Genomic DNA, 461373 nt, shown 5'->3' on the forward strand with positions numbered 1-461373 from the left:
GATATAATTAGGTTTGTTGATGTAACAGGGAGAAGCTCCAACGAGAATCAGCTTTTGAAACAGATGAGGTACTTGGAGTGAAGCTAAGATGCCAATCATCCCGCTTACAGAATGCGCGATGAGAATTGTGCTGTCTAATGACAAGTATTCACAAATATCGAGGATATCTTGAGCATAACCTTCTAGATCACTATAGCGATCGACTTCATAAGCACTAGGATCTGACTGTCCTGAACCTACATAATCAAATAAAACGACTTGGTAATCCTTCTCAAAGGCAGGAGTCACGAAACGCCACATCTTTTGGTCACAGCCAAACCCATTTGCAAAGATGATGGTTTGTTTGCCTTTGCCCAAAATTTTGACATTATTACGAAGAATAATACTTTGACTCATGCGGTCTCAATTTCAGTCATCAGTATGAACTCCAAAGGGCAGCTTCTAGCTATACTCTCTTGGGTTTTCTTCATCACGGACACGAAAACGAAATCTCGCCTCTTGAATACAGGGGCGCATCTGCTCGTATAGCTCCCTGACATCTATAGGCAAACGTTCTAATAATATCTTTGGAGCTGATAGATCGCGGGTAATCAAGAGCATATTGCCACTACCCATAATCCTTTGATTTAATGGCTTTTCGAGATGGATATCATCGACTTGATAAATTTCTAAAGTCTCGATCGCTCTAGAAAATATCCCAGTTTCAATCACAATTCGCTGTGAAGTAATTAAATATTGCGTATTGATCGATTTTAGCCAAAACCAAAACGCTCCAATTCCTAAAGTAAACACAGAAATCAGTAACCTAGTCACACTACCAATTACAGCAGGATGACCTTTAAACAGAATGCGTTCTTCGTGTAAAGGAGCTTTTGTCATAGTGGCTATATAAACTAGAAAGGAGCGCTAAGCGCTCCTTTCTAGTTTATCTGTTTTTCTGCGCCCATACACGGATTGGCAGTCCCCAAACATAAATAAAGCCTTCGGCTGCTTTATGGTCGAATTGGTCAGCACTGGTGTAAGTTGCAAGGTCTTCGTCGTAGAGAGAATTCACGGATTTACGCCCAACGATGGTGGCGTTACCTTTATGGAATTTAACGCGAACCACACCTGTCACGCGCTCTTGGCTCTTATCAATAAAAGCATCAAGGGCGGATTTAAGAGGGCTATACCACAAGCCGTTGTAAATGATCTTGCCGTAGGTTTCCTCGACACCACGCTTGTATTGAGCTAGGTCAGAGGGCAGGGCAAGACTTTCGAGGTCGCGGTGAGCATGGATTAAAACCAACATCGCAGGTGCTTCATAGATCTCGCGAGACTTGATTCCCACAAGACGATTTTCTACCATGTCTATGCGTCCATAGCCATTACCACCAGCGATCGCATTGAGTCGGGTGACTAACTCCACTGGCTCAAGGGCTTGACCATCCAGCGACACGGGCAGACCTTTCTCAAAGCCAATTTCGGTATAGGTTGGCTCATCGGGAGTATCAGCGATCGCCTTGGTGAAGTCATAAATTTCTTCAGGTGGCTCATTCCAAGCGTCCTCAAGGGGACCTGCTTCGATGCTGCGTCCGAGCAAGTTGCGATCAATACTGAAAGGAGAAGATTTCTTAACAGGGGAAGGAATCCCAAACTTTTCACCATAGGCGATCGTTTCTTCTCGGCTCATCCCCCATTCGCGGGCAGGGGCTAGCACCTTAATATCGGGGTTAAGTGCGGCGATCGACACATCAAAGCGCACTTGGTCATTGCCCTTACCTGTACAGCCGTGGGCTACTGCATCCGCACCATATTCTTCGGCTGCCTCAACCAAAATCTTGGCAATGAGAGGACGCGCTAGAGCCGTAGTTAAAGGATAGCGATTTTCATACAGCGCATTGGCTTTAATCGCAGGAAAGGCATAGTCTGTAACAAATTCTTTAGTAACATCTCTAACTAGAGAAACCGAAGCTCCTGAATCTAGAGCCTTTTGTTTAATCGGTGCTAATTCATCGCCTTGTCCTAGATCTGCTGCAAGGGTAATGACTTCTTCAACACCCCATTCTTGCTTGAGATAAGGAATGCAAACAGATGTATCAACGCCGCCCGAATACGCAAGTACGACTTTTTTCGCCCGACCCATGGATCTCTCCTAAACCGATTTCTAAACCTAAAAAAAGTAGCCCGGGTACTACGCCTACCTCAAGCATCCCTTAGTGCTGCTGTCTTCCGACCCTGACACGATTCGGGCGTTAAGATCGCATAGATCCGAGCCACTTATAAGAGTAGCACTAAGCGGGGAACTTAAACTAAAAACTTGCCAATTGTTGGCAAATCCATACATAAGTCCTGAGGATATCCTAAATTCAAGAAAGCAGCACAATATGCTGCCTTTTTATATGGTTTATATGGCAAGGTTTTGTTTAGAGCGTTCGAGTTGCTGCCATAGCTCTGTAATCTGCGTGAATGCCTCTTGAGCCGAAATCTTGCCACCCGTTTCTAAGGCACAAATAATACTGACTCGATGCGAGAATTCTTGCAAGTTAGCATTAAACATCAAGTTCTCTGGGGTAAATGTGCCGTAGTAACGGGACCGGGGAAACATAACTTTGGTTGTGGTAGGCATAATTCCCTCCTTAAGATTGCAAATCAGGGTGACTGTTCGGTAGCCTTAAGATCCTGAAAGGTGAGATGGCACAAGAGTGCGGGTTATAACCTTTTTTGGCAGCTATTTTGGTTTGATAGGCGTGAGCAATTTTATTAACCTAATCTTAACCTAGATTTAATTTATTATGATGGTCTTGTTTGTGATAAGTTCCCGACATAACTTGGAATTGCTATTTAGCCGAGTCTATGTAGAATCCTGCAAAGTTAGCGATCGCGAAGTTCTAACAGGTCTACGGTATGACAGGAAATAGCATTATGAAGAGGCATGTGAGCCAAATATGACGCTATTTAAACCTGCGATCGCCTTGATGAATCATCTTAAATACCCCCAAAAATTTTTGCTGATTAGCTTGCTATTTGTTTTGCCACTAGCGCTCGTGATGAACTTGCTACTGTCAGAAATCAATAGCCGCATTGACTTTACCCAAAAAGAAATCTATGGCAACACTTACCTCCGTCCTCTAAACCAACTCTGGCAGCATATCCCCCGCAGACAGTTAATTTTACAGCGCCAGTTCTATAAAGATACCCAAAGTTTCGGTCAAATATTACATTCTCAGTCACAGGAATTAATCGATTTACAAAACAAGATTGATCAAGCATTTGTCAAGCTCACAAATGTCGATCGCCAATTAGGTAAGGTCGTCCAAACTAGCGATAAATTGCAAGATATCAAGTTTGCATGGCTTAGTCTGAGAGATAGTCAAGAGTTTGCTTCTTTTCGGAATCATGATGCCCTTCTCGAACAACTCGATCGCTTCCGTATCCATATAGTTGACTTCTCAAATTTGATTCTCGATCCAGATCTTGATACTTACTATCTGATGGATGCTAGTGCCGTGAAATTGCCAGAGATGCAAAAGCTCCTGCATCAAATTATGCAGATAGAGGCAGAAGTTATCTTTAAAAAAGAAATTAGCAATGCTAATAAAGAGAAATTAATTGCTTGCATTAGCTTATTAAATAATTACAATAATGCGATCGCCGCAAATCTAGAGAGAGCTTTTAACAATAATCCGAGCCAGAATCTCCGTAACTCTCTCAATATTCCTCTGCGTAATTTTGTTGTTAGTGTCAGTGAATTTAACGCTTATACCAATGAGTTAGTAAGACAAGAAAATAAATTTAATTTTACAGATAGTTTTTATCGGCAAGAGATGGAAAGTACTTTAGATGACAGCTTTACACTCTGGCAACAGGTTGTTGATCGCCTCGATGAGCTATTGACATACCGCATTCAAGGATTTGAGCAACGCAAACAATTTATCTTGATGTTTGTGGCGGTTATTTTGATCGCGATCATCTATTTATTTATTGGCTTTTATCTATCGGTAATGCGAACTGTTCATCAATTAGACATTGCCTCCAAACAAATGACTAGTAATGGTGCGATATCAATACGTCTCGATAGTAAAGATGAATTATCGATGGTTGTGCGCTCATTTAACAATGTGGCGATCGCTCTACGGGAATCTGAGGAGAAATATCGCAGCATTTTTGAAAATTCGGTTGATGGCATCTTTCAAACTACGGTTGATGGCAAATACATCAGTGTGAATCCTGCCCTAGCCAAAATTTATGGCTACAGATCAGTTGAGCAGATGCTGGAGGAAATCGTTGATATTCAGTCACAGCTTTATGTGGATCGCGATCGCCGTCAACAGTTTCAGACCTTGATGGATGCAAATGACACCATTACAAACTTTGAATCACAAATCTATAAACGCGATCGCAGCAAGATCTGGATTAGTGAAAATGTGCGCGCAATCCGTGATGGCAATGGCAAAATCATTTATTACGAAGGCACGGTCGCAGATATTACACAAAGGAAACTTGCCGAAATAGCATTAGAGAAAGCTAATCAACAGATTTTATCGCTGAATAACCGCCTTAAAGAAGAGAATTTACGCATGAGTAGTGAGCTAGAAGTGACCCGCAAACTTCAGCAGATGATTTTGCCCAAAGAACAAGAACTATCATTGATTTTGGGATTAGATATTGCAGGATTTATGGAACCTGCTGCTGAGGTGGGTGGCGATTATTACGATGTACTGCAACAGCATGGGCGGATTAAAATCGGGATAGGTGATGTGACGGGACATGGCTTAGAAAGCGGAATGCTGATGATTATGGTACAGACTGCCGTGCGTACCCTATTGCAAAGTGAAGAAAATGATCCTGTCCGTTTTTTAGATACACTCAATCGCACCATTTATGGAAATGTGCAGCGCATGTCATCGGATAAAAATTTAACGCTCTCTCTCATTGATTACGAACATGGCAAATTGACGTTAAGTGGTCAGCACGAAGAAATTATTGTGGTGCGCAAAAATGGAACTCTAGAACGTTTTGATACAATTGATCTCGGATTCCCCATCGGTCTAGAGGAAGAGATTTCTAATTTCCTCGCTCAAAAGCAAATTCATTTAGATTTAGGCGATGTCATGGTGCTATATACCGATGGGATTACGGAAGCAGAGAATGAATCTCGCCAGCTTTATGGTGTGGATCGTCTATGTGAAGTGGTACGCCAAAATGTAGACAAATCTGCTAGTAATATTCGACAGGCGGTGATTGAAGATCTGCGATCGCACATTGGTACGCAAAAAATCTATGACGACATCACCTTGCTAGTTCTCAAACAAAAATAAAAGGATTGGCGGCACAAAGTACCACCAATCCTTCAAAAGAAGCCTCGCAATGCGAGACTTTTTTCTATACGCTAACAGGAGTAGGAATATTACTGAAAGCTACAGATGACTTGTTGAAGACTTGGGCTAGTTGACGAGGAGCGCGATCGCACCAGTTCTTCTTCCCATAGACATAGCCTGCAATCAGAGGCAGAGCCACAGTTGCTTCGGAGAACACCATCTGCTCTTGGACGATATCTACTTTGCCCCAAGAATGTGCTTCCTTCAAAGTAGAACCTGATAGAGCGCCATCACGTTCATCTGCAACGGTGATTTGGACTGCATACTTGTGCATTGCTGCCTCGAATCCGAGCAATTCTGCGGCAACAACAGTATCTTGAGCAAAGTTCTTGGGAACACCACCACCGATCATGAATAGACCAGTGTGAGGGCTTGCCAACTTGCATTGAGTCAATTCACGGAAATCCTTGACAGAGTCAATGCTGACATGCTCTTCGGGAGAATTCCACTGATGATGCACTAAGCCAAAACCTGCGGAACAATCACTGAAGGCAGGAACGAAGATAGGAACTTGATGCTCATAAGCTGCCAAAACGACGGAGTGGCGATTCTTGGCATTCTTATCTAGATATGCACCCATTTCATGGATGAATTCTCGAGAGGAGTAAGCACGAGGAGGAAGAGAATTCGCAATTTCCGCGATCGTCATGTCGCAAACGCGCAGTTCGTCTTCGTCGATGTAGGTGTCATAGATGCGATCGATCGCATTTTCGCGGAGTACAGTATCGTCTGCAAAGGTATCACCCACATAGTGACGGAAGCCGAGAGCCTCAAAGAAGTCTTGATCGACGATATTTGCGCCTGTAGAGACAATCATGTCTACCATGTTGTTGACGATTAAATCGTAGATGACTCCCTTAAGTCCTGCACTAAATAAAGAACCTGCTAAACATAGGATGATTGCGCAATCCTTATCTTGGATCATGTTGTCATAGATACGGGCAGCACGTCCAAGGTTACGACCTTGAAAAGCGGTATTTGCCATAGCATCAACCAATCCCACAACATCAAAAGCCTTGATGTCAATATGTTCAACAGTCTGTTTAAGTAGTTCGCGTTTCATGGTTCTCTATAGTCCTAGATGTTTATGTGTTAGTAGAGGTATGCAAATGGATGCAAAAAAATTTGAGCAAGCTTCAAAAACTGAACAAGCAAAATTGAACATCGCAGGACTGAAACTTTGTGAATTTTATGTCGCAAGATCATGATTGACAGCCTAATACTTGGTCAAAATACTAGCTGCTGCCAAATTAAAACCTTGAACATGAAAAAATTTCTGCTCAGACAGTTCTTTGTGCTAACTATTCAGTTTTTAAAATATTTATTCTTCCCATTGGTGAGAAGCGATCGACCTAGGCTGTCAACAGTGGTTACAGCCCTAATAGTTAGAAGGTCGATCGGAACATACTGGGACCTTCACAGGCATCATCCCAAGAAAGAGTAGGGTCAGACTCACGTCTGTCGCCTAGCTTCTCGTTGAGGAGCCAATCACATCCAAGCAATAAAACCAGCTTTTTCAATTTCTATATAACTGAGTGCAACAAGTCCTTAGATACAATAGCACTTTTTTTAATAAACACAAGCAAAATGGCGCTAGAGAATTTACATATTAATGCGTTTAATTGTGTATTAGGAGGCTTGTAGAGACCTAAGACTCCTTATTTGAAACAAGTATAGACGTATTTCATACAGGGACGATCATGATGACAGCGCAGTATCAGGCGGCTCTACACTCCTATGCAGAGGGGCGGTATGAAGAGGCAATGCAGCAGTTCTCAGAGCTGTTGTATGAAGATCCTCGTAATCCCAAACTGCATATCTGGTTGGGCGCAACTTTTCGCAAGGCAGGTAAAATTGAATATGCTAAGGTTCAGTACCAGCAAGTATTAACCCTTACCGATGATCCAGATTTACTTGATCTTGCTAGTACTTCGCTGGCGCAAATTCAAAATAAGTTAGCTCAGGGAGAAAAAAAATCTGCTTCTAAGGCTATACCTCCAAAAGGCATCCAGAAGGATTTAGATAATATCCGTGATTTTAATATTTTAGTGCCACCGCAAGAAGTGACGCAAATCATTGCACCAAAGCCCCCTGAATTAGCGAATGTTAATACTGCTAGTCACATAATTGCCAATGATCAAGACTGGACTGCTGAGGATGTAACTGTATTAGCAGTTAAGCCTGATGAAACTGAATCAACTACGCCTCAAGTCGCAATGAGGGCGCAAAGTCGTAATGGACTAATTCCCCCTCCTCCTGCGATCGCTGCACTGTTTCAGCAACAGCAACCATATCAGGAAGAATATACGACCGAACCTTTTTTAAGTAACGAGGAACCTACGGAAAAATCTAGTACTTCCTCAATCTTGCAGGATACGATCGCCGATATTCAGAAGGTAAATCAGAAAGATACTCAGAAAAATAAAAAAGCTAAAAAGTCAAAACAGAAGAAAGCTCAATTTGAATTTCCTTCTTTAGATGTAGATACAGATCTACTGACAGATAGTGAGGAAAGTTTAGAAATCATCCCCCAGACGGTTGGGAATGACCTTGCCAAACCTTCGGCGATCGCTTTGGAGGATATGTTGAAATTCTCCACAGTTGGTCAAAAAATCACCCTATGGGGAGCTTTTATTGCCACTATCCCTGCAATTATTTTGGGGGTAGCCGCCTATAAGGTGGGTGATGGGTTGCTCTTAACTAAAGTTAAGCAGGGTCAGCAGTCTGAAGCGATCGCCCTTGCCAAAGCCACTGAAAGTTTCTTACTTAAGCAAACGGGGGATGTGGGAGTTCTGAAGACTCTACTGATATCGGCAGAGGTAGGACAAAACACCTTGCAAAATGCTGGACAGGTTGCTGTAACTACCAATCCATCCGAACCGAATAAGACAATCAAGTTGCTGTCATCTTTACCAATCACACAGCAACGTCAATATAAGCAGCTATTAACCAATCGGCTAAACCTCTATAGCCAAGCTTATCCACAGTACACCAGCATTGCCGTATTTAGTGTCAATGGGGAATTGATTGCCCAGTCCACTAATTCTAAGACTCTGCAAACAATTAATCAGAATACTCTTAGCAAAGTATCTACCATTGATAATCCACTGATTAGCAGCCCTGTGGTTAGTAAAGATGGCGCTAATTTATATGTATTAACATCGGTTAAGAGTTCTGTTTCTCAGAAAGTTAGTATGGTTTTACAGGTAGAAATTCCTGTAAAGACTTTAGTCACCAATTTAACTAAGACTAAAGGTGGTAATGAAAATAGTAATTTCTATGTTGTTGATAGCAACAACAAATATGTTGCTAGTTCGCAAAATGTGACGGTGGGGGAGGATGCGTTAGCAGATTTTGCAGTACTACCGAATTTACGATCTTTACCCTCTAATGATTTTCCCGATCTAATGAAGGGAGATCGCAATGCGCAACTTCTTGCCTATGCACCTGTGGCTAATATGCAGAGCTATGGCATGACTTGGGATGTACTAACGACTATTGACAAGGCGACAGCCATTGCTGGTAATCAAAATCTATTGTTGGTGGTAGGTGTGGGGATTGCCGCGACACCTCTATTGGTAGCAGCGATCGCCTATGCTTTATCGCGACGCTTGAGTACTAGGCTCAAAGATATTCGGGCGGCTTTACGTGATCTAAGACAGGGAAATACTGACATTAGTTTTGGAGCTTTGAGTGTAGAAGGTAATGATGAACTTGCCGATATTTCCTTAAGCATTAACAAGATGTCTGAACAGTTTCAGACGATGCGGCAGAAACAGGAACAGGAACAACAACGGCTACATTTACAAGTAGTCAAACTATTTAAAGTGTTATCCAAACTTGCAAGAGAAGAAAAACACGAAGTTCAAGAGTCTGATTTATCCGACGAAAATATCTTGCTATTGGGTAAGAAAATTCGTGGTGAGATGGTGCAACGTAATGCTGAGGTCGAGAGCTATCGCCAGCAGAAAGCAGATTTGCAAATTCAGTTAATGAACATGCTGCGAGATATGCAGGCATTGGCTGATGGCGACTTAACTGTTTCTACTAAATCCATTGATGGCAGCCTCAATGATGTGACGATCTTTTTTGATGATGTCATGCGTGGATTGCAAAATATTGTTAGTCAAGTTAAGTCTTCAGCTAGTCAAGTTAATTTATCCCTTGGTCAGAATGAGCAGGCGATCGCCAATCTCACTAGTGTCTCGCAAAGACAAGTAGATACGGTGACACGCTCTCTGAACACCGTGCAAATGGCGAAAATATCGGCGAACTCAATTACCACTAATAGTCAACATGTATTGCAGTCATCGCAATTAGTAGTCGAAAAACTACTGGATAGCGATCGCTCCATTGACGCAGTAGTACAAAAGGTTGGTGCATTACAGGGGACTGTCGCCAATACAGCTAAGAGAGTTAAACATTTAGGGGAAGTATCTCAAAAAATTGCAAAGGCTATTTCCTCAATTAATGAGATTGCGATTAAGACTAACTTTCTCGCAATTAATGCAACCCTTGAATCTTCTCGTTCAGGAGGAATGGGTGGTGGATTTGTGATGGTTGCGGAAGAGGTAGGAGAACTAGCCGCACGTTCGGTAGCTGCTACTAAGGAGGTGGAAAGCTTGCTGAGTAGCATTCAGAGTGAGACCAACGCGGTGATGACAGCAGTTGAGTCTGGTAGCAATCAAGTTTTAGAAAGCGCTACTTTAGCGATCGCCGCCAAAGATAGCTTACTGCAAATTTCTGACATCTCCCATCAAATTGATGAGCTAGTATCATCGATTTCTGATGCCACTATTTCCCAAGTGCAAACATCAGAAGGAGTTGCCAACTTGATGAAAGACATTTCTCACATTGCTAAGAGGAATCTAGCTGCTTCTTCTGAAGTATCGAAATCTTTAAAAGCAACCAAGAAATACTCTGGGGAATTACAACAATCTTTGGCGCATTTTAAAACCCGATAGACAATTAATACTAGTCTGACTAGTATTGCAAAGGCAAAACAGTTCACTAGAGCTAGATATAATGACTTACTCAATGATTGAAATAGGATTACAGAAAATCAAGCAAACCTTTTCTGAGGAGGCTCAAGTTTATACTAATGAGCTTGCCAATCAAGTCTCGAAATTAGACGCAAATTTACCAAATTTTAGTCAACAGATTGATCAATTGCTTGCTACCCATAAATTGCTAAAAGATGCAGCGATCAAGGCTAATTTTTATATCCAAGACTCGAATTTTGTTATTATTACTAATCGTTTGGAACAAGTAATCAACTTATTGCGTGATCACCCTAATCATATTGATCAGTTTACTAAAGATCTACTCTTTGAACTAATCAAAATAATTTGCCAAATTGTTAATGAATATTGCTTTGATTCAGATCCAGATCCAGATTGTATAGAATTACAAAATAAAATATTTACTCAAATAGATGAGCATTTCTATCTAAAAAATTATGGGATAGAGGCTTTAATTAACTATTCTCAAACAGATCAAACTAATGATCCTTTCCATTTAGATGATACATCGGAGGCTTTACATTTATTTGATATAGAAGATTTTGAATTTCCTAACTCTAATGATTTACTTTCCGTAAACCAATTGAATCAGTTAGATGATTCAGACACTTTTTTTATGCTCCAACTAGATGATCAACAGCTAGATAGTGAATTAACTCAAGATCATAATAACTTTCTAAGTCTAGATCAGGATTTGTCTCAAATCTCTAATGAACAAACAGCCTTTCCTAGCCTATTGACAGAGATTTTTGCAGAAGATTTCGATCATCAGCTTGAGCAGCATATTCAATCTAGTCATCATGAAGACAAACTGCCAATGCCAGAGTTGCTCAAGGATATATTCCCACTAGCATCTACTGAACAGTTATTAGGGCATGAAGATGAAACATCATTACAGGGGATTGAGTGGAATCATAGCGAAGATGATTTGGATAATCCTTGGCATAAATTGGTATTGCTGCAACCTTGGATGGAGGAAGATCAAGATCATGATATTGAATCTCAAACCTTGTCAGAGAATTCCTTAGGGCAGTCATCGACAGATCAGCAGAAATTAGAGGAGCAGAACAATAATGTAGATATTGATAATATTATTTTAGAAAATGGTATATACAATAGTTACTTTGATTCATTAGAATTTGAGCCACTAGAAGAAGATGAGAATGCATTGTGGGACTCAATAGAATCAATGCAATTAATAGAAGATCCGATAGAGTCTATTGATGAGTTGCAACTACATGAAGCTTTAACTGAGACAATAACATCCAGTCTGGAGAAAGACCATGATGGATTGGAACCACCTGAAGATTTAACTGAGTCGATGCCTAGTTTGCAGAATCCCCATGATCAGTTGCAAGTTCATTATGTGGCAAAAGAGCTACTAACTAGTCTAGAGAATTCACAACCAGAAGAGGATGTCAATTTGCTAGATATGATCGAAAATCAAGATTTTTCGACTTCAGATGTGGATACAGCGATCGAGGAATCTCCAATTTATCAGAATAAAGTTAAGGATGTCCATGCTGTAAGACATGAGCGTGAATTGGTAAGTGGGAATAATCAAGTTAATAATCACATAGACGGCAATAGCCTTCATCCTCATCTTTCAGCATCGATTACTTTAAACAAAAATGATCTAAATCTAGATTTACATACACATTTAGATTTAGAGACAGAAATCAGTAAGCACTCATACGATGCTTCTCTAAATCCCATCGATAATGATGCTACTATTCGTATTCCTTTAAATCATTTAGAGGTTTGGGAAGATTTGTCGGAGGAATTATTAGTAAGGAAAGGAAGTTTAGATATTTACTTAGGCGAAATGCGTCTGTTGTTGAAAGAGTCACAAAAGAACTTGCAGTTTCTAGATCCTCAATCGGTTATTCATAATCAAGGAACGATAAATAGTTTACAAAGTACATTAGTGAGTTTCACCAATGTACTTGAACGGGCAGAACAGCAAATCGATGCAATGAACCATGATGTTCGGAATTTAAGAAAAAACTTTCGCCAAGTTCTCAAATATCCTATATCTAGCCTTGTGAGAGGATTTCCTCGCATTTTGCGAGATCTGTCATTAGAGCATGGTAAGCAGGTTGAGTTAATTGTCCAAGGGGCTGAAATTGGTGTTGATAGAGCTATTTCAGTTTTGCTTTTAGAGACGCTTGAGTTGTTAATTCGCATTGCGTTTGAGCATAGTATAGAATCTCCAAGTGAGCGCCAACAAAAAGGAAAATCATTGCAAGGTCAGATTGAAGTTGTGGCGATGCAGACTGATAACAACACGATTATTAAGGTTCGTGATGATGGTCGTGGGCTAGATAATTTGCCAAATAACACCTCCTATTTAGAACATATCTCTCAATTAAGTGAGATAAAAAAAAGATTATGGGATAGAGGTGGGACGATCGCTATTCAGTCACAGTTAGCTAAAGGGACGCAAGTAACAGTAACCTTGCCGAATATGCAATCTTTATTGCGAATATTGCTGATTGACATCGATCAAATCTGTTTAGCAATTTCGAGCAAGGTCATTATTGAGGTAATTCCGATTGATGATCATGACAACTTCTCCAAGGCAGAACAGGAAACCTTGCTGTGGCGCGATCGCCAAATTCCTATTGTTCGTCTAGATTCCTTGCTACAGCTCAACTGCCCACGCAATTTGCACAGGTCTACAAATAGTCAGCCTTCCAAATTTGCAGGTCAGATAGATAGCTATAAGCCTGCGATCGCTGTTCCCTCATTTGCCATTATCCAGCATGAACATACTGTCTTCGCACTCCAAACTGAGGGTTGTTGGTATGAGCAAGAAGCAACTTTTCACCAAATTGAGGGAGATATTTCCCTACCTCAACTTTTCCTTGGTGCAGTGATCTTAGGAAATAATCAGGCAGTAGCGTTGATTAATCATGCGGAAGTAGCCAGTCAATGCTTGCGATCGCTTAATCTTGATGCACAAAGCTCGCAGGCTAATGTACGTCCTAACACTTCACAATTGCATAGTCCTAAAGTAGATAGTTTGAGTAGTCTATCTGATTTCTTTTGGACAGGTGCGCCATCACAAGATACTGATATATCTGAATTCTTAGAACAGCCAGTGCGCTCTGTCGGCAACTCTTCTGAGCCTGAGAATCTCGAAAGTTCGGGAGTCTTTATGAGTGATCTGGATAATGGACAAAAAAGGCGATCGCATCAGTCTAAGGTGCTGATAGTTGAGTCTTCCGCCAATATTCGGCGCTATCTTGCAATGACACTCGCAAAATCAGGTTTTTTGACCGAGCAGGTACAGGATGGTAAAGAGGCGATCGCTTTTCTGAAGGATCGGCATAATCACAATCTTGGTATTGATATTGTGATTACTGATTTGGAGATGCCGCAAATGGATGGATTTAAACTTTTATCTGGCATCCGCGCTGATGCAGATCTTCATAATCTCCCGATAGTGGTTTTGACAGCTCGAAATAATGAGAATGATCAAAAGCTTGCCTTAGAACTTGGTGCTAATGCCTACTTCAGTAAACCCTACCGCGAGCAGGAATTAATCAAAACCCTACAAGAGCTTGTCTCCAAATAGAAAATTCTTTCCATTAAAAAAGGGCGCATAGCGCCCTTTTTTAAATCGTTCCTTTAAATAATCCTTGCGGTTTAAAGAGTAAAACCAGAATCATAATCACTAAACCTACGCCTAGCTTATAGTCTGTGCCGATGCAATATTTTTGTAAATCGCCAAATGCTGCTGGACAGGTGGTAGCAACCTCTTGGGAAATACCGACAATCAGCGCTCCTGCGATCGCGCCATAGGGATTGCCAATCCCGCCGAGAATTACCGCCGCAAACATGGGCAAAATCAAGAACCAACCCATATTCGGGCGCAAGTTGGTAATCAGTCCATACATGCTGCCACCAAAGGCGGTCATGCCTCCTGCGATTACCCATGTCCATAAGATCACAGCGTTGACATTAATTCCTGCGACCTTGGCAAGTTCAGGGTTATCGGCAACGGCACGCATTGCCTTGCCGATCTTGGTGTTTTGCAGTAGATAGTACAGTCCTGCAATTACTGCGATCGCCGCAACGATAACTACGATTTTATTGCGAGTAATCGCTAAGGTATAAATATCAATCGCAGGGAAAGTGGGCAGATTATATTTCTGTGGTTTTGCGCCCCAAGCAAGGACAATTGAGTTACGCATCACCAGTGCTAAACCAATGGAGACGATCATCATCGTAGTTGCAGTGGCTCTTTTAGCGCGTAATGGCTGCCAGAGGATTTTTTCGCAAAGTAAAACTATGGCGATGGAGATACCACTACCTAAGGCGATCGATAACCAAATATCGAGTTTTAGGGTAGTATTGGCGAGAAAGGCAAGGTATGCGCCGAGGGTGAGAATATCGCCGTGGGCGAAGTTAGCAAGGCGTAAGATGCCATAGGTAAGCGTTAAACCGACTGCGGCGAGCGCAATAATGCTGCCAACAGCGATACCATCAATGGTTGATTGCAGGATTGCTTGCAGAACTTCATGCATTGAGCGAGTTTAATAGAACTTTATTGCTATTCATAGTAACGCTTTAAAGTTCTTTTCGACTACTAGCGATCGCTGCATTAACATAGCTAAAAATCTCATCCAGTTCTGCGATCGCTTCTAGCTCAAGATTTTCTGTAGCCGTAAGAGGATCAGCCTTTTTCTTGTCGAGTAGGGTTTGAAGGTGATTTAGTTTGTCTAGATGTTGTCATTCTCGAATTGCACTGAACCATAAGCAAAATCACCACCCAGTTTTTTCAGTAATTTTCTTAAAGCAACTACTCTGGAGTCTGACTCGATAGATTTAGGCATAGGAACTTTACTTAAAACGGCTCTGGCAAAAACTCTTCCTTTAATTTCATGACACTCAGACTGAAAATATTTAACTGTTTCAGTTAGCTGCTCGACAGCAGAAATTAAGTCTTTCCCTTTTAGTTCAATAAAGTACATGTACTCTAATTCACAAACTATCATGAGATAGTCGCACTTTCTTCTGGTTTGACTAGAAATTACACAGTCATCAATTCTAATTTTGCATACTTTCTTTTTAGATGGATTTTGAAGAATATATTTTCTTTTGTTTTCTTCTACAACAAGTCTCTTTCCCTCAGCGCACTCTGTACAATCTCTATAATTTTCCTGAAACTCCTGACAATTCAGTTTCATCCCTTAGTCCTCAAGCTCAAACAGTTGATTAAAGGTATCAACAATAATGTTTGAGGCTCTATCAATTTCTGCTGATTGAATCAATCCCATTTCGCGATCAAAAATGGTTCGAGTAGTACCATCTTCTAAAATATAAGCATCTAGCCTCTCAGGATTAATCCATAAATGAGGATCTACAATATCTGCAACTTCCTTCTTATCTTCTCCATTTCCTAATTTATGAGCATAAAGGAGATTATTAAATGATGAAAGGATGTAGGGGCTATGTGTGGTTAAAAGGATTTGATTTTTACTATAATTAGCAAAAAGTGATATTAGGTCAATGATTTGCTTTTGGGCTACTGGAAAAAGATGTGCTTCAGGTTCCTCAATAATTAGAAAGACCTTGCTATCGTTAAGAATTAGAAGAAAAATAGTTAGTAGAATCCAAATAACTTCTTGCTGTCCTGAAGAAGCAAAATTTATTACAGTACTCTTACCATTAGCAAATTCAATTTTTTCAATTCCATTTTGATAACTATAAGATCCTTTCAAGATCAAATCAACAATACCCTGAGCGATTTTAATTGTTTTTGCAGATGTATCGTTAGGGTTATTTTTTTCTAAAATATAATCTTGAATTAAAATATCTATACCATGTTTACAGACAAGCTTAGCTTGATCAATAAGATCAATAAATTCTCTCATGAGATAATCTAGTTTAATTAAGTTATCTGATTGTAATTTGCTATCAGATAATAGCTCATCCCCCATATCAATATTATATCTTTGCTGAGATAGTGTTGTAATCAAGCTGCGCCCAGCAGGTAAATATATAACTTCTCTTTCATCACCAAAAATGTCATTAAGCTGATTACTAATTTCTTCAAATAGAGCCGTTTCTTTAGATTTAATAGTACTTATTTCTCTTGACGAAGAAAAGCTAGAAGCATTTTGATTTAGATCACGATGTAACACCTCTAATCTATTTATTATTTTAAAAAAATTTATTATTAACTCATTACTAAATGTAGGATACCCAATCCCCCCGTTCGCAGATGCCTCAATAGATATTTCAATTTCATCGTTATACCTATAAGTTATTTTAGTGTTATGGGACTGTACTGTATATCCATAAATTTTTATAAACTTTTGCCTTACAAGTTTATAAAAGCCAAAAATAGGATCATTAAATTTATTTTGGTTATAACAATCAAGATAGTATCGATATAAATCATCTTTCAAAGATTTAAAAAAGAAGATTGCTTTGCTGACAGTACTCTTACCACTAGCTTGAGAACCAATGAACACAATGATATCATTCACATCAATATCGATGTCTGCAATTGGGCCAAATTGATGAATGATTAACCGTTGTGACATATTGATCCTATAAAAGATTGAAGAATGCCGAATCGATTTCGTAACCTAGACTTTGAGTCATCTGCTGTAACTTGGTAGTACTTTCAATGCCACGAGACTTGAGCCAGAGAGAAATTGTGAAGACCTTCTGCATCACAAAAAGCTCTAAGGCTTCAGGATTGTATTGCAACACATAGCCATCACCTTCGCGCTTGAACTCGTGGGGGACTAACATCGCTGCATAGCGACTGAGTTCTAAACGCCAGTCGAGGAGATAGCTAAACCAAGGATAGGTCGCATCAAGACGCACAAACCAGAGACGCACTTCCGAGATTTCTGACAATTCACGAGGGTCGCCATCTTCCTTATCCCATACAAGTTCGATTTGAAATTGGCGATCGCTTTCTGGCGTTTCATCCCAATTCGCTAATAACTTCTCGATCGCAATTTTGGCAGGAGTAATATCGAGGGATTCAATGCAGGCTTGGTTGATATAGATGATGGTAGACATAGTAGTTTCTAGATAGATAATTAATGCGGCGTGATGCGCCGCATTAATGGTTATTTTTTTAGTAAATTTTCACGCGGATCGAAGGATTGAACTTTGAGTAATTGTTCGTAAAGTTCTCGTTCGCGATTGCTAGGATTTTTGGGGACGACGATCTGGATTTCTACATATTGATCGCCAAAGGTTCTGGCATCTTTAGGGAATCCTTTACCAGAGAGGCGCAATTGTTGACCCGACTTCACCGCAGGAGGAATCGTCAATTTGACTAATCCACTTAGGGTTGGTACTTCTACTTGCACACCCAAAACAGACTCACTGGGAGAAATCGGTAATTGACAACGAATATCGGAACCTTCGAGGGTAAAGAAAGGATGAGGCTTGAGGATAATTTTTAGATAGAGATCGCCGCCCGATGCGCCTTGACCCTTGAGGCGAATTCTCTGACCTGAGAGAACACCTGCGGGCATATTGACCTCTAGCGATCGCCCATCTTCGAGTCGGATTCTTTCACGACCACCAACATAGGCTCGTTCGAGCGGTAATTCTAAGACAGCTTCCGAATCGCGGCGAGGATTAGGGCGGGGTGGGGCTTGGGTACTGGTGCGATAGGAGGATGCGCCACCTGTATCTTGGGCGCGTTCGTTAGTGCGGAATTTGCCCAGCAATTGATCGACAAATTCTTGGAAATCGTTGTATTGGCTAAAGTCCACATCGCCTGTGTAGCCACCACGTTCAAAGTCGGGCGTGTAGGGTTCGCGGGATGAGGGAGCGCGTCCGCCCGATCCTTGGAATCCACCTTGTTTCCAATACTGCCCAAAGCGATCGTACTGTTGCCGTTTCGTGGTGTCAGACAGTACCTCATAGGCTTCACCAATATCTTTGAAGCGTTCTTCGGCTGCCTTGTCATTGGGATTCAGGTCGGGATGATATTTCCGCGCTAACCTGCGATAGGAGCGCTTGATTTCGTCAGCCGTAGCTGTCTTCGGTACACCGAGGATTTCATAGTAATTGCGAAAGTTTTGCATATTTCCCGAACTGCAAACAAGGAGATAACTTAGCTTACCCTATCGTTGCTTTTGGAAACGCCAAGGGCATTTTCAAAAGATTAGATCCAGCTACGCAACCACATTAACATGGGTAAATAACCCGATGAGATCGGTAAACCGATATAAATCGGTAGCCAGAACAAAAAGGCGATCGCCACAATTGCAAAAATCCCACCACCGAGCGCCCGAATCTTAGGTAAAGGCGATCGCCACAGGAGCGACACCAACAGGGCAAGGGCAGCAAAGGCAAATACGGAGGCGGGCATATAGTGATACAAAAAAATGCAACGTTTGCTCAAGCTCCAAGGCAACCAATGCGCCAAAAAGCTAGCCGTCACATAAAACATCAACCAAAATAATTGCGATCGCTCCCGCAATGGTATCTGGGTTATGGCTTGAGGGGGAAACCTAAATTTCGAGGCAATGACAAAACTGAGACAAAGTAGCAAGGCGATCGCGCTGAGCCAATATAAAAAGGGATTGCCCATCGCATGGACAAATTCCACCATGCTATTGGGACGGGTTTCAAAAAAGTAGGCGATCGGGCGAATTAATAACACCCAACTCCACCAAGGCGAGCAGTAGGGATGAATTGGTTCAGTTTTACCAACTCCTAAGTTTTGATGAAAGCCAATAATCTGACGATGCAATTCCCAAATATCGCGCTCAGGATTAATCATCAAATGGGGAATCCACTGCACAAAATAGAAGGCGATCGGGACAATGATTAAGCCAATTATGATCTGAGCTGCATTTAAGGTTTGGCGATAGCGTGACCATGCATAACCAGCGATCGCCACAATGCCAATAATATAAGCCAAGCCTGTCCATTTCACGCTTATGGATGCGCCTAACATCAAGCCTGTGATGATTGTCCAGAACCAACGCTGTCGCGATCGCTTCAGGGCTAAGACCATACATAACTGGCTGAGCATCCCAAAAAGCAAGATGTAAATATTGATCAAGCCAAACCGTGACTCCACCAATAGCAAACCATCCATCGCGATAAACCATCCCGTCAGCCATGCCCAACTGCGGCGATCGCTCAGTTGCCACACAAATTCATAGGTAATTAAGGGCAACAGCGAACCCGCTAGCGCCGTCATGCAGCGATAGCCCAAGGGCGCATAACCCAAAAGTTGAATCCCTAAGGCAATGATGTATTTCGCTAGGGGCGGATGCGCGTCGAATAGAGGCTCACCACGGAGATAGTTTTGAGCAAACTTAGGATAGTAAACCTCATCAAAAACGATATCCGCCGTGCCATCGATATTCCAAAATCTTGTCCCAAAGGCAATCAAGGCGATCGCCATTACTCCAAACACAGGATGCTCCGATAGCCAAATTAAGCGATCGGTTAAACGAGCAAGGGGAGTAATAGTTTTTTGTTCTCTCCAACTGCTCATAACTAAGGGTATTTATTCAGGTATAGAAGCTTTCATTTACCATAGACAAAATGAAAGTTCAAAACTCTTATTAGGATTGTTTGTTTTCCAATAAGTATGCGCTCATTAGCAAACGACTACAGTGCGAAAGGATTACTATACCAGAGCTAAGAGCTGTGGCACACCCACAGCGTGCGCTACAGATCTTTGTTAATTGCGCCCAGATACTGATCACTATTTACCTGCTTTAATTTGGGCAATTAGCTCTTCTAAACTCTTGAGATCGGGAACTCCAGAGAAAAATGTGCCATTGACCAAAAACGAAGGTGTACCGCGTACTCCCAAAGACTTCCCAAGTTCAAAATCCTTCTTAATCGCTTCCTTAGCTTCATTACTCTTGCGATCGCGATTAAATTTATCGATATCAAGTTTTAAATTCTGGGCTAATTCCACATAGAACGCTTCTCCCAATTTACTCTGCTGCTCGAATAGAGCATTATGGTATTCCCAAAACTTACCTTGCTGAAAAGCCGCCCATGACGCAAGAGCAGCAGGTTCTGCCTGTGCATGAATTTCCTTAAGGGGAAAATGCTTGTACACCAAAGTGACATCATTACCATTTTTTGCCATGAATTCCTTCACCACTTCATGGGCTTTCGCGCAATAAGGACATTCAAAATCAGAGAATTCCGCCAGAATGATTTTCTGACTAGTTGAACCTGTTACAGGCGCATTACGCAGTAACAAACGTGGTTCTTGGCGAATTTGTGCTAGTACCTTATCGCGAGCCTGCTCTTCCTTTTGAGCTTGCGATCTTTGGTAAGCCTGTACTGAATCCAAAATCACCTGTGGATTTTTACGAATAATCTCTAAAACTTTTGCTTCAAACTGAGCATCGGACAATTGAGCATTAGCCGATTGTCCCAAAGAGGTACAACTTGTAACGACCAATAAGAGCGCAACTAAGGCAGGTAGGAAATAGGGTTTGAGACGCATTGCCAAAATATCACAAATACTAAGGTGTAATTCTTTTCGTTTTAGTTTACCTTTGAACCTTAGTGGGTGATGGTGATGCATGTTAAGTTATACTAAGCTGACTAGAGACTAGAACTAAAGCAACTAATTTGAGACTCAATCAAAACCTTTTATAAACATAGAAATGACGGCTATTATTGACAGTTACAACGATACTCAAGCTTTGGTTATTGCAGGTAACTATTCTGAATATTTAAATTGGCGCAAAGAAAATCCTTCTATTAGATACTGTACCTATGTGGAACGCGTGGAAGATTTGCGAGGGATTAATGGATTTTTAGCGAAGGTGATTCTTTATGGGAATTACGAGAATAATCCTGTGTACCATACCAAACAGATGCGTAAACTCCTAGCAGAAAACAAATCTCCATTTCACTCCTATGTCAACTAAGTAGCTCAGCATATTGTTGTACTGCCCGCGTAGCGGACGGTACAACAATATAGGTTTTAAGTTTATTCATGCTTAATTGCTGAGTTACAAAATACTGGTCTGACTGTAGATATATTTCAGATTTAAATACTCAGCCATTTTTGCAAAAATCTTATCTTCTGTGAAGGGTTTAGCAATCAGGCCATCGAATCCATGAAGATACAAGTCCTCTTCCCTAAGATCAACAAGATTTGCAGTTAGAGCAATGATCCGAACTTTTTGAGATGCTGGAATTTTTCTCCTTGATTCAAGTTCTCTGATTGCTGAGGCGGCTTCATGCCCATTTAATATTGGCATTCTGACATCCATCCAAATCAGATGCGGTGACCAATCTTGCCAAAGAGCGATCGCATCTTGACCATTGCTCACTTCACGGACTTCAAAGCCCAAAGGCGATAGAATTCTATTTAAAAGTTGACGATTTAGACGAATATCTTCAGCAATGAGAATACGGTAGGATGGACTTCCTTCAATACCAATTACTCGATTTGATGACTTAGTAGTTAGCTCTTCATCAAATAGATCTAGGGATTTTAGGGGAATATGAAATCTAAAGGTAGAGCCTTCTCCTAATTTACTAGTTACGGACATGTCTCCACCCATTAGCTTCACATAGTTATGACTAATCGATAGACCTAGCCCAGTACCTTCTTGCGATCGCCGACCAGAGGCGGTTTGGACAAATGGTTGAAATAGCGTTTTTTGTTCCGATTCAGATATACCTAAACCTGTATCTTCAACTTCAAAATAAAGGTATTGATTAGGCTCCGAACTGTCACCATCTCCTATATTGACTGTTTCTGGAAAAACTCGGACATAAATGTGACCTGTATTGGTGAACTTGATAGCATTGCCAATCAGATTAATTAAAACTTGGCGTAATTTACCTTCATCGACATAAATATAAGCAGGTACATCAGGAGCAATCTTAAAATCCAATAACAATTCTTTTTCTTGGGCTTTCAGAGATAACATGTCTCTGGCAGTATCAACAATGTCATAAAAATTGCATTCCTTGGCTTTCAGCATGACACTTCCAGCTTCTAGCTTAGACATTTCTAAGATGTCGTTAATCATTGTGAGGAGATGATTACCGCTATTACAGATAGTCTGGAGATCCGATTGATGTTGGGCATTGAGTTCTTGGTCATACAACATCAGTTGCGCGAAGCCCAGAATGGCATTGAGGGGAGTTCGCAATTCATGACTCATATTTGCCAAAAATGCTGCCTTAGAACGACTTGCTGCTTCTGCTGCTTCTTTGGCTTGCTGGAGATCGCGGGTACGTTCATCGACACGATGTTCTAATAGGTTTGCCTGTTCTCTCAATTTGGTCTCGGAATCACGCAGGGCAATTTCTGTATTTTTGAGTAAAGTAATGTCATAGAAGGTGCTGAGTAAAACTTGTTCACCTTTGAGCCAGAGTAAATGTAGTGAAGCTAGTACCCAGATCGGTTCTCGATTTGCTTTGCACAGACGAATTTCATAATCGCGCACACTTTGAGTTTGCAAGAATTGCTGCTGTAGCTGGTTCCATTCCGATTCTAAATAAAAAAGGTCAGTGATAGATTGCTGGATCAGATCTTGAGATTCTCTATGTAGCATCGTGCCAGCACTAGTATTGGCATAGGAGATTACTCCATTAGAGATATTGCTGACCAGCATTGCCATACTGGTAGATTCAGCGATCACCCGAAATTGTTCTTCGCTTTGGCGCATTGTCTCGACGGCACGATTGTACTGCTCGTACTCGATCGCATCACCATGTTCTGTTGCTGTCGCTAACATGATTTCGAGATCACTTTTATCGCGATAGACAATTTCTAAGATGGATTGCAAGGTAGCCTGTGCCATCTTGCGTTCAATAATTTCACTTTTTAATCTTTTATTAACTTCTAGCAACTCTTCTTCTACAAGGTCACCATGTTCAATTGCCGTTAACAAAGAGTTTTCTAGATCAGAATTTTCCATCTGAAGTCGGCTGACTTCCATCCGTAATTCTTTGACCTCTTGCTGAAAAGCTTGCCAGTCTTTCATTGATATTTCTTCAGAAGTCTTGGGGGTATTCATGGGGTCAAATTGATCGCATCAATGTAAGTTACTACGAACAGTGAATATTTAGGAGCGTCATAATTATGTAGTTACCTTAAAACAATCCTAAGTCATGTATATAGAGTTTCCCAGTCCAGTGAAGTACAGTTTGACTTCCCTGCCTTCGGTGAAGAAATAAAACTCTGTACCGAGCTTGCTTGAAAAGCGCTATAGAAGCTAGTGACGATTTATATGAATCCCAGCCGCAGGTTACGCTTCCCGTCAATTATTGCTAATTATTTAGGATTGGTCTGTATACAATCCCTAATCCTAAAAGATTACTTAAATTTATTATGGGATGTAGATGTTGACTTTGATGCAAATTTTTTGACATTTTTATTAACCACCTCAGAATTATTACAATCCCGAAGTTAGTTGATTCTAAATAGCTGGAAATAATTAACCCAAGTTGCTACCTATTCATTTAAGACTAAAGTTAAAATAAAAAATGCTAGATTTTTATATAAAAATAGCGTCATTTTGGACTTAGCGAGGCTGTTTTTAACTTGTTTTGAGCCGATTTTTAATAGGTAGCAACTTGGGTTAATTAACAGAGTCAAGACCTACGGCGCACGCACAGTATACTCCACAGGTTTTCTGGGGTTGATATTTACTTGCAACCAACTACTTAACACAACTGAATCAATACCTTAAAGATAGAATATAAAACCTAAAACTTTAGAGGTATTTACTGGAGTGATTTAACAACTTTTTAGCTTTTCTTAAGTATTATGGTACTCGCTTTAAAAATAATTTTGACGGACGTTGATAGATGTGGTAAGGTGCGCTACGCTATTAATCCAAATCGCTAAAGTAGATAGTTGTTTGATTTCAATGAATTATCAATCCCAGACATACGCGATCGCTAGTCGCCAAGAAGATTTAGAACGACACCTGCTTGAGGCATCAGTTGTTGATGGAGAGCAGTTGGCGGTTGCCAAACGCTGGCAAGAACGCCAAGAGGGACCTTTGTTAATGATTTTGCTACAGCTTAGTTTTATTGACTTACATCAATTTAGTGGCTTACTAGATTGGTCTGGTCATGGACGCATGGATACTAGTTATTAGTCATCCTTAGCCGCCACTAACAGGGGGAATCAGTGCTACCTCATCACCATGTTTTATGACTGTACATGGATCTACAAAGCTTAAATTAACTGCATAACGGGTTAGCGATCGCCATTTTTCGAGGCTCGGTTGCTGTTCTACAAAGCGATCAAATATTTGCGCTACCGTAGCGCCTGTTTCAAGGCTTATATAAATCTCATCGGTAGCAAATACTTCTTGAAAAATCGCGAATAGTTTAACCGTGACCTGAATATTTTCAGGAGTTGATGCAGTCATAATTGTTACTTTAAATTTACGACAGGCAGGGAGGCTTACGCCCCTTGCCAAGAACAACAAAGGTGGTGCATTGCGCCGCCTTTATTATTCTTGGTAAGTAGCTAGGCATAAATAAACTGAAAACCGAAAAGATTGTTCCGCCCGCTACGCGGGCGGAACAATCTCTGGGTTTAGGTTTTAATATGCTCATCTACTTATTATTCTTGGGCAGTATTATTTTCGGCATCTTCATAGGCAGCGATGATGTTATGCACTAAGGGATGACGCACCACATCCGTTTTATCAAAAAAGTTAAAGGAAACACCTTGAACACCTTTGAGAATATTCATGGCGATGACTAGACCAGATTTTTGATGGCGTGGTAAATCGATCTGGGTAATGTCCCCTGTTACGACCATCCGCGATCTAAAACCTAAGCGAGTTAAGACCATTTTCATTTGGGCAGCCGTGGTATTTTGCGCCTCGTCAACGATGATGAAGGAATTGCTGAGGGTACGCCCACGCATATAGGCTAGGGGCGCGACTTCGATAATGCCCCGTTCCATGAGTTGGGGAACCTTCTCTGCGCCGATCATTTCGTGCATGGCATCGTAGAGAGGCCGCAGGTAGGGATCAATTTTTTGTTGCAAATCCCCCGGAAGAAAGCCAAGACTTTCGCCTGCTTCGACGGCAGGACGGGTGAGAATAATTCTTTCAAATTTATTGCTTTGTAAGGCATTAACCGCAGCAACGGCAGCGAGGTAGGTTTTGCCCGTACCTGCGGGCCCCACACCAAAGATTAGGTCATGGGTCTCAATGGCTTGTACATATTGCTGCTGGCGATAGGTGCGAGGTTGGATTGTATCGCCGCGGCGGTTACGGGAAATTGTTGCCCGATCGCGCCATTCGGTAGTGCGTTCCTCAGCGATCGCTTGTCTTGCAGCTCGAATATCGACTGCGGCGATCGCATTTTCCTGTGACCATAGAGGCTTGAGGGCTTTGATCACCTGTTCACAGAGGCTAATCTGCTCAGGTGTACCATCAATTAATAGGTCTTGTCCCCGCAGTACTAGCCGTACACCGATTTCTTCGGCAAGTAGTTTCAGATTTTCCTCACGATTGCCAGCAAGGGCGATCGCACTACTAGGAGTTGGCAGACTAAAAATGTACGGTTCGTTGCGGGGAGTACCCATTAAGTTATTTATCCTCTGACTTATTGTTTAACAATCAGGGGCTTTGCCCCTATTTGTTACTTAACTAAATTCTCAGCGCCACTAATGACACGGGCAGACAAAATTTTGTCACCTAGTCTTAGTTTATCCAAAGTTTCTTTGCCATCGGTGACATAACCAAAAACAGTGTAGTTACCATCCAGCAAATTTAAACCTGCGGGCGTAAGTTCTGATTCAAACAGGTAGATAAAAAATTGAGAGGAACCAGCGTTAGGATTATCGTTAGGATGCGCCATGGCAACTGTACCAAAGGCAGCAAAAGGTAACACTGGCACAACTCCAGATAAACCTGTTTCTTCAAAGGTTTTGCCATAGTTAGGGACTTTCTGGTCAGGTAAACGCACTTCGATTGGCACAGTTCGATATTGCTTGGTCTTCGGATCGATATAGCCATCGGCTGCTCCATCGGGATCGCCTGTTTGCAGATAGTAATTTTCATCGGCTCTGGTAAAGGTCAGCCCATCATAAAAGTGCTTCTGTACAAGATCGATAAATTGACCTGCGTTAACTGGTGCGTTATAACCATCAACGGTAATGATGGCATTGCCTTTTTCGGTCGTTAGCTCGACTAGTGCGCGTCCTTTAAGTTGAGGCAAGCTGGCATATTGAGCAGGAACAGCAAAGGGAAACTCTTTGATCAGATCCGATTCCACTAGTCCCACATAGTCCAAAGACTTCTCGGACAAAGCCTTAACATTATTCCGATCCTTGATCTCGATCGCTTCCTGTAGTGGCACAAGGGCTTTTTCTAAACTAGCTAAATGTTCAGTCACAGTTGCTTGGCGATCGCTACTTGCGGCGGCAATTAAATCTGCTTTATTTTGACTGAGGGTTTGCACAACAGTTTCGATATCTTTTTTGAGACTGCTCCACCGCTTGAGGTTTGCTTGGCGGGGCATTTGCTCTAGAGTGCGTTGGACATCACGCAATACATCATTTTCAATCGGCAGAGCATTTCGCAAAATAATCCGAGGATCTTTAATTGCACTTTTAGTGGGTAATGCTGCCATACTCGGTTGGGTGGCGATCGCAAATACCATCATTAAAGATGTCACCATCACAGAGGCGATAAAGATAGTCGCACTCTTGAACCACGAAGTTCTATGAGTTCTATAAAAAGTATGATCTAATCGATCTAACTTACGATCTAAATTAAGATTCAACATTGCATCCAAAACTAAACTAGCCACTAAAATGCTATTTCATTTGGTTGCACTGTTAGGCAAACTTACTCTGATTTATAGCGAATCGTCACCTAAAGGAAAGTTGTCGTGTGAAACACCATCCCTTCCCTTGGGCTTGAGACAATGGCTACAATGCTCTTCTATGGGGAAAATTCATTATGACGGATGCAGGTATTGATCCAACAGTAGATCATGGCTCGAATATGCCGATGGATGAATCTGACCTATCAGCTTTACAGAGCGATCGCCTCCTTCGGTCGATCATGGAAAATGTTGCCGATTTAATCGCTGTGATCGATGCAAGAGGGTATCGCATCTACAATAGTCCCTCCTATCAAAGAGTTTTGGGCTATTCCTCCGCAGAACTGCAAGGTACATGGGCCTACGACAAAATTCACCCTGATGATCAGGCCCAAGTGGTGAAGGCGGCGGAAGAGACTTTAAAAACAGGGATGGGCAAGGTTTTAGAATATCGAATGCAGCATAAGGATGGGACTTGGCGCATTTTGCAATCTTCGGGGAGTGTGATGCGTGATGAGCAGGGAAATGTGCAAAATATCGTAATTGTTGCCCATGATATTAGCGATCGCAAAATGGAGCAGTGGGAACGTCGCCGTGCTGAGACGGAGCTAGAGCGATCGCGCCAAAGCTACAAAGATCTGGTCAGGCGCGAGGAGATGTTAAACCGTCGTCTGGCTAGCCAGATTCGCAATTCCCTTGATTTAAATACAATTATTGCGACTGCCGTTAATGAAGTACAGGATTTATTACTTATTGATTTGTGTAATTTCTTTTGGTATGTGCCTGATACTGATCCCCCAGAATTTCAGTTAGTCCATTTTGCTACCACTGAAAGCGCACGCATAGCTGATCCCACCTATCCTCTAACCCAATTAACTACAGTTGGTCAGCGCTTACTCAAGCAAGAGATTATTCAAATTCAATCGATTTATACCAACTTGGACTTGGATGATCTCAGTCGGGATTTGCTAGCAGAGAGGGGATTTACTTCGCAGTTACTAGTACCGATTAAAACCCGATCCCAAAAATTGGGCGTAATTGTGGCTGCCCATTGCCGAGGTAGTCGTCCTTGGATTGCCGATGAAGTGGAGTTATTGCAAGCGGTGGCAAACCAATTAGCGATCGCGATCGATCAAGCGGAGCTATTTGACTCGGTACATGCTAATGCGGCTGCCTCGAAAGCCCAAGCCCTCAAGCTAAAAAATGCCCTTGCCGATCTCCAAAAAACTCAAAGTCAGCTCATCCAAACCGAAAAAATGTCCAGTCTAGGGCAGTTGGTCGCAGGAGTCGCCCATGAAATCAATAATCCTGTGAACTTTATCTATGGCAACCTCAACTATACAAATCGGTTTGTCCAAAGTTTACTAGGGCTAATCGATTTGTATCGCCAAAGCTATCCAGAGCCAACCCCCGAAATTGCCAGTTTCTTAGAGGAAATTGATTTTGAGTTTCTCCAAGAAGATCTCCCGAAAATGCTGACATCGATGAAAATCGGGGCAGAACGAATTCGCCAAATCGTGCTGTCTCTGCGAAATTTTTCCCGCACCGATCAAGAGGGACGCAAGCCCTTTAATATCCATGAAGGTTTAGACAGCACCCTATTGATTTTACAAAATCGCTTCAAAGCCTATGGCGATCGCCCTGCTATTAATTTAACTAAGCATTATGGGGATATTCCGATGGTGTATGCCTATGCAGGGCAACTCAATCAGGTATTTATGAATATTTTAAGCAATGCGATCGACGCGATCGATGAGGGACTGCATCACAAGGATATGGCTAGTGAAATTTCCATCATTACAGAATTGAAGCAACCAACAGTAGCGACGCAGCAGCCAACGGTCGTAATTCGGATTGCCGATAATGGGCAAGGCATTCCTGAAAATATTCGCCAAAAACTCTTTGACCCTTTTTTTACAACTAAGCCTGTGGGTAAAGGCACAGGACTAGGGTTATCAATTAGCTATCAAATTGTAGTTGAGAAGCATCAGGGTAGACTGGAATGCGTTTCGACCCTTGGGGAAGGCACTGAGTTTCGGATTGAAATTCCGATAGGTATGCCAGCTTAGTAATCATGCAACCAGCTTAGATGCATTGTAACTCTCTACGGCAAAGATGTTGGAGGGTTAAGACTGACTAAGTAGCTGGGCATGCTTAAAAATCAGAGCCAAAACCTGTGGCGCACGCTGCGCGTGCGCCACAGGTTTTGGGGTTTTATATTTAATTGCGCCCACCTACTTATCGCTATACTTTCTAATTTTGAAATGTGATGGCTGCGATAAGATCAAGTTACCTATAAAGATGGCGCAACAAAATTCAAAATGCTAACTTAATAGATCTCAAAGTACATTTTTGAACACGTACTCCCCCATAAACTAGTCAGAGGCTTCATTCGGTTCATTGCTAGCCCTTCAAAATTGCATTATTTTGCGCCCCAATGCGATCGCCCAACCATGACACAATCCCCCAACAATAACAACGCATCACCTCTACAAAATATCTTCTCTTGGGTTAAAAATACACCTGAGCGAGCAATTGATGAGGCTTTTGAGGCGGCTGTCAATATTAAGCGGATCGAAGAAGAAAACTTTAATGGCAATAAAATTGCTAACGATGGCAGTTTTAGTAGCAGCGTATTTAGCGTCTTTGAAATCCAGCTTCAGAAGTATCTCCGTACCATCAATCTAAAATTGAATTTTTATAAGGTAAGCGCCTCATTGCCGTACCTTCAAGCCCAAAGTTCAACCAATCAGGCGAATACTGCGATCGCTAAATATGCGCCCAACAATCAGGATCAAGATCCTGTTAGTAACGGCGACCTATCGGCTAATCAACTTGGTGGGAATAGCCGTAAATTTTCTATCTATCAGAAACTCGCCTTTATTGACTACATCCTCGAAAAATATAACAAGGCAAGCGATCGCATTATTGATGTGGATTTTAAGCCATCAAGTAACTATTCCGATGTCAATCCCGACTCAGCATTGGACAATGACTCTGAAGAGGATGACAAGTTCCAAATGTTTAAGAATAGTAAGTCCAAAAGCTATAGACGCAGTCCTCAACAATCGACACCCGTTGAAAAAAGCATTCTTCCGGGGTCATTTTTTAAAGCCTTTGATCGCGTCAAACGTAATCTGAGTGGTTCATATTCTGATTACGAGAAAGATATTGTTGAGGAGTTGCGGCAATCGCGCGAGCGAATCAATCAGGCTTTGCGCTACATTGCTATCCTCATTGTTTCTGTAATTGCCGTACAGTTTTTATCCAAGGCTTTAATCTTCAGCCCCATGATTAACAGCTTTGTGGATACAAATAGTATGGTCATCAAGTTTAGCCCTGCGGTCGAAGAAAAAGCCTTTAAATCATTACAAGCCGCTAAAGAAAGGATTGAATTTGACTACATGATCAAAGCAATTGCCCTTGAAGAATCGCGAGCGAAACAAGAACTAAAGAAGCAAGAAACTCCTAAATCTGAGGCATCTAAAACTGAAACTGCTAAAGCCGAAGAACCAGCAAATGAAAAACCTGAAAAAAAATCTTCAGAGGAGATCGAGGCTTTAATTCAACAAGAATCAGTCAAGATTTTGAAGAAATATAATGAAGAAAGTCTCAATGGTGTTAAGAACCTACTTGCAGATCTAACTGCCGCTTTTGTCTTTTATCTGTTTCTGCTCTCAGGACGTAAAGAGATCAAAACTATTAAAGAGTTTCTCGATGAAGTCCTCTACAGTCTCAATGACAATGCTAAAGCTTTTTTAATTATTATCTCTACAGATACTTTTGTCGGGTTCCACTCTAGCGAAGGCTGGGATGCTTTATTAACAGTTGTATTTGAGCATTTCGGACTACCTGAAAATAAAGTTTTAGCCCAGTCTTTTATCTCCACTGTTCCCGTATTTCTTGATGGGCTATTCAAATTTTGGATTTTCCAATATCTGACCCAAGCTTCACCTGCTACGGCAACAATTTATCGAGAAATGAACGAATAACTAAAGGGGACGCAAAGCGTCCCCTTTAGTTTAATTAGCAAAACCAAACCTATGATGAACGCGCATCCTATACCGCATTCAGAGAAAATTTTGAAGGCTCGGCAAAGCCGAGCCTTCAAAATTTTCTCTGGTTTTTAATTCAGTGCAAAGCGCTGTAACCAAAACACGTTAAGATTTATGATGGCGTTTTGAGATGGCATTGCGACTTCAGCCATTGACTTTGTTCGCTGTAAAACAGATTTTATACAGACCCTGATAAATTCCCTATGATTTACGAAATTTTCATGCCCGCGCTTAGCTCCACCATGACCGAAGGTAAAATCACCTCTTGGGTGAAATCCCCTGGCGATAAGGTGGAAAAAGGCGAAACTGTCGTGATCGTAGAGTCTGACAAAGCCGATATGGATGTCGAAAGCTTTTACGAAGGCTATCTCGGTGTAATCATTACCCCCGAAGGCGAATCTGCCCCCGTTGGATCGGCGATCGCCTATGTTGCAGAAACTAAAGAAGAAATTGAAGAAGCCAAGAAAAAAGCGGCTGGACAATCTGCTGCTCCTGCAACTAATAAGCCCGAAGAACCACCTTCCAAATTAGTATCTGCCCCCACAGCGGCATCTGTCGCTTCAATCCCTGATGTTGTTGTGTCCTCACCTCGCAAATCTGCCCCCGCAGCATCTTCTGGTCGTCAGATCGTATCCCCCAGAGCCAAGCGCATCGCCAAAGATAATGGTGTTGACCTCACCAAGATTGCAGGTACGGGGCCCAATGGTCGGATCACTGCTGCTGATGTTGAAGCCTTCCTAAGTCCTGCTTCTGCACCTGCGCCTGTTGCCGCACCCGCACCTGCGAAGGTATCAGCCCCTGCCCCTGCTAAAGCTGCGGCTCCTGTGGCTTTAGGTACTGCTCAGTCCTTAACGACTTTGCAGAAGGCTGTCATCAATAACATGAATCAGAGCCTCTCAGTGCCTACATTCCGCGTGGGCTACACGATTACTACTGATGCTCTGGATGTTCTCTATAAGCAAGTTAAGTCTAAGGGCGTGACCATGACTGCACTTTTGGCAAAGGCTGTAGCGGTAACTCTGCAAAAACATCCTTTGGTGAATGCAAGCCTCAGCGATCGCGGTATCGAGTACAAGAGCAATATTAATGTTGCCGTTGCGGTGGCGATGGATGACGGTGGTTTGATTACGCCTGTATTGCAAAATGCGGATCAAACAGATTTGTATACTCTCTCTCGCAATTGGAAAGGTTTAGTCGATCGCGCCCGTGCGAAGCAATTGCAACCCGATGAATACAACTCTGGCACATTCACGATTTCCAACTTGGGTATGTTTGGCGTGGATCGCTTTGATGCGATTTTGCCCCCCGGAACTGGTGCAATTTTAGCGATCGGTGGTTCTCGTCCTCAAGTTGTAGCAACTAAGGATGGTGCAATCAAGGTTGCTAGTCAAATGCAAGTCAATCTCACTGCTGATCACCGTGTGATCTATGGCGCTCATGCGGCACAGTTCTTACAAGATCTAGCCAAGTTGATTGAAACCAATCCTCAGTCTTTGACCTTGTAATATTTCTGGCTATTTATCAAAAAGGAGGTCGTAGCATCAAGTACTACGACCTCCTTTTTTTTAATCTGTAAGCTTATCCGTAGTAGACAGACACATCTAATTTGGTGCAATAGATTTCAGATTAATGCTTATTTTACAAACACCTTAAGGCTTGCCTAACGCACTATTTTAGCTAACCCAAGTTGCTACCTATTAAAAATCGGCTCAAAACAAGTTAAAAACAGCCTCGCTAAGTCCAAAATGACGCTATTTTTATATAAAAATCTAGCATTTTTTATTTTAACTTTAGTCTTAAATGAATAGGTAGCAACTTGGGTTAGCTATGTCTATCCAGTAGGATGTGTTAGCGCTAGCGTAACGCATCCACACTTTTTCTGTTGTCGAGTAATTTATCCAAATCAAATCGTGTTTATTGGGTTAGTTCCGACTTCCCTTAAACCCACTACCTAACGTTTAAAATGATTTGCAGTAAAAGTATCCAACTTAGACCAAAGAGTTTTATGATGTCTGCTCTATCTCAATTGTTAGCCTTTGGAACAAACCATCTGTAGAGTTTGTACCGCATATATTGCCCCAATAGATGGTTTACCAACCTCATAAATGACACTGTGTACTGTCCCATCTTTCATCTGAATACTCATAAGATCGACTGCCCGAAACTTTGAATGCCCCTTGAAATCAACCAAATATAATTCTTCGATCTCTCGAACTGAAGCTTGAGACTTGACACCTTCGTAACTGTAATGAATAAAGCGTGATGAAAATATCGACCAATTTCTTAGATCAACCATTACTACCAGAATCGGGAGTTCATCCGTTTCAAAAATACATCTGTCGTTGAGTAGCTGCTGTGTTTTGGGGACAAGATCATCCCAGAATTTGGTGTACTGCCACAAATCATAGTCCATAATTTTACGTCTAATTGAGGCGGACACCACTTCTAGGATACTTTTATCAGTCTTACCACTCATAGATTTTTATAACAAAACTGCATGAATCTCCACTCACTCCTAGAAGCCTGATCTCAACACACAGCTAATAGCAAAGACAAGCTCTGTCGTAAGTAAATGGCTGGACAGAGTCAGCGATCGCATACGGGTTAATCACTATTCCAAACTCACAAATGAAAGCTATGTACAGTATACAATTGAAGAACTAAAAAGCCATTGTTGGAGTAAAACAAGAACTATAAGACTGGGTACAAATTCACACTAAACAAAAGAAATTAAAGCCATGACGATCGCCACAGAAAAAACTAAAGCTAAAGCCAAAATTTGGACTGATGAAGAGTTTATGGCTCTGCCCGATCGCGGCGATCGCTACGAAATTATTGATGGGGAGTTGGTAACTTTGGGTAACTCTGGCATGGAGCATGGGAATATCGGCATATTCCTTGGGGGCTTAATCGAAATTTTTGTCAGACAGCACCGTCTTGGTGTTACCTGCGACTCAAGTACCGCTTTTAAAATGAAAGGTGGTAACAAGCGATCGCCTGATATTTCCTTTGTAAGCAAAGAACGTCTAACGGGTCTGAAACGCTTACCTCAAGGATTTTTTGACGGTGCGCCAGATTTAGTTGTGGAAATTATTTCCCCCGGAAATACCTTTGAAGAAATCCATACCAAGATCGAAGAATATTTTGCCAGTGGAACACGATTGCTATGGATCATCCATCCCGATGAACAATATGTACTGGTTTACCATAGCCCCCAACCCGATCGCCTACTGCGCGGTGATGATATTTTGGATGGAGAAGACGTAATTCCCGATTTCAAGGTGGCTCTCAATGATTTATTTAGAACCCTAGATTTTTAACATCGAATTTTCGAGGTGAGTCGTTATGATTACCATCCCTAAGTCGCTTGAAATAAATACAACAACTCATGTTGAAAAATCTCGACCTATTGCCGAACAAAGGATCTGGCTAGAAAACATCAGTTGGCAAACCTTCGAGCGATTGCTGGAAGATATAGGCGATCGTCGCAGCACTTTATTTCATTACCTCAATGGAAACTTAGAAATTATGTCGCCAATGGCGCTACATGAGCGCAGTAATCGGTTTATTGATGATTTAATTCGGGTGCTGTCCGATGAGCTAGAGATAGATTTATGTAAATGCGGCTCATTATTGATGCGGATTCCTGAACTCAAGATTGGTGCAGAACCAGATTCTTGCTATTACATTCAAAATGAGCCAAAGGTTCGCAACCAAGAAGTAATTACGATGGGGCAAGATCCGCCCCCCGATCTGGTTTTAGAAGTTGATATTACTAATCCTAGCGATCGCCGTTTACCGATCTATGCTCAACTCCAAGTCCCTGAAATTTGGATCTACGACGGCTATAGCTTAGAGTTTCTAGGCTTAGAAAATGGAGCATATCGCCAAATAGAACATAGTCTGTCTTTTCCTAACTTACCTGCGGCGAGAGTAGTGGAGTTTGTACAGAAGCGATTTGAATTAGGCGATCGCCAAGCCCTCAAAGAATTTCGGCAATGGGTAAGCGATAACCTTAAAAAAAGCTAGAGTCTGGTTTAGCCTATTCCCAAAGCCTGTTAGTATGTTAAGTAATAATAATTAACATAACTTTTTAAGATACTTTGTTTTTAAATCCTGACAAGGTTGAACTAGAGGAGCGCACCTTAGCACGTTCTACATCAACAGTTCAGGCTTTACCCTTAACTGTCAAGGTTACGTCCGCGTTTCCCCAATATTTATCACAATATTTGCTAGCTGCCGCCTCACTGTTACAGCATTGGCGCGTCTGGTTTGCTGCTCTATTTTTAGTATCCGTCCCCGTCTTTTTTGAAGCTCCCCTTGTGCGCTATGCCCCTTGGTTGAGCCTGATTTGTACTGTCGGTTGGCTAGCGATCGCTAAGCATCTCCGAGAAGAACCCAAAACCAAAACATGGGGCAGCTTAGTCTGGGGTTTTAGCCTCACTTGGTTATGTGGCTCCCTCTATTGGGGATGGCTACGCTGGGAACCTGCCTATCATGTGCCTGTCGAAGCTTTAGCTTTACCTTGGGCAATTTGGGCAACTCGCCAAGATACATACCGCGTTGGTGGTTGGTTTTATATCGGCTCATTGTTAGGAACAGCGATTACCGATCTTTACTTCTACATCACTCATCTTTTCCCCCATTGGCAAGCATTGATGCAGGTGGAGTCAGATCTTAGACTCGCTCAGCCAATTTTAAAAAATGCCTTAGCTCTTGTCGAAACTCCTTGGGGGATGACATGGGCTTGTATTCTTGCCGCATTGCTCTTAGTAACAGGTAATCGCGCCATGCGATCGCCGCAGCTTGGGTATTGGGCATTTGGTGGCGCAGTGCTGGGGACGATTTTTGTCGATTTAATCTTTTTCATTGTGGCGATCATCAACTAATCCCAAACCACAAAATGGCGCTGCCATTTTGTGGTTTTAAAATCCAAAATTAAAAGAGAGAGGGCGCTATGCGCCCTCTCTCTTTTAATTTTAGGCAAATAAAAACCCAGCGTTTGGTGCGCTGGGTGCAGTCAGTTTAAGGCTTCATTGGTAAGTAGATTACTCGAACGCATTCTACTCTTACCTCACGCGATCGGGTGAAATTTACATATCTAATCCATTGGTAAAGAATCTACCTTCTTAAATTCTCCATTCCAAGGTGCGAAGAATGGTAAGAACATCATCCCCGGAATTGCTAATACCAGCGTCAATAGGAAGAATAGCGCCCAACCTTTGCCATCACTGCCAGCGAACCATACGATTTGATTGATGGCATCCCATGAGGGTATATTGCGCTGAATGAATTGGGCAGATTCTCCAGAAAATGGCGAAGCTAGGAGATCGCGCCCGACGGCAAACAAACTTGATAGTAAGGCAAACTGAGTTGCGGAAAAGCTAGGATTGCACAACACCATTAAAAAGCCTAAAAAGCCTGCGGTTCCGAGTCCTCCACAAAAATTCTCGACGTTAATCGCAGCAAGTAACACATAATCATTTTTGCCAACTACGGAAATGGCATAATAGCCAATATTGCTAATCGCTTGCAGAAATCCAAATACCCATAGTGATCGATTGACCCCAATTTTGCTTAAAATTGCGCCCCCTGCTAAAGTTCCGACAATCGTGGCGACTAATCCAATTCCCTGACGCACAGTACCAATCGTGCCATCATCAAACAAAGTTTTTAAAAATGGAACTGCCATTTTGCCAACCATCGCATCGCTAAATCGATAGAAGATCGTAAACACAAGTATTAGCAATACTTTGGTCACACCTAAGCGTTGAAAGAACTCCTGAAAAGGCTTAACTACGGCTTCGTCTAAAGAAGCTGGTCTTGCCTCAACTTCGGGCGGCTCAGGTGCAGCGATAGTGGCAATTAGCCCAAGGCTCATCACAATGGCTAGTAATACATATACCCAAGCCCAACCAAATCTACTGAGACTTAAGCTTGTAAAACTATAGTTAGAGAGAAACTGTGAAAAAGAAGATTTCCAACTTAATCGAGTCGCTAAATTAAAACCAATAAATCCCGCAAATAGTAGGGCTATTCGATATCCCATCACCCAAATACCTACTCCTGCACCTACTTCCTGAACTCTTAAGACATCGGTACGATAAGCATCGATCGCAATATCTTGGGTAGCACTTAGAAAAGCAAGAATTAAGGCTGTAAATGCCAAGATTGGTAAAGCGCTACTACGGTTGGGTACATCTAATTGGTCAACTGTAAACATTTGCAAAGCGATCGCTAAAATTGCGACCACTAAACCAACTTGAGTTAAAGCAATCCAACCTCGCCGCCTACCTAAAAATGGCGGAACAAAGCGATCGATTAAAGGAGACCATAAAAACTTGAGGGAATATGGCAGTGAAACTAAGCCTAGCCAACCAATCGTACTGAGGTCAAACTTAGCACTGGTAAGCCATGCGCGGAACGCATCATCGGTTAGGGCATAGGGTAAACCCGATGCAAATCCTAATGCTAAAAGAGCCGCCATTTTGCGACTCTGAAAAACCCGAAAAAATTGGGCGATCGTATTCATATTAAAGAATTAGACTACAATATATATGTAAGCGGAGACGCAAGTTTCCGTTCACTCCTCACACCACATTCCGCCTGAGCTTATGAGCAGCAAAGGCGGTTTCTTATTTTTTGCCTATGGGAGGCAAATTAGGGTAAAGCCTGAGTTTATGAGCAAACGTTCTTAATTTTTTGCCTATGGGAGGCAAATTAGGGTGTTGACTGAGCTTGTGAGCAGATAAAGGTAGTTGGTAGTTTCTTATTTTTTGCCTATGGGAGGCAAATTAGGTGTTACCTCAGCTTATAAGAAGCAAAAGGTGTTTTTTATTTTTTACCTATTGGAGACCAATTAGGGTGTTGTCTGAGCTTATAGTCAGCAAAAGACGTTTTCTTAAAAAGGCAGTTTCTTATTTTTACCTATGGGAGGCAAATTAGGGTGTTGCCTCAGCTTATAGAAAGCAAAAGGTAGTTTCTTATTTTTTACCTATGGGAGGCAAATTAGGGTGTTGCCTCAGCTTATAGGCAAAAAAAGTAGTTTCTTATTTTTCTGCACTAAGTTGTTTTTGACAAATCTTATGTTGCGGTTCGCCTTACTGTCACTGTATTAGTGAGCTTGGCAAGGTAATTTCAAGCTAGTCTCTATGGTAAGCATAAATGTTACAATTCTGGTCTTTATCAAATTTGGGATGCTAACTGTTATACTAGCTACACATAAATTTTGACAGTTAAAAGTTTTTAGTATTTAGGGAGTTAGCAAAGCATGTCATCAGCGATCGCAGTCACAGATGCTAGCTTTGAGCAGGACGTACTTAAAAGTGACATCCCTGTTCTAGTAGATTTTTGGGCACCTTGGTGTGGACCATGCCGTATGGTTGCTCCTGTAGTGGAAGAAGTAGCTGCACAGTATGAAGGCAAAATCAAAGTTTTCAAACTTAATACCGATGAGAATCCTAGCGTAGCTGGACAATATGGCATTCGCAGTATTCCCACGCTCATGTTATTTAAGGGTGGTCAGCGCGTGGATGTGGTTGTAGGTGCTGTCCCTAAGGCAACACTATCTACCACTATTGAAAAGCATTTAGATAGTTAACTAATTTTTCGGATCTGCTTACAAGAAAGAGTGGACGCAATGCGTCCACTCTTTCTTGTAAGCAGATCTCTGTGGCGCACACTGAGCGTGCGCCACAGAGATCTGCTTACATTTCAGAAACTTGGTATTATTTAGATCAATCAAGTTCATTTCACGAAACTAAGTTGTGCCGCAATCTAAGATTGTCGAAATTTTATCTGCTGATGAGTTACGTCGGACGATCAATCGTCTTGCTTCCCAAATTGTTGAAGCTAGTGATGATTTAGCCAATGTTGTCTTGCTCGGTGTTTATACTCGCGGTGTACCTTTGAGTGTAGCGATCGCTAAGCAGATTCATACCCTTGAAGGTGTGCTAGTGCCAACGGGGGCGCTAGATATTACCTTTTATCGTGATGATCTTGATCGCATTGGCTTGCGGACACCAAGTAAAACTGAGCTTCCCTTTGACCTCAATGGTAAAACAGTGGTCTTAGTAGACGATGTGATCTATAGTGGGCGGACAATTGGGGCAGCGCTGAGTGCGATCCATGATTATGGTCGCCCTAAGGTGGTGAGGTTACTAGTCTTAGTTGATCGCGGTCATCGTGAGTTACCAATTCATCCTGATTATGTGGGGCGAACTTTGCCCACCTCTAAGGATGAACAGGTAAAAGTATTTTTAAGTTCCGCAGGTGATGATCGTGATGGCGTGGAGTTATTTAAACCTATAAACTAAAACAATCAGCTAGAGAGTTGGCAAGCTTCTATAAGGTTATTAGCGCAGTACTTAATATGCAGACAACACAAAAAATTCTAGCCTCAAAAGTAACTTCTAAATTTCAAGCCACAATCCCTCAAAGCATTCGCAACGCTATGGGTATATCACAAGGGGATATAGTTGTGTTTGAAATAGAGGAGGGAAGAGTCTTTATCAAGAAATTACAGCCATTAAATTTAGATTACCTCAACGCAGTATCAGAAACCCTGAGTGAGTGGGCATCTCCAGAGGATGAGGAAGCATATCGTGACCTTTAATCAATTTGATGTGGTTATTGTTCCTTTCCCATTTACAGATACTGCTAGTACAAAACGACGACCTGCACTTGTAATTTCTGATCATGTCACTTTCAATGCTCCTACGAACCGCAGCGTGATGGCAATGATCACAACTGCCAAGCACTCATCTTGGGTTCTTGATGTCAATATTCTTGACTTGCCAAGTGCTGGATTGACGTATCCTTCTATAATTAGGATGAAATTATTTACTCTAGATGACGTACTGGTTATCAAGCGTATTGGAGCTTTAAGTCAAGCGGATCGAACGGCAACGCAAGAAGCGATTGCACAGCTTTTTAGACTAAGTCTTGAAGCTTAATACTTGGCTTGGGTTAATTGCTATCAGCTAAGTAGTCCGAAAAAGTCGTTTGTAGTGAGAACTATATAACTGCGATTTAGTACCTTTGCTCATAAATTTTTTTACATGATTTAATGCGGGACTAATCACAAATAGCGTGGTTCTAGTCAGATTCTCTTCACGAGTGACTGTAGCCATTTCCAATAGGGGAACCGTTAAAATCTTTTCATCTTCCCAACCTAAGCGATAGCAAATTGCTACAGTAGTATCAGGTGGATAATGTTCGATGAGTTTTGATTGGGCGTTCTCGACATGGTGAGCGCTGAGATAAAGACATAGTGAAGCTTGATGGGCAGCAAGTCTTGATAATTCTTCTTTTTCAGGAACTTGAGTACGTCCGCTGATCCGCGTGAGAATAATTGTCTGTACGATTTCGGGAACTGTTAGCTCTACTTGTAAACGAGCGGCGGCTAATTGGAATGCGCTCACCCCCGGAATTATTTCAAAGGGAATTTCGGCTTCACTAAGGGCGATAATTTGTTCTTGAATTGCACCATAGAGACTAGGATCGCCATCATGGAGGCGGACTACTAATTTATGAGATCGTACTCTGTCGATCAGAATTGTGACTATTTCTTCGAGGGATTTGCTAGCGGTGGGAATAATTTCGGCATCGGGACGACAAAATTGCAGCATCGAGTCAGGAATGAGGGAGTTCGCATAGACGATGACATCGGCTTGGGTGAGGAGGTTGCGTCCTTTTACGGTAATAAGATCAGGATCACCAGGTCCTGCGCCAACAATATAGACTGGTTCGAGCATTACATTCAACAAATAGAGAGGGTGCAAAGCACGCTCTCTATTATGTCATTGCAACCGTCTCCATCAACAGAGAGTTACGGCGCGAAGCACTGTAACTCTCTGTTGAGCTATAGAACTAACTTTCCTAGGCGATCGCACAATACCGTTTTAATATCAACCTTCAGATCTGTATATTTTTGGACATAGGCAATCGACCTTTGCGTAATTTGATCGGTGATATATTGAAAAACTGGGCGATCACAACCATTTCTCACTAATAGTTTATGTGCGGCTTCTGCTGTGGGGGTCTTCTCAATAGCTTGAATAAGCTCAAGGGATAAATCCTCATGGACTGCCGCTCTTACGAGAATATCGATACGTGCATCCGCTAAGTGACTAGAAGTATTAAAAATTCCGCCTGCTAGTTTGAGTAATTTGCCGTGATAACCAATTAATGTGATGGAAGTTACTCCCAAGAGCGCGGCTTCTACTAACATCGCTCCTACCCAATTAGCAGTTTGTACTAATTGCGAAGTGGGAAACCCTAGATTTTGGGCGACTTGATAGCCATTTGCGCCGATGTAAAATGCGATCGCATGGGAATTAACGGCTTTAATGCGTAAATCTGCGCGAAATTCTTCGAGTTTATCTTCTACTGAGAGTGGTTTAGATATAGCGGAAGTACCTAATAATGATAAACCGTCAAGAATCCCAAAAGCGGCATTGGAGGTTCTTTTCGCTAGCGCTCGCCCTTCAGGTAAAATAAACCGAATCCTTGCGGTCACATTGGTTTCTAGCAAAGGTAATAAATTCACTTCAGCTAAATCCCTTGCTAGTTTGTAAATTGCAGGCTCACCACTGGCGGTTTTACCTAGCCCTTCACCAGCTTCGAGAATGATTCTTTGTGGCGATGCTTCTATTAACGGTTCCAATTGCACCCATGCCCAGATAGGTGTGCCTGCGGTGAGATCGAGATTATCCCCAGGGTCGCTAATAGCGATCGCTAGGGCAGTATTCTCACTAATCATTGCACTTTGCGCGATCACCACTTCCCCATTCCCAGATTCTAATAAATCAAGATTTACAGAAGATGGAGTTTCTTGGCGCAATGCAAGGATAGCGGCTTTGGCAGCAGCGATCGCAAAGACAGGCAATGTATAACCAGATTTCATAGGTTTGTGTGGTTTAGAAACTATGATGAGTAGCACTTCGTGCTACTCATCATAATCATTTATTGATAATGCTCAGGGCGTAATTTTTGGAGTTGGGTATTGGTGTAATAGAAGTTGAGAATGCGATCGAAAGTAAATCCCATTCGGGCAAGATTATAGGATCCTGTTTGGCTCATGCCTACACCATGTCCTAAGCCGCCACCAATAAAGGTATAGCCAGTTAAGACTTTCTCTTTCCCTTGCTCTTTATAGATTGGCTCTAGGCTAAAGAAGGTGCTATCGGGTGGATCGAAGGCATCGATAATCTCATCTTTCTTGACATAGATTTTGCCTGTATCCGTAGTGACTTCCATTTCTAGTACGCGACCTGAAGGCGATCGCTTAGTTACTTGCAGTTGTTTAATCGCATTGAAGTTGGTAGTGGTATCACCTGAGAATCGCAAAAACTTTTTCAAGGATATTTGTAATTCATCCAGTGAGCCACTTTTGCGCCAACGGAGTGTTCGCCAACCAACTTCATTAAATCCTTCTTGACGATCTAGAAATGCTTTTAAATTCTTGTTGTCAGAGATATTTGCCGATCGCTGATTTTCAGAACGATTAGCGAGATCCAATACTGATTGGAGATAGGGACGGGGTGTGCCATCCCACAGATCGTTATAGTTGGCGGTAATTCCTCCCGTTGTTGAGGAATAGAGAGCATCGATTACCCGATTGTTATAGGTCAAAACTAAGCCTCTGGTATCGGCTACAGCGCGATCGGCAACTTCAGTGGTATTTTCTAAACCGCGATAAACTTGGCATTGAGTATCGGCGCAAAGCTCATAGTCATCGGCTCTAAATCTTTGTAAACTAGCTAAAGCATAGGTTCTTGCCAAAATCGCTTGGGCTTGCACCGCAGCATAGGGAGCGTTATAGCCAATTTCATGGGGAACGACTCCGCGCACATAGGTTTCTAACGGAACGTTATTAACAAGGGTAAAACTTTGATGGGCATTGGGTTGGAGCTTGAGTGTGCCAGCATAGTGGCGATTACTAATTTCCGCTTTACTCTCGCGCTGATAGCTAACTTCCACAATTCCTGAACTGCTGCTCACATCAAGGCGATCGCGATTATATTTGAAGTCGCCCACTGTCCATGAGGCGATCGCTTTTTGTGGCAGGATGCGGCGATCCAGTTGGACTGTGACATTACCTTGCGATCGCAGGGTGTAAAACATCAAATAGCGCAATAGCATCGAATCATAGACATCTCGCTTTGCCCAGACTTGCCAGCGTCTCGGTTGAGCAATTTCCGTTTGCACTCCCTTCTCATTCCAATGAAAGGCACTGGCAGCAGCATTCTCAAAACTGCGATGATTACTGAGGACTAACTTTTCTTCGAGGATTGGTTGGGTTAAGGGCTGTGAGGCAATTTCGATCACGAGGCGATCGCTAGTTAAGGTTTGGGTACTTTTGCCATCGGCTGACGGAAAGGTGAGGGTGAGTTTCCCGCCTGATGGTGCTTGAATTGTGAGCCGATCCTGTGGTCTTTCCCCAAAACGCTGCACGATCCCAATCTTTAAAATGGGATTAGTTTCAGTTTGAGCTTGTACCAGTTCACCAGCAGTCAGCGTAAACGAACAAACAGTCAAAATTACAGTTTGGCGAATAATACCGAGAGTTTTTAGCATGTCAAGCTCAAAATGTCAGAAACCTAGACATTTTACACCCATTCTAGCGATAACTTTATAGGTAGGGATGGGCGGCGCGAAGTGCCGCCCATCCCTAGCAAGATTTTTTAACATGGTTCGATAAAGCTATTTGCGCGGCGCTTCGCGCCGCGCAAATAGCTTTATCGAACTCACGTTCAACCGATACAGTAAGACAACTAACGCTTGCTATATTTCTCAACGGTTGTTAGTAGTTCCTTCTCGCCAAAGGGTTTCGTGAGATATTCCGTTGCACCCACCATCCGCGCCTTAACACGATCGATAAATCCATCCTTCCCCGTCAGCATAATAATGGGAACCTTCGCAAAAGCGCTAGAACGGCGGAGCATTCCACAAAGTTCATAGCCATCAATCTCTGGCATCGTAATATCACACAAAACCAGATCGGGTTTATGTTGGAAGATTACACTCAAAGCTTTAATTGGGCTAGAAACTGCCATCACCTGATAGCCATGATTATGCAGAATATATTCCACAGCACGACAAATCGTCACACTATCATCAATACACACAACCCTAGGAGACTGAACTTTAACCTGTTGTGGTAAATTCAGCACCAATGGTGGAACCGTAACCTCCCCAGTAGCGATCGCATCATAGATATCCTGACCAATTTTACAGATATCCAATCCTGAATAACGGGACAACTGACGAATTGTAGTTTTGCCATCAATCCAATTCCTTAAATGCGGTAAAGCATCATTAGACATCAGAACAGGACATTGGTTGCTCGACTGAATGATTGGATAAAACTGCTGCCATCTCTGTAAATGACGCGCAAATTCGGAGCTAATTTGCGAAAACTTAAGCTGGGTTAATTTGGGTGTAAGCGCAGGACTAATTTCAAAAACAAAAGTACCTTGATAAAGACTGAGAATATCAAAAAGTACTTCTCGCATCGTACTTTCGATAATTGACTTAGCTTGAGTAGGATTGATGACGTTAGATTCTAAAAGTGACCAAATTTGTCCATATTCCAAGACATTAATCCCTAGCTTTGAGTTCGCCAACCGATCCAAAGCATGTTCTAAGCCCAACCCATGCAAATAGTCTCGCAATCGAGTCAGATTACTATCCGTATCGGTGGCATAGATTAACTCCCCATTATGAAAAAACAGAAACCAGAATTTTCCTGAAGTTGACTCGATCAATAACTCGCCAGTTCGTTGCCCAAACTCGATCAGGTGAATAATGGTGTATACGTCAATTTCTCTGAGCGTGCCTTGCATGAGTTGTTATGAATGGGAGGTTTATCTTGGGGGCTTATATGTAGATTAATTTGTCTACATTATCAGAATCTCGTTACGCTCCTTGATTTTAAAGCTTTTTGAGTAGGACTCTGCCTAAATTCTTGAGGTGTAGTCATTCTAAAGACAAAAGAGAGTCGCAGTGCTTAGCGCTGCGACTCTCTTTTAGGTGTTTTTACTATGCAGTTAAGTCTATGGCAACAAATCTGGGGGAAGCAATACGGAGTCAATTACATGGATTACGCCATTACTAGCCTTAACGTCTGCTTTAACTACCTTAGAGTTATCAATAACAACTTTCTTTTTGGTCTTGGTAACTTTAATGGAACCACCATCAACAGTTGTCACTAGTGTCGAACCAGCCTGAATATCTTTGGCATAAACAGCACTAGGTACAACATGGTAGGTCAAAACTTTGACTAAAGAAGCCTTATTTTCTGGTTTGAGGAGGAAATCTACAGTCCCCGCAGGTAGTTTGGCAAATGCTTCATCAGTGGGGGCAAATACAGTGAAAGGACCTTTCCCAGAGAGGGTTTCTACAAGTCCAGCCGCTTTAACCGCCGCCACTAAGGTTTTGAAAGAACCATTAGCTACCGCAATTTCAACTATGTTCGCTTTTTTGGTAGTTGCACTAATTTTGGTAGTCTTTGCAGAAGTTGAGGTGGAATCAGCTAAGGCTAAAGATGGAATACTGACGAGGATACTGCCAGTAGCGATCGCTAATGCAGCAGTTTTAATCAAGAAATTGTTGGATGTATTTGCTTTCATGAAGTAAGACTTAAATTAGAAATAAGTTTTGTTACCGATTCTTAATAATACATTAATAATCTGGAGATGTAGGTATTCGGCAATGCCAGACTGAAAACTAGAAAAGATGATATGGAGTTATATAAAAAGCTCAAACCCAAAAATCAGAGATATGGTAAGCCATATCTGTGTAAATCATCTATAACGGTGGAATACGAGCAATTACGCCATTTTTTAGCGGTTCGGGACGTTCTTTCCAAGCCAGCATCCCATCGGCGCGATCGCCATATATCTCTGCACAGGACAAAATTGCTGAGGCGGTATTGAGAATATTGTCACTATCAATGGGTAAATCACCAAATAAATATGAGTATTTACCTTCAGAAGCAAAGGTAACTACACAGGCATGACTACATGCACTCATACAGGAGACAGGACGAATTTCAAACTGCGATCGCCGATCCCAATCCTGATGTAGTTGTGAAATTTCCTTGAGTAGCGTCTCTCCACCACTAACGCCAACTTTTTTGCCATTTTGCCAAGTACTCGCACAGGTCGTACAAACTAATAAACTATGATTCATTCACGCCTCAAATTAATACACACAGCAAATTGAGCCTCACGCTGTGAGGCTCAATTTTGACAAATTTATTACTTTTCGCCACTAGGGGAAGAGTTGTATAGAGCGTCAAGCCTAGAACGCGCATCATCAACATTGATGGACTTGATTACCATTAACGGCTCATCGATATATTTGCCATCTTTGTCCCATAGTTCAGGATGGGCAAACTGAGGAGAAACTCGACGAATACGATTGTTTTGATAACTACGCGATTCATTTTGAGAAAGCGATATCATGCTACGGATGAGATTGCTAATCGCAAAAATCGAGAGGATAGTAAAAGCGAGTATGTAGATAATTTGTACCATGTCTGCTTTCCTAAAGAAGATATATAAAGGATTAGGTGGATCTAAGCTGAAGATTTGGCAGATGTCGAACGCAGAAATGATGTCTACACTAGACCTACATCTTCAAAGTTTTAATAACAAAGTTTTTTATAGGGGATCGCAGCGTGAGGCTAGCTGATCGAGAGCAAGAATTTTAAGTTGATTGATTACGATAGTAGCGCATCCCTACGCCTTGACACTCCATAAGTAGTTTATGCCAAGGTTTCATGGCTGCCATATCTACCCCTATTTGATGCCCTGTAGCTTTAAATAAGGAAATCGCTGCACTGACTTCTTTAATGGCATTTTCTACTCGTTCCAACAGGTTTTGTTGCTCTAGCTCTGTCAAAAATGTGAGCCTTTCACTAGACAATAGCTTTCGAGAGCGGTCAAACCAATATGTAAAGTCTTCTAGTAAAGGTTCTAGAATTTGTCTGAGCATTTCAGGATCAGGGCTAGCAGTATCACTCATGGGTGTAGATGTCTAGCAGCACTATTAGCGCTGTATATATTTTGTTAAAGGCATTTGTTTTTATACTAAACAATATAGCATTTTGTTACTTTTCTTAACATTAAACAAATCTTACAAATCCTATGAGTTTTGATTATTCGGCTAACTTGGTCGCGCTACAACATTTGATCGATGTGGTGGCAAAGTTGCGATCGCCTGATGGCGGATGTCCTTGGGATTTGGAGCAAACTCCTGAAAGCTTGATCCCCTATATCATTGAAGAAGCCTATGAGGTCGTAGATGCGATTCAGGGCGGCGATAAAAAAGCGATCGCGGAGGAGTTAGGTGACTTATTGCTACAGGTGGTCTTGCAGTCACAGATCGCCAGTGAATCGCAGGACTTTAGCATTGCCGAAGTTGCCGAGGGGATCACCCAAAAGCTAATTCGTCGCCATCCCCATGTCTTTGGTGATGTGAAAGCCGAAAATATGGAGGAAATTTATCAAAATTGGGAAAAGATCAAGGCTGAGGAAAAGGGTGAAGATTTGGCAGCAACCCAAAAGCTGAGTTACAAACTCAAACGCTATGCGCGATCGCTACCACCATTAACGGCGGGCATGAAAATCTCCCAGAAAGCTGCTGCTAATGGCTTTGAGTGGGACAATGCCGATGGAGTTTGGGCAAAGTTTCATGAGGAATTAGATGAGTTGCGCCATGCCCTAGAACATGAATCAAAGGCAAATCAACAGGCGGAGTTAGGTGATTTATTATTTACGCTGATCAATGTGGCGCGTTGGTATGACCTTGATCCCTCGGAGGCATTGCAATCCACAAATCGTAAATTTATTCAGCGTCTAGAAACGATTGAGACTTTAAGCGATCGCCCCATAGATAGCTTTACTACCGAGGAGTTAGACAATCTCTGGAAACAAGCCAAGGAAAAGCTCAAATAAGAAAAGCCGCACAAAGTGCGGCTTTTCTTATACCAAAACTAAGAATGGCTATGCCATTTTTAGTTTTGGAAACCCTTACTGGGTTTGATTTTTAATCCACGAAAGTGTAACAACACTTTCGTGGATTGATTTATTTAGCAGCAGGGGCATCTGGTGGTAAAAATCGCGAATCAGAAATTTCGATCAACTTATCAATGGAAGTTTCTTGTAAAAGCTTACGGGCTTTGGCTAGATACTCTAAGTTTGGGCATTGATCTCCGAGAATACAGCCATTGGTACATTCTTCTTGACAGTTGACTTGGCGGGACATGAGGTTAAGGACTGAGTAAACTAAAATTTAAGGCTACTATACGAGCAATAAAAAAAGAGCGCTGAGCGCTCTTTTTTTATAATTTTTATTATGCGGTCAGAGAGACTCGAACTCTCACAGCTTTCGCCACCACCACCTCAAGATGGCGTGTCTACCATTCCACCATGACCGCAACTGCAATTTAGCTTTTCAGTTAAGTGCTTTACTATATTACAGCAATAGTGCAAATATGCAATATTTTTAGTTAAACCTGATCTTTGAGACTATAGCAATGCTTGACCTAGTTAAGAGATGATGGGTGACACGAAGCGTCGCCCATCATCTCTCTCTATTCAGTACCATAGGTACAGTAACCTTAAGATCGGTTTCATAGGTAAATCCAGCAATTAATCCCATGACTGAATCATCTTTAGAATCAGCACAAAATCAGCAAACTCAAACCCGATCTCCTAAAACTTGGTTGCGTCCTGTTGTGATCGCAGGCATTGCGATCGCTAGTTTTTATGGTTCAGTTTGTGCAGGACTATGGTTTGGACAAACAAGACTGGTATTTTCTCCTGAGAAAGAACTGACGACCACGCCAGCCAAGTTTAATGCGAAATATGAGGATGTTCTAATTCCTGTTAAAAAGGCAGATGGCACAAGTGAAAATATTCATGGATGGTGGCTACCCAATGCCAAACAGGATCAGAGTAGTAATATTAGCGATCGCAAAGTGATTTTGTATCTGCATGGTAAGGGTAAGAATATTAGTGCTAATGCCAAGCACGCAAATCGCCTCATGCGAATGGGATTTTCGGTCTTAGTAATAGATTATCGTGGCTATGGCAGAAGTGAGGGTGATTTCCCCAATGAGTCTTCGGTTTATACCGATGCCCAAACTGCATGGGACTATCTCATTGAGAAGGGTTATAAACCAAATCAAATCATGATTTATGGGCATTCCCTAGGTGGTGCGATCGCGATCGATCTTGCGCTGAAACATCCTGATGCATTGGGCATGATTGTAGATGCTTCGTTTACTTCGATGAGTGACATGGCGCAACTCGATCCTAAATATCGCATTTTCCCCATTGATCTATTAATTCATCAGCGTTTTGATTCGATCGCTAAGGTGCGATCGCTAGCTATACCTGTCCTCTATATTCACGGCACTGCCGATGAGTTAATTCCACCCATGATGAGTCAGCGCTTATACGACGCAACACCAACCAAAAAACAAATTGTTTTTATTCCCAATGGCGGACATAACAATAATGCAGCCACTAATGAGCCGTTATATTTGAATTCTATTAGTAGTTTCTTTAACCTGTAGTAGAAATTACTTAACCAAACCAAGAACCTTACAGAGCTTTAAGCTCAAAACCTAAGTGAAGGCGGCACTTTGTGCAACCTTCACTTGGGTTTTGATTTGTTCTATCTATCTCTTACACTGCTATACAACTATCAGTTATATTTTCTAAACAACAGCATAACCTGTATGTACTCTTACATCAGGTGGATAAAATCCTAAAACAATCTTCTCTTTAGGAACACCAGCAGCAACCAAATCTTCAGTTACGCTATCTTCTATTCCATCATAATGAATCCAGATTTTATCGTTAATAATCTGACCATGAAATAAACAACCATGCACCCGTAATCCTTTTTCCCAACCCTGATCCATTAACAAAAAGTGGTTATGGTCTTCACTAATAATTAATGTTGTAGTAATATCACCATATCTGTAGGGTATCTGAGTATACTTCTCAAGTATTTTTCGTAACAAACTTTGATATTCAGTTAGAGTTTCCATTGGACTATTTCCTCCTTATTTGGATCAAATATGATTAGTCTCAAGTCAGTCTCGCTGAGCATAAGTTGACCAATTTCTTCTGAGAAAATCTCACTAAAAACTAGGCGTGTTATTGCTAAATATAGTATCCTGTCTGGCTCCTGTTGTGCTAACACCTTGGAATATAGTACAAATTGTCCTACAGCCTGTTCTAAATCATGAAGCGGTGATGGGTTAAGAAAACTCTTAATTTCTACAGCGATTTTTTGACCTTCCCTTTCTGCTGCCAATAGTTTTTCCGCGCCTAAATCTACTAGAGCTTTGCGACGACCTATTTTTAAGGTCAAAGGATCATTAGTTATCAACCATCCATCCTTTTCTAAAGCTGTTTTTACAGCATTATGGTAAATATCTTTTGCCACTATAGATTCCCTGTATACAGATAGGAATTTAACAGAGAAAGGCGGCGCAATGCGCCGCCTTTCTTTATCCTGCCAATTTATCGGCAATCAATTTATTAGTAGATTGAGGTTCAGCGCGTCCTTGGGTTTTCTTCATGGTTTGACCAACAAAGAAGCCTAAGAGCTTAGTTTTACCAGCTTTATACTGTTCCACTTCCTTCGGATTCGCAGCAATAATCTCATCAATGATTTTCTCTAGTTCCGCACCTGCAAGAACTGTTAAACCCTTAGATGCAACGAGTTCCTTGACCGATCCACCCTTGACGATTAGTTCAGGCAAGATATCCTTCGCAATTTTACTGCTGATCGTACCATCGGCAATTAAAGCAATCATTTCACCTAAAATCGCAGGAGTAAGCGCAATGTCGCCAATCTTGAGCTTATTCTCATTGAGATAGGCGGTAATGTCGCCCATCACCCAGTTAAACACTTGCTTAGGTTCTGCACCAGTGAGAATTGTTGCATCAAAGAATTCAGCAATACTGCGATCATCGGCAATCAGAGCAGCATCGTAGGGAGTCAGTCCAAACTCATCGCGATAACGATGACGATTTGCCATAGGAAGCGTGGGAAGTTCGGAACGATATTTCTCTAGAGTCGTTAAGGGAATTTCGATCGCCATTAAGTCAGGCTCAGGGAAATAGCGATAGTCACTAGCTCCTTCCTTAGAACGCATACTGATTGTGCGTTGACTATTCTCTTCCCAAAGGCGAGTTTCTTGTTTGATGGTTTCACTACCAGACTCAAGAGCTTCTATTTGACGATTAATTTCAAAATCGATCGCTCTTTGAATGGCATTGAAGGAGTTCATGTTTTTAATTTCTACCTTCGTGCCAAACTTCTCTTGTCCGACAGGACGCACAGAGATATTTACGTCACAACGGAGCGAACCTTCCTGCATATTGCCATCGCAAACGCCAAGGTAGCGCATAATCCGTCGCAGTTCTTGTGCATAGGCAGCCGCTTCTGCTCCTGATCGCATATCTGGTTCCGAGACGATTTCGCACAACGGTACACCTGTACGGTTGAAATCGACGAGGGAGTGACTAGAACCTGAGAGACGATCGCTACCTGCATGGACTAACTTACCTGCATCTTCTTCCATATGTAGGCGGGTAATACCAATGCGCTTTGTACTGCCATCTTCTAATTGGATTTCTAGCCAGCCATGCTCGGCGATCGGCAAGTCGTATTGAGAAACTTGATAGTTTTTGGGAAGGTCGGGATAAAAATATTGTTTGCGATCGAATTTGCTATGGGGGGCAATTTGACAATTTAGTGCTAGTCCAGCCTTGACTGCGTATTCCAAAACTTTTTCGTTAAGTACAGGCAACACCCCCGGCATTCCGAGACAAACAGGGCAAACATTAGTATTTGGGGTTGCGCCAAACTGGGTTGAACAGTTACAAAATATCTTGGAGTTCGTGGTCAACTGACAGTGAGTTTCTAGTCCAATGACAGCTTCGTATTGTGTTTTGGTTGTTGTCTTGGTGGCGGTTGCAGTCATAACGGGTGCTTTTGAGATGCTTTTTGGCAAATATATCTAGTGCGTTAAATTGTAATGCTTTTAACTACAATCTTGCTTAACTATTATAGCGATCGCGCTTACTCGTAATGCGTCCATATCCTGAATTATTAAATTTTGAAAAAGCTTGCTTCGCAAGCTTTTTCAAAATTCATCTGGGTTTCGAGAAGGCGCAAAGCGCTGTAATTGAATTCAAATGAGAAGATACCTTTAAACACAGGCTTATCCATTCAATTCAATAGCAAAATTTTGAATTTCATCCATAGTATTTTCTTTTAATTTTTCATTAACTCTGTGACTATAAGATCTACAAGAAATAATCAAGCAACAAAATAGCACTGAGAAAAAATTTTCTCTTATATAACACATCCTTAAAATATCATTATTATAATAACCATCAACATTTACAAACTCGTTTTTACAGACAAGCGATCGCAACTCAATTTCAACCATTTGCCCCAAGCAAAGCACAACGCAAATGGCTGTTTGTGGAAGCGTACCCCTGCGGGGTACGCTTCCGCAAACTTGCTATATCGAACTCACATTTATTTGACTGCGGGGTAGTTATATAATCTTAAGAGCAGCTTTTAGACTGTATTGAAATAACAAAAGTACAAGTAGTTAAAACTTATACTAAGATCTAAACTTAGTGACAAGTCCTTCAAAACTCTGAACTTTGACGAAGATTCATGCCATCTCCAACTTCTTCCCTCCGAAATACCTTTGCTAGAACTGAGATTCGTCGCCTGCAAGATCTGCTCCCTCCAGAGCTACAAGCATGGGTAAAAGTACTTAACGCCGATGGTGTCCGTCCCCCACTCATCGCCTGTGAAGAAGCGGGCGGCGATGAGGTGGTGATCTTGGTTGATATGGTGCGCTGGGAACGTCTTGCTGAGGATCAGCGCAATCTCCTCTATTGGCACGAGGTCGCCCGCATCCAAAATGATGCTGTACCCAAGGATGGTTGGGAGGTCGCAGCATTAGCGATCGGTCTTGGCGGTGCAGTTGGCGAGTTATGGGTACAAAATGGCTTGCTATTTGTCCTAGCACTCGGTATTTGTGGTGTGGCGGGTTTTCAGCTATGGCGCAAAGGCACTAGCAAAAAGGATATTCGCAATTTGATTGAGGCTGACCAAGGCGCAATTCGTTTGGCAGTACGCAATGGTTATCCTTTACCTGCGGCCTATAAGAGCTTAGGTAGTGCGCTAAAAATTATGCTCAGTGATGCCTCGAAAGGTCGATCGCGTACATTAATCGAAAAGCGCCTTGATGCGCTCCGTGCTGAAGCTAATAAAGCAAGACGTACTTACGAAAATTAAAAAACAGGACGCTTTGCGTCCTGTTTTTTAATTTTTGATCGCTTATTGCTACACTGGCAAGATATCTGACCATCTACTTCCTGCACCATGACCTGCCCAGTTCCCAAAGAGCAACAACCACTAAATGAATATATCGAGCTGAAAGAAGCTTTCTTTTATCGTTGGGCAAAACTGGCGCGATCGCAATATCTGCGTGTATTAGCACTAATGTGGCTAGGATTTGTGGTTCTATTTTCGCCCGTTGCCATGAGCATTGAGTCGCCCAGTCGGCATTTATGGCAATTTATATGTGTGGCAAGTATTGGCGGCGCTGTAGGATTAATTTTGCCAGTGTTGTTGTTGCTATCGGGCTGGAGTCATGTGAAGCAACGCCTTGATAGTCCGAAGATTTTCTATGAAGAATCGGGTTGGTACGATGGGCAAACATGGGAAAAGCCCGAAGCGGATTTAGCCAAGGATCGCTTACTGGTTGCTTATGAAATTAAGCCCGTGATGACGAGGTTACAAAAAACCCTATTAGGCATAATTGTTTTTTTGGCTTTAGGTATCAGTTCTCTCAATATTTTCGGTTAGTTGTTATCCTTCAAAATAAAAATGGTGACGCAAAGCGTCACCATTTTTATTTTTCGATTTCACCCCTATGTAGTATGTCAATTCCGCCCCATAGGGTGAAGTTAATTGTGTAAAACATGGCTTAACATATGTTTACAATAAAGCAAGACTAGATAGTAAAGCGACGAAAAACCTTGAAAGCTCATATTTAAATGAATTATTGAAGGGTTTCTAGCTTTAAAAGCTGCGAGGTAAGGGAATATGACTGTTTTAGATCGATATTTTGAGCTTTCTGATCGTGCCACTGCTGATGAACAAGCATTTCATGAGTTGGTAGAATTGTTTGCTGAAGAGGCTGAAGTCCAACCTTCGGGGGCACGTAAGGTCGTTGGTAAAGACGCGATCGCCAACCTATATCGCCAGTTTTTCCAAAGTTATTCAGGAATGCAACGTGTGTGGACGACCAGAAGGACGGAAAATGGACTAGAAGCTATTTGGGCGATCGCAGGCAAGCGTGATAGTGGTGAACTATTTGCAATGCAAGGCAGACATATTGCCGAAGTCGATGCCCAAGGCAAAATCTACGCCTTAGAAGTTCATGTCTCCAAAGCTAATTAATTCATCGCCCGAAGCATATCTTGACAGTTTTGATAAGTTTGGTATTCATCTCGGTTTAGAACGAATTCAACAACTGCTCGATGCTTTAGGAAATCCCCATCAACAAATTCCCGTGATTCATGTCGCAGGCACAAATGGAAAAGGTTCTGTTTGTGCTTTTTTGCTGTCAATTTTGCAAGCGGCGGGTTATCGCGTTGGGCGTTATACTTCGCCACATCTGATCGATTGGCGTGAAAGAATTACGATTAACGGTGAATGGATTCGTGATCAGGATTTGTTAGAGGCTTTGCAGCAGGTAGAATCTGCGATTAATCCTGACTTTCCTCCCACGCAGTTTGAAGTGATTACGGCGGCGATGTGGTGGTACTTCGCTGCCCAAAAAGTTGATATTGCGATCCTAGAGACAGGATTAGGCGGGAGATTAGATGCCACCAATGTCTGCGATCGCCCTTTAGTTTCTGTGATTACTTCCATCGGTCTCGATCATTGTCAGCAGTTGGGAAATACCTTAGGTGCGATCGCTTCGGAAAAATCAGGAATCATCAAACCTCTATGTCCTGTCGTCATTGCAGAGAGTCATACTGAGGCGATCTCGGTTTTGCAAGCAAAGGTAACAGAATGTGAGGCTCCTGTAACTTGGGTAAGTGCGGCTCAGCCTACAACGACAGGGGCAATCTATCAAGGCTTTGAGTATCCTTTGCCTTTATTAGGAAAGCATCAGTTAATCAACTCCGCAGTGGCGATCGCCACAATTCAATCCTTGCGAAATCAGGGTTGGGAGATTAGTGAGGCGGCGATGCGTACAGGCTTGGCAAATGCGCAATGGTCAGGGCGATTGCAATGGATCGAATTTAATCTCGATGGTAAGTCCCATAAAATCCTGATTGATGGAGCGCATAATGTGGCGGCGGCAGAATATCTACGGCAATTTGTCGATGAGGCTTTTCCGCATCAGCGTAAACGTTGGGTCATCGGTATTCTGAATACAAAAGATCAAGCGGGAATTCTCAAAGCCCTTTTAGCTCCTGATGATTTACTTTTTCCTGTCCCTGTACCTAGCTCTGCAACTACTTCACCACAGGATTTAGCTCAAATTGCATCTTCTATGGTTAGGGTTAAGCCGCATCCTTATGCAAGTTTAAATTTAGGGCTAGCAGCCACTTTTGAGGATCAACAAAATGATGTGGTTATTCTCTGTGGTTCTTTATATCTAGTAGGAGAGTTTCTCAGTCAACTAGCAAGTACTTAGCTTTTCTCAATCAAACTTCTTATCGACATAGTAAGAGATGTTTTGGGAGGTCATTTCTTGGGGCTATGAAATATATCGCCAATCTTACTAAGAAAAGCATCGTAAAGAGTTGCTTGCTTTAGAACTGCCAGAATAATTTTCTCAAAGGATTGACCTTCCATTTGTCCAGACGCTTTGAGTACAAAAATCACGGCGATAACCATCAACAGAATAATCGAAAACATCGCTATGACTAGCTGTGTAATATTTAGAATCCCTGCAAAGGTAAGCACCAAAAAAGCCGTAGTTGAAAATAGAAATCCAAAGGAAATTGATGCAGCAATTACTGAGGGAAGTTGAATTTCTTGAGATTTAGGTGTATTTTCGGGCTGAGGCTTTTCAGGTGGTGTCATAACAGTTGACTGGTGATTGCTGTTGTAGATATTAACAGTTACAGGAGGCTGTGGTTGCCCACTGCTCCAATCGCGTTCTCGATAGTCTTCTTTTGAAGGCGATCGCCTATCTTCGATGCCTTCGATCAGTTCGCGGATATTGTAACTGTGATCGGCTTCTTCAGGAAAACAGGTTATCTCACCGCGCTCTAATTGTTTGAGTAGATGTTTGTAACTGGCAGTACCTTGGGGCTTATCTGGTAGACCGATGCGCTCATCGGGAGTGAGTTTTGGGCAGTCGTGGATGTCGTCAAATTTGTCGCGGATGATGGAGAGAAAGTTATGGCGGGTGTGGGGATTGCCTTTGATACGAATAAAGATTTTGGCATCTTCGAGATCGGCTTTGATGTAAGCGAGGTTGCCCGTATCGGAGGCGAGGATTACGCCTGTACGCCAGTAGGTGCGGCTGTTGGTGCGAGCGATGAGTTTATGGGCTTTGACGATGAAACGGGAAATGACGCTATTGGGTAGGACTTTATCGTAACGATATTCAAATCTCAGGCAGTCGTCCCACGTTCCCGTATGGGGTTCATCTTTGGGTAGTAAATCGGGAATGAGGTATTCGGGATAGTCGCGATCGCGGGAGTTTTCCATTGCAAAGCATAGCTCGAACTTTTCCATCATCCTGAGAATGAATTTACGCGCTTCTTCAGTGGCGTAGCAGTCATGCTCCTTGCGGGATTTTGGCTGAAAGATGCGCTCTGTGTCTTGCCAATGCAATACGCCCTGATGTTCCGTCATCAAGAGGTTATCGTTAATGATTTTGTATGCGCCGACTGTGACCCATTCGGGATTGAGAACGTTGGTGTCTTTGAGGCGTTTGTCATCGGTGAAGTTGAGAACGATGCCCAATTCATGCAGGAGGCGGACGAGGGTATGGCGCGATGATTCTCTAGTGATGCCTGTTTCGATACATTTTTGTTCGTATTCCTGATAGGTAATGTAGTCGCGATCGTCCTGTTCCAGTTTGTCCTTGAGATTTAGCCATTTGACGGGAATAGGATCGAAGACATGGGGCATTTCGTTAGCGATGATTTCGGTGATTTTTTGTTTGAGTTCGCTAATTCCTAATCCTGTGGCGCAGGATGTGCCAATAAAGCCTTTGATGTTGAGATATTTGGTTTGCAAACCGTGGCGATCGAGGTCTAAGGGATGGTCATCGATTTTATTGCCGACAATAATCACGGGGGCTTGATTGCCTAGAGTTTCAATCAGTTTCAGCCAATATTCGATGCGATTGGCAAGTTCGTCTTCACGGGTGTTGATCGTCAATAGATAGAGGCTGCGCTCGGTGAGAAAGAACTGATGGGTGGCGTGCATGATTGGGAGCATCTCAATTAGGCGCTGAGTAAAAACACTTAGGAGAATAGAAGTAACCATTAAGATAAGCGCAGCGATGTTTCAAAACTTGAGCAACATTGGACTTATTCCACTGAGAGCCAGAAATCTTGAGGCGACGACCAATCTGCTTAATCGTCGATTCAACGCCGCCTGAACCAATGGTTAGCCCCTGTTTCTGTAGATAACCATACTCAGGCATACGATGGCGGTGATTACGTAAATAAGCCAGAAAATTAATAGCGCGTTTGAACTTACAACCGAGACTGTCAAGTAAAATGTGTAAAGTCTAGAAGCTAGACGTGGAGACGATCCTCGAAGAGGATGGCAAAGCGATTAAGAGCAGGTTTCCAATCACGAATCGGCATCGTCCACTTCTTCGAGATATTCCGCATTGCTAAATAAACGAGCTTGAAAGCAGCATCATCAGAGGGAAAAATCTGTTGGGATTTAATCACCTTCCGCAAACTACTGTTCATCGACTCAATCGCATTGGTGGTATAAATCGCCCTGCGAATCTCGGTCGGAAAGCAAAGAAGGGGATAATGTTTGCCCAATGACTGCGCCAAGACTTGGAGATTGATGGATATTGCTTGTCCCACTTTTCAGCAAAGAGTTCGAGATTAAACTCAGCCTCCGATTCCGTCGCCGCGCTATAAATAGCCTTGAGGTCAGCACAAACTTGCTTGCGTTGTTGCCAAGGTACAAAAGCGACCGAGTTTCTGACCATGTGGACAATGCATAACTGCACCTGAGTTTTAGGAAATACCGTCTCAATCGCATTAGGGAAACCAGTCAAGCCATCGACACAGGCAATCAAAATATCTTTGACCCCACGGTTGTGAATTTCGGTGAGTACTGACAACCAGAATTTCGCACCTTCATTCGGAGAAATCCACATACCCAGTAATTCCTTGTACCCGTCCATATTCACGCCCAAGGCAAAGTACAAGGATTTGTTAATCACTCTGCCATTGTCTCGGACTTTGATGACTAGACAGTCCAGAAAGACGATTGGATAGACTGCTTCAAGGGGACGGTTTTGCCATTGCTTCACCTCGTCAATTACTGCATCTGTAACATTGGAAATAAGTGTTGGTGATACTTCAACACCATCCATTTCTTGCAACTGGGCTTGAATATCCCTGACACTCATACCTCGTGCGTAGAGAGCAATGATCTTTTCATCTAGTCCTGACAAGCGACTTTGTCCTTTCTTCACCATCTGCGGTTCAAACTCCCCTTGCCGATCTCGGGGGACTGCGATTTCGGCTACGCCAAAGTCACCTTGCACTTTTTTCTGGCTATAACCGTTGCGACTGTTGGTTTGTCCTTCTGGTCTAGGTTCGTGCTTACCGTATCCCAGATGGGTTGATAGTTCTGCTTCCAAGGCTCTCTCCACCAACGCGGTTGTCAGTTGTTTCAGAATGCCTCCTTCTCCGAATAGGTCAGGTGGTGTTTTACATTCTTGCAGCAATTCGTCGAGCAATTCTTTGCGTATATTCATCAGTTTTAGTGTTGGTAATTGTGTGTCTAGATCATCTCTCTGTATATATCCCAGACTTTACACACTTCACTTTACACTCTCTTACAACCCGCAAATAGGACAACCGCCTGCTCAACATCACCTTGCCAGAGCCAATCTTCAGCCTTGGCTAGACGACGCAAAGAACCGCCAACATTGTAAAGATGTTCTTTCAGATGATACCAGTCGAGTATTTCAAACCTTTGCTCTGAAGGCGCTATGGCTGTAAATAAATTCCAGATCCCGTCATGCCCATCACCCAGACAGGAGAATATTTCTGCTAATGGTTGTTTCTGTACCCATTCAACCAAACCTTGATTATCGAGAAAATAAGCTGCGATTGTCCCTTGTGCATTTACGGCTTTGTAGTCTTTCCACTCACTAGACTTTCCTTTCTCGGTTCGTAATCTCACTTTACCGCCATCTAGACTGATTTCTTCCACCGTTTCCGTGATTGTTGCCTCTGGAAATTCCTGCTTTTGGACTAATCTCTGTTGACTGCTATGACTAATTTTGATTCCTGTTAATTCAGCAATGTTTACCTCTGTTCTTGCGTAGGACTCACTGGCACTTACCAATAGGCAGCATTTTTCTAGTTGCGGACTTAGTCTCGCTCTTGCTTTTACTTGCAATTTCTTGGCTTGCTTGCTCTTCAGCTTGAGTTCGCCGATGCAGCTTTTCACTTTTCTCTCTTTTCCTGCTTTTGTCCCACTGCTTTTTTCGACAAAAAAATTCCCACCTTGGGACTCACGTTTTCCAACATTTGCTCTCTCACTGCTATTTCTATCCCTTCTAGCGTTTTCAATTGCTCGGCATCTTTTGCTTCTGCATTGCGATACAAAATTTCCGCTATCTCTCTGGTGCAGGCTTCGAGTCTTTCTTTTTCTTCTGGTGTCATTTGCTTTGACTGGATAACTTTTTGCTATTTTATCCTTCTTGCCTTCTAAGTATTTCTACTCAGTGCCTAATTGAGATACTCCCTGCATGATTTCCTGTCCGCCAAAGTCCCAAACCCGCAGTTTCACTTGTTCATTGTTGGCTGTAATCTGCCAATCACGAATATTAATACCATCGGTTTTACGTTCGCCTGCATCAAATTGATTGTCGAGTAAGCGCTTGACCAGTGAGGTTTTGCCTACGGTTCCCTGTCCAACTAAAATCACTTTCGCTTCGTTTAATGGCTGTCTTGGTCGTTCCAACCAAAAATCAAATAGTGCTTTAGGGTTGTTCCTGTCATTGAGAATTTCTGGCGGAATTGGTAAAGGATTTCCCTCTAGATTAAGCGTAGTCAGATTTGCTAAGTTAGCGATCACGTCTGGTATCGCCGTGATTTTGTTGCTATCGAGATTAAGCGTAGTCAGATTTGCTAAGTTGGCGATCTCGTCTGGTATCTGCGTAATCAAATTACACGATAGGTTAAGGCTTTCCAAACTAGATATACTAAAAATAGAGTTTGGAATCTCTATGAATTTATTTCCTTGTCCACTGGAAACTCGTCCAAAAAGTAATCCAATATTCAGATATTTTAATTTACTTAATTGCGAAATACTCACTGGTAGAGTATGAAGTTGATTGCTTCCAATGTTAAGGTTTTGGAGATTGGCTAAGTTACCAATCCCTTCTGGTATCTGCCTTATTTGGTTGTTACCGAGATTAAGCGTAGTCAGATTTAGTAATTGGGCAATCGCATCTGGTATCTGCGTAATTTGGTTTTCCCAGAGGTAAAGCTCAGTGAGATTTGATAATTGAGCGATCACGTCTGGTATCGCCGTAATTTGGTTGTTATTGAGGGAAAGCGTAGTCAGATTTGATAATTGGGCGATCACGTCTGGTATCGCCGTAATTTGGTTGATAGAGAGGTTAAGCGTAGTCAGATTTGATAATTGGGCGATCGCGTCTGGTATTCTCCTAATTTGGTTGATAGAGAGGTTAAGCGTAGTCAGATTTGATAATTGGGCGATCGCGTCTGGTATTCTCCTAATTTGGTTGTTAGAGAGGTTAAGCGTAGTTAGATTTGATAATTGGGCGATTACATCTGGTATCGTCGAAATTTTGTTTAGAGAGAAATCAAGTATTCTTAGATTGATAAGTTTGGTTATCGAATCTGGAATAATGCTGATTTGATTTCTATGGATATAAATCTCTTGCAGATTTGTGAGTTGAGAGATCTCGTTTGGTAACGTAGTTAGAAGATTTCCGCTAGAACTACTTAGCTTCAAATCTAGTTTCCCCAAAACAAGTTTTTTGAGACTATGCAGTTTCCCAATTTCAGGAGGCAATATTTCTAAACCATTCCCCGACAAATCGAGTTCCGTCCAGCCCTCACGTTCTGCTTGTGCGATTATTGCCAATAACTCTGCATCTGTCATAAGTTCAAGGAAAAAGTAGAAAGGAAAAAGGAAAAAATTGGTCGGCTTGTAACTTTTTAACTACAGTCACTCAAATCTTGCGAGAGATTATACTGGTTATAAACAAACGTACAAGAAGGACTGGCAGAAAATACAGCAATATCATCATTAAGCTTAAAACAAATACTCACATCAACAAACCTAAGACTATGAAATTCAATCGAGCTACATTCAGCATCGTTAACTTACATGATGAAGATACAGAAGACAAAGCTTACTGGCTCTCAAAGAGTCCTAGAGATCGCCTAGTTGCCCTAGAATATTTACGTCAAGTAATGTATGGCTATGATCCAAATACCACCAGACTTCAAAGAGTTTTTGAGATTGCTAAATTCCCATCAAGTTGAATACTTATTAATTGGAGGATACGCCGTTGGCTACTACGGCTTTGTCAGGGCAACAGGAGATATGGATATTTGGATAAATATTAATACGGCTAATGCCACTAACGTTGTGGCAGCCCTAAAAGAATTTGGCTTTGCTGTTCCCGAATTATCACCTAAACTTTTCTTGCAAAAAGATCGAATTATCCGAATGGGAATTCCACCATTACGATTAGAAATCCTCACAACCATTTCAGGGGTTGACTTTACAGAATGCTTCGAGAATAAATTAACAGTACAAATAGAAGATCTTGAAGTAAATTTAATCAACCTGCAAGACTTGAAAGTAAATAAACGGGCAAGTGGAAGACTCAAAGATTTGTTGGATTTAGAAAACCTTCCTTAAAAATATTGACTCAATTCCAGATGCAGCAAAATAATTTATCCAATCAGGCAACAAATTCATATCTATCAAAATCTTCATGCCGACACCAAAGCGACCTCAACCTCCTCAGATCGCCAAGCCGCATAGGACAACGCCGCCATAATATCCTCTTTCTCTAAATAGGGATAAGCATTTAAAATTTCTTCAACCGAATGTCCAACTGCCAATAGTCCAACCAATGTACCCACAGTCACCCGCATTCCACGAATGCAAGGCTTACCTCCCATTACATCAGAATCAAAAGTTATTCGCGCTAAATGTCTCATAGGTCTTGCTGGCTCCGAAAGCGTATTAGTATCAAGCAAATATTGAAAACTCATAGGATGATTTCTCTACCCACGCTGCGATCGCGCAAATCCGCAAAATCCTCATTAGTAAACCCCACTCCCTCATTTTGGATAGTCAATCTAAATTTTTGCAATCCTTTCCAGAAATCAGATTTTGGCTGACCTTCTTTGAGATTCTCAGCTTCTTGGTTAACTTGGCGATCGCCTAACTCAAACGCCAAAAATTCAACAAAGCGGAGTACTTGTTGCTGCTGATCTGTTGGTAATGTCTGCATTTTACTCAGAACTTTTTCTAATACCGTCATTCTCTGAATCCTCCTGCATAGTTAATCTACAGACATTTTACAAGCTTTTTTAAATGGGCGATCAGCTATATTCTCATGCCAACAAGCGACCTCAATCTCCTCAAAACTCATTGATATCTTTCCTGAAAAGCTAACATCGCATCTAACTGAGACTCCATTAGCAAACAATGTTCCAAATGAGCAATATCCAAATCAGGCAACCACTCACTCGCTGCAAGCAGAACATACTCTTCATCCTGCAAGCGATAGATACTAATCTTGCCATCCTGCCAAAACCAAACTTCAGGCACACCTTTTAATTGGTATTTTCTAAGCTTTTTGACACTACCACTAGTAACAACTATTTCAATACATAAATCAGAAATCTCTTTTTCTGTGCCAAAGTTATAGGACAAATCAGCTTGAAATTCAGCCTTTCCTGTTAACTCCTGAGTATATGCACCTGTAGCAACAAAGGCTATACGCTTTAAAACAAAATATTGCCCAAGTAGCAATGTTAGTAATACACAAATCTTTTCATGTAATCTTCCAAGCCCCACAATTTCCAGTACTCCCTCGCAATAAATTAATCGCACACCACCAATTTCTGCAAACGCAGATTGTAGAGCCTTGAACTGCTCCCATGTCACAGCCTGCTTGATGAGATATTGGTCAGCAGATTTCGTTAAAGTTTGATTCATGGCTTCACCTTGGCAATCAGGTATTTACTAGTATAGCAATGCCAATTTCGCGATCAAATCAAAATATAAGCAAGGCAGCGCATTGCGCCGCCTTGCTTATATTTGGGCTTGAAGTTCTTGATAAATTGCTGCCAGATATTCATCAATAAATTTTGACCAGCCAATCACAATTAGTTGATTGTGAGTTAATTTCTCAGGATGAATATCATCATAGCCAAATCCAATTTCTCGACCTGAGAGATCACAACACACTAGCCCTGCGGCTTTAGCGATCGCTAAAGGTCCCACCGTATCCCAGAGCTTCACCCGACGATTGAGATAGATATAGGCACTGGCGCGACCTTGAACCACTTCCATTACCTTCAAGCCAAAACTACCGAGGGTATAAAACTCCACATTCGGAACCGCCGCACGAATGGCATCACCATAGGCGAGATCATCTTTTTTACTGACGATCACACGATCGCTACTTGCACCAATCGGCGGCACAGCATAGAGAACTTCAGGAACATTCCCATTTGTGACAGTGAATACTCCATTGATCGCCGTACCGCCAAAATACAAGAGATCGCTCTTTGGTGCATAGATCCAACCCAGCGTAGGCTGAAATGCTTCTAAGATCCCAACCATCACCGAATAGAACTCACGCCCATGAATGAAGTCATCCGTGCCATCAATGGGATCGATAAACCAGTACTTTTGATTTAGTTCCGCATATTGCTTCCATAGTTCCTGCGATCGCGAATTTTCTTCGCTAATTACCACATCATCAGGAAACCATGCTTGAAACCTTTGACTGAGGAGATGATCGAGTTCGCGATCAACATTAGTTACATAATCATCAAAGCCCTTCTCATCGACCTGAAAACCAGACTCTCTCAGATGAATTGCTTTTTGTCCAATCTCCCGAATAAATTTACAGATTTCTGTTTGTAATGCGAGATTCATATTATTGCTTACGGTGAGAGAATAGTCGGAAATAAAGCGATCGCCAAAATTCTTTGACAGGATAGGCGATGAAAGTAATGGGATTAATCGTGACGATAATATCGCGCAAACCGAGTTCGGCTAAAAAGGCGATCGCCCAAGCCACAAAACTTGCCGACATCACTCCATAGGGATTGAGATCGCTTTTAAACGGGCCCAAAATCAATTTGCGAATTGTGCAAGAGTCATCAAGGCGACGAAGGGTAACTAAATCACCAATGGCGCGTTTGGAAAGCTCATACAAGGGACTCAGGGCAGGATTAACTTCTGCTTCAGAGGTATTGACCCAAATTTCTTTCTGATTGACAGTTTCCGCATCAGATATTGTTTCGAGGAATAGATCAATCCAGCGAAAAACCGAAAAAGTATTGACTTCGTAGGATTTGTAAATGGATGCTGAATCTCTGGCTCCCAATACATTTACACCATGATTGAGAATGAGAATATCCACCTTTTGTAAGCGATCTCGTAGTTCTGCCTCATGACCTAATTGCCATGGGAGCACCTCAATGGTAGGGCGATCGCTAACCTCAAAGCTGGCACTAGGTGAAGTTGTTAGGGCAATGATTTGTGCCTCCCGTTTGCTCAGTTCAGCTACTAAAGCCCTGCCCATAGTGCCTGACGCACCTGTAATTGCAATACGTTTGCCTTTAAATGACAATACCTTACCCAAAACCTTCTCTACAAGTGTAAACCCACTAAGTACCTCAGCATAATTAAAACTCTGAAACCTTTGGTACAAGCGTATTATAAGCAGCAGGGTTTAAAGCCATAGGGTAACTAAGCCTTATGTTGTAAAAATCCTACGAGGCTTTGTAAAAATGAATTACTGATCTCAGTTCTTACTGGAGGATTGGACAATTGCCCACTGATATCTCCATCCAACCCTTTGAGATCATCACTGTTATCAGCGATGCCCATATCAATATCAGGTACTTCTTCCACTAAACCAACGACAATCAACCGAAATGAAATTTGCTGAATTTTTGGCAAAGGAAGTTGCAATCGCTCTGCCATCTTTTTGAGATTCATGGAGCCATCTGCTAGTTTCCATACCTGCGTTTCACTGGCATCTAAACGTAAATGGGGTTCATCATAAATAATTTTGAATAATGTTGAGCTAGTGTCAGGCAATTTACTTTGCAAAATTTGCCAATCCCTGAGACTACGTAACCCCATTAATGTCGTTTCCGTAGCAGGTAGACTAAGTCCTGTCATCTCTGCCTTAGGTAAATCAACTTTCGCGTCAAAGCGAAACTGACCTGTCTCTACTTGAAACAACGAGCAGACCTGTCTTAAAACCTGCACGCTAAATAGTAACTTGAGTTGATCGGGATATAGTATTCCTAAAGATTTTAGATTTAGTCCTAAGGGGACATTTGCTTGGATGAGGCGTTCTACCTCCGCACGATTTGTATCTGTAATCCAGCCTCTCTCTTCTATTAACCTTGCTAAACCACGATTATCTAAGCGATCGCCCGCAGCTACCACCCGTCCGTTATGTAACCAAATATGTCGCAATAAGGATTTTCCTGTTTGCAGAGCTTTCAGATCTCTAATTGTCAATATTCCAGTTTTTTGACCCTGATCTAAAAACTGAAATATCTCTGGGAGAGAAAATTCGGATAAAGAGCCTGTAATTGCCATAACGATGAACCAGTGAATGCTCGAATCTATATCTGAAAATTAGGAAAGGAAAAACTTTTAGATGGTGATCTTATCTCATAGAAATATAATATTGCACCAGTGCGATGATTGCCTGAATGACCGTGTCTCGATCTTCCGCATTCAAAACAACCACAGGGGGTTGACTTTTGGTATCAACAAAACCTAGTGCCAGTTTGATATTCTCACTTGACCATGCCCCCTCGCAGTCCATGTGCGTAATACCAATAATATAAGGAATTTGGACTCGTCGATTTAAATAGCTCAGAATTCGCCTTGCATAGCGAAATTCATGGGGGCGATGCGCTGCCACTAACAAAATAAAGGCATGGGCTTTACGAATGAGTATATCCCACATAAAGTCAAAGCGCTGCTGACCAGGAGTTCCATAAATATGTAGAGCCATATCTGGACCAAAAGTTAAACGACCAAAGTCCATCGCTACAGTGGTCTTATGTTTTATTTCTGCTGTTTCATCTGTTGCTCGGCGATCGGTATCGACGACATCAATTTCACTTACAGTCCGAATAAAAGTTGATTTCCCCGCACCAACCGTACCAGCTACAACCAAACGCATGATTTCCATAAATCTCTTTTGTCCCTTCCCTGCATCGTCAACAGTGCTTTGCACTGACAGAAATTTAAAGATTTTTGCTAAGATTTGCGTTAAACAAGGGTTTTAGCAAAAATCTTATAACTTTTAAAAATTATTTCCCTACAGATGAAATAACTTTTTTACATAATCGCTACGACAGGGCGGCTTTGAGTTCTCCCGTAACTCGCTTGATTTCCAGCATCAGTAATCCTTGTTTAGCTGCCTTACTAGCTAGTACTAGTAAAACCGCTTCTTCTCCACAACTTGTCAAGATCCCATAACCTTTATCTCCTTCAACATAAAGCCGATCAATCAAGCCTCTGGCTAACTCATTACCAATCCTTTCCCCCAAAGATAACATGGCGGCTGACATCGCTGATACCCTTTCTTCATCCATTCCACTGGGCAATGTCGATGCTAAAGGTAGACCATCAGGTGATACGAGGGCAGCCCCCTGTACATCACTTGTACTCGTTACTAGATTTTGCAAAATGCTTTCTAGTTTTGCAACATTGATCCCCATCTTTTTCTCCTTGCTTTGATTCTGTTATGTAGTTGGATTTACTAGATTTAGATGTCGAGATATGCGATCGCTATTTCATACTTGCCGCACCTGTAGAAATCAGGCGTTTAAACAGTCCTTCAGTCCATCCTGTTTCCTGCAAGACTGCTTGAGAAGTGACTTCAACATAGGCTTGCTCAATAAAAGCAAGATCGATCATGCAAATTCTTCCCAATGCTTCTCTTACTTCGTCAGAGATCCCAGCCGTTTTGAGCTGTTGACCTACTTCATTAACAACCGTTGCCATTGCTGGGACAACATGTTGTGGTCCAATCCCAATCTGCACATGGACTAGTCCAATCCGCCAACGACGAGCAGCATAGACACTTCCCCAGTCATCCATACCTGTAAACATTTCCCCAAACCACTCAATGAATGTTTCATTTAAGCGGTGCATCCGACCTTCTTTAGCAGTCAGAATTGCATTCATTTCTTGATCGCGAGCTAAATAGGCATAAAAGACCTCTGCCATTTTTGCAGCGATCGAGCTTCCCCATGCTGCATTTGCCTTTAGCAAGGCCTTATCTGCGGCAGAGAAAGAGACCCGCCTTTCCATCGTTGCCATAAAAGCTTGAGAATCGAGAGCCATAGATACTCCTAGTTATTGTGTGATCAGGGTAGTTATTTATAGCCTTCCTATTTCCCCATAATTATAGTTTCTAAATTTAGAAGCTATAGGGTTACCACAAGCACTATAAAGTTGAGAATTTGAGAAGACTATTAACTTGCTAATGTCTTAAATATATTCAAAGTGAATATTGACTCCGAACATATATTTGATTATAGATGTATCTATGAGATAGAAATCAAATTCTTAAAGAAAATAGTTAATACTAAACAATCACTCAAATAAGATTTTTTAAATATTTCTAGGAAAAATTTCAACAATAAAAAATGCCCAAAACCTGTTTGAACTTATATTCTTTTACCAAGAAAAATATAAATTTAAACAGGATTCAACAATAAAAATATAATTACTTTTTACTGATTTATGAGATTTAATCAGATTTTACTGCGATCGCTCTCATATTTTCTAAGTAGCTGGGCGCAATTAAATATAAAGCTCTAAAAGCTGTGGCACACGCTGCGCGTGCGCCACAGCTTTTGGTTCTAGTTAGTTTTTAATTATGCCTAGCTACTTATAGGGGTTTAGATTCGCGCCTTTAGTGCAAATCTAAACTATGAAAGAGCGGCTTTGAGTTCACCTGTAACACGCTTGATTTCTAGCATCAGTAATCCTTGTTTAGCGGCTTTGCTGGCAAGTACCAGTAAAACTGCCTCTTCTCCACAACTGGTTAAAATGCCATAACCTTTATCACCCTCAACATACAAGCGATCGATCACGCCTCTAGCTAGTTCATTACCGATACGTTCGCCGAGGGAGAGCATTGCCGCAGACATTGCCGAGACTCGCTCTTCATCCATGCCACTTGGTAAAGTCGATGCTAGGGGTAGCCCATCGGGCGATACCAGTGCAGCCCCCTGTACATCACTGGTACTTGTTACTAGATTTTGCAGAATGCTTTCTAGTTTTGCAACATTAATACCCATTGTTTTTCTCCTTTTCTTTAATTTATTGTTTGAGTTGATTTTTGGGTAACTAGAGTAGGAATCATGAACTAGATAACTTATTTTGAATCAAGCAACTTTTGGATAGTTCTGAGTACTATTTCCTAATAAGTTCAATCGAATAGATTTGACTAACCAATTACTTCAAATTCAATGACATCATGGGAACTCCCCCGCAGAACTGACTCTGTTTGTTTCCCGCGCAGACGTTTTCCGACAACTTGCTCGAGTACACCTTGAATTGCACCTAAAGTGAAAGTTAGTTTACGAGGCGAACCTTCAGGCTCACCTGCTGAACAAATTGTTTCTCGACAATGAACTCTGATTACTTCATTAGTTTCTTCAATCTGGTCTACAATGCAAAGTCTTGTGCCATCTTTACCCAAGGTTTTCTGGAGTAAGGGAATCAGATCTTCGTGAGAAGTCCCACTTCCTTTGATCCCAAGCTGCTCTGCAATTTGTCTGCCACGTGCGCGACCAGCAGAAATTAGTGCGATCGCGGCTGCTTTTTCCCCTAAAGCCTCCTCAGTGCCAGTGACTACAGCCTTGAAACACACAATGCTGCTAAATTCGCCAAGTTCATTACGCATAAATATCTCCAAAACTAAAAATCGACTTTTGCGATCAAGACAATCATTAACATAAGCAAAGTACTATCTCAAAGTACCTGCCAACTTAACCTATTAAATTGCTCTTCCCCAGAGACTTAGGCAATGTTAAGTCTAAGAACTTAATTATGTAGATTAGTGATGATGATTAATGGATAATTCAGATGTTGTCTTGGATCATATCTAGATAATTATAGATGTTTGTGTTGATATTAAAAATAGAAACACAAATTCTTAATAATCAATAAAGGAATTTGGGCTACTTCATCTTTAATAATCTTTGCAATGTTTTTATATTGAGATCATTACAAAATACTTATAGCATTCCTAAATATTTTGTAGTTTTTGGGTTTACACATAAGAGTAAACCTACAACAGCCCTCTTAAATACAGACTATTTATTGTGGCACAAGCATTTGTTTGGGTTTCGTCAAGTAAGTAGCTAGGTGCAATTAAATATAAAACCAAAAAAACTGTAGCGCACGCTGCACAGGCGCGACAGGTTTTTACTCTGGTTTTTAATTATGCCCAGCTACTTAGCAGGTCTCTTAAGATAGCCTTAACCTTAAGCTAAGTTACTGTAGGTCTAATATTTTAGAATATAACTCTGCCAAAAGAATCTATTAACTTTTGTAACATTTATTATAGGGTTTATTCAATTTTTTACCATGAGTTTCTTCTGCTAACGGCAATAAAATTTTAAACGTTAATATAAAATATCTAGCTTAAGAATTAGAGATTAATAGCTCTTATTTCCTTTTTCTTTCAAATCCTTAATTTATTATAAGCATTATGGTGGTTGCGATACAATATCAATATCAGCAGATATCACTGGAAATAGAAATAAGCATATTTCACTGAATTTATGGTAGCAATGAGTATAAAGCAAGAACAAAACATTCGTGAAGTTGTTAGTAGATTTGAGAAGGCGTTATCAGGATTTGTTGAGAGTGAGCAAGGTAGGGAATGTGATGTCAGTGAAACTTATTTTAATCATGCTGTGGCAAAGGCTGCAAGGCGCTATACCAAGAACTATTTAGAGATCCATTCTTTTGCACAGTTATTCGGGAGTCAAAAACTACCAGATCTTTCTTCCATTTATATTCTTCAGAAGTTTCAACCTCATACTTCTATTCGGAATTTTAATTCAGTTAATGAACTTGAAGAGGCATTTACTCGCGATCTTCAGAGGAGTAATCATAGCAAAGGTAGCAATCTAATCGGACTGAACATTGCTAATGAAGAAGAATATCTCACAATTCTGGGACATCCTGCTGTAGGGAAAACGACTTTTCTAAAGTACATTGGACTAGAGGCTCTACACTATCCAGATAGTCGCTATCGGCATGAAGTGCTACCTGTATTTTTAAAGATGTGGAAGTTCTGCCGTAATACAGATACATTATTGCAGGCGATCGCTGAGGAATTTAATAAAGCTGGCTTCCCCTTTTCACAGCAATTAGCATTATGGATGCTCGAACAGGGTAAGTTACTGATTTTAGTTGATGGTTTGAATGAGGCGGTATTATCTCAAACCCATCTATCGCAGCATGTGCAAGATTTCGTAAAGACATATCCCAAAAATCGTTACATAGTCTCTAGTCGTTTAGCTTCCTATCAAAATAGTTTGGGACAGTTTTTAGAAGTCGTATTACAACCTTGGGGAGATTTGCATGTTCAGGAATATATCCATAAATGGTTTGCGATCGCCTATGAGTCAGAGGTTATCGATGAGTCGATGAGTTCTATCTCAAATGCAACCTCGTCATCTCCTAAATCCAAACAGGATCTAGCTTCGGAGGAAGCTCAAAGGTGTTGGAAAATTTTGCAATTACACCCTATTGCTAAAGAATTAGCAAAGTCCCCTTTATGTTTATCTCTGTTATGTCTGCTTAGCGATCGCCGTTATAGTTTTCCTAGTAATATTAGTGGACTTTATCAAAAAGCAATTCATTTACTATTTGAAGAACAGATTGTAAAAAATCAATTACAAAACAATGAAGGAGAGCAAAGCCTCAGTACTGACATATTGGATCTGATCTTAACGGAAATTGCCTATAAGGGATTTGAGCTTAGGCAAAATCTCTTCTCTTTAGAAGAGATAACAGAGCATATCCAAACGATCTTAAGTAGTTGTACGGTTGATTTGCAGAAATTAGAAGTTGAATTTGTCCTTAAGGTGTTGCAGCAGATGGGAATCTGTAGACTTACGAATTTAAATACATCTGTGAGCTTGGTATTTAGTCATATTACTTTTCAAGAATATTTTGTTGCCCGATATATATACAACCACGGTAAAGTCAGACAACTTGTTCCTAATCATTTAAGCGATCGCCGTTGGCAAGAGGTTTTTCTATTGCTTGCGGGAATGATGGTGGGTAATACGGAAGAACTCTTATTATGTATTGAGTCACAGGCTTTTGACTATATCAATACCAATAGACTACGCGATATCTTAGATTGGCTAGAACAAATAACAATCAATTCAACAGGTAATTTAAAAAATGTTGCGAAGCGCATTGCTTCACTCTTTTTGGCACGTCCTCGTTTTTTATCAGAACTTGCAACTGCTTTGGTATTAACCAGAATGTTGGGAATTGCTCGTGATTTATATGAAACTTTTGATCTATCGATCAACTTTAGCAAAATATTTGAATCTGACCTATCAATGAGCCTTGCCCATGCCCTTGATTTTGATAGTGAAACAGAGCTTAATCTAACACTCCAACTCTGTAGCAATATTGAACAATCCCTTGCTCCCATTAATTTTGATTCAAGATATATCAATTTTATGGCGGTCAATACTAGATTAGAATCTTTACATACTCAAGTGCCAAGTTATGATCAAGCCTTTGAAGTACGAGAAGAATTTCGACAGAAAATAAGTCGGATATGGCTAAAAACACTATATTTACCATCGGATTTAAATCAAATTTCGCATCAGGAAGTAGAGTCTCTAGAAAATTATCTCTATGCCAACCTCTTGATGGTGAAGTGTAAAAAAACGGCGATCGCCGTTTCTCTCAAAACTTGGGAAGAGATTGAATCGCGCATGTTGAGAATTATCAGGGATTAACAGAAAGGGGGGATTTGCCCCCCTTTCTGTTAATTCACAACGCGGAGTTTAGTTACCTTGAGGGTGAATTTACCACCACTGCTACCACCAAAGGAAGAAACGCGGATGGTATAACTTCCTGATTGACGCACTTTAAAAAATATTAACGAGTTTGTGGCATCACTTGCAGCATCATCATTTTCGGCAATGATATCGCCCTTGACATCTAGCAAACTTAAAACCGTATCAAAGCTGCCTGAACTTACGGTGATTTCTAAGCGTTCATCTTTTTGGGCTTCGAGGATATAGTCACGGGCAAATCCTTTCTGACCTGTGGGAATATCTTTATCTGTGAGAGTATCATTAACATCAACACCACTGGATATTGGGGTTGGTTTATAGACGGATGGGTTACGCACTTGGGCTAAGGCAGCAGGTGCAACAATGGCTAGACTGATAGCGATCGCACCTATGCTAGACAAGATTGCTGTAACTAGATATTGGGGGGAATGATCGGAGTATGGGCGTAGATGTTTCACGAAACTTCTTTTAATTCAGAAAAAGTCAATTGTAATTGAGTAGATTCTACTGTGGAATTAGCTGCACTATTTGTAAAGGGGATTTCTTTGAGTGGTGGAACCTTAATCGTCGGCACTATTTGGATCTTGCCATAAAATTCTGTTTGGAATAACTCCACCTTGGACTGGGATGACATCAGCAATAGTCCCCAAAACACACCAACACGATCATTAAATACTTCCGCTAGATCAGTTATCTCGATCTCTTCATCGGGATGGAGTATAAAATAACGCTCGATTTCCTCGACCATCTCTGACAAATTCTCTTTGTGGGCAAGTTGGGCGATCGCTTTCATGGCTGCCCGTCTTGCCATTTTGCCTTGGACTGGACGTTTAGCAGGTTTGCTGGTTTTGCGATCCACAATTTCAGCGATCGCTTCTATCTGCGTGATCAACTCCTCTAGGGTAATACGTCGAGCCTTGGGGGGTAATGCCACAGGAAGACGACGCAACCGCTTATCAAAATCCGTAGGCAATCGTAATGAACCTACTAACTCATTAGACTCTAGTTCTTCGAGATCTTCGCTGTTGTCGTCATCTTGTTCGTAGGCAGCTTGGATATCTGATAGTGAGTTAGCTTTGAGCAGTACTAGCATCGCAGCGTAGAGCATCGCTTGCCCTGAGTCATATAAATCACGGCGATCGCTCACAATCAATCGAGACAAAAAGCGATCGACGACATCAATTACCTGCACATCCCAAGGATCGATCTCACCTCGTTCTGCAAGGTCAATCAATAGGGCAATGGCATCTTTGGTAACTGATTCGGCGATGGATAGAGTCATGGAGCTTACGAGAAGCGGATGTTTAAAAATATCACCGATTGCAGGGTAATTCCAACAAATTTTAGTCCATAAACAACAAGGGGCTGAAGCCCCTTGTCTATATATCATAAAAATTTAAGAATACCAGCATATAGCAATCCTAAATCATTTGTAGATTTTGGGGTTTGTGGAAGCGCACCCCTTTGGGATGCGCTTCCACAAACCATTTAGGATTGCTATATCTATAGGATGTTTTCGTGAAGTGTAACCCATCAAATAACTAGCAAGCATGGATTAGGCGATCGCCAAAACATCCTACGATCTATGGATTTGTGTTCTGATCGTGACAACACAGATGATCATAAATTTTAGTTTTTGGGCTTGTCGTCGTCATCGATCTCGACATCGATCGCTGAGGCAGAGACCAAGCGTTTGCGCTCTTCAATCTCAACAGTTAAATTTTCAACAGTTTCTTTTAAATTCTGGATTTGCATATTTTGGTTACGCATCTCAATGGATTTTTGCAAGCCAGACCAAACGCTAAAAATCCAAGCTAAGACTGCACCTAAGCCCATTGCTAAAATTAGCTCTACGGAAATCGGTGCTGCGACTTTAATTTGGGGAATGATTTGGATAGGAGCCGCAGCAGTATTTTCTAAGGCAAACAATACTAAAGCAAGAGCAACGACAAAAATAACAACAAAATTAAGCTGGCGCACAGTGATTAAACCTTGTTTTTTAAAAAATTTCTTAGCTAATGGTTTATCAAACAATGATCACAATGTCTATAGAGCAGTTTTCAAATGAGCATAGACCCATTTGAAAACCCCAAATCACCCTCAGTAAAGGCTTTCGGTTTTTATGAATAGGAAGCCTACTAGAATTTAAGCCTTTACCGCAGTTTTGCGTACACCTGATATTTTGGAATTGTTGCGCTTAATTTCTTCTTCGGTGAGAGGCACAATATCTATGTGATTAAATAATGTGGTGACGAAGGTAAAGAGCAAAAATGGTAGAGATGTCACTACAATTAAGCCAACTGCTCCAAAGGAATAAACGGGTTTACTCATCAGGGAGAGTGCTGCCGCAAGGGAGGCAAAAATCACGCCTAGCCAAACAATTACCTGACCCAGAATGTCACTGAGAGTAAGGGTACAAACAAAGCGATACTTACCAATGTCGTTCATCATATTGCACCAATTTAAGGTAGTTTTTAAAAATTAATTGTTGATTCAATTATTTAAGTCATTGTGTTAGTTCACAGTATACGAACCGTCTTTAAATTTTGGGGTTACGTTTTATTGAGAACATAGGCTAAACCTCTACTCAATTTTGGATTTCGGATTAAAAACTATGTGGGATGAAATTGCGATCGCCATTTCGCAGGCAACGGGTGCAAAATTTACGAGCGATCACCGTCAAGCGCAGTCGGGTGGCTGCATTAACCAGACCACTAAAATATCCGATGGGAAGCGTGATTTTTTTGTAAAAACGAATACCGCCAATCAGTTAGATATGTTTGTGGCGGAGGCGATCGCACTCCAGCAAATGTATGCAACCAAAACAATGCGCGTACCCCAGCCGATCTGCTGGGGGATCGCTGGTGAGGCGGCTTATTTGGTGATGGAAAATCTGGATTTTGGGGGAGGTCAAGATTGGGAAGCGATGGGTCGGCATTTGGCGGCGATGCATCGGGTAACGAGCGATCGCGGGTTTGGTTGGGATCGTGACAATACGATTGGTGCAACTCCCCAGATTAACAATTGGACAAATAGTTGGCTTGATTTTTGGCGTGAATATCGGCTCGCTTTTCAAATTCGTTTAGCTAAGCGCAAAGGTTGGCGTTGCAGTATTCCCGAAGAGAAAATCTATGCAGCTTTACCTAAATTTTTTCGCGATTATCAACCACAACCCTCAATGGTGCATGGAGATCTTTGGGGTGGCAATGCTGCCTTTGTCAAGGGTGAGCCTGTGATTTTCGATCCTGCGCTATATTTTGGCGATCGCGAAGTAGATCTAGCAATGACAGAGTTATTTGGCGGCTTTCCATCGCAGTTTTATCGCGCCTACAATGCAGCTTATCCCCTTGATGTTGGCTACAAAGAGCGCAAAACTCTCTACAATCTCTATCACATTCTCAATCACTTCAATCTCTTTGGTGGCGGCTACGGCTCCCAAGCTAATCGGATGATTGAAAGTATTTGCCAATAAGAAAGAGCGCAAAGCGCTCTTTCTTATTGATATTTTAAGCGGTAGCTTCTTGTTCGCTTTCGATTAAAGGCGATCGCAAGCAGAGGTAAATCAATGCGCCGACTAAGGGAACTAGGGCAATAAATGTAAAAAAGCGATCGTCTGTCATGCCGCGTCTTTCCATGTCATCACTAAGTAACCAAGGAAATAGCAGAGACAACATACAGAAATCTAAACTCGTCATATGGATAAATCGGCTAGTTTGCCATTGCTGGATAAAATCAGCCCAGTCACCATTGGCGAATCCATAGACCAAGAAGTAAATGGCGATCGCGCTAAGTCCAATCCCTGTCCAGCGTGACTCTAAGGCGGAAATCAGTCGGTTCTTTTTGCCGATAAAGGTGGGGTTTGGTTCCCGCAGAGCAAAGTAGGGAAGTAGGGCAAAGGCTCCAACCAAAAATGAGAGGCTGGCAAATAGCCAAGCGGGTACTTTTTGTCCACGTCCGTCGCTGGCTAGCATACAGGCATAAATGAAGGGAAATACGCCCATGAGGTTAAACAGGGCAACAATCAAGGCATTTGTGCCTTGCCAGTCTCCCGTACTCAATTTGAGAATTAGTTGCAAGGTATCGGGGCGATCAGGCGGCGCAAAGATGAAGGCATAGACCGAAAATAAAATCCAAATCAACCAAAATCCAAGTTTATTAGGCATAAATCAAATAGTTGCTTACTAGTCCTATTAAAACCTAGAAATAGTTTTGGTGAGAAGTAGCGATCGCTTTGGTCAGTTTTTAGCGCAACTGTGATTCTCTAACCATGCCTCTATGATTTTGCCTTGGAGTTGAACTAGAGGCTTTGGTATAATTTCATATAAGTTGATCCTATGCCCTAGACAGCTATGAAATCGCTACGGTCAGAACCTTTGACAGCTATCAAACATAATGGTATTGCGGCAAGTTTAGTAGGTATTGCCAAGACTGATGAGCCTTCAACTACGGACGAAGAAATTAAAGCTATTTTAGCAACAAGGTTGTTGCAGAAGTAATTCCATATTTCAGATTAAAGTTGCCATTCCTTTTCGATGCGCTCTATTTCTTTGACTGCGCCAAGTTGTTGATAGATGGTTTTGGCTTTGTCGTAATATTTCTGAGCAAAAGTGAGATCTTCGCGCTTTTGCCAAACTTGGGCTAATCGAAAGTTACATTCAGCCATATATTGCAAATTGCCTAACTCAGTAAAACGCTGTAACGCATCATTTAAAAGTGTTTCTGCTAAATCAAGATTTTCTCTACCTAATTCAACTTCACCAAGCGAACCGATAGACCTTGCCATGCCCTCGCGATCGCCTAATTCAGTTCTTAATTGCAAAGATTGCCTGTAGAGAGATTCCGCCGCATCCCAGTTGCCACGATTGCGCTCGATGTCTCCCAATAATCCCCAAGAACTTGCCATACCCGCGCGATCGCCTAATTCTTCTTCAAATTCTAAACATTGCCTGTAGAGAGATTCCGCCGCATCCCAGTTGCCACGATTGTGCTCGATGTCTCCCAATGCTCCCCAAGAAGTTGCCATACCCACGCGATCGCCTAATTCAGTACTTAATTGCAAAGATTGCCTGAAGAGAGATTCCGCCGCATCCCAGTTGCCACGATTGCGCTCGATGCCTCCCAATGCTCCCCAAGAAGTTGCCATACCCGCGCGATCGCCTAATTCTTCTTCAACTTCTAAACATTGCCTGAAGAGAGATTCCGCCGCATCCCAGTTGCCACGATTGTGCTCGATGTCTCCCAATGCTCCCCAAGAAGTTGCCATACCCACGCGATCGCCTAATTCAGTACTTAATTGCAAAGATTGCCTGAAGAGAGATTCCGCCGCATCCCAGTTGCCACGATTGCGCTCGATGCCTCCCAATGCTCCCCAAGAAGTTGCCATACCCGCGCGATCGCCTAATTCTTCTTCAACTTCTAAACATTGCCTGAAGAGAGATTCCGCCGCATCCCAGTTGCCTCGGTTGCGCTCGATTCCTCCTAAATTTCCAGTTAATCCTGCGATTAAACTCTGATCGTCTAGCTCTTTGGCAATAGATAAACCATCTTGATAATATTTTTCTGCTTCATGCCAATTACCCCAAGCTCTATGTCTAGAGCCAATGCGCTGCAAAATATAAGGCTGGCTAGACTTTTTTAGATATGGTAAAACCTGTTCGTAAAGTTCCAATAAGAGCGACCAATAACCCCAAAACTCCAAGTAATCTTCTATTTGGTAAATTAAACTTTTAGCCTCATCATAATTCCCTATCTGAAATGCAAAATACTGGGCTTCTAAAACAGGGCGCAAGTCTTCAAGGGTTTTCGGATTATCTAGGTTTTTGCCAGTGCAGTAGAACTTATACACGCTCCCCATCAGTTCAGGAATCTTGTCCGCATATTCCCGTTGCAAAAACTGCACGATTACAGGATGGAGATCGTAAAAATCTCGATAGCGCGTTTCATCATAACGGCTCTGTACCAAACTCGCCGCTACCAACTGCCCGATCAGTAATTCCGTTTCTTCAAGTTCCTCAAAAGTCAATTTCACAGGTTCCTCAGTTATCACTGCCATCTCAAAGCGTTCATCATTTTCCCAATCATCGGTATACAAACGCAAAAAGGTTAATCCATGCACATCAATCCCCACCCGCAACACACACATCCGCACCAATAGATCCTTTGCCGCTTCACTGAGTCGTCCCAGTTGCGCCCGTAGGATTGGTTCTGCCTTTTTCGTCACCAGTTGCGGATTTTGCCGCAAATATCCCCGCCTTCCTTGGCTAGCCCCAACCAAGAGCTTTAGCAACAACACATGACCATCCACCTGCTCCGCAACCCATGCCAGATCCGTCTCACTATCTGGCAACTTCAAATCCTTCAAGATTTGGACGCTATTTGACTGAGATACCCCCGTTATTCTCTCCACCCGCACTAAAAGCGGATCGATTTCCCCATCACTGCGTCGCTCTGCCAAGTCATAGGGCATCTCCCGACTAGTTAGCAAAACATGGGAATTATGTCGCCCATAAACCAACGCATTCAACAAATCGCCCACTGGTTCTAATCGCGACTTTCTGGGCTGACTTACCGCATTACCAGAGCCATTGTCTTCACAAGCTGGCTGTAAAATCTCCTCTAAATTATCCAACACCAACAAACAACGCTCTTTCTCCAAGCATTGCAATATCCCATAAATCTTATTCTCAACTTTGGGGAAATTGGCTTGTAAATCCCCCAATATCAAATTCGCCAAATCATCAAAACTCGTCCCTTCCCGCACCCGAAAATAAAACACCTGCTGATACTGTGGCTTAATCTTCTCCATCAGTTTGATCGCCAAACTCGTCTTCCCAATCCCCCCCTGCCCCAATAACACCAACACCCGCAAAGCAGACTCTTTCAAAAGCTCTTGCAACTGAGTGAGCAACTCCTCCCGCCCATGCCACACTGGAATCGAAGGTAAAGGTTCATTAGCCCGAACTTGATCTTTCTTTTGATGTGAACTTAGTGATGAAAACTCATCATTTAGCCAATCTCTTAAAATTTGCCACTTACCTTTTCTCTTATCTTGTAAATCAGGGCAAACTTTCTCAAAACACTTATAAACCAAGGTTTGCTGTGCTTCCTTGGTCTTATCACCTTTAAAAGGATTATCTGCAACTCCATGATGTTCGGGGAATGACTCAATAAAAGTTTTTCGCACAGTTGCTTCGGTAGGTGCGTTAGAATTTAAATCTTTAAGATTTCTAATATTCTCATCAGCAAGCTGCGTTAAAAACTCCCGCCACTCCATAGTTCACCCTATTTCAATTTTGGCAATAAGTTCACGAATTTGCTCAATCAACGGTGGCAAATCTTCTTGGATCGTTGCCCAGATAATTTTCAAATTAACACGAAAATACTCATGGACTGTAAAATTTCGCAAAGACCGCATATCTTCCCAAGGCACATCAGGGTATACATCCAAAATATCAGGCAAAAGACTTCGCGCTGCCTCTCCAATCACCGCTAAATCATACAAAACAGCCTTGACCGTCTTTGCATCACCAGCAAAATCAGAAAAATTCATACCTCTCGTAAACTGTAAAATTTCTTCTGCTTGACTGAGAATATCTTGTAATCTCTGTTCTAAAGTCCTAGAAGACACGTTTTGATTCTCCCATCACAATATCCCGCAAATAAGGCTGCAAAGAATCAGGTGTCCCCAAGTCGATCGCACAGCCTAAAACCCTTTCCAAATAACGCTGTAACCGTGCAAATGTAAACAAACCTACAGGCTTCTCAAATTCCACCAACAAATCTACATCACTTTTAACATTTGCCTCATTTCTACCCACCGAGCCAAACAAAAACAAAGCTGAAACATGAAACTGCGCGATCGCCTCACGGTGTTCTTGCAACAATGCGATCGCCTCTTCACAAGACAACACCGTACTATTTGCATTTACGATTTCAAGATCCCGATCTGCTAGTTTCATTTTGCAAAATTATTTTTGTATTGAGCGTGAGCAAAACATTAATTTCAATGATAAGGGCAATCTAGGAAATAATAGGACAACTTTGGGAATATTAGGAAATACTAAGTACAAAGCTAGAAAATCGCTGGGTACAACCCTTTGAGGAAAAACTGTTGAATTAACTCATTGATTTCAATGTGTTTCTCAAATGTTTAAATTTTCTACAAAAGCAGTTTGCAACTTCACCAAGCGCCTCGCTTGCAAAGTTGCCGTCAACTCTGCGATCGCCATTGTAACTACTGCCTCTGCTCATGGCACTCTCCCAAATTGGGAAGAATTATCAGACATAGTCTGCAAAAGTACATTCGTGGCAGCACAGCAAGAAGTTCTCAAACACTTGCACCCCAAAAAGCAAAATGCAAAACCTGCGCTTTCTAAAAGCAAAAATGAAAAGGTTGAGCGCTAGCCAGATCCTTACGGATTCACCTGTGATTGGTGCGATTGCATATCCCAAGTTGAATAAGAATCATGATAATTATCCAACTTGGGATTTAGCCCAATATTGCGATTTATTGCATCTCGTAACCAATCCCGACGCTTTGCGTCAGCTAACTTAGTGATTCCTCACAAAGCCATGCTGCCAGAATCTAACGCCCCAACCCCCAAAGCATTTCCCCAACTATTTAGCGGAATGCTTGCCCTCGCGATCGCCCTAGTCGGTAGCGCCTATCTCGCCAGTAATGCCCTGCGATCGCTAAGATCCAATGACAACCTTACTGTAATTGGTTCCTCAACCCGTCCGATTCGTTCTGATTTTGTGATTTGGCGAAGTTCCGTTTCTAGTCAGCAAGCCACATTGCCCCTCGCATACCAAGAACTGAAGCGCCATTCCGAAAAAGTACAAGCCTACTTCAAGAGCAAAAATATTCCCAATGAGGCGATCACCCTAAGTGCGATCGATACTCAACCAATTCCCGAAACAAATAGTAACGGCGTGCAAACAGGTCGAACCATTGCCTATCGCTTAGTTCAACGGTTTGAAATTCGTTCCAAAGATGTTGATGCAATTACGGCGATCGCGCGATCGAGTACGGAATTGATTAATGATGGTCTGCCCTTCATTTCCGAACCTGCGGAATATCTCTATACGGAACTCGGCAAATTGCGCGTAGATATGATTTCTGAAGCGACCAAAGATGCAAAGGCTAGAGGTGAAGCGATCGTCAATGTCTCAGGCAGTCGCCTCGGCACGATCCGCAAAGCCGAAACCGATGTCTTCCAAATTACCGCCCGATATTCCACCGAAGTTAGCAACAGTGGTGCATATAACACCACCACCATCGACAAAGATATCCGCGCCGTAGTCGCGATTACCTTTGCAGTCGAATAAAAAAGCGGCGCTTTGCGCCGCCTTTTTAGCTTCAAGTTATCGAAAAGAAAGTTGTCAAAAAGCTAAAAGCTAATGGCTAAAAGCTAATGGCTAAAAGCCCAAAACTAAATTCCTAATCTTTGATAAATCTGGTCGAGATTCTTCAAATGCTTATTGGGATCGAAGCAAGCGGCTAACTCTTCTTCAGAGAAAGTTTTCTTCACGGTTTCATCTTCGCTGATTAACTTACGGAAATCACCATCAGTTTTATTCCATGCAAGGTGGGCAGCTTTCTGGACGATCGCATAGCTATCTTCACGGCTCAAGCCCTTAGTGACTAGTCCGAGAAGTACCTGCTGACTGAAGACCACACCACCGTAACAATAGAGATTGCGCTCCATGTTGTGGGTATGCACTAACAGATTTTTGGTTAAATCCGTGATTTCCCTAAGCATGAAGTGAGTTAGGATGCAGCTATCAGGTAGTAACACCCGTTCCGCCGCACTGTGGGAAATATCGCGTTCATGCCATAGGGCAACATTTTCCAGAGCCGTCGTCGCATAACCACGCAATAAACGCGCCATACCTGTTAAGCGTTCCGAACGGATTGGATTGCGCTTGTGAGGCATTGCTGAGGAGCCTTTTTGTCCTTTGGTGAAATGTTCTTCCACTTCAAGGACATCGGTACGTTGCAAGTTGCGAATCTCCACGGCAAAGCGCTCGATCGATGCGCCGATCAGGGCTAGTACTTGCGAAAACTCGGCATGACGATCGCGAGAAATTACCTGCGTCGATGCACAGTCGGGCTGGAGTCCCAATTTTTGACAGGCGATCGCCTCGATGCGTGGGTCAACATTGGCATAAGTACCAACTGCGCCCGAAATTTTACCGACAGCAATAGTCTTATTTAAGTTCAAGAGGCGATCGCGATGGCGCAACATTTCCGCTAACCAGCCAGCGAGCTTAAATCCAAAGGTAATTGGCTCGGCATGGATACCATGCGTCCGACCCGACATAATCGTGTAGCGATGTTGTTGGGCTTGGTAGCGAATCGCTTGGATGGCTTCTTCTAACTGGGCTTGGATGATTTCTAAACTATCGACTAATTGCACTGCTAGAGCTGTATCTAGCACATCGGAACTAGTCAAACCGAGGTGGATGTATCGCCCTGCATCACCTACATATTCATTTACGTTGGTCAAAAACGCGATCATGTCGTGCTTGACCGTTAACTCAATTTCATTGACGCGATCGGCATCAAAGTTTGCTTTCGCCTTAATTTCTTCGACAGCATCGGCAGGAATATATCCTAGTTCTGCCTGAGCCTCGCAAACGGCGATCTCAACTTGCAACCAAGTTTGGTATTTATGGCGATCCGTCCATAACCGACCCATTTCGGGTAACGTATAGCGTTCTATCAAAACTTACGCTCTTGAAATAATCACAATTTTTAATTATAGCAAGTTTTTCTAGCTATAGCTAAACCGAAAAAATAGAAAGGCGGCGCTTCGCGCCGTCTTTCTATTGAAGCATGGTCAAAATGCCTTGCTGACCGAGCAACATTTCCCGCAAAAGGCTAAAAATGCCCACACCGATCACAGGGGAAATATCAATGCCGCCGATGGGTGGGATTAATTTCCGCAGCACGAATAATAAAGGCTCAGTAGGGAAAGTAATCAGGCTATAGGGAAATTGCTTGAGGGGAATCTGGGGATACCATGTCATCACGATGCGAAATATATACATGAGGATGAATAGTCCCAACACAATATTGAGCGCAAGAGAGCTAACAGCGATCGCGTCCACGATAGTCACCAATTTTCAAAACTTATTGCGATCGATCCTAACAGTTTTACTAATTTTTGCTTAACCATAGAAGCAATTCATGAATTGCCACGACAGTCTGAACTTAGTGGCATAATACTAGATGGACAAATTATGCCAATTCGTAATATTGTTTACGGATTTTTAGCGACCGATCGCTTTTTACCCAAATCTTGAAATCAAACCCTAAATCATAAGTTCATGGCTAGCCTTCCCTCCCTTACTGGTGCTGAAATTCGTGCGAAATTCCTCAAGTTCTTTGAAGAGCGTAATCACAAAGTACTACCTAGCGCCTCCCTCGTCCCCGCCGATCCCACCGTACTGCTCACCATCGCGGGAATGCTACCATTTAAGCCGATTTTTTTAGGACAGCAAGAGCCTGAAGTCCCTCGCGCCACCACATCTCAGAAATGTATCCGTACCAATGACATTGAGAATGTGGGGAGAACTGCGCGTCACCATACCTTTTTTGAAATGTTGGGGAATTTCAGCTTTGGTGACTATTTCAAAAAAGAAGCGATCGCTTGGGGATGGGAATTAGTAACTAAAGTATTTCAATTGCCACCCGATCGCCTCGTAGTTAGCGTCTATCAGACCGATGATGAGGCTCTTGCGATTTGGCGCGATGCGATCGGGATTCCTGCTCATCGGATTCAGCGTATGGGTGATGATAACTTCTGGGCATCGGGCGCAACAGGTCCCTGTGGACCTTGCTCGGAAATCTATTATGACTTCCATCCCGAATTGGGTGATGATGCGATTGATTTAGAAGATGATTCGCGCTTCCTAGAGATTTATAACCTTGTCTTCATGGAATTGAATCGTGATGCTCAAGGGAATCTGACCAAGTTGAAGAAGCAGAATATTGATACGGGCTTAGGCTTGGAACGGATGGCGCAGGTATTGCAAGGCGTTCCTAATAATTACGAAACCGATCTAATCTTCCCAATTATCAAAAAAGCTGCCGATATTGCAGGGCTTGACTATCACAAGAGCGATGAGAAAGTCAAAACTTCGCTCAAAGTAATTGGCGACCATGTGCGATCGGTAGTGCATATGATTGCCGATGGAATTAATGCCTCTAACGTTGGACGTGGTTACATTTTGCGTCGCCTCCTGCGTCGAGTCGTGCGTCACGGTCGCTTAATTGGTATTTCAGGGACATTTGCCTCCGAAGTTGCCGAAGTTGCGATCGCTCTTTCCGAGTCAGTTTATCCCAACACTCGCGAAAGAGAGCATGTGATCAAGGATGAAATCAAAATCGAAGAGACTCGCTTCTTACAAACCCTAGAGCGTGGTGAGAAGTTGTTAGAAGAAATTCTGGCAAAGCCTGAAGTAAAAGCTAGCAAAACTATTTCGGGTGTTGATGCCTTCACTCTTTATGATACCTACGGATTCCCTCTTGAGTTAACTCAAGAGATTGCCGAAGAGGAAGGTTTCAGCGTTGATGCCGATGGCTTTGAATCCGAAATGAAGAAGCAACAGGAGCGATCGCAAGCTGCCCATGAAGATATTGATTTACTAGCAAAAGACAACTGGGTAAATATCGCTAAGGAAATCGGTAAGACGGAATTTCTTGGCTATACAGAACTCAGTAGCACCGCTACGGTCAAAGCAATTCTAGTCAATGGCGAACTCACGAAAAAGGCGATCGCAGGCAGTAAAGTCCAAATCGTGCTGGATCGGACTCCCTTCTATGCGGAGTCTGGCGGACAGGTTGGTGATAGGGGTTATCTTGCCATTGGTGAAGCGATAGCTAAAATTAGTGATGTGCAAAAGCAAGCTGATTTATTTATCCATATTGGACAAATTGAACGCGGCGAAATTGCGGTCGGTGATAGTGTCAATGCTCAAATCGCCCTATCCGAGCGCCGCCGCATCCAAGCTCACCATACCGCTACCCACCTATTACAATCAGCCCTGAAGAAAATCGTTGATTCTAACGTTTCTCAAGCAGGTTCTCTCGTGGATAGCGATCGCCTCCGCTTTGACTTCAATCTCAATCGTGCCGTCACCGCCGAAGAAATCCAGCAAATCGAACTCCAAATCAATAACTGGATTGCAGAAGCCCATGACTCTGTAATTGAAGTATTACCCATCGCTCAAGCCAAAGCGAAAGGTGCGATCGCCATGTTTGGTGAAAAGTATGGTGCTGAAGTCCGCGTGATGGATATTCCTAACGTATCGATGGAACTTTGCGGTGGTACGCACGTTAAGAACACCAGCGAAATCGGTGTATTCAAAATCATTTCTGAAACTGGTGTTGCCTCAGGTGTGCGCCGCATCGAAGCGATCGCAGGTCAAGCAGTTCTAGAATATCTAACCGTACGTGACAACATCACCAAGGACTTAAGTGATCGCTTTAAAATTAAGCCCGAAGAAATTAGCGATCGAATTACAGGTTTGCAGAATGAGTTGAAAAATTCCCAAAAAGAAGTAGAAACTCTCAAGCAACAACTTGCCCTAGTCAAAGCTGATAGCCTTCTGACTGAAACTCAACCCGTTGGCGATTTCAAGGTCTTGGTAGCCCAACTCCCTGACATTGAAGCCGAAGCTTTAAAATCTGCCGCTGAAAAACTCTCTGCGAAACTCGGCAACAGTGCCGTAGTTCTCGGCTCCTTCACAGAAGATGGCAAAGTAACCTTGGTTGCTTCCTTCAGTAAAGAGGTCAATGCTAAAGGCTTACAAGCTGGCAAATTTATCGGTGCGATCGCCAAAATCTGCGGCGGCGGCGGCGGCGGTCGTCCGAACCTCGCCCAAGCAGGTGGCAAAGATGCGAGCAAATTGCCAGAAGCTCTAGAAGCTGCGGAATCTCAGTTAAAACAAGCGCTCAGTAATTCTTAAAGTCCATACCAGCGATCACTTTCCATGTTTTTTCAGTAAAATCAATTTGTAAATCTCCAGACTAGTATTTTGTCCAAAAAAACATCTAAGCAACCACCTAATCCTTTAACCAAATGGCTAGCGTTAAATTGGGATCGTCCAGAGAGATCGTATAATCCCGATGTGCGTGATTTTTTGGCGGAATTACTGCGCTATCCGAAAGATTGTGTGGTGACTGAAGATAAAGTAACTGGCGGCTATCCTGATATTAAATTACTCACGCTCGAAAAAATGGCTTGGGTGGTGGGAGATTTAAAAAAAGATGATTCAGAGTTAACTATCGATCATGGTCGGCACAAGCTATGGCATCAAAAATCTAAGTATGTTGAAGGCTTGACTCGCTATGTTTTGTTTCTGACAGCACATTATCTTTGGGTGGTTTTACCAACTGGTGATACGGTTGTCGGTTTTGAAGAGCCTTTGGATTTAACGGCGATCTCTTTTAGTGAATTACAGGACAAGCTTAATTTCCTAAGTTACGAACAGGCAAACCACAATAATCTATGGGCAACATTTATCGAAGGTCAACTGCCATATATTTATCTAAAACTGGATGATGAGCAGGCTCTTGAGCGTTTACGTCAAGATTTACAGGCTAGTTTTACAGAATTAACTATTTCCGCAGAGCAGGCGATCGCCTCATTAGCCAATGAATATACACAATTTCAGCATCAAGAACAGGAAATAGAGCGTAATCTGGTGTATGCCAGTCAAGATGCTCAACGCCGTGCCAAAGTTCGCTTAAAGTTTAAATCTGATTTTCATCGTCATCTTTTTGAAGAAATTCTGCCCCGCTTTGAAGATCAGTATGGAAGGGATATCAATGCCAAAAGTAATCAAATTAAAGAACGGATTCGGGAATCTTTTGTCGCTGACTCAGTGGCTGTGTTAGTGGCGCGAGTCTTATTTTTGCGATTAGTTGAAGATTTAGAATTAACCAAAAAACGCAAACTTTCTAATGGCGGTCCTCGTGACTGGGCGGATTTTGTTGATTATTTGACAGGAGACGCTAAAGCGCTGGTACAACTAGTTGCTGAGGATGCAGGGCGACTATATCATGAGCCGTTTGAGCAGGGTCTATTTGACTGGATCTATGAAACTAATGGTGCGTTAGATGAATCGTTGCAACGATTGATCATTCGATTTAATGCCTACGATTTTGCGGGCTTATCTGAAGAGATTTTAGGTGATATCTATCAAAGTTTTTTACCGCCAGCGAAACGCAAACGTCTCGGTGAGTTTTATACACCAACCGCTTTAGTGGATTGGATCTTGGAACAGACAATTTTTAGTCATGGTGATGGGAAATTGCTTGATCCTTCCTGTGGTAGTGGTTCGTTTTTAGTACGCTATGTCCATCGCTGTTTACAGGAATCAAGAAACAGAGGTATATCGATTAATGATTCTCATAATCCGATTGTCAGGGATCTGCAAACCAATGTATGGGGCTTTGACTTAAATCCCTTTGCCGCTTTTATCAGCCATTTTCAATTAATGTGGGCTTTAATTCGGTTCAAGCCATCAACGACAGATATTCCTAAAGTTCACATTTATAATTTAAATAGTCTACTGAAGGATGATGATTTAGTTCCATTTTTAGGTGAAGAATTCTTTCCCGATGGTTCCATTGAGCGCGATCGCCAACAGTGGAAATATATCGTAGGTAATCCGCCCTATATTCGTGCAGAACGGGTGAAGTATGGCGATGAAATGAAGGGCTTATGGAATCAGATTTGGGGTCAAAATGCTGATACTGGTTTAGTATTTCTCTATCGTGCCTTGACGGAGTCACTGGAATCTGGGGGTTGGTTGGGAATGGTGGTAAGTGGTGGCTATGCTAATTCTGAGGCAGCCGCTAAGATTTGGAAGTTACTATACCCAAATCGTGAAGCTTCCTTAAGAAAAATTGTCTGGTTGGAGTTTGCTGGCAAAATTTGGGATGCTAATGTAATTCCGATGTTGTTGATTATCGAAAAAGTTCCTGCTCAGGATAATGACAAAATTGAAATTTATGTGCCTGATCAAGCTTCTCAAACTTTATCCAAAAATTTATTAAAGTGCGATCGCCCAGTCAAGATTAGATACAAAGATTTCTTTGATGCTAAAGTCAGCCCCAGAATTACAGATATTAATCTCAGCGATTCGGCAGAAGGGCGATGGGGTAACTATCTATTGCCATTGCTGAAACCTAAAGATATTCCCATTCTCAAAAAACTATATCCAAGCAGCGATCGCGGCAAAATTGTCGAGTTAAAGCAAGCCGTAGAACCACAACTCAGCCGCAATAATCGTCCTTTCTGGTTTACCTATGGCATTCAACGGGGCGGTACAGAAGTTACAGAAGAACCAACAGGCGAAAATTCTGTTCAAGTTATTGCAGGGCGGAGTATTTCGATAGGATGGACAGGAGAATCGGTTGGCTGGGTTGACTTAGATATGGTTAGAGAACGACCATACGGCAAACTCAGTCTGTGGGCAGAAAAAATGCATGAAAAATTCTTAGTTGTAACTAATATTGGTTTAGTCCCCACAGCTTCGTTAGTTACTAACGGATCTATTGCTGCTGTTGATTCTTTGATTATCGCTTTACCGAAAGCTAATCTTGATCCTAAAATTGTTGTTACTTATATAAATAGCAAGTTAGCACGTTTTTATTACCTAGTTAGACTGCGTACAGGAGTATTAGCAGGATCATCTCGCGCTCACGTTTATCCTCGTGTTCTTGAGGCTATGCCTTGGGTAAAAAATCTAAATTCAAGTATTGAGCAAACTTTGGTTGATAATTACAATGAGTTGGCAAGATTAGCAGCGATCGCTAAAGATAACCCTGATGAATGGTTATTATCTGAAATTGAAAACTTAATTCAAGCTAGACGATATCGAATCACCGATCGCATTCTTGCGCTTAATTTAGTACATTGGACTGCTGAAGATATTCAAGCTGAAGAACTGAGACTAGATGATAGATTTATTCGTGCAGGTGAATCTTTCTTAGAATTATTAAATGCAGATTTAGCTGAATTAGTTTATAAACTTTTGATGTTAACTGCTGAGGAAGATACGCATATCTCTAAGTCAGTTATTCAGAAGTTAGTGGTTCCCCATAACTATGCTGAAGTGATTCAAACCTATAAACAAAAGGTGATTGACTTTCAAGAAGTTGAAGCCGATTTCTTTAGGGTTCTAGCCCGAATCGATCAAACTGTTTATGAAATGTTTGAACTCACCAAAGAAGAGCAAGCACATATCGAAAGCCGCTTATCGAGTTTTCCATTAAATAAATTGCAACCGCGCTATCCTTGGCAGACGGTTAAACCAAGACCGATTAAAGCCTATACCAGCGATCGCTTTGTCTAGATAATAATCATGGAATTAAAGAATCATGCTGACTAACATCAGAATGCTCATACAAGCTTGCAAAAAATCATCTATTGCCTACGAAATTTTGCATCCGAATCAGAATGTGGTTAAGGTCAAATTTGGCGATCGCGAATATTATTTCACTAACTACTCAACGCCTTTAACGTCGCAATCTGTTGCTGAGATTTTTAAAGACAAACAGTATTTTTATCAAATCTTTCAAGACGTAGTGAAGATGCCGCGCACGATATCTTTTATTTCTCCTTACTGTGATGAAAAGTATTTAGAGTATTTAGAATTTCCTTCTATCGATAAAATTATTAACGAGATAGAAAGAAATTTTGCGTTACCAGTTATTATCAAAAGAAATCGAGGATCGGGTGGAAATAACGTTTTTAAATGTACTAACTTACCAGAAATTCGCAAAGCTTTAGATCATATTTTCAACGTTAATAGTAAAAATTATGATTATGTAGCACTGGTACAAGAGCCTATCAATATTGTTAAAGAATATCGTTCTGTTTGCCTTAATCAAGAGCAAATAGTTTTATACGAAAAGGATATCTCTCAAGCAGTGTTTACAGGTAATCTCAGCCCATTGCATTGGGAAGGGGCAATCGCGAAACAAGTAAACGATGCTCAAGTTATACAGGCGATCGATCAATTCATTAAACCAATTTTTCAGAAAATGGCGATCGCCTATGTGGGTTTAGATGTTGCCTTGGATGATCAGGGTAATTACTGGTTGATTGAGGCGAACTCGCATCCGAATTTTGATATTTTCATTCGGGACAATGGCGAAGAAGCGATCGTGCAGCTTTTCCAAAAAGTCCTCGAATATTTAAAAACATAAAAAAGGGGCAGCGCTAAGCGCTGCCCCTTTTTTAATTAAAACTATAGCAAGCCAATTTGAGAAAGAATACCTTGACCAGTGAGCAACTCTGTCGCTAAACCGATAACGAAGCCAAGCATTGCAAGACGACCGTTCCAAGTTTCAGCGAAGTTATTAAAACCAAATTTGGGTTCTGTAGTGTCAGACATTGCAATTATCTCCTTTGTGTTTTGATTTTCAGACTTTAAAAATCTTTGCTTGAATTAATAATACTTTATATTTCTTAACACACCATACCACCTAGGGTAGATTCGATAAGGCTATCAGAGTCATTACCAAAGTAAATGATTAACAAGGGGCTTAAGTCCCTTGTCTAAAACTTGCATTTTCAAAGAGATAGGCGGCGCGAAGCGCCGCCTATCTCTTTTTGATAACAAAACAAAAGCTACCGAAATCTAGCGATCGCAGTAGCTTTTGCAAAAAATAAAAATGAATGAGAGCAATGGTAATAGCCAAGGCTATTAATTAGGCATCGTAAGTAGCCTTACCTGTAAACTTAACGCTTATAGGATTAGGGTTATCACCAATCTTGCGACCGACGCTATTAGCAGCAACGCGACCAGCATTCACCTTCTCAGGGAATACGCCATCTTGAGGATGGAGATACACTTGGTCACCATTTGGAAATTCGCGCCAAATTTTATAATTGGTGATCTTAAATTTACGCAACTGTGTACCTAAAGCAAGTGCTTGCTCTTTCTTTGCTAAGTAGAGTAAGTTGTCGCCCTTGACCATAGTTGCAGCGCCGCCAGTAGGAAGTTCAAATACTTGCTCTTTAGGGCTGTCCCAAGAGATCAGATACTTTTCTTCGGTAAAGGCTGCGTTGAGCAAACCACCTGTGCTACCGCCCCAGATAGGGGTTTTGCCAGTAGGTTTAGGAGCGGTAAAGCTCGCTGTTGCTTGTTCTTCTGACATTGAGATGTTCTCCCAAATTGCGTATACGCTTTTGATATCAAGTGCAAAGATATCATTTCTACATACCCCTGCTTCAAGCTTACTTAATGTTACTTTACGAAGCTTGACAAAACTTTTCTCAAAAAAACTCACGCGAAGTGGGAGCTTTTTTGAGTTAATTAGCTGGGCGCAATTAAGTATAAAACCCTAAAAGCTGTGGCGCACGCGCAGCGTGCGCCACAGCTTTTGGTTCTATTTTTTAATTATGCCTAGCTACTTAGGAGCTAATTAGTCTACTTAAATATCTTTCGATGAGGATCGCTGCCACAATGTCATCAATGGGACGGTCAGGCGATCGCATTCCACGGGGGACTAATTTCATTAAACCTGTTGCAGGATAAATGTCCCAAAATCTTTGTCGCGCCTCTTCACTACTATAACGCTCGTCTACAGTGATGATCCGCAAATCGGGGAATGATGCTTGCAACTTCGCTTTCCATTGCTTAGATGCGGTTTGATCGCCCATCACCATCAATGATATGGGGTAACTATCTAATAAGTTACCAACTTTAGCGATCGCCTCAGCGCTGGGGATAACTGCCTGAAAATGTAGCTTCCGATCTAAGCCCATGACAGCAACACCACATTTTTGTTTTCCGGGATCGAAACCTAGCAGCACAGATAGATATTCCTAAGTTAATAATTCGTAATTCGTAATTCGTAATTTTTGTTTACGTCGATGATGATTATATCTTTTGCGTAAATTCGTTGATGCCATTGCGGTAAGTTTCGCTCGAGTCTAGAAAGCCACCATTATGATCACCGCGCAATTTAACTAGTTTTTTCGGTGCATTGGCTACTTGAAAGTTTTTTTCGCCATGAGGAAACGGGATAATCTCATCCTCAGTGCTGTGAATGATTAATACAGGAATTTTGATATTCGGCAGGCGCTCAATGGAATTGTAGGAAAATTTTGATAATAGGCGAATTGGCAGGAATGGGTAAAGCTCGGCGGCGCGATCGCTAATTGAGGTAAAGGTCGAGGCAAGGATCAGCCCTGCTGCGAAATTTTGAGGATTTTGTTGAGCAGTAGTTTGGGCAATGTAGGAAGCGATCGCCCCACCTAGAGATTCGCCATAGATAATGATTTTTTGAGGTGGGATTTTGCGTTCTTGGGTGAGATATTGCCAAGCTGCCTCAACGTCTTTATAGGTTCCTTCTTCACTCGGCTGTCCTTCACTCTTGCCATAGCCGCGATAGTCAAATAAAAATGTGGCAAGTCCTAGGTCTTTAAATATCGGTAAATAGCTAACACGATTACCAATATTGCCACCATTACCATGACAAAATAAAATCACTGCTTTACCAATAGAGTTGTTGTCTTTTGCAGGTACAAACCAAGCAGATAAATTGACGTTATCTTTAGTAGTTAGTTGAATATCTTCAAATTTTAAGCCAATAGATTTTGGTGTTTCTAGGACATCTTTACTTGGCATAAATACCATATTTGCCTGTCCGAAATATAAGGCGATCGCTAAGCCAATATAAGCAAGAACAAGAACCCGAATCACTGGTAGCAAAAACTTCTGAAATATTTGAAATAATGGTTGCAAATTCTGGCTCATATTTCCTCTGTTATTAGCGATCACCGATCAAGTTTGTTGAAACAATTTAGAGATTTTCTTAAGAATCATAAGTACAGAGCAGAGTTCATTAGTCTTACGGTTATACAGTGAGAAGTCATTGGAAAACTGATATTGAGTGATCTCCCCTTTCAGCACTTTTAGGAATATTGAAAATCCACCATTGCTGATAAATCCATAGGTTGGTTGTGATTGATTAGGGCTATCCAGCATATAGGTAAGTGCTTGAGCCATGACTGATTCGATACTAAATGCTTGTCCTTTTGATTCAATTACTAGAACCCATAGTTTTTTGTGAATCACGAGTGTGTCAATCCGACCTTGATAGATGGTTTCTTCATTGTCATCAATATCTACCGATTCAATCTGAACGGGATATTCTGCTCTGATGTCGAAAGGCGGATCGTAAAAACTTGCCATTTCAAGCAAAGGTGCGATCGCGATTTGATTAACTAGTCCTTCGCTAATATGTCCATGATGGCGATGGTAAAGATAGCGCTCTTTTAATAGATCACAACGTTCTTTCTCAGCTTCGGTTAACTCTGGTAAATCTTCATACCATTCATTAAAAAAGCGATCGCTAATAGCTTGCTGTGCCGAAAACTTTGTTTCTACTTCTAGCAAACTATTAACATATTTAGAAATTGCTAATATCCTTACCATTACCTCTATCTCTTCTTGTTATATATCAATATTTTTGAGCTTATAGATTTGTACTGATAAGCATATTTGTAATATCAGAAAAAGCTTTCTTTAGTATGATTTCAGTTTTAAAGCTATAAATTCTTAATATCTATAAATATAAGTTTAACCTACAAATATTTTTTCTCTATGATATTTAAGAAAATCTTGGTCAGGATGAAATTTTTCAGGCATTTGGATCGGCTGATTGCGATAAACACCAAAGTTTTCTTTTATAGTCTTTTCTGACAAAAAATCTTTGATATAAGAACTTAAAATAATTTGATAATTTGAGTCAATAGTAATCAGTCCTTTATCAAATGCCTTATCTTGTGTGCTACTAAGGCAAAGTCCATTATGAGGATTTAGGCGATGCTCTGGATATTGGCTCCAAGGCAGAATATGACTAGCAACCAAAAGTGTTGCAATAGGATTTCCAGTAATACAACAACGTCCATAGTAATTACTTATTACAGTTTCTCGAAAGAATTTTTGACCGATACGGACTTTGACTGTAGCTTCAGATTCAGTTGATATTGAAGTGTTTTTATTAGCTAGTTTTTGTGAAAATATTTGAGGCTGAGTAGATTCTAATTCTGTTATATTGCTGTCAAATAACAACTGAAACTTTTCTTCGCTTTCATAGCCAAGAACCTCCCAATTCTCATTAAATTCTTTCCATATTTCTCTATCTGCTTTACTTGCTCCTTGTAGCCCCTTAATACCTCTTGCTTGCAAACTTGTATCAAGTGAGGCAAAATTAACAAGCTTCATGGCTAAACTACTTGGGGTTCTATCTATCTTTCGTGAGACCTCAATAATTATAGGTGTACGATGATGAAGCTGACCAAATGAGAGTTTGCAATATAAGTTCATTGCAATAATAAGTTCATCCCTTGACCATCTTCTACGCTCGGACATATTTACCTAATAAAATACAAAATGAGATAACAAACTGAATATTAGGGATTTCAATTTTACTTGTCTAGCAGATTTTTCACTGCTTCTTGAATATTTTCTTGTTTGATTAAAGACTCACCTACTAGTACTGCGATTGCACCACAATTTTGCACAAAATCTAAATCTTGACGGGTATAAATACCAGACTCGCTTACCCAGAGATATTTATTTCTAGTTTCTGGATCTAGTCTATCCATTAAAACTTTGGTCTGCTCAAGCTCGACGACAAAATTTTCTAAATTGCGATTGTTAATCCCGATTAAGCGCACATCAGGAATTCGCAAAACCCGATCTAATTCCTCTTGAGTATGTACCTCAACTAGAGCCGTCATTCCCAACTGATGAATTAATGCTTGTAACTCAGTCAAATCGGCATCAGTGAGAATAGCTGCAATTAGTAAAACAGCATCCGCACCATGCGATCGCCCCCAATAGATTTGATAGGGGTCAATAATAAATTCTTTGCAAAGTAACGGTAAATCAACAACTTGGCGTACTAATTGCAGATTTTCAAAACCACCTTGGAAAAACTCTGAGTCGGTCAATACCGAAAGACAACTTGCGCCACCAATTTCATAGGCTTTCGCGATTGCTTGCGGATCAAAATCTTCACGAAATACGCCTTTGCTGGGCGATGCTTTTTTGACCTCAGCGATCAAGGCAGGCTGGGTACGGGAATTTTGTAAACTGCCATAAAAGTCTCTCGCTGGTGGCACATTTGCCAGTTTAGCTTTCACCGCATCTAGTGACTCGCTGGCATACATTTGAGCCACCTCTCGCTCCTTTTGCCAGACAATTTTTTCTAAGATATTTTGGGGCGCATCAGTGATAGGGGCGATCGCATAACCTTTGTGTTGGGCAAATTCAGACTGGCGGCGTACTTGCATGGACGGAAATAGCTCTTACGGTGAAAGGACACAATTTTTAGCATAAAGCAATTTATGGAAAACCTAATCTAGACAGCACTTTTGTAAATAGCTTTATAAATAATGAAGTTTCTTTATAAGCAAAGAGGTCATTTTTCGGTATATTTGCCTGTGTAATCTGAGTTGAGCATAGTTTTTATGAGCGCGATCGCAAACTCTAACCAACCCGAAGACAAGCCAAAGACTTCGCGAGTTCAAGCTTATTGGCGAAATATCCCTTGGAAAAAGTTAACTAGTTTGGTAATGGCGATCGCCCTGTGCTTTTACCTCACAGCTTGCGGTGGTGATAATAAACCCGTGAGCAAAGCCCCCGTCAAAAAAATTGAGACTGTCGCTACGAACATTGTCGAAGTTTCACCACCTACCGAGATTCAGCGTTTAAGTCGGCTTCTAGAGCGCTACGAGCCACAGGTAAGCATAGTTAGCCCTAAACCTGATGAGGTACTTAATAGTGACCAAGTAGCGGTGAAATTTGACGTTAAAAATTTGCCGATTTTCAAAAATGCTGACTTTGGTTTAGGTCCCCATATCCATGTGACCTTAGATAACCAAGAATACAAAGCGCTTTACGATCTCAACCAAACCACAACCTTTGAGAATCTCTCTCCTGGAACCCATACAATTCGTGCTTTTGCCTCTCGTCCTTGGCATGAAAGTTTTAAAAACAAAGGAGCCTATGCACAGGTTTCCTTTAATGTCTTAACGAAGACTGGCGAAAATACTCCCGATGCCAAAACACCCCTGCTTACCTATAGTCGTCCTGTCGGAACCTACGGTGCAGAGCCAGTAATGTTGGACTTCTACCTCCAAAATGCGCCTTTACATTTACTTGACAAGGATGAACCAACTATTGATGACTGGCAAGTACGCGCCACGATTAATGGTCAAAGCTTTACCTTCGATCGCTGGGAGCCAATTTATTTAAAGGGTCTGAAGTCTGGTAAAAACTGGGTGAAGTTGGAACTTCTCGAAGATGATGGCGATACAATTCCCAATGTGTTTAATAGCACTGCCCATGTGATCAACTTCCAGCCCAATGGTACTGATACCCTCTCCCGTCTAGTGCGTGGTGAAAAGATTGCCAATATCGAAGCGATCGTTAATCCTAACTATGTACCACCAACCCCTGAACCAACTCCTACCCCTGTTGTCGTAACTCCTGTCCCTGCCGTAACTCCTGCTAAGGTTGAAGCAACACCACAGCCTGTGTCACCTGCTCCGACAGCCACACCTCAAGCCGCAGTTAAGACAGAAGAAGTAAAACCTGCGGATAAAGCGCCAGCTTCGGTAGTACCTGTGGTTCCTGTAGTAGTGCCTGTAGTCCCTGCACCAGTTGTTCCTGTTACTCCCGCTCCTATCAAAGTAACGCCGATCGCTCCAGTAAAGGTCAAATCTGAACCCGTGGTTACGCCAGTTAAGATCACACCAGCGCCCAATAGAGTCGTCCCCGCAACTGAGCCAATCAAGGTAGCACCGATCATCAAATCTGCACCCTTGGTCGAGCCAATCAAGACTGTACCTGTGGTCAAGCCTGAGCCTGTAGTCACACCTGTAAAATCTGAGCCAGTGAGGTCTAAGTATGCCCCCTTTGTCAGACCTACACCTGTAGCTGAACCTATCAAAGTAGACCCTGTCCTGAAAACTACTATAGAGCCTGTGAAAACCAAGGCTGTTCCTGTGGTCAAGTCTACTCCCGAACCCGTAAAGATTTCCCCTACCTTATTTCGTGGTAAGTCAGCACCTGTTGCTCCATCTGTAACTACCACTAACACCACTAAGGAGCCTGTTCCTGTAGCCCCAAAATCTGAGCCAGCGATCGCACCAGAACCAGCTAAAGACAATGAAATTGAGAAAGCAACTAATAAGTTAAAAAACTACTTCCAAAACTTTAGTTTTAAACGTACAGCCTCTCCAGCTAACCCTGAAGTTAAGGCTGATAAATCAGAAGATAAAGTTGCACCTGTGGATGATAAAAAATCAACGTTAGACACCAAACCAGAAACTAAATCCACAGATACTGCTCCAGCATTAACCGATTTATCAACAACTACATCAGCACCGATTAAAGTTTTAACTAAATCTGGGAAATAACGCGAGTTCGGGACAATTTGAAACGGGCGTTGAGATAGGGTTTGCTACGCCAACCCTATCTCAACGCCCAAAAGTAAAAGCCTTGCTAAGCAAGGCTTTTACTTTTGAGCTTTTAAAATTTGCCAGCTTAACCCGAACTGACGTTACATTTACATATTGGTGGTGGCGCAAAGCGCCACCACCAATAGCTTCTAGGGTTTTGATTTGCACTAAACCCTATAAAGAAAGGTGACACAAGGTGTCACCTTTCTTTATAGGGTTTCAGAGGAAACCTTCGGACTCAGTTGATTAGGATTTCTTTGAATATCTAGCACTCGATAAATACCTGTTTCTTGTGTCTTACCTTTGAGGGCATATTTACCCACAAACTCAGTTTGAAAATTATTATTGAGACGCTGATGGGTATCTTCGCTAATCAGAATATGGTGCGGGCCCCCGTCCACTTCTTTATTAAAACTTTCCAGACGAGCAGCAATATTCACAGCATCGCCTAAAACTGAATACTCTAAGCGTTCCGCACTACCCAAACTACCAGCAATGACAGTACCAGAGTTAATCCCAATTCCTGTAGTAACAGGCGGTAATCCCTGAGCTACCCAGACATCATTCATCTCAGCCAGTTTATGGGCGATCGCTAAAGCTGCCTCCACTGCTGATTGAGCATCACGGGTACGCTCGGTTTCATTGCTATGGGGAATCGGGACACCAAATACTGCCATTACCGCATCACCGATGTATTTATCCACCATGCCACCATGAGCTAAGACTTCGTTAGCGATTGTGCCTAAATAGTTATTGAGCCAATTCAAGGTTTCCCCTGGGGCTTGAGCTTCGGCAGCAGTACTAAAATTCCGCATATCGGTAAATAAGACTGTCACATAGACCTCCTGTCCTGTGATCCGTCCTTCTTCCATAAATTTCTCGCGATTGCTCCAAATGATATCCACTAGTTCTTTGGAGACGTGACGCGAGAAGAGTCCCATCAAAACTTTGCGCTCAGATTGTTGAATGGCAAGTTGGTATGCCATGACTAGCACGTTTGCGGAAACCAATCCCAATAATGATGGAAATATGGGGAGCCACAATGATTGAGCAAAGGCAATATAACTACCAGCAATTAATACGAGCGCAAGAGTAGCTAAAAGCCCAACATTTTTGAAAGCATTGGGGATAAAAGTTGCCATGCCACCGCCAATGATCACCCAGACAACTATCCAAAGATTTTCGAGATCGTTTGACCAAACCTGTATAAATTGGCGATCGTCTAAAGTCGCGCTTATTAACTGGCTGACGATATTGGCATGGATCTCTACTCCATACATCACCTCCTCATCAACGGTAACAGGTGTAGGAAAGCTATCTTTGAGGCTTTCCGCCGTTACCCCAATCAGCACGGCGCGATCGCGAAACTGCTCTGGGGAAATTTTTCCATCAATGACATCGCTCGCTCTAATATGTTGAATACCTCTCGGTTTCCCCCGATAGCGAACCATCATTTGATAGCCACTGTCATCTTCCTTACGATATGCCCCATAATTAGCAGACATTCGCGGAATAATTTGTTTTCCTGCTGTAAATTGAATTTTCTCTGGATTAAAAACTAATTGCTTGTTATGCAATTTTTGTAGATATAGTTGGGTAATTTCAAAGGCAAAGGAACCCGTATCGGCAACAATAGAAGTCCGTCGGACAACTGCCCCTTTATCTAGTGGAAGATTGACATATCCATAACGGCTAATTTTTTCAAGATCACTAGCAGGCTCAACACCACTTCTTCCTTCTACAGTGGCAAGAAACTTCGCATTAACGACATTACCTGCATTTTTAACCGCCGCAACTAATTCATCTCTCCCTTCCATCACAGGAAGATCGAGATATTTATCAATCCCGATCACGGCAGGTTTAGCTGCCGAAATTTGATTAATTAATTTGGCAAAAAGGCGATCAGAAAATGGCCACCTAAATCTCTGAATATCGGCTTCGGCAATTTCAACAATGACCACACGGCGATCGCTGGGTTCGTTGAGTTGCGATCGCATTAAGGTGTCATAGCTCCATAGCTCAACCTGTTTAAATGCTCCGTTATCTCTTAAGATCACGACACTCAAGGACAAGGAAAAAGTGATCAATCCTGCAACTAGCTGCTGATGATTACGTTTACAAAAATCACCAAAATTCACTAAAGAGGAAGGGAGTTTCATTTTGATTGCCAATTAGAAATGAAAAATTCGGTAGTTCTGCTATCAAAAAACACGATAATTACCTAACACAATAGCAACTGAATATGCCTGTTAAAATAGTTCACTTCTCCTCACAAATCAGTATTGGTAGTCCTAACAAGGAAAGGATTGATTGTGGTAAGGGATGGGTGGCGCTTTGCGCCGCCCATCCCTTACCTAAGTACTACCTCAGTATCTAAGTAAGTAGGCTTAATTAAATATAAATCCCGAAAACTTACAGCTTACAGTGAGTGTGCATTGCAGGTTTTAGATCTATTTTTTAACTATGCTGAAGTACTTAGAGAAATGCAGGAAAATTTGGTTCCCTATTAAATCGCAGACCCTTTACAGTGTTTAGTAAATGTTTTTCCATATTTTGTCTGATCTAACTGCATTGCTCTAGGGGCATACATCCGCGAAATAGCGGTATTTTTCATAAAAAATAGAGGGTGTCCCATAGGACACCCTCTATTTTTTATGAAGCTTTAGGCTCTAAATTTGGATTTGGTTCTAGCGAGCAAAAAGCAATATTTTTTTACTTCCAGTTCTTAGCAACAACTTCAGCTAGGTCAACAACACGTTGGCTGTAGCCCCATTCGTTGTCGTACCATGCAACAACCTTAACCATGTTGCCACCCATTACCATGGTCAAAGAAGAGTCAACAATGGAGGATGCATCAGTACCGCGATAGTCGATGGATACAAGAGGCAATTCGTTGTATTCCAAAATGCCCTTCATGGAGCCTTCAGCTGCAGCACGGAATGCTTCGTTTACTTCTTGAGCGATCGTGTGCTTTTCAACTTCAACAACAAAGTCAACTACGGAAACGTTAGGAGTGGGTACGCGCAAAGCAATACCATTTAACTTGCCAGCTAACTGAGGTAGTACAAGAGCAACTGCCTTAGCTGCACCAGTGGAGGTAGGAACGATGCTCAAAGCCGCAGCTCTAGCACGACGCAAATCGCGGTGGCTAGCATCAAGCAAGCGTTGGTCGCCAGTGTAACTATGGGTGGTGGTCATGACCCCTTTAACAATGCCAAAGTTTTCGAGAAGGACTTTAGCGACAGGTGCTAAGCAGTTAGTGGTACAGCTAGCATTACTGATGATGTTATGGATGTCGTGATTGTATTGATCTTCGTTTACACCAACTACAAATGTCCCATCTTCATTTTTTCCAGGAGCAGTGATTAGGACTTTCTTCGCGCCTGCATTGATATGTCGGCTAGCACCAGCCTTATCAATGAATACGCCTGTAGATTCAATAATTAGATCGATACCCCAATCTTTCCAAGGCAAATTGTCAGGATTGCGATCAGAAACAGTTTTGATAGTTTTGCCATTGACAGTGATAGTTGTGTCATCAGCACTAACATCAGCATCAAATTTGCCGAGCATGGAGTCATACTTCAGCAAGTGAGCATTAGTTCTAGGATCAGAAGTATCATTAAGTCCCACTACTTCTATGTTTGTTTCTTTGCGACCTGCCCAGCATCTGAGAAAGTTACGTCCGATGCGTCCAAATCCATTAATCGCTACCCTGATAGTCACTGCTTATCGCCCTTTATATAAATTTAACATTTAACTTTAATCTGATGCCTATGATACCGAAAAACCGTACCTAATTTATTCCCTATTCCAGCAAAATTTTTTTGATCGCAATCAAAAAGGGGGGCGCATTGCGCCCCCCTTTTTTTTGATTAATGTTTAAACATTAGTAGGAACTTTTGATTTAACTGGTGCAAAACTAGGCACGACAATTGATTTGTCTTGCTTGGTCAAGCGGTTATATAGTTCTTGGGTGTTGGGGTAGTTTGCCGCAGGGAAGGTTTCATAGCGGTTGTAAGGCACAACATCTTCACCAAAGGCATCAAGAAATTCACGGCTGTTGACCATATCGGTAACCATTGCCTTGATACCGCTGGTTGCCAAAATCTGATTGTATTTACGGATTTCAGCTTGATCGAGGGGAGCGCGTCCGAGGAAGTGCTTGGTTCCCAATTCGATTACCTTGGTGTTGGGGAATGGGGCGTAGAATTCCTTGATGTACAAGTCGGATGTACCAAGGGCAAGGATGAATTCCTTGACGGTGATTTCCTTGTTGAGCAGCTTAGAGGTGTCTTTGCTGAACTGATCATTGCCAACATAGGCATCCATATCACGCTCGAAGACTTGTCTGTAAGCAGCACGTACCAAGGCATTGGCTTCCACAGGGCTAGTGGTGGTGAGCTTGAAGATCTTGCGTTGTTCGCGTTGCTTGCTGACACCTTGGTTAATGCGATCAGCGATCGATACTTCAGAGCGGACTTCAGTGACTTGACCAAGTTCGATGAACTTAGGTGTGGCTGGAGCGTCAACTTTGGAACCCTTAGCTTCGGTCAATGTACCAACGCGGTTGTTGCGGAGAGATACACCTGCGGGGGTGAGATAGCGCTCGTAAGGAACGGTGTCTTCACCGAAGGCTTGCTCATATTCCTTGGTATCGAGGATCGCGTCAACTACAGCGTAGAAGCCTTTCTTTGCAGCAAGGTCAAAGTAAGCATTCATCTCATCACGACCGTAGGTAGGACGACCCAAGAGGCGACGGTGAGTATACTCGATCGCCTTACAGACATAGAGCTTGTTCCAGTAGCGATCGCGGAAAGTAGGAGACTTGGCAAGCATACGGACAAACTCGCGTACCGAGATGTCGCCATTTTCCAGCTTGATTTCAGCGACCGAGAGACGCTGACCAGAGTAAGGAATGTAACCAACAATTTGTAGATACAGGGCGCGAATTACAGCTTGGGTAGCTGTTTCTGAGTTGGTAATGCTCAATCCCTTAACAGATGAAGTTCTACCACCCTTACCAATCTTGACATTATCGCGGAGAGTGTTGTCCAGCTTGAATACCTTAGGTCCAAGAGGATCGATCGCACCAGTAGCACTAGGATTGCTGAGTTGGTTGGTGATACCACTACCGTTGCGGATCAAGATCCGGCGAGTATCCTTACCAAATGGGGCAGGGCTGGCGCTGGGGTTGCGGTTTTCTTTGGGGAAAATCGCACCAAATTGGATTTCCAAAGGATCATTACCAGAACCATAAACATGTTGGTCAGGCAATGGACTTTGATAAGAAGCAAACAAGGTGATGAACTGAGGAACCTTGCGGAAAGGTGCAGAGTAGTTGAACAGGTCAAACTGTGCGCCCCAGTTGCGAGCAGTCTGTGCTTCTTGTCCGTAACCACGTAGGTAAGGTACGGTTTCTTCACCGAAGTAGTCGCTGTACTCTCTGGAGTTAACTAGGGCATTAACTAGGGCAGCTAGACCACCTTTGGAGACGATCGCAAAGTAAGCCGCAACTTCTTCACGGCTTTCAGGTGAGCGCCCGAGGAAATGCTTGAAGGCAAGTTCAACAGCACGAGAGTTAATGAAAGGCAAGAAGAATTGATCGCGGTACAAAGGCGACAAACCTAAGCGACGGACAAATTCACGTACCGAGATTTCACCATTTTTTACCTTGGAGTCAAGGTCAGAAATACCTTGGCTATAGGCAAAGGCAATATCACGCTCGAAAACTTGACGGTAAGCAGCTTTAACTACTTCATTTTTCTCAGAAGTAGTGGAACCAGCCCGCATTGTGAATTTCTGACGACGCTCGGCGGTGTTGTAGTAAATCTGAGGCAGAGCCAAGCCTTGGAGGTCAGGAGAATTACGCTGACGAACTTTAGGCGATGGGGTAGGTGCTTTAAATTCAGCGATCGCTACATCCATATATTGCTTAACGATTTCGATCGCTTCAGCATCATTAAGGAAATAGCTAGCCGCAGCTTGCTTCATGGTTTGCAAAGCCACGATGGTTGCGTCAGTTGAGCAGGCTGCTTCGATAATTTCACGCAAGCCACGCACGTTCTGAGCAAGAATATTTGGATCACCAGCAACGATCGCATAGGTGGCATAGCGCAAGAACCATGACAAGTCACGTAAGGACTTCTTCATGCGGTCTGCACCATAACGGGAAATGTTGATGGGGCGGAAGCTTGCAGGTACTGGGTCAACAACACCTGTGATGCCAGTATTACTGAAGAAATTCTTGATTGTTCCTAAGAATCCGCCTTCACTTGCCTCAGTATATATAGTTGTACCGAGTTCCATGCCACGCTTGACATCAACCACGCGACCTGCGCGATCGATCTCTAGCTCTTCAGAATCTTTGGGCTTTTCCAAAAATGCCATGGCTGAGCCACCCGTAAAAATACGGCTAGCTGCCTTGGATACAATATTGTCCGAATTTTTGGTCAAAATTGCGGCAATTTCGATGCGCTTTAGTCCAGATTGAAAATAAGTAGATAAATCGGATAATTCGCTACGAGTCGCAAAGCGATCCTGTTGCTCTATCTGAGAAATTGTGGAAGTTATAGCGGTCTGGTATAGACGAGGGCGGGCATTTACTGCACCACTTGACGCTGTTACGCTCATGTGTCTGCCTTTTGATCTTTAAAGGGTATGTAAAAAGTCGAAATAATATCTACCCAGTATAGGGTTTTCCAACTTAAATATCTAACTCTATCTCACCAGAAAATGCTGCATTTACAGGTATTTCAACCAAAAACTAACGATAAGTTTTGTAAAGCAGGTAGGTTAGTTACGCAGCATATCTATATTTAGATGTATGTAGGGTATAGGCGCGATCGCCTAACGATCTTTGCTTAGGCTAAATCTGGATCTTGGGGCAAAGCTAAGGCTTGAAGCTTATTGAACTCACGTTAAGTTTAGGGACTTTTTTATTCATCCGCTATTCATCAGCAAAGAAATCAGAGTCGATTTTTTTGACTTCATACTGCGAAATGATTGATACGCCTAAGTTGTAATCAATCATATACTGGGTTAACTGTTCGCCGTCTAACAAGACTATTTTCGTGTCTTTCATGTTTCTTGCATATTCTTGCGCTTCTTTAGAAAAACTAGAGGTTGTAATAAAAACACCTTTTTTCGCTCCTTGACCTGCTAGTGCTCCAACGAACTTTTGAATTTCAGGACGACCAACTGTTCCCTCCCATTTTTTTGCCTGAATATAAATAGCATCTAGACCAAGGCGATCTTCTTTAATAATTCCATCAATCCCCTCGTCACCACTTCGGCCAATCGCTTTGCCTGCATCCTGAATTGAGCCACCATAACCCATTTTGACTAATAATTTGACGACCAATCGCTCAAAGAAATCGGGCGTACAGTCTTTAACTAGGGTTAATAAGTCTTGAGCTAAAGCTAATTTAAGTTTTTGATAAGCAGATGCCAAAGCTTCTTCGGGAGTAATTTGCTCGGTTAGATTATCTTGAGATAGCACACTAGAATTGTCAGCCGATGTATTAGCTCCTGCAAATTTCACATATTCGGGGAACTGTTTGAGAAATTTAGTGTTAATTTCTGCTGGATTGTGACTAATAACTTCCTCCCCGCGTTGTGTAATTTGAAAAATTGCACGGCGAGGAGACTCCAATAGACCTGCTTTAATTAAGTGTGTTTTTGCCCAACCCACTCGATTATCAAAGGTAGGTTGTTGTCCACTTGGTAATAATTCTTTTCTCTCGTCGTCGGACAAATTAAAAAATTTTGCTAAATATTCGACACTATCTCTAAAAGAATGCTCTTTACCATTAATCGCAAGCTGCATTAATGGAAGCATAATTGATTGAAAATCTGGGATTGACATAATTATCAGGATTTACAAGTTTTGAATATTTATCCTGTTCTTAACCAAAATTATATTCTTCCCTTAACCTAACATTATAAAGGTTTCATGTAATCTACTTAAGGCAAGGTTTTTATCAATCTTTAAAACCATATTCCATGCCTAAATGATTTGCGGAGGAGCGCAATCTTTAGTTGTGTCCCAACATAGAGCGATTTTGGATCAAATGAAGCCCAAGAAAATTTTTTAAAAGCATTAAAAATCAATACTTTTAAAAAATTCTTGATTCAGATTCGAGAGCAAAGTGCTGTAAATCTAGAAAACCAAAAATACACTAGGAATATAAGAGTTGTTGGGATTATTAGTAAATATCTAAACGCTAAATATTTACTAAATATTAATTTTATTTTCGATGAAGTATCTTTATCTACTTTGCAATTGCGATTAGAGATGCTTTGCGCCGCAAACAATTAACAGAATGCTTCTATTTGTGTACTTGGTACGCTGAAGTTCTTGTGTTAGCGGCTTGATTTTCTATGGGTAAACGTCAAAACAAGCTAGTGAGAAATAGTTAACAATGGCAGCTTCAATTCTTGGTTCTGGTGATGTAGCATTTCTAAGTCTTATTGCCGATAATCCTGACACCTTCTCTTTTGTATTACTTAAAGATATTGAGGCAGGAACCATTATCAACGTTACAGATAATGGTTGGTTATCGTCGGGTAGTTTTAGAACTGGCGAAGGTGTTTTGCAATATGTTGCACCCAATGCTCAGACTGTCGGAACTGTGATCACCTATGTCGATGGTGCGGCAAATACTGGATGGACAAACATCAGTGGCGGTACAAATTTTGCCTTATCAACATCAGGTGACTCGTTAATAGCTTTTCAAGGAGATTTGACTGGCTCTGGCAGCGCCACCACTAGTACTTCACCCAATATTTTAGCGGCAGTAACCATCAACCGTTCTACATTCGATGCGAATGCTACTAATTCAAATACTACCGCCCTTCCTAATGGTTTGACACTAGGACTAAATGCTGTTGCGGTTGGTCAAGCTACGGCTGAATTTGATAACTCGCGTTACACAGGAGCAACTACGTTTGCCTCAGTAGAGGAGGCAAGAATAGCGATTAATAATCCCAGTAACTGGACTGGAAGCGATACTGTGACGACTAATTTCAGTGGTTCTTTTAGTATTGGTGCTTCCTCAAATCCTACAGTTAACCTATCTGTGAGTAGTAATGCAGGCTCAGAAGCTGGCACAACCGTAATTACCCTGACAGCGATCGCTTCTAGTGCAGTTACTGGTGATCAAAGCGTTACCGTTGCGGTGAATGGACTGGGGATCACGACAGGGGACTATACGCTCAGTAATAATGTCATCACGATCGCGAATGGTGCGACGACAGGATCGGTCACTTTTACCGTTGTCGATGATGCTGTAGTGGAAGGTACAGAAACCGCTACATTAAGCATTAGCAATCCATCATCAGGGCTTGCTTTAGGTAGTACGACTTCTTTAAATATCGCGATCGCTGATAACGATGTTGTGGTCAGTCCTAATGTGCGGATTCACGATATTCAAGGTGCGGGGCATATTTCCGCCTATGCAGGACAAGCTGTGACAGGTGTTGCAGGTATCGTCACGGCGATCGCTTCTAATGGTTTCTACTTGCAAGACCCTAATCCTGATGCCAATGATGCTACTTCTGAAGGCATTTTTGTATTTACATCTTCTGCGCCAACGGTACAAGTGGGAGATTCAATATTGGTGAATGGAAATGTGAGTGAATTCCGTCCAGGTGGATCGGCGAATAATCTGACCATCACTCAGATTGTTAGTCCCGTAATTACCAAGCTTTCCAGTGGTAATACTTTACCATCTGCAACGATTCTCGGTAATGGTGGACGAGCAATTCCTAACCAGATCATTAGTAATGATGCAGCTAGTGGCAATGTGGAGAATTCTGGTACTGGGTTCGATCCTGCTCAAGATGGCATTGACTTCTACGAAAGCCTAGAAGGAATGCTGGTGCAAGTAACCAATCCTGTAGCAACTTCACCCACTGCCAACTTCACGACAAACTCTGGATCATCTGAAGAGATCTGGGTATTGGCTGACAATGGCGCTAATGCTACCAGTCGCACTAGCCGAGGCAGTAGCTTGATTACCGCTAATGACTTCAATCCAGAACGGATTCAAATCGACGATCTCAACAATTCTTCGGTATTACTTCCCAATGTGAATGTCGGCGCTCAACTTAGCTCGATTACAGGTGTCGTCAGCTACGATTTCAACAACTACGAAGTGTTGGTTTCAAATGCGCCAACGGTAGTGCAGCCTTCCACTTTACAAAAAGAAGTCACTAATCTAACGGGCAGTGCCACCCAATTGACCGTAGCAACCTTCAATGTGGAAAACCTCGATCCTAGCGATACGACATTTAATGCGATCGCCAGTGCAATTGTCACCAACATGAAGTCCCCCGACATCATTAATCTGGAAGAGATTCAGGACAACAATGGCGCGACTAACGATGGGACGGTTGATGCAAATGTAACTCTGCAAACGTTGATTAATGCGATCGCAGCAGCAGGTGGTCCTACTTACGAATATCGCCAAATCAACCCCGTTAACAATCAGGATGGTGGTCAACCTGGTGGCAACATTCGCGTTGCTTTTCTATTTAATCGCGATCGCGTGAATTTTGTTGAAGGTTCATTGCAACGCTTGATCGATAGCAATCTGACTGATGGCGACGCTTTCGCTAGTAGCCGCAAACCGCTCGTAGGCAAATTTGTCTTCAATGGACAGGAAGTAACCGTCATTGGTAACCACTTCAATTCCAAAGGCGGCGATCAACCTCTATTTGGACCTAACCAACCAGCGACATTAAGTAGTGAAGTACAACGCAACCAACAAGCCACCATCGTCAAAGACTTCGTACAAGGACTGTTGGCAACAAACCCCAATGCTAATGTCGTGGTAGCAGGTGACTTGAATGATTTCGAGTTCTCTAGTCCCCTCAGCATTTTGGAAAGTGGTGGGTTAAATACTTTAGTCGAAACCCTGCCAGCTAATGAGCGCTATACCTACAACTTCCAAGGCAACGCCCAGACACTGGATCACATTCTAGCTAGCAACAATCTCAGCAGCAAACTAGATGGTTTTGATGTGGTTCATATTAATTCTGAGTTTGCCGATCAAATTAGCGACCACGATCCTATTGTGGCAAGGTTTAATCTGCCAACAATCCCCGATCCTAACGCGCCTTTCAGAATGCAAATTCTCCATGCTTCCGATTTTGAAGGTGGAATTCCAGCGATCGATGATGCGGTGAGATTTTCTGCGGTTCTGAATCGGTTAAGAACTGATCCTAATTTGCCAAGTAGTATCATTCCCAATACCCTGACCTTATCCTCTGGCGACAATTACATCCCTGGTGCTTTTTTCAATGCTTCCAGTGATCTCAGTCTCAACGGTGTAGGAGGATTAGGATCAAGTACTGCTCCAGTAATTGGTCGTGGGGACATTGGTATTCTCAATGCTTTTGGAATTCAAGCATCGGCCTTGGGTAATCACGAGTTTGATTTGGGAGTAAGGCAAGTTCGCGACGTTATCCGCACGGGTAGCGGTAATCCTGGCACAGCTTTCCCCTATCTCAGTACCAACCTGAACTTCAGTCCCGAAATTACTGCGGGCAACCTCGGTTCATCAGACCTAGCTACTAATCAAACCACTGCCGAAGCCAGTACCATCAAGGGTAAATTGGCGAAGAGTACCGTAATTACCTTAGCGGGTAATGATGGAGTTGCAGGAAATGCGGACGATCAGAGGATCGGTATTGTCGGTGCAACAACTCCCACCTTGGCGAATATTTCATCAAGTGGCAGTATTGGCATCTCGCCATCTAATCCGACTGATTATGATGCTCTGGCTGCTGAGATTCAATCTACTGTAGATATTCTCAAGGCACAAGGTATCAATAAAATCATTTTGCTGTCCCACATGCAGCAATTCAACATTGAACGCGATGAGCTTGCTCCTCGCTTACGTGATGTGGATATCATCCTTGCAGGTGGATCAAACACATTGCTTTCAGATAGTAGTGATGTTTTGCGATCGGGAGATGCTAGCGATGGTGTTTACCCAGTTGTGAGAACTGGAGCCGATGGCAATCCTGTATTAGTAGCAAACACCGATGGAAATTATAAGTATGTCGGTCGCTTAGTCACTGAGTTTGACAGCAATGGCATTCTCAATGTCAACGCACTCAATAGCAGCATCAATGGAGCCTATGCTACGGATGAAGCAGGTGTCGATCGCGTTTATGGTACTGATGTAAATCCAAGAGACGTGGCGAATCCTAATGTTGTGGCAATCACCGATGGTATCCGTAACGTCATTGCTACGAAGGACAATTTGATTGTGGGCAAATCAAGCGTATTCCTGAATGGAACTCGCGATGATGTGCGTACTCAAGAAACCAATTTTGGGAATCTCACTGCTGATGCCAACCTCTGGCTAGCTAAGCAAATCGATCCAACCGTTGTCATTTCCCTAAAAAATGGTGGTGGTATCCGCGACAACATTGGCGTAGTTTCGGCATCATCTGGGGCGGTAAATAGCAACGATATTGTGAAACTGCCAACTCAGCCTAATCCTCTTGCTCCCAATAAACAAACTGGTGATGTTTCTCAGTTGGATGTTGAGAATTCCCTACGATTTAATAACGGGTTGAGTTTGATCACGGTTACAGCGCAACAACTTCAGTGGGTAATCGAACATGCTGTAGCTGGGACTCGTCCTGGAAGTACTCCTGGGCAGTTCCCACAGGTTGGCGGCTTGAAATTTAGCTTTGACCCCACCAAAACAGCGATCGCCTTTAATAGTAGTACTGGCGAAGTCACCACCCAAGGCAGCCGAGTTCAAAATCTGGTCGTACTCAATGACGATGGATCGATTAAGGATGTAATTGTTCGCGATGGCGTATTGGTTGGTGATGCAAGCCGCACCTTCCGCATGGTGACCTTGAACTTCCTCGCAGGAACAAGCAGCACAGGTGGGCTTGGTGGTGATAACTATCCATTCCCTAAGTTTGTGAGAGACAATGCGGCGATCGCTAATCGCGTAGATTTACGCGGTGAATCGATTGACCTCAATGGCAATGGCATCATCGATCCAGCACTCGCCCTAGCCGCAGGTAAATTCACTTTTGCCGCAGCAGGTTCTGAGCAGGACGCATTTGCCGAATACCTCGGCGATCAGTTTAGTACTAATCCTTTCAATGCTGCGGATGTTGCCGCTAACCTTGATACACGCATCCAAAATCTCAGCGTCCGTCAAGATCAAGTACTGACACAGGTAACAAATTACGAGTTCACCAACTTGCCAACCCTTGGCACAGCCTCCAATGGTCAAGATATCTCATTAGGTGGCTTCTCTGGTTTGTATTTCCAAGGACTCGCCGACAATGGCAATCTCAAGTTTGTGACCAACACCGATCGCGGACCGAATGGCGATCCAACAGGAGCAAATAGACCGTTTTATCTGCCTAACTTCCAACCCGAAATCGTCAGTTTTGAGCTGAACCGTACCACAGGCGAGATCACGATTACCAATCGCACTGGTTTATTCCGTCCCGATGGTACAACTCCCTTAACGGGATTGCCAAACCTTCAAGCAGGAGCCAATGGAACTGCTTACACCGATGAAATCGCTGTTGATCTCAATGGCAATGTTCTGCCCAACGATCCTTTAGGTGCGGATTTAGAGGGAATTGCGGTTGCAGCAAATGGTGACTATTGGATGGTGGATGAATATCGTCCCGCCATATATCACTTTGATGTAAATGGAAAACTACTCGATCGCTTCATCCCCCAAGGTACTGCAACAGCACCAAATCCTGATGCACCTGCTGGCAGCTTTGGTACAGAAGCATTACCCGCAGTCTATGCTCAACGCCGTAATAACCGAGGCTTTGAAGCTGTGGCTCTAGAAGGCAATAAACTCTATGCCTTCATTCAGAGTGCGATCGACAATCCTGATAACGCTGGCGATACGACCTCCAGAAACTCGCGCAATCTCCGCATTTTGGAATTCGATATTGCTTCTAAAGCTGTTACTGGCGAATATATTTATCTTCTAGATAATATTTCTGCAAGTGGTAATGCCAAAACCGACAAGCTTGGCGATGCCGTTTCCCTCGGCAATGGCAAATTCGCCGTGGTCGAACGCGATGACCTTGCGACTTCTGCTTCCAACAAATTGATTTATCAAATTGATTTGAGTGCGGCAACCAATATCTACAATGCCAACTTTACTTTCCCCACTGGTAAAACTGCGATCGAGCAACTCACCCCAGCCGAACTCGCCAGCGCAGGTATTAATGTAGTCTCCAAGAGCCTAATTGCCAATGCCGCTCAATACGGTTACACAGGTGTAGAAAAGCTCGAAGGTCTGGCGTTGATTGCTCCTAACCAACTGGCTCTAATTAATGACAACGATTTCAATGTTTCTGGCAATACGCCAACGGAGAAATTGGGAATTCTGGAGGTCAGCAAAACCTTGCCTGTTTCAGCGATCGACTTCAGTGGCGCTAACTACACAATTACTGAAGGCAACGGTTCCACAACTGCAACCGTTCGCATCACTAGAACAGGGGATGTATCGGGTACAAGTACTGTAGAACTGCAATTGAATGATGGCACGGCAACTGGCAGTGTTATTCCTCCAACATTTGCTCAAACTAAGGGTGCTAGCAGTTCTGCAACTCCTTATCTAATTCCCACAGCCGCAGGTGTCAGCTTTACATCAATCTTGACCGCTGGCGATAGCATCGGCGGCTACAGAATGGCTGGTATTCCTGATGGTCTTGGTTCCTATGACAATGGCGATGGCACATTCACCGTTTTGATGAATCATGAGATTCCCAATACTGGTGGTGTCAATCGCGATCATGGCTCTAAAGGCGCATTTGTCTCCAAGTGGGTAATTAACAAGTCCGATCTTTCCGTTGTGAGTGGTGACGACCTAATTCAAAACGTCAATACTTGGAATGGTTCCAACTTTGTTCAAGGCACAACTGCTTTCTCTCGCTTCTGTTCTGCGGATTTAGCCCCTGTTTCTGCGTTCTATAACAGTGCTACGGGGCTAGGGACGCAAGAGAGAATCTTCTTAAATGGTGAGGAGTCTGGTCCTGAAAGTCGCGCCTTTGGTCATATTGCTACAGGCTTAAATGCTGGTACTACTTATCAATTGCCTTACCTTGGTAAATTCAGTTGGGAAAATGCCGTAGCCAGCATCACCGCAAGTGACAAAACTGTTGTTGCAGGAATGGATGACAGTACTGGTGGTCAGGTTTACTTCTATGTCGGGAACAAAACTAACACTGGTACTGAGATTGATAAGGCTGGACTCAACAATGGTAAGTTGTTCGGCATTAAAGTAGATGGACTAACATCAGAAACCAATGCTACTGCTTTGGCTTCTGGGACAAGGTTTGCGCTAGCGGATTTAGGAAGTGTTCAAAATACAACAGGTGCAGCACTGGAAATTGCTAGTAATGCTGCTGGTGCGACCAACTTCCTTAGACCTGAAGATGGTGCATGGGACCCTTCCAATCCCAAGGATTTCTACTTCACTACCACCAATAGTTTTACTGGACCTAGCCGTCTCTGGAGACTGCGTTTCGACGATCCGACCAATCCTGAGTCAGGTGGAACTGTAGAAATGGTGCTTGATGGTACGGAAGGTCACAGAATGTTGGACAACTTCACCATCGATCGCTACGGGCATATCCTGCTCCAAGAAGATATTGGAGGACAAGATGCCCTTGGCAAAATCTGGCAGTACGATATTGCCACCGATAAACTCACCCAAATCGCTCAACATGATCCATCACGATTTGCGCCTGGAGCTGCTAACTTCTTGACTCGCGACGAAGAATCATCGGGCATTATTGATGCTCAAGATATTCTCGGTGCAGGTTGGTTCTTGCTCGATGTTCAGGCTCACTACAGTATCCCTGGTGAACTCTATGAAGGCGGACAACTGTTAGCCTTCTTCAATCCCGATACCTACAAGGCTTCCTTGTTGGACTACAACAACAAGCCCATTACCGTAACCTTTGCGGCTGGTGAAACCTTTAAGGATGTACAGATTCCAATTGTGGGAGATACCAATCCTGAAGGTAATGAAACCATCAACTTGAGTCTCAAAAATCCTAGTTCTGGAACATTAATCGGGATCAATCAACCCAAGGCAGTTTTAACAATTCTCAATGATGATGTCAATAATGCTCCAGTTCTGACAGGTACACCTACAATCCTTACTGCTGGGATAGAAGACACAACCTACAAGATCCTAGCGGCAGACCTGCTAGCTGGATTTACCGATGCGAATAATGATGTTCTTTCAGTGTCTGGGCTAACTGCTACAAACGGGACTCTCACCAATAACGCAGACGGTACTTATACCTTCACACCCAATACAAACTTCAATGGCACGGTTAACTTGAGCTACAACGTCATTGATGGCAAAGGAGGCTCAGTAGCTGCAACCCAAACCATTGCGATCGCGGCTGTTAACGACGCACCAGTGGGCGCAGTATCGATTTCAGATACCACTCCAACGGAAGCGCAACAGCTTGTTGCTAGCAACTTGTTTACTGATGCTGATGGTTTAGTTAATGCCATCTATACCTATCAATGGCAACAATCAGATATTGGTGGCGGCTCAACATTCACCAACATCGTAGGCGCGACCAACAGCACCTTTACCCCCACACAAGCTCAAGTCAATCGCCAATTGCGAGTAGTACTAAGCTACACCGACGACCAAGGCTCATTGGAAACATTGACCTCAGTCCCCACAATTGTTACTGGCGATTTATTCTTTGGTACTTCTAGGGTCGATACCTTCACAGGTACTAATGGTCAGGACATTATTTCTGGACTTGGCAACAACGATATTCTGAATGGTCTTAATGGCGATGATATCTTCCGCTATACCATTGGCGATGGTAAAGATATTGTTGATGGTGGTTCTGGTAATGACACCCTAGATATTCTTGGTACAGACAATACCGAAACTCTAAGTGTAGTCTTCAACGGTACGCCAGTTTCGATTATCGCAGGTGGTACGGTAACCAACGTTGAATCAGTAAACGTTGATTTGCTAGGTGGTATCGATACCCTTTTCTATGGCTCTACTACTGCCGATTTGACAGTCAACCTGAACGCTGGCATAGCATCTGGCTTTACAGCGATCACAAATATCGAGAACGTTACTGGCGGATTCGGGAACGATATCATCACTGGTAACAGTGGTAATAACACTCTGCGAGGTGAATTTGGCAATGACATCTTAGATGGTGGTCTAGGCGCAGATAGCTTAAATGGTGGTGTAGGCAATGACACTTACATTGTTGACGACATCAATGACACTCTCTTTGATTCTAGTGGGACTGATACCGTTCTTTCCAGCATTGACTGGACTTTTGCTGGTAGCACTCTTGAGAACCTCACCCTCACTGGTAACAGCGATATCAACGGCACTGGTAATGGTCTCCAAAATGTGATTATTGGCAATAGCGGTAACAACATTCTTGATGGGGGCAGCAATGCTGACTCGCTTGTGGGTGGTGCTGGCAATGATACCTATATCGTCGATAACACAAATGATCTGGTTACTGAGTTGGCGAATGAAGGAATCGACACAGTTCTTTCGAGAGTCACTCGCACCTTGGAAGCGAATGTGGAAAATCTCACGCTGACAGGCAATAGCTCAATTAATGGTACGGGTAATGACTTGAACAACATCATTATCGGTAACAGCGGCAATAATATCCTCGATGGTGGTATTGGAGCAGATTCCCTCAGTGGAGGTCTGGGAAATGACACTTACATTGTCGATAACTTGGGTGATTCGATTACGGAAGCATTAAACCAAGGTACTGACTCAGTAAAATCAAGCGTTTCATGGACTCTCGGCGAAAACCTTGAGAACTTGACTCTAACTGGTAGTGCAAACATCAATGGTACTGGTAATAGCGCCAATAACGTTATTACAGGCAACGATGGCAACAATATTCTCAGTGGTGGATTTGGTAATGATTCTCTAACTGGTGGGTTGGGCGCAGATATCCTCGTTGGTGGCTTTGGCAATGACACATTGTTCCTCGGTCTCAATGATGGCGCTACTGATAGGGTTGTCTATAACCTTGGTGATGATAGCGATGTGGTTAATCAATTCACTCGCGGCATTGGCGGCGATCTGCTCCAGTTCAACGGTATTGCTGCCATTGATGTGCGTACTGTCAATGGAAACACTCAGTTCCGCTTAGGTGATGGTATTGCTGGCAACAATAACTTTGGCAGTGGTTCTCTATTGCTCACTTTGAATGGAGTCAACGGATTTACTTCTAGTAATATTAACGACAATATTCTCGCAGGTTCAACTCCTACGATCTTCCAATTCAGCTAGTCTTGCATAAAAAAGAGGAGGCACTATGTGCCTCCTCTTTTTTCTTACAGCACTTTGCGCTCAAACCCAAACCAAGAAGGATATTGAAAGCGTTGCTTTGCAACGCTTTCAATATCCTTCTTGTGGTTCGTTTGATCAGTAATTGCTGTACTAAATAAGGATGGGCAGCGCTTCGCGCCACCTAAACTATTTTTTATCTGCCTAAAGCACTAAATAACTCTTGTAAACGCCCTAAAAAAGAACCCGTCTTCTGTCCAGTTTTCTGACGGAAGAGGCGGTCAATATCGTCACTAGAAGGACGCTGTTCTACTTCTGAAAGAAATTGCATTCCCTCTTCAGTATTCACCCACACCTGCCATGTTTGCGGATAGCAACGCCATAATGCGCCAAGCTCCAGAGGTTTGATGTAGTAGGCAGTCTCGAAAGTACTTAAAAAGCGATCGCGTAGTCGTCTTGCGGAAAGTCCCAAACCCACCTCACTATTTTCAAGACGAGGATTGAGCATCACAAAGGGGCGATCGCCTGCTAGTTGCACCAATTTCTCAACCTGATCAACTTCAACGGAGCTTGGCTCGACCAACAAAAAGGCTTTGTCTTCTTCGCGAACAGCTCTACGACCTTCATTGACTCCACGTACTGAAACATCGAGATCTGCCCATTCACGTTTTGCTAATGCGGCTGACCCTGCATCGGAAAAAATTGCTTGCCATGCGTTGCCATAGCGCTCATTAAAACTACGGGCAAATTCATAGGCGATCGGCATAGATTTGAGTTCAGGAAAGCGTAAATCTACGAGGATACGGGTAGCACCGTCAGCGATCGCTTGATATGTAGCAGCGATCGCTTGTTCAGTCGTATCTTCTAAATTGTTGGGAAGTGTGATCGGGTCAGTTACGTGAGTCATATAAATTATTTTTAGATATTATTTTCGATATTTTTTCTTAAATAAGCTATTTCGCCCGCTATGCGGGCGAAATAGCTATTTGGGTTTAGTTTATAACTCTGAGTTACTTAGTTAAGTTGTAGGCTACATCAATCCTAAAACAAAAAAGAGGGGGACGCTAAGCGTCCCCCTCTTTTTTTGAATGGCAATTACATCATGCCACCCATACCGCCCATACCACCCATGCCGCCCATGCCGCCCATACCAGCAGCACCAGCGTCAGATTTCTTCTCTGGCTTCTCAACCACGAGAGCTTCGGTGGTCAAGACCATACCAGCTACGGAAGCAGCATTTTGCAATGCAGAACGGACAACCTTCGCAGGGTCAATGATACCAGTAGCGATCAAGTCAACATATTCGCCCTTAAGCGCATCAAAACCATGATTGAAAGGAAGTTGCTTAACTTTTTCAACAACTACAGTACCTTCGAGACCAGCGTTGTCGCTGATTTGACGAAGAGGTGCAGAGAGAGAACGAGCAACGATATCAGCGCCGATCGCTTCTTCGTTCTTCAAGGTTACCTTGAACTCTTGCAATTCAACTGACAAGTGAGCGAGGGTCGCACCACCACCGGGGACGATACCTTCTTCAACGGCTGCACGAGTAGAGTTAAGTGCATCTTCGATGCGAAGCTTACGATCCTTAAGTTCAGTTTCGGTTGCTGCACCGACCTTGATTACAGCTACGCCACCAGAGAGCTTAGCAATACGTTCTTGGAGCTTTTCCTTGTCGTAATCAGAGTCGCTGAGTTCCAATTCCTTACGGATTTGAGCAACACGCTTGTCAACATTTGCCTTGTTGGAAATGTCCGAAACAATGGTGGTCTTGTCCTTAGAAATGGTGATCTTACGGATTGTACCAAGCTGTTCCAAGGTTGCGGCACTGAGTTCTAAACCAGCATCTTCAGAGATGACCTGTCCGTTGGTGAGAACAGCGATATCTTGCAACAATGCTTTACGGCGATCGCCAAATCCGGGAGCCTTGATAGCAGCGATATTCAGAGAACCTCTGAGCTTGTTTACAACTAGAGTTGCCAAAGCTTCGCCTTCAACATCTTCGGAAATGATGACGAGAGGAGAACCAGAACGAGCTGCCTTTTCGAGAATGGGAACGAGGTCTTGGATGACGTTAATCTTCTTATCGGTGAGGAGAACCTTAGCATTCTCGAATTCCACCAACTGGCGCTCGCTGTCGGTGACGAAATAAGGAGAGATATAACCGCGATCGAGTTGCATACCTTCAACAACTTCCAACTCGGTTGTAAGGGACTTAGACTCTTCAACGGTGATTACGCCATCTTTGCCAACTTTGTCCATCGCATGGGCAATCATTTCGCCAACTTCAGGATCATTACCTGCAGAGATAGTGGCGATTTGCGCGATTTCTGCATTGGAATCAACAGCCTTAGCCTTGTCTGCAATGACACTAACCAAGTGAGCAACTGCCTTTTCGATACCACGACGGACACCCACTGGGTTAGCGCCTGCGGCAACGTTACGCAAACCTTCACGAATAAATTCTTGAGCCAAAACGGTAGCGCTGGTAGTACCATCACCTGCTACATCATTGGTTCTAGAAGCAACTTCACGAATGAGTTGTGCGCCTGCATTTTCTAAGGGATCTTCTAATTCAATTTCCTTAGCGATGCTCACACCATCATTGATGATTTGAGGAGCGCCATATTTCTTTTCGATAACTACGTTACGACCTTTAGGACCAAGGGTGACACGTACTGCGTCAGCAAGTGCATTGACACCACGCTCAAGGGCGCGGCGAGATTCTTCATCAAATACTACGATTTTAGACATTTTAATTATTAAGGGTAATGGGTGATTTGGGGATTGGTTATTAGGCTGTTAGCTTTTAGCGATTAGCTTTTAGCTCTTTTCGATTGCTTCTGGATGAAGAGTTTTGAAGGCTAATGGCTAACAGCTAACGGCTAATAGCTATTAGCTTTATTCAACGATCGCGAGAATATCTCTTTCAGCAAGTAGCAAATAATCTACGTTGTCAATTTTGACTTCAGTGCCTGCGTACTTGGAGTACAGTACTTTATCGCCTGCTTTAACCTCCAAAGCAACGCGAGTACCTTTATCGTTGCGTGTACCAGGTCCAACGGCAGTTACTTCACCGATTTGGGGCTTTTCTTGGGCTGTGTCTGGCAAGAAAATACCGCCTACAGTTTTTTCTTCTTTAGTTGCTACTTTTACCAATAGGCGATCGCCTAGGGGTTGCAATGTACCAGTATTTAGGGTTAACGATGCCACTATGCCTATACCTCCTTAAAATCTAATCAGAGTGGACTTTGCAGGTTGTGACTTAGGGTGGAAATTTGTCTCGCCTTGGTCACATATTGCGTGCTTTAGCACTCTGTCTCACTGAGTGCTAATATACTGCGAAAAGAGTCAGTAACTAGATCGGCTTACCGTACAAACAAAGAAGTACTTTTTGGTGGCGTGACGCAGTTACGTCACGCCACCAAAAAGTACTTCTTGACTAACATTTTTTATTCAGGTAAGTATTCTTTGTCTAGTGTTTGTTCAGTTGTAAAGGGAGATTCTAGGGGAAATAAACTAATATCTAATCCTGTTTCAGCACTGGCTAGTTCTCTTGCCGTTTCATAGGCTTCAGCAAATTCTGCGAGGAAATGTCGCTTGAGGCTGGGGCTGGTTTTAAACGCTTTTTGAATTCTACGACGATGCTCTAGTAAAGTGTATCGCCAACTGTTGGATCGCTTTTCGGGTTGATACTTGTATTTTAATAAGTGCATGAGAACTATTTCCAAATTGCTCTCTATAGCTTGCTTTTGGCTACTTCCCATGTCCGCAATCTCTTCGATTAAATTGTCTATATCTAGTTCTGCCAAATTTCTTTCTCTCAATAAATCCATAGCTTGCTCTAGCCATAGATACAAGTCCTGTTCATATAGTGCTTGATGGGATATTTTCTGTTGGGGTTGGTTAGATGCGATCGCCATAATTTTTAATGAGTGCATACTCATTGGTAAAACGTTACAGGTTTATTCAGGTAAGTATTCTTCATCTGTGACTTGATCGGGAGTAAACGGAGATTCGGGGGGAAAGGTGTGGCTTGGTAGCCCTGTTTCGATCGCAGCAAGTTTTTTGGCATCTAGATAAACATCAGCAAACTCTTGCAAAAAATGTCTCTTGAGGCTAGGACTATTTTTGAAAGCTTTGCGGATTCTCTGACGATGTTCAGCTAGGGTATATAGCCAACTATTAGAGCGTTTTTCGGGTTGGTATTTGTATTTGAGTAAATGCATGAGAATAACTTTTAAATTGCTCTCTAGTGCTTGTTTTTGACTATTACCCATGTCTTCAATTTCTTCGAGCAAATTTTCCAAGTCCAAATCTCTAAGGTTGCCTTCACGCAGCAATGCCAGAGCTTGCTCTATCCACAGACAAAAGTCCTCTTCATAGAGTTCATGATGGGATTTGATTTGCGTTTTGTCTGATGCGATCGCCATATTTAACCAGTTGAACGCTAAAGTAATCCTAGCATTAAGGCTTTTGAGTCGGTAAAGATGACATCTAATGGTATATCCCAAGGCTCACGGGGTAATTCATCTATATAAAACTCATCGAAAATAATTCCTGCTTTCAATCCTGTGGAGTGAGGCAGCCAACGATCATAAAAGCCACCGCCATAACCTAAGCGATAACCTTGGCGATCGCCAGCCACCGCAGGTATCAAAATCAGATCAATATTTGCTAAATCCATCAGTGGTAAATAAGGCTGCGGCTCAAGGATATTAAAAGCTCCTAATTGCATCTGGTTAGAGAAATCAGCGATCGCTACTTGATGCCACATCAAATCCTTTTCGATACAACGCGCAAATCCCCAATTCTTTTCAGGAAATCTTTGCCACAATGTACTCAAATCTGGTTCTTGCCGAAAACTGGTGAAGGCTAAGATATTTTGTGCTTGTTGGAATATTTGCCAATTGGAAAGGCGATCGCATAGTGCTAAGCTTTTTTGCTGCCAAACTTCATGGGGGATTTGGCGGCGTTTCGTAAGTAAGTCTTTTCTGAGTTGTTTTTTGATTGGTTGCTTGTCTTGCTGAGCATCTGTAATCGCTTCAATCACCTATCGTAACCTGCATATAATGTATAAATCTGTAAATCTAAACTCAAGAAACTAGATAGCCGATCTTAACTGGTGTTAACTATATGGTCGCAACTATTGCTAAACCGCTTACCCTAGAAGAGTTTCTGCAAATGCCAGAGACTAAGCCTGCGAGTGAGTATATCGACAATCAAATCATCCCAAAACCTATGCCTAAAGGACGACATAGTAGATTACAAGGAAAACTTTGCCAAGAAATTAATCAAATTTCTGAACCCAAAAAAATTGCCTATGCTTTTCCAGAGCTAAGATGTACTTTTGCTGATCGCTCAATCGTTCCAGATATTGCAGTTTTCCAATGGCAAAATATTCCATTTCTAGAGGATGGCGAAGTACCCGATCAGTTTAATCTTCCACCAGATTGGATTATTGAAATTCTCTCACCTGAGCAAAATGCAAATAAAGTAATTGGCAAAATTTTGCTTAGTCTGCAACATGGTAGCCAATTAGGTTGGTTTCTCGATCCTAGCGATCGCAGTATTCTGACATTTCTGCCTAATCAACAACCGATCTTGATGACAAATAGCGATCGCCTCATCACTCCAGAGAAAATTAACCTAGAGCTAACAGTTGAGTATGTGTTTAGTTGGCTCAAAATGGGTGGTTAGACATATTCATTGGACAATCGCGATCGCTATTTTAAAAAGAATCAAACAGTCAAAGCAACACACATAATTGAAAAAGACATTTCAGATTTAAATTCTCAATTTCACTCGCAACCTTACTTCAAATAACTAATGTCAGACATATCTAGTGCAATTGCGATCGCATCAGGCGCAGTCCCCGGAGCCTTGTCACGTTTTTACCTAACAGAATGGACAAAAGCAAAATTTGGTACTAATTTTCCCTACGCCACCTTTAGCATCAATCTCACTGGGTGCTTAGCGATGGGTTTCTTTTTTACAATTTCCAAAGGAATTACAGGCTATCCCACCGAATTAGATTTATTGATTAGAACTGGATTCTTAGGTTCCTACACCACCTTCTCTACCTATGGCTTTGACACTTTGACACTATGGCGTAGTAAACAGAAGGGAGCAACGTTTTTTTATTGGGCTGGGAGTGCTATCTTTGGCTTAGGAGCAGTACTTTTAGGCATTGCAAGCGCTAATTTTTTTGTCAAGTAATCCAAACTTCAATTCGTAATTCGTAATTTGTAATTCGTAATTTATAATTCTCAGACCAAGCCAAAATGGAGTTTTTAAAAGGACGTTTTCCGCTATCTGTAGCGATCGGTGCAGTTTTTGGAGCCTTGAGTCGTTTTTATGTGACCGAAGGGATAACAGCTATTTTTGGTAAGGATTTTGGATTTTACGGCACATTCTCCATCAACGTGTCTGGATGTCTATTAATCGCCTATATTCTTACCCTTGTCACTGAGAATCTTCGCATCATTTCACCTGAACTAAGATTGATGACAACGACAGGTTTCTGTGGTGCATACACCACTTTCTCTACCTACGGATTAGAAACAAATAGTTTCTTAGTTAAGGGTGATATGAAGACACTATTCATTTATTTTGTTGGCAGTGCGATCGCGGGCATGGTTGGCATTCAAATCGGTGTTTTATTAGCAAGATCAAGCGCTCAGAAATCTTAATATCCCCCTAAGAGTAAGATCTCTCAAGCTTTTGCCGCTTAGTATGTCAACATATTATATAGCAATCCTAAATGGTTTGTAGAAGCGCACCCCTTCGGGGTGCGCTTCTACAAATCTAAAAATCTACAAATGATTTAGGACTGCTATATAAATAATATTTCCTTCTTGAGAAGGCTAAAATGAGCGATAAATCTTTAAAATATCAGCAACAGATATACCAAAGACCTCGGTTTCGCTTACGGACAGTACTTGTAACACCTTTTGTAATTCCGATTATCGCTTCAACTATTCTAGTAGGATGGCTCTCATTTCGTAATGGAGAACAAGCAATTAATGATCTAGCGAATCAATTAAATAAAGAAACTGCTTCTCGTATAGAAGAACATGTTTTGCAATACCTTAACAAATCCCAAAATACTTTATTGCTTACTGAAGCAGGTATCAAAAGTAATAATTTCAAACTAGAGGATTTTGATGGATTGCGACGTTACTTTTGGCAAGTCGTACGACAAGGTGATTTTGAAGCTTATTTAGCCTATGGCAATGAGCAGGGTGAATTTGTGGGAGTTGAATATCAAGAGAATGGCACTGTACAACTAAAGATCAGAACTGTAGATACAGGGGAAATTCGTAAAGTTTATCTTCTTGATAGCAATGGAAATCCTCAAAAATTCCTCAAAGAGTCAGAATATGAACCACGTACACGACCTTGGTACAAAGCAGCTAAAGAATTAGGTAAACCCACTTGGAGCGAAATTTTCACCGCTTCTTCTAGCCAGAATACAGCGTTACAGATTTCTCCAGTCAGACCAATTTATGATGAAAATCGTAAATTATTAGGAGTCCTCAGCATCAATATTCGCCTATCCCGAATCACTAATTTTGTGCATGAACTCTCCATTAGTCGCAATGGACAAAGTTTTATTATGGAGCGGTCAGGTAATTTAGTGGCTAGTTCTATCATAAAGCAGCCATTTAAAGTAATTGGGAAAGACTCTGATCGCAAGATAGAAAGAATTGTAGCTGCTAAATCAGACAATCCTGTAGTCACTACTACTGCCCAAAATTTACAAACTAGATTTAGTAGTTTAGACAGCATTACAACAATCCAACAAATTAAATTCTCTCTCAATGAAGAAGTCTATTTTGCTACAGTTACCCCCATCTCCGATGGTCAAGGAATTAACTGGTTAGCAGTTGTAGTCGTTCCCGAAAAAGATTTTATGGCGAGAATCAATGCCAATACCCAGACGACAGTTTTATTATGCTGTTTGACTTTTATTGGTGCTACCTTAATTGGCGTATTCACTTCTAGCTTAATTTCGCGTCCAATTATCAGATTGACTCAAGCCTCAAAGCAATTAGCCGCAGGCAGTCTAGATCGTCGTGTTCATACCTTTGATCTCATTGAAATCGATGAAATTGATACTTTAGAGAGTTCCTTCAACACAATGGCAGGAACATTGCAAGAAGTATTTACAACCTTAGAAGATAAGGTTATGGAACGAACCAGAGAGCTTGCAACTGCCAACGCCGAAATTGTTGCTCTCAACGAAAAACTCAAACAAGACAATTTGAGAATGGCAACTGAGTTGGATGTCGCCCGTCAAATTCAGCAGATGATTTTACCTAAGCCTAAAGAACTAGAAAGTATTGCAGACCTCGATATTGCAGGTTATATGGAACCTGCGGATGAAATCGGTGGAGACTATTACGATGTCTTAGAAACAGATGGAGTTGTCACCTTAGGTATCGGTGATGTGACGGGGCATGGTCTAGAAAGTGGCATTTTGATGCTGATGACGCAAACGGCAGTTAGAACTTTGCAAGAAATCCACGAAACCGATCATGTCAAATTTTTAAGTACGCTCAATCGTACTCTTTTCAAAAACGTACAACGGATGGATTCTGAGAAGACCCTCACACTTGCCATTGTCAACTATACAAATGGCAAAATAGTAATTAGCGGGCAGCATGAAGAGATAATTTTAGTCCGTAAAGATGGACAGATAGAACGAATTGATACAATGTCTTTAGGCTTCCCGATAGCATTAGATAGCGAAATTGAACAATTTATTAGTCATGCCACTTTTGACTTAGAGCTAGGTGACGGTATTGTTCTGTATACCGATGGAATTCCTGAAGCGATTAATACAATTAAAGTGCAGTATCGAGTGGAGCGCCTTTGTGAGGTTATCAGTAAAAGCTGGCACAAATCAGCCTCAGAAATCAAGTCAGATATTATTGTTGATGTACGCAGACATATTGGTACACAAAAAGTATTTGATGACATCACTTTATTAGTCTTGAAACGTATATAACATTTCTCAGCCTAGTGGATTATTTCCCTACCTTCGACGAGGAAACAATACTCTATACATTGCTTGCTTGAAAAGCGCTATCAACCTTTTAAAGTTGTCTTAAAGCATTAAGATAAACTGCTACTAGCAATCCTTAGATCATGATCGTTAATGAAAAAAGATAGTTGGTTCCATATTGCACTGCGATGGAAAGGATCAGTAGTGCCAGAAGTATTACCACGATCGCTATTATGTGGGCTATTTGGTGTTTTCGTTTATATCCTCCATATCTCTAATATCCGCGTCTCCCTACCTATTTTGGGCAGTATCATTCCCAATATTGTGTTAGGTTTATTGCTGGTATTCCGTACTAACACAGCCTATGAACGCTTTTGGGAAGGACGCAAAGCATGGGGACTTTTAGTAAATACAGTACGGAATTTATCGAGACAAATATTAGTAGCCATTGCAGAACAAGAACCTAGCGATCGCCAAGCAAAAATCGCAGCAGTCAAGCTATTGCCCGCCTTTGCGATCGCTTTGAAATTACACTTGCGATCACAACAAGTTAATGACGAACTCGCAGCCAACCTATCTCTTGAGCAGTTTGAGCGTCTCAAGACCATGAATCATCCCCCTCTCGAAATCGCCTTTTGGATTAGTAGTTATCTCCAAAAGCAATCTCTAGACGAAAAACTTGATCGCTATCAATTAAGTGATATGAGTCAACTTTTAAACCAAATGGTTGATGTTGCAGGTATTTGTGAACGAATTCTGAGAACCCCAATTCCTTTAGCCTATGCAATCCATCTTAAGCAATTACTCATGATTTATTGCCTATCGCTACCATTTCAAATGGTGGATCAACTGGAATGGCTAACAGGACCAATTGTTGCCTTAATTAGTTTCACTTTACTAGGCATCGAAGAAATTGGCATTCAAATAGAAGATCCCTTTGGGCATGATGCCAATGATTTACCGTTGGATAACATTTGTAATACCATGTTACGAAATATTGAAGATCTGATCATCGTTAGCGACAGTCAAATAATCACAAATTTCAGGAATATTAGTTTATAAATTATTGAGGGGGAGTTGCTAAAGTTCTAGCAATATACGTCAAATAGCGACTATTCTATGTTAACAAAAAGGCTATACTCACCTAATATGCTCATAGTTATTGATAAGTCTTTTTAAAGAAATCATACTGTAAATATATAGCTTTTTAGATATAAGTTTACGGAGAATACAAACGCAAAGAAGTTGTTTTGTTTTCTATACAGAATAGATCTATAGCAAAATCCTCCAACAATTTAAACTTATAACGTATAGATTTAAAAATTATCAGACCATGTATTTTTTAGTGGGCTTTTCTGATGAAAAAGAATTCTAATTATATCAAAAAGATTTCCAGATTTTTCAAAGATACATCTAACAAACACAGCAGTAAACATCACTCTATACATCGATATTACTTGTTGTCAAAAATGGTTATAGGCTTTTTTTTATTAGTTGAAAGCCTATCAATTTTAATATGTTTTTTGGCTCATATTAGCTATCTTGAAAACATCAACTTAGTTACAGGTGTTACTCAACAGGCATTCTCTAATTCTGCGAATTATATTTTTTTAAAGACAATATTTTTTGCAACAGTTTTATCTTTAATTGCATCTTTTGGTTATTATCTTTTGATAAAATCTAAAATCAAGTCGATTGTCAGAATCACGAATGTAGCCCATGCCATCTCTAAAGGAAACTTGGAAGTAAAACTACCAATGAACCAAAAAGATGACATTGGCTATTTAGCGATCGCTTTAAATCAAATTGTTAATAAACTAAAAGAATTAAGCTATCAAGCTGTCTTACCAAATTTTACCGATATAGAATACAGAAGATCAACTGAGTTATTAAATCAATTAATTGAAGTCACTGATGAAGGATACGCTTTCTTAGATCCTAATGGCATTATTTTAAAAATCAATGCTAATTTAGCAGAAATATTATCTATACCCATGTCAGAATCTATTGGGATAAATTACAGGGATATTTTTCCTAAGGAAGTATCATATTTGATTACCAATAGAAGAAAAGATTCTTCTAATAGTTCTCAATTCGAGTTCTCAATCACCAATCACTACAAATTCAAGGCGGTAGTAGTAAATATTTTAAGTAAAATTCCAGTGGAGGATAACACTCAATTCTTAGCCACTATGATCGTAGTTAGTCCCATAAGTAGCCGTAAATTTACTTCTACTAATATTTTTTCTCAAGATAGAATATCTCAGTCTTATTCATTACAACCTAGTAATCATGGAGATAATTTTAATGAAGATAATTTTCAAAAGATGCGAGTGTCAATTACTTCACTATTAGGATTTTTAAAATTAACTCGTAAAAAGTTAGATGAATCAATCTTTTCTAATTTAGTATATTCAGATAATAAAACAAAACGCTCTGTCCAACAAATTCAAGATAATTTAGAGGTAATGATTTCGGAGGGAGAACAAATCGCTAAGTCAATCGTTGATATTTCTGCGGAGTCTCTTGCAAATCAAACGTTATTAGATAACGGATTAAGTACACCATCTACTATTACTATTAATGTTGCAGATTTTTTAAATAACCTCAACCTAGAAACAGCTAATTTATTCGCTCAAAAAAGCAACAATATTTTATGGGAAGTAAATACCAATACTGCCAAAATAGCGCTTGATGATTCAGAAATTAAATATATACTTACTAATTTATTAAATCAAATTGCCAATAACCACGAATTTAGAACTGCGGTCTTTCACGCTACGGCAATTGAGAATCAAGTTGTTTTTACTATTGGTAAGGTAAGTTCTTTAATATCAAAAACCCAAATATTCTCCATAATTGATCATTTAAATAGCTCAACTCTAAACCAAGAACAAAGAACTACTTTATCTAAGGGTATGGGATTAATGATTGCGCAAGAAATACTCCAAAAGTATGGTGGTGATATTTCTATTGAATGGGTTGATAGCATTAGAGAGCGCTATAAGTTCTATATCATTACCCTACCGATTGCTGCATCAGCATGATCCAACAGCACAAAAACAAATAGAGAGGAAGATTTACTTCCTCTCTATTTATTTAATCACAAGTTATACAGCCTATTGAGGCTTTGAGTAGTACAGAAATATTTTTGAAAGCAGCCCTTCGCGCCGCTTTCAAAAATATTTCTGGGTTTTAATTAAGTGCAAAGTGCTGTACCTACAGCTAAGATGTCTGAGCTTTGAGCCATGCCCAAGGTAAAGCCAACACTTTGCCAGAGTTTGGGACAAAAGCACGTTGCTTAAAGACTTCGTAGTGATTTTTTTCGATCGCCTTTAAAATATTGCGATACAAAATTAAGGACGACCATACTGGCCATCGAGCATCGCGACAGAGTGCCGAAATACCATCCTCAGCATGTTGATAAAATTCACGCGCCCTTTGGATTTGGAAACGCATTAACTCAATCCAGCGCTCATCGACAACACCATTTAATAAATCTTTTTCGGTGTAGTCGAAATAGTGCAAATCCTCAAGGGGTAAATAAATTCGCCCTCTCTGAGCATCTTCGCCAATATCTCGCAAAATATTAGTTAACTGCATGGCAATACCTAAAGCGATCGCTGCCTCAGTTGCCGTCGCAATTACCGAGGGATCTTTTGTCTCAAAACCCATGATTGCTGCCGACATCAAGCCCACTGTGCCTGCGACACGATAGCAGTACAAATGCAGATCATCGAAGGTTTGGTAGCGATCGTATTTCAGATCCATCCGCATTCCAGAGATCATGTCTTTGAATGGCTGGATGGGCATGGGGTACTGCTTGACCGTGTCCGCTAAAGCAATATCCGATGCATGGATCGGATCGCCCCGAAATGTCGCCTCCAACTGTTTCTCCCAGTTAAAGAGCGTTTCAGCATCGGTGGTTTCTGCTTGCATACCGTCTACAAGCTCGTCAGTACGGCGACACCAAGCATATATAGCCCAAACTGCTCGCCGTTTTGCTTCAGACATCAGCATTGTGCCAAGATAAAAGGTCTTGGCATACTTTGCCGTGATGCAACGACAAATCTCGTAGGCTTCCTCCAGACTGACTGGCTGACGCATTCCCATCGGCTTAGGCACTGACGACAGATGGATTTGACTGGTTTTGGTTAGAGGTTCGACCAAGGACTTTACTTCCAGAAGATTGACTTGCTTTTTGATTAGAGCTTTGACTTGCTTTATGGATTTCCTGTGCTGTTAGCTTACCAGAAAGTACCGCCCCTTCCATACTCCCAAAAAAGGGCTGTGCTGTATAGCTACCTGACAAAAAGAAATTAGCGATCGGTGTGGCTTGACTAGGACGGAATTGCTCGCGTCCGGGTGTGGCTGTATAAATCGATCGCGGAGTCTTAACGACATGGGACTTTAAGACTTTGGCAGGACTGGGGAGATGCTGCGGAAATAGTTTGGCAAGCTCGTTTAGGGTTGCTTCGACGATCTCGCTATTGGGGCGATCAATCCAATCGGCAGCAGGGGCAAATACTAGCTCTAGCATTGATTTGTCAGGGTCGGCATATTCCTTACAAGAGTTGCTCATGTCTGAGTAAACACTCAGCAGGGGCGATCGCGAAAATAGAGTGTGATCAATATCGGTAAGCTTGCGATCAAACCAGATCTGCACGCTAATTACGGGTACGCCTTCAAGGTTTTCTAGCTGCTTAAAATAGGGCAAGCCTTGCCAAGTGTCAGGAATATAGTTTTTAAATGCGTCTACTGACATGGCGGAAACGTAGGCATCAGCAAGGATTTCGCGACTGGGGGAACCGTCTGTCCCTTGGACAATTAATTTTTCTACATTACCCTCAGCATCGGTGACAATTTCCTTGAGAGCCACGCCTGTATGGACTTCGCCACCTCTTGCCACGACATAATCAACGATGGGCTGACAGAGACGTTCTGGGGGGGCGCCATCAAGGTAGGCAATTTTCGAGCCGTCTTTTTGTTGCAAAAACTTATTGAGAGCGCGGAGGGGAATCGTGGCGGAAATCACGTCGGGATCGATAAATTTGAGGGATTTGCAAACGGCAATAAAAATATCTGTAGTAATGTCCTTACCGATGCCACGCATTTCTAGCCATTCCTCGAAGGTGTATTTGTCCATCGAGACAACATAGTCATCTCCACGCACGATCGCAGGAATTAGCCCGATCGCAAACCTTATTTTCTGCTCCCAAGTGAGCATATCGTTGTTACGAAGAATCGAGACAATGATATTGAAGGGTGAGGGGATATCGGGTACATCAAACCATGACAATACCCCCGGCTTTTCAGGTTGATTAAAAATTAAAGCATGACGTTTCCATTGCAGGCGATCGAGGATATTTAGCTCACCCATCAGTTGCAACATATTGGGATAAGCCCCAAAAAAGTTATGTAGTCCCGTTTCGATCCAGTCGCCATCGGCATCCTTCCATGCTGCTACTAAGCCGCCGAGAACGTTACTGCGCTCTAGCAAAATCGGCTGATGTCCTAAATCCACCAAATACTTGGCACAGGATAATCCTGCTAACCCTCCTCCAGCGATCGCCACGCGCATATTGCTCTAGTACCTGTACGTTTAATTTTTTTGATTACTTAAATCCATCTTACTTTGCAAAGCTTAATAATTTACTAATTTTTTGTCTAAACTGGAGCAAATCTAAAGAGAGGAATAGTAGTGCTTCGCACTACTATTCCTCTCTTAGCAAAACTTTTATAGCTACGCCCTTCCCGTTGCGGCGCTTCGCGCCGCAACGGCTAATCCTTCAATGGTAAGGGAGTATGATGTTTAGTAATCTCATGTGGAGATACAACTATGGTCATTATTTCTGGTCAGCGTTTGCCAACTGCCGAAGAACTGCCTCACAGTGACGATACCCCCGTGGATAACGAGCTTCAAAATCATATTCCCAATCTTTTATTAAATATTCTGCTCAGTATTTGGGGCGATCGCCAAGATTGGTTTTTTGGTGTGGATATGGCAGTGTATTACGACCCTAACAAACCGCAGATCGTCCCTGATGGCTTTTTGGCAATGGGTGTACCTCGCAATACAGGCGATCGCGGTCGGCTTAGTTATTTAGTATGGCAAGAACAATATGTCTTACCAAAATTAGTACTAGAAGTTGTCTCCGAAAAATACAATGGCGAATATGAGAAAAAGCTAGAGGACTATCAAAGTATTGGGGTGCTTTACTATGTGATTTACAACCCCTTAGCGGGAAAGCAATCAAGATATAAGCAACGCCAACCTTTAGAGATTTATCAACTGGTCAATCAAAAATATCAGCTATTAACAGGCAACCCTGTATGGCTGCCTGAGATTGGTTTAGCGATCGGTTATGAAAACGCTGATCATGCCAACTGGGAACGGGAATGGTTATTTTGGTATGACGAAACAGGTCAAAGGTATTTAACCGATCGCGAGAAGATCGCGGCAGCGGAATCAACAATTTTGGCAATGTGGGAAGCAAATGAGCAGGAACGCCAAGCTAAAGAGCAAGAACACCAAGCTAAGGAAAAATTAGAAAATTATCTCAGGTCAATGGGGATTAACCCTAATGACATTTGATGATAGAGGTGCTTCTCACCTCTATCATCAACGGCATATATATTGAGGGCGCAAACCACTGTAAACTACAGAAATTAGATTTACAGTCTTTTAGTCATTTTTAGCCAATATGGTAAAAAGCCTCGTTGATTCCCCTGAGCTATCTCCCAAGACATCTCGCAAGCTATGGATGGCGGCGATTAAACTACCAATGTATAGCGTAGCGATCGTGCCGATCGCCACAGGTACAGCGATCGCCTATCGCGATACTGGGGCAATTAACTGGGGCATCTTTTTAACCTTTCTGGTTTCTGCAATTTTGATTTTGGTCTGGGAAAATCTCTGTAATGACGTATTTGATGCGGAGACGGGCATTGATGTCAATAAGGCGCATTCGGTGGTCAATCTCACGGGCAAGAAAAATGTAATTTTTGCGATCGCCAATATTTGCTTACTTGCGGGAATTAGTGGTGTATTGGCGATTTCATGGCTACAGCAGGATTTATTTGTGGTCTGCGCGATCGCCATCTGTTGTTTTCTGGGCTATATTTACCAAGGTCCTCCCTTTCGATTGGGCTACCAAGGCTTAGGTGAAATTTTATGCTTTTTCGCTTTTGGTCCATTGGGAGTTTCCGCAGCCTATTACAGTCAAGCCAAGTCTTGGTCAGTTGGCTCCCTTGCTGCCGCGATCATTGTCGGGATTATCACCAGTTTGATTTTGTTCTGCTCCCATTTCAATCAAGTTGCCGATGATCTCGCCGCAGGCAAAAAATCGCCTGTAGTCCGATTAGGAACGAAGCGTTCAGCTCAACTTTTGCCTTGGCTTTGTGGAGTAATTTATACAATTACGATCGCGGCGATCGCTCTTAACTTTTTCCCCATCTGGACAGCGATCGTTTTGGTCAGCTTACCGATCGCTTGGAATTTATGTACCTTCATTGGCGAGAATCATGATCAAGCCGATCGATTACTAAATTGTCGATTTATTGCAGTGGCTTTACATTTTGTTGTTGGGTCAGGGCTGAGTATTAGCTTGATTTTTTAGCAAAAAGCAGTACGTTGTACCGCACTAGAAAATTAAAGATAGGCGGCGCAAAGCGCCGCCTATCTTTGTTTATGAGTTTTTCCATTTGAGGAACTCAAACCAAATGACGCTGGCAATACCTGATAGTAACGCGATCGCTAAATCTTCAAATTGCAGATAGGAAAACTGGAAGAGTTGCCTTAAAAAAGGAACGTATAGGATTAATCCCAGAAATACGATCGCGCCACTAATAATCCACCAGATTGAAGCATTGGGCACTTTCATGGTGCTGAGGATCGTTCTTGTCCATGAGCGATTAGTGAGAATCATTGCAAGGTTAGACACAATCAAGGTGGTAAAGACTAAGCCCCTTGCACCACAGGCTCCTGCACTACATAAGACCATATCAGGGGCAAATTTGCCGTGATAATTGGCGATCGCATAGACAATTACCAAAACTACTAAGACGCTCAAGCCCTGAAAAAGCGATAACCATAATGTGCGCCGATCAAAAAGTGGTTCCTTCGGATTACGGGGTGGACGCTGCATCACATTGGCTTCGGCTGCTTCGGCTTCAAAGGCGATCGTGCAAGCAGGATCGATAATTAGATGCAGGAAGGCAATATGAATCGGCAAAAGGACTAACGACCATTGCATAAAAATAGGAACTAAGGATATCCCTGCGATCGGCACATGAACGGCAAGGGTATATGCCATACCTTTTTTGAGATTATCGAAAATGCGGCGACCCAGTTTCACTGATTCCACAATCGAGGTGAAATCATCGTTCAGTAAAACTAAATCTGCGGATTCTCTCGCCACATCTGTACCTCTACCGCCCATCGCAATCCCAATGTGAGCCGCCTTCAGAGCAGGAGCATCATTGACCCCATCGCCTGTCATCGCCACGATTTCTCCGCTTTGTTTCAGGGCCTTCACAATTAAGAGCTTTTGCTCAGGCACAACACGAGCAAAAATATTCGTACTCCGAATCCGCGATCGCAGTTGTTCTGCGGTCATTTGTTCGAGTTCTGCACCTGTGATCACTTCCCCACTGGCTAGCCCAATTTGTTTAGCAATATTTTGTGCCGTTGAGGGATAGTCACCCGTAATCATCACGACGCGAATTCCTGCTTGATAACATTCAGCGATCGCAGGGGCAACCGTAGGACGCACGGGATCGGTTAAGCCAACTAAACCAATAAATTCAAAATCAAAATCATGTTGGCGCAAAGGGAGAGAACCATCCGTAGGTGCTCGATGCCTTGGACTATCGGGAGAAAGGTAGCCCTTAGCAACACCAAGTACCCGTAACCCAGAAGCCGCCATGATATTTGCCTGTAGCTCCAAATCCGTGAGCATCTCAGGTCTAAAATGACAAAGATCGGCGATCGCTTCGGGCGCACCTTTCGCAGCGATTTCCTTCGCACCACCTGCGATGGGTTCCCAAACACAGGACATCGCGCGTAACTCTCCTGATAGTGGATACTCACGTAAAGTATTCCAATCATCATGGAGATGTTCTGTCCCTGCAAGTAGCTGGGAACCGACTAATTTCAAAGCCTTTTCCATCGGGTCAAAGGGATCTTTACGGCTGGCGAGAATGCCATATTCAATTAAGCGATGGAAATCCTCTGGTAGGGCTTCCCGCTCATGTAAAGTGAGATCATAAAAAGCAGGATTTTGCGAACCTTCTTGATAAACAAATAATTGCTGCACCGTCATTTGATTGAGAGTAAGCGTCCCTGTTTTGTCCACACAAAGCACCGTAGCCGAGCCAAGGGTTTCGACAACAGGAATCCGTCGCGTGAGGACATTTTGCAGGGAAAATCGCCATGCACCCAATGCTAAAAAGATGGCGAGAACTACAGGAATTTCATTGGGTAAAATCGCCATCCCCAACGCTAAACCAGCCAATACCCCATGTAACCAGTCGCCGCGAGTAATTCCATAAATCACTACGGCAATGATACAAATAGCGATCGCAATAATCGTCAGTTGTTTAACAATCCGCCGCGTTTCCTGTTGCAGCTTAGAATCTTCCTGTCCAATCGTTTGGAGAGCCTTACCGATTTTGCCCATTTCCGTTTTTGAGCCAGTGGCTTGGACTTCAACGATCGCCTGTCCCTGCACAGCCAAAGTTCCTGAATAGACATAGGGCAAATCGTCACCACCAGCCCGATTGACTGGTAGCGGCAAACTATCATCCATCGCAACTTTTCGCACAGGTAGAGATTCCCCTGTTAAGAGCGATTCATCGACGGTGAGGTGCGTTGACCATAGCAATACACCATCCGCAGGAATGCGATCGCCTTCCGCAATTACAATCAAATCACCACGCACCACTTCTCGACCTGCGATCCGCTTGCGCTCGCCATCGCGAATGACAAGGGCGCGAGGACTAGATAGATCTCGTAAAGCTTCGAGGGATTTCTCTGTTTTTTGTTCTTGATAGAGATTAATTCCCACAATAAAGAAGACAAAACCTAGTAATATCAATGCTTCTTGAGCATCACCGAGAAATAGATAAATCCCGCCACAACCAAGTAATAGTAAGAAAATGGGTTCGCTAGCAATTTCCCAAATAATCCCCCAAATATTGCGGCGATCGCTAGCTGGCAATTCGTTATATCCCTCAGCTTGAAGGCGTTGGCTAACTTCCTGTTCTGAGAGTCCTGTTAACTCTTGAGGATTAATTACAGTTCTCATAGTTCTATCACCAACATTTTGTAATTTTGAGAATAATCAAATACTTCGTGATCGCGAAGTATTTGATTATTCACTTGCGCCGATCTTATGCCAGTTTTATAACGATTGGATCTTGTCTAGGCAATCATCAGCCACTTAATGAGAAGTAGTTGCAATCCATGATGAGAAGTAATCGCAATCAATTTGATGGAACCTTGTTCAGTAGGGTATTAATTCGATAAATCGTATTAATTAAGTAGATGGTCATAATTAAAAAACAGCGCAAAAAACTATGGCACATGCGCCATAGTTTTTCTAATTATGCTCAGCTACTTCCAATCAGTAATGAGAAGTAATTGCAATCAATTTTTGGGAAGAATTATTAAGATTTGTGGAGACTAATATCATCGCGCTTGTATCATAGCCAAGTTGTTTGCATTGACTAGTAGCGGAGAGAAATGCAAAAAAGAATTCCCATCAAGCTCCCCATCCCTAATCTTCTCAATAGCGCAACAAGAAGCCTAGCTGTCACTGCTATTACTGGCTACCAAAGATTTATCTCACCCTATAAAGGCTTTTCCTGCGCCCATCGTGTTCTTTATGGTTGTGAGTCCTGTTCACAATATTTTAAGCGAGTCATCTTAGAAGAGGGAATTTTCACCGCGATCGCCAATGCTAAGGGTAGATTTCAGGAATGTCGAGAGGCTAATGAAATCTTAAAAGTACGAAAAGCGAAATGCCGAGCTAGTCGTAAGTATTACACTAGTCGATTAACCTCAAATTTTGTAGCGATTGAATCTGGAGAGTCTGACGATTCTGAACAGGAACCTGAAAATACTGATGGCACTCAAGACGGGCAAAATCCTGAAAATACTAACGCGAAAAAACTAGGTGGCTCAAGATGGGAGAGGAAAGCGCGATCGCAAGTTAATAGTAATGGCAACAATAATAGTTGTGACTATGGTGGGCTTGATAATTGCTCTGATTGCGCTAACTGTACAGATGTGATTACGGACATTCCTAGTGACTGCATCAACAATCTCAATTGCGATAATGCCAACTGTCTATCAGGAATGGATTGCAGTGGACTAGATTGCGGTGCTTTAGATTGTAGTGGCTTAGACTGTGGTGCTTTAGATTGCGGTAGTTGTAGCTAAGACAGCACAGGAATGCAAAATATTACACGATATCACTAGTTTTTTACTAAGTTAACGTCATCTCGACGAAGGCGGAGAATGGTAAAAATCGCTAAGCGATTTTTACCATTCTCCGCCATTTGCGCGGCGCTTCGCGCCGCGCAAATGGCGTTATCGAACTCACGTTAAGTTAATGATAGTAACAATTCAATGATTTGCATCACTTGGATGACAATTTATAGATAAATCTTTATTCAAATCCTAAGAAATAAGTCTGGGTATAGCTTTGAGTCTATTTTAATGATTTGAGAATTTGTTAACTTTTATATCAAAAGACTTAACACAAGTTTACAAAACCTTCATACAATAGATTATGAAGAGTAAGTATTTATCCTCATCATGTCTGTTGCAGAATTTCCTTGGCTTACAACAATTCTTTTGTTTCCTCTAGTCGCTGCCTTTGCGATTCCTTTCATTCCAGACAAATACGGCAAGACCGTGCGATCGTACGCTGTGGGGGTAGGTTTTGTCGAACTATCTTTAATCATTTACGCATTCTGGAGTCAATATAACCTGCATGAAGCAGCGTTCCAGATGTCTGAGACCTATGCTTGGATTCCTCAAATTGGTTTGAATTTTTCCTTAGCGGTTGATGGTTTATCCATGCCGCTAATTTTGCTAACAGGTTTGATTACTACCCTTGCAATTTTTGCAAGTTGGAACGTTACTCAAAAGCCTCGCCTGTTCTACTTCTTGATGCTTTGCCTGTACAGCGCTCAGATTGGCGTATTTGCAGCTCAGGATCTGTTGCTATTCTTCTTCATGTGGGAATTAGAACTGATTCCTGTGTATTTGCTGATTTCGATTTGGGGAGGAGCTAAACGTCTTTACGCTGCAACCAAGTTTATTCTCTACACAGCATTAGGTTCGATTTTCATTCTTGTTGCTGGTTTAGCGATGGCATTCTATGGCGATGTCACCACCTTTAATCTATCGGAACTAGCCTTAAAGCAATATCCGATCGCGTTTGAGTTACTCGCCTATGCAGGTTTCTTAATTGCCTTTGGTGTGAAGTTACCAATTTTTCCATTACATACATGGTTACCTGACGCTCACGGGGAAGCTTCTGCACCTGTGTCGATGGTCTTAGCAGGTGTTTTGCTAAAAATGGGGGGATATGCCTTAATCCGTTTCAATATTGAAATGTTACCCAATGCCCATGTTTACTTTGCGCCTTTGCTTGCTGTTTTAGGCGTAGTAGGTATTGTTTATGGAGCATTAGCCGCCTTCGCACAACAAAATCTCAAGCGTCGCCTAGCCTATTCCTCGATTTCTCACATGGGCTTTATCCTAGTGGGACTTGCATCCTTTAACGATCTTGGTGTTAGTGGTGCAGTATTGCAAATGCTTTCCCACGGTTTGATTGCAGGCGCATTATTCTTCCTAGCAGGTGTCACCTACGATCGCACCCATACTTTAATGATGGACGAAATGGGTGGGATTGCCAAAATCATGCCTAAGGCTTTTGCCTTAATGACCGCTTCGGCAATGGCTTCTCTCGCACTTCCAGGGATGAGTGGATTTGTAAGCGAATTGAAGATTTTCCTTGGTATTACCACCAGCGATGTTTATGCTTCTAACTTCAAGATTGTCATGATCTTCTTAGCGGCAGTTGGTGTGATTATTACCCCCATCTACTTACTCTCAACTTTGCGCCAAGTCTTTTACGGCAATCCTAATCCAGCTTTGCACTTCGACAAATATGTTAGTGACGCTAAGCCTCGCGAGGTATTTGTTGCAGCTTGCTTGCTTGTACCAATTGTGGCGATCGGTTTGTATCCAAAGTTAGCAACCCAAACCTACGATGCCAAAACTGTAGCAGTTACAGAGCAAGCTCGTGATGCTTTTAGTTTAGTGGCTCAGACCAATCCACATCTTTATTCATCAGGTTTCATCGCGCCCCAACTTCCACACACAACGACTCAATCTCTTTTAGGAATTGTCGAATAACTCATAAATTCTGCACAGATTACAAAAGGAGCGCTAAGCGCTCCTTTTTACTTTTGAAAACCCTTACTGGTTTTATTTTTTAATTCACAAACAAAAGTGTTGTCGCTCTTTCGTAAATTGGTATTAGGCTGTTTCAATTCTTAAAGAGCGTGGCTGTCCCCAAATAATCTTTTCATGGGTATAGACCACCATCCCCGGTTTTGAACCTTTGGGCTTGAACACATATTTGGGATTAGTACAGACCACAGGCACTTGATCACTTTGACGCGCTCGACTGTAATAGGCAGCATAGTCGGCAGCAACTTGGAGATCTTGGTCATCGGCGATCGCACCTGCGGGTAAACGTAGCAACACATGGCTACCAGAGATTTCTTGAGCATGGAGCCAGAGGTCATATTCTCCTGCAATGCGGAAGGAAATTAAATCATTTTGATAGTTATTGCGACCTACCCACACTTCAAAGCCATTGGGAGTTGTAAAGCGGTGACAATCGGGAATTTCGTCCTGCTTACCTTTATTACTTTTATTCTTGCTACCCTTATTATTTTTAGAATTTCCTTTTGCACGAGCCACATATTCGGCAGTCACCTTCAGATAGCCTTGTTGAGCTAGTTCCGCACGAATTTCCTGTAAAGCCGAGAGTTCATTCTGTTCTAATAAACTAACAGCCGTGGCAACCTGCTCTAGATAGGCGATTTCCTGCTGCACAGATTCTAGTAAAGGTGCGATCGCAAGGGCAGCTCGTTTTTGCTTTTGATGTTTTTTGTAAAAGGACTGAGCATTTTGTGCCGCATTCTGAGTGGGATCGAGGGGAATCGTGATTAATTCACTTGAATGGAAATCAGGAAGGGAAATCTCCTTCATCCCAATTTCCCAGAGGTGCAAATGCGCCATTAACAAATCAGCTTTGTCTTTAAAATCATCGGCTTGAGTCGAGAGTTGCAGCCGTTCGAGGAATTCCGCTTCCTTAAGACTTAACTTCCCTAACTGATTCTGAATTGCTTGACTAATCTGTTGGTGCAACTGCTGAAAAGCAACCTGTTCCGTTTGTTGAGAATAATAGCGATCGCAAAAATCATTCACTGATAAAGCATTACCCTCATCCCCCAACCCCTTCTCCCCCCTTGGGAGAAGGGGAGTCAAAATATTATTCCCCTCTCCTGCGGGAGAGGGGCTAGGGGTGAGGGTCTTGTCCCCCTCTCCCCCTTTGGGAGAGGGGCTAGGGGTGAGGGCATATCCTTTCCCTTCTAAACGTGGATAGAACTGTTTTTTATCAATGCAGGTCAGCCAAATTTGCCAAGCCCGATAGAGAGATTCCCATTCAGCGAGAGTTAAATCTACAACGTTCTTGTCGCCATGAATATCCGCGATCGCCAACAGCGATCGCACTAGCGACGAACTCACACCTCGATAATTGCTCAGTAAATTGCGCTTAATTTCCTTGGGAATCAAAATGAGGCGATCGCGCCATGCGTCAAAGGATTCATTTAAGCTAGGGATTGCTTCGAGGAGGGCAGGTGGTAACTCATAGCGATCGCCTGTTTGGATCGGACGGACTCGCGACTGTTTACTATTTACTTGGTGGGCAGCCGTAACAATTTCGCGATCGGCATTCACCAAAATCGCGTTGCTATATTTGCCCATCACTTCTAGATAGAGATGCCACTGCACCACATCATCGGGACGTTTAGCAAATTGCAGATCAACTACCCGCTCCCAAGGGCTAGTTAGATGCACAGAGACAAGGGCAAATCCTGCAACTTGATGCAAAATCTGTTGGCTAAAGGTGAAAGTATCAGGCTGTCTTGGTGGTGGCGCACTAAGGTGAAGTCTCGCTGCCTGTGGATGCCATGACAGCAATAGCCACTGTTTCTTTTCTAAAGTTCGTAATTGTAAATGGATCGTATGGCGATCGCTTTGATGCACCTGCTCTAACCTCGCAGGCACACAAGCTGTATTTAGCTCATGGGTCAAAGCCACAAGTGTTGTCAGGTCAGCAGGTTGCATGGTTCTAGAATCTCATCTCATAAAATAGAGTGGGCGCAATGCACCCACTCTAGGCTGATAATAAAAGGAGGCAGCATTTCCCCCAGTTGGCAATTATTTGTCAGGATCGAGGCGGGGTCGGATTTGTTCAGCTTCAGGACAATCATCGGACACCAATAAATCGCTGGATGACATCCCTGTTTTTGTGACCGACGATAGTCTTTGCGTTACCGCACCAATACTCTCTAATCTGACCATTTCTTCCCAAGAGCAAACTTCATCTTCGTCTTCAGTCTCGTAACGAATTGTTACTACGTCTCCTTCAATATCTAGTATTCTGGCTCTTTCTAGCCAACGTCCCTGATCCCTCAGGTAAATCCAAACATCGCTCTTGGCTTCACAAAGTTGATATATTTTGCGATGTAGCATTCGCTTATGTCCTCAGGGTTACATAATTTTTAAGGTTAGAGCATACCTCAAAAGGTAAAAAAACTAACCATTACTATTGTAAACGACTACACAAGCATTTAAGACATAAAACCCAAAAGAGGGTTGTGCTGTGCCTATCTTTTGGGCTTACAGCATTTTTAAAATAATGATGTAAGCATTTACAAAATCCTATAAACAATCACAGTAAGGGTTTGGCGTTTTAATTTTACTTCGGACAAAATTAAAACTGCTACATTTAGCGTTGCTCTTTAAACTGGATAACCACTCGACGATTAAAGGCATTATCGATCGCCGTATTATTTTTTCTTGAAGGTTGCAGCCACGATAAAGCCTCAAAAGTGATTTTGTAATTATTATCAAGCCCACGATCGCGTAATAATCTCACCACTTCATTTGCCCTTGCTTGGGAAAGATCGAGATTATAGGCATAGTCACCCGTTTTATCGGTATGACCACTCACTTGAATAATGCCGCGTCGCCCCTGAATTTTTGACCAGAAATTATCGATTTTGGTTTCTTCAGGTGGCATCAGTTGCGCTTCATCGGAGGGGAAAAATATAGTTAACTCTAGGTCAGGATTGGTAATCGGCAAGAGCGAAGGACTAATATTTCGCTCACTATTACTGCGATCGCTATTACGAGTATTGCTGTTAGCCGAATTAGTATTATTTCCATTACTAGAACTATTAGTAGAAATAGAATTCTTGCTAGAATCATTTATCGATTTGCTAGCGGCATTGCTTTCAGCATTATTGCTAGGATTATCACTTGGTTGCTTCCCCAAATTATTATTAAGATTGCTAGGACTATTATTTAATTCTTTTAGAGAATTATTAATGGAATTAGTACTGCTTAATTTTAGGAAATTGTTAAGAGAATTCTTTTCAGATAACTCGCCTGCCATTTTTACAAAATTGCTGACTGGGCTACTTGCTGATTTATTACTACTATCTAACTTATCTAACTGTAACTCATTAGGAGAGGGAGCTACCGAACTAGTAACTTTTGTAGTCTGAACATCATTGAACGTCTTCGCTAATTGTTGATTGTTACTACTGACGCTAGTCTGCGACTTATTACTAGAAGTAGTGCTACTATCAGCAACTGACTTTTGCTGATCACTTTTACTGGCAAGAGTCTGGAACTTATTATTTGAGTTGTTAGAGCTATCATCGGTAGGATTAGAACTATTCAGATTCGATTTAGAAACATTATTCTTAGCAACATTATTAGAGGGTTGAGAATTTACTCTATTCGTAGCTGAGGGATTAGTCTCAGCTTCTTTATTGACAGTCGATGTAGAGAGATTTTGAAGTTTGGTATCGTCCGATCGCTTGATTAAAATACCAAAGGCGATCACTGTTCCGATAAAGGCAGCACCAATGAATACTGCTGCCAACCATTTCCACCAAGGATGCGAAGTCGATGTCTGATCGTCTTCTGACTCTTCATCATTTCCATCTTCAAATAAAGCTGCATTCCGACTTTCACTTGCTTTAATCTCAAAGTCGAATAGTTGTTTCTTTACTAAAGGCGCGATCGCCACTGCACCTAAAACCACTGATTGACGAATTCGCTGATTGCCGACCTCTAGCTCAAACCATTGCGAATCATCACGCATCACGAAGTCAACTTTAGCGGGTAAACCTTTGGTATAGGCTTTGACACAATTGCCCGCATCGTCATAAATGGAGGCACTTTCGGCAATGATCTGATTTTCATTAACTACTTCTGCAAAAATCTGAGTGAGATTATGCATTTCACTCGCAATTTTGTAATCCCAGAGATCGATGTCTAAGCCCGTATCAAAATCATCTAATTCTTGCAATTGATAGCGATCGACATCATTACCAATTCCAATCAAAATCAATTTCAAATAATTGCGCTTTCCAACGGCGATCTCTAAAGCTAATTCCTTCGTATAAAGTTTGACCTTTTCTAAATCATCAATCCTGCCATCGGTGAGAAAGATATACATCCCCCTCTGTGCTTCACGATATTGATCGACAAAATAAGCGATCGCGGGCAATAGCTTAGTGGTCTTGCCAAGTTTAAAACTAGCAGGTCCTGTAATTGCTAACTCCTGACAACTATCCGCATCAAATTCACCCAAAACTTGGATTTCATCACCCTTGCCACAGCCCCAATAAATCAGCGAAGTCTTACCAGTCCCATCCAAACTTCCTGCTAAATAGGCTGTAAAATCCTGTACCAAGGGCTGCAAAATATTTTCTGTATAGTTAATCTCATAGCCACGTTCTTGGATTTCGGCAAAGGCTTCACGCTGAATCTTCCGCGTCGGTTCTCCGTCCTCTATATAAGAACGTAAGCGCCCCTGTTTAATATAGTCAGTCAATAGTTCAGGATCAACCCGTGCCTCTACTTTGCGTCCATAGGCGCGTTTCATCGACGCACTCGCATCTAAAGCCAAGCCCGTCCGCCACCCTTCCGCAAATCTTCCCTGAGGCTCCATCGCGATCGTCAATGCTACCTGACATTCCAACAATTCTGAATTAGATGCCGATTCTTCTCTCAAAACATTCACTTCGCCGAATTCTGCTGCCACTAGATGTGCAGGCATTTGAAAACTCTTTGCTCTATGACTGAGTTGAGTGATTACTTCGCCATTAACTTCACGTTCTAATTCATTAGTCGTAGAATTATTTTCCTGTAGCATGGCAATCTATTTCTCTTGCTTCTTTAGATGACTAATTTATAATGCTTGATGCTATATCCAAGTTGGGAGATATAAAACCTTGCAATGCAAGGTTTTATATTCTCGTTCTACTTATTTATCCGAAATCTACAACATCGTGCCATTGTTCAGTTTGAGGAATGAGAGGAGATCCTAGATCTTTCGGTAAAGCTTCAGTAATATCTTGGGTGACATTACCTCCAGAAAACTCTAGAGTAAAGGAAGTGGAACCCGCAGGTAACTTGAAACGCATTAGAGCAGGAACACCGAGGCTATACTCTTCACAAACTGTACCTGCTTGATTGAGAATCCGACCATAGTGAGTGACAATCGTTTCCGCGGACACAAATTCTTTAAAAATCTGTTCCAAAATCTGAATATCATCGGCAACTTGATAATCCCACAGATCAATGTCACGACCTGCGGCATCTTTGATAAAGCTTCCTTCAAACATATTATCGAGATCTTCTAATTGCTTCTCATCAATCTCTTTGCCTACACCAATCAGTAATAGCTTAATAAATGGCTTTGTTTGATCCGCAATTTCGAGAGCATATTTAAAGCAGTACTCTTTGACCTCTTCAAGATCTTCAATAATGCCATCGGTGATAATCAGGCAGATTGCCGCAGGTTGCTTGACCCCGATCGCAGGAGCATCTTTATATTTGTTAATAAAATATCGTAAAGGTGGTAATAGTTTTGTACCTGTACCCCAAGGGATTTTCGGCCCCTTGATAGGAAACTGTTCAATCTCTTCGCCCCCAAAGCTGCCTAAATCTTCGATAAGTTCACCAGCAGCACCACAAGCCCAGTTAATCAGGTCAACCCTACCCGTTGCGGCAAAATTAGCAAGGTACTTGACCATCACCCTTGTCACTGGCTCAACGACATTTTGCGTAATGGCAGCACTGGCAAAAAAGCTGCTGACAACACCACTGATGCCATACATTTTTTTCATGGATGCAGAACCATCCAGAGCTAAGCCAACTCTTGCACCTTCAATGTCTGGAACCATCAGAATAGTTGCAACAATGTCAATTTCTCCATTGTTTTGTGGGTAGACATTGACTTCACCAAAGGGCTGAACGACACTTTTTAACTGCATACTCGGACTCTCTGAGATTTCACAACCAAATAGTAGCTTATATGGCTTTAACTAGTATTGGATGCAAGCAAATTTATCACCAAAATAAAAAGGCGGCGCAATGCGCCGCCTTTTTATAAAAAACAGGATCAGAAATTACCTGTTTGAATAGTGACTACTTAGATTCAGTAAAGTCAGCATCGATTACATTGTCATCGCCACTTGCCGCATCACGGGTTCCATCTTCAGGAGCCGCACCAGTTGGAGCTTCCGCGCCACCTTGTTGATAGACAGAGGAGCTAAGAGCATAGAGCGCTTGCTTCAACTCTTCAGCTTGAGCAGTGATTGCCTCGTGGTCATCCTTAGCAATGGATTCACGGAGAGTCTTGACCAAACCTTCGATCTTAGTCTTGTCAGCTTCAGGAACCTTGTCGCCGAGATCCTTGATTTGCTTCTCAGCTTGGTAGGCAAGGGAGTCAGCTTGGTTCTTCGCTTCAATGCGATCGCGCTTCTCTTTATCAGCAGCAGAGTTACGTTCTGCTTCGTTAACCATGCGTTCCACTTCATCCTTAGGCAAGGTGGAAGCACCAGAGATGGAGATGGTTTGGACTTTTCCAGTTCCCTTGTCCTTCGCAGTTACAGAGAGCAAACCGTTAGCATCGATGTCGAAGGTAACTTCGATTTGAGGTACGCCACGAGGAGCAGGAGGAATACCATCAAGACGGAAGGTTCCGAGACTCTTGTTGTCGTTAGCCATTTCACGCTCACCTTGGAGAACGTGAATTTCCACATTGCTTTGTCCATCAACCGCAGTGGAGAAGACTTCAGACTTCTTAGTAGGAACAGTGGTGTTTCTAGGAATAATCTTGGTCATTACGCCGCCCAAGGTTTCAACACCGAGGGAGAGAGGAGTAACGTCGAGCAAGAGAATGTCCTTAACTTCACCAGCAAGTACACCTGCTTGAACTGCTGCACCGATCGCCACAACTTCATCGGGGTTAACGCTTTGGTTGGGGTCTTTGCCAAGAATCTTCTTAACAACTTCTTGAACCGCAGGAATACGGGTTGAACCACCAACGAGAACCACTTCATCGATCTTCGACTTGTCGATCTTGGCATCACGGATCGCTTGTTCAACGGGAATGCGGCAGCGATCGATTAGATCAGAGCAAAGCTCTTCAAACTTAGCACGGGTCAAGGTGGTATCTAAGTGCTTAGGACCATCTTGAGTTGCGGTGATGAAAGGCAAGTTGATTTCAGTTTGAGTAACGCTAGATAGCTCAATCTTTGCCTTTTCCGCAGCTTCGGTCAAACGTTGTAAAGCTTGCTTGTCCTTGCGGAGGTCGATGCCTTCGGCAGACTGGAACTGATTGGCGAGGAAGTCTACGATCTTCTTATCGAAGTCGTCACCACCGAGGTGAGTGTCGCCACTGGTAGACATTACTTCAAATACACCGTCGCCCACTTCGAGGATCGATACGTCGAAAGTACCGCCACCAAGGTCAAATACGAGGATGGTTTCGTTAGTTTTGCTATCTAGACCGTAAGCCAATGCTGCGGCGGTTGGCTCGTTAATAATACGGAGAACTTCAACACCTGCGATCTTGCCAGCATCCTTAGTGGCTTGACGCTGAGAGTCGTTGAAATATGCAGGAACGGTGATAACTGCTTGGGTGACGGTTTCGCCTAAATATTTGCTAGCATCGTCAACTAGTTTGCGGAGTACTTGAGCAGAAATTTCTTCTGGTGCAAATTGTTTGCTAGCAGCAGGTGCGTCAATTTTGACGTTTTCGCCCACCTTCATTACTTTGTAAGCGACTTGCTTGGATTCGCCGCTAACTTCGTCATAACGTCTGCCGATAAAGCGCTTTACTGAATAAAATGTGTTTTCAGTGTTCATGACGGCTTGACGCTTAGCAATTTGTCCAACCAAGCGATCGCCATTCTTTGCGTAAGCAACTACCGATGGTGTGGTACGGAAGCCTTCGGCGTTTGCAATCACCGTTGGCTTGCCCCCTTCCATGACGGCGACGACTGAGTTTGTCGTACCTAAGTCGATTCCAACTACTTTAGCCATAAGGCTTCCAACTCCTAAACTTTAACTTTTGTGTTAATCCTTTAATCTCATACCAGATTAACTACTTTTCCCGATTAGCACATCAGGGGGACTCTACCTAATTCTGTAGGGTTTACCGTACTCTAACTAAAAAGACCACGCTTTGCGTGGTCTTTTTAGTTAGTTAGTTTGCAAATTTTGCATTGCCCTTTGGGCGTAGTAGCGCATCTCTTCAGCCCTGCGCCATAGCTCCTGACCTGTATGCAAATGGTGATCGTCAAAATTTAAGGTGAAATAATTTAACTCTTCAATGCCATCACTAATGGCATTAAGGCAGTGATAAAGATAGCTAGCGATGCCTGCGGCGGAGGCAGGATTGGGAACTGCCCTAAAGAAAATCTGTGCCTTAGCATAGGAACCACGACATTCATCGATGTAGTCCTCAAAGTCTTCCATCAGTCCATCATCATAGGGATCATCGGCAAGCGCATCAATCTGTTCATCAAGACTATCGAGAATCCCTTCTAGAAGATCAAGAATTGGTTCATAGACCTGTTTACACCAGCGATCAATTTTTTGATCTTCGTTGAGATGGGTTTCGCGCTTGGTAGGCGATCGCTTAACTCCTTGAGAACTACTACTCGGACTATGCTTAATCCCTAAACTACGATCGTAATGAGCACGGGCTTGAGGGTTGCTGAGGACTTCGTAGGCGAGATTGATCGAGGCAATATCATCATGATTGTCCAGATGGTGATTGCAATCGGGGTGAAATTCTTTGACTAGTCCACGATAAGCACTCTTGACCTCAGCAGGATTCGCGTTATAGCTAATTCGCAGAGTTTTGTAGTGATTTACCTGTTGGGTATTTGTGGTGCGATCGCTTGTCCTAGCCATATCCGTATGATCAAATCTATATTTAAGCTAACTATTTATGTTTTCATGCCAAATTTTTAGAATTTCGATTTTACCAGTCTAGCGAAGTACAGGTTTGTTTCCCCGCCGAAGGCGGGGAAACAAACCTGTACTTCGCTTTTCTAAGTAACCAAAAACTTGTCTATTAAGCATTTTGTAGGGATATTTCATTAGCGTCAACCACTTGACAAGCAAAAACAAGGCTAATTTTAGTCTAGGCTATCACTTCCAAATAATTGAGCCGCCTGCTACGCAGGCGGCTCAATTATTTGATTTCTAAATATTGCTAAAGCGATCGCACTTCTGTTATTATGCTTTAGCGCTAAATTTGCTGGTGTAGCTCAGTTGGTAGAGCAACTGATTTGTAATCAGTAGGTCACGAGTTCGAGTCTCGTCCCCAGCTTAGGTTTCATAAAAAAGCACTGCATCGCAGTGCTTTTTTATGTGTCAATTTAGGCAAAAATGCCACAAGCTTTTTGGTAGTAATGTTGACGATCTTCTAAACCGTTATAGCCACCATTCACTCTCAACGTTACCTGCTCTACAGTTGCGCCACTATCACATAGCGCATTCATCTGATTGTTGTCCCACCAAAAACCTGCACTCGTAAATGGATATTTAGCAGCAACATAATTAACCCCATCCATAACTTTGGGATCAGCGATCGCATTGCTAAAAGCCTGATAATTAGCGCGTCCCGTTAGCTGAATTACACCAGCCCCTTTATACTTTGGTCCATCGCCAGCATTGACATTGCCCAAATCATCACGACCTTCATAATCAGAACCATCGGCAAGTTCTTCTGTATATTGCAACCCTCCCGACTCATGGGCAATTTGACTAAGGAAATGCCGCAGTCTTGGAGCTGTAGTAATCTTGTAGCGAACTAAACAGGAATTCAGGTCTTGCAATTGGGGATCAGTGATTGTATTCCCAAAAAGAGCTTCCGCTTGCTGCTTACTGACAATTTGAGCAGGAGTTAATCCATCCCAATGGGGAGGATATACATAATAAACTCCACTATTAGCCGCCAATGTCACTTTTAGATGTCCATTATCCGCAGACTCAAATTTATCAAATCCATAGGTTTTACCTACGGGAACATCAATAGTTTCGTTAGGTTTTGTGAGTTCTGAGGAATTTACTGGACGTATTTTTAATTTGGTTGCAACCTTAGCCTTCATGGTTCCCATTGCATTTTCGCCTCAATGACTAGATGCAATAATTATCAACTTTTAGCCATATTTTTGTAAATCAAGCCGCCTTATTCGTGATTTTTGGAAATATTTTGCAACTTTGACAAAACCAAAAAACAGAAGAGAGTTGCGGCGCTTCGCGCCGCAACTCTCTTCTGTTTTTTGGTTTTGTCCTAACATAACTGGCTACTGATATATAGCAGTCCTAAATCATTTGTAGATTTTTAGGTTTGTGGAAGCGCACCCCAAAGGGGTGCGCTTCCACAAACCTTTTAGGATTGCTATATATGAATGCCTTATAATAAGAGGCTATTTGGCAATTTTATAGATTGATTCAGGAATTTTGTAGTGGTTACTCGACAAAAAATCGGGGTGATTGGTGGTGGTCAACTGGCTTGGATGATGGCGATCGCTGCCAAAGGTCTAGGGCTACATCTCGCAGTGCAGGCATCCAGCCCCGACGAATCGGCAGTACCTATAGCCGATCGCGTGATTTATGGCAAAGTTGCCGATGCGATCGCTACTGCTCAGCTTGCGGAACATTGTCAGGTAATCACCTTTGAGAATGAATTTGTTGATCTCGTAGCTTTACAGGAATTGCTAGATTATCAAGGCGATCGCCAATTATTGTTCTTACCAAAATTAGAAACCTTAGCGATTTCCGTTGATAAGCTGAACCAACGCCAACATTTTCGCGATCACCATATTCCCACACCTGAATTTTATAGTGTAGAAACAGAAACAGAACTTTTAGCCGCAGCGACAAAACTAAATTATCCCTTAGTACTCAAAGCGAGAAGACATGGTTATGACGGCAAAGGTACTTGGGTAATTGCCAATGAAATAGAACTACAATCTGCTTGGGAAAGTATGCACAAAGCCCCTGCGATCACCGAAAAATTCATTCCCTTTGAAAGTGAACTGGCGGTTATAGCTACTCGTTCGGAATCTGGTGCAATTTCTATTTATCCTGTAGTCGAGACTCTGCAAACCAATCAAGTTTGTCGCCGTACAGTTGCGCCTGCTCGGATTGCACCAAGCATTCGCCAACAGGTAGAAACTATTGCTACCCAAATTGTCACGACTCTGGATGCGATCGGCGTATTTGGGATTGAGTTCTTTTTAACCGCAACAGGCGAAATCAGTGTGAATGAAATTGCTCCCCGCACGCACAATTCAGGACATTACACGATTGAAGGCTGTCACACTTCCCAATTTGAGCAGTTACTCCGTGTAGTTAGTGGAATGGATTTAGGCGATGTCGCAATGGTTGCGAATGTTGCGGTGATGGTCAATCTCTTAGGATATGAAAAGGCAACTTGGACAAGTTCTGAGAAATCTATTGAGAATTCTCGCTATGCCGAGAAGCTCAAAGCAATCGCCAATTTCCCAAATACTCACATTCATTGGTACAACAAAACTAGTTCTTCGGTTGGGCGCAAACTCGGTCATGTCACAATTTTGGCAGAGAGTCATGAACTTGCCATTGATCTTAGCGATCGCATTGAAAGCATCTGGTACGGTAATTAAGAGAGTTGCGGCGCGTAGCGCCGTAACTCTCTTTGGGGTTTGGGTAGCGATATTTCTAATTTGAGGGATCAAGCCAAAATGCTGATATAGAAAGCATTTCAAATAAGCGCTTTAGCTGATGAAAACCCTTTTCGCTTCGTGGGAACTTATAGATGCGTCTCAATTGTTTCATTGAACAAGAGTTAGCGGGAAATGGATTTACTGACGTTGCCATTACCCGCTATTTTTTTGTAAAACTGCTCCCTACGGGAGCAGTTTTACGAAGTTTGGCTAGCATGATAGGAACTCCGCACCAAGGCTCCCGATCGCACATGGGTAAATCCAATTTGCCGAGCGATCATCCCTAATTGGTCAAACTCCTCAGGAGTCCAATATTTCTGGACAGGCAAATGCTCAAGGGATGGGCGCAAGTATTGCCCAATGGTGAGGGAACTGCAACCCACTGCATATAAATCCTGCATCGTCTCGGTTAGCTCCTCCACCGTTTCCCCATGCCCCACCATCAAGCCCGATTTGGTAATAATGCAGGGATCAAGATCTTTGACTATTTGTAAAACTGAGAGCGATCGCTCATATTTTGCACCCCGTCGCACTTTACCCTGCAAACGTCGCACTGTCTCGATATTGTGGTTATAGCAAACAGGCTCAGCCGCAACCACCGTTTCAATGCAATCGCGATCGCCCCGAAAGTCGGGCGTTAATACTTCGATCTTCACATTTGGGCGCGATCGGCGAATTGCTTGCATGGCTTCTACAAAGCAACTAGCTCCCTGATCCGCTAAATCATCCCGTGCCACTGAAGTCAGTACCACATAATCTAGACCTAATAATTCCACCGCTTCGGCAACCTTATTAGCTTCCTCAGGATCAAGGGGCATAGGCTGATGTCCCTTATCAACTTGGCAAAAACCACAGGCACGGGTACAGGTCGGCCCCATTAACAAAAAAGTCGCCGTCTTCTGGGAATAGCACTCCGCCCGATTAGGACAACGCCCCTCCTCACAAATGGTATGAATCCCACGTTGTTTAATAATTTTCTGAACTTCGGAGATTTCGCTAGCATTACCAATTTTTGGACGCAACCAACTGGGTAAACGTAACTCTTCTTTCGCGGGCATAGGGTTTGAGTTTTACAAAACAGAATAAATTACTGGTTAGGGTTCAGCGATTTAATAAAGAACCAAATTTTTTGTGGCGCGGCTTTGCCGCACCACAAAAAATCGTTTCCGTATTTTCTTTCCCGTCCCTTTCTCTTGAGTAGGTAGCCATAAATTTGGCAGAAAAAGTCAGATAAAACCTGATAAAGCCCTTTACAGATGTGACTCTATTGACTAGCATATTGCACTGATACATTTTACCGTCAGTCCAGCACGAGGACTACTAGAGAATTTTGGAGGGATCGTGTTCGATCTATTAACCAATATTCTAATTTGGATTATTGCAATCCCAGTTTTTCTAATTCTATTTAGAGCCATCCCCAAAGATTGGTTTCGCATCTTTGGACTGGTTGTATTTACAGCATTAGTTGTTATTATTTTTGCTAGTTTTCGATTTGTTGAAGATCCAGTCCCCAAGATTATTGTTGAGTTTCTTTCCTTCCCTTTTACATTAACTGGAATTATCCTATTACTACTATTTTTTAATTTCTGGTTAAGGTTAAAAGATTTAAAAATTAAAAGTGGCGATAAGGTTGATAACAAAGGCGCTGCGGATAAAGTCGCTATTGTCACTAAGGAAATATTAATCGTTCTAATTCTATTTGCGGTATCCACAAATAACGCTACTTCAGAACTATTTACTTGTTACTTAGAGCAGCAAGGTGCTAATGCGATCGAACAGTCTTATCGTCGTCCAGTACGCAATTTATCAGAACAGGAACTAGCGGATTTTAGGCGGGGCGTTTACGATCTCATTGTTGTGCTTGCCGAAAATCCTCCCTATGAACCTCGCCTACAGGAAGCAATCAGATTATGGAATGCGGCTAATCCACAGCAAAAACCTTATATTCTGCTGAGTGGTGGTAGACATACAACTCGTCCTCCGACTAAAGGGTATCCATGCTTGACTGCACCAGAAGCTCTGCCCACCCGCACTAAAGAAAATGTCAGAAATGAGATTGCTAGTCGCGCAGGTACACCTAATATTGGGTTGCGCTATGACCCTCGCTACGAAGGTTATTTCACTAATACCGCTAACCCTAGTGATGGTATTCCTCAAGTTGATTTAACTGAAGCCGATCAAATGTGTGATCTCCTGACAAATTTACCTAACTTCTCAGGAATTCGTCCTTTTGTAATCATTGAGCCTTCGGGTGTGACTGTGCGTAGTAGTGGGGATGAAATCTCGAAACTTATCAAATCATTAGAGAAAAATAAATTATTACGAGAAGATGCCCGCAATAGTAGAAGAATCTTACTAATTACTTCTCCAATTGAGGCGACTCGGGCGTTTTTATCTTTTAGGAACCAAGATCTTAATGCTTCTCTAACCACTGCTGGTTATCCTTCGGACAGTCACACCGATTTGGCTAAGCAATGTCCTTGGCCAATTGGCAAACAGTTTCAACTCCAGCATCGGTATTTTCTATTTAATGCCACATCTTTTGTGCGATCGGAACGTGCATGGACAGAAATTAAAGAGTTAATTTTTTACACCCTACGATTCTGGTTGCGTCCTCCTTTAACAGATGAGGCTCCCTACTATCCTAAGCCAGCCGAAACTGCCCCTAAATAAAAAAGCCCTTGCTAACGCAAGGGCTTTTTTATTTATTTAACTTTATTTAGCTGCACCTTGAGCTTCTAGAAGCTGTTGCTTGAGACGCTCAAGATCTGAAGCCCAGCGTGGGTCAGGCTGATGTGCTTCTGAAGAACTACTAGAGGAGCTAGAAGATGAACTTCCAGTAGTTTTTTTGTTGTTACTACGTTTTTTGCGTTTAGCGGCAGGCTTAACTGGTGCAGCAACATTACTGGCTGAAGACTCACCCTCTGATTTTACAGATTCATCAGAACCTTCTTCATCAGAACCTTCTTCTCCTTTACCCTTAGTACGAGGCAAGGCTTTTTCCAGTTTTAATACAGCACCATTAAAGTCATAACCATTAAATTTTTCAATGACTGTATCGGCAACTTCATCAGATCCGACGGTCACAAATCCAAAACCACGGCATTTGCCAGTTTTGCGATCAGTTATAACTTTCAAAGATACTGAATCACCTGATTCATTGAAAATTTTTTCTAGAGCTTGGCGATCTAATTCTGCTGGCAGGTTGCCAACATAAAGGCGGATGGACATGATAATAGAAAACCTCTACGCTATGAAATCTTCAGCAGGTGACTAGAGCAGCCGCTACAAAAAACTTGTTTAAAAAACTTGTTTGCTACTTGCTAGCTTAAATTGGAGCTATTGATTACGTGCTACCTGCGATCAATTTAATTTAATGTTGAACATGGCACTCTTGCGCCATGTAACAACATAACATACAAAATGCTCATCTTTCAAACGAAATGTAATGAAAGTATCAAAACTTGATCAATTTAAACAATCGTTTTGCCTATGTTCGGTACACCTTTTTTCTAGATATAAGCCATTTCATAGACTCTAGAATTGAAAGCAGATAAGGTGCTGTATTGCTTGGCTGACAATTAATTGAGGCTAGTGGAAAGAATTAAAGGCGTAACTCTTTGCGTCCGTTTTGGACAATTTTGATCATGTCAATTAGTTGTGATTCAAGATTGCCTAAGACACGATCACTATATTCATCTGCCCCACGCTGCATGTCTTGAACTTCACTAGTTACACGCTGATGCAGACTATCGAGATCCTTTTGCGCTTGGCGACGCATTTGGTTGACCTCATTGAGGGTTTGCGATCGCATTTGATCACATTCTTCTTGAATCTCGCGGCGGATTTGATTTGCCTCTTGCTCAGCTTGGCGGATAATCAGTGATTCTTCGAGGAGTTGACTAGCACGTAACTCGGCAGACTTGATTAAATCTTCGGCATATTGTTGTGCTTCAGCGATTAAATCTTGCTTGTAAAGGAGGATCTCTTCTGCCTTAGCGATCGATTCGGGCACTGATAACCTGACGCGATCAATTTGCTGACACAATTTTTCTTCGTCAATAACCGTATGACCCATCACACGGGGACCGCTTTCTAGCACCATTTCTTCAAGATGGTCTAACTCTTTGTGCAAACTCATATAGTAATCAGCTCTCTGTACAGGTGCGATCGAGCCGTTGTAATTACCATTATTAGATTTGGTACTAGCAGTTGAATTTTCTGTCAGCATCGGATTTAGTTAAGGGAAAGTTCAATGCTTCGATATTCTAAGGATATAAGTCAAACTAGCGTGGTTCGCTAGTAGACAAACCTAGAAAGTTTAATGAACATTGTAAATGAATTTTTGAGAAAGCCGCCACTGAATGCAGTTTTTTTTGATGAGATGAGCCTTGCCCATCTCATCAAACCCAGTCTAGGCAGGGATTTGTGACAATACAGTGCGAGCTGCGGTGAGAGTTGCCTCAATATCAGCATCAGTATGGGCAAGGGAGGTAAAACCAGCCTCAAACTGTGATGGAGCGAGGTAAACACCATGCTCTAGCATGGCACGATGGAATTTGGCAAACTTAGCAGTATCGCTAGTTTTGGCATCTTCGTAGCTATATACCTTTTGATTGGTAAAGAACATACAGAACATCGCACCAACAATATTACCCGTAGCAGCATGTCCAGTTTCATGGGCGATCGCTAACATGCCATCGGCTAACTTTTTAGTGATCTGCTCTAGATATTCATAGGAACCAGCACGCTTGAGGATTTCCATCGTCTTGATGCCTGCGGTCATCGCCAAAGGATTTCCTGACAATGTACCTGCCTGATACATGGGGCCCGCAGGCGCAACTAGGGACATAATTTCTTTACGTCCGCCATATGCACCTACAGGTAGACCGCCGCCAATGACTTTGCCCATTGTGGTCAAGTCAGGTGTAATGCCAAAACGAGCCTGTGCGCCGCCATAGGAAAGACGGAAGCCTGTCATTACTTCATCAAATACTAATAATGCGCCATTGGCATGACAGAGATCCTTTAAGCCTTGCAAGAATCCATCCTTAGGTACGATACAGCCAGCATTTCCAACTACTGGCTCGATGATCACGCCAGAAATTTGATCGGGATTTTCGGCAAATAACTGTTTAACCGCTTCAAGATCATTGTAGGGAGCTGTGAGGGTATTGGCGGTTGTGGATTTAGGAACCCCAGGGGAATCAGGTAAACCGAGGGTAGCTACACCTGAACCTGCCTTGACAAGGAACATATCAGCGTGACCGTGATAGCAGCCTTCAAACTTGATGATTTTGTCGCGACCTGTAAAGGCTCTCATCAAGCGCAATACGGACATACAGGCTTCAGTACCAGAGTTAACAAAGCGTACCATTTCTACACTAGGTACAGCTTCGATCACCATTTCAGCGAGTTGGTTTTCGAGAACGCAGGGCGCACCAAAGCTTGTGCCTTTTTCTAATGCTTTATGTAGTGCTTCGATGACTTCGGGGTGTGAATGTCCAACGATCGCAGGTCCCCATGAACCAACATAGTCAATATACTTATTGCCGTCGATGTCCCATGCGTATGCACCATTGACGCGATCGAAGACGATGGGTTCTCCACCAACGGATTTAAAGGCTCGGACAGGGGAACTCACACCACCAGGCATTAGCTCTTTAGCTTTGGCAAAAATTTCTTGAGATGCCGTTGTTTTAAAAGTAGATAAATTCGCAGTCATTTTTTAACGAAGATTTTTTTTAGATTTTTTGACTCTTTCCAACCTCAATTTAACTTAGCAACGATGCAAGCGTCACGCAAATAGCACATAAAGTTGCAACTGTTTTTTGAGTAGGGAGAAATCATCTTAAATGATATTTAGATAAAAAAATAGTGATTTATGGGCGACTTCAAATGTATAACTCGCAACAATACTTAAAATTTTTGCATTTCTGAAAAAGCATTCGACGTTTCGTATATGATACGAATAGATAGGGGTGAATCGTGTTAACGAGATTTATAAAGTTCATATTCTTCATAAACCTGCAAAGGTATCCGTTAACATACAAATAAGCACCTATCGAAGCTTAAATTACTAAGAATTGTTCGATCCAATGAGAATTCTCCTTGTAGAAGATGATGCTAATTTAGCTGACACTTTAGCCGAAGTGTTAACAGGTCAGCATTGTGTTGTGGATATTGCTAGAGATGGGGAAGAAGGCTGGGAGAAATCTCAAGCTGATGATTATAACCTCATCTTGCTGGATGTCATGTTGCCAAAACTAGATGGCATTAACCTATGTCGTCGTTTACGTGCTCATGGCAATAATGTGCCGATTTTGATGGTCACAGCTCTTGATATGAGTTCTGACAAAGTTCAGGGTCTGGATGCTGGTGCTGACGATTACCTCGTTAAGCCTATTGATCCACCTGAGTTGATGGCTCGTATCCGTGCCTTGTCGCGCCGCGCTCAGATTGCAGAACCCACTGTTTTGCGTTGGGGGGAACTACAACTCGATCCTGGTATGCACGAGGTTTCCTACACAGGACAATCTGTGCATTTAACTCCCAAGGAGTACAACATCCTTGAGTTGTTGCTCCACCACGGTCGTCAGGTATTGAAGCGGATCACCATTGTTGAGCATGTTTGGTCACTAACTGATCCACCTAGAGAAGATACGATCAACGCTACGATTAAGAGTCTGCGGAATAAGTTGAAGGGTGCAGGTGCGCCTCACAACTTGATCGAGACAATTCATGGTGTTGGCTATCGCTTAAGTCAACTTTCATAAAAAAAGGGAGTGCAATGCACTCCCTTTTTTATGAAAGTTTGATACGAGAAGCAATCTTCTCGTATCAAACTAAATCAAACTCTTGTAAGGCAGGTAAAAAATTACTGTTTTCGTGATCGGAGGTGCTGAGCTTAATCAGGGCAAATCTTTGCAAGGGGGTGAGATTTTGCCATTGCGATAGGGCGATCGCTATTTTTAGTTCCTCTATATGTTGCAAAACACTAATCGGAATAAATTCGCTTTGCAACCATGCAGGATTTTCTTCAATGGGCAAATCACTAGGATATATTTGGAAATGTTGACAAACTAGCGATCGCAAATTGTCGCGATAGCTTTGAATTTCTGCGGTAGTAGTACAGGGTAGTTCAATTAATTTTTGGCGATCGCCTGTTGAAAAACTCAACCAATGTTGCAGTTTTAGTTTGATGCCACAGGTATCCAGCTTGTAGCGCACCTGCATGGGAATACAGCGCAGTGAGGAAACAAAATCGGCTTCAAACTGGAAAAATTGCATCATAAAAATACATCAATTAGACGAAAGCGGAAAATGGTAAGAGTCGCTAAGCGACTCTTACCATTTTCCGTCATTTGAGCCTTACAGAGCAAGGCTCGAATAGATGAACGCAAATGATTAAATTGGTTCGATGTCCGTAAGATTAATTGATAGTTTCATCGTTCCTAGACGAACAGCAAATTCGCCAGAGCTATTGGGGGCAGTGAGTACTTGAGCGATCTTGCTAAATTTAGGTATACGGACGCGATCGCCCACTTTCACCTTGACCTCAATTTTCTCTTCATGGATCACGGGCATATGACGCTTCGTTAGTTCCTCAATTCTTTGTTCAGTGCGTTGGACATCGGCAGCTACTTGTTCACCCAGTTGTTCCCCTTTTTGTAATTTACGGATCACTCGCCCCACTTCTTTTTGAGCTTGCGCGATCGCCGCTTGGACTTCCTTTTCTTGACGCTCACGCAATTCCTTTTCCTGCGATCGCATTTTTTCCGCACGATCCAAAATCTCCCGATGCAAGCGTTCGGTTTCCGCGAGTAACTGGGCGGCTGACTGCGTTTTTTGAGTTTGTTCGCGCCGTTGAGCTTCGAGTTCGGCGATCACCTCATTCATTTCTGCTGAACCAATACCCACCCGCACTTGAGCCGCTTCGAGAATATCCTGTGGTAAACCTAAGCGCCCTGCGATCGCCAGAGCATTCGAGCGTCCGGGAATCCCCCATAACAAATGATAGGTCGGCGCAAGGGAGGCATCATCAAACTCGACAGAAGCATTTTCAAATTTGGGATTTTGATATTTCAGGGCTTTGAGTTCGCCAAAGTGGGTGGTGGCAATACTGAGGCGCGTATGTTCACCGAGATATTCCAATAGGGCTGTGGCGATCGCACTGCCTTCGGAGGGGTCAGTGCCTGCACCAACTTCATCGAGTAGTACTAGCGATTGCGGGGAAATTGCATCAAGAATGCGACCGATGCGGCGAATATGTCCTGAAAAGGTCGATAAATTTTGTTGTAACGACTGTTCATCGCCAATATCGGCAAGAACGAGATCAAACCAAGGCAATTCCACAGGTTCTCGCGCAGGAATATACATTCCTGCCTTTGCCATTAATGCTGCTAGCCCAAAGGTTTTTAATGTGGCAGTTTTACCACCTGTATTCGGACCTGTAATTACAACCACGGAAATTTGTGGGGATACCAACACATCCACAGGTACAACTTCACGCCCCTCTTCATTTTGCTGTTGCCATACCAGCAAGGGATGGCGGAGTTGCCGCAAAACGATCGCTTCATCACCCACAAAATGTGGTGGATTTGCCTTTAACCAATAGGCATACCTTGCCCTTGCTACTGCCAGATCAATTTTGGTGACAATAATTAGTAACTTTTGCAAGTCTTCAACGATCGCCGTCACCTTGGCACTCAGATTCTCCAAAATAATTTCGATTTGGGCTTGCTCCATTTTCAGGAGTTGCCGCAAGCGATTATTAGACTGCACGACGGAATTAGGCTCAACAAACAGCGTCATGCCTGTACTAGAAGTATCGTGAATTACGCCTGGAATGCGATCACGCTGGGGCGACTTGACGGATAAAACATAGCGATCGTTGCGTTGGGTAATGATCTGCTCCTGCAAAGAACTAGCATTACGCTGCATGATGTTTTGCAACTTGGTCAAAATTTGATCGCGCACCGAGGTTAACTCATCACGGATTTCCCCCAAACGTACCGAAGCCCGATCTAAAACATTGCCCCCTTCATCAATACATCGATAAATTTCCTGCTCCACATCAGGATAAGTCCGCAACTCACTGGCTAAAATCTGCAAATTTGGACAGTAATCCGCATTATCCAACTGGCGGCGTAAATTTCTTGCTCCTGCCAAAGTTGTGGCGATCGCCCATAGTTCCCCTGCGGACAAAATCCCCTGTTTCTCCGCCCGAAATACAGCCTCAGTAATATTCTGAATCCCATCTAAAGACACCCCTGCATTTCTTTCTTCAAGGGAATATGCCTCTTTAGTTTGGGTTAATAGCTCTAATGTCTCATCATAGCGATCGGGTATCGGCAAATGTACTGCCGCGATCGCCCCCAGCTTCGTCGTTGTAAATGTGGATAAATGCTGACATAGGCGATTCCATTCCAACAGTTCTAACGTCTCAGCCTGCATGACACCTCAAAATAGTCTTTTCTTCATCAAAGGGAGTCAGCAAAGCTGACTCCCTTTGATCTTACTTTTCTATTGTGCCAAAAATTTTAAAACAAGGGGCTTAAGCCCCTTGTCTACAAAAAAAGAGGTGCTTTGCACCTCTTTTTGCAACTATAGGCGAGAAGCCAATCTCTCGAAATCCGCTTGAGTACTCGATAGCATTCTGCTACGGCTATCTTGAGTGCGATCGCTACTCAAATTCGGGACGAGGTTACGGGCTTGCAAAGCCATATGTAATTGCAAATGTGCGACGTATTCGCTGAGATCACCTTGTTGCAGTTCTACAGATTTGTTGCTAGTCACCACGTTACCTCTCATAAATTATGTGAATGTAAACTAAATTTAAACTTTTAAGACGGTTTTAAGTTTTGCTTAAGTTAAATCAAGTCTTTTCTATGACTTTCGATATAGAACTTATCATACTAGCGTTATTGACTTGGATGGTTGGATATGAAGCGTAATCTTTTGATGTAATACTTTACAATGATTAAAAATACCTAGTTTTTTACGATAAAATCAGTAAACCTCAAGATGGGTTGGGAAGACTTGCTGAGATTATGCCTCTTTACTTTAGAAGGCTATGCGTTACTGTATTCTAGATATGGACTTGACATATCATACAGAGTAGTTGCCAACGGGTTGATCCAACTATTTTTTTGATCAGAGTTTCAAATATTTTTTCATCAAATTTTTGCTATTTATTTCATTAATCCTCTAAGATTATGCTCAAACGTGCTGTCTCTACTTTGCTTGTGGTGTTTACCCTGTTGCTGACCAGTTGTGCTAGTACGCCTACAAGTGGCTTAGTCCCATTTGCAGACAGTAAAGACGGCTACCGCTTTTTATATCCCAACGGTTGGACAGAAACTAAAGGCAATTCAACGATCGATATTTTGTTCCATGACATTATCGAGCCTTCAGAAAATGTATCCGTAGCAATTAGTAAACTAGAAACAGTGAAATCTCTAGAAGATATTGGAGATACTGAAGCGATTGGTTTGCGTTTACAGCAGAGGGTCGTTGCCCCAGAGGGGTCAGGTCGTCAAGCTCAGCTAATTAATGCCGAACAAAGAGCATCAGGCGATCGCAACTACTACACTTTTGAGTATGCAGTTAAGCGTTTGCAAGGCGAACCACGCCATGACCTAGTTACGGTATCAACTAATCGCGGCAATCTTTATACCTTAAGTATTTCTAGCTCGGAAAGACGCTGGGAAAAGGTCAAAGAGCTATTCTCCAGAGTTGCCAAGTCCTTTGCTATTGATGAATAGCAGTAATCATTAAACTTTTATGCGATTAAATTATTGAGATGACTCAATGGTTTAATCGCTTTGTAAACCAGACACATCAATATGCCTCAAATTCTCATCATTGATGACGATCCCACGATTAGACTGACTCTACAGAAATTTCTCAAGAGTCAGGGCTATGAAGTAGCTTTGGCAAAGAATGGTGAGGAGGGTTTGGCTAAGGCAAAAGAACTCCATCCTTCTTTAATTATTTGTGACTGGATGATGCCAATTATGGATGGCTTAGAGGTATGCCATCGGATCAAAAGCAATGTCGAACTCGCTAGTATTTATCTGATTTTGTTAACGGCTCGTGATCAAGAGGGGGACTTGGTTCGAGGCTTGGAAATGGGGGCAGATGACTTTTTAAGTAAGCCGCCACGGATTAATGAGTTACGGGCAAGGGTAAGAGCAGGTTTACGTCTGTACCAAGCAACTCAAGAACTGCAAAGACAAAAACAAGTTATCGAACAAGAATTATTTCAAGCTTCGCAATATGTGCGATCGCTTTTACCTGAACCAATTGAAGGTGACATCTCAATTCAATCTAGCTTTTTACCGTCAACGCAGCTTGGAGGTGACAGCTTTGATTATTTCTGGTTAGATAGCGATCACCTCGCATTTTACTTACTAGATGTTTCAGGACATGGCGTTGGCTCAGCTTTGTTATCGGTTTCTGTCTTAAACCTAATGCGTACCCGTAGTTTAAGACATAGCCGCACATCTCAAAACACTACGAATTTTTATAGTCCTAGCGAAGTATTATGTGACCTAAATAATACTTTCCAGATGTCTGTGCATAACGATATGTATTTCACCATTTGGTATGGTGTATACGATAAACAAACCCATCAATTGGTGTATTCCAGTGCTGGACATCCACCATCGGTACTAATTTCTAACGAAGAAATACCAAAAATCAAACTTTTAAAAACCTCTGGCTTACCGATTGGGATGATGCCTGATATCAGTTATCAAGAACAGGCTTGTGAGATTGATACTAACAGCAGATTATATTTATTTAGTGATGGTGTTTATGAAGTTCCACAGGAAGATGAAACCATCTGGGGCTTTAATGCCTTAATTGACACTTTTATTAGAATTCCTAGCGATCGCCTATCTAGAATTGAATACATATTGTCCTGCGTTAAAGAAGCCGCTAATAATCGTCCCTTTGAAGATGATTTATCTCTATTAGAAGTCGAGTTTCATATCTAGATCGATCCCATTAAAAACCTATAGCGCACGCTGAGCGTGCGCTATAGGTTTTTAATTTATTATTAGGCTAGTCACATTCTAGAGATTCTCTAGTACTAACCCCTGTTTTAGAATTAATTCCCTTTGCTTTAGTGCATAACCACTTACGCTGTCCACCATCCATAATTGCGTCTGTGAAATCGGCACCATCAATATTGACAAAATCAAAAGTACTGCGTAAGAGAATCGTCTCAACTAACACAGCATTACTCAGATCCGCCTTAGCAAAATCCGTCTGATCTAGCAGTCCTCCCGAAAAATCTGCCCCGCGCAAATTAGCATTTCGCAAAATCGCTGCACTAAATACAGATCCACGTACATCCGCATTTTCAAAATTTGCCCCCTCCATATTGGCATTGGCAAAGCCCGAACCCGCTAGTACTCTGTCTGAGAAATCACGTCCTTTTAACTGAGCATGGCTAAAGGAAAGGGTTTCAGCTTGAGCATCTTTAACATTAAGAGGGGATAGGAATAAACAAGCGATCGCCAATAAGGTCGTGATAGCTAGGTGTAGATATGACATAGATGTAAAAAAAAATAATGTCCCTATCTTAACTCTTCACAAAATTGACCTTGCAGCAAAAAGGAGAGTTGGCACAAAGTACCAACTCTCCTTTTCACCGTCAGGCGATCGCCTTAGGAAAATTTAATGAAAAATAAATTACAGAGGACAGGTTAAAAAGCTGGCATCAAGGATGCTTTAGTTTTCAACATAGTTAAATAGCAAGCCCATCGCAGCGATAGGGAGGATTACTCCAAATAGGGGTACGAAAATGTAAGAAACGTAGAAGTGAGCGTAGTATCCAGTCATGGTTATGAGGTTCCTTGAATAAGTATGAATTATTTCAGAATTTAACTTGGGATGAAATTAATCTCAGTGCTGAAGTTAACAACACTTCAGATGTCTTAGGACCAAATTAAAGGAATAAACTTTTGGAATGGCTCTAGGTTGCTTAGGAAGTAAGCAAAAGCCACACCACCAGCACCACCAACCAAGAAGCTGCTAGCAAATTCGCTCCAACCAGCGGTTGTACCCAAGTCAGCAGGTGCTTCAACCGCAGAGCTAGACTGGAGAGTAGTTACGCTTTGACCATGCAAGGACAAGCCAAGGGTCAATAGCACAACTAGAGCTGCGGCTGCAAACAAACCAGCAAGACCACCAAGCTCAGTATCTCTAAGAGGACCAAAATAGGCAAAAGGTCCATAGATAAAGTAACCATGAGCCATGCCAACTTCTAGACCACGACGGCTAGCAGACAAGCCCGCACGGTAAGCAGGAAGGCTACCGATAAAAGCTCTCACAATCGCTGAGTCGCTGATAGGAGTAGACAAATTCCCTAGTTGGGGATCATTTTTGAATGGTTTTACAAAATCTGTCATAAGTCTTTATTAAGTAAAGATTGCAGGGAGAATTTTGTCTTCATTTTAGGGAATAAGCGCAGATGTCACTGCATAAAGGGTGAGTATCTTTAGAAAACTTCACAACCATCGCCCCAAGAACTGGTAATGTGAGCTTTTTCGCAAATCTATAAAAAGTCGGTAAAGCTCCCTTCTTATAGGGATTTTACAGTGATGCTGATGGGCATAAATCAGCGAGTTCACAGCGATCACACATAGGTTTACGGGCATTACAAACCGCCCGTCCGTGATAAATAATCCTGATTGACCAATTTTCCCAATCCCGTTGGGGCAGTAGTGACATGAGATCGCGTTCGACCTTGATCGGTTCATCAAATTTGGTTAGTCCCAATTTCTTGGTAAGGCGCTTTACATGGGTGTCAACGGTCACGCCTGCATTAATCCCATAGGCATGGGCTAAGACCACATTGGCAGTTTTACGAGCTACCCCCGGTAGTTTGAGTAGCTTTTCCATCGTATTGGGGACTCGCCCATCAAAGTCTCTGATGATCATTTCGCAAGCGCCACGAATATTTTTAGCTTTGTTGCGATAAAAGCCTGTGGAATGGACTAATTCCATGAGCTCATCAAGATCAGCATTGGCTAGGGCGATCGCATCGGGAAAACGCGCAAATAATTTGGGTGTCACCATATTCACACGCTCATCGGTGCATTGAGCCGAGAGAATTACCGCTACTAAAAGCTGTACAGGGGTTTCATAATCTAGGGAACAGGTTGCGTCGGGATATAAGCGTTTCAGGCGAATGAGGATCTCATTAGCTCGAACTTTTTTAGATGAACGTTTGGTAATAATTCCCATGATTAGCAGCACATTTTGGCAATTCTGAAATTGTGAAAGTCATACCGATGGTATGGATTTCATCGGTCTTAATCTTCTTCGACGCGACTTGCACCTCGCTCGTAATGTTTGCAAATACCACGACGACTAGATTTAATAAAATCGCAAAATAATTGAATATCAGGATTATCGGCAAATTCGAGATCTGACTCGAGGAATTCGATCGCTTGAGTACGATTGCGATCGGATTTATAAATCACATCATAGGCTGCGAGGATCGCTCGGCGGCGTTCGTGACTAAAACCATTGCGGCGCAGACCAAGGCGATTGAGTCCCAACACCATATTTGTATCAACTGCCATGCAGTAGGGAGGCACATCCATCCCAAGGCGAGTTTGTCCACGAATCATCGCATAGGAGCCAATGCGCGTAAACTGATGCACTACGGAATCCCCACCCATAAAAGCATTGTTATGCACCTCTACATAACCCGCTAGCAAAACGTTATTTACTAAAATTACGCGATCGCTGATTGTACAGTTGTGGGCAACATGTGCGCCTGTAAATAGCAAATTATCATTACCGATTTTGGTAGCCGAGCCTTCCTTCGTGCCACGGTTGACGGTGACATATTCGCGCAATACATTGCGATCGCCAATTTCCACAAAACTAATTGCGCCTTTGTAGGAGGTATCCTGAGGCTCTGAGCCAACAATTGCCCCATAACCAATCTGATTATCATTGCCGATCTTCGTATGCCCCGTCACGATTGCCCTTGCTCTAATCTCACAGCGATCGCCGATCTGCACAAACTCGTCAACAATGGCATCAGCTCCGATGGATGTCCCTTCACCAATTTTGGCATTAGGGTGGACGATGGCGCGGGGATGAATCGTAATATTAGTATTTGGCATTGAAATGGCGGTCTAGAGTCTGGAGCGCAAGAAAATAAGCAATAGTTTATTGCAATAGTGTAGCAATCATTCATTTAGTGTGAGTGACGCTTTCACCTGATAAATTTTTTAGGGTGATGATGTCCCACTCTCTGAGAGGGACATCATCACGTATTGACGGAGCAGCAACGAACAATCTCAAAAATCTAATTTTTAGTCAAGATGCCAAATTTATACAGGCGTTGCACAATTTCTTCTAGTAACTGCACATAGCTGAAGTTTGTCTTTTGGAGAATTTTCTGGACAGAGCCACTCAACCGCACATAATCTTCGTTAGTCAAATCCTTAGCGGTAATGATGATAATGGGAATGGAAGGAAGATCTTGCCGCAATCTGAGTAAATGAATAAACTCAAACCCGTCGATATTTGGCATCATCAGATCTAGCAAAATCAATTGGGGAGTCTGTTTAACCAGTACAGCTAAAGCCTCATGTCCATCCTGTGCCTCTATAACAAGGCAGTTCTCCTTTTCTAACATGCGCCTCAGCATTGAGCGGATATTAATATCATCTTCGATAATCAAGATTGATAACTGAGCCTTAGGCGTAGGGCGATGTTTATCAATTGAGAGAATCAAGCGATCGCGATCGATGGGCTTAAATAAGTAATCCTGTGCGCCAATCTCATAACTCTCATGGTAGTCATTATTAATTGTCAGCAAGATAATCGGAATTCCTGAAGTCAATGGTTGTGACTTTAAATCCTTCAGAACTTCCCATCCACTCATTGATGGCATTTGCACATCCAAAATAATGGCATTAGGCAAAATTTTATGGGCTAAATCCAGACCATCCTCACCATTGAAGGCGGAATAAATAAATACGCCGAGGTGACTCAAATAGGATTTTGTATATTGATGAACATTAGGATCGTCATCAATCACTAAAATCGATGGATAAACTGGTTTTTCTAATTTGTCATCTAAATTGGACTGATTGGCAATTAATTGCTGCTTTGATAATACCGATAGTTTAGGCTTGTTATTCTGTTTCGCAATTTCACTATTAACTGGTAAATAGATCGTGAAGATTGATCCTTTGCCCAATACACTCTGTACTGTAATTTCGCCGCCCATCATCTGACAAAGACGATGGCTAATAGCAAGTCCCAAACCTGTACCTCCATACTGGCGAGTCGTAGAACTATCGGCTTGATTAAAAGGTTGAAACAGCTTTTGAATATTTTCAGGACTAATGCCAATTCCCGTATCGCTAATCGTAAAGCAAAAATATTCTCCTTGTTCAAAATGCTGCCGACTGACCTTGACTTGAATTTCCCCTGATTTGGTGAACTTACAAGCGTTGCTTAACACATTTAATAGAACTTGCCGCAGGCGAGTCATATCTGCATGAATGCCCCCAAGCTGAGGATCGCAATCGACAATTAAGTGATTATTATTTTTGAGAAGTAATGGTTGAATTGATGTAGTGGTATTTCTAATCAGAATAGGAACATCAAAATCATCGTAATGGATTTCTAATTTACCTGCTTCGATTTTGGTCATGTCCAAAATATCGTTAATCAAATCCAGTAAATGCTTTCCCGATTGATAAATTTTTTGGAGATCTTGAACAAAATCCTGTAAGCCAAGTTCATCCGCGTCCTCTTGCAACATTTCGCTATAACCGATGATGGCATTGAGGGGGGTGCGTAACTCATGGCTCATATTTGCCACAAAGGTACTTTTTGTACGATTAGCTTCTAAGGCGCGATCGCGGGCTAGGGCAAGTTCTTCATTCATCAATCGCAGTGCTTCCTCATCCCGTTTACGCAACATCAAGGCTCCTAACTGCATAGCGATCGCCCCGATTAAACCCACCAATTGCTGATCGCCATCATTTGGGGATCTAGTAAAAAAAACCATGATCGCTACAACCTGACTATTGGCGCTCACAGGAATCGCCAAGCCTGATCGCAAACCACATTCCATCGCAGGATATTTGCGGAGAAAGCTGGTTTCAGGTTCAAGGGCAATATCCCAAATCCATTCTGGGCGCTGATGTCCCCAGACTCTGCCCGGAAAGCCAAGTCCTGAGGAGAAGGAAATCTTTTCACTATAGTGGCGAAATTCTTGCAATCCTTCAATGCTGCTATACCATGCAGGACTACATACCAAAACTTGGCTATCAGGGGATGGTATCCATGCTTCGCCATAGTCCCATCCCGTAAATTGACAAATTTTGCTGAGAGTAATTTCTAATGCAGATTGGAAGTCGTTGGCAGCACTAATTTCTAGGGTTAGGCGTTGCAATAACTGGGATTCTTCTTCGGCTCTCTTGCGTTGAGTAATATCTTGAACCGTACCTTCAAAACCGATTAGAGTTCCCTCTTCATCTCGAACTGCCCGCACATTTTCTGAAATCCAGATTTTTGTGCCATCCCGTCGATAGACCTGTGACTCAAAATTAGTAACCGTTTCATGGGATAGCAAAATATCAATAAATTCTTGGCGACGTGATGGATTTACATAAAGCTGATTCGCAATATTGGTGACACTATTAATCAGTGATGACGAAGAAGGATATCCATAAATTTTTGCCAACATTGGGTTGGCAATTAAATAACGCCCATCGATCGTTGTCCGAAAAATCCCCTCGATCGCATTCTCAAAAATACTTTTATATTTAGCTTCGGCGCTTTCTAGTTCATTACGCAGTTTAGAAGTTCTGGACTTTAGCAACTTATGGATTTCAGTTGCCTGTTGAATCACCTGAACCAATTCTTCGACATGATAGGGCTTGGTGATATATTTAAAAACCTTTGATTGATTAATCGCTTCAACCAAATCATGAACATCTGTATGAGCCGTTAAGATAATGCGTAAGGTGTCAGGATAAATCTCAGCAACTTGACTCAATAGCTCTGTACCCGACATCATGGGCATTCTTTGATCGGAAATGATGACACCGATATCTGGCTCACCTTCTAAAATCGCTAAAGCTTCAAATCCATTTTTAGCTCGTAGAATCTGATAACTATGATGAAAAATGCGATATAGCAGATCTAAGTTATCCACTTCATCGTCAACTATTAACAACTTGGTTTTTGATGAGCTATCCATGAGTATTTGTACGAATGATTTTTCGCCTTGAGAAAATTAACTGGTTGGAGACGGATACCCCTAAGATTTAGATCAAACATTCCTACTACAACGTTGGATGCGGAGTAAGACATAATATTCTGGCTGTAAATGGTGCAAATCAACACTGTTACCCCCAATATTGTGATTTGTTTAATCGCAGAGTGATGTAGTTCAAAAACAATTTAAGCAGAAATATATTATGAAAATTGTAGTGACAGGTGCTACGGGATTTGTCGGAACCAAATTAGTTGAGCAATTACATGCTTTGGGCGATCGCATTGTGGTCTTAGCTCGTAATTCCCAAAAAGCCAGTAGTCTATTTCCCCAGTCATCTTTTCCCAATGTGGAAGTGGTTGGCTACAACCCATTGAAGTTGGGAGATTGGGCAGGGGTGATTTCTGGTAGTGATGCCGTCATTAACCTTGCGGGTGAACCCCTTGCAGGTGTGCGCTGGACTGATAAACGTAAGCAGGAGATCCGCGATAGTCGTATTTTAACTACTAAAGTATTGGTTGAAGCGATCGCCCAAGCCGAAGTGAAGCCTCAAGTTTTAATCAGTGGCTCAGCGATCGGCTATTACGGAACCAGCCTCGATAAGACCTTTGATGAATATAGCGTCGCAGGCGATGACTTTTTGGCAAATGTTTGTAAATACTGGGAAGATGCGGCTGAGGCTGTTACTGGCTTGGGGGTACGCCTAGTAAAGCTCAGAACAGGTATTGTTTTGGGTATGGGTGGTGCGATCGCCAAGATGCTACCAATTTTCCAAGTTGGTGGTGGCGGTAAACTGGGAACAGGTAAGCAATGGTTTTCATGGATTCATCGCGATGATCTCATCGAGCTAATCATCTATGCGCTGAAAAATTCGGAAGTGACGGGCGCAATCAATGCCACAGCTCCTCAACCTGTGACCAATGAAGATTTTACGATTGCCCTATCCAAAGCAATCAAACGTCCTGCTTTTTTGCCAGCACCTGCGGCGGCTTTAATCTTGGTATTTGGTGAGGGAGCAACCGTATTGTTAGATGGTCAGCGTGTGATTCCCCACAAAGCCGAAATCTATAAATTTGCTTTTAAATATCCCGATATTGATTCAGCATTAACCCAAATTTTGGCTTAATCCCCACTTTATGTTTAAAAGAAGAATCGCTTGGCGATTCTTTCCATTTTCGCTATTTGTGCCGTGCAAAGCACGGCGTAAATGGCTATATCGAACTCACGTTTGTAATTACTTTGCTAATAAAAAAGCCTCGCTAAGCGAGGCTTTTTTATTTTATTTAGATGGGCCGAGCTGGATTTGAACCAGCGTAGGCGTAGCCAGCGGATTTACAGTCCGCCCCCATTAACCACTCGGGCATCGACCCTTTGCTCAGATGTCTTCCAAGCGAATCTAATCATATACACTTATTGCACCACTGGCAAGAGGTATTTCAAAAAAAATAAACCTCAACTTGGTCTGGCTTTATTTTTGGGAAATTTATGAAACCCGATCGCGATCGCACTTAAAAAGATGATCCCCATCAAACCTGCTAGGGGATTACCATTCAGCCCCGTCACCCACTCAGGTACAGCCCCTGTGGGTTTGAGCAAATGGGTTGTATTGACGATGTAATAACACCACACTAGTCCCCCATGCAAACCGATCGCCACACCTAAACGACCATCACAACGCCACCTTGCCAGTACTAGCGCCATACTGAGAATGACCAAACCGACAAATTGACTCCATGTCGCCAGAATGACATTTAGGGGTTTAATAAAATGCAAAACTGCAAAAAAGAGACTGGCGGAAATCAGCGCCGTCTTTTTAGAGTAGTCCCGCTCAAGTTCTGACAAAATCCAGCCACGAAACAGCATTTCCTCCGCAAAGCCTACACCGATCGAAGTCAATAGCCCTGGGGCGATCGCGCCTTGCCAATCCACAAAATAGACTCCGATCGCTGGTAATAATCTTGTTGGTAGGGGATCATGCCAATGCACCGTTTGCAAGGCTAGCCAACCTAAGCTCGCTTGTAAACCCATAAAAATAAAGAGGGTGGCACTCCCTAAGCTCAAACCAAATAAAAAATCACGCCCATTTTTACCAGTAAAAGATAGCCCGTAATAGCGAAAGGGATGGGCATATTGAGAAATTTTGCGCCCCCAAAACCAAATTAAGCCCAAAAATTCACAATACAACAAAATTGTGAGCGCAATCCCCACTGGTTCGCCAAAAATCAAATACATCGGTGCTGCGATCGGTAGCCAGATGGCTAGTAATGTCAGCAAAAATAGGATGATGCGGATTGGAGCCTGATAGGAGTTTAATCGAGAAATTAAGCGATCGAAGTTCACAACAAAAAGGTAGGACTATTACTAAGAACCATCCTACCTTTTCTCTATTGTCTAAAAAGCATCACTTCGCGATGCTTTTTTACCTATTCTTCTGGTTCGATGGTGCTAGTTAAACCTTTACTTTGTAGTCCTTCACAATAAAACTCAGCATGTTCCTGTACACAGGTAATCACTAGAGCGCAGCCACTAGCATGGGCAGCCATCATAATATCCACAGCTTGAGGCTGGGTTAGCCCATTAACAACCTGCATTAAGGTTTGGACTACATATTCCATCGAGTTGTAGTCGTCGTTATGCAATAAAACTCGATATCTTGGGGCAATTTTGCGTATGGTTGTAGGACGAGTGATAGTTTCGGTAGACATATATTTCTGTTGCCTCCAGTAAGGATGAATTTATGGGGATAGTTGTAGGATTAAAGTTTGGTGCATTAAGAGGGATTAGAGTGTTTGCATAAATGCGATGTGGATAACACAATTCAATCTCATGTTTGCATAGTAGCCCTGAAAGCTGAGACGGTAATAATACTTAATACATACCCATACATTATAAGTACGAATCCCAAAAATGTGAAGCATGGATCAAGAAAAGACAAAAGAGAGTGGCGGCGCTTCGCGCCGCCACTCTCTTTTGTCTTTAGGGATAAATTAACCAACTAAACTTACCGATTCCGAAACCAAAATATAAGGCGATCGCGACAATAAACAGCACAACTGAACCAATCATTAATACATAATCAGGAATAGTGAGTGCCGACTCATGGAGATAGGTACGATTGGAACTGCCAGAAAAAGCTTTTGACTGTAAAACAATCTCTAATTTTTGGGATTTGGAAAGGGAATTTAAAATTAAAGGCACGGCAACCTTGGCATAAACCTGTGCTTTCTTGACAACACTCATCTTCTCAAAATTCAGCCCTCGTAAGCGCTGAGACTCAATAATTGATTGCACTTCCTCTAATAGCAATGGTACAAATCGTAAGGTAGATGAAAAGATAAATACCACTTTATAGGGAATCTTAGCCCTGACCATGCCTACAGTCATCTGATTCACATCAGTTGTAAAAATTGCTAAGGGAATTACTAAAATCATCGTTAGGGTCTTAAAGACTATATTCAATCCATACAATGTTCCTTCCCAACTCATTTTTGCACCACCAATCAGCCACCATGTCTGCGGAAAGCTAAATATAGTCGTCAACTCTGATTTGTGAGCGAGAAGTTTTACTTGCTCCACATTAAAGAATCCCATACTCACTATCAAAAAAAGATAAAAAGGAATCATCACCTTTAAAATTGTTCCTAAGTAGTTCAGTCGCACTCCTGCGAGAACACAAGCTAAAATTACACTCAGCATCAAGATACCGCCAGCAATCGGACTTTCCCAAACAAAGGCAAGTATCGTAATGGACAGTATAGTTACTAACTTAGACCGAAAATCTAAGCGCGTGAACAGAGAATCGTATTTAACGGTTTGGATTTTCATATAGTTTATGGAAGAATAACTATGATCTAGTGGATAGGACGGGAGGTGCTTTGCACCTCCCGTCCTATCCACTAGATCACTGTGACTAATTTACGGCAAAACAATTGGCAAATTCTTGGGGAGTAACAAGTGGATAGTCCCGATCGCAGATTTTACTGAGGTGCTGTGATAGCACTACAGACTGTGGTGGGGTGAGATAGGTGGACTCTAGTAAATCAGTCTGATGATAGGCTTGGCGCAAGGGGGCATCTAGTAAAACTGTGCCTTTGCCCATGACGATCGCGCGATCGGCGTAATCGGGCATTAAATATAAATGGTGCGTAATCACAATTACAGTCTTGCCCATTTGATGCAGTTGCCGACTCACTTCTAGAATAGAATCTGCACCTTGATAGTCCTGTCCTGTGGTTGGTTCATCAAAAATGATAATATCGGGATTCATTGCCAATAGAGCAGCAATCACGATCCTACCGCGTTCGCCTTTCGGTAAAGATAAGGGATGAGCGTTACGATGTTCCCATAGCTGCATGGCTTTGAGACTGCGGGTTGTTTCTTGTTTGACTGCTTCAGGTTTATAGCCGAGGAATGGCAATGCGAAGGAGACTTCTTTCTCAACACTAGTATTGAAGATTTGATTGTCGGGGTTTTGGGCGAGATACCCGATAGATTGAGCAAGTTCGCTGACGGATAGTTGACTCGTATCGCGATCGCGTACTAATACTTTGCCACTAGTGGGTTTGAGGAGATTCAGGAAATGCTTAACCAAAGTACTTTTCCCTGCTCCATTCTGTCCAACGACGAGGACATATTCGCCTTCATAGATATCAATGGAGATATCTTTTAATGCTTCAGTACCATCATCATAGATATGTTGGAGATTTTGGACTGATAGAACAGGGGATTTGTTGAGGTTGATAGAATTTAGTGTTGAGAAATCTGGGGGAGCAATGATTTGACTTTGCGATCGCAAAATCTCTAAAGCTTGCATTCCAGATTCTAAGGTAACGGGAATCCGATCAAGATGAATGCCTTTTTGCTGAATTTTATGAAATGCTTGGGCAACTTCGGGAGGACGTAATTTATTTTTTTGCAATAAATCTACCTGTCCGTAAATTTCCGCAGGCGTGCCAAGGGCTTGCAATTTGCCCTCTGATAGCAAGGCAATGCGATCGCAAAACTCTGCCATTTCTTCGGCAGCATGGGACACCATCACAATTGCGACCCCCAGTTTCTCTTTGAGTTCTCTAACGGTGGCAAATACTTCTTGGGAACCAATGGGATCAAGTTGTGAGGTTGGCTCATCGAGGATCAGTAAATCAGGCTGAAGGGCAAGGGCGGCGGAGATCGCTAATCTTTGTTTTTGACCACCTGATAATTCTTGAGGATTCTTCTGCTCGAAACCTTCAAGGCGCACAGATTTTAAAACGATGGGAATGCGGCGTAGAATTTCTTCGCGAGGAACACAGAGATTTTCTAAGGCAAAGGCAATTTCATTTTCGACAGATGTTGCGGTGATCTGGACTTCAGGATCTTCAAAGACGATACCCACGTGTCGCGCTAGCTCACTTACGGGATGTTCGAGGCTATCTAAACCTGCGATCGCAATTTTGCCAAAAAACCTACCGCCATAAAACTGGGGGACGATACCTGTGAGGGCTAGGCATAGTGTGGTTTTACCTGCCCCCGTCGCGCCAATAACACCTAAAAATTCTCCTTTATTAATCGTTAAGGAAATATCCTTTAATACTGTCTCCTTGGAGTTGGGATAGATATAAGAAACTTTGTCTAAGACGGCGATCGCTTCCATAGATGTGTAAGTACCAGCATGATGATTATCGCAGTTTTCCAAGTCTCTATCTTAACGTGAGTTCGATAACATCATTTGCGCGGCGCTTCGCGCCGCGCAAATGGCGGAAAATGGTAAAAAGGAGGGAGAATTCAAGTTTCCCCCCTTTGAAAGGGGGGATTAAGGGGGGTAAAAGCAGAAATTTATGCTAGATAGGAGACTTCTCAAACACATTCTTAAATAATTTCTTAGGATAGGCAAGGCTTTATGTCGGCTATCCTAATTCTTTAAAAGCAGTTGCATAGTACTGGCTAATTGCTTCAGTTTAACTGGTTTCGCAATGTATTCATTGGCTCCTACAGCTAGACACCTTTCGCGATCGCCTATCATTGCTAAAGCAGTCAGGGCAATAATCGGAACATCTACTAAATGAGGATCAAGCCGAATTTGTTTAATTGCTTCCAGTCCATCAATAACTGGCATTTGGATATCCATTAAAATTAAGTCGGGATGATTGGCTTTAGTGATCGCAATCGCCTCTTGACCATTTTGCGCGAGAAGCAACCGATATCCCTTTGCCTCTAGGTAACAAGCGATCGTACTAGTATTTGCTTCATTGTCATCGGCTAGTAAAATCAGAGGTGATGTGGTTGATTCTGAATGAATTGCGGAAGAAATCACATCTGCATTAGTTGTCAATTCGGAAGAAGATGGCAGAGAATGTATTGAGGAATTCTTGGACGGTAGATCGATCATAAAGTGACTCCCGACTCCCACTTCACTAGTGAGTCCGACCTTACCACCATGTAGCTCGACGATACGTTTTACTAAGGCAAGTCCCAAACCTGTACCCACATATTGCCTATTCAAAGCACTATCGATTTGGATAAATGGTTGAAATAGTTTCTGTATATTCTTTGCGGAGATACCGATACCCGTATCAATCACCGCAATTCTCAGATAACTAACATCCTCAGCATTGTTTTTCTCTGAATTAGCTATGCCTGAATTGGCTATGTAGGAGGAAACTTCGAGGGTGATCGTCCCTCCCTCAGGGGTAAATTTCACGGCATTGTTTAGCAGATTAATTAATACTTGACGGATACGGCGTTCATCGAGCATTAATTCGGGCAAATATGGGGGGATCTTGTCGATGACTTGGATCTTTTTGGCTGAGGCTTGTTGTTTAATGAAAGCGATGCTCGATTGACATAAATTGGTGATGGACACATTGGTTAACTCTAGAGTCACTTGCCCAGACTCAATTTTGGCAACATCGAGAATGTCATTAATCAGTTCCAATAGATGCAGACCACTACTATAAACGGTTTGCAGAGCTTTAATCTGGCGATCGCCCACTGTACCAAAGACCCCTTCCTTGAGTCCTTCAGTCATTCCTAAAATGGCATTAAGAGGGGTACGGAGTTCATGGCTCATATTGGCAAGAAACTCATCTTTCATTCTGGTTGCTCGAATGAGTTCCTCATTAGAAATGGCAAGTTGTTGATTGCTCTCCGTTAGTTGTGCCTCGGCTTGTTGGCGGACAGAGAGTTCCTGTTGAAGCTGCTCAAATAAACTCGCCTGCTGAACCGCGATCGCTAGTTGAATAGCTACCTGCTTAAGTAGATCAATTTCCCAATCTTGCCAATGACGGGGGCGATCGCATTGGTGAGCAATCAGCAAGCCCCACAATTTTTGTTGCTGAATAATAGGGACTACGAGTTTGGCTCTAACATGAATTTCAGCAAGAAACTCGACTAAACAGGGTAAAACAAACTGTTGAGGATCTTCGCGATCTCTAAGTGTATATATTCTTCCCTGCACATAGCGCTCATAGTTTTGTTCTGGGAATACTTCTTCAGGAAAGACAATATCTAAAATTTTGGGCCAGTTTGGTGATACTGATTCAGCTATAGCGGCTCCTGTTCCTCCCTCAAAGACCCGATAAACTAACACCCGATCCAACTCTAATACTTGATGGATTTCCTCAACAGCTGCATTCAGAATCTCATCTAGATCCAGAGATAAACGCATTCTTTTGGTGATAGAACTGAGCAAATGTTCTTGGGTTGCCTGTTGTTTTAACTTCAGTTCTGCCTGTTTGCGATCGGTAATATCTTGGAGCAGTGCCAGCAGATAGGATTTACCATCATCACTAGATAAAAACGATCGCGACATCGCAATAGTCAGCTTTCGCCCATCTTTATGCTGAATCTCCCATTCCTCATGGATAGGATGCTCGACGGGTGATGCCATGTCTAGATAATTGCTTTCCTGCGCTTGTCTCTGGGATACAGGTCTCAAACTTTGCTCCCATCCCAATTGATTAATTTCGGCTAAGGAATAACCTGTGATCAACTGCATTTGTCGGTTCCAGACCGTAAAATGGAGAAAAGGGAATTCCTCAATTTCGTAACAAACACATAGCCCTTCTGCCATATTTTCCATAATTTGTTGACGGAAAATATTTTCCTGTTGCAAATTGGCTTGAGCTAGTTTACGAGCAGTGATATCGTAGCGAATCGCCAGATATTTAAATGGTCGTCCTTGAGGATCAACAAAGGGAACAATCGTACTCTCTACCCAATAGAGACTACCATTCTTGTGTCGATTGCATATTTCACCTCGCCAAATCGCCCCCCTAGAAAGCGTGAGCCACATATCTTGAAAAAAGCTATGGGGATGATAGCCAGATTTGACAACACGATGGGTTTGACCGACTAGTTCCTCACGGGAATAGCCAGAAATACGACAGAAGTATTCATTCACATCAATAATTACCCCTTTGGCATCGGTGGTAGCAATGATTGCAGTCTGATCTAAAGCAAGTTTAAAGGCAGATAATTCTTGCAATAGCTGTCGCCTCTGGATCTCAGCTTGTTTGCGATCGCTAATATCCATCGCAATGCCAAATACGCGAATTACGTGATCTGATTCATCCTTAATAACTTCAAGCTTCACGAAAATATAACCAGAGGAGCCATCATCACGAATAATCTGGAGATCGGTTTCATCATTTGTCCCCTCGGTAATGGCTCGATCTATAAGTTGGACAAAGCGATCGCGATCACCCTTTACCAAATAATTGAGCATTTGCCCATAGGTTAGCTCTGGCAGATCGGAATCTAAGCCAAAAATCCTAAATACTTCCGCAGACCAACTAAATTTTCTAGTCTGAACATCTAACTCCCAACTACCAAGATGGGCAATCTGTTGTGCTTCCCTTAAGCTAGCCTCACTCTGTCTTAACTGAATAGTACGACTCCTGACACGATCTTCGAGAGTCTCATTGAGTTTTAGCAGCATTTCCACATTCTGCTTGCGCCCTGTAATATCCATATGCGTACCAATCATTCGCACTGGATTGCCAGAGTTATCCCATTCCATTACCTTGCCCTTGCATAGCACCCAAACCCAAGCCCCTAACTTGTGGCGCATTCGCAGTTCACATTCATAGGTCTCGGTCTCCCGCCGAAAGTGCTTCTCTAGCCCTAGATTTGCCCTTGGTAAATCTTCGGGATGGAGGTTATTTAACCAAGTTGCAATAGAGATTGGTTGCAATTCGTCAGGGGTATAGCCTAAAATCTCTGCCCAGCGATCGTCCAAGGTTACGGCTCCCGTTTGTACCCACCAATCCCATAGTCCAATACCTGAGTTCTCAAGGGCAAGTTGGAGACGTTCTTGGGTTTGCTCCAATTCAAGTCTTGACCGCAGGCGTTCTCTACGAATCTCTGACTCCCTTATTTCACGGCGTATCGCCTCTGCTAAGCGGGCTAAGTGTCCCTTCATTAAGTAGTCATTAGCGCCTTGACGCATCATTTCCACTGCCGCAATTTCGCCAATGGTTCCTGATACCACGATAAATGGGAGATCGAGTTGGCATTGTTTGACAATTTCTAGCGCTGTGGGCGCATCCAATGTGGGCAAGTGATAATCAGAAATAATCACATCCCAAGCTTGATGCTGTAAGGCATGACGTAGTGCTTCAGAGGTTTCTACCCGTTCCCAAACCAACTGAAATCCACTATGACGAAGCTCTCGGAGCAATAAGAGAGCGTCATCTTCGGAGTCTTCAATGATCAGGATTTTCAGTGGTTCAGCCATACAAAAAATGGTTATATCTTGACGGGGATATTTGGCACTGTAAAGTAAATTGTCGCACCTTTTTCGACTTCGCCTTCAGCCCACACTCTACCACCATGACGATGAACTACCCTTTGCACTGTGGCTAAACCAATACCAGTACCAGGAAATTCGTTGGTATTATGTAGCCGTTGGAAAACGCCAAAGAGCATTTTAGTGTAATTCATATCAAAGCCTGCACCATCATCGCGGACAAAATAAACAAGCTCTCCTTCTTGGTGGATTACTCCAAATTCAATGCGAGCCGTGGCATGATGACTGGTAAATTTCCAAGCATTTTGGATTAAGTTGCTGATGATCACTCTCATCAGGGTGACATCGGCAGTAACACATAGATCTGGGGCAATCACCACTTCAACTTGTCTTTGCGGATCTGACTCTTGCAAGTCATGAATTTGTTCTTGGACTAAGGTGCTAAGGTTAACATTGCTATACTGCATTTCCGATCGCGATACGCGCGAGAGTCTGAGCAGATCGTCAATGAGCATTCCCATACGTTGGATATTGCGACGAATGCGCTCGAAGTAGTCTCGACCATCTTCGTCAAATTTATCAGCATAGTCCTCCATTAAGGCATTGCTAAAGCCATCGATCGCCCTTAATGGCGCACGTAAATCGTGAGATACCGAGTAGGCAAAGGCTTCTAGCTCGCGGTTAGATGCTTCTAACTGCGCGGTAGTTTGCTGGATCGTGATTTCTGCTCGTTTGCGATCGCTAATGTCAAGGTTAATGCCTACCATCCTTAGTGGTTCTCCTTGTTCATTGCGCTGTACTAAAGAATATGCCTTAATGAAGCGACTAGTTCCATCGGGAAGCAGCACTCGGAATTCAGGATCATATTCTTTTTCGCCGCGCAGAGCCTGTTGAATCGCATTTTCAGTATTTAAGCGATCCTCTGGATGTAGGGTACTTGCCCAAGCATCATAGGCATTGGCAAACTGTTCTGGCTTAAGTCCATATAGCTCATACATGCGATCATCCCAACGGAGGATGTTGTGCGGAATATCCCAGTCCCAGATGCCAAGTGCCCCAGATTTAACGGCTAGGGTCAAGCGATCAGAGAGATTGCGGAGAGCTGCGTCGGCTTGTTTGCGATCGCTAATATCCTGTGCTGTCCCAATTGTCTGCTTGGGATGCCCCTGCTCATCTCGGCTAAATATAGAGTCACGGCTATAGAGCCAGCGATATTCGCCATCAACATGACGCATCCGATATTCAATCTCAAGGATATCTCCATCCTGAGCAGCTTCAATTTGTTGATAATAGTTAGGCATTTTGGCGAGATCATCGGGGTGCATCAAATTACTAAACAAATCTGCGCCCATCGCCTGAATCTCTGCGGAAGTATAGCCCAGCACAGAGGCAACTTCACGATTACAGTAAACATTACGATGCTCTTGAATATCGTAGAGATAGAGAATATTAGGAGAGGCATCGGCAATTTTTTGAATAAATCGCTGCTTTTCTAAAATCTCCTCTTCGGCATATTTGCGATTAGTAATATCACGGGCAGCAGCATAGACAGAATTACCATAGGGGCGGGAATACCACTCAATATAGCGATAGGTTCCATCCTTGCAGCGATAGCGATTGACAAAGGCGATGACTGCATCCTGTGCACTTAGAGCTTCCATACTTTCTAAAGTCGCCGCCACATCATCGGGATGCACAAAGTCTAAATATTTTTGTCCTTCGAGTTCAGCAATGGTATATCCCAAGGTCGTTTCCCAAGCTCGGTTGAGGCGACAGAAATATCCTTCCATATCAGCAATACATAATAAGTCTAGAGCCACACTAAAGAAACGCTCTAATTCGGCTTTGGACTCCTGTAGTTGGTCTTCTACCTGTTTGCGATCGCTAATATCAATACAAGAGCCGATATATCCTAAAAATTCACCATCAGCATCAAATCGAGGAATACCCGTAGACAGCAACCAGCGATATTCGCCATCAAATCTTCTATAACGATATTCTACGGAGAAACTTTGATGGGTATCAAAGATATTCTCATAGCTATCTATGTAAAATTGACGATCTTCAGGATGAATCAACTCTTCCCAGCCATATTCTACTTCTTCCTCCATAGTTCTTCCTGTAAACTCTAGCCAAGGTCTATTGAAGTGGAAGTAAAGTTTATCTAAACCTGACATCCAAATCATTACAGGCGCATAGTCGGCAAGATAACGGAATCTGGATTCACTTTCTTGAATTGCGACTTCAGCTTGTTTGAGGTTGGTAATATCTCTAAAACTAACGATTATGCCCGCAATATTCTTGTTGAGATCTAAATAGGGAGTATAAGTCACACTCAAAAACTGGGGAACTGCATTAGGTTGGTCAAACCATTTTTCATATTGCACAGTCTGTCCCCCTAGGCATTGATCGAGTCGTTGTTTGATATAATCGTCAAACAAATCCGCTCCCAAAATATCTCTTACAGATGATCCAATGACTTGATCAAAGGATTTATTACACCAATTCAGATAGGCTTGATTAACTATTTGATAGGTATAGTTAGGATCTAGTAGCGCAATCCCATCTTTTGTGGAAGATACAATATTCTCATACCGTTGCAGACTGATTTCCGCCCGTTTGCGCTCACTAATATCTTTGGCAATACCTAAGAAACCCGTAATTCTCTGTTTGAAATCCCTTAAAGCAGTAACAGACAGTAACACAGGCAATCGCGATCCATCCTTGCGAATATAAGTCCATTCTTCTTCACTGACTAGTCCGAGACGTGCTTTGGCAACAAAAACCTCAAAACCCACAGGGATATGACGATTTAATTCCACCGAGAGTGATGCAGCCCGATTAACTACCTCTTGAGGATCATGCAAAATAGCAGGTGTCACTTTACCAATTACTTCGTAGGCGCTATAACCCAACATCCTCTCTGCCGCCGCATTAAAGGTCTGGATAGTACCATCGGGATCAGTAGAAATAAATGAGTAATCAGCACTATCAAGGATCGCCTTTTGCATACTGTTGACCCGCCAAAGTTCTTGAGTGCGCTCGATCACCTTGGCTTCTAGATCTTGATTCAGTTGGTGTAAAGCTTCTTCAGCTTGTTTGCGATCGCTAATATCCCTAGCAATTGTCGAAAACTGCTCAACATTGTTGTCAGATCCTCGATGACAGACGATCATCTGCAAAACAGGAAAAGTACTACCATCACGGCGGCGGAGTAAGGTCTCCCCTGACCAAAAGCCCTTTTGAACGCATTGGGGCAGAGCTTCCTGCAAAATTATCGCGGCAATCTCTGGTGGATGGTAGTCAGGAATCTGTGTATGGGCGAGATCCTCGTCAGGGGGAATACCTAAGAGCGATCGCCCTGATTGATTGAGGTAGAGGACATAGCCATTAACATCCACAGAAGCAATAATATCGCGAGCCGCTTCAAGGATCACTAACCGACGTTGAGCCTGTTCCTCTGCTTGTTTACGATCATGAATATCCGTATGGGTTCCGAGCATTCTTAAGGGATTACCTGCTTCATCCCATTCCACAATTTTCCCCAAAGAGAGAATCCATTTCCATTCACCACTATGGGTAAGTTGCCGAAATTCCACTTTGTATTCAGGCAAATTACCAGCTATATATTCCTGATATACCTTGGCTACTGCTTCGCGATCATCAGGATGGAGTCGCTCAATCCATTTAGCGTTACTTTCCTCAAAGGTGGCATGGTCATAGCCCAGCATAGTTGCATATTCAGGACTGACTAATGCATATCCTGTTTGCAGATTTAGGTCATATAAGCCTTGGTTAGCAGCGTTTAGCGCTAGTCGTAGCCGCTCTTCGCTCTCATAGATTTTATTCTCATCTTGAGAACGCGCTTGGGCATTGATAATAGTCTGTCCTAACACTTGCAATAGTCGCACGGTCTTGTCGTCCAATGCTAGAGACTGACTAAAGGAGGAAAATCCAATTGATCCTGTAGTAACGGATTTTTGTACTAAGGGAATCATCAAAATCGAAGTTAAGTTTAACTGTTGCCAATTAGCTTGATCGATCGCTGCTTCAGTAGGTAAATCGTTAACATCACGGATATAAACAATATCGCGCTGCATCAAAATTTGGCTACTCCAAGGAAACAAAGTCCAGCAAGGAATATTCTGAGCTAGCGCTATTTGACTAGGGATGCCCTTGTTAGACCATTCATAGGTCATGCTCGTAGTCAAATTGACATCGTCATATTGAAAGATATAACTAGTATCAACCTGTGTAATTTCCCCAATCAGTTGCAGACTATGGTTGATCTCTGCATCAAGCTCATTAGGATGAACATCGACAAACCGACTCGTAATCTCAGCAATCAATTGATTAAAGTCAATTTGGACTTTCAACGCTGCTTCAGTACGTTGTCGCTCGAACAGCGCAGTACGAGCTTGTCGGTAAAAGGAGGCAGCGATTTTTGCAGAAACTTGGGCGTTGATCTGTTCATTCTCAACTTTGGTATGGAGTTCGCTAGTCTGTTTGACTGATGACGGATAAACAGGTTGCATTAATTTCCATAGGCTCTCATGGGTGACTATTCCTAACAGCCGATCGCCTTGATCTAAGATTGGGATATGGCGAATATGGTATTGCTGAAATAAATTCACTGCCGCGAACAAATCTGTAAAATCGGCTTCTCTCAAGGTGACTACTGGCGCTACCATCACCTCACGCACGGTCAAATTATCTAGCGATCGCTGTTGAGCGCTCAGTAGAACCACATCCCGCTCAGTGATGATGCCAACTACGCACTCTGCCTCCATGACTAAGACACAACTAGATTTCGCCTCAAGATACAGGGAATCCTGCTGTTCTTCAGCATTTGAGGCACAGAGCATTGTATTGCTCATTTCGGCGATCGCCTCCATCATGAGCGTATCGGCTGTTACGACTAGAGGATTACGGATAATCGCCGCCTGTAAATCAGTTATAGATAGAGAGCTTTCGAGGTTAGACATACGAGGTAGGTACTACATGATGGAACTAAGGAACTCGATTTGGGAAACAATCTAAGATATATAGCAATCCTAAATCATTTGTAGATTTTTGGGTTTGTGGAAGCGCCCCCCTTCGGGATGCGCTTCCACAAACCATTTGGGATTGCTATATGATGGGGCAAGATTCTAATTGTTTGGCTCAATTCTAGAATTTAAAAGCTTTTGAATAGTTTGCGCGAGTTGTTTCAGTTTAACGGGCTTAGTCAGATATTCATTAGCGCCTGCCTCTAGACATTTTTCGCGATCGCCTGTCATCGCAAGAGCTGTCAAAGCAATGATCGGAATATTAGTCAATTCGGGATCGAGACGAATTTGCTTAGCGGCTTCGAGTCCGTCTATTACTGGCATTTGAATATCCATCAAAATTACATCAGGTTTCTTAGCTTTAGCAAGATCAACCAACTCTTTACCGTTTTTAGCAAGGATAATCCGATAACCTTTGACTTCGAGGTAGCTAGAGAATGTACCAATATTAGCTTCATTATCTTCTGCAAGCAAAACTACTGGTGATACGGCTGACTCTGATTGATTTGGATTTACTATTGATTCTGTGGGTTCGAGTTTTAGAGACCCTAGCTCATGCTCAGACTTGTTGAAGGGAATTTCAACGCTAAAGCAACTACCTACACCAACTTCACTAGTTAGCCCAACCTTGCCACCATGCAGCTCGACAATCCGTTTTACTAGGGCAAGTCCTAACCCTGTCCCTACATATTGCCGATTCAAGGCACTATCGATTTGGATAAAGGGTTGAAATAGTTTTTGAATATTCTCCGCAGAGATCCCGATCCCTGTATCAATCACGGCAAATCGAAGGTAACTAATTTCGGCAGTAGTTGCGACATGAGATACATCTAGGGTAATCGTGCCACCCTCAGGAGTGAATTTAACGGCATTATTGAGTAGATTGATTAATACTTGACGGATTCGGCGCTCATCTAGCATCAGTTCTGGCAAATAGTTGGGGATCTGATTAATCACTTGAATTCGCTTGGTTAGAGCCTGTTGTTTGATAAATGCCAAACTTGATTTACATAGGTTTTCGATCGATGTTGCGGTTAAATCTAGGGTGACTTGTCCAGACTCAATTTTAGAAACATCAAGAATGTCATTGATCAATGCCAATAAATGGGTAGCGCTGTTCTCAACAGTTTGCAATGCCTTGATTTGACGCTCATTGATCGCTCCAAAAATTTGTTCCTGTAGGGCTTCATTCATGCCTAAAATCGAATTAAGCGGTGTCCGCAGCTCATGACTCATATTGGCAAGAAATTCATCCTTCATTCTTGTGGCGCGGAGGAGTTCATCATTAGAAATCTCCAGTTTTTGATTAGTTTCAGTTAGCTTGTTTTCTGTTTGTTGGCGTTCAGCTAATTCTTGTTGTAAAAGCTCAAATAGACTTGCCTGCTGGACAGCGATCGCTAATTGGTTGGCAATTTGCTTGACCAGATTAATCTCCACTTCTCGCCAAACACGATGATTCGCGCATTGATGAATACATAGTAAACCCCATAATTTATCGGACTTGAGCAGAGGTACAACTAAATTCGCCTGCACTTGAAATTGCGATAGAATCTGAATATGGCAATCGGTAAGCCCAGCGCTATGAATATCGTTGACTACCTGAATTCGTCCTGCATGATAGGCATCAGCATATTGTTCACCGAAGCAATGATCATGGACTTTCATCTCGATCGCTGAGGTGAAATCGGGTAAGACCGACTCGGCAACAAACTCACCATCATTAAATTGGGAATCAGTATAGAACTTAAAAATACCGACGCGATCCGCATTCAAACAATTTCTAATCTCCTTAACCGCAGTCTCAAAAACAGTTTGAAGATCAAGGGTTTGCCTAATTTTTTGTGTAATTTCGCGCAGAATAAATTCACGTTCTGTTTGCTGATGAATGACAATTTCTGCTTGTTTGCGATCAGCAATATCTGTAATTGTGCCGATCGCCCGTAAGACTCTACCACTATCGTCTTGAACTGCTTGCCCCCGTGATAAAAACCAATGGGGCATACCATGCCCATCAAGCAGTCGATGTTCACAAGAAAATTCAGTAGTTTTACCTTCTAAATGACTCTCTAACAATGATTGAAACAAATCGCGATCGCTACTATAAATGTAGTCTAGCCAGAGTTTAAAGCGACAATAACTAGGAAGATCATGATTGCTATAGCCTAACCAATCCTGAATCCCCGCCTCGACCACAAATGTATCGGTTTGGATATCCCAATCCCATACCCACACTTTGGCAGCACGAGTGGCTAATTCATAGCGTTGAGCAACTTCGGCATATTTACGTTCCGCAATCGCCAATTCCATTTGCTTATAGTCTTTCAGCTGATCAAATACTGAGGAAAAGGTGGAGCCTAAAAATCCAATTTCATTAGTGGGTAAATCGGGTAAGCAAAATTTTTCCTGTTGTTCACTATCGGTGATCGATAGCTGCATTTTTTGCAAAGGCAGGAGAACTAATGTACGGATCAACCAGCCCATAAATGCCAATATCAGACCAGTACTAACTGTGATCACCAAAATCGATGACAGGGTATTTTGGAGTAGATCCTGCTCCATTTTTTGGAGATCCATAACAGCGATCGCCACACCGCGATATTGATTATTTTCTGACGAGCTATTACCTACCTGCTTAAACAAAGTACTGCTAAAAGGCAAAAACTGAACGATGACAGGTTTACCATTCAACACTGTCCGAATATTTACTTTCTTTCCAATCTGAGATGCTTGTTTGAGATATGGGACAAGGGTAGGACGAATATTGGCATAGGTATTAACCTTATCACTATCTAAGACATGGCTATGGGCAAGCAAAATCCCATCAGGATCAACGATTGATAGTTCTAGTACCGTGGGCAGGGTCGCATAGTTTTGGACAATCCGATCTAAGAGAAACTTTTCCTTATCCTCAATCAATCCCTCAGAGGCAAATTCTAAACCTTGTGTAATTGCTGTTGCCCTTTGATGTACTTGATCCTCCAAATTAGATCGTAAAGAAGTATAGATAATCGATAGCGCCGTAACGCCTATTACGACAAGGGAGGTTCCAAATCCAATTAACAACTGGTTAGAAAGTTTATGTTTAGGAAATTGCATGAGCTTTTTCATACTTACTCATAATTACAAAGGAGGGATTGCAGAGTAACACCACCCCAACTTGAAGAGAATTGATTGTGGGTTTGTTTACCCATTAGGTGCAGTTGATTTAGCTAATGGGTAAACTTTTACGTTGTTATTGCCAATTTTTGCTTGCTTTCGTAACTGCGATGCCATTAATTTCGACATCTTCTCGAATATTGCGCCCATGACGGGGATCAGCTAGCAGTAATTGCCGAGTTTGTTGGTATGCCTCTTTCAACCGCCCACCCTCAAACATGCGGCGATTCATCGCAAGGTCGCCTTTTTTAAGTCCTTTGTAATCTATGGCAAAGGCTTCGGTGGTCATTCCAAGTTGTTTAGCAACAGAGGCAAAAACCTCTTGGGGTTTGGTTTCGACAGCTTTCATCACTTCAAACCAAGTCTCGATAAAGCTAACTAGCTCATCTTGTTTGGTAGTGACAATGCTAGAACGAGTAGCGACTCCATCAATGACCACACTATCTACATCCGCCGTCGTATGAATCACCTTACCGCCGACCGCCTTAGCCGTATCTGTCATTAGAGGTTCCCATAGAGTGGATGCGCTAATATCGCCTTTTTTAAGCATATTTGCGCCACGCTCATTGATGACATCTACAATTTCGATATCCTCTGGCTTCAATTGATTTGCCTTGAGCGCTTCGAGGAGTACCAAGTGCGAAACTGTACTGAGTTTTGCACTGACTTTCTTACCTTTTAAATCCTTAACAGATTTAATTTTAGGAGCGGCGGCAATGCCATCGGAACCAGCAGAGATATCGACAACCATCACAAATACAGGTTTTTCTTCAGCAGAATCCACCTGCATCACTTCTGGTAGGGGAACAAAGCTCACATCCTGTGCCCCCCGCATTGTGGCGCGAATATTGTCTTGTTGATTGATAAAACGGATAAATTCGACATCTAAGCCCCGCTTACGAAACAATCCTGCTTCTTTGGCATACAGGGCAATTTGATAACCTGGCCAGCTATTGAGACCGACCTTAAATGGTTTTAGTGTACTTTCATTATTGAAGCTACAAGCTTTAATGGCGATCGCAGTTAAGCAAGTACATAAAATTAGCGCAAAAACCTTTAAAAATTTAGACTTCATAGGACTGTAATCATAGTGAATGAAATAACAAATATCGATCAAATATCAATTTAAAAATAGCGCTACTATTCATAAATTGGTCTTTTTTTAGCAAGATATAATTAATTTTGAAAACGTGCCCCGTCACATTTTCAAGATTTCCGTCATCGTCAGTGAGAGATGGACAGACCTAAACATTACCTTCTTTGCAATGAAAGATCCATTTTTAGTTTTTCCTAAAATGCAGTAACTCTGCCCCCTAGTTAGAAGAACTTAAATATATCTTTAGCATTAGTTATTTCTATTGTATATCTATAGCCACCCAAACCTCAAAGAGAGCTACGTCATTACGCCAATTTGTGCTGTAACTCTTGTAACTCTATTTATACATCTAACAAGGCTTGAATTTTTTGGGATAAAACTTTTAGGCGTACAGGCTTAGCTAGATATTCATTAGCACCTGCCTCTAGACATTTCTCGCGATCGCCTGTCATCGCTAAAGCCGTCATCGCGATGATCGGAATATTCTCTAAATTTGGATTGCTGCGGATTTGCTTGGTTGCCTCGAGTCCATCTAGTTCAGGCATTTGAATATCCATCAAAATTAAGTCAGGCTGATGGGTTTGCGATAGGGCGATCGCCTCCAATCCATTTTTGGCAATGAGTACCCGATAGCCATCGGCTTCTAAGTAGTTAGATACACTATAAATATTAGCTTCATTGTCCTCCGCCAATAAAACAAGAGGAACTTGATTGATACCCTGTGGGTTAGTGGTAGGAACTAAGGCGGTTTCAGAGATGGATGACTCCCTTACTATTGGAGGGGATCGAAAATAAGTCACACAGGGTAACTCAATAGTGACACAACTACCTATACCCAGTTCGCTAGTGATCTCGACCTTGCCTCCATGAAGTTCGACAATCCGCTTGACTAAAACCAGTCCCAATCCTGTGCCTTCATAGCGACGATTTAGGGCGCTATCAATTTGCACAAAGGGTTGAAATAGCCTGTTAATATTCTCTGACGAAATGCCAATACCTGTATCCATTACAGCAATTTGGATGAATGTTTGGGGGATGCGGTCACTCGAATCTGGAACGAGATCGATAGGTTGCGCTTTGAGGGTAATGGAACCTCCCTCTGGTGTAAATTTGACCGCATTGTTAAGTAAGTTAATTAAAACCTGTCGAACGCGCCGTTCATCAACAAAGAGTTCGGGTAAGTGTAGCGGTAGTTGGATCTCTAACTGGATATTCTTTTTTGCAGCCTGTTGTTTGATAAACAGCAAACTGGATTGGACAAGATTTTTGATTATGACTGGAGCGCAATTCAGTTCGATCTGCCCTGCTTCAATTTTGGCTAAATCCAGAACTTCATTGATTAACTCGAGCAAATGCAGTCCACTCCGCTCAATAGTCTGTAAAGCCTTGATCTGTCGCTCATTCACTGCGCCATAGGTATGCTCCTGTAGCCCTTCCGCCATGCCGAGAATAGCATTGAGGGGAGTACGCAGTTCATGGCTCATATTGGCGAGAAATTCATCCTTAAGGCGAGTGGCGCGAATGAGTTCTTCATTGGTTTGTTGTAATGCGGCTGTGCGCTCCTCTACTTTGGCTTCTAGCTCTTGGTTGAGCTGTTGGAGTTGTTGCTCAGCGCGTTTACGATCAGTGATATCCCGAATAATAATTAGGACTTCCTGTTGATTGAGAGGAGCGATGCGCACTTCTTCATGGAGCAGTTGCCCATCAAAATCAAAGACCTGCTCATAGATCTGTAAACTATTGCTAGCGATCGCTTTTCTTGCATAATCAAGACGCTGTTCCGCCATCTCAGGCGACAAAATACTGTAGACTTCCGATTGCTCAGATGTGCGGCATGGCTCTTTAACCTGCACATTTCTGCCTCCTGACATCTGAAGATAATTCCCTTGCAAGTCCATTTTGATCAATAGATCAGGCATTGTTTCTACAATGACTCGATTCGTTAATTCACTTTGCTGAAGAGCGATTTCTGCCTGTTTGCGATCGCTAATGTCACGCACCATAAATAGGACTTCATCTTCACCACTTTTGACGACTCTAACCTCCTCATATTGCAGGCGATCGCCAATTCTTAATTGTTGTTCGTAGATTTGTAAGTTACCTGTGTCTAGGGCTTGGTGCAAATAGTAAAGCTGGCGATCGGCAAGCTCGGCAGGTAAAACGCTAGCCATCGACAAACCTGTAATGTCGATATCATGCGCAAGCATCGCAAAATCACGGGATGGCGCAAAAAACTCCCGATAAATTCCATCAGCTCCCACACGAAACATCAGATCAGGAATAGCCGATAATACAGCTCGACTTTGGGATTCGCTCTCAGCTAATGCGAGTTCTGCTTTTTGGCGTTCATAGAGAGCAGCTTTCTGGTCACTAATATTGCGCACCAGTGCCACAACCTCATTCTTTCCATAGGGGACAATGCGAACCTCCTCAATCTGAGCCTTGCCATCAATCGATAAATCCTGCTCATAAATCTGGATAGAATTTGTTTCTAGCGCTAGCTGGATAAATTCCATCCGTTTTTGGGCTGCGCTAGCTGGCAGAGTCTCAGAAATAAAAGTTCCTACGATTTTATCTAAATTCCCGATCACAGGGAAATTGGGACTGGCAACAAATTCGAGGTAAACACCATCCCGATTAATCCGCATGATTAAGTCAGGAATGGCATCAATTAAAGCGCGATAATGGGCTTCACTTTTTTGTAAGGCTGCCTCTGATTTCTCTAACTGCAATAATTGATCTTGCAATTTCTGATAATTAATTGCTTGCTCAAGGGCGATCATATGACTGATATATCTGGTAAATAATGCTGCGATCATGACGGACAAGAGCAAACTCACGATTACTATCTGAATACGCAGTACTTTCGCTTGGTTTAGCGCAATGTCAACATCTATTTCCTGCTGCTCTAATACTTCTATATAGGGAACTAGACGCTCAGAGAAATTAAGAAATTGGGCAAAATCTTCAGCCTCAAATATTTGTTCTAAACGCGATTCCGCTACTCCTAAAGTTTTGGGTGATTTAGCAAGCGATTCTAGTTGTCCAATGCGCTTTGTTGTATCTTGTTGAAACTTTCTAACTAATCCCTCATACTCATTTAGGAGAGAATTTAGTCCTACTATTCTTGAACTTTTTCCTGAAGAGTGATGGCTTTCCAAAAGCGTAAGCACTTTTTGAACATTCCCCAATAATTTGCTACTTTCTTGATGGAATTCCTCTAGACTATTGATTTTTGGTGATGCTTTTTGTGTAGGGCGATTATTTAAAATACTGATTTTGAGTGCATCAATAAACCGCCGTTCTTGCACCGTGGCTTGGTTTTTTTGTAGTGCTTCTTGATGATAATAATTTCCCAGCAAAAAACCACTCGTCGAACCTAAGAAAGTCATACTTAGGGCGATCGCATATCCATAAACTATTTTTTTGCTTATATACATGATGAGCAAAGCCTATTAATCCAAGCTTACGCTAATAGTTGCTGAATTAATGTGTGCAATTGTTTTAATTTTACTGGTTTTGTAATGTAATCATTGGCTCCTGCTTCTAGACATTTTTCGCGATCGCCCGACATAGCTAGAGCTGTCAGCGCAATAATCGGAATATTTGCTAGATTAGGATCTCGACGAATTTGCTTAGTTGCTTCTAGCCCATCCATCACTGGCATTTGAATATCCATTAAAATTAAGTTGGGATGATGTTTTGTGACCATAGCGATCGCTTCTAGCCCATCTCTAGCTAACAGTAAATGATAACCCTTAGCTTCAAGATAATTAGAAATAGTATTGATATTAGCCTCATTATCCTCTACCACTAAAATTACTGGTGCTAATTTTGGTATTATTTCCACAATATCTAAATCAGTTTGAGGATATACTTCGGTTGTAGATTTTAATTGGGCTTTATTATAGGGAATAACAAATTCAAAGCAACTACCCCGATCCACTTCACTAGTTACCTGTATGCTACCTCCATGAAGTTCTACAATTCGTTTAGCTAGGGCAAGTCCTAATCCTGTTCCTGTATATTTACGGTTGAGAGCACTGTCAATTTGGACAAATGGTTGAAACAGTTTAGAAATTTTTTCAGGGGAAATACCAATGCCTGTATCAGTTATAGAAAATTGAAGCCAAGCATCTGACTCAGCATTTACTTGATCTTCCTGTGTATTTACTGCTAAGGTAACCTGCCCACCTTGAGGAGTAAATTTCACAGCATTATTAAGTAAGTTGATTAACACTTGGCGAATTCGTCTTTCATCAACTAAGATTTCAGAGGATAGGGGAGGAATTTCAACTTCTATCTGAATCCGTTTTTGGATAGCTTTCTGCCTAATAAAAGCCAAACTAGACTGACAAAGATCGCTAATGACAACTGGGGTATATTTTAGCTCGATCTGTCCTGCTTCAATTTTAGCGACATCGAGAATATCATTAATTAATTCCAGCAGATGATTACCGCTACTTTCAACAGTCTGTAATGCTTGGATTTGCTGTTTATTCATTGAGCCAAATACTTGTTCTTGTAAACTTTCCGTCATTCCCAAAATTGCATTTAGGGGAGTGCGGAGTTCATGGCTCATAGTGGCTAAAAATTCATCTTTAAGCTGAGTGGCACGGAGTAGTTCGGCATTAGTTTTCTCTAGTTTCTGCTCATATTCTTTTTGCACACGCATATCACGCATAATCGTAGAGAAAAACTCCACCTCACCTTGAGGCGATTTATGAGCAATTAGTAACTGAGATACAGGAATTTCTCGATCCTCAGTATCCAGTAATGCTGTTTCTCCTATCCAGCTACCTTTGGCGATCGCTGTAGGTACGGCTTGCTGCTCTAGCAAATCAACTACCCATTGAGGATGATAATCTATTGGCATTTGTTGCGGTACTTGCTCATCGCTAAGTTCTCGAAGTTTTTTGAGTGCAGTGTTAATCCAAATGGTTCTCCCTGTCAAGTCAGCAATGAGAATGTAATCTGTTGCGGCTTCTAGCATGGCACGCAAGCGATTTTGTGACTGTTCTAGTTGTTTGCGGTCTGTAATATCCTGAGCTGTACCAATAGTTTGTTTGACTTTACCCTCAGCATCACGACTAAAGACTGAATCACGGCTATAAAGCCAAAGCCACTCCCCATTGGCATGTTTCATCCGATATTCTGTATCAATAATTTCGCCATCCTTAGCTGCTCTGATTCTTTCGTAGTAATTAGGTAGAGCAACTTGCAAATCGTCAGGATGAAGTAATTCTAGGGTAAAATTTACTCCCATCGCTTGCACTTCTTCGGGAGAGTAGCCTAGGATCGAAACAATTTCGCGATTCGTATAAACATTGCGCTGGTCTTGAATATCATATAGATAAAGAATATTCGGTGAGGCATCGGCAATTTGTTGAATAAAGCGCTGACTTTCCTTGAGAGCTAATTCTGCCTGTTTGCGATCGCGGATATCCACTATCGTTGCCCGATTATATAAGTAGTTACCATGCTCGTCTTTAACGGCAGTTGCACTAATCATGACGGGCAGAATCGACCCATTCTTGCAAATCATGTCATATTCGGCGTTTTTGATCGCTCCCTGTTCTAGAAAAACCTGATAATTCCTAAAGAAATCTTGACAACTATCTTCTGTAAAGAATTTAATCAGAGGCTGCCCAATCATTTCTTCTCGTTGATATCCTAACCACTGTAACTCTGTCTCATTGACACGGATATATCTACCATTGGGATCGAGTGAATGGTAGCCACAGGGAGCATTATTGTAGAGATCTTCTACTTCAGCGGTATATTGCGCTAAGATTTTTTCCGCCTGTTTGCGATCGCTAATATCCATAACGATACAAATAGTTTGGTCTTTTGTATCAGGAAGGAGAGCCGCACCTATCAGCACCGCAACGCGGCTACCATCCTTACGATAATATTCCTTTTCCCAAGGATTGATCACACCATGTTTTTTGAGATGCTCCATTGCTAATAAATCATTAGAAGCATGTTCAACAGGAGTGAGATCGTCCCAATGAATTAGATCTGAGAGTAATTCCTCCCTTGTATAACCGATCATTTCTAAGAAGCGATCATTTGCTTCGATAATATGCCCCTGAAAATCAGCAAATAACATCCCCACTACACTAGATTCAAATACGCGACGGAAGCGGAGTTCACTTTCTCGCAACTTCATCTCTGATTGTTTTCGTTTGGTAATATCGTAATTGACCCCAATCATGCGTAGAGGCTCATTTTGCTCATTACGCTGAATAATCGCATGGGCTTTGAGAAAGCGAAGGCTGCCATCGGGTAAGACAACTCGAAATTCAGAGTTATATTCTTTTTCACCCGCTAAGGCTTGCCGCGAATCCTCTAAGGCGATTGGGATATCTTCAGGATACATACCATTGAGCCATGCGTCTGCACCTGAAAAGTCCTTAGGATCAATCCCATATAGTTCGCACATGCGAGCATCCCAAACGAGATTATTATGGATGACATCCCATTCCCAAATCCCCATTTGGGCTGATTGAATTGCCAACTCCAAGCGAGCAGATAAATTTTGAAGTTGAATTTCTGTTTGCTTGCGATCGCTAATATCTTGAATCTGCGCTACTAGGTAGAGTAGGCGTGCATGGGCATCCCTTACTATTGAGATACTGACAAATCCCCAAACGACCCGTCCTTGCTTAGTGTAATATCGCTTTTCAAAGGAAGCATTCTCAATTTCACCTGCAATTAATTTTCTTGCCAGTTCTACACTTTTGGGTAAGTCGTCAGGATGGGTTACATTCTGAAATGACAATTGCAGCAGTTCAGTTTCGCTGTACCCCAAAAAATTACAAATTGCGGCATTGACTTTGAGAAATTTCCCTTCAGCAGATGCTAAGGACATCCCAATAGCTGTACTGTCAAAGGCACTACGGAACATCTCTTCACTTAATCGAAGGGCTTCCTCAGAATTTTTGCGATCGCTAATATCTGTCAAAACACCTTGATAACCAATCACGATCCCTTCAGAATCAAAAATGGATGTAGTATTGACTTTTACCCATATATAGGAACCATTTTGATGAAGATGACGAAACTCAGCTTTATTTGATTTCTGGCCAGTTCTAGCATTTTGGATATACTCATCTAGCGATGGAAGATCCTCTGAATGTACAAGCCCAACCATTGACTTCCCAATCCATTCACTAGGATCCAAACCAAAGATTTCTTTGAATTGTGGCGATAGATAAGTAAATACGCCATCTTGATCCGCAGACCAAATTAAGTCATTTGCCCCCTCCACCAAGCGCCGAAATTTTGCTTCACTCTTAGCTAGCTCGGACTCCATCTGTTTGCGATCGCTAATATCCCTAAAAATTGCTTGCACTACTCGCTCATCTTCTAGATCAATGGTTCTAGCTGTGATATCGACAGGAATTAGACTGCCATCTTTCCGAACTACTAGAGTTTCGAGACTAGTTGCTAGGTCATTTTGGGCAATTTGCGTAAAATGTTCTCTTACAGATTCGATAAATTCAGGTGGATGAATCAGGGACATATGCAGATTTTTGATTTCCTCACGGCTGTAGCCTAAGAGAATCTCTGCCTGTTGATTTGCGGTAATGCCATAACCTTGAATATCCGATAAAAAAATTGCATCACTAGCACCATCCATCAGAGCACGGTAGCGTTGTTCACTTTTTTGGAGAGCAATCTCAGCCTGTTTGCGCGATGTGATATCTGTTAATGTGCCAACATAGCCAACTACAGTATTATCAGTATCAATTTCCTGCACAACTTGCACATAAAACCAGTTAGAACTGCCGTCTGGTCGTAGATGTCTCCCCTCACTATGCACAATTACGCGATCATTGAGATTAGATCGAGCATAGTCTTGACTCCATTGAGCAAGTAAAGCATCACGATCATCAGGATGCAAAGAGTCCATCCATCCATGCCCTAAAGCGGATTCTTTGGGGCGACCAGTCATTTCACTCCAACGATCATTGACATAGGTACAGTGAAACATTTCATCAAATTTAAAAATAGCAATTGGAGCAGCAGCAGCTAAGGTTGAGGACTGGAGATCACTTGCCTGTCTAGATAATGCTATCTTGCTAATCTCCCTACAATCAAAAAAGCTCTGGGCTAGGACATCGGTGAGTCGATTTTTGTCTAACATTCCCACCACGCGATCGCCATCTAGTACAGGTAAATGCTGAATGTGATGCTGCTGAAATAACAGGATTACAGATTGCAAATCATCTAATTTCTCTTCTGAGATGGTAATGACTGGCTGACTCATCACCGTCAGCACTGATATTTGATCTAAGGAAATACCCTGAAGACTGACGTGAATAATATCTCGTTCAGTCACAATCCCCATCAAGTCCTGACGAGTGAGGTCAGCGCATTCTGACTCACTACGCTGCACCACCAATACACAACTTTCCCCCATTTCCCCCATCATGGTGATCGCAGCTTTCACAGACTGCTCGGATGTAATCGTCAAGAAATTACGGGCGATCGCAGACTGTAAATCTTGGGGGGGTAAGTGACTTACATTGCTCATAACAAACACCTTGCTCTGATCTAACAATACGGGCGATCGCTACATCTATCTAATTATTTCATTAATCCCAAAGCTATAGTAGTTTCTAATTATTAAGAACTATAGCAGTCCTAAATCATTTGTAGATTTTTAGGTTTGAGGAAGCGCACCCCAAAGCCCAAAGGGGTGCGCTTCCTCAAACTATTTAGGATTGCTGTACAAGATTTTTGTTAAAAACACGGCTTAGCAATACCCCCAACAAAAATTTTGTTTCTGATATTTATATTAAAATGCCCTAAAGCAATAGACAAAAGCGGAGCTTATCAAGTCAATCAATTCCTCTAAGAACTTACTAAGTAAGTTCTTAGAGGAATTCATATTTTTAAGCTGTAGTTACAGGCTCTTTCGCCAAAAACTTCTCAAGCTCAGTAATTGCTTCTGCATCAACCTTCTCTTGCATCGGACAGAACTTAGGTCCACACATCGAGCAGAATTCCGCGGTCTTATAAATATCCGCAGGCAAGGTCTCATCATGGTATTCCTTAGCGCGTTCAGGATCGAGAGATAACTCAAACTGCTTATTCCAATCAAAGTTGTAACGCGCAGTTGATAGCTCATCATCGCGATCGCGAGCATTAGGACGATGACGGGCAATGTCGGCAGCATGAGCTGCAATCTTGTAGGCGATCAAGCCATTACGCACATCCTCGGCATTGGGCAAACCAAGGTGTTCCTTCGGTGTGACATAGCAAAGCATGGCAGTACCATACCAACCTGCCATCGCTGCACCGATCGCCGATGTGATGTGATCATAACCAGGGGCAATGTCAGTAACCAGAGGACCAAGCACATAGAAAGGAGCTTCGGAGCATTCTTCCATTTGCTTACGCACATTGAACTCGATCTGATCCATTGGCACATGTCCCGGGCCTTCCACCATGACTTGAATATCATGCTCCCAAGCACGACGAGTTAGCTGTCCGAGGGTTTTCAACTCTGCAAGCTGAGCAGCATCAGATGCGTCATGTAAACATCCGGGGCGCAGCGAATCTCCTAAGCTAAAAGAAACATCATGCTTCTTGAAGATTTCGATGATGTCATTGAAATGGGTATAGAGAGGATTTTGCTTGTGATGATGCAACATCCATCGCGCCAGAATACCACCACCACGGGACACAATACCTGTCAGGCGATTCTTTACCAGAGGCAGATGCTCGATCAAAATTCCTGCGTGAATGGTTTGATAGTCTACACCCTGCTCAGCGTGCTTCTCAATGATATGAAGGAAGTCGTCGGCTGTGAGGTTTTCCATTCTGCCATGCACACTTTCGAGCGCTTGGTAAATGGGAACTGTACCGATGGGAACTGGTGAAGCATTAATAATCGCAGTCCGAATCACATCCAAATCACCACCACCTGTGGACAAGTCCATCACGGTATCAGCGCCATACTTGACCGATAGATGCAGCTTGGCAACTTCTTCGTCAATATTAGAAGAGTTAGGGGATGCGCCAATATTGGCATTGACCTTACATCGGAAGGCAATGCCAATTCCCATGGGTTCGAGATTGGTGTGGTTCTTGTTAGCGGGAATAATTGCCCGACCTCTAGCAACCTCAGCACGTACTAATTCGACGGGAAGATTTTCACGCCATGCTACATATTGCATCTCTTCAGTGATGATGCCTTGACGAGCGCAGTGCATTTGCGTACCGCGATATTCCCCGCGCCTTGTGGGTGCAGAGTTAAGCTTTAGTCCAACTGTCATGTAAATTTCCTCAAATAATTTGCTTTCCTACGCCGATGTCAATCGGTTCAGGTTCTAAGGATTTGCTCTCAGTCTGGTTTTCACAGACACTCCTAGCATCTTGAGATCATAGCACTGTAAAGCTAGTGCTTATAGGTAGAGATAAGCTGGGCTATAAAATTTAACTATTTACAACGATTTATGCTCAAAACCAAACCAATAAATTTTTAAAGTGTTGCAAAGCAACACTTTAAAAATTTATTCAAGTGAAATCAATATTGTCGTAAAGATCGGCTATTTGGATTTGCACATCTGCAAACTTCAGAGAAATCGTCACGGTCGGGTCATCATATTCTGAAAATAACCATTGATTGACCGCAGTTTTGACATGATGCTCCACATGAACACGATACTGATCGATTAATAAATATTCCTGAAAAGTATTAATAGTTCGGTAAGAGGCAAATTTTTCACTACGATCATAGTTTTGGGTGGATTTAGATAGCACTTCCGCAATGAAACAAGGATTGGTAATCGTATCCTTACGACCATCCTGCATTTCCAAAGGTTTAGGCGCAACCATCACATCAGGGTAGGTATGCATCTTGAGGTCAGGAATCCAAAGTCGCTGATCGGCAGAAAATAAACGAAAAGGCTTACCGCGTAGGGCAATTTTGATGATTGACAATAAATTGACCGCGATTTCAGTATGGTTTGGTGTACCACCAGTCATGGGAATAATTTCTCCATTACGGTATTCGTTGCGAATGTCTGAAGCTATTTCTAGCTCTAGGTATTCGTCAACGGTGTAAGTTTTCTTGGCGAGTTGAGTAACCATAATGTTTTAACGCCGATCGCGTCCTGATAATATTCTTTTAAAGTAAGGCTGGTTGGAGGTAAGACATTCTTGCAATTCGGGCGATCGCTCTGTGCCCACATCCCGTTCACGTTTGTACACCAATCCACGCACAAAGCCCCCCACTAAATTTCCAAAGATAATCTGATCAGGTTTGAAAGCATATTGCTGAATAGATAAATCATCGGCTTCATGCAATCTATAAACTTCATAATCAAGCCCTGTCATATAACGAGGAATCTTGAGATGGAGAGAGGCAATCATTGTGCCATTAGATGAGGAGCCACTATAACAATAGCGATCGCCTGTGGGATTAGACTGTTTAAAAATACTGATATAGCGTGAACCACCGCCCCAATAGCTACCGTCTTCGAGAGCTTGGGCGGATTTTACTGCAACAAGGTTAGGACTAAAGCTAATGGCGATCGCAGCTATACCGTACAAAACTTTTTTCATGTTTTTTATCTAGAGCGCTATTCAAATAAACATCTACAGGCGGCGCGAAGCGTCGCCTGTACTATTCAAAAATCTGGGATATTAGACAGGAAAACTCTGGCAAAAGTGGCGATGTCAGGGTATCAGTTGTAAATAAAGTCATCGCTAGTCTGAGAATGCCATTTTCGCGCCGATAAACTTGAATTTGTTTCGCTCGCCAATCCGCAATCCAATATTCCAATACTCCCCTTGATGAATAAAGTTTAAGTTTTACTTCGCGATCGCGCTTTTCGTTATCAGTTCCCGCAGATAGCACCTCGATCACCAGCTCAGGCGCACCGCGAAAATGCCCCGTATCATCAATTAAAGCTGCATATTTCTCCTTACTCATCCAGACCACATCGGGAATGACATCATCATTGTCACCAAAGATCAATCCTGCTCCAATTACCGCGTATCCTAACCCCGATACTTTTGACCAAGCTTTAAGCTCATAATGAAAATTGCCACAGGTATCTTGATGTTTATTATGAGGCGCTCTAGTCACGTAAAGTTCTCCATTAATAATTTCATAACGGTTGCCATTGTCGGGCATGAGTTCTAGGTCAGCGCTAGTCCAAAGAAGTTGCCCTTCTGTAGTGGAGATTGATGCTTCTGTGACAAGGGGATTGTTAGTGGTTTCAGGTATAGCAACGATCGCTTGAGTCATAATGCAGTCCTACGATGAGCGCGATATCGTAATAGTATAGCAACGGGCAATTGATGGTAACAAGGATGATTACTCTAGTAACGGGCGCAACTCGCTCAGGTAAAAGTGAATGGGCAGAACATTTGGCTAGGCGATCGCAAGAAAATGTAATTTATATCGCCACAGCGACTCGTTATCAAGATGATGCGGAATGGGAAGCAAGATTACAAAAACATAGCGATCGCCGTCCTGAAGATTGGCAAGTTCTAGAAGTTCCCATAGAATTAGCTCAAACTATTTTAGAACTCGCTAGTAATTCTTCCAATTATATTCTGGTGGATTCACTCGGAACTTGGCTAGCCAATCTTTTAGAAGAAAGTGAAGAGTCTTGGATAAAGATTGAGAATGAATTATTAGAAGCGATCAAAGTATGTAAAGTCGATATTACGTTCGTATCTGAAGAAGTTGGCTGGGGAATTGTTCCAGAATATAAGTTAGGGAGAATGTTTCGCGATCGCCTCGGTGGTCTCAGTCGCAAAATTGGGGCGATCTCTGATGCTGTTTATCTAGTCACAGGTGGTTATGCAGTTAATCTCACGCAAATTGGCGAAAGATTATCATAATTTTGGGTTTGCATAAAAGATATCTATGAAACTTTTTGATGATTTACCAGATTTATTCTATTTTGGTTTTTACTGCCCAAAACATAATGAAAATTTTAATGAATACAGCCAAACCATTTTAGAATTAAAAGATGAAAAAGAGAATGCAATTAATTTTTTCCTTAAAGAATTTAGGAAATTTTTAGGTAGTGAAGATATAGTTATTGTTACCGTTCCGCCTCATAATTCTTCTAATCCATATTCAGGAATTCGTAAGTTAGCTAAGCAAATAGTTCTATTATACCCAAACTTACTTGATGCAGTCTGTTGTCTTGAACGCTTTAGAGATTCTATTCGTAATCGAACTATAGAAGATCATTTAAAATCTATTAGAGTATCCAATCAATCATTAATCAAAGAGAAAAAAGTGATATTAATAGATGATGTGTTGACTACAGGTGCTTCGATTCAAGCTTGTAGTAGACTGTTGCTTAAAGCAGGAGTAAAGTCAATCAAAGTAATTGTTTTGGGAAAGACAATGAGGAATATTGAAGATGCCCATTATTTTATTGAACAAAATAAAGATGAATATATACAAGAAACTATACATGAGCTCAATTTAAATCATAGTTTGGCAATGCAATCCTATGAAATGCAACAAGACTTTTTAAAAGAAGAGGAAATTAACGAACATATATCAGTAGATGAATGGTCTAATGAGCAGCATGACTATTGTGATACTGATGATGAGCATTATGATATAGATGAAGAGGCTCAGCAAAAACATGAAGCAATTGATGAAAAATATGATGAATTATTAATTGAAATATTTATGAAGGAACAAGAAGAATATTCATATTTTGAAAATTCAATGGTTGCATTAGATAATGATTTTCAATACTACATAGATGAAGCTCATCAAGTCTTAGATGGTCATAAGTGTTTTAGTATTGATAATCCTTTTGTTTTACATTTCAAGGATTGGTGATAATCGCGATCGACTCAATCATCCATCTGCCTTAGGTTTTACTGTAGGCGATCGCGTGGAAAAAGAATTGTAAAACCCTCTTGAGTAAAATGATGATCGTGAGTCAATATTTGACTAATATCCATTTGTTTCATCGTTACCATTGAGATACAATCCGTAAGACTATAACCCTTATCTAACCGTTGCTCATATAGCTTCAATCCACCTAAAAAAGTTTCATGAGATTGAGCTAATACCATCACCTTTTCTGAATCTGCGCTGAGAAGTTGCCGAACTGTATTTACTGTTCGTTCGCGCAATCTCACACCACCATCAGACAAAAAGTTAAGAACTTCACTAAGTACTTCATCAGTTGTAATGATTTTCGTCTTACCAAGCTTAGCCGTAATAGCGATCGCTTGACTGTGAAAAGCATCGCGAGGACTGAGTAATGCCACCCAATAAAAAGTGTCAGCAAAAATCATCTCAGTCATACTTGATTATTGTAGAGATAGCGATCATGATTTTCTGCACCATCTGTCGGCAAACGTTCCAAATCCTCACTAGATAAACCATCAGCAAAAGACGATGCAATCCCTAGTAAAAAGGAACTTGTATCTTCTTGTGCTTCCATATCCTTTTTAGAACTTAGAATTGATTGTTGATTTGTGTCTAGCCGCCATTCCAAAAAACTAACAAAATCTAAAACCTCTTGTAAAATAGGTTCAGATAAAATTTCTAATTGCTCTAGCTTACCTAAAATAAGTTCCTTTACAGCGCTCATATGTCAAGACCTATATCAACATACTCTTAATTTTACTTGCCTTGCATAAAAATAGTGAATTGCTATACAAGCCCTAAAGATGATGCAACCAAATGTCCACAAGCAAAGCCTGAAAATGCTACAGCATTTAACCCCTGTCCGGGGAAAGTGCTATCACCGACACAATATAAATCAGGAATAGAAGTGCGATTAAAAGGCATTCCCAATAGTCCTAAAGGTTTACCCGCAGGAATTGGCCCATAGGTTCCATCGGCACGACCGAGGAAGCGGCGATGACTGCGGGGTGTGCCGACTTCTTGATAGTCGAGACAGTCTTCTAGTTTCGGGAAAATGGCTAATAGGCGATCGCATAGTTTTCTCGCTGCCTCATTTTTCTTCGCTTCATATTCCGAAGGCGATAAACCTTCCCATTCACTCATCCAGCTAGGCGTAAAGGTATGCACAATGTGATGACCTTCAGGGGCAAGGGAGCGATCAAGTAATGTGGGAATCGACACAAAAATCGTGCCTTGTTCTTTCTGCATATCGGTCCAATCTTCCAGCAAGATATGGTGACAAGCTGCATCATCGGGAATAGCGGAAGCTTCAACACCCAGATGTAAGCTCAAGAAACTGGGGGATTTTTGATAGCGCGATTGCCATCCTTTTTCACCACTTGGCAAAGGTTCATCCTTGAGCAAGTTCCCAAAGGTATCCCAGCGAGTGGCATTAGAAACAACCTTCTTCGCATAGAGAGTTTCACCACTCGCCAGCTTTACACCGATTGCCCCTTTACCCGACTTTGCTTTGGGAATAATCTGGGTCACTCTTGCCCCATAGCGAATCTCACCACCCGCTTTGTCCAAACCTTCCGCTAATTTTTCAGCAATCTTGCCCACACCACCAACGGGATAGTTAATGCCCCCGTAATGGCGATCGCTAAACACCATCCCTGCATTAATCGCTGGCGTGCGATCGGCGGGAACCACTGACCAGCAGTAGCATTCCATATCGATGAATTGTAACAACTCAGGATTGCGAATATATTTCTTGGCAATATCACCTGCATTTTGGGGCAAATAGGCAGCTAAGCCTAAGCAAGCAAAGGGATTCTGGAAAAATACCCGCATCAAGTAGCGCCATTCCTCAAGGGACAGCAACTCGATCGCATTTAAGCAATTAAAAATCTTCCAACATTCATCGTAAAACTTACGAATTCCCTCACGCTCATGGGGAAAGCGATCGCCTAATTCTTTAATAAACTGCTCATAATCACGATGCACCTCGATTTCCAGCTTATTCGGCAAATGGTAATGGATCTGCACAGGATCGGGAATCGTCTCCATTTTCATATTCACCGCCGCCAATGCACGGGTGAGGAGATTAGTCGTGCCGCGATCGCCAAAACCAAAGATCATCGATGCGCCCACATCAAAACGGTAGCCATTGCGCTCAAAATAGCCGCCACTACCTCCTGCAATCAAGTAGCGCTCTAGGACAATTACACTTGCCCCCTTAGCTGCCAATTGTGTTGCGGTGACTAAGCCACCAATTCCTGAGCCAATTACAATTACATCCGCATCGAGTGTTTGCGCCATCACATTTCTTGATCAAAATCTCTACTTACTATAACGCTCCTGTGCCTAACCCATATCGCCATAACTAGCCCTTTGTCTGCTAATCTGAGAATTGGTATCTACTATACAAAATTGCATCATGGCCGATCGCCAAATCCTGCTTGACTTTGAAAAGCCCATCGTTGAACTAGAAAACCGTATCGCCCAAATTCGCGAACTCGCGAGTGACAACGATGTCGATATGGTTCAGCAGATCCACCTTTTAGAGCAACGAGCCGAGCTTTTGCGGCGAGAAATTTTTTCGGGTTTAGGTGCGATGCAAAGGATGCAGATCGCAAGGCATCCCCGTCGCCCTAGTACCCTTGACTATGTGCAAGCCATTACCGATGAGTGGATGGAGCTGCATGGCGATCGCCGAGGTAATGATGATCCAGCATTGGTTGGTGGTCTGGCGCGAATTAGCGATCGCCCTGTGGTTATTTTGGGGCATCAGAAGGGACGCGATACCAAAGACAACATGACCCGCAACTTCGGCATGGCATCTCCGGGGGGATATCGCAAGGCAGCAAGATTAATGGATCATGCTAATCGCTTTAAATTGCCGATTATTACCCTGATTGATACCCCTGGGGCATATCCGGGAGTGTCGGCAGAGGAACAGGGACAAGGTGAGGCGATCGCCGCAAATTTACGACAGATGTTTGGATTAAGAGTGCCGATTATCTGTACCGTCATTGGTGAGGGTGGCTCGGGTGGAGCCTTGGGAATCGGCATTGGTGATCACATTATGATGTTTGAAAACTCGGTCTATACGGTAGCGACCCCAGAAGCCTGTGCCGCTATTTTATGGCGCGACTCGGCAAAGGCGGGTAAAGCGGCGGAAGCTTTGAAAATTACGGCTCCTGACTTGAAACGTTTGGGCATCGTCGATTATGTCATTGATGAGCCTCTGGGTGGGGCGCATCGTCTACCCCTACAGGCGGCAGAAAATTTGAAATCGGCTCTAGTCGAAAATCTTGATCGCTTAAGTAAATTAAATCCAGAGGATTTACAAGAGCTACGGTATCAAAAATTCCGCAAGATGGGCGTATTCCTCGAATCTTGATATTCCAAACCGCTCTAGAAGTGCAGTGTTTCCTAAAACTCACAATTTAGGGCTCTACTTCTTTGCAACTGCCTCCAACCTCAAGGAGGCATTAAGCCGCTTTACCTGTCTAGGTTTGCTAAACTGATTGCTAAGCGCTCAGTACAAGCTAAATTCTCATGACCAATGCCAACCTACCCCGCCGTGAAAGTTTAGTCAATCGCTTGATTTTTGGGCTGACTACCAGCACCTCACTGCTAGCCACCGCAACCTTGATTTTGCTGCTGCACATCCAGCAAGGTACGCCCGAATTAGAAGCCTTTACAACATGGCTAGCGATCGTGGTGCTGTCTACGGGTTTAGGTTCAGGACTATTTGTTGCCATTTCGATTATTCGCAGCATTCAACCTCCCCTTACAGAACTAGCTGAAGCTGCCGAAGAGATATCTTTAGGGAATTTGTCTGCGCGATCGCAATTAAATCGTTCAGATGAAATCGGGGAATTTGCCAAGGTTTTTAATCGCATGGCGGCACAGATGGAAACCAAAACCGCCACCCTTGAAGCTCGTGATATTCAGTTTGCCCTGCAATCCCTTGATCGCGTTTTAGTAAATACTACCGATCAATACAAATTGATTAAGGCAAGTCTAGAAGAGATCTGTAAACTGACTGGCGCTCAGCTCGGTAGTATTTATCTATGGGAAAATTCAAACTCTCGCCCTGAGGGATGTCTAGTATTAGCGGCAGAATGGGGATATAAAACAAGTCAAGCACTCACAGAGATTAACCTTGGGGAAGGCATCGTCGGTCAATCAGGACAGCTTCAAGAAGCGATCATTTGGGAAGGCGATCGCCTCAAAGGACAGAATTTAGTTTACCGTACTCCCGTTGGCGATCTCTTGCCACAGAGCATTTCAGCATATCCTCTGATGCTCAGAAGTAGCCTTGTGGGAGTTCTGTTTTTGGGTAGCCTCACTCCCCTTTCAGCCCGTGGACGCAACATTCTGCAATCCATTGGTCGTCGCCTTGCTACCGCCATTAGTAATGCCCAGAGTATTGAAACGATCGCCCGTCAGCGAGAGGAACTAACTACAGTTTTTGAGCAACTTGCTGATGGTGTATTACTTAGCGATCCTGCGGGACGGATTCTCAAAATTAATTCCGCAGGACGTAAAATCCTCAGTTTTAATGCTGTCAATGATGGCGTTCCTGCATCACCTGTGATCGCCAAATCGATGGAGGAAATTGTCAAACAGTTTGACATTAGGCATCAGGATGGCGAACCCGTCGATTTAGCAAATCTAGTGGTATTTCGGGCGATGTCTACAGGCGAAGTGGTGGAAGATCAAGTGGTTTTGCGACCTCCTGAAGGTAACGAAATCATTCTCAGTACAAAGGCTGCACCATTGGTAGGGACTGAATCGGAACTGATTGGCAGTGTGATGATTTTGCGGGATGTCACCGAGCAACGCTATCGCGACAAGGTGATGCAAGAAACTAACAAAATCATGATCGAGCAGCAAAAGCGGATGAGCATTTTGCAACGTCTCACTAACTTGATTAACCAACAGCTACAGGATTTAAATGTTCTCTTAGAATCGGTAGTAGAAGCGACTTGCGACGCGATTATGTGGGCAGAGATTTGTGTAATTGCCCTATACAATCCCAAAGAGAACCGACTAACTTTGTCAGCAGCCAAAGGATTGCCCGATGATTTCCCTCTGCAAGCCTCCTTTGCGCTAGATGCTCAAAATCTGATAGCACAGGTATTTAAAGAGGGAATTCCCGTTGAGATCAAAGCAGGGGAATCGCATTTGATCGAGGATTTACCTGTAAAAAGTGCTTTGTGCGTACCGATTGAGTCAAGTCGTTCTGGGCGTTTAGGGGTTTTGGCGATCGGGCATTGCCGTCTAGAAAGAGCTAGTTCTCGCGAAGACTTAAATCTATTGGCTTCCTTTGGTGTACAGGCTGCGATCGCGATCGGTAATGCTCAGTTAATTAATCAAATCGAAGCACAGAATGCTCAGTTATTAGAAGCAACTCAACTCAAGAGTCAGTTTCTTGCGAATATGAGTCATGAATTGCGAACACCGATGAATGCAATTATTGGCTTCTCACAAGTATTGCTGCGTCAGCGTCGTGACGCTCTTTCCCCAAGTCAAGTTGATATGGTAGAGCGAATTCTGCGTAATGGTAAAAATTTACTAGATTTGATTAATGACATTCTCGACCTATCAAAAATCGAGGCAGGCAAAATGGAGGCGCATCCTGAATTTTTCAATCTAGATGAATTAATTCACCATACCTGTGAGAGTCTGCAACCTTTAGCTGGCAGCAAATCCCTAAATTTTGTATTTGAGAACCACATTGGTACTTGTGCGATTTACCATGACTCAATTCGGATTAAACAAGTAATTACGAACTTAGTTTCCAATGCGATTAAATTTACGGACAGTGGCGAAGTTTGTGTCGAGCTAAAATATGCGGAACCATCTTCACAAACTATTGATTCTCCATCTTCGGAGGTCATAGAAACTAGCAATTCACTAGAAGAAGGTCAAACATCTCCATTCGCTACCTCAAATATTCTTATTTCAGTCCGTGATACAGGTATTGGGATTGAGCCTGAGTTTCAACGTACTATTTTTGAACAATTCCGCCAAGTCGATCAATCTTCTACCCGCAAACATGGTGGTACTGGCTTAGGCTTAGCAATTACAGAACAGCTTGTCCTGCTCATGGGTGGCACAATCTACCTAGAAAGCGTAGTTAATCAAGGCTCTACCTTTACCGTTGAGTTGCCACCACGTTTGCCACAAACTAAAGAGTAACCAAGAGCGCTAAGCGCTCTTTTCACTTACTTTCCTTCTACTTTTTCAGAATATGCACTGGCGGAAAGAGTATCACTAAGTTCACTTTCGTCTTCAATGCTTACCTTGAGCAGCCATGAAGCACCGTAGGGATCGGTAGCAATATTTTCGGGTTCATCAACTAGAGTAGTATTAGCTTCAATAACAGTTCCTGTCACAGGTGAATAGATATCTTCTACAGCTTTCACCGACTCAATTGTGCCGAAGGTTTGTCCTTTCTCCACTTTTGTCCCTGCTTCAGGAAGATCAAGAAAGACAATATCGCCTAACTGATCGATCGCAAAAGCTGTAATCCCCACAGTGGCAATATTATTCTCTAGGCGAATATATTCGTGGGAGTCGGTATATTTTAGGTCTTCAGGATATTCAAACATTTTGCTACTTTTCCTTCTTGGTATTGATTATTGTAAACAAAAGAGAGGGACGCTAAGCGCCCCTCTTTATTAATATTTTCAGGAGAGATGTAGCTTATACCAAGCTAGTGAAGTACAGGGTTGTGTCTCCACCTTTGGCGGTGACACAACCCTCTGTAACTCTCTTGCTTGAACAGCGCTATATGCTAAGCGTCCTCTCAGTTAAATGTCTAGTGACTATTTAGTTTGTTCTATGATCGCTTCAGTTTCGTTAATGGGTTCACGCTTCGAGAATCCCCAAAGAAAAACTGCTCCAATTAACGTCAGCATCAACCATTCAGGTGGAACTAAGCTATCGGAAAACACTTTAATAAATAGTCGCAATCCCACTAGCAACACAATCAAATACCCCGCCGATTCAAGGTGAGTAAACTCTTCTAGCCACTTGATAAAAAGCCCTGCCAAAAAGCGTAATGAGATAATCCCCGCTACACCCCCAATCAGTACTAGCCAAGTTTCCTCAGCGACAGCAACTGCCGCAGTCACACTATCGAGAGAAAATGCTAAATCCGTCAGTGATACCAATGCTACAACTTGCCATAATTTATCTGCCATCCGCACAGGATGCTTAGCATCATGTCCTTCTTGCGATTTTTCTAAAAAGAACTTGCCAGCTAACCAGAGTAAATATAGTGAACCTGCTAATTCAAATTGCCAATATTTAATTACCCATGTTGCAGTGAAAATTAAGATAACCCGCAAAATAAATGCGCCAATTAGACCATAACGGAGCGCCCATTTCTCTTGCTGTGGATCTGGTAAACTTCGCACGATCGCGGCGAGGGCGATCGCATTATCAGCAGACAGAATAGCCTCTAGCAGGATAAGTACACCCAAAATGGGAATATATTCGACCCGAAAGGATAAGGCATTTGTATCTAGAAACTGCTCGAACATTCAGTATGATCCATGACAAAAGTTCAACAAAACATTATCAGTATACAAAATCATCAGACCATCATTTCAGTAATTAAAATTAGAAAATACAACTCTGCCCTGACGCTATTTCCTAACTTTCCTGACTTTATTGTTATAGCAATCCTAATAGGCTAAGAGAGTGCGCCCCGAAGGGGCGCACTCTCATAACTTCATATATGAAGGTTTAATTGTTTGGAGGATGCGCTAGCACAAAGTAACCCATCAAAACGCATCAGTTAGTTACAAATTATGGGTTACACGATCGCGAACCTATCTTCAATTTAATGCCAACGACTTACTTCTTTACAAGTCCAATTTGTTCTTGATGCACAATGACTTTTTACTACATTTTGCTGTTTTACAACGGTATTAATGACATAAAGCACCTTTGACACTTTCTGCTTTTATTACATTTTGCTGTGTTGTAGTGGCTATTCCTGTGTTAACAATTAAGAAAGGATTGCTAAAATTAGGTACTTTTTATGAAGTCAACAGCCTTTAATCATTCCGTGACTGCGATCGCTAGCACCATGATTGCTAGTGTGATGACCATTGGTATGACATCGAGCGTACAAGCGCAAAATGCCGAACATCTCAAGTCTTTATTGGAACACCACACATGTCAGCGCTGTGAACTGAGTGGCATCACGGCAAATGGGGCAGATCTGCGTGAATCTTTTCTTGATGTTGCTGATCTGCGGAAAAGCGCACTTTCTGGTGCAACTTTAGCTTTTAGCACGATGTATTATGCTGACTTTCGGAGCGCCGATCTCAGCAACTCTGACCTGCGAAATACTTTTTTGATTAATAGTGACTTAATTCAAGCCAATCTATCGGGTGCAAATGCGCGGAATAGTCGCTGGAAATATATTGATCTGACTGAAGCCAACTTGCAAAATGCCAATTTGATCGATATTGAATTGGTCTATGCCAAACTCAATCGTGCCAATCTCAGCAATGCCTCCTTGCGTAATGCGAGCCTCTATGGGGCAGATTTGACAGGTGCAAATCTTAAGGGAGCCGATCTTTATCGCGCTGACCTCACTAATGCGATCGTTACAAATGTTGACCTCAGCCAAGCAAATCTTTGCCGTGCAACCCTACCCGATGGGACAACTTCCATGCAGGGCTGTATGCTGCAAAAATAAACATCTGAGAGAGGCGCTTTGCGCCTCTCTCTAAATGCTAAGCGAGGGAGTTTTTTTATGTCGATCGCACCATCATCAAATCCAGCATCTAATCAAGTACGTTGGCTACAAGTGTGGAGTCTTGCCTCAGTGCAGGGAGCAATTTCTCTGACTTGGATTGCCTATGCGGTGTACTTACCCAAGTTTATCGAGCAGGTGTTTGCATACCCTACTAGTCAAGCCCAACAATTTGCAGGGTTGCTATTGGTGATTGAGAGTGCGATCGCGGTAATTGTCGAGCCATTATTTGGGGGACTCTCTGATCGCTGGCAGCGTTGGTATAGCTCACGGATGCCCTTAATTGTGGCGGGAGTAATTGGCTCAACAGCTGTATTTATTGCCCTTCCTGCCGTCGTTGTTTTTGGTGGTTCCAATGAAATTGTCCGCTTGATCTTGCCGAGCTTGGCGGTTTTGTGGGCGATGGTGATGGCAACCTTTCGGAGTCCCGTCATTTGTTTATTAGCAAGCTTTGCGGGAGCTACCCAATTGCCGCTTGCAGGTAGTGTCTTAACCTTGGTCGGTGGTTTTGTCGGTTCGATTCGCCCCTTAGCAACTAGCTTTATTTTGGGACTGGGCGCACCAGCTACCTTTGCGATCGCCTCATTTACCCTGCTCGCAGGTGTTGCAGGTTTACGCAGCGCGATGATCTATATTCCCAAAAATCTCAACCCTGCATTAGAAAATGCGGAACCATTCAAGATTAGAGATTTCTTAAATAATTTAGCGATCGTGATGTTCGTAGGTGGAGCGATCGGTTTAGGAATGCGCTTGCTGATGGGGGATGTATTACCCCGCACCCTCAAAGCAGATCTTACAGGACTTACAGGTTTATCCTTTGAAGTTTTAATGGGTTCAGCATTAATTACTCAGGCGCTATTGGCGGTCGGTACTGGTAATATCTCCAAATTTATCGATAACAAACGCTTGATGATCTTTAGCTTAGGTGGAATTGCGGCGGGACTAGGCTTGTTAGCAGGTGGCTATGGTGCGATCGCTTCACTAATCGTTATTTTGCTGATCTTAGGATTCCTCAGTGCTGTAAATAATGGCATGGTTGCCTTTGCCCTGACAATGGTTCCCAAGGCACTCGGTGGATTAACGGTTGGGACATTCTTTGGCGGATTGTCAGGGGCGATCGCCATCTTTGGTTATCTCGTTCCCAAATCCTCAGAGATACTTTCCACACCAAATGCGATTTTACTAACAGCGATCGCCTTTCTCCTTGCGGGTGTAGGCATTGCGTTAGGTGAGCGCATTACTCGCAAAATCAGTTTTGAGTAATTGCTGTGGTTTTCCACGAGTTGCGCCAATAATCCAATTGCCTAGAGCGGGAACCATCTGACATAGGCTCACTCCCATATTTGCGAGGGGTGGCTGCACAAAGCAATTGTGCATGATTCGTCCCAGTTGCAAGCGCATTTGAAATTCCTTTTGCCATGCGATCGCATATTGTTGCTTAAAGGCGATCGCGTTAATTTGCTGTTCGAGAAATTGACTAACTAAGGGAACTGCTATTTCGGCTGAACGTAGAGCCATCGCCATACCATCACCACAAAGCGGCGTAATCATTCCTGCTGTATCACCAATCATACAGATATCGTTATAAAAGTTCTCTTTAATAGCAAAACTAATTTGGCTTAATCCTTGCAATGATGGCGACACTCGTTGCATATGAGCAAAGCGATCTGCTAGTACAGGGTTTCTCGCCAAGGATTCAGGAATACCTAAATCTCGATGGTTTGGCTCTTTCATCACTCGTTCATGGGCGATCCAACAGACATTGATTTCCCCAGTTTCAATTTGTGACAATCCACAATAGCCATTAGGAAAGCTATGCAACTCGATCACATCACCAATATCAATCCCTGTGAAATGTCCTTTATAGGCAATCCAAGGCGATCGCTTGGCGATAAATTTACGATTAAGCGTGCGATCGAGGGATGATCTTTTCCCAAATGCTCCCAATACTAAGCGTCCAGAGAATTCTCCTTTGGTAGTACTAACCTTAAATCCCTCTGCAAGATTTCCTGTAACACCCGTAACCTTAGTATTGTCGATACAAGTGACATTCAAATCTTTGGCACGTTCAAATAGCATCAGGTCTAGTTGATAGCGACTGAGACCAAGCGCCGTGCTAGGCAATGGACTCCGAAAGGATGCGCCGCTAGAGGTAGTTAAGTAAGCACGATGAATCGGATGTGCGCCGACTTTGTGAACCTGTTCCAATATGCCTAAGTTCTCAAATGCTGCGGTAACTTCAACGGAAAGGAACTCTCCGCAGAGTTTATGTACAGGATAATGGCTCTGCTCTAGCAGTAATACACGATAACCAAGTTTTGCTAGTTGAATGGCAGCGCTACAGCCCGATAGCCCAGCACCAATCGCGATCGCGTCATAATTCATGTTTTATTCTAATAGTGATAACGAATCTGAACCAATAGTAAAGTGCATTATTCTAATTCAGCGATCGCCTCAAAAATTCGTTTAGCATTATTACGACTTTTTAAAAGGTAAGCAGTTTCTGCCAGAGATTCATAATCTTCAAGTGATAGAAGCACTGCGGATGGTTGTTGGTGGCGTGTTATGACTACTGGATCATGATTGTCACATACTTGATCGATCATTTTTGCTAAGTTGCTCTGTGCCTCAACATAAGAAACTGCGTTCATAAAGTTGTGTCATCTGCTATTGTTTGCTAGATTGTTAATTATTATAGCTTTTACCTATTCAAGATCCAGAACTCCTTGCTTTACTTCCATCTGTTTTTCTGCGGATTTGAGGACTTCTAAACTGAGGAGAATATCAAGTCGTTTTTGGTTTTCAATAGCCATAAACTATAGTTTAAAAATAGGCGATCACGTAAAAAAGTCCTTTATTTTTACATTTTTTAGATACGTATCAACTGCGGAGAGGCTAGAGCATTCGCATGAAAATGCTAACATCTAGTCAGAATTACAAACAGAATGTCATGTCTTTGCAATATATAACCGACCAACAAGGCGAAAAAGTTGGAGTTGTGTTAGATATCACAACCTATAATCGGTTGACCTCAAATACTGATCCTGACTTACTACAAGGTTTAAGTATTCCTGAACTAGAAGCATTAGCTGAGAGTAAATTGACAACTGACTCTCAACAACAACTTAGTGAGATGTTGGCACTGAATTCTGAAAATATCCTTTCAAACAATGAATTAGCTAAATTAGATCAACTTTTGCTCAGAGTAGACCAGTTAAATATTCTCAAAACTAGAGCCAGATATACCTTAAAAAGCATAGAGAACTAAGCAAAATCAGCGTGAGCGTATATATTTCTGTCGATGTACTATTTAAAGATAGATGCCTTATGAAACAGGTTAATGGTGCTGGAATAAACGAGCATGGCAGATTTTCCAGTTTGCGTGATGAACCACTCGCTAAACAAGTAATTGGGTTACGAGTTCCTGTAAGTCAGCTTGAAATCGTCAAGGCAAAAGGAACCGAATGGATACGCGATGCGATCGCTGAAAAGTTACAGAGAGAATCTGTGATTGCTATTTCTACTGAAGCTAAGGCAGTCCAAAGATTAGATAGAATCGATAATCCTAGCAACTACACAATTATTGGCGAAGTTAACGCAGAAATTGATATTGAAGCAATTAATAAACACTTGAGAAAACGTGGTAAAAAGCAAATATCAATTGCAGATTGATAATCTCGTCATCAAGGAAGATTTACCACTACTACCCATCGATCTGTTAGAAGACTTTACTCATGTTATCAAGCCATTGATGCAGATAGATCCGTTAAATTTTTGTGGGGCATATTCTTCTCATAAACTTCTTGGTCAATTGCAAGGGTATCGCGCTCTAGAAATAGACTTTGGAAATAATGATCTTTTTCAGACTGAAACTATTGTGCTTAATACCCAACGAAAGGCATAGCGCCACTTGAGCGAGAAATTGCTTAAACCTGCGGATTCGGCGATGCTTTTTAATTCAGGAGATTTGAATCCGCGTAAGACAGAAAGTGGTGCATCATTCCGTACCATATCTACCGCAGGCAACAGTCTTGTAAGGGCATAGATGCCGTAATAGGCGAAGGGATGGCGATGTAAATCATTGATCAGAATTCCATGTTTGGATACACGCTGCATCGATCGCACAATTTGCACAGCATTCTCATGGGCAAAGTATAGATGATATTTACTAATGTTACGTGGAAGAAATTCCTGATACCGCCAAATTACAGAAATGGTTTGTGCGCACAGACCTTAGATACAGTACATGCATTAAGTCAGGGCTATCCCCCCGTGGTTGCGCTACTAGGCTAGCAGATAAGAGATATATCATTGCGCTCCACGTAACATCACTTATTTATAATAAGCCGAAAATCTTACTGATGGATTGGATGATTTGCATAGCATTGGGAATGTTTACAATGATACGATTTAATGCTCTAACAGCTTTTCCAGCAGGATTTCTTTTCTCTTCTGGCTTATCGTGAACAGCAATTTTAGCAAGAGATTCTACTTGTTCGAGCGCGTCAGCTTTGTCTTCATCATCAAGATCCTTATTATCACTAATCGCTTCTTGCAGTTGCTTTAAGAGAATTTTGATGTCAGCTTTATCACCTTGGTGATGATCAGGTAATTGATTGATCGCGTTGGTGACGTTGCCTTCGATTTTACCAAGGTTTATCACGCCAGAAATATCTCGACCAGCTTTGATCGTGATGGGATTTTGTTCTGTCATAGCTTTAGCTTCATTCTGAAAAGTTGGACTAACATTAATATTAGGCGATTTTGCTATTTGAAGAATATCTTTGATGTCAGTTATGCTTTGCTTGAGAGTATCAATTTTAGCTTCTAAGAGTTGGTTTTGATGGGTTGCTTCTAATTCTTTGAGTTTAGCCTTGTAACTACGATCAAAGTTGCGCTCAAATTCACCTTTATCAGTATCTTCTGACACTGAGATGGTTATTTGAACATTTTCTCCTTTTTTCTTAATTTCTTGGATGCTTTCAGAAGAGATGTTGGGATAATCTTGGGCTACTTTTTGCCAGCCAGCACGGAAGGCTTCGTGTCTGATTCCATTGCGAATAAGAAGTTGCACTACATTCTTGGTTTCACTATAGAAACTAGTGAAATCACCTTCTTCAAATTCTTTGTCTGGATCGTGGGGACGACGTTCTCGGCTACCATTTATGTTGGGATGCTCCAGTTCAAAGACAAATCGACAGTCAACATTATCGAGTTTAGTTGTGTGGTCATAGTTCCAAGATTCTATGCAAGCACCAGTCAGTTGTGCATATGTAAAATCTGTACCTACTGCTTGCACTTCGGTAAGATTCGCCCATTCCAAATTGGCTCGACTAAAATTAGCTTCGCTGATAATTGCTCGTTTGAAGTTGATCTTTTCTAAATAAACTCCTCCAAGATTTGCACCGCGTAGGTCTAAACCTTCATAGGATTTGCTCTCGTTGGGTTTGCCTGTAATCAATAAATCTCGTACTTCAAGATTAGATAGAATCGATTTTCCTAAACGAGATCGATCTAGGTTTTTCGCGTACTTCCAAATGCTGAGAGTAAAGCTTGTCGTCTGATTGCGGGAATTGCGAAAGTCACTACCTTTGAGGGATGCTTCAGTAAAATCAGCTTCGTTTAAATTTGCACCTCTAAAACTTGTCCCGCAAAAGCTAGCAACCGCTACCCCAAACTTCAATAATATGTCAAATTTAGGATCACCTTCTAAAACGCGCCATGCCATATAAATACTTAACAAAACAGTAGCACCAGCAATAACCCCAGCCCCAGATACAGCACCACCAATAACTCCAGACACGCCCACAACTCCAGACCCAGCAACAACTCCAGACACATCTACAGCTTCAGCAACTGCAACAGCAGCAGCAATTGAAACAGCAGCAGCAATTGTAATTGCAGATGCACAAGTCCAAACCCCAGTAACTGCAACAGCCCCAGCCCAAGCTCCAGCAACTGTAACAACCCCAACAACTGCGACAGCCGATGCACCAGTCCAAACTCCAGCCCCAACAACTGCCCTAGTCCCATCCCAAAAACCAGCGCCAACCCCAGCAAAAAAGCCAGTAATAGTAATTGCCGTAGCCACTGTTATAAAAGCTGCCGCAGTAAACCCTTGACGGACAATAGCGAAGATCATTACGCCTAAAACTAATATAATTGATATCCCAAGTAAAACAACGTAGCTCTTAATGTTTGTAGGATTAAAGAAAACGGCTATCCAGAATCCAGCAAAAGCCTCAAGCAGTCCTGAAACAGCCGAAATTAACAACATAACAATTAGGTGTAAGAATAGCCAACGATTCTGTATCCCAGTTTCCGCTTTTGAAAAATTTGCACCTTTCAAAATCGCATTACTAAAATCTGCACTCCTAATATCCGCCCCACTAAAATCCGCGCCTGTAAGATCTTGTCCCTTAAATGATTTTCCTTGCAAGTTTTGAGAAGCAAAGTTCTTAGCGATGGATTTCATACAAGCGATTCCAATTTTTCACCTAATTATACACTGTAGTATAGGAAATGAATTCGCTAATTCAAGGATGAAATGCAATGATAAATGATATCTGATGAAGCAAAGAATACTTCGTAAGGAGTAAGATAGTCAAGAGATTTTCTCGGTCTGTGATTGATCAAATTTACCACTTTCTGAAAGTTCTCTTCTTTCACGATTTTAAAGTTTGTACTTTTGGGATAGAACTCTCTAATCAATCCATTAGTATGTTCATTCAATCCACGTTCCCATGAATGATATGGATTTGCAAAGAAAGTCTCTATTTGCAGACTTTGAGATAGCTGTTCATGCCCACAGAACTCTTTTCCATTATCAAAGGTCATTGTCTTTCGGAATGTTGATTCCACAGGCTTAAACAGATTCATTGTCACTCTATTTGTTTCTGCTTTTGTCTTGTTTTTAGCTAGTCCAGCAAGTAAGTACTTCGAGGCTTTGTCAACATGTGTAGCTACTACACCTATGTGATTGCAGCCAATTACAGTATCACTTTCCCAATGTCCAATCTCTGTCTTTAAATCAGCAATCTTGGGACGGTGTTCAATTCCTACCCGATTAGGTATTCCACTTCGCTTCTGGTTCCGACTTTTGCATCGTCGTTGTTTCTGCTTTTGCCTTAGATATTGTTGATATATTCCTATCTCTTGATAGTTGGCATAGATCATCAGATAAGTTGTCAAAGAGTTTCAGATTACCTGCACAGAAGTTGATTTTATTGAAGAATTATCTTTTCAGATTTCAGATTACTTCCGTGAAGATTTGCACCTGATGATGTTTGAAGGTGTGGTTGACAATTCTGAATTTGCGATCTGTGAAAATTTGATCTATCCAGTTCTTAAAGAGGTTTGGAAGCATTATCGCAGCAAATTTTTACTGTGGAGTCATCAGTCACTTACCTATGATGAGAAGCTTTCAGGATTTCCTGAATATATTTTGGCAAGGCGATCGCCACTAGGAAAAGTAGTATTTGATCGTCCTTATTTAATGCTCGTAGAAGCAAAGCAAGATAACTTTGAAGCCGCATGGGGACAATGTATTGCCGAGATGATTGCAGCACAGCGTTTGAATGATGAATTAGATGTAATTGTGTTTGGGGTTGCATCTAATGGCGATCGTTGGCAATTTGGCAAGCTCGAGAAAAATATTTTTACCAGAAATACTACCTTCTATAGCATTCAAGAAATCGATAAATTAGTTGCGGCGGTGAACTATATATTTAGTCAATGTGATATACAGCTAGAAAAAGTGATGCCAATTCTGTGAATTTCTAGTCACACTTTAGAGACTTGAAAATCAGTTTCGGCAAGGATTTTAGAGACTGTCAAAATAATTATTAAACCTTGACTAAAGGTTTGGCATCTGTGCGAATAGGAATAGAAATACACATCCCTTCCCTTGCCATTACAGCTCCCGCAAACTTTTCTTTAGCAAAACCCTCAAACTCATCTAGTTGCTCATCACTATGTAAAGGGTCGTGATGAAAAATGACTAGGGTTTTGACATTTGCTGCCTCAGCGACCTTGATTGCCTCTTGCCATGTCGAATGTCCCCAGCCAATTTTGGGATTAGTAGTTGACCAATATTCCTCATCAGAATAGGTTGCATCCATGATCAAAACATCGGCATTTCGAGCGAGATGGACAAGATTTTCATCAATGCGATCATGGAAATGCTCAGTGTCCGTGGCATAAACCGCCGAGCGATCGCCAACGCTGACTCGATATCCTGTCGCTTCCCCCGGATGATTGAGCAATCCTGATTCAACCGTTACGCCATTCCCGACCTCAATTACACTAGGGACTTCCACATCAAAAAATTTCAGACAGGAAGCCATTACTCGTAGTGGCACAGGAAAATTCGGATGGTGCATTTGCTCCTCTAGGCGTTCCTGCATGGTTTGTCCCGTAGGCGCAATTTTGCCGTAGATCTTAAAAAGATTTCCTTTAATAAAAGCAGGTGTAAAAAAGGGAAATCCTTGAACATGATCCCAATGACTATGGGTGAAAAAAATGCTGGCTTCAATGGGCATTTGCTTCAGTAAATGCTGCCCTAAAACTCTAATCCCCGTTCCCCCGTCGAAAATCAGCCTTTTGCCATGGCAACGCATTTCTACACAGGGAGTATTCCCACCGTAGCGCACCGTGCTTGGACCAGGGGTAGCTATGCTTCCGCGTACACCCCAAAAATGAATAGAAAACTCGCTGTCAGAAATGGACATTAGCTAACTCAGTGTCAGAGAATTTTGAACCATTGGGGCAAGCCTAAAAATCTAGGGAACCTTAAAATTGACATGTACTTATCTAAAAAACTGCTTTACTTCAAGCTAGGCAATAGCATGAAAACAGTTGACACTATTTCACGATAACCTTAGCCTAAATATCTTTAAGTTTAGCAGCCACATATAAACAGCAAGACAGTTAGACAAGGATTGCGATATCGGGAAGCTATATCAGAAATAATTCCCCAATCAATTTAACTAGATTTGAGTATATGCTAACCCTATATATTGATATGTGGCTATCAGCTTTTAGTACTAGCCATCTTTAAATAGATGACGTATAGAGACTTTGGGTAGCTTTTTTAATGGGTATTTACTCATTAGATTATAGATTTTTTGTAAATTTTGGATACAAGTTTGTGGTAGTGACTCAATCAATAAAAACCAGTAACTCACAATCTAGCTCTTTAGCTTTGACGATCGCAGGTATGAAATGCGCGGGCTGTGTAGCAGTTGTGGAAAAGCGCTTGCTTGCCTGTGAAGGGGTTAAGGCAGCAAGTGTGAATTTACTGACTGAGAAAGCAACTGTAGTCTATAGCGATGAAGCTGCACCACAGGATTTTGCTCCACAGTTAATTGAAGCGATCGCAAAGGCAGGATTTTCGGCAGAGTTTATTGATCAAAGAGATCGCCAGTCAAAGCTTAAATCTCCCAATTTGAGCGTTCCACAAACTCTATGGTTTGGCATTAGTCAAGAAGTAGCTATTCCTGCCTTGTTAGTAATTTTGGCGATCGTCGGACATTTAGGATTAATCGGGGTGGTGGATCTACCGCTCTTGGGCAATATGTATGCCCATTGGATCGTTTCTACGGTGGCGCTCGGCTGGGTTGGTCGCCCGATCTGGTGGGATGGTTTGAAATCATTATGGTATCGCGCCCCAAACATGAACTCCTTGGTGGGACTGGGAACGATTTCCGCCTATTTGGCAAGCACGATCGCTTTATATGTACCGCAGCTAGGTTGGCAATGCTTTTTTGAAGAACCTGTCATGCTTTTGGGGTTTGTGCTGTTAGGTCAAGCACTCTTAGAAAGAGCTAAGGGCAAAGCCTCCAATGCTATCCGTGCGCTCATGGAGTTGCAACCTGCGAGCGCTAGATTGCTTGTCAATTCTACCGATGGTGAGATTCAAGTCCCGATCGCTGTCGAAGATTTGCAAGTTGGCGATCGCATTGTGGTTTGGGCTGGCGAAAAAATCCCTGTCGATGGTGAGATCATTACGGGTAGTTCTAGTGTCGATGAGTCAATGCTCACAGGGGAATCGATGCCTGTGGCGAAGCAATTAGGCGCAAGGGTCACAGGGGCAACTCTGAATTTGACGGGATCAATTACTGTCCAAGTTTTACAAACTGGCGCAGAAACGACCTTGGCGCGGATTGTGTCACTAGTGGAGTCCGCACAGGCTAGTAAAGCACCGATTCAGTACTTAGCCGATCGCGTGGCGGGATATTTCGCCTACTCGGTAATGGCAATCTCAGCATTAACCTTTCTCATTTGGTATGGACTACTCCATACGGAAATCGTATTTAGTTTGCGCTTAGCGATCGCGGTTTTAGTAGTAGCTTGTCCCTGTGCATTGGGCTTAGCCACACCGACAGCGATCATGGTTGGCACGGGCATGGGCGCAGAAAAAGGAATTTTAATCAAGGGTGGGGCAAGTCTAGAAAAAATCGATCAATTGTCCGCAGTTGTCTTTGACAAAACTGGGACTTTAACAACGGGTAAACCTGAAGTTACAGACGTGATTACCAATGACTTAATGGTGTTTGGTAACAGCATGATCGATCAAACAACTTTTAAAAGCTTGATTGATCGCGAAGTACCAACATCGGCTCTAAGAGTTTTACAACTAGCGGCTAGTGCCGAAGTTGGTGCAAACCATATCCTTGGAGCAGCAACGATCGCTAAAGCCCAAGAGCTAAACATCGAGCTACTACCAACCCAATCTTCGCAAATTGTCACTGGTTGCGGCGTGGAAGCATTACTGACAACTGGCGAAACAGTTCTAGTGGGTAATGCGGCATGGTTAAGCGATCGCCAAGTGACAATTCCTAGTGAAATTTCAGAGCGATCGCAACAGCTAGCACAATTAGGTAAAACTCCAATTTTCGTGGCAGTGAATACTCAACTCTTGGGGATAATTGCTATCCGCGATCGCCTTAAACCCGAAGCTCCTGAAATTGTGCGCCAAATCGAAGCGATGGGTTTACAGGTTTGGATGCTCACAGGCGATCGCCAAGAAACGGCGATTGCGATCGCCAATCAGTTAGGTATTCCCGCCGAAAGAGCGATCGCGGAAGTGAAACCCGATGGCAAAGCCGATGCAATTCTCAAATTACTAGCCTCAGGTCAGCGTGTGGCAATGGTTGGCGATGGGGTCAATGATGCCCCTGCCCTCGCTAGTGCTACCGTCGGCATTGCCCTCAGTTCAGGAACCGATGTGGCGATGGAAACTGCGGATATTGTGTTGATGCGTCATGGGCTAAGCGATGTTGTCCCTGCGATCGAACTCAGTCGCGCCACCTTCAGCAAAATTCGCCAAAATCTATTTTGGGCTTTTGCCTATAACACTCTAGCGATCCCCGTTGCCGCAGGCATTCTCTATCCCAGTTTTGGCATCTCTCTCAATCCCACGATCGCAGGTTTAGCAATGGCACTTAGTTCTGTAAGCGTTGTGATGAGTTCACTATCATTGAGAGCTAGAAATTAGGCAAAGCCGAACCAAGAAATTTTTAAAAGTGTTGCTCCGCAACACTTTTAAAAATTTCTTGGTTCGGTTAATCAGAAATTGCTGTCAAAGATTTAGAGAAATACAATGGATTGGATTAATTTAATTATTGCGGGACTATTGGAAGTTGTTTGGGCGAGTAGCTTGAAATATACCGATGGCTTTACGAAACCGATTCCTAGCCTGATTACAATTGCCACCCTTGTCGCCAGTTTTATCCTTCTTGCCCAAGCCTTAAAAACCTTACCCGTTGGCACAGGCTATGCCGTATGGACTGGTATTGGTGTCGTCGGAACTGCGATCGTTGGTTCCGTATTTCTAGGAGAACCCCGTGACCTACAACGATTTATCTGTATCAGCCTGATTGTTTGCGGAATTGTCGGTTTGCGGTTTACAGGATCGAAATGATAGGATGAACAGTGCTTTGCCCCGTCCTATTGCCTAAAACAACAGAAATAAAAGAATGGATTCTAAGTCGTTAAACAATAAATCTTTGAATGCAAAGTCATTACTGTTAAGTATTCTCAGCTTATTATCTGTTTTCTTTATTTTCCTCACGTTACAAGCAAGTTGGAACAATCCACAGGAACAGACAAAATTAGATTTATTGCAAACAGATTTAATTTTGCAAGCCACACAGATTACCAATACAGCACAAGAGAATTCAGTCGGGGATCTATTCCAATCCTTAATTAGCGATGGTAATACGCAGGATATTTATACACAATCCCTCAGAAGTTATCAAGAAGTCCTACAGGCAAATAAATCTGCCCTCGATCGCCTATCTCTAAACATCAAGGATGAAACGGATAATTCACAGTCTCTATCCAAACAATACCAAAAGAAACTAAACAATATCATTGAAATTAGTGTGCGGACAGGATTGCTACAAGTCCAAACTGGCGACATTCAAGGAGCGATCGCTACATGGGCAAGTGTCAAAGAATTAGAGGGAGAATCCCTAACTAGCTATGGGTTAACTGCCCAAATTTTGCAAGGATTATGGTCAGAACCGACAATGTTATTCCCTAACGCTGAAACTCAACTGCGGCATACCCTTAATGGCTGGTATCGTAAAGTTGCTCTTGCTAAAGTATATGAAGCTCAACAAAGACAAGAGAAGTTACCTGAACTTGAAAAACAAGCCCAAATAGAAGTTAATGCGGCAATTAACCGCCTAGTTATTATTAATTCTATTCCTTTAATTGGTGGTGGTTTCGGTGTTTTAGTTTGGTTGGGGCTACTAGTTCAATGGATTTTCTTTCGCAAATCCTCTCCCTTCTATACCCACCCTCAAACTGATAATGAACAAACTTCTCATCAAATCACTTGGCAAGTACCTTGGGGAATTGGAACAACTTGGGAAGTAATGGTTTTATGGTTTACTGCCTTTTGTTTAATGACTCAGTTTGTTCTACCTGTAATCTTTGAGATATTAGGAATTGAATCTAGAGCCAGTGAAGATTTTACCTTGCAGTCTTTACTAGTACTGCTTCCCTATACGCTCTCAGTTATACCTATGCTCCCAATTTTAAGCACCAGCCTCGCAGACTATCGCCCCTTACCCGAAGGTTGGTTTCGCTTTAAGATTACTTCGCCGCAATGGATTCTATGGGGGATTGGTGGATATTTTGCCGCGGTTCCGCTAGTCTTAATTGCTTCTGTGATTAGCCAGAAATTCCTCCAAGGTCAAGGTGGTGGCAATCCTCTATTACCAATCTTGATTGAGAGCCAAAATATTTTGCCTAAGTTCCTACTTTGGACAACTTTGGCGATCGCTGCGCCCTTCTTTGAGGAATATCTATTTCGAGGATTTCTATTACCTTCACTAACTAAGTTTTTACCCGTTTGGGGTGCGATCGCTTTGAGTGGTTTTTTGTTTGCTTTAGCCCATTTAAATCTCGCTGATATTATTCCCTTGAGTGTTTTGGGAATTGTGATGGGTTTTGTCTACTGGCGCTCTAAAAATCTACTCTCATCAATGCTATTACATTGCCTCTGGAATAGTGGTAGTTTCCTTGCCCTAATTGCCCTTGGCGGTAAATAGTTAACGTCAGTTCGGGTTAAGCTAGCAAATTTTAAAAGCCCAAAAGTAAAAGCCTTGCTACGCAAGGCTTTTACTTTTGGGCTTTGAGAGAGGGTTTGCGTAGCAACCCTTCTCTCAAAGCCCGTTTCAAATTATCCCGAACTCGCGTTAGTTAGCGGGGATGTTTTGTGTCCTTGCTAACTATTATGAAGAACAATCCAAGGATGTTCTACAAAGGCAGAGATACTGCCCTTGAATGGTTCACTTTGCGAGCGATTGGGTGCATCTAGCAAATGCAATAATCGCTCTACATCCTCAAAATTTATTTGATGGACTAAATAGCGCGACAGAAACTGTCTCACAATTCTTCTCTGTAGAGCCAAAGGTTGTCGTTGCAAGAGTTGACGATGTAAACGAGGTTTTTGCTCATCCCAAATTACAGAAACATTCTCTTCAAAAAAATTGCTAGCCTGACTCTCCAGATAGCCCACATCACTATGCAAAAGTTCGGCAGTTTGCGCGATCGCAATTTCTAACTGAGGATTGAAATGCTCTTGTAAGTAAGGAATCGTCTCTAAACGCAAACGATTGCGGCGATAGTCTAGATTTTGATTGGTGCTATCTTCCCACACAAGAATTTGATTTTCACGGCAAAACTCTGCGGTCTCGTAGCGGCTGACATTTAACAAAGGTCGTACTAAATTAATTTCAGGTGTCAGCGATCGCTTCCAAGTTAACGCCGCCAGACCATCTGCCCCACTCCCTCGCATGAGGTTGTATAGCAGGGTTTCAACGCGATCGCTACGGGTATGCCCTGTGACCACATAGCTACATTGGCGATTCTGTGCCATATCTACGAGCATTGCATAGCGCCATTCCCTCGCCCCTGCCTCACTTTTTAGCGTTGTTTCCGCAACTCTTACACAAAAATCAATTCCCCATTCCTTGGCAATCATTTCCACATGACTAGCATTAGCACTAGAGTCACTCCGCCACTGGTGATCACAATGAGCAATTGTGAGATTCCAGTTGAATTTTGCTTGATGCATCGCCAAAAGTTTTGCCAAACATAGCGAATCCTGTCCACCAGATACTGCCACTAAAACCCTTGCATCTTTTGGTAGCAGATCAAGCGAGCGTAAAACTATATTTAGCTCAGCGCGCAGTCTCTTAGTAAAGTGCCTAGCTAATCTCAAGATTTAACTCCACCAATTTAATTTTTCAATGTCTAGATTGATCACTAAGCTGCGTGAATGGGTAATGTATTAGCCTGTGCGATGCAGTTAAGTACTATTACTACTTAGCAACATCCAATAAAAAAACAACTATTTAGTTAATTTAGTTAATGACATCTAAGGGCATCATAATGTAAGATTGGAAGCCTTAAGCGCAAAAGAATTCGTGCTAAAATCCAAAAAATATTTCATTTTTGTGTTGTTTTAATGAGAATCGACGGTTTCTCTGAGTGTCTTGAGTCTAGGATTGCACGATTTCATTAAGTTCAGCAAAGTTAGCTCATGGGTGAGGAATATAAATGCTAAAGAGAAGCTTTACGATAAAGAAATTGCTTCTGGTATGCACAGGAGCAGTGATTGGGTTGGGTGCGATCGATCAGGGCAATGATGTCTTTGCTCAGTCAAAGAATATCTCTTCGCAGTCAAAAGTCACCAAGGATAAGGTAAACAATTCTAATTCTCCGAAAACTAAGGTAGTCAGTTCTCCATCCGCAAGAACAAAAGTAACTAATTCCGCAAACACAAAAACAAAAGTAACTAACTCTCCAGTTGTTACGAATAGGAGACCCTATACTGCGAAGGATCTCAAAGATTCTCAAGGCGATCTTTTTGCTCAACCTATTGCTTTTAAGACTAGCTCTTCCATCTCTATCCCTACAACGCTTGATAACAATCTTGTAGACATCGCTCAATCTACTAAAACTATTGCCCAATCAGGCACGACAACATCTAACTCGCCTGATATTATTCGTCAACAACTGCTTATTCGTCCGATTACGACTCAAACCCAAAACGTATTCATTAAGCGTATTTATACACCATCATTGAATGCTGGAACTCCTGTTGGGTTTGGTCTAGAAACTGGTGATGCCTTCATTGGTATTTTTGGTTCTACGGCTGGCAGGCTGAGGGATACTGTTGACGGCAGTGTCTCTATGGGTACTGGTTTGGGAGATGCTAGCAAGTATCTCGCCCTTGAAGGTGTATTCAATATCAATAGTATTCGTAACTTTGGTTCTAATGGTTCCTTTGACCTCAAAGTACATAGAATCGTTTATGAAGACTTTTATAGACAGATTGGGGTAGCTGTTGGTTGGACCAACTTTGCTAACTATGGAACCAATGCGGGGGGTACACCTTCCTCGGTCTATGGGGCAGCCACAATTTCCCAATTAACTGATCCTGAAAATTTGGACAGCCCTAAACCTTTGATTGCAACTTTGGGTGTTGGTGGTGGCACTTATCGCAAATCTACCAGTAATGACGGTGTTGGTGTTTTTGCTAATCTGGGATACCAGTTTGCCCCACAGTGGGGGGCTAGTACTGCTTGGTCAGGACAGGGCTTGAACTTTGGCTTAGGATTCTTGCCTGATCCGACCGTACCTTTAAATATTACGCTGACCTATTCTGATGTCACTAACAATAGCGATGCAGGTACTCAGGTGATCTTAGGTGTTAGCTATGGATTTAACTATACTGGTCGTAAGTAAGCACTCAGCCATTCGCCTTGGTAATTCTAAATTCGTTTGATCAATTGCGATCGCTCTGAAACAACCTAGCCCTGAATTTAATATGAAGAAAACATTTCTATCGCTTCTTGCTTCTTCACTCTGCTTTGCAGGAATAGCACCCGTTTTTGCAGGAACCACACCAATTGCACCAGGCAATAGTGTTTTGTACAACAACTTTGGTTCTGGTGCTCCCGATGGTGGTTTGTTTGACAATATGTCAAGAACTAAGGTGTTTATCACCCTTGAAGGTCAGAAGTTCATTCTGGGTGAACTGAATACGAAGAGTTTGCCAGTCTTAAATCCCTTAGCTCAAGGCAACCCTGCGATCAAAGACTTTGTCTTCCTCTTGACTGGAGACAAAGGAAAAGTTAGTTTTAACAGCCCTGAAATTAATACTGCACAAACTAACCTAGTCAATAAATTGACAGGATTGGGGCTGGATTTGAGTGATGGCAGACCTGCCAGACAACTGGTGGCGGCATTAACTTTGTTGATCCCTTTTGGCAATGAAGCCACACCTTCGGAAACCATCGGAGTTGCTGCGGTTGATGGGACTAAATTCTTTCAGGCAATTACTGCTTTTAATGCGTTAGTTACCGAGCTTACTAATACCGCTAGTGGTACAGGTCCTGAGGCAGCCAAAGCACAGGCAACCCTCAATGCCTTATTGCAAGACGAGACATTTAACTCTATTTCTTCAACGCTACGTGCTTTAAGAGAACAGTTAAAGGATCGGGAAAAAAAAGAAGAAACAAGATAAATACTTCTCTAATCAAAAAAAAGGAACGCATAGCGCTCCTTTTTTGATTAGGTTAATCGTAGAAACTTTTTCTTACCGACTTGTAAGACCTTACCTGATAATTCTTCAACATTGGCAAAGGTGCGATCGCCTAATTTTTCACCATCGAGTTTGACAGCACCATTTTTGATTTGGCTTTGGGCTTCACTATTACTTTTGCAAAGTCCCGATGCCTTAACTAAGTAATGCAAGGGGGCAGGGAAATTAATTTGCATCAAATCAAACTCAGGAATATCACCGAGATCGGTCGTATTACCAGCGAGGACGATTTTTTCGGCATCCTGTTGAGCTTGGAGTGCGGCTTCGGGGCTATGGTATTGACTGACGATCGCTAGAGCCAATTGTTTTTGCTTTTCGCGAGGGTTTGCGGGCAAAGTGGCGAGATCAATATCGGTGAGTAGCTCGAAATATTTATCCACAAGGGCATCGGGGACTTTTTCGAGCTTAGAGTACATACTCAAAGGCTCATCGGTGAGTCCGACATAATTACCAAGGGATTTAGACATTTTTTGTACACCATCTAAACCCACTAGCAAGGGTAATAATAGTCCAAATTGGGCAGGTTTACCTTGACGATTGGGGTCTTTTAGTTGTAGATCGCGTCCGACTAGAATATTAAACTTTTGGTCAGTGCCACCTAGCTCCACATCAGAATCGATCGCTACTGAGTCATAGCCTTGCAACAATGGGTACAGAAATTCATGCAGGTAAATCGGATTGCCCTTTTCATAGCGATCGCTAAATCCTTCTTTGGCAAGCATCTGCCCGACGGTCATACTCGCTTGCAAGGTAATGATTTGCTGCAAATCCAGTTTATTTAACCATTCACCATTGCGGCGCAACTCAAAACGATCGCTGGAAAAATCCAGAATTTTCTTAGCCTGATCTAAATAGGTTTCGGCATTGTAGGCAACTTCTTCAGGGGTGAGGCGAGGTCTGGCTTCAGAGCGTCCTGTGGGATCGCCGATTTGAGCCGTGAAGTCACCAATAATTAATACTGCCTTATGTCCTGCATCTTGAAATTGGCGCAGTTTTCGCAGGGCAACGGTATGTCCGAGATGCAAGTCGGGACGGGTGGGATCGATACCTAATTTAATGCGGAGGGGGCGATCGCTCTTTTGAATGCGATCGCGGAGGTTCTCGGATTCATTATTGGGAAATATTTCGACAACGCCGCGTTCTAATAGGGTTGAGAGATTTTTGGGATCGGTACTTGGAGACATTCTAAAAACAGTTAATTAAAAATTTTTGTGAGCTTATATAGCAATCCTAAATGGTTTGTGGAAGCGCACCCCTTCGGGGTGCGCTTCCACAAACCCCAAAAATTACAAGCGTTTGATCATATTACGCTAAAGATTGGATTGCTTTAGTGTTTCTATCTCCGCAAGAGATAAACCCGTAACTTGACAAATTGTTTGATCATCAACTAGGTTTAACATTTTTTTAGCCATCTCAATTTTATTTTGCTGGATACCTTGCTCAATACCTTGTTGGATACCTTGCTGAAAACCATCCTTGATCGCCTTAGAAATAGCCCCACGTTGATCCTGAATAAAGATTTCACTTTTTTCCTGATCTTCTAACTCTTCAAGGGTGAGATTGGCTTGATTTGCAATATAAAAGGCTTTTTTGATTTCAGGAATTTCACCCATAACTTCAGGGATATCAGGAAGTGATCGTGCTTGATTGAGGAAAAACAGCCATTTATCGACGATAGTTTCTAAATCTGATAATTGTTTTTTGAACTTAGGAAGTTCTACAAAAATCAATTCAATGTCATAGATCGGATAGTCAATCAAAAAATCTTTTTCTTTTAAGACAAATCTTGAAGTGACGCTTCCTAGATCTGCAAACATTACGAAATCAGTAATTGTTAGCGCAATGACGGGGTTGAGTAGGTTATAGCTTTGAGCCGATGTGAGTTGGGTGGAATAGGATTTTGCGGCATTATATAAAATGCGCTTTTCAAAGCCCTCTACATTCAAGACCTGCATCTCGATAATTACAGTGCGATCGCTACCATCTACATCCTTAATTTTTGCCTTGATATCGAGATAAGTATCTTTAACGCCGCGAATTTTGGGTGCAAGGTAAGGATTTAGAATTTCTAGATCTTGAATGACTGACTTTTCTTCATAAATGAGCGCATTTAAGAAGCTGATCAAGATATCTTTGCTATCTTCGGAACCGAAGATTTTTTTGAAAGCAAAGTCAATTTTAGGGTTAATGAAGATCATGGAAAGTTACCTTGACACGACATTATGAAGTTTTAACCAAAACCTATTGTATCAAACTGGCGAGAATGTAATTGGGCGTAGCGTCCTGCTTTTTGCAGCAGTTCGTCATGGGTTCCTGATTCCACGATTTGACCTTGTTCTAGAACGATAATGCGATCGCTATTTCTGATGGTTGCTAAGCGATGGGCGATGATGAATACCGTGCGACCTTGCATTAAGCGCTGTAATGCTTCTTGGACAAGACTTTCGGATTCTGTGTCGAGTGCCGAAGTTGCTTCATCCAAGATCAGAATCTTGGGATTGTGGAGAACGGCTCTAGCGATGGAAATACGTTGACGCTGACCACCAGAGAGATTCACGCCTCTCTCTCCTACCCAAGTATCATAACCTTGGGGAAGTTCCATAATGAAGTCATGGGCATTAGCAATTTTTGCTGCATTCTCCACTGCTTGGGCATCATAATCCTTCTGTCCAAAGGCAATATTAGAAGCAACGGTTCCTGAGAAGAGGATATTTTCTTGGGGAACAAGGGCTAACTGACGGCGCAGGCTTTTGATTTGGATATCGCGAATGTCATAGCCATCAATGAGAATCTGACCAGATTTCACATCATGGAACCGCATCAAGAGGCTCATCAAGGTGGATTTCCCTGCACCCGATGCACCGACTAAGGCGATCGCTTCACCTTTATTGGCTACAAGATTAATATCTGTCAGCACAGGGCGATCGCTTTGATAATGGAAACCAACGTTAATATACTCCACTTTGCCTGTGACTTCAGGCAGGGCGATCGCGTTAGGCTTCTCGATGACAACAGGTTTGATCTCAAAAATCTCGAAAATGCGATCGACGGAAGCTTCTGCTTGCTTGAGTTCGTTGTAGCTATTGGTGGTATTGGCAATGGGATCAATTAATAAAGCTACACCTGCACCAAAGGCAACAAACTGTTCAGGCTTGAGCCAATTGTTGGCAATTAACCAACCTCCTAATAAGAACAAAAAGCAAATTCCTGCGGCTTCCAAAAAACCAACCACGGGATATTGAATAGCGCGAACGCGATCGGCGGCATATTTACGACGGCTATTCTGCTCTGATTCTTCTTTAAATCTCTCGATTTCATAGGATTCTGTAGCAAAGGCGCGAACAAGGCGAATGCCGCTAAAGATTTCTGATAAGAGGGCTGCGAGATTAGAAACTTGATCTTGACTGCGGCGGCTGAGGCTCAACATGCGATCGCCAAACCATGCAATTAACAAGGCGATCAAAGGCGCAACCGCTAGAGTTGTCAGCGTCAAAATCCAATTCAAATAGATCATGTACGCCAGCACAAAAATCAATTGCAGTACTGACGGCACAAACTGATGGAAAAATTTGCCGATGACTTCGCCAATGCGATCGATGTCTTCAGTCAGACGATAGGACAAATCTCCAGTCCGTGATTCGGCGAAATATTCCAAATCAAGGGTTTGCAAATGGGAATACACATCAACGCGCAAGTCCCTTGCCGCATTTAGTGCTGCCTTTGCCATCATCGAGTCTTGCCCATACTGCCCCAGTCCCCGAAATACAAACATAATTACGGTAAAAGCCGCTATCTGCAAAATTGCAGTAACATCCCCCTTACCTAGAGCCTGTGCGACTCGTCCTAGCAGTTCGGCAAGGAGTGGCATTGTGCCAATAAAAACTAATGTACATAGGAATGCTTTAGCGATTAGAAAACGTTGCGGATAAACGTAATCTCGCATCTGCCAGTAAGAAGAACGCCCTGAAGATTTACCTGAAGATTTGCCTAAAGATTCTTGTTTCAAACTCGTAGCTCAAATGTTTGCAATTCACCAACGATAAGTTTCGCACTTTATCGCACCAATTAGCGGCGATCGTTCACCCATGCACAAAAAAGCATATTCGTCTTTTTTGTAACAAAAATTAAAAATTGATCGCTTAATCTAGACTTATCCCAATTCTCTTTGGGATTAAAAATGGCTTTGCCATTTTTAATCCCTACACATCGCAACATTGCGGAGGTCTCAATGGCTACAAACAGATCTATCCAAAGAAAAGTGGAAATTCGCTATCTTTCCTCAATGAAAAATGGAATGGCGGAGTTTTATACACCGCAGTCAAGTCATGAAACCATGCTTGTCCAGATTGCCGCAGGGGCGATCGATGATTTGTTTGTGCATCATTTCCAGACCGATCAACTTTTGGTAGTGCGTGGGAGTTTTGTCCTCGTAGTGCTAAGCGATCGCCAATATCAATATATTCCTCTGAGCGAATATCGCCCTGCGGTGGTGACGATTCCTCCCAATGTGCCGCACGCCGCCATTAATCTCAGTGATCAACCCTGTGTGATGGTCAATGCAGTTTTGCGTCACGGTGCGCCCTATGCCAAAGATTACCAACCCCGTCGCCATCCTTTCCCCTATGACCTTGACGCGGCTCGTCGGGCGATCGCTTCTTTGGAAATGCCAATCAGTGCTTAGTTATAGTTAGGATATAGCTAACTCTTTTATATTGCTGCGAATGCCAGACCATACTCATATCCATGTTAGAGGTGCGAGACAGCACAACCTCAAAAATATTGACCTGACGATTCCCCGCGATCGCCTGATCGTGTTTACAGGTGTATCTGGCTCTGGCAAATCATCCCTCGCCTTTGATACGATTTTTGCCGAAGGTCAGCGCCGCTATGTGGAATCGCTCAGTGCCTATGCGCGGCAATTTTTAGGACAAGTCGATAAGCCTGATGTGGACTACATCGAGGGCTTAAGTCCTGCGATTTCCATTGACCAAAAATCGACTTCCCATAATCCGCGCTCGACGGTCGGCACGGTTACGGAGATTTATGACTATTTGCGATTATTGTTTGGTCGCGCAGGTTCGCCCCACTGTCCGATCTGCGATCGCAATATTGCGCCCCAGAGCATCGATCACATGGTGGATACGATTATGGAATTAAGCGATCGCACGCGCTTCCAATTACTTGCGCCTGTAATTCGTGGCAAAAAGGGAACCCATAAAAAGTTATTAGCAAGTCTGGCTTCGGAAGGTTTTGGCAGAGTTCGCATTGATGGCGAAGTGCGGGAACTGAGCGACAATATCGAATTGGATAAGAATAAAATCCATGATATTGAAATTGTCGTCGATCGCTTAGTTCGCAAAGATGACATTCAAGAGCGTTTAACCGATTCCCTCGCAACCTGTTTAAAACGGGCGGAAGGGATTGCAATGGTAGAGATTTTGAATCCCTCATCACCAGCACCTAAATCCGAGAAAGTAAGTAGCTTACTTACTTTCTCAGAAAACTTTGCCTGTCCTGAACATGGCGCAGTCATGGAAGAACTATCACCGAGGATGTTCTCCTTCAATTCTCCCTATGGTGCTTGTCCTGCCTGTCATGGATTGGGAAGTATCAAAACCTTTAATCCTGAATTGATCGTTCCCGATCCCTCTTTGCCCGTATATGCCGCGATCGCACCTTGGGCTGATAAAACCCATACCTATTACATTTCGCTCCTATCGAGTGTGGGCGAATATGCAGGCTTTGAAATTAATACCCCTTGGGAAAAGCTCTCTCAAGCCCAGATTGATATTATTCTCTATGGCACTACGGAGAAGATTTTAATTAAGCCTGATTCCCTTTATCGCGATCGCGCTGAGGGCTATTACAAACGCTATGAAGGGGCGATCGCTATGCTTGAGCAACAGTACAAGGAGGCAGGCGAATCGCAAAGGCAAAAGTTAGAGAATTATCTGATCGAGCAACCCTGCGCCACTTGTGAAGGTACGCGCCTCAAGCCCGAATCCCTTGCGGTGCGGATTGGCGGATTTAATATTATTGATTTTGTATCGGCTCCCATTGGCACTTGTTTAGACCGTCTCAAAAATCTCAATCTTGATGCTAGAACTAAGCAAATCGGCGATCGCGTATTGCAAGAAATCGAAGCACGATTGCAGTTTTTATTAGATGTCGGTTTAGATTACCTGACCCTTGATCGTTCCACCATGTCCCTCTCTGGCGGCGAAGCCCAACGGATTCGCCTTGCTACTCAGATCGGTTCAGGCTTAACAGGGGTTCTCTATGTATTGGATGAACCGAGCATTGGACTGCATCAACGGGATAACTCGCGATTGCTTGCCACATTAACCAAACTGCGGGATCTCGGCAATACCTTAATCGTGGTTGAGCATGACGAAGAAACGATTCGGGCGGCTGATTATCTCGTAGACATCGGACCGGGGGCAGGCGTGCATGGTGGGCGAATTGTCGCGCAGGGAAGTGTTAAGGATATTGAAAAAAATCCTGAATCCCTCACTGGAGCCTATCTCTCTAAACAAAAACAAATTTATACCCCTGCGGAACGGCGCGAAGGCAATGGCAAACATTTAGAAATTTGTAATGCTTATTTGAATAATCTCAAAAATATTAATGTCAAGATTCCCCTTGGCAAATTGGTCTGTATCACAGGCGTGTCAGGATCAGGCAAATCTACCTTAATTAACGACCTGCTGCACCATTCCCTCGAACACAACTTTTCGCGGAAAGTGCCAGTTCCTAAAGGTATAGATGAAGTCAAAGGGCTAAAACACCTTGATAAATTCATCGTCATCGATCAATCTCCCATCGGACGCACGCCCCGATCTAATCCTGCCACCTATACAGGACTATTCGATGTGATCCGTGAAACCTTTGCGCTGACAACGGCGGCGAAAACTCGCGGCTACAAGGCAGGACAATTTTCCTTTAATGTCAAAGGTGGACGTTGCGAAGCTTGTTCGGGTCAAGGCGTAAATATCATTTCCATGAATTTTCTGCCCGATGTCTATGTGCAGTGCGATGTCTGCAAAGGCGCAAGGTATAACCGCGAGACGCTGCAAGTTAAGTACAAGGAAAAAACGATCGCCGATGTCCTCGATATGACCATCGAAGAAGCGATGCACTTTTTTGAAAATATTCCCTCCGCCCATGCCAAGTTGGGAATGCTGGTGGATGTGGGCTTAGGCTATGTGCGTCTCGGTCAGTCTGCTCCCACCCTCTCAGGTGGTGAAGCTCAACGGGTGAAGCTTGCCACTGAATTAGCACGACGCGCCACAGGCAAAACTCTCTATTTAATCGATGAGCCAACCACAGGTTTAAGCTTTTACGATGTGCATAAATTGCTAGATGTCATGCAGCGTCTCGTCGATAAAGGCAATAGCATCATCACCATTGAGCATAATCTCGATGTGATTCGCTGTGCGGATTGGATTATCGATCTAGGTCCTGAAGGCGGCGATCGCGGAGGTGAGGTGATTGCAGAAGGTACGCCCGAACAGGTGGCAAAAGTTAAGAAATCTTACACTGGCAAATATCTCAAACAAGTCTTAGCCGAATATCCTCGCAGCAAACCCTAATTGTGTTGCGGCAAAGCCTCCTCACACTAATGTGAGTTCGACATAGCCATTTGCAAAGTGCTAAGCACTTTGCAAATGGCTATGTCGAATTAATGTTTGATTAATGCCCCAGCAAATAAAATCAATCTAAAAACTTACTTTTTGCCTCAAATATTAATTTGTTTTAAGTTATCTCACAATCTGATCATTGAATGTAAACCACTACGATAAACTTGGTTTTAAACATCCCGTGCCTAAATAGGTACATATATTGATTGGAGCAATAGCAATATGTCGCATGCAGTCAAAATTTATGACACCTGTATCGGCTGCACACAATGCGTGCGTGCCTGTCCTTGTGATGTTTTGGAAATGGTTCCTTGGGATGGATGTAAAGCGGCTCAAATCGCTTCTTCTCCCCGTACTGAGGACTGCATTGGTTGCAAACGTTGCGAAACTGCTTGCCCCACTGACTTCCTAAGCGTCCGTGTCTATCTTGGTGCTGAAACCAGCCGTAGCTTGGGTCTGACCTACTAATTTTAATTATTTATTTTTTTAATTACTTATTAGTTGGCTAGATTCTTGTTTATTTTCTATTAAGTGCAATTATTTTTATCCTGCATTTAAATTGAGGAGCGCCATTTGGTGCTCCTCAATTGCTTTAAGAGAGAGTCGATGCTTAGCATCGACTCTCTCTTTTGCGTTTATGCTGGTTACTATTGGGTGTTTTCTAATTTTTGTTTGCCATGCTTGACGTTTTCGATCGCTTGCCCGACGGTTTACTCGATCTTGAGTCCGATCAACTTTACAAAATACTTGAGCGCCCCACACTAATCCATTTAGAAGGCGATCGCCAACCACCATTATTCGTTTCAGTTTTGCTACATGGTAATGAAACTACCAGTTGGTTAGCAATTCGTGAACTACTGCGAAAATATCAAGATAAAAGGCTACCGCGATCGCTATCAGTATTTATCGGTAACGTTTCCGCCGCAAGATATCGCCTCAGACATTTACCCAATCAGCCTGACTACAATCGCATCTGGCAAACAGGGGACTCGCCAGAGCATCACATGGCACAACAGGTAATCGATGAAATGCGATCGCGTGGAGTATTTGCCAGCATCGATGTGCATAATAATACGGGCAGGAATCCTCATTACGGCTGCATTACGCATTTAGAGAAGGATTTTCGGAAACTGGCGAGACTATTTGGCAAGACCGTTGTTTATTACACCAGTCCTAAAACAGTACAGTCCTTTGCTTTTGGACATTTTTGCCCCTCCATCGTTGTGGAATGTGGTCAGCCTGATGTTCCTGATGGCACGACCCATGCCTTGGAATTTATGGAAACTTGCCTCAATCTTGATAGTTTTGATAGTTTGCCAGACTCGCTGATCGCTGATATTGATTTATTTCACACCGTGGCGATCGTTAAAGTACCTGAAGAAATTAATTTCAGTTTTGATAGCAATCCTAACGATGACATCACTTTTCCTACGGAGATGGATTGCCTCAATTTTTGCGAATTACCAATTGGGGCAAACTTTGGCAAAGCAAAATCTGAAAGAGCCTATTTGTCAGCCTTGAGTGAAGATGGTGAAGAAAAAGGCGATCGCTATTTCCAAATCGACAATGGCGAAATCAAATTAAAAATCGCAGCTATGCCATCAATGCTAACTCTCGACACCGATATTATTCGACAAGATTGTCTTTGCTATCTAATGGAACGTTTGCCACTTCCTTAGCTTCGACTTCGCTCAGCCTACGAAATTAATGCTAGCTGAGCAAAGTCAAAGGCTATCTTCCAAAGGGAAACTTAAAGGGTAAAGGCTTAATCAACGCTAACTCATCAATCATTTGCTGATGTAAATGCCCATTAGTTGCAAGCAATCTTCCCGACTTAGGAATATGTTCGCTGCCATCATATGCTGTAACTATGCCCCCAGCCTCACGCACCACCACTACGCCAGCCGCTAAATCCCACAGAGATAAACCGCGCTCCCAATAGCCATCTAAACGACCACAGGCAACATAAGCCAAATCCATCGCGGCGGAACCACCACGTCTTACGCCTTGAGTGAGATGAGTGAAATGGCAAAACTCAGCATAGTTATTGTCTTCAACAAGGGTGCGATCATAGGCAAACCCTGTTACTAGTAGACTGCGACTAAGTTCTGTCGTTTTGGAAACATGAATCGGCACACGATTACGAGTTGCGCCTAAGCCTGTGGCAGCACGAAAAATCTCATCGCGAAACGGATCATAAATCGCGCCCACGGAAGGAATTCCATCAATTAATAAGGCGATCGATACCGATGAGAATGGATACTGATGGGCAAAATTAGTTGTGCCATCAAGGGGATCGATCGCCCATAAATATGGACTATCACTATTTCCCAATACACCTGACTCTTCTGCCAAAATGCCATGATCAGGAAAGTGGCGTTGCAAAATCGAGAGAACGGTTGCTTCCGATTCTTTGTCAGCGATCGTCACTAAATCCCCAGGGCGTTTCTCTTCGACTTCCTTCTCTTGGAGGTTTCCGAGATAGGATCTAAGTACTGCTCCACCCGCACAAGCTGCCTCAGTAGCAATATCTAAGAAGGTTTGGAGTTGCTCTTTACTAACGGAAGCTAGTGAAGTTGTCATAAATTATGAGAATTAAATCTAGTGAGATGAGAGGTGTTTTGCATTTTTGATCCTAACCCCAAAGCGGATTTTAAAAATAGAGTTCAGATTACATTAGGAAAATGATGGTGGCTCATATAGCGCGAACTATCATTTTTCTAAAAATAGAAATCACCAGATTGGTGGTGTTAATCCAGAACCGATCGCTGCGAAAATGTTAAAGCATTGTATTGTAAAGATTCTTATCATAAGTCTTTATATTTTGTTACATTTTTTGTTAAATCCCTAACTCGACTGATCTCCTCTCACACATTCCTCGATTAACACCTCCATAAATAACGCTAGTTAACAGTCCATGAAGCCTTATTGGAAAAATTTCCTGCTCTCACCCTTATTTTTGGTAGTTGCGATCGCTAGTTTCTTTCCCTTGCCAGCCTTTGCAACCTCATCAAAACCCACCACTCCCACCGATGAGTCTAACGCCAAAGAAGCAGAAGAACTATGTGGCAAGCCACCCCTTGATGATCTCACCCAACACAAAGTCAAACAAGGCGAAACCCTCGAAGCGATCGCCAAGCAATATAACCTCAAAACTGCAACCTTGATGGGACTAAACCCAGAAGTTCGCAGTGGCAGCGTCACAGTGGGGCAAACCCTATCAATCCCACCTCTGGATGGCTTGACCTATCGCTTTAAAAATGAGGAAAACTACACCACCGTTGCCAAAAAATACAATATTCGCGCCGACGTGTTATTTGAGCGCAATGGCTGTCAACGCCGCCCTAAAGTCGTATTTGTACCCGGAGCCATCTGGAAACCCGATCCTATTCCCTTCAATCCTGCGATCGCCTCTAGAGGTTCTGACAATCCAACTGTGATCATGCAAACAGGGGGCTATCCTCTGCCCTACTCTGTTCCTGTCACTTCTGGCTATGGTTGGCGCATGAATCCTGTTACGGCGATTTGGTCATTTCATAGTGGGATCGACCTCGGCGCACCCTTTGGCACTCCTGTACTAGCAGCAAAAGCAGGCAGAGTGGATTTTGCTGGGTGGGGCGATGGCTATGGCAATCTCGTCGAATTGGATCATGGTTCCACAGGCACACGCTACGCCCATTTAGAAGCAATTTATGTCTATCAAGGGCAACAGGTAGCTCAAGGACAACAACTTGGGATTGTCGGCTCGACAGGACGTTCAACAGGTCCCCACTTACATTTTGAGATCATGGTTCCATCAGGTGATGGCTGGGTAGCCCTTGATCCAGCCCCCTATCTCAACCGCATCGCAGGAGTTATGTCCGACATCTTCCCGCTTTAAAAGCCTTAGATTATTTACTACCCGCCGCGAGGAAATTTAGGTTTAATGTGAATAAAGCATTGCAAAGCAATGCTTTATTCACATTTTTGCTTTTATATGAACTTTTCTCCCAGTGCAATTGCCCTGCTTGCCTATGGCATTGTTGCGATCGCAGGTGGCATCATCGGTTTTGCCAAAAGCAAGAGCAAAATATCCCTCATCTCAGGCAGCCTCAGTGGAGTGGGACTACTGATATCAGGAATCGCCACTGCCCAAGGTCAAGGGTGGGGCAAAATTGCTGGTATCGCGATCGCAACCCTCTTAGTCATCGTCTTTGTGATGCGCTTCCTCAAAACAAAAAAATTCATGCCCGCAGGTTTAATGATCATTGGTGGAGCCGCAACCCTTTTTGTAGCAATACTTACAAGCTAATTGATCCTGTGTTTCAACTCTAGTGCTAACATAACAAATGTTAAGAAGTGTGATGAAGAAAAGCTTGTGGACAACGCAATGCTTCAAAATGTTCTGGTAATCATTGCTTTGACAAAGAAACCCTCCATGTCAGAGAACCCTCTAAAATCTTTAGTAGTTTCCTAGAGAAATTGCTAAAGCTAAAGGCAATCTGCATGGTACGGCATCACATCAATCGTTTTTATTCACATTTTTGATTGGAGAAAAAATTAAATGAGCGTAGTCACGAAGTCCATCGTGAATGCAGATGCTGAAGCACGTTACCTCAGCCCTGGTGAACTAGATCGCATTAAGAGCTTTGTAACCTCTGGTGAGCGTCGTCTTCGCATTGCCCAAACTTTGACCGAATCCCGCGAGCGCATTGTTAAGCAAGCTGGCGATCAACTTTTCCAAAAGCGTCCTGATGTTGTTTCTCCTGGTGGAAACGCATATGGTGAACAGCTAACCGCAACTTGCTTGCGTGACCTTGACTACTACCTCCGCCTCGTAACTTACGGAGTTGTATCTGGTGATGTAACCCCAATCGAAGAAATTGGTCTAGTTGGCGTTAAGGAAATGTACGGATCTCTCGGTACTCCTATCGCTGCTGTTTCTGAAGGTGTGCGTGGTCTTAAGAATGCAGCATCTGCTTTACTTTCTGGTGAAGATGCAGCTGAAGCTGGTTACTACTTCGATTACGTAATCGGTGCATTGCAGTAAGACGATTCTTGATTTGTTTTAAGACTTAATTCTATAAAATTGACTTATAGCTTGTTTTGAGACAATTCAGATTTCTTAATTTCTAAATTCAAAAATTAATTGCAAACCTAAAAAAATATATAAAAATGGCACAAGACGCAATTACCTCGGTTATCAATTCCGCCGACGTTCAAGGCAAGTACCTTGATGCAGCTTCTCTGGAAAAGCTAAAGAATTATTTCGCAACTGGCGAACTTCGCGTTCGTGCTTCTCAAGCGATCGCTGCTAACTCTGCAACCATCGTTAAGGAAGCTGTTGCTAAGTCCTTGTTGTACTCTGATGTTACCCGTCCCGGTGGCAACATGTACACCACCCGTCGTTATGCAGCTTGCATCCGCGACCTCGACTACTACCTCCGCTATGCAACCTATGCAATGCTAGCTGGTGACGCATCTATTCTTGATGAGCGCGTACTCAACGGCTTGAAAGAAACCTACAGCTCTCTTGGAGTACCTGTAGTTTCCACCATTCAAGCAATTCAAGCGATCAAGGAAGTTGCTGCTAGCATCGTTGGTTCTGACGCTGGTAAAGAATTGGGTATCTACCTTGATTACATCAGCTCTGGCTTGAGCTAATTGCTGATATAGCGTTTGTTGCTATTTATTTATTAATTTAATTTCTAATTAATTAATATTTACAAGGCGGCGGCGGTAGGTAGCTTAAGCTCCTATCTCGCCGCCAACGCTTATGACAGATAAATTTAACTTTTATTTGTCTTTGTAATTTATTTTTAATATCATTGGCTCTGAAGGAGATTGCCGCTATGCGGAGTTTTAAAATCACTGCTTGTGTACCTAGCCAAACTCGCATACGTACACAACGAGAGTTGCAAAATACCTATTTCACGAAGTTAGTTTCCTACGACAACTGGTTCGCTGAACAGCAACGCATTATGAAAATGGGTGGCAAAATTCTTAAGGTTGAACTAGCTACAGGTAAGCCAAACACAAATACTGGCTTGCTTTAATTTTTTTGCTGATACTCGCATAAAAATGTTGCTAAGCAATATTTTTGTAAAGTTCACAAAAGCAGAAAGAGTTATTTTTACTCTTTCTGCTTTTTGTTTTTTAACCTAACGTGAGTTCGGGATAATTTGAAACGGTTTGTGAGAGAGGGTTTGCTACGCAAACCCTCTCTCACAAACCAAAAAGCCTTGCTTAGCAAGGCTTTTACTTTTGGACTGTTAAAATTTGCCAGCTTAACCGAACTGACCTTATAGCAATAAATAAAGGCGACGTGAAGTGCCGCATTTATTTATTAGTAGGTCTAGAAGGAAAGCCCTAGTGCCAAGCAAGACTGATCTTTAGTTGCTCTAAGTTTGTAAGACTCCGTTTTAATTGTCTTTGCAACGATCAACATATCTTTCTTGAAAGTTCTTCCGTCAATATTGCAACTTCCCTTAAGCACAAGTAGATAATTCCCTGAGTATCCATAGCTGGTTAGTGACGTACTTTTGATGATTTGAGAACTCATACCACCATTAGGATCTAGAGGAATGTTGTAGACCTTAACACCACTTTTAGGATTAGTAAACGCATATTTGTTTTCCAAATCAGGATCTAACGTATTGATTTGAACAGGCGTATAGGGCTTGATTTTATCTATGTTTTTGAAATCAGGAGGTGATGCGTAGGCAAGGATAAAAAAGCCCGTGCTATTAGAGATTTTGTGACCACTTTCGGGCGGATTGAAATAAAGAGAACCCGTAGGATAAACGCCTTTCGCATCAGTCTGTGAGCCGCTAATCGTATAGACAGACTCAGTCATCGAATGATAATGCAACCCAACACTCCCATTGGGGATGGTATACCAAAGGATACTGATATGCTGAGTATTTGCCTCGCCAGAAAGAATCAGCTTCTCTAAGTTGGGTCTAAACGTAAAAAAATTGTATTTCTTAGGATTTGCAGTGAGAGACTTGAGATCAATAATGGTCGAGTTGCTCAGGGCCGAGTATTTGTCTTTAAGTGCGATCGCTGATTTTGGTAAATCCTTGGCTATCGATTTGCTTAAGTCGTAGCTAAAGCTCGCTGAAAGTAGCCCCAATGTCACGAGTGGAATTCTCAACAGTTTCATTGTCGCGCAATCCTTTTTTGATATTTCGAGAATAGGCGATCGCAAAGTATCACAGAGTCTCAGGAGACATCTGCCCTAATCGTTACAGAATGAGGGTAATAAGAAACTGTAGCGCGGCAAAGCTGCGCCACAGTTTCTTGTCAATGTGAAAATTGCAATAAAAGTTATAGACTAATTTGAGAAAAAATAATTGAGGCTTCTAACTTGATGACAAAAACAATCAAACAACTTTGTAGCTTTGCGATCGCGGCGATGATGTCCTGCATCTTAGCGGTAGCTTGCACCCCAACGAGCAATACGCCAAACACCAGTACAACTACTCCTAATAGTCCCAACACAGGTGGCGCTCAAACTGCAATTCCTATAGGGATCGCGTTTGCCCAAACTAGCAATGTGGCGCTACTGGGACAGGAAGGCGTAACGGGAGCTAAGATTGCTGAAGCCTATTTCAACAAGAAAGGCGGCGTTAATGGCACACCAATTCGTCTAGTTTTTCAAGATACCGCAGGCGATGAGCAAGGTGCAATCAACGCCTTTAACACCCTAATTTCTCAAGATAAAGTGGTTGGTATTGTCGGTCCCACACTTTCACAACAGGCTTTTGGGGCTGATCCGATCGCCGAACGTGCAGGTGTCCCCGTCATTGCTGCCTCAAATACAGCAAAGGGTATTCCTCAAATCGGTAAATATATTTCGCGAGTATCCGCACCTGTCGCGGTAGTTGCACCTAATGCGATCGATGCAGCTCTCAAAATCAATCCCCAGATTAAGAAAGTAGCTGTTTTCTATGCCCAAAATGATGCGTTCAATAAATCGGAAACAGGTACTTTCCAAGAAACTGTCAAGCAAAAAGGTTTGGAACTTGCTACTGTGCAAACCTTCCAAACTACAGATACAGACTTCCAATCTCAAGTAACTAATGCAATTAATGTTAAACCTGATTTAGTAATCATCTCTGGCTTATCCGCAGATGGTGGCAATCTGGTCAAACAATTGCGGGAACTTGGTTATAAGGGTCTAATTATTGGCGGAAACGGTCTCAATACTTCCAATCTGCTACCTGTATGTAAAGCTCTCTGTGATGGCATCATCATTGCTCAAGCTTACAGCCCCGAACTGAAGAATCCTATTAATACTGAATTCCGTAAGCTCTATACTGAACAGAATAAAAAAGAACCACCTCAGTTCAGCGCTCAAGCATTTACAGGCGTACAAGTATTTGTCGAAGCTTTGAGTACTCTCGATAAAACCACCAAAGTCAGTACTTTGTCATTGCCTCAACTTCGTACCCAACTCAATGACACTTTGCTAGCTGGTAAATATGAAACTCCTCTAGGCGAGATTTCCTTCACACCCGAAGGCGAAATCGTGCAGAAGCAGTTTTATGTTGCCCAAATCAAAATGGAAGCTGACGGTAATAGCGGCAAGTTTACATTTATCCAGTAAGTAGTGATGCCAAAGAAAAGTTAATACTTTTACCTAGTGCAGCTATAGCGATAAGTGGCTAATACCTGAAAAATTTTGGATTCTTATCTTCAGTTTACTTATGCTTGCCTACTTAGTAATACATTTATCTACGAAAAATCTTAGCAAGACCTACAAAATAACTAGGTAAAAGGATGGGCGGCGCGAAGCGTCGCCCATCCTTACCACAATAAATCCTTGCCCTTCAGGATGCGCTTCCACCAACCATTTAGGATTTATAGTTAGCTCCTTACATCATAAAAAAGCAGCCTATTCGTTTTTGAGTAAGCTGCTTAAATTTTTGTTTGGAGATATCGAAAACTTGCGAGTTTAAAAGGAATCAGAGCAGGGCTATTAAAAATAGAAAGGCAATTACCGTAGCGTAGGACTTGAAAATGCAACCGCCAATGGTAAGTTCTGTCATGACCTTGCTCCTGATTTCTTTAACCCTTAATGGAATTATTATCGCTAGTTTTCCTAATTGAAAAAGTGATCTCAGGCTTTGGTTGATGTGATTTTAAGCACAAAGGATAGACGATCGCGATCGCTAACCATCAATTTCTCAAATCAAAAAACCCCGTATTGAATGTGAATACAGTACTTTTACATATTGGATTGTAATTAAACGTAAGTTCAATATAGCCATTTGAGCCATGCTTTGTATCTGAGTCGAACTGACATTAAAAACCAGATTGTTATGCTGACCGTTTAGAGAAGCACAACGGGTTTATAGTACCGAGTTCTATGAAGTGGTTGTGTCCCCACCGAAGGCGGGGACACAACCCTGTGTACCTCGCTTGCTTGAAAAGCGCTATATATAGACAGTAAACAAATTAGGTTGCACTTTGTGCAATCTAATTTCTTTAGACACTCACTAGTTCCTTCATCGGTGCAGCAAGGGCTTCCTCTAATGGTGCGCGTCCCAGTCGTTCCTCTAGGATATTCATCACCGTGCGCCCAAAGTCATCACCATCATCACGTTTCCATGCTTCTAAACAGACTTCGCCAAAGAAAGATCCTAGAGGCTCAGGATTCCAGAGCAGTTTCTTGGCTGTCCAAGGCATCATGCTCATAGGGTTATAGCCTTCTTTGAGGATGTTGTTTTTAAAAGCATAGTCTTCTAGATGGGTGTGTGGCTGCAAGCCAATAAAGAAGATAGCAGGTTCCACTTTATCCGCTCCAAAGATTGCTTCTAGTTCTCGGTGATAGGCGATCGTTTGGCGAATTGTTTCTAAAGTTTCATCAATAACATTGAAGGAGTAGTTCACCGATACGAGTTCATTGAAGCCCGCCGCCTTGAGGTCACGACAGTTTTGGAGGACAGATTTGAGGTTGTAGCCCATCCGCATTTTACGAACTAATTCCTGAGAGCCACTAGTAATGCCGATCTCGAAATAGCTCATGCCCGTCTCAACCATTAATTTACAGAGATAAGGTGTGAGATTGTCGGCACGAATGTAGGCTGCCCAGTGAATATCGGTCATACCTGAGGCTTTGACTTTTTCTAGCAATTCCACAGCATCATCAATGAATTTCTTGGCGGGAATAAACTGAGCATCGGTAAACCAGAAATTACGCACGCCGCGATCATAGAGTTGGCGCATTTCCTTAATGACTTCATCGGTAGGATTAATGCGAACTTGTTTACCTTCGATGACTGTATAAATGCAGTAGCAGCAATTATGGGGACATCCGCGTTTGGTTTGTACCCCGATATAAAAGTCACGATCGCGGAAATAGTAATTAAAATCTTCCCAGATCGATTCAATATATTCATAATCACAGGCACTCTTTTCAATGGGCGCAGGTTCCTCATGGATCAGCCGAGGACGAGGTTTAGTTTCCCCGACTACATAGCAGCGATCGCTTTCAATTTCTCGTCCCTGCACCAAACGCTCTAGCAGTGATTCCCCTTCACCAACGGAAATAATTGTGCCTTTAGGTAACACATTGCCTAGCTGCTCATAGAACACGCTGACTGCGCCACCACCGATCACAGCTCTGGCTTCTGGGTGATAGCGTCTCGCTCGACTTAACCCGCGTCGGATTAACTGTGAGTTGCGCCAAAGCTCGGTGTAGTAAGAGGTAAATAGGCGTAAACCATTGACCGCCCCACGCAATTTCTTGAAAGGGTTTTTGGCATAGTAAAACTCAAAGGCATTTTGGAGAGGGTTGCCGCCACGTCCGCCTACGGGTGCATAGATCTGAATATCACGCCATGAGAATACTAGTAAATTTGGTTGAAACTTGTCGATCGCCCGATCCAATGCCGCATAAAAATCGAGGGGTGGCACAGTACCTAAATCAAAAATATTTTGCTGTACATGGGGCGCAACCTTATGAATGTGATCGGATAGGTAGACTACACCAATCGGAAAAATTGGGTTACATGGGAGGCGGATATAAAGAATGCGATCGCACCCAACAGATACAGCAGATATAGGTTCAGATATGTCACCAGATGAGGTGCTGGAATTATTTAGGGGATCATTGGTAGACATAGGATTTAATCTCTGAGTTTTAATTTATTTTTAATTTAGTTTTAATTAAAATTTTAGGCATTCCTAAAGATGTAATATTTTTAGGTAATGAGGCAATACCCAGAGTGGGGCACGTCATTAACTCTTTAGCAATCCCAAGTTTTATTATTTAGAGGGTTTTTATTGTTTTTTGGCTTTCAGCGCGATCGCCAAAAATGTAATGATTCTATTTTAATCAACAAGTCTTTACATATCTTAATTATATGCTCTTAATTCTCACCCATGATCTTAAAAGAGAAAGGCGGCGCTAAGCGCCGCCTTTCTCTTTTTTGAGAAGTGTTGTAGCAAGCTGTGGGGGATAATTCATAAGTAAAAATTAATGGTAACCCCTAGCAAAATCTCTATTTTGAATTTCTCGATTTTGGTGATTTTTTATACTCGTTACGCCCCTGTGAAGGTTTATAGTCAAATTTTCACAATTGACATTCGGGATCAAGACGATGGGGATCAAATTCACAGTTACATATCTTAGGAGTTGGTAGTAGTGTTTACAATCGCTAGTGGGTCTTGAATGTTAGCTTTATGTTCATCTTAAAAATTGCGAGATCATTATTCTTGTAAACTCTAAACATATCGGCAGGTGGTACTGGCTTAAGTGGAGATATTTTTATAACCATGATTAAATTGTGATCATAAAAATTACAAAAGTCTTGTTTTTTTAAGATTTACAAACTATATAAACAAAATACAAAATATTATGTCTTTATTTGATCCGTTACCTGCTGATTTACACGATGAGAAGATCGTTTGCTCCTATGTCAATGCTACGAGCAAGATCCAAATCGCCCGAATCACTGATGTACCCCAATGGTACTTTGAGCGCGTTGTCTTTCCGGGACAAAACTTAATTTTTGAAGCGATCGCCTCCGCCCACGTTGAGATTCACACAGGGATGATGGCAAGCTCCATACTTTCGGATACAATTCCCTGTGTCCAATTACAGGTAGAAGAAGCTAGCTCGACATTACCAAGCTGGGTTCCCATTAAGCATCTTGATGACGACCTCCTTGACGATCCATCGACGCTACTTATCATGCCTGAACCTGAAGTAGTTTCCTAAGCAATGGATTTTCAGTCCTTCCATTTTTTTCAATGGTTGACGAGCATCAAAATGGATTTTTTATCCCTTGACTATGCTCAATTCCTAATTATTACCACGATTGTTTATTGGCTCTTACCAAGCATACAGGCGCGTTTGTTAGTTATTTTGACAGCAAGCTTGATATTTTACTCATTTATTCAGGTGCAGTATGTTTGGCTATTGCTAGTGATGCTGACAATCAACTTTTGGTTAGGAGGGGAAATTCGCAAAGGAGACCAATTTCTAAAGCAGTGGTTGCTGTTTGTGGGGGTGTTTTTTAATGTGCTACTGCTGTTTGGCTTCAAATATATTCCTTTCGTAGCGACGGCGATCGGTAATATTACGGGTTTACCTGTGGGGAGTTCACTGGCGATCTGGGCGAAAGCAAATATCGTGCCACCGATTACCTTAAGCTTTTTCGTCTTTGAATTAATCGCTTATTTAATCGATACCTATCGCGGTAACTCGCCTGCGCGGGATTTTCTGAGCTTTGCCGCTTACAAGCTATTTTTTGCCAAACTGCTATCAGGCCCCATTACCCGTTATCAAGAATTCGCACCTCAACTATTAACGCGATCGCGTCCTATTGTGTCAGACATTGCTGAGGGTGTCTGGCTATTTGCCTGTGGGGCAGTCAAAAAAGGGATCATTGCCGACAATATGGCGAGATACGTCGATCTCTGTTTTCGGAATACAGAACGGGCAGGCAGTATCGATCTTTGGCTTGCCCTGATTGGCTATGGCATCCAGATTTATTGTGACTTTAGTGGATATATCGATATGGCAAGGGGTAGCGCATTGTTATTAGGCTTTAAGCTGCCCCAAAATTTTGATTTCCCTTATTTCTCTACCAGTATTTCCGATTTTTGGCGACGTTGGCATATGACCCTTGGCGCATGGATGCGAAATTATCTCTATATTCCCCTCGGTGGCTCTCGTGGTGGTATATGGCGAACTTGCCTGAACCTGATGATTATCATGCTTGTAGTCGGAATCTGGCATGGTGCAAACTGGGGCTTTATTATTTGGGGCATTTGGCATGGGGCTGCCCTAGTGGGGCATCGTCTGTGGATGGAGCTTTGTTCGATATTTGAGGGGCTAAATAAAATCTGGAAGCCTTTACCGATGAAGCTTTTAGCAATTGTGATGACGCAATTAGTCGTCTTTGTTGGTTGGATTCCGTTCCGATTACCCAATTTGACTGATACCAATATGCTTTTACAAAGACTATGGGGCTATCAAAGCGATCCTCAGTTTGGCGTAAAAATCTACGTGGAGTCCCTTGGTATCACGGCAGGACAAATTGCTTTGATTATGAGTAGTTTATTACTGTGTTCACTGGTTGCCTATCAATGCGATCGCGCCAAGTGGCAGTTAAATTGGCAGGTGAAGTTATTCCTCGTCCCCATCAGCCTCTTTCTCGTCAGTATCCTCAGCCCCGACAAGAAGCTCCCCTTCATCTACTTTGATTTTTAGATTACAGAAAAATTAGAGCTTTGAAATATTAGCGATCACTTCGCACAATGAACTCTATCCAGTTCTCCAAATTCTAAAATCTCTTGAAAAGTTAAACTAAAAAATTCAATTCCGCAAGTAATTTTTTATAAACTCTTGTGGAGTAAGACATTCAAACTCTTCAGTCTCTTTGACTAAGCTTTTAATCAACTTATGATTTGACGAAATAAAACATTGGGACTTTCCTTTGCTTGCTGTCAAATACACACCAATATCTTCACGGGGAATAACTCCTAAAGCTTCCATATTTGCTAATTCATCGTTTTCAAGATAGACATTATAAATATTAAAGTTTTGCCACATACGAGCTACAATTTGGCTGCCCCAATCTTTGTTCTTTAGACGTTTAGAAACTCGTAAAATCTGATCTAGTAATTCCTCAGAAATGACTACTTCTACAGTATTTGAATTGTTCCCATTAAAGCCAGCCCAAATTAAAATCTCTCTCTCCGCACTCTCTGGATCTGCAACTCCGATAATGTATACATTGGTATCGAAAAATATACGTTTGGGAATATCTTTCATTTGATTTTGAAAACGGCTCTCTCGTCCGCTATCTCTTTTTTGACTTCTTGTACTAGCTTGATAATTTCCTCTCTGGAGTGATAACCAGATTCGCTTAAGGCTTTTTGACCTGATTGCTGTAAATCTTCTAAAGGAACAAGAGCTAAGTTCACAGCAGATTGAGATGGGCTTGAAACTGCGGATTCAAGTATGTATTTTAGTTCAGCTTGAAGCGATCGCCCACGAAGGACTGCTTGCTGCTTTATCTTTTCGACCACGATAGGATCTATGTCTTCAATAATTACTTGGGTCATAGGTTTGGCAGCAGTTTGAAGATTAACTGTGATTTGAGTATAGCATCGCAAAATGAAGGCGATCACAAAATAAACTCTATATCTGTTCTCCAAATCCTAAAATCTCTTGGCAAGTTAAACTAATGGATAATTCCTTCTACTTTCCCACTTTTAACCATCCAAATACTTGATCTACAGTTAAACTTAGTTCTGTTTCCAAAAAACTAGGTACAAGTAATTTTTGAGCAGAATTTATTTCACTATTGATTTCGATTGGTTGGCGATCGCGTTGAAATATTAACAGCGATCGCTCTTTGGGAAATAGTAACCATCCCATCTCTGTACCATGTTTGAGACAGTGCAAAATATTACCGATCACTCGCATCGGTGATTGTTCTGGCGATAGAATCTCAATTACCCAATCTGGATAGATAGAAAATACATTCTCAATTTCTCCTTCCGCATTAACAGGTAATCTCTGCCATTGAAATACTGCCACATCTGGCACAATTGAGCGATTTCCAAAGGTACAACGTAGTTCTGGTAAAGCTAAAGCTATTTGTTTGTCTTCGGTTACTGCATTAACGGTATTACAAAATTTAAGCTGAAGTCGGGAATGTTGACCTTGGGGCACTGGCTTCTGATAAATCGAACCGTCAATATACTCACTAGCAGGCTTCGTTTCTGGCTGAGACAGAAAGCGATCGAGCGTTATTGAGGGAATATTTTTTGTGGCGAGGGTCATGGTTAATTTACTTTAATCATTGACGCTGACTCTTATTATACTAATGAAAGAATGGTATGAAGTTAAAATCAGTTAGTACACTTCGTCATGAGTCCCAATTGATTCCAAAAGAATTGCCTGTGATTCTTCATGTTCTACAAATTTAAAAATAATTCTCAAATCATAGCCACCACTACAAGCCCAAGAGTCTTGAAGTTCTCCTTTTAGCTTATGCGTTCTTAATCGAGGATGAAATGGATCAAGAGATAATAGTTCAAGAGTGCCTTGAATACTTGAAGCTGTTTCTGGATGCTTTTTTAGGAGCTTCCGAGCAGATCTAACAAAAGCGTTAGAACGTAATAATACAAACTTCACGCAAGAAGTTCCTCCATCAGTTGCTCAGGGGTAACGGGCTTACATTGACCTAGAGCAAATTCTTGTTGAGCTTCTTGAACATCTTTAAGTAATTCGGCTCTACGGCGATCGCGTAGGCGATTTTGTAAAATATGAATCAAGTCTTCTTGATCTTCAAGTAGAAGTTGATCTGCTGCGTCTAAAATTTTTGTAAAGGGTGTTTCGACTATCATTATCATCATCTCAATTAATATTGGGGAGGAGGGTAAAGTTGTGGATTCAAGTATGTATTTTAGCTCTACTCAGATCGCCCACGAAGTACTGCTTGCTGCTTTATCTTTTCGACCACGATAGGATCGATGTCTTCAATAATTACTTTGGTCATAGGTTCGATAGCAGTTTGAAGATTAACTGTGATTTGAGTATAGCACCGTAAAATGAAGGCGATCGTACTAATGAACTATATCCTCCTCTTCAAATCCTCAAATTTATTGAAAAATTAAATCACAGAGAATTATGATAATTGCAAGAATTTGTTGTAAATTAATAAAGACAAGGTTAAGCAAACTTAGAAAGCAATCAAAAAATGAGTCAAGAGATAAAGTTAGTCAATAGCCATATAGAAGAGTACCTAGATTACTACTGTGGGCTATCTGCACCTCGATTTGCTGTAATGATAAAAGGTCAATGGGGTGCAGGAAAGACTTGGTTTATTGAACAGTACTGTGAAAAGCTCAAAAAGAGGCAATCGTATAAGTACCTGTATGTAAGTCTTTTTGGGATGACGAAATTTTCAGATATTGAATACGCATTCTTTCAGCAATTACATCCTGTTCTATCGTCTCAAGGAATGGAAATAACAGGAAAAATTGTTAAAGGGCTTTTAAAAGCATCAATAAAGTTTGATTTGGATCATGATCGCAAAGATCATATATCTTTGGATGTAAAGATTCCAGAGATTCCTAACTACTTAAAGAATGTTGATGAAAGAATTCTTATTTTTGATGATTTGGAACGCTGCAAGATAGAGTTAAGAGATATATTTGGATACATTAATCAATTTGTAGAACATCATAATTTAAAAGTAATTATTATAGCTAATGAATCAGATTTACAGTCTAAATATACTGACTATAAGATAATGAAAGAGAAATTAATAGGACAAACATTTGACATCCTGATTGATTTTGAAGGAACATTTCACAGATTTTTATCTGAAACTCAAAACAATCAAATTGAAAAAATATTATTTCAAGATATTGAGCATTTAAAAAATATATATGCCAAATTAGGTTATAACAATCTAAGAACTTTAAAGAAAATAATCTTAGATTTCAAAAGGATTTTTGAGGAATTACCTAACAAAGCAAAAAATAGAATAGACATCTTAAATGATATATTGACATTTCTTACAGTTTTCTCTATTGAGATTAAACGTGGGGTAATTCATTCTAATGATGTTATTAAGCTAATACGTGAATACAGATCTCACCGTGCAAGACTTTCACTAAAAGAAACATTAGGGAAGTCGATAGATTCTAGTAAATCTGATAAGATAGAAGCTAAACTTGATAATGAAGAATTAAAAAACACTATTCAAAAAAACTATAATTTATATAATAGTTTTGAATTAGACAAGGTGTTTCCTAGTGAGTCATGGTGGGAAAAGTTTTTCGATCAAGGATCAATCGATTCAGATGAACTAAATACATCAATATCAAGTAAATACTTTCCACAAGACAAGGATACTCCTAACTGGCGTAGATTGTATTATTTTACAAGGCTTTCTGATATTGATTTTGAGGATTTACTTAAAAAGGTTGAATTAGAATATAAAGAGAAAAAATTTCTTGATATTGGTGAAATTAAACATGTGTTCGGCATTTTTTTGACGCTTTCAGAAAAAGGGCTTTACTGTAAAAACAAGTCAGATATTTTGTCAGATGCAAAAACTTATATTAATCATTTAAATAGTTGCAATAAAATTTCCGCTCTACCATACTCAATTATTGATGATAGATTTGCTGACAATTATGATAATCTTCTGTTTTATGGATTTGATTTTAGGGAATTTAAAGAGTTAAGTTCTTATACAGTCCATTGAGGGATTAAGTAGTACAGTAACAACACTTAGTAAACCAATTTTTGAAGAAATCTTTTTCTAACAAGTAAGGGAAAACGTTGATTAAATGCTGAAGTAGTTTTTGAGAATGAGGTCTAAGCAATCTAATAAAATATTTGAGAACCGACCACATCATCTCAATTGGATTAAAATCAGGAGAATAGGTGGGTAAGTACAAAATCTTAGCACCTGTCGCTGTAATTGCTTTTGCGACCCCCTCAACTTTATGGCAGTTGAGGTTATCCATGATGATCCTATGCTCAGGACGTAATTTAGGTACTAGGTCATCTTGGACAAAGGTGAGAAAATCTGCTCCTTTCATAGAACCCTGAATCGTTTTCAGGCAAACAATCCCATCAACTGAAATAGCGCCAATTATTGTGTATTTCTGACCTTTGTAAAAGGGACGAAGACTGAATACTCTTTTGCCACATTCACTTCTTGCCACAGAGCGTTCCATCCCCTGCCATACTCCCGTTTCATCAATACAAATCAGATCTTCAGCTTTCACTTCATTCAATGCTTCCCAAAATTCACATCTTTGCTGTTGTACTGCCTCACTTTTTACCTTTTCATGGCGATAGGTCTTTTTTTTAGAGTGATGTTATGCCTCTGGAAAAATCGGCACATGCTGCCTGTGGTCACTGATACTCCTGTTTGTTCTGCTACTTCTTCACAGTACTGCCATAGTGTCCAATCTGGATGCTCTGAGACAATTTCGAGGATTTTCTCCTGATGCGCTTCGAGGGGACTTTTGATTGGACTACCTAATGGTTTGTGGTTTAGTTCTCCTGTCTCTCGGTATTGATTCAGTAGTTTTTGCACTGTTTTCGTCGCGACTTGAAATTGCTTCGCTACTTCCCGAATCGATGTATTTCCTGCTTCGTAGTTTGCTACGATCTTTTCTCTGAGATCTAGTGAGTAAGGTGCCATTTTTTACTCTCTTTTGGGTTTTGCTATCCTAGCTTATCTTGTACTACTCTTTCCCTCAATAGGCTGTATCAATGAAATACAAGCATCTATAAGGACTAATAATTTACCTAATGTCGCAAAAGAATTACTCAATATTATGAAAAATGAACCAGCTAGATTTTATAATATGGTTTGTTTTAGTCAAACAACAGAGCAACTATATTATACAATCCCAATACTTCAATATATAAATGTAGATTCTTTTATTGATGCTTTAATGGCTATGGATTATCCATCAAAAGAATTTGTTTTTTTGACATTGGAAAGCCGATATAAAAACATTAATGAAATCAACTGCAAATTGCTTGATGAGATTGAGTGGTTAAAATGTCTAAGGGATACTATTGAAATAAAAGCGGAAGCTATAAAAGATGAACTTAAACTTAGTAGCCATATTTTAAGAGAACTTAACAGAAACTGTTTAAACAAAATAATTATAAATTTAGAGAAAGAAACAAGACAAAGAAATTAAATTCTTTGCGATAAATAATTTAGACATTTCAAGTCTTTATTACTCAAGACTCAGAGCAAAAAAAAGAAACCGATATTCTAGATAACTGCACACAGCTCGTTTTATCAGGCAACTCGACTCTGCGATCGCCCAACAAAAATGTCCAGAATTTCGCAAGTTTTTTGTCAACCTGTCACAACTCACCAAAGAATAGGGATTAGCAAAAAGTAAACCCTCTCATCAATCAAGATGTTTGACCATCAAATGGCGTGGTTCTCGGCGAAAGCCTAGTTTGGTATAGAGGGCTTCGGCAGGACTATTCCAGTGATCGACAACTAGAGATAGCGATCGCATATGCTGACTTCTTAAATAATCTTCAATCAAAATAAATACCCTCTTGCCAATACCCTTACCGCGATAGGCTTCCTGAATATATAACTCATCAACCAGTCCACAGCGACCATGATATTCCATACTAAAAAAGAAGGTTAGTGCCACATACCCAATCGGGCGATCGCGATCGCAAATTAACCAAATCAATCCAAACTTCTCATCGCTGAGCAAAGCCATAAAAGCCTTAACTACATTGTCATCAAAGGTAATTTGATCAAACTGATAGAATTCCTTTACTAGCGCCATCAAAGGATCGACATCAATAAATTGCGCTAACCGAAAATTAATATCGCTACTCATTTACACATTTACCTTGTAACTCAGGTTTAGTTCATCACCTGCAACACCACGCAATCCCCAATTATGTCTCGGTATCTCGATCAGAACAATTTCAATATCTATAGGCGCAATATCTAGCTTCTCTTTTAATCGTTCAAACAATAGGCGGTATAGAGATTTTTTCGCTTCTACAGAACGTCCTGAAAACAGCAAAATTTCGATAATGATATATTTTTCGCTGCGATCGCTTGGATATTCAAAGTCTTCTGCTTGTAAGGGAAAGAATCTTTGAAACTTTTTTTCAGGTGGATAATTTAGCGCATCCACAACACAGGAATGAACCGTGGTTGATAGAACTTCACGATTTTGTTGAATAAAATCAGCATTGCCATAGATTTTAACTTGTGCCATAACTTGTCCTAAAAATTTTCCTAAGTAGTGATACAGCGTTGAATAAATCAGTGCCGAGTTTAGAGCTTTCATTTTGCCATAAGTAGCTGGACATTATGAAAAACTAGAATCAAAACCTGTGGCGCACGTGCAGCGTATACCAAAGGTTTTGGGGTTTTATATTTAATTGCGCCGAGGTACTTAGATAAAATAAAAACTCTAACTCTATAAATAGGCGGCGGGATCGATGGGTTCACCATTTGCCCGTAACTCAAAGTGTAAATGGGGCCCCGTAGAAAAACCTGTTGAGCCAACGGCAGCGATCGGCTGTCCTTTTTCCACAGCATCACCATCTTTGACATATAACTCGCTACAGTGTCCATAGAGCGTTGTCATCCCATTGCCATGATCGATGATCACCGCATTGCCATAGCCACCATACCAATCCGCATAAATCACTCGACCTTGAGCGCTGGCATAAATCAAGCTGCCATAGTCTGCACCAAAGTCAATGCCTGAGTGAAAGCGTTGAGTCCCCAAAATCGGATGCGTCCGCCAACCAAAATTACTCGTAACTTCGCCAATCGTGGGATACATCAGTTGTCCTGTACCGGGGGGTAGGACTAATCCAGAGTAGGGCTGGACTTTTGCCATGATAATTTGAGATAGGCGGCGAGAGTCCTCAGCGAGACGATCCTCAGCCTGCTCAAGAGCTTTGCGATCGCTCTTGAGGCGATCAATCGTATTTTGTTGAGCAACCGCTTCTGCTTCAATATTTGATTTTTGATATTTCAGCTTTTGAGTTAATAGCTCAATCTCATTCTTTTGCGCAACGATCTGGGTACGCTGCTTCTCTACACGTGCAGATCTTTGGGTCAAATCCTCAAGTAACTTGCGATCGCTATTATAAATACGCTCAATCTGCCGACGGCGATCGGCAAATTGATTCAGATCGCGACTGCTGAGCAAAGTTATCCACCAGCGTTGCAATTGTTGTCTTTGTAAATAACGTAACCTTGCTGAGGTGGCATCGCGTTTTTTATTCAAGTCATATTCTAGTTCTTGGAGTTTGGTGCTGAGAGTTTGTAGTTGATTTCTCGCCTGACGGATTTTTTTCTCATTGTCTTGGATCTGCGCCTCGGTCACACGTACATTTTTTCTGAGGGCAGCAAGGCGAGATTCCGCAGGTTTTGTCAGCGCATTAATCTGCTCTTGTTGCTTTTGAATGATTTGACGCTGTTGATCGACAAAATTTTGGTAGTTTTTCAGTTCATTGACCGACTGCGCTTGTACAGGCTCAAATCGACTCAAGGTCAAGCAACAAGCGATCGCCACAATTACCATCATCAGACCAAAGATCCGCCACACAACTCCATGACCAAATCTCTGTCCAATGTTTGGTTTTGTTTGGCAATCGTTCGGACGATTCGGACGATGTTTATCAGTTGTATCTTGCCAATGACGGCGATCGCGCATTCAGTCCACCATATCCACAAACTAGGGCAAGATTTTAGCTGTATTTTGCCATTAAAGAAAGCCTATATTTAGCGTGAGTATTAAGCGATCGATCCGAAACTCTCATAAACCCAAATCTTAAACCTGCGGTTTATGCGCCATAGGTTTAAGGATTTTCTGTAAGTAGCTGTGGCGCACGCGCAGTGTGCGCCACAGCTTTTTGGTTTTATATTTAATTGCGCCTAGCTACTTAGAGAAATCCTTAAAAGCGTTGCGAAGCAACGCTTTTAAGGATTTCTCTGTTTTTTAATTCAGCAAGCCTACTTACTTAGAACTGAGTAGAAATCACTAGTCCAAAATCCAAAGTTTTAACTTTTAATAATATTTCTGTATCTTTTACTACTAAAGTTTGCCTATATACTGTTTCCATGACATAATTTGATGAGCTAATAAAATAGCCCATTAAAAAATCGTTTAGTAAAATTGTTTAAATACTTAATTTAGTAAAACATCAGTAAAAATGCTGGCAAGATTGCAGAGATAACGCTATGACAACCACCACACATCCACATAAGTTTCAAGCCACTAAGAATAGAAAGCAGTCTCATTACCCACAATGTTTACAGCCCTTGCCTTCCACTTGGGTAACATTGCTAGAACCGCCCACATCTAGTTGCTACGATGAGGCTTTGTTGATGTGCCAATATCCTGATGGTCACTGGGCAGCATGGATACCTGATTTGGGGGAAATTAAGTTACATTCAGGTCAGTTTTGTCGGATGTCATAGTTTATAAAAAGGGAGGTGCTAAGCACCTCCCTTTTTTATATGGCTTTCATACGGTAGGAAAATGACGAGATCTAAGCATGTTCACCTCTGGATTCCTGAGCTTTTCTGCTCTAAGGGGGGAATTCAAGTATTTTCAGGTTTCTTCTTACAAGCTTTACAAACTCTATACCCTGATGCAAATTTAAGTGTGTTCCTCAAAAATGACTCCACAGAGATAATTGAGCAAGCATTTAAACAAAATCACACTCACCATTGGTCACAACTCCCAGTCTATTGTTCAGGCAAAGCGCCAACACCTTTAAGAACCCTATTTTTTTCTTGGCAGTTACTTAGTTTAGCGATCGCCCAAAAGCCAGACTTGATTATCACGACACACCTAAATTTTGCGCCGATCGCCTTCATCCTCAAAAAACTCCTTGGCATAAAATATATTGCGATCGCCCACGGAGTCGAAGCGTGGAATATCCAAAATCCCTTACTAAAAAAATCGCTACAGGCGGCGGACTTGATTCTTGCAGTTAGTCATTTCACTCGTGATCGCCTCTGTCAAGAGCAGGGACTATCTCCTCATAAGGTAGGCATTTTGCACAATACCTTTGATGATAAAGCTTGGAAAATCAGTCCAAAACCACCAAATTTACTGCAAAAATATGGCTTATGTAACGATCAAAAAATTATTCTCACAGTATCTCGCCTAGTCGCATCGGAACAGTACAAAGGTTACGATCGCATCCTTGAAGCCCTACCTATTATTCGACAAACCATTCCCAATATTCATTACATCATCGTGGGCAAGGGTAGCGATCGCGATCGACTCGAGCAGGTCGTTCGCCAAAATGAATTAGAAAAGCATGTTACCTTAGCAGGATTTATCCCCGATGCGGATTTAGGTGACTACTATAATCTCTGTGATTTATTTGTTATGCCTAGCAAAAGGGAGGGATTTGGGATAGTCTACTTGGAATCTCTCGCCTGTGGTAAACCGACCTTAGGCGGTAATCTAGATGGGGCTGTTGACGCTCTATGTGAGGGAGAAATTGGAGTGCTGATTAATCCTGATAATTTGTCAGAGATAGCCGAAACAATCGTTAAAATCCTGTCAGGAGAATATAAAAATCAAGCAATTTATCAACCTCAAATATTACGCCAAAAAGTAATTGCCAAGTTTGGATTTGAACATTTTCAGCAGACTATATTTAGTTATTTATTAGATTTCCTTACTTAATATCTTTAACATGAAAGATGTTTTTTTAGTCATATCAAAATCTAGAAAGCCGAGAGATAGGAAAGATATCTGTCTAATTTCCCATAAATGGAGCAGATCATGTGTGGAATAGCAGGTATTTTGACCACATCATTGCAAGATTCAATAGAGCAATATGCACAAGTAATGCAAACGGCTCTTGAACATCGAGGCTCCGATGATCGCGGTATATATTTATCAGCAAATCGAGATATTGGATTCGTGCATAACCGTCTTGCCATTCTCGATCTTAGCCAAAATGGACATCAACCGATGTACATTGCCAATCAAAGATATTGGATTACCTTCAATGGTGAAATTTATAATTTTTTAGAATTAAGAGAACTTTTAAAAAGTGAGGGAGAAACTTTCTTTTCTCACACAGATACAGAAGTAATTCTCAAGCTCTATGCAAAGCATGGTACAAGATGTGTAGATTTTTTGCGCGGTATGTTTGCTTTCGCGATTTGGGACGATCTCGACAAAGTATGTTTTCTAGCCCGTGATCCCCTAGGTATTAAACCGCTTTATTACTGGTATCACCAAGAAACTTTGATATTTGCTTCAGAATTACGTGCCATTCTTACTACAGGACTAGTTCCTAAACAATTAAGCCCCATCGGTCTATACACATATTTAACCAATGGCTCAGTATCAGAACCTTGGACAATCATTGAGAATGTCAAAGGCTTAGCAGCAGGTAGTTACTTACTATGGAAGTCAGGGAAACTTCAGTCAAAGAGATATTGGGATATTAACTTCGATGCCTCCGCAATTAATTCCTCTTTTGCTAAAGATTTCTCAAGGCAGACGGGAAACTTTACATTAGATGCGATCGCTAAAACAAGAGCGGCTTTAATCGATAGCATCCAACATCATTTTATTAGTGATGTCCCTGTGGGTATATTTTTGAGCGGTGGTGTCGACTCAACGGCACTCGTAGCGATCGCTAAACAAACTCAAGTGAATGAATTACGCACTTACTCCATTGCATTTAATGAGACACAATGGAATGAGGGGGCAATTGCTAAACAAGTCGCCCAAGAATTTGGCACATTACACACAGAATATTTACTAACTGCTAAGGTTGCCAAAAGTCTATTGCCAGAATATTGGCGATCGCTTGATCAGCCCACTATCGATGGATTTAATACATTTTGCGTGTCAAAAATCGCTCATCAACATGGCACGAAAGTAGTATTGTCAGGGTTGGGAAGTGATGAGCTATTTGGTGGCTACGGTACATTTCAGCAAGTGCCAAGGATCGTAAATCAAAGAAAAAATATAGCTTTTTTAAAAGCGATCGCCAAACTTGTTGGTAATGGACTAGAAAGATTATCCCATTTACCTAAATATCGGCGACTAGGGGCATTTCTAACCAAAGAGAACTCACTCAAAAATGCCTATAGTTTAGTCCGTGGAGTCTTTTCAGATTGGGAAGCCTATCAATTAGTCAAGTTCTACTTAGGTCACGATGTTGGCGATCACCTCCAATCTGAGCTACTTAATTATTTAAAAATAGAAAATCATCATTATCAAACATTCCCCACTGCTCAAGACGAGGTATCCTATCTAGAACTCAGTCGCTATATGCGAAATCAGCTACTGCGCGATAGTGATGTCATGAGTATGCGATGGGGTTTAGAGCTGCGTGTCCCCTTTGTCGATCGCGAGCTATTTCGGGAAGTAAGCCAGATTCCTGCTGCCATCCGTTTACAAAGAAGCAAAAATTTATTAACTAGTGCTGTTCCAGAAATTCCTGACTATATTACTAATCGTAAAAAATGTGGATTTACAATCCCGTTTGAGCAATGGATTGATCAGGATTGGAACGACTGTACTATGGACATCACAATACCAAGTTATATCCCTCTACCGCGTAAGCAGTGGTATAGGCGATGGAGCTTAGTAGTTTTACAAAATTGGTTGCAGGCAATTTCAATATGAAAGTTCTCCATGTTATTCCTTCAGTGGCAAAAGTGCGCGGAGGCCCCAGTCAAGCAATCATCGAAATGGTCACAGCTTTGCGATCGCAAGGTATTGATGCCGAGATTGTCACGACTAACGACAATGGCAAAGAATTACTGGATGTACCTTTGCATGAACTGACCGATCAGCTAGAAGCATATGGCAATGTACCAATTCGCTTTTTCCCAAGATTTTCGCCCAATATTAACGCTGTGCGTGAGTTTGCCTATTCAGGCGCGCTGACAACTTGGCTATGGCAACATATCAGCGAATACGACATCATTCATGTCCATGCCATCTTTTCCTATACTTCTACAGTTGCTATGGCGATCGCGCGTATTAAAAATATTCCCTACATCAATCGCCCCCTCGGACAGCTGTGTGAATGGTCATTGCAACAAAGCCAACTGCGTAAACAAATCTATCTCAATGTCATTGAACGCTCTAATTTATTACATAGTCAAGCACTCCATTTTACAGCCGCGCAGGAAAGAGAGGAATTCCATCAACTGGGTTTAAATATTCCAAACTTTGTACTGCCTCACGGTGTACATATTCCCACCATAATTCCTAATGCTCAGGAGCAGTTACATAAAATCCTCCAAATTCCTGAACATATCCCAATAATTCTGTTCATGTCCCGTATTCATCCGAAAAAAGGATTAGAATATCTCATTCCTGCCCTTGGCAAATTAAAGGCAGCCGATTTTGCTTTGGCGATCGCAGGGAGTGGTGAGCCAGATTATGTAAATCACATCCAAGATTTATTAGCAGAGTATCAAATCAGCGATCGCACTTACTGGGGAGGTTTTGTCCAAGGTGAAAACAAAAATTTATACCTGCAAGGATCAGATCTATTTGCCCTCACTTCCCATTCCGAAAACTTTGGGATCGCGGCAATTGAAGCCCTCGCATCAGGAACACCTGTCTTAGTTACCGATGGTGTGGCGATCGCACCTATGGTCAAAGAACAAGATCTTGGCTATATTACTAAGCTTGATATTGAGGCAATTACTTCTACAATTCAAAGATTTCTTGCCTCTACTCAAGTTGCAAAGCAAAAAGGCGATCGCGCCCAGCAATATATTGCTGAACATTATAGTTGGGCTAAAATAGCTGATAGTTTGATGAACATATATAACAAGTATGCCAAGCTATGAATATAACCAATTTTATAAGAATCTAACCAGTAAATAGTGCAAATTATGCTCAACACAAATTTAAATTATGAATACTCTTATACAAATGCAGAATCTGGACATCATCATCATTATCTATTACCTTCATTGCTCAAATTATTGAATAAGACTAAACAAAAAAGAACCGAAAAACTACGAGTTTTAGATATTGGTTGTGGTAATGGCAGCTTAAGCAATCTAATTAGGAAGGAAGGTTATGAAGTTATCGGTATTGAAGATTCTCTGACAGGAGTGACTAATGCCAGTAACAACTTCCCAGAATGTAAATTTATTAACGCTAGTGTGTACAACCTGCCCTACTCCGATCTAGGAGGAGAGTTTGATATTGTCATCTCTGCTGAAGTAATTGAACATTTGATATATCCAAGAGAGTTAATTAAATCGGCAAAGAATTGTCTAAAGCCAAATGGTTCCTTAATTATCACCACTCCATATCATGGCTACCTCAAAAATCTCGCTCTTGCCGTAACAGGCAAAATGGATAGTCACTTTACTGTGCTATGGGATGGTGGTCATATCAAATTCTTTTCCGTAAATACTTTAACTAAGTTACTCATAGAAGAAAAGTTTTATAACTGAGATCTTGCAGCATTCGTGAAAGAGTCAAGTGGGAATGGGTTTGAGAATAATTTCAAAGCCATGACGAGCAGCAATATCGGCACTAATTTGAAGATACCTGAGAAGTTTCAACCAAAGGACAGAAGGGAATAAAACAGAAAGGGTTAAATCACAGGTAGCTTTCCAGTCCAAGATGGGAGGAAACGACCATTGATCAATCCAATGAGCCAAAAGATAAGAAAGCAGAGAGAGGATAAGCCAACGATAAACGCCAAGTTTTGTAGATTGCCCAAAACAATGCAAACCAAAGCGATGTTTGATGGTTTTGAAGAATCCCTCAATCGCCCAACGCTTACGACCTAACATCACCAGATAAGCGCCAGAATAAGGATGAGAAGAGACCACAAAGCGTAACTCCCGTTTACTATCGGCTCTTTTGAGCCAGAACCAAGAGATCGTCAAAGGCGTACTTAGCCCTTCCAGTAAAATTAGTTGTCCACGTTTGCCATGGGGATAAAGTTGTTTGACGGTACGTCCATCTTGAAGTTTACGATTGTTGCGGACACCGACAACGATGCGCCAAGACTTGGCGCGGACAGCATTGAAAAACTTCACCGTACTAAACTCAGTATCAGCAAGGACAATCACAGTCTTGCCTTGGGTTAGTTGCTTGGGTACTGTCCCCAATAACTTACAAGCTAAGTCAGAGGGACTGGAGTATCCTTTGCCGCGCCATACTCTAAAACTCCATGGTACGCGCCACTCTCCATAGACCAGATACAGTACAACCAGATGTAGTCCTCGCTTTCCGTTGAGGATTCTCACCCATGGGTCTGGTTCGTTTGGGGTGGGATTGCTCAAATGTAAAAACTTGCCGCTTTTTTCTAAGGTGGTCAGGTCTATCAGTATCTTTAATGGCACTCTCTTCGATGGGCGATGCTTGGCGATTTGCCCCAAAATTGACAGCCTTGTTGCTCGAATTAGTCCTCTTGTTGACCAGTTATAGTGATTGAGAAATCGGCTTAATGCACTCGCTGATTTTACCTGTGTATGTTCTGGATAGGGATGCCCTTGCGCTTCCAGAAATAGCCCTAATATTGCATTCAGACTTGCTTTTTGATACACACTTGGCATCAGACAAATTAGGCTATACACTAAACCTTGGGCGTGCTTAACGATGCTTTCCATAATCGTTATTTAATTTACTACTACGCCCTTTTTTTCACATCTTTACTCTCTTTGCAACCCCTTTCCAGAATGGTGCAAGTTCTCAGTTAACCTTCAATTTGAATTTGCTGGCAGAGTTCCTTATTTATGGAAGTCTATGCTAGTTGCTGCCACTTTATTGGATATTCATCAAAATGATTGAGAAAATTACTCCACTAATTCTTACTTATAATGAAGCCCCCAATATTAGTAGAACATTAGAATGCTTAACTTGGGCAACAAGAATTGTTGTTACAGCCTATTGAGGGAAAGAGTAGTACAAGATAAGCTAGGATAGCAAAACCCAAAAGAGAGTAAAAAATGGCACCTTACTCACTAGATCTCAGAGAAAAGATCGTAGCAAACTACGAAGCAGGAAATACATCGATTCGGGAAGTAGCGAAGCAATTTCAAGTCGCGACGAAAACAGTGCAAAAACTACTGAATCAATACCGAGAGACAGGAGAACTAAACCACAAACCATTAGGTAGTCCAATCAAAAGTCCCCTCGAAGCGCATCAGGAGAAAATCCTCGAAATTGTCTCAGAGCATCCAGATTGGACACTATGGCAGTACTGTGAAGAAGTAGCAGAACAAACAGGAGTATCAGTGACCACAGGCAGCATGTGCCGATTTTTCCAGAGGCATAACATCACTCTAAAAAAAAGACCTATCGCCATGAAAAGGTAAAAAGTGAGGCAGTACAACAGCAAAGATGTGAATTTTGGGAAGCATTGAATGAAGTGAAAGCTGAAGATCTGATTTGTATTGATGAAACGGGAGTATGGCAGGGGATGGAACGCTCTGTGGCAAGAAGTGAATGTGGCAAAAGAGTATTCAGTCTTCGTCCCTTTTACAAAGGTCAGAAATACACAATAATTGGCGCTATTTCAGTTGATGGGATTGTTTGCCTGAAAACGATTCAGGGTTCTATGAAAGGAGCAGATTTTCTCACCTTTGTCCAAGATGACCTAGTACCTAAATTACGTCCTGAGCATAGGATCATCATGGATAACCTCAACTGCCATAAAGTTGAGGGGGTCGCAAAAGCAATTACAGCGACAGGTGCTAAGATTTTGTACTTACCCACCTATTCTCCTGATTTTAATCCAATTGAGATGATGTGGTCGGTTCTCAAATATTTTATTAGATTGCTTAGACCTCATTCTCAAAAACTACTTCAGCATTTAATCAACGTTTTCCCTTACTTGTTAGAAAAAGATTTCTTCAAAAATTGGTTTACTAAGTGTTGTTACTGTACTACTTAATCCCTCAATGGACTGTATTGATAGCTTTAGCGATGATCAAACTCTAGAGATCTTAGCCTGATTGACTGACAAAAGTGGTAAGAGAAGTTGCGAGAAAGTATACAGAGATTGAATTTGAGTAAAAAAGAGGCGTATGCTGTTTTTTGAAGAAAAAGGAGCATAGGACAAATGACCCAAAACGCCTCACGTATCTATAATGAACTAATAAAATTCGGGAGTCAATACAGCCAGTGGTCAGATGTGCGCCATTTGGGAGTAATGGCGTGGATGATGGTGGGAATGATCGCCACAGGGAGTGTGAATTTAACGAAGTGGTTAAGCCATATCAACACAAAAGCATTGATCGCCCAAAGCACGCAAAGACAACTATCAAGATGGCTGAACAATCCGCGCATAAATCCAGCCAAGCTATACAGTCAAGTAATCAAAGAGTTAATCGCTAAATGGAAAGAGCCAGAAATATATCTGAGTTTTGATACCAGTCAACTGTGGGAAGAATACAGCATGATCCGATTGTGTGTAGTTCATCAGGGAAGAGCTTTACCGTTATGTTGGCGTGTAATCAAACATCGCAGTAGTAGTGTAGAGATGAGTAGCTATCAAGACATGCTCAAACGCGCATCGAAACTGTTGCCCGTGAATGTCAAAGTAGTTTTATTAGCAGACCGAGGATTTGCTAATCCAGAACTGGTGCGCTATGTGTGGGAATTAAAATGGCAATGTCGGATTCGGATCAAGGGTAATTTCTGGATATATGCCCCCAAGCATGGAGATTGTCAAGTAAAATGTGTAAAGTCTAGAAGCTAGACGTGGAGACGATCCTCGAAGAGGATGGCAAAGCGATTAAGAGCAGGTTTCCAATCACGAATCGGCATCGTCCACTTCTTCGAGATATTCCGCATTGCTAAATAAACGAGCTTGAAAGCAGCATCATCAGAGGGAAAAATCTGTTGGGATTTAATCACCTTCCGCAAACTACTGTTCATCGACTCAATCGCATTGGTGGTATAAATCGCCCTGCGAATCTCGGTCGGGAAAGCAAAGAAGGGGATAATGTTTGCCCAATGACTGCGCCAAGACTTGGAGATTGATGGATATTGCTTGTCCCACTTTTCAGCAAAGAGTTCGAGATTAAACTCAGCCTCCGATTCCGTCGCCGCGCTATAAATAGCCTTGAGGTCAGCACAAACTTGCTTGCGTTGTTGCCAAGGTACAAAAGCGACCGAGTTTCTGACCATGTGGACAATGCATAACTGCACCTGAGTTTTAGGAAATACCGTCTCAATCGCATTAGGGAAACCAGTCAAGCCATCGACACATGCAATCAAAATATCTTTGACCCCACGGTTGTGAATTTCGGTGAGTACTGACAACCAGAATTTCGCACCTTCATTCGGAGAAATCCACATACCCAGTAATTCCTTGTACCCGTCCATATTCACGCCCAAGGCAAAGTACAAGGATTTGTTAATCACTCTGCCATTGTCTCGGACTTTGATGACTAGACAGTCCAGAAAGACGATTGGATAGACTGCTTCAAGGGGACGGTTTTGCCATTGCTTCACCTCGTCAATTACTGCATCTGTAACATTGGAAATAAGTGTTGGTGATACTTCAACACCATCCATTTCTTGCAACTGGGCTTGAATATCCCTGACACTCATACCTCGTGCGTAGAGAGCAATGATCTTTTCATCTAGTCCTGACAAGCGACTTTGTCCTTTCTTCACCATCTGCGGTTCAAACTCCCCTTGCCGATCTCGGGGGACTGCGATTTCGGCTACGCCAAAGTCACCTTGCACTTTTTTCTGGCTATAACCGTTGCGACTGTTGGTTTGTCCTTCTGGTCTAGGTTCGTGCTTACCGTATCCCAGATGGGTTGATAGTTCTGCTTCCAAGGCTCTCTCCACCAACGCGGTTGTCAGTTGTTTCAGAATGCCTCCTTCTCCGAATAGGTCAGGTGGTGTTTTACATTCTTGCAGCAATTCGTCGAGCAATTCTTTGCGTATATTCATCAGTTTTAGTGTTGGTAATTGTGTGTCTAGATCATCTCTCTGTATATATCCCAGACTTTACACACTTCACTTTACACTCTCCAAGCATGGCTGGCAAACAGTCAAACAATTACATCTTCGTCTTGGTGAAGCTAAGTTGATCCACAATGTTAAAGTTCACAAAACTGAGTCCAAGCGTCTTACCGATGTGCATATTGCGGCGGCTTGGGAATCTGGGAGCCGAGAGTATTGGTATATTCTCAGTACTGAACCTACCACACTCCAAACTTTTTGGGAGTATGGTCTGAGATTCGATATTGAGGAGAATTTCTTGGATGATAAATCTAATGGCTTTGATTTAGAATCTTCGCGTTTACGTTCGGCTCCTGCCATTTCTCGCCTTTGTTTTGTGATAGCACTGACCACCTTGTTTTTAACGGCTCAAGGACTGGCAGTTGCTGATTCTGGCTATCGTCGTTTGGTTGATCCTCATTGGTTTCGTGGGCTTAGTTATCTCAAGATTGGCTGGAACTGGATTCACACCGCTATCACTAAAAACTGGGCTTTCTTGCCTTTCTACTCTTTTACTTCTTATCTTGACTCTCACCCTGCTATTGCTTCTCGTCGAAAACATCTTCAGAAATTATTCCGCATTGAGTTCTATGCTTCTACTCTCGACTGGGCTTCCTAGTCTTTTGTCAGTCAATCAGGATCTTAGCTGGATATCCACAAATAGATCTCTATCAACGCACTTTCGATCATTTTGCAGGGCAATGTAATTATGGAATAGAGCAAATTACAACGGAATGGGTGCTTTCATTGGATGCTGACTATAACTTAAGTAAAGAATTAATTGCTGAACTCCATTCTTTGCCAGAATCTTTATCCAAAGATTCCTATTTTGCAAATTTTAAATATTGTGTATTTGGGAAACCTCTACGCGGAACTCTACTCCCCCCTCGTAAAGTTCTATACCGCAAAGATAAGTCTTATTATATTGAAGATGGTCATGCCCATCGGGTTAAGGTTGTAGGAGATTATGGATATTTAGCTGGGTATATCTATCATGACGATCGCAAGTCCTTAAGCCGTTGGCTCTGGGCGCAAGATCGATATATGCAAATTGAAGCTAAAAAACTATTAAATACACCTTCAGGGCAATTAAGTTTTGGCGATCGCCTACGCAAACAAAAAATAATTGCGCCATTCGTGATTTTGTTCTATTGCTTAATTCTGAAAGGGGGCATTTTTGATGGATGGGCTGGTTGGTATTACGCTTGGCAAAGGATGCTGGCAGAAATTTTATTAGCAATTCGGCTAATTGAGTCAGATTTATAAAAAAGAACGCTTAACGTTTTTTTTGATAGTCCTAAAAAGGAAAGAATTTATGGTGGTAAGAATGGGCGGCGCTTCGCGCCGCCCATTCTTAATTTTATGGTTAACGATTGTTAGCTCTTTGTGCAGTTGTGGTTGTAGGCATTACACCATCAGTACTCGGTGAAGCAATTTCCGTAGGATCGAGTAGCTTAATAGTCATCTGATTGCTCTTAATCAAACCTTGCTTTCGCAACAACATTTCTTGAGACTTACCCGAATTTAAAGTTTGGGGTAAATTTTCACGCAAAGCATTAACCCGTTGCTCAACGGAATTTACCTCTGTTGTAATTTCGTCGAGCCGATCTTTTTGGGATGATTGATAGGGTAATAATCTCGTAATGGCAGCGATCGCCGCAAGGGACAAAGCCACATTCACAGCAATTACGATTATTGACTCAGTAGCCTTAGTACGACAATATTGCTCTTTTTTTCGCTCAATAGAATGGGCAACGGCTTCACTATAGCCATTAGCAGCATTCAATGCGGGATTAGCAATCCCCACAGGTGAAACTTTACCACTAGAGGCAGAATGGTTGCTGTGTGAACTTATGCTCACGACATCATTTCGCCCGTTCTGATCTGGCGATCGGCGTAGGTTTTGTTTTGCTACTGCTGGAGAAACACGCGGAGATAGGTTTCGCTTGGCAACCATTCGCAACCTCTAGGTTGTAAAAAATAGATGAATGAGGACTAGGAATTTGCAAGAGCAGAACCTAACAAAGCAGCCAATACTGCGGGAACTAGTGCGAGTACTAGTGCTGAGAAAATTTGAGCATCTGAAAGAGCCATACAATATCTCCTAAATATAATTTATATAAGTGATTATTTCGATCTTAACAATACACCGTCATATCAAAAATTGACTAGCTGTTAAAACAAATAAAAACAAAAAGTGACACTTTCTGCCATTTCTTAGATCACTTGATGTTCCAGTATGAATTTGCGGATGCGATCGCAGGTTTCAGGACGGATCTCATGGGACATTTCATACTCTTCATATTCTACGGTTGCGCCTAAAGTCTCAAACAACTGCCGCGCATTACGCGCAGCCCCAATCGGAACTACAGTGTCCTCTGTGCCATGGGCAATGAAAATGGGAGGAAATGTGGCATTGGCAAATTCTTGCAATTCCTCTTCGGCAATGTGCAAGTAACCACTTAAGGATATTAAACCAGCCAAGGGAAAGCCTAAGCCGACATCCAAAGTCATTGCCCCACCCTGTGAAAAGCCTAATAAAAATGTCTTTTCTAAGGGGATGCCAGTTAGTGTCGGTAAATCTTCAAGGAATTGGCTGAGTAATTCACAGCTTTTGGCTAATCCCTCTGCATCAAGACTTTGGAGGTCATACCACATCTTGCCATTGGGCATAGGATGATTAAAGGGAGCCTCAGGACAAATCCATTGATAATTTGGGAGTCCAACCAGTGGCGCTAGGGAAATTAAATCATCACAATTTGCCCCCCATCCATGCAGGGCAACGATCGCACCTTGGGCATCAGGATTCGGTAATTGTGTAGGAAACGCTCGGTAATTTAAGGTCATGAGCAACAGTCCATAGTTTTGGGCAGCATCTGGAGCTATATCTGGAAGATGACGCAGCATATCATCCCATGTAGTTTGTGCTTGCAGTGACTCTACAACTAACGGTAATGGTTCGGCAAGAATAGCAGGAAAATTTGCCTCTTCGGGAAACTGTGTTTGAAAGGCTAGTTGTTCATGGGGCGGGGTGAATTGGGCGTTAACTCCAGCTTTATTGCCTCTAGCATCCACTCGATACCAACCAAATTCAGGTAAGTAAATGGCATTAAACCCATGCAAACTGTAGGGAGCGCCTTGATCATCAATACTTAATCGTTGATAACAAAATCCTGAGGGAATCTGGTTAGCACGGAGGAGCGCCGCAAGGAGATGGCTCTTGGCATAGCAATAGCCTGTTTTATGTTTTAGGACATCTGATGCTCGCCAAGTCACAGGATTCATTTGATAGTCAAAACTATGACAGATCTCGTCACGTACCCATTCAAAACAAGCTTTAGCGATCGCCTCTGGTGTTTGATGCCCCAAGGCGATCTGGCGGGCGCATTTAATGATTTCAGGATGTTGCCAATCAATGACTGGACTAATTTGTAAATACTCTTTCATCTGCAAAAGCTTGGACTCTCATCTGCGGGATTTTCTGGACTTTAAGAGGCAAATGGTAAGGCTTATCAACATCGCTTACAATAATGTTTATAGCAATCTTAAAGGGTTTGTGGAAGCGCACCCCTCCGAAGGGGTGCGCTTCCACAAACCCAAAAATCTACAAATGATTTAGGAATGCTATAAACCAATAATAAAACCTTTTTAAAATTGCTGGAGAATTGCCTGAATGCAACTCGTCGCGCTTCAGAACCTACTGGATAACACTTCATTTGCTGTCCTCTTTGCGACTATGCTCGTTTTTTGGGTACATGTCGCATTTCCCAATTTGCCCTATTTACGATCGCTAGGAAATGCAGGCATGGCGATCGCCAATCTCTGTATTGCTGCATTACTGGGAGCGCGTTGGATTGATGCAGGCTATTTCCCACTAAGCAATCTTTACGAATCATTGTTTTTCTTGGCATGGGGCATCACCACCATGCACATTGTCGTTGATCGCATTGGGTATAAGAGCGCTAATGATACTGCCAAGCGTTTGATCGGTGCATTTACTTCACCGATGGCAATGGGCATCACCGCTTTTGCAGCTTTGGCTTTACCCGCAGGGATGCAGGTTTCGGAGCCGCTTGTACCTGCATTAAAGTCTAATTGGTTAATGATGCACGTTACGGTAATGTTGCTCAGCTATGCAGCTTTGATGACTGGCAGCATTTTAGCGATCGCCTTTTTGATTGTTACCCGTGGTCAAGATGTGGTTTTACAAGGTAGTTCCTTCGGCACAAATCTGCGTAGCGTTACCGAAGCAAAGCAGTCTAATCCCGAAACTTTTGCCGCTTTTGCTATTGAAGGGATGGGTAATGTTTTAAATTCAACAAATCTCTCCTCTGCAAATACCGCTACGCTGGTATCGGAGAATGCAACCCAAACGAAACCCTTATCACTGCGCCGCCTGACCTTAGGGGAAACTTTAGATAATCTCAGTTATCGAGCGATCGGATTAGGCTTCCCATTGCTGACCATTGGCATCATCGCTGGCGGCGTATGGGCAAATGAGGCATGGGGTTCCTATTGGAGTTGGGACCCTAAGGAAACTTGGTCTTTAATTACATGGCTAGTATTTGCCGCCTATCTGCATACACGCATTACCAAGGGCTGGCAAGGACGCAAGCCTGCAATTTTAGCAAGTGTTGGTTTATTAGTAGTCTGGACTTGCTACCTTGGCGTTAACCTTCTCGGCAAAGGCTTACATAGCTACGGCTGGTTCCTATAAATAAAAGAGGCGGCGCGATGCGCCGCCTCTTTTTTATGGATCAGGAAAATTCGGATTAAAAATTTGCTCTTCGGTAAATGGGCAAGTTTCAGGTAAGTCTTGATCGATTAACTGAGTTTCCTTAAAAAATAGTTCTAGCCCTAGGTCATAGCCAACCGCGATCGCCTCTGACAGGTAAGACTTCAAGCTCGGATTTTGTTGAATATGTCTTTGTAGCTGTTGTCTTTGTACACGAATTGTCACCTGCCAACTGCGACTCCGCATACTGGGCTGATAAATCCACTTCAACAAATGCCCAATTAAAACCCCAAGACGATTTTCCAACTCACGTTTTTCTTGTTTGCCCAAAGATTCAATTTCCTCAACCAGATGCACAATATCCACTGACTTCCAGTCCCCAGACTGCAAAAGTTGAGACTGCTCCAAAGTCCAAGCATAAAAATCTGTATCGTAAAGTTTGGCTGTCATATCAGGGTCTCCTGCAAACAACTATGTCCTTAGAGTTGTTCACGGTTGATTAACTCTTGTTCTAGTTTAGGCAAACTCTCTAATTCAAATACAGTGATTTGTCCAGAATTAGCGCTACCCTTACCATTTTGTAACAGCTCCACCCAATAGCCATATTTTTTACCTTGACGGAGTTCCCCCTGCAAAGCCCAGAGAATTTGTGAAGCGTTCTTGCCTTGCGATCGCTGAACCATTGCCGCGGTTGGATAGGCATAAACCCGTTTTGCGGTGGCATAGTCACGCATGATTTCAGGTCCATAAATCGAACGTAGGGACTCTTCTAGACGCGATCGGGTCACACCATTAATGATGTCAAAAAATCGAATCTGCTCACTTCTAATCAAATTGGCATCGCTCGCCTTAATTGCAGCAATCCCTGGTAACACCACACTGGCTTGAAATTGAAAGCGTCTTGACGGGGTATCGCTTTTTCGCACGAGCAGACGCTCACCAGACTCTGGACGCAATGCAGGGTTAGTTCTAATCCAATCAATTACTTGATCGGGCTTTTGTCCTGGTAAAGCGATCGCTGAGGGTATCGCTTGCCATGCTGTCGGCAAGGCGATGCTGAGTATTTGCGTCAAAAGTGTCGTGGCGATCGCCGTCTTGGCACTTTTAATGTTTGTGCTTTTAAAGCAATTCATGTAAGTCCTCTACACCAATTAAATCTTAATGGACAAATTTAGCTGGCAAATAATGGCTGACAGAATATCATGGTCTGAGGGAATTGCAATGACTTTTTCGGGCTTTTTACGATATTTTGTGGCAACTCGTCTTAGTTAAGCCCCAACAAATGAAGGTCGCACTTTGTGCGACCTTCATTTGTTGGGTTGTTGCATTGATAAGTAGCTAAGCGAAATTAAATATAAAACCCCAAATCCTGTGGCGCACGCGCAGCGTGCGCCACAGGATTTGGCTTTAAGATATTGAAGGATAAGTCTGTTAGTTGAAGCCCTTATGTAGTGGTGATTTCAGGATTGCGATTGAAAAAGTTTCAAAAAATATAATCAAAAGTATTGACAAACGCTTTTTAAATCTCCATAATAAGGAGCGCTTAAATAAAGAAACGCAAAAAACGAGCTGCAAAACAGTTAGTGGTAAGTGATTCTTAAGTTAAGAGCAGAAACTTGGGTTCGTAGTTCAATTGGTTAGAGCACCGCCCTGTCACGGCGGAAGTTGCGGGTTCGAGCCCCGTCGAACCCGTTCTATAAAGAACGGAAAACAAAAAGGGAATCGCTAAGCGATTCCTTTTTTGTTTGTTGATTTCTATTTTTTATTTTTTAGTAATTGGACTCGTTCTAAGTCACGATTCACTTCAAACGCCAATTCCCGATTTTTAGGATCGGTGGTTAGCGCTTTATTGAGATAGATTTCTGCTTCGCGTAACTTCCCATTCAAAATTAACTCACTACTCCAACGATGATAAGTTACCGCCTGCCAATGGATGACTTCGGGCGTATTGGGGAATCTCTCGCTCATTCCTTCTACAACAGCGATCGCTACGACATATTTTTTTTGCTTCAGCAAATCCTGCACCCGCCGCAACATATCCAGTTTCAGTTTTAACTCTGGATTGCTACTAATCGGATCGACTTTATTGCTAACCTGCTTCACCTCAATTTTGATTTTGGGATGGGGTTGAGGTGGCTTACTGTAAGTTTTTGGAGGTGGTGGTGGGGCAGAGTTAGCTTGCGATCGCGTAGCCACATTTTTAGAAAACAGCTCTTTTTCTAAATCTCCCTTATCCGCATCCTTGAGCATTTTGTAAGCTTCTTGCACAAGGCGAAACTTATCGGCGGCGGTAGGATCATTCTGATTAACGTCAGGGTGATACTTACGTGCTAAACGACGGTAGGCGACCTTAATATCATCTAAGGTTGCATTGCGGGGAACTCCTAAAAGTCGATAGCATTCAGATAGGTGCATGAAGTGAAATTTGACGATAAACAGCAGATCACATTTGATAGCTCACATTAAATCACATTAAAATTTAGAGGCGATCGCAGTTGCTAATCAGGCTTTTTGCGAATTGTATATTTTCCCTTACTAGTAACAGGTGAACCTTTATTAGCTTCTACAAGTTTGATGTACTTATCCAAAGCTTCCTCCTTAGTTCCATGTTCAGAAATAACATGAACCTTACGACTTCCAGCAATTTCGAGGACAACTTGGTGCATAGCTTGGATAGAGTTTGGATAGCCCTAAATTTTTAAATAGTCTAGCAAATAACACAAACGAAAAGGGGCGCGATGCGCCCCTTTTCGTTTAGTGATTAGCGCTTAGCAAATTTCTTGGTCATTTTGCGTAAACGAATTGATTCGGGAGTAACCTCAAGAATTTCGTCGGGGCCAATGTATTCCAAGGCGCGTTCGAGGCTCATTTCGATCGGAGCTTGCAACTGCACGATGTCATCAGCACCAGCCGCACGCATGTTCGTAAGCTGCTTGCTCTTACATACATTCAGTTCCATATCCTGAGGACGATTATTTTCGCCAATAATCATGCCCTTATACACCTTTGTACCGGGTTTAATGAAGAACACACCGCGATCTTCTGCATTCTTCAAGGAGAACTCAGTTGCCACACCTTCTTCAAAGGAGATCAGTACACCATTCCGACGGGCGCTAATTTCGCCAGCCGCAGGACGGTAATCGAGGAAGCTGTGGTTCATGATGCCAGCACCACGGGTGGCGCGCATGAAATCGCCACGGAAGCCAATTAATCCCCGTGCAGGAACGACGAATTCTAGCTGAGAGCGTCCAGTGCTAGACATTTGCATATCGATCATTTCGGCGCGACGTTGACCTAAGCGCTCAATACATCCACCGACGGCATCTTCAGGCACATCTAGAACTAGAGCTTCGTAGGGTTCGCACTTTTGACCATTGATTTCGCGGTAAATAACTTGAGGCTGAGTTACTTGGAACTCATAGCCTTCACGACGCATGGTTTCGATCAAAATACCCAAGTGCAATTCACCACGTCCAGCAACCGCAAAGCGATCAGGAGATTCAGGATCTTCGGTGACACGTAGCGCGACGTTAGTTTCGAGTTCGCGCAAGAGGCGATCGCGTACTTGACGGGTAGTGACTAATTTACCTTCTTGACCAACAAAGGGCGAGTCATTAACGCAGAAGGTCATCTGCAAAGTGGGTTCGTCCACTTTGATCATTGGCAGTGCTAGAGGCTCATTAGGACAGGTAATGGTTTCGCCAATATTGGCAGTGGCAAAACCTGCAACCGCCACAATGTTACCTGCGGATGAGGTTTGCATTTCAACGCGCTTTAAGCCATCAAATCCTAAGAGTTTGGTGATTTTACCTTTAACGATCGAGCCATCTTCAGTGATCAGAGCAGCTTGCTGTCCCGCAGTAATCGTGCCGTTGTGGATTTTACCGATCACAATCCGACCGAGATATTCGGAATAGTCAAGGGTCGTAACTTGCAACTGCAAAGGCTTGTCAGGATTGCCCACAGGTGGCGATACGTGATGGATAATTGCCTCAAACAAAGGCTTCATATCTACACTTTCATCTTCGAGTTGTTCCTTAGCAAAGCCCCCCATGCCTGAAGCAAATAGGTAAGGGAAATCGCACTGGTCATCATCTGCACCGAGTTCGAGGAATAGATCAAGAACTTTGCTGACAGCAACGTGGGGATCGGCAAATTCGCGATCGATCTTATTAATAACGACTAAAGGTCGCAAGCCTTTTTCCAGCGCTTTTTTCAACACAAAGCGAGTTTGGGGCATAGGACCTTCGTTGGCATCAACGATCAGCAAACAGCCTTCAACCATGCCAAGTACGCGCTCAACTTCGCCACCAAAGTCCGCGTGTCCGGGGGTGTCAACAATGTTGATCAGCGTATCTTTGTATTTGACAGCAGTATTTTTAGAAAGAATGGTAATGCCGCGTTCACGCTCTAGGTCGTTGGAGTCCATCACGCATTCGACAAGGGCTTCACCTTCGCGAAAAGCGCCAGACTGTCTGAGAAGTGCGTCTACTAGAGTGGTTTTGCCGTGATCGACGTGGGCGATGATGGCGACGTTGCGGATGGGGAGAGACATGGGTGATGTATCGAGTTGATCGAAAAACTTATTATTTCTTTATCTATTATGCTCGAATTTGTCAAAAAACTTTGCATTAGTAATTGTCAATACAAAAAGGCGGTGCTATGCACCGCCTTTTTGTATTTTGTATTGTGATTGAACTACAAAGGACTTAACCCACTCTGTTGCAGCAAATTGAAGGAGTCTTTGAAAATCATCACGACACCTAAGCCCAGCAGAATTACTAAGCCGCCCTGCATCACATTATTTTGTAACTCTTCGGGTAAGGGTTTACCTCCACGCAAAGCCTCGATCGCTAAAAATACCAATTGACCACCATCGAGAGCAGGCAAGGGCAAAATATTGATAATTGCGAGGTTAATACTAATGATTGCTGTGAAATCAAATAATGCTGCCGCATCGGATTTAACTAATTCTGAACCCATCGCCACGATCGCTACAGGTCCTGACAACTGCGAAGCCGTATTTTGGAAATTTGTGGCAAGTTGTTTTAAGCCTTGAACAGTCATCACGACTAAACGCTCAAAACTTTGAGTCGCATTATCAATTGCTTCACCAATATTATGTACAGCTCGACGATGGGGCTTACCTGTAAAGTCCAATCTGACCCCGATTCTGCCTTTACCAGCTTCACCATCAGGCAAGATTGGTACTTGCAGCATTTTGCCATCGCGCATTACCTGCAAATCTACGGTTTGATTGGCATTTTTGGCAATCAAGGACTGAAAGCGATCCAAGGTGGTCAAACTGGTGTCAAATTTTGTACCGTTAGCCGCCAAGATAATATCGCCAGAGCGTAAACCTGAAACTGCCGCAGGTGCATTTGGTTCAAGAATTTTCGTAATTCTTACCCCTGGTTGATCGACAGTGCCGATACCAACGCTCAGGGTCATGACTAATAAAACTAGATAGGCAAATACAAAGTTAGCGATGACCCCTGCACTGATCACGATCGCGCGATCGACGATGGGGCGATTTTTCATCAAGTTGGGATCATTAGGTGGGATATCGCTATCTTCGTCATCATCGGGAAAGCCGACATAACCACCAAGGGGAATTGCCCGCAGCGCATATTCCGTTTGCTTACCCTGATATTTCCACAGCACAGGTCCAAACCCAATCGAAAATCGATTTACATGAATACCCTGTACACGGGCAGCCATAAAGTGTCCGAGTTCATGAACCAATATCAGAATCGCAAGTACAGCAATTGCAGGCAATGCAGACATAAGCTTTGCTCTAAGAATTTACTAAGAATAATTTGGGATGACGTTGAATGTGAGATGCAATACACACAGATTGTTTTGCGATCGTAACACAACTAAAAGCGAAGGAATGCCATACAAGCTTTTGCTTTTAAGTATTTTTCAGGGACTCCCAAAAAAACTTATGTTAAGATTAATGTATATATGTCATAAATTATTTCAATTAATTAATTTTTATTAACTGCGGTGCTGCAATGAACAACACAATTCGCCTTGCTGCTTCAATTAGTCGCCTAATTCTTAGTTCAGACTCCGCACCAATTTCTTTAACACAGGGCGCATTGCTTTTGCTGCGGGTTGTGTTGGGTACGGTCATGATCCATAACGGATTCGATAAACTAGCAGATATTTCTGGTTTTGCCGAAGCCTATGTAGAAGTAATCGGTCTACCATTTCCGATCTTTTTTGCCTACTGTGCTGCTATTACTGAAGTTGTTGCCTCACCCTTGTTAGCTTTAGGTTTTTTGACTAGACCTGCGGCTTTAGGGCTGTTTGTAACAATGCTAGTAGCAACCTATCACCATATTTTGGTTGGTGGATTTTCAATTCCATCAATTGAGCTATCCTCGATTTATGCTACATCCTTTGCTTTCTTTGTCATTTATGGTGGTGGCAAATATGCGATCGATACTTTGATTGCGAATCTACTTGGCAAAGTATTATCAGGCGATGCAGAAGCAGATGCAAGTACACAAGCTGTAAAAGTTACTATTTCCAACAAATAAATATTTATTATTCACAGCAAAAAGCAGCACAAAGTGCTGCTTTTTGCTGTTAGTGAGATAAAACTATTAATAATCTTCAAGGATCTAATAATCTCTAATAGTTTCCTTAAGACAGATGACAACCTACAGATTATTTTCCTTTTTTGATACTTTTTGGAACTAAATAAGCGATCGCAAAGTATCTCCAAACTAAATTTATTTTAATTTATATAAAAAGGTATCACACAACACGCTTTTATTGAAAGTTATAGAGATTAAAATCCTACTAGGCTAAGTATCCTAACAAATTTAGTAAAATTAATTGTGCATAATACTTCTAACCAAAACTTATGCCGTAATTAATGTCTTTAATTCAGATACTCAAATCATTTAGCGTAAATATTTTCAAGATAATCGAATAATTGAAGATGACTGCGCTAGAATATGTGCGGATGAGTATTTCTAGATCGCATGTTTAGTTTCAGTATTGACAGTCGTCTTCTGTTTCATCGTGGCAGGCTTCTTTCCGAAATCTCTATCTCTACACATATCTGATTGTTGAAGCAAGTATTATGTCTATTTATGTTGGTAACCTCTCTTATGAGGTTACAGAAGATGATTTAAAAGCCGTATTTGCAGAATATGGCAAAATCACTCGTGTTCATTTACCCATTGATCGCGAATCTGGTCGCCCACGCGGTTTCGCTTTTGTGGAAATGACTGATGAAAAAGAAGAAGATGCGGCGATCGAAGCACTCGATGAAGCAGAATGGATGGGTCGTTCACTCAAAGTGAACAAAGCTAAGCCTCGTGAAAGTTCTGACTCCTTTGGTGGTGGCAGAGGCGGCTTCAAAGGCGGCGGTGGTCGTCCTTCAGGTGGCGGCGGTCGTAACCGTTACTAAATAAAAAAGAGGAGATGCAAAGCATCTCCTCTTTTTTATTGGTTAATGGAGCGTCTTAAGGCTGAACCATCACCAATGATTCCTAAATTTCTGATGGTTTGATGTTTTCTAGCTTCTTCAAGCTTGTTGAGGTCGTTGTAGCTAACCCAAGCAATACAGTCTACGGGGCAAGTATCGATCGCTTCCTGTACCAAATCTTCTTCATCGCCATCTTGGGCAATTACCCTTGCGCGTCCATATTCTTGCTCTAAAAAGAAGGTGCTACTAGCTGTATGGGCGCAATGTCCACAACCAATACATACAGTTTCATCGACAAATACTGCATTTTGTCGCAACTCACCACCCAGTTCGGGTTCAAAGCCAGAGCGATCACTAATATCTGGCTCTAAACCCGTGGATAATGGTTCTGCTGTATGAATAGGCAAATTATCCATTCCAACGCTGGAGAACTAAACGTACTGAGCCATCTTCACGTACTTGCTGCTCAGCGAGAGCAAATCCTTGGTTGCTCGATTCGCTCATCACTGTGGCGATCGCATAACGCTGAGTGACCTTTTGCAAGAAGCTTTCCACAGTCCAAGGTTGTTGCCAAAACTGCATATCAGCGACTAGGGCATATTCAGAGCCATTCCACTGAAAGCCAACATCATAACCATTGTCTTGGGCAATTACCACTTCAGCCTCGGTTGTTGCACCTTGATGACCGCGCATGGGCGATGCTCCAGATTTCCAGTTGACTCCTAAATCAGTTAGAGCCTTTTGAAGCGGTTCTAAACTACGGATTTGGGTTTTTACTTGGCTAAAATGTGACATAGGGTTTATCCTGACTTCGATCTAATGGGCAAATGGACGAGATTTTTAAATTTTTTTGTTTAATCTGGTGAAAACTTGGATTTTCAGGGCTTTATTACCATTGACTAAATCTAGAAGCGTCCATGTCTGACACGCGATCGAGTTGCGTAGCCGACTGAGATGTAAGTTGCTGCTGAGCAAAATTTTCGGAAGTTAACTCTCGATGAGCGACTATCCCTAGTTTTGCTTCGATCGCTGCTGTCACCTCAGCACAACTAGAACCGACAATGCCTGTCACACGCTCTTCGACCCGACCATCTGGGTAAATAATGAATTCCAGAGTTTCCATGCTGGTTCTAGCTATTGAGTTACTAGACAGTTTGACGCAAAGTTCCTATAAACGTCAAGAAGCCAACCCCGCAAAATTAACAGGCTTTTCTGATACTTGTAATAGAGCGATCGCAATGTTTAGCAAGGATTTTCAGGTTTTTATTAATTAATTAAATTTATTTTAAATTTTTTGAATTTGCCTAAACTGTGACAAGACACTCCTTAAGGAATAGGGAAGAAATTGTCATGCTTCGCACTAAATGCTCTGATTGGTTTGGAAGCGCACCCCAAAGGGGTGCGCTTCCAAGATTTCTATATAGATTATTCAAATGGGAATTGCAGATCGAGAATTTGGGCGATCGCATAGGGACATTCTGAAGGTAAGTCATGCAGATCAAGGGGCGTTTCTTTTAAAACTAAGTTAATCCCTTGGCGAAATCCCTTTTGAACCGCTTCATCAAGGTAAGGCTTTAAGCTGGGATTCTCTTGCAAAATTTCTAAAATCTCATCCCGTTGTTCACGAATAGTGGCTCGCCAACTTTTACTACGCAATTCTGGTTGATAGTCCCACTTTAATAAATGCCCAATTAAAATTCCTAAACGATTGCGGAGTTCCTGCTTTTGCAGCCTACCCAAAGATAAAATCTCCTCTACCAAATTTTCAATATCTAGCCCCTGCCATTGTCCCCAACGTAATAATTCAGATTGCTCTTGTGTCCAAGCGTAAAAATCTTGTTCATATTGATTAATAGGTTGATTGCCAACGAGAGTATTAGAGCGATCGCCTTGCAAATTTTGCTTTAAGTCTGATTGCAGCATTAAGATCACCTCATCTCTAATCAGCTACCTTGATCCCAAAATACAAAATGCGTAGCCATTTTGTATTTTTAAAATCCTTACTGGGTTTGTTTTTTAATTCACAAAGGTGTAGTCACACTTTTGTGAATTGGTATTACTACTTTGCCATACCTCATATCTATAGAGACTGCAACTTTGGATTTGTCGCGGCTTGACTCAATCGGAAAAGTTGCGATATCACCTCGGAGAATTGGCTTCTCCAAAAAGCAAGGACAAGAGAGTAAGGTCGTCGTAACTGGCAAAATCCACACCCTACGTCGGATCTCAGTGGAGTAATAATCACATTCAGTCCGACTATCAGGGGGAAAACAAGTATTTTCGTAAATGTACAGAGTTGTGGGTAAGTCTTGAAATTGGTATGTGGCGACGGGATGGTAATCCAGATAGGCGATCGCTAAGTTGACCAACAAAAAAAATGGTACGGCTAGAGTAAAAATTGCTAAAAATGGAAAAAAGATAAATGGGCGAAATAAGATAACTCTCTGGTTACGGGCAGTCTGCGATCGCCACCTGAACGCAAACCCTATAACCATAATTAAAAATATCAATACAGCGATCGGCTTGACTATTTCCCAAGTAGGGATCATCTGTACAAAGCTCATACCAACAAGTGCAGGTAGGCTAAATACAATAATTAACTGCTTTAGATATTGAGAATTTGTAAATGCTTGTTTACGCACTTCTTTACTTATCCTTAAAATGTTCCATAGCAATTTGCTATAAATTTAGGCTAATGTGAGTTTTGAGGAGATACAGATGCAGGTTACTCTAGCTAGTCTTGAGCATCTTGACGAAGTTTCTAGATTATTTGACCAATATCGCGTTTTTTACAATCAGCCTTCAGATCTCAATGCTGCTAAAAACTTCCTTCAGGACAGGTTACAGGCTCAAGATTCTACTATCTTTATAGCGAGTGAAGGGGGACATGTGGTTGGATTCACCCAACTGTATCCCAGCTTCTCCTCAGTGTCGATGAAGCGTGTTTGGATTTTGAATGATTTATTTGTAGACGAACCTTACCGAAAGCAGGGAGTTGCCAAATTGTTGATGAATGCGGCTGAGCAATTTGCACGGGAAACAGGAGCAGTCCGACTTGTTTTAGAAACGCAAATTTCTAATATTGCAGCGCAGTCTCTATACGAATCGCTTGGATACATCAAGGACAAAGATTTTTATAACTATGCGTTACATCTGTAGAGGCTATGAAACAAAAAAGGCACTTGCTAAGCAAGTGCCTTTTTTGTTTAGGTTAATGGAATCGGGCAGAGTCGAACTGCCGTCCGCACTAGCGCCTAACCTCCCAGTCATTCACAGGTTTATCCAATCTAATCCTCTTGGAGGGAACTGCTATTTATCTCTAGCAATGGGAGATGCACTGATAAAGTCTTAAGCGAAAAGCCTACCAGAGAAAGCTATTCACAGCATCCGTTGATTGGTTGAGTGGGGCATTTAACGGAGTCATACACCACTCCTCGAAACCGAAAAGTTTGGTTCTTAGGCTGCTACTGGAGCTGCTTTACGAGAGAAAGATACAATGTTGTTCGCATGTACTTGTTTGAACCATTGATTTACGAGAGATAGTCCGCTCTCGACCTGCATCAAGGGATAGCTTCTACTAACACGTCGAAACCCTTACGATCCCAATTGCGTTAACTGCGATTAGATGAAGTAGAAATTGTACATACAGAAGTTGTAAATCTCAGCCTATCTATCGACCGTTAGATTAATCATAGCTTACAAAACTAATAACTGGGGCAAAATTTTTACTTGAGACAAAAAAGAAGCGGTGCTTTGCACCGCTTCTTTTTTGTTTAGGTTAGTTACCCATTTGCCGACGAAGAGCTTCTAACTCAGCATCGATCGCTGCACCAACACTTGGTCTTGCCGCATCCGATGGAGGTAATGCGCCTTGAGGTGTAGGACTACTAGAAATCATCTTTGCCTTGAGGGCGGCGAGTTCATCATCGACACCACTACCAGCTTCTAGCTGAGCAAACTGTGATTCTAGATTGTCCATACCCAGTTCAGAGCTAGCACTTGCCTTAGCTTCTGCCATTAATACACGCTCTTCCATGCGCTCAAAGGTCGCCGCAGCAGAGTTGGTATTGACCTTGCCCAACATATTGTTGAGATTTTCTTGAGCCTTAGCCGATTGCAATCTTGCCTTAAGCATTTCTTTCTTGGTTTTCGCCTCAGAAATCTTGCCTTCGATCGCAATCAGATTTTTCTTGAGAGTATCTACTTGAGTTGTTTGTTGATCTAAACCAACCTTTAAAGTTGCCGCCGCATCCGCATGGGTTTTCTTGCGACTGAGAGCTTCCCTTGCTAGGTTTTCATCTCCCTTTTGGAGAGCTAGCATTGCCCGTTTTTCCCATTCTTGGGCTTGAGTTGCACTTTGATTATATTGTTGCTCTTGGCGCTTGAGGGCAGCCATTGATTGCGCGACAGCTTGGCGCAATTGCACCAAATCTTCTTGCATATCAATGATTGATTGCTCCAGAATTTTTTCTGGATCTTCAGCAGCCGTAACCATTGCATTTACATTGGACTTGACCACCATACCAATGCGATCGAGTAATCCCATAATCCTGTCCTTTGCGTTAGGGAGTAAATTGTCTACATACTATCATGAACGAAAAACATCGGCAGTGCATACACTACCGATGTTTTTCGAGATTATAGCAGCTCCGGGATTTGAACCCGGGACCTACGGATTATGAGACCGTCGCTCTAACCACCTGAGCCAAGCTGCCGCATTTGTTAATATAACATAGCTGATGTAAATTTTTTGCAATATTTGGTTTGAATTTTTGATCAGGACAGCGATTTATGCTTACTTAAAATCCAGATAAATTTCCAAAAAGCTTTCCTTGCAAGCTTTTTGGAAATTTATCTGGACTAACCAAAGATAAAAGGCAGCGCTTCGCGCTGCCTTTTATCTTTGGGGGGATGTACCGTAACATATTGTCCCTTCGTGGTAGAACTCAATACACCAACCAGTAACGGGTTCAAAGATCCATGTATCCCAATCTTGCGCCACAATTTCCGCGATCGCATCCTTAACCAGTTGTAATGGCATTTCTAAAGTGGGCTGATGGGCGGAATACCAGAGGATGTTGACATTGGGATTAATCAATTGCTTAGTTTGACAAAGCTGCTGAAAAGCTGAAACCACATCATGACTATGCCAATTTAAACAAATACTTTCAGGGACACTTTGCCAATCAATTTGTCCATATTGCCAAGGGAAAGACTGGCTCAGCCATTGCTCTAGATGTTTTGCAGCAGAGCTATTGGACAAGAAGATCTGGCAAGCATCTATCGGAATGCCGATATCCGTTAACCAATTTTGCGCTGCTTTTAACTGCGATCGCTGGCGCACCACAGCTAATTTTTGTGCTAGTTGAGACTGGCTTGCCGAATCTTCCATTTATTGATGAATACATGCTCTGTCACCAGTACATACTAAAATGACTCGTAGAGAAAATTTCAACATTTCTTAACCTCTACTGATCGCATAGCTAAATTTCTATTCTGGACAAATTAAGGTCACAAAATTTATGGTCGCAACCCCTAACACCACAGACGCAGCCACTCCCGCCTTCAAAGATGACTTTCGCGAAGGCATTCAGTACTTTGGCGAACCGTTGGAGGGGTTCGACGAACTCGGACGGATTCCTGTCCTCAGTCCTGATAAATCTGGTGTTACCGATCCCCGCGATCGTGCATCGGTTTTTCAAACATTATTAGCTGCTGATGCTTTGCGCTATCTCACCTTACAAATTACTGGTAGCAAAGCCTCAGGACACCCCGGAGGATTTGCCAGCAGTGCTGAAGCTGTGGCTGCATTCTATATGCTCGGTCATAAGAATATGCCAACAGAAGTAGGACACCATGCTCCCGGTTATTACAGTGCGATGTTTTTAGATCGCTCCCTCGAAGATATGGGAATTAATACTGTTGCTCAAATGCGCGATCGCTATCGTGAAAAACATGGCTTACTCGGTCACTTGTCGGGCTACATCCCCGGAATTCTTGCACCTGCGGGTCCTCTAGGACAAGGACAGCATTTTGCGATGGCAGGTGCGTTGTTGCATCGCGATAAACTATTCCCTGTCACAATCGGTGATGGTGGACTAGGTGAACCCTATCCCATTAGCTCGATCGCCCATTTCCATACTGCCTATCCTGAAGTTACTAATTTTGTACCGATTTTGGTATGGAACGGCTATAGCCAAGAGCATCACAGCATGGTTTCCACCAAAACTAATGCCGAGATGATCGCCTTCTGGAAAGGAAATGGCTTCGATGAAGTAATTCTGGTTGATGCTAAGGATTTTGACGATCAAAATCAAACAGGTACTTACGTCGATAGTACTGCCTTCTCTTTGAAACAACGTCTTGCTTTTACCGAAGCAGTTCTCGTCGGTGCAGATCAAGCTGCGAAACTTGCCTTTGGTGGAAAGCTGACTGTATTTATCATCAAACAACTTAAGGGTGCAGGTGTTCACGCTCGTGGCGCAAAATCCCATAACCTCTATGCTCATCACACCCTCGATAATCCCGATGTTGTTGCTGGTTTAAAATCTCGCGCTCTCAATCCTGAAGCATGGCAAACCGTCAGCACTAACTTGCAATGGGCTGGTGGTGGTTCTTCTTCTAAAACTGCTGTTACTGAATCCGTACTCCCTCTAACTGATTTGGGAACATTGCCCTTAGAAGAATATGCCGTTGGTGGAGAAGCGAAGATTGCGACAACCGCAATGGGTCGCCTAGTTGGCTATGTTGGACAAACCGATAAGCGCTTCATCGTCACCAATGCTGATGGAAACGAAGCTTCGGGTATTGCGAACATCAACCAAGCGTTGAAAATCAATCACCCTACTACCGATGATCTCTATAACCAAGCCCCCGGTGGACAGGTTTATGAACCTCTCAATGAAGATGCCTGTGCTGGTTTAGCAGTTGGTTTAGCGCTATTTGGTAGCCGCACTCTCTGGTGTTCCTATGAATCCTTTGCAATTAATGGACTTCCCATTTGGCAAACCGTGACTCAGGCTATGGCAGAGCTGCGTCGTCCCACTCCTGCAACTGTGTGTTTATTTACCGCAGGTGCTTTGGAACAAGGTCGCAATGGCTGGACACACCAACGTCCTGAAATCGAAGGATATTTTGCATCGATGATGCGTAATGGCAATATCTTCCCTCTCTTTCCTCTTGATGCCAATAGCATTCAAGTTTGTTATGACTGGGCTTTAAAGGCGGTCAATAAAGGTGTGGTCATTACCGCCAGTAAGTCACCTCTACCTATCCGTACTACCTTCGAGCAAAATCGCCAAGCTCTCGAAGATGGCGCGATCGCTTTGCAAGAAATTGCAGGTAGCAAGAAGGTGGTTTTTGCTGTTATCGGCGACATGATGCTATTGCCTGTATATGAAGCAGCGCAAAAACTTGCCGAGCAAGGTATCGGTTCTAAGATTGTTTCCATTGTTAGCCCCCGTCGCCTCTATCGGTCAACGGATGTGGCTTGGGATACTTGCTCTGAGCCAGATGGCAAGTTCCTTAGTGATGCTGATTTTGAGGCACTATTTGGTGGTGATGCCTTGATTGGTGTTGTTGGTGGTGCTTCGGCAATGCTGGAGCCTGTGATGCTCCGTAGCAACAGTAAGCGCGATGTCTTCTCATGGAAGCGCGGCGAAACTACCGCTTCGGCTGGTCAGTTGTTTGATTTTAATGGAATGAATGCTCAGGCAATTAGCGATCGCGCTAAGCAGTTACTTGCCTAAACTTTAAAGAGATGTTTTGCAAAGCAAAACATCTCTTTTCACAACATAAAGCGATCGCTATTTGCTAAAAGTAAAATCATGATTAGAAGGGCGATCGCTTTATGAGATGTTTGCTAAATCCCTATGCAAATCAGGGCAGTAACGGCGATCGCTTATAGTTAATTGTAAGATTAAAATAAATTGAGATGAGCGATCACAGGAGTAAACCTAATGACTCAGGCAATTGCAGAAAAAACATCACTGTATGATTGCGATCTCAATCTATGGTAGTAGGCTTTGATTTCTTCGGGTGGTGTGACTTTGAGGCGTTGGGCTAATAGGTTTCTAACTGGATCTACAAAGGGCGATCGCGGGTTCCATGTATAGAGGTGAGTTTTGCCCACTAATCGACTAACTAATAAGCCTGAGTCTTCAAATTTTTGCAGTTGTTTCTGTACTGAACTCAAGGATATCTCAAAGGTATCGGCGATCGCTTTGCCGTAGCCTTCTTCATAATTTTCAAGATATAGCAAAACCTGTTCGGGTGTTTTACCGCCAAAAAGTTCTTTCAGCATAGGTTTTAAGTCTAAGAACATCTACCTATTATAGGGGGTATATAGTTGTTATTAGAGGTAGATATTTTGCTTGAGTTAAAGGCGATCACTTCTCAAATAACCACATCACAAGGAGATCGCTAAACGATCCAATTTTCTAACCCTAATCCAGAAATATTGATAAAATCCTTTGTGTTATTCGTAACTACCTTATCATGACGAGATCTCGCTACAGCAGCAATCATGGCATCTAATTCACCGGTGGGTTTACCGATTTGTCTAAGTTCTGATTGGATTTTGCCAAATTCTTTAGCTGCCAATAGATCGAAACTGATAATTGGCATATCTTTGAGAAAAAGTTCAAGTGAAGCAAGGTTCTGTTCTACTCGCTGTGAGCAGTAAACTCCCTTATAAAGTTCAGCAACATTAATTGTGGAAATATAGCATTCATCAGCACAGGCATTAAAGGACGAAACAACGGGAGAATTACCTTTGAGCAGTGCGATGCATATGTTTGTGTCGAGTAAATACATGGATAATTAGAAGTCGAAAGAGTCAATATTTCTGCCATAGTCTTGATGGCGTTGTGTATCAATATCAGCAAATATTAGATCGATGTCGGGCTGGTTACGCCATGCACCGAATACACCGTTTAGTCTTGCTAGTCTTGCGCTTTTATCGATGGGTTTGTCTGCTTCAATTTCTAGAAATACTGTTCCATCAGGAATATTAACTATATCTAACAGTTTAATCGTTTGCCCTGATTTAATACCTTGAATTTGTAGTTTCATAGTTTTACAGCACCAGTAACATATTGCTAGATTAACATAACTGTCTTGAATGGTTTGGGACAATACCTTTCCAATAACCACGTCATAAGGCGATCACTATTTGATGGAAGTAAAACCGCGATGATCGCTTTAAATGATGCAAAACAAATGCATGGCTTATGAGATAGTCGCTAAATCGCTATTTGAATAAGTGCAGTAAAGGCGATCGCTCCTTGAATAACTGTAATAAGAATCGATCACTATATAATGAGAATAAAGTTTATTGCGTAGATTTTCACAAATAACTCTATTCATCAAAACCCACAAACATCGTTGTTTCAATAATCTCTTATTGGAAATTGAATACAAGACTAATTCAGAAATTTAATCAAATTATTCCTCTAACCCTTGAGCAAAAGATCGATCTGCAAAGGGTCTGTGAGTATGAAAAACTTCCTAAAGATTGCTTTTTATTAGAGCATGGTAAAATTTCCAACCATGTTTATTTTATTTTAGAAGGAACTGTAATCTGTATTCATTACAGCAACGGCAAAGAAATTATTCCTTGGTTTGCTTTTGAGAATGATTTTGTCAATTCACATTTTAGTTTTATTCATCGACAGCCTAGTGTAGAAAGTCTTTTTACTCTATCTGATTGTCATCTTCTCTCCATAAGTTATGAGAATTTGCAGTATCTCAACAGAAAAGATCCTGTTTGGAATAAGTTGTTTTACTCTGTAGTAGAAGGTTACTATCTTGAAATACAAGAGCGTTTAGTATCTTTACTAGCCCAATCAGCTTCTGAACGTTATGACAGCTTGATTCAGCAATATCCAGATATCGAACAAAGACTAAAGCTTGGTCATATAGCATCATTTTTAGGAATAACTCAATCCACGCTCAGTCGGCTTAGGGTTGGAAGATCTCGTCGTCAGCATTTGAAAAAAAGCTAAACCTCAAAAATTATTGCAAGGATTTGCTTTAAAGCAAAAAAAACATCTATACATTCTTTTCTCAGCATCCCTAAGATGAAATCCAGCACTAAATATATTTAATTGCTGGATAAACCAATGCTGCAAAAAGGGAAAAAATTTATGCTTTTTATCTTTGTATTTCTTCTTTTAAGTGTTGTGGGAATTTGCACTTACCGTTTTTACTTTTTCCCAAAGCTAACAATATGGGACGACGACAAACGGGCAGAAAACTTCCGAAGTATGGATAAGATTTTTCCAAGCAAATGGATTCATCGCTCTAGTAAACCACTTCAACTTAATGAGAATTATCAAAAGTTGGAAATATCCTATCTTTTTGATGGACGAAACTGCCAAATGACAGAGATGCTAGAGCGTTCGGGAACAACAGGAATTTTAGTGGTTAAAAATGACACGATTGTTTATGAGAAATATTTTCAAGGTAATACTCAAAATGCTAAAAATAATTCTTGGTCTGTTGCTAAATCCTTTGTATCTGCTCTAGTGGGCATAGCGATCGCAGATAGATATATCAGTAGTGTCAACGATCCAATTACTAAATATCTTCCAGAACTTGCACAAACAGGATATCGAGATGTCCCAATTAAACATATTCTTCAAATGTCATCTGGAGTAAAGTTCAGTGAAGATTATTTAGATAATTCTTCCGATATTAACAACCTCCTTCCGCAGATTTTCTTGCAAATGCGTCCTATTAAAAAAGTTGCTTTGGACTTTCCCTCCGAATCTCCATCAGGCAAGAAATTCCACTACATCAGTCTAGATACACAAATATTGGGGATGCTGATAGAGCGTGCGACAGGAAAGAGTGTATCAGCCTACTTACAAACTAAACTTTGGGAACCTCTAGGTGCAGAATCTGAAGCCTTTTGGTCTACGGACAATTACAATACTGAACTTTCGTTTTGCTGTTTGAACGCGACTTTACGCGACTATGCCAAGTTTGGATTACTTTATCTACATAACGGCTACTTTAATGGAAAGCAGCTGGTACCTGCGGATTGGATCAAAGAATCCATTGTTCCTGATAGTCCTCATCTGCAAGTTGGAGCAACTGATGCTAGAGATTATGGCAGTTGGGGTCATCAATACCAATGGTGGATTCCTACAGGCTCTACAGGTGATTATCTAGCTGTGGGCATTTGGGGACAATATATCTACATCAATCCTCAGAAAAATGTTGTGATTGTTAAGACGAGTACAGGTTCGTGGACGATGACGACTAAGGATGATGACGAGGCAGTAGCTCTGTTTCGTGCCATCTCTCAAAAGCTTGAGTAAATTGAAAGCCGCTATGTTTTTTTAGATAAGTGCGATAGCCATTTACTTGCAACGAGATTAAAGAGGCGATCGCGCTTTTGCTTAGAATAGCGCTCAATTTATGGAAACTGACATAAAATAGCAATAGATAAAAGTTGTAAAGCTGAGCAAATGTATATGGCGTGGCAAGATCGCATCACTACAGATTTATCTGTCTGTCATGGTAGAGCCTGTATTAAAGGCACAAGAATTATGGTATCAGTCATTCTCGATAACCTAGCGGCAAGAGTCAGCGAAGCAGAAATTTTACAAAGTTACCCCACTCTCACATCCGCAGATATTTTTGCCGCAATCAACTATGCTGCTGAATTAGCCCGCGAGCAGATTGTATTATTGCCATCCCCAGCGACAGCATGAAATTTAAAATAGATGAAAATCTACCCATAGAACTTGCTCATCTTTTACAAGATGAAGGGTATGATGCTTCTACAATCTATTCAGAATCTTTAAAAGGAGCGAAAGATACTACCGTCATCGCTGTATGTCAAGACGAGCATAGGGTTTTAATTGAAAACCTTAAACGGATAGAGATCACTCATATTCGCAATAAAATCATCAGGATGTAAAGCCTCAATCTCATAGATATCAAGGACAGACTGCGGAAAATCTTTGAGATTGAAAGTGATGATTTGATTAGCTCCACTTGCGATCGCCCTTTACTTTCGCCGAGATTAAAGAGGCGATCGCCTTAACTAATTGCTTTTGATTTTCTTGGAGCAGGCGCACCACGTAACATACCTTCAGTACTCAAATCCTCATCAAGATCTTCCCAGTGAATACCATAGCCACCACCGCAGACTTCCCAATTAGCAAGCTGCTCACTAGTTCCATTCAATAACCTCGGATACCACACTAACGGAACTACAATCGTCCGCCCATCCATCAAATCAACACTGATCGTATCTTCAGTAAAGCTAACATTCTTAACTCTCTCATCCGTCTTAATCGCCAAAGTACTCATACCAAGCCTCAAGTAATTGTGTTTGATTTTCGACCACCATAGATTGCAGTTTCCTTAACTCTTTAGCGGGAAATCCAATATTTTGAGCTAGGCTAACTGATTGCAACCAAAACTTAGCTGTCAAGTTATCGCGATCAATATGAATATGTGGTGGTTCATTTGGTTCGTGACTGTAAAAATAAAAACGATACGAACCAATCCTTAAAATCGTTGGCATAACTTAAAAATAACACAGAGCAATTCTTGACTAATTAAAATATATCGATACGTGATCGCGCTTTACTTTCACAGAGATTAAAGAGGAGAGCGCATCATGGCGTATTTTTGGTTATGGGTAATTCTTGCTGCACCACGTAACTGGCTGGCATACCATTGTGAAACCTGATCTGAGCCTGAGAGTTCACTGATAGCAATACCATTATGTCCATGTTCTTTGCCAGAGCTATGGATATAGGCGCGATCGCCAATATATATGCCCACATGGGTCGCCTTAAGAGGTGTGCCAAAGAAAATCAGATCACCGATTTGCAACTCATCTAGAGAGACGGGTTCACCAAAGGCTTCCTGTTGATAAGCATCACGGGGAATCAAAATACCAACCGAAGCAAAGGCAGCTTGCATTAGTCCAGAACAATCATAATTTGGCGCAACTGTCCCACCCCAGAGATATTCATTCGGTGTTGCCATTGCTTGTTGGATAAAAGCAATTACTTGCGGCAAGCGATCGCCTATTTCGGCAGCACTTAATGCTGGTGGTAAATGATCAATAAAACTTTGGCGATCGCTTGGCGCTAACTTGTCTAAATCTTGGCGATCGAGCAACCCTTCATAGTCATCTTCGAGTAGCTGGATTTTTAGAAAATTTGGCTCAGACTCTAATACCTGTAAATATCTACCCTTTGCCATCTGTGTTGCAAGGCGATCGAGCGTTGGGGAATCGTAAATATTAATGTCAGTTAAGCTACGGTAAATCATAAAGCCTACTTTCCAGCACGAGATGCCAAGATCTCCCTCTGAAATTATTTAGTACGAACTACGGGTTGCATTATCATACTTTGCTGCTAGTATGTGTGCATCAAAAATGAAAACCTATAAAGTGAGCTAGCAATAGCCGTGACCGTGCAGCTTCCCCCCCTTCCCGAAATTCATCACCCTAAGATTCAGGCGCTTTTCCAGAAAAGCGATCGCGATCTCGTGACACTATTTCAAAGGCATCCTGAAGAGGGTCAATATTTTGCAGCGATTTTTTGTCGCTATGGACAAGTGCTGTATACCCTGATTGGCACGGCAACGCGATCGCCAGTGCAATCAGACTATTTATTTGTCAAAACTTGGGAATATATCTACCACGAAATGCGAGTGCTAGACCTGCGGGTGACAACGCCACGCCTATCCTTGCAAAGTTGGCTAATCAATATTGCCGCGATGATGATTAATCGTGCCGAAGTACCTCCCGTTGAAGAAATTCAATATTCCCTCAAGGATACCCCCCCTGTATTTTGGTGCTACCTTAATCAAGCCCTAAATCAAATGGCAGGCAACCTGCGTCTGGTACTATTGTTATCTCAAACTTTTCAATGGAGCCATACACGCATCGCCGCCTACTTACATGCTGAGGGCGAAAGCATTTCTGCTAGCGATGTAAAACAACTTCTATTCAGAGCCTATCAAGCTCTAGAAGATGCTCTGCCCGAAGATATCCGAGACATTTACCTAGCTCAACCCGCCGTTACTGCCTGAGGTAAAGAATTATGCAAACATTGAGTCCTACCATCTCCCCAACCATTTCACCCAAAATTTCTCAAACTAACCCAAGGGTCACTGACGCAGAGACTGATTTTTTACCTGCGATCGCTCAATCATCAGTCTTGCAAACAGCGTTGGCTGGTTTGGATGCGAGCCTCAATGATGAGCTAGATCGCTATCGCCATTGGCAAGAGAATGGTCAAACCATTTCCTATCTCAATCCTTTTAGACCTCGCGCTGTATCTACTCAATCCATCTGGACATCGCCCAGTTTATCGGAGGCCTTGTCTCCCCTTACGCCTCCCATTGATATCAATAGCGATCGCCGCACGATTCAAATGCCTGTGATGCCGTCAATAGGTGCAAATGTACCTACGGCCGATGCGGTCAATATTGCAAGCGCAGAGCTTCACCAATATAAAGGACTAGATCTTGATAGCGTAGATAAACCTAGTCATAGTGATATTAATGCAGATTTAGACAGAGCCGTTGCTTACGCGCAAAGTTTGCATGGTTATGGTGATGTAGCAATGGGCATAAATTCACCAAGTGATGCCCCCAATATTGCACCAACGATGGCACAGGTTCCTGCCCCTGATGATGATGAAATTCTGCAAAGTTTCGCCAATGATTACGCCAATAACTACGCAGATAATTATCAAGACTCAGTTAATCAAGAATATCCATATCCTTCTCCACCAGCCGAAAAGAGTGCTCTCCGCAGTTTGATGAATCCTGTGGGGATAATTTCACTATTATTACTGCTCTGCTCTAGTGCAGCGATCGGTTATTTGATGGTCGATCCTTCGGGGGTGATGAAACTATTTAAACCAGATCAAAAAACCAAAGCAGCCCAAACTAGCAGCAGCAATGAAGATTTGGGCAAGGATATTAATCTGCAAAATCCGCAGAAATCTAATGACTTATCCTTTGTGCCTTTTGCGGGGGATAAAACTCAAGTTAATGTCGATAGCCTCGCTAAAAATAGTAAAGCGATTCCTGATCCTACTTTCGTCAATAAAACCAAAAATAGTACCTTAACTAAAAACTCATCGGTCTTTGCCCCCAATAGCGCTTTTGTGCCAAGTGTGCCATTGCGAACAGTACCATCTACAAACTTCCCTGCCCTATCGGTTGCACCATTGCCACCAGCTTTAGCGCCTTTGGAGAGGAGTTATACACCTGCACCTACACCTGCTAATAGGAGCGAACCTGTACCTACACGGTCCTATAGTGAGCCTGCACCTAGCCGTACTACTAGCTCTAACGCTTCTTCTCCCAAGCCATCACGGAATGCCTCAGTAGCACCAACAACACCTGCTCCCGTGCCTGAATATGTTGCACCTCGTAGTAACACGGCTGTGAAATATGCAGCCCCTCTATCATCTGCCCCCACAACTCCACCAGCCCAAAGTAGCTATCGAGTTGTTGTTGAAAATAGCTATGCGGCTAGCGCCCAACAGATCGAACGTGATGCCTATGTACGCCCCAGTGATGGTCAAGTGCAGGTTGGCTCGTATCGCGATCCTAATGTGGCTCAACAACGCATCGAGCAATTGCGTCGTCAGGGGATTCCTGCCAGAATTGAGTAGCAATAATGATTTTGGGTGGCTTTGCCACCCAAAATCAACTCTGTTGAATTAGTTTCACGCTGTGAAAATATATGCAATTTCTTATTGATGCGATCGCCTGTGGTTTATTGGCAGGGCTAACTTGGTTAGGCTTGGTCTGGATGTCGCCCGATCGCCCCATTGAGTCGGGCAAAGCATGGGTACAGGGTATCGGTGCTGTCGCGATCGCTAATATCTTGATTTGGCTTGCCTTAGCTATTCTCAATTTACGATTGATTCCCCTCTGGGCAATTGTCTTTTTAATTGTGAATGCCGCGATCGCCCGTTTAGTATTTCCCCTTTGCGATGGGATCAAGATTCCCAGTATGTGGGCTTTGGTAATTCATCCGATCGCGATCACGGGGATGAGTGTATTGCTAGGTGGCGCAGTTGGCTTTTTGTAAATTTTTTTATATGGTGCGGTGCTTTGCCCCGCACCATCAATTTTAGATAAAGAATGGCGGCGCTTTGCGCCGCCATTCTTTAATTGGTTTTTAGGAAGCACGAAGCGAAAAATTGAGAAATATCAGCATGATGCCAAAGGCTAGCATTCCTACTGCAAAAACTGACAATGCATTGGTGATTTGCTCAGAAAACTGCATTACTTCTGCGGCAATTACTTCTGGAGTTTTGTAGCGATCGGCCCACCAGAAATAACTGAGCATAAACGCTACTCCTAAAAATAGAATCATAAATAGCGTGAAACCAATCAAAGGGGTATACACCATATATCCTCCAACTCCTCATAGTGTAAAGATTTAAAAGGGGCAGAACCTCTTTTAAATTGTGGTTGATCCTGTGTAGATTTAAAAGGGGACTTTGCCGCTTTCAAATTGTTATTTAGTCTAGGCAAGGTATAAGTTTTGATGGTAGCGATCGCTACTAGTTGGATTTCTCTCTCGCTGCCTATACTTGTTCCCATTATCGCTTTCCCATCTCTATTTTGGTTTGAGCTATATTTGACGATTTGTAACAAAGCTCTCAATAAAGAAAGGCGGCGCGATGCGCCGCCTTTCTTTATTTGGGATTTTGATAGAAAGCGATCGCGATCCATTCATCGATTTGAGCGCGATCGCATTCCACAAAACCCACATCAGCCATAGCTGAAGCTACATTTTCAGCGCGATCGCTGGTATATCCTGCGGTGATTAAAATCCCTGAATGGGTGGAAGTAGAACGTAACGCTTTGTAAAATTCAGGGGCAAGGGAAATATGCACTCGCGCAAAAATATTAGCCACGATTAGATCAAATTGTTCCTGAGCTGCAATTGCAGGAACCGACTCAATACTATCACCGCCCATCCAATGCCCCAATTGACTAGCACTGCCAAGGCTTGCTTCTTTAACTGTCACCTGTTGTGTGACTTGATTTCGCTCTACTGCATCTTGAGTTGCTGATACCGCAATAGGATCATTATCGATCGCCAAAACCTTTGCGCCTAACTTTGCCATAGCGACACTGAGAATCCCTGAACCTGAACCAAGATCGAGGGTATCGAGATTGGGCTTAACATGACGTTCTAGTAAGCGTAGGCTGAGAATGGTTGCGGGATGTAGCCCACTGCCAAAGGCAAGACTATTTTGCAATCGCAGCACAATCTCTTGGGGATGGGCTTGATAGTCTGATGCCGCCGATAGAACCACAAAGCGATCGCCTATTTTTCTAATTAAAGAACTTGCCGTATAAGATTCCGATCCTATGTGGATGGGCTTATGGTCAAGGATAAAGGTTTGTAATCCACTGGTCATGCCTGTGCGATGCAGTGGTGTGAGAATCTTCTCAATCTCATCAATCCGTTGATGAATGCGTGCATCCTCAGGTAAGTACATTTGGATCGTAAATGTCCATTGTGATGATTCTTCCTGATATTCGCTGATGTGCATATCTTCAACAGCGATCGCTTTGGCAAGCAAGGTACAGACCCAATCTACCGCTTCATTGGTAGTATCAATACTCAGTTCTATCCATGACATAATTATTGCTCAGTATTAAAAACACAGCACTATGCGCTAATTTTCATCTGTAACAGATTCAGCGCACAGCGCTGAATCTGTTATTGGGGTTGATGACAGGTGATGCAATGGAATGCGCCGCCACCTAAGAGAATATGTTTTGCAGAAAGCCCGATTGCTTTGCGGTTCGGGAAATGCTTGGCGATTGCTTGCACTGCGAATTCATCATTAGGAGAACCATAAATAGGAATAATCACGCTATCGTTAGAGATATAGAAATTGAGATAACTAGCGGGCATGATCTCACCTTCGTCATCGAGAACAAGATTGGGTGAAGGAATTCTCACTACATCTATTTTTCTATCCTTCGCATCGGTCATGGTTTCTAACTGTGATGCGATATCCTTGAGAACTTGATAGTTAGGATCATCCTCAGAAGTTGGTTCCATACACATGATCGTATACGGTGCGATGAAGCGTGCGATCGTGTCGATATGTCCATCGGTGTGGTCATTGAGCAGACCTTCCTCAATCCACAGGACTTTCTCTACGCCCAAAGCTGTTTTTAAGCCAGATTCGATCGCTTCTTGATCGAGGTGAGGATTGCGATTGGGATTGAGTAAGCATTGCTTGGTAGTCAAACAGGTTCCTTCACCATCGACTTCGATCGCGCCACCTTCAAGTACCCAGTCAAATTCAAATTTAGGAATATCAAAGGTTTGGAGAATATTAGCTGCTACGCGATCGTCATGTTCGAGCATATATTTGCCACCCCATCCGTTCCATTGGAAATGCAAAGCCCCTAATTTCCCATCGGCATTTTTGATATAAATCGGAGTCATGTCGCGCATCCAGATATCACCAAAGGGAATCTGATGGAAGCGCACAGGCAAATCACCAAGCAATTGCTGGGCAAGGGTGGCAGTTTCCTCTAGTACTAAAATTTCTAGCTGCTCGGATGTGGCGATCGCTTTGGCAAGGGCAACAAATTCCGCTTGGACGATATCGAGATATTCTAACCACAGGTCGCGATGGCTAGGAAAGGCTAGCCAACAGGCGCTATGAGGTTGCCATTCGGCTGGCTGAGCATAGCCCAAGGTTTTGGGGTTTTCCATGACTGCGGTATTGTTGATGCTGTTAACTGTCCATCGGAAATCCTACCTTTATTTGGGGCTATTTGGGTGATCTCTTCTAGTTGTTGTTTTACTGGTTGGGTAATTGGTGCGATGCTTAATATTTATCGGCATAGGCGATCGCCTTTTACTTGCGGATAGGTTTATGCGTGTGGCGATCGCAGAATCTTAGATGTAATTATCATGCAACGGCAAAACCTGTATATTGTCGAACCTTTGGATGACGAAAACCGAGGACAATATCACTTTTGGACACACCTGCATCTATTAAGTCGGTTACTATTCCTTCTTCAGTATCATCATACTGAATCCAGATTTTGTCATTGACTAGGCTCAGATGAATGGGAGTATTGTGAAGATACTGATCATCATTCCAGCCAATGTCGAGAACTAGATATTGACCGCGCTCATCATCAAACAAGAGTTGAGATGTATAAGCATCAGGAATTGTAGAGCGATATTCAGCGTGGTTTTGGAGTACTTGTTTAATGATCTGACGATATTTTAATTGGGTATCCATTGGACAATTACCTCACTTTCATCATCAAAAACAATTAATTTTATAATCTGATTTGTAAGTAGGATCTCCCCTAATTGTATCGTGAATATGCTTTTGAAGGTTAAGCGGGAGACTGCAAGATAAAGTTCTCTATCAATTTTTGTCTCGTTAAGGATTTGACGATACAAAATATACTGTCCTAAAGCTTGCTCTAAGTCTTTAACATCAGACTGACCTACGAAGCTTTTTATTTGAACTAAGAGGGTAAATACCCCACCGCTCTGCGGTGTGAGTATATTCTAGTAAAAAAGAATTTGATACCCCGTCCGCTTGCGGCGGGGTGATTCATTTCAACTACAATTTTTTGAAGGTTCTTTTCTGCACTGATGAGACGTTCTGCTCCCAAGTCAACAGATAAACGCTTTTTCCCTATTTGTAATGGAAATGGATCGTGGGTAATTGTCCAGCCATCTTTTTCTAGGGCTGTTTTGACGGTGTTGTGGTAAATATCTCTTGCTGGCACAAGTTAAAAGTGTGAAGTTGTACCTGTCAGTATATGAGATCGCCTTTTACTTACTGATAGGTTTATGAGTGGGGCGATCGCTTAAATATAAGAATCAAAATCCTTTAGCTTATTTGACCGATTATACAAAATTTTATATAATCTTGACAAAGTTGAATATAAAGTTATGACAATTAAGTTTTACGAGAGTCCTTTTCATGCGATCGAGGAGCCTGAAGTTGCGAGTAAGTCGGTTTTAAAGGCTGACTTGACGATCATGATTCGCGACATAATTGAGAATAGAGGTTGGACTCAGAAAGAGGCTGCTGAAAGGTTGGCAGTTACTCAGCCGCGTGTGTCGGACATTGTGAATGGAAAAATTGATAAGTTTACTTTGGATATGTTGTTTTCGATGCTCGATAAGCTGGGGTTTAGGACTGAGTTTACTTTTAGCAGTTTAGAAAGTGCTTCTATTAAAATCCAAACAAGGGATTTAGCTGAAGTCGCTTAGTTGTTTTTGTCTTTTCATTTTTTCGATATTGCTGTTGAGTCTCTTTTGGAAAGTCTTTGTATTCTCTTTTAACAGCATCGTTCACAAAGGCAAACTGTTTCATGATTAGTAAATTTCTAATAGTTAATATAATTTATATTGTAAAAACCGCATGATAGCTAATAAAAAAGACCCCTATCGCTTCTAGTTGCTTGTTTTCAGGCTTGTGATTGCAGACAATCAGGCAATCAATAGTTATAAAAATATCAGGAATGCAGAGGTTTATAGATAGGCGTAGCTAATGATTTCTTTTTGACAGAAAAATTTAGTCAAACCAAGACATTTCCTAGATTAAACTTACTCAATACATACTAGATAATTTCTTTTCTCTACAAAAATATATAAGCAACTTTATGAAATTAGAAAATAACAATGAACGACCATTACTAGAAGCAACGCTTGAAAATATCGAAGTTATTTTTGATATTGCTAGCGATGGAAATTTCTGGAGTGAAGTGCCTGTAGTTAACGTGAGTTCGACGGAGTAGACAGAAGCAAAAGAAAAGCTGAGACTAGGTTTGAAGCAAAAAAGGTCTCAGCAATATGAACAATATCGTATCGCACTTAGATATCACACGAATCTTCTGTGAAGTAGATGATTTTTGCCAAAGTTTTGAAAAACACTGGGAAGAGCAACCAATGTTGCCATCAATGATAGGAGAAAGAAAAAGTCGTTCCAGAATGAGACTGAGTGAAGTGATGACGATAGCGATCGCCTTTCATGGGTCAGGATATAAAACCTTCAAAGAGTTCTATACCCTAACTGTAATACCGTTTTGGCGAAAAGCTTTTCCGCACTTAGTAAGCTACACCCGTTTTGTCGAGCTAATGCCTTGGACAATGATGTTGTTATGTTGCTTTCTCCATACCCGTAAAGGAGAAGTAACAGGGATATCATTCATTGACTCCACGCCAATAAATGTCTGTGTCCCTTGCCGCGCCCACGCTCACAAAGTATTTAAAGGAATGGTCAATTGGGGCAAAAACTCAGTCGGATGGCACTTTGGTTTCAAACTACATTTGATTATTAATGACAAAGGGGAATTGCTTGCTTTCAAACTCACACCAGCCAATGTCGATGACCGTGAACCTGTGCCTGAGATGGCTCAAGACCTCTTTGGTCAATTGTTTGGTGACCGTGGTTATATCTCCCAAAAGTTGTTTGAAAAGCTCTATGAACAAGGTTTGCAACTGATTACCAAGCGCAAGAAAAATATGAAAAACTGTCTGGTCAAGTTGATTGACAAAATTCTGCTTCGCAAGCGCGCAATTATTGAGTCCGTCAATGACCAACTCAAGAACATTTCTCAGATTGAGCATTCTCGTCATCGCAGCTTTTTCAATTTTCTCGTTAATCTTCTTGCTGGCTTAGTTGCCTATACCTATCGCCAGTCTAAACCTGCTTTAGATCTTCAGCCTAAAGGCTTGCCTGCTCTTCCTCCTGCCATCTTTTAGTTCGTCGAACTCACGTTGTAGTTAGCACAGCATTCAAGTTACTTCGTGCTTCTGATACAATTCGAGAAAAACTATTTGCTAAAAAGATATCTATCTTCTTTGACGAATTAAATAGAGTTCCTGATTCAACTAGAAAACAAATGAGGCAAAAGATTGTAGAGTCCCCACAAGAGTTAGAAGAAGTTGGCAATACACTTTTAATGGTCTTGGATAAAGTGACCGAATTCAACAAGCCCAGATTACTTGGAAATCTTTTTGTTGCTTATCTTGATAATATCATTTCTAAAGAAGATATGCTAAGGCTAATCTATGCCGTAGAAGTTGCATTTGCGGATGATCTGCGGAAGCTAATACAAAATGGGACAGCATCTGATGTAGGTTCCCATCTTGAATTTTTAGTCCCATCTGGATTGTCGTGTGTTGTGGCAGGAGGCTGGAGCAATATGGGATCAAGTTCTACGGAAGTTTCCTATAAAACAACCATACTTGCTAACAAAATGTTGCAAGCTTACTACCATGTTAATGGAACGCCTAACTTATAGCTTGAGCAATTTCTTACATTAGAGATTGTACGATCTATTTCCAATAAACTCTAATCTGAATACTTAAGCGAACCCAAGTCATCGGCTATATAAAAGGATTGATAAAAACTAGCTAGCACCGAATGATAAAGGGGTATCAACTTTGTTAGAACAGCCTCGTTTGGGATCGCTTTTACTACTTACGAGACTTACCAACTTAAAATGCTACTCAATATTGACACATGCCTATGATTGAAGATATTCAGACCAAAATTGCCAACGAACAATATGAGTTTTCTAAACATGCCGTCGATCAATCCATTATTCGCCAAATTCGTTTGCACGAGATCGTAGAAGCGATCGCTAATGGTCAAATCATTGAAGAATATCCCAACGACAAATACGCTCCTAGCTGTCTCATTTGTGGCATAACTCAAACTGGTAGAACAATTCATATCCAAAGCAGCTATCCTAGCCGCCCATTGGTTAAAATCATTACAGTCTATGAACCTGATCCGAATAAATGGAATAACGATTTCACAGTAAGGAGAAAAAACAATGAATAATGAAGAGCAACTTGTCGAAAAGTATGTAACCTACTCATTAGAACTAAACGACAAATTCATCCTGATTGAGAACGTTCCTGCTCGCGTAAACGAAGAAACAGGAGAACAATTCTTTGCTCCATCAACTGTGATGTTATTGCAAAAAATTATTTTGGATGGTCAAGAACCACAGCGTGTAATTCAGACACATGTTTATAGCTATGCCGCCTAATCTAGAGGCTAATTTTTTCTCCATTGATGGGATGTTTGGGAAGAGTTGAAGAGAATGGGAAAAAGTGCGATCGCTTTTATTATTTGCGAGACTTACTGATAGAAAAGGAGACATAAACATGACACTCAAAGAACTACAACCACAACTACTAGCCCTAACCCCCGAAGAAAAATCTCAAGCAATCCAAATATTAGTACAAAGCCTCAGCAACACATGGCAAGGCATTGAAAAAAATCCCAGAGTCATGGGCGGAGATGCTTGCATTCGACAAACCCGCATACCCGTATGGCTACTAGTAAGCCTCCAACGCCAAGGCGCAAGCGAAGCCTACATTCTCGAAGACTATCCTACCCTCTCTGCAACAGATCTAGTAAACGCATGGCGCTATGCCGAAACACACGTTGATGAGATAGAAGCCGCCATTCATAGGCAAGAGGCGGCTTAGCATGGCACGTCTCTACGCCGATGAGCAATTCCCTAGAATTGTCGTCAAACTGCTACGCGCACTAGGGCATGATATTTTGACAGTCCAAGAAGCAGGAAAAGCCAACCAAAGAATCCCCGATGAAGAAGTATTAGCCTTTGCGATCGCAGATAACCGCACTATATTAACGATTAATCGAAGTGACTTCATTCGACTGCATAATTTACAACCTAGCCATGCAGGTATTATCGTTTGTACAGAAGACCTCAATAGACAAAGACTAGCTAACCAAATTCATGAAGCAATCACCAATACAGCCGATCTAACCAACATACTAATTCGTATAAATCGTCCTAGCAAATAAAGATTGCTTCGCCATTAGCAGGATATTTGGAAAGAGTTGAGAGTGATTGGAGAAAAGGCAATCGCGGTTTGTAGCAACGGATAGATGCTCACAGGTTATGGAGACTGGATGGGCGATCGCTGTTAATATCAAAGAAGTTTTATAGGGCATAGGGCTATGACCACGACAGCAATTCGACCCATAACTATAGATGAGTTTTTGCAATTGCCAGAGACGAAACCAGCCTCTGAATTTATTCATGGACAAATCATACAGAAGCCAATGCCACAAGGAGAACATAGTTTATTACAAGGTACACTCTGCCAAACTATTAGCCAAATTGCTCAACCAAAGCAAATTGCTCTAGCCTTTCCAGAGTTACGCTGTGTTTTTGGTGGATTAGCGATTGTCCCAGACATAGCCGTATTTCGTTGGGAGAGAATCCCCCGTTCCCCATCAGGTCGCATCGCCAATCGTTTTGAAATTAATCCAGATTGGGCAATTGAAATTCTTTCTCCAGATCAACGATACAAGCAAGTTTTAGGTAAGCTGCTGCACTGTGCGGAATATGGTACTGAGCTAGGCTGGTTGCTTGATGCTGAGGATGAGAGCGTTTTGGTAGTAGATAGCGATCGCCGCGTTAGAGAATTTACAAATAGCGATCGCTTACCAGTTCTAACAGGAATTGATTTAGAACTGACGGTTGAGCAAGTTTTTAGCTGGCTAAGTCTTTAGCTCATTGATTTTTGTGATATCGCAGGTTGTGATGGTTAGATAGGCGATCACGCTTTTACTACCTGCAAGACTTAATGATGGGGCGATCGCCGAACTGACGTTAATACAAGTGGCTATAGCGATAACCATCAAATTAGGGCAAAATAACAGAGATGTGGTGCGACGGATAAGGACAAACTCTTCTAAAAAACGAGTTTTTAATGCTCAACTGAATGGGCAAGTTTGCTGCTCTTTTCATTTCTGCTTTTGCCAACTCATTAATTTTTCATGGCAGAAACAAGCTATAAGCACTGTATAACTATGATCAAAACCGCAATTACGAAGATCTCAATAGTAGGAATTTTCCCACTAATGTGTAGTCTCGCTCCTGCTCTAGATACGATCGCCTTAGCCCAAACCTTGCCTACCTCAACGAGTAAGATTGCTCAGAGTACTCCACTGGCAAACACAACAATTAAGCTGGTAGAAAGGGCAAATTCCTTAAGGGAGCAAAATCAACTTGATCGCGCTATGGCTTTATATCGCCAAGCGATCGCCACAAGTCCAGAGTTTGTACCTGCCTACTATGGTTTAGGAGTAACTTTGCGCCAAAAGGGGGACATTCAAGGTGCAATCGAAGCCCATCGCCAAGCAATTACCATTGATAAAAACTATACGCCTGCCTATTACGGGTTAGGGATTGCGCTGTATCAAAAAGGGGATACGAATGGCGCGATCGAGGCATATAACCAATTTATCCAACTTAGCAAAGCGGATACAAATCTTGCGCCTGTGTACTACAACTTGGGGCTTGCCCATGAGCGACGCAATAATATTGATGGAGCAATCAGCGCTTTTCGGAAGGCAATAGAATTTGATCCTAAATATGCCCTTGCCCATAACGGTTTAGGTACAGTGCTCCGTCGGCAAGGGAATCGTCAAGAAGCGATCGCAGCCTATCGTCGGGCGATCGAGCTTGCACCACAATATGCCGTTGCCCATTTTGCTTTAGGTATTTCTCTATATGAAGAAAGAGACTACGTAGGCTCAATTGATGCTTATAAACGGGTAGTCGCCATCGATCCTAATTTCCCTAATGTTTATTACAATCTGGGGCTAACCTATAACCAATTAGGTGATCACCAAAGTGCCATAGCTACTTTTCGTAAAGCGCTGGAGCAAGATCCTCGCAATGCCGATATTTATGCCGCATTGGGTAGCGCTCTATTGCGGGAAGAAAATATCCCCGAAGCGGCGGAAGCTTTTAAACGTAGTACCGAAATTAATCCCAAGGTAGCGAGTAATTTCAATGGCTTAGGGTTAGCCCTGCGTCGCCAAGGAGATCTTGAAGGAGCGATCGCTGCCTATGAGCAATCTATTTCCATTAACCCCAGCTATGCAGCCGCCTACAACAATCTCGGTCGGGTTCTGTCCGATCAAAATCGCAATAATGAAGCCATTGCCGCATTTCGCCGCGCGATCGCCCTTGACAACAGAAATGCCGTTGCCTATAGCAATCTAGGCAATCTTTTGCGCTCTCAAGGCAATATTGATGAGGCGATCGAGGCTTTCCAAAAAACCATTGCGATCGGCAAAGAAGATTTATGGGTGGACTATACCAGCTTAGGGCTTGCCTATGCCGATCGCGGTAAGTTAGGGGATGCCCAAACAGCCTATCTCAAGGCGCTAGATTTAAATCCCAAATTTGCCAAGGCTTATTTTGGTTTAGGCGCTTTGTATACCCTGAGAGGTGAAGTGAGTAATGCCATTCGCTCCTATCAAGAGGCTCTTAAGCTATACGAAGAAACACGCGAGGCTGAATGGATTAAGCGGACTCAGCAAGCAATTCAAGCATTGCAAGGAATTACCTAAAGTAAATAACTTAGGAATAACTTAGGGCATCATCAAACATTGCCCTAAGTCATTGACTTGAGGCATGTTACAGCGCTTTGCGCTTAATTAGAACCCAGAAATATTTTTGAAAGCGGCGCTTCGCGCCGCTTTCAAAAATATTTCTGTACTACTCAAAGCCTCAATAGACTGTAATGGATGTGGCAAGTATATAAACACCAATAGCAGCTTAACGAATCTCTACAAGTTCACCTATGCCAACACAGGCAATTCGATCCTGCTCTGGAATAAACAAATAAGCATCTTTACCAGAAATATTCACACAGTAGCCAATCCACCTCATGCTGATATGGCGAAATTTTCGGTTATTTACATATGGATTATTAACATTCAAATCGCTCACCTCTTCATTAATAAAAAACTAGCCATCTTGCTATAGAGCGGTGCTAATTCATGTGTAGACTTTTGAATTTGAAAAAACGCCCCGCAGGGTCGCTTTTTATCAACTATTTAGGATTTTCTATACGATATATCAAACACAGTTTGAGAACTCTTAAATGAAATAGGAGTTTTCAGAGATGATATGACCTAGATTTTAAGTATTTGGATATTTTAGAGAATGCGTCCTTCTCGATAGGCATGTATAAGGATTAATCTTAATAATCAAGATTTTTCAAAGAAAAACCTGCTCTTCTTTTTGCCAAAAAATTACCAATCTATAGGTTTGTAACAGCTATCCCACCCAATCACAACAACCTAGTCTGGAGTCGATGTCCTAATATCCTTGGCGACATCTATAACTGTAGCGATCGCGCTTTGAGATTGTTATAAGCTTACATAGTTGATGGATTGTGCAGCACAAAGCAAAGTACAAACCATAAAAAATTAATTATGGAGTTTTAAATATAAGCATGGGATTTTTAGAAGGTCAGGTGGCGATCGTCACAGGTGCATCGAGAGGGATTGGACGGGCGATCGCCGTAGCACTCGCAGGTGAAGGCGCAAAGGTAATTGTGAACTATGCGAGTTCGGTCACAGCTGCCGAAGAAGTAGTTGCAGAAATCAAAAGCAAAGGTGGTGAGGCGATCGCTCTCCATGCCGATGTGTCCCACGAAGCGCAGGTTGATAGCTTGGTAAAATCAGCGATCGATACTTGGGGACGAGTGGATGTATTGGTCAATAATGCTGGCATTACCCGCGATACGCTCCTGCTGCGAATGAAGCTAGAGGATTGGCAATCGGTGATCGACCTCAACCTGACGGGCGTATTCCTCGCTACCCGTGCTGTATCCAAAATCATGCTCAAGCAAAAGTCAGGACGGATTATTAATATTGCCTCCGTTGCAGGACAAATGGGCAATCCTGGTCAGGGCAATTACAGTGCTGCTAAAGCTGGCGTAATCGGCTTTACCAAAACCGTTGCTAAGGAAATGGCAAGTCGTGGCGTTACCGTCAATGCGGTTGCTCCCGGATTTATTGCTACTGACATGACCGCAGATTTGAAGAATACTGAAGAAATTCTTAAATTTATTCCCCTCGGTCGCTATGGTCAGCCTGAAGAAATTGCAGGGATGGTGAGATTTCTTGCTGCTGATCCTGCGGCGGCTTACATCACTGGTCAGGTATTTAATGTCGATGGTGGCATGGTCATGGCTTAGATTAGAGAAGGGTGCAAAAGCACCCTTCTCTAAGTTTATGGAATTAAGAGGGATCTTATGCGTCGCACCTTGAAAATTTTGCTAATTGGCATATTGGGGATTTTGTGTATGGTAATTAGTCCCCATCCTGCGATCGCCTCACCCGTCAGCACAACTGCCAAACTAGCCGCGATTGATTTCACGAAGCAACAGACGATTACAGTTAATGTCAGTCTCAGTAATGCCGCTAACGAATTAAAATTTACGCCTGATCGCTTTACCTTTAACGCAGGCAAGCGTTACAAACTGATCCTCAGTAATCCTAGCGGCATGAAACATTATTTCACCAGCAAAGATTTTGCTGATGCGGTCTGGACGCAGAACGTCGTGGCTGGCAATGTGGAAATTAAGGGCAATATCCGCGAATTAGAACTAAAGCCTAATGCCACTGCTGAATGGACTTTTGTGCCAATTAAATCAGGAACCTATGAACTGCATTGTGCGATCGCTGGTCACACCGAAGCAGGAATGCGTGGCAGCATCACAATTCAACCAAGCATTTAATTGATATTTATTATTTGCTTAGCTTTCTGTGTAAGTACTTCATCCATCCAAGCATTTATGCTTTTACCAACTTTAGTAGCAGCAAGATGGATTAACTTGTGATGATCAGGCGTAGTCCGAAAAGGTAGCTTACCTGAATAAGGTTTATCAGGATCTTTTCCCCGTTCTGCACAAAACTCTAAATAATCATCTACCCCATCTTTAAAGTCCTGAGTTGCTTCCTCAATAGTTTTACCTCGAAATGTAATTACATCAGTGATGTCTAAGATTCGACCATGTAAAATAGCCGACTCAATATCAACTTCAATTTTTCCCGTATATCCTTTATAAGTAATAATGCTCATATATTCCTGTTTTTCTCTGCGAGTTTTGAATTAACGGGGGCAGTTATAATCCTGCCCCCATGTATTTATCTAATTTTCATTAGTTGTTATTCTTCAGGTAAACATCCTGCCGCCTCCAAAAAATCACGCAAATCTTTGACTACATATCTCTTTATTTCTGGAGTGGGATGGGGCTCATGAAAGTGACCATCTTTACCATTTAACTCAAACATAACTCTTGACCCTCTTCCTTCCTTTATTTTTCCACCTAAACTTTTTATTAATCTTTTTACATCATCAAATCTAATATCTGAGCTTATAGGGTCTTCAAAAATTGCTTTTAGGATTTTCTTATTTTTAGTGTTCAAAAGTTTGAACCTCTTTTTTCTAAAGAACTTCTTTATGATATCACTTTTTGATATCATTGTCAAAATATTTAGACACCAATATATTTCTAATTCAGCTCTAGTCTAGGGATTACATACTCATGCGTTCGATATTTGCAATTTTTCTTACTTTATTTTTATTTTTTCATTCCGCAGCGATCGCACCAGTACAGGCGCAACTAAATATTACCGAAGCAGAATCTAATCAACTGGATGACCTCGTTAAAAAAGCTTTTGCTGCCACGGATGCGGGCGAATTTCCCAAGGCTGAATGGTATTGGACAGACTTAATCAAGCTCTATCCCAATAATGCCGCAGGTTGGAGCAATCGAGGCAATGCCAAAATGAGTCAAAATCGCCCACAGGAAGCCCTCGAAGATTACAACAAATCCGTAGAGCTTGCACCAAATTTTCCTGATCCTTACCTCAATCGTGGGGCAGCTTTAGAAGGTTTGGGCAAATGGGAGGAGGCGATCGCCGATTATGATCGCGTGTTAGCCATCGATCCCCAAGATGCGGCTGCCTATAACAATCGTGGTAATGCCAAGGCTGGGTTAGGTAAATGGCAAGAGGCGATCGCTGATTATCAAAAAGCGATGCAGGTAAATTCGCGATTTAGTACTGCCTTTGGTAATAATGCGATCGCTTTGTATGAGGTCGGTGTTCAAACTGGTGATACCAATACTGCAATCAAGGCGATGAAAAATATCCTACGCAAATATCCTAATTACACCGATGTGCGGGCGGCTCTCACTGCAGCTCTCTGGGCTGACAAGAAACAGGGCGAAGCGGAAAGTAATTGGGTATCTGTAGAAAATCTCGATCCACGCTACCGAGATATTAATTGGGTCAAAAATATTCGTCGCTGGCCCCCATCCCTAGTTGATGCCCTCGAAAAATTTCTCACTTTAAAATAAATAAAAAAGCGGCGCATAGCGTCGCTTTTTTATTTATTAATTACTTGCAGGATTACTTGCGGGGATAGAAAACTTAACTTCACGGCGTTGTTGGTTTTTAAAACTAGAAACCGCTTCATCGAAAGACTCAGCTTGATCAGCTCTAAACTTTTCAGGAGAACGACCTCCAGCGAGATTAATGTTATTTATCAACTGAAGTAAGTTGAGATTACTACCACCGATATTGAGGGAGCCTTTTTCTTGCTGTTGGGCTTCCCGCAAGGTTTGCTCAGATAATGTCGTTGCCGTATTTACTTGCGCGATCGCCCCAGCCGCAGTAAACATTGTGGCTGAGACTAAACTTGTCGCAACTACAGAAATGGTCTTGCCGATCATCGGTTTAGCTCCTTGGTAACATCTACTTACTAGTCTATATCAAATTTTTTGAGTAGCGTAGAACTCAACGGGGAAGTACGCCTAAATCTACGCAGCATGTGCTAAGGGGAAACGAATTTCAATCGCTTCAAAGGGTACAGAAACCATACCATCTTCAGATCGTTCAATAAGTCCCAGTTCCCATAGACGCGACACATCAGTGTGAACGTTTGAATAGTTACGTTCGGCAGTTTTCGCAAGGGCATACATGCTACTAGCTCCAATACGACTAAGTGTATCGAGTAAATCGAGGCGGGCTGGTGTCAACTCGGAAAATAAAGCGCGAGCTGACTCGAAACTCAGATGGTAGTCAGGCGATTGTCCTTGCTGAGAGTTAGCAATTTGCTGTTTAACAGCCCCGAAGATGGAACCGTTACGACTTAATTCAATAATTGCCTTCATAGGTTACTCCATTCGTTCACATCTTGCTCGAAATCGGCTAGAAGCTGTTCAAGTGTAGAGAAATTGTAGTCTTTCTCTTGATCTCCGTAATGGCGGTGGTCTCCTTTGCCACGCTCATTATCGTAACGAACTCGACATATGCCAGAAGCACCATAGTAAAGTCGGTACTTGTATCTATGCTTAGATGGGAATATAGATTCAGGAACTTCCCAAATCACAACTTCGATTATCGAACCATCGTCGCGGACTTCTTTAGCTCTTGCAATCAGAATAGCTGTAATATATTGCATATTAGCAATATATTATGCGGAATGTCCAAGAAACGAAAAACAACAGATATTTTTGTTCAAATGTTTACTGGTTTGGGTATAAATTAGATGGAATAGTCTAATGAGAAGGACTTGGTGTCCTTGGGTTCAATATAAACATTTTGCTGTGGTTGTAAATCTAACTCATTAAAACGTTCACGGGTGAGGTGAGCAGTTAATACCTGTCCATCATCTAGTACTAGCTCAGCTTGAACTTCCCAACCAAGATTAATGATTCTATTGATCCTTGCTGCTATAGAAGTACTAGTTGGCTCAATCTCAATCAGAATATCGCGAGGACGAATATAAAGATCACCTTTACCATTCTGTTCGTGAGTTTGCTGGAATTTGCTAACTTGTTCGCTTTTAACTGGCAATACATTCACAGGTCCAATAAAGCTCATCACAAAAGGCGTAGCAGGATTGTCATAAACTTCCGCAGGTGTGCCAATCTGCTCAATTTTGCCTTGATTCATCACCACGATTTGATCGGATACTTCCATCGCTTCTTCTTGGTCGTGGGTGACAAATACACTGGTGACATGGACTTCATCATGGAGACGGCGTAGCCATGCACGCAATTCTTTACGGACTTTAGCATCTAGCGCTCCAAACGGCTCATCGAGCAGCAATACACTAGGTTGTACAGCAAGGGCGCGGGCAAGGGAGACTCTTTGGCGCTGTCCACCCGATAGTTGTGAGGGGTAGCGGTTGCCAAGTCCTTTGAGTTGAATGAGTTCAAGTAGCTCCTCTACGCGATCGGCAATTTTTGCCTTAGGTAGTTTGCGGACTTCTAGCCCGAAGCCAATATTTTGACGAATAGTCATGTGCTTGAACAGCGCATAATGCTGAAACACGAACCCAATGTTGCGATCGCGGACATCTTGATCGGTTGCGTCTTTACCTGTGAGAAAGATTTTGCCACTATCGGGAGATTCTAAACCTGCAATTACTCGCAATAATGTGGATTTACCAGAGCCAGAAGGTCCTAATAGCGCAACGAGTGAGCCAGTTTTGACCTCAAGATTAATATTATCGAGGGCTACATAATCGCCAAACTTCTTATTTACATTTTCTACAACAATGCCCACGTTGCACTTGCCTCAAATTGTCTTGAAATGACCGACGGTATAGCTTTTAAGAAAGTATAGGTTGTACAAATCTACAGTTATCCTGTGAGTTTACCGTTGATTAGGTGTATTCATATATTACAGTACTTCTTGTGGATCGCAAACCCAAAAACTAAATATAGTTGTAGTCACTCTAAAACTCAAAAGAGCGTTACAGCGCTTCATCCTACAACGCTCTTTTGGGTTTTGAGAGCGCTATAATATTTTCAAAGAGGGGCGCATTGCGCCCCTCTTCTGTTTTGCAAGTAAATATTAAGGGGCATGACAGTAGATTGCTGTTTGTCGCTAAAGTGGATACACAAAACACCGCCAAACCATCAAGAAATTGTGAGGAATTTTGGACTGCTTTCGAGAATTCCTGTAATTTCCTGTAATTTATGTTTATGAGATCAACTCCGTTTATTCCTATTGCCGTATTTATACTTACCATTGCCTTGCTTGGTTGGGGATATGTTCGTTCCCGTCAGTTTGGCAAGCTAGGGCTACTTTCTTGGTTGCAGTTCGTAGCGCTGATGTCGCCTTGGTTAATTTATTTTGGTCTATTTGTCTCTGGTGTTTTTATTAATTTCACAACCCTATTATTTTTATTGCTTGGTTCTACGATCGCCTATGTAGCGATTAGCAATCAATTGCGTAAGATTGTGACCGCAGAAAGATCAGAGATCGAGAAGAAACTCAAACGGGATCTCGAAGCCAGTAGCGATCACGCCAATTTGCAGCCAGATAATTCATCTGGTACGCCCACCCAAAATCAATCTGTAAATACCCCCATTGCTGTAGCTATGTCTCAGGGCAAGACACAGCTAAAACTGTTTAAGGCAGTGCCTGCGGAAGATATGAAACTGATGCAGGGCATTTTTGGGATTGAAACCTACTACCTCACCGAGACAATCCCCTATCAAGAGGGTGCGATTTTTAAAGGTAATTTGCGTGGTGAGCCAGATGTGGTACATGAACGGCTATCAACATCTTTGCGTGATCGCCTTGGCGATAAATACAATTTATTTTTGGTAGAGGGTCAAGACCGTAAGCCTGTGGTAATTGTGCTGCCCAATCGGGATCTATCTATTGATAACAACACGATTCCGCAAAGAGTCTTGATTGCGGTGTTGATTGTGGCTAATGGCTATACGGCTTTGAGTTTAGGAGCGCAGGTAGCAGGTATTCCCTCTATTCAAACGGCTCAAGACTATTTAGCGGGATTACCCTTTGCTCTTGGCATTGCCGCAATTTTGGGCTTGCGAGAATTGGCAATGCGTCTAATGGCACGCAAATATAAAGTCAAAATGAGTTTGCCATTTCTCCTACCTTCCTCACAACTAGGTTCCTTTGGCGCATTCAGTCGCATTTTTTCGCCCTTACCTAATCGTGTCGCCCTCTTTGACATTGCGATCGCGCCAGCAGTTGCTAGTGGCTTGTTGTCTTTGATCGTATTGATTGTGGGCTTATATCTATCTGCGATCGGTATGGGCAGTATTGATATTCCTAGCCAAATTTTCCAAGCTTCAGTATTAGCAGGAACCTTAGCCAAGTTATTGCTTGGTGATGCTCTGCATAACAATTTGGTTTCGATCCACCCCCTTGTAATTTTGGGATGGCTCGGCTCAGCAATTACTGCCCTAAATTTAATGCCTGCGGGACAGTTAGATGGCGGGCGCATTGTCCAGTCTGTGTATGGGCGGCGGGTTGCGAGTTGGACGACCGTATTAACACTGATTTTCTTAGTAATTGCAACGGTGATCAATCCATTAGCTCTCTATTGGGGTGGGATTATCCTGATCCTTTTACGCGATCTCGAACGTCCAATGCTGAATGAACTGTCAGAACTAGATGGCGATCGCGAGGCTTTGGGTGTTGTTGCCCTATTTTGGATGGTAGTTACTTTATTACCGCTTACCTCTGGCGTGGCGGAACGTTTAGGTATAGGTGGTGGTAGCGGACTAATTCCTTAAGTTGTTTTATTTTGCCTACGGCAAAATAAAACTTAAAGACCCTAATGGGATAAGTGGCGGCGCTTCGCGCCGCCACTTGTTTTTTATTATATGCCCCTTACAAATTATCCAAATCTAAATCATTATCATTATCTTTAAGCACTTCGGGCTGATTTGGTGGATTTGTTGGCTCTGCCTTCTCTTTACTTGTTGGCGTTCGGAAAGGTTTTACTTCAGGCAAGTTGCGTAACGCTGGGGGAATATTACTACTTTCACCAAAGGGTTTCTTAGCGATCACTTCAGTAATTTTGTTATCAGTCATCGCTAACAAAGATTGAATTGCCCCTGGGAGCGACTGCGGATCCATAAACAACACTTTGCTACTAGGACTCTGCCCGATCGCCTGTCCCATTTCTAAATATTTTTGCGCTAATAAATACTGCACTGCATCCTGTCCGTGGGGATGATTGGCGATCGCTTCAGCAATGCGTTCAATAGATAAAGCCATTGCCTCAGTCTGTTCTAAACGTACTTGGCGCTCTGATTCGGCAAGCACCTTATTAGACAGGGCAACGGCTTCCGCCTTTTTGATTTCTGAAGTTTTTTCCCCCTCAGACAGAGAAATCATGGCTTTTTTCTCAATTTCTGCTGCTTTTTGTTTTTCCATCGACAGCAGCACCGATGTGGGAATTGTGATTTCGCCTAATCTCACACGCAATACCCTAATTCCCCAGTCTTTAGTATCACTAGAGATGCCCTGCAAAATTTCTTCGTTAATACGTTCTTGTCCACCAATAATATTATCGAGATCACAGCGCCCAATCTGCGTTTGAATCTGAGTGGCTAGGGACACACTCAAGGATTTATCAACATTCTCAATATTATATTTTGCCTGTTTGAGATCCGTAACTTGCCAATACATCACCCCACTTACACTGACGCTGACACTATCAGACGTTGTACAGGGTTGGGGAGACATTTCTAAAACCTGTTCGCGGGAGCTTTGAATTAAAGCAACACGATCAAGAAATGGTAAAACGATATTAATCCCCGGTTCCATCGTTTTTTGATACTTACCAAATCTCTCAACTAGCGCAATTTGTCCTTCTTCAATAATCTGAAAGGAGCGATAAATATAAGTGCCACTTAAAAGAGCAAAAACAATGCTGAAAATTGTTGCTTCCATTGGTGAACCTCTTGTCGTAAAAAGGTCTGCACATTGAGCAGACCCTTTTCAGCACTAAATTTAGTTGGCTAATTCTATTTCATGATCACCTAAATGAGTCACAAATCTAGGTGCAAACCTAATCTCGTAGGGATAATTGGGGCTGATCGGGCGACCATGCCACTCTGTATGTATACGCACAATTTCTCCTTCTAATCCTGAAATATCAAAGGCTTTACCCTTATGTTCAGGATGGTGGAAGACACTTAATGGTGTCTTGACACGAATGCGATCGCCAATCTTCATAAATTTTGATGTATCTAAATGTAAACGATATTTACCAATTATCGCTTGTCTAGGTTGAATTAATAAAGATGTGGCACAAAGCGCTGCATCTTTATTGACTATTCAGCCACAGGTAAAACAACTTCTAGTTTTGGTGCATGTCCCCAGAATGCCTCTAGGTCATAATATTCACGTTCTTGAGCCATCATTGCATGGACAATCACATCGCCGTAGTCCAGCAAAATCCATGAGCCATCTTGCTCACCAGCAATATTTCTAGGTTTACGTCCAAATTTTTCTTTGATCGCCTCTTCGGTAGCACCAGCGATCGCCCTTACCTGCGCCTTAGAAAATCCCGATGCAATTACAAAATACTCCGCCAGACTGGAAACTTCACCGATCGCCAGCAAAACGATATTCTCTCCCTTGCGATCGTCAGCAGCGAGTACGGCTGCCTGTGCTATTTGATAGCTTGGTTCTTGCTCTCTTTGACTAAGATTTAGATCTGGGGATGTAGGGATATCGGTTGCGATGGTCATAGTGGGCAGATGTACTCCTGATTGATGAACTGGCGTAAATTATTTCAATACATCAATATTGTAACTTGATCTCAAATTCTGGTGTTCTTTTTCAAATGCAGGCATCACCAAGCAAGGGCTCCATTTTTTAACAAGCTATTTGTGCCGTGCTTTGCATGGCGCAAGTGCAAAAGCATGGCTTTGCACTTGCGCTAAACTAACGTTTTTTAAAAATTTTTTTGCAATAAAAATCTGCGGGGATGACCTAGTAGCCAATGATTTAAGGAATTTTCTTGGTCATGGAGCCGATAGCCGATGTCATCATAGAGGCTACGCGCAGGCTGATTATCTTCTAGTACGTGCATATATAAACGTGAAAATCCCCATTGCTTTACCGTTTTCTCGGCGGCTAGCAATAGTTGCTTTGCCACACCACGTCGTCGCCATTGAGGATGTACTGCTAAGTTAAAAATATAAGGGTATTGCTGCATAGTATGACCTAGCCAAAATTGATGGTGGGGCTTGGTCGGCACATAGCGCATACAAATTTCTAGTGAGGCGATCGCTTGAGACTTGTTGGTAGTATGGGTAGCTACGAGGCAGGCATAGCAAGGGGTTTGTTCACTAAAGCGGCTGTTGAGATCGAGCATAATCCCGTAGCGCAAAAGTGGATATGCCAAATCTGTAAAGCAGCGCAGCAACCAGTTAACTTTGCGATCATGACTACGATAAAAGCTCTCAGTCAAGATGTCTGACACATGCCCAACATCTCTAGAACTAGCGTGGCGGATGATAAACGAAGAAGATTGTCTTTGCACATCTAGCGCTAACAGCTTAGCAATAATAATTTAGCGAACGTATTTTAGGGATAATAACGTAAGTAAATCATTTTAAGAAGCAATTTCTCGCAATATTTTAACCAGCGATCGCAATGACCAATCTCGATAAACCCGTCTATAGCTCCAGCAAAATCCGTCCACGCAAACAATTTGGGCAACATTGGTTGCGAAGTGATGCAGTCCTGAACAAAATTTTGCGAGCGGGACAATTGCAGCAAAGCGATCGCATTTTAGAAATTGGACCAGGAACTGGCAATCTCACCCGTTTATTACTGCCCTTTGTGGAATCCCTCACCGCCGTAGAAATTGATCGCGATCTTTGCGAGAAGCTTCGCAAAACCATGAATCAACCTAACTTCCAATTAATCGAAGGTAGTATTCTCGATATTCCACTTCCCACTGGAACTAATAAAGTCATTGCCAATATTCCCTACAACATCACAGGCGAAATCCTCAAAAAGCTATTGGGAACCCTAGCAGAACCTATACAACAGTTTGAGCAAATCGTTCTATTAGTCCAGAAAGAAATTGGCGATCGCCTTGCGGCAAAAGCTGGTCACAAAGCCTATAATGCTCTCAGTGTAAAGATTCAATACCTTGCGGATTGTCAATTTATTTGTGATGTCCCTGCTGCCGCCTTCTATCCACCCCCAAAAGTTAATTCCGCCGTTGTTCGCATCATTCCCCGTCCACCGATCACTCCCGCCAGCGATCCTAAATTCTTAGATCGGCTAATCACTCTTGGGTTTGCAACTAAACGGAAAATGTTACGCAACAATCTCATCTCCGAAATAGATCGCGATCGCCTAGTTCTAATCCTAGAATCAATGGGAATCAATGCACAAGTACGCGCCGAAGATCTCGATGTTGCTCAATGGGTCGCCCTGAGCGAAGAAGTGATCAAGGTAAAATCATCATGATTAAATCAGGGTATAAAATGTTTTGAGAGAGATATAGCTATTGAGTATGAAGAGTTAAAATTTAATCAAAATAACTATGCCAACTAAACAATTTATTAATTAACGTTTTTATTGATTAACGTTATTTTAGTTTTGTTCTTTATAAAGGTCTGTTTCAAAAGTTGTTTCAAGAGTTTGCTCAATGAAATTAGGATAGATAATCGTGTCAAACAATTCTCTCAGAATTTCTTTTCTGTTTCCCTTGATACTGTCAAGGATATTTTCATAGTCTTGTTTAACAAATTTTTCTCTAGCAGACCTTCTTTCTGCCAGTGAAATTTGGTGTATGCGTTCTTTATCTTCAGGTTTAGGATATATACCATGTAGCCATGTTGTATGTAGAGCTAGAGCTAAATTTAAAGGCTGAGGATCTTTAGAGCATAGACGGAGAGGTGCTTTCTTAAAGTCATTAGCATCAAAAACCCAAAATTCATCTTTAGCGTGTTGGGGATTTTCTGGATCGTCGTCAGCAATCACAATACAAGCAATAAATCCATGAACCGAAGGATCTCGTTCAGATGGGCAGGGTAGTGAACTTGGAATAAATTGTGGTGAACAAGCAAAGTATCCTGCTGGAAAAGCATATTGATCTTCAATCTTCATTGCTTGCGTATCAAGTCTTAGAAGTGTGGCAGGTTTATTGTCTTTTGGTAGATCCTCAAAACAAACAACTCTGCGCTTTCTGTCTTTGAATTCCTTATAAATTCTTTCAGGAATTAATTCCCATGAAAAGCCCCAAGACATCCAGTAGATATTTTTGACGATAGTTTCTGATGATTTCCCTAGATCATCTCGACAAAGATCGTAGTGAGTATATACTGTCGGTGCCCATGTGGAATTCCAGTCAAGGACATGCTGAGATTCTTCAATTTTGCTTGTCTGAGTGTTAATTACATAGCGACCAAAACATCCTAAATCAAGAGTTCCAACCATCATTCCTTCAAGTTCATTTGGTTGATTTCGCAAGTGTGGTTTTGATGGGATATTGGAATCATAACGAGTGATCCATTCGGTTACATCCCAACCAATGCTATGCCCAATGTGTAATGTAATTTTATCTTCGGAATCACTATAGTCCGCCGCAAAGTGAGAGATTTCTAGAGGGATTTTTACTTGTTGAACTTCTAGACGCTTTGGATCTTTTATTGTCCCACCATTTTCTTGCAACTGATCCCGTTTGATAATATAAAGATTGTTAAAGAGCGCGGGTGGGATTGGCTGTAAGAAAACTGATTGAATCAATGAGCCTAACCATTTAAAATAGTTCTTATTAAATATTGGAAGTTTGAGAAAACCAAAGAGAAAAGGGGCAAAAACCTGAGAAAACTCCATCTGAAATGAGATATCTGCCACGATGATGTGATTTTCTGTGATCGCAAGCTGGTGTAACGACTGCTGGACGATGACAGGGTTTCCATCGGGTAGATATAGTCGCCAACGTTCAAGTGTTTTTTGATTTGGGCAATACCGAAGGAGATCAGTATATCTCCCAAATAGTTGTTCTTTTTCTAGCTCTTTTGTGGCAATACACTTCGACAATTTGTCAAACAAAAGATTAACAGTTTTGCTACCCCAACCGTTATATCCTGTTGAATAGTTAGTTGTATATATTTCTTGGTCTTTTGATTTACTATCTAATTTTGACAGATCTACTGCTGGATGCGCTGAGTTGATATGTGCATCAAAGATAGTTTTACTTGAATTAATAGGAAAAATACCTAACCAATCTTTAATTAAACCCATTGGTTCTATTAATTCTAGAGAATCAGGATCGATTTCATGGGGACGACCTCCGTCAATCGTGACCCAGAGGCGATCTCCTAGATGCAAAAAAGCTGTATTTAGTTGATTGCGAGCGCCCAGAGTCAAACTGGATCGCACTTGTCCGCCATTTCGAAAAGATTCCCAATAGCTAAACAAAGGATGCTTTTTAGCAAACCAACTTTTTGGTAATTGATCGCCTCCAGAGCAATAATGCTGAATCGCCAGATCGGCATAGTAGCAAGGAGTTTTCATAATGCGCGTTTTAAGTGTGGATTGCCCCTTCTCAAAACCCAATCGATAAACCATGCCATCGCCAGTATAAAGCTGTGTGCCGTATTCCTTTGGCTTCTTTGCGCTTTGAAACAGTGCGCCTACAAAGAAAGCATAACCATGTAGCCCCTCAAATCCTTCTGGGAATTTCTCATTCTGATAAGGAGAATTGTATTTGATAGGCTTGTACAGATCGTCTGGATTGTGCTGACAACAATCTAATTGTATTTCTTGCTCAACTCGACTAGTTTTTGTAGCAGAGTTTGGTACGTGGGGAATGTTTGTCATATCACAAAGCTCCTAAACTGCTCAGCATAGTTTTTTGGGCGGAAGTTATTCCAGTGGATCCTGTCAGCTTCATGCCTTCATAAGGTCTGGGAACTCGTAATGTAAGATTACAGGTTTCTTGAGCAATATTCCATACTTTAACTGTTTCATCTTCGCTAGCACTTACGAGAAATTGGCTATTTGGACTAAAACTAACTTGTAAAACCCAATTCTCGTGTCCATGTAGAGTTTTGTAACAACGCCAAGATTCTGTATTCCATAGCTTGATCGTGCGATCGCATCCACAACTAGCCAACCATTTTCCATCAGGGCTAAATGCTAAAGAAAGAACCCATCCCGTGTGCCCAGATAACTGATGAATTTGCTTACCTGGTTCATCCCAAATAATTATTAAGTTATCTAATCCACCAGTAGCAATATTGCAACTATGAGGATGAATAGCAACAGAAGTAAGTCGATTAGTATGTCCTGTTAATGTTTGTATGCACTTACCAAGTTTAATGTCCCAGATCTTTGCTGTTTTATCTTCACTAGCACTGATAAGCAATGATTGTTGTGGATGAAATGCGATCGCGCCGATTCTATCTGTGTGATCTTGAAAAGTATGCACTAGTCCACCAGTTTCGGCATTCCAGATTTTAATAGTATGATCAAAGCTGCTACTAGCGATTATCTGTGCATCGTTACTATATACCAAGGCATTTACGCGATCGCTATGTCCTTTCAAGAGATGTATACATTGTAATGTGTCAAGTTGCCAAATCCGAATTGTGCCATCCTGTCCTCCACTAGCTAGTAGAGCTTGTTTAGGATGGAAAGTAGTAGTCGTAACGCCGCGCTGTTCGTGAAAGAGTTTATGGAGGCACTTAGAAGTCTGAGTATTCCAAATCCGCACATACCCATCAATGTGTCCAGTAGCAATTGTGGTTCCGTCAGGTGAGAACATGGCGGCAAAAATAGGATTGGCATAGCCTAAAATTGTTCGGACACATTTTCCGCTATTGATGTCCCATAACTTTACTGTTTGATCTTCACTAGCACTAGCCACTGTCTGGCTATCAGGACTAATCGAGATCGACCAAATACGATGTTGATGTTCCGCAATTGTACGAATACACTTTTCGTTGGCATAATCCCATATCTTGATTGTGCGATCCTCGCTACAACTAGCAACCAATTTGCCATCGGGGCTAAAAATTGCGATCCATATCCAACCTTCATGTCCATTTAGTGTGGTAAGACATTCACCATCTTGTGAATGCCACAAACGGATGGTGCGGTCAAAACTGCTACTTAACACTAAACTTCCATCAGGGCTAAATGTTGCAGGAATGACCCAACTTTCATGTCCTCTCAGAACGTGTAAGCATTCTCTCCTCTCCAAGTCCCAGATCCGAATTGTACAATCACTACTCCCACTAGCCAAAAGCTTTCCATCAGGATGAAAACAAGCACCCATTACCCAATGTTCATGTCCTTGTAATGTATATAACTGGCAACCATCTTCTAGTCTCCGAATTTGGATCTCTCGTTCGCTGGTAGTAACTAGAAACTGTCCATTTGGACTAAAACACATGGAACGCAAATTATCTCCAAGTACATAGAGGCAAGTACCATTCTGCCAATCCCAAATCCTTACTGTTCCATCATCTGAGCCGCTTGCCAGTAAGCTTCCATCAGGACTAAATACCAACCCGCGCACCCAATTTATATGTCCACATAGTTTACCAATTTGTTGTCCATCGGTGATCCGCCAAAGATAAATTTCACAGTTTACATTTCCTGTAGCCAAGATAGAACCTTCAGGATGATAAACCACTGATAGAACCATGCCAAATGCTTGTGTGAAGACAACTTCTTCAAAATTTGCTGAGGTAAAATTAGTGTTTGGAAGATTTACGGATTGCAAATATGCTTGTCGAATGTGGAGATATGAAAAGTCATAACCATCCAAATTGAAGTTTAGATGACAAAGCAAGTTGATTAAATTTCCTGCTAAGTAACCTGATTGCGTAGGAGCTGCTTTACGTTGTTTGGCAAGTAAGGACTGAATTTGGGTTTCTATGGCAAATTTATCGCCTAATTCGAGTAGCAGTCGATCGCTAATCGCTTCAAGAATAGAGCGTACTTGGGCTTGACGGATATAGTCTTTGCTTTGGGCTTTGAGAAGTGCATAATGTTCCAGAAAATCTGGTTGTAAGCTAATTAACTCGCACACTACCTTCTGCACAAACTTATCAGTGATGAATTCCATCATTACTGGTTGCAATGACCAAAGCCCACTGTTTCCCTCAATCAGGCTTCTTCTTTTTAAGGATTGCACTGCTGTAAGCAATTGCTTTTTGATAAATTCAGAAACAATGTTGGATTCTAATTGCGCGATCGCAACTGGTTCGCGCTCGATCGCTAACCAGTAGATCACACATTGTTCGGGCACAGACAATCGGGAAAACTGTTTTTCTAATAGGTCTTGAATTCTTTCAATCTGGAATCCACTTTTTGGGGCTAAAGCTAAAAAGCTAGAAATATCTCCATCAAACAGTTCTTGAGTCTCCGAAGCTAATATTTTTAGGGCAAACGGACTACCACTACAATAGTGAAAAATCTCCTGCCACTCTGCATCACTACTGCTAAAACATTGGCTATTCGTCAAGATTGGCAAACCTTCAGATTGGCTTAGTCCACTTAGAGGAAGCGATCGCACCCGCGTCCTTTCAACGATACCAGTAATCTCTTTAGGAGCCTCTCGACTAGTTATGACTAAGCAACTATGATGATCCACCTCACTAAATCTTGAGAGCAAGTGTCCATAGATTTCGTAGCCATCTCGATATTGACCAGCACGAGTTCCACTCTGAAAAACTGATTCAAAATTATCTAAGATCAATAAGCATTTCGATTGGCGTACATACTCTAAAAGTTTGGCAACTTGCTGCTCTGGTATATCGGGTAATCTTGCTTCAACTTGATTAGAGAGAATACTTACAATTTCGGTCAGTATTTCTGAAAGGGGAGGAGCATCACGTAGCGATCGCCAAATCACATAATCAAACCCTTGACCTATTTGATGTGTAGTTTGAAGAGCGATCAAACTCTTCCCCATACCACCCATACCCACTATCGCCACCAATCGACATTGCTCTGTGACAACCCACTGCTCTAAGGTCGCGATTTCCTCTGCTCTACCGTAAAAATTATCGCGATCAGGTAAACCAAACCAAGTGTTGCGATCGGAAACTTTCTTATTATCATCGCTTGCAAAAAGTTCAGGGTGTAGTCGATAAAATCTTTCTAGTGCAGCTTTAAAATTAGTTTTGCTAACTGGTTCACCTAAAGCATTCGATATAGATTTCCAAAGCTTTGGACCAATATCTTTTTTTAAATAATCTGGGGAAATATATTTTTTAGGTCGAGCGCTATCTGCAATTTCTTCATAGGTTTGTCCTACTATTGCACCTTCAAGTACTCGTTTCTCCATATCATTCAGCCCTTTGCCCACTTTTGCAAAAAGGGCTACATCAGCAATATTGGTAATCAAATCAACATCTTTGTCCATAAAGCCTAGGGACTGATTAGGGATTAATTTGGTAAGTATACCTGAACTTTACTTACCTTTTTACCTTACTAACTACTGAACTTATCTCCATCGACCTATTGAGTTAGCTATAGGAAACTAGCATTTGTCAACCAAGTTCAATTAAAGAGATTCCAATGAGACTTCTATTTCAACGCAGTTTTTCTGTAATTATTGCATCTAGTTCTTTGCTTGTTGCCTCACCATCTTTAGCGACAAATACACAAAGTGATTTGGCTACTAACCTGATGACATCATCTCAACCATCACTTGATATTGGATCTGCTAATTTGAGCCTAAACCCTCAGCCAATCCGCGTCAGTGTTGCCCCAAACTGGGTCTCTAAGTTGCCGTCGGTAAGAAATCGGATTATTGGAGAACTTGAAGGTTATCTCAAGAAACTGGCGCAGGGCAACCAAGGATCTGCCAAGATTGAAGCTCTGCGCATTGAGGGTAGAGATTTGTACGTAAAAGTACTAATTCATCACAAGCACAAACCTAAGCAGCAGTGGGGTGTCCCTCTAGGCATTCCTTACAGTCTTCAGACATGGATTGAAACGAGATACAATCCTTTAGACAACAGGTCAATTGGAGACAGGACTAAACTTTGTGTTCGAGGGCCTAGTGTGATCGGCAGCCCAAGCTTGTGCGTAACAGCAGGAGAGGTTCGACGAATTATTAGTTCTTTCTTGTGAGATGTCAATCTGCACAGTTATCTAGCTAAATCATGAACTATAGCGGTTTTCAGATGAATATGGTCAAAGCAACTTATCTCCAACAGCTCTGTAGAGACAGTTTTATATGTAACCAGTCAAATGAAAAACCGCTATTTTCAACTTAAGGCGATTAGAATGTTTATCCATTCACGTTTCATCCCGTAGGTTAAGTAATACTCAATAACAAAATCCTCCAAGTACAGAGCAAAAAATCAAAGATAGAATGGTACAACCGTCTAAAATCTTGATCCAGTATTGACTAAATCTATAGTCAATACTGGATCACTAGAAAAAAATTTCAAGTTTTCTATTCTTTGCTTAGCAAGTTTTTTCAAAACTATTTCTTTCCTTTTGTCTATGTATGAATGTTGCTGATTTTCATAGGTTACCTGAACTTAACTTACCTTTTGACTTCATTAACTACTGAACTTATCCCCATCGCTTATTTTGGATGGATTTGAGATATTGATGGCATGGATAGAGGCAAAAAACGTTCCATATCAAAACAAAAACACTATAAGGAGTCATCCATGAATTTCGCTCTACTCAAAAGCTCGTTTGCAACAACACTACTTCTCTCAATCATCACATCTACAGGCTCTGCCTACGCTTACAAACCTATTCCAGATTGGGAGACAAATCCGCGCAAACCCGCTAAACCTATCAGTTGTACTTGCAATGGCAATCCTGTTCCGCCAAAACTATGCCCCATGATTCACTGTCCTGATTTTAAGTCAAGTTCTCTACAGACGATTCTTCAAGTCGGAGGAGTTTCTAAAACTGATAGAGCCGAGACTAATGATTTGATTGCTGGACGCTATCGTGAACGTGGACCAGGTGGTGGTATTGGACGACAGATTTCCGCAAACAATGCTGATGCAACTACTCTTGTCGCTGGGAAATACCCCACTTCTTGTACAGGTTTGATTCTGTAGAAATATGAAGACATGCCGCATTTTCTGCGGCGTGTCTATATCTAGGACAAATTCTAATCTTAATAATTTGAACATTACAAGGACGCAATCCATGTACAGCTTTGCACAGAAAAAATTTGCACTTTTTCCATTTGTTGTTTTTGCCATTTTTCCCATTACAGGTTTAATCAGCATACAACCTTCAACTAAATCTCAATCTTTGGATCAGGCATTAAAACTTGCAATTACTAGAATTGGCAATGCAAAAATCTCTCTCAATGTTGAAACAAGAACAACCCCTAATCCTGCCAAATTATTTGCTGCTAGAGGTTTCACATTTCCATATGCATTTGAGACAATCATGTCGTCTCCACTCCTTATTGAAAGGACAAAAGCTGATTCTGAGATTGATTGTCACGTTCCTATCAAAGCAGGTTTTTACACAAAATGTTAGCACTAAATAAATACTGGAACTATAAAGTTCGTTCTCCTCCTTTTGAGACGAGCTTTATTTCACGACCGACAAGATTAAACAATACAAATTAGGAGAATCTATCATGAACCCAAGTATAGAATGTCTAGCATTGATCAAGAAGTGGGAAGGACTACATCGCTTACGCGCCGATGGATTGATTGAAGCTTACCGCGATCCTATTGGTATTTGGACAATTGGCTATGGTTCGATCGCTAACTTGGATGAAAGTAGACCTGTCCGCGAAGGCGATGTGATTACAGAATCAACTGCCCTACGCTGGCTGCAAGCTGAAGTGGAAGAAAAAGCAAAGCGTATTGATCAGCTTTGCAAAGTTACCCTCAAGCAATGTATGTTTGATGCCATTGTTTCCTTTGCTTACAATGTTGGTACAGAAGAAGGTGGATTTAAAACATCCACGCTACTTCGCAAACTAAATCGAGGAGATTATGAAGGAGCCGCTCAAGAATTCGATCGCTGGATCAATGCCAATGGAAGACCTTTTCAAGGATTGATCAATCGTCGCAACGATGAAGAAGCCCTATTTCGGCAAGATGGATTTCCTGCTACTATCGCAGGAGTTGCGCCAATAGAAAGTCTTGAGGCAGAAGAATCTCCTTATCAACCCGCACCATTGCCTTTCCCCATCTCGCGGACTTTGCGTGAAGGGGATATTGGAGATGACTGCTATACTCTCAATTGCGCCCTAGCAGGACTAGGTTTTCTCGCAATGGCAAGTCAGCCCAACAAATTCACCTCAGTCACTAAACTCATATTACGCAGAAGTCTAAAAAGGTTTCAGGGAGTGCCATTCCAAGTAAGATTGCTGCAAAGCCTTGATATATAACTTGGATTTGAGAGCAAAATGATTGAGTTTAGAATTAAGTTTGAGAACCGAGATTGTCAAGTAAAATGTGTAAAGTCTAGAAGCTAGACGTGGAGACGATCCTCGAAGAGGATGGCAAAGCGATTAAGAGCAGGTTTCCAATCACGAATCGGCATCGTCCACTTCTTCGAGATATTCCGCATTGCTAAATAAACGAGCTTGAAAGCAGCATCATCAGAGGGAAAAATCTGTTGGGATTTAATCACCTTCCGCAAACTACTGTTCATCGACTCAATCGCATTGGTGGTATAAATCGCCCTGCGAATCTCGGTCGGGAAAGCAAAGAAGGGGATAATGTTTGCCCAATGACTGCGCCAAGACTTGGAGATTGATGGATATTGCTTGTCCCACTTTTCAGCAAAGAGTTCGAGATTAAACTCAGCCTCCGATTCCGTCGCCGCGCTATAAATAGCCTTGAGGTCAGCACAAACTTGCTTGCGTTGTTGCCAAGGTACAAAAGCGACCGAGTTTCTGACCATGTGGACAATGCATAACTGCACCTGAGTTTTAGGAAATACCGTCTCAATCGCATTAGGGAAACCAGTCAAGCCATCGACACAGGCAATCAAAATATCTTTGACCCCACGGTTGTGAATTTCGGTGAGTACTGACAACCAGAATTTCGCACCTTCATTCGGAGAAATCCACATACCCAGTAATTCCTTGTACCCGTCCATATTCACGCCCAAGGCAAAGTACAAGGATTTGTTAATCACTCTGCCATTGTCTCGGACTTTGATGACTAGACAGTCCAGAAAGACGATTGGATAGACTGCTTCAAGGGGACGGTTTTGCCATTGCTTCACCTCGTCAATTACTGCATCTGTAACATTGGAAATAAGTGTTGGTGATACTTCAACACCATACATTTCTTGCAACTGGGCTTGAATATCCCTGACACTCATACCTCGTGCGTAGAGAGCAATGATCTTTTCATCTAGTCTTGACAAGCGACTTTGTCCTTTCTTCACCATCTGCGGTTCAAACTCCCCTTGCCGATCTCGGGGGACTGCGATTTCGGCTACGCCAAAGTCACCTTGCACTTTTTTCTGGCTATAACCGTTGCGACTGTTGGTTTGTCCTTCTGGTCTAGGTTCGTGCTTACCGTATCCCAGATGGGTTGATAGTTCTGCTTCCAATGCTCTCTCCACCAACGCGGTTGTCAGTTGTTTCAGAATGCCTCCTTCTCCGAATAGGTCAGGTGGTGTTTTACATTCTTGCAGCAATTCGTCGAGCAATTCTTTGCGTATATTCATCAGTTTTAGTGTTGGTAATTGTGTGTCTAGATCATCTCTCTGTATATATCCCAGACTTTACACACTTCACTTTACACTCTCGATTAATGGCAAAAATCAATGGGAATGGGTATTCCAGAATGAGCAAGTATGTTTTCATATCATCCGACCTTCTAGAGGTGGAGATGTCATCACCGAAGTAATGGCAGAGCATCAACCAGAGGTATGGGTATCAGATTTGTTTAGCGCCCAAAAGACCAATCCAGCGACAGCATGGCAAGTTTGTCTTGCCCATCAACTCAGAGATTGTCAGTATGGAATTGATGCAGGAGACCATATTTTCTCTGGCAGGATGAAAAAACTGCTGCTACGAGCTTTGGTGCTGCGAAGGCGATGGTCGGATTTAGCTGACTCTACCCGTTACCAATACCGATGTCGATTGTTTCGAGATCTCGACAGTATTCTCTCTCTGTTACCCACTCAAGAAGATGGACTGAGATTACAGAAACGTTATCTGGAGTTACGAGAAAACTTATTTCTGTTTTTGGATGACCCCACGATCCCACCGACTAATAACTCTAGCGAACAGGCTTTGCGTTGGAGTCTCATTTTTAGAAAAGTTACGAATGGGTTTCGCTCTGATTGGGGACGTGACTTATTTGCGGCTGTTCGCTCGATTGTCAATACTGGAAAAAGACAAGGCTTCTCTGCTTTTGAGTCGATTCTTATCGCTTTGAATCCTCTCAAATCATTGCTTGCTTTAGGTTGAGCAATTACTTAAAATCTAGAAACTAAAACAGCAGAAGTATCATTTATGATTGGTTTTGCTGTTTTTTCTTTAAGTAAATCTATTCTTTAATGAATTCGTAATCCGTCCGAAACTCGTGTTAGATAAATGCTATAAAATCTGTGACAAGAATTTCTTTGTGCGTTCTTCTTTAGGATTTTGGAAAAACTCTTCAGGGGTTGCCTCCTCGACGATTACACCACCATCCATAAATACAATGCGATCCGCGACTTCACGGGCAAAGCCGACCTCGTGCGTCACTACCACCATCGTCATTCCCGAATCTGCTAGCGATCGCATCACATCTAAAACTTCGCGCACCATTTCAGGATCGAGGGCAGATGTCGGTTCATCGAAGAGCATGATTTTGGGTTGCATTGCCAAGGCTCTGGCGATCGCCACCCGTTGTTGCTGTCCACCCGATAGCTGTAAGGGATACTTATGGGCTTGCTGAGCAATACCAACTCTCTCTAATAACTGGGTGGCAACTTCAGACGCTTTGGTCTTTGACCATTTACGAACCCATGATGGTGCGAGGGTAATATTCTGGAAAACCGTGAGATGAGGGAAGAGATTAAATTGCTGAAATACCATCCCCACTTCACGGCGGATGGCATCGATATTGCGATGATTCTCTGGCGACAACTCAAATCCATCAATGAAGATCTTACCCTGTTGATATTCTTCCAAGGCATTAAAAGTTCTAGCGAAAGTGGATTTGCCTGAACCAGAAGGTCCCATGATGACAACAACTTCACCACGATTTACAGTCAGACTTACACCTTTGAGAACATGAAAGTTGCCATACCATTTATGAACATTTTGCGCGACAATCATCGGCTCAGACATGGCTGGATTTTGATCTAGTGTTTCTTGCATGATGGTTGATTACCTTTGCTAATTACAAGAAAGAGAATAGTTTACAAGGCAAACTATTCTCTTTTATAGGTTATTTTGATGAACTACACGGGCATCGAGACCTATTTCCGATCGCATAATTGTTTTTAAGACTTCAGCGCGATCGCGATCGGGATATCCTTGCACCATGATGATATTTCCGAAACGGGAAGGAATAACTTTTGCAGATGGGACAACACTTCGCACTCGACTAAGAACTTCACTATCTGAGGATGGAATCACTACGAGATAGGGAGCAGTATCGATCGCTGGTGGGGGAACTAGTGCCGCAACTTTAGAATTATAAGGAATAGGATTTGGTGGAATGTAGGTAGAAGTACTGTTGACGGTGGTTGGTGTAGTTGGATTTGGTGGAATGTAGACAGGGGTTGGAGTCGGATTGGTAGGAGATACTTGTGGTGGAGTGCTGGGAATAAATTTGGACTGAGGTAGCGTCACTGGCTGGGGTGGCACTACAGGAATGGGATCGCGATCAATCAAAATATCAGTGGGATTTTGAGAAACACTTGTTGATGTTGGCGTGGATGTTGTAGTAGATGGCTTTGGCGTAGCAGCTAGAGCTGATGTCTGAGGAGTTGGCGCATTGGAGGATGTACTAGGTTGAGTCTCTACACTTTGCTGTGGCACATCTGGCAAAGGTTCGATTAGTACGCTATTGCTAGATGGTGGTAATACGGTTGGGGGCGTGGTAGGGCGATTAAAACTTGGTTGGGGCGATCGCGTGATTTCTACATTATCAACGGTGTTGGGATTATTACTAGGATTAGATATAGTAGTTGAGGTAGTGCTAGGGACTAGCGATCGCGATGGTGTAACTATTGGAACAGAACTACTCGCAATCTGAGGTGCAGGAGCCGTTGGGGATTCCCCACTAAAAGCAATCTCACCTGCAATTTTTTTAGGATCGAGTTCATTGCCGACGGCAACTTGGGTTACTCCCGAATTATTGTTGAGATCTTTGCCAAGATTATTACGGAAAGTATTTTTACCTAAATTGGATGAAGTTCCTAAGTCAGGAGTGGGATAGCCTTTGCGATCTTTGAGAATGACAATGCCATTGCGCTGATTGTCGGAAATCAGATTATTTCGCAAAGTAGGAGCCGAAAGATTAGAAATAACAATTCCATCAACATTATTGAGAATATTGTTATTGCTGACATTCACACTCGACTTCTGCCCGATCGCTAGTCCAAAGCCCGTACTCTCAAAAATATTATTCCGAATATCGCCCGTACTACTACCAACTGCCGAAAGTCCATTTGCCCCGTTTTTTCTAAAGACATTGTCACTAATGTTGGCATTGGCAGTACCCGTCAGAAAGACACCTTCGCGATCGCTATTGGTAAAGGTATTATTGCTGATTACCACCCTCTTTCCCGTCTCAACCCAAACCGCAGTACCTCTAGTATTGGGATTGGTGAGGGTAAGTCCTTCAATACTGACATCATCATTCGCCAGAATTGCAATATTTTGGCTGGCAAAGGAATTACTAATAAATTTGCCGCCGCCATTAATAAAGGTATTCACCCCTCTAACCGTTGGCTCGCCTCGGAGGGTCACACCTGCGGGTAGTTTAATCGGAAAGGATTCTCCTGTCTCAGCACTGTAGGTTCCCTGCTGTAGCTGGATCACTGTCCCTGCTACAGGCTTAGTGGCAAGGGCGGCAGCGATCGATGGATAGGGATTATTCGGTGAGCCATCCCCATTGGCATTAGGACGTGGGGCAACGTAGATTAATGTTGCTGTCTGCGGTAAGTTGCTATCCTGTTGGCTAAGTTTCCAATTCTGATCCTGCACAAATAGTGGCAATGGACTTGCCGAGATCGGCGGAGAGATCGCCAAAATCATCATACTTGTGGCGATCGCACTGAAGAAACTAGGCTTGCACCGCATACAGGAGATCCTCTTAACCAACAGATAAAATCACAGAAACAAAGTGTGATCGTGCCAATCAAAATACACGAAAAATTAACCGTTTGCAAAACATCAATCACAAAATGAGGAGTTAGGGCATAGCTCTAACTCCTCCTCACTTTGTTATTCCCCAAGCTTTGCCTCTAGTTCCGCAATTCTCTTTTCTAATTTGCGAACCGTGTGCAGTAAATCAGGAAGTTGACGCTCAGAAATAACAATGCGTTTCCAGTCCTTTTCGGGAACGACAGGATACCCCATCATCGTCACACCTGCGGATACATCACCAGCAATGCCCGACTTTGCCCCGATGATTGCACCATCACCGATATGAATATGATTAGCTGCACCCACCTGTCCTGCCATGACCACATGATGACCGAGGGTAACACCCCCTGCTAATCCTACCTGTGCAGCTAGAACAGAATGCGCTCCCACTTCTACCCCATGTCCAATCTGTACGAAGTTATCTAGCTTTACTCCTTTATGAATGATGGTTACACCCACGGCGGGACGGTCAACGGCACAGGAACAACCAAGTTCGACATTATCCTCGATGATCACATGACCGATTTGCGGAACCTTGTACCAAGTGCCATTGGGCGAGATCTCGAAACCAAAGCCATCACCACCTAGCACAGTACTGGGATGGAATAGACAATTTGCACCGATTTGCGTGCGATCGCCAATTACACAATTCGCATGAATAGTTGTATTTGCCCCAATTACAACATCGTTATAAATTGTGACATGGGGATAAATCGTGGCATTATCACCAATTTTGACGCGATCGCTAATTACAACATAGGGAGCGATCGCCACATTGGTTCCTAGCTCCACCCCCTCACCCAAGATTGCTGTAGGATGGATACCAACGGGAGGAGTAGGCGGTTGATAAAACTTTTCGAGAACCTTAGCAAAAAGAATACGGGGATAGGTGGTACGGATGCAGGGCAAAGGTGATGGCGTTTTTTGATCAAGAATCACAGCGCTAGCTTGAGTATCCTTGAGACGAGCAACAAATTTAGATGAGGACACAAAGGTAATTTCTCCAGCCTGTGCCTTATCGATTGCAGCTACACCTGTAATGATCGGATCAGTACCATCGGATTCAAATTTACATTCGGGCAGGGTGGCAGCAAACTCGGCTGCGAGTTCGGACAGTTTGAAAGAAATTATTTGGGTCATGGATCTGATGTCATATCAAGAATGCGCGATTACCATAATACTTAATTGTGCCAAAGCTAGGGGCTTAGTCAGTAACTAAACTTATTAGCGATCGCCTCTCCAGATTGATGTGCCGATCGCATGATGGTCGGCACATCAATCTAGCTTTGGTTTACTACTGCTGAGCTATTTAACGCGAGTTCGGAATAATTTGAAATGGGCTTTGAGAGAGGGTTTGCATAGTAAACTCTCTCTCAAAGCCCAAAAGCAAAAGCCTTGCTACGCAAAGCTTTTGCTTTTGGGCTTTTAAAATGTGCCAGCTTAACCTGAACTGACGTTACTTAACAATTCAGGTAACGATTCCTTTTGCAGATATGGAAGTTCGATTGTAAAACAGCTACCAACTCCTAGCGTACTGGTTAGCCCGATCTTGCCATTGTGTAGCTCGACAATCCTTTTAGCTAAAGCTAAGCCTAAACCAGTTCCTTCATATTGGCGATTTAAGCTGCCATCGATTTGAATAAAGGGTTGAAAAAGCTTTTTAATATTTTCTGGAGAAATGCCAATACCTGTATCAGTGATTGAAAATAGAATACAAGAATCAGATTCCTGATTCCGAACTTCTAAGGTAATATTGCCACCCTCTGGAGTAAACTTGACCGCATTATTGAGTAAATTAATTAATACTTGAAGGATTCGCCGCTCATCTATTAGCAATTCTGGAAGATCATCATCCAAAACACAACTGATCTGAATGCGCTTTTGAAGTGCTTGTTGACTCACAAATGTCAAACTAGTTTCACAGAGGAGACTAATTGATGTTGGTTTATAATCCAGCTTGATTTGCTCAGACTCTATTTTAGCTAGGTCTAAGATATCATTGATCAAATTTAATAAATGGTTGCTGCTAACCTCAATAGTCTGTAATACGCTCAGTTGTTTCTCATTTAATTCCCCAAAAATCTCTTCCTGCAATCCCTCGTTCAAACCCAAGATCGCATTTAGAGGAGTACGCAACTCATGGCTCATATTCGCCAGAAAACTATCTTTAAGACGATTTGACTCAATCAAATGGTTGTTAGTTAGTTTTAACTGCTCCAAAAGACTATTTTGACGCTTGATCATGCTAAAAAATGCATTCGATAAATGATTGATTTCATCATCGGAGTGAATTGGCGTTTCTTCATCCGATAGAGTGGCATCACAAACATCCAAAATCGGCTTTAATCGCCGATTGAGAGAACGTACAAATAGAAAAATCACGATCGACAAGATAGTTCCAGCAGAGAAGGTTGCGCTAAGGGAAATCAATAGAGCAGGTTTAATCACATCTCTATAGGAAACAGCTTTGAGCATAATCCAATCAGTGCTAGGCACTTTTTGATAAACCCAATAACTTTTAGTTAAATCTGATCGTAAATAACCTTGAGACTTTCCCTGCAATATTTCTTGGCGTATATCCTTCCAAACAGACTTTAAAGTAGGAATCGACTCAATATTTTCTAATTTAGATGCTTTAGTAGAATCGGGAGTATAACTAAGGAAGGTTCCATCTTCTGTAACTAGGGCTGTGTAATCATTATTGCTTAAGTCACTGCGACTATTACTACTGAGATCCCGAATATTAATGTCACCATTCATCACCGCAATCAAGTTGCCATTGCGATCGCGAATAGGTCCTGAGAAAGTCATTAATGGAATGGGATAAACATCGTTAATGTATGGTTTTGACCAAAAGTAACGGTTAGCCTTTACTGCATCTTTGTAGTATTGCAGTTCAGGATATTTATCCACTTGCCAAAGTTCGACCAAACTATATTTAGGATCATTGGATAAGGTGACTCCACGGTTGGGTTGAGTTTCTTCGATATAAGAGCCAAACCACTGCCGATCTACTAAACCTTGAGGAAGCTGCATAATTCCAAAGCCTGTAATTAGCTTGGGACGAGCAGCCATAAATGCCACAACTAATTTTTCATAGGCTGTAGGAGATCGCTCTCCACTATCTTGTAAGAACGTAGTTGTCACCACGAGACTCTTTAAAAAGCTTTCACTGGTGCGGATTTCGGCATCTAATTCCCTGACGGTAATATCTGTATCTATTTTGAGGTGGAGTAACTTGTCATTCTCAAAACTTTTGTACAGTACAACCCCCAAGCCCGCTAATCCAATACAAAAGGGGAGCATCACAGCTAAAAATAATCTAGCACCAATAGAAGATATGCCAAAACGCTCAAGAACAAATAGGCGATCGCTTGTACTTGCAGTTACTAGAGATCTCTGCATAGGATTTATGCCTCATGAAGTATTTAGTAATTCAATACTCAAGAGCAACCATCCCTTGAGTAGCCAACATCCCCCCACAGGTTATTAGCTATAAAAACAAAAGAGAGTTACCGCGCAAAGCACGGTAACTCTCTTTTGTTTTTTGTTTTAGTCTTAACATGACTGGAGATCACTATAAAAAATCAAAGAATTTATAACAAATCAATAATCAATAGTGTAAAAGAATATAGCCTTTTTAATCTACTAAAAAAACTGTGGTGCACGCGCAGCGTGCGCCACAGTTTTTGTCCCTGATAGCGATCCCCAATGATTTACTTCTGTGTCGAAAGCAGAAAAACAAATAGCGAAATGAAAACCATGCGATCGCGTTAGAGTAGAGGGGTGTGCTTTGTGTGCCATCTCCTCTAAATTTTTTACAGCGCTTATGGATACGATTCGGCAGCCCCAATTAGATCCTCAGTCAAAGCCTCGGTCAAAGACTAGTGCCTTTGATAAATTGCGACAAGCCTCAGAATTTACAGTCAAAGGGGTTGAGGACTCGATTCCGTTGCGGGTACTGGTGCAAGTTTTTGTATTTATCAGCATTGGTGCGATCGATGCAGTAGCAAGTACGAATAACAGTATTTGGGCAATTCCCCTCAGTGCGATCGGCGCGGTATGGGCATGGTATGCCAGACGCAAACGCAATGTACTGGTCAAGTTATTCATTGCGATTACGATGATTGCCATGCTGGTAATTTTTCTCAACGACCTTTTACGCATGGCTGAAGATACCAAACTATTGTTAGCGAGATTGCTGATTCAGCTACAGGTATTGCATAGTTTTGACTTACCACGCCGCAAGGACTTGGGCTATTCGATTGTAATTGGCTTGATTTTGATGGCAGTTGCTGCCACCTTGAGCCAGACGATGATCTTTGCCCTATGGCTAATTGGCTTTTTGATCGTTGGACTACCGATTTTATTGCTTGATCACCGATCGCGTTTAGGCGTAAAAACTCAGAGTTTCCAGCCTGAAAAGATGGGAGTTTCCCCAAAACCTCTACTAGGATTACTGGCGATCGTTTTAGTCTTGGGATTAACTATATTTGCCTTTTTGCCTCGTTTACCAGGGTTTCAGCTACGCAACTTTCCTGTCAGTGTCAATCTTTCGATTCAGCGCGAAATTCCTCGTGGGGGCATTTTAAATAGGCAACAGCAAAATCAACAAAGACAATCTGGGAATAATGGTACTGGTGGTACTGGTGGTACTGGTGGTACTGGCGATAATAACGATCAGGATACGTTGCCACCGCTATTTGCTCCTGAAATAGATACGGCTTCGTCGGGGGCTAAGCAACTTAACAAAAAACGCAAACCTGAGTTAGTGATGCGGGTGCGATCGCAAGCAGAGTTATTTTGGCGCGTGATGGCATACGACGAATTTACGGGTAAAGGCTGGCGCATTTCGCGTAACGATCCTAAGCAACTTCGCACCATCAAACGGAATCCCCTCAACTACGAGTTTTTCTTACCAATCCCCACCTATGCCTTTATTGGTTCGGAGAAAGCGGTAAAACCCGTTAATTATCAAGAGGTCGTTCAAACCTATACCATTACCTCTCAAAACTTTCCTAACCTTGTCCCTGCGGCGGCTGTCCCTAATCGGATCTTTTTCCCTAGCGAAGAGTTAGATGTTGACCTAGAAGGAATGATTCGCGGACCTGGTCCATTACCTGAAGATATGACCTATACCGTCATATCAAATGTGACCGAACGCAATCCTCAAATATTGCGGCAAATGCCCAATACTTACCCGCGAGCAATTCGTAACTATTATTTACAAATCCCCTCCAATTTGTCACCACAAGTGCGCGACAAGGCGATGAACTTGTTAGTTAGTGCTAAGGATGACCAAGGTAAACCGATCACCGTCAATAATCCCTACGATCTGGCAGTGCAACTCACACAGGGGATCAAGCAAAACTTTGTGGTAAAAAACCTCAACTTTGACGAATCTAAAGGTGATCTTGTATCCCAATTTGTAGAACAGGGGGGAGGTGAAGAGAGTCATTTTGTTTCTACTCTAGCGGTGATGTTGCGATCGCTTGGTATTCCCACCCGTTATGTAGTTGGCTTTGCCTCAGGGAAATTCAATCCATTTACAGGACTATACGAGGTGCTAAATACAGATACGCAATCAGTGGTTGAAGTGTTTTTTCCCATCTATGGCTGGATTGCCTTTGATCCCGTCCCTGGTCGTCCCCTATTTCCACCATCGATTGAAAACAATCGCACCTTTGGCGTAATCCAAACCTTTTGGAGTTGGATTGCCAATCTCTTACCCAGTCCCGTCAATAATTTCTTTGCAAACTTATTTGACAGTATTGGTAAGTTTATCGGTGGTGTGATTAATTGGTTGATCGAAATGGGTTGGGTCGGATTAGCCTTTAGTTTAGCGATCGCCTTTGGTCTGAGTATCGGTGTCTGGGCATTATGGCAATTGATGATCTGGTGGTGGCGAGTGAGTCGTTTACAAAGGATGCCACTCCCACAGCGTACCTATCAACAAATGTTGCAATGGCTCGCCGAACAAGGTAATCCCAAAGCTCCCCAACAAACCCCTCAAGAATATGTAGCAAGTCTGCGCGATCGCGTCTCAGTACAACAGGCTTCCGCGATCGCTCAAATTACTCAGATTTATCAAGACTGGCGCTATGGCGATCGTCATAGTGATTACAGTTTAGATACAGAGCTACAAATGCTACTGAAGCAACTAAAATCTAAGCTTTAAAATTGTAACTATTCTTATACAGTCCTATTTAGAGTCTGCTAGAGCTAAACATTTTTTGAAAAGCTTACTTTACAAGCTTTTCAAAAAAATCTTTCCCCTTTATCGCAGCTCTTTGCGCTGTAAAGTTACGTGAAGATTTGTGATTTTATTACAAAGTCTTAGCTCATCCACCGCTTTTGGTAGACTAGATGGCGAATATATTAAATTTCCTATTTTAATCATGAGTGTAGTTATTCAAGTTTTAGAAAGAGCCGACGAAGAACTTCGTTATCCCAGCATTGCTGAGTTGCAAAGTGTGAAGAACTTTCTCGCTACTGGCGCTCAAAGAGTGAGGATTGCCACAGTCTTGGCAGAAAGCGAAGATAAAATCGTCAAGAAAGCGACCACAGAACTATTTAGAATCCACCCCGACTACATCTCTCCTGGTGGTAATGCCTATGGTCAGAAACAACGCAACCAGTGCCTAAGAGACTTCACTTGGTACATTCGCCTCGTTACCTACGGGGTCTTGGCAGGTGACAAAGAGCCGATTGAGCAAATCGGGATCATTGGCGCTCGTGAAATGTATAACTCTCTCGGTGTTCCTTTGGTTGGTATGGCTGATGCAGTTCGCGCTCTCAAAAATGCGTCTCTCGCATTGTTGAGCAAAGAAGATGCTGACACCGCTGAGCCTTATTTCGACTATATCATTCAGGCTTTATCCTAGAAATAAGAAAGGGGTGCGTTGCACCCCTTTCTTATTTGAGAAATCATTAAGAGATAAGATTGCGAGTGATCGTTACAAAAATTGCAACAGTCAACATTCCTAATATTTGAGTGGCTATACTGATGCAAACTTTATTGTTGATCAGAAAGCTATGCAGTCATTGAAGTTGCCTTTCGCGATGCCGCGATCGCTTTCCAGATTTTTCGCAGTTAGCACCAGTCTTTTCAAAGATGCTCGCGATTATCAAATTCTTTTTCTATCTGTATTTTTGATTTTAGGTGTGAGTACTCGCGATTGGTCACTGAAACCAATGGCGATCGCGCTGACCTTTGTGACCTGTTGGCTCACGCAAATAGCTATGGTTAGCCTATTTCCACCAGAAGCATCCAAACAGGAACGCTGGTTATCGCTTAAGAGTGCCACGATTACAGCTTTAGGATTAAGTCTATTACTACGCTCTGATAGCTATGGCGCGATCGCCTGTGCGTCATTTTTGGCGATCGCTAGCAAATTTATTTTTCGTACCAATGGCAAGCATTGGTTTAATCCCGCAAATTTTGGGATTGTGGTTGTTTTGTTGCTGGATAGTTTTGTTTGGGACAATCACGCATGGGTTTCTAACGGACAATGGGGCGAAGATAGTTTATACGCTTTGATATTTCTTGGTTTAGGTGGCATCGTTCTCAAAAAAGTTGGGCGTTGGGATACGAGCTTCATGTTTTTAGTTGCCTATTCCCTATTAGAAGGATTACGCAATCTCTGGCTGGGCTGGACTTGGGATGTGCTAGCCCATCGTTTGACTAGTGGCTCTTTGTTGCTGTTTGCGCTGTTTATGATCACCGATCCGCGTTCCATTCCCAATGCCAAGATTGCCAGATTAATTTGGGCAGTAGCGATCGCGGTTTTAGCTTTCATTTTCCGCAATGTGTTCTTTAATGCGGATGCGATGTTTTATGCGTTATTTCTGATCTCACCACTTACGGTTTTATGCGATCGCCTATGGAATGCGCCGAGATTTCAATGGTTGCCAAGACGCTTTAGCATTCAGACCTAAATGAACATTCAAGGGACTTAGAGCGTATTTGAGAAGCATCCTATTTAGTATAAATTTCTGTTTTTACCCCCCTTAATCCCCCCTTACAAAGGGGGGAACTCAAATCCTCCCCCTTTGTAAGGGGGAGTTAGAGGGGGTAAAAACTTCTCAAACACGCTCTTAATCCCCTTGTTAGTAGATTTTAGAAACCCATTTAGTCTTTCTAGCAATTATCAACATTATGAAACGCTTTTTGAATTGGATGCGTGTACTCATCAGTACCACCCTTGCCTGTTTAGTTGTCTTTGCCTATTCTCCTGCGGTATTTGCCTTTTGTGGATTTTATGTATCCCAAGCTGATGCCAGTCTCTTTAACAAGGCTTCGCAGGTGGTGATTGCCCGTGATGGCAAGCGCACGGTTTTGACGATGGCGAATGACTATCAAGGTGATGTGAAGGACTTCGCTCTCGTTGTGCCAGTGCCAGTATTACTGAAAGAAAAGCAAGTTCGTATTGGTGAACAGAAAATCATCGATCGCCTTGATTCCTTTAGCGCCCCTCGCCTAGTGGAATATTTTGACTCCGATCCCTGTGCAAGATATGAAGCCTATGACCGAATAGGCATAACAGGGGCAACAAGAGCGGCTGCGCCAATGACGGAAGCAAAAGCACGTCGTGATAATTATCAAGTTACGATTGAAGCAAAGTTTTCGGTCGGCGAATATGACATTCTCATTCTCAGTGCTAAGGAATCCGATGGTTTAGAAGCTTGGTTAATTGATAATGATTACAAAATCCCCCAAGGTGCAAAAGAATTACTTCAGCCCTATATTCGCCAAAACATGAAGTTCTTTGTGGCAAAGGTGAATATTGCCGAATTGAACAAAACAGGTTCGCAGGTTCTCCGTCCTCTGATGATGGCATACGAATCGCCGAAGTTCATGCTACCTATTCGTTTAGGGATGCTAAATGCCAATGGCGATCAAGATTTGTTGGTTTATATTCTCTCGCCCAAAGGTCAAGCTGAGGTCGCCAACTATCGCACGATTAAAGTCCCATCGGGTAATGATATTCCTGTCTATGTGAAGAATGAATTTGGCGAATTCTATAAGTCCATGTTCAAGACTTCCTATAACAAAGAAGGACGCAAGGTCGCCTTCTTAGAATATGCATGGGATATGTCAAGTTGTGACCCCTGTTCGGCTGAGCCACTTTCGCAGGAAGAACTTCGCAAAGCAGGTGTATTTTGGCTGGATTCCCCAAATTCTAATCAGCCCTCAAGTCGGCGGATTCGTCCAATCTTTCCTCCAAATGATGGACGAGTTTTCATTACGCGCCTACATATCCGCTATAACCGTGATAAATTCCCTGAAGACTTGACTTTTAAGGAAACCTCTAATCAAGAATCTTTCCAAGGTCGCTATGTGTTGCGCCATCCATTTAAAGGTGAGACAAGCTGTGATGCAGGTCAAGAATATCAGAAATCATTACGTCCACGCTTTGAAAAAGAAGCCCAAACCCTCGCTAGTTTAACAGGTTGGAATATTGCCGATATTCGCCGCAAGATGAATCTCTCTAGTCTGCCTGATCCTGTAGAAACTCCTTTCTGGGAAAATATCTGGAAATAGGCTGCCGAAATCAAGCAATATAGGCGGCACTTTGTGCCGCCTATATTGCTTGATTTCATTGTCTTTGCACCTTGCACAGCACAGTACAAATGGCTATATCAAACTCACGTTGGTTCTAGATCTCATAGGGAGATTTAGTCATCACGACGTTCAATTTTGGCGATCGTGCCAAATCCAGGAAATAGGCGGCTAGGTAAACCAACAAACACAACTCTCACAACTTGATTCGTTGTCGTTGTTGTTGTGTTAGTGGAGGTGTTGGTAGATGTGTTAGTAGATGTATTACTGGAAGTGTTGTTTGAGGTGTTAGTAGATGTATTGCTAGAAGTGTTGCTAGTAGAATTTCTAAGAGCAGTCAATAAAGCTTGGAATGAAACTTCGCTGAAGTAATAAGCATTCTTCTTCTGGAAATTGACGAAAACAAATTTGTCTACAACATTGAAATTACCCAAGGATATTAGATCGCTGGATTCTAATTCAGAACCTCTTGACTCTACATACTTCAGCAAACTTGAATTGTTGGCTAGTACAAGTAGGAATTTAGACTTGCCAGGGGCTAGTAGACTTGGACTCAAGCCGATCAGCTTAAACAGTTGACGATTGTTTAGCAGAATCAGAATCGTTTCGCTACTAACTGGAGGCAAAGTGGTAGTGCTAGAAGAGGGAACAATCAGATTTCCACTGGTGATATTACCTTTTAGGCTAACAGACCCATTGCTGTTGTTAGCGGCAGTTGTAACAGTCCCAATCACAGCAGCCTTAGCATTGGTGAAAGAGCTAACTTTATTAGGGATTGAACCAGAAGCTAAAGCGGTTCCACGCACTTCATCATTAACGTTGAATACGTTAGTTCCATTCAGATTGTCAAGCGTAGCATATTCAAACTTAGTGAGCTGTGCCGTGCCGTAGGGAGTGAGAACGGTTGTTGGGTTATTGTTGACAACTGTGGTACTTGCAAAACGAGTTACGTCAAAGGTTCCACCTGTAATGGGGACAATGACTGTATTAGCAGGTAAAGCGGATATGCTTGATGTTGGTACTTGAATCGAAGAACCTGTCTTGATTGACCCTGTCACTGTTGCAGGTGCACCTAATGCTGAGACCTGCGTGCCAGTGGGGGCAGCATTATTAACTTTATCAATACTGCCCTTGATTGTACTTTGGGCATTGGTAAAATTAGCAGTTCTACCATCGTCAAAGTTAACCGAGCCATTAGTAGAAGTACCTTGAATATCAAAGGCTCCATTGGCGGAAAGTGTTGTCGTCGTCGCTGTAGTTCCAGTTAGGCTCGTAATTTGAGCAGTCCCTACTGGGGTTAAAACAGTGATACCTGCACCAGTAGGATTAGTAACTGCCCCTGCACTAGTTACATTTACCGAAAAATTACCACCTGTAATTGGTACTGAGGTAGTTTGAGCCTGTGATGGAGATGCAGCAATCGCAGATGCACCTAGTAAACTAATCGCGATCGCCCCCAAGTTGAATGTATATCGCTTAATTCGAGTTAGCATTTTTCCTTTCCCTCTTTAATATTTATGGTTAATGTCTAAATAATCCTGAAAGTAAGACTCTGTTTGCCAAACAAGGCGAATCGAGACGTAATATCTCAAAAATAGTTCCCAAATGAGTCTTTAGCCATACTGGACGACTAAGCTATTTATATGGTTCCCAAAATTTTCAAAAAGTTTTCTTAATATTTCTAAAGATCCACAATCTGAAAAAATACCTATTAAGTTTTATCGTCAGTATCGTAAGAATTGCGTGACAATTCTTACCGTTTCGTGCCATTCATGCCATGAAAAGCATGACACAAATAGCTATCTCATGGAATTTTAAGGGGTAAATCCAAATCAAAAAACATGAAAAGTGTCGTTTAGCAACACTCTTCATGTTTTTTAGGGTCAGAGTCTTAGAAAGTGAAGGTTGTACGAATCGCCCCAACAGTAATGGTGTCACTACCTGAGGTTTGAACAGGATTAAAGATAAACAGCAATCCGGGGGTAATGCTGATGTTGTCACTTATCCGCATTCTATAAAACAACTCTAAATGAGTTGTGCTAGCAGGTTGTCCACCAAAATCCCCTGGAGTGACACCAGTTAAGCCGATCGCACTGGGGATATTCAATGAAGGTACGCCACCAACAGTTAGGTTGCTACTGGTAATTTTTGGTGGTTGTCCCACGTAAATACCAGCCAAGTTGCCCTCAGCAAACAGATCAGGGAAGTTCAGAAATGCCATCCAGTTAAATGTGGTGACTGAGCCACTAAGAACGGCATCTCTAGCATCGGAAGTGGTATAACCTGCCCAACCTCCGAGAGTCACTGCGCGGGAAATACGCCACGAGACAGTACCACCAAAAGCATTGGTGGAAAATCTACCGCCAATTGGTCCAATGAGATTATCGCCAACACCTGTGTTTAAGCTGGCATTAGTACTGTAGGAATTGAGATAATAGAGTGCAAGGTCAACGGTATCAGTGGGGGTAAGTGAAAGCTGTACACCTGCGGTAAAAGGACCACCTGTTAGACCATTGTTGGGGTCAGAGGCTAATGAAGCTGCATATACCCCCTGCAAGCTGAAGTTATCGCTGATTTGCCAGTCAAACCCAATCCCTGCTTGTCCAGGGAAGTTCAAGATCGGGTTGCGCTGAGCAAAGGCAGAGAGGGGGCCTTGTCCAGCACTTTCATAGCGGTTAGGACCACGAAATACACTAGATGGGCTAACCCCTGCTGCACCGATAACTACCGCAAGGCGATCGCCTACTAAAAATCGATAGGACAAATCACTCAATTGGAAGGTATTACCTGTATCAAGCTCATATCCCAGACGGGTGTAGGTATTAGTAAGAAAATTGTTGTTAGTAAAAGATGTAGAAGCAGTGGACGCATTACCTGCTTGGATGCCTGTCAACAAAATGCTGCGATTATCAAACTGCGTCACCAAGCTCAGTTGGAGGTTATAGCCAAAGGTGAGGTTAGTAGCATCGTCAGGGGTGTTTTTGGTGCCATCTCTGGGAGTTAGGCTGCCAGTATTAGGTAAACGGCTTTGCAATCCAAAAATCGCTTGACCATACAGTTTAGTAGTCGTTGAAAATTGCTGGGCTTCCAGTTTCGCAGTTTTTGCCTCTAGTCCATCAACACGCCCTCTAAGGGTGGCAAGTTCAGCAGCAAATTCTTCCTGTAGCTTTTGCAATGTAGCAAGATCTTCTTTGCTAACTTTATCGGCTAGCCCTGAAGAAATAATTTCATTGATTTTGTCTAAACAAGCATTTAAACCCGCAGCAAATTCATAGCGGGTGGTTGCTTGCTTACCACGAAAAGTACGGTCAGGGTAACCTGCAATACAACCATAGCGTTCGACGAGGGATTGCAAAGCTGTAAATGCCCAGTCTGTAGGCTTAACGTCACTCAGTTGCGAGACTGAGGTAACACCCTGAGCCGTTAGATTATCGCTAGGTTGAGCAGCGTTAATCGTTCCTGATTCGGAAACAGCTTGGATAATTTGGGCGTTAGGACTGATAGGTGCGTTGTTTGATGTTGGCGTTTCGTTACTGATAGGCATGATCATCGGATCATTACCGATCGATCGCACTAACTCAGATTCATTAACAACTTTGTTGGTACTACTTTGAGCTTCTGCTTGAGCAGCACTAGAGCTTATAACGTTACCAACCAATGTTGTGGCGATCGCAGTTGCGGTTATGGCAGCCAGCTTAGTTGCTCTACCAGATTTCGACTTGGGAATTAATGTCATAAATAAAAAATCCTCACGTGGCCACTTTATGAAAAGTTTTTAAAAACTTTCTTAGTTTGCATTCTATACATATTTATAAATATAGAAAACCTATAAATTATGTATAAATTTTTTGCGGTTTAACTGTTAAATCACTAGAAGACGCAATAAATTATCAGGAAGTTCCCTATATCTAAATAAAGTTTATAAACATGTAAGGATAGGCAGTGCGAAACACCGCCCATCCTTACCACAATAAATCCTTTACTTTTTAGGACTACCTATAAACAAAACCTGATTTCGATATAACCATTTGCATCGTGCTGTGCATGGCGCAAATGGCAGAAAATGGTAAGGAAGTGCTTGGCACTTCCTTACCATTTTCTGCATTCGTCTAACTGATGTTAAACAAAGTCTCTTAATACGCTCATACTCAAACCTATATGCCTCGTATTCCTCAATTAACCTACGATCGCGGTACATTAATTCTCCATCCACCACCTAAGGGGAAGGCATGGATTGAATTTGCCACATGGGACGATCGCATTGAGAAGTTTCGTATTCCCGCTAATCGTTACCGCGAGTTGATTTTGACTTTACGTTCGGAATCAATTGCGATCGAGGATAAATCACGGGCTTACAGCGAGATTAACTTAATTGCTCATAGCAAAATGGAACCCTATCCCCATCAGAGTCAAGCTCTAGCAGCATGGCAACGAGTAGGGAAACAAGGAGTAGTCGTTTTGCCGACTGCCGCAGGTAAGACTTATCTAGCGCAACTTGCTATGCAAGTAACCAATCGCAGTACTTTGATCGTTGTGCCAACCCTTGATCTCATGCACCAATGGTATGCCCATTTACTGGCAGCTTTTCCTGATGTGGAGATTGGTTTGTTAGGAGGTGGATCGCGCGATCGCACGGCGATTTTGGTCGCTACCTACGATAGCGCTGCCATACAAGCTGAAGCCTTAGGAAATCGCTATGGTTTGATTGTGTTTGATGAATGCCACCATTTACCAACGGATTTTTTTCGCGTAATTGCCGAATATGCGATCGCTCCCTATCGACTAGGTTTAACCGCTACACCTGAACGCAGTGATGGTAAACATGCGGATTTAGAACTTCTCATTGGCGAAGAAGTTTATCGTAAGACGGCGGAAGAACTCTCAGGACAAGCCCTCGCCGAACATAAAATTGTGCAGATTAAAGTTTCTCTTTCCGCCCAAGAACGCGATCGCTACAATTCGCTAATTCAGAGTCGTAATCAATTTTTAAAAGAAGCAAAAATCTCCCTCGGTAGTTTGGAAGGATGGCAGAGATTTGTGCAGGCAAGTGCGCGATCGCAGGCAGGTCGCCGCGCCATGCTTGCCCATCGGGAATCGAAGGAATTATCTCTAGGGACTGAGGCAAAGCTACGAGTCCTTGCAGATTTACTCGCACAACACTTTACGGAACGGATCTTGATTTTTACTAATGACAACGCTACGGTCTATCGCATTTCTAAAGATTTATTAATTCCTGCCCTCACCCACCAAACACCTGTTAAAGAACGTCATGAAATTTTGACCTTCTTTCGCGAAGGTAAGTATAAAACCCTAGTTACTTCCCATGTTTTAAATGAAGGTGTTGATGTCCCCGATGCCCGTATCGCCATCCTTCTATCGGGTACAGGTTCTGCCCGTGAATATATCCAGCGTTTAGGAAGGGTGTTAAGGCGTGGCACTGAAGCCAATAAACAAGCAATTCTCTATGAAGTTGTGACAGAGGATACCAGTGAAGAGCGTACTTCCGAACGTCGTCGTGGCATTGAGCGATCGCGTCCTGAGTCGCAACAAGATAAGGTCATTCAAATAGGAATTCACTATGGTAAAGACATTCCCAAAATTAAACCGATCGCGGCAGAACAACCCAATGATTACCAGCCCTAAAATTCATGTATAGCAAAGAAAGGCGGTACTTCGCGCCGCCTTTCTTGAAATTTGGGTTTTAAAATTACATTGCTATAGCTGCAAATATGAACCCCGCAAGACTTAACCAGACTGGATTCTGATTCTTTGCATCCCCATACCTTAGGAAGATATACATTTTTTGACGTAAGAAGCCAGAAAAGATCGTTTAAAATAAGTTAGACAGCGATCAAGCGATCATTTTAGTGGTAGCTATGGAACTTGCAGCCTATATCTATGATGCTTGGGCTTACGAACAAGCTCAACAAGAATCTCCAGATGAAGATCTACTTACTTTGGATGAAATTGACAATCCCCAATGTCAGGTAACTCCTCTTGTTTGGAATTCGATGGTGAAGCGGTGGCGCTCCTACTTACTATCAGCGATCGCTATTACGGGAATGAATAGTTTAAGCCTTAGTTTTGGCCAGCCTATTGAAGCTAGTCAATACCTTGAGCCATCGGTCAATGCTCCGCCTTGGTGTGAAAATCTATATCTATGTAATACCCGTTATGTCTTAGAAGTACAGACATTACTAGCTAACCGCGGTTTTGCTGTAGGTGAAATTGATGGGGTTTATGGTAGACAAACCAAGAGTGCGGTGATGGCATTTCAGAAATCCCAAGCAAATCTTGTTGTCGATGGTATTCCAGGGGAAAAAACCCTAGCATTACTGAAAAATCCTTCTCAAAATATTTTGCCAGTCCCGAATAAAAATCAACCTACAGTTCAAGACAACAACAGCAGCAATGGTATTAAACAAGTAATCATTGTTCGCCCTATTTCTCCGTCTAATGTTTCAAGCATAGACAGGTCTGAGATTGGCAATTTGCAGATCTTGCTCAAACAAAGGGGATTTTATCAAGGGGAAATTGATGGGCGACAGGGACAAACCACAGTTAACGCCATCTTGAAAGCCCAACAAGCCTATGGACTACTAGCAGATGGATTTGCGGGACCTTTAACAATTCGCGCTTTGCTGGCTGGCGGCACAAATGTTCCCCTTTCGCTAACGGCTTTTAATCAACCACCCACGACTCAGGATGTGTTGGCAATCCAACAACTACTCAAAGCCCGCGGTTTTTATGATGCTGAACTCAATGGGCTGTACGACCTTCGTACTAAAGATAGCATTGTCAATGCCCAAAATGCATATGGACAGAAGGCTACAGGAGAGCTGAGTCCAGAATTAATTGCATCTCTTAAAGGACAAGCTATGGAACCAATCGCCGTTCAGAATGTCCCAACCATTCAAAATAATACCAACAGTCAAGATATCCGTCCTAGTCCTACGGTTCCTAGCAATATTCCGTCTAGTAGTAATACTCAAAAACCAACTTCTAGCCAAAACTTACCACCCCAATCTCCGCAAAATACCAATTCATCCTAAATTAGCAACTTTATTAGCAACTTTTCGGAATCTCAAATCATCTAACTCCCTCTCTATCATTTCACTCCAATCATCTCAATAAGGTCTAAATTATGGAACTCCTAGCTTATATTCAAGAAGAATTTATCCGTGATGATCAAGCGATCGCTACAGACAGTAACACTCCTAACGTAAATATTGAGACAACTTTTCAAACTTGGCTAAAAAAATTAACTACTAAATCAGCCAAACTCAGCTTGAATGTCATTCTTGCAAGTACGACGATCCTCATTGGTTTAGGCTCGACCCTCAATGCACTCGCAGAAGTTACCCCATCATCGGACGTGAAGTATGTCCAGTCATTACTTGCCAAAAATGGCTTTGATCCTGGAGCGATCGATGGCGTAGCGGGAGCATCGACCAAAAATGCCATTATTCGCGCTCAACAGTCATTGGGACTAACTGCCGATGGCGTTGCAGGTAGCCGCACGATCGCAGCTCTCGAAAGTGGTGCTCCCGTTGCTAGCACATCTTCCAAAGCCGATGAAAGTACAACCACCACTGCCGTAACGCCTAGTGCCTCGGTGATGAATCTGCAAAAGTTGCTAGCAGATCGTGGTTTTTATAACGGTGCTGTTGATGGCATCATGGGCAATCAGACCCGTTCAGCGATCGTTGCTGCGCAAAAGGCTTACAATCTTACCCCCGATGGTGTTGCAGGTCCCCAAACTCTAGCAGCGCTCGAATCCGATAGCAAAGCTGTGGTCACACCCATAACTGCTACGACAAGTACGACCACAACCAAAAGCACTGAAGTCGCCAATCTCCAAGATTTGCTCAGCAAACGTGGTTTTTATAATGGTGCTATTGATGGCATCATGGGCAATCAGACCCGTTCAGCCATCATTGCTGCTCAGAAAAACTATGGCTTAGCCGCCGATGGTATTGCAGGAGCGCAGACCATTGCAGCCTTGGAATCGGGGAGCAGCAAGGTCAACATTGCAGCTCAAAATAGTGATGCTACCAAAGCCCCAGTGGCAAAAAGTAGTGACAGTGGTGTTTTAGCAGTCCAGCAACTGCTAGCTAAACGTGGTTTTTATAATGGAGCGATCGATGGAGTCAAAGGTCCTCAGACTAAAGCTGCGATCATTGCTGCCCAAAATGCCTATGGATTGACTCCTGATGGTGTGGCAGGTGTCCAAACTGTAGCAGCACTGGAAAAAGATACCAAAACAACAACATCTGCAAGCACCAAACCCACCAATCAGACTACAACCACATCAACGAAGACAAACTCATCGGTAACGGATGAGAATGTGGCAAATTTACAGAACTTACTGACCGATCGCGGTTTTTATAACGGGCCAATTACAGGTTTTCTTGGTCCCCGCACCAAGGCTGCCATTGTCGCCGCCCAGAAAGCCTATGGTTTAACCACCGATGGGGTGGCAGGCAGTCAAACTATTGCTGCCCTAGAATCAGGTGCGCCACGTCAACAAATTGCCGTCACTAACAATACCCCCACGGTAAGGGTAGTGCCACAGCCACAGGTAACCACTACACCTCAAGCCCCTGCACAACCACAGTTACAGCCCAAGATTCAGGTACAGCCACAGGCTCCACAGATACAGCTACAAGCTCCACAAGTACAGCTACCACAGCAGGTACAGCCACAAGCTAAAGTCACGCCTCAAGTTACACCCCAACCCCAAGAAACTGCTAAACCTCAAGTCCAACCCACACCAGCAACGCCAATAGCAACAGCAACACCAGCACCAACCACACAAGCAAGTGCCAGTAACGCTCAGGTTTTGGAATTGCAAAAGTTATTATCTAAGCGAGGATTTTATAATGGCAAGGCTGATGGTGTCTTAACAGCAGAAACGCGGAATGCGATCGTTAGAGCACAAAACTTTTACACGATTACTCCTGCCGATGGCGCACCAAGCAATAAACTGATTGATAGTCTTAGTAAAGATACATTTATTTCCGAAGGCAATTAAGTCAGATGCGGTTCCGTAATCTTGCGATTAACTTGGGTGCGATCGCCATTTTTGCTGCGATCGCTCTCAGTTTGCAATTTCCTAAGTTAAATCAACGTTTGAGTGGACAGACCCTAGAAGAGACTCGTAAGGGAGTCATAGAAGAAGAAGCACGTCTGAAGGTAATTAGACAACTGCCTTCCCGTGGGTTTGGCTTTAATAATATGATTGCCAATTTTACTTTTTTGCAGTTTTTGCAATACTTTGGTGACGATATTTCCAGAAATAAATTTCAAACGGGATATAGTCTCAGTCCCCGCTATTTTGAAAATATCATCGAGCGCGACCCTCGATTCTTGAGTAGCTATCTATATATGTCAGCTAGCGTATCAATGTTTGCAGGAGCGCCGAGAGATGCCATCAATATTTATGAAAAAGGATTGCGATCGCTTAATCCCGATATCCAACCCACTGCCTATACTGCTTGGCGATATAAAGCTACTGATCATCTATTATTTCTCGGCGATGCCAAAGGTGCGAGAGAGTCCTATCTCAAAGCGGCTGAATGGGCTGATCGTGTTAGTTCAACCGCAAAAACCTTTGAAGATCCTAAGCTAGCCGCCGATCTATCTCGTCAATCAGCAAAGTGGTTAGAAAAGGAGCGGGATCTTACCAAAGCACAGGTAGGAGCTTGGTCTCTAGTTTTGCAAAATGCTGTAGATAAGAAAACAGTCCAAATTATTGCTCAAGAGGTAGATAAGCTGGGCATGAAAATCGATATTCAAAATGACAGACTAGTTATTGTCCCAAAAAATTCTTCTAAATAAGAAAGGGGTGCTTTGTACCCCTTTCTTATTAATTAGCTTGTAGCCATTTTTGGGCATTTAAGCGTTGAATCACACCAAATACGAGCAAATCGAGAGGAGCTTTACGCTCATCAATCAAAAATGGTTCGATGGTGCTTGGCGATCGCCCTGCATCAGCACAGGAAAAAGCCTTCTGAGCATTGATATCTGACTTAGAAAAATAAACTGTAAATTGGCGTAAACCCTGCGCCCATAAACCACGTACTTGAGAATTATTAAATTCTAGTTGCAGATCACTCACACCCTGCTTACCAAAGGCTTTAGTCAAAGCTGGTAGATAGTGCGTGTTAATAAATTCTTCAAAGGGTAAATCTTCGATCGCAGGTGGCTTTTCGGCTTTAGGTTTCGCCGCAGGTTTTGCCTGAGATTCTTCAGAAGTTGGTGCAGTTTCAGACATAAATTTTTGAAATATTACTAAAGAATTACTAAAGAAATTTATTGAGCTTCTGTATTGACGATCTGGGGTAAGCCCATGCTGTAGTTGAGCGAACGATGATTGAGATTGTAGGTAACTTCGCCCTGTTGCAACAGCGATCGCACAAAATGCTCTAAATCTGAACCAATGCGACGGAGATTGTAATCTGTGAGGTCAGCGCCTTTATATTCCGCCACCAGCTCATCAAACTTGCGATATACCTTTTGGATAGCGCCATCTGTCCAGTTCAGTTCATTGTCTGGATCAACATCTAAAGTCAATGTGTTTTCACTATCGATGAGTTCATCGTTATCCTGATCCACAATGGCAGCATAAATCTGGATATGACGAGTTGTAGATTTGAGCGGCATAGAGGTTTGTGGGTTTAGCTAGGTTGGTAATTAAAATATCTAAGAACTAACTTTAGATTATTGCAAACTTTGAAGAGTTCCTAACCAAACAATTTCTCTATACATATATAAAGAAGTTACAACACCAAGCACAATACAGCGCTTTGCGCGTTCTCGAAACCCAGATAAATTTTGAAAAAGCTTGCTTCGCAAGCTTTTTCAAAATTTATCTGTATTACACAAACCCTAAATAGGCTGTAACTTCATAAAAAGAGGAGGTGCAAAGCACCTCCTCTTTTTAACTAGCTAGATATTCCTGCATTCTAGCCTTACGCTTGCGAAGATAATCCATCGCTTGGCGTTCTAATTGTCTTACTTGCTCACGACTTAAATCCATGCGTTTACTGATGCTCGCTAGAGACATCTCCTGACCATCATCTAAGCCATAGCGTAAAACCATAACTTGACGCTGCTTTTCAGGTAATTCTTTAAGCAAGCTCTGAATATCAGTACGCAGAGATTCCCGCTCAACGTAAATATCAGGAGAACGTCCCGTATCTTCGAGGAGTTCCGCAAGTTCTGTATCCTGATTATCGCCAATGCGTAGATCAAGAGAAATTGGTTGACGCGATAGCGATAAACATTCGCGTACCTGTTCAGTTTTGATATTTAGCTCATAGGCGATTTCGGCGACCGTAGCTACTCGACCGAGATCTTGCGATAACTGACGTTGAGCCTTTTTGATTTTATTGAGCTTTTCAGTAATGTGGACTGGCAAGCGGATCGTTCTGGCTTGCTGGGCGATCGCTCTGGTAATTGCCTGACGAATCCACCAATAGGCATAGGTCGAGAACTTAAATCCCTTAGTGGGGTCAAACTTATCTACGGCACGTTCTAATCCAAGAGTTCCTTCCTGTACTAAGTCTAGAAGTTCTAGATTACGCTTTTGATATTTTTTAGCGACAGAAACAACCAAGCGAAGATTCGCTTCGATCATTTTGCGCTTAGCTCTTGTGCCAATACGAATATTACTATGCAGAACTGTTGGATCTAATCCTACAGCTTCAGCCCACTCTTGCTCAGTTGGTAAGCGATCGCTATTTTGGGCAAGTTTTTCCTGCGCCTCAAACAGCACCATCATCTGCTGTACTTGCTTGCCGTAGATAATTTCCTCTTCATTACTAAGGAGAGGAATTTTTCCGATTTCATGCAAATAAGTGCGAACCATGTCAGCAGACAGCCCAACCTGCTTGTTAGGTTGCCTATCCACTGGATGTGATGTGAGTTGGGTCAATGGTTCTTCAGACATATCGCTCCTCATGTTTTAAACTAAGCGTTTTCTAAGAGTGCTTCTCCAAGACCAGAAGGCGGAGACCCAAAAGACTTAATAAAACCTGACAACTTAACTCGCAGATCTAGAAGTTATGGAGCCTCACAGCTTATAATCATAATCTTTAAGTTTTGTAAAAATGAGATACTAATTTGTTATTAGTATTAAGGCTATTTTGTACAATACAGGATCAACCTTTTTATCTCTTGCGTCTGGAGTTACATATTATTACAAATCAACTAAAAAAGTCAAAGGGCGGCTATCACTATCTATCTAAGGATTCGATTGCATTTTCACTAGGTATTTACACTCATCACTTCTATCTTTTTTGAATAGCCCTAATGTCATTTATCTAAATACTGAGAAAGTAAATAGAAAGTCTTAATTCTAGAAACTTGTTACAAGATATAGATAACTTATAGAAAAGAGACGACCTACTAATTTAGATTTCATCAATATTCAATAACCTAGGTAATCAACAATCACATCAAAATTGATATAGCGGTCAGGTATTCATGTTTTAGATATAAGGACTAGCTGAATCTTAAACTGGTGACAAAAATCTGTTAGGGCAGTATATACATAAGTCCTGAACAAACTATATGTAACTTTAGGAAGATGATTGTTAGCAATGAAGAGGAAACTTATCTTACTGACTGCCAGAAATAAAATGACTAAAGCTTGAATGCAGGGGTTCCCTATAATCTTGTTTTTAGCTTTATCTGGATACTTTGACTAGGATTAATTTTAGAAAATTAGAATCTACATTAATTATTCCCTGTAATCGCAGTTACGCATCTTTAATTTTGTTTAAGAAAGTTAAGCATACTGAATCTTCATCCCTGTAGATGATGAATGATAACCATTAGTCTTGGAGATAATTGTCACAAATGCTTCATTTGGGATCTTGTAAAGTTTGATAATTTTGATCATCAAAGTAAAATAATAAAATGCGATCGCTCATTTGGGTGAAGTCAAATATTAAAAGGAATAGATCAAATCTAGTTTGTTCAAAGATTGCTCAATAAATTAGGTTTGCTAGAATTTGATTTGTGAAGCATTTTGTAATTCTCGAATAATTCTCGAAATCACTGGGGCGATCACAAATCGGTTTAACTTAATCAACTATTTCTAAAAAACAGAACATACCCAAGCCCAGTCTTGACACAATTAGAAATACCAAGAAGATGTTGTAACTCAACCTCATCTCTTCCTTACATGTAAATATTTGGTAAATATAAAGATTTTTACAATCAGGGAACTTGCTAACCTAATCTATAGACCTAAAAGATACATAAGCGTATACCAATCCAGAGAAGTACAGAGTTGTGTCCCCGCCTTCGGTACGGACACAACCTTCTATACATCGCTTGCTTGAAAAGCGCTATAACTAACCACAGCCTAAGTAGAGTACTTAAGTAGAGTAAGTAAAATTGCTGTTGTCTTCTACTGAAATCTCTGGCAAATATAACTAAAAATATCAGGATGATTACACCAATGATGTTGACAAAGATGGCAACTCAGCACCCAAGGCGAAAGGCGATCGCTCTAAATGCAATTTGTCTTGGAGCAGTTTGTTTAACTTCTGTAGTAGGTTGTTTCGGCTTTGCACCTTCAGCTTTTGCTCAATACGGGTTGGGACTGCCAAAATCTGCAAGTGCAGGTGGGGCAACTAGAACTACGAATATTCAGATTCTATCGGTTATCCTTCTTGTGCCAATGGATGGGGCAAAAACTCTAGCTAGTAGACCGACATTTCTTTGGTACATTAACTTGCCAGAAGAACCTAATAAGCCCACATCAAATAGGTTCTCAAATGTCAGTGACAAGAAAAACTCCATCAAGGTAACTTTCTTTTTGCGTGACGGGAATGAAACAAAATCGGTCAGAATCTTTGAAGCTGAAGGTAAAGCCGAGAAATCAGGGCTTTACAGATTTACATTGCCAGAAGTTGCACCTGAATTAGTTACAGGAAAAATACAACGTTGGCAGGTTCGTTGTGAAATGAACGGGATTCAAACTGACGTTTATGCCCCCATTCGACGGGATGTAGATCCTGCTGTTATAACAGCGATCGCTTCTAGCAACAACGATTTAGAGAAAGCAAGAATCTACGCCAAAAATACTTACTGGTATGATGCGCTCAATGCTTACACAAGCTGGCTATCTCAAAATCCTAAGGACAATGTAGCTAGTACTGAGCGCAATGAGTTATTAAAGGTCGGTTTGAAAAACCATTTCGCCTTTATAGTCAAATCAGAAGATGACAATAACACAACTGAAGAATTCAACTCAGCCAAATTTGCCAACTTTTTGTCAAAACTAGATGAGAACAAAAATGTCATATCTATCGAGCTAAAACCCAAAAAAAAGTAAGAGGGGATGTTTACTAGCAGTTTGTATTTTGGGCAGTCCCCAAAATACAAACTGCTAAAAGTTTCATATCTACAGAGCGAGTCAAAATGATATGATGTGCCAAAAGTCTCGATATTTAAGGTTGTTGAGATCGTTAAGGCAAAGCTATGGCAGATAACTCAGGTAATTTTTGGGGAGGTTTTCTCTTCGGTGCTGCTATTGGCGGCGTAGTTGGCGCATTAGTGGCTATTAAGCTCACTGAGCCAGAAGATGAGAACATGGATCTCCAGTCCGAAGGCGATCTAATCCTTGATAAGCCTCAGACCTCTAATGAATTTGCGCGGCGTAATCTCGAAAAGAAAATTGCTCAGCTCAACGCAGCGATCGACTCAGTAAGCCAAGAATTAGCGATGACTGAAGGCAAAAATGGGCGGAAGCAAACCGTTGAATCATTGCGTGATTTGAATGTTGACGATAAATGATGGTAAATAAGGTGTGACAGGTTAAATTTACCTTAGGTAAATTTAACCTCTCTTTTTACTGGATTCATTAGAATGATGGTAGCTATTTTCTTTAATTGTTCCCCAACCTAACCAACCTCTATGGCATCTCTTATTATTGTTGATACAGTCGGTAAGTTTCTCCAAATCTATTCGATTCTCCTCATCATTCGTATTCTATTGACTTGGTTTCCGACCGTTGACTGGTATAAGCAACCTTTTGCCACCCTTAGCCAAGTTACAGATCCCTATTTGAATTTATTTCGGTCAATTATTCCTCCTTTAGGTGGCATGGACTTTTCACCAATCCTTGCATTTCTAGCACTTAACCTGATGCAAAATGCTCTTGGTCTGATTGCCAGAAACGCAATGGGCTTTTAAGGTAAGCTTGAATTAAAGCTTATTTACGCTGGTTCACGTTAGGAAATATACATGACGGGTTTGTTAAATTTGAGCGGGAAAACTGCTCTTGTGACTGGGATTGCCAACAATCGGTCGATCGCTTGGGGCATTGCTCAGAAGTTACATCAGGCTGGTGCAAGTCTAGGGATAACTTATTTGCCAGACGATCGCGATCGCAACAAAAGTAAAGTTGCAGAGTTGACCGATCCTTTAACCCCAGACTTTTTATTGCCTTGCAACGTACAGGATGATGCACAGGTTGATTCTCTCTTTGCTTCGGTGGCAGAGAAATGGGAAAAGATCGATATTTTGGTGCATTGTCTCGCCTTTGCGAACAAAGAAGACTTGTCTGGCAATTTTACAGATATTTCCCGCGCAGGTTTTCAGCTAGCTATGGATGTGAGTGCGTACTCATTGATCCATCTATGTCGTGCTGCAAAGCCCCTCATGAAAGATGGTGGTAGTGTGATTACCCTCACCTACATTGGTGGCGCAAAGGTAGTACCTAATTACAACGTCATGGGCGCAGCTAAGGCGGCTTTAGAAATGAATGTTCGTTACTTAGCGTCCGATATGGGACCAGACAATATCCGCGTTAATGCCATTTCCGCAGGTCCAATCAGAACTCTAGCTTCGGCAGCGATCGGCGACTTCCACAAAATGTTGCACCATTACGAGGAAACTGCACCGTTGCGTCGCTTAGTGACACCTGAAGATGTTGGTAATGTGGCAACTTTCTTGGGTAGCGATCTCTCTAGTGCCGTAACTGGGCAAATTATTTATGTAGATTCTGGCTACGAAGTCATGGGTGCTTAGTTGTTGCAACTAGCCATCCTCATATCTACCTTGGATTTGTAGTGCAGGCATCTTGCCTGCATCGCTTTTAAGAGTTTCAGGCAAAAATGCCTGTGTTTAGGTTTTTACAAGATTCAATCTTAAAAAAATTCCCATGCAAACGGATATCTTCAAAGAGCTATTTCCACTATTTGATGCAGCTAGTGTCGAGACTTTGGAATGGCTCCTCGCTGAAGCAGTAGAACGAGATTATCCTGCGGGGCGGGCAGTGCTTATGGAGGATGCTTGGGGCAATGCTGTCTATTTCATTCTCTCTGGTTGGCTAAAAGTCAGATTTTTGAGAAGTCAGGATGCAACAACTCTAGCAGTATTAGCTCATGGCGACTTCTTTGGGGAAATGGCAATTCTTGATGAGTCTCCTCGCTCAACGGATGTGGTCGCTTTTACGCCAGTGCGTGTTTTGACTATTCCCGCCCAAAAGTTTATTCAGTTTTTGTTTAAAGATCCGCAACTGCATCATCGGATGTTGCAGTTAATGGTGCGACGGTTACGCAAAACTAATCAGCGCATCCAGTTACGCCAGCAAGTACCTGCGGTGAGGATTGCCACGATTTTGACTGGTTTAGCCGATACCTATGGAAGTAGGACTGATTTAGGGGTGGATATCTTCAATTTGCCTATCCAAGATATTGCCGATCTGTCAGAGGTAAATCCTGAAGATACTAATAAGGTTTTAGAAAAGATTAAAGACAAGGGTTGGATTGCGATCGATCCTAAGCGGCAAGTGATGACAATTACCAACGAAAAACAAATGGCTCAGCTAGCTACATTTCGCTAAAAGCCCCTAAAAAAATCGTTTCGGTTTAAGCTGACAAATTTTAAAAGCCCAAGACTTTTACTCTTGGGTTTTGAGAGAGGGTTTGCTACGCAAACCCTCTCTCAAAATTAACCCGAGCTCGTGTTAAAAAGAACAAGGGGGGCTTTAGCCCCCCTTGTTCTAAATTGCTAAAACTAGTTTGCCTGTCATTGAGCCTGTTTCTAATAATTGATGAGCCTTGGCAGCATCAGCTAGCTGAAATACTTCACTTACATGGATTTTGAGTTTACCTGAGTTAAATAACTTTGCGCCTTCGGCAAGAATATGAGCTTGTTTAATTTGCAGATCGCCACGCCCTAATAGCATCGGGGTGAGCATTAGCTCGAAACTAAAGCGGAGATTGCGAGTACGGGCAACTTTCCAGCTTATATCGGCAGGTGGTTCCAGAATGGTGATCAGATCGCCATAGACCTGCACCGCAGGAAAAGTTTGCTCGATTAATTTGCCACCGACAGTATCAAAGGCAATGCTGACACCTTCGCCATTTGTCCATGCGATCGCGGCTTCAACAAAATCAGTTTGTTTATAGGCGATCGCTAAATCTGCACCTATCCCTCTCACAAACCTTGCTTTAGCTTCAGAGCCAATCGTGGTCGCGACCTTAGCTCCTTTGAGCTTAGCTAGTTGGATCGCAACATGCCCCACACCACCTGCTCCTGCATGGATCAGGACATGGGGACTTGTTGATGCGTCGAGTCTACCGCGATCATATAGAGCTTCCCATGCGGTGAGCAAAACTAGTGGGGCAGCCGCAGCTTCTTCAAAACTGAGGGATTTAGGCTTATGGGCGGCGAATTTTTCATCAATAGTAGTTAATTCTGTGTAATTCCCTTGGTGTGATCCTAAGCCACCATTACAGAAGTACACTTCATCACCAACTTTAAATTTAGTAACATCTGCACCGATCGCTTCGACAATTCCTGCCCCATCACAGCCAAGAATTGATGGCAAGCGATCGGGCTGAAATGTGCCACGACTACGCAGTTTGGTATCAATGGGGTTAATACCTGCGGCTTTGAGACGCACCAGAATCTCAGTAGACGATTGAATCGTGGGTTCATTTACATCAGCAAGTTGCAACACATTGGGCGCACCTGCTGCGGTCATCAAAATGGCTTTCATTGCTATTTACGGGGTAATTTTATAGTTCTATTCAAATAGTCTGCGCGAAGCGCAGACTATTTGATAGAACTATCGTTAATTTTTAGAATGTATTGTCAGAAAGATGATTAAAAGGCGATTAATTGTTAGGTTTAGCACTAGGTGAAGGTGGTTGACGTATAGCATTAGTATTGTTATCCCCTGTGCGAGGGGCGCTCTGAACTGCGCGGGTTTGCCAATCTCCAAAGAAGCGATTCATCGCAGTAAAACCTAGGACTGCCGCCCCACTCATAATTATTAACAAAACAATGATGGTTGTCCAAGTCTCGACCATTTCGGAGATGCCATAGCGAGTGCGATAGGGATCGATCTTGCACTGATTGTCGCGATCGCGGGCAATGATGGGGCGACGAAACCGTAAGCGATGATCATCTAGCTTTTCTAATAAAATCCAGCCTGCCTGAGCTTCTTCAGCACAAACTCGATTCAATACTTTACGACTGCGGAAACCACCGCTACTAGTACGCAAGATTTTAAATTCCCAGCCCTTAGGCTGATCGCTAGACGTATTGGACTCATAGCGAGTGAGGTTTTCTTCTTCCACTTCTTCCCGCCGCTTATTACCTTGTTTTGCTCGAAATATTCTGTCGATAATCACAGCCTGAATCCCAACATCGAGAATTATAGTACTTATGATGATTGCGTTTACGGTCAGCATATATGCTTGACGAGTACTTGAGATGTCATGATTTTTATAGCTTAGGACTAGATATTACGAAACAGCCAATCCTAACCAGATGTTAATACTTTAGTGGGGATAGTGCTGATCATACTAAACGAATAATTAAAAAATATTTTTAAAAAATGTCTTTAAAACGTATCTTTACAAATAAGATTCATAGCGTTATTTCAGCTTTATAGTCTGCAAAAGTATACATGCAGATGGAGGCTATTGCACTCAAGATATTGTCTGAAATCTCTCAAGATATTGACTGTATATTGTCAGCTTTGAAAACTACTATATGATAAATAAATAAAGATCAGCCATAAGCTTTTGATAAACACCTATGAATTCTATTGTCTTGATGGCAGAAGTGCTAACCGATCCCGAATTGCGCCGTACTCCCGATAACCAAAGTTCGATCGCTTCATTTCTTGTCCAGTTTGCAGGCGGACGTGCCGAAGAAGCCCCTTATCGTATCAAGGTCGTGGGCTGGAATAATTTGGCGGATGAAATTATGGAGAAATATCATAAAGGAGATCAAGTGGTAGTAGAAGGTCGTCTCCGCCTTGATACTGTTGATCGCGGTACTTACAAAGAAAAACGTACTGAATTGGTTGCTCAACGAGTTCATAGCTTTGGATCTGGCAGCACAGCAAGTATAACTGCTACACCAACTGCTGCACCTACACGTAGTCCTAGAGCAAATCCATCTACTGCGCCCAGTAATGCTGCTGTACCGACATCAAGCTATGTACCTGTAGCATCTCCCGCAACCAATGCTCCTGACTATGACGATATTCCGTTTTAAATAAAATAACTGGTGTTACGTGGAAGGTTGTAAAGCCCTCACCCCTAGCCCCTCTCCCGCAGGAGAGGGGAACAAGAAAATAATATGGGTTTTACTCCCCTTCTCCTGCGGGAGAAGGGGTTGGGGGATGAGGGTTCCACTTAACGCTTCTCAAATAAATAGGGGGTGCAAAAGCGCCCCCTATTTATTTAAGAGGCGTTATCCTCTCTAAAGCTTGTTCCGCAGATAAAAGCCTTGAAATGCGTACCTGTGCGATCGCAACCTTACTGCCATCATTACTCACAATGAGATCGCGATTATTCGATAAATCTTCGGGGATCGCCTCTACCGCTTGGATTGACTCTTCAACTTTATAAAGAACCATTTCCTCTCTATCGTCAACCAAATAAACCCCGATGGGAATTATGATCGGTCTCCGTCGCCAAGCCATTTCGTTCCATAAGCCTGAAACATCCCATACTCTCCGTACCCGCCAACCTTGAGCCAGAAAAAAGTACTTCATAATTAAGCCAGCTATAGAATAATTGGCGCTTTGCGCCATTATTCTAATGTTATAAGAGCCGATGATGAGATTTGAACTCACGGCCTGCTGATTACGAATCAGCTGCACTACCCCTGTGCTACATCGGCAAGTCAAACACAAATTTTTTGCGAAAGCTATTATAACATCATCGCACATTTTATAAAATCTAGAAAAACTTACAGACTATGGGATTTGTCTTAGGTAAATTGGGACTAGGCTTTCGTCGTGTTGTTACCATCGGTTCCTTAAGTATGGGCATCGCGATCGCCTGTACTAATATCTTGGCGAAACCAGCCCATAGTGCTGAACAAATCCGCTTTTGGTATTCCCCTGCTGGCGAATTTACCATTTACATCAGCGATTTAGAGCAATTTGCTAAGCAAGGAAAATTGAGTAAGCGCTTAGAGTTCTATCTCGGACGCTTATCCTCGGAACAACAAAATCAACTGCGCGAAACCTTAGCAACTCGTTACAACATCAGTCATGTCACGGCTGCTCAGTTTGCCTATTCGCCTATTGGTGAGATCTTGATGCGGCGACTGGGTAGGATTTTGCAGATCACTCCCCAACACAATGGATTTTCGTCGCTACGAGCAGCTCTGATTCTCTCGGCTCAAAGTGATGAAGGGCTAACTATTCTCAATGTCTTACAAAGATATCCCGTACCGATTATTTATCTAGATCTGCCGCGAGGTTTGCAAGCTTATGCAGAAGTTTCACAATTGCTCTACAAAAAGGAACAGGCGATCGCTGCCATCGAAAAACAAGCGATCGCCGAATCAAGCCTTAATCCCACTGAAAACAAGTCTCTAGATATTGCTAAACCCGATCTGCGCGTGATGGGCAATGTACAATGGACAAAGGAGAAATTTACCTATTTACAACGCGATCGCAATGTCAGGATTTCGGCAGAGCTATATTTACCCAAGGACTTAACCAAACCTGCGCCATTAATTGTGATCTCCCACGGACTTGCCTCTAATCCTGATACTTTTCAATATCTATCTCAACATCTCGCTTCCTATGGATTTGCTGTCGCCGCACTAGAGCATCCGAAAACAGGTAGTCGTGACTTTGCGGCTTTTCTTTCTGGATTGAGTAAGTCTCCACAGTCTGAAGAAGCAATTCAACAACCTCTTGATGTGAAATATTTATTGGATGAGCTAGAACAGAAGGCTAAAACCGACCCAATCTGGCGCGATCGCTTGAATTTTGAACAGGTTGGTTTAATTGGACATTCCCTTGGCGGTTATACAGTTTTAGCTTTAAGCGGCGCTCAACTAAACTTCAATCAAATCAATCAAGAATGCAGTACCCCTGAACCAAATATCGCTTCATTTAATGTTGCCAAAATTTTGCAATGTCGCTTTAGTTCCTTAGATACCAATAATACTAATCTTAGCGATCGCCGTATCAAAGCAGTTTTAGCCTTAAATCCTCTTGGTGGCAGTACTTTATTAGGTAAAGAGGGAGTGCAAAATATTAAGATTCCCGTTGCCATTTTTGCTAGTGGTGATGATATCTTCACCCCTGCGGTTCCTGAACAGTTTTTCCCCTTTGTATGGCTCACGAATCCCCATAAATATTTAGTAACTTTCCCTAAAGGAACACATTTCTCCTTTTTAGAAAGAAGCGATCGCGGGGTGCTGATTGTGCCAGAAAGTGTAGTAGGTGAGAAGCCAGAATTTACTCATCCCCATACCAAAGCCTTAAGTCTTGCCTTTTTTCAAACCTATCTCAATCAGCGTCCCGAATTTACTAGTTATTTAACTAATAACTATGTACAAGCGATCGCCTCGCCAAGATTTCCTGCTTCGTTAACTACCAATTTTTCGGAATCACAACTCTTGCAATCCCTAGATTTAAAACCATAGATTTAAAAGAATGGCGATGCTTTGTACCATCTCCAATTTTATTTCTGCAAACGCTTGAGTTCATCCTGTAAAGCTTGAACTTTGCTTTTTAGCTGATCTACATCATTCACTGTCTGATTAGAGCTACCATCCTCTTCATCATCAATGGAAATCGTGCGGGGTTCTTCTTTGCCTGTAGGATTTGGAGAGCTTTCCCCAATTGGTTTTTGAGAATTTTTTACAAGGTCATCTACAAATTTTCTAGCTTCCTCGGTGGTCATTTCACCTCTTTCCACTAATTCATCAGCCAGTTTACTAGCTTGAGTGCGAAGTTCATTGAGGGTCTCGCCTGCTTTTTCACCTGCAACCGTCGCCAAGCCTAGACCTAGATAAAATGCTTTTTGGACGATGCCACCAAATGGATTCATTGCCATTACTCCTAATGTAATAAATTTAGTATGGGTAGTACAAAACACCACTCAACCTTGAATTCTTTACATTATATCGTGATCAATCTGAAATCATGCAATTTCCCAATTGGCTATCGCAAAGAGCTGTTCAAAAAAAAGAAGCGATCGCACTTATCTCCAGATCTCCCAATCATCCAATAGCACATTGGACATATGCCCAATTGGAAACTGAAGTTAATCGTTGGGTAGAGCATTTACAATCCTTGGGGATAAAATCAGGCGATCGCGTTGGTTTGTTGCTAACTAATCAGCCCCAATACATCATGTTGGTTCATGCGTTGGTGAAATGTGAAGCCGTAGCTGTCTTTTTGAATATTCGTCTTACTGTTGATGAATTACATTGGCAATTAGAAGATAGTCAAACCAAATATCTTATTTGTGATGAATTTACTCAGTTCATAGCTCATGATTTGGGAAGTGATATAGAGAACTTAATAGTTGAGAATTGCCCTCACCCCCTAGCCCCCTCTCCCGATGGGAGAGGGGGGACAGGAAGATTTTCTCGCTCTGAGCGAAGGTTGGGGGTAGATGGCTTACTTAACTTAGAGGATATACAGGGGATTTTTTATACTTCGGGAACAACTGGGAAGCCAAAGGCAGTTCCATTAACCTATAGTAATCATTTTTATAGTGCGATCGCTTCAACTTTAAATCTAGGCACTTATGAAGATGACAACTGGTTACTATGTATGCCTCTGTTTCATGTGGGGGGACTAGCGATCGCATGGCGAAGTGTGACTAATGGAACTACGATTACACTGTTACCGAAGTTTGATGAGCAGGAAGTACTAGAAGCGATCGCTAATGAAAAAGTGACGATCATTTCCCTTGTGCCGACCATGCTGACTCGCTTATTAAAACATCCCCACTGGCAAAATCTTCAAAATCTACGTGCAATTCTCTTGGGTGGCGCACCTGCTAGTAAGGAATTAATTGAGCAATGTCTGCAATTAAATTTACCGATAATGCCGACCTATGGCATGACCGAGACGGCTTCTCAAGTTGCTACATTGTTATCTCATGAGGTCACTCTCAAACAAGGTTCTTCGGGTTTACCGCTATTTGGTAATCGATTTCGCATAGTAAATTTAGATAATCCTCAACAAGAAGTTCCCATTGGTGAAGTTGGACAAATCCTTGTGCAAGGCGCAAGTGTGATGAATGGCTATCTCCACCAGATAGAGAATAATGCGGTTAAGGATGGTTGGCTATATACAGGAGATCTCGGTTATTGCGATCGCGATGGCTATCTCTATGTGGTCAGTCGTCGCTCCGACTTGATTATCAGTGGTGGTGAAAATATTTATCCTACGGAAATCGAATCGATTTTGTTAGAACATCCTGCAATTTTAGAGGTCTGTGTAGTGGGAATTAGCGATCGCGAATGGGGCGAGATCGTGTCAGCAGTAATGGTGACTAGAGCAGAGTTATCACTGGATGATGTGAGAAGCTTTTGTGAACAAAGATCGCTAGCTCGCTATAAATTGCCAAAATCCATCCATATTTGGGAATCTCTACCCAAAACCGCTTCAGGTAAATTATTACGCCAAAAGATTCGCGAACATTTAGATTGTAGTGTTGGTAATTTCACCGAAGGTGAGAATCCCAACACTACAATAGATGCGGGTTTTCAAGAATGACTGTTTATTAAAAAATCAATTCTAGTAAGAGTTTTGAGTTTTCATTTTGCCTACGGCAAAATGAAAACCGCTATAAATACCAAGACGATTGGTTACAATTAAGATAGCTGTATTATGGATAAAAATCATACTCATGACATTATGGAAAATTAAGCTGCTCTACGATGGCGCTTGTCCCCTCTGTGTGCGCGAAGTCAACTTCTTAAAACGTAAAGATGGCGATCGCGGTTTGATTAAATTTGTGGATATCGCCGCCGATGACTATGCCCCCAAAGACAATGCAGGTATCGACTTCGAGACCGCAATGGGGCGCATCCATGCCATATTACCGAATGGGGGAATTATCCAAAATGTGGAAGTATTTCGCCAAACTTACGACATCCTCGGCATTGGTTGGATTTATGCAATTACCAAGTTGCCATTAGTCGGATGGCTAGCTGATGCTCTCTATGGAATTTGGACGGACTATCGACTCTTGCTGACAGGTCGCGCTGATTTGAAAACCGTTGTCGCGGAACGTGAGCAACGCCTCAAAGCTTGTGAAGAACGCTGTGCGATCGCGAATGGGGCGATCGCGAATAGGGAAACATCATGATTATTGCTTGGTTGGCGATCGCGGTCATCTGCTTTGTAATTGGCTTTGCCCTCAACAAACTCTTTCCTGCGGACTATAAATGGTTTATGCGCTTGCGTCGTCCCCGATGGCTGACCTTTGAGGGGGCAATTCCCTTCATTTGGATCTCAATTTTTATTTGTGGTATTACCTCTGCGGCTTTCCTCTGGGAAGCACAGCCAGCGACCGTTAACACATGGTTGCTTATGGTTAGTTATGGCATTGTCGAGATTGCGATTTTAGCCTATACCCCAGTAATGACCCGTTTACGAAATGTAAGGGTTGGCGCGATCGTGGGGGCGATCGGTTTTATATTGGGAGTGATTTTAACGGCTCAGGTTTGGCAAGTTTCCAGCCTGTCAGGATGGCTCCTTGTCCCATATTTGCTATGGAGTCCTGTGGGCACATATGTAACATGGGTCATGGCACGACTTAATCCACCCGAAATATAGATGGCTATCCCCATATATTATTAGGACATCCAATCAATTTAATAGAGTTACGGGGCAAAGTCCCGTAACTCTATTTTGGGTTAACCGCATTCATCCAAACAAGTTTATTCATCGTATATACATCAACCAATAGGAACTAAGCCCAACATGACAGTTAAACATTTAAAGATTCTGCATCAGCATAATGCAAACATAAATCAAACCTTTGAAAAAGATGGACATGATGTTGTTCAAGGATTAACTGGAAATCCAAAAACTCTTCCACCAAAATACTTCTATGACGATCGCGGATCGGAATTGTTTGAGCAAATTTGCGAACTTCCCGAATATTATCCAACCCGTACCGAAGCATGGATATTAAATAAATATGCTGATGAAATCGCTGATATTACAGGTTCCTGTGAATTAGTGGAATTAGGTAGCGGTAGTTCTACTAAAACCCATTATTTACTGAGTGCTTATCAAAAAGCTGCAAATTCCCTAAAGGAAGTCATCCCCGATGCCTTTAGTTATATTCCCATTGATGTCAGTGGTGGCATTCTCAAAACGACAGTCTTACATTTACAAGAAAAATATCCCGATCTCACCCTTGAGGGATTAATCGGCACATACGATGAAGCTTTGCTTTATCTTGGTAAAAATCACTCGCGAGCACGAATGATTTTCTTTTTAGGTAGTTCCATTGGCAACTTTAACGAAGCAGAATCAAATGAGTTCTTAAATAAGGTTTCCCATGCTTTAACACAAGGTGATTATTTTCTATTAGGAATTGATTTACAAAAGCCCAAAGATATTCTCGAAGCCGCTTATAACGATAGTCAGGAAGTAACGGCTGCCTTTAATTTGAATATGCTTGCCCATTTGAATTGGCGCTTTCAAGGCAATTTTGATTTAAGTCTATTTAAGCATCAAGCCATTTATAACGAAATTGATCATCAAATTGAAATGTATCTGTACGCGCAAGTAGAACATCAAGCATCCCTAGATATTCTCGATCTCAAGGTGCAGTTTCAATCAGGTGAAAGCATTCTCACTGAGATTTCGCGTAAGTTTGACTTAGAGAAAGTGCAAGCTCAATTGCGATCGCAAGGTTTAGAAACCGTCAAAATCTGGACAGATCCCCAAAAATGGTTTGGCTTAGTGCTTTGTCAAGTTCTCTAAATTACTTTGAAAGTTCTGCTTCGCAGCACTTTCAAAAAATATTTTAATTAGGAAAATCTATGCAACCACCCAATCTCCACCATTGCGATCGCCAAGATATTCTTGCTTATTGCCAACGTGCTTGGCAAATTGAAGACCATTTGATGAAAAGTTTAATTAGTCCCGAAACTTTCTATCTTAATCCCGACCCTTTACGCAATTTATTGATCTTCTATTTAGGACATTCGGCAGTCTTTTACATCAATAAGCTAGTCCAAGTTGGCTTAATTACCGAACGCATCAATCCTCATTTTGAAAGCCTCTTTGAAATAGGAGTCGATCCCGAAAAGCCCGATGAAATTGAGAGCATTTTCGATAATCTACGGCAAGCGGATGTGATAGAAGTATGGGCATATCGGCAGCAGGTCTATGACAGGATCAGTGAGTTGATCAATGATGTAGCGATCGCTTTGCCCATAAGCCAAGAGCATCCCCTTTGGGCGCTGATGATGGCGATCGAGCATCAGTATATTCATATTGAAACTTCTTCCATGTTGATTCGCCAATTACCTGTGGATAAGTTGCAACGCCCTCAAGGTTGGAATTATGCACCTGCCAATGGCTATACCAAACCTAATGAAATGATCGAAATTGCGGGAGGATCGGTACGCTTTGGGAAGCCCCAAGACTCCAATCTCTATGGTTGGGATATTGAATATGGCGATCGCATTATCGATGTGGCAACGTTTCAAGCGAGTAAACACCTAATTACTAACGCCGAATTTCTCGACTTTGTCAAAGATGGCAGCTACGAAAATCAAGACTATTGGCATGAGTCAGCGTGGGCTTGGAAAGTTCAGCATGATGTCAAACATCCTAAATTCTGGATTCCTGATGCTGATAGCTACAAATATCGCGCCATGTTTGATGAAATCGCGATGCCCTTTGATTTTCCTGTGGAGGTAAATCATCATGAAGCGATCGCCTATTGTCGCTGGAAAGGGAATAATACGCGCCTCATGACTGAAGCTGAATATCATCTCGCAACCTATGGTACTGGGCTAAGCTCATCACAGGTTGAGGATAATTCTGGCTTTAATCTCAACTTAAAGTTTGCTTCGCCTAGTCCCGTAGGCTATCTCGAATCAGCGAAAAGTTCATCAGGTCTCTACGATCTGCGCGGTAATGTTTGGGAATGGCTGAGCGATCATTTAACCCCTCTCAATGGCTATCAACCCCATTACCTCTATGAAAATTATTCCGCACCATATTTTGATACGAAGCATAATATGATGGCTGGTGGCTCATGGATTACCAGTGGAACCGAAGCTTATCCCCATTATCGCAACTGGTTCCGTCCTAACTTTTTCCAACATGCAGGTTTTAGAATCGCCTTAAGCAATATCACTTCTATATAACGTATACCAATCTAGTGCAGTACAGGGTTTTGTCCCCACTGAAGGTGGGGACAAAAAACATTTGCACCATACATCGCACGGAGCAAATAGAAAGAAACTGACGTTACGTCAATTGGAAAATATCACTAGTTATTGGTAATTCAACATTAATGGTAGTGCCTTGCCCATACGCACTGGCAATTGAGAAATTTCCTTTATAAATTTCAACAACTTTCTGAGCAATTTTCAATCCCAGACCAATTCCTTGCTGTTCATAAAGTTTACGTTCAAATTGGGTAAAAGCACCTATTTTACTAATTTGTTCTTCAGTCATTCCCCTACCTTGGTCAGAAATTGACAGATGGAATAGAGCGTTTTCTAATCTACTAGTTACTTTAACAGGAGTACCAGCTTGGGAAAATTTAAAGGCATTTTCGATTAACTCATTGATCAAGCATAGAAAATCTTTCTCGTTCATAGAAATCTCTATATTTTCAAGATCTAAAACTAGATCATTTAAACGGCTATCAGCTTTAATATTGGAGGTTGTTTCAATCAACACATGGGTGGGCAAATCTAAGTAATATGTATTTCTGCTCTCATCAACTCTGGGATGAATTGCTAGAACTTCTAATTTTGCATATTGCATGAATTTTCTAGTTAAATTTTCTAATCTCTGTATTGATAATTTAGCCAAAGTTAACCATTCATAGATTTCCTCAGGCTTCATATTTTGATAGTCTGCCATCATCATACTAATCGCACCAAATACACCATTTAAAGGTGTGTTAAGTTCCTGAGGAAGCGTAGAAGATAAATTTCCGCATAAATCATCCATATTATTTTGCAAGAGATGAATTGTATTTTCTTGCAACTTTGATAAAGCACTAATCTGATCGTACTGTTCCTTAATTCGCAGCATGGATTTAATTCTTGCCCCTAATTCCATCCGATCAACAGGCTTACTAATAAAGTCGTCAGCCCCTGATTCTAAACAAAGTGCAATATCTTTTTTAGCAGTAAGAGCAGTCACCATGATAATAGGAACATGTTTCCATTCTGCCATTGCTTTGATTCTCTGACACACCTCGATACCATCCATTTTGGGCATCATCACATCGAGCAAAATTACATCGGGCTGATAATATTTCAGCTTGGCGATCGCCTCTTGCCCACTAGCTGCATAATGGAGAGTATATGACTGCTTAGATAGAAGCGTTTGAATTACATCAAAGTTATAGGTTTCGTCATCAATGATTAAAATAGAAGGCATATTTGTTTTATTTATTGACATCTTTATTAAATAGAAATCGCTGAATTGTTTTTTCTAATTGTCTTATTTTAACTGGTTTTGCTAAATACTCATTAGCACCTGCGGCTAAACAGCGTTCGCGATCGCCTGCCATCGCTAATGCCGTTAGAGCAATAATAGGGGTGTCAACCAAATTGCGATCGCACCGAATTTGTTGAATAGCCTCCAGTCCGTTTACCCTAGGCATTTGAATATCCATTAAAATTAGGTCTGGATGGTAAGCCTTGGCATAATCAATAGCTTCTTGTCCATCTTTGGCTAATAGAAAACGATAACCTTTGGTTTCAAGACATTTAGAAAGCATACTAATATTAGCAATATTATCTTCAGCTAATAAGATCAAAGATTTCTGAATAATATTTGCATCAATAGAGTAATCTTCTCCATCATCATAATTACCCCTATCATCCCTTGTGGTGTCTATAGGAGAATGGGAGTAAGAATAACAAGGCAAATTAACTGTAAAGCAGCTACCGACATCAATCTCACTCGTGAGTTCTACCTTTCCACCATGCAGTTCCACAATCCGTTTAACTAGTGCTAGTCCTAGTCCTGTCCCATTATATTCACGATTGAGAGCGCTATCGATTTGAATAAACGGCTGGAAGAGTTTATGGATATTTTTAGGTAAAATACCGATGCCCGTATCAATTACAGAAATCCTTAAATAGTTTCGCTCTTGATCATTCAATACTTTATAAAAAGAGGCTTCTAAGCTAATACTTCCTCCCTCTGGCGTAAACTTCACAGCATTATTGAGGAGATTAATTAATACCTGTCGAATGCGCCGTTCATCTACCAAAAGATTAGGTAAATTAAGCTGTAGTTTAACATCAAGTTGAATCCGTTTTCGCAGGGCTTGCTGTTTAACAAAGGCAAGACTAGACTGACAGAGACTCGCCACAGGAACTGATGTCATATCTAGTTCAATTTGTCCAGATTCAATTTTGGCAAGGTCAAGAATATCATCGATTAATTCCAGTAGATGCGAACCACTACTTTCTACAATCTTCAAAGCGCCAAGTTGCTGTTCGTTGACATCACCAAAAAATCCCTCTTTTAGCCCGTCGGTCATGCCCAAAATCGCATTGAGAGGAGTGCGGAGTTCATGACTCATATTTGCCAGAAATTCGTCCTTAAGCCCAGTAACACGCGCCAGTTCTTGATTTATTTGTTGTAGCTGTTTAGTACGTCTCTCTACTTTAGATTCTAACTCTTGATTAAGTTTGTGTAGATCCCTCTCTGCCTTTTTACGATCGCTAATATCACGGATCATAAATAAAACTTCATCATCACCGTATTTGATTACTCGAACCTCTTCATCTTGGATGCGATCGCGAACTTGGATTTGCTGTTCATAAATTTGCAACTCCCCTGTCTCTAGTGCTTTCTGCAAGTAATATAACTGCTGCTGGGCAATCTCTGGAGGGAGCATATCCTTGATTGCAAGCCCTGCTATATCAGTGTCGCGATCAAGAATTCCAAAATCTTGATATGGTGTCACATACCCACGATAACAACCATCAGCACCAACCCGAACCATAATGTCTGGAATAGTGGCTAAAATCGTGTGACTCTGCGCTTCACTTTGACGTAACCGCATTTCTGCTAATTCACATTCGTTGAGACGATCTTGTAATTTTTGATTAATCCTAACTTGATGTAAGGCGATCGCCAAATGTACTGACAAAGACTGTAGTAGCTCAATTTCTTCTATCTGCCACTCACGCGCTTTCTCACTTTCGGTGACATTGAGAAATCCCCATAGTTCATCATTATATAGAATTGGCACTAAAATCTGGGCACAAATCTTAAATTTAGTGAGGATATTTTGCCGATAGGCTGACATTGTACTTGCGTAAATATTTCCTACGGAATAACAAGAAAAATCTATATCACAATCTAGACATCCTATACGGATTTGCTCAGTATCAATTCCATCAACTATTTGCCCCAAAGTCGATATCTCTGAGTCTGTAGATTCCGCAACAATTATATTTGTGCCATCAACTTCCAGCTTAATTATATTGACGCGATCGCAGTTTAGCAGTTGGCGTACTCCTTCCACGGTCGTATCGAGAATCGTTTGCAGACTCAAAGAAGCGCGAATTTGAGTGGATAGTTCTGCCAGTAATTTTTCCCGCTTTACTTTTTCCTGTAATGCAAGGGTACGAGCTTCAACCTGTTGCTCTAGTTCCAGATTACGACTGGTTAGTAGCTGCATTTTCTCCGATTCTAGTTGTACTACTTTCTTTTCCAACACCTCCGCTTGTTTATGCAATTCCAAAGGATTAAGAACTTGCAGTAAACTAGTGCGCGTAACGATCCCAATGAGTTCGCCCTGCTCAGTGGTTACGGCTAATCGATGGATTAGATACTGCTCCATTTTTTGCTGAACATTCCACAATGAATCCTCAGATTGCACCGTAAATATGGGCGTACTCATGACTTCATGAGCTAGATAGGTTTCTAAATTCAAACCTAATCCCTGAAATTGCACAATATCGCGTTCAGTCAAAATCCCTACGGGAATACGACTCATTTCCACCAATCTCGCAATAACTACGCAGCTCACATGATGTTCAAACATTAGCTGCGTAATCTTTAGGATTGAACTATCGGGAGTCGCCCATATCACCTCTTTAGTCATTACATCTGATACTGTCCGCGATCGCAGAATATCCTCAGGACTAGTAGTTTGCCTGAGGCTTTCATGGGTCACTAGTCCCACTAAAAGATTCTGTTCATCTAAAATCGGTATATGACGAATGTGATACTTTTGGAGAAGATTGATCACAAAAAACAAATCAGGAAAAGCCGATTCATAAAGAGTGACCACTGGGTATGTCATTACATCCCGCACTAATAAATCTCCCAAAGAATGCTTTTGGGCAGTCAATCTCACTATATCCCGTTCAGTGAGAATACCAACGACTTTCTGCTCTCTCAAGACTAATACACAACTAGATCGCGCCTCTAGCTCCATGACTTCAAATTGACTAGACTCAGTTCTTGTGGTTTCACAGATAGATCGCATAGCACTCATCATACTAATGGCATCAAACACCTTCGTATCGAGTGAAACTGTTAATGGATCTCGAATAATCGCCGACTTCAATGAGTTGAATTCTGGTTGAGTAAAAGATTTGCTAGTAAGCATTGTCTTTGTAATGAAAGCCTTAAAATTAAGAGTTTAGTCAAGATTTTTGATGTTTAACGCCGAAAATCTACTTGCTATGTTCAAATATTTACTAATAGTCCAAAAATCGAGATAAATAACAATAATTATCCCCCTAACATATTAGTAAATCTAAGTTTTGACGAATATTTTCTTAATTTCATGTACATTATTTACTACACTTACTATTAGAATACTCAGTTTATAAAACAATTATTAAATTCTATAGGGATTTTTAATAATGTATCCACAACGCATTGAACCATTGGCAGGACAAGAATCTGTATGGGACTATCCGCGTCCTGCAATTTTAGAAAATACAGATAAACATATTCGTGTTGTTTGTAATGGCATTGTCTTAGCAGAGACTCAACGAGCAAAACGAGTTCTCGAAACCAGCCATCCCCCTTGCTATTACATTCCTATTGAAGATATTAAAATGGAATATCTGATCGAAACTTCGCGTCGCACTCGCTGTGAATGGAAGGGTGTGAGCCAATATTATGATGTAGCGATCGCTGATAAATGTATCCAAAATAATGCGGCATGGCGATATTCTATCCCTACTCCCAATTTTATAGAGATTCAAGACTCCCTTAGTTTCTACGGTAGTCTGATGGATGCCTGCTATGTCAATGACGAACTAATCACTCCACAGGCAGGTGACTTTTATGGTGGCTGGATTACCTCAGACATTGTGGGACCTTTTAAGGGCGAAGTCGGCACTTGGGGCTGGTAATTGCCCTCAGTATTAGTAAAATCTGCTCCTGCTAAAATTGCCTCGCAAAAATTCACTCCCCGCAAATTTGCCCCAGCAAAGTTCACACCTCCCAAATTTGCCGCCGTAAAATTTGCATCTTCCAAATCCGCACCACTGAGATCTGCCCCCATCAATAAAGCATCCGTGAAATTTGACTTTTGCAAACAAGCCTCACTCATCATTGCCCCCACCAAATTTGCCCCCACAAACCGAGTCTCGATCGCTGATAACTCACATAAATCCGCCAGCATCAATTTGGCATTAGTAAAGTCCGCACCGCTCAAATTTGCCCCATTGAGTTTCGCACTCACCAAATTGATCAGCCGAAAGTTCCGCTTGCCAACGGAATACATATAGAGAACCTCCTGACTGCGATTGCTAAATAGATTGCCGAGTCGAGGCATCTCATCTTGATTTTGTTCTAAAGCGATCGCATCGGTAGCTTCACTCATGAGATTGAGCAAAGGATTTTGAGTGAGTTCCGTCGTAGTGACATCGCAATCAGGTAACGCTTCGGCAATGCGATCGAGTCTTTGGGAAACCGCTTGACGTTGAGATACTAATTCCTGAATTTGCTGATCCAACTTGCCTAGATATTGCTTCACCATCTGCTGAAAAGTCGCATAGGGAATAGTTTGCGATGCTTGTAAGTCCAGTAATTGTTTGATTTCCTCAAGGGATAGCCCAAAGGCTTTAGCACTTTGGATAAATAACAATCGCTCTAACGCATCAGCCGCATAAAGCCGATAACCCTGTGGCGATCGCAATGGTTTGAGCAACAACCCCAAACGTTCGTAATAGCGAATCGTCGCTGTAGGAATTTCGACTAAACGGCTTAGCTCCCCGATTAACCAACCACGAACATTACTAACTTGATCGCCTTCACTGGGTTCCATAATTTTACGGAATGCATTTTCTAGTCCAAATTGTAACGCCGAAATCAACATAGATTGAGCTAAGTAGCTCAGCATAGTTACAGCGCTTTACGCTCAAACCCAAACCAAGATATTTTTTGAAAGACTGGCGAAGCCAGTCTTTCAAAAAATATCTTGGTTTGTTTAATCGAAAATTTCTACATAAACCTACTGTTCCTCCCGCTAAGCGGAAGGCATAGCAGAAAAGCCATTGCAAAAAGAGTTGGAAACTTACTTTTTGCAATATGTTAATTGATAAGTTTTTTTTATAGGACTTTTGGGTTTGCCCATCTTGACCTTGAAGCTAGCTGCAAGTCCTAACCTATGAGTCATGGGATAACTAATCGCCTAAAAGCTAAGTCCTCCCAAGGGAATAGGAAGTCAAGAATAAATTAACAGTTGGTTGTAAGTTAAAGGTAATAAGGTCATGGCAGCACAAGGGACATTCACAGTAGGGGCAACGGGCAAACTCAGCTTTGATTTTTTATTTGATGGGGGCAAGTTTCAAGGGGAACTCGCGGTATTTAGTCTAAAGGGAATGGAAAGCCTAGAGGTTGGCTCAGCCGCATTTATCCAAGAAGCTACCCGTCGTGCCCTGACTAACTCTACGCAAGGCAGAATATTAGTTTCTGATGGTTCTGAGGGTGCAAAGTTTAGCGCGCAATTAGATTGGGAAGATAACTTTAATAGTGGTACATACAAAGGCATCAAAAACTTCTCCATGCAGGCAGGCGATCAAGTTGCTTTCATGTTAATTCCTAATGGAACTGTTAACCAAACTTTTGGTAGTTTAACTAATGGTTTAGAACTAGTTAGCGATCGCGTACCTCTATTTTCCATTAGCGCTGCTAATCCTGATAGCAGTACACAATTTACGCAAGTCGAGGGAATCGAAGGCAGAGGCAATGTCTTTGCGATGGAAGATGTCCGCCTCAAGAATGGTTCCGACTATGACTATAACGATCTAGTCTTTCAATTAACAGGGGCTGAAGGTAATGAAATTCCCGCAGTCGATGATGTGAGTGCAGTTACCAAAGATTGGATCGATACAGCGATCGGTAAACAAATCGCGGATTATGCTAGCCGTTCGACCTTTAATTCTGGAGTATTTCGCGTTGATGATTCTGGTCAAGTAGGTGTGGACTATCTCTATGATGGTGGCTGGTATCAAGGGGAAATGGCAATCTTTAGCCTCAAAGGAATGGAAGGTTTGCAGGTTGATTCCTATGAATTTGTCCAAGAAGCGACTCGCCGTGCTCTGAGTAACTCTACTCAAGGTCACATTGTCATTCAAGATCGGAATGAAGGCGCAAAATATACCGCTAAATTTGCATGGGAAGATGGCTTTAATGCAAGCGATTATAAAGGTGTCAAAACCTACTCAATGAATGCAGGTGAAGACTTTGCGGTAATGTTGATTCAAAATAGCACAGTGCAAGAACTTGCTAATGATGTTACCAAAATGTGGTCTGGCAATCGATTGCCCATCTTCTCAATTCCCCAAGCGAATATCGGCGCACCCAGCAGCATTCGTCAAATCGTTGATGTCACTGGTAGGGGTGACACCTTTGGCATGGAGGATGTGCGTACCGACTGGGGAACCATGTCCGACAAGGATTACAACGACATGGTTTTTCGCTTTACAGGTGCAACGGGGGTTGCCCCTCTGATGGATAGCAATGTTAATCGCGATCGCGACTGGCGTAGTTCTTCCGTTGGACAAGAATTGGTACAGTATGCGACTCGTCCTAAATATAGCGGTGGCATATTCGATACAGGCGAATCGGGCAAAGTTCGTATTGACTTTCTCCATGATGGTGGTTGGTATCAGAGTGAATTAGCCATTTTTAGTCTCGATGGGATGGAAAATCTCAAAGCTGGATCAGCAGAATTTATCCAAGAGGCATCCCGCCGCGCTCTTAGCGAATCCAACCTCGGTCATGTCGTCACTAAAGATCGCACTGATGCGGCAAAATTTTCGGATCAAGTGGCATGGGAAGCGGACTTTAACTCTGGTGCATACAAAGGCGCTCAAACCTTTGACATGGCTCCCCGTGGACACTTTGCCTTCATGCTAGTACAGAACAATACCGTAGCAGCGATCGCCAATGATATCAGCATCATTAATCAAACTGGTAACTTGCCGATGTTCTCGATTCCAGAAGCAAATCCCTTTGGAACAACCGTTGGACAAATGGTCAATGTCGATGGCAAAAACACCTATGCCTTTGAAGATAATCGTTTAGACTTACCAAATATTTCCGATCGCGACTATAACGACATCGTAATTCAAGTCAAGGGCGCAACCAGTGACGTACCTTTAATGGATAATTTGGTCAATCCTGAACGCGACTGGCGTACCTCTGATAGTGGCAAAGAATTACTTGCCTATGCCAACCGTGCCGAATATGACAAAGGTGTAATTACTGCTGGTGCGACTGGTCAAATCGAAGTAGAATTTCTCTACGATGGTGGCTATTACAAGGGTGATGTCGGTATTTTCAGCCTTGATGGCATGGATGCCTATGCTGCTGGCTCATCTGCTTTTATTGCTGAGGCGGCTCGCCGTGTAGCAAGTAACTCTACTCAAGGTTATGTTTTACTAAGCGATACTACCGATACGGCTAAATTCACTAGTGGTTTAGATTGGGAATCCAATTTTAACTCTGGTACATTCAAAGGTACAAAGATACTCAATCTCGCGCCCAATAGTTCCTATGGGGTCATCCAAGTTCCTAATGGCACAATTAGCGAAGTAATTGCTAACCCCGCAATTGATGGCACAAAGAGACCTTTGTTCTCCATGCTCGATAACAATCCTAGCCGTAGCTTTCAAATGGGCAAAACCGATTTGGGTAATGGTTCGTTTGTAGTTTCGATTGAAGATCAACGTCTTGATGGTGTGAGCGATCGCGACTACAACGATATTATCTTCCGCATTAAAGGGGATGCTTCTGTAAGTGCAGATACTCTCGATCGCGTGATGGCAGCTAACAAAGATTGGCGATCAACTGACATGGGACAAAACCTGCTCAAATATGCGAGCAATCCCTCTGCGACCACCAGTTCTCAATTTCTCTTTGGATTTAGCTGGAGCGATACCCTACAAGGAACCGAGGCTAATGAATATATTTCTGGCGGTGCTGGCAACGATATCCTCATCGGTGGCAAGGGAAATGACATCCTTGTTGGTGGTGCGGGCAATGATATCTTCCAATTTAACAATGTCAATGAGGCTGGTGATACAGTCATCGATTTCGGTGCTGGTGATGTCATTAATCTCAAGGGTGTACTGAGTTCCATCAGCTACCAAGGCTCTAATGCGATCGCTGATGGATTTGTCCGATTCCAGCAACTTGGTACAAACACGGTTGTCCAAGTCTCTCCCGACGGGTTAGGCAATACCAATAATCTAGTGAACTTATTGACTGTTAATAACACCAATATCACTGCTGTCACTAATAGCCTCATTTTTTAAATAATGAATCAAGAAGATAGGCGGTGCAAAGTACCGCCTATCTTCACTTTTAGATTAATTGATCACGCTTTAAGCTAGCGATTTCTGTAGAGTAAAAACTGTGGCGCACGTTGTACGTGTACCACAGTTTTTTAACTTACTTCTGCGACTTTGTAATATCGATATTTAGAAAGGGAACTGCGCCATTTCCACCTAATACTTGTGGAAATTTACCATCCCATTTTTCGATCGCCTGTTTTTGTAATAGCTCAGAAGTTAAGGTTTCTCGTAAGAGACGTTGAGCCTCCGCTTGTCCCTTAGCACGGTTAATAGTTGCCTCTGCCTCTTGCTCAGCTTCTCTGGCAATGTATACAGCCCTTTGAGCACGTTGTTCAGCAATTTGTTTTTCTTCTACTGCCTTAGAGAATTCTGTAGAGAAGTTTAGATCGACAACACTGGTATCTAAAACAATGATGCCGTACTTGCTCAATCGCTGGCTGAGAGCCTCATCAAAATCTAACTTCAGTTCATCACGCTTAGTAATTGCTTCTTCTACTGTACGTCTGGCGGCAGCAACTTTAAAAGATTCTTGAGTTTGTGGAGCAATGATTTTGGAAACAATATTTTGCAAAGTGCCTTGAGTACGACGGATTGTAACTACTTCGATAGGATCAAGGCGAAAGTTAATCGCAAAACTTGCTGTCAGCTGCTGCAAATCCTTGGTAGAACTTTGGGCAGGCACTTCAAACTTCTGGACAGTTAAGTCATAGACATCAACCTGAGAAATTACGGGCGGTTTAAAATGTACACCTTCTAGTAATACGCCATCCTTGGCTTTTCCTAAAATGCTCAATACCCCTGCCTCTCCGGGGTTGATGATTACGAAGGAGTTAAAACTGATGACCGCGAGAATTCCTAATATGGCAACTAGGATTAAGGATTGCCAGCTTGTTTCTTGGTCTTGCATTACTTTTTCCTAATGTTTATGGCACTCAATCATATTAGAGCGGTGGGGTCTTGCACTGACTCTCCATATATTTTCTTAACCTCAGTTCGGGTTAAGCTGGCAAATTTTAAAAGCCCAAAAGAAAAAACTTTGCTACGCAAAGCTTTTTCTTTTGGGCTTTGAGAGAGGGTTTGCTACGCAAACCCTCTCTCAAAGCCCATTTCAAAATTATAGGGCAAGCCATCATTGCTTACAGAGTTGTTTCTGTTCTGGGGTTAGGGTTGGTGTATATTCGAGATAATTTTCTAGCAGATTGCAACCCCTCTGAACTAGCTCATTAAACGTCAAGGTCTCCGCATTCCACAATTTTAGAGTATTGTCGCGACTCGCTGAAATCAGGTATTCCCCATTAGGACTGTAGCTCACTGCATTGACCTCGGCGGTATGACCTACCAAATTTTTGAGGATTTCACCACTCTCAAGATCGACAATTTTGATTGTTTTATCAGCATTGGCTGTGGCGATCGCACGACCATTAGGACTAAAGTTAATGCCATAGATCCAAGAATCCACATTCACCGTAATTACTTTTTCTAATATTCCTGTTTGAGCATTCCATAATTTGACCTTGCCATCTTTGCCTGCCGAAGCAATTTGTTTTCCATCGGGGGTATAGGCAACCGCCAAACCACCATTGAGATGGGCTTCCATCGTGTTGGTATTTTGTCCAGTCTTCACATTCCAAATTCTTACGGTTTGATCATTACTGGTCGAGGCTAAGGACTGACTATCAGGACTAAAGGCGATCGCCCAAACTTCTTTTTTATGACCATCTAGGACATGCAATAACTTGGGCTTGTCCGTGTTATCCCATTGCCACAGCTTAATTTTATTATCGATACCCAGAGTCACTAAGGTCTTTTGATCAGGGCTAAAGGCGGCATAGACCAGCCCCGATCCATGAATATTGAGCGTATGCAGGAGTTTCCCTGATGTTCTATCCCAAATCTTGACGGTTTTGTCAGTACTGGCGGAAACCAATTTCTTACCATCAGCGCTAAAGCTTACCCCATAGACTGTATCCTCATGCCCTTTGAGTTCTTGACGGAAAGAACCATCGGCATTCCAAAGACGCACACTTTTATCGACACCACCTGAGGCAAATATTTTTCCATCAGGGCTAAAATTCACTGACCAAATATTATCGGTATGTCCATAAATGGTATCGAGCAATGTTGCTTTGAGATCCCAGAGTCGCACGGTACGATCCTTGCTAGCTGATAGAAGATAGCGACCACTGGGGCTAAAATTAACGTCAAAAATAGCATTGGTATGTCCGCCTAATTTCATTTCGATCGCCCCTTCGAGATTGAGGATTTGAATCGAATTGTCTTGAGCGCCAAGGGCAATCCTTTGACCATCAGCACTAAACTTGACACTCAAAATATCCGTTGCGTTCGTTTTGAAGGTGTGGGTCAATTGCAGTTGATAGCTGACAGACTTCGGTGGAGCTGGTTCACTACCTGTTCTGTTTTCAATCTCAGTCAATCCATCAGGTAGCTCCTCAGAAATATTTGATAGATCCACAGGATTAATAATCGGCTTTTCGACGATTTTCCATATCTTGACGGTTTCATCACTGCCAGAGGTGGCTAATTGCTTGCCACTTGGATGGAAACTCACACTATGAATTTTTTTGTCATGGGCGATCGCACTCGTCAGTAATTGTCCTTGCAAGTTCCAGAGTGAAATGGTGCGACCCTTAGCAGTCACAATCAAATTACCATCGGGGCTAAAACTAGCATCTTGAATTGCATCCGCACCGCGACTTTTAATCGGATTGTTCTCCATATTTGTAGGTCTGATCGTGACTATTTCCATGCCGCGATCACGATCCCAAAGTTTTGCCGTGCCATCTTTACTTGCCGTGAGCAACATTTTGCCTTGAGGATGGAAATGGACTCTAAAGATATCGTCCTGATGGGCATAGAACTTAGCAACTAGCTTACCTGTCTCAACATCCCAAATGCGAACACTTTTGCCCTGTCCCACCGACGCAATCTGGCGATCATCGGGACTAAAACTCAAGCCCCGAATTTCGATCGCATTAAACCCAATGAGGCGCGAAATCGGCTTACCATTACTTTGAAAGAGATAAACGCTACCGTCATAGCTCCCGAAAGCCATAATATTGCCATTATGACTAAATTTAGCTGCATAGAATGGAGCATCCATTTTTTGAGGATTAAATCGATAGCGCTCACGCATACTATAGACAATCATTTGGAGTGCTTCCAAATTTAATTTGGTAATTCTACTTCGATCTGCTCCCTCACTAGTATTGTTCAGTTTCTTCGCCGACTTCACAACCGTTGCTAATGCTTCCAATTGATTATTTAGCAAAAAGCTGGACTTTGCCGAAGAGATCAAGGCTTCAATTTCACCAAATTCAGCGAGTTGACGTTGGCGATTGGCTTGAAATGCTAAGCCTGCCATAATAAAGAGTCCCAATGCTGTACCCACTAACGCAAACTTAGTGAGACGGTTGAAGTTGGTTTGACTCCGTTGGGCAGAAGAACGTACCTTGATTAACTCTGCTTGCAAACCTGCTTCTTGATTCGCCCGAATAAATGCCACTAGATAATCATGGATCAATTGATAACGATTGCTATCAACATCCGATAATTGAAAGACTAAACCTGAGCCAATGAGAATCTCTAAAACTAAGTCTAGATCGGCTGTATTGCCAGAATAAGGTAAAATCCCTGTGCGTAATTCGTTATAAGTCCGTAATGGGCGCTTACCCTGTTCGTCGGTCAATAGAACTAGCACCTGTTGGGCAATAAAAGCAGCTTTGCCACAGGCTTGGATCACCTCTTCTACAGATTGCTCAACGAGGCGCTGTTTGCCACCCGCAAGACGGTAGGCAGCCAGCGTATTAATATTACGGTCTTGGAGTTGAGAACCGACTAACTGCAATTCGATGGGGCGCACCGTGCCGCGATCGCCTGCTAAATCTCTAACTAACTCATCAATTAAAACTGGTTCAAGGGGAAAGTTTGCTTGTTCAGTGAGATTTTCGATTAAGGATTTAGCATCAGAGACAGAGAGATTGCCTAGTGCATATCGAAAGTTGCGACTCAGAATATCAACTTCTGCATGGGCAGATTCTAACTCTAAGAGTAAATATAAGTAATCTTCACGGATCGAGACGACTAATTTTAGTAATGGAATTTTGAGGCAAGCTCGCCAAAATTCTATAAAGACTTCTCTTTCCTGTGGCTGATTGTAGATAAAAAAGAATTCTTCAAATTGGTCGAAAATAAGAACAATCTGAGTGCCACTATTGGCTACTTGTTTAAGTTTATTGAGTAGGTTCGCGGCATCACGATCGCCATTTTTCCTCCGTTCACGATATCGACGATGGGATGGAGGTATTTGGGTTACATCATCTCTAAAAATATTGAATCCATTGCTGAAGTCCTGACCAACATACAGCGCAAAGGAAATAGCATTAACCCAGTCTGTATAAACACGAATCTTGATGGGAATTAATTCTTGTCCTGTTAGCGATCGCTGAATTAGGGCAGGAATTAGCCCTGCTCTGACCAATGAGCTTTTACCAACGCCCGACTCACCATGAATGACAGTGAGTTGATGCTCCACCGAAAGAATCCGCTCAACTAAACGCTCAACATCCTGATTGCGTCCTGAGGCAACAATCTCACTGGCATTAACATCAAATCTACTCGTATCAAGGGCAGCAATACTTGGATTGGGTGAAAATTGTTTAGGCTGGAGAACTCCTGCACCGATAAAGGCTCTAAGTCCATATTGCTGCTCTAGCGATCGCTGTTTTTTTCTGGTCTGAAAGGCTTGCAGATACAGCCCTTGGGCAAAGGCAATATCATGAAAAGTATCAAGGAAGCGGATATAGAGTTTTGGTTCATCATTGAAATTGAAATTAGCGAGCATCGATTTCATCAAGGCTGCGGCTAAATCTAATTCTTTGAGTTGAAAATGGCTCTGAGTTAGTAAAAGTTGATATTGTCCGACTTGGATTTGACGCAGACGCTGCCAATTGTACGCTAGCTGATCGTCATCAAAAATAGGGGCTTTCTCTAGGGTAGCGATCGCATAGCTGGAATATTCTTTGACCTTTGCCCAGTCTCTCTTTTCTACAGCAATTTTGGCTAAATAGCCATAGTCTTGGGCAAGTTCGAGGGGCATCTGTTCATGCAATGGCAGCAATGATTGGATCACCTGTTCTAGCTCTTGCCATTCCCTCAGTTGTTCGAGAACACCGCTATAGGCGCGACTATATTTTGCAATGAGTTCATTACGCTCTGCACTTTTAAAAGCGGCGATCGCTTCTTGAAAGAATTTCTTAGCTTTAATCCAAGAATCATGAGCCTGCCGCCCATTCACAAAGGAGTTATGCCACCATAAATTCCCTAGATAGAATAAAACGATGCCACTTTCAACCAGCTTATGTTCCTTTTGCCAATAGGCTAGACTGCATTGATAATAAATTTGGGAGACGCTATGTACTTCACCTTGAGATTCTTCATAGACCTCATTGGCATGTGCTTCAGGTGATCGCCACAACAAACGTCCCAACACAAAATCTAATTTCGCCTCCATTTCTGGGCAAATCTGGGGATGCTCATGTTGATCCTGCTGCTGGGAAATGCGTAGCTCACGTCTGGCAAGCTCTAGCTCACTATAGGAAAATGCGTCGCGATCGGCATCGATTTTGCTATCTTGCCAAAATAGAGGGATCTGGGGATTTCTGGTAACTTCAAACAGCCGCTCGACTTGCTGATGCACTTCACGGGCTAACTCCATAGGCGCAAGTTCAAACTTAATCGGAGGAGCAGCGAGATTTGCAAGTTCAGGAGCCGTTACTAAAAGCTGTTGTAGATGCAGATCATCGAGCCATAGTACCAGTGGGCATTTGAGATGCCTTTTGAGGCGATCGCGAAATAGATTGGCATCAAAGAATAACTTTGCAAAATCCTCTGGATTGTTTGCCCTAGTTTGCTCTAAGCCCAAACACATTAGGGCAGGAATATTTTCAATTTCTCCATCTCTCAGAAGATTTTGCAACTTCCCGTATAAATTTTCATGGGATTCTCGCCACCAGATTTCACGACATAGCCAACCCGTTTTGGTGGTAAGGGCAGTCAAGATTTTTTGACGCAGATTACGGTAGTTACAGTTAATAACGATCAGCGAAAAAGATCCCTGAGATGAATTGATCGCTTTAACTAAAATATCTAGCGATCGCTCATTAAGGGAATATAAGTCTTCCAGATGCCTGATCGATTGATCGACCTGAATCACTTGATTTGCTTAATCGCTATGGCGATACTGTAATCTACACAACCTATATTACTACTTAATCTTAGAAAGGGCTCACTTGACTATAGGGCATTAATGACAAAATCAATGGCAAAATCGTTGTAACATCAGTAATCAATGCCAATTTTCCTTAGACTAAACGATTCGTCGCTAAATACATGAGCTTAATGCCCAAGCATTTGCCTACAGACTCTTTAACTTCTCCTAAGAAAAAAATACCCCTGCGTCAATGGTGTTTTTTTGCGAGCTTAACCATTGCTCTCCTGTCAGGTTGTCAGGAGCAGCAATCAACCCCAACCCCCAATGCCTCGCCAACCAGCACTGCCAAACCCACAACGGCAGCGATCGCTAAGGAGCCAGAGGGCATTTTAGAAAGGGTGAAAACTCGCGGCAAGCTCATCTGTGGCGTAAATGGCAAATTATCAGGCTTTAGTTATGTTGATGATAAGGGAGTCTGGAGTGGCTTAGATGTCGATTATTGCAAAGCGATCGCGGCGGCAGTCTTGGGCGATGCCAAAGCCGTTGAGTTTAAACCTTTACTAGCAAAGGATCGATTTACTGCCTTACAAAGTGGTGAAGTTGATCTTTTGATGCGAAATACTACGCGCACGCTAACCCGTGATGCCACCCCCAATATTTCCTTTGCCCCAACAACTTTCTTTGATGGTCAGGGGATAATGGTACGAACTGGAGCAAAGCCGACTACGCCCAGCAGTTCACCCAGTAGTTCACCTAGTCCTAGCGCAACTACTTCTGCATCCCCCTCTGCATCCCCTAGTGCCACCAGTACCCCAGAACCTGACAAAACTAGTAAATCAGATGCTAAAGATAGTAAATCCGATAAGCAATCTCCAAAAACTAGTGAAGAATCGACTCTCTCTCTCAAAGAGCTATCAGGCAAAAAAATCTGTGTGGAAACAGGTATCAATGCTAACAATCTCGAATCGGCTCTGAAGGAAGCCAATATTGATATCTATCCAACGATTCTGCCCGATCTTGATAGTGTCTTGAATACCTATGCCAAAGGTGACTGTGACGCAATCTCTTCTGAAAAATCGCAACTCGCCGCATGGAGAAGTAAACTTCCTCGTCCTGCTGATCACAAAATCCTCGATGTTAGTTTCTCCAAAGAACCTCTGAGTCCTGCCTTAGTTGGCAATGATAAGCGCTGGAGGGATGTTGTGACTTGGGTGGTCTATGCCACTTTTTATGCAGAAGAGTTGGGCATCAGCATGGATAACTACACCATTTTCAAAGATACTAAGAATCCTGAGGTCTCAAGGTTTCTCGGTACTTCGGATTCGCTGGGCATTGAGCTAGGGCTTGCGCCAGATTGGACTACCCAAATCCTGAAGCAAGTCGGCAACTACAGCGATATCTATAATCGTAATCTAGCTCCTCTAGATGTTCCACGCGGATTAAATCGCACTTGGAAGCAAGGCGGTTTGCTCTATTCGATGCCCTTTAGATAGCTAAAAAACTGTTTCACAATGGGTTTTAGCTTTCAGATCACAATTTATTGTGTTGTATCACCATATGTTTAACTCTTTTCTTCTAGATTTGGTGGATTGGATTTGTTGTCAGATCTATCCTGTTTCAAAAAAGGAAGGAGTGTATAGGTTTTTAACATCAGGATTAAAAAATTTTCTTCAGATAGTCCTTCGTCATTACGAAGCTGTAATGCACCAACTACACCTAAACCTAGAATCCCTCCAATAATTACGATCGGGAGAAAAATTGGAGGGATATATTTACTAGCAATGATAATCGCGGCAATGATTACGACAAGAGCAAACAGAAAAAATGAGCCTGATGTCCAAGGGTTTCGTTTGGGTCTGGATGATATGGTCGATTTGGAGTTGTTATCTGGCTCTTGCGTCATGGCTGTGATTTGTTGTTGTTGATTGTGGGTATTGATATTAACGATGACAGGCTGGGGATAGCGGCTGAAAGCATCTTCACGTTTATCATAATTTTGGCGCGATCGCCTATCTTCAATACTACTAATGCCATCAAGTAATTCGCGGATATTGTAAGCGCGATCGCTACCTTCAGGAAAATAATTTATCTCACCTCTCGATTCTAATTTGAGTAGATGTTTGTAACTGATACTGACTTTAGGATTATCTGGTAAGGGAACACGCTCATCGACTTCTAGTGCCGAGATGCTGTGGTGGATCGATTCAAAATTGTTGCGAATGGCGGCGAGGGAGGATCGGCGAGTGTTGGGATTGCCATCGATGCGGATAAAGATTTTCGCGTCGGCGAGATCGGCTTTGATGTAGGCGCGATTACCTTCGGGGAATGCGAGAATTACACCTGTGCGCCAGTAGGTGCGTTTAGAGATGCAGCGGTGCATTTTGACAATGAAGCGGGAAATGACACTGCTAAATAGGATTTTGTAGTGATATTCAAGGTTGAGGGTATTTTCCCATGTGCCTGTGTCGGGTTCTTCTTCGTCAAGGAGTTCGGGAATTAGGTAAATGGGCTTTTGAGAATTAGCATCAAGGGGAAAACATAACTCGAATTTTTGCATCATGTCGAGAATGAATTGCCGATCGCGATTTTCTGAATAACAATCGCGATCGCCTTTATTTTTGGGCGTGAGAATGCGGGTGAGGTCTTGCCAGTTCAGCATTCCCTTGTATTTGGTGCTGAGTAAATTGTCATTGAGAATGCGATATACGCCGCCTGTGACCCATTCGGGATTGAGAACGCTGGTGTCTTGGAGTCTGGTATCTTCGGCGAAGTTGAGAACGATGCCCAGTAGGTGCAAGAGGCGAATTAGGTCGCGGCGTTCTTGGCGATCGCTAATTTCTTGATCGTTGCAGATACGTTCGTATTCGGTATAGCTGATATGGTCGCGTTTGTCCTTTTCGATTTGCTCTTTGAGGTGAAACCATTGCTGGGGTAGTTCATTAAACACATGATCCATTGCGGCGATTTGTTGGGCGATCGCTTTGCGAAGTTCACCAACGCCTAGCCCTGTTTTGCAGGAGGTTTCAAAGAAGCCTTGAATGTTGGGATATTTCTCTTGCAGATGGCGGCGGTTGAGTTTGAGGGGATGTTCGTCGCTTTTGTTGGCAATAATCAGGACGGGGGCATCTTTGCCGAAGCTCTCAATAATTTTTAGCCAATATTCGACATCGTTGTTGCCTTCGTCTTTGCGGGCATTGAGTACTAAAAGATAGAGGCTGCGCTCGGTCAAAAAGAACTGATGGGTGGCGTGCATGATTTCCTGTCCGCCAAAGTCCCAAACCCTGAGCTTGACTGTTTCTTCACGAGCTTTTATTTGCCAATGTCTGATATCAATGCCTTCGGTTTTGGTTTCATCGGGTTTGAAGTTGCGATCGATCAACTGCCGCACCAGTGAGGTTTTGCCAACTGCGCCATGTCCGATTAAGATTACTTTCGCTTCATTAAGTGGCTTTCGTTCGCTCTGTTTCCATTTTTGCCAATAGCCAATAATCGCCGATGGGTTGTAATAATCTTCCAAAATTTCTGGCGGAATCGGTAATGGATTATCTATAAGTTTAAGCTCCGTCAGATTGGCTAAGTTGGAGAACGAGTCTGGTATCGCCGTGATTTGGTTGCTATAGAGGTAAAGCGTAGTCAGATTGGCTAAGTTGGAGAACGAGTCTGGTATCGCCGTGATTTGGTTGCTATAGAGGTAAAGCGTAGTCAGATTGGCTAAGTTGGAGAACGAGTCTGGTATCGCCGTGATTTGGTTGCTATAGAGGTAAAGCGTAGTCAGATTGGCTAAGTTGGAGAACGAGTCTGGTATCGCCGTGATTTGGTTGCTAGAGAGGTTAAGCGTAGTCAGATTGGCTAAGTTGGAGAACGAGTCTGGTATCGCCGTGATTTGGTTGCTAGAGAGGTTAAGCGTAGTCAGATTGGCTAAGTTGGAGAACGAGTCTGGTATCGCCGTGATTTGGTTGCTAGAGAGGTAAAGCGTAGTCAGATTGGCTAAGTTCGAGATCGAGTCTGGTATCGCCGTGATTTGGTTGCTATAGAGGTAAAGCGTAGTCAGATTGGCTAAGTTGGAGAACGAGTCTGGTATCGCCGTGATTTGGTTGCTATAGAGGTAAAGCGTAGTCAGATTGGCTAAGTTGGAGAACGAGTCTGGTATCGCCGTGATTTGGTTGCTATAGAGGTAAAGCGTAGTCAGATTGGCTAAGTTGGAGAACGAGTCTGGTATCGCCGTGATTTGGTTGCTAGAGAGGTTAAGCGTAGTCAGATTGGCTAAGTTGGAGAACGAGTCTGGTATCGCCGTGATTTGGTTGCTATAGAGGTAAAGCGTAGTCAGATTGGCTAAGTTGGAGAACGAGTCTGGTATCGCCGTGATTTGGTTGCTATAGAGGTAAAGCGTAGTCAGATTGGCTAAGTTGGAGAACGAGTCTGGTATCGCCGTGATTTGGTTGCTAGAGAGGTTAAGCGTAGTCAGATTGGCTAAGTTGGAGAACGAGTCTGGTATCGCCGTGATTTGGTTGCTAGAGAGGTTAAGCGTAGTCAGATTGGCTAAGTTGGAGAACGAGTCTGGTATCGCCGTGATTTGGTTGCTAGAGAGGGAAAGCGTAGTCAGATTGGCTAAGTTCGAGATCGAGTCTGGTATCGACGTGATTTGGTTGTATGCAATAGAAAGTTCTTTGAGATTGGTCAATTGAAAAATTTCTTGGGGAATAGCAGTTAAACTATTTCCTTTCTTTCCTTCCTTATCGTCCCACTTACCTAAAATCAACTTTTCCAGACTTTGCAACCGTCCAATTGCTCTGGGCAACCCTTCCAGATCGTTCCCCGACAGATCGAGTTCCGTCCAGCCCTCACGTTCTGCTTGTGCGATTATTGCCAATAACTCTGCGTCTGTCATAAATTCAAGGAAAAAGTAGAAAGAAAAAAGGAAAAATGATTTTTTTAGATTGCAATTTAATCAGAATATTATTCATAGAAATTCCAACACATTTTTTGTCGATTCATGGGAACTTCTTTGTAGCAAAACTAACAACCTCCGCAAAGCTTCACCAATCGGCAACTGAGGCGATACAATAATTCCAAAATGTTCCTTTTCTGAAATCACATGGTCATTGTGCAGCAACACAAAATCCTTCACATTGAAAGTAAACATACAACTACCCTGCTCGATCGCATACTCAAACTGTTCGCGATCGCTTCTTCCCTTTCTACCCAACTCTTGCACATGAGTAGCCTCATACCCCCTCTTGCGTAAAGCCGAAGCCAAGTCAAGCTGCACATCTTCATCTAGCAATAACTTCACCTTAGTCATCTTTAACGACCCGCTTTAGGATGAACTAACGCTTGACTCTTCCAATACTCAATATTAGAAGACTCTTCCAAATCCTTCTCAATTTCCTCCTGATGATCGAAATAATAGGCAAGCGCCGAATGTACCTGAGAAGGTCGTAAATGGGAAAGCACACTTAAAATTTCATCCACATTCATCCCCATCTGATAATATCCAGCAATCCGCCGCACCGTTACTCTCGTACCTTCAATAATTGGCACACCACCCGCAATCTCAGAACTAGCGGCAATATAAGGATAAATTGTTGCGGTAATACTCATAGTTTCAGGTAAGAACGAACTAACTATATTTTACAAGCTTTTTAAATAGGCGATCGCAATTTTCCCTGATCGTTCCCTGACAGATCGATTTCAGTCTAGCCCTCTCGTTCTGCTTGTGCGATTATTGCCAATAACTCTGCATCATTCATAAGGAAAAATTAAAAAGGAAAAAATCTTTTCTTGTTAAAAAGTCTAATTATCATCAGTAAGAGGTTGATGAATGCGAATACGTCCGCGTTGCACTATCCAAAGCTTACCAATTATATCCTCACGCTCTAAACCACCGATCATCGCCCAAATTTTCATCTAACTTCAGCTTCACGCAGACTGCTCCAAAGGAATATCAATATATCGATCCCGCGACATTTCCGCACCATAGGCAATACAAGCATAAATATCATCCACTTGTAATTGGGTATACTCTTCAATTAATTCAGCGATCGTCATTCCACTTGCTAAAAAATCAAGAATCAAAGACACCCAAATCCGATGACCTCGAATGCAAGGTTTACCAAAACAAATATTTGGATTTATGGAAATTCGAGCTAACAGTTTTTGTCGATTCATCATTTTTCTATTTAAAACAAGTTTTGTAGATCCGCATCACCTTACCAGTAACATTTTACAAGATTTTTTAGATAGGCGATCGCGTTGCAAAGGAAAAGGGAAACTAGCAAGTAATGCTTTCTAAACCATAATTTTTGACTCAGCGATCGCTACAGCAGCAGTTGACCTATCCTACAAACTCGTGAGTCTGCCCCGTTTGCAGATTCCATAGACTAGTATAAATACCATTCAAAGCAACTAACTGGTCGTGGGTTCCTGTCTCAACGACCTTGCCTTGATCCATTACATAAATGCGATCGGCATTGCGAATTGTAGAGAGACGATGGGCGATCGCGATCGTAGTACGGTTTTTGGTAATCTGATCGAGGGACTTTTGAATCGCTGCCTCAGTTTCATTATCTACCGCCGAAGTTGCCTCATCCAGAATCAAGATTGGCGGATTGCGTAACACCGCACGGGCGATCGCAATTCTTTGTCGCTGACCACCTGAGAGCTTCTGACCACGCTCACCAACAATCGTATCGTAACCCTGAGGCAAAGCTTGGATAAACTCATGGGCTTCTGCAATCTTAGCGGCTTCCACAATCTGCTCAACCGTTGCATCAAAGGAACCATAGGCAATATTTTCTAAAACAGAGCCGTGAAAGAGAAAGACATCTTGGCTCACCCAACCCATACAGGAACGTAGCGATCGCAATTCAAGATCGCGAATATCAATACCATCAAGCAAGATATTGCCCAATTGAACTTCGTATAAACGCAAAAGCAATTTGACTAAAGTACTCTTACCCGAACCCGTTGCGCCCACAATTGCAGTAGTTTTATTTGCTGCAATTTCTAAGGAGAGATGTTCAATAATGGGAAATTCAGGCTTATAACCAAATGTGACATTCTTTAACTGAATTGCGCCTTGGACTATTGCGGGAGCGAGAGTTCTTGAGCCTGAATGGATGGCAATGGGAGTATCCAACAAATCAAGAATTCGATTAGTAGAAGCCATAGCCCTTTGGTATTGGTCGAGGGTTTCACCTAAGCGCGTTAGGGGCCATAGCAACCGTTGAATTAGATAAATCATCACTGAATAATTGCCTACCGATAGTCTTTGGGCTTGTACTTCCAATCCACCAAAATACAAAATCGCGATAAATCCCATGAAGATTAGAATTCTAATTAAGGGGACGAAGGCAGCACTATAGGCGATCGCTTTACGATTACTTTGACGATAGCGATTGCTTTCTTTCTCGATACGTTGCCGTTCATAGTCCTCCGTTACAAAAGCCTTAATCGTCGTAATCCCGCCAATGTTATTAGACAATTGACCATTGAGTAAACCCACCTTTTCGCGGACATCAGCATAGCGCGGCGCAAGGAACCTCTGAAACCAAATCGAACCCCAGAGAATAAATGGCATCGGCAACATCGCTAGCCAAGCCACATTGGGCGTAATCACAAAAAATGCCCCACCAATCAAAAGAATTGTCGCCGAGACTTGAATGACTTCATTGGCTCCTCCATCGAGAAATCGTTCCAATTGATTGACATCATCACTCAAAATTGACATCAATCCTCCCGAACTACGCTCCTCAAAAAAGGCAAGTTCCAACTCCTGTAAATGTTGATAGGCATCAAGTCGCAGGTCATGCTGTACAGTCTGTGCAAGGTTCCGCCATTGGAGCGCATAGGCATACTCAAAAATTGATTCCAGTCCCCAAATCGCTCCGCTAATTGCCGAAAGTACAAATAGTTGTGCAGCTAACCCTTGGACACCAAAGGGATTTGCCCAGAAGTTCTCTTTTTGTAATACTAGGTCGATCGCAGCTCCGATCAAAACTGGTGGCGCAAGATCAAAGAACTTATTAAGAATGGAACAAATCGTCGCCGACCAAATTTGTTGACGATAATTTCTGGCATATCGGGTCAATCGAATGAAAGGATGGACAGTAGACATTGGTGTTATGTATGTAGTTATCGAGAGCTAGAGGAGCTGGCACAAAGCAAGACCCAAACTTTAAGTTTATCGCGATCGCTTTGATAACTAGAATACATTTTCATCTTGACTTAAGGCTGTGCAGCATCATTAGCAAATTGATCAGTATACTTATTCAGAATATGGATAACAGATTCAAACTGAATTGGTTTAGTCATAAATTCATTCATACCTGCATCAAGGCACAATTGACGATCTTCTGAGAAAGCATTTGCCGTCAAAGCCACAATCCAAGGTTGATTTTGCATTTCTTGACGTATTTTTTTGGTAGTGGTCAGCCCATCCATTTCAGGCATTTGCACATCCATAAAAATGATCTGATAGTGTTTACGACTCAACCGCTCTAGCACTTCTAATCCATTGTTTGCTACATCAATACTATAACCAAGTCTTTTGAGAAGTAGAACAACTATTTTTTGGCTAACTACATCATCTTCGGCTAACAAAATCCGCAAGTTAGTATTTGCTAGCGCTGATAAGGTTGGTTTAGTAACTTTATTCGCATTTACTGATGTAGTCTTGGATATCTCAAAACTTTTCTCTGCGATTATCGTAAAGTAAAATATGGAACCTTGGGTTGGCTCAACTTCAGTTTTTAATTTCCAATCAACGGGAGGATTTCCCCCAATATGTCCTAGACTCTCTACCCAAATTGTTCCTCCCATGAGTTCAATTAAGCGTTTGCAAATCACTAAGCCTAATCCTGTTCCTCCATATTTACGGCTAATGGAAGAATCTCCTTGACTAAAGGGTTGAAATAAAAGATGTAGGCGATCGCGACGAATACCAATGCCTGAATCCTTTACAGAAAAAATTAACTCGTAGCGCTCCTGCGGCTCTGTATTCGGCGATCGCAGATTAACTAAGACGTTAACATTTCCAAATTTCGTAAATTTAATCGCGTTACCTATTAAATTAAGCAATATCTGGCACAGACGCGCACTATCACCCAATAGGATTTTAGGAACATCAGGATGTATGGCATATTGCAAATCTATACTTTGATCACTCGCCTGTTTACTAACAATTTCACACACAGACCGCATAGCATCTTCTAGAACGAGAACATTTCTTTCTATTTCGATCATCCCAGATTCAATTTTCGAGAAGTCCAAAATATCATTAATAATCTTTAAGAGAGAATTGCCACTATTGCTAATTATTTCTAGATACTTTCTCTGTTCTGGAGTTAGCTCTGTAGTTGCGAGGAGTTGTACCATACCTAACACTCCATTCATCGGTGTGCGAATTTCATGACTCATGCTGGCAAGAAAAGAGCTTTTTGCCTTGTTAGCAGCTTCAGCAACTTCTTTGGCTTGAGATAACGCTATTTCTTGTAATTCATGCTTCCTTAGTTTCTCTTGGGCTTCCTCTAGTCGCTGTTTCTGCTCTTGCAGATCATGTACAAATGCAAGAGTCTTATCAATCGTAATTTCTAGATCGGCAAAATCGATAGGCTTAGTTATGAAATCAAAAGCACCATAATTCATTGCCATCCTGATATTCTCCATATCACCATAGGCAGAAATAACTACAGCCTTGGGAGCATTCTCAAGCTCAACCAATTTGGAGATCAAAGACAGACCATCCATCTCTGGCATTCTGATATCAGTCAGGATCATGGCGATCGAAGAAGATTCTTGTAAAATCTTCAGTGCTTCCGCACCATTTGTAGCAAATTGAAATGCAAAGTCACCAGCTAAGAGCCTTTTCCTAAACCGTTGCTTAAACAGTCGCTGGACTTCCACTTCATCGTCAACTACTAAGATTAAATTTACTTTTTTCTGCATAACATCAGCCTAACTAATCTAAGTTTAACTAATTTCATTTCGTTTCATTTCATTTAAGTTAATTAATTTAATTAATTAAGACATAGATAAACTGACGCTCAGGAACTCCACATAATTAGAATGCATCTCTAAAACCTGCGGCGAATGAGCCATAATTTTTATATTTTTAGAGTATATATTATGAGTTTTTATAGAAATTATGACACTTCTAGCTAATGTTACCAAAGCTATCTATAGTTTGAGACAGCAAGGTATACTAAAATCTGTTGTAGTACAGCGCACAGATTATATAGTTGTCAAAACTACTAATTCTGAGGTTAGTGTTCCTATCGCATTGATGTATTAGCTTTGTCGCCTTAGTTTATGCATTAATTTAGACTTCCTTAAATATAAAAACTAAAATCTGTGTCATAGGTTTTAGATCTGGGTTTTAATTATGCTGAGATACTTAGCAAATCAAGAGGGGGGAAGTGGTATAGGGCTAGAAATTGTCCAAAATATTGGACATCAGCACGATTAAGTACATAGGATTGAATGGACTACTTTTACAGTAATGCTGCCTTTTTTAAGGTCAATGGGAAGAGCATATGTTAAATAGGCGACGTTTTAATCAGATATCTCTGGGAGTATTTGGCTTTGGCATGACAAGCTGTAGCCAGTCAACATATCTGACTAATACTAGCAATATGCAGTCATCTAGCCATGCTGATTTAACAATTTGGTGGGAACAGGGATTTTTGCCAGAGGAGAATGAACAGATTAATCAACTCATTCGCAAATGGGAGCAAAAGTCAGGAAAAAGCGTTGATTTGAAACTGTTACCTGTCGCTCTCATCGATCAGCAGTTGGCAAATTTTATAGAACAATCGGAATTCACCCAAATTCCTGATATTGTCTATTCTGTGGGTGTCGATGCGAGCCTTGCCCCAAAATTAGCTTGGCAAAATCGATTGGTTGATCTTACGGATGTAATTACTCCAATTAAGGAGAAATATACATCGATCGCGCTTTCCCATGTTTTTTATCGCAATCAAGTTCGTCAAGAGCGTGGTTACTATGCGATGCCATTGTGGCAGTCCGATGATTACATTCACTATTGGGAAAGCATGATTGAGGAAATCGGCTTTACGCAGCAGGATATTCCGAGGGATTGGCACCAATTTTGGGGATTTTGGCACACAGCGCAAGACAAGTTGCGAGCAATGGGGCGATCGCAGATTTATGGGGTGGGGCTATGTATGTCAGCGATCGGCTTTGATACCTACACATCTCTAAGGATGTTTATGGATGCCCATGATGTGGCAGTAGTGAATGAGGCGGGAGACTTTCTCTTAAAAAAGCCAGAAAATCGTCATCAATTTATAGAAGTACTCCAAGAATTTACAAATTTTTACTTGCAGGGATATACACCACCTGTATCAGCAACTTGGTCAGGAGCAGGCAACAATAACAGTCTATTGAATAGTGAAATTTTGATGACGCATAATCTCACTATGTCCATTCCTCTCACCCAAAAATTGACTAATCCTCAATACGATCGCGATGCGATCGCTAGATATCGCCAGATTGTGACCATTGATCGACCTCTAAAGGTGAATGGGGAAGAATTACTCACTCGCAAGGGAACAAAGCAGGCGATCGCACCTAAAAACAGTAAAGATCCCACATTGGCTAAGGAATTTTTAAGTTATCTCGCGCAACCAGATAATTTAATGTTTTTGCTCAAAGGTTTTAAAGGAAGAGTTTTTCCTGTGATGCCTGAGCTGTTACAAGATCCATTTTGGAATGATCCCAATGATCCCCATTTATCCGCAGCTCTGAAAATCTTTGCTCGTCCTAGCTTTATTCCCTACGAGGTCATGCACTCTTCGTTTAGTGAGGTACAAAATCGGCAGCTTTGGGCAAAGGCAGTACTCAAGGTGATTCAAGACAAAGCCTCAATTATAGAATCGGTAGACTGGGCGATCGCCCAAATCCAAGATATTTGGCAAGCATGGGAGATTAAGCAATGACAAAGGTTGCCTATTTTTTCAGGTGCAGTTTACTCAGACAACTAGTGAGCTATTTCTCAGTTTTGTCAGTAATTACAGTCAGTATCGTGGCGATCGGTTCCTATTTCCATGCGCGTACTTCTCTATCCAAGGAAGTTGTAGATCGCTTGACTGTGGCAACCCAGTTAAAGTCCTACCAACTCAAAAGAATTATGGAAAGAGAGTTGCGCGACATCCTCTTGGTTAGTCAGGAGAAGGAAGTGCAAGAATCTCTACAGAAAATGTTTAACTCCGAAGCAAGTCAACCCACCTACCGCCAAGCCTATGCCGAACTCAAAAAATATATTGACCGCGTTAACCTTGCCAAGCCCAGTTTTCGGAGTATTCGCATTACCCGCAATAGTGGGTTTGTTATTTTCTCTTCCACCAATCGCAAGCTGGAAAATACCTATCTACCCCTAGGTGATCCCACCACCTACTTTACCAGCGATCGCATTGATACGGTTGTGCCTAACTTTTACATTTCCCCATCTAACAAGAAAGTGACGATGACCGTAGCGACTCCCATTCTTGATAATCGGAATGTAAAGATGGGAGCGCTAACTGCTGATTTTAATCTTGATGATATTGATAACTTGATTCGCGATAATACAGGGCTAGGAGAAACAGGTGAAACTTACCTAATTGGGAAAGCAGGAACAAAAACAATTGTGATCGCTGGTAAACAGATAGCGGCAAACCTTAGTCAAAATTCGGACAAGGAGGTGCGTAGTGATGGCATTGATCAAGCGATCGCCCAAAAGAGTGGATTTGGCGCATATAAAAACTATGCAGGGGTTCCTGTGGTGGGGGTGTATTGGTGGCTACCCTCCCAAAACTTAGCCCTGATTGCCGAAATTAATCAATCTATGGCATTTGCCGCCGCCGATCGCCTTGCCATCAACATCTTAATCCTCGGATTTATGTCCTCCAGCATCATGCTAGTTGCTATTTATCTATTTTCCCGTCAAATCACACGCCCGATTGCTGCAATTAGTGAGACTGCTGCGAAGTTAGCCGATGGCGATCTCAATCAAACCGCACCAGTGATGACCAAGGATGAGGTGGGTGTACTTGCCCAAACCTTTAATCAAATGGCAAAACAGATTAAGTCTTCCGTTGAAATATTAGAGCAGAGAGTTGAGGAAAGAACGAAAGAGCTACAAATAGCGAAGGAGAGTGCCGACTCAGCCAACCTCTCTAAAAGTGAATTTTTAGCCCATATGAGCCATGAGTTAAGAACACCCCTCAATGGCATCTTGGGCTATGCCCAAATCTTGAAGCGATCGCAGTCTTGGGGAGATAAAGAACAACGCGGCATCGAGATTATTCATCAATGTGGTTCCCATTTGTTAACCCTGATTGATGATGTCTTGGATCTATCTAAGGTGGAGGCAAATAAGTTAGATATCAGCCCTAAATCAATCTATCTACCTTCATTTTTGCAAGGTGTGATCGAAATTTGTCGCGTCAGAGCAGAAAATAAAGGTATCCAATTTTTATATCGACCCGATCCAATGTTAGTCGCAGGGGTAGAAGTTGATGATATTCGCCTCAGACAGGTATTAATTAACCTGTTAGGTAACGCCATCAAGTTTACCGATCGCGGTTCGGTCACTCTCAAAGTGATGCAAACTCCTGTCAATCACACTCCTCATCAAGAACAAGAAAGGATTAAGTTGCACTTTCAAGTCCAAGATACAGGAGTTGGCATTGCTGACGATCAGCTGGAGAAGATCTTTCAACCCTTTACACAGGTAGGCGATCGCGTCCGTCAAGGGGAAGGCACAGGCTTAGGTTTAGCAATTTGTGGTCGAATTGTGAAGTTAATGGGCAGTCAGATTGAGGTGCAGAGCAAGCTAGGACAGGGTAGCACCTTTAGCTTTGAGATTGAGGCTCCTATTAGCTCTGAATGGCAAAAGCAAAGCTTAGTTAACACAGGACAGAATATTATCGGCTATGAAGGCGATCGCCAAACTATTTTAATTATTGATGATCGTTGGGAAAATCGCTCTGTATTAGTCAATCTCCTCACGCCACTAGATTTTCAGATTTTAGAGGCAGAAAATGGGCAAGAGGGGTTACTCCAAGCAACAAAGCATCCCGATCTGATCATTACAGATTTAGTCATGCCTGTGATGAATGGGATGGAAATGTTGCATCAACTCAAGTCTATAAAGGATTTCCAGCATATTAAGGTGGTGATCTCGTCAGCTTCTGTTGCCAAAAGCGATCAGCAAACTAGCATAGAAGCTGGTGGAGATGCATTCCTTAGCAAACCCATCAAATTGGGAGAGTTATTACAAATATTGCAAGATCAGTTAAATCTAACTTGGCGATATGCCGAAACAATTAATTCTCCATCATCTGTGACTCAAGATACGATGGATACTATTACCAGCCCATTTCCAGAAAAAATTCCTGAATTAGCGGATCTACAAAATCTGCTTAACTTGATACAACGTGGCTTAATAAAAAAATTTATCGCAGAAGCGAAAAGGATCGAGCAAAGGGATGCCGAGTATCAACCTTTTATCCTTAAAGTTGTACAGTTAGCCCAAAAATTCCAAATGGAAACCTTAGAGAAGTTGTTAGAAAAATACATAGATTGATGCACTGCATTCTGTGCTGCATTTTTGTACCTCATTACCCCAATCACACTAAGTATAAATTCACTCCCCTATGCTCTCTACTAACTCTGAACTAATTCTCATTGTTGACGATACTCCAACCAACTTACATCCCATCTCCGACATATTGGTTGAGGAAGGGTTTGAAGTAGCGATCGCCACTAGTGGTGAGGGGATGTTTAAGCAATTGCAGTGGCATTTACCCGATTTAATTTTATTAGATGTCAAAATGCCAGCTATGGATGGATTTGAGGTCTGTCAGCGATTAAAGACCATGGAAAGAGTTAAGGATATTCCCATTATCTTTATGACGGGGCTATCGGATAATGACAATAAATCTAAAGGATTTGAATTAGGTGCAGTCGATTACATCACCAAACCTTTCCAAGAGAAAGAAGTACTAGCCAGAATTAAAAATCATTTACAACTGCGGCGCTTAACCAAAAATTTGGAGGAGCAAGTTAGCCATCGCACGATGGAACTAGAGCTAGCCAATCAGCAGCTTGCCCAAAAACAAATAGAACTAGAACGCGCCAACCGTGAGCTAGAAACCTTAAATACCAGTTTGGAACAACAGGTACAGGAACAAACCCAACAACTACGCCAGAATGAGCGGCAATTACGTCTGTTTGTCGAACATACACCCGTAGGGGTGGCAATGTTCGATCGCCACATGAATTATTTAGTGGCTAGCCAACGCTGGATTAATGATTATCAACTAGAGCCGCAGATTATTGGCAAATGTCATTATGACGTTTTTCCTAATGGTCACGATTATTGGCGGGAAGTACATCAAAGATGTTTGCAAGGCAATATAGAACGTAATGAAAAGGAGCTTTATATAAGTGCTGATGGTAGTCAAGAATGGGTACGTTGGGAAATTCGTCCTTGGTATGACGATGCAGATAGTATCGGCGGCATTATTATTTTTGGTGAAATTATTAGCGATCGCATTCGTACTGAGATAGCCCTGCAAGAAAGCGAAGAACGTTATCGACTACTGTCAGAAGTGAGTCCCGTGGGTATCTTTTTCAGCGATACTCGTGGAAATTGCACCTATGGCAATGAGAAAACTCAGCAAATCGCAGGAATAACCCTAGGAGAAGATCTCCGAAACAACTGGGTTAAAAATATACATCCTGAAGATCGCGACCATGTCAATAAGGCTTGGAATAATTTTGTCGAACTATCGAATCTTGGCTGTGATACTGAATATGAAGTCGAGCATCGTTATCTCTATCCTGATGGTTCAATTAAGTGGACAATTGGTCAAGCAGTTCCCGAACGCAATAGCAATGGTGAGCTAGTTGGATTTATTGGTTCCGTCGTTGATATTACAAATCTCAAACAAATCGAGGATACTTTACGGCAAGTTGAAGCTAAACAACGCGCTTTGATCAATGCTTTACCTGATTTGATTATGCGAGTTAATCGAGAGGGAATATACCTTGATTTCATCCCCACCAATACCTTTCAAATATTGGCAAATGACCATGGTCTGATTGGTTTCCCAATTACAGAAAAATTTCCTGCTGATCTGGCAGCAAAACGGATGGAGGCAATTCACGAGGTTCTCCGCACTAGAGAAATGCTCATTTACGAGCAAGAGCTTTACTTTGATGGTAAGGCGCAAACTGAGGAATGTCGTGTAGTGGCTTGTGGTGAAGATGACGTGCTGATCGTGGTACGCGATATTAGCGATCGCAAACAATCCGAGGCAGCTCTCAATGCCAGCCAAAAGATCACCGAAACAAGATCGCAACAGGTGTACTCACTATTGAACAACATCCCCCATATTGCATGGCTCAAAGATCTAGATGGTCATTTTTTGGCAGTTAACGAGCCATTGGCTAACTCCTGCGGCTACGAAGCTACTCAATTAGTTGGGATGACCGACCTAGATATCTGGCCGCAGGAGTTAGCAGAACTCTATCGCAGTGACGATCTCGAGGTCATGCAGTCGAGGAAACGTAAACAGGTTGAGGAAAAACTAGTTGCATCGGATGGTAGAACAATATGGATTGAGACATTTAAAGCTCCAGTTATGAATGAAGCCAATGAGTCCATTGGAACGGCTGGCATTGCCATTGACATTACTGAGCGCAAACAAGCAGAATTAGCCCTACAGAGCTTGATGCAGGGTACGGCTTCTGTCACTGGCAAAGAATTTTTTCCTGAACTAGTTAAACAAATTGCGATCGCCCTTGATGTCTCCCATGTTTTTATTGCCCAAAAAGTTGGGGAAGAACTAGAAACCTTAGCATGGTATGCCACCGATCAGATTCAACCTAATCTCATTTACCAAATTTCCCACACCCCCTGTGAACTAGCCCTCAACGAGGATGTCTATTATTGTAATGACATCAAACAAGCTTTTCCCGACAATGATAAGTGGAACAGTATGAATGTTAATAGCTACATGGGGGTAGCACTCCACAACACTATCGGTGAAGCAATTGGAGTATTATTTACGCTCAATTCTCAACAGGTAGCCAATCCTCAACGCGCAGAAATGCTACTGCGTATTTTCGGGGCAAGAGCGATCGCCGAACTAGAAAGGATGCAGGCATTAGAAAATCTGCAAACAATGAATGAGGAACTAGAGCGTCGGGTACAGGAACGGACAAAGGAGCTATCCCAAACGCGGAATTTCCTCGAAGCAATTATTGAAAATTTACCAGTAGCTTTATTTGTAAAAAGTGGCAAAGAAGAGAGATTTGGCGAGTTTTTACTATGGAATCGAACCAGCGAAATTATGTTTGGCTGCACTAAGGAGCAAGCTATTGGCAAGTCAGTTTATGACTTTTTCCCTAAGGAACAATCTGATTTCTTTAATGCAAAAGATCGTACTTCTTTTCTACTTGGTCAAACAGAGGATATCCCTGAAGAACCAATTGACAGCCTGACCCTTGGCAGAAGGATCTTACATACGATCAAAGTTCCTATTTTTGATGAGCAGGGTGAACCTGATTATTTAATCTGTATTTCTGAAGACATTACCGATCGCAAACTAGCAGAACAAGACCTAAAGGCTGAAAGGTTACGTTTACAAATTGCCCTAGAAGTCGCCGAAATGGGTACTTGGGAAGCGAATATGGATAGAGGCTACTGGTCACCCAGAACCGAAGCAATTTTTGGCTATGCTCCTACAACATTTCCCGGTGATCGCGAATCGTTCCTTAAATTAGTCTATGCCGAAGATCAAGAACGAGTATTTAATGCCCTTACCCATAGCTTTACCACCCAAGAACCCTACAATGTTGAATATCGCATTAACCATGTCAGCGGAGAGATTCGATGGGTCGCCGTAAATGGGAAAGTAGTCCAGAGTGAAGATGGCAATGGATTACGGATTATTGGAGTTGCCCTTGATATCACCGAGCGCAAACAGGCTGAATATGATCGACAGCAAGTAGACCTTGCACTTAGAGAATCCCAGAATTTTCTTCAAACAGTAATTGATACCTTTCCCCTCATCGTTTTTTGGAAAGATCGTCAATCCGTTTATTTAGGCTGCAACCAAAAATCTGCGATCGCCTGTGGACTAAACTCCCCCTCTGAGATCATCGGCAAGACTGACTATGATATGCCTTGGGCAAAAACAGAAGCCGCAAACTATCGCGCCGATGATCTGCAAGTCATGGAATCAGGTCAAGCCAAACTCGGGATCATTGAAACTCAGTTACGAGCAGATGGCTCAATGTCTTGGATTGAAACTAACAAATTACCCCTATATAACCTTAATGGAGAAATAATTGGTTTGTTAGGTACATATCAAGATATTAGCGATCGCAAGCAAACAGAGATTGTCTTAAGACAGTACGAACGAATGGTAGAGATTTCCCCCGATGGAATGGCACTAATTAACCAAGACTATACCTATCTTTTAGTCAATCAAACCTATTTGAGACAAAACGAACGAGAATGGGACAATACAGTCGGACATTCAATGCAGGAGGTCATGGGTAAATATACATTTCAAACAATTGTTAAACCCAAAATTGATCGATGTCTTGCTGGTGAGACCATTGATTATGGCGATTGGTTCTATTTTAAAAAGGCAGGTAATCGCTTTGTCAGTGTGACCTATTATCCTTATTTTGAAGTCGATGGCACAATTACAGGAGTGGTGATCAGTAACCGTGATGTGACTGAGCGGCGCGAAGCAGAAGTATCCCTACGAGATAGTGAAGAACGCTTACGACTTGCCCTGACAGCAGCTAACCAAGGACTTTATGATCTAAATCCCCAAACTGGTGTAGCCATTGTTAGTAGCGAATATGCCACTATGTTGGGATACAATCCTAATGATTTTCAAGAGACTCATGAAAAGTGGCTCGAACGAATTCATCCCGATGATTTAGAGCGAGTTGTGGAAACTCATCGTTCTTATATTAATGGAGAAATTCCCAATTATAAAGTTGAATTTCGTCAACGTACTAAAACTGGTGATTGGAAATGGATTCTCTCCCTTGGCAAAGTAGTGGAATGGGATCAAGATCAAAAACCTCTGCGGATGTTAGGAACTAATACTGATATTAGCGATCGCAAACTCGCCGAAAAAAGTCTTCAGGAGGAAAGACTACGCCTACAGCTAGCCCTAGATGCTGCGAGAATGGGAAGTTGGGGCTGTAATATCCAGACAGAAGAGATATTTTGGTCAGATCGCGCTCAAGAGATCTTTGGCTTTGTTCCAGGTACTTTCCCTGGCGATCGCGCGACCTTTCTCTCGATGGTACATCCTGATGACTATGACCGTCTCATACAGACGATCAATAGAACCTTTGAAACAGGTGACTCCTATCAAATTGAGTACCGTATTCGACGACTAGATGGAGAAATCTGTTGGATTGCCGTATGGGGCATCATTCACCAAAATACAACCCTTGGCGATCGCCAATTAATCGGTGTAGTTGAAGATATTAGCAATCGTAAGCGGGCAGAACTCGAACGGGATCAGCTATTACAAAACATGTCCCAACTAAATAGTGAACTTGAGCAAGCAAATCAACAGTTAGAGGAATATTCACAAACCCTTGAACAACGTGTAGAAGAACGCACTAAAGAACTGCAAGCTGCTCAAGAGCGAATTATTGCCCAAGAAAAACTTGCATCCTTGGGTACTCTCACCGCAGGAATTGCCCATGAACTCCGCAACCCTCTCAATTTTGTCAAAAATTATGCCGAAGGTTCCATCGAACTTACCCAAGATCTACTAGATATCTTGCAACCAATCATTCAATCCCAAACATCTGACAACAGCGAACTCATTGAAAACCTCATCACTGATTTACAGGAAAATGCCACTACCATCCGTCTCCATAGTCAACGTGCCGACAAGATTATTACGAGCATGATGCAACATGCCCGTACCGATAATAATCAGGCAAATATCCAGTCAACATCCCTCCATGACCTACTCAATGAAGCTGTAAAACTAGCCTGTCATAGCAAATGGCTGCAAGATAGTACCTTCAAAGTAACGATTAATACTAACTATTCCGCAGATGTAGGCATGATTGAAGCTATTCCTAACCACTTAATTAGAGCTTTTATTAACTTAGTTGACAATGCCTGTGATGCCATGCGTTCTAAAAAGCGGGATTTATCATCAAACCCCAATCCTTCTGACACAGTATATATACCAACTCTAACAGTTGCCACCCAACTAATCGGAGAAACAGTAGAAATTCGCATGCGTGACAATGGTTGCGGTATTGCCCCCCATATTCAGACTAGAATTCTTGATCCCTTCTTCACCACTAAACCACCTGGTGCAGGCACAGGACTGGGGCTATCTCTCACCCACGATATCATTGTTAAACAACATAAAGGAACCATGATGATTAATAGTAATATCGGTGAATTCACAGAAATTGTGGTCACAATACCTATAGCCATGTTAACTAAATAAGTTTAAATAAGTTAGGTTGGATATTAATCTAAGCACTTAAAATCATTTGCAGAAGTTTTTATTTTGCCGTAGGCAAAATAAAAATACTAATAACTTTGCTGTGATTTTTTGCTGTAATTTTTATCTCTTTTTGTATAGCTATGGTCGTTAGGAAAAAAGCAGAGTTGCGGCGCATTGCACCATAACTTTATCCTAGATTCTAAATTGGCTATAGCTATAAACGAGTATGCACTCATTTATAGCTATAGTTATTGTTATGGGCGGGATCGTTCAGAATTAGTCTTTACTGGAATCATGAAAAACTCAAATAAGTCAAATCTAATTTTAGTGGTCGATGATGAAGCTGAAATTCAAAGACTAATGCTGCAAAGGTTTAGGAAAAAGATTCAGTCGGGGGAACTTGCTTTCCAGTTTGCACAGAATGGTGTGGATGCAATCCAGATTTTAAGAGATTCCCATGAGATCAGTGTCGTACTCACCGATATCAGAATGCCAGAAATGGACGGTCTAACCCTACTATCTAACTTAGCGGAGTTCGATCGCCCCCTTAAGGCAGTTGTGGTTTCCGCCTATGGAGATATGAAAAATATTCGGACAGCAATGAACTGGGGAGCCTTTGATTTTGTAACCAAGCCAATTGATTTTGCAGACCTCGAAATTACTCTCAATAAAACCTTAGCCTTTGTCAACAATTTACAGGAGAAAGAGCAAAAGCTCCAGGAAGCCCTTAACACATTACATAACTTAGTATTTTATGACCAGTTAACAGGTATGCCCAATCGTAATGGGCTAATTAAATATATTGCTAAGAGTATTGTCCTCAAACAAACTAGAGGCGATGCCTTTGCGCTATTGATACTTGATATAGAACGTTATGCAATTATTAAATCAGGATTTGGACATGCTCTGAGCGATCGCCTTTTGATTGAAGTAGCCAAGCGACTAGAGCAATGGAACGTCAATTCTAAAGTAGTTGCTCGGCTAGATAATAATGAATTAGCGGTTTTATTACAGGATTTAGAAAGCCCTGCTAGTCTAACCAAATATATTAAACAGCTACATCAACTATTTGAGGTTCCTATTCAGCTAGATGAGATTAGTATTTCTTCTTTAATTCATGTAGGGGTAGCATCGAGTGATCTTCCTTACGATCAACCCGAAGATATTCTCAGGGCAGCTGATACTGCCATTCATTATGCTAAACAAGCGGTAGGAACTCGAACTGTTTTTTTTGATACGAATATGCAGCAGAAAGCTCTCCAAAGACTCAATTTGGAAGTAAATCTGCAAGAAGCAATTAAACTTCAGAATTTAGAAGTTCACTATCAGCCAATTTTTCAGTTAAAGACATCTCAGTTGATTGGGTTTGAAGCCTTGGTACGATGGCAACATCCAACGCAGGAGTGGCTCTCCCCTCTAAAATTCATTCCCTTAGCAGAAGAGACTGGACTGATTGTACGTTTAGGCAATTGGGTTCTCAGAGAAGCTTGTTTGCAATTGCAAAGATGGCAAAAATTATTTGGCAATGCTTGCCCTACAAGGATTAGCGTTAATCTTTCAAGCTTACAATTAGTCAGTCCTACACTCCTACAAAATATTGATCAAACTCTCAGTGATACTGGTCTTAGTGGCGAGAATTTAATTTTGGAGATTACAGAAACGGTATTAATGGAAAATATCCAAGAAGCAGTTGAAGTCCTCCAACATTTACGAGACAGATGCATTGGATTATCAATTGATGATTTTGGTACAGGATATTCTTCCCTCTCTTATCTACAATCTTTACCTCTAACTGCTTTAAAAATTGATCGCTCTTTTATTCAGAATATTGAATCTAACCAGACCAATCTAGAAATCACTTCCACAATTATTGAACTAGCTAAACGCTTAGGACTAAAAGTAGTAGCAGAGGGACTAGAAAAAGAAATTCATGTGGATATTTTACGTTCACTTAACTGTGATTACGGACAGGGTTTTTTATTTTCTCGACCAATTCCTGCTGATGAGGCTACTAAATTAATTGCGGAACAATTGCGATAAAACCTAAGAGATGAGTAGCGGCGCTTCGCGCCGCTACTCATCTCTTAGGTTTTAATTGATAGTTATGACTAACAGTTGCGATAACATAAGCAATTACATGCGTATTTTTAGCTTGTCATATGCTCATAACTAGCGATGTCTCTCCTACAATTACTCTGGCGATCCAAATTGGCACAGTAGTAATTTGGCTTGGTCTAGTATTTCTAGCTTCAGAGATCCTGCATCGTCTCAAACAAGATCCTGAAGTAGTTCGCAAAGTTGTGCATATTGGGACGGGCAATGTACTGCTCATTGCATGGTGGTTACATATCCCCACATGGTTATGTATTACAGCAGGTGTAACATTTAGCGCGATCGCCCTAGCATCTCACCGCATTAATATTTTGCCGATGCTCGATGATGTGGGGCGCAAAACCTATGGGGTGTTTTACTACGCGCTTAGTATCACAATTTTAGTAACTCTGCTCTGGGAGAACTATCCTCAATATGCAGTAATCGGCGTGATGGTGATGTCTTGGGGGGATGGGATGGCAGCACTAATTGGTAAAAGATTTGGTACACATATCTTTGTGCATTTGGGCAATAAACGTAGTTATGAAGGCTCCTTTGCCATGTTTGCCACAAGCTTGATCGTAATTCTTGGTATTTTTGGTATTACTCACGGTATTCGCCCTAGCGATCTGGGTGTTGCCATACCTGTTGCCGCGATCGCGGCTTTACTCGAAGCCTATTCCCCCGGAGGCACAGATAATCTCTCAGTTCCCTTATCTAGTGCTGCTTTAAGTTATGTCCTGCAATCATTTTTGTGATGCTGTCACAAAAATAGCGTCTTCGAGCCAATAGTCTTTCATGTCACTGAATTTTTTCTCTTGAATTCCGTATAGGGGATTCGCCACAGTTATTTTTTCCTTAACGGGGTCGATCGCCAATAACGCGATCGCATGTTGAATTCTGGTACCTGATACTGGCTCCATCACATGCAAAACTGCCATTTGTTTGCGCTTTACTAAATCTGCGATCGTCAGATTCCGTTCATACTGAGGTGCAAGCCCCAATTTCTCCATTGCTTGAATTTCTGAGAGGATATTAGTGCCTTGGCGACTGGTTCCTGCAAGCTTAACAACATCCAACTCTGTAGTGTCTAGTGCAGAATTGAACTGGCGTGACAACGTCGCAATTGTAGCGGCAGCACAACTATAGGGAGTTGTTTGCAATACTATTCCCTTTAAAATTCGAGGAGATTCAATCAAATCAGTAATTGGCAAATTTTGATAAATCAACAACAGCACTGATGAAATACTTATGACTAGAAAAAGAATTAACTGCTGTAGTCGCTGTCGGTCTTTCCAAGCAGGTATTTCTAGCAAAAGCATTAGTCCTATACAAAAGATACAGATGAGCAAAATACCTTGCCATGCATAAGCTCCCAGATAAAGTGAAATAAAAGCAGGAACCCAAGGAATATTTCTGCCAGATGTCATCAAAATGGCGAGCAATGTAATGATTCCAAGAGTGATGCAACTAATTAAGTAAACTTGCTTTTGATGCTGCTGCAAAGCATTGTTGGCAGTTAGACCTTTTTGGGCTAAATATCTACCAAAGTATGCGCCTACCAAGAAAGATATACAAATAGCGATCTGTAAAAACATTAGTTCATTAATGTCAGGATTTCCAAGCCCTAAAATTACTTTTGAGCGCATGAAGTGACAATATTTCTAAACCCAGAGGGGATAGACTTACTGTTCTGCATTTCTAGATCTATTTTTTTGAATTCGCCATAAGTATAGGCTTTTTGAATTTCGGTAATTGAGCATGAGCAGAGCTTTTCGACAACTTTAATGTCTACCTTTTTGCCTTTCGCACCACTTAGGCAACCCTCTGTAAAGGCTTTAACATCTCTTTCAGGATAGACGTGACTAGCGTCTTGTTGTAGATCTGAGCTAAAGCGCCCCACAAAGCTGATTAGAGCTAAAATCAAGCTTGATACGATTACCCACCGACTAAAGACGGCTTTCCAATAAGGAATACTGCGCCCTTTAATGAAGTAGTAAATAGTCCCAATAATCAACATCAGCAACAGTGGACTGATCAGGGTTCCCACTAAATAACCGATTTTATAAGGGGTCATATTTAAAACTCCTAAAATAAAAAAGCAATCACGGAATATCTTAGTTGACTAAGTTTCCGCAATTGCGATCGCGATTAGAAAATTGATAATTGTTTTAATTTTGCCTACGGCAAAATTAAAACAATTAGTCTACCAACGTAGCAAGTTAAATTGCTCCATATCCACAGTGTCGCGGCTGCGATAGATCGAGAGAACGATCGCTAGACCTACGGCAGCTTCCGCAGCAGCGATCGAAATTACGAAAATTGTAAATACTTGACCACGAATACTGGCGGAATCTAAGAAATTAGAAAAAGCCATCAAATTCAAGTTCACAGCATTGAGCATTAATTCCACAGACATTAATACGCGCACTGCGTTACGGCTAGTAATTAAGCCATAAATGCCAATGCAAAATAGAGCCGCAGCAATAATCAAAAAAGGTTCTAAAGTCATATCTGTTTACTATCAATTGCAATTAGGGCGTTGATGATTTATTTAGAAGCAACAAGTTGCTCTTTTGGCTTTTCTAACAATTCGAGAGACTCCTCAGAATCCGCCTGAGATTTAACGGTATCGGGAATAAACTCGCGACGGGCAAGGACGATCGCACCAATTAGAGCAACTAATAACAATACCGAAGCTAATTCAAAGGGTAGTAGATAGTCACTAAAGAAATGCTGACCAATAACGACCATTGTTGATGGAAGTTTCGCGATCGTCGGGGTAATTGCCCAATTAGTCGAAGTAACTGTCACTCCTAAAAGTGCAAACAAGCCCAAACAAACAACGCCTGTGACTACACTGCGTAAAGCCCCATACTTCACATCTTGGTAATCTTGGCGCTTATTGACCAACATGATCGCAAACAGGATCAAGATATTGACCGCCCCAACATAGATTAAAACCTGCGCCGCCGCTACAAAATCAGCATTGAGCAACAAATACAATCCCGCCACGCTGATAAAAGTAGCACCGAGTAAAAATGCTGCGTAAACGATATTTTGCAATAGCACCACACCCATTGCCGAAGCGGTTAGCATGGCAGCTAACACCACTAGAGATACGGTTTGTGAACCATCACCTAAACCAATATTGTTCATTCTAAATTTCCTTTACTAGTCCTAATCTTAAAACCAGACAAAACGATGCATCGCATCGTTTTGTAAAGTTATTTTTGCTCCGAAGCCGCTTCAGCAATTTCTTCAGGGCGGAGACCTGCACGTTTAGCGGTATGTGGTACTTCATGCCCCTCGATGACACCCTTAGGCAAATAAGCCAATTCGCGAATTGGAGTCACTAAAGGATCGTCAGTGACCTTGGTGGGCATCCGTCCGAGGGCGACGCTATCAAAGTTTAATTCGTGGCGATCGAAGGTAGATAGGTCATATTCTTCTGTCATCGACAGTGCATTAGTGGGGCAGTATTCCACACAGTTACCACAGAAAATACATACTCCAAAGTCAATACTGTAACTCTTGAGTTCTTTTTTCTTGATTTCAGTATTAAATTTCCAATCCACTACAGGCAAGTTAATCGGACATACGCGCACACAGACTTCGCAGGAAATACACTTATCAAATTCAAAGTGAATCCGTCCACGAAAGCGCTCAGAAGGAATCAATTTTTCGTAAGGATACTGCACTGTAATCGGACGGCGACGCATATGGTCAAAAGTTACCGACATCCCTTGACCGATATATTTCGCCGCTTGTACCGCTTCTTTGGTGTATTCACCAACTTTATTTAGAAATTTCAGCATGGTGTTTTGATTGTTGTAGAAAATTTTGAATTAGGGCTTTTAGGTATGGGCTTTTAGCTTTTAGCTATTGGCTGTTAGCTTTTTTAATTAGGTTTAGAGCAGTCAACAACCTAAATCTAAAAAGTCAACTGGTAGCAAAAGCTAAGCGCTAAAAGCTAAAAGCTAAAAGCTAACAGCTATCCGCCAAACGCAAAGGGAAAAGCTAGTTTCAATGCTGCGGTAATTAGTAAATTCGCTAAGCCAATGGGCAAGAGGAATTTCCAACCTAGATCTAGCAATTGGTCGATCCGCACGCGGGGAACTGTCCAACGTAGGAGGATCGCAAAGAAGATAAAGGCATAGGTTTTGACAAGGGTTGAAGTTAAACCAATGAAGGCGGCGATAACTTGCCACCAAGCTGTATTTGCTTGAATTCCTAAAGCATCGCTAATTTTGTCAATGGGGAAGGGCAATTCCCAACCACCGAGGTAAAGGATGGAAGCAAGTAATCCTGCTAGCAACAGGTTGGCGTAGGAACCACCATAGAAGAAGGCAAATCTGATTCCTGAATATTCAGTTTGATAACCAGCAACTAGTTCTTCTTCGGCTTCTGGTAAGTCAAAGGGTAGGCGTTCGCATTCTGCAAGAGCGGCAATGATAAAGATGACAAAGCCAATTGGTTGCCGCCAAATATTCCATGACAGAATCCCGTACTCGGCTTGCTGATTAACGATATCAATGGTGCTGAGTCCATTGGTCATCAAGGCGATCGCTAATACAGCCAGTGCTAACGGAATTTCATAACTGATCGACTGCGCGGCAGCACGTAAACCACCAAGCAGCGAGTATTTGTTATTTGAAGAGTAACCTGCCATCAGCAAGCCAATGGGGGCAACGCTGGAAATGGCAATGATAAAGAATACGCCTGTGCCAATGTCAGAAATAATTAAGTTCTGACCAAAGGGGATGACTAGATAACATAAAAAGACGGAGATGAAAACTAAAGCGGGTCCAATCGTATAGAGCAGAGGATCGGCTTTAGCGGGGATTGTGCCTTGCTTGATTAACAGCTTGCCCACGTCTGCGAGGGGGATCAGCAATCCAAAAGGTCCTGCATATTCGGGACCAATCCGTTGTTGGGCGGCGGCGGAGATTTTACGCTCTAGCCATGTGCAGACGAGTGCGCCCACAGTTACACCTAAAACCATTACTGCCATTGGCAATAACATCCAAATTACTTTGGCGACATCGGCAGGTAAGCCCAGCCCTGTCAGGATTTCAATTAAAGATCTTTGTAAATCAATTCCACCGTACATTAGCGATCGACCTCACCCATAATAATGTCCACACTTCCTAAAATCGCCATGATGTCGGCGATCTTCATGCCCCGCACTAGTTCGGGCAAGATTTGCAAATTGATAAATCCGGGTGGACGAATCTTGAAACGCCAAGGAAAGACGCTATCTTCGCCAATAATATAGACACCGAGTTCACCCTTGGGCGCTTCAACACGAACATAATGCTCACCCGAGGCAACTTTGAAGGTAGGAGATGGCTTTTTGCTGATGAACTGATAATCTAGGGAGTTCCATTCACTCTTAGGTCCTGCGAGAACTCGTTGTGCTTCGAGGTTTTCGTAAGATCCACCGGGAATCTGCTTGAGACATTGCAGCACCATCTTTGTGGATTCACGCATTTCTCGAACACGCACTAGGTAACGGGCTAGACAGTCGCCGCCAGTTTCCCACTGCACATTCCAGTCGAGTTCGTCGTAGAGTTCGTAATGATCGACTTTGCGTAAATCTAGCTTTACACCTGAACCGCGTAACATGGGTCCTGATAAGCCCCAACTGATGGCTTCGTCACGGGTGATTGTGCCTAATCCTTCGACCCGTTTGCGGAAAATGGGGTTATTAGTAATTAATTTTTCGTATTCGTCAATGACGGGAAGAAAGTAGTTACAAAAGTCTTCGCATTTTTCGTTCCAGCCGTAGGGTAGGTCGGCGGCAACTCCCCCAATGCGGAAATAGTTGTGCATCATCCGCATCCCTGTTGCTGCCTCGAACAGGTCATAGATCATTTCCCGTTCGCGGAAAACGTAGAAAAATGGGGTTTGTGCGCCGATGTCTGCAACGAATGTGCCGAGCCACAGGAGGTGAGAGGCGATGCGGCTCAGTTCTAGCATGATCATGCGAATGTAGCTGGCACGTCTTGGCACTGGCACGTTGGCTAGCTTTTCGGGGGCATTGACGGTGATTGCCTCGGTAAACATGGTCGCGAGGTAATCCCATCGGGTCACGTAGGGGAGATATTGAATAATCGTGCGACTTTCGGCGATTTTTTCCATCGAGCGATGCAAGTACCCTAGTACTGGTTCGCAATCGACTACGTTTTCGCCATCGAGCGTGACGATAAGTCTAAGTACGCCGTGCATGGATGGGTGGTGAGGTCCCATATTTATGACCATGCGTTCGGCTTTGGTTTCAATCATCACCATGATTTGCGATCGCCTCTTTACTCTGTAAACTGTTGCTCTGGTTAGTAGTGCTAGTTTTTACTAGTTAAGATGTACTGTGCTAGGCACGGCACATCCCAAATCTTTGCTATTTTAAGCCACTGCTTGAGCGTTTGCTTTAGCAAATGACTCTATTAGTTATGTTATTTAAGTAGATATACCTTGATGGTTCTCAGTATATCGCCATGTTGAGGCGGGAATATGTGTTAGACACTAGCAAATCTATAATTTTCCCCATAGTTTATCTTGTTGTTTTGATAGATATTAATCTATGATTCTACAAAAAACCATCGTCAAACAATTATAATAAATCTATGGCGTAAAAGCTATGGTAAGTATCATCAAATTCCTCATGCCAGCCCTTAAGCAACAGTCTAAAACTTGGCAATTTATCGAAATCTAGATTGATCCCGTCCTTTTTTGCCGAAAGTTTTGATTGAGACTGGGCGATCGCTGATTTGATGATTTTTTCTAGAGCACTTCCTTACAATAGATCTCAAAGTTGCTTGGCGGAGTAAAGATGATGACTGCTTATACAATCAATCTCGATCCGATTGTGAAACTGACCAGAGAGCAGTTTTACGAGCTATGTGCGGCAAACCCTGAACTTAAACTAGAGCGCAATGCGAATGGAGAACTCGTAATTATGTCCCCCACTGGCGGCGAAACTAGCTCTTGGAATTCTGATCTAAATACTGATCTAAATATCTGGAATCGTCAGGAACGACTTGGTAAAGTTTTTGATTCTTCTGGGGGATTTTCTTTGCCTAGAGGTAGCGATCGCTCGCCTGATGCGGCATGGATACCTATTGAAAAATGGAACGCGCTTAGTCCTGAACAACGCAAGAAGTTTTTGCCACTATGCCCAGACTTTGTGATTGAGCTTTTGTCGCCAACGGATTCATGGATTAAGGGTTTGGCGAAGATGCAGGAATATCAAGATAATGGCTGTCGTCTAGGTTGGCTGATCGATCCTGAAAGTAAGCGTGTGGCGATTTATCGCTTAGGTCAACCTGTAGAAATTCTTGAAACACCTGTAAGTTTGTCTGGAGAAAATGTGTTATCAGGATTTGTACTGAATTTAGAAAATATCTGGTCATCTTGATAAAGCTGCATAGCAAGTCAAAGCCCAAATAAGTGAAGGCGGCACGAAGTGCCGCCTTCACTTATTTGGGCTTGTCCTAAGCAAAGCAATCTAATCCAACTGGTAATCATTGAAAAAAGCAATAGGGGCAGATCGTCAAAGGATATAGAATAAACCTAGTCAAAACCACAGCAAGGAGTTTCAAGAAAATATGCAGCCAATCATTTTTCCAGGTTCAGCAGTGCGGGTTGTAAATGAGGGTGACACCTATTACGGATTTCAAGGTCAAGTACAGCGTGTGACGGATGGTCGAGTTGCCGTGATTTTTGGTGGTGGTAACTGGGAAAAGATTGTGTCATTTCGCGCTAATGAGTTAGAACTGATCGATACAACTGTTAGTTCTAAAGCTAAGAAAAAATAATATAAGAAATATTTGAAAGTGCGGCTTTGCCGAGCTTTCAAACATTTCTCTGGGTTTCAAGTCATCGCAAAGTGATGTGTCTATAGATATATGACAGATGGTACGAAGATTAATCCCTCCTCATCGCTAGATAATTAAAATCTAAAAAACTTACTTTTAGATTTGTATGAGATCCACAATTAAGCGTATGCTCAATTGTGGATTTGATATTGAGCAAGGATATTGTGCAGTTGCCGTGACAAATTCACCGACTCCAGATAAATCAATCAGTAAACCTTCGGGTAATTCGCAACAAGCGGATCATCCTCTGTTGACTTTGCTCGTGCGTGGTGCAGTTTTAGGTGTAGGCGCGATCGCAGGAATTGTCACTGGCTTAGCGATCGCCATTGTGCGTCCAGATTTAGTATGGCAACCCTCATTTAACTTTTTAAATTATAAGAAGCAGCAATTTACGCTCTCATCAGAGGCTTTGTTCGATGTAGATAAGGCAAGCATCCGCCCCGAAAGTTTTCGTTTGCTCGATGAGGTGGCGGCGCAATTACCTCTAGACAAAGGTAAGCGGGTAAGAATTAATGGACATATGGATGCGGCTACGGGGAACGCTCTCACTCTTTCTTATTTGCGTGCTTCGGCGGTTAGAGATTATTTGGCTAGACTGCGTGGTGAGCAAAACTACTATTGGATGGTGATTGGTTATGGAGCAACCCGTCCTCTGGCTAGTAGTGCTGGTGAAGGCAATAGCAAAAGTAATCGCCGCATCGAGATTTTTGTAGATGATTAGATATGCAGATCACTTTTCTCGGTACTAGTTCGGGGGTTCCCACTCGCGGACGCAATGTCTCTAGTGTGGCAGTGCGTTTACCTCAACGTGCTGAGGTATGGCTGCTCGACTGCGGCGAAGCAACCCAACATCAGTTACTCAGAAGCGATGTAAAAATCAGCCAAATCACCAAAATTTTCATAACGCATATGCATGGTGATCACATTTTTGGTTTACCGGGGCTATTAGCTAGTTGTGGCATGGCAGGCAATGTTAGCCATATTGATATTTATGGTCCATCGGGATTGGGGGAATATCTCGACGCTTGTTTACGCTATAGCGAGACAAGACTCTCCTATTCGATCAAAGTGCATCGAGTGAAGACGGGGATAGTCTGCGAGGATTCCGAATTTTATGTAATGGCTGCCCCCCTCAAGCATAAGGTAACGGCTCATGGTTATCGGTTGGTAGAACGCGATCGCGCAGGTAAGTTTGATGTCGATAAGGCGATCGCGATGAATATTCCCGCAGGTCCAATTTTTGGTGAATTGAAACAGGGCAAAATTGTCACGCTGCCCGATGGTCGCAAAATCGATGGTAAGGAATTCTGCGGCGCTCCTCAGATTGGGCGAAAGATTGCCTATTGTACGGATACGATTTTTTGTGATAGCTCGGTGGATCTGGCACAAAATGCTGATGTTCTAATCCATGAGACTACTTTCGCTCATCAGGATTCCGATATGGCTTTTCAGCGTTTGCACTCCACTAGTACGATGGCGGCTCAAGTAGCACTTTTGGCGAATGTGAAGCAATTAATCATGACCCATTTCAGTCCCCGCTATGCCCCCGGCAATGCGATTCTATTGGAAGATCTAGTCAATGAGGCAAGGATGATTTTTGCGAATACAATTCCTGCCCATGATTTTATGACCTACGAAATATCTCCTTCTCATTCATCCTAAAAACTGCCATGTGATTTTAATCGCGTTCTCTCTCTATACACAAATTAATCCCTCAATATGCAGTAAAAGCGATCGCCCCTAATCAAAATAAACAACCAGCGATCGCCCCTTCATCTCCCCACCACAAAGCGATCGCCTCTAATCAAATATCCACATCTAATTGAAGTTACTAACTGCTAAATGTTCAGCAAGAGAGGTTTGGACAATTGTTTGTGGTGTTACTCCTAAACGTTTGGCTTCTTGATTAATTAGCTCAATCATCCAAATAGGTAACTCTATGCTAAGCCTTTTTTGAGCAGCTAAGGGACGTTTAGCTTGAGATAGATCGAGCATTTCGATAATATCTTCTTCCCCATCCTCGAATTTTTGATCAAAGTCTTTAGCGTTCATAAAGGGCAACCTCTTGTGTGCGTGATCGGCGGACAGATATGATCCGAATATTTTGATCGCGGTAGGTGATAACTCCAGACCAATGTTTATTATTTATTTTACCAATAACTACAAATCGCGGTTCATCTTGAATTCTACTAGGGATTTCTAGCAAATTTGGATCGTTCCATAGTTTTTGAGCTTCAACAAAGTCAATTCCATGTTTAGCAAAATTAGATTGACTCTTATTTTCATCATATTCAAAGTTCCTCATGGTTCATCTTCAAATAATTACAAACATTAGGTTTTGAACCATATCACGAACTGCCCCTAATCAAAATCAACAACTAGCGATCGTCCATTCATCTCCCTCAACAAACAGCGATCACCCCTAACCCAATATCAATAAACAGCGATCGCCCCTTTCATCTTCTCTCCACAAAGCGATCACCCTAATCAAAATCAATAAACAGCGATCGCATATCCTCTCAGTTAATGTCCACGACTAGGTTTACAGTCAACAAAACTTATGGCTTCTGTATCCAAAAAACTCGCAATCGCCATTTCAAGAGTTGCTTCAATTGGATAGTCTATCTCTTTGGCACGATTAATGATAGCTGTTCTAATTCTTTCAGGCAGAAGTTTTAAAATAACCTCGGCATCTTTGGATGAGATTCGCTCTACCATTTCTACTTGCATAAATTTACTACTCCATTGGGATTTGGACGTTGTATGGAGGCTCAGTAGCTCGAAGAATAATTGCCTCTAGCTCCAATAGTAACGCAGGATTTCTTGAGTATGGGATTATTTGTACAGCAATACGCACATCTTTATCTTTGTATTTATCAAGCCATGCCCACAGAAGGGTATGTGGATTTCTCCGAATGAAGGTGCGAAATTCTGGTTGTCAGTACTCACCGAAATTCACAACCGTGGGGTCAAAGATATTTTGATTGCCTGTGTCGATGGCTTGACTGGTTTCCCTAATGCGATTGAGACGGTATTTCCTAAAACTCAGGTGCAGTTATGCATTGTCCACATGGTCAGAAACTCGGTCGCTTTTGTACCTTGGCAACAACGCAAGCAAGTTTGTGCTGACCTCAAGGCTATTTATAGCGCGGCGACGGAATCGGAGGCTGAGTTTAATCTCGAACTCTTTGCTGAAAAGTGGGACAAGCAATATCCATCAATCTCCAAGTCTTGGCGCAGTCATTGGGCAAACATTATCCCCTTCTTTGCTTTCCCGACCGAGATTCGCAGGGCGATTTATACCACCAATGCGATTGAGTCGATGAACAGTAGTTTGCGGAAGGTGATTAAATCCCAACAGATTTTTCCCTCTGATGATGCTGCTTTCAAGCTCGTTTATTTAGCAATGCGGAATATCTCGAAGAAGTGGACGATGCCGATTCGCGATTGGAAACCTGCACTTCATCGCTTTGCCATCCTCTTTGAGGATCGTCTCCATATCTAGCTTCTAGACTTTACACATTTTACTTGACAGTCTCAATTCTGATAAAGTGGTAAACCATGCGATCGCAGGTTTATGACCCCTCAAAACATCGATCAGAATATCAGTATCTAAAACATACATAAAATCACTTTATAAATGTTGGCGATGTTCTGCTGCATGACGAATTTGACGCGCATATTCTTGACTATCCTTAATCTCAGGACGCGAGTTAATTAGTCCTTCACTTTGCCAATAGCTCACTAATTCTGCACCAGATCTAGGCAGATTCTCAGAAGATTTTCTAACAGCCAGAAGTTGCAGAATATATTCTGGTAAAGATAAACTAATTTTCCCTGCTTCCACAGATAGCTCTTGTTCCAATTCTTGAGGTAAATCTAAAGAAATTGTCATAGTCTTAATTTGGGGATTTGGCATTGCTGTCTATTAATATAGCAAACAACAAAGAAGCCCCACATCGCAGGGCTTCTTTGTTGTTAAAGCTCAGTAACGAGCGCTGTTAGGTGCTGTATGATGAAACTCTGGACTTGGCACTGCTTGATGTTGTTGAAATCAACAACACGAATGAAAATTGTTTTTAGAAATTATTTTACTTAGATTCTTCTTTGAGACCAGTAATACCCATAACTGCGAAGGTTGATGCACCTGTTACTTTTATGCCAATAATTACCCAAAAGGAGATTGGTTGATCTACTCGCGTAATCGGATTGCTTTGAGGCTTTGCAACAATCTGCCCAGTCATCAATTCGTAAATGACTACGCCAAATATTATGACCGATCCGATGAGTTGCCAACCACTTACACTTATCTTTCGATTCATGTGCTCTTTCACTATCCAGAACCTTTGATTTCTAACCATAAAACAAAAAAGCCCCGCATTGCGGGGCTTTTTTGTTTGTTAAAGCTTAGTAACGAGCGCTGTTAGGCTTGTGTACGATGAAGCTTTGGACTTGGCACTGCTTGATGTTGTCGAAAGCTACAACGCGGATGAAAGAACCAGGGTAGCTAGAACGGCAAGCTTGAACTTCGCTCAAAACTTCTTGAGGAGTTCTGGCGTTGAACAAAGGCAACTTCCAAAGAGTCCAGTAGTGGATCGCAGGATCGGAATCTTCGTTAAATTCGATCGCAGGATAGAAACCTTGCTTCAAGGTGTACTCGATTTGACGAGTGATTTGAGCATCGCTCAAAGGGGGAAGGTAGGAAAGAGTTTCGTAACGACGCTCTTTTGGTAAAGTTTGCATTATTTCCTCGCGATTGAAATTAAATTGCTATTGATTTGGGCTATTGATTTGCTTCCGTAGAAGCGCGATCGCCATCAACATCTGAGTCTGCAACTGCTTCGGGAGGATTACTGAGACTAGGTTCTGCAATAGGTTTCTTAGTTTCTATATCAGAATCTAGATTCTCACATTCTGCATATCCTTCAGAAGCCTGAACGCTCATGATGCGCTCAAAATGCCGACGACGAAGCTGCATATTTGATTGTTGAATACCTGTACGGGTCATTTCTGGCAAAAAATCTAAAATCTCATTTGCTAGATGTTCTCGCACAGTCATCACTCGAAAAGCCATTTCTTGATGAACTTCAAATAAGTCTTTGATATAAAGCTCGCCATTCTGGAGTCTTTCGCGCGTCGAGAATTGGTTAAACCAAAGAGCCTTTAACTTATCAGTTTCCTCCAATTGCTCGGCAATAGTCTTAACAGCCTCGAAGGTCAAAAAATTGATCAACATATTGGCTGTGGACTTAGTACTGCGCTTAATATCCATAGGCTGAATTCACCAAGAATTATTACTATATTGTTTCGTAACACGAAACAATATAGTAATGGAGCTAATCGATTAGAGAGTATCCATTGCTTCAAACTCGAACTTGATTTCCTTCCAAAGTTCAAGAGCAGCATTCAATTCAGGAGACCAACGACCAGCTTCACGGAGGATGTCGCCACCTTCACGCATCATGTCGCGACCTTCGTTACGAGCTTGGATACAAGCTTCGAGAGCAACACGGTTAGCGGTTGCACCAGGAGCAGCACCCCATGGGTGACCCAAAGTACCACCACCGAACTGTAAGCAAGAATCATCGCCGAAGATTTCAACGAGCGCAGGCATGTGCCATACGTGGATACCACCCGAAGCAACGGGAAGTACACCAGGCATAGAAGCCCAATCTTGAGTGAAGTAGATACCACGATCGCGATCAAGTTCGATGTGGTCTTCACGCATTAGGTCAACAAAGCCCATGGTGATGCCCTTTTCGCCTTCGAGCTTACCAACAACGGTTCCAGAGTGGAGGTGATCACCACCAGACATACGAAGACACTTAGCCAAAACGCGGAAGTGAATCCCGTGAGTCTTTTGACGGTCGATAACAGCGTGCATAGCGCGGTGAATGTGCAAGAGCAAGCCATTGTCACGGCAGTACTTAGCAAGAGAGGTATTAGCTGTGAAACCACCAGTCAAGAAGTCATGCATGATGATTGGTGTGCCAATTTCCTTAGCGAAAGCTGCACGTTCCATCATTTGCTCAGATGTAGGCGCAGTTACGTTGAGGTAGTGACCCTTGATTTCGCCAGTTTCAGCTTGTGCTTTTTCGATTGCTTCTTGTACAAACAGGAAGCGATCACGCCAGCGCATGAAAGGCTGAGAGTTAATGTTTTCGTCGTCTTTGGTGAAGTCTAGACCGCCGCGTAAGCACTCATATACTGCACGACCGTAGTTCTTCGCAGAAAGACCTAATTTAGGCTTAATGGTACAGCCGAGAAGAGGACGACCGTACTTGTTCAACTTGTCGCGCTCAACTTGGATACCGTGAGGAGGTCCTTGGAATGTCTTTAGGTATGCGATGGGTACGCGGATGTCTTCTAGACGAAGTGCGCGGAGAGCTTTGAAACCGAACACGTTACCAACCAATGAGGTGAGCAAGTTGGTTACAGAGCCTTCTTCAAACAAATCTAGAGGATATGCGATGTAAGCAATATATTGATTGTCTTCGTTAGGTACTGGCTCGACATCATAGCAGCGACCTTTGTAGCGATCGAGGTCGGTCAACAAGTCTGTCCATACAGTAGTCCATGTACCAGTAGAAGATTCTGCGGCAACTGCTGCTGCTGCTTCTTCGGGAGGTACGCCTGGTTGAGGCACGAAGCGGAAAGCTGCGAGAAGGTCAGTATCTCTGGGTGTGTAATCGGGGGTATAGTACTTTAGTTTATAGTCCTGAACACCAGCGTCGTACCCAGCCTTGGCTTTAGACTGTGTTTTTGAGTAAGACATTAATATCTCCTTACTAGAGTTAAATTGAGAATCGTTTAAATTTCCACCATTCGTCCTATGGCAGTTTGCTCCCGTGAGAGTGCGTAAGGCAAAAATCATGCCTCAAGACTCAAAACGATGATTGACAGTAATCAAGACTGAAAGGCAAGCTTTGGAACTGAAAAATGAGAAAAATTTTTGGTTCTATGCGTCACTGAGTCTTAAAACTGGGTTGCCCGCAAACTGCACGGGGCGCTGCAAAAAAACTTAAGAGGCAGAGTCCAAGAGTCAAATCAGATATCTCTTTATTTGGCTTTTTGGCGCTGGCTCCTTGGTGGAACATTTTTTGCTTTATATAAGTTAATCCTATCAGGAATTCTTCGTGTGAAGCCCTTGAGTGATGTCTTTAATTTAAACATAAAGTGCGTATCTACATTTACTTTTTTTTGAAAAATTTTTTTTAAAAAGCACCTTTTTTGGTTATAAATTCATATAAAAAATTTATATCACTCTAATAAGCTAGATATATCCTCTAGTACTTGTTTGCAATTGTTTTAGTTAGATCTAGTTGCTCAAACTCTTGCCAGCCAAATGCTTGGGCAACAATATGCCAGTCAATTTATATTAATAAAACTAAGTATCTATTCTTTAAATTTTTGGATCAACTGGCACACTGTTAGCCTAAAAATGTTATGAATAGACGGCAATTTTAACAGTATTAAAACAATATTAGAAATCCTAATAGCAGATATATAAATAGAAAATCAATCAATTTTGATTGGGCTTTGTTATCAAGTTAGCTGTCGATTTAAATAGAGTATTTCTACTCATTGCTATTATTGCCAAACTCAGAAGTGGGCGGAGTGACTCCCTAGCGTTTAGCGGATTTGCTGATTCAGCCATGACAACAGTACTTGCTCTAGGGTGTGATTATTTTTGTGCATTTCCTGTTTGACCCATTGAGCGATCGCGTCAATAGCGGAGAAACTTTCGCCTGCCTTCCATTTGACATCAATGCCCATAGAGGTGAGGTGAGTGCCTTCGAGGGTTTGCAGGCTTACGGTTTTGGGGAATTTCTGCTTGAGGAGATCTGCAAGGCTGAAAATCTCGTCAATATCATCGTCAATAAATTTAATGAGTAAATTATGGGTGGTTTGGTAATTGGCGCTAACTAGCTGCTCGGTTTCCTTGGGTGTGGGGGTGAACTCCATTGATGACATTTCAGGGATAGTGTTGGAGAGTTCTTTAAAAAAAGGAATCGAGCGATCGGCGCTGTAGTTGTTGTAGGCAATGTACATATTGCCTGCACGGGTGGGTTTATACAGACTATTAATTAGTAAATGGATTTTGCAACCCATGCTATGCCCCATGCCAAACACAGGGAAATAGTCGAGAAATAGTTTGCTGCGTGCCTTGCGAAAGGACGTATGAACATCACGGGCAATTTGGCGATGGTCAAAGGTGTTATTGAGAAAGGGAGTAGCCACGATCGCATAGTTATTTTGAGCAAGTTGCTCTAGCACACGGCTATAGGCAACCTGTGGGGCGGCTGCAAAAAATGCGCCGCCGAGAAAGTGAATTACACCTTTGGGTTTGGCTGGAGTCAAAACCCAATTTTCTTCAACCTGCTTCCATTGCATTGGCTTAGCTACTATTTGTGTTTTACACTTCTTTACATCTCTCCTATCTTAACCTGAGTTAGATAACGCGATTTGTGCCGCGTTTTTGATATCTCTTTGGGCGGCACAAATCGCGGAAAATGACGTTATCTTAATCAATTCATCTATGGAATCAAATATTTTTACGTCGCTGATCTTGCCGATCGCGCTAGGAACGATGATGCTTGGTATGGGTTTATCGCTTGTGCCAGAAGACTTTCAGCGAGTGGGAAAATATCCAAAAGCTGTCGCAATTGGGTTAATCAGTCAGTTGGTGGTGTTGCCTTTAATTGGGTTGGCGATCGCTAAGCTTGTGCCGATGCAACCTGCGATCGCTACGGGTTTGATGATATTGGCGTTATGCCCGGGGGGAGTTTCCTCAAACTTGGTTACATTTTTAGCGAAAGGTGATGTAGCCCTGAGTGTGACCTTAACGGCTTTAAGCAGTCTGATTACGATATTTACGATTCCTATTTTTGCGAATTTGGCTAGCCAACATTTCTTTGGGCAAGGTGCGGCGGTTGAGTTGCCCATCGGGACGACAATTGGACAAATTTTTGTGATTACCTTTTTACCGATCGCGATCGGCATGAGTATGCGTCAGTTTGCGCCGAACCTATCGGCAAAGTTAGAAAAAGTAACCAGCATCTCGGCTGCCGTACTATTGGCAGTAATTATTTTGTTGTTGATCGTCAAAGAATGGAGTCGGTTGCCAGATTTTATTGTCCAAGTTGGGGTTGGGGTGTTGCTGTTGAATATCCTTTCGATGGCGGCAGGATTCTATTTGAGCAAATTTTTTCAGCTTAACCCCAAGCAACAAATCTGTATCAGTATTGAGGTGGGTTTGCAAAATGGAACTCTCGCGATCGCGATTACCGCAGGATTACTGAATAATCCAGATATGGCGGTTCCTGCGGCAGTTTATAGCCTATTGATGTATGTGACGGGCTGTTTAGCGATCGGTTATGGTCGCAAGTTGGCTGAAACATAAAAAAGGGGGCGCAATGCGCCCCCTTTTTTACTCACGATTAGGCTTGTCGGTGGCTCGATTTAGCAACCATAGTGAGGTGACTAAACCGACAAAGTGGGCAAAGATAATATTGAAACTGGCTTGAATGATTTGAAAGTCGAGGGGCTGAATGGTCAGATTAAAATTTCCTGCGCCTGCAAATACGCCCTGTTGTGATCGCAGGGTTAGTGCACCCACAATTGAAGCGGCTCCGATCAAAGTAATCAACATCCCCAATAAGTTAATGATGATGCCAATTTTGATTTGAAATACGGTTTGGCTTTTGGTGGGGCGATCGGGCGATCGCAACTTGTTCGCCATTCGGGTATAACGAAAATTCCAGAAAATACTTGCACCGAGTACCGCTATACCTGCCCATGCAAAACTCAGTCCCGGAAGGGTAGCAGGGTTGCTATCTGCACCTGTAGGCGTATTTGTCGTTGGTGCTTTTAATAAAACAAGTTGCAGCAAGACTAGCGCAGAAACTACGCATAAAACAACCTGTGTCCAAAAAGATGCCCAACCCCAGCGCCGAAAGGCTAAAACGACACGCAACACATTTGGGGACACATCGCTGTTATCTTCTTCTTTCTTAGCGCTTTTTAGTTCTCTGGGCATAGGTGTTAAGTAAAAACTAGTTATTTCTCATGATCATTATGCAATTTGTGGTGTCAATGAGACTGAGGAAGGCATATTACTAGAATATAGCTTGGAGTGATGGCAGAAGCATCATAATTATCAAAAAAATTGTTGGTCTTTTCAGGGAGATCCTAGTCTGTGAAATTTTTTCAACGCCTGATCACTTTTGCCAGACTTCTTTTTTGTTTGATTTTCTTATCAATGAGCATAGTCATGCCTGTTGAAGCACAAATTGTCCCAACAAAACCTGTTCAAACAGAGATAATCCAAGAGGCTCCATTAGGAGTTTTTCTGACCCAACTTGGGGATTTTGATGTGCAGAAGAAGTCTTTCTCCGCCACATTTTGGCTTTGGACGCAGACAGGCAATGCGGAAAAAAGCATTCTCGATTCGATAGAATTCCCAAATGCAGTTACTGTGAAAGTTTCCGACAATATTACGAACCCAACTGCGACAGGCAAGTGGCTCCAGAGAAAAGTTATTGGTACATTTCGTCATAACTGGGATATGCGGAATTTTCCTTTTGACTCCCAGAAACTGATAATTCTAGCGGAAGAATCCGATCGCGATCTGAGTAAACTGCGCTATGTACCAGATCAGAAGAATTCCTCGATCGATGAAGATATTAAAATTGATGGCTGGGCAATTAAGCGCTATAGCATCGAACCTTTAGTAAAGAAATACCGTTCTAATTTTGGTGATCCTAGTCTACCTTCGGGTTCTTCTAGTGAATACACAAGTATGCAACTGAAAATTGAGCTTCAGCGAAATGATTTGAATGGTTTTTTCAAACTAACTGCGGGTGCTTTTGCCGCAGCGGGTCTAGCCTTAGTCTCTTACTTGCTCCATGCCGACAGTGCTGCCACACTGGGTCCCCGACTAGGTCTGCTGGCGGGTTCGATGTTTGCTGTCGTAATCAGCCTCCGCAGCGCTAGTAATGAACTAGGCGCTATGGCATATCTGACACTTGTTGACTGTGTGCATTTGGGAGTAATGTTCTACATTCTTGCTGCGGCTGCGACTGAGATCTATATCTTGTACGATCTTCAAAAACATAACAATGCGATCGCCAGCAAAAAAATTGGAATACGTGCCGCTATATTCAGTACGTTAGTATTTTTCACTTTTGTTGGGGTGCTTATTTGGGGTGCAATCCATCACTCCTGATCAATTTGCTGAACATGCGAAATAGCCCTTAAGTGCTTACAGTGCTTTGCACTCAAGCCTAAACCAAGAAAAGTTTTAAAAGCGTTGCTTCGCAACGCTTTTAAAACTTTTCTTGTGGTTCCTTAGCAATACTTAGAGATATCTTCGCCTTTGTCAGCGAGATAACTAAGCGATCGAAAACGTAATCCCACGAGCTGATCGTATAGAGGATTAATTTCACACATGGCGGGAATGTGCATGATTTTGCGTCCAAACAAGACGATATCGCGCTCGAAAGGACATTGAGCGGGGACAACCTTACAAATTAGGTTCGCCAGTCGGGAATCATGGATATCCATATGATCGAGCCATTCCTTGACAGGCTCTAGCAGATCGGGATGATGCTCTTCATGGTGTGATGCGGATTCTAATTTGATCCGTAATTCGTTGATTGGCGTTATTTCTTGATCAAGAGCCGTGCAAAATTCTTGAATAACGCGATCTTCTGTATCTGTATATTTACCGTCGGCGAGTGCCATCATCACTGCCATTCGTAAAAAATTCTGCCCCACCCTGCGATCGCTACCCAATGCATCAGCCAGTTCTTGGGCGCTAATTGGTTCAAAACTTGAAATGGGAATTTCCTCGCCCCATTCATCACTATGGCTGATCTGATCAAAAAGGTTACGCTCTTGATCACTGTAATCATTGTCTGCGAGAGCCACGCTCATGAGTCCCCGCAACCAAGCTGAAATCTGCGCTTGTGTATAAGTTGGATGATCTGTTTTCATAACAAGTCAGTCTACAGGTTGACTAAATCATAGATTGCTTTGTCTTGCATTGGTGCAGTTATGGCATTAAGGAATGTTTAACAATAATCCCCTTACTTAACAATGAGTCTTCCCATCATCCAAAAATCTAGGGCTTTACGCTAATCTAAGTAGCTAGGCGCAATTAAATATAAAACCCAAAAGCTGTGGCGCACGCGCAGCGTACGCCACAGCTTTTGACGCTGGATTTTAACTATGTCCAGCCAGAGCTACTTACAAAATAGGTACGAAATAATCTTCTTTTTCTTGTTATTAATTGATATTGAGCTGATATGAGTAGTTTTAACACTTCACAAATACCAATCGCAATGACGATCGCTGGTTCGGATAGTGGTGGTGGTGCAGGGATACAGGCTGACCTCCGCACCTTTGCCTTTCATTGTGTGCATGGAACCAGCGTACTCACCTGCATCACTGCCCAAAATACACAGGGTGTAACGCGAGTGGATGCCATGCCAACCGAAGCAGTAACAGCTCAATTTGAAGCGGTGATGATTGATATGCGAGTGGGGGCAATCAAAACGGGAATGCTGCTCAATCAAGAGATTATTAAAACCGTTGCTAAGAAATTAGTTGCCTTTGGCTTTGGGAATGTGGTGGTTGATCCAGTGATGGTGTCACGGGCGGGAGCGCAATTATTAGATGATGATGCAGTGAAAACGATCCGTGAGCAGTTAATTCCTCTTGCAGCGATCGCTACGCCTAACCGCTATGAAGCCCAAATTCTGGCAGATATGGAAATTCATACGCTGGAAGATATGCAAACATCGGCTCAGAAAATTTATAAATTGGGAGCGCGATCAGTTCTCGTCAAGGGTGGTGGCTTTACCAACGAACTAAAGGGAATTGATGTGTGGTTTGATGGCGATCACCTTGAGGTTTTACAGACAGAAGTAATTGATACCCCCCATACCCATGGTACTGGCTGTACTTTGTCCGCCGCGATCGCTGCAAATTTAGCTCTAGGGAAACCACGGTTTCAAGCAGTACTAGACGCAAAGAACTATGTTACTGAAGCTTTGAAATATTCTTTAGCGATCGGGCAAGGACAGGGACCAGTTGGACATTTCTATCCATTACTGAAGCCTAGTATCCAATAGAATTAACTTGTCAAGGCGATCGCCATATAGTTTCTTTTAGCCATTCAAGGTTTAGTAGATTGACTCTTGGCGCAAAGGTTTTGTTAACGCGATCTCACTATTTCGGTGCTTCTATCAGATTAATGAGTGATGAATCATAAAAGTTCTGCATTATCTTCTGTTGGTAAAAGCGGTAGGATAAATTCTAGAAGATTAGGGATTTGTGAGTTTGCGACTTGCCAAGTTAGGTTCAAGTCAACTTGATTATAATCGTGTATTAGTTTATCGCGCATTCCCGCGATTTGCTTCCACGGTATTTCTGGGTGGGTCTCTCGAAATTCTGGTGATAGGTGTTTGACAATTTCTCCCAAAATCGCAATTTCGTATACAACCGAAAAGTGAATGCGCTTTTCGGTTAAAAATTGTTGCTTGGTAGCTCCTTCCATCAGTTCAGCAATATTAGAACAGACTGTGGCAATATCAAGCAGATAGGCTGGATCTCGTTGCATAAATCACCTGTGCAGTATTTAAAATTGCTTTGCGTCGAATCCAGTTTGGGCTGTCTATAACGGCTTGCTTGCTAACTAAGTCAACTTTGCGATGAAATATATCTTCTAGTTGCCATTCCATTGTCACCAAATCTAGAAGGCTATTTTGTGATTCAGGTGCAAATACGACCAGACAGTCGATGTCACTATCGGAGCGAAAGTCATCGCGCAGGACGGAACCAAAGAGGGCAAATTCGACAATCTGCCAGTGATCGCAAAATTCGACAATCTGTGGCATTGGTAGATTAATATTTTTAACTAAACAGGTGTTCATTTTACAGATCCTTGCTAACCCTACAAATTTTCTAAGTATTTCAACAGTTCAGGGATATTTTCTGTGATGACTGTCCAAATTTCGGTTGGGTCAACTTCATCGTAGTCATGGGTAATTACATCTCGCATTCCTGCTATTTTCTTCCAAGGTATATCGGAATGTTTTTGCCTAAATTCTGGAGATAATCGTTTAGTTGCCTCACCAATGATAGTAATACGCCGCAAAATAGCGTCTTGCTTTTCATAATTGACGGCTAGCGCATCCTGATCTATTCCTTTCACATACTGCAAAATCAGTTTGATAGATTCTGTGATATCAATAATTGCTTCTTGATCACGCGACATAAATTACCTCGGCAGATTCAAGGATATTTTTGCGTCTTAGCCAGTTATGACTTTGGATAATGGCTTGTTTGCTAACTAGGTCAACTTTACGATTTAACATTATTTCCAGTTCTTCTTTCATGGTAATTTTTTCAAATAGACCGCGTTTAGCATTAGGTTGATAGGAAACTAATAAATCTATATCGCTATCTTCGCGAAAGTCATCTCGCAGGATTGAACCAAATAATGCTAGTTCAGCAACTTTCCATTTTTGACAAAATTGAGTAAGTTGTTGGCTAGAAATACCAAGACGATTATAGATTTTAGGGTTTGATATTTGGCTATACATTTTATGACTCCTTACCCAAATGGGAAGCCTCCATGTTTGGTAATGATTTGATCGATATCGCTCATGATCTCGATGGTTTCGCCGAGGATGGAAATGATGTTTTGATAATGAACGAGGTTGTCAAAGCTGAGTTCTCGTCCTTTGCGATCGCTGAGCCATTTTTTACAAACTTGATAGCCGCCGATGTAGAAGTTCCAAATGTGTTTGGGGATATTGGCGAAATACTGCTGGTCGTTAATCCAGATTTGTTGTTGGGTTTCGTTGTATTTGACTTGTTCGACAAGGTTAGAGCCATCGATGGGATAGTTACTAATTTCTGCGCCTGTTTCTTTCATCAGGTGGAGTTGTACGAGTCTGTCGCCTTTGGTGGCTAGTTCCCAAAATAGTTGTTTGTTGCTGGTGAGGGGGACTCGAGGAAAGTCGATTTTGAGAAATTCGGCGTAGCGTTGGCGATAGGTAGGGGAGTGGAAGGTGGCATAAATGTAGTTAAAGATGTCTTCTGGTGCAAAGGTTTTGACTTGATCGCCTTTGCCATCTGGGAAAAATTCTAAGCTAAGTTTTTCGGAAAGTTCGTTAATAAATTCTGGTGCTAGGTTTGGGCGGCGACCATGTGGGGAGTTGGTTGGTTCGGCTTCAAATAGGGTTGGGGTGTTGGTTGGATAGAGATAGAGAGGGAAAATAACAGCCCCTTTTGCTGTATCAAGCAGGTTATGGTCAACAGTACAATTTGAACACAACCAATGTGTATAGTTGTTCCCAAGAATCTGCCTGTGCATAACGATTGATATATTTTCACCCAAAATCATATGCTGCATAACTTCATCTCTTGATCGATCCACCAAATCCGAGTTATGAAAGTAGTTTTTGAAGTCAAAGGGACGATAAAGACATTGAGTAAAACATTTTTCCCATTCAAGATTTGCAGATAAAGATTTTCTCTTACGATCTATATTCCAATCACTTTTAGCTTGAAGTTGATATTTCTCTGAAACATCTTCATTAGAAATCTTTAAGTTTCTGAAATCGTTAATACGTCCATAAAGCGAATGGTAGTCATAATCAAACACAAAATGATCTCTATGAGTTTTTACGCCTGTTGAATTAACAGACATAATATCAACTACTTTCCAGCCTTTTTCATACTCTGGCAACAAATCTACATTTCTATCTTTAAAGAGATAAAAACTTGCATTAGGATTTATAACTTTCCATTCAGTCGAACTAATATCATTTTCATCTAACCAATGATATTTGCCCCCAACTAATTCCTTATTCTCCTTAACCTCTCTAACACCCCACAAATCAGCATGATAAACCTTAGCTAAATCTTGCTGACTATCTTGATACTTGATAAAAAACGCGATCGCTACCCCTTGCTGAATATCAAACACATTTTGATCGGGTGAACCATCGGGACAAACTTCTTTTTTCTTGCTATTACCATGCAAATCTAAAATATAAATCTCATCAAAAGTCTGCATCAAATTTTGACGCATTCCCCGAAAAGTTGGATTGTCCAAATAACCATGATTTGTGATTAAAGCCACAACCCCATAACCAGTTTCCGCAACCCGATGCTGAGCAAAGCGAATAAACTTCACATAATCATCCAATAAACCTTTAGGATTTCTCTCTCCCAATGGTTTTCCATCCACATGATAATAATCCTTAACCAAATTCACAATCCAAGGATCGGTATTCATCGACTCATAGGAATAAGGCGGATTGCCCAAAATCACCATTACAGGCGTATCTTGCTTAACCCCTTTCGCCGCCTCTGCCTCATCACGAATGCGATTCATAAAACCATCCGCCGCAGGAATTTGAAAACCTTCCTGTAAAGTATTCGTCAAATAAATCCGTAAACGCTCCTCAGAACTAAAATCATAACCAGTTTCTTGAAGCTGTAACCCCAACTTCATGTGCGCCACCGTATAAGGAGCCATCAGCAACTCAAAACCAAATAAACGCGGTAACAAATGCTGACTCACATAACCCGACCACATCCCCTTCTGATTCTTAAAACCCTCATAAATATGCTCAATCACCCGATGCATAAACGTCCCAGTCCCCACCGCAGGATCGAGAATTAGCACCTTATGCATAGGTTCCGAACCCCCTCTAACTCCCCCTTGCGAAGGGGGAGAACTAGAATCTTTACTTCCCTCCTTCAAAGGAGAAGAACTGGAATCTTTACTTCCCCCCTTCAAAGGGGGGACTGAGGGGGGTGAATTAGTGGCGACTGCGGGAGGTAAAATTTTCGTACTATCTGCCAACCCCTTCTTAATCCCAAACTTCTCCTTGAGAATATAATCCACACTCCGCACAATATACCCAACCACAGGCTCAGGCGTATAGTAAACTCCCCGTGACTCGCGCATCTTTGGGTCATATTCCGCCAAGAAAGTCTCATAAAAATGCACCACAGGATCTTCACGGCGATCGCGCTTACCAAAATCGCTCAAAATAGCCGACATATCCGTTTGCTGCAAAATAGTCGCCAAAGTATCCACCGCCCACACAATGCGATCGTCAAGTTCCGAACCCGCAATCTGATTAAAAATCCCCCGCAAAAATGGATTCGTTTTTGGTAAGCGAAAACCCGCCGTCTCTCTCGTAAACGTACTCACTTGATCCGTATTGCAACGCGCCGCAAACAAACCATAGCAAATCGTCTGAGCATACATATCCGCAAACTGTTCCCCCGTCAAATCGCGAATCAACACCGCCCGAAAAGACTCTAACTGATCCGATAACATCCCACCGCGATCGCTATCATTCAAAGCCGTATTAATGGCATCCCTGATCAACTGAGCCAAAGCCGCCATCCTTTTGGCGAGCGCCTTGGGAGTCGTGACCTGCGCCACCTTAGTTAATAGAAACTGTCGCAAAAGTTGATCAACCTGTGCCATTCCATCAGGATCAGGCTTAATCTTTTTCTGTTTATCAAAAGAAGCTACAGAAGCCGCCAGCCGTAACTCTCCACCCACATACCATCGAAACTCTAAATGATCCGTCAAAATTAAATTTCCCAAAGCATTGAAATAACGCTGCATTTGGTTCTTCTTTTCCAAACTCTTCAGCGAAATCCCAATATCCTTAGCCTCAAGATGCCCAATCTCTAACGCCCCCTGACTAATTAAAAAATCTGGCGCACCGCAAGCAATCCGCTTCGGCTCATTCACCGCCAAGATATTGTTATCAAACGATTCAAGCAACTTCTTCAACGCAGGACGATAGGTATGCTCAGTCGCATTACCCTTTTGATAAATCTGCGTCACTTCTTGCAAATAAGCTTGAATTTGATTAGTCATCGTCTTTTGAGATTAGCTAATTTCAGGATACCAGATAAAATCCTGAAATTTTTAGCCCATACATCTTTACTAATCTGGCAGCTCCTCTAGCGGACTGGATTAGGATTGATGATTTTGACAGCGATCACCTTATTCTGCCAAGCATTGAAAAATTGAATAGGCGATCGCTGTTAGTTTGTTGCTAATGAAAGTAATAATGCTTCCATTCGTAATGCCTTATTTGCCGACGACAAATGTAGATTTGAGGGATTGCTCATATTTTGCGCCGCTCTTTGTGATTTGACTGATTACCAACTGATAGACAGCATTATTATTTTCGCGGAGCCAAGGTGAGCAATATCGTCCCACGGGTAAAGTGTAGGTATTGCCATTGACGATCGCACCATCACTAGCAGGCAACTTGGGGGGGATTTTGAAAGTAATACTGCGGCGCTTGACATAATCGCTAGATACGACACCTGTTGCTGATTCTTTGCTAAAGCACTGCACTTCGATTTGGCTATCCTTGAGCAACTCTCTTACATTTCCGCGATCGCTAAGAATTAATTGGTTTTCCGTCCCCACACCTGAGATCTTTTGCAATTGGAAAGAACTAACACGATCAGGGTTAAATCCGCCTGTAATCTTCACCACTTGAAGATTTTCCGAAGGAATAGCGGGCATGACTTGATATTCCAATGTCCCTGGTAACTGATATTGAATTTCGGCATTTTCATTACGGACATTGACTGTACCACCAATTTCCACTCGATCAACACCTAATACGTTGGGAGACTCAGGGGCTGCCCACTCAAATCGATAAGCTAGTCGGGCTGTATCTTTTAAATAGGTATAGCTATTCGGTACATCGGAACTAGCACGCAGCAAGCGCGATAATCCACTGCGCTCCACCCAAATATTTTTGATGAGGTTCACTTTTTTCCCTAAAGCCGTCGCTAATGGTGCGCGATCGCTAGTTATCTCAGTGGGAATATCTAATCGTGGAATCAGCGTAACTTTACCATAGCTACCAATCTCACCATTACGACCATTATTACTAGTTGCTCCATTCGCTCCTGACTGACAGGAATAATATTGAGAATGGGAAACTCCTTTGTTCGTTCGGCGATAGAACCAATCACCTCGACGATATTCGGACACCCGTGAGTAATTATTTTCAAAATCGAGATCAAAGCCATCGCTCGAACGTCCGCAAAGTTTAGTTTCTCTAGAATGATATTGCCATGCAGCTTTAGGATCATTGAAAGGTCGCCGCTCAATCTCCAAATTGCAATATTTAATCCGCCAATCTCTTTCGCGGCATTCACAACCCTTGCCACTGACAGCACTACGCCCACTCCTACCCCCCCTACCACCTGCATTACGGATTTCTATCTGCTGAAGGGTTGCCACATCGGTATAAAAGATTGTGACATTACCACCATTGCCGCCACGTCCACCGTTACCACCATTGCCACCACGTCCTCCTGATGCACCTATGAGTGAATAGGCAGGACGATAGGGCTGTTCACAACTACTTGCGGAGGTTCCTGCGGTTCCATCTTCACCATCTTCACCAGTTGTGCCAGTCAAGTCATAGCTAGTAGGCTTGCCATCACTCACAATTTTGATGTCTTGCCCATCGCGTCCATTACGGCCATCGCGCCCATCAGATCCATCTTGCCCCACTACCCCAAAAGTAGTTTGCCCGATCGCCGAAAAACTAACTAAAGGCAATGTCATGATTGCGGTTGGTAAAGCCAGAATCAGCGATCGTGTATTTAGCATATCCAAAGCCTATAAAATTATCTAAAAAGTACTCTCAAAAGTTTAGTCTATCTTCATTGACAGGATCATGACAGACTGAGTTCCAAGCCTAACTTTCAACTAAATTAATTTATGACTGTAAACCAAGGTCAACAACTCGAAGTATATAGCAGCAAACATCCTCAAGAGGTACTGTTAGTAAAGGTAAAAATTGGGGATGAACTCGATGAGGTGATGATATTCAAAGGTTTTTCTAGCTCTTTGATGCGATCAACCGCCTTCGATCCTGATGTACCTGTAATTCCTGATCATGCCGAAATTATCACTATTGATCGCCTCACTGCTCCCTATAAACCCACAGAGCCTAAGTACATCCAACAAGGGATAACATGGGAGCAGTTTAAAGGTGCTTGATGAGCTATGCTCTTCACAAAATTATCTTTAAGACTTACGCATTAGGTAGATATGTTAGTCCGCATCACATCTACCTAATGCATAAGTCTTAAATCTTAAAAAAATCGGCTTGAGAAATTGGCTAAAAAATATGCTTAGTGAGACAAGGGAATCAATTTATGCAAGACAGGTGAGGCTCGCTTCACTACTGCTATATCAAAATGTATTAGAGCAAGAGCCTTGGGAAGCCTATGAGAAGCTATTGAAGTCCCTTGCCAACTATGCATTAGATGGACATGAAAATAGTTCACGACAGCTTAGCTATTTATTTGCCTATGGGAAATGGTTTAGGGCGATCGCAGCTACAGGATATAACTGGCGAGACTATGTAATTTCGCAGCTACTGATATCTGACAATCCTTTTAGTCAATTGGCGCAAACCACCGATTTTGCTCAACTACCGATGTCACTAATTTCAGCGGTGAAGCATGATCTCCACATCCTAGAGGAGATGAGTCTATGGGGAGGGGATAAACTCGTTGATTTTATTAATGCTTCTGAAAATCGTGCCGTAGCGTGGCACTTGTCACCTAATGATTTGTCAAAACTATCTGAAGAAAAGCGATCGCTAATTATTAAATTTCAAGAAACCGATGATTGGACGCAACTAGTAGCAGATCTGGCAAATTATTACAAACACTCAGGTACTGGCATATTTACTGAATATGAAGCGTTTCGTTGGCGTAAAGGTCATCTGGAGGGAATTGCCTATCCTGATCTAGTGATGCTATCAGATATAGTTGGATATGAGTCGCAGCGTCAGGCACTTTACAAAAATACGGAAGCATTTTTAGCGGGCTATCATTCCCTGCACGTACTTCTCTATGGTAGTCGTGGGACAGGCAAATCTTCAATGGTCAAGTCCTTAATGTATGCCTATCGCGATCGCGGTTTACGTCTAGTCGAAGTCGCCAAGGATGATCTAAAGGATTTACCAATTATTGCTGAAGTGTTGCGAAAAGTTCCACAGAAGTTCATCATTTTTGTGGATGATTTATCCTTTGAAGAAGAGAGCGAAGACTATAAAGCTCTCAAAGTAGTGTTAGAAGGAAATCTCTCTGCTCAACCGAATAATCTATTAGTTTACGCAACTTCCAATCGTCGTCATTTATTACGGGAATACTTTAGCGATCGCCCTAGCCTAAAAACACTGAGTACTAGTGAAGAGGTAAATCCTTGGGACACAGTACAAGAGAAGTTATCCCTAAGCGATCGCTTTGGTCTCACATTGACGTTTCTCAAAGCAGATCAAGAAATCTATCTCAAAATCGTCCATCATCTCGCTAAACGGGCAAGCATCGAACTTCCCACCGAAGACCTCAATTTTCGCGCCTTACAATGGGCAACCCGCAACAATGGGCAGTCGGGGCGCACTGCCCAACAATTTATCGACTTTCTCAAAGCAGATCTGGAAATCAAAATTTAAGCGCAATTGCTATTGTCCTATAGCAAAGTTTTGCTTAAGGCAAAATGAAGGCAGTGCAATGCGCCACCTTCATTTATTTAGGTACTGAAATTTGCGTCTATAAAACCCAAAATGCAAGTAGCGGTGCTTCGCACCGCTACTTGCATTTTGGGTTTTGATTTGTCCTAGCTATCTCTTTTGTTGCTATGAAAAATAATTTTGCTTATTTTGCGCTTTGTGTAGTAACATAGATATTCGCAACGGGATGTAGCGCAGCTTGGTAGCGCGCCTGCTTTGGGAGCAGGATGCCGTAGGTTCGAATCCTATCATCCCGACTTAAAAAAGAAAAAATTGAAGCGCTTGTTAGAGCGCTTTTTTATTTGGTTGCTAATACTTGCAAATCCTGCGATCGCGTAAATTGTTTACGCCATGCCGTAATGCCACCCGTTAGAGTCAAAGCTCGATAGCCATTATGGCTAAGCTGCTGATTTGCCTTGATCGATCGCATTCCCGATGTGCAGTACAAAATAATTGTTGGTTTATCACGGTGAGTTCTTTCATAACTTTGCAAAATAGTTTTCACCTGTGAAATCCCCAAACCTGACTCAATATCTGTCAGTGGGACAAGTTGACTATTGCCAATATGATCCTCTTGATATTCCTCAAGCGATCGCACATCGATGAGCAGTACAGACTTGAACTTGCCACTAGCCAACTCCTGCACCGAAATTTGCGGCGTACTAAAGCTTTGTAAATAAACAGGTAAACTCATTTGATGTTGATAAGCAAGAATGCTCAGAGTTCCAGCACCAGCTACCAAGAGAGCGCCAACTACCGCGAAAGGAAGCAAGTATCGACGGTTAGCAAAAACTTGCTGAAATTTATGTATTTTGCTCTGGTCTATATTGGAATTCATTATTCCCTCATAATATTTTAATTTAGAGGTGATATGGGGTGCTTCGCACCCCATATCACCTCTAAATTCTTTCCCTAATTTTGACATTGGAACGATTTCTAATACTTTTAAGTAGCTAGGCATAATTAAAAAATAGAACCAAAAGCTGTGGCGCTCGCGCCGCGAGCGCCACAGCTTTTAGGGTTTTATATTTAATTGCACTCAGCTACTTAAATGGATAGATTAAATGATTCAAGTAACTAGTCTGAATATTTAATTTACTGCCATACTTGGTTGGAGTTTCTCCTTGAGGCATATGCCAAGTGCCAAATATATAATCAATAATTGGCAACTGGACAGCAAAGTTTTTATTAGATATTTTCGGATTGCGATCATGATGCCAATGATGAAACTCTGGTGTCGCAATCAGCAACTTTAAAATTGGAAACTGAATACGAATATTGGCATGAATAAAAAAAGCGATCGCACTAGAAAAAATTGCATAAATTACTAAGGCTTCTGTTGAAAACCCTAACCAATAAAGGGGAATCATTTGACAAGCTTTAGTAAAAATCTGCTCGAAAGGATGCACTCGAACTGTCGCTAGCCAGTCAATATGGGTTGAGCTATGATGAATTGCGTGAAATTGCCATAACCAAGGCACAGTATGTAATAGGCGATGGGCAAAATAAAAACAAAGATCACCAATCAAGATAGAAACTACTACTTGCAAGCTAAGTGGTTGTTGAGATACAAACCTAGATAGCATCGGTATTGAACCTTGACTGAGCAAGGAAAATACTATTAAAATCTGTATCGTTCCTTTGCCAATAAAATAGCCTGAGAAATAATAACAAAGATCAGTTAGCCAACCTTCACGAAATAGATTTTGCTGATGCAAAGCTAATACTTTCTCAAGTGGAATAAATACACAAATTAGAATCAATATCCCTTTTATGACATCAGGTATTTCTAGCATTTAGTCAAGATAAATTTTAATTATTGAGATTCTTTAGCAGCTAATTTTTCAACCGATTGATTAGCGTTAATATCTTGGGCGATCGCCTCTTGCCAATTGGGAGACCAGCCTTTAGGAAACTTGCAATTATTAAAGGTTGCACCGCACCAATCTACATCCTCTAAATTTGCCATTGTAAAATCACAATTCTGCAAAACTGCATTTAAAAATCTTGCCCTAGTTAAATCTGCACCACAAAAAGAAGTCATCGCCGACCTCTTTACCTTAGCTAAATGGAGGTTAAAAGCTTTAGTTGCCAAAATAGCTGGAATAATCGTCAAAATTGCAAACAAAATCGCATAATGAATTTCTTGGTAGTATAACCAACTATAGCCTGCGGAAATTGCTGAAGATACTCCCACTGCCATCCATACCATACCCACAGTGATCGAGCCTTTTGAGTAGCCTAGATAAAATCCAAATAGCGACATCCCTAATGCACCTAGTACCATGAGAATTCCACTTATTCCAGCCAAAACGCCGCTATGAAGTGAACTTGCTAAAGCCATCAAAAAAGCCAGTCCTAAAAAGAGCATTAAAGCTTTTCCTTTAGAAATAGTGGCTGCCGTAGCAAAAGCGGCAATCCAAATAAAAGGATCTGTCAACCATGCATAGGGATTAGCCTCTGATACCCCACAACCCGCAAGGGTAAATTGGCTCAAAAACCATGATGCTAGTCCCAGAGGAATTCCCAAGACAATGTGTAAGGTGATTTGCCCGATCGCCGATTGAAATGTTTTCTCGTCTCGCCCGATCGCTGTTTCTGAGAAATCAGCACCTGTTAGCTCTGCTCCTCGAAAATCACAACCTTTTAACCTTGCACCTGTAAAGTCAGCAGTCTTATCTTCACCTTTACGAAATTCATTTTGAAATGATTGATTCTGAAAATCCCGATAACGATAATTTACATAATTACTCATGGGTAAACCTACTTATAGATTATTTTATTAACTCGGTTCCTTCAGGGCAGGTCGGCTTGCCATTGTTTAGGAAAGGCTTGGACAACTTTGTTTTTATCCCTTTTGGTGATTCACATAGAATCGCGAAAGTAGTTAACTCTTTTTTTACCGCTTGATTTGAAGCCTGAGGTGGCTTGACTGGCTGATTTAGCTTTTGGAATACTTGAGAATTTTCAGTCATAACAAATACTGCGCCAACAAAACTTTTTGCCCCGTCATTTTTGGAAATAGCATATTGATAAGTCGCCAAATCTGAACTTTCCAATTCGTACTTGTGATTAATTGTCTCCTCTTTTATCTCCGCATTCAAAGCAGAAATTGACTTTCCAAAAGTTTGATTTTCTAGCCAGATACTCTGCTGCAATCTATTCATTGTCCCAACATAGGTCTTAGCCTCGGCATTACGACTTCTTGTTGGGCTACCGCAACTTACCAAAAATGGCAGAAATAATGCCGTTACCCCAACTGCCGACCCAATAGCAATTGATCCATACAAAAATGATCTCCAAAAAGATGGTTTCTTTTTAGGTCGTTTAACTTCACTTTGAATTGCCTCATCAGTTGATTCAACTGTAGGTTCCTGCTCAACAAAACTTTCCGTATCTAGTGGCAATTGTGTCTGATGCTCATCTGGCAGGTCAATCTTAATCGTTGTGGGTTTAGATTGGACGATCATTATGATTACCTCCTGCTAGTCAATCTCTAGCTCAAATAATGCCCTGTTTTTAAAGAGAAACATGCGATCGCGATCGCATGTTTTAGTGATTATTGACTACTTTCATTATTAATGTTTGCAAAATTTATAAGTACAAATACTTAGCTCCTAGGACGAAGATCAAGTCAAATCAATCTCCCTTACAACATTTTTGAAATGACTGGATTTAGCACTGCTATTATTGTTAATTAATATATTAATTTATTGGCAACTATCTCAAAAGAGGTAGAAGTAAACCTTCTTAATACTTTTTTAAGATTTTTTGCTAAGTACATATACTTTGTAAAGTAAGCTCAAACCCTTGCTTGAAAACGGTTTGAGGTTTTTACTATTTTGTAAGAACCCAAACGTAAAGATGTGTTAAGCTAATTTCAAATCCATATAAATACTCGTAGTTAAAGCAGGATTTAAGAATATGACCATTGCAATGGGCAGGTCGCAAGAAGTCGAAAGAGGATGGTTTGACCTTCTCGACGACTGGCTAAAACGCGACAGATTTGTATTTATTGGTTGGAGTGGCTTATTGCTATTCCCCACTGCATTTTTAGCTATTGGTGGCTGGTTTACAGGTATCACCTTCGTATCATCTTGGTACACCCACGGTTTAGCTTCTAGCTTCCTCGAAGGATGCAACATCTTGACCGTAGCTGTATCTTCTCCTGCATTGAGCGTTGGTCACTCCTTACTATTCCTATGGGGACCTGAAGCACAGGGCGACTTTACTCGCTGGTGTCAGATTGGTGGTTTATGGACATTCCTCGCACTACATGGCGCATTTGCATTGATCGGCTTCATGCTCCGTCAATTTGAAATTGCTCGTCTAGTCGGTATCCGTCCTTATAATGCGATCGCCTTCTCTGGTCCTATCGCCGTATTCGTATCAGTATTCTTGATGTACCCCTTGGGTCAATCTGGCTGGTTCTTCGGTCCTACTTTCGGCGTAGCTGGCATTTTCCGCTTCATCTTGTTCCTACAAGGGTTCCACAACTGGACTCTGAATCCCTTCCACATGATGGGCGTAGCAGGTATCCTTGGTGGCGCATTACTTTGTGCTATTCACGGTGCAACCGTAGAAAACACCTTGTTTGAAGATGGCGATGGAAACACAGCCAACACCTTCAAAGCTTTCAACCCCACCCAATCAGAAGAAACCTACTCCATGGTTACTGCTAACCGCTTCTGGAGCCAAATCTTCGGTATTGCTTTCTCCAACAAGCGTTGGTTGCACTTCTTCATGCTATTCGTACCTGTAGCTGGTCTATGGTTCAGTAGCGTTGGTATCGTTGGTCTAGCATTGAACCTTCGTGCTTATGACTTCGTATCTCAAGAAGTTCGCGCCGCAGAAGATCCTGAATTTGAAACTTTCTACACCAAGAACTTGCTCTTGAACGAAGGTATTCGTGCTTGGATGGCTCCTCAAGACCAACCAGCTGAGAAATTCATTTTCCCTGAAGAAGTACTACCTCGCGGTAACGCACTGTAATCTTCTCTATCTAAAAAATTTACTCAAGTTTTGATTTGAGTAAATTTTTTAGCAACTTAGCTATCAGATATCAGAGCAGTTAGACTAGTTTTTAGATTATGATGATTCTCATCAAACCTCTAGACGTTAGCAGCTAATAAGCTGATATCTGATAGCTTAAAAATTATTTGCACTTTAAACCTATAAAAAGTTTTCTGGAGATAACCTCTCGTGACGACGACCATTAACTTAAACTCGCTAGGAGTGGGTGGGCGCACACAAGATTCATCTGGCTTTGCTTGGTGGTCTGGTAATGCGCGACTCATTAACCTTTCTGGCAAACTGCTGGGCGCTCACGTTGCTCACGCTGGTCTGATTGTATTCTGGGCTGGTGCAATGACTTTATTTGAAGTCGCGCACTTTGTTCCTGAAAAGCCAATGTATGAGCAAGGCTTTATCCTACTTCCTCACCTTGCCACCCAAGGCTGGGGTGTTGGAGCTGGTGGCGAAGTTGTGGATATTTTCCCATACTTCGTAGTTGGCGTTTTACACTTGATTTCCTCTGCTGTACTTGGCTTTGGTGGTATCTACCATGCCTTGCGTGGTCCTGAAGTTTTAGAAAATTATTCTTCTTTCTTTGGCTACGACTGGAAAGACAAGAACCAAATGACCAATATCATTGGTTATCACCTGATCGTATTGGGCTTTGGTGCACTCCTACTCGTATTCAAAGCGATGTTCTTTGGTGGACTCTATGATACATGGGCACCTGGTGGTGGCGATGTGCGTGTGATCACCAACCCTACACTGAACCCAGTTGTTATCTTCGGCTATTTGCTCAACTCCCCATTTGGTGGTGAGGGCAATATCGTTGGTGTTAATAACCTTGAAGATGTAGTTGGTGGACATATTTGGATCGGCTTAATCATGATCAGTGGCGGTATCTGGCATATCCTCACTAAGCCTTTTGGTTGGGCAAGACGTGCTCTTGTTTGGTCTGGTGAAGCATATCTCTCCTACAGCCTTGGTGCTTTGAGCTTGATGGCATTTATTGCTACTTGCTTTGTATGGTTCAACAACACTGTTTATCCTAGTGAGTTCTTTGGTCCTACTGGTGCTGAAGCTTCTCAATCCCAAGCATTTACCTACCTCGTTCGTGACCAAAAGCTTGGTGCAAACATTGCAACATCTCAAGGTCCTACAGGTCTTGGTAAATACCTCATGCGTTCTCCATCTGGCGAAATCATCTTCGGTGGTGAAACCATGCGTTTCTGGGACTTCCGTGGTCCTTGGTTAGAGCCTCTTCGTGGTCCTAGTGGTTTGGACATCGACAAACTCAAGAATGACGTTCAGCCTTGGCAAGTACGTCGCGCTGCTGAGTACATGACTCACGCTCCTTTGGGTTCCTTGAACTCAGTAGGCGGTGTTATAACTGAAATCAACGCGGTAAACTTCGTATCTCCTCGTTCTTGGTTGTCTACTTCTCACTTTGTATTGTCTTTCATGTTCTTAGTTGGTCACCTATGGCACGCTGGCCGCGCACGCGCAGCAGTTGCTGGTTTTGAAAAGGGTATCGACCGTGAGACTGAAGCTGTACTTTCGATGCCTGCGCTCGATAAATAGTTTCTAAAATTAAAAAGGGGCGCATTGCGAAACCTTTTTAAATAAAAAAAGGGGCGCATTGCGCCCCTTTTATATTTTCTAGTTACTACCAGTAAATATGACATCAGGGAATTTACCTTGAGCTTCTGTCATGGGGCGATTTTTGCCCTCTTGCTGCCAGTAATTAATTACTTCGGTTGCCTTATTTAGAATCTCGATCCGATCTTGATCGGCAATCCAAGGCTTGCTTTCCATTTCTGATTTAAGTTGATCCCAAGCATCATCACGGGGCCAGAAGAAATACTTGGTGAGAGGGCTGAAACCTTTGCCAACGACTTGATCGACGGCAAGAGCTACGTTATTCTCTAACCATAAGATTTTTAGAATAAACTGGGACAATGCTACCTACCTCCAAGAAAAGTTAAATTACATATTAAAGTAGCGATCTTGCAATATAACATGATTGAAACATCAAAAGTTGCCTCAGACGAAACAACCAGCAAAACTTTTGTATTTGATATTGATGGCGTGATTCGAGATGTGTCGGGTTCCTATCGTCGCGCCCTAGCTGATACGGTTGAATATTTTACAAATTCAGCATATCGCCCTAGTCCTGAAGAAATTGACGAATTAAAGGCTGAGGGAATTTGGAACAATGACTGGGAGGCATCTCAGGAGCTAATTAAAAGATATTTTCTGGGACTAGGCAAGGTCGCCAAGATCTATTATGACGACATTGTTGCGTTTTTTCAGAGTCGTTATCGGGGTAGTAATCCTGATTGGTCAAATGGATATATTGCGACAGAACCTTTGATTGCGACAACGGAATATTTTCAGAGTTTGACAGCATCAGGCATTGGTTGGGGATTTTTTAGTGGGGCTACTAGGGCTTCTGCTAGTTATGTTTTGAATCGTTTAGAAATTATTGATCCTGTTTTAGTGGCAATGGAGGATGCAGCAGGCAAGCCTGACCCCACAGGACTTTTACTAGCTGTAAAGCAAATTGATAGTAAAACAGAAAACCCTACAGAGTTAATTGTCTATGTCGGTGATACGGTTGCCGACATGATCACAGTGATTAAGGCAAGGGACTATAACCCAAATTATCAGTATGTTGGCGTTGGGGTCATACCACCCCATGTCACTGAGAATTTGCGCGATCGCTATGCCGCATTGCTCAAAGAAAATGGTGCAGACATTGTTTTAAATAGTGTGTTGGAACTAACGCCACAGCTTAATCTATCGCAAAGTCTTAGCTGTTGAATTAGCGTTAACATAGATCTAGCTTTACAAGCTATCACTGTGTTAAGCATTTAAAAATCAATCTTTATGTCAGAGTCTAAGCAATATTATTTTGTTGCCGCTAGCCGTAAGTATTTGTGTGAAGACGAAGGGAAACCTTTGGGTGAGACACTAGCGGAACGTCGTCGCAATTTTGAAGCTCGTAATCTAGAAGTTAACTTTTGGTTGATCGAGCAACCTGCTTTTTTGGAAGCTCCTGAGCTAGCAAGTGTCAAAAAGCAAATTCCTCAACCTGCGGCAGCAATTGTGACCACCGATCCCAACACGATGCGTTGGCTAAAGCTGAGACTTGAGTTTGTGGCAACGGGTGAATTCACTGCTCCTAGTGCCTCCATCCCCAATCCTTTAGCATCTTTAGCGATCGCCTAAATAGTAACTAACAGAAAAGCCGCCCTAGGGCGGCTTTTCTATTGAGGATATGTGCTAAGGTGTGACCTTGAAATTGACGATTATCTCCAATATTGTGTCTAGCCTTTTTCGCAGAGATCCTTTGATTAGCTTGCCTTCCCCACATGGGTATGCCAATTTTGGTTTTAAGGCGATCGCTGCAAATGGTCAGAGTTACAAATATGGCGATCGCAATTTATATACTGTCATTCCTAAATCTAAGCCGCAAAATGTAGAAACAAAGCCTTTAGGTTATAGGTTTGAGCTAATTCAGAGCTTCTCCATTCAAAAAGCAGGAAATGCGATCGCTGAATGTGAAGATATTTGGCATTATGCTAAAGGCGATCAGCAAATTTCTATCGCCCTGTCCGATGGCGCAACGGAATCTTCCTTTGCGAAGGAATGGGCAAAAGAATTAGTAACTGCTTTTGTGAATCGTGATCATGCCTTTATGGAGGAACCGAATCTCCAAAGTTGGCTCCAACCTATACAACAAACTTGGCAACAATGGCTAGTCAATCAAAATTTGACTTGGTTTGCCAAACGCAAAGCAGGCGCAGGAGCTTTCGCGACTTTTTTGGGTTTAGAAATTTTGCCAGATTTGAGTTGGCAGGCTTTAGCAACTGGGGATTCTTGCTTATTTATAGTCCGCAATCAGCAAGCAAACCTCTATTTCCCAATCCAAAACAGCCATGAATTTAATCATCGACCAAGATTAATTGGCACATATACTGAAGTTGCAAATATTCAGATGCATCAAGCTCATGGGGTTGCGGAATTAGGAGATCGCTTTTATTTGACTACCGATGCGATCGCCTGTTGGATTTTCAAGCAACTAGAAGCGAGTCAAGATCCTTGGGTAAAATTAGGTGAGCTTAGATCTCAAGATCATTTTGCTCAATGGGTGAATGAATTGCGCGATCGCCATGAGATCGCTAATGACGATACAACTTTGCTATGCCTAGAAATTTGTCGTGAGTCATGACCGATATCCAAACTTGGCCGTTAAATATTGACTTCACGATCGCGGTACAAAATCCGCAGCTTTGCTTTGCAGATCCTGACCTCAAGCAAGCTAGTACATCCAAGAATTCACGGGGTAGAGTTTTACTATGGTCAGGTAATTTTGCCACGGTTTATAAGCTTACAAAGGGCGATCGCTCTTGGGCAGTGCGATGCTTTACGCGCATACCTCAAACCGATGTACAGGAACGCTATCAGTTAATTAGTGAATATCTCAGTCAACATCAGATTCCCTATTTAGTAGATTTTGAATTTTTGGCGCAGGGAATTTTGGTGAAAGGTCAATGGTATCCAATTCTAAAAATGGATTGGGTCGAGGGAACAGAGCTAGATCGCTATATTGGCGAATATATTGACGATTCACAGGTATTACTGCGTTTAGAGCGCCAGTTGCAACAACTCCAAAAAGATTTGCAACGGGTAGGCATTGCTCACGGTGACTTACAACATGGCAATATCATGGTGGACGATCATGGGGAATTGAAACTCGTTGACTATGACGGCATGTATGTGCCTGCATTGCGGGGTTCACCGCCCCTTGAGGTAGGACATCCTAACTATCAGCCACCCAAGCGCTCAACTAAAGATTTTGGCGATCGCCTTGATGAATTTTCCTTTGCAGTAATTTCCCTATCACTGCGTGCTTTAGCCACAGAGCCTCATTTGTGGGCAACCTTTCACGAAGACAATAAAAATTTAATTTTTCGGCAAAATGACTTTCAAGAGCCTGATGCCTCACCTGTATTTCAGGCGATCGCCAATATTCCCGATGATGAGACTCGCGAACTATGCGATCGCTTGATCCGTCAATGTCATGGCAAAGAGCATGAAGCCAAGCAAGATCTCCAAGATTCAAAATCTCTTTTCAAGCTTCTACCTAATAGAGCCTTACTATGGGGAGTATTAGGCATCATCGTCTCATTAGCTACTGTTGGCGGTATTTTGCTACTGTTCTCCAAGAATAAAACTCCAGACCTAATTAGCAAAACTCCTGAGCTAAAACCGACAAGTTTCCCCACCAGTCCGCTACAACCAACTAGTTCACCCACTACTGTTCTAGACAAGCCTGTTAAGTTAACTCCGATTACTGTGTCTGCTTTACTAGAGCAATATGCCAAGGGGCGGCGTGATTTCTCCTATGTGCAGTTGACGGGGACTCAAGGCGATCGCCTACAAGGTCAAGATTTACGCAATATCAATCTCAGTAACTCCATCCTAGAAGGAGGGAACCTACGACAATTAATCCTCAAAAATGCCAACTTAAACGGCATTAAGTTAATCAAAGTCGATCTCCGAGGAGCAGATCTGAGTAATGCAAGCCTAATTGATGCAAACTTGGCACTATCTAATCTATCAGATGCAGATCTTACGCAATCTAGCTTATTACGGACAAATTTAGCCCAGTCAAAGCTTGGCTCAGCAATATTCCAAAAAGCTGAATTAATGAAAAGTAATCTCAGTGAAGCTGATCTCAACTCAGCCAATCTGAGTGGCGCAAATTTAGCACTTGCCAATCTGAGGAAAACTAATCTAACTAAGGCAAATCTGCGTGAGAGTAACTTATCCGCAGCAAATCTCAGTGAGGCAATTCTCGAAAATGCTGATTTAACCGCCGCCGATTTGCGATCGGCGGAACTCCACCAAACGATTTTTACCAATGCCAATCTTAGTGCTGCCAACCTCACCGCCGCAAATCTTGTCTTAGTTGATTTGTCAGGGGCAAATCTGAATGGGGCAAATTTTCGGAATGCGATCGTGGAGAATATTGGCACTATTGAATCCGCCGATTTTACAAACGTTATCAATCTTGCCAGTAATGTTCGTAAATATTTCTGCTCATCGGCTTCTGGCAATATCACTGAGACGGGCTTAACTACAAAATCAACTCTTAACTGTTTGCCATAGTTTATAGATAGTGATGCTTCTCTATTTAGATTTATGAGAACTAATTTTTTGTGGTGTTGCTTCGCCACACCACAAAAAATTAGTTTCTTAGTTCACTGTGCAGCGCTTAAACTGCATTAAATTCGGATCGATATCTTACGGTTCCACTACAGCCATCTAATACGCCATCTTGCAGTTCTAAAACCATAAATACATCATCTGGAACTGAATATTCGCATTTTAGTCCCTTTCTTTTTGACGAGATAAAGCCAAAACGTGAATAGAATTCGGGATATCCCAACACCACAATAACTTTGTATCCTAAATGAGCACATTGCACTAAACCATGCCGAATCAATAGTGAGCCAATTCCCTGTCGTTGATATTGAGGCAATACGGCTAATGGGGCTAGTCCAAGCATCCTTAAATTATCAGGATATGATCCTTCAACGATAACTGGACTAAATAAAATATGACCCACAATTTGCTGAGACTCTGTAGCTACAAAGGAAAAAGTATCTGCAATGCCACGCAATTGATTAACTAAATGTGCTTCATTTGCACGCCCAAATGCTGCGGTATTAACTACCTGAATAGCATTTAAATCTTCTGGCTGCTCAGCTCGAATTTCCATAGCCAATAGTTAACAGCGATCGCTTGTTATATTTTCTAAGAGATATCAAAAGGTAATCTCATACAACCTTATGTTTTTATGCTGGCAATAGCTATACGTTGTCTCAGATAAAGAGTAAAATCGGATTAATTGGCAAAAATCGTCAAAACTAACCATCAAAAATATCAACTCTTAGCAATTTACTGCTAGTCTGAAAAGCGCGAAAAGAGTATTACCGCAATGATCGAAGAAGAAAACATATCCACCTCCGATGATCTCTCGGATGATCTCATCGATGAAGATGATGATGTTCTTGAGTCAAGGTTACAACAACTTGCAACTGAAGAATTGAATCAACTATCAAACAATGAAGAGCCAAAAGCAGAAAGTTCACAGACTCCTGCCACAAGTGAGGCTAAGCCTGCTGAAGCTAGTAAAGCTAGCGCTGCTGCTGCTGCAACCCTTGAGAAAATCAACGGTTTGATCGCAGAGTCCACTGCCCTTAAAGAGCAGCTAGACGAGCGCAAGCAACAGTACTTGCGTCTATATGCCGACTTCGAGAATTTTCGCAAACGCACCGAGCGCGATAAAGAAGAGCAGGAAGGCACAATTACATCAAAGATCCTCAAAAAAATCTTGCCTGTAGTTGATGACTTTGAACGGGCACAGTTACAGATTTCGCCAAAAAATGATGGTGAAGCTGCTATTCACAAAAGTTATCAGTCGGTATATAAGCAATTACTAAAATGCCTTAAGGAAACAGGTGTAGCCAGAATGGAGGCAGTCGGTCAAGATTTTGATCCTAACTTCCATGAAGCCATTATGCAGGAACCTTCGGCGGAATACGATGAGGGCATTATCACCGAAGAACTACGCCCAGGATACTTAGTCAGCGACGATCGCGTTTTACGCCATGCCCTAGTTAAAGTATCTTCAGGTAAACTTGACGGTGCTGATAGTGCGGCTGAGAATGGCGCAGAAAATTCGCAAAACAATGACTCTGGCGCATCTAATTAAACTGCCTTAATTAATAAACCATTCAAGATGCGATCGCAATTGCATCTTGAATCGCATTCTTAGGGTACATTATTCAGAAAATCACTAAGCTAAACTTTTAGAAAAGCTTTTCACGGAACTGGCGATTATGTCGAAAGTAATTGGGATTGACCTTGGGACGACAAACAGTTGTGTTTCAGTGTTAGAAGGTGGCAAACCTGTTGTCATCTCTAGTGCAGAAGGAGGACGTACCACACCGAGTATTGTCGCCTTTGTCAAGGATAGCAATGAGCGGATTGTTGGTCAGGTTGCTAAGCGCCAATCCGTTACGAACTCTGTGAATACGGTTTATAGTATCAAGCGTTTTATTGGTCGCGGCTGGGCAGAGACTGAAGACGAACGTCGTCGTGTTCCTTATACTGCCGTTAAGGGTAAAGATGACACCGTTGATGTGCAGATCGGCGATAGAACCTATACGCCCCAAGAAATTTCCGCAATGATATTGCAAAAGCTTAAACAAGATGCGGAAAATTATCTAGGCGAAGAAGTGACTCAAGCGGTTATTACCGTACCTGCTTACTTTACAGATACACAACGCCAAGCGACTAAAGATGCTGGGGCTATTTCGGGAATGGAGGTCTTGCGAATTGTCAATGAGCCAACGGCGGCGGCGCTTGCCTATGGATTGGACAAGCAGGATCAAGATCAGATTGTTTTAGTGTTTGACCTTGGCGGCGGTACATTCGATGTGTCCGTACTGCAACTAGGGGACGGCATTTTTGAAGTTAAGGCAACTTCAGGGAATAATCACCTTGGGGGGGATGACTTTGACGCAGCGATCGTCGATTGGCTGATTGCTGACTTTAAGGAAAAAGAAGGTATTGATTTATCAACGGATAAGACGGCGATTCAGAGACTTAAAGAAGCTGCCGAAAAAGCTAAAATTGAGCTATCTAGCGCTCCTTCCACTTTAATTAGCTTGCCCTTCATTGCGGCTAATGAGACAGGACCTAAGACCATTGAGCTAGATTTTACCCGTTCTAAGTTTGACGAGATTACCGCACACCTAGTAAAAGCAACCCTTGAGCCAACCGCCCAAGCGCTAAAAGATGCAGGGTTACTGCCAAAGGAAATTAATCGCATTATTTTAGTTGGTGGCTCAACCCGAATTCCTTCAGTTCAGGATGCCATTTCTAAGTTTTTTGACGGCAAAAAGCCCGATCAATCGGTTAATCCCGATGAAGCTGTAGCGATCGGTGCAGCTGTGCAAGCAGGGATTCTCGGTGGTGAGGTTAAGGATCTCTTACTACTTGATGTTATTCCCCTATCCATTGGGCTAGAAACTCAAGGTGGCGTATTTACGAAAAATTTAGAACGCAACACTACAATCCCTACCAGCAAGTCACAGATTTTCTCCACTGCCGTTGACAACCAATCGGCTGTAGAAATCCATGTCCTACAGGGTGAACGGGCAATGGCAAAGGACAATAAGAGCCTTGGCAAATTTGAGCTAGAGGGTATACGGCCTGCTCCGCGAGGCATTCCTCAGATCGAGGTGTCCTTTGATATTGATGCTAACGGCATTCTCAAAGTTTCAGCCCGTGATGTGGATACTGGAGTTGAACAAAGTATCAGTATTACGAATACGGGTGGCTTAAGTCCTAGCGAAATTGAAAGAATGCGGATGGAAGCCGAGGTCTATGCTGATGAAGACTCTGCTCGTCGCGAACTTGCCAACATGCGGAACCAAGCATCTAATCTGATTCGCACCGTTGAAGAAATCCTGAAAGATAATGGTCCTACAGTAATCAGTCAGAGTATGCGTGAGACCCCTCTCAAAAACATGGAAATACTCAAGAATTTGTATGAATCTGAAGAAGCTACTTACGAAGATTTACAAATTGCCATCAAGCCATTGCAACAGTCCTTGTTTGAACTAACTCAAGCCGTAGAAAAATACTCTCAAGTTGAGCGTGTCAAGCAAAAGTCTAGCGATGCTTTAGAATAATCAAAAGGGGCAAATTGCCCCTTTTTTATGCTTTGGCTTTTATGTTTTGGCTTTCATACGATACTTTTCTCTGAAGTCCAAAGCGCTGTATGATTACAGAGTTATAGTTGTATTTTTGGTTACAGTTGTCCCCTACTAGTATTGACTAAGTATTGGCAACTGAAAGCCTATACTGTGAACCGTGAGCCGCTATGTCACTGTTTGATTGGTTTGCTGAAACACGCTCTCGTGCTAGTGAAGCATATCGCCGCAAAACCCCTAATTTAAATCAAGACTCTCAAGAACGCGAAATTCCTGATGGTTTGTGGCACAAATGTTCGAGTTGTGGCGCTTTGACCTATGTCAAGGACTTGAAAACTAATTTGATGGTTTGTCCTGAATGTGGTCATCATAATCAAGTTAATGCCTATGAGCGCATAGCCCAACTAATCGACGCAGGCACATGGGAAGAGATGGATGCAGATTTAACTTCCTGCGATCCTCTAGGTTTTAAAGATCGCAAGCCCTATATCGATCGCATCAAAGAATATCGGCAAAAAACAGGCTTAAGTGATGGGGTGATCACGGGTACTGGCAAGATCGATGGTTGTGACGCAGCTCTTGCAGTAATGGATTTCCGCTTTATGGGCGGCAGCATGGGATCTGTCGTCGGGGAAAAGATCACCCGTATGCTCGAAACTGCGACAGCGAAGCGTTATCCTGCTTTGATTTTCTGTGCGTCAGGTGGGGCGCGGATGCAGGAAGGAATTTTGAGCTTAATGCAAATGGCAAAGACTTCGGCGGCTCTTGAGCGCCATCGTCAAGCAAATCTTTTATATATTCCCATTTTGACAAATCCGACAACGGGCGGCGTAACCGCAAGCTTTGCGATGCTTGGGGATTTGATTTTAGCTGAGCCGAAGGCATTAATTGGTTTCACAGGTCGTCGCGTCATTGAGCAAACCCTGAAGCAAAAAATTCCCGAAGGTTTTCAATCAGCGGAATATTTGCTCGATCACGGTTTTGTGGATGCAGTTGTACCAAGAACTAAGCTGAAGCAAAGTCTTGCCATGATTTTAAAAATGCACCAACCTCAAGCCGATATTGCCAGTGATCGCCATCTTAATGGTGCTGTTAAGTCGGGAATTGATATTGCGTCCGAGACAAGCTTAGCTTCTGAGGTTTAGCTCTATCAATTAACTTCACAACCCCAAGAAGTGCGGACGGATTTAAAATGGGGTGGAGCAGGACAAGAGAACGAGTAACTGCACCAAGTGAGCCTTTGAGGCGCATCTTGATCGATTTCAAGATTCATGGCAAGGCGTGGAGCCTCGATCGCTAGTTTAATAGCATTTTCTGGCTCACAAATTCCCCACTCGATCAGATTATTGACTGCGTTGATTAAGGGCAGCGTCGTACCTGAAAGCGTGCCATCGGGTAATCTCGCTGTGCCGTTTTGAATTGTAATTTGGCGATCGTCCCAAGGATAAGTGCCATCGGGCAAACCAAGGGGTGCAAGGGCATCACTGACCAGAAAAATTTGTTTTTTCATTCGATAGAGCAGTTTGATCGTTTCAGGCGACACATGAATGCCATCGGCGATTAATCCGCACCAAACCCGATCGCTTAATATTGCTTCACCCAATAGCCCCACATCGCGATGATGCAAACTGGGCATCGCATTAAAGGCATGGGTGACCATCGTTGCGCCTTGGGCGATCGCCATTCGCGTTTGTTCTGCATTTGCCGTAGAGTGACCAAGACTAACGATAATTTGGCGATCGCGTAAATATTGAATCGTTTCCCCTGATGGATCAAGTTCGGGTGCAAGAGTAACTAGTTTAATAATGTCGGTGTAATCACCTAATACCTGCCGTAATGTATCGAGATTAAGCGGTAATAGATGTTGTTGCGGATGTGCGCCCCGCTTATCGGGATGCAGAAAAGGTCCTTCGAGATGGACTCCTAAAATTTTGGCTTCATGAGGATCGGGATTTTGCTTTTGATGGGCAATCGCTTTAGCTAGGAAAAATAGCGATCGATGGAACTGCTCAATAGAGGCTGTAACGAGAGTAGGCAAAAATCCATCTAGTCCCTGTTGATAGAGAAATCGACAAATCTCAGGTAACTTAGCAGCGCGATCGTCATTTAAATCGTTAAAAGGAATTCCTAATGCTCCATTAATTTGGAGGTCAATTGCACCTTGAGTAGAACAGATGATTTCACGTAAACCTGTCATGATTTCTCGCGATCGCTAATTATTTTCATCGAACTAAGAGAGTGCACCCCAAAGGAGTACACTCTCTTAGAATTGCTATAGGTTGAGCTATGATGATCTTAGATATCACTCCAACCTACCTAATTCTAAGCTTATGACAGTTCAATTGCTTACGCAAAACCAGAATAAGTTGGCGAATAAGTTCCTCTTGACGACCCAGCAATATCACCTTATGCACGAAGCTGGTGTTTTCCAAGAGGGCGATCGCATTGAGCTAATTAACGGAGAAATTCAAACTCTGTCCCCAATTGGCAGAAAACACGCTACCTGTGTTGCTCGACTGAATGCAATATTTACTAATCGTCTTTTTGGCAAGGCTATCATCTGGCCGCAAAACTCAATTCGCCTAAATGATAACTCTGAGCCACAACCAGATATTGCCATCTTGAAATTTCGTGAAGATTTCTATGCTGATGGATTGCCAACTCCAGAGGATATTTTATTAATCATCGAGGTTGCTGATAGTTCCGTTGATTATGATCGCGAAGTAAAATCTCCTCTGTATGCGTCGGCGGGGATTCCTGAAATGTGGTTATTTGATGTGAATAAAAAAGCGATCGAGGGATATTCGCAACCATCGGCAAATGGATATAAGTTAATCAGACGTTACGATGAGAATGACACTCTATCAATTTTTGCTTTTCCCGATGTGACTTTTAATTGGAATGAAATGTTTTAAGGTATAGTTAGAAGTTTTTTTAGAGAAGATTCTGACAACCATTTTCTGGAACTAAAATTTCATGAGCCTTTGATTTTATCCTGAAAATATTCGTATATTTCCAATAAAAATTTAAAATATTTGTTCTTAAACTGAGGTTCTATATCAGCCTCTATATTCTCATTATATGAATAAGGACTGCATTCATCAGAATTGAAATTATATTCATTGTAAGTTTCCGCACGAATACAGAAGCTCGTAAACTCTCGTAAATTATGAATTGGTGCAAGCGACATAGGCGAAAGAACACCATTATCAGAAGAAAATTTTAACTGTGGAATTATTTTTCCATTGTATGATCTCGAAGATAGTAATCGTCCAGCGTGGAGATATTTAGAACGGTCATTATATAACGCCTTAATCAGGCTAGCAATGTTAGTTCCATTATGACGTTCCATAAATTCTACAACGCGAGATGATATGCGATGCTGTGGTTGACTACAAGTAGGACAATTCGATGGAGGGGAGACATTGATTAAAGAAAGGACTTCAACTGATGAAATGTAAAGAACCATTGCTATTTCAGATATAGATTCTGTTTGCGAATAAAAATAATATCGCTCTTGGAAAGAACGCGCTGAGTGAAAGTGATGGCAAGCATCTAAAATTAATTGTTTATTCTTATTTATATTGCTTTGAACTATATCTTCAATAAGTTTTAAGCAGTGGTCAGGTAACATAAGCTTATTTTCTACGATTGGATATCCATCAAGCCAATCATGATTAAGTATTGATTTTCTTGGTTGAGGATAGTTAAGTAAGGTCACACATTTTCTAGGCTTGCCTATGTCAAAGAAAAGATTTGTGAATGCTGATAGTACATCCAAAATAGGGCGTGCATAGAGCATAAACTGATGATTTGCATCAGCATCATCGAAAGCTTGAATTTTAATTTGTAAATCAGTCTTATGGAGATTTTGAGAAAGAAAGGAGAATATGTTGGTCTTTTGTGCATCATGTGTAAGGAGAGAGAATACTTCTAAGCTTTGGCAACTCTAGAATTGAAAACCGTAAGGAACAATTATCTCGGCAGAAACATAAAGCTCATATTCAGAAGCATTCTCAGCGACTCTTACACAATGTTTTGAAATTTATCCACAGGAAATTCTGTTTTATCAAAAACATCCTCAAAAACAAGGCACTGGTCAGTAAATTAGTGGCATGAGAAAATAGAAGCAGAGCCAAGGAGAAAGCCATGGAATGCCCCCACTGCCAAAGCCAAAAGACAATCAAAAACGGCAAACATCACCACCAAGACGGAAAAGTTGTTCAGAATTATTTATGTAAAGGATGCGGCAAGAGATTCAGTGAAAGGACAGGAACGCCAATGTCAAGGCTGAGAACACCAGCAAGTGTAGTGTCCTTAGCGATGAAGATGAGGAGTGAAGGGATGGGAATCAGAGCTAGTGGGAGAGTACTGGAAAAATCCCATGTCAGCATCATGAGATGGGAGCAAAAATTAGCAGTCCAATCCCAACAATGGAGTCCATCCGCCCCAACAGGAGGAGATGTCACAATCGAGGGCGATGAAGTTTATACTCACGTAGGCGAGAACCTTTCCCCCCAGTGAGTCAAAAGGCTGGACAGTGACATTCATTGAGCGTAAGAGTCGCTATTGGATTGAAGCAAGAGCAGGACTCAAAAATACTGAACTATTTGCTAAAGCCACAGAAACAGCATGGCAATGGGCAAAAATGAGTCAATACATCCGATGGTTTACTGATGGCGAAAGACGCTATGCTCAGCAACTGTGGCAAAGGGCAAGTGTGCACCTCAAATCCACCGAAGTAAGCCGTGAGTATGGACATCGCAAGGTATGGCGACATGGCTTAGAAGTTGCGATCAAAATCAAGGGTTCACAGGGAAATCGTCGGGTCGAATGGCTCAAACCTGAGCATCCCTATACGGCTATTAGCGACAAGTGTGACATTCATGCCAATCACAATGAAGCTAACAACAGTGCTTTGAGAAGGAGATGTAGTGCTTATCGTCGCAGACAGAACCTGTATGCGAAAAATACCAAAGGATTACAACGAGCAGTCACTGTGCAAAGACTAGTTCACAACTGGGTGAGACCTCATGTGGGCTTGGGTAAGAATAAGACTCCTGCTATGGCGATCGGACTTTTTTATCGTCCCGTTTCTATGCTGGAATTATTATCCTCTAGGGGATTTCATTGTCTCACTAATTAACTCACCAGTGCCAAAAACAACACTTTCAATAATTCCTTTTCTTTTATACATAATCCCAATATGGATCGTAAAAGAAAGAGCAATGTCTGCGTAACCAAAATAGATTACACGACGAGATCCGTCTTTCCTTGGACTATATTGCCACGCCAACTTCCCAAATTCTAAGCGTAATGTAGCCCAAAGCGCACGAAGAAATCGATTACTACATGATTCATCAACAGGCTTGTTTTTTAGGGGTATTGCAATACTTTTCATTGAATAAGTAGTAATGGATAATTTATTAAAGCAAATAGAAATCTAGTATCAAGTAAAATAGTTATATTTTCTTATTTGAATGAATACTCCAACCACGAATTGGATTAACTTCATTTGCTAAAATCTCTTCATCTCTCTCTGAAATATCCTTTTCATTGGAAGCACCCAAACCTGCAATTGACAGTAAAAAACTGTTGTAAGGCAGATCTACTGTTGTCTCAACAGTCTTATAGCGAAGATAGCCGATAAAAGTGACAAGCTCAGGGAAAGAATCCTCTGGCAAGTTATCAATTAACTCAATAATCTGCTGTCGCGTTGGAGTTAGAGTATTCATAAGCAAATATGAAAGATACTCATCATATTTTAGCTACAAGATTAGGCGATCGCAATTTTGGCTAGCTGATTTCATAAAAAGGCGATCGCTTTGAGCTTTTAGAAAACTCATAGCGATCGCCTCTTAGTTTATAGATTTTGCTAATTTACTGACGAGAAATCAAGCAAATATTGATTACACAACTGCTTGGTTCGCATATTACTGTAGAGCACGCTTAGAAATGCTTATGCTTGAGATCAGTACTATTAAAAACATCCCATTAAAAATATTTCAACAGGATATTTTTCCAAATTTGTCATAATAGTGACATTAGCACTAAGCAATTCTAATACTTTCTTTATGCTTGGCTATGACCGTTATAGTTGGTTCTTTGAGTGTGCAGACTGCGAGCACCAACGCTTGCTCCAACCATTGCTGCCGCAAGTCCTAACAATGAGCCAAAAGTAAAAGCCCAACTAGCCTTAGATCCATTAGAAGCAACTTCACGTGTTTGTTGAGCGCTCAGAGTAGGTATCGGGCTTGGTGTTGCTCTAGTATTTTGTGTGTCACTTCCAGAAGGATTACTATTCCTTACATCAGGAAGAGTAATTCCATTTTGTTGGACTTGATTAGCAATCTTATCTGCATTAGCAGCCGCCAACCCAAAAGCACCAGTGACTCCAATAGCTACTAACAAAGAGCTAATTGCTAAAGTTGTTGCCCAGAGAATTGCTCCATTAAGAGCAGCCGTACTCCGATTGACCGATCCGAAAGATCTCGCGGTTACCCAACCACCAATAAATAGAGAAATAAATAGACTAATGATTGTCCAGACACCAACGGATTGAGCAACATCACCTGAGTCAGAGCGAGGTGCACCCGAACCTGCAATATTGCCAAAGCCCAGTGCAGCACCGATCGCACTTAGTAATAATTGAGAGCTTATGGCTACCATTAATCCTGCGATGATTGCGCCCCAATGAACGCGATCGCTAAACTCTGTAGCACCATTACCATTATTATTACGACGATCTGTAAAAACTTCTTCTGACTGATTAGTACGAATCATGATTTTTTCCTGTTGTTTGGGCGTTTAATTTGAATTTTGCTCTTACAAGCTTTGAATTCATAGAAAATTCAAAGCTTTTTTGATCATCTTTTGGACAGTTATTTCGTTTCTGCTCAGCTTTGATTTCATGCTGAAGGATTACTGTGTTGATGATCCCGAAGTTCTTTTCATCATCTTCGAGAAAGTTTTCTAAACGATGGGAGATTTCTCGATCATGAGAGGCTTCAATTAAATACTCCTTAAATAGTGATTAAGAGAAGTTCTCTATGCAAACATCATGACAAGAGGCTATTTGACTTCGTGAGTGATTTGATTAACCTAATTCATTACGAAACAAACTGTAGTAAAACTGTAATAGAATTTTCACTTCAAACGGCTCCCTTAATTTCTCAAGGACTCTCTTATAGGTGGTGAGTGGCGATCGCGGATAAGTTTAGGTAGGAAATTCCTTTATGGAGGGGTAGAGTAATCTTGTCAGTTTGATAGATCCGCTTATAGGGGGAAGGGAAAGTCTCACCTAACTGTTATAGTCCATAAGCTTGAGTTCTAAGTAGCTCAGCATAGTTATAAACTAAAACCAAATTACCGTGCTACCTGCTACGCGGGCGGTACGGCAATCTGGTTTTTAAGTTTACTTGGGTTGAGAAAGTGTACATAAGCAGGCTTTCATCCTAACCGTTTACCATATTTCCCAACTTTAAACCAATAGGAAAACGACAGAGATGAATACGCGACTCATCATCAACCCCACTTCTGGTCCTGCTGACAAGCCCGATCTATCAACTGAAATTGTTGAGGCTTTGCAAAATCAAGGCATTAAAGCTGAACTTTGCACAACTTCTCCCGATGAAGATGGTGAGGGACTTGCGGCTGAGGCGGCTAAAGCAGGTGCTAAGCTTGTGATTGTAGCGGGAGGTGATGGCACGATTGAAGCCGTAGCGCGAGGGTTAATGCATACTCAAACTGTGTTAGGCATTATTCCGATGGGAACACGTAATAATATTGCCGCTAGCTTAGATATTCCCAACGATTTATCTCAAGCCATTCAGACTCTGGTAGAGGGAGTGCGTGGTCGGTTTGATATGGGCAAGGCAAACAATCATTACTTTGTGGAAGTAGTAGGCGTAGGGCTAGAAGCTACACTCTTTCCTTGGGGAGATGAAGTTAAAGAAGGAATCAAGAACAATTATTGGGCTGCTTTTAAGAGTTTCTTCTCAGGTATCCAAGCTTTTTTGCAATTTAAACAGCACCGCTTAGTCCTGCGCCTTGATGGCAGACGGATGCGTCGTTTACGCATCTTGCAAGTCAATATCTGCAACAGTCCCCGCTATGGGGTGCAATTTGCCCTAGCGCCTGACGCAAAAATGAATGATGGCAAGCTGGACGTAATATATATTGATAACCCCTCCAAATGGGATCATCTCCTTCACTTCTTTAAAGCTATGCGGGGTGAACGCCTTCCCCATGAGCGGCTCAATATTCATCGAGCGGCTAAAATTGAGATTAAGAGTTATCCACCATTAGAAGTTCATGCTGATGGACAGTATCTAGGCGTTACCCCCATCACTGTGGAAGTGATTCCAGACGCTCTTTGGATTTGTGTACCCACGCCTGAGTTGCTATTAAAGTTCGCTGACGAAAATAATAGTTATGGTGTGACAGAGCAATCTGGCAGCATTTCCACCGATCACCCACCAATCTCTGTTTAAGTTCCACTGATTTGAACTAGTCCGTATAAGCATGAGGCAAGCCAGATGCCGCCTGCAACCCATCCACTCAGGACATCTGTTGGCCAATGCACCCCAAAATACACTCGACTAAAGCCCACTCCCAAGGTTAGAAATACTGCCAAGGGAGCAGTAAGCCATAAAGGAATACTTAGAGACTGCTCCAAGATCGCCGCCAATAAACCGTAAAAGGAAATGGCACTCATGGAATGACCGCTAGGATAACTGTAATCCATCAGACGTTTAGAAGAAGCCCAGAGATCAGGTCGTTTACGTCGGAAGAAAGACTTAAAAATGCCGTTAAGCAACCATGAACCGCTTAGCCCGATCGCTAAAATTAGAGCTGGAATTGCCTCGTCACGATAAATAAGAATTCCTGCGATCGCCATGAGTACAGGAATGGTTATTTCGCCCTGAGCCATTAAAGTTAGAACCATCATGTATCGATCTAGGGTTGGATTAGACCATTCTTTGAGAGTTAGCAAGCAGGACTCTTCAAAGGGGAGCAACCAATCCCATAGAAGGAAGCGAGCAATGAAAACACCTAGCGCTAAAACGAGTGTACCTGCTAGCAAACCTGCCAGCAGATAGGGAATAAAAGCAATGAGTGATTGGAATATCCAGTAAAGGCGAGTGCTAATTTGCGCCATCAGCAATCTCCTTAATGTAATTTATAGCTATTGTAGGCTGTTCATTGTCTTCTAGTTGAGAAAGGCGATCGCTTTGAACTAGAAAATTCATAGCGATCGCCTTTTAGTTTATGGATTTTGCTAATTTGCTAGCGAGAAATTAAGCAAATATTGATTACACAACAGCTTGGTTTGCAACATTGCTATCAATTGATTCTCTAAGAGCACGAACAGTCGCAATCATCGAAACCACATCATTCAATTGGTTAACAGCAGAACCAACACCAACTCCAGAGGCTC

At 42.2% G+C, this 461373-nt stretch carries 408 protein-coding genes, 7 tRNA genes, 2 other RNA genes, 11 pseudogenes and 1 riboswitch (2 of these 429 only partly in view); of the genes and pseudogenes, 176 read left to right on the plus strand and 252 right to left on the minus strand.

What is annotated here, in order from left to right:
• The 5 genes from NMG48_RS04395 to NMG48_RS04415 form a co-directional block, all read right to left on the minus strand.
• On the minus strand, positions 1-396 hold the beginning of the coding sequence (locus NMG48_RS04395) for an alpha/beta fold hydrolase (RefSeq protein WP_271254150.1). 411 nt of this gene lie to the left of the window's left edge; 396 of the gene's 807 nt are visible here — the first part of the coding sequence; its start codon is at positions 394-396; its stop codon lies beyond the left edge, outside the window.
• A 45-nt stretch (positions 397-441) separates the two neighbouring features.
• On the minus strand, positions 442-879 hold the full coding sequence (locus NMG48_RS04400; protein ID WP_271254151.1) for a PH domain-containing protein: 438 nt from the start codon (positions 877-879) through the stop codon (positions 442-444).
• 46 nt (positions 880-925) lie between these two features.
• Positions 926-2125, minus strand: coding sequence for an argininosuccinate synthase (locus tag NMG48_RS04405; RefSeq protein WP_271254152.1), 1200 nt, complete (start codon positions 2123-2125; stop codon positions 926-928).
• Between the two features lie 35 nt (positions 2126-2160).
• Positions 2161-2257: signal recognition particle sRNA small type (gene ffs / locus NMG48_RS04410), an RNA gene on the minus strand.
• Between the two features lie 129 nt (positions 2258-2386).
• Positions 2387-2587, minus strand: coding sequence for a DUF7219 family protein (locus NMG48_RS04415; protein ID WP_345961226.1), 201 nt, complete (start codon positions 2585-2587; stop codon positions 2387-2389).
• Between the two features lie 340 nt (positions 2588-2927).
• Here NMG48_RS04415 and NMG48_RS04420 point away from each other — a divergent pair, with 340 nt between their 5' ends.
• Positions 2928-5300 carry a SpoIIE family protein phosphatase gene (locus tag NMG48_RS04420; protein WP_271254154.1) on the plus strand — a complete coding sequence of 791 codons (2373 nt, stop codon included), beginning with the start codon at positions 2928-2930 and terminating at the stop codon, positions 5298-5300.
• A gap of 64 nt (positions 5301-5364) precedes the next feature.
• Here the strand turns inward: NMG48_RS04420 and NMG48_RS04425 are convergent, their stop codons facing one another.
• Positions 5365-6423: a 1,9-bis(guanidino)-5-aza-nonane synthase gene (locus NMG48_RS04425; protein WP_271254155.1), complete on the minus strand. Its 1059-nt coding sequence runs from the start codon at positions 6421-6423 to the stop codon at positions 5365-5367.
• A 637-nt stretch (positions 6424-7060) separates the two neighbouring features.
• On the opposite strand from NMG48_RS04425, the gene NMG48_RS04430 reads away from it, so the two are divergent.
• The gene (locus tag NMG48_RS04430) at positions 7061-10324 is read left to right on the plus strand and encodes a methyl-accepting chemotaxis protein (protein WP_271254156.1); all 3264 of its coding nucleotides are present in this window, start codon (positions 7061-7063) and stop codon (positions 10322-10324) included.
• 61 nt (positions 10325-10385) lie between these two features.
• Entirely contained in the window at positions 10386-13961 is a 3576-nt protein-coding gene (locus NMG48_RS04435; protein WP_271254157.1) for an ATP-binding response regulator, read from the plus strand.
• 40 nt (positions 13962-14001) lie between these two features.
• On the opposite strand, the gene NMG48_RS04440 is transcribed toward NMG48_RS04435, so the two are convergent.
• The 7 genes from NMG48_RS04440 to NMG48_RS04470 form a co-directional block, all read right to left on the minus strand.
• A complete protein-coding gene (locus NMG48_RS04440) occupies positions 14002-14913 on the minus strand; it encodes a branched-chain amino acid ABC transporter permease (protein WP_271254158.1) in 912 nt (303 codons plus the stop codon).
• A gap of 195 nt (positions 14914-15108) precedes the next feature.
• Positions 15109-15576, minus strand: coding sequence for a hypothetical protein (locus tag NMG48_RS04445; RefSeq protein ID WP_271254159.1), 468 nt, complete (start codon positions 15574-15576; stop codon positions 15109-15111).
• 3 nt (positions 15577-15579) lie between these two features.
• Positions 15580-16938, minus strand: coding sequence for an AAA family ATPase (locus NMG48_RS04450; RefSeq protein WP_271254160.1), 1359 nt, complete (start codon positions 16936-16938; stop codon positions 15580-15582).
• A 7-nt stretch (positions 16939-16945) separates the two neighbouring features.
• Positions 16946-17428: a CRR6 family NdhI maturation factor gene (locus NMG48_RS04455; RefSeq protein ID WP_271254161.1), complete on the minus strand. Its 483-nt coding sequence runs from the start codon at positions 17426-17428 to the stop codon at positions 16946-16948.
• 50 nt (positions 17429-17478) lie between these two features.
• The gene (locus tag NMG48_RS04460; RefSeq protein ID WP_126388455.1) at positions 17479-18450 is read right to left on the minus strand and encodes a DnaJ C-terminal domain-containing protein; all 972 of its coding nucleotides are present in this window, start codon (positions 18448-18450) and stop codon (positions 17479-17481) included.
• An 80-nt stretch (positions 18451-18530) separates the two neighbouring features.
• On the minus strand, positions 18531-19877 hold the full coding sequence (locus tag NMG48_RS04465) for a phospholipid carrier-dependent glycosyltransferase (protein WP_271254162.1): 1347 nt from the start codon (positions 19875-19877) through the stop codon (positions 18531-18533).
• A 213-nt stretch (positions 19878-20090) separates the two neighbouring features.
• Positions 20091-20852 carry a DsbA family protein gene (locus NMG48_RS04470; protein WP_271254163.1) on the minus strand — a complete coding sequence of 254 codons (762 nt, stop codon included), beginning with the start codon at positions 20850-20852 and terminating at the stop codon, positions 20091-20093.
• Between the two features lie 163 nt (positions 20853-21015).
• Here NMG48_RS04470 and NMG48_RS04475 point away from each other — a divergent pair, with 163 nt between their 5' ends.
• A complete protein-coding gene (locus NMG48_RS04475) occupies positions 21016-21282 on the plus strand; it encodes a hypothetical protein (RefSeq protein WP_271254164.1) in 267 nt (88 codons plus the stop codon).
• A gap of 84 nt (positions 21283-21366) precedes the next feature.
• Here the strand turns inward: NMG48_RS04475 and NMG48_RS04480 are convergent, their stop codons facing one another.
• Positions 21367-23391: a PAS domain-containing hybrid sensor histidine kinase/response regulator gene (locus tag NMG48_RS04480; RefSeq protein WP_271254165.1), complete on the minus strand. Its 2025-nt coding sequence runs from the start codon at positions 23389-23391 to the stop codon at positions 21367-21369.
• Between the two features lie 855 nt (positions 23392-24246).
• On the opposite strand from NMG48_RS04480, the gene NMG48_RS04485 reads away from it, so the two are divergent.
• Entirely contained in the window at positions 24247-24480 is a 234-nt protein-coding gene (locus tag NMG48_RS04485; RefSeq protein WP_126388465.1) for a DUF2949 domain-containing protein, read from the plus strand.
• A 6-nt stretch (positions 24481-24486) separates the two neighbouring features.
• On the opposite strand, the gene NMG48_RS04490 is transcribed toward NMG48_RS04485, so the two are convergent.
• From NMG48_RS04490 to NMG48_RS04500, 3 genes are all read right to left on the minus strand, one after another.
• On the minus strand, positions 24487-24756 hold the full coding sequence (locus tag NMG48_RS04490) for a MoaD/ThiS family protein (RefSeq protein WP_271254166.1): 270 nt from the start codon (positions 24754-24756) through the stop codon (positions 24487-24489).
• A 197-nt stretch (positions 24757-24953) separates the two neighbouring features.
• Entirely contained in the window at positions 24954-25928 is a 975-nt protein-coding gene (locus tag NMG48_RS04495; protein WP_271254167.1) for a PhoH family protein, read from the minus strand.
• A 56-nt stretch (positions 25929-25984) separates the two neighbouring features.
• Complete coding sequence (locus NMG48_RS04500) at positions 25985-27025, minus strand: peptidylprolyl isomerase (RefSeq protein ID WP_271254168.1); 1041 nt, start codon at positions 27023-27025, stop codon at positions 25985-25987.
• A gap of 284 nt (positions 27026-27309) precedes the next feature.
• Here NMG48_RS04500 and NMG48_RS04505 point away from each other — a divergent pair, with 284 nt between their 5' ends.
• The 3 genes from NMG48_RS04505 to NMG48_RS04515 all read left to right on the plus strand — a co-directional run bounded on the left by NMG48_RS04505 (position 27310) and on the right by NMG48_RS04515 (position 32732).
• The gene (locus NMG48_RS04505; RefSeq protein ID WP_271254169.1) at positions 27310-29241 is read left to right on the plus strand and encodes a PAS domain S-box protein; all 1932 of its coding nucleotides are present in this window, start codon (positions 27310-27312) and stop codon (positions 29239-29241) included.
• Between the two features lie 384 nt (positions 29242-29625).
• Positions 29626-31164: a hypothetical protein gene (locus NMG48_RS04510; protein ID WP_271254170.1), complete on the plus strand. Its 1539-nt coding sequence runs from the start codon at positions 29626-29628 to the stop codon at positions 31162-31164.
• Positions 31165-31430: 266 nt separating this feature from the next.
• The gene (locus NMG48_RS04515; RefSeq protein ID WP_271254171.1) at positions 31431-32732 is read left to right on the plus strand and encodes a dihydrolipoamide acetyltransferase family protein; all 1302 of its coding nucleotides are present in this window, start codon (positions 31431-31433) and stop codon (positions 32730-32732) included.
• Between the two features lie 524 nt (positions 32733-33256).
• Here the strand turns inward: NMG48_RS04515 and NMG48_RS04520 are convergent.
• Positions 33257-33667 (minus strand): hypothetical protein, encoded by a 411-nt coding sequence (locus NMG48_RS04520; RefSeq protein WP_271254172.1) that lies wholly within the window; start codon positions 33665-33667, stop codon positions 33257-33259.
• A 298-nt stretch (positions 33668-33965) separates the two neighbouring features.
• Between NMG48_RS04520 and NMG48_RS04525 the strand changes: the two genes are divergently transcribed.
• The 3 genes from NMG48_RS04525 to NMG48_RS04535 all read left to right on the plus strand — a co-directional run bounded on the left by NMG48_RS04525 (position 33966) and on the right by NMG48_RS04535 (position 36116).
• Positions 33966-34547: a Uma2 family endonuclease gene (locus NMG48_RS04525; RefSeq protein WP_271254173.1), complete on the plus strand. Its 582-nt coding sequence runs from the start codon at positions 33966-33968 to the stop codon at positions 34545-34547.
• Between the two features lie 25 nt (positions 34548-34572).
• Positions 34573-35256: a Uma2 family endonuclease gene (locus NMG48_RS04530; RefSeq protein ID WP_271254174.1), complete on the plus strand. Its 684-nt coding sequence runs from the start codon at positions 34573-34575 to the stop codon at positions 35254-35256.
• 74 nt (positions 35257-35330) lie between these two features.
• Positions 35331-36116, plus strand: coding sequence for a DUF3120 domain-containing protein (locus NMG48_RS04535; protein WP_271254175.1), 786 nt, complete (start codon positions 35331-35333; stop codon positions 36114-36116).
• A 212-nt stretch (positions 36117-36328) separates the two neighbouring features.
• On the opposite strand, the gene NMG48_RS04540 is transcribed toward NMG48_RS04535, so the two are convergent.
• On the minus strand, positions 36329-37759 hold the full coding sequence (locus NMG48_RS04540; RefSeq protein WP_271254176.1) for an AmpG family muropeptide MFS transporter: 1431 nt from the start codon (positions 37757-37759) through the stop codon (positions 36329-36331).
• 738 nt (positions 37760-38497) lie between these two features.
• Here NMG48_RS04540 and trxA point away from each other — a divergent pair.
• The 4 genes from trxA to NMG48_RS04560 all read left to right on the plus strand — a co-directional run bounded on the left by trxA (position 38498) and on the right by NMG48_RS04560 (position 40181).
• Positions 38498-38827 carry a thioredoxin gene (gene trxA, locus NMG48_RS04545; RefSeq protein WP_126388501.1) on the plus strand — a complete coding sequence of 110 codons (330 nt, stop codon included), beginning with the start codon at positions 38498-38500 and terminating at the stop codon, positions 38825-38827.
• Between the two features lie 166 nt (positions 38828-38993).
• Positions 38994-39542: a bifunctional pyr operon transcriptional regulator/uracil phosphoribosyltransferase PyrR gene (gene pyrR, locus NMG48_RS04550; RefSeq protein ID WP_271254177.1), complete on the plus strand. Its 549-nt coding sequence runs from the start codon at positions 38994-38996 to the stop codon at positions 39540-39542.
• 56 nt (positions 39543-39598) lie between these two features.
• Positions 39599-39841: an AbrB/MazE/SpoVT family DNA-binding domain-containing protein gene (locus tag NMG48_RS04555; protein WP_271254178.1), complete on the plus strand. Its 243-nt coding sequence runs from the start codon at positions 39599-39601 to the stop codon at positions 39839-39841.
• Positions 39831-40181 (plus strand): type II toxin-antitoxin system PemK/MazF family toxin, encoded by a 351-nt coding sequence (locus NMG48_RS04560; RefSeq protein WP_271254179.1) that lies wholly within the window; start codon positions 39831-39833, stop codon positions 40179-40181. Before NMG48_RS04555 ends, NMG48_RS04560 begins: the two co-directional genes overlap by 11 nt.
• A gap of 27 nt (positions 40182-40208) precedes the next feature.
• Here the strand turns inward: NMG48_RS04560 and cobM are convergent, their stop codons facing one another.
• From cobM to NMG48_RS04600, 8 genes are all read right to left on the minus strand, one after another.
• Positions 40209-40982 (minus strand): precorrin-4 C(11)-methyltransferase, encoded by a 774-nt coding sequence (gene cobM / locus NMG48_RS04565; protein WP_271254180.1) that lies wholly within the window; start codon positions 40980-40982, stop codon positions 40209-40211.
• A gap of 107 nt (positions 40983-41089) precedes the next feature.
• A complete protein-coding gene (gene cbiD, locus NMG48_RS04570; RefSeq protein WP_271254181.1) occupies positions 41090-42133 on the minus strand; it encodes a cobalt-precorrin-5B (C(1))-methyltransferase CbiD in 1044 nt (347 codons plus the stop codon).
• 59 nt (positions 42134-42192) lie between these two features.
• Positions 42193-43806, minus strand: coding sequence for a SpoIID/LytB domain-containing protein (locus NMG48_RS04575; RefSeq protein WP_271254182.1), 1614 nt, complete (start codon positions 43804-43806; stop codon positions 42193-42195).
• Between the two features lie 197 nt (positions 43807-44003).
• Positions 44004-45074 (minus strand): response regulator, encoded by a 1071-nt coding sequence (locus NMG48_RS04580; RefSeq protein WP_271254183.1) that lies wholly within the window; start codon positions 45072-45074, stop codon positions 44004-44006.
• A 210-nt stretch (positions 45075-45284) separates the two neighbouring features.
• Positions 45285-45860 (minus strand): fasciclin domain-containing protein, encoded by a 576-nt coding sequence (locus tag NMG48_RS04585; protein WP_271254184.1) that lies wholly within the window; start codon positions 45858-45860, stop codon positions 45285-45287.
• A 178-nt stretch (positions 45861-46038) separates the two neighbouring features.
• On the minus strand, positions 46039-46422 hold the full coding sequence (locus NMG48_RS04590) for a DUF1636 domain-containing protein (protein ID WP_271254185.1): 384 nt from the start codon (positions 46420-46422) through the stop codon (positions 46039-46041).
• 68 nt (positions 46423-46490) lie between these two features.
• Entirely contained in the window at positions 46491-46769 is a 279-nt protein-coding gene (locus NMG48_RS04595; protein WP_126388527.1) for a DUF2973 domain-containing protein, read from the minus strand.
• A 172-nt stretch (positions 46770-46941) separates the two neighbouring features.
• Positions 46942-47259 (minus strand): DUF2605 domain-containing protein, encoded by a 318-nt coding sequence (locus NMG48_RS04600; RefSeq protein WP_126388529.1) that lies wholly within the window; start codon positions 47257-47259, stop codon positions 46942-46944.
• 122 nt (positions 47260-47381) lie between these two features.
• Between NMG48_RS04600 and mazG the strand changes: the two genes are divergently transcribed.
• A complete protein-coding gene (gene mazG, locus NMG48_RS04605) occupies positions 47382-48191 on the plus strand; it encodes a nucleoside triphosphate pyrophosphohydrolase (protein WP_271254186.1) in 810 nt (269 codons plus the stop codon).
• 130 nt (positions 48192-48321) lie between these two features.
• Here mazG and NMG48_RS04610 read toward each other — a convergent pair whose 3' ends face one another.
• Complete coding sequence (locus tag NMG48_RS04610; protein ID WP_169362558.1) at positions 48322-48501, minus strand: hypothetical protein; 180 nt, start codon at positions 48499-48501, stop codon at positions 48322-48324.
• Positions 48502-48592: 91 nt separating this feature from the next.
• Positions 48593-48673 (minus strand) — tRNA-Leu (locus tag NMG48_RS04615).
• Positions 48674-48895: 222 nt separating this feature from the next.
• Between NMG48_RS04615 and NMG48_RS04620 the strand changes: the two genes are divergently transcribed.
• Positions 48896-49816 carry an alpha/beta hydrolase gene (locus tag NMG48_RS04620; RefSeq protein ID WP_271254187.1) on the plus strand — a complete coding sequence of 307 codons (921 nt, stop codon included), beginning with the start codon at positions 48896-48898 and terminating at the stop codon, positions 49814-49816.
• Positions 49817-49960: 144 nt separating this feature from the next.
• On the opposite strand, the gene NMG48_RS04625 is transcribed toward NMG48_RS04620, so the two are convergent.
• The 4 genes from NMG48_RS04625 to NMG48_RS04640 form a co-directional block, all read right to left on the minus strand.
• Positions 49961-50296, minus strand: coding sequence for a XisI protein (locus NMG48_RS04625; RefSeq protein ID WP_271254188.1), 336 nt, complete (start codon positions 50294-50296; stop codon positions 49961-49963).
• Positions 50284-50700 carry a XisH family protein gene (locus tag NMG48_RS04630; RefSeq protein ID WP_271255238.1) on the minus strand — a complete coding sequence of 139 codons (417 nt, stop codon included), beginning with the start codon at positions 50698-50700 and terminating at the stop codon, positions 50284-50286. The genes NMG48_RS04625 and NMG48_RS04630 overlap by 13 nt, the downstream gene beginning before the upstream one ends.
• A 61-nt stretch (positions 50701-50761) precedes the next feature.
• Positions 50762-52243 carry an Asp-tRNA(Asn)/Glu-tRNA(Gln) amidotransferase subunit GatB gene (gene gatB / locus NMG48_RS04635; protein WP_126388542.1) on the minus strand — a complete coding sequence of 494 codons (1482 nt, stop codon included), beginning with the start codon at positions 52241-52243 and terminating at the stop codon, positions 50762-50764.
• Between the two features lie 240 nt (positions 52244-52483).
• Entirely contained in the window at positions 52484-52714 is a 231-nt protein-coding gene (locus tag NMG48_RS04640) for a hypothetical protein (protein WP_271254189.1), read from the minus strand.
• A gap of 236 nt (positions 52715-52950) precedes the next feature.
• Here NMG48_RS04640 and NMG48_RS04645 point away from each other — a divergent pair, with 236 nt between their 5' ends.
• The 4 genes from NMG48_RS04645 to NMG48_RS04660 all read left to right on the plus strand — a co-directional run bounded on the left by NMG48_RS04645 (position 52951) and on the right by NMG48_RS04660 (position 55999).
• Positions 52951-53580, plus strand: coding sequence for a DUF3318 domain-containing protein (locus NMG48_RS04645; RefSeq protein WP_126388544.1), 630 nt, complete (start codon positions 52951-52953; stop codon positions 53578-53580).
• Between the two features lie 87 nt (positions 53581-53667).
• Positions 53668-54153: a CGLD27 family protein gene (locus NMG48_RS04650; protein ID WP_169363877.1), complete on the plus strand. Its 486-nt coding sequence runs from the start codon at positions 53668-53670 to the stop codon at positions 54151-54153.
• Positions 54154-54393: 240 nt separating this feature from the next.
• On the plus strand, positions 54394-54750 hold the full coding sequence (locus NMG48_RS04655) for a nuclear transport factor 2 family protein (protein WP_271254190.1): 357 nt from the start codon (positions 54394-54396) through the stop codon (positions 54748-54750).
• The gene (locus NMG48_RS04660; RefSeq protein ID WP_271254191.1) at positions 54731-55999 is read left to right on the plus strand and encodes a bifunctional folylpolyglutamate synthase/dihydrofolate synthase; all 1269 of its coding nucleotides are present in this window, start codon (positions 54731-54733) and stop codon (positions 55997-55999) included. Before NMG48_RS04655 ends, NMG48_RS04660 begins: the two co-directional genes overlap by 20 nt.
• A gap of 50 nt (positions 56000-56049) precedes the next feature.
• Here NMG48_RS04660 and NMG48_RS04665 read toward each other — a convergent pair whose 3' ends face one another.
• From NMG48_RS04665 to NMG48_RS04690, 6 genes and pseudogenes are all read right to left on the minus strand, one after another.
• A complete protein-coding gene (locus NMG48_RS04665) occupies positions 56050-57750 on the minus strand; it encodes a COR domain-containing protein (RefSeq protein WP_271254192.1) in 1701 nt (566 codons plus the stop codon).
• Between the two features lie 13 nt (positions 57751-57763).
• Positions 57764-58024, minus strand: a pseudogene (locus NMG48_RS04670) (hypothetical protein); the annotation flags it as partial.
• A gap of 40 nt (positions 58025-58064) precedes the next feature.
• Positions 58065-59275: pseudogene (locus NMG48_RS04675) on the minus strand (IS256 family transposase).
• 71 nt (positions 59276-59346) lie between these two features.
• Positions 59347-59976, minus strand: coding sequence for a hypothetical protein (locus NMG48_RS04680; protein WP_271254193.1), 630 nt, complete (start codon positions 59974-59976; stop codon positions 59347-59349).
• Positions 59973-60191 (minus strand): hypothetical protein, encoded by a 219-nt coding sequence (locus tag NMG48_RS04685; RefSeq protein WP_271254194.1) that lies wholly within the window; start codon positions 60189-60191, stop codon positions 59973-59975. Before NMG48_RS04685 ends, NMG48_RS04680 begins: the two co-directional genes overlap by 4 nt.
• Positions 60192-60246: 55 nt before the next feature.
• Positions 60247-61662 carry a leucine-rich repeat protein gene (locus NMG48_RS04690; protein WP_271254195.1) on the minus strand — a complete coding sequence of 472 codons (1416 nt, stop codon included), beginning with the start codon at positions 61660-61662 and terminating at the stop codon, positions 60247-60249.
• Positions 61663-61850: 188 nt separating this feature from the next.
• Here NMG48_RS04690 and NMG48_RS04695 point away from each other — a divergent pair, with 188 nt between their 5' ends.
• Together NMG48_RS04695 and NMG48_RS04700 are read left to right on the plus strand one after the other, a co-directional pair.
• Positions 61851-62048, plus strand: a complete 198-nt coding sequence (locus tag NMG48_RS04695) for a hypothetical protein (RefSeq protein WP_271254196.1) — start codon at positions 61851-61853, stop codon at positions 62046-62048.
• Complete coding sequence (locus NMG48_RS04700) at positions 61981-62430, plus strand: hypothetical protein (protein WP_271254197.1); 450 nt, start codon at positions 61981-61983, stop codon at positions 62428-62430. Before NMG48_RS04695 ends, NMG48_RS04700 begins: the two co-directional genes overlap by 68 nt.
• 74 nt (positions 62431-62504) lie before the next feature.
• Here the strand turns inward: NMG48_RS04700 and NMG48_RS04705 are convergent, their stop codons facing one another.
• From NMG48_RS04705 to NMG48_RS04755, 11 genes are all read right to left on the minus strand, one after another.
• The gene (locus NMG48_RS04705; RefSeq protein WP_271255239.1) at positions 62505-62735 is read right to left on the minus strand and encodes a DUF433 domain-containing protein; all 231 of its coding nucleotides are present in this window, start codon (positions 62733-62735) and stop codon (positions 62505-62507) included.
• A gap of 50 nt (positions 62736-62785) precedes the next feature.
• The gene (locus NMG48_RS04710) at positions 62786-63061 is read right to left on the minus strand and encodes a hypothetical protein (RefSeq protein ID WP_271254198.1); all 276 of its coding nucleotides are present in this window, start codon (positions 63059-63061) and stop codon (positions 62786-62788) included.
• Positions 63062-63168: 107 nt separating this feature from the next.
• Positions 63169-63741: a Uma2 family endonuclease gene (locus NMG48_RS04715; RefSeq protein WP_271254199.1), complete on the minus strand. Its 573-nt coding sequence runs from the start codon at positions 63739-63741 to the stop codon at positions 63169-63171.
• 96 nt (positions 63742-63837) lie between these two features.
• Positions 63838-64689 carry a 3'(2'),5'-bisphosphate nucleotidase CysQ family protein gene (locus tag NMG48_RS04720; RefSeq protein ID WP_271254200.1) on the minus strand — a complete coding sequence of 284 codons (852 nt, stop codon included), beginning with the start codon at positions 64687-64689 and terminating at the stop codon, positions 63838-63840.
• Position 64690: 1 nt separating this feature from the next.
• Complete coding sequence (locus tag NMG48_RS04725) at positions 64691-65401, minus strand: bifunctional sterol desaturase/short chain dehydrogenase (RefSeq protein WP_271254201.1); 711 nt, start codon at positions 65399-65401, stop codon at positions 64691-64693.
• A gap of 107 nt (positions 65402-65508) precedes the next feature.
• Positions 65509-66375, minus strand: a complete 867-nt coding sequence (locus tag NMG48_RS04730) for a DUF4388 domain-containing protein (RefSeq protein WP_271254202.1) — start codon at positions 66373-66375, stop codon at positions 65509-65511.
• 70 nt (positions 66376-66445) lie between these two features.
• Entirely contained in the window at positions 66446-66979 is a 534-nt protein-coding gene (locus tag NMG48_RS04735) for a GTP-binding protein (protein ID WP_271255240.1), read from the minus strand.
• A 160-nt stretch (positions 66980-67139) separates the two neighbouring features.
• On the minus strand, positions 67140-67511 hold the full coding sequence (locus NMG48_RS04740; RefSeq protein WP_126388568.1) for a roadblock/LC7 domain-containing protein: 372 nt from the start codon (positions 67509-67511) through the stop codon (positions 67140-67142).
• Positions 67512-67581: 70 nt separating this feature from the next.
• Positions 67582-68139, minus strand: coding sequence for a protoglobin domain-containing protein (locus tag NMG48_RS04745; RefSeq protein ID WP_271254203.1), 558 nt, complete (start codon positions 68137-68139; stop codon positions 67582-67584).
• Between the two features lie 590 nt (positions 68140-68729).
• Positions 68730-69101: a roadblock/LC7 domain-containing protein gene (locus tag NMG48_RS04750; RefSeq protein WP_271254204.1), complete on the minus strand. Its 372-nt coding sequence runs from the start codon at positions 69099-69101 to the stop codon at positions 68730-68732.
• A 149-nt stretch (positions 69102-69250) separates the two neighbouring features.
• Positions 69251-69709, minus strand: coding sequence for a hypothetical protein (locus NMG48_RS04755; protein WP_271254205.1), 459 nt, complete (start codon positions 69707-69709; stop codon positions 69251-69253).
• A gap of 892 nt (positions 69710-70601) precedes the next feature.
• On the opposite strand from NMG48_RS04755, the gene NMG48_RS04760 reads away from it, so the two are divergent.
• Complete coding sequence (locus NMG48_RS04760; protein ID WP_271254206.1) at positions 70602-72803, plus strand: NACHT domain-containing protein; 2202 nt, start codon at positions 70602-70604, stop codon at positions 72801-72803.
• Positions 72804-72832: 29 nt separating this feature from the next.
• Here the strand turns inward: NMG48_RS04760 and NMG48_RS04765 are convergent, their stop codons facing one another.
• From NMG48_RS04765 to NMG48_RS04780, 4 genes are all read right to left on the minus strand, one after another.
• The gene (locus tag NMG48_RS04765) at positions 72833-73321 is read right to left on the minus strand and encodes a PPC domain-containing protein (RefSeq protein WP_271254207.1); all 489 of its coding nucleotides are present in this window, start codon (positions 73319-73321) and stop codon (positions 72833-72835) included.
• A complete protein-coding gene (locus NMG48_RS04770; protein WP_271254208.1) occupies positions 73318-74145 on the minus strand; it encodes a segregation/condensation protein A in 828 nt (275 codons plus the stop codon). Before NMG48_RS04770 ends, NMG48_RS04765 begins: the two co-directional genes overlap by 4 nt.
• Before the next feature lie 347 nt (positions 74146-74492).
• Positions 74493-74843 carry a LapA family protein gene (locus tag NMG48_RS04775; protein WP_271254209.1) on the minus strand — a complete coding sequence of 117 codons (351 nt, stop codon included), beginning with the start codon at positions 74841-74843 and terminating at the stop codon, positions 74493-74495.
• Positions 74844-75008: 165 nt separating this feature from the next.
• Complete coding sequence (locus NMG48_RS04780) at positions 75009-75311, minus strand: hypothetical protein (protein WP_174235311.1); 303 nt, start codon at positions 75309-75311, stop codon at positions 75009-75011.
• A gap of 166 nt (positions 75312-75477) precedes the next feature.
• Here NMG48_RS04780 and NMG48_RS04785 point away from each other — a divergent pair, with 166 nt between their 5' ends.
• Positions 75478-76335 carry a fructosamine kinase family protein gene (locus tag NMG48_RS04785; RefSeq protein ID WP_271254210.1) on the plus strand — a complete coding sequence of 286 codons (858 nt, stop codon included), beginning with the start codon at positions 75478-75480 and terminating at the stop codon, positions 76333-76335.
• 34 nt (positions 76336-76369) lie between these two features.
• Here the strand turns inward: NMG48_RS04785 and NMG48_RS04790 are convergent, their stop codons facing one another.
• Positions 76370-77026, minus strand: a complete 657-nt coding sequence (locus NMG48_RS04790; protein ID WP_271254211.1) for a DUF2834 domain-containing protein — start codon at positions 77024-77026, stop codon at positions 76370-76372.
• Positions 77027-77236: 210 nt separating this feature from the next.
• On the opposite strand from NMG48_RS04790, the gene NMG48_RS04795 reads away from it, so the two are divergent.
• On the plus strand, positions 77237-77359 hold the full coding sequence (locus tag NMG48_RS04795) for a hypothetical protein (RefSeq protein ID WP_271254212.1): 123 nt from the start codon (positions 77237-77239) through the stop codon (positions 77357-77359).
• A 14-nt stretch (positions 77360-77373) separates the two neighbouring features.
• On the opposite strand, the gene NMG48_RS04800 is transcribed toward NMG48_RS04795, so the two are convergent.
• The 3 genes from NMG48_RS04800 to NMG48_RS04810 are packed head-to-tail and all read right to left on the minus strand — an operon-like array spanning position 77374 to position 80821.
• Complete coding sequence (locus NMG48_RS04800) at positions 77374-80136, minus strand: tetratricopeptide repeat protein (RefSeq protein ID WP_271254213.1); 2763 nt, start codon at positions 80134-80136, stop codon at positions 77374-77376.
• A 3-nt stretch (positions 80137-80139) separates the two neighbouring features.
• On the minus strand, positions 80140-80490 hold the full coding sequence (locus NMG48_RS04805) for a HepT-like ribonuclease domain-containing protein (protein ID WP_271254214.1): 351 nt from the start codon (positions 80488-80490) through the stop codon (positions 80140-80142).
• Entirely contained in the window at positions 80480-80821 is a 342-nt protein-coding gene (locus NMG48_RS04810; protein ID WP_271254215.1) for a nucleotidyltransferase family protein, read from the minus strand. The genes NMG48_RS04805 and NMG48_RS04810 overlap by 11 nt, the downstream gene beginning before the upstream one ends.
• A gap of 187 nt (positions 80822-81008) precedes the next feature.
• Here NMG48_RS04810 and NMG48_RS04815 point away from each other — a divergent pair, with 187 nt between their 5' ends.
• Genes NMG48_RS04815 through NMG48_RS04825 form a run of 3 tightly spaced genes read left to right on the plus strand, consistent with a single transcriptional unit; the run spans position 81009 to position 82190 of the window.
• Positions 81009-81266 carry a hypothetical protein gene (locus tag NMG48_RS04815; protein WP_271254216.1) on the plus strand — a complete coding sequence of 86 codons (258 nt, stop codon included), beginning with the start codon at positions 81009-81011 and terminating at the stop codon, positions 81264-81266.
• Positions 81247-81417: a hypothetical protein gene (locus NMG48_RS04820; RefSeq protein WP_271254217.1), complete on the plus strand. Its 171-nt coding sequence runs from the start codon at positions 81247-81249 to the stop codon at positions 81415-81417. The genes NMG48_RS04815 and NMG48_RS04820 overlap by 20 nt, the downstream gene beginning before the upstream one ends.
• A gap of 17 nt (positions 81418-81434) precedes the next feature.
• Positions 81435-82190, plus strand: coding sequence for an SIMPL domain-containing protein (locus tag NMG48_RS04825; protein ID WP_271254218.1), 756 nt, complete (start codon positions 81435-81437; stop codon positions 82188-82190).
• A 104-nt stretch (positions 82191-82294) separates the two neighbouring features.
• Here the strand turns inward: NMG48_RS04825 and purB are convergent, their stop codons facing one another.
• Both purB and NMG48_RS04835 read right to left on the minus strand, forming a co-directional pair.
• Positions 82295-83590 carry an adenylosuccinate lyase gene (purB, locus tag NMG48_RS04830; RefSeq protein WP_126388594.1) on the minus strand — a complete coding sequence of 432 codons (1296 nt, stop codon included), beginning with the start codon at positions 83588-83590 and terminating at the stop codon, positions 82295-82297.
• A 100-nt stretch (positions 83591-83690) separates the two neighbouring features.
• Positions 83691-83975, minus strand: coding sequence for a YggT family protein (locus NMG48_RS04835; RefSeq protein ID WP_126390402.1), 285 nt, complete (start codon positions 83973-83975; stop codon positions 83691-83693).
• A gap of 219 nt (positions 83976-84194) precedes the next feature.
• Here NMG48_RS04835 and alaS point away from each other — a divergent pair, with 219 nt between their 5' ends.
• From alaS to NMG48_RS04850, 3 genes are all read left to right on the plus strand, one after another.
• The gene (gene alaS / locus NMG48_RS04840) at positions 84195-86837 is read left to right on the plus strand and encodes an alanine--tRNA ligase (RefSeq protein WP_271254219.1); all 2643 of its coding nucleotides are present in this window, start codon (positions 84195-84197) and stop codon (positions 86835-86837) included.
• A 69-nt stretch (positions 86838-86906) separates the two neighbouring features.
• On the plus strand, positions 86907-90233 hold the full coding sequence (locus NMG48_RS04845) for an HsdM family class I SAM-dependent methyltransferase (RefSeq protein ID WP_271254220.1): 3327 nt from the start codon (positions 86907-86909) through the stop codon (positions 90231-90233).
• 25 nt (positions 90234-90258) lie between these two features.
• A complete protein-coding gene (locus NMG48_RS04850) occupies positions 90259-91089 on the plus strand; it encodes an ATP-grasp domain-containing protein (protein WP_271254221.1) in 831 nt (276 codons plus the stop codon).
• Positions 91090-91130: 41 nt separating this feature from the next.
• On the opposite strand, the gene NMG48_RS04855 is transcribed toward NMG48_RS04850, so the two are convergent.
• The 7 genes from NMG48_RS04855 to trpC all read right to left on the minus strand — a co-directional run bounded on the left by NMG48_RS04855 (position 91131) and on the right by trpC (position 96193).
• Complete coding sequence (locus tag NMG48_RS04855; protein WP_126388604.1) at positions 91131-91277, minus strand: chlorophyll a/b-binding protein; 147 nt, start codon at positions 91275-91277, stop codon at positions 91131-91133.
• Between the two features lie 316 nt (positions 91278-91593).
• Entirely contained in the window at positions 91594-92043 is a 450-nt protein-coding gene (locus NMG48_RS04860; protein WP_271254222.1) for a photosystem I reaction center subunit II PsaD, read from the minus strand.
• 256 nt (positions 92044-92299) lie between these two features.
• Positions 92300-92701: a Holliday junction resolvase RuvX gene (gene ruvX / locus NMG48_RS04865; protein ID WP_126388608.1), complete on the minus strand. Its 402-nt coding sequence runs from the start codon at positions 92699-92701 to the stop codon at positions 92300-92302.
• A gap of 67 nt (positions 92702-92768) precedes the next feature.
• Positions 92769-93647, minus strand: a complete 879-nt coding sequence (locus NMG48_RS04870; protein WP_271254223.1) for an alpha/beta hydrolase — start codon at positions 93645-93647, stop codon at positions 92769-92771.
• A 27-nt stretch (positions 93648-93674) separates the two neighbouring features.
• Complete coding sequence (locus tag NMG48_RS04875; RefSeq protein ID WP_271254224.1) at positions 93675-94328, minus strand: type I restriction endonuclease subunit R; 654 nt, start codon at positions 94326-94328, stop codon at positions 93675-93677.
• A 144-nt stretch (positions 94329-94472) separates the two neighbouring features.
• On the minus strand, positions 94473-95267 hold the full coding sequence (locus tag NMG48_RS04880) for an HNH endonuclease (RefSeq protein WP_271254225.1): 795 nt from the start codon (positions 95265-95267) through the stop codon (positions 94473-94475).
• A gap of 56 nt (positions 95268-95323) precedes the next feature.
• Complete coding sequence (trpC, locus tag NMG48_RS04885; RefSeq protein ID WP_271254226.1) at positions 95324-96193, minus strand: indole-3-glycerol phosphate synthase TrpC; 870 nt, start codon at positions 96191-96193, stop codon at positions 95324-95326.
• A gap of 177 nt (positions 96194-96370) precedes the next feature.
• On the opposite strand from trpC, the gene NMG48_RS04890 reads away from it, so the two are divergent.
• Entirely contained in the window at positions 96371-98323 is a 1953-nt protein-coding gene (locus tag NMG48_RS04890; protein ID WP_271254227.1) for a hypothetical protein, read from the plus strand.
• A gap of 251 nt (positions 98324-98574) precedes the next feature.
• On the opposite strand, the gene NMG48_RS04895 is transcribed toward NMG48_RS04890, so the two are convergent.
• Positions 98575-100524 carry a CHASE2 domain-containing protein gene (locus tag NMG48_RS04895; protein WP_271254228.1) on the minus strand — a complete coding sequence of 650 codons (1950 nt, stop codon included), beginning with the start codon at positions 100522-100524 and terminating at the stop codon, positions 98575-98577.
• Positions 100525-100607: 83 nt separating this feature from the next.
• Between NMG48_RS04895 and NMG48_RS04900 the strand changes: the two genes are divergently transcribed.
• Positions 100608-100742, plus strand: a complete 135-nt coding sequence (locus NMG48_RS04900) for a hypothetical protein (RefSeq protein ID WP_271254229.1) — start codon at positions 100608-100610, stop codon at positions 100740-100742.
• A 335-nt stretch (positions 100743-101077) separates the two neighbouring features.
• On the opposite strand, the gene NMG48_RS04905 is transcribed toward NMG48_RS04900, so the two are convergent.
• From NMG48_RS04905 to NMG48_RS04915, 3 genes are all read right to left on the minus strand, one after another.
• On the minus strand, positions 101078-102091 hold the full coding sequence (locus NMG48_RS04905; protein WP_169363943.1) for a type I glyceraldehyde-3-phosphate dehydrogenase: 1014 nt from the start codon (positions 102089-102091) through the stop codon (positions 101078-101080).
• 156 nt (positions 102092-102247) lie between these two features.
• Positions 102248-104998: a phycobilisome rod-core linker polypeptide gene (locus NMG48_RS04910; RefSeq protein WP_271254230.1), complete on the minus strand. Its 2751-nt coding sequence runs from the start codon at positions 104996-104998 to the stop codon at positions 102248-102250.
• A 316-nt stretch (positions 104999-105314) separates the two neighbouring features.
• On the minus strand, positions 105315-106232 hold the full coding sequence (locus NMG48_RS04915; protein WP_271254231.1) for a restriction endonuclease: 918 nt from the start codon (positions 106230-106232) through the stop codon (positions 105315-105317).
• A gap of 556 nt (positions 106233-106788) precedes the next feature.
• Here NMG48_RS04915 and NMG48_RS04920 point away from each other — a divergent pair.
• Complete coding sequence (locus NMG48_RS04920; protein ID WP_271254232.1) at positions 106789-116700, plus strand: esterase-like activity of phytase family protein; 9912 nt, start codon at positions 106789-106791, stop codon at positions 116698-116700.
• Between the two features lie 193 nt (positions 116701-116893).
• Here the strand turns inward: NMG48_RS04920 and NMG48_RS04925 are convergent, their stop codons facing one another.
• The 6 genes from NMG48_RS04925 to NMG48_RS04950 all read right to left on the minus strand — a co-directional run bounded on the left by NMG48_RS04925 (position 116894) and on the right by NMG48_RS04950 (position 121750).
• The gene (locus NMG48_RS04925; protein ID WP_271254233.1) at positions 116894-117604 is read right to left on the minus strand and encodes a DUF1995 family protein; all 711 of its coding nucleotides are present in this window, start codon (positions 117602-117604) and stop codon (positions 116894-116896) included.
• A 188-nt stretch (positions 117605-117792) separates the two neighbouring features.
• Entirely contained in the window at positions 117793-119451 is a 1659-nt protein-coding gene (groL, locus tag NMG48_RS04930) for a chaperonin GroEL (RefSeq protein WP_271254234.1), read from the minus strand.
• A 147-nt stretch (positions 119452-119598) separates the two neighbouring features.
• Positions 119599-119910, minus strand: a complete 312-nt coding sequence (gene groES / locus NMG48_RS04935) for a co-chaperone GroES (protein WP_126388628.1) — start codon at positions 119908-119910, stop codon at positions 119599-119601.
• 239 nt (positions 119911-120149) lie between these two features.
• Entirely contained in the window at positions 120150-120644 is a 495-nt protein-coding gene (locus NMG48_RS04940; RefSeq protein WP_271254235.1) for a DUF29 domain-containing protein, read from the minus strand.
• Positions 120645-120662: 18 nt separating this feature from the next.
• A complete protein-coding gene (locus tag NMG48_RS04945) occupies positions 120663-121130 on the minus strand; it encodes a DUF29 domain-containing protein (protein ID WP_271254236.1) in 468 nt (155 codons plus the stop codon).
• A gap of 17 nt (positions 121131-121147) precedes the next feature.
• Entirely contained in the window at positions 121148-121750 is a 603-nt protein-coding gene (locus NMG48_RS04950) for a 5-formyltetrahydrofolate cyclo-ligase (protein ID WP_271254237.1), read from the minus strand.
• A gap of 83 nt (positions 121751-121833) precedes the next feature.
• On the opposite strand from NMG48_RS04950, the gene NMG48_RS04955 reads away from it, so the two are divergent.
• The 6 genes from NMG48_RS04955 to NMG48_RS04980 all read left to right on the plus strand — a co-directional run bounded on the left by NMG48_RS04955 (position 121834) and on the right by NMG48_RS04980 (position 128754).
• On the plus strand, positions 121834-122397 hold the full coding sequence (locus NMG48_RS04955; protein WP_271254238.1) for a Uma2 family endonuclease: 564 nt from the start codon (positions 121834-121836) through the stop codon (positions 122395-122397).
• Between the two features lie 129 nt (positions 122398-122526).
• Positions 122527-122916, plus strand: a complete 390-nt coding sequence (gene crcB / locus NMG48_RS04960; RefSeq protein ID WP_271254239.1) for a fluoride efflux transporter CrcB — start codon at positions 122527-122529, stop codon at positions 122914-122916.
• Positions 122917-122981: 65 nt separating this feature from the next.
• The gene (gene crcB, locus NMG48_RS04965; RefSeq protein WP_271254240.1) at positions 122982-123389 is read left to right on the plus strand and encodes a fluoride efflux transporter CrcB; all 408 of its coding nucleotides are present in this window, start codon (positions 122982-122984) and stop codon (positions 123387-123389) included.
• Between the two features lie 179 nt (positions 123390-123568).
• On the plus strand, positions 123569-125710 hold the full coding sequence (locus tag NMG48_RS04970; protein WP_271254241.1) for a SpoIIE family protein phosphatase: 2142 nt from the start codon (positions 123569-123571) through the stop codon (positions 125708-125710).
• 150 nt (positions 125711-125860) lie between these two features.
• Positions 125861-126769 (plus strand): bestrophin family protein, encoded by a 909-nt coding sequence (locus tag NMG48_RS04975; protein WP_271254242.1) that lies wholly within the window; start codon positions 125861-125863, stop codon positions 126767-126769.
• A 296-nt stretch (positions 126770-127065) separates the two neighbouring features.
• Entirely contained in the window at positions 127066-128754 is a 1689-nt protein-coding gene (locus NMG48_RS04980) for a PAS domain-containing protein (protein WP_271254243.1), read from the plus strand.
• 178 nt (positions 128755-128932) lie between these two features.
• Here the strand turns inward: NMG48_RS04980 and NMG48_RS04985 are convergent, their stop codons facing one another.
• Positions 128933-129820 carry a phytoene synthase gene (locus tag NMG48_RS04985; protein WP_271255241.1) on the minus strand — a complete coding sequence of 296 codons (888 nt, stop codon included), beginning with the start codon at positions 129818-129820 and terminating at the stop codon, positions 128933-128935.
• Between the two features lie 4 nt (positions 129821-129824).
• On the minus strand, positions 129825-131288 hold the full coding sequence (gene pds / locus NMG48_RS04990; RefSeq protein WP_271254244.1) for a 15-cis-phytoene desaturase: 1464 nt from the start codon (positions 131286-131288) through the stop codon (positions 129825-129827).
• A gap of 258 nt (positions 131289-131546) precedes the next feature.
• On the opposite strand from pds, the gene NMG48_RS04995 reads away from it, so the two are divergent.
• Together NMG48_RS04995 and menA are read left to right on the plus strand one after the other, a co-directional pair.
• Positions 131547-132302, plus strand: coding sequence for a Uma2 family endonuclease (locus tag NMG48_RS04995; protein ID WP_271254245.1), 756 nt, complete (start codon positions 131547-131549; stop codon positions 132300-132302).
• Between the two features lie 109 nt (positions 132303-132411).
• On the plus strand, positions 132412-133326 hold the full coding sequence (menA, locus tag NMG48_RS05000; protein WP_271254246.1) for a 2-carboxy-1,4-naphthoquinone phytyltransferase: 915 nt from the start codon (positions 132412-132414) through the stop codon (positions 133324-133326).
• Positions 133327-133395: 69 nt separating this feature from the next.
• Here the strand turns inward: menA and NMG48_RS05005 are convergent, their stop codons facing one another.
• Positions 133396-136014, minus strand: a complete 2619-nt coding sequence (locus NMG48_RS05005) for a cation-translocating P-type ATPase (RefSeq protein ID WP_271254247.1) — start codon at positions 136012-136014, stop codon at positions 133396-133398.
• Positions 136015-136451: 437 nt separating this feature from the next.
• Between NMG48_RS05005 and yidD the strand changes: the two genes are divergently transcribed.
• On the plus strand, positions 136452-137150 hold the full coding sequence (gene yidD / locus NMG48_RS05010) for a membrane protein insertion efficiency factor YidD (protein ID WP_271254248.1): 699 nt from the start codon (positions 136452-136454) through the stop codon (positions 137148-137150).
• A gap of 378 nt (positions 137151-137528) precedes the next feature.
• The gene (locus NMG48_RS05015; RefSeq protein WP_271254249.1) at positions 137529-139139 is read left to right on the plus strand and encodes an NAD(P)H-quinone oxidoreductase subunit 4; all 1611 of its coding nucleotides are present in this window, start codon (positions 137529-137531) and stop codon (positions 139137-139139) included.
• Positions 139140-139262: 123 nt separating this feature from the next.
• Here NMG48_RS05015 and NMG48_RS05020 read toward each other — a convergent pair whose 3' ends face one another.
• The 6 genes from NMG48_RS05020 to NMG48_RS05045 all read right to left on the minus strand — a co-directional run bounded on the left by NMG48_RS05020 (position 139263) and on the right by NMG48_RS05045 (position 148307).
• A complete protein-coding gene (locus tag NMG48_RS05020; RefSeq protein WP_271254250.1) occupies positions 139263-141146 on the minus strand; it encodes an Rqc2 family fibronectin-binding protein in 1884 nt (627 codons plus the stop codon).
• 93 nt (positions 141147-141239) lie between these two features.
• A complete protein-coding gene (locus tag NMG48_RS05025) occupies positions 141240-141554 on the minus strand; it encodes a DUF6679 family protein (protein WP_126388656.1) in 315 nt (104 codons plus the stop codon).
• Between the two features lie 256 nt (positions 141555-141810).
• Positions 141811-144252 (minus strand): OmpA family protein, encoded by a 2442-nt coding sequence (locus NMG48_RS05030; protein ID WP_271254251.1) that lies wholly within the window; start codon positions 144250-144252, stop codon positions 141811-141813.
• Positions 144253-144367: 115 nt separating this feature from the next.
• Positions 144368-145375, minus strand: a complete 1008-nt coding sequence (locus NMG48_RS05035) for a VWA domain-containing protein (protein ID WP_271254252.1) — start codon at positions 145373-145375, stop codon at positions 144368-144370.
• A gap of 154 nt (positions 145376-145529) precedes the next feature.
• Positions 145530-147431: a molecular chaperone DnaK gene (gene dnaK, locus NMG48_RS05040; protein WP_126388662.1), complete on the minus strand. Its 1902-nt coding sequence runs from the start codon at positions 147429-147431 to the stop codon at positions 145530-145532.
• Between the two features lie 159 nt (positions 147432-147590).
• Positions 147591-148307: a J domain-containing protein gene (locus NMG48_RS05045; protein ID WP_271254253.1), complete on the minus strand. Its 717-nt coding sequence runs from the start codon at positions 148305-148307 to the stop codon at positions 147591-147593.
• 348 nt (positions 148308-148655) lie between these two features.
• Between NMG48_RS05045 and NMG48_RS05050 the strand changes: the two genes are divergently transcribed.
• Positions 148656-148728 (plus strand) — tRNA-Thr (locus NMG48_RS05050).
• A 49-nt stretch (positions 148729-148777) separates the two neighbouring features.
• On the opposite strand, the gene NMG48_RS05055 is transcribed toward NMG48_RS05050, so the two are convergent.
• Positions 148778-149518, minus strand: a complete 741-nt coding sequence (locus NMG48_RS05055; protein WP_271254254.1) for a glycoside hydrolase family 19 protein — start codon at positions 149516-149518, stop codon at positions 148778-148780.
• A 351-nt stretch (positions 149519-149869) separates the two neighbouring features.
• On the opposite strand from NMG48_RS05055, the gene NMG48_RS05060 reads away from it, so the two are divergent.
• The gene (locus NMG48_RS05060) at positions 149870-151051 is read left to right on the plus strand and encodes a 5-(carboxyamino)imidazole ribonucleotide synthase (protein ID WP_271254255.1); all 1182 of its coding nucleotides are present in this window, start codon (positions 149870-149872) and stop codon (positions 151049-151051) included.
• A 257-nt stretch (positions 151052-151308) separates the two neighbouring features.
• Here the strand turns inward: NMG48_RS05060 and lipA are convergent, their stop codons facing one another.
• Positions 151309-152169: a lipoyl synthase gene (gene lipA / locus NMG48_RS05065; protein WP_271254256.1), complete on the minus strand. Its 861-nt coding sequence runs from the start codon at positions 152167-152169 to the stop codon at positions 151309-151311.
• A 283-nt stretch (positions 152170-152452) separates the two neighbouring features.
• On the opposite strand from lipA, the gene NMG48_RS05070 reads away from it, so the two are divergent.
• A complete protein-coding gene (locus tag NMG48_RS05070) occupies positions 152453-153784 on the plus strand; it encodes a hypothetical protein (RefSeq protein ID WP_271254257.1) in 1332 nt (443 codons plus the stop codon).
• A 42-nt stretch (positions 153785-153826) separates the two neighbouring features.
• Here the strand turns inward: NMG48_RS05070 and NMG48_RS05075 are convergent, their stop codons facing one another.
• The 3 genes from NMG48_RS05075 to hemL all read right to left on the minus strand — a co-directional run bounded on the left by NMG48_RS05075 (position 153827) and on the right by hemL (position 156836).
• A complete protein-coding gene (locus NMG48_RS05075; protein ID WP_271254258.1) occupies positions 153827-154342 on the minus strand; it encodes an RNA recognition motif domain-containing protein in 516 nt (171 codons plus the stop codon).
• Positions 154343-154715: 373 nt separating this feature from the next.
• Positions 154716-155342, minus strand: a complete 627-nt coding sequence (locus NMG48_RS05080; RefSeq protein ID WP_271254259.1) for a hypothetical protein — start codon at positions 155340-155342, stop codon at positions 154716-154718.
• Positions 155343-155525: 183 nt separating this feature from the next.
• Entirely contained in the window at positions 155526-156836 is a 1311-nt protein-coding gene (gene hemL / locus NMG48_RS05085) for a glutamate-1-semialdehyde 2,1-aminomutase (RefSeq protein WP_271254260.1), read from the minus strand.
• A gap of 373 nt (positions 156837-157209) precedes the next feature.
• Here hemL and NMG48_RS05090 point away from each other — a divergent pair, with 373 nt between their 5' ends.
• Positions 157210-157887: a response regulator transcription factor gene (locus tag NMG48_RS05090; RefSeq protein ID WP_126388678.1), complete on the plus strand. Its 678-nt coding sequence runs from the start codon at positions 157210-157212 to the stop codon at positions 157885-157887.
• 64 nt (positions 157888-157951) lie between these two features.
• Here the strand turns inward: NMG48_RS05090 and NMG48_RS05095 are convergent, their stop codons facing one another.
• From NMG48_RS05095 to NMG48_RS05105, 3 genes are all read right to left on the minus strand, one after another.
• Positions 157952-158404 carry a nitrate reductase associated protein gene (locus NMG48_RS05095; protein WP_271254261.1) on the minus strand — a complete coding sequence of 151 codons (453 nt, stop codon included), beginning with the start codon at positions 158402-158404 and terminating at the stop codon, positions 157952-157954.
• A gap of 114 nt (positions 158405-158518) precedes the next feature.
• Complete coding sequence (locus NMG48_RS05100; protein ID WP_271254262.1) at positions 158519-160567, minus strand: endonuclease MutS2; 2049 nt, start codon at positions 160565-160567, stop codon at positions 158519-158521.
• 150 nt (positions 160568-160717) lie between these two features.
• Positions 160718-160924, minus strand: coding sequence for a hypothetical protein (locus NMG48_RS05105; protein ID WP_126388700.1), 207 nt, complete (start codon positions 160922-160924; stop codon positions 160718-160720).
• A gap of 404 nt (positions 160925-161328) precedes the next feature.
• Here NMG48_RS05105 and psbP point away from each other — a divergent pair, with 404 nt between their 5' ends.
• Both psbP and NMG48_RS05115 read left to right on the plus strand, forming a co-directional pair.
• Complete coding sequence (gene psbP / locus NMG48_RS05110; protein WP_271254263.1) at positions 161329-161877, plus strand: photosystem II reaction center PsbP; 549 nt, start codon at positions 161329-161331, stop codon at positions 161875-161877.
• Between the two features lie 81 nt (positions 161878-161958).
• Positions 161959-163113, plus strand: coding sequence for a SpoIIE family protein phosphatase (locus tag NMG48_RS05115; RefSeq protein WP_271254264.1), 1155 nt, complete (start codon positions 161959-161961; stop codon positions 163111-163113).
• Positions 163114-163180: 67 nt separating this feature from the next.
• On the opposite strand, the gene NMG48_RS05120 is transcribed toward NMG48_RS05115, so the two are convergent.
• The 6 genes from NMG48_RS05120 to NMG48_RS05140 all read right to left on the minus strand — a co-directional run bounded on the left by NMG48_RS05120 (position 163181) and on the right by NMG48_RS05140 (position 169364).
• On the minus strand, positions 163181-163675 hold the full coding sequence (locus tag NMG48_RS05120; RefSeq protein ID WP_271254265.1) for a pentapeptide repeat-containing protein: 495 nt from the start codon (positions 163673-163675) through the stop codon (positions 163181-163183).
• A gap of 177 nt (positions 163676-163852) precedes the next feature.
• Positions 163853-163963, minus strand: a complete 111-nt coding sequence (locus tag NMG48_RS21630; RefSeq protein ID WP_126388708.1) for a photosystem I reaction center subunit VIII — start codon at positions 163961-163963, stop codon at positions 163853-163855.
• A 95-nt stretch (positions 163964-164058) separates the two neighbouring features.
• The gene (locus tag NMG48_RS05125) at positions 164059-164532 is read right to left on the minus strand and encodes a photosystem I reaction center subunit XI (protein ID WP_271254266.1); all 474 of its coding nucleotides are present in this window, start codon (positions 164530-164532) and stop codon (positions 164059-164061) included.
• 184 nt (positions 164533-164716) lie between these two features.
• Positions 164717-165370, minus strand: coding sequence for an endonuclease III (gene nth, locus NMG48_RS05130; protein ID WP_271254267.1), 654 nt, complete (start codon positions 165368-165370; stop codon positions 164717-164719).
• 68 nt (positions 165371-165438) lie between these two features.
• Complete coding sequence (gene lpxA / locus NMG48_RS05135; protein WP_271254268.1) at positions 165439-166263, minus strand: acyl-ACP--UDP-N-acetylglucosamine O-acyltransferase; 825 nt, start codon at positions 166261-166263, stop codon at positions 165439-165441.
• A gap of 185 nt (positions 166264-166448) precedes the next feature.
• Entirely contained in the window at positions 166449-169364 is a 2916-nt protein-coding gene (locus NMG48_RS05140) for a response regulator (RefSeq protein ID WP_271254269.1), read from the minus strand.
• 220 nt (positions 169365-169584) lie between these two features.
• Here NMG48_RS05140 and thyD point away from each other — a divergent pair, with 220 nt between their 5' ends.
• The gene (gene thyD / locus NMG48_RS05145) at positions 169585-170505 is read left to right on the plus strand and encodes a thylakoid membrane protein ThyD (RefSeq protein WP_271254270.1); all 921 of its coding nucleotides are present in this window, start codon (positions 169585-169587) and stop codon (positions 170503-170505) included.
• 162 nt (positions 170506-170667) lie between these two features.
• Here thyD and NMG48_RS05150 read toward each other — a convergent pair.
• The 15 genes from NMG48_RS05150 to NMG48_RS05220 form a co-directional block, all read right to left on the minus strand.
• A tRNA-Tyr gene (locus NMG48_RS05150) sits at positions 170668-170749 on the minus strand.
• Positions 170750-170831: 82 nt separating this feature from the next.
• Positions 170832-171719 (minus strand): CPBP family intramembrane glutamic endopeptidase, encoded by an 888-nt coding sequence (locus tag NMG48_RS05155; protein WP_271254271.1) that lies wholly within the window; start codon positions 171717-171719, stop codon positions 170832-170834.
• Between the two features lie 83 nt (positions 171720-171802).
• Entirely contained in the window at positions 171803-172084 is a 282-nt protein-coding gene (gene clpS / locus NMG48_RS05160; protein WP_126388719.1) for an ATP-dependent Clp protease adapter ClpS, read from the minus strand.
• Positions 172085-172355: 271 nt separating this feature from the next.
• Positions 172356-173204, minus strand: coding sequence for an energy-coupling factor transporter transmembrane component T family protein (locus NMG48_RS05165; RefSeq protein ID WP_271254272.1), 849 nt, complete (start codon positions 173202-173204; stop codon positions 172356-172358).
• 85 nt (positions 173205-173289) lie between these two features.
• Positions 173290-175011 carry an ABC transporter ATP-binding protein gene (locus NMG48_RS05170; protein WP_345961242.1) on the minus strand — a complete coding sequence of 574 codons (1722 nt, stop codon included), beginning with the start codon at positions 175009-175011 and terminating at the stop codon, positions 173290-173292.
• 258 nt (positions 175012-175269) lie between these two features.
• A complete protein-coding gene (locus NMG48_RS05175) occupies positions 175270-179094 on the minus strand; it encodes a PAS domain S-box protein (RefSeq protein ID WP_271254274.1) in 3825 nt (1274 codons plus the stop codon).
• 11 nt (positions 179095-179105) lie between these two features.
• Entirely contained in the window at positions 179106-184091 is a 4986-nt protein-coding gene (locus NMG48_RS05180) for a PAS domain S-box protein (protein ID WP_271254275.1), read from the minus strand.
• 165 nt (positions 184092-184256) lie between these two features.
• Positions 184257-187250, minus strand: coding sequence for an ATP-binding protein (locus tag NMG48_RS05185; RefSeq protein ID WP_271254276.1), 2994 nt, complete (start codon positions 187248-187250; stop codon positions 184257-184259).
• 136 nt (positions 187251-187386) lie between these two features.
• The gene (locus tag NMG48_RS05190) at positions 187387-188385 is read right to left on the minus strand and encodes an ABC transporter substrate-binding protein (RefSeq protein ID WP_271254277.1); all 999 of its coding nucleotides are present in this window, start codon (positions 188383-188385) and stop codon (positions 187387-187389) included.
• A gap of 362 nt (positions 188386-188747) precedes the next feature.
• Complete coding sequence (locus NMG48_RS05195; protein ID WP_271254278.1) at positions 188748-191846, minus strand: PAS domain-containing hybrid sensor histidine kinase/response regulator; 3099 nt, start codon at positions 191844-191846, stop codon at positions 188748-188750.
• Positions 191847-191872: 26 nt separating this feature from the next.
• A complete protein-coding gene (locus tag NMG48_RS05200; protein WP_271254279.1) occupies positions 191873-196948 on the minus strand; it encodes a PAS domain S-box protein in 5076 nt (1691 codons plus the stop codon).
• A 361-nt stretch (positions 196949-197309) separates the two neighbouring features.
• The gene (gene thiC / locus NMG48_RS05205; RefSeq protein ID WP_169362609.1) at positions 197310-198695 is read right to left on the minus strand and encodes a phosphomethylpyrimidine synthase ThiC; all 1386 of its coding nucleotides are present in this window, start codon (positions 198693-198695) and stop codon (positions 197310-197312) included.
• A gap of 7 nt (positions 198696-198702) precedes the next feature.
• A riboswitch (TPP riboswitch) is annotated at positions 198703-198799 on the minus strand.
• A gap of 137 nt (positions 198800-198936) precedes the next feature.
• Positions 198937-199512 (minus strand): Uma2 family endonuclease, encoded by a 576-nt coding sequence (locus NMG48_RS05210; protein ID WP_271254280.1) that lies wholly within the window; start codon positions 199510-199512, stop codon positions 198937-198939.
• A 6-nt stretch (positions 199513-199518) separates the two neighbouring features.
• Complete coding sequence (locus NMG48_RS05215) at positions 199519-199986, minus strand: hypothetical protein (RefSeq protein WP_271254281.1); 468 nt, start codon at positions 199984-199986, stop codon at positions 199519-199521.
• Positions 199987-200047: 61 nt separating this feature from the next.
• The gene (locus tag NMG48_RS05220) at positions 200048-200560 is read right to left on the minus strand and encodes a Uma2 family endonuclease (protein WP_345961243.1); all 513 of its coding nucleotides are present in this window, start codon (positions 200558-200560) and stop codon (positions 200048-200050) included.
• Between the two features lie 179 nt (positions 200561-200739).
• Here NMG48_RS05220 and cobU point away from each other — a divergent pair, with 179 nt between their 5' ends.
• Together cobU and NMG48_RS05230 are read left to right on the plus strand one after the other, a co-directional pair.
• On the plus strand, positions 200740-201276 hold the full coding sequence (gene cobU / locus NMG48_RS05225; protein WP_271254283.1) for a bifunctional adenosylcobinamide kinase/adenosylcobinamide-phosphate guanylyltransferase: 537 nt from the start codon (positions 200740-200742) through the stop codon (positions 201274-201276).
• Positions 201277-201301: 25 nt separating this feature from the next.
• On the plus strand, positions 201302-202243 hold the full coding sequence (locus tag NMG48_RS05230) for a phosphoribosyltransferase (protein WP_271254284.1): 942 nt from the start codon (positions 201302-201304) through the stop codon (positions 202241-202243).
• A gap of 38 nt (positions 202244-202281) precedes the next feature.
• Here the strand turns inward: NMG48_RS05230 and NMG48_RS05235 are convergent, their stop codons facing one another.
• From NMG48_RS05235 to crtH, 3 genes are all read right to left on the minus strand, one after another.
• Complete coding sequence (locus NMG48_RS05235) at positions 202282-202716, minus strand: type II toxin-antitoxin system VapC family toxin (RefSeq protein ID WP_271254285.1); 435 nt, start codon at positions 202714-202716, stop codon at positions 202282-202284.
• Entirely contained in the window at positions 202713-203006 is a 294-nt protein-coding gene (locus NMG48_RS05240) for a hypothetical protein (protein WP_271254286.1), read from the minus strand. The genes NMG48_RS05235 and NMG48_RS05240 overlap by 4 nt, the downstream gene beginning before the upstream one ends.
• A 62-nt stretch (positions 203007-203068) precedes the next feature.
• Positions 203069-204583, minus strand: a complete 1515-nt coding sequence (crtH, locus tag NMG48_RS05245; protein WP_271254287.1) for a carotenoid isomerase — start codon at positions 204581-204583, stop codon at positions 203069-203071.
• A 118-nt stretch (positions 204584-204701) separates the two neighbouring features.
• Between crtH and NMG48_RS05250 the strand changes: the two genes are divergently transcribed.
• Together NMG48_RS05250 and NMG48_RS05255 are read left to right on the plus strand one after the other, a co-directional pair.
• On the plus strand, positions 204702-205667 hold the full coding sequence (locus NMG48_RS05250) for an acetyl-CoA carboxylase carboxyltransferase subunit alpha (protein ID WP_271254288.1): 966 nt from the start codon (positions 204702-204704) through the stop codon (positions 205665-205667).
• A 158-nt stretch (positions 205668-205825) separates the two neighbouring features.
• On the plus strand, positions 205826-208477 hold the full coding sequence (locus NMG48_RS05255) for an ATP-binding protein (RefSeq protein WP_271254289.1): 2652 nt from the start codon (positions 205826-205828) through the stop codon (positions 208475-208477).
• Positions 208478-208503: 26 nt separating this feature from the next.
• Here NMG48_RS05255 and gcvH read toward each other — a convergent pair whose 3' ends face one another.
• Both gcvH and NMG48_RS05265 read right to left on the minus strand, forming a co-directional pair.
• On the minus strand, positions 208504-208890 hold the full coding sequence (gcvH, locus tag NMG48_RS05260) for a glycine cleavage system protein GcvH (protein WP_271254290.1): 387 nt from the start codon (positions 208888-208890) through the stop codon (positions 208504-208506).
• Positions 208891-209106: 216 nt separating this feature from the next.
• Entirely contained in the window at positions 209107-209826 is a 720-nt protein-coding gene (locus tag NMG48_RS05265) for a TerC family protein (protein WP_271254291.1), read from the minus strand.
• A 503-nt stretch (positions 209827-210329) separates the two neighbouring features.
• Between NMG48_RS05265 and NMG48_RS05270 the strand changes: the two genes are divergently transcribed.
• Both NMG48_RS05270 and NMG48_RS05275 read left to right on the plus strand, forming a co-directional pair.
• Positions 210330-210995: a pentapeptide repeat-containing protein gene (locus NMG48_RS05270; RefSeq protein ID WP_271254292.1), complete on the plus strand. Its 666-nt coding sequence runs from the start codon at positions 210330-210332 to the stop codon at positions 210993-210995.
• Between the two features lie 57 nt (positions 210996-211052).
• Positions 211053-212315: an MFS transporter gene (locus NMG48_RS05275; RefSeq protein WP_271254293.1), complete on the plus strand. Its 1263-nt coding sequence runs from the start codon at positions 211053-211055 to the stop codon at positions 212313-212315.
• On the opposite strand, the gene NMG48_RS05280 is transcribed toward NMG48_RS05275, so the two are convergent.
• Both NMG48_RS05280 and NMG48_RS05285 read right to left on the minus strand, forming a co-directional pair.
• Positions 212277-213437, minus strand: coding sequence for an NAD(P)/FAD-dependent oxidoreductase (locus NMG48_RS05280; RefSeq protein WP_271254294.1), 1161 nt, complete (start codon positions 213435-213437; stop codon positions 212277-212279). The two genes, NMG48_RS05275 and NMG48_RS05280, sit on opposite strands and share 39 nt — an antisense overlap.
• Positions 213438-213484: 47 nt before the next feature.
• On the minus strand, positions 213485-213703 hold the full coding sequence (locus NMG48_RS05285) for a type II toxin-antitoxin system Phd/YefM family antitoxin (RefSeq protein WP_271254295.1): 219 nt from the start codon (positions 213701-213703) through the stop codon (positions 213485-213487).
• Positions 213704-213966: 263 nt separating this feature from the next.
• Here NMG48_RS05285 and NMG48_RS05290 point away from each other — a divergent pair, with 263 nt between their 5' ends.
• Together NMG48_RS05290 and NMG48_RS05295 are read left to right on the plus strand one after the other, a co-directional pair.
• Complete coding sequence (locus tag NMG48_RS05290) at positions 213967-214320, plus strand: hypothetical protein (protein ID WP_271254296.1); 354 nt, start codon at positions 213967-213969, stop codon at positions 214318-214320.
• A 59-nt stretch (positions 214321-214379) separates the two neighbouring features.
• Positions 214380-214724, plus strand: a complete 345-nt coding sequence (locus tag NMG48_RS05295) for a hypothetical protein (RefSeq protein ID WP_271254297.1) — start codon at positions 214380-214382, stop codon at positions 214722-214724.
• Between the two features lie 189 nt (positions 214725-214913).
• On the opposite strand, the gene NMG48_RS05300 is transcribed toward NMG48_RS05295, so the two are convergent.
• From NMG48_RS05300 to NMG48_RS05310, 3 genes and pseudogenes are all read right to left on the minus strand, one after another.
• On the minus strand, positions 214914-215186 hold the full coding sequence (locus tag NMG48_RS05300) for a hypothetical protein (protein WP_271254298.1): 273 nt from the start codon (positions 215184-215186) through the stop codon (positions 214914-214916).
• 202 nt (positions 215187-215388) lie between these two features.
• Complete coding sequence (locus NMG48_RS05305) at positions 215389-217527, minus strand: pentapeptide repeat-containing protein (protein ID WP_271254299.1); 2139 nt, start codon at positions 217525-217527, stop codon at positions 215389-215391.
• Between the two features lie 56 nt (positions 217528-217583).
• Positions 217584-218240: pseudogene (locus NMG48_RS05310) on the minus strand (IS30 family transposase); the annotation flags it as partial.
• Positions 218241-218331: 91 nt separating this feature from the next.
• Here NMG48_RS05310 and NMG48_RS05315 point away from each other — a divergent pair.
• Positions 218332-218826, plus strand: a complete 495-nt coding sequence (locus NMG48_RS05315; RefSeq protein ID WP_271254300.1) for a hypothetical protein — start codon at positions 218332-218334, stop codon at positions 218824-218826.
• A 70-nt stretch (positions 218827-218896) separates the two neighbouring features.
• On the opposite strand, the gene NMG48_RS05320 is transcribed toward NMG48_RS05315, so the two are convergent.
• A complete protein-coding gene (locus tag NMG48_RS05320; protein ID WP_271254301.1) occupies positions 218897-219781 on the minus strand; it encodes an MBL fold metallo-hydrolase in 885 nt (294 codons plus the stop codon).
• 425 nt (positions 219782-220206) lie between these two features.
• Between NMG48_RS05320 and NMG48_RS05325 the strand changes: the two genes are divergently transcribed.
• The 3 genes from NMG48_RS05325 to NMG48_RS05335 all read left to right on the plus strand — a co-directional run bounded on the left by NMG48_RS05325 (position 220207) and on the right by NMG48_RS05335 (position 224614).
• The gene (locus NMG48_RS05325; RefSeq protein WP_345961227.1) at positions 220207-222549 is read left to right on the plus strand and encodes a heavy metal translocating P-type ATPase; all 2343 of its coding nucleotides are present in this window, start codon (positions 220207-220209) and stop codon (positions 222547-222549) included.
• Positions 222550-222654: 105 nt separating this feature from the next.
• The gene (gene sugE / locus NMG48_RS05330) at positions 222655-222975 is read left to right on the plus strand and encodes a quaternary ammonium compound efflux SMR transporter SugE (RefSeq protein WP_271254302.1); all 321 of its coding nucleotides are present in this window, start codon (positions 222655-222657) and stop codon (positions 222973-222975) included.
• 85 nt (positions 222976-223060) lie between these two features.
• Positions 223061-224614 (plus strand): CPBP family intramembrane glutamic endopeptidase, encoded by a 1554-nt coding sequence (locus tag NMG48_RS05335; protein ID WP_271254303.1) that lies wholly within the window; start codon positions 223061-223063, stop codon positions 224612-224614.
• Positions 224615-224790: 176 nt separating this feature from the next.
• Here NMG48_RS05335 and tilS read toward each other — a convergent pair whose 3' ends face one another.
• On the minus strand, positions 224791-225693 hold the full coding sequence (gene tilS / locus NMG48_RS05340) for a tRNA lysidine(34) synthetase TilS (RefSeq protein WP_271254304.1): 903 nt from the start codon (positions 225691-225693) through the stop codon (positions 224791-224793).
• 434 nt (positions 225694-226127) lie between these two features.
• On the opposite strand from tilS, the gene NMG48_RS05345 reads away from it, so the two are divergent.
• Entirely contained in the window at positions 226128-227318 is a 1191-nt protein-coding gene (locus NMG48_RS05345) for a hypothetical protein (protein WP_271254305.1), read from the plus strand.
• Positions 227319-227400: 82 nt separating this feature from the next.
• Positions 227401-228099 carry a hypothetical protein gene (locus tag NMG48_RS05350; protein WP_271254306.1) on the plus strand — a complete coding sequence of 233 codons (699 nt, stop codon included), beginning with the start codon at positions 227401-227403 and terminating at the stop codon, positions 228097-228099.
• 47 nt (positions 228100-228146) lie between these two features.
• On the opposite strand, the gene tyrS is transcribed toward NMG48_RS05350, so the two are convergent.
• The 4 genes from tyrS to NMG48_RS05370 form a co-directional block, all read right to left on the minus strand.
• Positions 228147-229361 (minus strand): tyrosine--tRNA ligase, encoded by a 1215-nt coding sequence (gene tyrS, locus NMG48_RS05355; RefSeq protein ID WP_271254307.1) that lies wholly within the window; start codon positions 229359-229361, stop codon positions 228147-228149.
• A 126-nt stretch (positions 229362-229487) separates the two neighbouring features.
• Positions 229488-230375, minus strand: a complete 888-nt coding sequence (locus NMG48_RS05360; protein WP_271254308.1) for an Rpn family recombination-promoting nuclease/putative transposase — start codon at positions 230373-230375, stop codon at positions 229488-229490.
• Positions 230376-230407: 32 nt separating this feature from the next.
• Positions 230408-232120 carry an ABC transporter ATP-binding protein gene (locus tag NMG48_RS05365; RefSeq protein WP_271255243.1) on the minus strand — a complete coding sequence of 571 codons (1713 nt, stop codon included), beginning with the start codon at positions 232118-232120 and terminating at the stop codon, positions 230408-230410.
• Positions 232121-232242: 122 nt separating this feature from the next.
• A complete protein-coding gene (locus NMG48_RS05370; protein ID WP_271254309.1) occupies positions 232243-232392 on the minus strand; it encodes a hypothetical protein in 150 nt (49 codons plus the stop codon).
• A 13-nt stretch (positions 232393-232405) separates the two neighbouring features.
• Between NMG48_RS05370 and NMG48_RS05375 the strand changes: the two genes are divergently transcribed.
• The 4 genes from NMG48_RS05375 to NMG48_RS05390 all read left to right on the plus strand — a co-directional run bounded on the left by NMG48_RS05375 (position 232406) and on the right by NMG48_RS05390 (position 237496).
• Positions 232406-232858, plus strand: coding sequence for a dTDP-4-dehydrorhamnose 3,5-epimerase (locus tag NMG48_RS05375; RefSeq protein ID WP_271254310.1), 453 nt, complete (start codon positions 232406-232408; stop codon positions 232856-232858).
• A 40-nt stretch (positions 232859-232898) separates the two neighbouring features.
• Entirely contained in the window at positions 232899-235769 is a 2871-nt protein-coding gene (gene uvrA / locus NMG48_RS05380; protein ID WP_271254311.1) for an excinuclease ABC subunit UvrA, read from the plus strand.
• A gap of 270 nt (positions 235770-236039) precedes the next feature.
• Entirely contained in the window at positions 236040-236285 is a 246-nt protein-coding gene (gene psaC, locus NMG48_RS05385) for a photosystem I iron-sulfur center protein PsaC (RefSeq protein WP_126388766.1), read from the plus strand.
• A 209-nt stretch (positions 236286-236494) separates the two neighbouring features.
• Positions 236495-237496 (plus strand): M14 family metallopeptidase, encoded by a 1002-nt coding sequence (locus tag NMG48_RS05390; protein WP_271254312.1) that lies wholly within the window; start codon positions 236495-236497, stop codon positions 237494-237496.
• A 52-nt stretch (positions 237497-237548) separates the two neighbouring features.
• Here NMG48_RS05390 and NMG48_RS05395 read toward each other — a convergent pair whose 3' ends face one another.
• A complete protein-coding gene (locus tag NMG48_RS05395; RefSeq protein ID WP_169363575.1) occupies positions 237549-238400 on the minus strand; it encodes an inositol monophosphatase family protein in 852 nt (283 codons plus the stop codon).
• A gap of 334 nt (positions 238401-238734) precedes the next feature.
• On the opposite strand from NMG48_RS05395, the gene NMG48_RS05400 reads away from it, so the two are divergent.
• The 5 genes from NMG48_RS05400 to NMG48_RS05420 all read left to right on the plus strand — a co-directional run bounded on the left by NMG48_RS05400 (position 238735) and on the right by NMG48_RS05420 (position 241852).
• Positions 238735-239697 (plus strand): peptidoglycan DD-metalloendopeptidase family protein, encoded by a 963-nt coding sequence (locus NMG48_RS05400; RefSeq protein ID WP_271254313.1) that lies wholly within the window; start codon positions 238735-238737, stop codon positions 239695-239697.
• Positions 239698-239793: 96 nt separating this feature from the next.
• Positions 239794-240108, plus strand: a complete 315-nt coding sequence (locus tag NMG48_RS05405; RefSeq protein WP_271254314.1) for a TMEM14 family protein — start codon at positions 239794-239796, stop codon at positions 240106-240108.
• Between the two features lie 252 nt (positions 240109-240360).
• A complete protein-coding gene (gene apcA, locus NMG48_RS05410) occupies positions 240361-240846 on the plus strand; it encodes an allophycocyanin subunit alpha (protein ID WP_126388756.1) in 486 nt (161 codons plus the stop codon).
• Between the two features lie 125 nt (positions 240847-240971).
• On the plus strand, positions 240972-241460 hold the full coding sequence (gene apcB, locus NMG48_RS05415; RefSeq protein WP_126388754.1) for an allophycocyanin subunit beta: 489 nt from the start codon (positions 240972-240974) through the stop codon (positions 241458-241460).
• A gap of 188 nt (positions 241461-241648) precedes the next feature.
• Positions 241649-241852, plus strand: a complete 204-nt coding sequence (locus tag NMG48_RS05420) for a phycobilisome linker polypeptide (protein WP_126388752.1) — start codon at positions 241649-241651, stop codon at positions 241850-241852.
• Positions 241853-242151: 299 nt separating this feature from the next.
• Here the strand turns inward: NMG48_RS05420 and NMG48_RS05425 are convergent, their stop codons facing one another.
• Positions 242152-242952, minus strand: coding sequence for a cupin domain-containing protein (locus NMG48_RS05425; protein WP_271254315.1), 801 nt, complete (start codon positions 242950-242952; stop codon positions 242152-242154).
• 216 nt (positions 242953-243168) lie between these two features.
• Between NMG48_RS05425 and NMG48_RS05430 the strand changes: the two genes are divergently transcribed.
• Positions 243169-244407, plus strand: a complete 1239-nt coding sequence (locus NMG48_RS05430; protein ID WP_271254316.1) for an ABC transporter substrate-binding protein — start codon at positions 243169-243171, stop codon at positions 244405-244407.
• An 881-nt stretch (positions 244408-245288) separates the two neighbouring features.
• Here NMG48_RS05430 and NMG48_RS05435 read toward each other — a convergent pair.
• Entirely contained in the window at positions 245289-246926 is a 1638-nt protein-coding gene (locus NMG48_RS05435) for a photosystem II high light acclimation radical SAM protein (protein ID WP_271254317.1), read from the minus strand.
• Positions 246927-247662: 736 nt separating this feature from the next.
• Between NMG48_RS05435 and NMG48_RS05440 the strand changes: the two genes are divergently transcribed.
• Both NMG48_RS05440 and NMG48_RS05445 read left to right on the plus strand, forming a co-directional pair.
• Positions 247663-248025, plus strand: a complete 363-nt coding sequence (locus tag NMG48_RS05440; protein ID WP_174235278.1) for a DUF1830 domain-containing protein — start codon at positions 247663-247665, stop codon at positions 248023-248025.
• Between the two features lie 3 nt (positions 248026-248028).
• Complete coding sequence (locus tag NMG48_RS05445) at positions 248029-249522, plus strand: MBOAT family O-acyltransferase (RefSeq protein WP_271254318.1); 1494 nt, start codon at positions 248029-248031, stop codon at positions 249520-249522.
• A gap of 105 nt (positions 249523-249627) precedes the next feature.
• Here NMG48_RS05445 and NMG48_RS05450 read toward each other — a convergent pair whose 3' ends face one another.
• From NMG48_RS05450 to NMG48_RS05470, 5 genes are all read right to left on the minus strand, one after another.
• The gene (locus NMG48_RS05450; protein WP_271254319.1) at positions 249628-250086 is read right to left on the minus strand and encodes a hypothetical protein; all 459 of its coding nucleotides are present in this window, start codon (positions 250084-250086) and stop codon (positions 249628-249630) included.
• The gene (locus tag NMG48_RS05455) at positions 250083-250379 is read right to left on the minus strand and encodes a FitA-like ribbon-helix-helix domain-containing protein (protein ID WP_271254320.1); all 297 of its coding nucleotides are present in this window, start codon (positions 250377-250379) and stop codon (positions 250083-250085) included. Before NMG48_RS05455 ends, NMG48_RS05450 begins: the two co-directional genes overlap by 4 nt.
• 136 nt (positions 250380-250515) lie before the next feature.
• A complete protein-coding gene (locus NMG48_RS05460; protein ID WP_271254321.1) occupies positions 250516-251103 on the minus strand; it encodes a Uma2 family endonuclease in 588 nt (195 codons plus the stop codon).
• Between the two features lie 72 nt (positions 251104-251175).
• Positions 251176-251457 (minus strand): type II toxin-antitoxin system RelE/ParE family toxin, encoded by a 282-nt coding sequence (locus NMG48_RS05465; RefSeq protein ID WP_126389679.1) that lies wholly within the window; start codon positions 251455-251457, stop codon positions 251176-251178.
• A complete protein-coding gene (locus NMG48_RS05470) occupies positions 251454-251669 on the minus strand; it encodes a hypothetical protein (RefSeq protein WP_126389675.1) in 216 nt (71 codons plus the stop codon). Before NMG48_RS05470 ends, NMG48_RS05465 begins: the two co-directional genes overlap by 4 nt.
• 353 nt (positions 251670-252022) lie before the next feature.
• On the opposite strand from NMG48_RS05470, the gene NMG48_RS05475 reads away from it, so the two are divergent.
• Positions 252023-253540, plus strand: coding sequence for a P-loop NTPase fold protein (locus NMG48_RS05475; protein WP_271254322.1), 1518 nt, complete (start codon positions 252023-252025; stop codon positions 253538-253540).
• A gap of 4 nt (positions 253541-253544) precedes the next feature.
• On the opposite strand, the pseudogene NMG48_RS05480 reads toward NMG48_RS05475, so the two are convergent.
• Positions 253545-254093, minus strand: a pseudogene (locus tag NMG48_RS05480) (transposase); the annotation flags it as partial.
• Between the two features lie 29 nt (positions 254094-254122).
• Complete coding sequence (locus tag NMG48_RS05485; RefSeq protein ID WP_271251623.1) at positions 254123-254491, minus strand: helix-turn-helix domain-containing protein; 369 nt, start codon at positions 254489-254491, stop codon at positions 254123-254125.
• 136 nt (positions 254492-254627) lie between these two features.
• On the opposite strand from NMG48_RS05485, the gene NMG48_RS05490 reads away from it, so the two are divergent.
• Complete coding sequence (locus NMG48_RS05490; RefSeq protein WP_271254323.1) at positions 254628-255002, plus strand: hypothetical protein; 375 nt, start codon at positions 254628-254630, stop codon at positions 255000-255002.
• 219 nt (positions 255003-255221) lie between these two features.
• Here the strand turns inward: NMG48_RS05490 and NMG48_RS05495 are convergent, their stop codons facing one another.
• The 3 genes from NMG48_RS05495 to NMG48_RS05505 form a co-directional block, all read right to left on the minus strand.
• Positions 255222-255674 carry a GNAT family N-acetyltransferase gene (locus NMG48_RS05495; RefSeq protein WP_271254324.1) on the minus strand — a complete coding sequence of 151 codons (453 nt, stop codon included), beginning with the start codon at positions 255672-255674 and terminating at the stop codon, positions 255222-255224.
• Positions 255675-256064: a tautomerase family protein gene (locus NMG48_RS05500; RefSeq protein WP_271254325.1), complete on the minus strand. Its 390-nt coding sequence runs from the start codon at positions 256062-256064 to the stop codon at positions 255675-255677.
• Between the two features lie 204 nt (positions 256065-256268).
• Positions 256269-257519 (minus strand): murein hydrolase activator EnvC family protein, encoded by a 1251-nt coding sequence (locus NMG48_RS05505; RefSeq protein ID WP_271254326.1) that lies wholly within the window; start codon positions 257517-257519, stop codon positions 256269-256271.
• A 527-nt stretch (positions 257520-258046) separates the two neighbouring features.
• On the opposite strand from NMG48_RS05505, the gene NMG48_RS05510 reads away from it, so the two are divergent.
• From NMG48_RS05510 to NMG48_RS05530, 5 genes are all read left to right on the plus strand, one after another.
• Positions 258047-258286, plus strand: a complete 240-nt coding sequence (locus NMG48_RS05510; protein ID WP_126388827.1) for a hypothetical protein — start codon at positions 258047-258049, stop codon at positions 258284-258286.
• 61 nt (positions 258287-258347) lie between these two features.
• Complete coding sequence (locus NMG48_RS05515; protein WP_271254327.1) at positions 258348-259511, plus strand: glycosyltransferase family 4 protein; 1164 nt, start codon at positions 258348-258350, stop codon at positions 259509-259511.
• A 99-nt stretch (positions 259512-259610) separates the two neighbouring features.
• The gene (gene asnB, locus NMG48_RS05520) at positions 259611-261476 is read left to right on the plus strand and encodes an asparagine synthase (glutamine-hydrolyzing) (protein ID WP_441339185.1); all 1866 of its coding nucleotides are present in this window, start codon (positions 259611-259613) and stop codon (positions 261474-261476) included.
• Positions 261473-262657: a glycosyltransferase gene (locus NMG48_RS05525; RefSeq protein WP_271254329.1), complete on the plus strand. Its 1185-nt coding sequence runs from the start codon at positions 261473-261475 to the stop codon at positions 262655-262657. The genes asnB and NMG48_RS05525 overlap by 4 nt, the downstream gene beginning before the upstream one ends.
• A gap of 45 nt (positions 262658-262702) precedes the next feature.
• Complete coding sequence (locus NMG48_RS05530) at positions 262703-263275, plus strand: class I SAM-dependent methyltransferase (protein ID WP_271254330.1); 573 nt, start codon at positions 262703-262705, stop codon at positions 263273-263275.
• 24 nt (positions 263276-263299) lie between these two features.
• Here NMG48_RS05530 and NMG48_RS05535 read toward each other — a convergent pair whose 3' ends face one another.
• Positions 263300-264442 (minus strand): transposase, encoded by a 1143-nt coding sequence (locus tag NMG48_RS05535; RefSeq protein WP_271252192.1) that lies wholly within the window; start codon positions 264440-264442, stop codon positions 263300-263302.
• Positions 264443-264615: 173 nt separating this feature from the next.
• On the opposite strand from NMG48_RS05535, the pseudogene NMG48_RS21635 reads away from it, so the two are divergent.
• The 4 genes and pseudogenes from NMG48_RS21635 to NMG48_RS05550 form a co-directional block, all read left to right on the plus strand.
• Positions 264616-264714: pseudogene (locus NMG48_RS21635) on the plus strand (glycosyltransferase family 2 protein); the annotation flags it as partial.
• Positions 264715-264781: 67 nt separating this feature from the next.
• Positions 264782-265150: a helix-turn-helix domain-containing protein gene (locus tag NMG48_RS05540; RefSeq protein ID WP_271251623.1), complete on the plus strand. Its 369-nt coding sequence runs from the start codon at positions 264782-264784 to the stop codon at positions 265148-265150.
• A gap of 29 nt (positions 265151-265179) precedes the next feature.
• Positions 265180-265728 (plus strand): annotated as a pseudogene (locus NMG48_RS05545) (transposase); the annotation flags it as partial.
• 168 nt (positions 265729-265896) lie between these two features.
• Positions 265897-266535: a hypothetical protein gene (locus NMG48_RS05550; RefSeq protein WP_271254331.1), complete on the plus strand. Its 639-nt coding sequence runs from the start codon at positions 265897-265899 to the stop codon at positions 266533-266535.
• Here NMG48_RS05550 and NMG48_RS05555 read toward each other — a convergent pair.
• The gene (locus tag NMG48_RS05555; RefSeq protein WP_271253735.1) at positions 266532-267743 is read right to left on the minus strand and encodes an IS256 family transposase; all 1212 of its coding nucleotides are present in this window, start codon (positions 267741-267743) and stop codon (positions 266532-266534) included. The two genes, NMG48_RS05550 and NMG48_RS05555, sit on opposite strands and share 4 nt — an antisense overlap.
• 22 nt (positions 267744-267765) lie before the next feature.
• Between NMG48_RS05555 and NMG48_RS05560 the strand changes: the two genes are divergently transcribed.
• Together NMG48_RS05560 and NMG48_RS05565 are read left to right on the plus strand one after the other, a co-directional pair.
• Positions 267766-268413, plus strand: a complete 648-nt coding sequence (locus tag NMG48_RS05560) for a hypothetical protein (RefSeq protein ID WP_271254332.1) — start codon at positions 267766-267768, stop codon at positions 268411-268413.
• 20 nt (positions 268414-268433) lie between these two features.
• A pseudogene (locus NMG48_RS05565) lies at positions 268434-269060 on the plus strand (glycosyltransferase family 2 protein); the annotation flags it as partial.
• 100 nt (positions 269061-269160) lie between these two features.
• Here NMG48_RS05565 and NMG48_RS05570 read toward each other — a convergent pair.
• The 4 genes and pseudogenes from NMG48_RS05570 to NMG48_RS21645 all read right to left on the minus strand — a co-directional run.
• Entirely contained in the window at positions 269161-269751 is a 591-nt protein-coding gene (locus NMG48_RS05570) for a hypothetical protein (protein WP_271254334.1), read from the minus strand.
• A gap of 38 nt (positions 269752-269789) precedes the next feature.
• Positions 269790-269888, minus strand: a complete 99-nt coding sequence (psaM, locus tag NMG48_RS05575) for a photosystem I reaction center subunit XII (protein ID WP_126388842.1) — start codon at positions 269886-269888, stop codon at positions 269790-269792.
• A gap of 123 nt (positions 269889-270011) precedes the next feature.
• Positions 270012-270641 carry an alpha/beta hydrolase gene (locus NMG48_RS21640; RefSeq protein ID WP_345961244.1) on the minus strand — a complete coding sequence of 210 codons (630 nt, stop codon included), beginning with the start codon at positions 270639-270641 and terminating at the stop codon, positions 270012-270014.
• Between the two features lie 6 nt (positions 270642-270647).
• A pseudogene (locus NMG48_RS21645) lies at positions 270648-271241 on the minus strand (transglutaminase-like domain-containing protein); the annotation flags it as partial.
• 226 nt (positions 271242-271467) lie between these two features.
• On the opposite strand from NMG48_RS21645, the gene ccsB reads away from it, so the two are divergent.
• The gene (gene ccsB, locus NMG48_RS05585; RefSeq protein ID WP_271254336.1) at positions 271468-272511 is read left to right on the plus strand and encodes a c-type cytochrome biogenesis protein CcsB; all 1044 of its coding nucleotides are present in this window, start codon (positions 271468-271470) and stop codon (positions 272509-272511) included.
• Positions 272512-272544: 33 nt separating this feature from the next.
• Here ccsB and NMG48_RS05590 read toward each other — a convergent pair whose 3' ends face one another.
• A complete protein-coding gene (locus tag NMG48_RS05590; RefSeq protein ID WP_271254337.1) occupies positions 272545-272979 on the minus strand; it encodes a DUF29 domain-containing protein in 435 nt (144 codons plus the stop codon).
• 29 nt (positions 272980-273008) lie between these two features.
• Entirely contained in the window at positions 273009-273662 is a 654-nt protein-coding gene (locus NMG48_RS05595) for a hypothetical protein (protein ID WP_271254338.1), read from the minus strand.
• 485 nt (positions 273663-274147) lie between these two features.
• On the opposite strand from NMG48_RS05595, the gene NMG48_RS05600 reads away from it, so the two are divergent.
• Positions 274148-274221: transfer RNA gene (locus tag NMG48_RS05600), tRNA-Asp, on the plus strand.
• A 63-nt stretch (positions 274222-274284) separates the two neighbouring features.
• Here NMG48_RS05600 and NMG48_RS05605 read toward each other — a convergent pair.
• The 4 genes from NMG48_RS05605 to rseP all read right to left on the minus strand — a co-directional run bounded on the left by NMG48_RS05605 (position 274285) and on the right by rseP (position 278316).
• Positions 274285-274944 carry a J domain-containing protein gene (locus tag NMG48_RS05605; RefSeq protein WP_271254339.1) on the minus strand — a complete coding sequence of 220 codons (660 nt, stop codon included), beginning with the start codon at positions 274942-274944 and terminating at the stop codon, positions 274285-274287.
• An 83-nt stretch (positions 274945-275027) separates the two neighbouring features.
• Positions 275028-275195 carry a hypothetical protein gene (locus tag NMG48_RS05610; RefSeq protein ID WP_169362589.1) on the minus strand — a complete coding sequence of 56 codons (168 nt, stop codon included), beginning with the start codon at positions 275193-275195 and terminating at the stop codon, positions 275028-275030.
• A gap of 95 nt (positions 275196-275290) precedes the next feature.
• The gene (gene typA / locus NMG48_RS05615; RefSeq protein ID WP_169362590.1) at positions 275291-277084 is read right to left on the minus strand and encodes a translational GTPase TypA; all 1794 of its coding nucleotides are present in this window, start codon (positions 277082-277084) and stop codon (positions 275291-275293) included.
• A gap of 143 nt (positions 277085-277227) precedes the next feature.
• Positions 277228-278316, minus strand: coding sequence for an RIP metalloprotease RseP (gene rseP, locus NMG48_RS05620; protein ID WP_271254340.1), 1089 nt, complete (start codon positions 278314-278316; stop codon positions 277228-277230).
• A gap of 230 nt (positions 278317-278546) precedes the next feature.
• On the opposite strand from rseP, the gene NMG48_RS05625 reads away from it, so the two are divergent.
• Positions 278547-279077: a DoxX family protein gene (locus NMG48_RS05625; RefSeq protein WP_271254341.1), complete on the plus strand. Its 531-nt coding sequence runs from the start codon at positions 278547-278549 to the stop codon at positions 279075-279077.
• Positions 279078-279628: 551 nt separating this feature from the next.
• A complete protein-coding gene (locus NMG48_RS05630; RefSeq protein ID WP_271254342.1) occupies positions 279629-279958 on the plus strand; it encodes an RNA recognition motif domain-containing protein in 330 nt (109 codons plus the stop codon).
• 35 nt (positions 279959-279993) lie between these two features.
• Here the strand turns inward: NMG48_RS05630 and NMG48_RS05635 are convergent, their stop codons facing one another.
• From NMG48_RS05635 to NMG48_RS05645, 3 genes are all read right to left on the minus strand, one after another.
• Positions 279994-280392, minus strand: coding sequence for a ferredoxin (locus tag NMG48_RS05635; RefSeq protein ID WP_271254343.1), 399 nt, complete (start codon positions 280390-280392; stop codon positions 279994-279996).
• Complete coding sequence (locus tag NMG48_RS05640) at positions 280385-280771, minus strand: DUF1257 domain-containing protein (RefSeq protein ID WP_126388866.1); 387 nt, start codon at positions 280769-280771, stop codon at positions 280385-280387. Before NMG48_RS05640 ends, NMG48_RS05635 begins: the two co-directional genes overlap by 8 nt.
• A gap of 94 nt (positions 280772-280865) precedes the next feature.
• Positions 280866-281099, minus strand: coding sequence for a DUF2997 domain-containing protein (locus NMG48_RS05645; RefSeq protein WP_126388868.1), 234 nt, complete (start codon positions 281097-281099; stop codon positions 280866-280868).
• On the opposite strand from NMG48_RS05645, the gene NMG48_RS05650 reads away from it, so the two are divergent.
• Complete coding sequence (locus NMG48_RS05650) at positions 281098-281250, plus strand: hypothetical protein (RefSeq protein ID WP_271254344.1); 153 nt, start codon at positions 281098-281100, stop codon at positions 281248-281250. The two genes, NMG48_RS05645 and NMG48_RS05650, sit on opposite strands and share 2 nt — an antisense overlap.
• 151 nt (positions 281251-281401) lie before the next feature.
• Here the strand turns inward: NMG48_RS05650 and NMG48_RS05655 are convergent, their stop codons facing one another.
• Both NMG48_RS05655 and NMG48_RS05660 read right to left on the minus strand, forming a co-directional pair.
• A complete protein-coding gene (locus NMG48_RS05655; protein WP_271254345.1) occupies positions 281402-281899 on the minus strand; it encodes a DUF29 domain-containing protein in 498 nt (165 codons plus the stop codon).
• Between the two features lie 98 nt (positions 281900-281997).
• Positions 281998-282618, minus strand: coding sequence for a hypothetical protein (locus tag NMG48_RS05660; RefSeq protein WP_271254346.1), 621 nt, complete (start codon positions 282616-282618; stop codon positions 281998-282000).
• Between the two features lie 76 nt (positions 282619-282694).
• Between NMG48_RS05660 and NMG48_RS05665 the strand changes: the two genes are divergently transcribed.
• Positions 282695-283135 carry a GNAT family N-acetyltransferase gene (locus tag NMG48_RS05665; RefSeq protein WP_271254347.1) on the plus strand — a complete coding sequence of 147 codons (441 nt, stop codon included), beginning with the start codon at positions 282695-282697 and terminating at the stop codon, positions 283133-283135.
• 53 nt (positions 283136-283188) lie between these two features.
• Here the strand turns inward: NMG48_RS05665 and ssrA are convergent.
• From ssrA to NMG48_RS05685, 4 genes are all read right to left on the minus strand, one after another.
• Positions 283189-283580, minus strand: a transfer-messenger RNA (tmRNA) gene (ssrA, locus tag NMG48_RS05670).
• 174 nt (positions 283581-283754) lie between these two features.
• Positions 283755-284522, minus strand: a complete 768-nt coding sequence (locus tag NMG48_RS05675; RefSeq protein ID WP_126388881.1) for a PspA/IM30 family protein — start codon at positions 284520-284522, stop codon at positions 283755-283757.
• Between the two features lie 95 nt (positions 284523-284617).
• Positions 284618-284691: transfer RNA gene (locus NMG48_RS05680), tRNA-Met, on the minus strand.
• Positions 284692-284873: 182 nt separating this feature from the next.
• Complete coding sequence (locus NMG48_RS05685) at positions 284874-285368, minus strand: CDI toxin immunity protein (protein ID WP_271254348.1); 495 nt, start codon at positions 285366-285368, stop codon at positions 284874-284876.
• A gap of 130 nt (positions 285369-285498) precedes the next feature.
• Between NMG48_RS05685 and NMG48_RS05690 the strand changes: the two genes are divergently transcribed.
• The gene (locus NMG48_RS05690) at positions 285499-287724 is read left to right on the plus strand and encodes a phosphoketolase (RefSeq protein ID WP_271254349.1); all 2226 of its coding nucleotides are present in this window, start codon (positions 285499-285501) and stop codon (positions 287722-287724) included.
• Between the two features lie 215 nt (positions 287725-287939).
• Here NMG48_RS05690 and NMG48_RS05695 read toward each other — a convergent pair whose 3' ends face one another.
• The 3 genes from NMG48_RS05695 to NMG48_RS05705 all read right to left on the minus strand — a co-directional run bounded on the left by NMG48_RS05695 (position 287940) and on the right by NMG48_RS05705 (position 289048).
• A complete protein-coding gene (locus tag NMG48_RS05695; RefSeq protein WP_271254350.1) occupies positions 287940-288278 on the minus strand; it encodes a hypothetical protein in 339 nt (112 codons plus the stop codon).
• 119 nt (positions 288279-288397) lie between these two features.
• Positions 288398-288790: a type II toxin-antitoxin system VapC family toxin gene (locus NMG48_RS05700; RefSeq protein WP_271254351.1), complete on the minus strand. Its 393-nt coding sequence runs from the start codon at positions 288788-288790 to the stop codon at positions 288398-288400.
• Between the two features lie 6 nt (positions 288791-288796).
• A complete protein-coding gene (locus NMG48_RS05705) occupies positions 288797-289048 on the minus strand; it encodes a hypothetical protein (RefSeq protein WP_271254352.1) in 252 nt (83 codons plus the stop codon).
• A 338-nt stretch (positions 289049-289386) separates the two neighbouring features.
• On the opposite strand from NMG48_RS05705, the gene NMG48_RS05710 reads away from it, so the two are divergent.
• The 4 genes from NMG48_RS05710 (at position 289387) to NMG48_RS05725 (ending at position 291905) form a co-directional block, all read left to right on the plus strand.
• Positions 289387-289980 (plus strand): Crp/Fnr family transcriptional regulator, encoded by a 594-nt coding sequence (locus NMG48_RS05710; RefSeq protein WP_271254353.1) that lies wholly within the window; start codon positions 289387-289389, stop codon positions 289978-289980.
• A gap of 261 nt (positions 289981-290241) precedes the next feature.
• Positions 290242-291300 carry a serine hydrolase domain-containing protein gene (locus NMG48_RS05715; protein WP_271254354.1) on the plus strand — a complete coding sequence of 353 codons (1059 nt, stop codon included), beginning with the start codon at positions 290242-290244 and terminating at the stop codon, positions 291298-291300.
• A 156-nt stretch (positions 291301-291456) separates the two neighbouring features.
• Positions 291457-291696: a DUF433 domain-containing protein gene (locus NMG48_RS05720; protein ID WP_271254355.1), complete on the plus strand. Its 240-nt coding sequence runs from the start codon at positions 291457-291459 to the stop codon at positions 291694-291696.
• Positions 291693-291905 carry a DUF5615 family PIN-like protein gene (locus NMG48_RS05725; RefSeq protein ID WP_271254356.1) on the plus strand — a complete coding sequence of 71 codons (213 nt, stop codon included), beginning with the start codon at positions 291693-291695 and terminating at the stop codon, positions 291903-291905. Before NMG48_RS05720 ends, NMG48_RS05725 begins: the two co-directional genes overlap by 4 nt.
• A gap of 122 nt (positions 291906-292027) precedes the next feature.
• Here NMG48_RS05725 and NMG48_RS05730 read toward each other — a convergent pair whose 3' ends face one another.
• The 3 genes from NMG48_RS05730 to NMG48_RS05740 form a co-directional block, all read right to left on the minus strand.
• Entirely contained in the window at positions 292028-292300 is a 273-nt protein-coding gene (locus NMG48_RS05730; protein ID WP_169363530.1) for a DUF2442 domain-containing protein, read from the minus strand.
• Positions 292281-292517 (minus strand): DUF4160 domain-containing protein, encoded by a 237-nt coding sequence (locus tag NMG48_RS05735; protein WP_271254357.1) that lies wholly within the window; start codon positions 292515-292517, stop codon positions 292281-292283. Before NMG48_RS05735 ends, NMG48_RS05730 begins: the two co-directional genes overlap by 20 nt.
• A 77-nt stretch (positions 292518-292594) precedes the next feature.
• Positions 292595-293275 (minus strand): C40 family peptidase, encoded by a 681-nt coding sequence (locus NMG48_RS05740; protein ID WP_271254358.1) that lies wholly within the window; start codon positions 293273-293275, stop codon positions 292595-292597.
• A gap of 144 nt (positions 293276-293419) precedes the next feature.
• On the opposite strand from NMG48_RS05740, the gene NMG48_RS05745 reads away from it, so the two are divergent.
• The 3 genes from NMG48_RS05745 (at position 293420) to NMG48_RS05755 (ending at position 296060) form a co-directional block, all read left to right on the plus strand.
• On the plus strand, positions 293420-294040 hold the full coding sequence (locus NMG48_RS05745; protein ID WP_345961245.1) for an RNA polymerase sigma factor: 621 nt from the start codon (positions 293420-293422) through the stop codon (positions 294038-294040).
• Positions 294041-294051: 11 nt separating this feature from the next.
• Positions 294052-295638, plus strand: coding sequence for an SPOR domain-containing protein (locus NMG48_RS05750; protein WP_271254360.1), 1587 nt, complete (start codon positions 294052-294054; stop codon positions 295636-295638).
• A 71-nt stretch (positions 295639-295709) separates the two neighbouring features.
• On the plus strand, positions 295710-296060 hold the full coding sequence (locus NMG48_RS05755; RefSeq protein ID WP_271254361.1) for a hypothetical protein: 351 nt from the start codon (positions 295710-295712) through the stop codon (positions 296058-296060).
• Between the two features lie 90 nt (positions 296061-296150).
• On the opposite strand, the gene NMG48_RS05760 is transcribed toward NMG48_RS05755, so the two are convergent.
• The 5 genes and pseudogenes from NMG48_RS05760 to NMG48_RS21650 all read right to left on the minus strand — a co-directional run bounded on the left by NMG48_RS05760 (position 296151) and on the right by NMG48_RS21650 (position 299764).
• Positions 296151-296384 (minus strand): hypothetical protein, encoded by a 234-nt coding sequence (locus NMG48_RS05760; RefSeq protein ID WP_169362601.1) that lies wholly within the window; start codon positions 296382-296384, stop codon positions 296151-296153.
• 289 nt (positions 296385-296673) lie between these two features.
• Positions 296674-297630 carry a 50S ribosomal protein L11 methyltransferase gene (locus NMG48_RS05765; protein ID WP_271254362.1) on the minus strand — a complete coding sequence of 319 codons (957 nt, stop codon included), beginning with the start codon at positions 297628-297630 and terminating at the stop codon, positions 296674-296676.
• An 80-nt stretch (positions 297631-297710) separates the two neighbouring features.
• Positions 297711-298724, minus strand: a complete 1014-nt coding sequence (locus NMG48_RS05770; protein ID WP_271254363.1) for an agmatine deiminase family protein — start codon at positions 298722-298724, stop codon at positions 297711-297713.
• Between the two features lie 199 nt (positions 298725-298923).
• Entirely contained in the window at positions 298924-299262 is a 339-nt protein-coding gene (locus tag NMG48_RS05775; protein WP_271254364.1) for a XisI protein, read from the minus strand.
• A pseudogene (locus NMG48_RS21650) lies at positions 299247-299764 on the minus strand (element excision factor XisH family protein). Before NMG48_RS21650 ends, NMG48_RS05775 begins: the two are co-directional and overlap by 16 nt.
• Before the next feature lie 166 nt (positions 299765-299930).
• Here NMG48_RS21650 and NMG48_RS05790 point away from each other — a divergent pair.
• From NMG48_RS05790 to NMG48_RS05830, 9 genes are all read left to right on the plus strand, one after another.
• The gene (locus tag NMG48_RS05790; RefSeq protein ID WP_271254366.1) at positions 299931-300254 is read left to right on the plus strand and encodes a helix-turn-helix domain-containing protein; all 324 of its coding nucleotides are present in this window, start codon (positions 299931-299933) and stop codon (positions 300252-300254) included.
• A 392-nt stretch (positions 300255-300646) separates the two neighbouring features.
• Positions 300647-300781, plus strand: coding sequence for a hypothetical protein (locus tag NMG48_RS05795; RefSeq protein WP_271254367.1), 135 nt, complete (start codon positions 300647-300649; stop codon positions 300779-300781).
• 55 nt (positions 300782-300836) lie between these two features.
• Positions 300837-301748 carry an IS982 family transposase gene (locus NMG48_RS05800; RefSeq protein ID WP_271254368.1) on the plus strand — a complete coding sequence of 304 codons (912 nt, stop codon included), beginning with the start codon at positions 300837-300839 and terminating at the stop codon, positions 301746-301748.
• A gap of 140 nt (positions 301749-301888) precedes the next feature.
• Positions 301889-302290: a hypothetical protein gene (locus tag NMG48_RS05805; protein WP_271254369.1), complete on the plus strand. Its 402-nt coding sequence runs from the start codon at positions 301889-301891 to the stop codon at positions 302288-302290.
• Positions 302291-302517: 227 nt separating this feature from the next.
• Entirely contained in the window at positions 302518-302835 is a 318-nt protein-coding gene (locus tag NMG48_RS05810) for a DUF4258 domain-containing protein (protein WP_271254370.1), read from the plus strand.
• On the plus strand, positions 302828-303046 hold the full coding sequence (locus NMG48_RS05815) for a hypothetical protein (protein WP_271254371.1): 219 nt from the start codon (positions 302828-302830) through the stop codon (positions 303044-303046). The genes NMG48_RS05810 and NMG48_RS05815 overlap by 8 nt, the downstream gene beginning before the upstream one ends.
• A 118-nt stretch (positions 303047-303164) precedes the next feature.
• Positions 303165-303491 carry a DUF433 domain-containing protein gene (locus NMG48_RS05820; protein WP_271254372.1) on the plus strand — a complete coding sequence of 109 codons (327 nt, stop codon included), beginning with the start codon at positions 303165-303167 and terminating at the stop codon, positions 303489-303491.
• Between the two features lies 1 nt (position 303492).
• A complete protein-coding gene (locus NMG48_RS05825; RefSeq protein ID WP_271254373.1) occupies positions 303493-303834 on the plus strand; it encodes a DUF5615 family PIN-like protein in 342 nt (113 codons plus the stop codon).
• A gap of 156 nt (positions 303835-303990) precedes the next feature.
• Positions 303991-304548, plus strand: coding sequence for a Uma2 family endonuclease (locus NMG48_RS05830; RefSeq protein ID WP_271254374.1), 558 nt, complete (start codon positions 303991-303993; stop codon positions 304546-304548).
• Here the strand turns inward: NMG48_RS05830 and NMG48_RS05835 are convergent.
• Complete coding sequence (locus NMG48_RS05835; protein ID WP_271254375.1) at positions 304537-304677, minus strand: hypothetical protein; 141 nt, start codon at positions 304675-304677, stop codon at positions 304537-304539. The two genes, NMG48_RS05830 and NMG48_RS05835, sit on opposite strands and share 12 nt — an antisense overlap.
• A 171-nt stretch (positions 304678-304848) precedes the next feature.
• Here NMG48_RS05835 and NMG48_RS05840 point away from each other — a divergent pair, with 171 nt between their 5' ends.
• From NMG48_RS05840 to NMG48_RS05850, 3 genes are all read left to right on the plus strand, one after another.
• Positions 304849-306399, plus strand: a complete 1551-nt coding sequence (locus NMG48_RS05840; protein ID WP_271254376.1) for a tetratricopeptide repeat protein — start codon at positions 304849-304851, stop codon at positions 306397-306399.
• Positions 306400-307289: 890 nt separating this feature from the next.
• Positions 307290-308036: a 3-oxoacyl-[acyl-carrier-protein] reductase gene (gene fabG, locus NMG48_RS05845; RefSeq protein WP_271254377.1), complete on the plus strand. Its 747-nt coding sequence runs from the start codon at positions 307290-307292 to the stop codon at positions 308034-308036.
• A gap of 57 nt (positions 308037-308093) precedes the next feature.
• On the plus strand, positions 308094-308579 hold the full coding sequence (locus NMG48_RS05850) for a cupredoxin domain-containing protein (protein ID WP_271254378.1): 486 nt from the start codon (positions 308094-308096) through the stop codon (positions 308577-308579).
• Here the strand turns inward: NMG48_RS05850 and NMG48_RS05855 are convergent.
• Together NMG48_RS05855 and NMG48_RS05860 are read right to left on the minus strand one after the other, a co-directional pair.
• On the minus strand, positions 308576-308923 hold the full coding sequence (locus NMG48_RS05855) for a type II toxin-antitoxin system HicB family antitoxin (RefSeq protein ID WP_271254379.1): 348 nt from the start codon (positions 308921-308923) through the stop codon (positions 308576-308578). The two genes, NMG48_RS05850 and NMG48_RS05855, sit on opposite strands and share 4 nt — an antisense overlap.
• An 86-nt stretch (positions 308924-309009) precedes the next feature.
• Positions 309010-309270 carry a type II toxin-antitoxin system HicA family toxin gene (locus NMG48_RS05860; RefSeq protein WP_271254380.1) on the minus strand — a complete coding sequence of 87 codons (261 nt, stop codon included), beginning with the start codon at positions 309268-309270 and terminating at the stop codon, positions 309010-309012.
• 119 nt (positions 309271-309389) lie between these two features.
• On the opposite strand from NMG48_RS05860, the gene NMG48_RS05865 reads away from it, so the two are divergent.
• On the plus strand, positions 309390-310205 hold the full coding sequence (locus NMG48_RS05865; protein WP_271254381.1) for a tetratricopeptide repeat protein: 816 nt from the start codon (positions 309390-309392) through the stop codon (positions 310203-310205).
• Positions 310206-310241: 36 nt separating this feature from the next.
• Here the strand turns inward: NMG48_RS05865 and NMG48_RS05870 are convergent, their stop codons facing one another.
• The 4 genes from NMG48_RS05870 to NMG48_RS05885 all read right to left on the minus strand — a co-directional run bounded on the left by NMG48_RS05870 (position 310242) and on the right by NMG48_RS05885 (position 312420).
• Positions 310242-310580: a hypothetical protein gene (locus NMG48_RS05870; RefSeq protein WP_271254382.1), complete on the minus strand. Its 339-nt coding sequence runs from the start codon at positions 310578-310580 to the stop codon at positions 310242-310244.
• 87 nt (positions 310581-310667) lie between these two features.
• Entirely contained in the window at positions 310668-311021 is a 354-nt protein-coding gene (locus NMG48_RS05875; RefSeq protein WP_271254383.1) for an HVO_A0114 family putative DNA-binding protein, read from the minus strand.
• Entirely contained in the window at positions 311018-311311 is a 294-nt protein-coding gene (locus NMG48_RS05880; RefSeq protein ID WP_271254384.1) for a toxin-antitoxin system TumE family protein, read from the minus strand. The genes NMG48_RS05875 and NMG48_RS05880 overlap by 4 nt, the downstream gene beginning before the upstream one ends.
• A gap of 83 nt (positions 311312-311394) precedes the next feature.
• Positions 311395-312420 (minus strand): sulfate/molybdate ABC transporter ATP-binding protein, encoded by a 1026-nt coding sequence (locus NMG48_RS05885; protein WP_271254385.1) that lies wholly within the window; start codon positions 312418-312420, stop codon positions 311395-311397.
• A 422-nt stretch (positions 312421-312842) separates the two neighbouring features.
• On the opposite strand from NMG48_RS05885, the gene NMG48_RS05890 reads away from it, so the two are divergent.
• Complete coding sequence (locus NMG48_RS05890; protein WP_271254386.1) at positions 312843-314411, plus strand: site-2 protease family protein; 1569 nt, start codon at positions 312843-312845, stop codon at positions 314409-314411.
• Positions 314412-314508: 97 nt separating this feature from the next.
• Here the strand turns inward: NMG48_RS05890 and NMG48_RS05895 are convergent, their stop codons facing one another.
• The 4 genes from NMG48_RS05895 to NMG48_RS05910 form a co-directional block, all read right to left on the minus strand.
• A complete protein-coding gene (locus NMG48_RS05895; protein ID WP_271254387.1) occupies positions 314509-315576 on the minus strand; it encodes an SPFH domain-containing protein in 1068 nt (355 codons plus the stop codon).
• A gap of 60 nt (positions 315577-315636) precedes the next feature.
• Entirely contained in the window at positions 315637-315861 is a 225-nt protein-coding gene (locus NMG48_RS05900; RefSeq protein WP_271254388.1) for a ferredoxin-thioredoxin reductase variable chain, read from the minus strand.
• Positions 315862-315959: 98 nt separating this feature from the next.
• Positions 315960-316379, minus strand: coding sequence for a ribosome silencing factor (gene rsfS, locus NMG48_RS05905; protein WP_271254389.1), 420 nt, complete (start codon positions 316377-316379; stop codon positions 315960-315962).
• A gap of 206 nt (positions 316380-316585) precedes the next feature.
• Positions 316586-317176: a GNAT family N-acetyltransferase gene (locus NMG48_RS05910; protein WP_271254390.1), complete on the minus strand. Its 591-nt coding sequence runs from the start codon at positions 317174-317176 to the stop codon at positions 316586-316588.
• A 113-nt stretch (positions 317177-317289) separates the two neighbouring features.
• Here NMG48_RS05910 and rsmA point away from each other — a divergent pair, with 113 nt between their 5' ends.
• Complete coding sequence (gene rsmA, locus NMG48_RS05915; RefSeq protein WP_271254391.1) at positions 317290-318117, plus strand: 16S rRNA (adenine(1518)-N(6)/adenine(1519)-N(6))-dimethyltransferase RsmA; 828 nt, start codon at positions 317290-317292, stop codon at positions 318115-318117.
• 126 nt (positions 318118-318243) lie between these two features.
• Here rsmA and NMG48_RS05920 read toward each other — a convergent pair whose 3' ends face one another.
• Together NMG48_RS05920 and NMG48_RS05925 are read right to left on the minus strand one after the other, a co-directional pair.
• Positions 318244-320478, minus strand: coding sequence for a carotenoid oxygenase family protein (locus NMG48_RS05920; protein WP_271254392.1), 2235 nt, complete (start codon positions 320476-320478; stop codon positions 318244-318246).
• A gap of 1 nt (position 320479) precedes the next feature.
• Positions 320480-324034, minus strand: a complete 3555-nt coding sequence (locus NMG48_RS05925) for an NB-ARC domain-containing protein (protein ID WP_271254393.1) — start codon at positions 324032-324034, stop codon at positions 320480-320482.
• 155 nt (positions 324035-324189) lie between these two features.
• Between NMG48_RS05925 and NMG48_RS05930 the strand changes: the two genes are divergently transcribed.
• From NMG48_RS05930 to NMG48_RS05945, 4 genes are all read left to right on the plus strand, one after another.
• On the plus strand, positions 324190-324747 hold the full coding sequence (locus tag NMG48_RS05930; RefSeq protein ID WP_271254394.1) for a hypothetical protein: 558 nt from the start codon (positions 324190-324192) through the stop codon (positions 324745-324747).
• A 551-nt stretch (positions 324748-325298) separates the two neighbouring features.
• Positions 325299-325703, plus strand: coding sequence for a hypothetical protein (locus NMG48_RS05935; RefSeq protein ID WP_271254395.1), 405 nt, complete (start codon positions 325299-325301; stop codon positions 325701-325703).
• A gap of 91 nt (positions 325704-325794) precedes the next feature.
• On the plus strand, positions 325795-326136 hold the full coding sequence (locus tag NMG48_RS05940; protein WP_271254396.1) for a hypothetical protein: 342 nt from the start codon (positions 325795-325797) through the stop codon (positions 326134-326136).
• Between the two features lie 103 nt (positions 326137-326239).
• Complete coding sequence (locus tag NMG48_RS05945) at positions 326240-327001, plus strand: lysozyme (protein WP_271254397.1); 762 nt, start codon at positions 326240-326242, stop codon at positions 326999-327001.
• Positions 327002-327084: 83 nt separating this feature from the next.
• Here the strand turns inward: NMG48_RS05945 and NMG48_RS05950 are convergent, their stop codons facing one another.
• Complete coding sequence (locus NMG48_RS05950) at positions 327085-328296, minus strand: IS256 family transposase (RefSeq protein WP_271254398.1); 1212 nt, start codon at positions 328294-328296, stop codon at positions 327085-327087.
• A 22-nt stretch (positions 328297-328318) separates the two neighbouring features.
• Here NMG48_RS05950 and NMG48_RS05955 point away from each other — a divergent pair, with 22 nt between their 5' ends.
• The gene (locus tag NMG48_RS05955) at positions 328319-329044 is read left to right on the plus strand and encodes an IS66 family transposase (RefSeq protein WP_271254399.1); all 726 of its coding nucleotides are present in this window, start codon (positions 328319-328321) and stop codon (positions 329042-329044) included.
• Between the two features lie 129 nt (positions 329045-329173).
• Here NMG48_RS05955 and NMG48_RS05960 read toward each other — a convergent pair whose 3' ends face one another.
• The 4 genes from NMG48_RS05960 to NMG48_RS05975 all read right to left on the minus strand — a co-directional run bounded on the left by NMG48_RS05960 (position 329174) and on the right by NMG48_RS05975 (position 335344).
• Positions 329174-329941, minus strand: a complete 768-nt coding sequence (locus NMG48_RS05960) for an amino acid ABC transporter ATP-binding protein (RefSeq protein ID WP_271254400.1) — start codon at positions 329939-329941, stop codon at positions 329174-329176.
• A 63-nt stretch (positions 329942-330004) separates the two neighbouring features.
• A complete protein-coding gene (locus NMG48_RS05965) occupies positions 330005-331873 on the minus strand; it encodes a DUF1565 domain-containing protein (protein WP_271254401.1) in 1869 nt (622 codons plus the stop codon).
• Between the two features lie 144 nt (positions 331874-332017).
• Positions 332018-333079 (minus strand): UDP-3-O-(3-hydroxymyristoyl)glucosamine N-acyltransferase, encoded by a 1062-nt coding sequence (gene lpxD, locus NMG48_RS05970; RefSeq protein ID WP_271254402.1) that lies wholly within the window; start codon positions 333077-333079, stop codon positions 332018-332020.
• Positions 333080-333379: 300 nt separating this feature from the next.
• On the minus strand, positions 333380-335344 hold the full coding sequence (locus tag NMG48_RS05975) for a sensor histidine kinase (RefSeq protein WP_271254403.1): 1965 nt from the start codon (positions 335342-335344) through the stop codon (positions 333380-333382).
• A 424-nt stretch (positions 335345-335768) separates the two neighbouring features.
• On the opposite strand from NMG48_RS05975, the gene NMG48_RS05980 reads away from it, so the two are divergent.
• The 4 genes from NMG48_RS05980 to NMG48_RS05995 all read left to right on the plus strand — a co-directional run bounded on the left by NMG48_RS05980 (position 335769) and on the right by NMG48_RS05995 (position 341483).
• A complete protein-coding gene (locus NMG48_RS05980) occupies positions 335769-338117 on the plus strand; it encodes a transglutaminase TgpA family protein (RefSeq protein WP_271254404.1) in 2349 nt (782 codons plus the stop codon).
• A 220-nt stretch (positions 338118-338337) separates the two neighbouring features.
• Positions 338338-338823: an allophycocyanin subunit alpha-B gene (locus NMG48_RS05985; protein ID WP_271255245.1), complete on the plus strand. Its 486-nt coding sequence runs from the start codon at positions 338338-338340 to the stop codon at positions 338821-338823.
• A 178-nt stretch (positions 338824-339001) separates the two neighbouring features.
• Positions 339002-339877: an RnfABCDGE type electron transport complex subunit D gene (locus tag NMG48_RS05990; protein WP_345961246.1), complete on the plus strand. Its 876-nt coding sequence runs from the start codon at positions 339002-339004 to the stop codon at positions 339875-339877.
• 220 nt (positions 339878-340097) lie between these two features.
• Positions 340098-341483, plus strand: a complete 1386-nt coding sequence (locus NMG48_RS05995; protein ID WP_271254406.1) for a DUF2330 domain-containing protein — start codon at positions 340098-340100, stop codon at positions 341481-341483.
• A 134-nt stretch (positions 341484-341617) separates the two neighbouring features.
• Here the strand turns inward: NMG48_RS05995 and NMG48_RS06000 are convergent, their stop codons facing one another.
• Positions 341618-342994 carry a hypothetical protein gene (locus NMG48_RS06000; protein WP_271254407.1) on the minus strand — a complete coding sequence of 459 codons (1377 nt, stop codon included), beginning with the start codon at positions 342992-342994 and terminating at the stop codon, positions 341618-341620.
• A gap of 398 nt (positions 342995-343392) precedes the next feature.
• A complete protein-coding gene (locus NMG48_RS06005; RefSeq protein WP_271254408.1) occupies positions 343393-345237 on the minus strand; it encodes an iron uptake porin in 1845 nt (614 codons plus the stop codon).
• 422 nt (positions 345238-345659) lie between these two features.
• Between NMG48_RS06005 and NMG48_RS06010 the strand changes: the two genes are divergently transcribed.
• From NMG48_RS06010 to NMG48_RS06025, 4 genes are all read left to right on the plus strand, one after another.
• Positions 345660-347144 (plus strand): DEAD/DEAH box helicase, encoded by a 1485-nt coding sequence (locus tag NMG48_RS06010; protein WP_271254409.1) that lies wholly within the window; start codon positions 345660-345662, stop codon positions 347142-347144.
• Positions 347145-347377: 233 nt separating this feature from the next.
• Positions 347378-348553 (plus strand): peptidoglycan-binding domain-containing protein, encoded by a 1176-nt coding sequence (locus NMG48_RS06015; RefSeq protein ID WP_271254410.1) that lies wholly within the window; start codon positions 347378-347380, stop codon positions 348551-348553.
• A 92-nt stretch (positions 348554-348645) separates the two neighbouring features.
• The gene (locus tag NMG48_RS06020) at positions 348646-350535 is read left to right on the plus strand and encodes a peptidoglycan-binding domain-containing protein (RefSeq protein ID WP_271254411.1); all 1890 of its coding nucleotides are present in this window, start codon (positions 348646-348648) and stop codon (positions 350533-350535) included.
• A 5-nt stretch (positions 350536-350540) separates the two neighbouring features.
• On the plus strand, positions 350541-351341 hold the full coding sequence (locus tag NMG48_RS06025; RefSeq protein ID WP_271254412.1) for a hypothetical protein: 801 nt from the start codon (positions 350541-350543) through the stop codon (positions 351339-351341).
• 28 nt (positions 351342-351369) lie between these two features.
• Here NMG48_RS06025 and NMG48_RS06030 read toward each other — a convergent pair whose 3' ends face one another.
• The 3 genes from NMG48_RS06030 to NMG48_RS06040 all read right to left on the minus strand — a co-directional run bounded on the left by NMG48_RS06030 (position 351370) and on the right by NMG48_RS06040 (position 353373).
• Positions 351370-351777 (minus strand): DUF2996 domain-containing protein, encoded by a 408-nt coding sequence (locus NMG48_RS06030; protein ID WP_271254413.1) that lies wholly within the window; start codon positions 351775-351777, stop codon positions 351370-351372.
• Positions 351778-351815: 38 nt separating this feature from the next.
• A complete protein-coding gene (locus NMG48_RS06035) occupies positions 351816-352166 on the minus strand; it encodes an NAD(P)H-quinone oxidoreductase subunit M (RefSeq protein WP_126388999.1) in 351 nt (116 codons plus the stop codon).
• A 277-nt stretch (positions 352167-352443) separates the two neighbouring features.
• Positions 352444-353373, minus strand: coding sequence for an RNA polymerase sigma factor, RpoD/SigA family (locus NMG48_RS06040; protein ID WP_271255246.1), 930 nt, complete (start codon positions 353371-353373; stop codon positions 352444-352446).
• Between the two features lie 1599 nt (positions 353374-354972).
• Here NMG48_RS06040 and NMG48_RS06045 point away from each other — a divergent pair.
• The 5 genes from NMG48_RS06045 (at position 354973) to NMG48_RS06065 (ending at position 358365) form a co-directional block, all read left to right on the plus strand.
• Positions 354973-355851, plus strand: a complete 879-nt coding sequence (locus NMG48_RS06045; RefSeq protein WP_271254414.1) for a DUF928 domain-containing protein — start codon at positions 354973-354975, stop codon at positions 355849-355851.
• Between the two features lie 146 nt (positions 355852-355997).
• A complete protein-coding gene (locus NMG48_RS06050; protein WP_271254415.1) occupies positions 355998-356312 on the plus strand; it encodes a hypothetical protein in 315 nt (104 codons plus the stop codon).
• 120 nt (positions 356313-356432) lie between these two features.
• A complete protein-coding gene (locus tag NMG48_RS06055) occupies positions 356433-356711 on the plus strand; it encodes a YggT family protein (protein ID WP_126389005.1) in 279 nt (92 codons plus the stop codon).
• A gap of 60 nt (positions 356712-356771) precedes the next feature.
• Positions 356772-357548 carry an enoyl-ACP reductase FabI gene (fabI, locus tag NMG48_RS06060; RefSeq protein WP_271255247.1) on the plus strand — a complete coding sequence of 259 codons (777 nt, stop codon included), beginning with the start codon at positions 356772-356774 and terminating at the stop codon, positions 357546-357548.
• Between the two features lie 133 nt (positions 357549-357681).
• Positions 357682-358365, plus strand: a complete 684-nt coding sequence (locus NMG48_RS06065) for a Crp/Fnr family transcriptional regulator (RefSeq protein ID WP_126389007.1) — start codon at positions 357682-357684, stop codon at positions 358363-358365.
• Positions 358366-358524: 159 nt separating this feature from the next.
• On the opposite strand, the gene NMG48_RS06070 is transcribed toward NMG48_RS06065, so the two are convergent.
• Positions 358525-359526, minus strand: coding sequence for a zinc-dependent alcohol dehydrogenase family protein (locus tag NMG48_RS06070; protein WP_271254416.1), 1002 nt, complete (start codon positions 359524-359526; stop codon positions 358525-358527).
• A 118-nt stretch (positions 359527-359644) separates the two neighbouring features.
• Positions 359645-360223, minus strand: a complete 579-nt coding sequence (locus tag NMG48_RS06075; protein ID WP_271254417.1) for a hypothetical protein — start codon at positions 360221-360223, stop codon at positions 359645-359647.
• Between the two features lie 349 nt (positions 360224-360572).
• Between NMG48_RS06075 and NMG48_RS06080 the strand changes: the two genes are divergently transcribed.
• Positions 360573-361037, plus strand: a complete 465-nt coding sequence (locus NMG48_RS06080; protein WP_271254418.1) for a single-stranded DNA-binding protein — start codon at positions 360573-360575, stop codon at positions 361035-361037.
• Between the two features lie 184 nt (positions 361038-361221).
• Here the strand turns inward: NMG48_RS06080 and NMG48_RS06085 are convergent, their stop codons facing one another.
• Together NMG48_RS06085 and NMG48_RS06090 are read right to left on the minus strand one after the other, a co-directional pair.
• Positions 361222-361539 carry a hypothetical protein gene (locus NMG48_RS06085; RefSeq protein ID WP_271254419.1) on the minus strand — a complete coding sequence of 106 codons (318 nt, stop codon included), beginning with the start codon at positions 361537-361539 and terminating at the stop codon, positions 361222-361224.
• 56 nt (positions 361540-361595) lie between these two features.
• A tRNA-Thr gene (locus NMG48_RS06090) sits at positions 361596-361667 on the minus strand.
• Between the two features lie 78 nt (positions 361668-361745).
• Between NMG48_RS06090 and NMG48_RS06095 the strand changes: the two genes are divergently transcribed.
• Positions 361746-363434 (plus strand): alpha/beta hydrolase, encoded by a 1689-nt coding sequence (locus NMG48_RS06095; RefSeq protein WP_271254420.1) that lies wholly within the window; start codon positions 361746-361748, stop codon positions 363432-363434.
• Positions 363435-363472: 38 nt separating this feature from the next.
• Here NMG48_RS06095 and NMG48_RS06100 read toward each other — a convergent pair whose 3' ends face one another.
• On the minus strand, positions 363473-363841 hold the full coding sequence (locus tag NMG48_RS06100; protein WP_271255248.1) for a phasin family protein: 369 nt from the start codon (positions 363839-363841) through the stop codon (positions 363473-363475).
• Between the two features lie 95 nt (positions 363842-363936).
• Here NMG48_RS06100 and menE point away from each other — a divergent pair, with 95 nt between their 5' ends.
• From menE to ovoA, 5 genes are all read left to right on the plus strand, one after another.
• Positions 363937-365523, plus strand: a complete 1587-nt coding sequence (menE, locus tag NMG48_RS06105) for an o-succinylbenzoate--CoA ligase (RefSeq protein ID WP_271254421.1) — start codon at positions 363937-363939, stop codon at positions 365521-365523.
• A 133-nt stretch (positions 365524-365656) separates the two neighbouring features.
• Positions 365657-366118 carry a thiol-disulfide oxidoreductase DCC family protein gene (locus NMG48_RS06110; protein ID WP_271254422.1) on the plus strand — a complete coding sequence of 154 codons (462 nt, stop codon included), beginning with the start codon at positions 365657-365659 and terminating at the stop codon, positions 366116-366118.
• Complete coding sequence (locus NMG48_RS06115; RefSeq protein ID WP_271254423.1) at positions 366115-366588, plus strand: TspO/MBR family protein; 474 nt, start codon at positions 366115-366117, stop codon at positions 366586-366588. The genes NMG48_RS06110 and NMG48_RS06115 overlap by 4 nt, the downstream gene beginning before the upstream one ends.
• A 147-nt stretch (positions 366589-366735) precedes the next feature.
• On the plus strand, positions 366736-367749 hold the full coding sequence (gene egtD, locus NMG48_RS06120; RefSeq protein WP_271254424.1) for an L-histidine N(alpha)-methyltransferase: 1014 nt from the start codon (positions 366736-366738) through the stop codon (positions 367747-367749).
• Positions 367750-367808: 59 nt separating this feature from the next.
• Positions 367809-369146 (plus strand): 5-histidylcysteine sulfoxide synthase, encoded by a 1338-nt coding sequence (gene ovoA / locus NMG48_RS06125; protein WP_271254425.1) that lies wholly within the window; start codon positions 367809-367811, stop codon positions 369144-369146.
• A gap of 103 nt (positions 369147-369249) precedes the next feature.
• On the opposite strand, the gene NMG48_RS06130 is transcribed toward ovoA, so the two are convergent.
• Both NMG48_RS06130 and NMG48_RS06135 read right to left on the minus strand, forming a co-directional pair.
• Positions 369250-370398 carry a hybrid sensor histidine kinase/response regulator gene (locus NMG48_RS06130; protein ID WP_271254426.1) on the minus strand — a complete coding sequence of 383 codons (1149 nt, stop codon included), beginning with the start codon at positions 370396-370398 and terminating at the stop codon, positions 369250-369252.
• A 7-nt stretch (positions 370399-370405) separates the two neighbouring features.
• Positions 370406-373597, minus strand: a complete 3192-nt coding sequence (locus tag NMG48_RS06135) for a CBS domain-containing protein (RefSeq protein ID WP_271254427.1) — start codon at positions 373595-373597, stop codon at positions 370406-370408.
• 259 nt (positions 373598-373856) lie between these two features.
• On the opposite strand from NMG48_RS06135, the gene NMG48_RS06140 reads away from it, so the two are divergent.
• Entirely contained in the window at positions 373857-374354 is a 498-nt protein-coding gene (locus NMG48_RS06140) for a DUF427 domain-containing protein (RefSeq protein WP_271254428.1), read from the plus strand.
• Here NMG48_RS06140 and NMG48_RS06145 read toward each other — a convergent pair.
• Positions 374285-375346, minus strand: a complete 1062-nt coding sequence (locus tag NMG48_RS06145) for a pentapeptide repeat-containing protein (protein ID WP_271254429.1) — start codon at positions 375344-375346, stop codon at positions 374285-374287. The genes NMG48_RS06140 and NMG48_RS06145 overlap by 70 nt on opposite strands.
• 370 nt (positions 375347-375716) lie before the next feature.
• Between NMG48_RS06145 and NMG48_RS06150 the strand changes: the two genes are divergently transcribed.
• Positions 375717-378767: a DUF4114 domain-containing protein gene (locus NMG48_RS06150; RefSeq protein WP_271254430.1), complete on the plus strand. Its 3051-nt coding sequence runs from the start codon at positions 375717-375719 to the stop codon at positions 378765-378767.
• A 136-nt stretch (positions 378768-378903) separates the two neighbouring features.
• Here NMG48_RS06150 and NMG48_RS06155 read toward each other — a convergent pair whose 3' ends face one another.
• Together NMG48_RS06155 and NMG48_RS06160 are read right to left on the minus strand one after the other, a co-directional pair.
• A complete protein-coding gene (locus tag NMG48_RS06155) occupies positions 378904-379713 on the minus strand; it encodes a prohibitin family protein (protein WP_271254431.1) in 810 nt (269 codons plus the stop codon).
• Positions 379714-379935: 222 nt separating this feature from the next.
• Complete coding sequence (locus tag NMG48_RS06160) at positions 379936-385038, minus strand: WD40 repeat domain-containing protein (protein ID WP_271254432.1); 5103 nt, start codon at positions 385036-385038, stop codon at positions 379936-379938.
• Positions 385039-385214: 176 nt separating this feature from the next.
• Here NMG48_RS06160 and NMG48_RS06165 point away from each other — a divergent pair, with 176 nt between their 5' ends.
• A complete protein-coding gene (locus NMG48_RS06165; RefSeq protein ID WP_271254433.1) occupies positions 385215-386528 on the plus strand; it encodes an amino acid ABC transporter substrate-binding protein in 1314 nt (437 codons plus the stop codon).
• A gap of 68 nt (positions 386529-386596) precedes the next feature.
• Here the strand turns inward: NMG48_RS06165 and NMG48_RS06170 are convergent, their stop codons facing one another.
• From NMG48_RS06170 to NMG48_RS06195, 6 genes are all read right to left on the minus strand, one after another.
• Positions 386597-389923, minus strand: coding sequence for a leucine-rich repeat domain-containing protein (locus tag NMG48_RS06170; RefSeq protein ID WP_271254434.1), 3327 nt, complete (start codon positions 389921-389923; stop codon positions 386597-386599).
• A gap of 72 nt (positions 389924-389995) precedes the next feature.
• On the minus strand, positions 389996-390337 hold the full coding sequence (locus NMG48_RS06175) for a DUF5615 family PIN-like protein (protein ID WP_271254435.1): 342 nt from the start codon (positions 390335-390337) through the stop codon (positions 389996-389998).
• A 2-nt stretch (positions 390338-390339) separates the two neighbouring features.
• Positions 390340-390636, minus strand: coding sequence for a DUF433 domain-containing protein (locus tag NMG48_RS06180; protein ID WP_271254436.1), 297 nt, complete (start codon positions 390634-390636; stop codon positions 390340-390342).
• A 318-nt stretch (positions 390637-390954) separates the two neighbouring features.
• On the minus strand, positions 390955-391203 hold the full coding sequence (locus NMG48_RS06185) for a DUF433 domain-containing protein (protein ID WP_345961247.1): 249 nt from the start codon (positions 391201-391203) through the stop codon (positions 390955-390957).
• Positions 391204-391369: 166 nt separating this feature from the next.
• The gene (locus tag NMG48_RS06190) at positions 391370-393151 is read right to left on the minus strand and encodes an ABC transporter ATP-binding protein (RefSeq protein WP_271254438.1); all 1782 of its coding nucleotides are present in this window, start codon (positions 393149-393151) and stop codon (positions 391370-391372) included.
• Between the two features lie 110 nt (positions 393152-393261).
• The gene (locus NMG48_RS06195) at positions 393262-394980 is read right to left on the minus strand and encodes a response regulator (RefSeq protein ID WP_271254439.1); all 1719 of its coding nucleotides are present in this window, start codon (positions 394978-394980) and stop codon (positions 393262-393264) included.
• A 587-nt stretch (positions 394981-395567) separates the two neighbouring features.
• On the opposite strand from NMG48_RS06195, the gene NMG48_RS06200 reads away from it, so the two are divergent.
• The 5 genes from NMG48_RS06200 (at position 395568) to NMG48_RS06220 (ending at position 408403) form a co-directional block, all read left to right on the plus strand.
• Entirely contained in the window at positions 395568-396992 is a 1425-nt protein-coding gene (locus NMG48_RS06200; protein ID WP_271254440.1) for an ABC transporter substrate-binding protein, read from the plus strand.
• The gene (locus NMG48_RS06205) at positions 396989-399622 is read left to right on the plus strand and encodes a hybrid sensor histidine kinase/response regulator (RefSeq protein ID WP_271254441.1); all 2634 of its coding nucleotides are present in this window, start codon (positions 396989-396991) and stop codon (positions 399620-399622) included. Before NMG48_RS06200 ends, NMG48_RS06205 begins: the two co-directional genes overlap by 4 nt.
• A 70-nt stretch (positions 399623-399692) precedes the next feature.
• Complete coding sequence (locus tag NMG48_RS06210; RefSeq protein ID WP_271254442.1) at positions 399693-405554, plus strand: PAS domain S-box protein; 5862 nt, start codon at positions 399693-399695, stop codon at positions 405552-405554.
• A 294-nt stretch (positions 405555-405848) separates the two neighbouring features.
• A complete protein-coding gene (locus NMG48_RS06215) occupies positions 405849-407594 on the plus strand; it encodes a putative bifunctional diguanylate cyclase/phosphodiesterase (protein ID WP_271254443.1) in 1746 nt (581 codons plus the stop codon).
• 119 nt (positions 407595-407713) lie between these two features.
• The gene (locus NMG48_RS06220) at positions 407714-408403 is read left to right on the plus strand and encodes a diacylglycerol/polyprenol kinase family protein (protein WP_271254444.1); all 690 of its coding nucleotides are present in this window, start codon (positions 407714-407716) and stop codon (positions 408401-408403) included.
• Here NMG48_RS06220 and NMG48_RS06225 read toward each other — a convergent pair.
• The 7 genes from NMG48_RS06225 to NMG48_RS06255 all read right to left on the minus strand — a co-directional run bounded on the left by NMG48_RS06225 (position 408392) and on the right by NMG48_RS06255 (position 413939).
• The gene (locus NMG48_RS06225; protein WP_271254445.1) at positions 408392-409294 is read right to left on the minus strand and encodes a cysteine peptidase family C39 domain-containing protein; all 903 of its coding nucleotides are present in this window, start codon (positions 409292-409294) and stop codon (positions 408392-408394) included. The genes NMG48_RS06220 and NMG48_RS06225 overlap by 12 nt on opposite strands.
• Positions 409279-409722, minus strand: a complete 444-nt coding sequence (locus NMG48_RS06230) for a hypothetical protein (protein ID WP_271254446.1) — start codon at positions 409720-409722, stop codon at positions 409279-409281. Before NMG48_RS06230 ends, NMG48_RS06225 begins: the two co-directional genes overlap by 16 nt.
• 129 nt (positions 409723-409851) lie before the next feature.
• Positions 409852-410157, minus strand: a complete 306-nt coding sequence (gene nuoK, locus NMG48_RS06235) for an NADH-quinone oxidoreductase subunit NuoK (protein ID WP_126389084.1) — start codon at positions 410155-410157, stop codon at positions 409852-409854.
• Between the two features lie 38 nt (positions 410158-410195).
• A complete protein-coding gene (locus NMG48_RS06240) occupies positions 410196-410804 on the minus strand; it encodes an NADH-quinone oxidoreductase subunit J (RefSeq protein ID WP_169363456.1) in 609 nt (202 codons plus the stop codon).
• A gap of 68 nt (positions 410805-410872) precedes the next feature.
• Positions 410873-411460 (minus strand): NAD(P)H-quinone oxidoreductase subunit I, encoded by a 588-nt coding sequence (ndhI, locus tag NMG48_RS06245; RefSeq protein ID WP_271255250.1) that lies wholly within the window; start codon positions 411458-411460, stop codon positions 410873-410875.
• A 179-nt stretch (positions 411461-411639) separates the two neighbouring features.
• Complete coding sequence (gene nuoH, locus NMG48_RS06250) at positions 411640-412758, minus strand: NADH-quinone oxidoreductase subunit NuoH (protein ID WP_271254447.1); 1119 nt, start codon at positions 412756-412758, stop codon at positions 411640-411642.
• Positions 412758-413939 carry an NAD(P)H-quinone oxidoreductase subunit H gene (locus tag NMG48_RS06255; protein ID WP_169363454.1) on the minus strand — a complete coding sequence of 394 codons (1182 nt, stop codon included), beginning with the start codon at positions 413937-413939 and terminating at the stop codon, positions 412758-412760. The genes nuoH and NMG48_RS06255 overlap by 1 nt, the downstream gene beginning before the upstream one ends.
• 541 nt (positions 413940-414480) lie before the next feature.
• Between NMG48_RS06255 and NMG48_RS06260 the strand changes: the two genes are divergently transcribed.
• The 4 genes from NMG48_RS06260 (at position 414481) to NMG48_RS06275 (ending at position 417184) form a co-directional block, all read left to right on the plus strand.
• Complete coding sequence (locus NMG48_RS06260; protein ID WP_271255251.1) at positions 414481-415062, plus strand: Uma2 family endonuclease; 582 nt, start codon at positions 414481-414483, stop codon at positions 415060-415062.
• Positions 415063-415261: 199 nt separating this feature from the next.
• Entirely contained in the window at positions 415262-415462 is a 201-nt protein-coding gene (locus tag NMG48_RS06265; protein WP_126390442.1) for an NAD(P)H dehydrogenase subunit NdhS, read from the plus strand.
• 166 nt (positions 415463-415628) lie between these two features.
• On the plus strand, positions 415629-416243 hold the full coding sequence (locus NMG48_RS06270) for an OmpA family protein (RefSeq protein WP_271254448.1): 615 nt from the start codon (positions 415629-415631) through the stop codon (positions 416241-416243).
• 2 nt (positions 416244-416245) lie between these two features.
• Positions 416246-417184, plus strand: coding sequence for a ribonuclease Z (locus tag NMG48_RS06275; RefSeq protein ID WP_271254449.1), 939 nt, complete (start codon positions 416246-416248; stop codon positions 417182-417184).
• A gap of 156 nt (positions 417185-417340) precedes the next feature.
• Here the strand turns inward: NMG48_RS06275 and brnA are convergent, their stop codons facing one another.
• From brnA to NMG48_RS21655, 4 genes and pseudogenes are all read right to left on the minus strand, one after another.
• Positions 417341-417574 carry a type II toxin-antitoxin system BrnA family antitoxin gene (brnA, locus tag NMG48_RS06280; protein ID WP_271254450.1) on the minus strand — a complete coding sequence of 78 codons (234 nt, stop codon included), beginning with the start codon at positions 417572-417574 and terminating at the stop codon, positions 417341-417343.
• Positions 417564-417827 (minus strand): BrnT family toxin, encoded by a 264-nt coding sequence (locus tag NMG48_RS06285; RefSeq protein ID WP_190402923.1) that lies wholly within the window; start codon positions 417825-417827, stop codon positions 417564-417566. The genes brnA and NMG48_RS06285 overlap by 11 nt, the downstream gene beginning before the upstream one ends.
• Positions 417828-418045: 218 nt before the next feature.
• Positions 418046-418252, minus strand: a complete 207-nt coding sequence (locus NMG48_RS06290) for a hypothetical protein (RefSeq protein ID WP_271254451.1) — start codon at positions 418250-418252, stop codon at positions 418046-418048.
• A 7-nt stretch (positions 418253-418259) separates the two neighbouring features.
• Positions 418260-418415: pseudogene (locus tag NMG48_RS21655) on the minus strand (GIY-YIG nuclease family protein); the annotation flags it as partial.
• 3 nt (positions 418416-418418) lie between these two features.
• On the opposite strand from NMG48_RS21655, the pseudogene NMG48_RS06295 reads away from it, so the two are divergent.
• Positions 418419-419027, plus strand: a pseudogene (locus NMG48_RS06295) (IS256 family transposase); the annotation flags it as partial.
• A 129-nt stretch (positions 419028-419156) separates the two neighbouring features.
• Here the strand turns inward: NMG48_RS06295 and NMG48_RS06300 are convergent.
• The 6 genes from NMG48_RS06300 to NMG48_RS06325 all read right to left on the minus strand — a co-directional run bounded on the left by NMG48_RS06300 (position 419157) and on the right by NMG48_RS06325 (position 423916).
• On the minus strand, positions 419157-419417 hold the full coding sequence (locus NMG48_RS06300) for a hypothetical protein (RefSeq protein ID WP_271254452.1): 261 nt from the start codon (positions 419415-419417) through the stop codon (positions 419157-419159).
• A 196-nt stretch (positions 419418-419613) separates the two neighbouring features.
• Positions 419614-419844 (minus strand): hypothetical protein, encoded by a 231-nt coding sequence (locus tag NMG48_RS06305; RefSeq protein ID WP_271254453.1) that lies wholly within the window; start codon positions 419842-419844, stop codon positions 419614-419616.
• An 85-nt stretch (positions 419845-419929) separates the two neighbouring features.
• Complete coding sequence (locus NMG48_RS06310) at positions 419930-420265, minus strand: ribulose bisphosphate carboxylase small subunit (RefSeq protein WP_009626922.1); 336 nt, start codon at positions 420263-420265, stop codon at positions 419930-419932.
• Between the two features lie 40 nt (positions 420266-420305).
• Positions 420306-420794 (minus strand): chaperonin family protein RbcX, encoded by a 489-nt coding sequence (locus NMG48_RS06315; protein ID WP_271254454.1) that lies wholly within the window; start codon positions 420792-420794, stop codon positions 420306-420308.
• A 72-nt stretch (positions 420795-420866) separates the two neighbouring features.
• Positions 420867-422297 (minus strand): form I ribulose bisphosphate carboxylase large subunit, encoded by a 1431-nt coding sequence (locus NMG48_RS06320; RefSeq protein ID WP_271254455.1) that lies wholly within the window; start codon positions 422295-422297, stop codon positions 420867-420869.
• 857 nt (positions 422298-423154) lie between these two features.
• Positions 423155-423916 carry a DUF1350 family protein gene (locus NMG48_RS06325; protein ID WP_271254456.1) on the minus strand — a complete coding sequence of 254 codons (762 nt, stop codon included), beginning with the start codon at positions 423914-423916 and terminating at the stop codon, positions 423155-423157.
• Between the two features lie 145 nt (positions 423917-424061).
• Between NMG48_RS06325 and NMG48_RS06330 the strand changes: the two genes are divergently transcribed.
• Complete coding sequence (locus NMG48_RS06330; protein WP_271254457.1) at positions 424062-424925, plus strand: bile acid:sodium symporter family protein; 864 nt, start codon at positions 424062-424064, stop codon at positions 424923-424925.
• Between the two features lie 27 nt (positions 424926-424952).
• Here NMG48_RS06330 and NMG48_RS06335 read toward each other — a convergent pair whose 3' ends face one another.
• Positions 424953-425561 (minus strand): DUF3611 family protein, encoded by a 609-nt coding sequence (locus NMG48_RS06335; RefSeq protein WP_271254458.1) that lies wholly within the window; start codon positions 425559-425561, stop codon positions 424953-424955.
• A 234-nt stretch (positions 425562-425795) separates the two neighbouring features.
• On the opposite strand from NMG48_RS06335, the gene NMG48_RS06340 reads away from it, so the two are divergent.
• Positions 425796-426749: a hypothetical protein gene (locus NMG48_RS06340; RefSeq protein WP_271254459.1), complete on the plus strand. Its 954-nt coding sequence runs from the start codon at positions 425796-425798 to the stop codon at positions 426747-426749.
• Positions 426750-426871: 122 nt separating this feature from the next.
• Here the strand turns inward: NMG48_RS06340 and NMG48_RS06345 are convergent, their stop codons facing one another.
• Positions 426872-427519 carry a Mo-dependent nitrogenase C-terminal domain-containing protein gene (locus NMG48_RS06345; RefSeq protein WP_271254460.1) on the minus strand — a complete coding sequence of 216 codons (648 nt, stop codon included), beginning with the start codon at positions 427517-427519 and terminating at the stop codon, positions 426872-426874.
• Between the two features lie 311 nt (positions 427520-427830).
• Here NMG48_RS06345 and thiD point away from each other — a divergent pair, with 311 nt between their 5' ends.
• Entirely contained in the window at positions 427831-428658 is an 828-nt protein-coding gene (gene thiD / locus NMG48_RS06350; RefSeq protein WP_271254461.1) for a bifunctional hydroxymethylpyrimidine kinase/phosphomethylpyrimidine kinase, read from the plus strand.
• Positions 428659-428792: 134 nt separating this feature from the next.
• Here thiD and NMG48_RS06355 read toward each other — a convergent pair whose 3' ends face one another.
• The 6 genes from NMG48_RS06355 to NMG48_RS06380 all read right to left on the minus strand — a co-directional run bounded on the left by NMG48_RS06355 (position 428793) and on the right by NMG48_RS06380 (position 435212).
• On the minus strand, positions 428793-429146 hold the full coding sequence (locus tag NMG48_RS06355) for a HepT-like ribonuclease domain-containing protein (protein WP_271254462.1): 354 nt from the start codon (positions 429144-429146) through the stop codon (positions 428793-428795).
• The gene (locus tag NMG48_RS06360; RefSeq protein ID WP_271254463.1) at positions 429118-429459 is read right to left on the minus strand and encodes a nucleotidyltransferase family protein; all 342 of its coding nucleotides are present in this window, start codon (positions 429457-429459) and stop codon (positions 429118-429120) included. The genes NMG48_RS06355 and NMG48_RS06360 overlap by 29 nt, the downstream gene beginning before the upstream one ends.
• A gap of 20 nt (positions 429460-429479) precedes the next feature.
• Positions 429480-429803, minus strand: coding sequence for a HepT-like ribonuclease domain-containing protein (locus NMG48_RS06365; protein WP_271254464.1), 324 nt, complete (start codon positions 429801-429803; stop codon positions 429480-429482).
• On the minus strand, positions 429793-430131 hold the full coding sequence (locus tag NMG48_RS06370; RefSeq protein ID WP_271254465.1) for a nucleotidyltransferase family protein: 339 nt from the start codon (positions 430129-430131) through the stop codon (positions 429793-429795). The genes NMG48_RS06365 and NMG48_RS06370 overlap by 11 nt, the downstream gene beginning before the upstream one ends.
• A gap of 11 nt (positions 430132-430142) precedes the next feature.
• The gene (locus tag NMG48_RS06375; protein ID WP_271254466.1) at positions 430143-433445 is read right to left on the minus strand and encodes a type ISP restriction/modification enzyme; all 3303 of its coding nucleotides are present in this window, start codon (positions 433443-433445) and stop codon (positions 430143-430145) included.
• A 216-nt stretch (positions 433446-433661) separates the two neighbouring features.
• A complete protein-coding gene (locus tag NMG48_RS06380; protein WP_271254467.1) occupies positions 433662-435212 on the minus strand; it encodes a hypothetical protein in 1551 nt (516 codons plus the stop codon).
• Positions 435213-435323: 111 nt separating this feature from the next.
• Between NMG48_RS06380 and NMG48_RS06385 the strand changes: the two genes are divergently transcribed.
• The 3 genes from NMG48_RS06385 (at position 435324) to NMG48_RS06395 (ending at position 437384) form a co-directional block, all read left to right on the plus strand.
• Positions 435324-435605: a DUF7734 family protein gene (locus NMG48_RS06385; RefSeq protein WP_271254468.1), complete on the plus strand. Its 282-nt coding sequence runs from the start codon at positions 435324-435326 to the stop codon at positions 435603-435605.
• 130 nt (positions 435606-435735) lie between these two features.
• Positions 435736-437070 carry an ATP-binding protein gene (locus NMG48_RS06390; RefSeq protein ID WP_271254469.1) on the plus strand — a complete coding sequence of 445 codons (1335 nt, stop codon included), beginning with the start codon at positions 435736-435738 and terminating at the stop codon, positions 437068-437070.
• Between the two features lie 240 nt (positions 437071-437310).
• Positions 437311-437384, plus strand: a tRNA-Pro gene (locus NMG48_RS06395).
• Positions 437385-437425: 41 nt separating this feature from the next.
• Here NMG48_RS06395 and NMG48_RS06400 read toward each other — a convergent pair.
• The 4 genes from NMG48_RS06400 to NMG48_RS06415 all read right to left on the minus strand — a co-directional run bounded on the left by NMG48_RS06400 (position 437426) and on the right by NMG48_RS06415 (position 440597).
• Positions 437426-437965, minus strand: a complete 540-nt coding sequence (locus NMG48_RS06400) for a rhodanese-like domain-containing protein (protein WP_271254470.1) — start codon at positions 437963-437965, stop codon at positions 437426-437428.
• 205 nt (positions 437966-438170) lie between these two features.
• Complete coding sequence (locus NMG48_RS06405; protein WP_271254471.1) at positions 438171-438923, minus strand: sterol desaturase family protein; 753 nt, start codon at positions 438921-438923, stop codon at positions 438171-438173.
• A gap of 20 nt (positions 438924-438943) precedes the next feature.
• The gene (locus tag NMG48_RS06410) at positions 438944-439882 is read right to left on the minus strand and encodes a pentapeptide repeat-containing protein (RefSeq protein WP_271254472.1); all 939 of its coding nucleotides are present in this window, start codon (positions 439880-439882) and stop codon (positions 438944-438946) included.
• Positions 439883-439901: 19 nt separating this feature from the next.
• A complete protein-coding gene (locus tag NMG48_RS06415) occupies positions 439902-440597 on the minus strand; it encodes a type IV pilin-like G/H family protein (RefSeq protein ID WP_271254473.1) in 696 nt (231 codons plus the stop codon).
• A 454-nt stretch (positions 440598-441051) separates the two neighbouring features.
• On the opposite strand from NMG48_RS06415, the gene psbD reads away from it, so the two are divergent.
• Both psbD and psbC read left to right on the plus strand, forming a co-directional pair.
• Positions 441052-442119, plus strand: coding sequence for a photosystem II D2 protein (photosystem q(a) protein) (psbD, locus tag NMG48_RS06420; RefSeq protein WP_126389142.1), 1068 nt, complete (start codon positions 441052-441054; stop codon positions 442117-442119).
• 210 nt (positions 442120-442329) lie between these two features.
• Positions 442330-443721 (plus strand): photosystem II reaction center protein CP43, encoded by a 1392-nt coding sequence (gene psbC / locus NMG48_RS06425; RefSeq protein ID WP_126389144.1) that lies wholly within the window; start codon positions 442330-442332, stop codon positions 443719-443721.
• A gap of 78 nt (positions 443722-443799) precedes the next feature.
• Here the strand turns inward: psbC and NMG48_RS06430 are convergent, their stop codons facing one another.
• A complete protein-coding gene (locus NMG48_RS06430; RefSeq protein ID WP_009627931.1) occupies positions 443800-444099 on the minus strand; it encodes a 30S ribosomal protein PSRP-3 in 300 nt (99 codons plus the stop codon).
• Between the two features lie 60 nt (positions 444100-444159).
• Between NMG48_RS06430 and NMG48_RS06435 the strand changes: the two genes are divergently transcribed.
• From NMG48_RS06435 to NMG48_RS06450, 4 genes are all read left to right on the plus strand, one after another.
• The gene (locus NMG48_RS06435; RefSeq protein ID WP_271254474.1) at positions 444160-444963 is read left to right on the plus strand and encodes a TIGR01548 family HAD-type hydrolase; all 804 of its coding nucleotides are present in this window, start codon (positions 444160-444162) and stop codon (positions 444961-444963) included.
• A 66-nt stretch (positions 444964-445029) separates the two neighbouring features.
• A complete protein-coding gene (locus NMG48_RS06440; RefSeq protein ID WP_169363046.1) occupies positions 445030-445371 on the plus strand; it encodes an MgPME-cyclase complex family protein in 342 nt (113 codons plus the stop codon).
• Positions 445372-445432: 61 nt separating this feature from the next.
• The gene (locus NMG48_RS06445) at positions 445433-446374 is read left to right on the plus strand and encodes a protein phosphatase 2C domain-containing protein (RefSeq protein ID WP_271254475.1); all 942 of its coding nucleotides are present in this window, start codon (positions 445433-445435) and stop codon (positions 446372-446374) included.
• Positions 446371-448317, plus strand: coding sequence for a pentapeptide repeat-containing protein (locus NMG48_RS06450; RefSeq protein ID WP_271254476.1), 1947 nt, complete (start codon positions 446371-446373; stop codon positions 448315-448317). Before NMG48_RS06445 ends, NMG48_RS06450 begins: the two co-directional genes overlap by 4 nt.
• A 106-nt stretch (positions 448318-448423) precedes the next feature.
• Here NMG48_RS06450 and NMG48_RS06455 read toward each other — a convergent pair whose 3' ends face one another.
• Complete coding sequence (locus NMG48_RS06455; protein WP_271254477.1) at positions 448424-448930, minus strand: GNAT family N-acetyltransferase; 507 nt, start codon at positions 448928-448930, stop codon at positions 448424-448426.
• A gap of 219 nt (positions 448931-449149) precedes the next feature.
• Here NMG48_RS06455 and grpE point away from each other — a divergent pair, with 219 nt between their 5' ends.
• The 3 genes from grpE to accD all read left to right on the plus strand — a co-directional run bounded on the left by grpE (position 449150) and on the right by accD (position 453079).
• Positions 449150-449926: a nucleotide exchange factor GrpE gene (gene grpE / locus NMG48_RS06460; RefSeq protein ID WP_271254478.1), complete on the plus strand. Its 777-nt coding sequence runs from the start codon at positions 449150-449152 to the stop codon at positions 449924-449926.
• Between the two features lie 127 nt (positions 449927-450053).
• Positions 450054-451913 carry a molecular chaperone DnaK gene (gene dnaK / locus NMG48_RS06465; RefSeq protein ID WP_271254479.1) on the plus strand — a complete coding sequence of 620 codons (1860 nt, stop codon included), beginning with the start codon at positions 450054-450056 and terminating at the stop codon, positions 451911-451913.
• A 191-nt stretch (positions 451914-452104) separates the two neighbouring features.
• Entirely contained in the window at positions 452105-453079 is a 975-nt protein-coding gene (gene accD, locus NMG48_RS06470) for an acetyl-CoA carboxylase, carboxyltransferase subunit beta (protein ID WP_271254480.1), read from the plus strand.
• Positions 453080-453084: 5 nt separating this feature from the next.
• Here the strand turns inward: accD and nagA are convergent, their stop codons facing one another.
• A complete protein-coding gene (nagA, locus tag NMG48_RS06475) occupies positions 453085-454131 on the minus strand; it encodes an N-acetylglucosamine-6-phosphate deacetylase (RefSeq protein WP_271254481.1) in 1047 nt (348 codons plus the stop codon).
• Between the two features lie 133 nt (positions 454132-454264).
• On the opposite strand from nagA, the gene NMG48_RS06480 reads away from it, so the two are divergent.
• Positions 454265-454849: a Uma2 family endonuclease gene (locus NMG48_RS06480; RefSeq protein WP_271254482.1), complete on the plus strand. Its 585-nt coding sequence runs from the start codon at positions 454265-454267 to the stop codon at positions 454847-454849.
• A 59-nt stretch (positions 454850-454908) separates the two neighbouring features.
• On the opposite strand, the gene NMG48_RS06485 is transcribed toward NMG48_RS06480, so the two are convergent.
• Positions 454909-455736: a hypothetical protein gene (locus NMG48_RS06485; protein WP_271254483.1), complete on the minus strand. Its 828-nt coding sequence runs from the start codon at positions 455734-455736 to the stop codon at positions 454909-454911.
• Positions 455737-456083: 347 nt separating this feature from the next.
• Here NMG48_RS06485 and NMG48_RS06490 point away from each other — a divergent pair.
• A protein-coding gene (locus NMG48_RS06490) for an IS1/IS1595 family N-terminal zinc-binding domain-containing protein (protein WP_271254484.1) occupies positions 456084-457080 on the plus strand; the annotation gives its coding sequence in 2 pieces (positions 456084-456446 and positions 456448-457080; 996 coding nt in all).
• 316 nt (positions 457081-457396) lie between these two features.
• Here NMG48_RS06490 and NMG48_RS06495 read toward each other — a convergent pair.
• Together NMG48_RS06495 and NMG48_RS06500 are read right to left on the minus strand one after the other, a co-directional pair.
• Positions 457397-457669 carry a hypothetical protein gene (locus tag NMG48_RS06495; RefSeq protein ID WP_271254485.1) on the minus strand — a complete coding sequence of 91 codons (273 nt, stop codon included), beginning with the start codon at positions 457667-457669 and terminating at the stop codon, positions 457397-457399.
• A 337-nt stretch (positions 457670-458006) separates the two neighbouring features.
• Positions 458007-458717 (minus strand): hypothetical protein, encoded by a 711-nt coding sequence (locus tag NMG48_RS06500; RefSeq protein WP_271254486.1) that lies wholly within the window; start codon positions 458715-458717, stop codon positions 458007-458009.
• A 722-nt stretch (positions 458718-459439) separates the two neighbouring features.
• Between NMG48_RS06500 and NMG48_RS06505 the strand changes: the two genes are divergently transcribed.
• Positions 459440-460426: a diacylglycerol/lipid kinase family protein gene (locus tag NMG48_RS06505; protein ID WP_271254487.1), complete on the plus strand. Its 987-nt coding sequence runs from the start codon at positions 459440-459442 to the stop codon at positions 460424-460426.
• On the opposite strand, the gene NMG48_RS06510 is transcribed toward NMG48_RS06505, so the two are convergent.
• A complete protein-coding gene (locus tag NMG48_RS06510; RefSeq protein WP_271254488.1) occupies positions 460423-461094 on the minus strand; it encodes a phosphatase PAP2 family protein in 672 nt (223 codons plus the stop codon). The genes NMG48_RS06505 and NMG48_RS06510 overlap by 4 nt on opposite strands.
• A 154-nt stretch (positions 461095-461248) precedes the next feature.
• Positions 461249-461373: the 3' portion of a DUF561 domain-containing protein gene (locus NMG48_RS06515; protein WP_271254489.1), read on the minus strand. It continues 628 nt past the right edge of the window; the window shows 125 of its 753 coding nt (coding positions 629-753); its start codon lies beyond the right edge, outside the window; its stop codon occupies positions 461249-461251.

This window comes from Pseudanabaena sp. Chao 1811 (genome assembly GCF_027942295.1).
Classification (GTDB): domain Bacteria; phylum Cyanobacteriota; class Cyanobacteriia; order Pseudanabaenales; family Pseudanabaenaceae; genus Pseudanabaena.

Excerpts from the sequence above, each read along its gene's own strand:
- NMG48_RS05645 (WP_126388868.1), bottom strand. The coding sequence starts at position 281,099 with ATGGAAACTCTGGAATTCATTATTTACCCAGATGGTCGGGTCGAAGAG.
- NMG48_RS05505 (WP_271254326.1), bottom strand. The coding sequence starts at position 257,519 with ATGCGCGATCGCCGTCATTGGCAAGATACAACTGATAAACATCGTCCG.
- grpE (WP_271254478.1), top strand. The coding sequence starts at position 449,150 with ATGATCGAAGAAGAAAACATATCCACCTCCGATGATCTCTCGGATGAT.
- crtH (WP_271254287.1), bottom strand. The coding sequence starts at position 204,583 with ATGGCGCAAACACTCGATGCGGATGTAATTGTAATTGGCTCAGGAATT.
- NMG48_RS06005 (WP_271254408.1), bottom strand. The coding sequence starts at position 345,237 with ATGACATTAATTCCCAAGTCGAAATCTGGTAGAGCAACTAAGCTGGCT.
- NMG48_RS05450 (WP_271254319.1), bottom strand. The coding sequence starts at position 250,086 with ATGAAAGATATTCCCAAACGTATATTTTTCGATACCAATGTATACATT.
- NMG48_RS06360 (WP_271254463.1), bottom strand. The coding sequence starts at position 429,459 with ATGAACACCTGTTTAGTTAAAAATATTAATCTACCAATGCCACAGATT.
- NMG48_RS04890 (WP_271254227.1), top strand. The coding sequence starts at position 96,371 with ATGAGCGCGATCGCAAACTCTAACCAACCCGAAGACAAGCCAAAGACT.
- NMG48_RS06145 (WP_271254429.1), bottom strand. The coding sequence starts at position 375,346 with ATGCTGAGCTACTTAGCTCAATCTATGTTGATTTCGGCGTTACAATTT.
- NMG48_RS04495 (WP_271254167.1), bottom strand. The coding sequence starts at position 25,928 with ATGGGTACTCCCCGCAACGAACCGTACATTTTTAGTCTGCCAACTCCT.
- NMG48_RS05275 (WP_271254293.1), top strand. The coding sequence starts at position 211,053 with ATGTCGATCGCACCATCATCAAATCCAGCATCTAATCAAGTACGTTGG.
- NMG48_RS05295 (WP_271254297.1), top strand. The coding sequence starts at position 214,380 with ATGAAACAGGTTAATGGTGCTGGAATAAACGAGCATGGCAGATTTTCC.
- crcB (WP_271254240.1), top strand. The coding sequence starts at position 122,982 with ATGGAGTTTTTAAAAGGACGTTTTCCGCTATCTGTAGCGATCGGTGCA.
- NMG48_RS05685 (WP_271254348.1), bottom strand. The coding sequence starts at position 285,368 with ATGGAAGATTCGGCAAGCCAGTCTCAACTAGCACAAAAATTAGCTGTG.
- apcB (WP_126388754.1), top strand. The coding sequence starts at position 240,972 with ATGGCACAAGACGCAATTACCTCGGTTATCAATTCCGCCGACGTTCAA.
- NMG48_RS06000 (WP_271254407.1), bottom strand. The coding sequence starts at position 342,994 with ATGCTAACTCGAATTAAGCGATATACATTCAACTTGGGGGCGATCGCG.
- NMG48_RS04430 (WP_271254156.1), top strand. The coding sequence starts at position 7,061 with ATGATGACAGCGCAGTATCAGGCGGCTCTACACTCCTATGCAGAGGGG.
- NMG48_RS05605 (WP_271254339.1), bottom strand. The coding sequence starts at position 274,944 with ATGCACCTATCTGAATGCTATCGACTTTTAGGAGTTCCCCGCAATGCA.
- NMG48_RS04455 (WP_271254161.1), bottom strand. The coding sequence starts at position 17,428 with ATGTCTACCATCATCTATATCAACCAAGCCTGCATTGAATCCCTCGAT.
- NMG48_RS05610 (WP_169362589.1), bottom strand. The coding sequence starts at position 275,195 with ATGCACCAAGTTGTCCTCGAAATTGCTGGAAGTCGTAAGGTTCATGTT.
- NMG48_RS06435 (WP_271254474.1), top strand. The coding sequence starts at position 444,160 with ATGATTGAAACATCAAAAGTTGCCTCAGACGAAACAACCAGCAAAACT.
- NMG48_RS05235 (WP_271254285.1), bottom strand. The coding sequence starts at position 202,716 with ATGACTGAGATGATTTTTGCTGACACTTTTTATTGGGTGGCATTACTC.
- NMG48_RS04910 (WP_271254230.1), bottom strand. The coding sequence starts at position 104,998 with ATGAGCGTAACAGCGTCAAGTGGTGCAGTAAATGCCCGCCCTCGTCTA.
- NMG48_RS05630 (WP_271254342.1), top strand. The coding sequence starts at position 279,629 with ATGTCTATTTATGTTGGTAACCTCTCTTATGAGGTTACAGAAGATGAT.
- groL (WP_271254234.1), bottom strand. The coding sequence starts at position 119,451 with ATGTCTAAAATCGTAGTATTTGATGAAGAATCTCGCCGCGCCCTTGAG.
- NMG48_RS06135 (WP_271254427.1), bottom strand. The coding sequence starts at position 373,597 with ATGCTTACTAGCAAATCTTTTACTCAACCAGAATTCAACTCATTGAAG.
- NMG48_RS05165 (WP_271254272.1), bottom strand. The coding sequence starts at position 173,204 with ATGAAAATCCAAACCGTTAAATACGATTCTCTGTTCACGCGCTTAGAT.
- NMG48_RS05865 (WP_271254381.1), top strand. The coding sequence starts at position 309,390 with ATGCGTTCGATATTTGCAATTTTTCTTACTTTATTTTTATTTTTTCAT.
- NMG48_RS06010 (WP_271254409.1), top strand. The coding sequence starts at position 345,660 with ATGCCTCGTATTCCTCAATTAACCTACGATCGCGGTACATTAATTCTC.
- NMG48_RS04540 (WP_271254176.1), bottom strand. The coding sequence starts at position 37,759 with ATGAATACGATCGCCCAATTTTTTCGGGTTTTTCAGAGTCGCAAAATG.
- NMG48_RS05750 (WP_271254360.1), top strand. The coding sequence starts at position 294,052 with ATGCAAACATTGAGTCCTACCATCTCCCCAACCATTTCACCCAAAATT.
- NMG48_RS05665 (WP_271254347.1), top strand. The coding sequence starts at position 282,695 with ATGCAGGTTACTCTAGCTAGTCTTGAGCATCTTGACGAAGTTTCTAGA.
- NMG48_RS04995 (WP_271254245.1), top strand. The coding sequence starts at position 131,547 with ATGGTCATTATTTCTGGTCAGCGTTTGCCAACTGCCGAAGAACTGCCT.
- NMG48_RS06510 (WP_271254488.1), bottom strand. The coding sequence starts at position 461,094 with ATGGCGCAAATTAGCACTCGCCTTTACTGGATATTCCAATCACTCATT.
- NMG48_RS05960 (WP_271254400.1), bottom strand. The coding sequence starts at position 329,941 with ATGCAAGAAACACTAGATCAAAATCCAGCCATGTCTGAGCCGATGATT.
- NMG48_RS04460 (WP_126388455.1), bottom strand. The coding sequence starts at position 18,450 with ATGCAAAACTTTCGCAATTACTATGAAATCCTCGGTGTACCGAAGACA.
- gcvH (WP_271254290.1), bottom strand. The coding sequence starts at position 208,890 with ATGTTTGAATATCCTGAAGACCTAAAATATACCGACTCCCACGAATAT.
- NMG48_RS05715 (WP_271254354.1), top strand. The coding sequence starts at position 290,242 with ATGGATAAGATTTTTCCAAGCAAATGGATTCATCGCTCTAGTAAACCA.
- NMG48_RS05830 (WP_271254374.1), top strand. The coding sequence starts at position 303,991 with ATGACCACGACAGCAATTCGACCCATAACTATAGATGAGTTTTTGCAA.
- NMG48_RS04480 (WP_271254165.1), bottom strand. The coding sequence starts at position 23,391 with ATGAATACCCCCAAGACTTCTGAAGAAATATCAATGAAAGACTGGCAA.
- NMG48_RS05170 (WP_345961242.1), bottom strand. The coding sequence starts at position 175,011 with ATGGAAGCGATCGCCGTCTTAGACAAAGTTTCTTATATCTATCCCAAC.
- NMG48_RS06170 (WP_271254434.1), bottom strand. The coding sequence starts at position 389,923 with ATGACAGACGCAGAGTTATTGGCAATAATCGCACAAGCAGAACGTGAG.
- NMG48_RS06130 (WP_271254426.1), bottom strand. The coding sequence starts at position 370,398 with ATGCCTTCTATTTTAATCATTGATGACGAAACCTATAACTTTGATGTA.
- NMG48_RS04770 (WP_271254208.1), bottom strand. The coding sequence starts at position 74,145 with ATGACTCTATCCATCGCCGAATCAGTTACCAAAGATGCCATTGCCCTA.
- cobM (WP_271254180.1), bottom strand. The coding sequence starts at position 40,982 with ATGCTCGAACCAGTCTATATTGTTGGCGCAGGACCTGGTGATCCTGAT.
- NMG48_RS05030 (WP_271254251.1), bottom strand. The coding sequence starts at position 144,252 with ATGCTACAGGAAAATAATTCTACGACTAATGAATTAGAACGTGAAGTT.
- NMG48_RS05725 (WP_271254356.1), top strand. The coding sequence starts at position 291,693 with ATGAAATTTAAAATAGATGAAAATCTACCCATAGAACTTGCTCATCTT.
- NMG48_RS04925 (WP_271254233.1), bottom strand. The coding sequence starts at position 117,604 with ATGACTCACGTAACTGACCCGATCACACTTCCCAACAATTTAGAAGAT.
- NMG48_RS04735 (WP_271255240.1), bottom strand. The coding sequence starts at position 66,979 with ATGGAAATCATGCGTTTGGTTGTAGCTGGTACGGTTGGTGCGGGGAAA.
- apcA (WP_126388756.1), top strand. The coding sequence starts at position 240,361 with ATGAGCGTAGTCACGAAGTCCATCGTGAATGCAGATGCTGAAGCACGT.
- NMG48_RS04790 (WP_271254211.1), bottom strand. The coding sequence starts at position 77,026 with ATGCCTAATAAACTTGGATTTTGGTTGATTTGGATTTTATTTTCGGTC.
- NMG48_RS04685 (WP_271254194.1), bottom strand. The coding sequence starts at position 60,191 with ATGACACCAGAAGAAAAAGAAAGACTCGAAGCCTGCACCAGAGAGATA.
- NMG48_RS05305 (WP_271254299.1), bottom strand. The coding sequence starts at position 217,527 with ATGAAATCCATCGCTAAGAACTTTGCTTCTCAAAACTTGCAAGGAAAA.
- NMG48_RS04450 (WP_271254160.1), bottom strand. The coding sequence starts at position 16,938 with ATGTCACAACGGTTAATCATTCATCAATTTGGCCCAATTGCAGACATC.
- NMG48_RS05175 (WP_271254274.1), bottom strand. The coding sequence starts at position 179,094 with ATGGCTGAACCACTGAAAATCCTGATCATTGAAGACTCCGAAGATGAC.
- NMG48_RS05290 (WP_271254296.1), top strand. The coding sequence starts at position 213,967 with ATGCTAACATCTAGTCAGAATTACAAACAGAATGTCATGTCTTTGCAA.
- NMG48_RS04425 (WP_271254155.1), bottom strand. The coding sequence starts at position 6,423 with ATGAAACGCGAACTACTTAAACAGACTGTTGAACATATTGACATCAAG.
- rsmA (WP_271254391.1), top strand. The coding sequence starts at position 317,290 with ATGACCAATCTCGATAAACCCGTCTATAGCTCCAGCAAAATCCGTCCA.
- NMG48_RS04860 (WP_271254222.1), bottom strand. The coding sequence starts at position 92,043 with ATGTCAGAAGAACAAGCAACAGCGAGCTTTACCGCTCCTAAACCTACT.
- NMG48_RS04980 (WP_271254243.1), top strand. The coding sequence starts at position 127,066 with ATGAAAAAGAATTCTAATTATATCAAAAAGATTTCCAGATTTTTCAAA.
- NMG48_RS04970 (WP_271254241.1), top strand. The coding sequence starts at position 123,569 with ATGAGCGATAAATCTTTAAAATATCAGCAACAGATATACCAAAGACCT.
- NMG48_RS06200 (WP_271254440.1), top strand. The coding sequence starts at position 395,568 with ATGTTAAATAGGCGACGTTTTAATCAGATATCTCTGGGAGTATTTGGC.
- NMG48_RS06480 (WP_271254482.1), top strand. The coding sequence starts at position 454,265 with ATGACAGTTCAATTGCTTACGCAAAACCAGAATAAGTTGGCGAATAAG.
- NMG48_RS05570 (WP_271254334.1), bottom strand. The coding sequence starts at position 269,751 with ATGGTTGCCAAGCGAAACCTATCTCCGCGTGTTTCTCCAGCAGTAGCA.
- NMG48_RS05370 (WP_271254309.1), bottom strand. The coding sequence starts at position 232,392 with ATGTTGCGATGTGTAGGGATTAAAAATGGCAAAGCCATTTTTAATCCC.
- NMG48_RS05925 (WP_271254393.1), bottom strand. The coding sequence starts at position 324,034 with ATGGACAAAGATGTTGATTTGATTACCAATATTGCTGATGTAGCCCTT.
- typA (WP_169362590.1), bottom strand. The coding sequence starts at position 277,084 with ATGTCTCTCCCCATCCGCAACGTCGCCATCATCGCCCACGTCGATCAC.
- NMG48_RS06230 (WP_271254446.1), bottom strand. The coding sequence starts at position 409,722 with ATGACCCCTTATAAAATCGGTTATTTAGTGGGAACCCTGATCAGTCCA.
- NMG48_RS21640 (WP_345961244.1), bottom strand. The coding sequence starts at position 270,641 with ATGACCTTAAATTACCGAGCGTTTCCTACACAATTACCGAATCCTGAT.
- NMG48_RS05055 (WP_271254254.1), bottom strand. The coding sequence starts at position 149,518 with ATGGGAACCATGAAGGCTAAGGTTGCAACCAAATTAAAAATACGTCCA.
- NMG48_RS06055 (WP_126389005.1), top strand. The coding sequence starts at position 356,433 with ATGGCATCTCTTATTATTGTTGATACAGTCGGTAAGTTTCTCCAAATC.
- NMG48_RS05690 (WP_271254349.1), top strand. The coding sequence starts at position 285,499 with ATGGTCGCAACCCCTAACACCACAGACGCAGCCACTCCCGCCTTCAAA.
- NMG48_RS05855 (WP_271254379.1), bottom strand. The coding sequence starts at position 308,923 with ATGAGCATTATTACTTATAAAGGATATACGGGAAAAATTGAAGTTGAT.
- NMG48_RS05635 (WP_271254343.1), bottom strand. The coding sequence starts at position 280,392 with ATGGATAATTTGCCTATTCATACAGCAGAACCATTATCCACGGGTTTA.
- NMG48_RS04785 (WP_271254210.1), top strand. The coding sequence starts at position 75,478 with ATGTGGGATGAAATTGCGATCGCCATTTCGCAGGCAACGGGTGCAAAA.
- crcB (WP_271254239.1), top strand. The coding sequence starts at position 122,527 with ATGTCAGACATATCTAGTGCAATTGCGATCGCATCAGGCGCAGTCCCC.
- NMG48_RS06075 (WP_271254417.1), bottom strand. The coding sequence starts at position 360,223 with ATGCTGACCGTAAACGCAATCATCATAAGTACTATAATTCTCGATGTT.
- NMG48_RS04655 (WP_271254190.1), top strand. The coding sequence starts at position 54,394 with ATGACTGTTTTAGATCGATATTTTGAGCTTTCTGATCGTGCCACTGCT.
- NMG48_RS04780 (WP_174235311.1), bottom strand. The coding sequence starts at position 75,311 with ATGAACGACATTGGTAAGTATCGCTTTGTTTGTACCCTTACTCTCAGT.
- NMG48_RS05095 (WP_271254261.1), bottom strand. The coding sequence starts at position 158,404 with ATGATGCAATTTTTCCAGTTTGAAGCCGATTTTGTTTCCTCACTGCGC.
- NMG48_RS05815 (WP_271254371.1), top strand. The coding sequence starts at position 302,828 with ATGAATAATGAAGAGCAACTTGTCGAAAAGTATGTAACCTACTCATTA.
- NMG48_RS05965 (WP_271254401.1), bottom strand. The coding sequence starts at position 331,873 with ATGCGGTGCAAGCCTAGTTTCTTCAGTGCGATCGCCACAAGTATGATG.
- NMG48_RS05870 (WP_271254382.1), bottom strand. The coding sequence starts at position 310,580 with ATGATCGGCAAGACCATTTCTGTAGTTGCGACAAGTTTAGTCTCAGCC.
- NMG48_RS05995 (WP_271254406.1), top strand. The coding sequence starts at position 340,098 with ATGAAACGCTTTTTGAATTGGATGCGTGTACTCATCAGTACCACCCTT.
- NMG48_RS04580 (WP_271254183.1), bottom strand. The coding sequence starts at position 45,074 with ATGCAAGGCACGCTCAGAGAAATTGACGTATACACCATTATTCACCTG.
- NMG48_RS04420 (WP_271254154.1), top strand. The coding sequence starts at position 2,928 with ATGACGCTATTTAAACCTGCGATCGCCTTGATGAATCATCTTAAATAC.
- dnaK (WP_126388662.1), bottom strand. The coding sequence starts at position 147,431 with ATGGCTAAAGTAGTTGGAATCGACTTAGGTACGACAAACTCAGTCGTC.
- NMG48_RS04475 (WP_271254164.1), top strand. The coding sequence starts at position 21,016 with ATGACGGCTATTATTGACAGTTACAACGATACTCAAGCTTTGGTTATT.
- NMG48_RS04740 (WP_126388568.1), bottom strand. The coding sequence starts at position 67,511 with ATGGGGATCAATGTTGCAAAACTAGAAAGCATTTTGCAAAATCTAGTA.
- menA (WP_271254246.1), top strand. The coding sequence starts at position 132,412 with ATGGTAAAAAGCCTCGTTGATTCCCCTGAGCTATCTCCCAAGACATCT.
- NMG48_RS21630 (WP_126388708.1), bottom strand. The coding sequence starts at position 163,963 with ATGACTGGATACTACGCTCACTTCTACGTTTCTTACATTTTCGTACCC.
- NMG48_RS06440 (WP_169363046.1), top strand. The coding sequence starts at position 445,030 with ATGTCAGAGTCTAAGCAATATTATTTTGTTGCCGCTAGCCGTAAGTAT.
- lpxA (WP_271254268.1), bottom strand. The coding sequence starts at position 166,263 with ATGCCAAATACTAATATTACGATTCATCCCCGCGCCATCGTCCACCCT.
- NMG48_RS04440 (WP_271254158.1), bottom strand. The coding sequence starts at position 14,913 with ATGCATGAAGTTCTGCAAGCAATCCTGCAATCAACCATTGATGGTATC.
- NMG48_RS06400 (WP_271254470.1), bottom strand. The coding sequence starts at position 437,965 with ATGAATTCCAATATAGACCAGAGCAAAATACATAAATTTCAGCAAGTT.
- NMG48_RS05020 (WP_271254250.1), bottom strand. The coding sequence starts at position 141,146 with ATGCAACCTGCTGACCTGACAACACTTGTGGCTTTGACCCATGAGCTA.
- NMG48_RS05990 (WP_345961246.1), top strand. The coding sequence starts at position 339,002 with ATGCCGCGATCGCTTTCCAGATTTTTCGCAGTTAGCACCAGTCTTTTC.
- NMG48_RS05350 (WP_271254306.1), top strand. The coding sequence starts at position 227,401 with ATGAAGAAAACATTTCTATCGCTTCTTGCTTCTTCACTCTGCTTTGCA.
- NMG48_RS06270 (WP_271254448.1), top strand. The coding sequence starts at position 415,629 with ATGAGATCCACAATTAAGCGTATGCTCAATTGTGGATTTGATATTGAG.
- NMG48_RS04640 (WP_271254189.1), bottom strand. The coding sequence starts at position 52,714 with ATGGTTGAAATTGAGTTGCGATCGCTTGTCTGTAAAAACGAGTTTGTA.
- NMG48_RS04945 (WP_271254236.1), bottom strand. The coding sequence starts at position 121,130 with ATGGCGATCGCATCAGACAAAACGCAAATCAAATCCCATCATGAACTC.
- pds (WP_271254244.1), bottom strand. The coding sequence starts at position 131,288 with ATGCGCGTGGCGATCGCTGGAGGAGGGTTAGCAGGATTATCCTGTGCC.
- NMG48_RS05805 (WP_271254369.1), top strand. The coding sequence starts at position 301,889 with ATGAGGCAAAAGATTGTAGAGTCCCCACAAGAGTTAGAAGAAGTTGGC.
- NMG48_RS05035 (WP_271254252.1), bottom strand. The coding sequence starts at position 145,375 with ATGCAGTTAAAAAGTGTCGTTCAGCCCTTTGGTGAAGTCAATGTCTAC.
- NMG48_RS05360 (WP_271254308.1), bottom strand. The coding sequence starts at position 230,375 with ATGATCTTCATTAACCCTAAAATTGACTTTGCTTTCAAAAAAATCTTC.
- NMG48_RS04715 (WP_271254199.1), bottom strand. The coding sequence starts at position 63,741 with ATGAATCAAACTTTAACGAAATCTGCTGACCAATATCTCATCAAGCAG.
- NMG48_RS06260 (WP_271255251.1), top strand. The coding sequence starts at position 414,481 with ATGACTGCTTATACAATCAATCTCGATCCGATTGTGAAACTGACCAGA.
- NMG48_RS06220 (WP_271254444.1), top strand. The coding sequence starts at position 407,714 with ATGCTCATAACTAGCGATGTCTCTCCTACAATTACTCTGGCGATCCAA.
- NMG48_RS05790 (WP_271254366.1), top strand. The coding sequence starts at position 299,931 with ATGACAATTAAGTTTTACGAGAGTCCTTTTCATGCGATCGAGGAGCCT.
- NMG48_RS05200 (WP_271254279.1), bottom strand. The coding sequence starts at position 196,948 with ATGAGCAATGTAAGTCACTTACCCCCCCAAGATTTACAGTCTGCGATC.
- NMG48_RS05320 (WP_271254301.1), bottom strand. The coding sequence starts at position 219,781 with ATGTCCATTTCTGACAGCGAGTTTTCTATTCATTTTTGGGGTGTACGC.
- mazG (WP_271254186.1), top strand. The coding sequence starts at position 47,382 with ATGAGTTTTGATTATTCGGCTAACTTGGTCGCGCTACAACATTTGATC.
- NMG48_RS04555 (WP_271254178.1), top strand. The coding sequence starts at position 39,599 with ATGCAGACAACACAAAAAATTCTAGCCTCAAAAGTAACTTCTAAATTT.
- NMG48_RS05535 (WP_271252192.1), bottom strand. The coding sequence starts at position 264,442 with ATGGAAAGCATCGTTAAGCACGCCCAAGGTTTAGTGTATAGCCTAATT.
- NMG48_RS05005 (WP_271254247.1), bottom strand. The coding sequence starts at position 136,014 with ATGAGAACTGTAATTAATCCTCAAGAGTTAACAGGACTCTCAGAACAG.
- NMG48_RS06185 (WP_345961247.1), bottom strand. The coding sequence starts at position 391,203 with ATGAATCGACAAAAACTGTTAGCTCGAATTTCCATAAATCCAAATATT.
- NMG48_RS06065 (WP_126389007.1), top strand. The coding sequence starts at position 357,682 with ATGCAAACGGATATCTTCAAAGAGCTATTTCCACTATTTGATGCAGCT.
- NMG48_RS05445 (WP_271254318.1), top strand. The coding sequence starts at position 248,029 with ATGGATTTTCAGTCCTTCCATTTTTTTCAATGGTTGACGAGCATCAAA.
- alaS (WP_271254219.1), top strand. The coding sequence starts at position 84,195 with ATGGCTAGCCTTCCCTCCCTTACTGGTGCTGAAATTCGTGCGAAATTC.
- NMG48_RS06505 (WP_271254487.1), top strand. The coding sequence starts at position 459,440 with ATGAATACGCGACTCATCATCAACCCCACTTCTGGTCCTGCTGACAAG.
- NMG48_RS06165 (WP_271254433.1), top strand. The coding sequence starts at position 385,215 with ATGAGCTTAATGCCCAAGCATTTGCCTACAGACTCTTTAACTTCTCCT.
- NMG48_RS05485 (WP_271251623.1), bottom strand. The coding sequence starts at position 254,491 with ATGGCACCTTACTCACTAGATCTCAGAGAAAAGATCGTAGCAAACTAC.
- NMG48_RS05700 (WP_271254351.1), bottom strand. The coding sequence starts at position 288,790 with ATGTATTTACTCGACACAAACATATGCATCGCACTGCTCAAAGGTAAT.
- NMG48_RS05510 (WP_126388827.1), top strand. The coding sequence starts at position 258,047 with ATGACAACCACCACACATCCACATAAGTTTCAAGCCACTAAGAATAGA.
- NMG48_RS06190 (WP_271254438.1), bottom strand. The coding sequence starts at position 393,151 with ATGTCTACTGTCCATCCTTTCATTCGATTGACCCGATATGCCAGAAAT.
- lipA (WP_271254256.1), bottom strand. The coding sequence starts at position 152,169 with ATGCCCGCGAAAGAAGAGTTACGTTTACCCAGTTGGTTGCGTCCAAAA.
- NMG48_RS05595 (WP_271254338.1), bottom strand. The coding sequence starts at position 273,662 with ATGAATTGCTTTAAAAGCACAAACATTAAAAGTGCCAAGACGGCGATC.
- NMG48_RS05890 (WP_271254386.1), top strand. The coding sequence starts at position 312,843 with ATGAGATCAACTCCGTTTATTCCTATTGCCGTATTTATACTTACCATT.
- NMG48_RS05025 (WP_126388656.1), bottom strand. The coding sequence starts at position 141,554 with ATGCTACATCGCAAAATATATCAACTTTGTGAAGCCAAGAGCGATGTT.
- NMG48_RS06285 (WP_190402923.1), bottom strand. The coding sequence starts at position 417,827 with ATGAGGAACTTTGAATATGATGAAAATAAGAGTCAATCTAATTTTGCT.
- NMG48_RS05120 (WP_271254265.1), bottom strand. The coding sequence starts at position 163,675 with ATGTCATATCTACACCTAGCTATCACGACCTTATTGGCGATCGCTTGT.
- psaM (WP_126388842.1), bottom strand. The coding sequence starts at position 269,888 with ATGGCTCTTTCAGATGCTCAAATTTTCTCAGCACTAGTACTCGCACTA.
- NMG48_RS04625 (WP_271254188.1), bottom strand. The coding sequence starts at position 50,296 with ATGGAAACTCTAACTGAATATCAAAGTTTGTTACGAAAAATACTTGAG.
- NMG48_RS06110 (WP_271254422.1), top strand. The coding sequence starts at position 365,657 with ATGACATTATGGAAAATTAAGCTGCTCTACGATGGCGCTTGTCCCCTC.
- NMG48_RS06450 (WP_271254476.1), top strand. The coding sequence starts at position 446,371 with ATGACCGATATCCAAACTTGGCCGTTAAATATTGACTTCACGATCGCG.
- trpC (WP_271254226.1), bottom strand. The coding sequence starts at position 96,193 with ATGCAAGTACGCCGCCAGTCTGAATTTGCCCAACACAAAGGTTATGCG.
- psbD (WP_126389142.1), top strand. The coding sequence starts at position 441,052 with ATGACCATTGCAATGGGCAGGTCGCAAGAAGTCGAAAGAGGATGGTTT.
- NMG48_RS06210 (WP_271254442.1), top strand. The coding sequence starts at position 399,693 with ATGCTCTCTACTAACTCTGAACTAATTCTCATTGTTGACGATACTCCA.
- NMG48_RS05100 (WP_271254262.1), bottom strand. The coding sequence starts at position 160,567 with ATGCAGGCTGAGACGTTAGAACTGTTGGAATGGAATCGCCTATGTCAG.
- NMG48_RS05315 (WP_271254300.1), top strand. The coding sequence starts at position 218,332 with ATGATGTTTGAAGGTGTGGTTGACAATTCTGAATTTGCGATCTGTGAA.
- NMG48_RS05365 (WP_271255243.1), bottom strand. The coding sequence starts at position 232,120 with ATGCGAGATTACGTTTATCCGCAACGTTTTCTAATCGCTAAAGCATTC.
- NMG48_RS05500 (WP_271254325.1), bottom strand. The coding sequence starts at position 256,064 with ATGGCACAAGTTAAAATCTATGGCAATGCTGATTTTATTCAACAAAAT.
- NMG48_RS04645 (WP_126388544.1), top strand. The coding sequence starts at position 52,951 with ATGCCATCTCCAACTTCTTCCCTCCGAAATACCTTTGCTAGAACTGAG.
- NMG48_RS05935 (WP_271254395.1), top strand. The coding sequence starts at position 325,299 with ATGAATTTCGCTCTACTCAAAAGCTCGTTTGCAACAACACTACTTCTC.
- NMG48_RS04760 (WP_271254206.1), top strand. The coding sequence starts at position 70,602 with ATGAGTATAAAGCAAGAACAAAACATTCGTGAAGTTGTTAGTAGATTT.
- NMG48_RS05795 (WP_271254367.1), top strand. The coding sequence starts at position 300,647 with ATGAAATTAGAAAATAACAATGAACGACCATTACTAGAAGCAACGCTT.
- NMG48_RS05640 (WP_126388866.1), bottom strand. The coding sequence starts at position 280,771 with ATGTCACATTTTAGCCAAGTAAAAACCCAAATCCGTAGTTTAGAACCG.
- NMG48_RS05735 (WP_271254357.1), bottom strand. The coding sequence starts at position 292,517 with ATGCCAACGATTTTAAGGATTGGTTCGTATCGTTTTTATTTTTACAGT.
- egtD (WP_271254424.1), top strand. The coding sequence starts at position 366,736 with ATGACAGTTAAACATTTAAAGATTCTGCATCAGCATAATGCAAACATA.
- rsfS (WP_271254389.1), bottom strand. The coding sequence starts at position 316,379 with ATGACCATCGCAACCGATATCCCTACATCCCCAGATCTAAATCTTAGT.
- NMG48_RS05945 (WP_271254397.1), top strand. The coding sequence starts at position 326,240 with ATGAACCCAAGTATAGAATGTCTAGCATTGATCAAGAAGTGGGAAGGA.
- NMG48_RS04470 (WP_271254163.1), bottom strand. The coding sequence starts at position 20,852 with ATGCGTCTCAAACCCTATTTCCTACCTGCCTTAGTTGCGCTCTTATTG.
- NMG48_RS04895 (WP_271254228.1), bottom strand. The coding sequence starts at position 100,524 with ATGAAACTCCCTTCCTCTTTAGTGAATTTTGGTGATTTTTGTAAACGT.
- uvrA (WP_271254311.1), top strand. The coding sequence starts at position 232,899 with ATGCCAGACCATACTCATATCCATGTTAGAGGTGCGAGACAGCACAAC.
- NMG48_RS06315 (WP_271254454.1), bottom strand. The coding sequence starts at position 420,794 with ATGGATATTAAGCGCAGTACTAAGTCCACAGCCAATATGTTGATCAAT.
- NMG48_RS06305 (WP_271254453.1), bottom strand. The coding sequence starts at position 419,844 with ATGAATCGAAAGATAAGTGTAAGTGGTTGGCAACTCATCGGATCGGTC.
- NMG48_RS05240 (WP_271254286.1), bottom strand. The coding sequence starts at position 203,006 with ATGAGCGCTGTAAAGGAACTTATTTTAGGTAAGCTAGAGCAATTAGAA.
- NMG48_RS04405 (WP_271254152.1), bottom strand. The coding sequence starts at position 2,125 with ATGGGTCGGGCGAAAAAAGTCGTACTTGCGTATTCGGGCGGCGTTGAT.
- NMG48_RS04490 (WP_271254166.1), bottom strand. The coding sequence starts at position 24,756 with ATGACTGCATCAACTCCTGAAAATATTCAGGTCACGGTTAAACTATTC.
- NMG48_RS05285 (WP_271254295.1), bottom strand. The coding sequence starts at position 213,703 with ATGAACGCAGTTTCTTATGTTGAGGCACAGAGCAACTTAGCAAAAATG.
- NMG48_RS05930 (WP_271254394.1), top strand. The coding sequence starts at position 324,190 with ATGAGACTTCTATTTCAACGCAGTTTTTCTGTAATTATTGCATCTAGT.
- NMG48_RS04665 (WP_271254192.1), bottom strand. The coding sequence starts at position 57,750 with ATGCACGCCACCCATCAGTTCTTTCTCACCGAGCGCAGCCTCTATCTA.
- NMG48_RS04690 (WP_271254195.1), bottom strand. The coding sequence starts at position 61,662 with ATGACAGATGCAGAGTTATTGGCAATAATCGCACAAGCAGAACGTGAG.
- dnaK (WP_271254479.1), top strand. The coding sequence starts at position 450,054 with ATGTCGAAAGTAATTGGGATTGACCTTGGGACGACAAACAGTTGTGTT.
- NMG48_RS05695 (WP_271254350.1), bottom strand. The coding sequence starts at position 288,278 with ATGCTGAAAGAACTTTTTGGCGGTAAAACACCCGAACAGGTTTTGCTA.
- NMG48_RS05625 (WP_271254341.1), top strand. The coding sequence starts at position 278,547 with ATGAACAACACAATTCGCCTTGCTGCTTCAATTAGTCGCCTAATTCTT.
- NMG48_RS05525 (WP_271254329.1), top strand. The coding sequence starts at position 261,473 with ATGAAAGTTCTCCATGTTATTCCTTCAGTGGCAAAAGTGCGCGGAGGC.
- NMG48_RS05740 (WP_271254358.1), bottom strand. The coding sequence starts at position 293,275 with ATGATTTACCGTAGCTTAACTGACATTAATATTTACGATTCCCCAACG.
- NMG48_RS05075 (WP_271254258.1), bottom strand. The coding sequence starts at position 154,342 with ATGTCCATCCGCCTTTATGTTGGCAACCTGCCAGCAGAATTAGATCGC.
- NMG48_RS06240 (WP_169363456.1), bottom strand. The coding sequence starts at position 410,804 with ATGAACAATATTGGTTTAGGTGATGGTTCACAAACCGTATCTCTAGTG.
- NMG48_RS05765 (WP_271254362.1), bottom strand. The coding sequence starts at position 297,630 with ATGTCATGGATAGAACTGAGTATTGATACTACCAATGAAGCGGTAGAT.
- NMG48_RS05195 (WP_271254278.1), bottom strand. The coding sequence starts at position 191,846 with ATGTATATAAGCAAAAAAATAGTTTATGGATATGCGATCGCCCTAAGT.
- NMG48_RS04720 (WP_271254200.1), bottom strand. The coding sequence starts at position 64,689 with ATGAATCTCGCATTACAAACAGAAATCTGTAAATTTATTCGGGAGATT.
- NMG48_RS04880 (WP_271254225.1), bottom strand. The coding sequence starts at position 95,267 with ATGTCCGAGCGTAGAAGATGGTCAAGGGATGAACTTATTATTGCAATG.
- NMG48_RS04875 (WP_271254224.1), bottom strand. The coding sequence starts at position 94,328 with ATGGTAAGGATATTAGCAATTTCTAAATATGTTAATAGTTTGCTAGAA.
- NMG48_RS06495 (WP_271254485.1), bottom strand. The coding sequence starts at position 457,669 with ATGAATACTCTAACTCCAACGCGACAGCAGATTATTGAGTTAATTGAT.
- NMG48_RS04985 (WP_271255241.1), bottom strand. The coding sequence starts at position 129,820 with ATGGGAATGCGTCAGCCAGTCAGTCTGGAGGAAGCCTACGAGATTTGT.
- NMG48_RS05080 (WP_271254259.1), bottom strand. The coding sequence starts at position 155,342 with ATGCTGACAGAAAATTCAACTGCTAGTACCAAATCTAATAATGGTAAT.
- NMG48_RS05825 (WP_271254373.1), top strand. The coding sequence starts at position 303,493 with ATGGCACGTCTCTACGCCGATGAGCAATTCCCTAGAATTGTCGTCAAA.
- NMG48_RS05265 (WP_271254291.1), bottom strand. The coding sequence starts at position 209,826 with ATGTTCGAGCAGTTTCTAGATACAAATGCCTTATCCTTTCGGGTCGAA.
- NMG48_RS04525 (WP_271254173.1), top strand. The coding sequence starts at position 33,966 with ATGACGATCGCCACAGAAAAAACTAAAGCTAAAGCCAAAATTTGGACT.
- NMG48_RS06330 (WP_271254457.1), top strand. The coding sequence starts at position 424,062 with ATGGAATCAAATATTTTTACGTCGCTGATCTTGCCGATCGCGCTAGGA.
- NMG48_RS05105 (WP_126388700.1), bottom strand. The coding sequence starts at position 160,924 with ATGAGAGGTAACGTGGTGACTAGCAACAAATCTGTAGAACTGCAACAA.
- NMG48_RS06290 (WP_271254451.1), bottom strand. The coding sequence starts at position 418,252 with ATGCAAGTAGAAATGGTAGAGCGAATCTCATCCAAAGATGCCGAGGTT.
- NMG48_RS05045 (WP_271254253.1), bottom strand. The coding sequence starts at position 148,307 with ATGGCTAGGACAAGCGATCGCACCACAAATACCCAACAGGTAAATCAC.
- NMG48_RS05250 (WP_271254288.1), top strand. The coding sequence starts at position 204,702 with ATGGCCGATCGCCAAATCCTGCTTGACTTTGAAAAGCCCATCGTTGAA.
- NMG48_RS04850 (WP_271254221.1), top strand. The coding sequence starts at position 90,259 with ATGCTGACTAACATCAGAATGCTCATACAAGCTTGCAAAAAATCATCT.
- NMG48_RS06035 (WP_126388999.1), bottom strand. The coding sequence starts at position 352,166 with ATGCCGCTCAAATCTACAACTCGTCATATCCAGATTTATGCTGCCATT.
- NMG48_RS05475 (WP_271254322.1), top strand. The coding sequence starts at position 252,023 with ATGAGTCAAGAGATAAAGTTAGTCAATAGCCATATAGAAGAGTACCTA.
- NMG48_RS06500 (WP_271254486.1), bottom strand. The coding sequence starts at position 458,717 with ATGATTCGTACTAATCAGTCAGAAGAAGTTTTTACAGATCGTCGTAAT.
- NMG48_RS06410 (WP_271254472.1), bottom strand. The coding sequence starts at position 439,882 with ATGAGTAATTATGTAAATTATCGTTATCGGGATTTTCAGAATCAATCA.
- NMG48_RS05880 (WP_271254384.1), bottom strand. The coding sequence starts at position 311,311 with ATGCAATATATTACAGCTATTCTGATTGCAAGAGCTAAAGAAGTCCGC.
- NMG48_RS06355 (WP_271254462.1), bottom strand. The coding sequence starts at position 429,146 with ATGCAACGAGATCCAGCCTATCTGCTTGATATTGCCACAGTCTGTTCT.
- NMG48_RS04695 (WP_271254196.1), top strand. The coding sequence starts at position 61,851 with ATGAAATTCAATCGAGCTACATTCAGCATCGTTAACTTACATGATGAA.
- ccsB (WP_271254336.1), top strand. The coding sequence starts at position 271,468 with ATGCAACTCGTCGCGCTTCAGAACCTACTGGATAACACTTCATTTGCT.
- NMG48_RS04530 (WP_271254174.1), top strand. The coding sequence starts at position 34,573 with ATGATTACCATCCCTAAGTCGCTTGAAATAAATACAACAACTCATGTT.
- NMG48_RS06080 (WP_271254418.1), top strand. The coding sequence starts at position 360,573 with ATGAATTCTATTGTCTTGATGGCAGAAGTGCTAACCGATCCCGAATTG.
- NMG48_RS04815 (WP_271254216.1), top strand. The coding sequence starts at position 81,009 with ATGTTTAAATTTTCTACAAAAGCAGTTTGCAACTTCACCAAGCGCCTC.
- NMG48_RS04700 (WP_271254197.1), top strand. The coding sequence starts at position 61,981 with ATGGCTATGATCCAAATACCACCAGACTTCAAAGAGTTTTTGAGATTG.
- NMG48_RS06030 (WP_271254413.1), bottom strand. The coding sequence starts at position 351,777 with ATGTCTGAAACTGCACCAACTTCTGAAGAATCTCAGGCAAAACCTGCG.
- NMG48_RS05810 (WP_271254370.1), top strand. The coding sequence starts at position 302,518 with ATGATTGAAGATATTCAGACCAAAATTGCCAACGAACAATATGAGTTT.
- NMG48_RS04510 (WP_271254170.1), top strand. The coding sequence starts at position 29,626 with ATGACACAATCCCCCAACAATAACAACGCATCACCTCTACAAAATATC.
- NMG48_RS05675 (WP_126388881.1), bottom strand. The coding sequence starts at position 284,522 with ATGGGATTACTCGATCGCATTGGTATGGTGGTCAAGTCCAATGTAAAT.
- NMG48_RS06020 (WP_271254411.1), top strand. The coding sequence starts at position 348,646 with ATGGAACTCCTAGCTTATATTCAAGAAGAATTTATCCGTGATGATCAA.
- NMG48_RS04505 (WP_271254169.1), top strand. The coding sequence starts at position 27,310 with ATGACGGATGCAGGTATTGATCCAACAGTAGATCATGGCTCGAATATG.
- NMG48_RS06415 (WP_271254473.1), bottom strand. The coding sequence starts at position 440,597 with ATGATCGTCCAATCTAAACCCACAACGATTAAGATTGACCTGCCAGAT.
- NMG48_RS05345 (WP_271254305.1), top strand. The coding sequence starts at position 226,128 with ATGCTAAAGAGAAGCTTTACGATAAAGAAATTGCTTCTGGTATGCACA.
- NMG48_RS06205 (WP_271254441.1), top strand. The coding sequence starts at position 396,989 with ATGACAAAGGTTGCCTATTTTTTCAGGTGCAGTTTACTCAGACAACTA.
- NMG48_RS04515 (WP_271254171.1), top strand. The coding sequence starts at position 31,431 with ATGATTTACGAAATTTTCATGCCCGCGCTTAGCTCCACCATGACCGAA.
- NMG48_RS04750 (WP_271254204.1), bottom strand. The coding sequence starts at position 69,101 with ATGGGTATTAATGTTGCAAAACTAGAAAGCATTCTGCAAAATCTAGTA.
- nth (WP_271254267.1), bottom strand. The coding sequence starts at position 165,370 with ATGGGAATTATTACCAAACGTTCATCTAAAAAAGTTCGAGCTAATGAG.
- NMG48_RS05495 (WP_271254324.1), bottom strand. The coding sequence starts at position 255,674 with ATGAGTAGCGATATTAATTTTCGGTTAGCGCAATTTATTGATGTCGAT.
- NMG48_RS06325 (WP_271254456.1), bottom strand. The coding sequence starts at position 423,916 with ATGCAATGGAAGCAGGTTGAAGAAAATTGGGTTTTGACTCCAGCCAAA.
- menE (WP_271254421.1), top strand. The coding sequence starts at position 363,937 with ATGCAATTTCCCAATTGGCTATCGCAAAGAGCTGTTCAAAAAAAAGAA.
- nagA (WP_271254481.1), bottom strand. The coding sequence starts at position 454,131 with ATGACAGGTTTACGTGAAATCATCTGTTCTACTCAAGGTGCAATTGAC.
- NMG48_RS06215 (WP_271254443.1), top strand. The coding sequence starts at position 405,849 with ATGAAAAACTCAAATAAGTCAAATCTAATTTTAGTGGTCGATGATGAA.
- NMG48_RS04825 (WP_271254218.1), top strand. The coding sequence starts at position 81,435 with ATGCTGCCAGAATCTAACGCCCCAACCCCCAAAGCATTTCCCCAACTA.
- NMG48_RS06320 (WP_271254455.1), bottom strand. The coding sequence starts at position 422,297 with ATGTCTTACTCAAAAACACAGTCTAAAGCCAAGGCTGGGTACGACGCT.
- NMG48_RS05185 (WP_271254276.1), bottom strand. The coding sequence starts at position 187,250 with ATGCAATTTCCTAAACATAAACTTTCTAACCAGTTGTTAATTGGATTT.
- NMG48_RS05180 (WP_271254275.1), bottom strand. The coding sequence starts at position 184,091 with ATGTCTAACCTCGAAAGCTCTCTATCTATAACTGATTTACAGGCGGCG.
- NMG48_RS04810 (WP_271254215.1), bottom strand. The coding sequence starts at position 80,821 with ATGAAACTAGCAGATCGGGATCTTGAAATCGTAAATGCAAATAGTACG.
- NMG48_RS04435 (WP_271254157.1), top strand. The coding sequence starts at position 10,386 with ATGACTTACTCAATGATTGAAATAGGATTACAGAAAATCAAGCAAACC.
- NMG48_RS04620 (WP_271254187.1), top strand. The coding sequence starts at position 48,896 with ATGACTGAATCATCTTTAGAATCAGCACAAAATCAGCAAACTCAAACC.
- NMG48_RS05400 (WP_271254313.1), top strand. The coding sequence starts at position 238,735 with ATGAAGCCTTATTGGAAAAATTTCCTGCTCTCACCCTTATTTTTGGTA.
- NMG48_RS04595 (WP_126388527.1), bottom strand. The coding sequence starts at position 46,769 with ATGGTACAAATTATCTACATACTCGCTTTTACTATCCTCTCGATTTTT.
- NMG48_RS06015 (WP_271254410.1), top strand. The coding sequence starts at position 347,378 with ATGGAACTTGCAGCCTATATCTATGATGCTTGGGCTTACGAACAAGCT.
- NMG48_RS05125 (WP_271254266.1), bottom strand. The coding sequence starts at position 164,532 with ATGACAGATTTTGTAAAACCATTCAAAAATGATCCCCAACTAGGGAAT.
- NMG48_RS05820 (WP_271254372.1), top strand. The coding sequence starts at position 303,165 with ATGACACTCAAAGAACTACAACCACAACTACTAGCCCTAACCCCCGAA.
- NMG48_RS04575 (WP_271254182.1), bottom strand. The coding sequence starts at position 43,806 with ATGCTAAAAACTCTCGGTATTATTCGCCAAACTGTAATTTTGACTGTT.
- NMG48_RS05550 (WP_271254331.1), top strand. The coding sequence starts at position 265,897 with ATGACCCAAAACGCCTCACGTATCTATAATGAACTAATAAAATTCGGG.
- NMG48_RS05730 (WP_169363530.1), bottom strand. The coding sequence starts at position 292,300 with ATGAGTACTTTGGCGATTAAGACGGATGAGAGAGTTAAGAATGTTAGC.
- gatB (WP_126388542.1), bottom strand. The coding sequence starts at position 52,243 with ATGACTGCAACCGCCACCAAGACAACAACCAAAACACAATACGAAGCT.
- NMG48_RS05770 (WP_271254363.1), bottom strand. The coding sequence starts at position 298,724 with ATGGAAAACCCCAAAACCTTGGGCTATGCTCAGCCAGCCGAATGGCAA.
- NMG48_RS06155 (WP_271254431.1), bottom strand. The coding sequence starts at position 379,713 with ATGCAAGACCAAGAAACAAGCTGGCAATCCTTAATCCTAGTTGCCATA.
- NMG48_RS06365 (WP_271254464.1), bottom strand. The coding sequence starts at position 429,803 with ATGTCGCGTGATCAAGAAGCAATTATTGATATCACAGAATCTATCAAA.
- rseP (WP_271254340.1), bottom strand. The coding sequence starts at position 278,316 with ATGTCTGCATTGCCTGCAATTGCTGTACTTGCGATTCTGATATTGGTT.
- NMG48_RS06300 (WP_271254452.1), bottom strand. The coding sequence starts at position 419,417 with ATGACAATTTCTTTAGATTTACCTCAAGAATTGGAACAAGAGCTATCT.
- ovoA (WP_271254425.1), top strand. The coding sequence starts at position 367,809 with ATGCAACCACCCAATCTCCACCATTGCGATCGCCAAGATATTCTTGCT.
- NMG48_RS06115 (WP_271254423.1), top strand. The coding sequence starts at position 366,115 with ATGATTATTGCTTGGTTGGCGATCGCGGTCATCTGCTTTGTAATTGGC.
- nuoH (WP_271254447.1), bottom strand. The coding sequence starts at position 412,758 with ATGTACGGTGGAATTGATTTACAAAGATCTTTAATTGAAATCCTGACA.
- NMG48_RS06050 (WP_271254415.1), top strand. The coding sequence starts at position 355,998 with ATGGCAGATAACTCAGGTAATTTTTGGGGAGGTTTTCTCTTCGGTGCT.
- NMG48_RS05420 (WP_126388752.1), top strand. The coding sequence starts at position 241,649 with ATGCGGAGTTTTAAAATCACTGCTTGTGTACCTAGCCAAACTCGCATA.
- NMG48_RS04485 (WP_126388465.1), top strand. The coding sequence starts at position 24,247 with ATGAATTATCAATCCCAGACATACGCGATCGCTAGTCGCCAAGAAGAT.
- NMG48_RS04800 (WP_271254213.1), bottom strand. The coding sequence starts at position 80,136 with ATGGAGTGGCGGGAGTTTTTAACGCAGCTTGCTGATGAGAATATTAGA.
- NMG48_RS04855 (WP_126388604.1), bottom strand. The coding sequence starts at position 91,277 with ATGTCTGACACTACAGAACCCAAATTTGGTTTTAATAACTTCGCTGAA.
- NMG48_RS05800 (WP_271254368.1), top strand. The coding sequence starts at position 300,837 with ATGAACAATATCGTATCGCACTTAGATATCACACGAATCTTCTGTGAA.
- NMG48_RS05215 (WP_271254281.1), bottom strand. The coding sequence starts at position 199,986 with ATGAAAAAAGTTTTGTACGGTATAGCTGCGATCGCCATTAGCTTTAGT.
- fabG (WP_271254377.1), top strand. The coding sequence starts at position 307,290 with ATGGGATTTTTAGAAGGTCAGGTGGCGATCGTCACAGGTGCATCGAGA.
- NMG48_RS06275 (WP_271254449.1), top strand. The coding sequence starts at position 416,246 with ATGCAGATCACTTTTCTCGGTACTAGTTCGGGGGTTCCCACTCGCGGA.
- NMG48_RS05530 (WP_271254330.1), top strand. The coding sequence starts at position 262,703 with ATGCTCAACACAAATTTAAATTATGAATACTCTTATACAAATGCAGAA.
- NMG48_RS05850 (WP_271254378.1), top strand. The coding sequence starts at position 308,094 with ATGCGTCGCACCTTGAAAATTTTGCTAATTGGCATATTGGGGATTTTG.
- NMG48_RS04610 (WP_169362558.1), bottom strand. The coding sequence starts at position 48,501 with ATGTCCCGCCAAGTCAACTGTCAAGAAGAATGTACCAATGGCTGTATT.
- NMG48_RS05430 (WP_271254316.1), top strand. The coding sequence starts at position 243,169 with ATGACAAAAACAATCAAACAACTTTGTAGCTTTGCGATCGCGGCGATG.
- NMG48_RS05515 (WP_271254327.1), top strand. The coding sequence starts at position 258,348 with ATGACGAGATCTAAGCATGTTCACCTCTGGATTCCTGAGCTTTTCTGC.
- NMG48_RS05470 (WP_126389675.1), bottom strand. The coding sequence starts at position 251,669 with ATGATAGTCGAAACACCCTTTACAAAAATTTTAGACGCAGCAGATCAA.
- NMG48_RS05775 (WP_271254364.1), bottom strand. The coding sequence starts at position 299,262 with ATGGATACCCAATTAAAATATCGTCAGATCATTAAACAAGTACTCCAA.
- cbiD (WP_271254181.1), bottom strand. The coding sequence starts at position 42,133 with ATGAAATCTGGTTATACATTGCCTGTCTTTGCGATCGCTGCTGCCAAA.
- NMG48_RS06085 (WP_271254419.1), bottom strand. The coding sequence starts at position 361,539 with ATGAAGTACTTTTTTCTGGCTCAAGGTTGGCGGGTACGGAGAGTATGG.
- NMG48_RS05985 (WP_271255245.1), top strand. The coding sequence starts at position 338,338 with ATGAGTGTAGTTATTCAAGTTTTAGAAAGAGCCGACGAAGAACTTCGT.
- NMG48_RS04590 (WP_271254185.1), bottom strand. The coding sequence starts at position 46,422 with ATGAATCATAGTTTATTAGTTTGTACGACCTGTGCGAGTACTTGGCAA.
- NMG48_RS05840 (WP_271254376.1), top strand. The coding sequence starts at position 304,849 with ATGATCAAAACCGCAATTACGAAGATCTCAATAGTAGGAATTTTCCCA.
- NMG48_RS05555 (WP_271253735.1), bottom strand. The coding sequence starts at position 267,743 with ATGAATATACGCAAAGAATTGCTCGACGAATTGCTGCAAGAATGTAAA.
- NMG48_RS04705 (WP_271255239.1), bottom strand. The coding sequence starts at position 62,735 with ATGAGACATTTAGCGCGAATAACTTTTGATTCTGATGTAATGGGAGGT.
- NMG48_RS06390 (WP_271254469.1), top strand. The coding sequence starts at position 435,736 with ATGCTTAGTGAGACAAGGGAATCAATTTATGCAAGACAGGTGAGGCTC.
- NMG48_RS05390 (WP_271254312.1), top strand. The coding sequence starts at position 236,495 with ATGCTTGACGTTTTCGATCGCTTGCCCGACGGTTTACTCGATCTTGAG.
- yidD (WP_271254248.1), top strand. The coding sequence starts at position 136,452 with ATGCAAAAAAGAATTCCCATCAAGCTCCCCATCCCTAATCTTCTCAAT.
- thiD (WP_271254461.1), top strand. The coding sequence starts at position 427,831 with ATGAGTAGTTTTAACACTTCACAAATACCAATCGCAATGACGATCGCT.
- clpS (WP_126388719.1), bottom strand. The coding sequence starts at position 172,084 with ATGTCTACCGAAACTATCACTCGTCCTACAACCATACGCAAAATTGCC.
- cobU (WP_271254283.1), top strand. The coding sequence starts at position 200,740 with ATGATTACTCTAGTAACGGGCGCAACTCGCTCAGGTAAAAGTGAATGG.
- NMG48_RS05980 (WP_271254404.1), top strand. The coding sequence starts at position 335,769 with ATGGATACGATTCGGCAGCCCCAATTAGATCCTCAGTCAAAGCCTCGG.
- nuoK (WP_126389084.1), bottom strand. The coding sequence starts at position 410,157 with ATGACTTTAGAACCTTTTTTGATTATTGCTGCGGCTCTATTTTGCATT.
- NMG48_RS05455 (WP_271254320.1), bottom strand. The coding sequence starts at position 250,379 with ATGACCCAAGTAATTATTGAAGACATAGATCCTATCGTGGTCGAAAAG.
- NMG48_RS05490 (WP_271254323.1), top strand. The coding sequence starts at position 254,628 with ATGAAAAATGAACCAGCTAGATTTTATAATATGGTTTGTTTTAGTCAA.
- NMG48_RS04585 (WP_271254184.1), bottom strand. The coding sequence starts at position 45,860 with ATGAAAGCAAATACATCCAACAATTTCTTGATTAAAACTGCTGCATTA.
- NMG48_RS06370 (WP_271254465.1), bottom strand. The coding sequence starts at position 430,131 with ATGTATAGCCAAATATCAAACCCTAAAATCTATAATCGTCTTGGTATT.
- NMG48_RS06385 (WP_271254468.1), top strand. The coding sequence starts at position 435,324 with ATGACTGTAAACCAAGGTCAACAACTCGAAGTATATAGCAGCAAACAT.
- NMG48_RS05950 (WP_271254398.1), bottom strand. The coding sequence starts at position 328,296 with ATGAATATACGCAAAGAATTGCTCGACGAATTGCTGCAAGAATGTAAA.
- NMG48_RS04745 (WP_271254203.1), bottom strand. The coding sequence starts at position 68,139 with ATGGCTCTCGATTCTCAAGCTTTTATGGCAACGATGGAAAGGCGGGTC.
- NMG48_RS05395 (WP_169363575.1), bottom strand. The coding sequence starts at position 238,400 with ATGACAACTTCACTAGCTTCCGTTAGTAAAGAGCAACTCCAAACCTTC.
- NMG48_RS05220 (WP_345961243.1), bottom strand. The coding sequence starts at position 200,560 with ATGCCCGACAATGGCAACCGTTATGAAATTATTAATGGAGAACTTTAC.
- NMG48_RS05190 (WP_271254277.1), bottom strand. The coding sequence starts at position 188,385 with ATGAAGTCTAAATTTTTAAAGGTTTTTGCGCTAATTTTATGTACTTGC.
- NMG48_RS05090 (WP_126388678.1), top strand. The coding sequence starts at position 157,210 with ATGAGAATTCTCCTTGTAGAAGATGATGCTAATTTAGCTGACACTTTA.
- NMG48_RS06175 (WP_271254435.1), bottom strand. The coding sequence starts at position 390,337 with ATGACTAAGGTGAAGTTATTGCTAGATGAAGATGTGCAGCTTGACTTG.
- psaC (WP_126388766.1), top strand. The coding sequence starts at position 236,040 with ATGTCGCATGCAGTCAAAATTTATGACACCTGTATCGGCTGCACACAA.
- NMG48_RS06255 (WP_169363454.1), bottom strand. The coding sequence starts at position 413,939 with ATGGTGATGATTGAAACCAAAGCCGAACGCATGGTCATAAATATGGGA.
- NMG48_RS06195 (WP_271254439.1), bottom strand. The coding sequence starts at position 394,980 with ATGCAGAAAAAAGTAAATTTAATCTTAGTAGTTGACGATGAAGTGGAA.
- NMG48_RS04400 (WP_271254151.1), bottom strand. The coding sequence starts at position 879 with ATGACAAAAGCTCCTTTACACGAAGAACGCATTCTGTTTAAAGGTCAT.
- NMG48_RS05760 (WP_169362601.1), bottom strand. The coding sequence starts at position 296,384 with ATGGTGTATACCCCTTTGATTGGTTTCACGCTATTTATGATTCTATTT.
- NMG48_RS04920 (WP_271254232.1), top strand. The coding sequence starts at position 106,789 with ATGGCAGCTTCAATTCTTGGTTCTGGTGATGTAGCATTTCTAAGTCTT.
- NMG48_RS05270 (WP_271254292.1), top strand. The coding sequence starts at position 210,330 with ATGAAGTCAACAGCCTTTAATCATTCCGTGACTGCGATCGCTAGCACC.
- NMG48_RS05900 (WP_271254388.1), bottom strand. The coding sequence starts at position 315,861 with ATGAAGATTGGCGATCGCATTCGTGTCAAGACACCATTAAGTGTCTTC.
- NMG48_RS06335 (WP_271254458.1), bottom strand. The coding sequence starts at position 425,561 with ATGCCCAGAGAACTAAAAAGCGCTAAGAAAGAAGAAGATAACAGCGAT.
- NMG48_RS05650 (WP_271254344.1), top strand. The coding sequence starts at position 281,098 with ATGCTGGTTCTAGCTATTGAGTTACTAGACAGTTTGACGCAAAGTTCC.
- NMG48_RS05280 (WP_271254294.1), bottom strand. The coding sequence starts at position 213,437 with ATGAATTATGACGCGATCGCGATTGGTGCTGGGCTATCGGGCTGTAGC.
- NMG48_RS04660 (WP_271254191.1), top strand. The coding sequence starts at position 54,731 with ATGTCTCCAAAGCTAATTAATTCATCGCCCGAAGCATATCTTGACAGT.
- NMG48_RS06150 (WP_271254430.1), top strand. The coding sequence starts at position 375,717 with ATGGCAGCACAAGGGACATTCACAGTAGGGGCAACGGGCAAACTCAGC.
- NMG48_RS06070 (WP_271254416.1), bottom strand. The coding sequence starts at position 359,526 with ATGAAAGCCATTTTGATGACCGCAGCAGGTGCGCCCAATGTGTTGCAA.
- NMG48_RS05405 (WP_271254314.1), top strand. The coding sequence starts at position 239,794 with ATGAACTTTTCTCCCAGTGCAATTGCCCTGCTTGCCTATGGCATTGTT.
- NMG48_RS04940 (WP_271254235.1), bottom strand. The coding sequence starts at position 120,644 with ATGAGTATGCACTCATTAAAAATTATGGCGATCGCATCTAACCAACCC.
- NMG48_RS06095 (WP_271254420.1), top strand. The coding sequence starts at position 361,746 with ATGGGATTTGTCTTAGGTAAATTGGGACTAGGCTTTCGTCGTGTTGTT.
- NMG48_RS06375 (WP_271254466.1), bottom strand. The coding sequence starts at position 433,445 with ATGACTAATCAAATTCAAGCTTATTTGCAAGAAGTGACGCAGATTTAT.
- NMG48_RS06405 (WP_271254471.1), bottom strand. The coding sequence starts at position 438,923 with ATGCTAGAAATACCTGATGTCATAAAAGGGATATTGATTCTAATTTGT.
- NMG48_RS06180 (WP_271254436.1), bottom strand. The coding sequence starts at position 390,636 with ATGAGTATTACCGCAACAATTTATCCTTATATTGCCGCTAGTTCTGAG.
- NMG48_RS04975 (WP_271254242.1), top strand. The coding sequence starts at position 125,861 with ATGAAAAAAGATAGTTGGTTCCATATTGCACTGCGATGGAAAGGATCA.
- asnB (WP_441339185.1), top strand. The coding sequence starts at position 259,611 with ATGTGTGGAATAGCAGGTATTTTGACCACATCATTGCAAGATTCAATA.
- tyrS (WP_271254307.1), bottom strand. The coding sequence starts at position 229,361 with ATGTCTCCAAGTACCGATCCCAAAAATCTCTCAACCCTATTAGAACGC.
- NMG48_RS05015 (WP_271254249.1), top strand. The coding sequence starts at position 137,529 with ATGTCTGTTGCAGAATTTCCTTGGCTTACAACAATTCTTTTGTTTCCT.
- NMG48_RS05940 (WP_271254396.1), top strand. The coding sequence starts at position 325,795 with ATGTACAGCTTTGCACAGAAAAAATTTGCACTTTTTCCATTTGTTGTT.
- thyD (WP_271254270.1), top strand. The coding sequence starts at position 169,585 with ATGAAAATTGTAGTGACAGGTGCTACGGGATTTGTCGGAACCAAATTA.
- NMG48_RS06025 (WP_271254412.1), top strand. The coding sequence starts at position 350,541 with ATGCGGTTCCGTAATCTTGCGATTAACTTGGGTGCGATCGCCATTTTT.
- sugE (WP_271254302.1), top strand. The coding sequence starts at position 222,655 with ATGGATTGGATTAATTTAATTATTGCGGGACTATTGGAAGTTGTTTGG.
- NMG48_RS05540 (WP_271251623.1), top strand. The coding sequence starts at position 264,782 with ATGGCACCTTACTCACTAGATCTCAGAGAAAAGATCGTAGCAAACTAC.
- psbP (WP_271254263.1), top strand. The coding sequence starts at position 161,329 with ATGCTCAAACGTGCTGTCTCTACTTTGCTTGTGGTGTTTACCCTGTTG.
- lpxD (WP_271254402.1), bottom strand. The coding sequence starts at position 333,079 with ATGACCCAAATAATTTCTTTCAAACTGTCCGAACTCGCAGCCGAGTTT.
- NMG48_RS04755 (WP_271254205.1), bottom strand. The coding sequence starts at position 69,709 with ATGCGTAATGAACTTGGCGAATTTAGCAGCATTGTGTGTTTCAAGGCT.
- NMG48_RS06100 (WP_271255248.1), bottom strand. The coding sequence starts at position 363,841 with ATGAATCCATTTGGTGGCATCGTCCAAAAAGCATTTTATCTAGGTCTA.
- NMG48_RS05920 (WP_271254392.1), bottom strand. The coding sequence starts at position 320,478 with ATGACAAACATTCCCCACGTACCAAACTCTGCTACAAAAACTAGTCGA.
- NMG48_RS06485 (WP_271254483.1), bottom strand. The coding sequence starts at position 455,736 with ATGCTCTATGCACGCCCTATTTTGGATGTACTATCAGCATTCACAAAT.
- NMG48_RS06310 (WP_009626922.1), bottom strand. The coding sequence starts at position 420,265 with ATGCAAACTTTACCAAAAGAGCGTCGTTACGAAACTCTTTCCTACCTT.
- NMG48_RS04955 (WP_271254238.1), top strand. The coding sequence starts at position 121,834 with ATGGTCGCAACTATTGCTAAACCGCTTACCCTAGAAGAGTTTCTGCAA.
- NMG48_RS04900 (WP_271254229.1), top strand. The coding sequence starts at position 100,608 with ATGCCTGTTAAAATAGTTCACTTCTCCTCACAAATCAGTATTGGTAGT.
- NMG48_RS06345 (WP_271254460.1), bottom strand. The coding sequence starts at position 427,519 with ATGAAAACAGATCATCCAACTTATACACAAGCGCAGATTTCAGCTTGG.
- NMG48_RS04445 (WP_271254159.1), bottom strand. The coding sequence starts at position 15,576 with ATGAAACTGAATTGTCAGGAGTTTCAGGAAAATTATAGAGATTGTACA.
- thiC (WP_169362609.1), bottom strand. The coding sequence starts at position 198,695 with ATGACAGTTGGACTAAAGCTTAACTCTGCACCCACAAGGCGCGGGGAA.
- NMG48_RS06045 (WP_271254414.1), top strand. The coding sequence starts at position 354,973 with ATGATGTTGACAAAGATGGCAACTCAGCACCCAAGGCGAAAGGCGATC.
- NMG48_RS06380 (WP_271254467.1), bottom strand. The coding sequence starts at position 435,212 with ATGCTAAATACACGATCGCTGATTCTGGCTTTACCAACCGCAATCATG.
- NMG48_RS06225 (WP_271254445.1), bottom strand. The coding sequence starts at position 409,294 with ATGCGCTCAAAAGTAATTTTAGGGCTTGGAAATCCTGACATTAATGAA.
- NMG48_RS05705 (WP_271254352.1), bottom strand. The coding sequence starts at position 289,048 with ATGAAACTACAAATTCAAGGTATTAAATCAGGGCAAACGATTAAACTG.
- NMG48_RS04710 (WP_271254198.1), bottom strand. The coding sequence starts at position 63,061 with ATGACGGTATTAGAAAAAGTTCTGAGTAAAATGCAGACATTACCAACA.
- hemL (WP_271254260.1), bottom strand. The coding sequence starts at position 156,836 with ATGACTGCGAATTTATCTACTTTTAAAACAACGGCATCTCAAGAAATT.
- NMG48_RS04500 (WP_271254168.1), bottom strand. The coding sequence starts at position 27,025 with ATGGTGACATCTTTAATGATGGTATTTGCGATCGCCACCCAACCGAGT.
- brnA (WP_271254450.1), bottom strand. The coding sequence starts at position 417,574 with ATGAACGCTAAAGACTTTGATCAAAAATTCGAGGATGGGGAAGAAGAT.
- NMG48_RS05230 (WP_271254284.1), top strand. The coding sequence starts at position 201,302 with ATGAAACTTTTTGATGATTTACCAGATTTATTCTATTTTGGTTTTTAC.
- NMG48_RS06340 (WP_271254459.1), top strand. The coding sequence starts at position 425,796 with ATGCCTGTTGAAGCACAAATTGTCCCAACAAAACCTGTTCAAACAGAG.
- NMG48_RS05975 (WP_271254403.1), bottom strand. The coding sequence starts at position 335,344 with ATGCAGAGATCTCTAGTAACTGCAAGTACAAGCGATCGCCTATTTGTT.
- NMG48_RS05590 (WP_271254337.1), bottom strand. The coding sequence starts at position 272,979 with ATGACAGCCAAACTTTACGATACAGATTTTTATGCTTGGACTTTGGAG.
- NMG48_RS04415 (WP_345961226.1), bottom strand. The coding sequence starts at position 2,587 with ATGTTTCCCCGGTCCCGTTACTACGGCACATTTACCCCAGAGAACTTG.
- NMG48_RS06040 (WP_271255246.1), bottom strand. The coding sequence starts at position 353,373 with ATGGTTCGCACTTATTTGCATGAAATCGGAAAAATTCCTCTCCTTAGT.
- NMG48_RS04820 (WP_271254217.1), top strand. The coding sequence starts at position 81,247 with ATGAAAAGGTTGAGCGCTAGCCAGATCCTTACGGATTCACCTGTGATT.
- NMG48_RS05835 (WP_271254375.1), bottom strand. The coding sequence starts at position 304,677 with ATGGTTATCGCTATAGCCACTTGTATTAACGTCAGTTCGGCGATCGCC.
- NMG48_RS04600 (WP_126388529.1), bottom strand. The coding sequence starts at position 47,259 with ATGAGTGATACTGCTAGCCCTGATCCTGAAATGCTCAGACAAATTCTA.
- NMG48_RS05655 (WP_271254345.1), bottom strand. The coding sequence starts at position 281,899 with ATGCTGCAATCAGACTTAAAGCAAAATTTGCAAGGCGATCGCTCTAAT.
- NMG48_RS05435 (WP_271254317.1), bottom strand. The coding sequence starts at position 246,926 with ATGTCTACCAATGATCCCCTAAATAATTCCAGCACCTCATCTGGTGAC.
- NMG48_RS05440 (WP_174235278.1), top strand. The coding sequence starts at position 247,663 with ATGTCTTTATTTGATCCGTTACCTGCTGATTTACACGATGAGAAGATC.
- NMG48_RS05875 (WP_271254383.1), bottom strand. The coding sequence starts at position 311,021 with ATGAAGGCAATTATTGAATTAAGTCGTAACGGTTCCATCTTCGGGGCT.
- trxA (WP_126388501.1), top strand. The coding sequence starts at position 38,498 with ATGTCATCAGCGATCGCAGTCACAGATGCTAGCTTTGAGCAGGACGTA.
- NMG48_RS05460 (WP_271254321.1), bottom strand. The coding sequence starts at position 251,103 with ATGACCCTCGCCACAAAAAATATTCCCTCAATAACGCTCGATCGCTTT.
- NMG48_RS06455 (WP_271254477.1), bottom strand. The coding sequence starts at position 448,930 with ATGGAAATTCGAGCTGAGCAGCCAGAAGATTTAAATGCTATTCAGGTA.
- NMG48_RS06140 (WP_271254428.1), top strand. The coding sequence starts at position 373,857 with ATGTATCCACAACGCATTGAACCATTGGCAGGACAAGAATCTGTATGG.
- NMG48_RS05210 (WP_271254280.1), bottom strand. The coding sequence starts at position 199,512 with ATGGTTACTCAACTCGCCAAGAAAACTTACACCGTTGACGAATACCTA.
- NMG48_RS04730 (WP_271254202.1), bottom strand. The coding sequence starts at position 66,375 with ATGGCAATTACAGGCTCTTTATCCGAATTTTCTCTCCCAGAGATATTT.
- NMG48_RS05115 (WP_271254264.1), top strand. The coding sequence starts at position 161,959 with ATGCCTCAAATTCTCATCATTGATGACGATCCCACGATTAGACTGACT.
- NMG48_RS04870 (WP_271254223.1), bottom strand. The coding sequence starts at position 93,647 with ATGAGCCAGAATTTGCAACCATTATTTCAAATATTTCAGAAGTTTTTG.
- NMG48_RS04650 (WP_169363877.1), top strand. The coding sequence starts at position 53,668 with ATGACCTGCCCAGTTCCCAAAGAGCAACAACCACTAAATGAATATATC.
- NMG48_RS05375 (WP_271254310.1), top strand. The coding sequence starts at position 232,406 with ATGGCTACAAACAGATCTATCCAAAGAAAAGTGGAAATTCGCTATCTT.
- accD (WP_271254480.1), top strand. The coding sequence starts at position 452,105 with ATGTCACTGTTTGATTGGTTTGCTGAAACACGCTCTCGTGCTAGTGAA.
- NMG48_RS05255 (WP_271254289.1), top strand. The coding sequence starts at position 205,826 with ATGACCAATGCCAACCTACCCCGCCGTGAAAGTTTAGTCAATCGCTTG.
- NMG48_RS05720 (WP_271254355.1), top strand. The coding sequence starts at position 291,457 with ATGGCGTGGCAAGATCGCATCACTACAGATTTATCTGTCTGTCATGGT.
- NMG48_RS05895 (WP_271254387.1), bottom strand. The coding sequence starts at position 315,576 with ATGGAAGCAACAATTTTCAGCATTGTTTTTGCTCTTTTAAGTGGCACT.
- NMG48_RS04465 (WP_271254162.1), bottom strand. The coding sequence starts at position 19,877 with ATGAGCAGTTGGAGAGAACAAAAAACTATTACTCCCCTTGCTCGTTTA.
- NMG48_RS04915 (WP_271254231.1), bottom strand. The coding sequence starts at position 106,232 with ATGTCAATCCCAGATTTTCAATCAATTATGCTTCCATTAATGCAGCTT.
- NMG48_RS05755 (WP_271254361.1), top strand. The coding sequence starts at position 295,710 with ATGCAATTTCTTATTGATGCGATCGCCTGTGGTTTATTGGCAGGGCTA.
- NMG48_RS05140 (WP_271254269.1), bottom strand. The coding sequence starts at position 169,364 with ATGGATAGCTCATCAAAAACCAAGTTGTTAATAGTTGACGATGAAGTG.